At 45.4% G+C, this 461,373-nt stretch carries 385 protein-coding genes, 15 tRNA genes, 12 pseudogenes and 1 riboswitch (2 of these 413 cut by a window edge); of the genes and pseudogenes, 243 read left to right on the top strand and 169 right to left on the bottom strand.

Features of this window, described 5'->3' with window-relative positions:
* From AYJ58_RS14545 to AYJ58_RS14535, 3 genes are all read left to right on the top strand, one after another.
* A protein-coding gene (locus AYJ58_RS14545) for a hypothetical protein (RefSeq protein ID WP_106650675.1) crosses the window boundary here: on the top strand, nt 1–1,929 show its 3' portion. 315 nt of this gene lie to the left of the window's left edge; 1,929 of the gene's 2,244 nt are visible here — the last part of the coding sequence; the start codon falls outside the window, past its left edge; it ends in the stop codon at nt 1,927–1,929.
* 10 nt (nt 1,930–1,939) lie between these two features.
* On the top strand, nt 1,940–3,640 hold the full coding sequence (locus tag AYJ58_RS14540; protein WP_106650674.1) for a toxin-antitoxin system YwqK family antitoxin: 1,701 nt from the start codon (nt 1,940–1,942) through the stop codon (nt 3,638–3,640).
* 502 nt (nt 3,641–4,142) lie between these two features.
* Entirely contained in the window at nt 4,143–4,418 is a 276-nt protein-coding gene (locus AYJ58_RS14535; protein WP_106650673.1) for an acylphosphatase, read from the top strand.
* Between the two features lie 61 nt (nt 4,419–4,479).
* Here the strand turns inward: AYJ58_RS14535 and AYJ58_RS14530 are convergent, their stop codons facing one another.
* The 3 genes from AYJ58_RS14530 to AYJ58_RS14520 all read right to left on the bottom strand — a co-directional run bounded on the left by AYJ58_RS14530 (nt 4,480) and on the right by AYJ58_RS14520 (nt 9,735).
* Nucleotides 4,480–5,481 (bottom strand): peptidoglycan binding protein CsiV, encoded by a 1,002-nt coding sequence (locus tag AYJ58_RS14530; protein ID WP_106650672.1) that lies wholly within the window; start codon nt 5,479–5,481, stop codon nt 4,480–4,482.
* The gene (gene mfd, locus AYJ58_RS14525; protein WP_106650671.1) at nt 5,481–8,978 is read right to left on the bottom strand and encodes a transcription-repair coupling factor; all 3,498 of its coding nucleotides are present in this window, start codon (nt 8,976–8,978) and stop codon (nt 5,481–5,483) included. The genes AYJ58_RS14530 and mfd overlap by 1 nt, the downstream gene beginning before the upstream one ends.
* Before the next feature lie 85 nt (nt 8,979–9,063).
* Nucleotides 9,064–9,735, bottom strand: a complete 672-nt coding sequence (locus AYJ58_RS14520) for a hypothetical protein (RefSeq protein ID WP_106650670.1) — start codon at nt 9,733–9,735, stop codon at nt 9,064–9,066.
* A gap of 94 nt (nt 9,736–9,829) precedes the next feature.
* Between AYJ58_RS14520 and AYJ58_RS14515 the strand changes: the two genes are divergently transcribed.
* From AYJ58_RS14515 to lolE, 3 genes are all read left to right on the top strand, one after another.
* The gene (locus tag AYJ58_RS14515) at nt 9,830–11,062 is read left to right on the top strand and encodes a lipoprotein-releasing ABC transporter permease subunit (protein ID WP_106650669.1); all 1,233 of its coding nucleotides are present in this window, start codon (nt 9,830–9,832) and stop codon (nt 11,060–11,062) included.
* Between the two features lie 127 nt (nt 11,063–11,189).
* Nucleotides 11,190–11,885 (top strand): lipoprotein-releasing ABC transporter ATP-binding protein LolD, encoded by a 696-nt coding sequence (lolD, locus tag AYJ58_RS14510; RefSeq protein ID WP_106650668.1) that lies wholly within the window; start codon nt 11,190–11,192, stop codon nt 11,883–11,885.
* Nucleotides 11,882–13,132 carry a lipoprotein-releasing ABC transporter permease subunit LolE gene (gene lolE, locus AYJ58_RS14505; RefSeq protein WP_106650667.1) on the top strand — a complete coding sequence of 417 codons (1,251 nt, stop codon included), beginning with the start codon at nt 11,882–11,884 and terminating at the stop codon, nt 13,130–13,132. The genes lolD and lolE overlap by 4 nt, the downstream gene beginning before the upstream one ends.
* A 293-nt stretch (nt 13,133–13,425) precedes the next feature.
* Here the strand turns inward: lolE and suhB are convergent, their stop codons facing one another.
* Nucleotides 13,426–14,229, bottom strand: coding sequence for an inositol-1-monophosphatase (suhB, locus tag AYJ58_RS14500; RefSeq protein WP_106650666.1), 804 nt, complete (start codon nt 14,227–14,229; stop codon nt 13,426–13,428).
* Between the two features lie 153 nt (nt 14,230–14,382).
* Here suhB and trmJ point away from each other — a divergent pair, with 153 nt between their 5' ends.
* The 14 genes from trmJ to AYJ58_RS14430 all read left to right on the top strand — a co-directional run bounded on the left by trmJ (nt 14,383) and on the right by AYJ58_RS14430 (nt 24,891).
* Nucleotides 14,383–15,111 carry a tRNA (cytosine(32)/uridine(32)-2'-O)-methyltransferase TrmJ gene (gene trmJ / locus AYJ58_RS14495; protein WP_106650665.1) on the top strand — a complete coding sequence of 243 codons (729 nt, stop codon included), beginning with the start codon at nt 14,383–14,385 and terminating at the stop codon, nt 15,109–15,111.
* A gap of 54 nt (nt 15,112–15,165) precedes the next feature.
* Entirely contained in the window at nt 15,166–15,987 is an 822-nt protein-coding gene (gene cysE, locus AYJ58_RS14490; protein ID WP_028759817.1) for a serine O-acetyltransferase, read from the top strand.
* A 378-nt stretch (nt 15,988–16,365) separates the two neighbouring features.
* Nucleotides 16,366–16,827, top strand: a complete 462-nt coding sequence (gene iscR / locus AYJ58_RS14485) for a Fe-S cluster assembly transcriptional regulator IscR (protein WP_006081858.1) — start codon at nt 16,366–16,368, stop codon at nt 16,825–16,827.
* A 79-nt stretch (nt 16,828–16,906) separates the two neighbouring features.
* Nucleotides 16,907–18,121: an IscS subfamily cysteine desulfurase gene (locus tag AYJ58_RS14480; protein WP_106650664.1), complete on the top strand. Its 1,215-nt coding sequence runs from the start codon at nt 16,907–16,909 to the stop codon at nt 18,119–18,121.
* Between the two features lie 37 nt (nt 18,122–18,158).
* On the top strand, nt 18,159–18,542 hold the full coding sequence (gene iscU, locus AYJ58_RS14475; RefSeq protein ID WP_011072277.1) for a Fe-S cluster assembly scaffold IscU: 384 nt from the start codon (nt 18,159–18,161) through the stop codon (nt 18,540–18,542).
* A 14-nt stretch (nt 18,543–18,556) separates the two neighbouring features.
* On the top strand, nt 18,557–18,880 hold the full coding sequence (iscA, locus tag AYJ58_RS14470; RefSeq protein WP_006081855.1) for an iron-sulfur cluster assembly protein IscA: 324 nt from the start codon (nt 18,557–18,559) through the stop codon (nt 18,878–18,880).
* Between the two features lie 16 nt (nt 18,881–18,896).
* Nucleotides 18,897–19,421, top strand: a complete 525-nt coding sequence (hscB, locus tag AYJ58_RS14465; RefSeq protein WP_106650663.1) for a co-chaperone HscB — start codon at nt 18,897–18,899, stop codon at nt 19,419–19,421.
* A 66-nt stretch (nt 19,422–19,487) separates the two neighbouring features.
* Entirely contained in the window at nt 19,488–21,350 is a 1,863-nt protein-coding gene (hscA, locus tag AYJ58_RS14460) for a Fe-S protein assembly chaperone HscA (protein WP_106650662.1), read from the top strand.
* 8 nt (nt 21,351–21,358) lie between these two features.
* Entirely contained in the window at nt 21,359–21,697 is a 339-nt protein-coding gene (fdx, locus tag AYJ58_RS14455) for an ISC system 2Fe-2S type ferredoxin (RefSeq protein WP_006081852.1), read from the top strand.
* Between the two features lie 157 nt (nt 21,698–21,854).
* Entirely contained in the window at nt 21,855–22,760 is a 906-nt protein-coding gene (gene rimK, locus AYJ58_RS14450) for a 30S ribosomal protein S6--L-glutamate ligase (protein WP_006081851.1), read from the top strand.
* 113 nt (nt 22,761–22,873) lie between these two features.
* A complete protein-coding gene (gene iscX / locus AYJ58_RS14445; RefSeq protein WP_106650661.1) occupies nt 22,874–23,071 on the top strand; it encodes a Fe-S cluster assembly protein IscX in 198 nt (65 codons plus the stop codon).
* A 217-nt stretch (nt 23,072–23,288) separates the two neighbouring features.
* Complete coding sequence (locus AYJ58_RS14440; protein ID WP_106650660.1) at nt 23,289–23,456, top strand: hypothetical protein; 168 nt, start codon at nt 23,289–23,291, stop codon at nt 23,454–23,456.
* 197 nt (nt 23,457–23,653) lie between these two features.
* A complete protein-coding gene (ndk, locus tag AYJ58_RS14435; protein WP_006081848.1) occupies nt 23,654–24,085 on the top strand; it encodes a nucleoside-diphosphate kinase in 432 nt (143 codons plus the stop codon).
* Between the two features lie 362 nt (nt 24,086–24,447).
* Nucleotides 24,448–24,891, top strand: a complete 444-nt coding sequence (locus AYJ58_RS14430) for an Hsp20 family protein (RefSeq protein ID WP_106650659.1) — start codon at nt 24,448–24,450, stop codon at nt 24,889–24,891.
* Nucleotides 24,892–24,990: 99 nt separating this feature from the next.
* Here AYJ58_RS14430 and ilvN read toward each other — a convergent pair whose 3' ends face one another.
* The 3 genes from ilvN to AYJ58_RS14415 all read right to left on the bottom strand — a co-directional run bounded on the left by ilvN (nt 24,991) and on the right by AYJ58_RS14415 (nt 28,974).
* Nucleotides 24,991–25,485: an acetolactate synthase small subunit gene (gene ilvN, locus AYJ58_RS14425; protein ID WP_106650658.1), complete on the bottom strand. Its 495-nt coding sequence runs from the start codon at nt 25,483–25,485 to the stop codon at nt 24,991–24,993.
* Nucleotides 25,485–27,203 (bottom strand): acetolactate synthase 3 large subunit, encoded by a 1,719-nt coding sequence (locus AYJ58_RS14420; protein WP_106650657.1) that lies wholly within the window; start codon nt 27,201–27,203, stop codon nt 25,485–25,487. The genes ilvN and AYJ58_RS14420 overlap by 1 nt, the downstream gene beginning before the upstream one ends.
* A 547-nt stretch (nt 27,204–27,750) precedes the next feature.
* Nucleotides 27,751–28,974 (bottom strand): multidrug effflux MFS transporter, encoded by a 1,224-nt coding sequence (locus AYJ58_RS14415; protein ID WP_106650656.1) that lies wholly within the window; start codon nt 28,972–28,974, stop codon nt 27,751–27,753.
* A 451-nt stretch (nt 28,975–29,425) separates the two neighbouring features.
* Here AYJ58_RS14415 and AYJ58_RS14410 point away from each other — a divergent pair, with 451 nt between their 5' ends.
* Complete coding sequence (locus tag AYJ58_RS14410) at nt 29,426–31,300, top strand: choice-of-anchor I family protein (RefSeq protein WP_106650655.1); 1,875 nt, start codon at nt 29,426–29,428, stop codon at nt 31,298–31,300.
* Nucleotides 31,301–31,488: 188 nt separating this feature from the next.
* On the opposite strand, the gene AYJ58_RS14405 is transcribed toward AYJ58_RS14410, so the two are convergent.
* On the bottom strand, nt 31,489–32,847 hold the full coding sequence (locus AYJ58_RS14405; RefSeq protein WP_106650654.1) for an aminotransferase-like domain-containing protein: 1,359 nt from the start codon (nt 32,845–32,847) through the stop codon (nt 31,489–31,491).
* Between the two features lie 92 nt (nt 32,848–32,939).
* Between AYJ58_RS14405 and AYJ58_RS14400 the strand changes: the two genes are divergently transcribed.
* Both AYJ58_RS14400 and AYJ58_RS14395 read left to right on the top strand, forming a co-directional pair.
* Nucleotides 32,940–33,566, top strand: a complete 627-nt coding sequence (locus AYJ58_RS14400; RefSeq protein WP_106650653.1) for a LysE family translocator — start codon at nt 32,940–32,942, stop codon at nt 33,564–33,566.
* A 186-nt stretch (nt 33,567–33,752) separates the two neighbouring features.
* On the top strand, nt 33,753–35,510 hold the full coding sequence (locus tag AYJ58_RS14395) for a SulP family inorganic anion transporter (protein ID WP_106650652.1): 1,758 nt from the start codon (nt 33,753–33,755) through the stop codon (nt 35,508–35,510).
* A gap of 208 nt (nt 35,511–35,718) precedes the next feature.
* On the opposite strand, the gene AYJ58_RS14390 is transcribed toward AYJ58_RS14395, so the two are convergent.
* Complete coding sequence (locus tag AYJ58_RS14390) at nt 35,719–35,916, bottom strand: hypothetical protein (protein WP_106650651.1); 198 nt, start codon at nt 35,914–35,916, stop codon at nt 35,719–35,721.
* Nucleotides 35,917–36,111: 195 nt separating this feature from the next.
* Nucleotides 36,112–36,768 (bottom strand): glutathione S-transferase, encoded by a 657-nt coding sequence (locus tag AYJ58_RS14385; protein WP_106650650.1) that lies wholly within the window; start codon nt 36,766–36,768, stop codon nt 36,112–36,114.
* 391 nt (nt 36,769–37,159) lie between these two features.
* Here AYJ58_RS14385 and trhO point away from each other — a divergent pair, with 391 nt between their 5' ends.
* Both trhO and AYJ58_RS14375 read left to right on the top strand, forming a co-directional pair.
* Nucleotides 37,160–38,164, top strand: a complete 1,005-nt coding sequence (gene trhO, locus AYJ58_RS14380) for an oxygen-dependent tRNA uridine(34) hydroxylase TrhO (RefSeq protein WP_106650649.1) — start codon at nt 37,160–37,162, stop codon at nt 38,162–38,164.
* Nucleotides 38,165–38,503: 339 nt separating this feature from the next.
* A complete protein-coding gene (locus tag AYJ58_RS14375; RefSeq protein ID WP_106650648.1) occupies nt 38,504–38,971 on the top strand; it encodes a hypothetical protein in 468 nt (155 codons plus the stop codon).
* Nucleotides 38,972–39,141: 170 nt separating this feature from the next.
* On the opposite strand, the gene AYJ58_RS14370 is transcribed toward AYJ58_RS14375, so the two are convergent.
* From AYJ58_RS14370 to AYJ58_RS14320, 11 genes are all read right to left on the bottom strand, one after another.
* Complete coding sequence (locus AYJ58_RS14370; protein WP_106650647.1) at nt 39,142–39,372, bottom strand: DUF2897 family protein; 231 nt, start codon at nt 39,370–39,372, stop codon at nt 39,142–39,144.
* 45 nt (nt 39,373–39,417) lie between these two features.
* On the bottom strand, nt 39,418–40,155 hold the full coding sequence (gene kdsB / locus AYJ58_RS14365; protein WP_106650646.1) for an 8-amino-3,8-dideoxy-manno-octulosonate cytidylyltransferase KdsB: 738 nt from the start codon (nt 40,153–40,155) through the stop codon (nt 39,418–39,420).
* A 97-nt stretch (nt 40,156–40,252) separates the two neighbouring features.
* Nucleotides 40,253–41,323: a 3-deoxy-alpha-D-manno-octulosonate 8-oxidase KdnB gene (gene kdnB, locus AYJ58_RS14360; RefSeq protein ID WP_106650645.1), complete on the bottom strand. Its 1,071-nt coding sequence runs from the start codon at nt 41,321–41,323 to the stop codon at nt 40,253–40,255.
* A 20-nt stretch (nt 41,324–41,343) separates the two neighbouring features.
* Nucleotides 41,344–42,531, bottom strand: coding sequence for an 8-amino-3,8-dideoxy-alpha-D-manno-octulosonate transaminase KdnA (gene kdnA / locus AYJ58_RS14355; protein ID WP_106650644.1), 1,188 nt, complete (start codon nt 42,529–42,531; stop codon nt 41,344–41,346).
* 194 nt (nt 42,532–42,725) lie between these two features.
* Nucleotides 42,726–43,343 (bottom strand): carbonate dehydratase, encoded by a 618-nt coding sequence (gene can, locus AYJ58_RS14350; protein WP_028760064.1) that lies wholly within the window; start codon nt 43,341–43,343, stop codon nt 42,726–42,728.
* A 298-nt stretch (nt 43,344–43,641) separates the two neighbouring features.
* Complete coding sequence (locus AYJ58_RS14345) at nt 43,642–44,079, bottom strand: phosphate ABC transporter substrate-binding protein (RefSeq protein WP_106650643.1); 438 nt, start codon at nt 44,077–44,079, stop codon at nt 43,642–43,644.
* Nucleotides 44,080–44,089: 10 nt separating this feature from the next.
* Nucleotides 44,090–45,268, bottom strand: a complete 1,179-nt coding sequence (locus AYJ58_RS14340) for a porin (protein ID WP_106650642.1) — start codon at nt 45,266–45,268, stop codon at nt 44,090–44,092.
* 321 nt (nt 45,269–45,589) lie between these two features.
* Nucleotides 45,590–46,420: an alpha/beta fold hydrolase gene (locus tag AYJ58_RS14335; protein WP_106650641.1), complete on the bottom strand. Its 831-nt coding sequence runs from the start codon at nt 46,418–46,420 to the stop codon at nt 45,590–45,592.
* Nucleotides 46,421–46,530: 110 nt separating this feature from the next.
* Nucleotides 46,531–47,244: a M15 family metallopeptidase gene (locus AYJ58_RS14330; protein WP_106650640.1), complete on the bottom strand. Its 714-nt coding sequence runs from the start codon at nt 47,242–47,244 to the stop codon at nt 46,531–46,533.
* On the bottom strand, nt 47,238–48,377 hold the full coding sequence (gene dapE / locus AYJ58_RS14325) for a succinyl-diaminopimelate desuccinylase (protein WP_198555685.1): 1,140 nt from the start codon (nt 48,375–48,377) through the stop codon (nt 47,238–47,240). Before dapE ends, AYJ58_RS14330 begins: the two co-directional genes overlap by 7 nt.
* Complete coding sequence (locus AYJ58_RS14320; RefSeq protein ID WP_106651830.1) at nt 48,377–48,721, bottom strand: ArsC family reductase; 345 nt, start codon at nt 48,719–48,721, stop codon at nt 48,377–48,379. Before AYJ58_RS14320 ends, dapE begins: the two co-directional genes overlap by 1 nt.
* A gap of 302 nt (nt 48,722–49,023) precedes the next feature.
* Between AYJ58_RS14320 and AYJ58_RS21960 the strand changes: the two genes are divergently transcribed.
* Nucleotides 49,024–49,173, top strand: coding sequence for a hypothetical protein (locus tag AYJ58_RS21960; RefSeq protein WP_198555714.1), 150 nt, complete (start codon nt 49,024–49,026; stop codon nt 49,171–49,173).
* Nucleotides 49,174–49,327: 154 nt separating this feature from the next.
* On the opposite strand, the gene AYJ58_RS14315 is transcribed toward AYJ58_RS21960, so the two are convergent.
* Both AYJ58_RS14315 and AYJ58_RS14310 read right to left on the bottom strand, forming a co-directional pair.
* Entirely contained in the window at nt 49,328–50,413 is a 1,086-nt protein-coding gene (locus AYJ58_RS14315) for a porin (protein WP_106650638.1), read from the bottom strand.
* Between the two features lie 59 nt (nt 50,414–50,472).
* Nucleotides 50,473–52,341, bottom strand: coding sequence for a methyl-accepting chemotaxis protein (locus AYJ58_RS14310; protein ID WP_106650637.1), 1,869 nt, complete (start codon nt 52,339–52,341; stop codon nt 50,473–50,475).
* 304 nt (nt 52,342–52,645) lie between these two features.
* On the opposite strand from AYJ58_RS14310, the gene AYJ58_RS14305 reads away from it, so the two are divergent.
* Nucleotides 52,646–54,040: an MFS transporter gene (locus AYJ58_RS14305; RefSeq protein ID WP_106650636.1), complete on the top strand. Its 1,395-nt coding sequence runs from the start codon at nt 52,646–52,648 to the stop codon at nt 54,038–54,040.
* A 221-nt stretch (nt 54,041–54,261) separates the two neighbouring features.
* Here AYJ58_RS14305 and crr read toward each other — a convergent pair whose 3' ends face one another.
* From crr to AYJ58_RS14280, 5 genes are all read right to left on the bottom strand, one after another.
* The gene (crr, locus tag AYJ58_RS14300; protein ID WP_106650635.1) at nt 54,262–54,771 is read right to left on the bottom strand and encodes a PTS glucose transporter subunit IIA; all 510 of its coding nucleotides are present in this window, start codon (nt 54,769–54,771) and stop codon (nt 54,262–54,264) included.
* A 71-nt stretch (nt 54,772–54,842) separates the two neighbouring features.
* Nucleotides 54,843–56,546, bottom strand: coding sequence for a phosphoenolpyruvate--protein phosphotransferase (gene ptsP, locus AYJ58_RS14295; protein WP_106650634.1), 1,704 nt, complete (start codon nt 56,544–56,546; stop codon nt 54,843–54,845).
* A 173-nt stretch (nt 56,547–56,719) separates the two neighbouring features.
* Complete coding sequence (locus AYJ58_RS14290) at nt 56,720–56,977, bottom strand: HPr family phosphocarrier protein (protein WP_106650633.1); 258 nt, start codon at nt 56,975–56,977, stop codon at nt 56,720–56,722.
* Nucleotides 56,978–57,008: 31 nt separating this feature from the next.
* Entirely contained in the window at nt 57,009–57,404 is a 396-nt protein-coding gene (locus tag AYJ58_RS14285) for an ACT domain-containing protein (protein WP_106650632.1), read from the bottom strand.
* A gap of 203 nt (nt 57,405–57,607) precedes the next feature.
* The gene (locus AYJ58_RS14280) at nt 57,608–59,245 is read right to left on the bottom strand and encodes a methyl-accepting chemotaxis protein (protein ID WP_106650631.1); all 1,638 of its coding nucleotides are present in this window, start codon (nt 59,243–59,245) and stop codon (nt 57,608–57,610) included.
* Nucleotides 59,246–59,601: 356 nt separating this feature from the next.
* Between AYJ58_RS14280 and AYJ58_RS14275 the strand changes: the two genes are divergently transcribed.
* Nucleotides 59,602–60,330 carry a DUF3334 family protein gene (locus tag AYJ58_RS14275; RefSeq protein ID WP_106650630.1) on the top strand — a complete coding sequence of 243 codons (729 nt, stop codon included), beginning with the start codon at nt 59,602–59,604 and terminating at the stop codon, nt 60,328–60,330.
* A 105-nt stretch (nt 60,331–60,435) separates the two neighbouring features.
* Nucleotides 60,436–61,491: a LacI family DNA-binding transcriptional regulator gene (locus AYJ58_RS14270; protein ID WP_106650629.1), complete on the top strand. Its 1,056-nt coding sequence runs from the start codon at nt 60,436–60,438 to the stop codon at nt 61,489–61,491.
* Nucleotides 61,492–61,613: 122 nt separating this feature from the next.
* Here the strand turns inward: AYJ58_RS14270 and AYJ58_RS14265 are convergent, their stop codons facing one another.
* Complete coding sequence (locus tag AYJ58_RS14265; RefSeq protein ID WP_106650628.1) at nt 61,614–62,240, bottom strand: 3'-5' exonuclease; 627 nt, start codon at nt 62,238–62,240, stop codon at nt 61,614–61,616.
* A gap of 219 nt (nt 62,241–62,459) precedes the next feature.
* On the opposite strand from AYJ58_RS14265, the gene AYJ58_RS14260 reads away from it, so the two are divergent.
* Nucleotides 62,460–63,617 carry a ribosomal protein uL16 3-hydroxylase gene (locus AYJ58_RS14260; protein ID WP_106650627.1) on the top strand — a complete coding sequence of 386 codons (1,158 nt, stop codon included), beginning with the start codon at nt 62,460–62,462 and terminating at the stop codon, nt 63,615–63,617.
* Between the two features lie 174 nt (nt 63,618–63,791).
* On the opposite strand, the gene umuC is transcribed toward AYJ58_RS14260, so the two are convergent.
* From umuC to AYJ58_RS14245, 3 genes are all read right to left on the bottom strand, one after another.
* Complete coding sequence (gene umuC / locus AYJ58_RS14255; RefSeq protein WP_106650626.1) at nt 63,792–65,066, bottom strand: translesion error-prone DNA polymerase V subunit UmuC; 1,275 nt, start codon at nt 65,064–65,066, stop codon at nt 63,792–63,794.
* Nucleotides 65,063–65,482 (bottom strand): translesion error-prone DNA polymerase V autoproteolytic subunit, encoded by a 420-nt coding sequence (umuD, locus tag AYJ58_RS14250; protein WP_106650625.1) that lies wholly within the window; start codon nt 65,480–65,482, stop codon nt 65,063–65,065. Before umuD ends, umuC begins: the two co-directional genes overlap by 4 nt.
* Before the next feature lie 285 nt (nt 65,483–65,767).
* On the bottom strand, nt 65,768–67,159 hold the full coding sequence (locus tag AYJ58_RS14245) for an SLC13 family permease (RefSeq protein WP_106650624.1): 1,392 nt from the start codon (nt 67,157–67,159) through the stop codon (nt 65,768–65,770).
* An 80-nt stretch (nt 67,160–67,239) separates the two neighbouring features.
* On the opposite strand from AYJ58_RS14245, the pseudogene AYJ58_RS14240 reads away from it, so the two are divergent.
* Nucleotides 67,240–67,942 (top strand): annotated as a pseudogene (locus AYJ58_RS14240) (AraC family transcriptional regulator).
* Nucleotides 67,943–68,050: 108 nt separating this feature from the next.
* On the opposite strand, the gene AYJ58_RS14235 reads toward AYJ58_RS14240, so the two are convergent.
* Both AYJ58_RS14235 and AYJ58_RS14230 read right to left on the bottom strand, forming a co-directional pair.
* Nucleotides 68,051–70,639: a glycoside hydrolase family 15 protein gene (locus tag AYJ58_RS14235; protein WP_106650623.1), complete on the bottom strand. Its 2,589-nt coding sequence runs from the start codon at nt 70,637–70,639 to the stop codon at nt 68,051–68,053.
* A gap of 158 nt (nt 70,640–70,797) precedes the next feature.
* Nucleotides 70,798–72,468: an MFS transporter gene (locus tag AYJ58_RS14230; RefSeq protein WP_106650622.1), complete on the bottom strand. Its 1,671-nt coding sequence runs from the start codon at nt 72,466–72,468 to the stop codon at nt 70,798–70,800.
* Nucleotides 72,469–73,023: 555 nt separating this feature from the next.
* On the opposite strand from AYJ58_RS14230, the gene AYJ58_RS14225 reads away from it, so the two are divergent.
* The 3 genes from AYJ58_RS14225 to AYJ58_RS14215 all read left to right on the top strand — a co-directional run bounded on the left by AYJ58_RS14225 (nt 73,024) and on the right by AYJ58_RS14215 (nt 75,543).
* A complete protein-coding gene (locus AYJ58_RS14225) occupies nt 73,024–73,317 on the top strand; it encodes a YciI family protein (RefSeq protein ID WP_106650621.1) in 294 nt (97 codons plus the stop codon).
* Between the two features lie 135 nt (nt 73,318–73,452).
* Complete coding sequence (locus AYJ58_RS14220) at nt 73,453–74,322, top strand: alpha/beta fold hydrolase (protein ID WP_106650620.1); 870 nt, start codon at nt 73,453–73,455, stop codon at nt 74,320–74,322.
* A 213-nt stretch (nt 74,323–74,535) separates the two neighbouring features.
* Complete coding sequence (locus tag AYJ58_RS14215) at nt 74,536–75,543, top strand: class I SAM-dependent rRNA methyltransferase (protein WP_106650619.1); 1,008 nt, start codon at nt 74,536–74,538, stop codon at nt 75,541–75,543.
* Nucleotides 75,544–75,696: 153 nt separating this feature from the next.
* Here AYJ58_RS14215 and AYJ58_RS14210 read toward each other — a convergent pair whose 3' ends face one another.
* The 3 genes and pseudogenes from AYJ58_RS14210 to AYJ58_RS14200 all read right to left on the bottom strand — a co-directional run.
* A complete protein-coding gene (locus tag AYJ58_RS14210; RefSeq protein WP_106650618.1) occupies nt 75,697–76,146 on the bottom strand; it encodes a carboxymuconolactone decarboxylase family protein in 450 nt (149 codons plus the stop codon).
* A gap of 37 nt (nt 76,147–76,183) precedes the next feature.
* Nucleotides 76,184–77,128 (bottom strand): helix-turn-helix domain-containing protein, encoded by a 945-nt coding sequence (locus tag AYJ58_RS14205; RefSeq protein ID WP_106650617.1) that lies wholly within the window; start codon nt 77,126–77,128, stop codon nt 76,184–76,186.
* A gap of 375 nt (nt 77,129–77,503) precedes the next feature.
* A pseudogene (locus tag AYJ58_RS14200) lies at nt 77,504–79,402 on the bottom strand (glycoside hydrolase family 97 protein); the annotation flags it as partial.
* 497 nt (nt 79,403–79,899) lie between these two features.
* On the opposite strand from AYJ58_RS14200, the gene AYJ58_RS14195 reads away from it, so the two are divergent.
* From AYJ58_RS14195 to AYJ58_RS14175, 5 genes are all read left to right on the top strand, one after another.
* Nucleotides 79,900–81,390 (top strand): SulP family inorganic anion transporter, encoded by a 1,491-nt coding sequence (locus AYJ58_RS14195; protein ID WP_106650616.1) that lies wholly within the window; start codon nt 79,900–79,902, stop codon nt 81,388–81,390.
* 34 nt (nt 81,391–81,424) lie between these two features.
* Nucleotides 81,425–82,279, top strand: a complete 855-nt coding sequence (locus AYJ58_RS14190; protein WP_106650615.1) for a universal stress protein — start codon at nt 81,425–81,427, stop codon at nt 82,277–82,279.
* A 90-nt stretch (nt 82,280–82,369) separates the two neighbouring features.
* A complete protein-coding gene (locus AYJ58_RS14185) occupies nt 82,370–82,702 on the top strand; it encodes a TraR/DksA family transcriptional regulator (RefSeq protein WP_011787803.1) in 333 nt (110 codons plus the stop codon).
* A gap of 506 nt (nt 82,703–83,208) precedes the next feature.
* Nucleotides 83,209–83,865, top strand: a complete 657-nt coding sequence (locus AYJ58_RS14180; RefSeq protein WP_106650614.1) for a hypothetical protein — start codon at nt 83,209–83,211, stop codon at nt 83,863–83,865.
* 2 nt (nt 83,866–83,867) lie between these two features.
* The gene (locus tag AYJ58_RS14175) at nt 83,868–84,698 is read left to right on the top strand and encodes a patatin-like phospholipase family protein (protein ID WP_106650613.1); all 831 of its coding nucleotides are present in this window, start codon (nt 83,868–83,870) and stop codon (nt 84,696–84,698) included.
* Nucleotides 84,699–84,769: 71 nt separating this feature from the next.
* On the opposite strand, the gene AYJ58_RS14170 is transcribed toward AYJ58_RS14175, so the two are convergent.
* The gene (locus AYJ58_RS14170; RefSeq protein WP_106650612.1) at nt 84,770–85,390 is read right to left on the bottom strand and encodes a recombinase family protein; all 621 of its coding nucleotides are present in this window, start codon (nt 85,388–85,390) and stop codon (nt 84,770–84,772) included.
* A gap of 169 nt (nt 85,391–85,559) precedes the next feature.
* Here AYJ58_RS14170 and AYJ58_RS14165 point away from each other — a divergent pair, with 169 nt between their 5' ends.
* The 3 genes from AYJ58_RS14165 to AYJ58_RS14155 are packed head-to-tail and all read left to right on the top strand — an operon-like array spanning nt 85,560 to nt 89,235.
* The gene (locus AYJ58_RS14165; protein ID WP_011638898.1) at nt 85,560–85,820 is read left to right on the top strand and encodes a type II toxin-antitoxin system Phd/YefM family antitoxin; all 261 of its coding nucleotides are present in this window, start codon (nt 85,560–85,562) and stop codon (nt 85,818–85,820) included.
* The gene (locus AYJ58_RS14160; protein WP_106650611.1) at nt 85,820–86,131 is read left to right on the top strand and encodes a type II toxin-antitoxin system RelE/ParE family toxin; all 312 of its coding nucleotides are present in this window, start codon (nt 85,820–85,822) and stop codon (nt 86,129–86,131) included. The genes AYJ58_RS14165 and AYJ58_RS14160 overlap by 1 nt, the downstream gene beginning before the upstream one ends.
* Before the next feature lie 23 nt (nt 86,132–86,154).
* Nucleotides 86,155–89,235 carry a Tn3 family transposase gene (locus AYJ58_RS14155; protein ID WP_106650610.1) on the top strand — a complete coding sequence of 1,027 codons (3,081 nt, stop codon included), beginning with the start codon at nt 86,155–86,157 and terminating at the stop codon, nt 89,233–89,235.
* Between the two features lie 52 nt (nt 89,236–89,287).
* Here the strand turns inward: AYJ58_RS14155 and AYJ58_RS22235 are convergent.
* Nucleotides 89,288–89,503 (bottom strand): annotated as a pseudogene (locus tag AYJ58_RS22235) (glycoside hydrolase family 97 protein); the annotation flags it as partial.
* A gap of 255 nt (nt 89,504–89,758) precedes the next feature.
* Here AYJ58_RS22235 and AYJ58_RS14145 point away from each other — a divergent pair.
* The 3 genes from AYJ58_RS14145 (at nt 89,759) to AYJ58_RS14135 (ending at nt 92,137) form a co-directional block, all read left to right on the top strand.
* On the top strand, nt 89,759–90,577 hold the full coding sequence (locus AYJ58_RS14145; RefSeq protein ID WP_106650609.1) for a tRNA (adenine(22)-N(1))-methyltransferase: 819 nt from the start codon (nt 89,759–89,761) through the stop codon (nt 90,575–90,577).
* 277 nt (nt 90,578–90,854) lie between these two features.
* Nucleotides 90,855–91,385 (top strand): NUDIX hydrolase, encoded by a 531-nt coding sequence (locus AYJ58_RS14140; protein ID WP_106650608.1) that lies wholly within the window; start codon nt 90,855–90,857, stop codon nt 91,383–91,385.
* Between the two features lie 188 nt (nt 91,386–91,573).
* The gene (locus AYJ58_RS14135; protein ID WP_106650607.1) at nt 91,574–92,137 is read left to right on the top strand and encodes a tRNA-uridine aminocarboxypropyltransferase; all 564 of its coding nucleotides are present in this window, start codon (nt 91,574–91,576) and stop codon (nt 92,135–92,137) included.
* A gap of 55 nt (nt 92,138–92,192) precedes the next feature.
* On the opposite strand, the gene AYJ58_RS22230 is transcribed toward AYJ58_RS14135, so the two are convergent.
* Nucleotides 92,193–92,279: a pentapeptide repeat-containing protein gene (locus AYJ58_RS22230; protein ID WP_373316990.1), complete on the bottom strand. Its 87-nt coding sequence runs from the start codon at nt 92,277–92,279 to the stop codon at nt 92,193–92,195.
* Nucleotides 92,255–92,938 carry a PAQR family membrane homeostasis protein TrhA gene (trhA, locus tag AYJ58_RS14125; protein WP_106650605.1) on the bottom strand — a complete coding sequence of 228 codons (684 nt, stop codon included), beginning with the start codon at nt 92,936–92,938 and terminating at the stop codon, nt 92,255–92,257. The genes AYJ58_RS22230 and trhA overlap by 25 nt, the downstream gene beginning before the upstream one ends.
* Nucleotides 92,939–93,445: 507 nt before the next feature.
* Here trhA and AYJ58_RS14120 point away from each other — a divergent pair.
* The 9 genes from AYJ58_RS14120 to AYJ58_RS14080 all read left to right on the top strand — a co-directional run bounded on the left by AYJ58_RS14120 (nt 93,446) and on the right by AYJ58_RS14080 (nt 104,985).
* A complete protein-coding gene (locus AYJ58_RS14120; protein ID WP_106650604.1) occupies nt 93,446–94,666 on the top strand; it encodes a hypothetical protein in 1,221 nt (406 codons plus the stop codon).
* A gap of 167 nt (nt 94,667–94,833) precedes the next feature.
* Nucleotides 94,834–94,932, top strand: a riboswitch (TPP riboswitch).
* A 201-nt stretch (nt 94,933–95,133) separates the two neighbouring features.
* Nucleotides 95,134–97,257 carry a phosphomethylpyrimidine synthase ThiC gene (thiC, locus tag AYJ58_RS14115; protein ID WP_232790814.1) on the top strand — a complete coding sequence of 708 codons (2,124 nt, stop codon included), beginning with the start codon at nt 95,134–95,136 and terminating at the stop codon, nt 97,255–97,257.
* Nucleotides 97,258–97,259: 2 nt separating this feature from the next.
* Nucleotides 97,260–99,164 (top strand): thiamine phosphate synthase, encoded by a 1,905-nt coding sequence (gene thiE / locus AYJ58_RS14110; protein ID WP_106651828.1) that lies wholly within the window; start codon nt 97,260–97,262, stop codon nt 99,162–99,164.
* Nucleotides 99,157–100,071: a HesA/MoeB/ThiF family protein gene (locus AYJ58_RS14105; RefSeq protein WP_106650603.1), complete on the top strand. Its 915-nt coding sequence runs from the start codon at nt 99,157–99,159 to the stop codon at nt 100,069–100,071. The genes thiE and AYJ58_RS14105 overlap by 8 nt, the downstream gene beginning before the upstream one ends.
* A 16-nt stretch (nt 100,072–100,087) precedes the next feature.
* On the top strand, nt 100,088–100,291 hold the full coding sequence (thiS, locus tag AYJ58_RS14100) for a sulfur carrier protein ThiS (RefSeq protein WP_006081758.1): 204 nt from the start codon (nt 100,088–100,090) through the stop codon (nt 100,289–100,291).
* Between the two features lies 1 nt (nt 100,292).
* Nucleotides 100,293–101,057, top strand: coding sequence for a thiazole synthase (locus AYJ58_RS14095; protein ID WP_106650602.1), 765 nt, complete (start codon nt 100,293–100,295; stop codon nt 101,055–101,057).
* A complete protein-coding gene (thiH, locus tag AYJ58_RS14090) occupies nt 101,054–102,169 on the top strand; it encodes a 2-iminoacetate synthase ThiH (protein WP_106650601.1) in 1,116 nt (371 codons plus the stop codon). Before AYJ58_RS14095 ends, thiH begins: the two co-directional genes overlap by 4 nt.
* A 102-nt stretch (nt 102,170–102,271) precedes the next feature.
* Nucleotides 102,272–102,535, top strand: a complete 264-nt coding sequence (locus tag AYJ58_RS14085) for a hypothetical protein (protein WP_012089301.1) — start codon at nt 102,272–102,274, stop codon at nt 102,533–102,535.
* Nucleotides 102,536–102,540: 5 nt separating this feature from the next.
* Nucleotides 102,541–104,985: a putative metalloprotease CJM1_0395 family protein gene (locus AYJ58_RS14080; RefSeq protein ID WP_106650600.1), complete on the top strand. Its 2,445-nt coding sequence runs from the start codon at nt 102,541–102,543 to the stop codon at nt 104,983–104,985.
* Nucleotides 104,986–105,168: 183 nt separating this feature from the next.
* Here AYJ58_RS14080 and AYJ58_RS14075 read toward each other — a convergent pair whose 3' ends face one another.
* From AYJ58_RS14075 to cmoA, 4 genes are all read right to left on the bottom strand, one after another.
* A complete protein-coding gene (locus AYJ58_RS14075; protein ID WP_106650599.1) occupies nt 105,169–106,077 on the bottom strand; it encodes a LysR family transcriptional regulator in 909 nt (302 codons plus the stop codon).
* Between the two features lie 203 nt (nt 106,078–106,280).
* The gene (locus tag AYJ58_RS14070) at nt 106,281–108,140 is read right to left on the bottom strand and encodes a M3 family metallopeptidase (RefSeq protein WP_106650598.1); all 1,860 of its coding nucleotides are present in this window, start codon (nt 108,138–108,140) and stop codon (nt 106,281–106,283) included.
* Between the two features lie 294 nt (nt 108,141–108,434).
* Nucleotides 108,435–109,427: a tRNA 5-methoxyuridine(34)/uridine 5-oxyacetic acid(34) synthase CmoB gene (gene cmoB / locus AYJ58_RS14065; RefSeq protein WP_106650597.1), complete on the bottom strand. Its 993-nt coding sequence runs from the start codon at nt 109,425–109,427 to the stop codon at nt 108,435–108,437.
* A complete protein-coding gene (gene cmoA / locus AYJ58_RS14060; RefSeq protein WP_106650596.1) occupies nt 109,424–110,155 on the bottom strand; it encodes a carboxy-S-adenosyl-L-methionine synthase CmoA in 732 nt (243 codons plus the stop codon). Before cmoA ends, cmoB begins: the two co-directional genes overlap by 4 nt.
* 150 nt (nt 110,156–110,305) lie before the next feature.
* Between cmoA and AYJ58_RS14055 the strand changes: the two genes are divergently transcribed.
* The 11 genes from AYJ58_RS14055 (at nt 110,306) to AYJ58_RS14005 (ending at nt 124,803) form a co-directional block, all read left to right on the top strand.
* Nucleotides 110,306–113,116: a transporter substrate-binding domain-containing protein gene (locus tag AYJ58_RS14055; protein WP_106650595.1), complete on the top strand. Its 2,811-nt coding sequence runs from the start codon at nt 110,306–110,308 to the stop codon at nt 113,114–113,116.
* A gap of 184 nt (nt 113,117–113,300) precedes the next feature.
* Nucleotides 113,301–115,079: an aspartate--tRNA ligase gene (aspS, locus tag AYJ58_RS14050; RefSeq protein ID WP_106650594.1), complete on the top strand. Its 1,779-nt coding sequence runs from the start codon at nt 113,301–113,303 to the stop codon at nt 115,077–115,079.
* A 294-nt stretch (nt 115,080–115,373) separates the two neighbouring features.
* A complete protein-coding gene (locus AYJ58_RS14045) occupies nt 115,374–116,120 on the top strand; it encodes a YebC/PmpR family DNA-binding transcriptional regulator (protein WP_106650593.1) in 747 nt (248 codons plus the stop codon).
* Between the two features lie 119 nt (nt 116,121–116,239).
* Nucleotides 116,240–116,761, top strand: a complete 522-nt coding sequence (gene ruvC / locus AYJ58_RS14040) for a crossover junction endodeoxyribonuclease RuvC (protein WP_006081743.1) — start codon at nt 116,240–116,242, stop codon at nt 116,759–116,761.
* Nucleotides 116,758–117,375, top strand: coding sequence for a Holliday junction branch migration protein RuvA (ruvA, locus tag AYJ58_RS14035; protein WP_106650592.1), 618 nt, complete (start codon nt 116,758–116,760; stop codon nt 117,373–117,375). The genes ruvC and ruvA overlap by 4 nt, the downstream gene beginning before the upstream one ends.
* Nucleotides 117,376–117,419: 44 nt before the next feature.
* Entirely contained in the window at nt 117,420–118,424 is a 1,005-nt protein-coding gene (ruvB, locus tag AYJ58_RS14030; RefSeq protein WP_006081741.1) for a Holliday junction branch migration DNA helicase RuvB, read from the top strand.
* Between the two features lie 994 nt (nt 118,425–119,418).
* Entirely contained in the window at nt 119,419–121,938 is a 2,520-nt protein-coding gene (locus AYJ58_RS14025; RefSeq protein ID WP_106650591.1) for a TonB-dependent receptor plug domain-containing protein, read from the top strand.
* 223 nt (nt 121,939–122,161) lie between these two features.
* Nucleotides 122,162–122,842, top strand: a complete 681-nt coding sequence (locus tag AYJ58_RS14020) for a response regulator transcription factor (protein ID WP_106650590.1) — start codon at nt 122,162–122,164, stop codon at nt 122,840–122,842.
* Between the two features lie 225 nt (nt 122,843–123,067).
* Nucleotides 123,068–124,195 (top strand): M14 family metallopeptidase, encoded by a 1,128-nt coding sequence (locus tag AYJ58_RS14015; protein ID WP_106650589.1) that lies wholly within the window; start codon nt 123,068–123,070, stop codon nt 124,193–124,195.
* Between the two features lie 12 nt (nt 124,196–124,207).
* Nucleotides 124,208–124,525, top strand: a complete 318-nt coding sequence (locus tag AYJ58_RS14010; protein ID WP_106650588.1) for a zinc ribbon domain-containing protein — start codon at nt 124,208–124,210, stop codon at nt 124,523–124,525.
* Nucleotides 124,522–124,803: a YeaC family protein gene (locus AYJ58_RS14005; protein WP_106650587.1), complete on the top strand. Its 282-nt coding sequence runs from the start codon at nt 124,522–124,524 to the stop codon at nt 124,801–124,803. Before AYJ58_RS14010 ends, AYJ58_RS14005 begins: the two co-directional genes overlap by 4 nt.
* Nucleotides 124,804–124,936: 133 nt before the next feature.
* Here the strand turns inward: AYJ58_RS14005 and ansA are convergent, their stop codons facing one another.
* Both ansA and sppA read right to left on the bottom strand, forming a co-directional pair.
* Complete coding sequence (gene ansA, locus AYJ58_RS14000) at nt 124,937–125,950, bottom strand: asparaginase (protein WP_006086774.1); 1,014 nt, start codon at nt 125,948–125,950, stop codon at nt 124,937–124,939.
* A 137-nt stretch (nt 125,951–126,087) separates the two neighbouring features.
* Nucleotides 126,088–127,935 (bottom strand): signal peptide peptidase SppA, encoded by a 1,848-nt coding sequence (gene sppA / locus AYJ58_RS13995; RefSeq protein ID WP_106650586.1) that lies wholly within the window; start codon nt 127,933–127,935, stop codon nt 126,088–126,090.
* Between the two features lie 165 nt (nt 127,936–128,100).
* Here sppA and AYJ58_RS13990 point away from each other — a divergent pair, with 165 nt between their 5' ends.
* Together AYJ58_RS13990 and AYJ58_RS13985 are read left to right on the top strand one after the other, a co-directional pair.
* Nucleotides 128,101–130,119 carry an NADPH-dependent 2,4-dienoyl-CoA reductase gene (locus AYJ58_RS13990; protein ID WP_106650585.1) on the top strand — a complete coding sequence of 673 codons (2,019 nt, stop codon included), beginning with the start codon at nt 128,101–128,103 and terminating at the stop codon, nt 130,117–130,119.
* A gap of 151 nt (nt 130,120–130,270) precedes the next feature.
* The gene (locus tag AYJ58_RS13985) at nt 130,271–130,753 is read left to right on the top strand and encodes a YciI family protein (RefSeq protein WP_106650584.1); all 483 of its coding nucleotides are present in this window, start codon (nt 130,271–130,273) and stop codon (nt 130,751–130,753) included.
* A gap of 37 nt (nt 130,754–130,790) precedes the next feature.
* On the opposite strand, the gene yfaE is transcribed toward AYJ58_RS13985, so the two are convergent.
* The 5 genes from yfaE to ubiG form a co-directional block, all read right to left on the bottom strand.
* Nucleotides 130,791–131,225, bottom strand: coding sequence for a class I ribonucleotide reductase maintenance protein YfaE (gene yfaE / locus AYJ58_RS13980; RefSeq protein WP_106651827.1), 435 nt, complete (start codon nt 131,223–131,225; stop codon nt 130,791–130,793).
* Between the two features lie 37 nt (nt 131,226–131,262).
* Nucleotides 131,263–132,393 (bottom strand): class Ia ribonucleoside-diphosphate reductase subunit beta, encoded by a 1,131-nt coding sequence (gene nrdB, locus AYJ58_RS13975; RefSeq protein ID WP_106650583.1) that lies wholly within the window; start codon nt 132,391–132,393, stop codon nt 131,263–131,265.
* A gap of 83 nt (nt 132,394–132,476) precedes the next feature.
* The gene (gene nrdA, locus AYJ58_RS13970; RefSeq protein ID WP_106650582.1) at nt 132,477–134,765 is read right to left on the bottom strand and encodes a class 1a ribonucleoside-diphosphate reductase subunit alpha; all 2,289 of its coding nucleotides are present in this window, start codon (nt 134,763–134,765) and stop codon (nt 132,477–132,479) included.
* Nucleotides 134,766–135,289: 524 nt separating this feature from the next.
* A complete protein-coding gene (locus tag AYJ58_RS13965) occupies nt 135,290–135,961 on the bottom strand; it encodes an HAD family hydrolase (RefSeq protein ID WP_106650581.1) in 672 nt (223 codons plus the stop codon).
* Nucleotide 135,962: 1 nt separating this feature from the next.
* A complete protein-coding gene (gene ubiG, locus AYJ58_RS13960; protein ID WP_106650580.1) occupies nt 135,963–136,673 on the bottom strand; it encodes a bifunctional 2-polyprenyl-6-hydroxyphenol methylase/3-demethylubiquinol 3-O-methyltransferase UbiG in 711 nt (236 codons plus the stop codon).
* A 386-nt stretch (nt 136,674–137,059) separates the two neighbouring features.
* Here ubiG and gyrA point away from each other — a divergent pair, with 386 nt between their 5' ends.
* From gyrA to AYJ58_RS13945, 3 genes are all read left to right on the top strand, one after another.
* Nucleotides 137,060–139,810, top strand: coding sequence for a DNA gyrase subunit A (gene gyrA / locus AYJ58_RS13955; protein WP_106650579.1), 2,751 nt, complete (start codon nt 137,060–137,062; stop codon nt 139,808–139,810).
* Nucleotides 139,811–139,993: 183 nt separating this feature from the next.
* Nucleotides 139,994–141,085 (top strand): 3-phosphoserine/phosphohydroxythreonine transaminase, encoded by a 1,092-nt coding sequence (gene serC / locus AYJ58_RS13950; RefSeq protein ID WP_106650578.1) that lies wholly within the window; start codon nt 139,994–139,996, stop codon nt 141,083–141,085.
* A gap of 386 nt (nt 141,086–141,471) precedes the next feature.
* Nucleotides 141,472–142,392: a LysR family transcriptional regulator gene (locus tag AYJ58_RS13945; protein WP_106650577.1), complete on the top strand. Its 921-nt coding sequence runs from the start codon at nt 141,472–141,474 to the stop codon at nt 142,390–142,392.
* Here AYJ58_RS13945 and AYJ58_RS13940 read toward each other — a convergent pair.
* The 3 genes from AYJ58_RS13940 to AYJ58_RS13930 all read right to left on the bottom strand — a co-directional run bounded on the left by AYJ58_RS13940 (nt 142,389) and on the right by AYJ58_RS13930 (nt 146,387).
* Nucleotides 142,389–143,300, bottom strand: coding sequence for a YjjW family glycine radical enzyme activase (locus tag AYJ58_RS13940; RefSeq protein WP_198555466.1), 912 nt, complete (start codon nt 143,298–143,300; stop codon nt 142,389–142,391). The two genes, AYJ58_RS13945 and AYJ58_RS13940, sit on opposite strands and share 4 nt — an antisense overlap.
* A complete protein-coding gene (locus tag AYJ58_RS13935) occupies nt 143,272–144,822 on the bottom strand; it encodes a YjjI family glycine radical enzyme (RefSeq protein WP_106650576.1) in 1,551 nt (516 codons plus the stop codon). The genes AYJ58_RS13940 and AYJ58_RS13935 overlap by 29 nt, the downstream gene beginning before the upstream one ends.
* A 374-nt stretch (nt 144,823–145,196) precedes the next feature.
* Nucleotides 145,197–146,387 (bottom strand): amino acid aminotransferase, encoded by a 1,191-nt coding sequence (locus AYJ58_RS13930; RefSeq protein WP_106650575.1) that lies wholly within the window; start codon nt 146,385–146,387, stop codon nt 145,197–145,199.
* A 435-nt stretch (nt 146,388–146,822) separates the two neighbouring features.
* Between AYJ58_RS13930 and aroA the strand changes: the two genes are divergently transcribed.
* The 10 genes from aroA (at nt 146,823) to AYJ58_RS13880 (ending at nt 156,879) form a co-directional block, all read left to right on the top strand.
* On the top strand, nt 146,823–148,103 hold the full coding sequence (aroA, locus tag AYJ58_RS13925; protein WP_106650574.1) for a 3-phosphoshikimate 1-carboxyvinyltransferase: 1,281 nt from the start codon (nt 146,823–146,825) through the stop codon (nt 148,101–148,103).
* Between the two features lie 186 nt (nt 148,104–148,289).
* Nucleotides 148,290–148,982 carry a (d)CMP kinase gene (gene cmk / locus AYJ58_RS13920; protein WP_006081720.1) on the top strand — a complete coding sequence of 231 codons (693 nt, stop codon included), beginning with the start codon at nt 148,290–148,292 and terminating at the stop codon, nt 148,980–148,982.
* A 102-nt stretch (nt 148,983–149,084) separates the two neighbouring features.
* Nucleotides 149,085–150,752 (top strand): 30S ribosomal protein S1, encoded by a 1,668-nt coding sequence (gene rpsA, locus AYJ58_RS13915; RefSeq protein WP_006081719.1) that lies wholly within the window; start codon nt 149,085–149,087, stop codon nt 150,750–150,752.
* 73 nt (nt 150,753–150,825) lie between these two features.
* Nucleotides 150,826–151,113: an integration host factor subunit beta gene (ihfB, locus tag AYJ58_RS13910; protein WP_006081718.1), complete on the top strand. Its 288-nt coding sequence runs from the start codon at nt 150,826–150,828 to the stop codon at nt 151,111–151,113.
* A gap of 122 nt (nt 151,114–151,235) precedes the next feature.
* Nucleotides 151,236–151,511, top strand: coding sequence for a LapA family protein (locus tag AYJ58_RS13905; protein ID WP_106650573.1), 276 nt, complete (start codon nt 151,236–151,238; stop codon nt 151,509–151,511).
* Between the two features lies 1 nt (nt 151,512).
* Nucleotides 151,513–152,673, top strand: a complete 1,161-nt coding sequence (lapB, locus tag AYJ58_RS13900; RefSeq protein ID WP_106650572.1) for a lipopolysaccharide assembly protein LapB — start codon at nt 151,513–151,515, stop codon at nt 152,671–152,673.
* A gap of 45 nt (nt 152,674–152,718) precedes the next feature.
* Nucleotides 152,719–153,414, top strand: a complete 696-nt coding sequence (gene pyrF, locus AYJ58_RS13895) for an orotidine-5'-phosphate decarboxylase (RefSeq protein WP_106650571.1) — start codon at nt 152,719–152,721, stop codon at nt 153,412–153,414.
* A gap of 51 nt (nt 153,415–153,465) precedes the next feature.
* Nucleotides 153,466–154,287, top strand: a complete 822-nt coding sequence (locus tag AYJ58_RS13890) for an SDR family oxidoreductase (protein WP_106650570.1) — start codon at nt 153,466–153,468, stop codon at nt 154,285–154,287.
* 70 nt (nt 154,288–154,357) lie between these two features.
* The gene (locus tag AYJ58_RS13885; protein ID WP_106650569.1) at nt 154,358–154,900 is read left to right on the top strand and encodes a DUF2058 domain-containing protein; all 543 of its coding nucleotides are present in this window, start codon (nt 154,358–154,360) and stop codon (nt 154,898–154,900) included.
* A gap of 221 nt (nt 154,901–155,121) precedes the next feature.
* The gene (locus tag AYJ58_RS13880) at nt 155,122–156,879 is read left to right on the top strand and encodes an acyl-CoA dehydrogenase family protein (RefSeq protein WP_106650568.1); all 1,758 of its coding nucleotides are present in this window, start codon (nt 155,122–155,124) and stop codon (nt 156,877–156,879) included.
* Between the two features lie 107 nt (nt 156,880–156,986).
* Here the strand turns inward: AYJ58_RS13880 and dacB are convergent, their stop codons facing one another.
* Nucleotides 156,987–158,495 carry a D-alanyl-D-alanine carboxypeptidase/D-alanyl-D-alanine endopeptidase gene (dacB, locus tag AYJ58_RS13875; protein ID WP_106650567.1) on the bottom strand — a complete coding sequence of 503 codons (1,509 nt, stop codon included), beginning with the start codon at nt 158,493–158,495 and terminating at the stop codon, nt 156,987–156,989.
* 66 nt (nt 158,496–158,561) lie between these two features.
* Complete coding sequence (locus tag AYJ58_RS13870) at nt 158,562–158,738, bottom strand: hypothetical protein (protein WP_006086754.1); 177 nt, start codon at nt 158,736–158,738, stop codon at nt 158,562–158,564.
* Nucleotides 158,739–159,213: 475 nt separating this feature from the next.
* On the opposite strand from AYJ58_RS13870, the gene AYJ58_RS13865 reads away from it, so the two are divergent.
* On the top strand, nt 159,214–159,546 hold the full coding sequence (locus tag AYJ58_RS13865) for a DUF1904 domain-containing protein (protein WP_006081709.1): 333 nt from the start codon (nt 159,214–159,216) through the stop codon (nt 159,544–159,546).
* An 11-nt stretch (nt 159,547–159,557) separates the two neighbouring features.
* The gene (gene pssA, locus AYJ58_RS13860; protein WP_106650566.1) at nt 159,558–160,871 is read left to right on the top strand and encodes a CDP-diacylglycerol--serine O-phosphatidyltransferase; all 1,314 of its coding nucleotides are present in this window, start codon (nt 159,558–159,560) and stop codon (nt 160,869–160,871) included.
* 114 nt (nt 160,872–160,985) lie between these two features.
* Here the strand turns inward: pssA and emrD are convergent, their stop codons facing one another.
* Complete coding sequence (gene emrD, locus AYJ58_RS13855; RefSeq protein ID WP_106650565.1) at nt 160,986–162,218, bottom strand: multidrug efflux MFS transporter EmrD; 1,233 nt, start codon at nt 162,216–162,218, stop codon at nt 160,986–160,988.
* A gap of 415 nt (nt 162,219–162,633) precedes the next feature.
* The gene (gene ampC, locus AYJ58_RS13850) at nt 162,634–163,818 is read right to left on the bottom strand and encodes a class C beta-lactamase (RefSeq protein WP_106650564.1); all 1,185 of its coding nucleotides are present in this window, start codon (nt 163,816–163,818) and stop codon (nt 162,634–162,636) included.
* A gap of 287 nt (nt 163,819–164,105) precedes the next feature.
* Between ampC and AYJ58_RS13845 the strand changes: the two genes are divergently transcribed.
* Nucleotides 164,106–164,870: a tRNA-uridine aminocarboxypropyltransferase gene (locus AYJ58_RS13845; protein WP_106650563.1), complete on the top strand. Its 765-nt coding sequence runs from the start codon at nt 164,106–164,108 to the stop codon at nt 164,868–164,870.
* Nucleotides 164,871–165,033: 163 nt separating this feature from the next.
* Here the strand turns inward: AYJ58_RS13845 and AYJ58_RS13840 are convergent, their stop codons facing one another.
* Both AYJ58_RS13840 and AYJ58_RS13835 read right to left on the bottom strand, forming a co-directional pair.
* Complete coding sequence (locus AYJ58_RS13840; protein WP_106650562.1) at nt 165,034–167,091, bottom strand: PhoX family protein; 2,058 nt, start codon at nt 167,089–167,091, stop codon at nt 165,034–165,036.
* Nucleotides 167,092–167,485: 394 nt separating this feature from the next.
* Complete coding sequence (locus AYJ58_RS13835) at nt 167,486–168,601, bottom strand: tyrosine-type recombinase/integrase (RefSeq protein ID WP_106650561.1); 1,116 nt, start codon at nt 168,599–168,601, stop codon at nt 167,486–167,488.
* Between the two features lie 590 nt (nt 168,602–169,191).
* Here AYJ58_RS13835 and AYJ58_RS13830 point away from each other — a divergent pair.
* From AYJ58_RS13830 to AYJ58_RS13815, 4 genes are all read left to right on the top strand, one after another.
* The gene (locus tag AYJ58_RS13830) at nt 169,192–169,731 is read left to right on the top strand and encodes a hypothetical protein (RefSeq protein WP_106650560.1); all 540 of its coding nucleotides are present in this window, start codon (nt 169,192–169,194) and stop codon (nt 169,729–169,731) included.
* Between the two features lie 110 nt (nt 169,732–169,841).
* Nucleotides 169,842–170,180 (top strand): hypothetical protein, encoded by a 339-nt coding sequence (locus AYJ58_RS13825; RefSeq protein ID WP_106650559.1) that lies wholly within the window; start codon nt 169,842–169,844, stop codon nt 170,178–170,180.
* 337 nt (nt 170,181–170,517) lie between these two features.
* Complete coding sequence (locus AYJ58_RS13820; RefSeq protein WP_106650558.1) at nt 170,518–172,506, top strand: RecQ family ATP-dependent DNA helicase; 1,989 nt, start codon at nt 170,518–170,520, stop codon at nt 172,504–172,506.
* Complete coding sequence (locus tag AYJ58_RS13815; RefSeq protein WP_106650557.1) at nt 172,499–172,774, top strand: hypothetical protein; 276 nt, start codon at nt 172,499–172,501, stop codon at nt 172,772–172,774. Before AYJ58_RS13820 ends, AYJ58_RS13815 begins: the two co-directional genes overlap by 8 nt.
* Before the next feature lie 87 nt (nt 172,775–172,861).
* Here the strand turns inward: AYJ58_RS13815 and eco are convergent, their stop codons facing one another.
* Entirely contained in the window at nt 172,862–173,413 is a 552-nt protein-coding gene (eco, locus tag AYJ58_RS13810) for a serine protease inhibitor ecotin (protein ID WP_106650556.1), read from the bottom strand.
* Nucleotides 173,414–173,895: 482 nt separating this feature from the next.
* On the opposite strand from eco, the gene AYJ58_RS13805 reads away from it, so the two are divergent.
* From AYJ58_RS13805 to AYJ58_RS13785, 5 genes are all read left to right on the top strand, one after another.
* Nucleotides 173,896–175,095, top strand: coding sequence for a cation diffusion facilitator family transporter (locus tag AYJ58_RS13805; RefSeq protein ID WP_106650555.1), 1,200 nt, complete (start codon nt 173,896–173,898; stop codon nt 175,093–175,095).
* Nucleotides 175,096–175,605: a MarR family winged helix-turn-helix transcriptional regulator gene (locus AYJ58_RS13800; protein ID WP_198555464.1), complete on the top strand. Its 510-nt coding sequence runs from the start codon at nt 175,096–175,098 to the stop codon at nt 175,603–175,605. It begins immediately after the preceding gene.
* Nucleotides 175,606–175,816: 211 nt separating this feature from the next.
* Nucleotides 175,817–177,910 (top strand): prolyl oligopeptidase family serine peptidase, encoded by a 2,094-nt coding sequence (locus AYJ58_RS13795; RefSeq protein ID WP_106650554.1) that lies wholly within the window; start codon nt 175,817–175,819, stop codon nt 177,908–177,910.
* 269 nt (nt 177,911–178,179) lie between these two features.
* Entirely contained in the window at nt 178,180–179,805 is a 1,626-nt protein-coding gene (locus AYJ58_RS13790) for a phosphoethanolamine transferase (protein WP_106650553.1), read from the top strand.
* A gap of 307 nt (nt 179,806–180,112) precedes the next feature.
* Entirely contained in the window at nt 180,113–181,141 is a 1,029-nt protein-coding gene (locus AYJ58_RS13785) for a GGDEF domain-containing protein (RefSeq protein ID WP_063882908.1), read from the top strand.
* A gap of 259 nt (nt 181,142–181,400) precedes the next feature.
* Here the strand turns inward: AYJ58_RS13785 and AYJ58_RS13780 are convergent, their stop codons facing one another.
* Nucleotides 181,401–184,106, bottom strand: coding sequence for an acetate--CoA ligase family protein (locus AYJ58_RS13780; RefSeq protein ID WP_106650552.1), 2,706 nt, complete (start codon nt 184,104–184,106; stop codon nt 181,401–181,403).
* A gap of 277 nt (nt 184,107–184,383) precedes the next feature.
* On the opposite strand from AYJ58_RS13780, the gene AYJ58_RS13775 reads away from it, so the two are divergent.
* The 10 genes from AYJ58_RS13775 to AYJ58_RS13730 are packed head-to-tail and all read left to right on the top strand — an operon-like array spanning nt 184,384 to nt 195,100.
* Nucleotides 184,384–185,526, top strand: coding sequence for a methyl-accepting chemotaxis protein (locus tag AYJ58_RS13775; RefSeq protein ID WP_106650551.1), 1,143 nt, complete (start codon nt 184,384–184,386; stop codon nt 185,524–185,526).
* Nucleotides 185,527–185,540: 14 nt separating this feature from the next.
* The gene (locus AYJ58_RS13770; protein WP_028759900.1) at nt 185,541–185,825 is read left to right on the top strand and encodes an STAS domain-containing protein; all 285 of its coding nucleotides are present in this window, start codon (nt 185,541–185,543) and stop codon (nt 185,823–185,825) included.
* 8 nt (nt 185,826–185,833) lie between these two features.
* Nucleotides 185,834–187,525, top strand: a complete 1,692-nt coding sequence (locus tag AYJ58_RS13765) for a SpoIIE family protein phosphatase (protein WP_106650550.1) — start codon at nt 185,834–185,836, stop codon at nt 187,523–187,525.
* A 3-nt stretch (nt 187,526–187,528) separates the two neighbouring features.
* Nucleotides 187,529–187,894, top strand: a complete 366-nt coding sequence (locus AYJ58_RS13760) for a response regulator (RefSeq protein WP_106650549.1) — start codon at nt 187,529–187,531, stop codon at nt 187,892–187,894.
* A 17-nt stretch (nt 187,895–187,911) separates the two neighbouring features.
* Complete coding sequence (locus tag AYJ58_RS13755; protein WP_106650548.1) at nt 187,912–190,071, top strand: chemotaxis protein CheA; 2,160 nt, start codon at nt 187,912–187,914, stop codon at nt 190,069–190,071.
* Between the two features lie 10 nt (nt 190,072–190,081).
* Nucleotides 190,082–190,594, top strand: coding sequence for a chemotaxis protein CheW (locus AYJ58_RS13750; protein WP_106650547.1), 513 nt, complete (start codon nt 190,082–190,084; stop codon nt 190,592–190,594).
* Nucleotides 190,595–190,599: 5 nt separating this feature from the next.
* The gene (locus AYJ58_RS13745; RefSeq protein ID WP_106650546.1) at nt 190,600–192,594 is read left to right on the top strand and encodes a methyl-accepting chemotaxis protein; all 1,995 of its coding nucleotides are present in this window, start codon (nt 190,600–190,602) and stop codon (nt 192,592–192,594) included.
* Nucleotides 192,595–193,440: a CheR family methyltransferase gene (locus tag AYJ58_RS13740; protein ID WP_198555463.1), complete on the top strand. Its 846-nt coding sequence runs from the start codon at nt 192,595–192,597 to the stop codon at nt 193,438–193,440.
* Nucleotides 193,427–194,047, top strand: a complete 621-nt coding sequence (gene cheD / locus AYJ58_RS13735) for a chemoreceptor glutamine deamidase CheD (RefSeq protein ID WP_012089258.1) — start codon at nt 193,427–193,429, stop codon at nt 194,045–194,047. Before AYJ58_RS13740 ends, cheD begins: the two co-directional genes overlap by 14 nt.
* Nucleotides 194,048–194,050: 3 nt before the next feature.
* Nucleotides 194,051–195,100 carry a protein-glutamate methylesterase/protein-glutamine glutaminase gene (locus tag AYJ58_RS13730; RefSeq protein WP_106650545.1) on the top strand — a complete coding sequence of 350 codons (1,050 nt, stop codon included), beginning with the start codon at nt 194,051–194,053 and terminating at the stop codon, nt 195,098–195,100.
* Between the two features lie 100 nt (nt 195,101–195,200).
* Here AYJ58_RS13730 and AYJ58_RS13725 read toward each other — a convergent pair whose 3' ends face one another.
* Nucleotides 195,201–196,841, bottom strand: coding sequence for a diguanylate cyclase (locus tag AYJ58_RS13725; protein WP_106650544.1), 1,641 nt, complete (start codon nt 196,839–196,841; stop codon nt 195,201–195,203).
* Between the two features lie 391 nt (nt 196,842–197,232).
* Between AYJ58_RS13725 and AYJ58_RS13720 the strand changes: the two genes are divergently transcribed.
* From AYJ58_RS13720 to AYJ58_RS22225, 6 genes are all read left to right on the top strand, one after another.
* A complete protein-coding gene (locus AYJ58_RS13720) occupies nt 197,233–197,913 on the top strand; it encodes a class I SAM-dependent methyltransferase (RefSeq protein ID WP_106650543.1) in 681 nt (226 codons plus the stop codon).
* Nucleotides 197,903–198,964 (top strand): HNH endonuclease, encoded by a 1,062-nt coding sequence (locus tag AYJ58_RS13715; protein WP_106650542.1) that lies wholly within the window; start codon nt 197,903–197,905, stop codon nt 198,962–198,964. The genes AYJ58_RS13720 and AYJ58_RS13715 overlap by 11 nt, the downstream gene beginning before the upstream one ends.
* Before the next feature lie 61 nt (nt 198,965–199,025).
* Nucleotides 199,026–200,141, top strand: a complete 1,116-nt coding sequence (locus AYJ58_RS13710; protein ID WP_232790813.1) for a DUF1570 domain-containing protein — start codon at nt 199,026–199,028, stop codon at nt 200,139–200,141.
* A 109-nt stretch (nt 200,142–200,250) separates the two neighbouring features.
* The gene (locus AYJ58_RS13705; RefSeq protein ID WP_106650540.1) at nt 200,251–200,679 is read left to right on the top strand and encodes a hypothetical protein; all 429 of its coding nucleotides are present in this window, start codon (nt 200,251–200,253) and stop codon (nt 200,677–200,679) included.
* Between the two features lie 21 nt (nt 200,680–200,700).
* Entirely contained in the window at nt 200,701–201,285 is a 585-nt protein-coding gene (locus tag AYJ58_RS13700; protein WP_106650539.1) for a hypothetical protein, read from the top strand.
* Between the two features lie 307 nt (nt 201,286–201,592).
* Nucleotides 201,593–201,922: a Fic family protein gene (locus AYJ58_RS22225; protein ID WP_198555461.1), complete on the top strand. Its 330-nt coding sequence runs from the start codon at nt 201,593–201,595 to the stop codon at nt 201,920–201,922.
* Here the strand turns inward: AYJ58_RS22225 and AYJ58_RS13690 are convergent.
* Entirely contained in the window at nt 201,857–203,470 is a 1,614-nt protein-coding gene (locus tag AYJ58_RS13690; RefSeq protein WP_106649753.1) for an IS1634 family transposase, read from the bottom strand. The two genes, AYJ58_RS22225 and AYJ58_RS13690, sit on opposite strands and share 66 nt — an antisense overlap.
* Nucleotides 203,471–203,581: 111 nt before the next feature.
* Between AYJ58_RS13690 and AYJ58_RS13685 the strand changes: the two genes are divergently transcribed.
* The gene (locus AYJ58_RS13685; protein WP_198555459.1) at nt 203,582–203,758 is read left to right on the top strand and encodes a hypothetical protein; all 177 of its coding nucleotides are present in this window, start codon (nt 203,582–203,584) and stop codon (nt 203,756–203,758) included.
* 3 nt (nt 203,759–203,761) lie between these two features.
* Here AYJ58_RS13685 and AYJ58_RS21950 read toward each other — a convergent pair whose 3' ends face one another.
* Nucleotides 203,762–203,917 carry a hypothetical protein gene (locus AYJ58_RS21950; protein WP_173913200.1) on the bottom strand — a complete coding sequence of 52 codons (156 nt, stop codon included), beginning with the start codon at nt 203,915–203,917 and terminating at the stop codon, nt 203,762–203,764.
* A gap of 206 nt (nt 203,918–204,123) precedes the next feature.
* Nucleotides 204,124–205,734: an ABC-F family ATPase gene (locus AYJ58_RS13675; RefSeq protein ID WP_106650538.1), complete on the bottom strand. Its 1,611-nt coding sequence runs from the start codon at nt 205,732–205,734 to the stop codon at nt 204,124–204,126.
* Nucleotides 205,735–206,267: 533 nt separating this feature from the next.
* Between AYJ58_RS13675 and AYJ58_RS13670 the strand changes: the two genes are divergently transcribed.
* Nucleotides 206,268–206,864, top strand: a complete 597-nt coding sequence (locus AYJ58_RS13670; RefSeq protein ID WP_106650537.1) for a VF530 family DNA-binding protein — start codon at nt 206,268–206,270, stop codon at nt 206,862–206,864.
* 289 nt (nt 206,865–207,153) lie between these two features.
* Here the strand turns inward: AYJ58_RS13670 and AYJ58_RS13665 are convergent, their stop codons facing one another.
* Complete coding sequence (locus AYJ58_RS13665) at nt 207,154–209,247, bottom strand: phytase (RefSeq protein WP_106650536.1); 2,094 nt, start codon at nt 209,245–209,247, stop codon at nt 207,154–207,156.
* 150 nt (nt 209,248–209,397) lie between these two features.
* Entirely contained in the window at nt 209,398–212,151 is a 2,754-nt protein-coding gene (locus AYJ58_RS13660; RefSeq protein WP_106650535.1) for a TonB-dependent receptor, read from the bottom strand.
* Between the two features lie 578 nt (nt 212,152–212,729).
* Here AYJ58_RS13660 and AYJ58_RS13655 point away from each other — a divergent pair.
* From AYJ58_RS13655 to AYJ58_RS13640, 4 genes are all read left to right on the top strand, one after another.
* Nucleotides 212,730–213,692, top strand: a complete 963-nt coding sequence (locus tag AYJ58_RS13655; protein ID WP_106650534.1) for a diguanylate cyclase domain-containing protein — start codon at nt 212,730–212,732, stop codon at nt 213,690–213,692.
* Nucleotides 213,693–214,760 carry an AraC family transcriptional regulator gene (locus AYJ58_RS13650; protein WP_106650533.1) on the top strand — a complete coding sequence of 356 codons (1,068 nt, stop codon included), beginning with the start codon at nt 213,693–213,695 and terminating at the stop codon, nt 214,758–214,760.
* Nucleotides 214,761–215,105: 345 nt separating this feature from the next.
* Entirely contained in the window at nt 215,106–216,146 is a 1,041-nt protein-coding gene (locus AYJ58_RS13645; RefSeq protein ID WP_106650532.1) for a sensor domain-containing diguanylate cyclase, read from the top strand.
* 43 nt (nt 216,147–216,189) lie between these two features.
* On the top strand, nt 216,190–216,978 hold the full coding sequence (locus AYJ58_RS13640) for a CLCA_X family protein (RefSeq protein WP_106650531.1): 789 nt from the start codon (nt 216,190–216,192) through the stop codon (nt 216,976–216,978).
* A gap of 87 nt (nt 216,979–217,065) precedes the next feature.
* Here AYJ58_RS13640 and AYJ58_RS13635 read toward each other — a convergent pair whose 3' ends face one another.
* Entirely contained in the window at nt 217,066–218,007 is a 942-nt protein-coding gene (locus tag AYJ58_RS13635) for a hypothetical protein (RefSeq protein WP_106650530.1), read from the bottom strand.
* A 462-nt stretch (nt 218,008–218,469) separates the two neighbouring features.
* On the opposite strand from AYJ58_RS13635, the gene AYJ58_RS13630 reads away from it, so the two are divergent.
* The 4 genes and pseudogenes from AYJ58_RS13630 to AYJ58_RS13610 all read left to right on the top strand — a co-directional run.
* The gene (locus AYJ58_RS13630) at nt 218,470–219,636 is read left to right on the top strand and encodes a PepSY-associated TM helix domain-containing protein (RefSeq protein WP_106650529.1); all 1,167 of its coding nucleotides are present in this window, start codon (nt 218,470–218,472) and stop codon (nt 219,634–219,636) included.
* Nucleotides 219,636–220,106 (top strand): hypothetical protein, encoded by a 471-nt coding sequence (locus tag AYJ58_RS13625; RefSeq protein ID WP_106650528.1) that lies wholly within the window; start codon nt 219,636–219,638, stop codon nt 220,104–220,106. Before AYJ58_RS13630 ends, AYJ58_RS13625 begins: the two co-directional genes overlap by 1 nt.
* A gap of 75 nt (nt 220,107–220,181) precedes the next feature.
* Nucleotides 220,182–221,330: pseudogene (locus AYJ58_RS13620) on the top strand (TonB-dependent siderophore receptor); the annotation flags it as partial.
* 707 nt (nt 221,331–222,037) lie between these two features.
* Nucleotides 222,038–222,628: pseudogene (locus AYJ58_RS13610) on the top strand (formate dehydrogenase-N subunit alpha); the annotation flags it as partial.
* A 19-nt stretch (nt 222,629–222,647) separates the two neighbouring features.
* On the opposite strand, the pseudogene AYJ58_RS13605 reads toward AYJ58_RS13610, so the two are convergent.
* Nucleotides 222,648–223,768: pseudogene (locus tag AYJ58_RS13605) on the bottom strand (ISAs1 family transposase).
* Nucleotides 223,769–223,849: 81 nt separating this feature from the next.
* On the opposite strand from AYJ58_RS13605, the pseudogene fdnG reads away from it, so the two are divergent.
* The 6 genes and pseudogenes from fdnG to fdhD form a co-directional block, all read left to right on the top strand.
* Nucleotides 223,850–226,309, top strand: a pseudogene (gene fdnG / locus AYJ58_RS13600) (formate dehydrogenase-N subunit alpha); the annotation flags it as partial.
* Nucleotides 226,310–226,311: 2 nt separating this feature from the next.
* Nucleotides 226,312–226,932 (top strand): 4Fe-4S dicluster domain-containing protein, encoded by a 621-nt coding sequence (locus tag AYJ58_RS13595; protein WP_232790811.1) that lies wholly within the window; start codon nt 226,312–226,314, stop codon nt 226,930–226,932.
* The gene (locus AYJ58_RS22220; protein WP_443019243.1) at nt 226,911–227,054 is read left to right on the top strand and encodes a formate dehydrogenase N subunit beta transmembrane domain-containing protein; all 144 of its coding nucleotides are present in this window, start codon (nt 226,911–226,913) and stop codon (nt 227,052–227,054) included. Before AYJ58_RS13595 ends, AYJ58_RS22220 begins: the two co-directional genes overlap by 22 nt.
* Nucleotides 227,051–227,680 carry a formate dehydrogenase subunit gamma gene (locus AYJ58_RS13590; RefSeq protein ID WP_106650524.1) on the top strand — a complete coding sequence of 210 codons (630 nt, stop codon included), beginning with the start codon at nt 227,051–227,053 and terminating at the stop codon, nt 227,678–227,680. Before AYJ58_RS22220 ends, AYJ58_RS13590 begins: the two co-directional genes overlap by 4 nt.
* A complete protein-coding gene (gene fdhE, locus AYJ58_RS13585; RefSeq protein WP_106650523.1) occupies nt 227,673–228,578 on the top strand; it encodes a formate dehydrogenase accessory protein FdhE in 906 nt (301 codons plus the stop codon). The genes AYJ58_RS13590 and fdhE overlap by 8 nt, the downstream gene beginning before the upstream one ends.
* A 191-nt stretch (nt 228,579–228,769) precedes the next feature.
* Entirely contained in the window at nt 228,770–229,606 is an 837-nt protein-coding gene (gene fdhD / locus AYJ58_RS13580; protein ID WP_106650522.1) for a formate dehydrogenase accessory sulfurtransferase FdhD, read from the top strand.
* Between the two features lie 95 nt (nt 229,607–229,701).
* Here the strand turns inward: fdhD and AYJ58_RS13575 are convergent.
* The 3 genes from AYJ58_RS13575 to AYJ58_RS13565 all read right to left on the bottom strand — a co-directional run bounded on the left by AYJ58_RS13575 (nt 229,702) and on the right by AYJ58_RS13565 (nt 231,527).
* Nucleotides 229,702–229,778: transfer RNA gene (locus AYJ58_RS13575), tRNA-Val, on the bottom strand.
* A gap of 38 nt (nt 229,779–229,816) precedes the next feature.
* A tRNA-Val gene (locus AYJ58_RS13570) sits at nt 229,817–229,893 on the bottom strand.
* 254 nt (nt 229,894–230,147) lie between these two features.
* Nucleotides 230,148–231,527 (bottom strand): MATE family efflux transporter, encoded by a 1,380-nt coding sequence (locus AYJ58_RS13565; RefSeq protein ID WP_106650521.1) that lies wholly within the window; start codon nt 231,525–231,527, stop codon nt 230,148–230,150.
* A 33-nt stretch (nt 231,528–231,560) separates the two neighbouring features.
* Between AYJ58_RS13565 and AYJ58_RS13560 the strand changes: the two genes are divergently transcribed.
* The gene (locus AYJ58_RS13560) at nt 231,561–232,184 is read left to right on the top strand and encodes a riboflavin synthase subunit alpha (protein ID WP_106650520.1); all 624 of its coding nucleotides are present in this window, start codon (nt 231,561–231,563) and stop codon (nt 232,182–232,184) included.
* 34 nt (nt 232,185–232,218) lie between these two features.
* On the opposite strand, the gene AYJ58_RS13555 is transcribed toward AYJ58_RS13560, so the two are convergent.
* Together AYJ58_RS13555 and AYJ58_RS13550 are read right to left on the bottom strand one after the other, a co-directional pair.
* Nucleotides 232,219–232,419 carry a CPXCG motif-containing cysteine-rich protein gene (locus AYJ58_RS13555; protein WP_106650519.1) on the bottom strand — a complete coding sequence of 67 codons (201 nt, stop codon included), beginning with the start codon at nt 232,417–232,419 and terminating at the stop codon, nt 232,219–232,221.
* A 298-nt stretch (nt 232,420–232,717) separates the two neighbouring features.
* Nucleotides 232,718–232,948, bottom strand: coding sequence for a hypothetical protein (locus AYJ58_RS13550; protein WP_106650518.1), 231 nt, complete (start codon nt 232,946–232,948; stop codon nt 232,718–232,720).
* A 290-nt stretch (nt 232,949–233,238) separates the two neighbouring features.
* On the opposite strand from AYJ58_RS13550, the gene thrS reads away from it, so the two are divergent.
* From thrS to rplT, 4 genes are all read left to right on the top strand, one after another.
* Nucleotides 233,239–235,167 (top strand): threonine--tRNA ligase, encoded by a 1,929-nt coding sequence (thrS, locus tag AYJ58_RS13545; RefSeq protein ID WP_011846833.1) that lies wholly within the window; start codon nt 233,239–233,241, stop codon nt 235,165–235,167.
* A 3-nt stretch (nt 235,168–235,170) separates the two neighbouring features.
* Entirely contained in the window at nt 235,171–235,713 is a 543-nt protein-coding gene (gene infC, locus AYJ58_RS13540) for a translation initiation factor IF-3 (protein ID WP_012089240.1), read from the top strand.
* A gap of 84 nt (nt 235,714–235,797) precedes the next feature.
* The gene (gene rpmI, locus AYJ58_RS13535) at nt 235,798–235,992 is read left to right on the top strand and encodes a 50S ribosomal protein L35 (RefSeq protein ID WP_106650517.1); all 195 of its coding nucleotides are present in this window, start codon (nt 235,798–235,800) and stop codon (nt 235,990–235,992) included.
* 16 nt (nt 235,993–236,008) lie between these two features.
* A complete protein-coding gene (rplT, locus tag AYJ58_RS13530) occupies nt 236,009–236,365 on the top strand; it encodes a 50S ribosomal protein L20 (protein WP_006081652.1) in 357 nt (118 codons plus the stop codon).
* 117 nt (nt 236,366–236,482) lie between these two features.
* On the opposite strand, the gene trxB is transcribed toward rplT, so the two are convergent.
* Both trxB and ald read right to left on the bottom strand, forming a co-directional pair.
* On the bottom strand, nt 236,483–237,436 hold the full coding sequence (gene trxB, locus AYJ58_RS13525) for a thioredoxin-disulfide reductase (RefSeq protein WP_106650516.1): 954 nt from the start codon (nt 237,434–237,436) through the stop codon (nt 236,483–236,485).
* Between the two features lie 339 nt (nt 237,437–237,775).
* Nucleotides 237,776–238,891 (bottom strand): alanine dehydrogenase, encoded by a 1,116-nt coding sequence (gene ald / locus AYJ58_RS13520; protein ID WP_106650515.1) that lies wholly within the window; start codon nt 238,889–238,891, stop codon nt 237,776–237,778.
* Nucleotides 238,892–239,070: 179 nt separating this feature from the next.
* Here ald and lrp point away from each other — a divergent pair, with 179 nt between their 5' ends.
* The 7 genes from lrp to AYJ58_RS22135 all read left to right on the top strand — a co-directional run bounded on the left by lrp (nt 239,071) and on the right by AYJ58_RS22135 (nt 246,512).
* Nucleotides 239,071–239,577, top strand: a complete 507-nt coding sequence (lrp, locus tag AYJ58_RS13515; RefSeq protein ID WP_006081649.1) for a leucine-responsive transcriptional regulator Lrp — start codon at nt 239,071–239,073, stop codon at nt 239,575–239,577.
* Nucleotides 239,578–239,921: 344 nt separating this feature from the next.
* Nucleotides 239,922–242,675, top strand: coding sequence for a DNA translocase FtsK (locus tag AYJ58_RS13510; protein ID WP_106650514.1), 2,754 nt, complete (start codon nt 239,922–239,924; stop codon nt 242,673–242,675).
* A 56-nt stretch (nt 242,676–242,731) separates the two neighbouring features.
* Nucleotides 242,732–243,358 carry an outer membrane lipoprotein chaperone LolA gene (gene lolA / locus AYJ58_RS13505; protein ID WP_011846837.1) on the top strand — a complete coding sequence of 209 codons (627 nt, stop codon included), beginning with the start codon at nt 242,732–242,734 and terminating at the stop codon, nt 243,356–243,358.
* Nucleotides 243,359–243,366: 8 nt separating this feature from the next.
* Complete coding sequence (locus tag AYJ58_RS13500) at nt 243,367–244,698, top strand: replication-associated recombination protein A (RefSeq protein ID WP_106650513.1); 1,332 nt, start codon at nt 243,367–243,369, stop codon at nt 244,696–244,698.
* Complete coding sequence (gene crcB, locus AYJ58_RS13495) at nt 244,691–245,065, top strand: fluoride efflux transporter CrcB (RefSeq protein ID WP_106650512.1); 375 nt, start codon at nt 244,691–244,693, stop codon at nt 245,063–245,065. The genes AYJ58_RS13500 and crcB overlap by 8 nt, the downstream gene beginning before the upstream one ends.
* Before the next feature lie 18 nt (nt 245,066–245,083).
* Complete coding sequence (gene serS, locus AYJ58_RS13490) at nt 245,084–246,370, top strand: serine--tRNA ligase (protein ID WP_106650511.1); 1,287 nt, start codon at nt 245,084–245,086, stop codon at nt 246,368–246,370.
* Nucleotides 246,371–246,389: 19 nt separating this feature from the next.
* Entirely contained in the window at nt 246,390–246,512 is a 123-nt protein-coding gene (locus AYJ58_RS22135; protein ID WP_006081643.1) for a hypothetical protein, read from the top strand.
* Nucleotides 246,513–246,656: 144 nt separating this feature from the next.
* Here the strand turns inward: AYJ58_RS22135 and AYJ58_RS13480 are convergent, their stop codons facing one another.
* The 7 genes from AYJ58_RS13480 to punR all read right to left on the bottom strand — a co-directional run bounded on the left by AYJ58_RS13480 (nt 246,657) and on the right by punR (nt 251,327).
* Nucleotides 246,657–246,995, bottom strand: a complete 339-nt coding sequence (locus AYJ58_RS13480; protein WP_006081642.1) for a TusE/DsrC/DsvC family sulfur relay protein — start codon at nt 246,993–246,995, stop codon at nt 246,657–246,659.
* Nucleotides 246,989–247,270: a sulfurtransferase complex subunit TusB gene (tusB, locus tag AYJ58_RS13475; protein WP_106650510.1), complete on the bottom strand. Its 282-nt coding sequence runs from the start codon at nt 247,268–247,270 to the stop codon at nt 246,989–246,991. Before tusB ends, AYJ58_RS13480 begins: the two co-directional genes overlap by 7 nt.
* On the bottom strand, nt 247,270–247,626 hold the full coding sequence (gene tusC / locus AYJ58_RS13470) for a sulfurtransferase complex subunit TusC (protein ID WP_106650509.1): 357 nt from the start codon (nt 247,624–247,626) through the stop codon (nt 247,270–247,272). Before tusC ends, tusB begins: the two co-directional genes overlap by 1 nt.
* 14 nt (nt 247,627–247,640) lie before the next feature.
* Nucleotides 247,641–248,030, bottom strand: a complete 390-nt coding sequence (gene tusD / locus AYJ58_RS13465) for a sulfurtransferase complex subunit TusD (RefSeq protein ID WP_106650508.1) — start codon at nt 248,028–248,030, stop codon at nt 247,641–247,643.
* A 69-nt stretch (nt 248,031–248,099) separates the two neighbouring features.
* Complete coding sequence (locus AYJ58_RS13460) at nt 248,100–248,759, bottom strand: Bax inhibitor-1/YccA family protein (protein ID WP_106650507.1); 660 nt, start codon at nt 248,757–248,759, stop codon at nt 248,100–248,102.
* A 401-nt stretch (nt 248,760–249,160) separates the two neighbouring features.
* Nucleotides 249,161–250,282, bottom strand: a complete 1,122-nt coding sequence (locus tag AYJ58_RS13455; RefSeq protein ID WP_106651753.1) for an ISAs1-like element ISSod22 family transposase — start codon at nt 250,280–250,282, stop codon at nt 249,161–249,163.
* 142 nt (nt 250,283–250,424) lie between these two features.
* On the bottom strand, nt 250,425–251,327 hold the full coding sequence (punR, locus tag AYJ58_RS13450) for a DNA-binding transcriptional activator PunR (RefSeq protein WP_106650506.1): 903 nt from the start codon (nt 251,325–251,327) through the stop codon (nt 250,425–250,427).
* Nucleotides 251,328–251,442: 115 nt separating this feature from the next.
* On the opposite strand from punR, the gene punC reads away from it, so the two are divergent.
* Nucleotides 251,443–252,714, top strand: coding sequence for a purine nucleoside transporter PunC (gene punC / locus AYJ58_RS13445; protein ID WP_106650505.1), 1,272 nt, complete (start codon nt 251,443–251,445; stop codon nt 252,712–252,714).
* 80 nt (nt 252,715–252,794) lie between these two features.
* Nucleotides 252,795–252,885: transfer RNA gene (locus AYJ58_RS13440), tRNA-Ser, on the top strand.
* Between the two features lie 208 nt (nt 252,886–253,093).
* On the opposite strand, the gene AYJ58_RS13435 is transcribed toward AYJ58_RS13440, so the two are convergent.
* Together AYJ58_RS13435 and AYJ58_RS13430 are read right to left on the bottom strand one after the other, a co-directional pair.
* A complete protein-coding gene (locus AYJ58_RS13435) occupies nt 253,094–253,657 on the bottom strand; it encodes a hypothetical protein (RefSeq protein WP_106650504.1) in 564 nt (187 codons plus the stop codon).
* Nucleotides 253,654–255,267 (bottom strand): MATE family efflux transporter, encoded by a 1,614-nt coding sequence (locus tag AYJ58_RS13430; protein WP_106650503.1) that lies wholly within the window; start codon nt 255,265–255,267, stop codon nt 253,654–253,656. The genes AYJ58_RS13435 and AYJ58_RS13430 overlap by 4 nt, the downstream gene beginning before the upstream one ends.
* 478 nt (nt 255,268–255,745) lie before the next feature.
* Here AYJ58_RS13430 and AYJ58_RS13420 point away from each other — a divergent pair, with 478 nt between their 5' ends.
* Both AYJ58_RS13420 and AYJ58_RS13415 read left to right on the top strand, forming a co-directional pair.
* Nucleotides 255,746–255,931 carry a hypothetical protein gene (locus AYJ58_RS13420; protein ID WP_106650502.1) on the top strand — a complete coding sequence of 62 codons (186 nt, stop codon included), beginning with the start codon at nt 255,746–255,748 and terminating at the stop codon, nt 255,929–255,931.
* A 247-nt stretch (nt 255,932–256,178) separates the two neighbouring features.
* Entirely contained in the window at nt 256,179–256,622 is a 444-nt protein-coding gene (locus AYJ58_RS13415; protein ID WP_106650501.1) for a hypothetical protein, read from the top strand.
* Between the two features lie 258 nt (nt 256,623–256,880).
* Here the strand turns inward: AYJ58_RS13415 and AYJ58_RS13410 are convergent, their stop codons facing one another.
* On the bottom strand, nt 256,881–257,123 hold the full coding sequence (locus tag AYJ58_RS13410; protein ID WP_106650500.1) for a hypothetical protein: 243 nt from the start codon (nt 257,121–257,123) through the stop codon (nt 256,881–256,883).
* Between the two features lie 345 nt (nt 257,124–257,468).
* Nucleotides 257,469–257,663, bottom strand: coding sequence for a hypothetical protein (locus AYJ58_RS13405; RefSeq protein ID WP_106651823.1), 195 nt, complete (start codon nt 257,661–257,663; stop codon nt 257,469–257,471).
* 131 nt (nt 257,664–257,794) lie between these two features.
* Here AYJ58_RS13405 and AYJ58_RS13400 point away from each other — a divergent pair, with 131 nt between their 5' ends.
* The 8 genes from AYJ58_RS13400 (at nt 257,795) to AYJ58_RS13370 (ending at nt 263,762) form a co-directional block, all read left to right on the top strand.
* A complete protein-coding gene (locus AYJ58_RS13400; RefSeq protein WP_157825778.1) occupies nt 257,795–259,072 on the top strand; it encodes a phage/plasmid replication protein, II/X family in 1,278 nt (425 codons plus the stop codon).
* A 9-nt stretch (nt 259,073–259,081) separates the two neighbouring features.
* On the top strand, nt 259,082–259,387 hold the full coding sequence (locus tag AYJ58_RS13395) for a single-stranded DNA-binding protein (RefSeq protein WP_106650497.1): 306 nt from the start codon (nt 259,082–259,084) through the stop codon (nt 259,385–259,387).
* A gap of 300 nt (nt 259,388–259,687) precedes the next feature.
* Nucleotides 259,688–259,909 (top strand): hypothetical protein, encoded by a 222-nt coding sequence (locus AYJ58_RS13390; RefSeq protein WP_106650496.1) that lies wholly within the window; start codon nt 259,688–259,690, stop codon nt 259,907–259,909.
* Between the two features lie 8 nt (nt 259,910–259,917).
* Complete coding sequence (locus AYJ58_RS21945; protein WP_198555457.1) at nt 259,918–260,067, top strand: hypothetical protein; 150 nt, start codon at nt 259,918–259,920, stop codon at nt 260,065–260,067.
* Between the two features lie 152 nt (nt 260,068–260,219).
* On the top strand, nt 260,220–261,632 hold the full coding sequence (locus AYJ58_RS13385) for a hypothetical protein (protein WP_157825777.1): 1,413 nt from the start codon (nt 260,220–260,222) through the stop codon (nt 261,630–261,632).
* A 1-nt stretch (nt 261,633) separates the two neighbouring features.
* Entirely contained in the window at nt 261,634–261,921 is a 288-nt protein-coding gene (locus AYJ58_RS13380) for a hypothetical protein (RefSeq protein ID WP_106650494.1), read from the top strand.
* 6 nt (nt 261,922–261,927) lie between these two features.
* Nucleotides 261,928–263,040, top strand: coding sequence for a zonular occludens toxin domain-containing protein (locus tag AYJ58_RS13375; protein ID WP_106650493.1), 1,113 nt, complete (start codon nt 261,928–261,930; stop codon nt 263,038–263,040).
* Nucleotides 263,041–263,495: 455 nt separating this feature from the next.
* A complete protein-coding gene (locus tag AYJ58_RS13370; protein ID WP_106650492.1) occupies nt 263,496–263,762 on the top strand; it encodes an EexN family lipoprotein in 267 nt (88 codons plus the stop codon).
* 194 nt (nt 263,763–263,956) lie between these two features.
* Here AYJ58_RS13370 and AYJ58_RS13365 read toward each other — a convergent pair whose 3' ends face one another.
* A complete protein-coding gene (locus tag AYJ58_RS13365) occupies nt 263,957–264,208 on the bottom strand; it encodes a hypothetical protein (RefSeq protein ID WP_106650499.1) in 252 nt (83 codons plus the stop codon).
* A gap of 306 nt (nt 264,209–264,514) precedes the next feature.
* Nucleotides 264,515–264,709, bottom strand: a complete 195-nt coding sequence (locus AYJ58_RS13360; RefSeq protein WP_106651823.1) for a hypothetical protein — start codon at nt 264,707–264,709, stop codon at nt 264,515–264,517.
* A gap of 131 nt (nt 264,710–264,840) precedes the next feature.
* Between AYJ58_RS13360 and AYJ58_RS13355 the strand changes: the two genes are divergently transcribed.
* From AYJ58_RS13355 to AYJ58_RS13325, 8 genes are all read left to right on the top strand, one after another.
* Complete coding sequence (locus AYJ58_RS13355) at nt 264,841–266,118, top strand: phage/plasmid replication protein, II/X family (RefSeq protein ID WP_157825778.1); 1,278 nt, start codon at nt 264,841–264,843, stop codon at nt 266,116–266,118.
* A 9-nt stretch (nt 266,119–266,127) separates the two neighbouring features.
* Nucleotides 266,128–266,433, top strand: coding sequence for a single-stranded DNA-binding protein (locus AYJ58_RS13350; RefSeq protein WP_106650497.1), 306 nt, complete (start codon nt 266,128–266,130; stop codon nt 266,431–266,433).
* 300 nt (nt 266,434–266,733) lie between these two features.
* Nucleotides 266,734–266,955: a hypothetical protein gene (locus AYJ58_RS13345; RefSeq protein ID WP_106650496.1), complete on the top strand. Its 222-nt coding sequence runs from the start codon at nt 266,734–266,736 to the stop codon at nt 266,953–266,955.
* A gap of 8 nt (nt 266,956–266,963) precedes the next feature.
* Nucleotides 266,964–267,113, top strand: coding sequence for a hypothetical protein (locus AYJ58_RS21940; RefSeq protein WP_198555457.1), 150 nt, complete (start codon nt 266,964–266,966; stop codon nt 267,111–267,113).
* A gap of 152 nt (nt 267,114–267,265) precedes the next feature.
* Nucleotides 267,266–268,678 carry a hypothetical protein gene (locus tag AYJ58_RS13340; protein ID WP_157825777.1) on the top strand — a complete coding sequence of 471 codons (1,413 nt, stop codon included), beginning with the start codon at nt 267,266–267,268 and terminating at the stop codon, nt 268,676–268,678.
* A gap of 1 nt (nt 268,679) precedes the next feature.
* A complete protein-coding gene (locus tag AYJ58_RS13335; protein WP_106650494.1) occupies nt 268,680–268,967 on the top strand; it encodes a hypothetical protein in 288 nt (95 codons plus the stop codon).
* A 6-nt stretch (nt 268,968–268,973) separates the two neighbouring features.
* The gene (locus tag AYJ58_RS13330; protein WP_106650493.1) at nt 268,974–270,086 is read left to right on the top strand and encodes a zonular occludens toxin domain-containing protein; all 1,113 of its coding nucleotides are present in this window, start codon (nt 268,974–268,976) and stop codon (nt 270,084–270,086) included.
* 455 nt (nt 270,087–270,541) lie between these two features.
* Nucleotides 270,542–270,808, top strand: coding sequence for an EexN family lipoprotein (locus AYJ58_RS13325; RefSeq protein ID WP_106650492.1), 267 nt, complete (start codon nt 270,542–270,544; stop codon nt 270,806–270,808).
* A 1,123-nt stretch (nt 270,809–271,931) separates the two neighbouring features.
* Here AYJ58_RS13325 and AYJ58_RS13320 read toward each other — a convergent pair.
* The 9 genes from AYJ58_RS13320 to AYJ58_RS13275 all read right to left on the bottom strand — a co-directional run bounded on the left by AYJ58_RS13320 (nt 271,932) and on the right by AYJ58_RS13275 (nt 284,410).
* Nucleotides 271,932–272,114 (bottom strand): hypothetical protein, encoded by a 183-nt coding sequence (locus AYJ58_RS13320; protein ID WP_157825776.1) that lies wholly within the window; start codon nt 272,112–272,114, stop codon nt 271,932–271,934.
* 39 nt (nt 272,115–272,153) lie between these two features.
* A complete protein-coding gene (locus tag AYJ58_RS13315; RefSeq protein WP_106650490.1) occupies nt 272,154–275,423 on the bottom strand; it encodes a type I restriction endonuclease subunit R in 3,270 nt (1,089 codons plus the stop codon).
* A 105-nt stretch (nt 275,424–275,528) separates the two neighbouring features.
* A complete protein-coding gene (locus AYJ58_RS13310; RefSeq protein ID WP_106650489.1) occupies nt 275,529–276,551 on the bottom strand; it encodes a virulence RhuM family protein in 1,023 nt (340 codons plus the stop codon).
* Nucleotides 276,544–277,935: a restriction endonuclease subunit S gene (locus AYJ58_RS13305; protein WP_198555455.1), complete on the bottom strand. Its 1,392-nt coding sequence runs from the start codon at nt 277,933–277,935 to the stop codon at nt 276,544–276,546. Before AYJ58_RS13305 ends, AYJ58_RS13310 begins: the two co-directional genes overlap by 8 nt.
* Nucleotides 277,928–278,956, bottom strand: coding sequence for an Abi family protein (locus AYJ58_RS13300; RefSeq protein WP_106650488.1), 1,029 nt, complete (start codon nt 278,954–278,956; stop codon nt 277,928–277,930). The genes AYJ58_RS13305 and AYJ58_RS13300 overlap by 8 nt, the downstream gene beginning before the upstream one ends.
* A 163-nt stretch (nt 278,957–279,119) precedes the next feature.
* Nucleotides 279,120–281,531 (bottom strand): type I restriction-modification system subunit M, encoded by a 2,412-nt coding sequence (locus tag AYJ58_RS13295; protein ID WP_106651821.1) that lies wholly within the window; start codon nt 281,529–281,531, stop codon nt 279,120–279,122.
* A gap of 476 nt (nt 281,532–282,007) precedes the next feature.
* Nucleotides 282,008–282,817 carry a hypothetical protein gene (locus AYJ58_RS13285; RefSeq protein ID WP_106650487.1) on the bottom strand — a complete coding sequence of 270 codons (810 nt, stop codon included), beginning with the start codon at nt 282,815–282,817 and terminating at the stop codon, nt 282,008–282,010.
* Between the two features lie 295 nt (nt 282,818–283,112).
* A complete protein-coding gene (locus tag AYJ58_RS13280; protein WP_106650486.1) occupies nt 283,113–283,658 on the bottom strand; it encodes a PIN domain-containing protein in 546 nt (181 codons plus the stop codon).
* Nucleotides 283,659–283,819: 161 nt separating this feature from the next.
* Nucleotides 283,820–284,410, bottom strand: coding sequence for a hypothetical protein (locus AYJ58_RS13275; RefSeq protein WP_106650485.1), 591 nt, complete (start codon nt 284,408–284,410; stop codon nt 283,820–283,822).
* A gap of 444 nt (nt 284,411–284,854) precedes the next feature.
* On the opposite strand from AYJ58_RS13275, the gene AYJ58_RS13270 reads away from it, so the two are divergent.
* Nucleotides 284,855–285,283, top strand: coding sequence for a DUF6957 family protein (locus AYJ58_RS13270; protein ID WP_106650484.1), 429 nt, complete (start codon nt 284,855–284,857; stop codon nt 285,281–285,283).
* Between the two features lie 415 nt (nt 285,284–285,698).
* A pseudogene (locus AYJ58_RS13260) lies at nt 285,699–286,821 on the top strand (ISAs1-like element ISSod22 family transposase).
* Here the strand turns inward: AYJ58_RS13260 and AYJ58_RS13255 are convergent.
* The 5 genes from AYJ58_RS13255 to AYJ58_RS13235 form a co-directional block, all read right to left on the bottom strand.
* Nucleotides 286,792–287,388: a PhzF family phenazine biosynthesis protein gene (locus tag AYJ58_RS13255; protein WP_232790887.1), complete on the bottom strand. Its 597-nt coding sequence runs from the start codon at nt 287,386–287,388 to the stop codon at nt 286,792–286,794. The pseudogene AYJ58_RS13260 and the gene AYJ58_RS13255 overlap by 30 nt on opposite strands.
* 159 nt (nt 287,389–287,547) lie before the next feature.
* Nucleotides 287,548–287,814 carry a DUF7674 family protein gene (locus AYJ58_RS13250; protein ID WP_232790810.1) on the bottom strand — a complete coding sequence of 89 codons (267 nt, stop codon included), beginning with the start codon at nt 287,812–287,814 and terminating at the stop codon, nt 287,548–287,550.
* Between the two features lie 193 nt (nt 287,815–288,007).
* The gene (locus AYJ58_RS13245; RefSeq protein WP_232790809.1) at nt 288,008–288,874 is read right to left on the bottom strand and encodes an alpha/beta hydrolase; all 867 of its coding nucleotides are present in this window, start codon (nt 288,872–288,874) and stop codon (nt 288,008–288,010) included.
* A 313-nt stretch (nt 288,875–289,187) separates the two neighbouring features.
* Nucleotides 289,188–289,742: a Shedu immune nuclease family protein gene (locus AYJ58_RS13240; protein WP_232790886.1), complete on the bottom strand. Its 555-nt coding sequence runs from the start codon at nt 289,740–289,742 to the stop codon at nt 289,188–289,190.
* Between the two features lie 119 nt (nt 289,743–289,861).
* A complete protein-coding gene (locus tag AYJ58_RS13235; protein WP_106650480.1) occupies nt 289,862–290,479 on the bottom strand; it encodes a hypothetical protein in 618 nt (205 codons plus the stop codon).
* Nucleotides 290,480–290,702: 223 nt separating this feature from the next.
* On the opposite strand from AYJ58_RS13235, the gene AYJ58_RS13230 reads away from it, so the two are divergent.
* Together AYJ58_RS13230 and AYJ58_RS13225 are read left to right on the top strand one after the other, a co-directional pair.
* Nucleotides 290,703–291,593 carry a tyrosine-type recombinase/integrase gene (locus AYJ58_RS13230; RefSeq protein WP_106649402.1) on the top strand — a complete coding sequence of 297 codons (891 nt, stop codon included), beginning with the start codon at nt 290,703–290,705 and terminating at the stop codon, nt 291,591–291,593.
* Nucleotides 291,590–292,675 carry an IS91 family transposase gene (locus AYJ58_RS13225; protein WP_106649401.1) on the top strand — a complete coding sequence of 362 codons (1,086 nt, stop codon included), beginning with the start codon at nt 291,590–291,592 and terminating at the stop codon, nt 292,673–292,675. The genes AYJ58_RS13230 and AYJ58_RS13225 overlap by 4 nt, the downstream gene beginning before the upstream one ends.
* A 249-nt stretch (nt 292,676–292,924) precedes the next feature.
* On the opposite strand, the gene AYJ58_RS13220 is transcribed toward AYJ58_RS13225, so the two are convergent.
* The 3 genes from AYJ58_RS13220 to AYJ58_RS13210 form a co-directional block, all read right to left on the bottom strand.
* Nucleotides 292,925–293,161, bottom strand: coding sequence for a hypothetical protein (locus AYJ58_RS13220; protein WP_106650479.1), 237 nt, complete (start codon nt 293,159–293,161; stop codon nt 292,925–292,927).
* Nucleotides 293,162–293,252: 91 nt separating this feature from the next.
* On the bottom strand, nt 293,253–293,549 hold the full coding sequence (locus tag AYJ58_RS13215) for a hypothetical protein (protein WP_106650478.1): 297 nt from the start codon (nt 293,547–293,549) through the stop codon (nt 293,253–293,255).
* Between the two features lie 96 nt (nt 293,550–293,645).
* On the bottom strand, nt 293,646–294,197 hold the full coding sequence (locus tag AYJ58_RS13210; protein ID WP_106650477.1) for a hypothetical protein: 552 nt from the start codon (nt 294,195–294,197) through the stop codon (nt 293,646–293,648).
* A 722-nt stretch (nt 294,198–294,919) separates the two neighbouring features.
* Here AYJ58_RS13210 and ltrA point away from each other — a divergent pair.
* Nucleotides 294,920–296,283: pseudogene (gene ltrA / locus AYJ58_RS13205) on the top strand (group II intron reverse transcriptase/maturase).
* Nucleotides 296,284–296,383: 100 nt separating this feature from the next.
* Here the strand turns inward: ltrA and AYJ58_RS13200 are convergent.
* The 3 genes from AYJ58_RS13200 to AYJ58_RS13190 all read right to left on the bottom strand — a co-directional run bounded on the left by AYJ58_RS13200 (nt 296,384) and on the right by AYJ58_RS13190 (nt 298,217).
* Entirely contained in the window at nt 296,384–297,232 is an 849-nt protein-coding gene (locus AYJ58_RS13200) for a S1 family peptidase (RefSeq protein WP_106650476.1), read from the bottom strand.
* Nucleotides 297,233–297,337: 105 nt separating this feature from the next.
* On the bottom strand, nt 297,338–297,784 hold the full coding sequence (locus tag AYJ58_RS13195; protein ID WP_157825775.1) for a hypothetical protein: 447 nt from the start codon (nt 297,782–297,784) through the stop codon (nt 297,338–297,340).
* Between the two features lie 124 nt (nt 297,785–297,908).
* Nucleotides 297,909–298,217: a hypothetical protein gene (locus AYJ58_RS13190; protein ID WP_198555453.1), complete on the bottom strand. Its 309-nt coding sequence runs from the start codon at nt 298,215–298,217 to the stop codon at nt 297,909–297,911.
* A gap of 637 nt (nt 298,218–298,854) precedes the next feature.
* On the opposite strand from AYJ58_RS13190, the pseudogene AYJ58_RS22215 reads away from it, so the two are divergent.
* Nucleotides 298,855–299,636, top strand: a pseudogene (locus AYJ58_RS22215) (reverse transcriptase domain-containing protein); the annotation flags it as partial.
* Nucleotides 299,637–299,786: 150 nt separating this feature from the next.
* Nucleotides 299,787–300,143: a group II intron maturase-specific domain-containing protein gene (locus AYJ58_RS22210; protein WP_443019242.1), complete on the top strand. Its 357-nt coding sequence runs from the start codon at nt 299,787–299,789 to the stop codon at nt 300,141–300,143.
* A 280-nt stretch (nt 300,144–300,423) separates the two neighbouring features.
* On the opposite strand, the gene AYJ58_RS13180 is transcribed toward AYJ58_RS22210, so the two are convergent.
* The 3 genes and pseudogenes from AYJ58_RS13180 to AYJ58_RS13170 all read right to left on the bottom strand — a co-directional run bounded on the left by AYJ58_RS13180 (nt 300,424) and on the right by AYJ58_RS13170 (nt 302,754).
* Complete coding sequence (locus AYJ58_RS13180) at nt 300,424–301,275, bottom strand: hypothetical protein (protein WP_106650473.1); 852 nt, start codon at nt 301,273–301,275, stop codon at nt 300,424–300,426.
* Nucleotides 301,276–301,624: 349 nt separating this feature from the next.
* Nucleotides 301,625–302,266, bottom strand: a pseudogene (locus AYJ58_RS13175) (IS91 family transposase); the annotation flags it as partial.
* A gap of 35 nt (nt 302,267–302,301) precedes the next feature.
* Nucleotides 302,302–302,754 carry an Lrp/AsnC family transcriptional regulator gene (locus tag AYJ58_RS13170; protein WP_106650472.1) on the bottom strand — a complete coding sequence of 151 codons (453 nt, stop codon included), beginning with the start codon at nt 302,752–302,754 and terminating at the stop codon, nt 302,302–302,304.
* A 109-nt stretch (nt 302,755–302,863) separates the two neighbouring features.
* Here AYJ58_RS13170 and rarD point away from each other — a divergent pair, with 109 nt between their 5' ends.
* From rarD to AYJ58_RS13140, 5 genes are all read left to right on the top strand, one after another.
* Nucleotides 302,864–303,763 (top strand): EamA family transporter RarD, encoded by a 900-nt coding sequence (gene rarD / locus AYJ58_RS13165; RefSeq protein WP_106650471.1) that lies wholly within the window; start codon nt 302,864–302,866, stop codon nt 303,761–303,763.
* Between the two features lie 1,134 nt (nt 303,764–304,897).
* A complete protein-coding gene (locus AYJ58_RS13155; RefSeq protein WP_006081615.1) occupies nt 304,898–305,518 on the top strand; it encodes a TnsA endonuclease N-terminal domain-containing protein in 621 nt (206 codons plus the stop codon).
* Complete coding sequence (locus tag AYJ58_RS13150; RefSeq protein ID WP_106650470.1) at nt 305,518–307,533, top strand: DDE-type integrase/transposase/recombinase; 2,016 nt, start codon at nt 305,518–305,520, stop codon at nt 307,531–307,533. The genes AYJ58_RS13155 and AYJ58_RS13150 overlap by 1 nt, the downstream gene beginning before the upstream one ends.
* On the top strand, nt 307,527–308,477 hold the full coding sequence (locus AYJ58_RS13145; RefSeq protein WP_106650469.1) for a TniB family NTP-binding protein: 951 nt from the start codon (nt 307,527–307,529) through the stop codon (nt 308,475–308,477). Before AYJ58_RS13150 ends, AYJ58_RS13145 begins: the two co-directional genes overlap by 7 nt.
* Nucleotides 308,468–309,817 (top strand): hypothetical protein, encoded by a 1,350-nt coding sequence (locus AYJ58_RS13140; protein WP_106650468.1) that lies wholly within the window; start codon nt 308,468–308,470, stop codon nt 309,815–309,817. The genes AYJ58_RS13145 and AYJ58_RS13140 overlap by 10 nt, the downstream gene beginning before the upstream one ends.
* 24 nt (nt 309,818–309,841) lie before the next feature.
* Here the strand turns inward: AYJ58_RS13140 and AYJ58_RS13135 are convergent.
* The 3 genes and pseudogenes from AYJ58_RS13135 to AYJ58_RS22035 all read right to left on the bottom strand — a co-directional run bounded on the left by AYJ58_RS13135 (nt 309,842) and on the right by AYJ58_RS22035 (nt 313,335).
* Nucleotides 309,842–310,964 (bottom strand): annotated as a pseudogene (locus AYJ58_RS13135) (ISAs1-like element ISSod22 family transposase).
* Nucleotides 310,965–311,759: 795 nt separating this feature from the next.
* Nucleotides 311,760–313,055 carry a tyrosine-type recombinase/integrase gene (locus AYJ58_RS13130; RefSeq protein WP_106650467.1) on the bottom strand — a complete coding sequence of 432 codons (1,296 nt, stop codon included), beginning with the start codon at nt 313,053–313,055 and terminating at the stop codon, nt 311,760–311,762.
* A 61-nt stretch (nt 313,056–313,116) separates the two neighbouring features.
* Entirely contained in the window at nt 313,117–313,335 is a 219-nt protein-coding gene (locus tag AYJ58_RS22035) for a hypothetical protein (protein WP_106650466.1), read from the bottom strand.
* Between the two features lie 179 nt (nt 313,336–313,514).
* Between AYJ58_RS22035 and AYJ58_RS13120 the strand changes: the two genes are divergently transcribed.
* On the top strand, nt 313,515–315,086 hold the full coding sequence (locus tag AYJ58_RS13120; RefSeq protein ID WP_106650465.1) for a DUF3369 domain-containing protein: 1,572 nt from the start codon (nt 313,515–313,517) through the stop codon (nt 315,084–315,086).
* A 70-nt stretch (nt 315,087–315,156) separates the two neighbouring features.
* Here AYJ58_RS13120 and AYJ58_RS13115 read toward each other — a convergent pair whose 3' ends face one another.
* On the bottom strand, nt 315,157–315,609 hold the full coding sequence (locus AYJ58_RS13115; protein ID WP_106650464.1) for a hypothetical protein: 453 nt from the start codon (nt 315,607–315,609) through the stop codon (nt 315,157–315,159).
* 258 nt (nt 315,610–315,867) lie between these two features.
* Between AYJ58_RS13115 and ccoN the strand changes: the two genes are divergently transcribed.
* The 11 genes from ccoN (at nt 315,868) to ttcA (ending at nt 326,130) form a co-directional block, all read left to right on the top strand.
* On the top strand, nt 315,868–317,304 hold the full coding sequence (gene ccoN / locus AYJ58_RS13110; protein ID WP_006081607.1) for a cytochrome-c oxidase, cbb3-type subunit I: 1,437 nt from the start codon (nt 315,868–315,870) through the stop codon (nt 317,302–317,304).
* Between the two features lie 13 nt (nt 317,305–317,317).
* On the top strand, nt 317,318–317,944 hold the full coding sequence (gene ccoO, locus AYJ58_RS13105) for a cytochrome-c oxidase, cbb3-type subunit II (protein ID WP_006087156.1): 627 nt from the start codon (nt 317,318–317,320) through the stop codon (nt 317,942–317,944).
* A gap of 11 nt (nt 317,945–317,955) precedes the next feature.
* Nucleotides 317,956–318,132, top strand: a complete 177-nt coding sequence (locus tag AYJ58_RS13100) for a CcoQ/FixQ family Cbb3-type cytochrome c oxidase assembly chaperone (RefSeq protein WP_006081605.1) — start codon at nt 317,956–317,958, stop codon at nt 318,130–318,132.
* The gene (gene ccoP, locus AYJ58_RS13095) at nt 318,132–319,100 is read left to right on the top strand and encodes a cytochrome-c oxidase, cbb3-type subunit III (RefSeq protein ID WP_006087157.1); all 969 of its coding nucleotides are present in this window, start codon (nt 318,132–318,134) and stop codon (nt 319,098–319,100) included. The genes AYJ58_RS13100 and ccoP overlap by 1 nt, the downstream gene beginning before the upstream one ends.
* Nucleotides 319,101–319,210: 110 nt before the next feature.
* Nucleotides 319,211–319,690: a FixH family protein gene (locus AYJ58_RS13090; RefSeq protein ID WP_006087158.1), complete on the top strand. Its 480-nt coding sequence runs from the start codon at nt 319,211–319,213 to the stop codon at nt 319,688–319,690.
* 36 nt (nt 319,691–319,726) lie between these two features.
* A complete protein-coding gene (locus AYJ58_RS13085) occupies nt 319,727–322,126 on the top strand; it encodes a heavy metal translocating P-type ATPase (protein WP_106650463.1) in 2,400 nt (799 codons plus the stop codon).
* A 38-nt stretch (nt 322,127–322,164) separates the two neighbouring features.
* The gene (gene ccoS / locus AYJ58_RS13080; RefSeq protein WP_106650462.1) at nt 322,165–322,380 is read left to right on the top strand and encodes a cbb3-type cytochrome oxidase assembly protein CcoS; all 216 of its coding nucleotides are present in this window, start codon (nt 322,165–322,167) and stop codon (nt 322,378–322,380) included.
* 11 nt (nt 322,381–322,391) lie between these two features.
* Nucleotides 322,392–323,084: a sulfite exporter TauE/SafE family protein gene (locus tag AYJ58_RS13075; protein WP_198555681.1), complete on the top strand. Its 693-nt coding sequence runs from the start codon at nt 322,392–322,394 to the stop codon at nt 323,082–323,084.
* 55 nt (nt 323,085–323,139) lie between these two features.
* Nucleotides 323,140–323,892, top strand: a complete 753-nt coding sequence (gene etrA, locus AYJ58_RS13070; RefSeq protein ID WP_006081599.1) for an electron transport transcriptional regulator EtrA — start codon at nt 323,140–323,142, stop codon at nt 323,890–323,892.
* A gap of 258 nt (nt 323,893–324,150) precedes the next feature.
* A complete protein-coding gene (gene uspE, locus AYJ58_RS13065; protein WP_106650460.1) occupies nt 324,151–325,083 on the top strand; it encodes a universal stress protein UspE in 933 nt (310 codons plus the stop codon).
* A gap of 78 nt (nt 325,084–325,161) precedes the next feature.
* Nucleotides 325,162–326,130, top strand: coding sequence for a tRNA 2-thiocytidine(32) synthetase TtcA (gene ttcA, locus AYJ58_RS13060; protein ID WP_198555449.1), 969 nt, complete (start codon nt 325,162–325,164; stop codon nt 326,128–326,130).
* Nucleotides 326,131–326,291: 161 nt separating this feature from the next.
* Here the strand turns inward: ttcA and AYJ58_RS13055 are convergent, their stop codons facing one another.
* Nucleotides 326,292–326,915: a DUF2987 domain-containing protein gene (locus tag AYJ58_RS13055; protein ID WP_106650459.1), complete on the bottom strand. Its 624-nt coding sequence runs from the start codon at nt 326,913–326,915 to the stop codon at nt 326,292–326,294.
* On the bottom strand, nt 326,908–327,720 hold the full coding sequence (locus tag AYJ58_RS13050) for a glucosaminidase domain-containing protein (RefSeq protein WP_106650458.1): 813 nt from the start codon (nt 327,718–327,720) through the stop codon (nt 326,908–326,910). Before AYJ58_RS13050 ends, AYJ58_RS13055 begins: the two co-directional genes overlap by 8 nt.
* Before the next feature lie 339 nt (nt 327,721–328,059).
* On the opposite strand from AYJ58_RS13050, the gene AYJ58_RS13045 reads away from it, so the two are divergent.
* Nucleotides 328,060–328,998, top strand: a complete 939-nt coding sequence (locus AYJ58_RS13045) for a YvcK family protein (RefSeq protein WP_006087165.1) — start codon at nt 328,060–328,062, stop codon at nt 328,996–328,998.
* Nucleotides 328,999–329,108: 110 nt separating this feature from the next.
* Here the strand turns inward: AYJ58_RS13045 and AYJ58_RS13040 are convergent, their stop codons facing one another.
* The 5 genes from AYJ58_RS13040 to AYJ58_RS13015 all read right to left on the bottom strand — a co-directional run bounded on the left by AYJ58_RS13040 (nt 329,109) and on the right by AYJ58_RS13015 (nt 332,835).
* A complete protein-coding gene (locus AYJ58_RS13040; RefSeq protein WP_106650457.1) occupies nt 329,109–330,302 on the bottom strand; it encodes an amino acid aminotransferase in 1,194 nt (397 codons plus the stop codon).
* 407 nt (nt 330,303–330,709) lie between these two features.
* Nucleotides 330,710–330,796 (bottom strand) — tRNA-Leu (locus AYJ58_RS13035).
* Between the two features lie 49 nt (nt 330,797–330,845).
* A tRNA-Cys gene (locus AYJ58_RS13030) sits at nt 330,846–330,919 on the bottom strand.
* Between the two features lie 24 nt (nt 330,920–330,943).
* Nucleotides 330,944–331,019 (bottom strand) — tRNA-Gly (locus tag AYJ58_RS13025).
* A gap of 382 nt (nt 331,020–331,401) precedes the next feature.
* A complete protein-coding gene (locus tag AYJ58_RS13015) occupies nt 331,402–332,835 on the bottom strand; it encodes a glyceraldehyde-3-phosphate dehydrogenase (RefSeq protein ID WP_106650455.1) in 1,434 nt (477 codons plus the stop codon).
* Nucleotides 332,836–333,038: 203 nt separating this feature from the next.
* Here AYJ58_RS13015 and AYJ58_RS13010 point away from each other — a divergent pair, with 203 nt between their 5' ends.
* Nucleotides 333,039–333,938, top strand: coding sequence for a DUF2989 domain-containing protein (locus tag AYJ58_RS13010; RefSeq protein ID WP_106650454.1), 900 nt, complete (start codon nt 333,039–333,041; stop codon nt 333,936–333,938).
* Between the two features lie 201 nt (nt 333,939–334,139).
* On the top strand, nt 334,140–335,150 hold the full coding sequence (gene gap, locus AYJ58_RS13005; protein ID WP_006081590.1) for a type I glyceraldehyde-3-phosphate dehydrogenase: 1,011 nt from the start codon (nt 334,140–334,142) through the stop codon (nt 335,148–335,150).
* Nucleotides 335,151–335,312: 162 nt separating this feature from the next.
* On the opposite strand, the gene nadA is transcribed toward gap, so the two are convergent.
* The 5 genes from nadA to astE all read right to left on the bottom strand — a co-directional run bounded on the left by nadA (nt 335,313) and on the right by astE (nt 341,514).
* On the bottom strand, nt 335,313–336,395 hold the full coding sequence (gene nadA, locus AYJ58_RS13000; RefSeq protein ID WP_106650453.1) for a quinolinate synthase NadA: 1,083 nt from the start codon (nt 336,393–336,395) through the stop codon (nt 335,313–335,315).
* Between the two features lie 133 nt (nt 336,396–336,528).
* Nucleotides 336,529–338,148, bottom strand: coding sequence for a dihydrolipoyllysine-residue acetyltransferase (locus AYJ58_RS12995; protein WP_106650452.1), 1,620 nt, complete (start codon nt 338,146–338,148; stop codon nt 336,529–336,531).
* 9 nt (nt 338,149–338,157) lie between these two features.
* Nucleotides 338,158–339,135, bottom strand: a complete 978-nt coding sequence (locus AYJ58_RS12990) for an alpha-ketoacid dehydrogenase subunit beta (RefSeq protein ID WP_028759982.1) — start codon at nt 339,133–339,135, stop codon at nt 338,158–338,160.
* Between the two features lie 3 nt (nt 339,136–339,138).
* Entirely contained in the window at nt 339,139–340,317 is a 1,179-nt protein-coding gene (locus AYJ58_RS12985; RefSeq protein WP_106650451.1) for a thiamine pyrophosphate-dependent dehydrogenase E1 component subunit alpha, read from the bottom strand.
* Between the two features lie 162 nt (nt 340,318–340,479).
* Nucleotides 340,480–341,514 (bottom strand): succinylglutamate desuccinylase, encoded by a 1,035-nt coding sequence (gene astE / locus AYJ58_RS12980; RefSeq protein ID WP_106650450.1) that lies wholly within the window; start codon nt 341,512–341,514, stop codon nt 340,480–340,482.
* A gap of 342 nt (nt 341,515–341,856) precedes the next feature.
* Here astE and msrA point away from each other — a divergent pair, with 342 nt between their 5' ends.
* A complete protein-coding gene (gene msrA, locus AYJ58_RS12975; protein WP_106650449.1) occupies nt 341,857–342,336 on the top strand; it encodes a peptide-methionine (S)-S-oxide reductase MsrA in 480 nt (159 codons plus the stop codon).
* Between the two features lie 110 nt (nt 342,337–342,446).
* Here the strand turns inward: msrA and pgm are convergent, their stop codons facing one another.
* Both pgm and seqA read right to left on the bottom strand, forming a co-directional pair.
* Nucleotides 342,447–344,099 carry a phosphoglucomutase (alpha-D-glucose-1,6-bisphosphate-dependent) gene (pgm, locus tag AYJ58_RS12970; RefSeq protein ID WP_106650448.1) on the bottom strand — a complete coding sequence of 551 codons (1,653 nt, stop codon included), beginning with the start codon at nt 344,097–344,099 and terminating at the stop codon, nt 342,447–342,449.
* Nucleotides 344,100–344,172: 73 nt separating this feature from the next.
* The gene (gene seqA, locus AYJ58_RS12965; RefSeq protein WP_106650447.1) at nt 344,173–344,715 is read right to left on the bottom strand and encodes a replication initiation negative regulator SeqA; all 543 of its coding nucleotides are present in this window, start codon (nt 344,713–344,715) and stop codon (nt 344,173–344,175) included.
* 297 nt (nt 344,716–345,012) lie between these two features.
* Between seqA and AYJ58_RS12960 the strand changes: the two genes are divergently transcribed.
* From AYJ58_RS12960 to efp, 6 genes are all read left to right on the top strand, one after another.
* Nucleotides 345,013–345,789: an alpha/beta fold hydrolase gene (locus AYJ58_RS12960; RefSeq protein WP_106650446.1), complete on the top strand. Its 777-nt coding sequence runs from the start codon at nt 345,013–345,015 to the stop codon at nt 345,787–345,789.
* Between the two features lie 101 nt (nt 345,790–345,890).
* A complete protein-coding gene (locus tag AYJ58_RS12955) occupies nt 345,891–346,112 on the top strand; it encodes a DUF2788 domain-containing protein (protein ID WP_006081578.1) in 222 nt (73 codons plus the stop codon).
* A 10-nt stretch (nt 346,113–346,122) separates the two neighbouring features.
* Complete coding sequence (ybfE, locus tag AYJ58_RS12950) at nt 346,123–346,395, top strand: LexA regulated protein (protein ID WP_006081577.1); 273 nt, start codon at nt 346,123–346,125, stop codon at nt 346,393–346,395.
* 54 nt (nt 346,396–346,449) lie between these two features.
* Nucleotides 346,450–346,977, top strand: coding sequence for a flavodoxin FldA (gene fldA / locus AYJ58_RS12945; protein WP_006081576.1), 528 nt, complete (start codon nt 346,450–346,452; stop codon nt 346,975–346,977).
* 112 nt (nt 346,978–347,089) lie between these two features.
* Nucleotides 347,090–348,268, top strand: coding sequence for an elongation factor P maturation arginine rhamnosyltransferase EarP (earP, locus tag AYJ58_RS12940; RefSeq protein ID WP_106650445.1), 1,179 nt, complete (start codon nt 347,090–347,092; stop codon nt 348,266–348,268).
* A gap of 45 nt (nt 348,269–348,313) precedes the next feature.
* Nucleotides 348,314–348,874 carry an elongation factor P gene (gene efp, locus AYJ58_RS12935; protein ID WP_106650444.1) on the top strand — a complete coding sequence of 187 codons (561 nt, stop codon included), beginning with the start codon at nt 348,314–348,316 and terminating at the stop codon, nt 348,872–348,874.
* A 155-nt stretch (nt 348,875–349,029) separates the two neighbouring features.
* Here the strand turns inward: efp and AYJ58_RS12930 are convergent, their stop codons facing one another.
* On the bottom strand, nt 349,030–350,364 hold the full coding sequence (locus AYJ58_RS12930) for a glutamine synthetase family protein (RefSeq protein WP_106650443.1): 1,335 nt from the start codon (nt 350,362–350,364) through the stop codon (nt 349,030–349,032).
* Between the two features lie 310 nt (nt 350,365–350,674).
* Nucleotides 350,675–352,057, bottom strand: a complete 1,383-nt coding sequence (locus AYJ58_RS12925) for a Na+/H+ antiporter NhaC family protein (protein WP_106650442.1) — start codon at nt 352,055–352,057, stop codon at nt 350,675–350,677.
* A 775-nt stretch (nt 352,058–352,832) separates the two neighbouring features.
* Between AYJ58_RS12925 and AYJ58_RS12920 the strand changes: the two genes are divergently transcribed.
* From AYJ58_RS12920 to AYJ58_RS12910, 3 genes are all read left to right on the top strand, one after another.
* The gene (locus AYJ58_RS12920) at nt 352,833–354,047 is read left to right on the top strand and encodes a pyridoxal phosphate-dependent aminotransferase (protein ID WP_106650441.1); all 1,215 of its coding nucleotides are present in this window, start codon (nt 352,833–352,835) and stop codon (nt 354,045–354,047) included.
* Between the two features lie 246 nt (nt 354,048–354,293).
* Nucleotides 354,294–354,881, top strand: a complete 588-nt coding sequence (yfbR, locus tag AYJ58_RS12915) for a 5'-deoxynucleotidase (protein WP_011839912.1) — start codon at nt 354,294–354,296, stop codon at nt 354,879–354,881.
* 25 nt (nt 354,882–354,906) lie between these two features.
* Nucleotides 354,907–356,256, top strand: coding sequence for an anti-phage deoxyguanosine triphosphatase (locus tag AYJ58_RS12910; protein ID WP_106650440.1), 1,350 nt, complete (start codon nt 354,907–354,909; stop codon nt 356,254–356,256).
* Nucleotides 356,257–356,436: 180 nt separating this feature from the next.
* On the opposite strand, the gene AYJ58_RS12905 is transcribed toward AYJ58_RS12910, so the two are convergent.
* From AYJ58_RS12905 to zwf, 4 genes are read right to left on the bottom strand one after another with little or no spacing between them, the layout of a single operon-like run.
* Complete coding sequence (locus AYJ58_RS12905; protein WP_006081567.1) at nt 356,437–357,078, bottom strand: bifunctional 4-hydroxy-2-oxoglutarate aldolase/2-dehydro-3-deoxy-phosphogluconate aldolase; 642 nt, start codon at nt 357,076–357,078, stop codon at nt 356,437–356,439.
* Between the two features lie 20 nt (nt 357,079–357,098).
* Nucleotides 357,099–358,925: a phosphogluconate dehydratase gene (gene edd / locus AYJ58_RS12900; protein ID WP_106650439.1), complete on the bottom strand. Its 1,827-nt coding sequence runs from the start codon at nt 358,923–358,925 to the stop codon at nt 357,099–357,101.
* A gap of 9 nt (nt 358,926–358,934) precedes the next feature.
* Nucleotides 358,935–359,633: a 6-phosphogluconolactonase gene (pgl, locus tag AYJ58_RS12895; protein ID WP_106650438.1), complete on the bottom strand. Its 699-nt coding sequence runs from the start codon at nt 359,631–359,633 to the stop codon at nt 358,935–358,937.
* A gap of 9 nt (nt 359,634–359,642) precedes the next feature.
* Nucleotides 359,643–361,115, bottom strand: a complete 1,473-nt coding sequence (gene zwf, locus AYJ58_RS12890; RefSeq protein ID WP_106650437.1) for a glucose-6-phosphate dehydrogenase — start codon at nt 361,113–361,115, stop codon at nt 359,643–359,645.
* A gap of 312 nt (nt 361,116–361,427) precedes the next feature.
* Here zwf and AYJ58_RS12885 point away from each other — a divergent pair, with 312 nt between their 5' ends.
* Together AYJ58_RS12885 and pyk are read left to right on the top strand one after the other, a co-directional pair.
* Nucleotides 361,428–362,282 (top strand): MurR/RpiR family transcriptional regulator, encoded by an 855-nt coding sequence (locus tag AYJ58_RS12885; protein ID WP_106650436.1) that lies wholly within the window; start codon nt 361,428–361,430, stop codon nt 362,280–362,282.
* Nucleotides 362,283–362,468: 186 nt separating this feature from the next.
* Nucleotides 362,469–363,908 (top strand): pyruvate kinase, encoded by a 1,440-nt coding sequence (pyk, locus tag AYJ58_RS12880; RefSeq protein ID WP_106650435.1) that lies wholly within the window; start codon nt 362,469–362,471, stop codon nt 363,906–363,908.
* A 255-nt stretch (nt 363,909–364,163) separates the two neighbouring features.
* On the opposite strand, the gene AYJ58_RS12875 is transcribed toward pyk, so the two are convergent.
* Both AYJ58_RS12875 and AYJ58_RS12870 read right to left on the bottom strand, forming a co-directional pair.
* Entirely contained in the window at nt 364,164–366,443 is a 2,280-nt protein-coding gene (locus tag AYJ58_RS12875; RefSeq protein ID WP_106650434.1) for an acyl-CoA dehydrogenase, read from the bottom strand.
* A 16-nt stretch (nt 366,444–366,459) separates the two neighbouring features.
* A complete protein-coding gene (locus AYJ58_RS12870; protein WP_106650433.1) occupies nt 366,460–367,098 on the bottom strand; it encodes a TetR/AcrR family transcriptional regulator in 639 nt (212 codons plus the stop codon).
* A gap of 220 nt (nt 367,099–367,318) precedes the next feature.
* On the opposite strand from AYJ58_RS12870, the gene AYJ58_RS12865 reads away from it, so the two are divergent.
* The gene (locus tag AYJ58_RS12865) at nt 367,319–369,184 is read left to right on the top strand and encodes a M2 family metallopeptidase (RefSeq protein WP_106650432.1); all 1,866 of its coding nucleotides are present in this window, start codon (nt 367,319–367,321) and stop codon (nt 369,182–369,184) included.
* 104 nt (nt 369,185–369,288) lie between these two features.
* Here AYJ58_RS12865 and smrA read toward each other — a convergent pair whose 3' ends face one another.
* Nucleotides 369,289–369,879, bottom strand: a complete 591-nt coding sequence (gene smrA, locus AYJ58_RS12860; protein WP_106650431.1) for a DNA endonuclease SmrA — start codon at nt 369,877–369,879, stop codon at nt 369,289–369,291.
* Between the two features lie 118 nt (nt 369,880–369,997).
* Between smrA and AYJ58_RS12855 the strand changes: the two genes are divergently transcribed.
* Together AYJ58_RS12855 and AYJ58_RS12850 are read left to right on the top strand one after the other, a co-directional pair.
* Nucleotides 369,998–370,573: a DUF4440 domain-containing protein gene (locus AYJ58_RS12855; RefSeq protein WP_106650430.1), complete on the top strand. Its 576-nt coding sequence runs from the start codon at nt 369,998–370,000 to the stop codon at nt 370,571–370,573.
* Between the two features lie 117 nt (nt 370,574–370,690).
* Entirely contained in the window at nt 370,691–371,215 is a 525-nt protein-coding gene (locus AYJ58_RS12850) for a YchJ family protein (protein ID WP_106650429.1), read from the top strand.
* A 33-nt stretch (nt 371,216–371,248) separates the two neighbouring features.
* On the opposite strand, the gene AYJ58_RS12845 is transcribed toward AYJ58_RS12850, so the two are convergent.
* From AYJ58_RS12845 to AYJ58_RS12835, 3 genes are all read right to left on the bottom strand, one after another.
* Nucleotides 371,249–373,432: a putative bifunctional diguanylate cyclase/phosphodiesterase gene (locus AYJ58_RS12845; protein ID WP_106650428.1), complete on the bottom strand. Its 2,184-nt coding sequence runs from the start codon at nt 373,430–373,432 to the stop codon at nt 371,249–371,251.
* A 251-nt stretch (nt 373,433–373,683) separates the two neighbouring features.
* Nucleotides 373,684–373,971, bottom strand: a complete 288-nt coding sequence (locus AYJ58_RS12840) for a DUF406 family protein (RefSeq protein ID WP_106650427.1) — start codon at nt 373,969–373,971, stop codon at nt 373,684–373,686.
* 208 nt (nt 373,972–374,179) lie between these two features.
* The gene (locus tag AYJ58_RS12835) at nt 374,180–374,668 is read right to left on the bottom strand and encodes a VC2046/SO_2500 family protein (RefSeq protein WP_106650426.1); all 489 of its coding nucleotides are present in this window, start codon (nt 374,666–374,668) and stop codon (nt 374,180–374,182) included.
* A 125-nt stretch (nt 374,669–374,793) separates the two neighbouring features.
* Between AYJ58_RS12835 and AYJ58_RS12830 the strand changes: the two genes are divergently transcribed.
* From AYJ58_RS12830 to AYJ58_RS12815, 4 genes are all read left to right on the top strand, one after another.
* Nucleotides 374,794–374,878 (top strand) — tRNA-Tyr (locus AYJ58_RS12830).
* A 71-nt stretch (nt 374,879–374,949) separates the two neighbouring features.
* Nucleotides 374,950–375,034 (top strand) — tRNA-Tyr (locus tag AYJ58_RS12825).
* Nucleotides 375,035–375,118: 84 nt separating this feature from the next.
* Nucleotides 375,119–375,203 (top strand) — tRNA-Tyr (locus AYJ58_RS12820).
* A gap of 270 nt (nt 375,204–375,473) precedes the next feature.
* On the top strand, nt 375,474–376,619 hold the full coding sequence (locus AYJ58_RS12815) for a PLP-dependent cysteine synthase family protein (protein WP_106650425.1): 1,146 nt from the start codon (nt 375,474–375,476) through the stop codon (nt 376,617–376,619).
* A 124-nt stretch (nt 376,620–376,743) separates the two neighbouring features.
* Here the strand turns inward: AYJ58_RS12815 and queE are convergent, their stop codons facing one another.
* Entirely contained in the window at nt 376,744–377,412 is a 669-nt protein-coding gene (queE, locus tag AYJ58_RS12810; protein ID WP_106650424.1) for a 7-carboxy-7-deazaguanine synthase QueE, read from the bottom strand.
* Between the two features lie 171 nt (nt 377,413–377,583).
* Here queE and queC point away from each other — a divergent pair, with 171 nt between their 5' ends.
* Both queC and rrtA read left to right on the top strand, forming a co-directional pair.
* Nucleotides 377,584–378,306 (top strand): 7-cyano-7-deazaguanine synthase QueC, encoded by a 723-nt coding sequence (gene queC, locus AYJ58_RS12805; protein WP_106650423.1) that lies wholly within the window; start codon nt 377,584–377,586, stop codon nt 378,304–378,306.
* Nucleotides 378,303–378,899: a rhombosortase gene (rrtA, locus tag AYJ58_RS12800; RefSeq protein ID WP_106650422.1), complete on the top strand. Its 597-nt coding sequence runs from the start codon at nt 378,303–378,305 to the stop codon at nt 378,897–378,899. The genes queC and rrtA overlap by 4 nt, the downstream gene beginning before the upstream one ends.
* Nucleotides 378,900–378,976: 77 nt before the next feature.
* Here the strand turns inward: rrtA and uvrB are convergent, their stop codons facing one another.
* Nucleotides 378,977–380,983, bottom strand: a complete 2,007-nt coding sequence (gene uvrB, locus AYJ58_RS12795) for an excinuclease ABC subunit UvrB (RefSeq protein ID WP_106650421.1) — start codon at nt 380,981–380,983, stop codon at nt 378,977–378,979.
* 1,438 nt (nt 380,984–382,421) lie between these two features.
* On the opposite strand from uvrB, the gene AYJ58_RS12790 reads away from it, so the two are divergent.
* From AYJ58_RS12790 to nth, 13 genes are all read left to right on the top strand, one after another.
* Nucleotides 382,422–382,497 (top strand) — tRNA-Asn (locus AYJ58_RS12790).
* Nucleotides 382,498–382,550: 53 nt separating this feature from the next.
* Nucleotides 382,551–382,626 (top strand) — tRNA-Asn (locus tag AYJ58_RS12785).
* A gap of 32 nt (nt 382,627–382,658) precedes the next feature.
* A tRNA-Asn gene (locus tag AYJ58_RS12780) sits at nt 382,659–382,734 on the top strand.
* Between the two features lie 43 nt (nt 382,735–382,777).
* Nucleotides 382,778–382,853, top strand: a tRNA-Asn gene (locus AYJ58_RS12775).
* Between the two features lie 50 nt (nt 382,854–382,903).
* A tRNA-Asn gene (locus tag AYJ58_RS12770) sits at nt 382,904–382,979 on the top strand.
* A 204-nt stretch (nt 382,980–383,183) separates the two neighbouring features.
* Nucleotides 383,184–385,088: an EAL domain-containing protein gene (locus AYJ58_RS12765; RefSeq protein ID WP_106650420.1), complete on the top strand. Its 1,905-nt coding sequence runs from the start codon at nt 383,184–383,186 to the stop codon at nt 385,086–385,088.
* A 125-nt stretch (nt 385,089–385,213) separates the two neighbouring features.
* Complete coding sequence (gene rsxA / locus AYJ58_RS12760; protein WP_006081543.1) at nt 385,214–385,792, top strand: electron transport complex subunit RsxA; 579 nt, start codon at nt 385,214–385,216, stop codon at nt 385,790–385,792.
* A 1-nt stretch (nt 385,793) separates the two neighbouring features.
* Nucleotides 385,794–386,408, top strand: coding sequence for an electron transport complex subunit RsxB (rsxB, locus tag AYJ58_RS12755; RefSeq protein ID WP_106650419.1), 615 nt, complete (start codon nt 385,794–385,796; stop codon nt 386,406–386,408).
* Nucleotides 386,402–388,918 carry an electron transport complex subunit RsxC gene (gene rsxC, locus AYJ58_RS12750; protein ID WP_106650418.1) on the top strand — a complete coding sequence of 839 codons (2,517 nt, stop codon included), beginning with the start codon at nt 386,402–386,404 and terminating at the stop codon, nt 388,916–388,918. Before rsxB ends, rsxC begins: the two co-directional genes overlap by 7 nt.
* Before the next feature lie 26 nt (nt 388,919–388,944).
* Nucleotides 388,945–389,994, top strand: coding sequence for an electron transport complex subunit RsxD (rsxD, locus tag AYJ58_RS12745; RefSeq protein WP_106650417.1), 1,050 nt, complete (start codon nt 388,945–388,947; stop codon nt 389,992–389,994).
* Nucleotides 389,995–390,050: 56 nt separating this feature from the next.
* Entirely contained in the window at nt 390,051–390,689 is a 639-nt protein-coding gene (rsxG, locus tag AYJ58_RS12740) for an electron transport complex subunit RsxG (RefSeq protein ID WP_106650416.1), read from the top strand.
* On the top strand, nt 390,682–391,380 hold the full coding sequence (locus tag AYJ58_RS12735; RefSeq protein WP_106650415.1) for an electron transport complex subunit E: 699 nt from the start codon (nt 390,682–390,684) through the stop codon (nt 391,378–391,380). The genes rsxG and AYJ58_RS12735 overlap by 8 nt, the downstream gene beginning before the upstream one ends.
* Before the next feature lie 244 nt (nt 391,381–391,624).
* The gene (gene nth / locus AYJ58_RS12730) at nt 391,625–392,266 is read left to right on the top strand and encodes an endonuclease III (protein WP_106650414.1); all 642 of its coding nucleotides are present in this window, start codon (nt 391,625–391,627) and stop codon (nt 392,264–392,266) included.
* Nucleotides 392,267–392,277: 11 nt separating this feature from the next.
* On the opposite strand, the gene AYJ58_RS12725 is transcribed toward nth, so the two are convergent.
* Nucleotides 392,278–392,535 carry a hypothetical protein gene (locus AYJ58_RS12725; protein WP_106650413.1) on the bottom strand — a complete coding sequence of 86 codons (258 nt, stop codon included), beginning with the start codon at nt 392,533–392,535 and terminating at the stop codon, nt 392,278–392,280.
* A 463-nt stretch (nt 392,536–392,998) separates the two neighbouring features.
* On the opposite strand from AYJ58_RS12725, the gene gloA reads away from it, so the two are divergent.
* A complete protein-coding gene (gene gloA, locus AYJ58_RS12720; RefSeq protein ID WP_106650412.1) occupies nt 392,999–393,409 on the top strand; it encodes a lactoylglutathione lyase in 411 nt (136 codons plus the stop codon).
* Between the two features lie 172 nt (nt 393,410–393,581).
* Here gloA and msrQ read toward each other — a convergent pair whose 3' ends face one another.
* Nucleotides 393,582–394,250 carry a protein-methionine-sulfoxide reductase heme-binding subunit MsrQ gene (msrQ, locus tag AYJ58_RS12715; protein WP_106650411.1) on the bottom strand — a complete coding sequence of 223 codons (669 nt, stop codon included), beginning with the start codon at nt 394,248–394,250 and terminating at the stop codon, nt 393,582–393,584.
* Between the two features lie 43 nt (nt 394,251–394,293).
* Entirely contained in the window at nt 394,294–395,328 is a 1,035-nt protein-coding gene (msrP, locus tag AYJ58_RS12710; RefSeq protein ID WP_106650410.1) for a protein-methionine-sulfoxide reductase catalytic subunit MsrP, read from the bottom strand.
* A 264-nt stretch (nt 395,329–395,592) separates the two neighbouring features.
* On the opposite strand from msrP, the gene rmuC reads away from it, so the two are divergent.
* The 9 genes from rmuC to recD all read left to right on the top strand — a co-directional run bounded on the left by rmuC (nt 395,593) and on the right by recD (nt 414,650).
* On the top strand, nt 395,593–397,149 hold the full coding sequence (gene rmuC, locus AYJ58_RS12705) for a DNA recombination protein RmuC (RefSeq protein WP_106650409.1): 1,557 nt from the start codon (nt 395,593–395,595) through the stop codon (nt 397,147–397,149).
* A 146-nt stretch (nt 397,150–397,295) separates the two neighbouring features.
* A complete protein-coding gene (locus tag AYJ58_RS12700; RefSeq protein WP_106650408.1) occupies nt 397,296–399,221 on the top strand; it encodes a transglycosylase SLT domain-containing protein in 1,926 nt (641 codons plus the stop codon).
* Between the two features lie 239 nt (nt 399,222–399,460).
* Complete coding sequence (locus AYJ58_RS12695) at nt 399,461–400,165, top strand: EAL domain-containing protein (RefSeq protein WP_106650407.1); 705 nt, start codon at nt 399,461–399,463, stop codon at nt 400,163–400,165.
* Between the two features lie 185 nt (nt 400,166–400,350).
* Nucleotides 400,351–401,262 (top strand): AAA family ATPase, encoded by a 912-nt coding sequence (locus AYJ58_RS12690; RefSeq protein WP_106650406.1) that lies wholly within the window; start codon nt 400,351–400,353, stop codon nt 401,260–401,262.
* Between the two features lie 99 nt (nt 401,263–401,361).
* The gene (locus AYJ58_RS12685) at nt 401,362–402,459 is read left to right on the top strand and encodes a DUF58 domain-containing protein (protein ID WP_106650405.1); all 1,098 of its coding nucleotides are present in this window, start codon (nt 401,362–401,364) and stop codon (nt 402,457–402,459) included.
* Nucleotides 402,456–404,681 carry a transglutaminase TgpA family protein gene (locus tag AYJ58_RS12680; protein ID WP_106650404.1) on the top strand — a complete coding sequence of 742 codons (2,226 nt, stop codon included), beginning with the start codon at nt 402,456–402,458 and terminating at the stop codon, nt 404,679–404,681. Before AYJ58_RS12685 ends, AYJ58_RS12680 begins: the two co-directional genes overlap by 4 nt.
* 155 nt (nt 404,682–404,836) lie before the next feature.
* A complete protein-coding gene (gene recC / locus AYJ58_RS12675; RefSeq protein ID WP_106650403.1) occupies nt 404,837–408,601 on the top strand; it encodes an exodeoxyribonuclease V subunit gamma in 3,765 nt (1,254 codons plus the stop codon).
* Nucleotides 408,598–412,419 (top strand): exodeoxyribonuclease V subunit beta, encoded by a 3,822-nt coding sequence (gene recB, locus AYJ58_RS12670; RefSeq protein WP_106650402.1) that lies wholly within the window; start codon nt 408,598–408,600, stop codon nt 412,417–412,419. The genes recC and recB overlap by 4 nt, the downstream gene beginning before the upstream one ends.
* Nucleotides 412,416–414,650, top strand: coding sequence for an exodeoxyribonuclease V subunit alpha (gene recD / locus AYJ58_RS12665; protein ID WP_106650401.1), 2,235 nt, complete (start codon nt 412,416–412,418; stop codon nt 414,648–414,650). Before recB ends, recD begins: the two co-directional genes overlap by 4 nt.
* A gap of 21 nt (nt 414,651–414,671) precedes the next feature.
* Here the strand turns inward: recD and AYJ58_RS12660 are convergent, their stop codons facing one another.
* Complete coding sequence (locus tag AYJ58_RS12660; RefSeq protein ID WP_106650400.1) at nt 414,672–415,130, bottom strand: GNAT family N-acetyltransferase; 459 nt, start codon at nt 415,128–415,130, stop codon at nt 414,672–414,674.
* 377 nt (nt 415,131–415,507) lie between these two features.
* Here AYJ58_RS12660 and AYJ58_RS12655 point away from each other — a divergent pair, with 377 nt between their 5' ends.
* On the top strand, nt 415,508–416,521 hold the full coding sequence (locus AYJ58_RS12655; protein WP_106650399.1) for a D-alanine--D-alanine ligase: 1,014 nt from the start codon (nt 415,508–415,510) through the stop codon (nt 416,519–416,521).
* 222 nt (nt 416,522–416,743) lie between these two features.
* Here the strand turns inward: AYJ58_RS12655 and AYJ58_RS12650 are convergent, their stop codons facing one another.
* The 4 genes from AYJ58_RS12650 to AYJ58_RS12630 all read right to left on the bottom strand — a co-directional run bounded on the left by AYJ58_RS12650 (nt 416,744) and on the right by AYJ58_RS12630 (nt 423,793).
* Nucleotides 416,744–418,993: a sensor domain-containing phosphodiesterase gene (locus tag AYJ58_RS12650; protein WP_106650398.1), complete on the bottom strand. Its 2,250-nt coding sequence runs from the start codon at nt 418,991–418,993 to the stop codon at nt 416,744–416,746.
* Nucleotides 418,994–419,143: 150 nt separating this feature from the next.
* Nucleotides 419,144–420,358, bottom strand: coding sequence for an RsmB/NOP family class I SAM-dependent RNA methyltransferase (locus tag AYJ58_RS12645; protein ID WP_106650397.1), 1,215 nt, complete (start codon nt 420,356–420,358; stop codon nt 419,144–419,146).
* 144 nt (nt 420,359–420,502) lie between these two features.
* Nucleotides 420,503–421,774, bottom strand: coding sequence for a sugar MFS transporter (locus AYJ58_RS12640; RefSeq protein ID WP_106650396.1), 1,272 nt, complete (start codon nt 421,772–421,774; stop codon nt 420,503–420,505).
* Nucleotides 421,775–422,170: 396 nt separating this feature from the next.
* Entirely contained in the window at nt 422,171–423,793 is a 1,623-nt protein-coding gene (locus AYJ58_RS12630) for an alpha-glucosidase (protein WP_106650395.1), read from the bottom strand.
* A 496-nt stretch (nt 423,794–424,289) separates the two neighbouring features.
* Between AYJ58_RS12630 and AYJ58_RS12625 the strand changes: the two genes are divergently transcribed.
* The 6 genes from AYJ58_RS12625 (at nt 424,290) to AYJ58_RS21935 (ending at nt 434,236) form a co-directional block, all read left to right on the top strand.
* Nucleotides 424,290–427,016 carry a TonB-dependent receptor gene (locus AYJ58_RS12625; protein WP_106650394.1) on the top strand — a complete coding sequence of 909 codons (2,727 nt, stop codon included), beginning with the start codon at nt 424,290–424,292 and terminating at the stop codon, nt 427,014–427,016.
* Nucleotides 427,017–427,143: 127 nt separating this feature from the next.
* A complete protein-coding gene (locus tag AYJ58_RS12620; RefSeq protein ID WP_106650393.1) occupies nt 427,144–428,643 on the top strand; it encodes a tryptophan halogenase family protein in 1,500 nt (499 codons plus the stop codon).
* 100 nt (nt 428,644–428,743) lie between these two features.
* Nucleotides 428,744–431,101, top strand: a complete 2,358-nt coding sequence (locus AYJ58_RS12615; RefSeq protein ID WP_106650392.1) for a glycoside hydrolase family 13 protein — start codon at nt 428,744–428,746, stop codon at nt 431,099–431,101.
* On the top strand, nt 431,098–433,329 hold the full coding sequence (locus AYJ58_RS12610; protein WP_106650391.1) for an alpha-amylase family protein: 2,232 nt from the start codon (nt 431,098–431,100) through the stop codon (nt 433,327–433,329). The genes AYJ58_RS12615 and AYJ58_RS12610 overlap by 4 nt, the downstream gene beginning before the upstream one ends.
* Before the next feature lie 142 nt (nt 433,330–433,471).
* Nucleotides 433,472–433,855 carry an SMU1112c/YaeR family gloxylase I-like metalloprotein gene (gene gloA2 / locus AYJ58_RS12605; RefSeq protein WP_106650390.1) on the top strand — a complete coding sequence of 128 codons (384 nt, stop codon included), beginning with the start codon at nt 433,472–433,474 and terminating at the stop codon, nt 433,853–433,855.
* Nucleotides 433,856–434,017: 162 nt separating this feature from the next.
* A complete protein-coding gene (locus tag AYJ58_RS21935) occupies nt 434,018–434,236 on the top strand; it encodes a hypothetical protein (RefSeq protein ID WP_232790806.1) in 219 nt (72 codons plus the stop codon).
* A 276-nt stretch (nt 434,237–434,512) separates the two neighbouring features.
* Here AYJ58_RS21935 and AYJ58_RS12600 read toward each other — a convergent pair whose 3' ends face one another.
* The 4 genes from AYJ58_RS12600 to def form a co-directional block, all read right to left on the bottom strand.
* Nucleotides 434,513–435,490, bottom strand: a complete 978-nt coding sequence (locus AYJ58_RS12600) for a transposase (RefSeq protein ID WP_106650389.1) — start codon at nt 435,488–435,490, stop codon at nt 434,513–434,515.
* A 130-nt stretch (nt 435,491–435,620) separates the two neighbouring features.
* On the bottom strand, nt 435,621–436,247 hold the full coding sequence (locus tag AYJ58_RS12595) for a LysE family translocator (RefSeq protein ID WP_106650388.1): 627 nt from the start codon (nt 436,245–436,247) through the stop codon (nt 435,621–435,623).
* Nucleotides 436,248–436,476: 229 nt separating this feature from the next.
* Nucleotides 436,477–437,322 (bottom strand): rhombotarget lipoprotein, encoded by an 846-nt coding sequence (gene rhlP / locus AYJ58_RS12590; protein WP_106650387.1) that lies wholly within the window; start codon nt 437,320–437,322, stop codon nt 436,477–436,479.
* Between the two features lie 254 nt (nt 437,323–437,576).
* Nucleotides 437,577–438,068 (bottom strand): peptide deformylase, encoded by a 492-nt coding sequence (gene def / locus AYJ58_RS12585; protein ID WP_006081499.1) that lies wholly within the window; start codon nt 438,066–438,068, stop codon nt 437,577–437,579.
* Between the two features lie 295 nt (nt 438,069–438,363).
* Between def and AYJ58_RS12580 the strand changes: the two genes are divergently transcribed.
* Nucleotides 438,364–438,801 carry an MGMT family protein gene (locus AYJ58_RS12580; protein WP_106650386.1) on the top strand — a complete coding sequence of 146 codons (438 nt, stop codon included), beginning with the start codon at nt 438,364–438,366 and terminating at the stop codon, nt 438,799–438,801.
* 215 nt (nt 438,802–439,016) lie between these two features.
* Nucleotides 439,017–439,808 carry a DUF3108 domain-containing protein gene (locus AYJ58_RS12575; RefSeq protein WP_106650385.1) on the top strand — a complete coding sequence of 264 codons (792 nt, stop codon included), beginning with the start codon at nt 439,017–439,019 and terminating at the stop codon, nt 439,806–439,808.
* A gap of 267 nt (nt 439,809–440,075) precedes the next feature.
* Here AYJ58_RS12575 and AYJ58_RS12570 read toward each other — a convergent pair whose 3' ends face one another.
* Nucleotides 440,076–440,855: a class II glutamine amidotransferase gene (locus AYJ58_RS12570; RefSeq protein WP_106650384.1), complete on the bottom strand. Its 780-nt coding sequence runs from the start codon at nt 440,853–440,855 to the stop codon at nt 440,076–440,078.
* A 243-nt stretch (nt 440,856–441,098) separates the two neighbouring features.
* Between AYJ58_RS12570 and fadE the strand changes: the two genes are divergently transcribed.
* Nucleotides 441,099–443,546, top strand: a complete 2,448-nt coding sequence (gene fadE / locus AYJ58_RS12565; RefSeq protein ID WP_106650383.1) for an acyl-CoA dehydrogenase FadE — start codon at nt 441,099–441,101, stop codon at nt 443,544–443,546.
* Between the two features lie 126 nt (nt 443,547–443,672).
* Here the strand turns inward: fadE and AYJ58_RS12560 are convergent, their stop codons facing one another.
* From AYJ58_RS12560 to dnaQ, 4 genes are all read right to left on the bottom strand, one after another.
* Nucleotides 443,673–445,664: a cation:proton antiporter domain-containing protein gene (locus tag AYJ58_RS12560; RefSeq protein WP_198555447.1), complete on the bottom strand. Its 1,992-nt coding sequence runs from the start codon at nt 445,662–445,664 to the stop codon at nt 443,673–443,675.
* Nucleotides 445,665–445,939: 275 nt separating this feature from the next.
* Nucleotides 445,940–446,016: transfer RNA gene (locus tag AYJ58_RS12555), tRNA-Asp, on the bottom strand.
* 289 nt (nt 446,017–446,305) lie between these two features.
* On the bottom strand, nt 446,306–447,679 hold the full coding sequence (locus AYJ58_RS12550) for a TIGR03503 family protein (protein ID WP_106650382.1): 1,374 nt from the start codon (nt 447,677–447,679) through the stop codon (nt 446,306–446,308).
* Nucleotides 447,680–447,689: 10 nt separating this feature from the next.
* Nucleotides 447,690–448,418 (bottom strand): DNA polymerase III subunit epsilon, encoded by a 729-nt coding sequence (dnaQ, locus tag AYJ58_RS12545; protein WP_106650381.1) that lies wholly within the window; start codon nt 448,416–448,418, stop codon nt 447,690–447,692.
* 70 nt (nt 448,419–448,488) lie between these two features.
* Between dnaQ and rnhA the strand changes: the two genes are divergently transcribed.
* Complete coding sequence (gene rnhA / locus AYJ58_RS12540; protein WP_006081489.1) at nt 448,489–448,959, top strand: ribonuclease HI; 471 nt, start codon at nt 448,489–448,491, stop codon at nt 448,957–448,959.
* A gap of 269 nt (nt 448,960–449,228) precedes the next feature.
* On the opposite strand, the gene AYJ58_RS12535 is transcribed toward rnhA, so the two are convergent.
* Entirely contained in the window at nt 449,229–450,137 is a 909-nt protein-coding gene (locus AYJ58_RS12535; RefSeq protein ID WP_106650380.1) for a LysR substrate-binding domain-containing protein, read from the bottom strand.
* Between the two features lie 30 nt (nt 450,138–450,167).
* Nucleotides 450,168–450,908 carry a class I SAM-dependent methyltransferase gene (locus AYJ58_RS12530; RefSeq protein ID WP_106650379.1) on the bottom strand — a complete coding sequence of 247 codons (741 nt, stop codon included), beginning with the start codon at nt 450,906–450,908 and terminating at the stop codon, nt 450,168–450,170.
* Between the two features lie 154 nt (nt 450,909–451,062).
* Here AYJ58_RS12530 and gloB point away from each other — a divergent pair, with 154 nt between their 5' ends.
* A complete protein-coding gene (gloB, locus tag AYJ58_RS12525; RefSeq protein ID WP_106650378.1) occupies nt 451,063–451,854 on the top strand; it encodes a hydroxyacylglutathione hydrolase in 792 nt (263 codons plus the stop codon).
* A 232-nt stretch (nt 451,855–452,086) separates the two neighbouring features.
* Entirely contained in the window at nt 452,087–453,634 is a 1,548-nt protein-coding gene (locus AYJ58_RS12520; protein WP_106650377.1) for a LysM peptidoglycan-binding domain-containing protein, read from the top strand.
* 139 nt (nt 453,635–453,773) lie between these two features.
* Here the strand turns inward: AYJ58_RS12520 and AYJ58_RS12515 are convergent, their stop codons facing one another.
* From AYJ58_RS12515 to AYJ58_RS12505, 3 genes are all read right to left on the bottom strand, one after another.
* Nucleotides 453,774–454,394, bottom strand: coding sequence for a BsuPI-related putative proteinase inhibitor (locus AYJ58_RS12515; RefSeq protein WP_106650376.1), 621 nt, complete (start codon nt 454,392–454,394; stop codon nt 453,774–453,776).
* The gene (locus AYJ58_RS12510; protein ID WP_106650375.1) at nt 454,394–456,217 is read right to left on the bottom strand and encodes an AsmA family protein; all 1,824 of its coding nucleotides are present in this window, start codon (nt 456,215–456,217) and stop codon (nt 454,394–454,396) included. The genes AYJ58_RS12515 and AYJ58_RS12510 overlap by 1 nt, the downstream gene beginning before the upstream one ends.
* A gap of 71 nt (nt 456,218–456,288) precedes the next feature.
* Entirely contained in the window at nt 456,289–456,783 is a 495-nt protein-coding gene (locus AYJ58_RS12505; protein WP_106650374.1) for a putative 4-hydroxy-4-methyl-2-oxoglutarate aldolase, read from the bottom strand.
* 230 nt (nt 456,784–457,013) lie between these two features.
* On the opposite strand from AYJ58_RS12505, the gene AYJ58_RS12500 reads away from it, so the two are divergent.
* Nucleotides 457,014–457,334: a hypothetical protein gene (locus AYJ58_RS12500; protein WP_106650373.1), complete on the top strand. Its 321-nt coding sequence runs from the start codon at nt 457,014–457,016 to the stop codon at nt 457,332–457,334.
* Nucleotides 457,335–457,581: 247 nt separating this feature from the next.
* Here the strand turns inward: AYJ58_RS12500 and AYJ58_RS12495 are convergent, their stop codons facing one another.
* On the bottom strand, nt 457,582–459,354 hold the full coding sequence (locus AYJ58_RS12495; protein WP_106650372.1) for a DUF885 domain-containing protein: 1,773 nt from the start codon (nt 459,352–459,354) through the stop codon (nt 457,582–457,584).
* A 311-nt stretch (nt 459,355–459,665) separates the two neighbouring features.
* On the opposite strand from AYJ58_RS12495, the gene AYJ58_RS12490 reads away from it, so the two are divergent.
* A complete protein-coding gene (locus AYJ58_RS12490) occupies nt 459,666–461,069 on the top strand; it encodes a DEAD/DEAH box helicase (RefSeq protein WP_106650371.1) in 1,404 nt (467 codons plus the stop codon).
* Between the two features lie 97 nt (nt 461,070–461,166).
* On the top strand, nt 461,167–461,373 hold the start of the coding sequence (locus AYJ58_RS12485) for a peptidylprolyl isomerase (protein WP_106650370.1). The gene runs 294 nt beyond the window's last position; the window shows 207 of its 501 coding nt (coding positions 1–207); it begins with the start codon at nt 461,167–461,169; its stop codon lies off the right edge, out of view.

Here is a 461,373-nt window from a genome sequence, read left to right as displayed (position 1 = left end):
GCTATTTTCTCGCAGGGGTTTGAATTTACGTTAAATCTAGACGATGGCAGCGTTAAAGAATTCAGTGCATTAAACAAACCTGTATGGCAGGCGCTGCTGGCTGAACGCGGCGCAGAGCTTGAGCAGGAGTTGAAAAAGCTCTTTAGCTCATCAGCCTTTCTTAACACTATACCCGCCAAAGCGGGGGCGGTCGTCGCGCTTCCTGCTTATCAAGGCCACGCCAATGCCAAACTTACTGTATTGCAAGTCACTGATACGCATGTGTTAGCCAAAGTTGAAAGTGACGGCGAGCAAGCCAAAATCTACGGTCAGCTGATGTTGGAACGTGAGCGGGGTTGGTTAGCGCAGTTAGCTCTAGTGGCAGAAGCGCCGTTTGAGCGCTACGGCTATAAGGGCACAGTGCGCAGCAACGTTATTATGTTGCCGCAGCAGCGCCAGTTGGGCGATCTGACGCAGCGTTTAGGTTTTGATTATGATTTCCCAGCCTTTGAGTATCAAAAACAGCCTGACTTTGTGCTGGATGAGATCAATAAGACCTTAGCCATTGACGCCGTATTTGCCTACGATGCGGGTTACTTTTACCAGCAAGATGACCTATTAAATCTAACCTATCAGCATGACTTTTCGGGTTTTAAATCCGAAGGCGGGTTTAGCTTAACCGATATCACGGCACACAGCGCGGATGGCACAGTGCTGCCGCTGCAACTGAGCAAGGTGGGCAGTTACAGTTATCCACAACAGGATGGTTTCCATCAATCTGTGCAGCAAAATCTGCTTATTGGGTGGAATGCACCAAATGACCTCTTAGCTCAGGTCGCTGAGTTTCGCGCGACGGCCCATTACCACGGTGCGAAACTGGTCAAACTTAACCTGACACCCGATCCCAGTAAAACCGTGAGCGTGCAGTATGAAGATTTACAGCTCGAACTCTCGCCAATCACCGACAAGCCATTCAGTTATCTGCTGAAATCGCGAGGCGGCGCTGATAAAACGTGGTTATACCGGCGCTATGACGGTGCCGAAGGCGCTATGGTGCACTATCTTTCACCGCCAGCCACTGGACCGGATTGGCTAACGTCGGCAGAGCAAAATATGCTGGCGCTGGCCTCATCGGCGCAATATGAAACGATTACACAGTTTACCTTTGCCGCCGCGCCGTCGGCGCTGACACTCTATGTGAATACCGCGGCTGACAGCGGCGAACTGACGAAGAATATTCGTTTTATTCCAACCCAAGATTACGCGCAAAATGTCGCGTATCCGCCGGCGCAGCAGCAACTGCTTTACAGCGATGATATGTATGCGTCCTATGATAATCAGCCGCAACCTAGCACACCTGCTGATCCTGCCTTACTTGAGCCGCAAATCGTTGCTAAATATGGCGTCAGCATGCTGTTAACGTCCGATCAGGCAGCGGTGTGCACCCTCAGTGTGGTCGATGCCCCTAAGGTCAACGGACACACACTGCAATGGACAAACACCAGCGCAAGCAGCAACACGGGTTTTGGAGCTGGGCTGGATAAGTTTGTGCAGTACCAACTGAGCAGCGCCGATGGGATCCGCCGCAATTTTTACGACATCAAGGTCAGCAGCACCTTGGCCTGTACTGGTACGCCCAAATGGCAAGCGCTAGCGTATCAACCTGAGCAAAGCTGGTTGATTGATATCAGTCAGCTGCCAGATTTGGATACAACTCAAACCGTGGCCGAATTTATGCGGCGCTATCGTTTTCTAAATGCGCAGAATTTACCCCTTGCGCCTGCTATTCAAGATTATGGCAGTGACTTTTATCAGCGTCCGTTGCAGCAAGTATTACGTGAGCAACGCTGGTTTGTGCTGGCGGGGCGCGCTGCAAAGATAGAACAGCTGACGATAAGTGGTGAACCAGTCGATAAACAGTGGGTTAATATATTCCCTGCGTTACCTTAAGGAGCAGAAAATGCGAGTCTTATTACTATTATCTGCGCTGCTTATGTCGTTTAATTTGTTGGCTGAGCGAATTTTACTCGACCAAGAATGGCGGCTTAACGATGTACCTGGCGAAGCCATTTATTATCTGGAGCAAGCGCCGACAGAACAAAATGGCGAGTGGCCATTGCAGCTATTTTATTTAGAAACGGATAAACCGGTTTTTAAGGGTAGTGTCAACAATCCCAATTTAGTCGAGAGTTTTATCGTTGGCGATTTCGAGTTTTTCTACCCCGACGGTCAATTGTCTCGCAAGGGCAGTAGCGATGCGCAAGGACATTATCAGGGCACGCATCTGCATTATTGGGAAGACGGAGCGCTTTCGGGAGAGTACCACTACCAGAATGGCCAGTTGCATGGAGATCAGAAAAGTTACCATACCAATGGTCAATTGCGGGAACTTCAGCATCGCGTGAATGGGGCTGAATTAGGCTTATCGCAAAGTTATCATGCCAACGGCCAGCTGGCATCGCGCGCAAACTATGGTGCGAACGGTATCGAAGGGCGATATGAAAGCTTCTATGACAATGGTAAGCCAGAACAAAGCGTGAATATGGTGGCGGGAAAATACCAAGGTGAGCGACTGTATTGGGCCAAAGAGGGCTGGTTATACACCAAAGAGTTTTACCTGAATGGAAAAATGCACGGAGAAGTGTTGATTTATCAAGCCGCAGATATTCTGCAAGAGATCAAACATTATCAGCATGGCAAGCAGGTAGGAAACCAGCAGCGTTTTAAAGGGCCAGGGCTGTTAGTCATGCAGCAAGAGTACGATAATGATGGCCGCGAAATACAGAATATTACCTATGATGATGCTGGCAATGTCGCCACCCAAACCGATACTCAATACCTCGCTAAAGGCCTTATTAGCACTGAACAGCGCTTCGATGCCACTGGAAAGTTAACCCATCAATATCAGCGTGATACTGCGAAAAACTGGAGTTTACGTCAGCGCTTCGACTCAGCAGGTGAATTGATTGAACGCGATGAACAACTCAAGGGACAATATGAAGGCTTGTATATCGGTGCAGGCTGGAATGGTTATATCAGGCGGATAAACTACAGCAAAGGTCAAATGCACGGTGCCTATCGAGAAGATAACGCCGAGGACGGCAGTTTTGTGAAGGGCCAATACCACTTGGGCTTAAAGATTGGTCAGTGGATCACACAAAATACCGACACGACGCGCAATGAGCAGTTTAATCAACAAGGTCAGCTTAACGGTGAACAGAGTGAAATCTCAGCTGATGGCACGATAATGCACCGAGCATTTTATAAAAACGCTAAGTTACATGGCGCATATTTACAGCGTGGTTTTGATAAACAGCTGCAAGCCCAAGGTCAGTATGTTAACGGTCAGCGTGAAGGCCAATGGCTGCTGCAAGATGAAAGCAGCTACAGCATGGTTAAGCTCTGGCATGGCAACTATAAAGCAGGACACGAAGTCGGGAGCTGGCAGGCCTTTTCCGCTAACGGCCATTTATTAGGGCTGACGCAATATGATGATAAAGGTCAATTGCAGGGCAAAGGCTACAGTTTTAACGAAGATGGCAGCCTGCTGCAAAGTGATGAGTATCTCGATAATCAACTGCACGGCAGGTCGGTGTATTACTTTAATGGTGAACCCTCATCCGAGTATCGCTATCAAAATGGTCTGATAATTAGCGAGTAGCATGCCATCGCTTATATATGTTAGCGCAATAAAGTAAAAACCGGCTCTAGGCCGGTTTTTTGCTTTTTATCTTTTACATGCTCAACTGTAGCGCTAAACGTCAACACGCCCATGTTTTAGCGACATTCACAGTGCGTTTTTTTTAATGAACAATGCAAGTGACGATATGGACCGATTTTCAGCTAAAAGCATTATATTCGTTAGTGGTGGATAGTTTTATTTTTCAAACTCTTGAAAATAATTATTTATTGTGTAAAGTAGCCAGCCTTGCTATTTTGTAACAAAATGCTACAGAGTTGCTGTTTTATTTGTCCATTTATTGGATATCCCTTTGCGTATGTCGCCCGACACAGCTAACAGCAGTCTTGTTAGCTGTTTTTTTTGCCTAAAATTAAATATCGTTTGTTTTTTGCTCTATAGATCCATAGGTTAACACTTAGCCTTCGGATAATTGCGGCTATGCTTATTTCTATAACAAGGTTCCGTGAAACAGGAGCGTGAGATGAAGCGAGTATTAATTAATTTGACCGGAAAAGTGCAAGGTGTGGGTTGTCGGCATGCGACCCTGACAAAGGCCAGAGCCTTGGGGGTGACAGGCTATGTCACCAATTGCCGCGATGGCAGTGTCGAAATCTTAGCTCAAGGCAGTGATATTGCGGTGAACAATTTAATTGCTTGGTGCGAAGTGGGTGTGCCCTGTACCGAGGGCTTAACGGTCACTGTGGGAGAAGACGAAGCCGATGATATCTACCTCGACTTCTCCATAGTACAGTCTTAAGTTAAAAGTACAGTCTTAAACAGCTGCCCTGTCTTAAGTCTTTTGCGGTTTACGTATAGGTTCAGTATTGTCCAACCGTTTGTATGGATTCAGTATTCAAACTTATTTGCTGTGCACTAGGTTGTGCCATCTTACGAATTTGGATCACCATGCCCATTTCGGGGTGATCTAAATAATGGATTTCTTCACTCTTCACCCGGCGGTTTTGTTCCAAAGGCACTGACATTAAAAACGGTGTCATGACTTTGGGCGCTGTGAGCGTTGCGCTGCTGTCTGATGCATCGCTTGGCATTACTGGTAATAACTTCCGGCCTTCTTTACGCAAATTTAGTGCGGTTTCAATATACAAATAGTGGCTTAAATAGATATTCAGTGTGCCATCTAATTCCCACACCGGTGATACCACTGGCGCAAGCATAGGCGTGCCATCGGCATGAGTCATAGGCTCAGCTTGAGCTTGCTTAATGATTTTTCTGCCATCGAAGTGATATGTACCTGAGAAATCTTTACCCGCAAATAAACGAATAGGCACTGAACCACTTTTACCACGCATTGGTTGTTGCCACGCCATGTGCAGTAAACTGCGCGTGCCGCGTTCACGGGAGATACTATTGATAATACTCGCAAACTGGCTTTGGCTGCGTGCTAATAACACTGGACCGCCATTGGCGCTGGCATAACTGTTTGTTGCGCTGCTGATTTCTGATGGGATCACTGGCGGATAGCGATATTCAACACTGGTCGGTGCGGCAGCTACAGGCTCAGACGTTGGCTCACCGTTTAAGGTTTCGGCGCAATGGCTATTGGCATCGGCATCAAATACTAGCGTACAAGGCGCCGACTCACTCGCCATTGGGGTGACAGCTTGTGCAACCGCTGGAGAGATCAAGTCTATCGCGTTATCGGTTTTTGTCTTGATCGGTGCATCTGGCCATTGTTCAGTCGACTGACTTTGGCGTTCAAATACATAGACTTCAACTTCGAACCAAGCTTCCGCTTGGACGACCTGACTGTGCGATAGTGCAATGAGGGTAGCGATAGAGACCGCGAGTTTACGTAACACTATTTATCTCCAAGACGATGTTGCGATTGATGTTGAGATAGTTGTTCGAGTAAGAGTTTGACCAAAGCGAGCCTGTCTTTACTGGTTTCGGCCGCAAGGCTGAACTTTAACTTATTCGGTCCTTCCATTCGATAGATTTGTGGCTGGCTTTGGAGCAATCCAATAATAAACATAGGGTCTATAACGTGATCATCACTAAATTCGATGCTACCACCTTTGCTGTGCACTTCTATTTTAGTCGCCCCTAAGCGAGTCGCCTCATGTTTATATAGGGTCATTTCCATTAAGTTGCGCGTCGGTTCGGGCAATAAGCCAAAACGGTCGATCAATTCGACTTTTAGTTCATCCAGCGCCGCTTGTGTTTCGCAACCTGCAATGCGTTTATAGAGGGATAGACGAATATTGACGTCACTCACATAGTCCTCTGGCAGCAGGGCGGGGATACGCAGTTCAATCTCGCACTGCTGATTGAGCATTTGCGCCAGCGAGGGCTCTTTACCTTGTTTTAAGGCCTTGACTGCCGCTTCGAGCATTTCCATGTATAAGCTAAAACCAATTTTCGAAATATGGCCGCTCTGCTCATCGCCTAAGAGTTCACCTGCGCCGCGGATCTCTAAATCCTGCGTCGCCAGCATAAATCCCGCACCGAGATCTTCAAGAGCATCAATGGCTTCTAAACGCTTACGCGCATCTGGGGTCATACGTTTAGGATGCGGCGTCATCAAATAGGCATAGGCCTGATGGTGCGAGCGTCCGACGCGACCGCGTAATTGGTGTAACTGCGCCAGACCAAAGGTGTCGGCGCGTTCAATAATAATGGTGTTGGCACTGGGCACGTCGATACCGGTTTCGATAATAGTGGTACAGACTAACACGTTGAATCTTTGGTGATAAAAGTCTGACATTACCCGCTCAAGGTCACGCTCACGCATTTGCCCATGGGCGACGACGACTCGCGCTTCAGGCAGTAAATCGATAATGCCTTGGGCACATTTCTCAATGGTTTCAACATTATTGTGCAGATAATACACTTGGCCGCCACGGAGAATTTCCCGCAAAATAGCCTCGCGCACGGTTGCAGGATCGGATTCCCGCACAAAGGTTTTTACCGCTAAACGTTTGGCGGGTGGGGTGGCGATAATCGATAAATCGCGCATGCCCGACATGGCCATGTTTAAGGTCCGTGGAATAGGCGTCGCGGTCAGGGTTAAGATATCGACGTTGGCACGCAGCGCCTTGATTTTCTCTTTCTGACGCACACCGAATCTGTGTTCTTCGTCGATGATCAGCAGGCCTAAATTTTCAAACTTGGCCTCAGATTGCAGTAACTTGTGAGTCCCGATAACAATATCGACTTTGCCTTCTTCCAGTTGCTGCAGCACTTGATTCTGTTCTTTGGCGGTACGAAAACGTGACATCACTTCGGTGACTACGGGCCAGTCGGCAAATCTGTCTTTAAAGTTTTCATAGTGTTGCTGGGCAAGCAATGTGGTCGGAACCAGCACGACCACTTGTTTGCCGGCGTTGACGGCCACAAAGGCGGCGCGCATAGCGACTTCGGTTTTACCAAAGCCCACATCGCCACAGACTAATCTGTCCATTGCGGTCGGCGATTGCATATCGGCTAACACGGCGATAATGGCGCTTTCTTGATCGACGGTTTCTTCAAAGGGGAAACCGCGGGCGAATTGGGCGTATTCTTCTTCGTCAATGGTGCAGCTTTCGCCGGGACGCGCTTGGCGACGGGCATAGACATCGAGCAATTCGGCCGCAACATCGCGGATTTTTTCAATGGCTTTTTTCTTGGCTTTAGCCCAAGTCTCGTTGCCGAGTTTATTTAAGTGGGCGTCTTCATCGGCGCCAACACTATAGCGACTGATAAGGTGCAATGAAGACACTGGCACATACAGTTTATCGCCGCCGGCGTATTCCAATTGCAGGTATTCGGCGACCAGTCCACCCGTATCTAAGGTGACTAAGCCCCTATAAAGTGCAACGCCGTGTTCTAAATGCACTATGGGCTGGCCAACTTTGAGTTCGGCCAAGTTTTTAATCAGGGCATCGTTACTGATCTGACGCTGTTTTTCACGGCGGCGTTGCTGGGAAATCCGATGGCCGAAGAGCTCAGTTTCACAAATAATGCTGACACTGTTTTTGGCATTGATGTCTAGTACACAACCCCGTGACAGCGGCGACACGATAAGGCCTAACTTGGCATCACTTTGAATAAATTCATCAAAATGGTTAAACAGCGCAGGTTTAAGCTGAATTTTAGCGAGCAATTCAAGCAGTGCTTCGCGGCGACCCTCGGACTCGGCGCTAAACAACATGCGTTTGGCGCTGCTGGCATAATCTTGCAGTGCTAGCAGCGGTTGCTTTAATTTATGGTTGGCGCTGATGTCGGGCAGGGGGCTGGCGGCAATCACCACAGCTTTCGTTGTTTCAGTGCCATCTGTTGGCACTTGCATTTGATAACGTGGCAGCGGTTTAAAGGCGGCAAATAACTCTTCGATGAGTAGATACAGTTCTTTAGGCGCCAGTAATGGCCGCAGTGGATCGACGCGCCTGTCTTGATAGCGATGCTCGACTTCTTGCAGATGGGCGCGCGCCGACTTTTCGATATCGCCTAAAGTGACGAGTTGAGTATCCTTGGGCAAGTAATCGAATAGGGTCGCTGTGTCATCAAAAAACAGCGGCAGGTAGTTTTCAATCCCCGCCGGCATCAAGTTGCGGCTCACCAGCTGATAAACCGATTCTGGCTCTTTGACTATGACCTCAAAACGGCGGCGGTATCTTTGCCTAAACCCTTCGATGGCTGAGCTATCAGTTGGAAACTCCTTCGCGGGCAATAGGCGAATCGAATCGACAGGTTGCAATGAGCGTTGGGTTTCTGGATCAAAATGGCGGATGGTCTCCACTTCGTCATCGAATAGCTCGATGCGCAGCGGCATATTCATCCCCGTTGGGAAGATATCCAGAATCGAGCCGCGAATCGCAAACTCGCCGTGTTCATACACTTGCTCAACCGAGTGGTAGCCAGTGTCGGTTAAATGCTGGCGCACATCGTGTAATTTGTAGCTATCACCTTTTTTGAGCACAAACACGTTGGCGCTCAAATAGGCTTTAGGTGGCAGGCGCATCATCAAGGTCGTGACGGGCACGATAACGATGTTTTGCTCAATCTGCGATAACTGCGACAGGGTTTCGAGTCGCTGGGAGATCAAATCCTGATGGGGCGAAAAACTGTCGTAGGGCAAGGTTTCGCGGTCAGGGAATAATCTGACCTTAATGCCTGTTTTACCGAGCAAATAACTCAGTTCTAGCTCTAAGCTTAAGGCGCTTGGCGTATCACTGGTAACAACTAAGGTCGTCCCTTTATGTTGACGTGCTAAACTGGCGAGTGTAACGGCTTGGCAAACGCCGCCCACGGTGGACAGAGTCTGGATTTGAGTGCCATTTTTGACGGCTGGCGGCGTTAGGGCTGATATGTGAGTCATTGGCGTGCGATAAACTGATTCATTCACAAAGAGTTGCAGACATTGTAGAGACTTGATGGCGCAGGTGCCAGCGAAAAGTCAGCGGCTATTGACGCTCGTCTCTGGCGAGTTTACGTAACTTGAGTTGTTTCTGCTGTACATTAAGGCTGGCTTTGACTAATTGTTCCACGTCAGCCTCGAGAATTTGACTGAATTCAAAGTCGGTTTGCCATTGCGGGGCAGGAGACTGAAGTTCCGCCTGAGTATGTTGCTCGGCATTTTGTGTGTCACCACTATGAGTATTGCTATTGGCGCAGCTCTCGTCAGATAGCATGTTTTGCGCGGTAGAGGCGGTTACTTTGCCAAAACACAAAATGGCGACTAATTCGTCATGAATAAACAGGGTGATTTTATAGTGTGAGCCTATGGTTAAGGCTGTGGGCGTGAGCAGTCTTAGGCCGCTGCCACCAAACTGATTGCCAATGCATTTTTCGCCCTCTTGGGTTTCTTTCTCTAATACATGCTGCAGCACTAAATCCACTTTGCGAGATTGCAGCTTTAAAAAGTCCACGACAACTTTTGCCTCGTTATCTAAATGGCGCAGTTGTAGCAAGCAGTTGGCTTCAAGTGTTTTCACTTCGCTGAGTAGTTGAATACCCAATGATTGCATTGATCTCAGTGCCATTTCTGAGGGTAATGGCTCGGAACTCGGCCACAGACTTAAGTAGGCGGTGAAGTGGTGAGGCACACTAAAATACGGATTGGTGTCAGTGAACAAGGCTTGCCTCTTTATTTATAGGACCAATACCCCTATTATCGTGCCCATCTTCATGATTTAGCAAGTTCAGCACACAGGACGCAACCCTCTTTCAATGAATCCAGGATTCCCTTTCTATATTGGTTACCGTTATTGGCGGGCCAGAAAAGCGAACGCGTTCGCGTCGTTTATTACTCTATTTGCCGTATCGGGCATTTTTTTAGGTGTTGCCGCGCTTATTGTTGTGAGTTCTGTAATGAATGGTCTCGAAGGCCAACTCAAGCAACGTATCTTAGGCGCGGTGCCGCAATTAACCCTTTATAGTGAAACGCCTTTAGTCGATTGGACTGAGCAGGCGAGTGCGCTTAAAGCCTTACCGGGCGTATTAGGCGTAACGCCGAGCGTGTCGACGCAGGCCATGGTGCAATCGGCGGCGAACATTCGCGCTGTGCAAGTTTATGGCGTGTTTCCCGAGTTAGCGGAAAAGTTGTCTTCGGTTGCCCAGCACACTTACTCAGGAGCATTTGAGCAGCTGACGAGCGGTGACTACAAGGTGATTTTAGGATCTGAGCTGGCAAGACAACTTAAAGTCGCCCCCGGTGATACGGTGCGGTTATTAAGTGGCGATGGCGTAGTGTATTCGCCCTTAGGCCCTGTGCCGAGTCAACGTAAGTTTTTGGTCTCAGGCATTTTTGAAATGGGCTCTCAGGTCGATGCGGGCGTGGCGTATATCCATTATCAAGATGCGAAACGGCTGATGCGTCAACCCAGTGAGGCTATTGATCAGCTCAGACTCTATTTAGCCGATCCCTTTAGCGCACCGGCTTTAGCGCCTAAAGTGCAGGATATATTAGCTAAACATGGCATTAAGGCGACAACCAGCGATTGGCGTGATACCTATGGCCACTTGTTCGACGCGGTCAAAATGGAAAAGAACATGATGTCGCTGATGTTGAGTCTGATTGTAGCCGTGGCCGCTTTTAATATTGTCTCGGCGCTGGTGATGATGGTGGTCGATAAAACCACTGATGTGGCGGTGCTCAAAACCCAAGGGGTAACTACGCCCGCTGTGATGGGCATTTTTGTGGTGCAGGGTTCGCTCAATGCTGTACTTGGTTTAGTGCTTGGGCTCGCGGTAGGTATACTTATCACTTTGAATCTGAATGGCATTATGACGACCTTAGGCATTTCGATTTTAGGTGCGGGACAGAGTTTGCCGGTGAAACTGGAATTGATGCAGTTGTCTGTGATCGTGATTGGTACGCTATTAGTCACCCTGCTGGCGACCTTATATCCCGCACTGCGCGCTGCTAATGTGCAACCCGCGACTGCGCTCAGATATGAGTAACGGGATACGAATAAACCTGTCGTTGCGACTGAGCGACGATGGAGTAACGATTTCAATATACGAATAATTAAATGCATTGATTTGATGACATAAATCGATGCCAAAGCCTGTTTAAGAGAGAACTTCAATGCAAGACGTGTTACTGCAAGTGCAGAGTGTCAGTAAGAGTTATCATGATGGCGCCGTGACCACGCAAGTGTTGTCTAATGTTGATCTGCAAGTGTTTAAGGGCGAGCAGTTGGCGATTGTCGGCAGTTCAGGCTCAGGTAAAAGTACCTTGCTGCACATTATGGGCACGTTAGATGAACCAACCGCAGGTAAAGTCTTGCTGTTAGGCGAAGATTTATATCAAGTGTCCAGTGCGCGCCAAGCGCAGATCCGTAACCAAGATTTAGGTTTTATCTATCAATTCCATCATTTATTGCCTGAATTTACCGCGCTAGAAAACGTCGCTATGCCGGCATTTATTCAAGGTAAAGATCGTAAACGGGCGCTCGCCGATGCTAAAGCCTTATTGGAGCGTGTTGGGTTAGGGCATCGCATGACGCACATTCCCGCCGAGTTATCGGGCGGCGAACGTCAACGTGTTGCTATTGCAAGAGCCTTGATTAATAAGCCAAAGTTAGTGCTGGCCGACGAGCCTACGGGTAACTTAGATGCCAATAGCGGCGATGCGGTTTATGAGTTGATCCGCGAGTTGGCCGATCAGTTAGGCACGGCGTTTGTGGTGGTGACCCATGATCATAAATTGGCTGCCCGTATGGACCGCCAGCTGATGATGAAGAACGGCTTCCTGCAATTAGCGGCGGAAACCCAAGTATGAAAGGACCGTTAGCCTTATCCATTGGTTGGCGTTTTTATCGCGCCCGCCAATCCAACAGCTTTATAAGCTTTATTTCCTTCGCATCGACTGCCGGTATTGCCTTAGGCGTGGCGGTATTGATCATAGTCCTGTCGGCAATGAACGGATTTGAGCGCGAGTTAGAACATAGATTGCTTGGTGTCGTGCCGCAGGCGGACATAGTCGGTGTGAGCGAGCCAATCGCGAACTGGCAGAGTGTAGCCGAGGGGGCGCTGTTAATTGAAGGCATTCGCGGCGCAGCGCCTTTTATCCGCATGCAAGGTTTAGTGCAAAAGCCCGGTGGTTTTCAGGGGTTAGCCGTGGTGGGGATTGATCCAAAAGAAGAAATCAAGGTCTCGACACTGGCGCAATTTATGAGTGATGCCAGCTGGCAGAGTCTCGGCCAAGATGAAAATCACATCGTCCTTGGGCAAAGCTTGCTCACTAAGTTAGGGCTTGAGATTGGAGATACGCTGGCCTTATATGTACAGGATATGGATCCAGAAGCGACGGGCAGTTTACGTGCGGCGAAGAGCCATCGTTTTGTGGTATCTGGCGCTTATAATCTTGGTGGCGAGCTTGAGCTGACCACGGCTTATATTCCAATTCAGTACGCGGCGCAGATCTTGAACATGAAGAGCGGCGTGACAGGCGTGCGTATTAGCGTCGATAAAGTGTTTGATGCCCCCGTCAAAGTGCGCGAGCTTGGTTATGCGCAAAAGCAGTCGGTGTATATCAGTGACTGGACCCGTACCCAAGGGCATTTATATCAAGATATTCAGTTGGTTCGCACAGTCATGTACTTAGTGCTAGTGCTGGTGATTGGTGTGGCTTGCTTTAACATCGTTTCCACCTTAGTGATGGCGGTGCGGGATAAAGCCTCAGAAATTGCTATTTTGATGACCATGGGCCTGAGCCGTTTGGCTGTGATGGGGATTTTCATGGTGCAGGGCGCCTTGAATGGTCTGCTTGGCTGTGGTCTTGGCGGCATTATCGGCGTGAGCGTGGCACTGAATTTAAGTGCGATTGCGAGCTCAGTTGAGCAGGTGCTCGGTATTCAACTGCTGTCAGCCGATGTGTACTTTGTCGACTTTTTACCGTCTGAGTTACATGGCTCAGATGCGGCGCTGGTGATTGTGATGGCATTTGTCATGAGCTTAATCGCCACGCTTTATCCTGCTTGGAAAGCCAGCCAGATTGCGCCAGCACAAGCTTTGGCAGGTAGATAATCTATTGAGTGGTTGTACGTCCTGTGAGCTGATTATCGTTGAAAATCAGTGCATGCTTGCAGGACTATCTTCTTAAAGTTTTAGGAATGAAAGCCCCATAAACAAAAAGGCCAGTGAGCGCTCTTAGAAGAGTTTGCCACTGGCCTTTTTTATGTCTAACGTTTTGTATCTATGCGTTTTGTATCTAGCGTTTTGAAAGCGAAGCGGTAGTCGAGCTTAATACTTCGAGCACTTGACACTAACGCTTCGGAACTAAACTTCGAGGCTAACGCTTCGAAACTAATCGCTTAATATTAACGCTTTAAACCTTCGTTCAATAATGGACGCATGATTTTAACTAATTCTGTGGTCACTTTAGGTGAGCCTGCAACTATGTTACCAGAAATCAGATAGTTATGGTTGCCAGTGAAGTCGGTAACTGTACCGCCCGCTTCGCGGCAGATAAGATCGCCAGCAGCGATATCCCATGGCTTTAAGCCGATTTCGAAGAAACCGTCTAAACGACCCGCAGCAACATAGGCTAAATCTAATGCGGCAGAACCTGCGCGGCGTAGGTCAGCACATTGGCCGAACACTTCGCCGAAAATAGCCATATAAGTTTCAGTGTGTTGACGGGCCTTGAATGGGAAGCCTGTACCAATCATTGTTGGGGCTAATTCATTCACGTTAGTCACACGCAGACGGAAATCATTGAGTTTTGCGCCTTTACCGCGGACAGCGGTAAAGAGTTCTTCACGGACAGGATCGTAAACAACGGCAACTTCAGTTTTACCTTTATGTTGCAGAGCGATAGAAATCGCGAAGTGGGGAATGCCTCTAACAAAGTTGTTAGTGCCATCCAGAGGGTCAACTATCCAAACGTAGTCGCTATTCTCACCGCGGTTTTCGCCTTTCTCTTCACCCACGATAGTGTGATCAGGGTAAGATTTACGAATTTGGTAAGTAATAGTCGCTTCTGCTTCCTTGTCTACACTGGTAACAAAATCGTTGATACCTTTTGAACTGACTTCAATACGGTCAAGTTCGGTATAGGCGCGCATAATATTTTGGCCGGCCGCGCGGGCAGCGCGTACAGCAATCGTCAGCATCGGATGCATTGCAATCCCCTGGATGTTAAAGAACGTTAAAATAGCGGGCGGTATTATACTCGATTTGATAGTTATATCAAATACCGATTTTCATATAAGCATTCGGCAATGGCTGTGATAATATTCGTCCCCAACGTTTTATGAATTAAATTAAGTTGTTTCATGCTAAGTAATATTCGAGTGGTTTTAGTGGGGACTTCGCACCCCGGCAATATTGGTTCCACTGCCAGAGCGATGAAGACTATGGGTCTGTCAAATCTGTACCTTGCAGAACCGCGTGTTGAACCCGATGGGCATTCCATTGCATTAGCCGCGGGTGCATCGGATATTCTGAAACATCTTGTGAAAGTGGATTCACTCGCTGAAGCGATTGCTGATTGCAGTCTCGTGATTGCAACCAGCGCGCGCAGCCGAACCTTAGACTGGCCAATGTTAGAGCCAAGAGAAGCAGGGGTTAAATTAGCGACCGAGGCACTTAAAGGCCCCGTTGCCATAGTATTTGGCCGTGAGAACCACGGCTTAAGTAATGAAGAGTTGCAACAGTGTACTTATCATGTGGCGATTCCTGCGAATCCTGAATACAGCTCGCTCAACCTTGCGCAAGCCGTACAAATCATTTGTTATGAAACCCGTGTTGCCCACCTCGCACAAAAAGAAGTGGCCGAAGAAGCGCTAACCGAGTATCCCTTGGCCGCCGATCAGGAACGTTTCTTTGCACACCTTGAGACGACGCTGTTATCAACCGGATTTATCATTAAGAATCATCCCGGACAAGTGATGATGAAACTGCGCCGCTTGTTTAGTCGTGCGCGGATTGAGAGTCAGGAGATGAATATCCTCAGGGGAATCTTGACCTCTATTGATAAAGTCACTGGTTCTAAAGATAAATAGCCAAATCCTCATCATCAATAATCACCGTATAGAATGACTGCAAAGGGATAAACAATGGGCGTGATAGCTAGGCTAAAAGAAGATATTGAATCTATATATCACCGTGATCCTGCTGCGCGCAGCGCGTTTGAGATCTTGGTTAACTATCCGGGCATGCATGCCATTTGGTTGCATCGGATAAGCCATAAGTTATGGAAGCGTGATTGGCGTTTAACGGCTCGTTGTTTATCGACGTTTTCCCGTTGGTTGACGGGCGTTGAAATCCATCCTGGGGCAACCATAGGTCATCGATTTTTTATCGACCATGGTATGGGGGTGGTGATTGGTGAAACGGCTGAGATCGGTGATGATTGCACGCTTTATCATGGTGTCACGCTTGGTGGAACCACCTGGCAAGCGGGTAAACGTCACCCGACGTTAGCCAATAACGTGGTGGTAGGCGCGGGAGCTAAAATCCTCGGTCCAATTACTATGCACGACGGTGCGCGTGTGGGGTCAAATTCAGTCGTCGTGAAAGATGTGCCAAAAGATACCACAGTCGTGGGTATTCCTGGGCGCGTAGTAGCCACGCCGTCACCGCAATCGAAAGAGAAAACTGAACGCCGCAGCGCGATGGCAAAAAAATATGGCTTCGATGCGTACGCGGTATCACCGGATAATCCCGATCCTGTTGCCAATGCAATAGGGCAGATGCTCGATCACATGCATCTGATGGACTCGAAAGTTCAAGAGTTGTGTCAAGCCATTCAAGGGTTGGGTGGTAATGTCTGCACCGAAAAACTGCCAGAGCTGGATATGGGCGAGTTTAATGATGCAGAAAAAGCGGCAGCGGAAAAACGCCATAGTGCATTAGATGAATTTGATCCGAGTATCTAAGTTTCAAGAAATGGTTCAACGAAACCATTTAACTTAGTGGTCTAACTTGCGTAAGGGCTGACCCTCGCAAGGGTCTCCTTTAGCGTTTTACTTTAGCTCATCCTGTTGTAAAGGCGCATATTGCGATCAAACCTGAGTTTGATCGCGTCACAGTGCAGCGATGACTTTTATTGTGGGTTTATATCGTGCTAGATGTCGATTAATTGGCGCTCTAGCATTGAATCTTAAGCTAGAAAAAGGTTAAATACCCCACCAAGATGAAAGGGTATTGGTTATTTGCACACTCATATACTTGAGTGTTTTAGTAGGTTTTAATACTTGACTGAATTACTCGGGTATGTTGAAATAATGCATACCTGTTCGGGAGCTATGGTAGTTATGAAACTTACATCAAAAGGTCGTTATGCAGTAACCGCTATGCTAGATGTGGCAATCCACTCAGCATCGGGACCAGTTCCCTTAGCGGATATCTCTGAAAGACAAGGGATTTCGCTTTCCTATCTGGAACAACTCTTCGCTAAGCTAAGAAAACACGGCTTAGTTGCCAGTGTACGTGGACCGGGCGGTGGTTATCGGTTAGGCCTAGAAGCCAATGATATTTCAGTCGGCATGGTTGTCCATGCTGTAGACGAGTCTGTCGATGCGACTCGTTGCCAAGGACTTGGCAATTGTCAGAGTGGAACTCGCTGCTTAACCCATTCACTTTGGGGCGATTTAAGCAAACAAATTTCAGATTTTTTAGATGGTATCAGTCTTGCTGGCTTGATGCAGAAACGAGATGTGCAATTTATCTCGCTTAAGCAAGACACTATGCAAAAGGAACAAAGAGTCAGTTTATAACGGCCTTTGTTATATATAAAAATAATTTTTGTACGTTGTATGTAGCCTCTACCAGAGACTGCTCAGTACGGAGTGTGTTATGAAGCTTCCTATCTATTTAGATTACGCCGCCACCACGCCTGTTGATCCAAGAGTCGCGGAAAAGATGTTCCAATGTATGACAATGGACGGCATCTTTGGTAATCCGGCATCACGTTCACACCGCTACGGCTGGCAAGCTGAAGAAGCGGTAGATATTGCTCGCAATCAAATTGCTGAGTTAATTAACGCCGATCACCGTGAAATTGTGTTTACTTCTGGTGCAACTGAATCAAACAATCTTGCGATCAAAGGTGTTGCTCATTTCTATCATAAGAAAGGCAAGCACATCATCACCAGTAAGACTGAACATAAAGCGGTTCTCGATACTTGTCGCCAATTAGAGCGCGAAGGTTTCGAAGTGACTTATTTAGAGCCTGCGGCAAACGGCATCATTCCGATGGAACGTTTAGAAGCGGCAATGCGTGACGACACTATCCTTGTCAGCATCATGCACGTCAACAACGAAATCGGTGTGATCCATGATATCGATGCAATCGGTGAGCTATGTCGTTCAAAAGGCATTATTTTCCACATGGATGCAGCGCAAAGTGCGGGCAAAGTGCCTATCGATGTGCAAGCCACTAAAGTGGATTTGGTTTCGATTTCTGGCCATAAAATGTATGGACCTAAAGGTATCGGTGCCCTGTATGTTCGCCGTAAGCCACGCATTCGCTTAGAAGCGCAAATGCACGGTGGTGGTCATGAGCGCGGTATGCGCAGCGGTACGTTACCGACGCACCAAATCGTAGGTTTAGGTGAAGCGGCTGCAATCGCAAAAGCGGAAATGGCCTCTGATGACGCCCGTATCGGTGCATTACGTGACAAATTATGGAATGGCATCAAGCACATTGAAGAAACCTATATCAATGGTGATGCGATTGACCGTGTTAGCGGTAGCCTCAACGTCAGCTTCAACTATGTTGAAGGCGAATCGTTAATGATGGCACTGAAAGATTTAGCGGTTTCATCGGGTTCGGCTTGTACTTCAGCCAGCCTAGAGCCTAGCTACGTATTACGTGCACTTGGCTTAAATGATGAAATGGCACATAGCTCGATTCGTTTCTCTATCGGCCGTTTCACCACCGAAGAAGAAATCGATCACGCTATCGAAGTAATTACTCAATCTATTGATAAATTAAGAGAAATGTCTCCTTTGTGGGAAATGTTTAAAGATGGGATCGACCTGAACCAAGTTCAATGGGCACATCATTAATTCTGACCTTTACAATAGATAATTTTGGAGCAGTACCATGGCTTACAGTGAAAAAGTGATAGATCATTATGAGAACCCACGTAACGTTGGTTCTTTTGATAAAAACGATCCTTCGGTCGTGACCGGTATGGTAGGCGCGCCTGCTTGCGGTGACGTAATGAAACTTCAGTTGAAAATTGGTGCTGATGGCATCATTGAAGACGCTAAGTTTAAAACCTACGGTTGTGGTAGCGCGATTGCATCTAGCTCACTGGTAACTGAGTGGGTTAAAGGCAAAACTATCGAACAAGCTGCGGCGATTAAGAACACAGATATCGCTGAAGAATTGGCATTGCCACCGGTGAAGATCCACTGTTCAATTTTGGCTGAAGATGCCATTAAAGCTGCTATCGACGAGTACAAATCGAAACAAGCTAAGTAACATCTGGAGTTAAGATGGCGATTACAATGACCCCAGCGGCAGCCGATCGTGTCAGATCTTTCTTAGTCAACCGAGGCAAAGGTGTAGGCCTGCGTCTCGGCTTAAGAACATCAGGCTGTTCTGGTATGGCTTATGTACTTGAGTTCGTTGATTCTTTAAATGATGACGATGAAGTGTTTGATATCGAAGATGTTAAAATCATCATCGATGCCAAGAGCCTCATCTATCTTCAAGGGATCGAGCTGGATTTTGTTAAAGAAGGGCTGAACGAAGGCTTCCAATTTAACAATCCTAACGCAAAAGGTGAGTGTGGTTGCGGTGAGAGTTTCACTGTTTAACCGCTAAAGTTGACGCATGAATTATTTCGAGCTGTTTAAATTTTCCCCTGCCTTCGATATTGATACCGCCTTACTTGCAGAACGCTATCGCGAACTGCAACGGGCGGTTCATCCCGATAAATTTGCCAATGATACTGAGCAGCAAAAATTGCTGTCGGTGCAGCGCACGGCGCAAGTCAATGATGGTTTTCAAACCTTAAAAGATCCCATTCGCCGCGCCGAGCATATGTTGTCGATGCGTGGTATTGAATTAAGCCATGAAACCACCACAGTGAAAGATACTGGCTTCTTGATGCAGCAAATGGAATGGCGCGAGGCGTTGGAAGACATACGCGATAGTGACGATCCTCAAGCGAGTATTGACGAGCTATATCAATCGTTTGCAGAGTACCGCGCGCAACTCACTCAGCAATTGACTCAACTGTTAACCAGTGAGCAGGCTGAAGATGCATTGTTAGCGGCGGATCAAGTTCGCAAACTCAAATTTATGGCAAAATTACACGACGAGTTGACCAGAGTCGAAGACGCTCTGTTAGATTGATTTCCGTGTTTATGTTACTTTGCTGACTCAAGTACGCTTGAGTTGGCATTACTAAGTTGGATATATATGGCCCTTTTGCAGATAGCTGAGCCCGGTCAAAGTGCCGCGCCGCACCAACATAGACTTGCCGTTGGCATCGATTTAGGTACGACCAATTCTTTGGTGGCGGCTGTTCGAAGTGGAGAGACGGCGACCCTGCCGGACGAACTTGGACAGCATTCATTACCTTCTATCGTGCGTTATACCCAAGATTCAGTCGAAGTCGGTGCCCTTGCGGCGTTGAGTTCGGCGCAGGATCCGCAAAACACGATCGTTTCGGTTAAGCGTTTTATGGGCCGCAGCCTAGCTGATATTAAAGCCGGCGAGCAGTCATTCCCCTACGAGTTTGCCGAAAGCGAAAACGGTTTACCTTTATTTGTGACGCCCCAAGGCCAAGTAAATCCCGTGCAAGTGTCTGCGGAGATTTTACGTCCGCTGATTGCCCGTGCTGAAAAAACCTTAGGTGGCGAGCTGCAAGGTGTGGTGATAACCGTACCGGCCTATTTTGATGATGCTCAGCGCCAAGGCACGAAAGATGCAGCAGCTTTGCTGGGTGTTAAAGTGCTACGTCTGTTGAATGAACCGACTGCTGCTGCGATTGCCTACGGCTTAGACTCTAAGCAAGAGGGCGTGATTGCCATCTATGACTTAGGCGGCGGTACCTTCGATATTTCTATTTTGCGTTTGAATCGCGGTGTATTCGAAGTGTTAGCCACCGGCGGTGATTCTGCGCTTGGCGGCGATGATTTCGATCATTTACTCCAAGCACATATGCAGCAAGTGTGGCAGCTTAGCGACATCGACTCACAATTAAGCCGTCAGTTGCTGATTGAATCGCGTCGAGTCAAAGAAGCCTTAACGGATGCAGCAGAAACTGAAGCAAAAGTGATCCTTGCCGATGGGACTGAGCTCACGCAAATCGTTACTAAAGCTGAATTTGATGCCATGATTGCGGCGTTGGTTAAGAAGACCATTGCCAGCTGTCGCCGTACCCTGCGTGATGCGGGCGTAACGACAGATGAAGTGCTTGAAACTGTGATGGTTGGCGGTTCAACGCGCGTGCCATTAGTGCGTGAACAGGTTGAAGCTTTCTTCGGTAAACTACCACTGACGTCTATTGATCCCGATCGTGTTGTCGCCATTGGTGCGGCCATTCAAGCCGACATTTTAGTGGGTAATAAACCCGAATCTGATTTGCTGCTCCTCGATGTGATCCCTTTGTCATTAGGCATAGAGACCATGGGCGGTTTAGTGGAAAAAGTGGTGTCGCGTAATACCACGATTCCGGTTGCGCGAGCACAGGAATTTACCACTTTTAAAGATGGTCAAACGGCCATGGCATTCCATGTGGTGCAGGGCGAGCGTGAACTCGTTGCCGATTGCCGCTCACTGGCGCGTTTTACCTTAAAAGGTATTCCGCCGTTAGCCGCAGGCGCTGCGCATATTCGTGTGACATTCCAAGTGGATGCCGATGGTTTACTTAGCGTGACTGCGATGGAGAAATCCACCGGCGTGCAGTCTAGTATTCAAGTTAAGCCGTCTTTTGGTTTATCGGATACTGAAATTGCCACTATGCTGAAAGATTCGATGAAGTATGCCAAAGACGATATCACTCGTCGTATGCTGGCCGAGCAGCAAGTGGAGGCGGCGAGGGTACTCGAGTCTTTACATGCCGCGTTAGCGAAGGATGGCGATTTGCTGAATGCCGATGAGCGTGCTCAAATCGATGCTACTATGGCCAATGTGGCGCAAGTGGCTACGGGCGATGATGCCGATGCGATTAAGCTCGCGATTGAAAAACTGGATGAGCAAACCCAAGATTTTGCTGCCAGACGTATGGACAATTCTATTCGAGTGGCATTCAAAGGCCAGTCGATCGACAACATATAGGTGATGTAATGCCCCAATTAGTCTTTCTTCCCCATGCCGAGTTGTGCCCAGATGGCGCAGTGCTTGAGGCGAATGTTGGTGAGACCATTCTTGATGTTGCGCTGCGTAATGGCATCAATATCGAGCATGCATGTGAAAAGTCCTGTGCTTGCACGACGTGTCACTGTATCGTGCGTGAAGGCTTTAATGATCTTGAGCCAAGTGATGAGCTGGAAGATGATATGTTAGACAAAGCTTGGGGACTCGAGCCCGAAAGCCGTCTATCTTGTCAGGCGAAAGTGGTCGACACTGACATGGTGATTGAGATCCCTAAATACACGGTTAACATGGTCAGCGAAGGCAATTAATGCTGTCGCGATAATTGTTAAAACCAGTCCATGTGACTGGTTTTTTGCTTTTGGCGTTGAGCATTTGTGCAACTAATCTTGTCTATGCCTCTAGTTGTTTGATTTATCCCTGCGCAGGCGTATTATGCGCTCAAAATTAATGGTTGCCGGAGACCAAATGAGAATAGCGATCTTATCGCAAGGGCCTGAGCTATATTCAACGAAGCGACTCGTTGAAGCGGCTCAATTACGTGGTCATGAAGTACACGTAATTAATCCCCTTGAATGTTATATGAATATCAACATGCGGCAATCGAGTATCCACATTGGTGGGCGAGAGTTACCCGCATTTGATGCCGTGATCCCCCGTATTGGGGCGTCGATTACCTTTTATGGTTCGGCGGTGTTGCGTCAGTTTGAGATGATGGGCGTCTATGCTTTAAATGATTCTGTAGGGATCTCGCGCTCACGTGACAAATTGCGTTCTATGCAGTTGATGTCACGCCGCGGCATTGGCTTGCCCATTACTGGATTTGCCAATAAACCGAGTGATATTCCCGACTTAATTGATATGGTGGGTGGCGCGCCTCTGGTGATTAAATTACTCGAAGGCACCCAAGGTATTGGCGTGGTATTAGCCGAGACCCGTAAAGCGGCTGAGAGCGTGATTGAAGCCTTTATGGGCCTTAAAGCCAACATTATGGTGCAGGAATATATCAAAGAGGCTAATGGCGCAGATATTCGCTGCTTTGTGCTCGGCGATAAAGTGATCGCTGCCATGAAGCGCCAAGCTATGCCCGGAGAGTTCCGCTCTAACTTGCACCGTGGTGGCACGGCAAGTTTAGTCAAATTAACCCCAGAGGAACGCTCAGTCGCCATTCGTGCGGCTAAGACTATGGGGCTTAATGTGGCTGGTGTTGACTTGCTACGCTCAAACCACGGTCCTGTGATCATGGAAGTGAACTCCTCACCCGGTCTTGAAGGAATTGAAGGCGCCACCACGAAAGATGTGGCGGGTGCTATTATTGATTTTGTTGAAAAAAATGCGATAAAAGTAAAAAAGGTGACGCAAGCACAGGGTTAATGCTCTTGCTGTCGAGTATTGACTGCGGAATATCAACACTTGATTCACCTCCTTATGGGTAACGCCGTTTAGCAAGAACTTACCCATTAAAGCGAACTGAATAGGGGTAAACGATGACATTAACTTGGGTAGATTCGTTAGATATTGCGTTGGATTTACTCGAAGCACACCCAGAAGTGAATCCCACTCAGCTGCATTTCACCCAATTGTATGAGTGGGTGTTAGCCTTGGATGATTTTGCCGATGATCCTAAGCATTGTAATGAAAAAATACTGGAAGCGATTCAGCAGTGTTGGATTGAGGAAAAGTAGTGAGCACAGTGGCGATACGGTTTTTTATGTGAGGCATCTTGTCCTTTTGACGTTTAACTAAGGTGATTTACCTCACGTATTTGCAGTGGCGCAGAGAGTATTTGGCGAGAGTTTGATCACAGTCAAGTTCATTTCCAGTGGATATCGTAATTTGTTGTATATTGGTTAAGGCATTTATATGGCTTAACTTTATTATCGCAACTGCAAGGATGTTCACATGAAACTTTTGCTTGTATTGTTATGTATGCTTGTCCCTTCAATGGCTTGGGCTCATCCAGGACATGGCGGTGTCGGTTTATTCCATCACTTGTTAGATCTTGCTCCCGCAATCATTTTAGTCGCTTTGATTGCTTGGGCAGGTATTTGGGCTAAAAATAGAAAATAATCCCATTTTTTAATGAGTTAATGAACCCTGCTGAGGATTTATCTTCCTAGCGGGGTCTTTTGCGTGATCAAGCTGATTACGAATAAAGCGAATGTGCGCAATATCTCAGACTTATTTGCTATAAAGATAGGATTTAGCTTTTAAATTTCGTATAATCCGCGCGAATTTTTTAAACTTGCTGACAAAGGAAGCTAGTTATGGCGATCGAACGCACATTTTCTATTATCAAGCCTGATGCTGTTGCAAAAAACCACATCGGTGCTATCTACAATCGTTTTGAAACTGCTGGTCTTAAGATCGTTGCATCAAAAATGTTACACCTGACCAAAGAACAAGCTGAAGGTTTCTATGCTGAGCATAGCGAGCGCGGCTTCTTCGGTGCTCTGGTTGCATTCATGACTTCTGGTCCTATCATGGTCCAAGTATTAGAAGGCGAAAACGCTGTTTTAGCTCACCGCGAAATTTTAGGTGCAACTAACCCAGCTCAAGCGGCTCCTGGTACTATCCGTGCTGATTTCGCAGAAAGCATTGACGAAAACGCGGCTCACGGCTCTGATGCTGTTGAATCTGCAGCTCGTGAAATTGCTTACTTCTTCAGCGCTGAAGAACTGTGTCCACGCACTCGTTAATTCGATGCTAAGACTGAAAAAGGAGCCTAGGCTCCTTTTTTATTGGCTGCAATTTAGTGAATATAGATTGCCATTGCTTAATGACGATAGTGCCTCTATTTCAATCCCGTCTCGACTCACCCTTTTTAAGCTGATTTAGTGTTAGTTTTTATTGGTCTTTTAAAGTTCTGCACATTTTTTTAATTTTCTTGCTTGAAATTTTCTCTCTCGTCCTTATATCTATTTCAGGATCGCTCTATGAGGATCCTAGTGTGAATTCTGTGCCGTAAGGACAGAAGATTTAATCTGGCAGACTCTACAAGCGTTTTCATCGTGAAAACCGTCCGCCAATTCTCCATATTGCTTAAGACAAGGATATGAATATGCGTACTTATGATTTAACACCACTTTACCGCAGTGCCATTGGTTTTGACCGTTTAGCGCAATTGGCAGAACATGCCGCCGCCAATAATGGCAACTCAGGTTATCCTCCATACAACATCGAATTACTCGGCGAAAATCGTTATCGCATAACGATGGCCGTAGCCGGATTCTCTATGGATGAACTTGAGATCAGCAGTGAAGGTGAAAAATTACTGGTGAAAGGCAATAAAGCCGAAAGCCAAACCGAGCGTAAATACCTGTATCAAGGCATAGCTGAACGCGGTTTTGAGCGTACTTTCCAGCTGGCAGACTATGTCACTGTGCTCGGTGCAAGTTTAGAAAATGGTTTACTCAATATTGATTTAGTGCGTGAAATTCCTGAAGCATTGAAACCACGCAAAATTGAGATCACCTCATCGCGCTTATTAGACAGTCAGTCATAATTGACCCTGTGATAATCGCCTAAAAACAAGGGGAGCATAATGCTCCCCTTGATGTTTTTGTGCTTATGCGAAAATGTCCGCGAGATTTATGTGTGAGCGTTAGGCTTTCATGGCTTTTTCACCGCGAGCCAAACCGACTACGCCTGAGCGAGAGACTTCGACCAATTTGGTCACTTCACCTAGCGCATGGATAAATGCATCGAGTTTTTCTGATGTTCCCACCATTTGGATGGTGTATAAATTGGCGGTGACATCGACAATCTGACCGCGGAAAATATCCGCCATACGTTTCACTTCTTCCCTAAACTCGCCTTGGGCGCGGACCTTAACAAGGGCAAGTTCGCGTTCAATATAAGCAGACTCAGTAATATTCGATACTTTTAACACATCGATTAACTTGTGCAGCTGCTTCTCTATCTGCTCTAACACCATTTCATCGGCAACGACTGTGATGTTAAGCCGAGACAGGGTGATATCGTCCGTTGGTGCCACCGTTAAACTTTCAATGTTATAACCGCGCTGTGAAAACAAACCGACCACACGAGACAGGGCGCCGGATTGGTTTTCTAATAATACAGATATAATTCGACGCATTAGCATTTCTCCGTCTTAGTCAGCCACATTTCATTCATCGCACCACCGCGGATCAACATGGGGTAAACGTGCTCAGTTTCGTCCACCATGATGTCGATAAAGACCAATCTATCTTTCATCGCCAGCGCTTCAGCCATTTTTGACTCAAGCTCGGCAGGATCGCTTATCGTCATGCCAACATGCCCATAGGCCTCTGCAATTTTGGCAAAATTTGGCACTGAATCCATATAGGAATGTGAGTGACGGCCGGAGTAAATCATGTCCTGCCATTGTTTTACCATGCCAAGGAAACGATTGTTTAAGTTGATGATTTTTACTGGCGTATCATATTGCAGTGCGGTCGAAAGCTCTTGAATGTTCATCTGGATAGAACCATCACCCGTGACGCACACAACGGTGGCATCCGGCATTGCCATTTTAACCCCCATTGCGGCGGGAAGGCCAAACCCCATAGTCCCTAAGCCACCTGAGTTGATCCAGCGGCGCGGTTTATCGAACGGATAGTACAAGGCGGCAAACATTTGGTGCTGGCCCACATCAGAGGCAACATAGGCATCGCCATTAGTCAGTTTATACAAGGTTTCAATCACTTGCTGTGGCTTGATGCGGCCGCTGCTTTTGTCATAGGCCAGACAATCGCGGCTGCGCCATTGTTCAATATCATTCCACCAAGTGGCGATGGCATCACTGTCGTTGTGCTCGTTCGACTCATCCAACAGTGCCAACATACTGTCTAAAATACTGTCGGCGGAACCCACGATAGGGATATCGACTCGCACGGTTTTAGAGATGGAAGATGGGTCGATATCTATGTGCAAAATGGTCGCGTTCGGGCAGTATTTTTCCACATTATTGGTGGTTCTATCGTCGAAGCGCACACCAATACCGAAGATTAAATCGCAGTTATGCATCGTCATGTTAGCTTCGTAGCGACCGTGCATCCCTAGCATACCTAAACTGTTTTTGTGAGTGCTTGGAAAGGCACCAAGACCCATCAAGGTACTGACGACGGGAATGTTTAATCTTTCAGCCAATTGCAGAATTTGCTTATCACAACCTGAGATTATCGCGCCGCCACCCACATAAAGTACCGGTTTTTTTGCGGCTAACAGAGCTTGAATACCACGGCGGATCTGACCCTTATGGCCTGAAGTCGTTGGATTGTATGAGCGCATTTTGACGCTTTCTGGGTAACAATATTCGTGCAGCAAGGCGGGGTTTAAACAATCTTTGGGCAGATCGACAACCACAGGGCCAGGGCGGCCAGTAGAGGCAATGTAAAAAGCCTTTTTAATAATTTCAGGAATTTCAGTCGGATCTTTGACTAAAAAGCTGTGCTTCACCACAGGGCGTGAGATACCTATCATGTCGCATTCTTGGAAGGCATCGTTACCGATAAGATTACTCGGCACTTGGCCCGATAACACCACTAGCGGAATAGAGTCCATGTAAGCGGTGGCAATACCGGTAATGGCGTTGGTGGCACCGGGCCCTGAGGTGACTAATACCACGCCCACTTTACCCGTGGCACGGGCATAGCCATCAGCCATGTGTACGGCGGCTTGTTCGTGACGAACGAGTATGTGTTCAATACCAGGGATAAGGTGCAGTGCGTCGTAGATATCTAAAACTGAACCGCCAGGATAACCAAAAACGTGATTTACGCCTTCATCAATTAAAGAACGCACTATCATGCTGGCGCCGGATAACATCTCCATGTGAAACTCCTATTGCATAGTACCGTTACGGTAAACAGTATCTTGTTACAGCGACGGTAATCGCTCTAAAAATTAAGCCTGAAGGGTAATTCAGACTCCGAAATGCTGAACTGACTTCGTCGAAGACAAGTGACTCATCCTTTAGGATGCAGCAACTGTTGCAATGAACAGAATTTCATCATATTCAAAAAAAACAACATTTCAAGCCTTTTATGTAAAAAATAACCAACTTGAAACAATTTCACGTTTGAATGGCTGGATAACTTGCTGGAATTGCCAAGTAATCTAGGCTGATTTGTGGGCTTATCTTATATTTTTCAGATTGTTAGATGCTTAAAAAGCAAAAAACGGCACTAAAAGTGCCGTTTTGGTGTGGGACGTTAGATAAGCAGAGACTTAACTGTTGCGATTAAATATTACCTATTTGCTACATTCGAGTATGCCAATGCGCTGTTTTCACGCGATCAAACATGTGTTGCCGATGTGGTATTGGTAGCCATGGCTCTTAGAAATAGACCCTTAAAAATAGATCTCTAAAAAGAGCGCCTTAAACCGTCGGTTGGATTTGATGCTTAGGACGGTTGAATTGGCAAATACCGACTAACACAACAGAGCCTAACATGAGCGCAGAGAAGGGCACGGCTGTGCCATCGTAAAACACCGCCAATAATGGCCCCGCCAATGCGCCGCAGCCAAACCTTAAGGTGCCAATAACCGCAGTCGCGGTTCCTGTTTCTTGCTTGAACTTCATCAGTACTATCGCATCGGCATTGACTGACATCACCCCTAGGCTGCCCATCAAAGGAATAAGCATAAGAACGGTAAAGTGATAGCTCATCTCCAGCAGGTTGACGGTTAATAAACCGGCCCCAGCAATTGCCCCGAAAAAAGTCGACACATGCAACATACGCAGCGAACCATAACGGCCCACGATGCGCGTATTAATGATATTAGCCAACATCAAGGCGCCGACGTTCGTGCTAAACAAAATAGCAAAATAGGATTTATCTAAGGCAAAGACTTCCATATAAACGAAGGGCGATGCCGTGAGATAACAGAAAAATGAAAAAGACGTTAACACGCCACTGGCAATATTTAACTTAACACCAGGGCGAGAAAATACGGTCGCATAGGCACCAAGAAACGATTTTTGGCTGCGGGTATCCATATCTTTATCACTGGGCATTTTTAGCGCAAACAGCACCAGTAATAACAGGGTCGCGGCATAGGCGGATTGAATGAAGAAGATCAAATGCCAATCACCGAGTTCGAGGATGACGCTACCAATGCTAGGTGCCAGTAATGGCGCTAACATCATGATTAAACTCACGTATGACATACCCTTAGCGGTATTGTCGCCATAGACTTCTTTGATGTATCCCGGCACCACCACAGTCGCTGCTGCGCCGATAAAGGCCTGCAAAAAACGTAGCCCTAGAAAGACTTCGACTTGACTGGCAAACCCAATCAGTAAGCTGGTCAGCATGAAGCCACTCAATCCCATTACCACCATAGGGCGACGGCCAATCCGGTCTGCTAGGGGGCCAAAGCACAACATGCCCAGTGCGTAACCCGCTAAGTAGATACTCAGGGACTGTTGCACTGTCGTGACATCGGTATGAAAACTGAGGGCCAATGTCGACATCGCAGGTAAGTACATGTCGATGGCCAATGGCGTGATCGCGACAATCGCCGCAAGCATGGGAATAAGCAGCGCTAAATTGGGTATACGTCTGCCGTTATGGGCAGAAGGTTGTGATTGTGGGTCCACTGTTACCTCGGGTGGCGAAAGAATTGAAAGCGTATTTCACAGGTTATGCGGCGCGGTTTAAATTGTACTAGGACAATTCACTCTAATCCGTCCATTTTTAGCCAGCATTTTACGTTAATTGGCGGTGTTTGGGGAAAAGTGAATTGTGTTTCGATCAATTTTCACGGTAAGGCATTAAGCAATAGCATAGTAAAGCGCTAGGACAAATAAACCAATCTTTGCGCTGATTTCTTTACCGTATTTTACCGATTAAATTGTAACTAAGTAGCAAGTCTCGATAATCGAGGCATAACCTTGGCGTATTGAGCCGTTATCCTCCAATGTGCTTCATTCAAAAGTGTTAGTTGTCATCTGAGTGTCACTACTTTGTCATCTAGGTGTCTTTAATGCTGACTAATTTAGTGGGCTTTAGCTTCACCCTACTAAAAATAAAATATTCAGGAATGACACGATGAAAACACAACGACTTCCGCTAGCCGCTGCCATTATGGCGAGCTTATTACTCGGAGCCTGCAGCGGTGATGATGGCGCAGCAGGTGATAAAGGCGACAAGGGCTTAAATTCACTGGTTAACGTGACGGCATTGAATATCGGTGATGCCAATTGTCCCGCCGGTGGTCAGCGAATCGATACCGGATTAGATGCTAACAATAATGGACAATTAGATGACAGCGAAATTGCCGCAGCGCAAACCCAATATGTTTGCCAGCCACAAACTGCAGGCATAAAAGCTGAGTTAATTGGTCGTCATCAGACTGGCGTTTATGGCTTAAGTGCCGCTGAAATCGTTGAATATCACAGTGCATCTAACCGTATTTTTGTGGTCAATGCCATTAGCGGCAAAGTGGACATTATTGATGGCAGTTTATTAGCAACGGCATCCAATGCAGCTGATCCGTTAGCATTGAATAATCTCGAAAAATTTGGCGAACTTGATGTGGCTAAAGATGTTGGCCAAACCTTTATGGGTAGCGTTAACAGTGTGAGCATTTCAGGTAACTTGTTAGCCGCTGCGATTGAACGTGGCGATGTTGCCGGCAATAAAACCCAAGCCAATGGTTTTGTCGCTTTTTATCAGCTTAACGGCACAGATGCACCGCAGTTTATCAGCGCGGTAGAAGTCGGCGCTTTACCCGATAACCTGGCATTTACCCACGATGGTAAAAACTTATTAGTAGCCAATGAAGGCGAGCCAAATCCAGCCTATACCTTAGATCCTGAAGGCAGTGTGGCGCTGATTGCAATTACTGACGGTAAGCCTGCAGCCACTGCGACTATTATCGGTTTTAGTGAATTTAATCAGGGCGGTGCACGAGCCAGTGAGATCACCCCAGACATTAAAATCAATGGCCCAATGGCAAGTGTGGCGCAGGATTTAGAACCTGAATATATCGCCATTAGCCAAGATAACCACCGTGCGTTTGTCAGTTTGCAAGAGAACAATGCCATTGCCGTAATTGATATCGCCAATGCCAAAGTTGCCAAGATTTTACCACTAGGCCTTAAGGATTACGGACTTGAAGTGAATAAAATTGATACCAGTGACAAAGACAATCTTGTCAACCTGCAAAGCTACACAGGCGTCTATGGTATGTATCAACCCGATACTGTCGCGACCTACCGTTGGAACAATACCGACTTTATCGTGACGGCCAACGAAGGTGATTCCCGTGATTATGCAGGCTTTTCTGAAGAAGCCCGCGCAGGGGATTTAGTGTTCGACCCAAATCATCCACAATTTGCCGCTGCAAAAGATAAAACGCAGTTAGCCCGCCTTAAAGTAACTACTAGCATGGGGGATGACGATAAGGACGGCGACTACGACAAGATAGTCAGCTTCGGTGCTCGCTCATTCTCGATTTGGAGCGCAGACGGTCAGCAAGTCTTTGACAGTGGTAGTGATTTAGAACGTATTACCGCAGCACTCTTAGGCAGTAACTTCAACAATAATAACGAAGAAAATAAAGGTGATAGCCGCAGCGATGACAAAGGACCAGAGCCAGAAGCCTTAGCCCTGGGGCAAATTGGGCAACGACTATATGCCTTTGTTGGTTTGGAACGCACTTCAGGCTTTATGATCTATGACGTGACTAATCCTTTCGATGTGCATTTTATCGACTATGTTGTGAATCGTGATTTTGAGGCCGACTTTGTTATCGATACCGATACGGGTGAAGTTAAAGGGGATGCATCATTGGCGGGTGATTTAGGGCCTGAAGGGATGAAGTTTGTCAGTGCCGATAAAAGCCCTAACGGTAATCCTTTGTTAATCATAGGCAATGAAGTCAGCGGCACGACGAGTGTTTACCAACTAAAGATTAAATAATGGTGCGCTAGTGGTTTATAACTAATTACGTGTTCATCAAGCTCGTCAGTTACCTCAGCGCCAGTAGCATGCATGCTACTGGCGCTTTTTTAGGCTCTCTAATTTTATAAATTAGCCATTTAGTGTGAATTAACTTCATCTTAAATAGCAGGTAAAAAAGCGCTGAAGTTTAGGGATTTTAAGCGTGATTACACCACCGAATAAGCATTTTGTACGAGGGAGAGAATAGTCGCCTCGATACACTCAATCGCATGTTGAAATTGACTGTCGTTTTCGGCGCCACCAAGGCTTAAGCGAATAAAATTGTCATGGCAATTAAAGTCATCTCCGTTACGGATCAAAATGCCTTTAGCGGCCAGTGCAGTGACAAGATGATGGGCCTTGATATCTTCTGGCAGTTGCAGCCAACCGTTCAGTCCTCGCCAAGTTTGGTTTAATCCCAATCGTTCGCCCATAGCGATACAGAGACGTTGGCGTTGGCGCACTATGGCGTCGCGATCGGCAGTGATTTGGCCTTTCTTAATCAACTGACAGGCGATTTCAATATTCAGCGGCGATACCATCCAGCATTGGCTATGAATCGCGAGTCGTACTTGGGCGATAAGTGGTTCAGGCACCAGAATAAAACCTTGCCTTAGGCCGCCAGAAAACAATTTGGACAGGCTGGAAATATAAATCACCCGTGGGATAGCCAGCTGCTTGGCTAGTTGCCACAGGGGCGAATGCCACTCTTCAGGTAAACAATAATTCACATCATCTTCAATAATATAAAACTGATACTGCTCGGCCAATTCGAGGAGTTTTTGCCGCTGTGACTCACTGTACTGAATACAGGTAGGGTTTTGATTATTCAGGGTTAGATAGACTAACTTGGGATGATGGATTTGCACTAACGCCTCAAAACGGGCGAGATCCACGCCATCATGGGTAAGGGGGACTCCAATGCTGGTCACGCCAAGCTGCTTAGCGCAAATTCTCACGCCTGGATAACTGTATTGCTCGTGCAGCAGCACATCACCTGTCGATAAGAATGCACTCAAACAGGCAAAAATCGCTTGCTGACCGCCGTGGGTAAAGATCAGTTGCTCAGGCGTTTGTTGTATGCCGCGTTGGTTAAGCCATTGGTGAAACACTTGTTGGTGTTGATCTAATGGACTGGCGCGATAACCCAGTAACTGACTGAGCTTTGTCGGGTCTTTTGCTAATTGGCTGAGGCAATCACTGAGAGTGCTGATTTGATCTGTGAGTGGCTGCTGGCAGGTCGCCATATTCAATTGTACGTTAGCTATATCAGCTACTGGTGAGGCGTTGACATAGGTGCCATCACCCACGCGTGCTTCAACATAACCCCTTTGCTCTGCCAATGCATAGGCACGGGTTACTGTGCCAATAGTGATACCTAAGGCATCGGCTAGGCGGCGCTGCGGTGGCAGTTTACTGCCTTGGGTCAACACCTTCTGCAAAATGCCTTGTTCTATCGCACTGACTAAGCGCTGATATTTAGGGCCTGAAAAAGCGTTTAGGTCTGGCGTCCAGATTGTACCCATGACAATAAATCCATTGATCTCAAATATTCTCCGTATATTATTTATCGCATCTATTTATGTCAATAAATGTATGCATACAATTTAAGGTGAATATGAATACTGCACTACTCTATGATCCACAATTATGGACCTTGATGGCTTCTGCCGCGTTGTTTTGTGCAACCATGACCATGACGCCCGGACCGAACAATATCCTCTTAGCGAGCTCTGGTGCACATTTTGGTGTGCTGCGTACCGTGCCGCATATTGCAGGGATCCGCTTGGGTTCGACCTCTTTACACCTTGCGGTATTATTCGGGCTTGGCACCTTGTTCGAAGCACTGCCAGTATTGCACCAAGTCTTAAAATATTTCGCTTTAGCGTATTTGCTGTATCTGGCGTACAAATTAGTGACATCGCCAGTACAGAGCACGCATTTAGATGACGGCCGAAAACCTATGACCCTGATTGAGGCCGCCTTATTTCAATGGATTAATCCTAAGTCGTGGATGTCGACCATCACTCTGTGCAGCGCTTTCACTCTCGGCGGTGATGGCTTTTGGCTCAGTGCCTTTCTTGGGGTATTAACCTTTAACTTAGTAGGATTTCCGGCTTCATTTACTTGGGTGTTTGTTGGTGCGGCGATCAGTAAGAAACTCAATACGGATAGACGTAAGCGTCATTTTAATTGGTTTATGGGCAGTTTACTTTTAGTGTCACTGCCGATGATATTGCGCTAACTTAGTGTGCAATCAGCGCCTAACTCCATAAATATTCTGAGGAAAATAATCGCGTAATGATTGGCTTTATGCCATAACCAACATACTATTGCTGGCTGTTAGGTCATGACCTTTTCGCTGAATATTTTCAGTCTCGGTTATACTGGTTAGTGCTTATCTTGATAGTGTGTATATGGAGGTTGCCGAGTGAAGTTCCCTAGTTTGATTTCGTTTATGCCGGGATTGGCGCAATTATTACAATATGAAAAGCAATGGCTTAGGGATGATGTACGTGCTGGCTTGTCCGTTGCCGCCGTGGCATTACCCGTCGCCATTGCCTATGCCCAGCTGACAGGCGTCAATGCTGCTGTAGGTTTGTACTCCTGCGTATTGCCAATGCTGATATACGCGCTATTTGGTACTTCAAAGCAATTAATTGTTGGCCCTGATGCGGCGACCTGCGCCGTAATCGCCGCCGTTGTCACGCCACTCGCTGCGGGTGATAGCATGAAGCACTGGCAGTTAGTCATGACGATGACAGCCATGACAGGCTTTTGGTGCCTGATTGCGAGCCGCTTTAAGCTGGGTGTGCTCGCTGACTTTCTGTCAAAGCCGATTTTAATGGGATTGCTGAACGGGGTCGCGATCACCATTATCGTCGGACAATTTTCGAAGATTTTTGGTTTTACCTTCGACGAGCGCTATTTAATCGAACGTCTCAGTGGCGCCCCTTCTTATTTATCAAGAACCCATTGGCCGACCTTGGCGATGGGGATTGTGACGCTCGCGACCTATGCCTTAGTGAAGCGGTTTCGTCCCCAATGGCCCGCATCTATGTGCGCAATGGCAATGGCGGCGTTCCTCGTTTGGGTATTTAACCTGACGAGCTTTGACATTAGTGTTGTCGGAGAAGTGACCTCAGGCTTACCTTCATTTCAAGCACCGGCTTTTGATTTGGGGATTGCCCGTGAGTTGGTGGTGCCCGCGCTCAACTTAGCCATGGTGAGCTTTGTGAGCATGATGCTGACGGCCCGAAGTTTTGCGGCAAAAAATGGTTACGATATAGATGCAGATAAAGAATTCAGGGCATTAGGTTTAGCCAATATTGCATCCGCCATCTCCCAAGGGTTTGCGGTGAGCGGCGCCGATTCCCGCACTGCGGTTAACGATGCCAATGGCGGCAAGAGCCAGTTAGTGTCCATCATAGCGGCAGTGTTGATTGGCGTTGTCGCGCTGTTTTTTACTGCACCATTGAAGTACATCCCTAGTGCAGCTTTAGGCGTGGTATTGGTGATTGCCTCTATTTCGCTTATCGACCTTAAGTCGCTGTGGAATCTGCGTGTGCTCGATAAGTCAGCGTTCTTGCTTGCGTGTATCACTTTATTTTCCGTGCTATTTATTGGGGTGATTCCTGGGATCACTTTGGCCGTGTTATTGGGATTATTCCAGTTCCTCGCTACGGTAATGCGCCCAACGGATCAAGTGCTTGGCTTAGATCATAAGGGTGTTATCCGTAGCGTCGATGATTCGGGTAAAGCTAAATCTGTGCCTGGCGTATTTATGTATCGCTTTAATTCGCCGTTAACTTACTTTAATGCGACGTATTTTAAACGCCGTTTACTGGAAAAGTTTATTCGGGAATCTGAGCCAGTCGATTGCATCATTATTGATGCCGTGCCTTGTTTTACCCATTTAGATTTAAGCGTGATGGCTATGTTGGCTGATTTACATCAATTGCTTAAAAAGCGTGGAGTACGTTTAGTGCTTGCGGGGCGTAAACGACAGATGCTGAGTTGGTTCGAGCAAGCGGGTATGCAGACAGGGGAAGGTGGGATTTTGATCCGGCCAGATTTGTATCTCGCCCTTAAAATGAATCAAAGCTATAAACAAGCCTTGGCTGAAGGGCAGGCGCCCGTGATCCAAAAAGTCCCTGATGACTCGGTATTGTTGCATAGCCATTTATAGCGAATGGTTTGAATTTAAAGATTAAGTCAAAGTGGATTCATTCAAATAGCGCAGCCTAAGGTTGCGCTATTTTTTATGGATTTTAGTCATGTAAGTCTATGTTTAAAGGCTTATTTATGTGCTTTTATTGGTATGGAAAAGCCTTTAATTGTGCAGGTCAATGATGTCGTGGCAAGTGTTGTCGCCCAATCTGATTGCGTTTGACGGTTTAGTCTTTGAGAATTCTATCGAGGGGAATAAAACCGTGATAACCGTAATATCCCATAGGGCCGAGGATCAGACTAAGTAGACACCATACCCATTTTTTGTTGGTGCTGAGATCCACTTTACTCTTGAAGGCCCTAAGGGCGAAAAGACAATGCAGTAGCATCAGGCCCCCAAGCATAAAAATGATATTGATATCCATATGTTCCAACTGCCTTATCCTTGTGTTCTATCATTCACGCCTTTGAAAGACGTTAAGCGCGGTTACATTTATCTTTAGAAGCTTGCCTTGTGACGGTAGCTAAATTAGCGACCTCACTCACTGGCAAATACCTTACTCGAATATTTTACCGATGGCTATAACATAAAATAAAAATAATCTTTAAATCTTATTGGCTTACACGTCTCCTAACAAGCAAATTGGAGAATGGCTAGCGTCCCAGATCACATATTTTTCCATCGCACGAATAAATATGTCACTCGAAATAAGTCGATTTAGCCAAGCGTCGACTCGCGGAAAATCATCACTCAGCGGATGTTTAAGATCCACTGCGGCAAACTGGCGTACAAAAGGTACGATGGCGTAGTCGGCAAGGCGAGGTGTATCGGCGACTAAAAAGGGGGGTTGCCCTAAGCATGTTTCAAGTTGCAGGAGGAAATGACTCGCCTGCTGATAATAATAAGCTTGCGTTTGCTCAGGGTAACGGTCGGCATATTTATAGCGGTCAAGCCATGGTTTAAATTGCTGATCATTTTGCGCGATAAGTTGTGCCATTTTATCTTCAATAGCAGGACTTTGCTGACACAATAGCTCTAAGGGATCTGCTTGCGTGAGTGCCCAGCGCATGATCTCAAGACTTTCGGCAATCACCTCACCGTTCGCTAGCACTAATACTGGCACAGTCCCCTTAGGTGAGGCCACTAGCATTTGTGGTGGTTTGGCTCTAAGGGTTATTTCACGGACTTCAACATTGCATTGGGCTAATAAGAGTCCCAAACGTGCTCGCATTGCATAGGGGCAACGGCGGAAGGTGTATAAGACGGCTAGAGTCATTCGGATTTCCTCTACTGTGCGGCGCCATGCGTGGAAGTTGATGCGACAAGCCGATGTCAGCGTGTTTATGCATGCTTATTGACGACGCGAGTATGCCAGTATGAATGTTATGTACCAATAGGAGAATACTGCGTAGACCTAATGCAGCGTACATGCGTACAAAGGGCGCTGATGGTAACGCTTTCATCTTGATATTTCTGCTTAATTCGCCAGCTAAAAAAGATTTATCTGACTTCTGTGCGTAAAAAATTAAAGACCCTGTACTTTATCTGTGTTTATCTTGCTGTGACTCAGGTAGAATTCCGCGCTATTTTGGGATCTGTAGCCAGTCTACAGATGATTAATGTGTTTATGCACTGGAAATTAAGTTCCAGCCAGCAAAGAGGGTGTTATGGCTAAAGTTGTCGTGTGTGCGTTATATAAATTTGTGTCTTTACCGCATTTTGAATCTATCCGAGCGCCATTGCTCGCTATGATGGAACAGGCCGAGATCAAAGGCACTCTGCTCCTCGCAAGCGAAGGAATTAATGGCACAGTTGCCGGCACCCAAGAAGCAATTGAAGCATTATTGGTTTGGCTTAACGGCCAAAATGGCCTAGACAATATCGTGCACAAATTGTCATTCGACGATGAAATGCCGTTCTACCGCACTAAAGTCAAACTGAAAAACGAAATCGTGACTATGGGCGTTGAAGGTATTGATCCACTTAAAGTGGTTGGCACCTATGTGAAGCCTCAAGATTGGAATGCGCTGATTTCTGATCCGGATGTGATTTTAGTCGACACCCGTAACGATTATGAAGTGCAAATCGGCACTTTCAAAAATGCCATTAATCCTGTGACTGAAACCTTCAGAGAATTCCCGGAATATGTGAAGCAAAATCTTGATCCTGCTAAACATAAGAAGGTCGCCATGTTCTGTACCGGTGGTATTCGCTGTGAAAAATCAACCGCGTATTTGAAAGAGCAAGGCTTCGACGAGGTGTATCATCTTGAAGGCGGTATTCTTAAATACCTTGAAGAAGTCAAAGTGGAAGAAAGTTTGTGGGAAGGCGAGTGCTTTGTATTTGATAACCGCGTTGCGGTAAATCATGACTTGAAGAAAGGCCAATACGATCAATGTAATGCTTGCCGTATGCCAATCACTGAAGCTGAAAAACAGAGCCCTGCCTATGTGCAAGGTGTCAGTTGCCCACATTGTATCGATAAAATTTCTGACGAGCAGCGTAAACGTTTTGTTGAGCGTGAGCGTCAAGTCAATCTGGCAAAAGCCCGTAACGAAGCGCATATCGGTAGCGATGTGAATCAAGTGATTGAAGCGCGCCGTGAGAAAAAAGAAGCGCAGCGTCGACTCGCCGCCGAGAAAAATAATGCGAAAAAATCGCAAGTGCTTTAACTTTATATTTTATTGGATTAGCAGCAAGTTAGTCATGAGTTTGCACTGAGCTTGTTTGTCACTCAGCTAGCTCCTACATTGCTTTCACTGTAAATATGGTTTGCACTATGGCCCGACTCGTTCGGGCCATTTTTTTATATAGATTTTAGTTTTAGCGTGAATGTGCTTTTAGGCCATTATTTAACTTATTATTTATCATAGCGCTATGCCGAAAACCTTAAATTTATGATAACTTTCAGTCGCTAGTATTAAAAACGTTAGTATTAACAACGCTAGCATTTCAAAAAAGTCGAGTGCTATATACGAAGGGAGCGATTCAGTGCAAGGTAGGCAAAGCGCATGAGCATTTGGAAAGAGCTATACGATATTTTCGATAAGGAACGCAGTCGCTGGCAGCAATCGAGTGCCAGTAAGCAGGCGATTGCCTTCGAGTTAAAAGCCAATTTGGGTTTTCTGGCCGATGCCTTAAGCAGCGGTTTGTCGCAAAGTGCGATCGCCAGCGGTTTAGAATGCAGTATTTTTGAGGCAAAACTGAAACAGGGCGCAGCACTCACTGCATTAAATCACCGTAAAGTGACACTGAAATTTATTGGTGAATTTGCCGAGTTTAATAAATATGTGGGTAAAGAGAACGACGCTTTAGTCGAGAATGCTTACGCTAGAATCAAATCGCTGCAGAAGTTAGTCGCGGCTGAGCCCAATAAAAATCATGATCTTAAGATTAAATCCCTGTTTCGCTTTTTAGTCTTTTTAGTGGCGCACCTTGAGGAGCAGCCATTGAGTCGCACATCAGCGAAAAAAGCTTAAGGTTGATGCGTGGATGAGCCTGTGATTAATACGATTGGTATAAGAGGTAGAAAAGGCGCCTGTGGCGCCTTTTCTATGCTTGCGAGCATTGCTCAGCTTTTTAGCGCAGTCTTTAAGGGGCGTGTTTACGAGTCATATTTCAACACACTCTTTAAAGGCCGCTATTGAGTTTAACGCTTAGGTGGCTCATCAGCTTTATTGGCTTCTGAGTCCGTAGTACAGGGCTTATTTGAAGCCGTTTCTGCGTCATTCTCAGCTGTCGAAGGCTTTATCTGCTTATCTTTACTATGTTGGCCGAACTGCGGCAGTTTGAACTTAGCACTGTACTTCAGCGCAGCAAGATTGCTGGCGATAACACCGACGATCAAAATAATAATGATCCAGACTTCTAAGGTCGACATACTCAGCTCCTGTTTCGAATTGACTCGCGCACACCTAACGGGCGATTAATCAACCGCTAAACGTTGCTCACATTTACGAATGTCTTCTGGCGTATCAACTTCAATAGAATCAAAGGCGCTAATGGCGATTTTGATTTTATGGCCGTACTCTAATGCACGCAATTGCTCGAGTTTTTCCAGATCTTCTAGACGACCTAATGGCAGGGCGGCGAAGGCCTGAACGAATTTGCGGGTATAAGCATACACACCTAAGTGCTTGTAAACGGGGTAATCTTGAGTATCGCGGCCAAAAGGAATACGCGAACGAGAGAAATACAAGGCATAGTTGTTGTTATCGAACACCATCTTCACATGCATTGGATCGTCAAGCTCGGCTTTATTGACGATTTGAAAGCCTAAGGTGGCCATTTCAAACTCACCTGGGTGACGCTCGAAGAGGCTGATGACTTGCTCGATGGATGTTGGGTCAATAAGGGGTTGATCGCCCTGTAGGTTGATCACTAAGTCGTCATCTTTCAGTCCCAGTTGGTTTATCGCATCATTGATACGATCTGTACCCGATGCCGCTTCTGGGCTGGTCATGACCACTTTGCCGCCAAAACCTTCAACGGCCGCTTTAATGCGGTCATCATCGGTAGCGACATAAATATTGGTGAGGCCTTTGGCTAACGACGCGCGTTCATACACGTGTTGGATCATTGGCTTGCCGTTAATCGGGGCTAAGGGTTTGCCCGGGAAGCGGCTTGAACCGTAACGCGCCGGGATTAACAGAGTCACATTCATCAAATTATCCTACTTTTATCAAAGATATACAGTGTAGATATACAATGCATATAGACAAAAGGGCTCACAATTGAGCCCTTTTAACATGTGTTAGAGCTTAGATGCGACGGAACAGGGCAGTCAACATTTCGTCTGTGACTTTCTCTTCCCAACCTGCGCCGTAAACGTTAGCCCATAGTGGACCCATACTCTTAGTCACGGCAACCATTTTTGCTATGGTTTCGTCTGGCAGATCTTTACAGATGTTCTTCGGCAGTGTGATGTTGTGTTTCTTCATCATCAAACGGAACTCTGCAACACCTTCTGGATAGAATTCTTCTAACACGTCAAAGGCGATACAGTTGCCGATACCGTGGTGGTAACCCAAGATATAAGACAGACCGTAAGAAACCGCGTGACAGGCACCCACTTGGCTGTAAGCGATACTCATACCGCCCATGAAAGACGCCATCATCAGCTTGTCGTCTTTTTCTACGTGGTCGTCTAAGTACACTTGGCGACATAAATCCATGGCTTTTTCAGCGTAGGATTTAGAGAATTCGTTTAAGAAGGTACCTTGTAACGATTCAACACAGTGGATATAGCAATCCATACCTGTGTAGAACCATTGGTCCGTTTCCACGCCTTCGATTAACTCAGAATCCATGATGATTTGATCGAATACTGTGTAATCTGAGTTCAGACCTAGCTTACGCACTGGACCACATAACACGGCAGTGCGTGACGCTTCTGCACCCGTACCAGAAATCGTTGGGATACCAATGTGGTGTACCGCTGGGTTCTTGATCAAGTCCCAACCTTGGTACATGGCAGAGCCACCTGGGTTTGTCAGCATCAGCGATACCGCTTTAGCCACGTCCATAGTTGAACCGCCACCTAAACCGACGACGCTCACTGGCAGTTTGCTATTGAAAGCTTGAACTTGTTCAGTCAGGGCGTCGATTTGAATTGTGCTTGGCTCTTCATCAACGTTAACCCAAATCACCATGTCTTGTGCTTTAGCTGGAATGCGGCCCTCAAGGGCTTTGCCTTGATGCACGTCATCGACTAAAAACACCACAAAGTCGTCGGCGGTTTTACGTTCAGCAGCTAACACTTCATCTAATTGGACGAATGAGCCACGGCCGAAGATCATTTTTTCAACTACTTTAAAATTCTTAAAACTCATTGCAACAAACTCCCGTAGAATTATTGGGCAAATGCTTTCTTGATGTTTTCGATACGCTCGGCGATCTGAGCATCGGTCCAAGACAACTTGATGAGCATAGAAATGGTGCGGCTCATAATGGCATCGGATTTAGGCACAGAAACTTGAGTATAGTCAGGTCTATCGGCGATTAATGTGATTGGTAACGCAGCAGATGCCTTAAGCTCCTGAATGTGTTTCCAGTTTTTCAAATAATGCCAGTTGTTTACATACCAGTAGAAGCAGCCATCGACGCCGTTTTCAGCCAGTTTTTTGCTCACTTCTTGCGTGCGCGCTTCGGTTGGCAACATAAAGGTTAAGAAGCCAGCCGAGTCGCCTTCTGGATCTGGGATTTGGCGGAAGGTGACTTCTGGAATAGCGGCCATTGCATCTTTAATGGTCTTTTTGTTTTTACGTTGAATATCGATAATGGTATCGAGTTTACGTAACTGCGCTAACCCTAAGGCGGCATTCATTTCCGAAATACGGAAGTTCAAGCCAATGATAGGGTGTGACTCTGCGCCGCGGTCTTTACCAATGTGGTCATGGCCGTGATCGGAGAACATGTGCGCGTTGTTGTAGATTTCAGTGTTATTGGTAATCACAGCGCCACCTTCACCACAGGTGATGGTTTTGACTGAATCGAATGAGTAACAACCCACATCACCGATAGTACCTAGGGCTTGGCCCTTGTAGCTGCCACCAATGGCTTGGCAAGCATCTTCTAAAATCTTGATGTTATGTTTTGCACAGATGGCTTTAATTTCGTCCATCTTCGCCATAGAACCACACATATGCACTAAGTTGATCGCTTTAGTGCGTGGAGTAATTGCGGCTTCGATACCTTCTGGGGATAAACACAGTGTCTCGTCGATTTCGGCAAAAATCGGAATCGCGCCTGCCATAAAAATCGCTTCAACTGAGGCAACAAAGGTAAAAGGTGGCACGATAACTTCGTCGCCAGCACCAATGCCTGCAGCCATCATGGCCGTTTGCAGCGCAGCAGTACCGCTTGATAAAAGGTGAGCATGCTTCACGTTCATTTTCTCGCAGAGCAGTTGCTCCATATCGCGAGTCTTCCAGCGATCATTACGCATATGGTCGAAGTTGTAACGGAAGGTAAAACCGTTTTCCATAACGTCAGCGACTTCCTGCTTTTCTTCAGGACCAAATAATTCAAAACCGGGCATGGAAGGTATCTCCTTAGAATATGTCGCGCATAGGTCGCGCTGCAATTAACTGGCGGATTATAACTGGGGTAATTGACCCTTGCGATGTTTTATTGCTGAAAATTGTCATGGAAAAAGAAAAACCTGCACAGGGGCAGGTTTTATCTGAGCATAGATGGCACTCAGCGGGGGCTTAAAAGCACATATTCAGGCTGTTAGCGTGGATTAGCTAAGCCATGTTCACGGTCGACCGTGACATCTAAATCTGTCAGTAAACCGTTATCAATGCCGTAAATCCAGCCGTGTACTGCCACTTCTTGGCCGCGATCCCAGGCTTCTTGCACTATGGTTGAACTGGTCACATTAGCAACCTGTTCAATCACGTTGAGCTCGCACAGGCGATCAAAACGTTTAGCTTCATCCATCTGTTGTAATTCTTCCTGATAAATACGGTAGATATCACGTAAATGCCCGAGCCAGTTATCGATTAATCCCAAACGTTGCTGACCCATGGCCGCGCGCACACCACCACAGCCGTAGTGACCCACTACCATAATATGCTTCACCTTGAGTACATCAACGGCGTATTGCAGCACAGATAAGCAGTTAAGATCGGTATGGATAACCATGTTGGCGATATTACGGTGAACAAAGACTTCACCCGGCATAAGATCAATGATTTGGTTAGAAGGTACGCGACTATCCGAGCAGCCAATCCACAGGTATTCAGGATGTTGTTGTTTCGCTAATTGCTCGAAAAAATCAGGATTCTCTTGGCGTATACGTCCGGCCCAGCGGCGGTTGTTGTCGAATAAAGGTTTGAGTAGTTTCATTTTAACCTATTGTTTTATTGACATATAAAATGTCTTCTCATGCTCTAATTCATGCAAGCAGCACATTTTTAGCAAGAGTATACCAGCAAAATTGGCTCTGCTGGTCTATCCAATTAAGGTTTGAATCGGGATATTGAGGAATCGAGATTATTTTTTATTAATAGTTCTGTAAATGAATAGGTTCCCTCTGGGGATCTAAGCGCCATTTGTTAGCGTGTTTGGGGGTGATATTGCACTAAAACTGAGTGAACGCCTTGTCCGCTAAAAATTAAGGCGGACAAGGATGATGTGTTATGGGTTAGAACTTACTGATCACTTTTACACTATCGTTCACCTCGCTGACGTCAACAAACCCGATCATATTCGGATTGGCGGCAATCAATGAGAGCATTTCAGCGCTCGAGTCGACGACTTTGGGTGGTTGACCTTGGCCTGAAAAGACCAGTTTTGACCAATAGGCTTTGAGCTGACTCTCCGTTTTATTGAGGATTTGCTTCACGAAGGCATCACGAGCGGGTGAGCCTTCGGGCTGATCGAGCGCAACCACAGTCCCTCCACTCGGGAAAGACTTGAGTTTACCTAAATAGATACGTGAAATATCCGCAGCACTAATTTCGGATGTATTTGAAGGATGTACCACGACGGCAATTTCGGCTTGCACATAGGCACTGCCAAGTAAAAGTGCACTAGCAACTAAGGTTTTCATCATCAACCGAGATCTTATTAATAGTTTCATGTTTAACTCCTTAAAAAACTAAGTCTATTGCCATACTCAGCAACTGTTCATCGGAGGACGGTTTGTCATTGCTGTAGTTGGTGTACTCCAGTTTTAGTGCGGCTGAGGGATGGAAATCCCAGCGTGTACCTATGATGTAGTAGGCGCTGTCTTCTTGCTGTGCTTCAAGTGCTGCTTTTGTACCGAAAACCAGAGGCGCTAGCGCAGCTTGGTTTGCTGGTGGCAGACTATTGTATAGCGGTAACATGCCGTCATAGGCATCGTATTGTGGATCACCTTTGTCAATACCGTAGGTTAAATGAAAAGTGAAATCTTTATAGCGGATCCCGCCGGAAACAAAGGCTGAATCTTGAATATTAAAGCTACTGGGATCGACGTCAATTCGGGTGTATTCAGCCAAGATAAACCATTTACCCGCATCATATTTAACGTTAGCACCTATGAGTAACGCGCTGTCGTTAATGGGTAAAAGATCATCGACCACTTGCTGACTAAATAACCCTGTTTGGGCAATCGCATCACCTAGGCCCAATAGAGCAGGTAACTCGTAGGAGAAATCAGTCACTATGCCGATATTCAAGCCGTACTCAAACCCTGAGGTTACAAAGTTGAAGTTCATTATGTGGCCCTCGGCGGAGAAGGGCGCGGGAGGTGTTGATGAACCTATAGGCGCATAGTCAGAAACAGAAGTCGTAATATACTTATAGGTCAAACCGACTTCGGTATCGCCCCATAAATCGGAATATACTAAGCCGACACCTTCGCCTGAATTAAATGGCAGTGAATAAACGCCGCGGGGCGGGGTGATCCAGTGATAGGCATAACCTACGTCAATATAATCTGAGTATTTATAGAGGTTAAAGCGTTGGCGGCCCGCCATCAGCATAAGTTTGTCGCTGATGTCGTAGGAGATATAAGCCCATTCGAATTCGGCACTGTAATCGTTATTGCCTCTGGATAGCACTTGCGCAGTGGCTCTTAGGCCACTACCCAGATCGGCGGTAAATTGTAAGGCAACTTTAGAATCGTTATTAAAGTTGATTTCTTTGTCATAACCATAATAGCTTTTATCGTCACTGAGACTCGAGCCCGCGACAATAGAGGCAAATCCATTTATTTGAACATCGGCATAAAGAGACGGCATATAAAGTGTGCTGAGCACGCAGAGGGCAACTGTACTTTTTCTCATGGCAGAATACCTTGTTGAGGGAATACAGTAATAAAGGTAGTTGATAAATGGTAGATTTCACCTTTATGCAACATTTTTTGAGGCGCTGACGACAAAATGGTGATTTCTATTTGTTAATGCAGATTTTATGGGGAAGTCTTTGAAAGTTCAGTGGGCTAATCTGCGAAGCAAAATCAGCTAAAGCCCAATGTATGCATGGGACAAATAGGGATTGAACCTGGGTTCGGTATTGATGATGTGGATTAAGCTGAAATAGCTGTCTTCAAGATGCGAATGTCCACATCTTGAAGATTTTATTGAGTGACGGTATTTAGCAGCAGATTAGTGATGTTGTGCGAGAAAATCGGCTAAGTGTTGATTGATAAATTCCGCTTGTTCAAGGGTCGAGATATGTCCCGCCGCAGGAATATGCACCAGCTGACTGCCATCGATGGCATCGCTCATTAGGTAGCTTTCTAGTACACTGCGTGCTTTATCCTCAACGCCCGCCATGATAAGGCAAGGCAGCGTTAGCTGCTCGGCATCTTCCATAGTATCGCGACGACCAAAAATCATTCGTCCCAGTTTCACTATCGTGGGGATTTTTTCCGCTGAGATTGTGGCAAGTGAGTGTTCAAAGCCAGCGACCAGTTCAGGTGTGCTATGCGCGGCATTACTTGCGAAGAACAAAGGTGAAATCGCACTGATAAGCGCCGCAGGGATCGTTTTAGCGGCGGTAATCATATCCAGCATGCCATCATATTTCGCGCGGGTCACTTCGGGTTCAAAACCAATAAAGCTGTTGAGCATCACGAGGGTTTTAACTCTTGTTGGTGCTTTCAGTACCAATTCTGCGCCCCACATAGCACCAACAGATTGTCCGATAACACTAAAGTCAGTGATATTGAGGGCATCCATTAAGGCCAACATGTGATCGGCAATATCGAGCAGCGTTTTACCATTATCGGGCAGTAAATCTGACTGACCATGACCCCACAGTTCTGGCACGATACAGCGGTAATGGGCACTTAGCGCGGCAATTTGAGGCGCCCACATGGCGCTATCCCACAAATAACTGTGACCAAACAAGAGTACAGGGCCTGTACCGACATCAAGGTAACTTAATTTACGATCGGCAATCATGAGCTGCTGACGGTGTGAAGAAAAATCCATAAAGCCTACTTAATCAAATATATCGTTATGTTAAGCCGTATTCTGGCGCCAATTTGGGCGATAGATCGCTGGGCTTAACCTTTACAAAATCTGCGGCGAATATCCCACAGCTAAGGCTGAGCGATACGCAGCACGTATTCATCCACTAGATAGTCTAATCGGGCGAGTACCGCATCTTTGAGCAACATATCACTGTTTTCTAAAAGGATTGCCAGTTCGGCACGATCGAACTGTGGTAACAATAATTGCGCAACAGGGAAATAGCTGATGTGCCAAGGCTCAGGACTGACCGCGCTTTGCCCCTGTTGAAACGGGAAATAAAAGCCAAAATCATGGGCATTTTCCACCAGCCAAGCATGCAATTTTGCGCAGGGGCCAGTTTGGCCATATTCAGCTTCGATAAGGCGAAGGGCTTTGACATCAATTTGATCCGCATCGAACACATCGAGATCGGTACCCCAGTGGTGACGTGAAGCACCGGGCAGCGCCGACCAGAGCAAAATCAAGTCGACGATGGCATCGTCACTCAGTCCCTTAATGCTCACCGCCTGCTCATTGGCATCCAATACCGCGCGTTTACCGCTGGCCTTGGCATTCCAAATTGCCAGTTGTCGCTCAAAAGGGCGATGGGCAGAGCAGATGGCGAGTGCTATGCCCGCATCTTTGGCTTTTTGAGCCATCGCATTAAAGGCGATGGCGGTGTTCGCTTCGAGCCAAAAGCTATGATACCCATGGTGATACGGACTTAAATATTCCACCAATTCAGTGGCGTTTAAGCCGTAAAGCCTAGCGGTTTCGGGACGGATCTCGAGGTGTGTTAGCACAATAGTTGTTCCAAAATCACTTCATAACACAGGGCTAGCTGCTCAAGGTCGTCCACTTTAACGCATTCATTCACTTTATGAATGGTGGCGTTCACTGGGCCAAGCTCTAACACTTTAGCACCCGTTGGCGCGATAAAGCGTCCGTCCGATGTGCCGCCCGTGGTTTGTGGATCGGTTTCATAACCTGTGACTTGGCGAATTGCAATACGGGTCGCGTCAAGCAGTGGGCCATCGCCAGTTAAAAATGGCAGACCATTGAAAATCCAGCTGATATCGTAATCTAGGTCATGGGCTTTCAATAAGGCTTCAACCCGCTCAATCAAGATTTCGGCGGTCACCTCGGTGGAGTAACGGAAGTTAAACATCACGTCCAGTGCGCCGGGGATCACATTCGATGCGCCGGTACCGCCATTAATATTGGCGATTTGGAAGCTGGTGGGGGGAAAGAACTCATTGCCATTATCCCAGTGCATCTGACTCAGCTCGGCTAAGAAAGGCGCGGCTTTGTGGATTGGGTTATCGGCAAGGTGTGGATAGGCCACGTGGCCTTGAATGCCTTTCACGGTTAAGTTGCCGGTTAAGCTGCCGCGGCGACCATTTTTTACCACATCGCCCAGCTTTAGGGTCGATGAAGGTTCGCCGACTAATGCCCAGGTGATCTTCTCATTGCGCGCTTCTAAGGTATCAATGACTCGCGTCGTACCGTTAATAAATGGGCCTTCTTCATCGCTGGTGATCAAAAAGGCGATTGAACCATGATGATCTGGATGTTTAGCGACAAAGCGTTCGGTGGCAATGACCATAGCCGCCAATGAACCTTTCATGTCCGCAGCGCCGCGGCCATATAAGTAGCCATCAATGATGGTGGGCACAAACGGCGGCGTGTGCCAGCGGCTTACATCGCCCGTTGGCACAACATCTGTGTGGCCGGCAAAACAAAAGACCGGACCTTCATTGCCACGGCGAGCCCACATATTGGTGGTGTCTTCAAATACCATAGGTTCGATATTAAAGCCGATGGCGCTGAGTCTTTCCGCCATTAAGGTTTGACAGCCTTCATCAAGCGGCGTCACCGAAGGGCGGGCAATCAGCGCTTTTGTTAGTTTAGTTACAGGATAATCGTCGGCTGGCATCATAGTGAAAATACTCTTTTATAGGCGGCTTCATCAAAGCCAATCAGCACGTGTTCACCGACGACCAAGACGGGGCGTTTGATCAGTGTCGGTTGCGCCAGCATAAGTTGAATGGCTTTGGCTTGATCGATATCGGTTTTATCTGCGTCACTGAGGGCACGAAAACTTGTGCTGCGCTTATTGAATACGGTTTCCCAGCCTGAGGTTTTACACCAGAATTCGAGGTCTTCTTGACGTAGGCCGTCATCTCTAAAATCATGGAAATGAACTGGAAGTTGATGATTTTCAATCCATTTACGTGCTTTACGCACTGTATCGCAATTCTTAATACCGTAGAGGGTCAAAATGATGCTCCAGTGTGGATGGACGCTTGGCTGGCAAGCATTGATTTTGCTGGCATTGTGGCATTGTGCGCCGCATGTCACAAGTGGGATGTGTTGCTGAGATAGTGTGAGCATAAAAATGTCAGTGTATCCGCCTTTACATGCCTGCTGTTGTGGGCTAGCAAGCATTATCTGAGCATGTGGGAAGTCGCTTGGTTTGTATGAAAAACAGGCTAAAGGCTTAAGCGTCGTTTAAGTTTTCCGCTCTAATGTCTAATAGTGTAATTGTTATTAGTTGAGGGAAATCATCATGAATATTGCCAATGTGGGTCAATCATCTGCATGCATGCATGCAGTCATCATCGATACAAGCTCAACAGAAACAAACCACTATCTCGCCTCAGAAAGAAGAGGAAGTGAATGAGTCATCCCAAGAGCGTGCGAAAGAGGCGGGCGTCGACACTTTTGCCTAAAGTTGAAATAATGATATTTACTATTTAAACCTCTAATTGTTGCGCTTCATATTGCAGTCAAGATTGCACTTAAGGGCGATAATTAGAGCGGCAGTCAATTGTTAAATGTTTCTAACCCTATATATTTCGCTAGTTTAAATAAAACGAATCTTAATTAGAACTCCCAATTTAAATCAAAATCATAGCGAATGCCTAAGGCGATAATCGTGTCATCTTCGCGTTGATCATTATTTTGTTGTAAGTATTCTAAATGTGTACGGACATTTGCCGCAATTTGCCATTCTAAGGTGAGGTTATAGCCATCATAATCCTGACTGCTAGTATCTTCTATCCCATCTTTAAACCAAAAATACCCTAATTTTAGCTTATAGGCGTTAGCAAAAGGGATAGCCAGTGCACTGTCAAAAGTACTACCAGTGCGGTTGACTGCAGTTTCAAACTCGTAATCTTTAGCCTGATAGCCAACAGCAGCATATATACCAGAGCTAAATTCATATGAGATAACCGCGCCTGTCAGTTGTTCTTTTCCAGTTCTATTCGCGTTGGCATAGACATCTTGTTGTAAATATGCGGCGCCTAAGTGTAATCCATTCTTGTCAAAACCGGCTCCGACATTAATAGTATCAGCGCCGCTGCCACCAGAGTTGCCATCAAAAATTGCAGAGGCCATTACAGTAACGGGTTTGAGTTTCAGTTCGTATATCAAAGCATTATTAACAAAGAATGGACTCTCTTGGTTGTAACCAAACGGGCTGTTTGCATTATTAAAAATATCAATATACTCAGCGACTAAAGTGTATTGCACTGGCCGTTGACGTCCAAAGGTTATCTGACCAAAGGGAGAGCCTATTCCGGCGAATGCGAGACGCGCTTCACCGAATCGACCATTATCATCGAGGCGAACCTTCCATTCTCCTTGGGCAATAGCATGCCAATTTGGGGTAAACTCGGTGTCAGCTTTGACCCCTAAACGAGAGAGGGCATCACCTATATCCCATACATCATCTGCTTTGTCTTGGTATTCTAAGGTTGGACGCAGCGAACCGTAGAGAGAAAAGTGGCTATTGCGTAAGGAGGATTGCATTGATGGACTGGTTTGTGCAGCTTTCGCTTGTTGCTCCAATTCCTTCACTCTTTGCTCTAGCTGCTGAAGTCGGTCAGACTTTTCCGTTTCTTGGGCATTAGCCTGTTGTGGTATGTGAAGAATAGTGCCTAGTACGAACAATGCGATTCTGCTCATGATGAGTACCTGTATTAAGATTTCCATCGTAAGTCATGAATGACCATGACTTACTATACCTAAACAATGAATTTATTAAGGATGGTATCTTGCTCTTTGATGTGCTGAGTTTGCGTATGCATAGCCATATTGGCATGAATAACTGTGTCTGATACTTGGACGGATAAGTCTTTAATTCTAATTGTATTATTATTAATTTCTTCGGCAACTAAACTTTGTTCTTCGGCTGCAGAGGCGATCTGTAGATTCATATCGCTGATCTGCAATATTGCTTCACGAATTTTGTCTAATGCGGTATTAGCACCTTGGGCGAGTGTAACCGCATCTTTTGCATTGTCTTTACTTTGACTCATGACCTCTGCAACAGCCCTTGCTCCTGTTTGGAGTTGCTCTATCATGTTACGGATTTGAGTTGTAGATTGTTGAGTCCTTTGGGCGAGGGTTCTGACTTCATCTGCGACCACAGCAAAACCACGACCAGAATCACCAGCTCTTGCTGCCTCAATGGCTGCGTTTAAGGCTAATAAATTTGTTTGATCTGCAATGTCATTAATGACTTTCAATATAGTGGCAATGTTGTCTGTTGCTGACCCTAAGGTGTTTACTTCAGCAACAGCCATATCGATTTTTGATGACAGAGCGTTAATAGCATTTGTGGTATCACTGACGACTTTGGAACCCACATTTGTCGCTTCATCAGCCTCTTTTGCGGCGGATGACGCCCCTTGAGCATTACGGGCTACGTCTGAAGACGTGGTGGCCATTTCGTGCATCGCAGTTGCAAGTTGTTCTAGTTCATGGAGTTGCGAGTTCATGGCATTAGTAGATTGCTGTAATTCTAACGATGTCATTTCTGAGCTTTTATGGATGAGCTGGCCAATTGATTTAGATTGAATGATCAGTTGCTGTAGATTTGCAGTGAAAGTGTTGAATCCTATTGCCAATGCTGAAAACTCAGTGTCTGTTTTAGTATTTAAGCGTTGAGTCAAATCACCCTCGCCGGAGGCAACATCTTGAATAGCATCATTTAAGGTTTGTAATGGGCGCATTAAACGGATAATCAAAAATAGTAGTACTGTGATACTGATGATTAAGGCAATAACGGAATAGATAATAGAACTATTGCGTAGGTTTGTGACTGCAGCATAGGCTATATCTTCATCTAAGATAACGCCGACATACCAGTCCTCTCCTGAAACTCGAGAGAAATCTAAGGTATAATTTTTACCATCTATGCTGACTTTTTGTGGCTTCTCCGTCACTTCAACATGTGGTAAATAGTCGCTCATTGGCGTGCCATTTCGTTTTGACTCTGGGTGCGCGATTGTCGTGCCATCTCCTGAAATAATAAAGACATACCCTGCATTAAAGAGCTTAACCTCATTGACGAGTTTGGCTAGACCTACGAGGCTGACATCGTAGAAAATAGCCCCAATGAACTCGCCATTATCTTTTACCGGTGTTGCAATTGAGACGAGAATTTCACCAGATGCTGAGTCAGCATAGGGCGCAGTGATAATCAGCTTATCGGATTTTTTTGCATCTATGTACCAAGGACGAATTCGTGGGTTCCATCCGGCGCCAGGGTCCCAACTAGGATTGTTATTTATGTTGCTACCATCTTTTTCATAGCCGAATCCGACAAGTATGAAGGTGTTTTTAACAACTGGACGAGTAATAACAGAAGTAATATGTGTGGGGCTGAGATCTTGCTCCAATAGACTTGTCGTGTAAGCGGCCATTTGTTTACGGGATTCAATTTCCGACGAAACAGTATTTCTAACCCCATCGACAATTTCGGTAACACTGGCTTCAACCTGTGACTTCATTTCATTTTGAATTGAAGAGTATTGTTTGGATGTTAACAGCGTTACTGTGACTAAAAGTAATATAGAGGATGCAGCTACAATCTTATGACTAAATTTCATTGTTTTTCCTCTTGAATATCAAAAAGCTTTCTTAGAGGTATAGTCATCATTTCATTCTAAAACAAGTCGTCATATTTATTTTTAAGTTTTTGTGATCAACAAGTGTTTATGGTCCCATTTTAGGTTGTAAATTTTGTCGAATTATTACTCATGCCGTTGCTGTATTACTGGATGAGTTATCCCTTGGTTACTCCGTATCTTCCTTTACACTTGTTTAACTTAAGCTGTCTGTTATATATTATTTTCTTATTAAAATCAGTTTGATATCTGGTGTTGACTCTAGCGCGACTTTTAAAGGATTAAAATGCACAGCGATGTTTCTTTGCAGCGATTTAAGCAATTTCCGCGCTTGATGTGGATATTTTTGTTTGGGTCGTTTATCACCCGTGGCAGTTATTACATGGTATGGCCATTTTTAGCTGTTATTTTATATGAGAAATTTGCGCTAAGTGCCACAGAGGTCGGCATGGTCTTGTCCAGCGCCGCGATTATTTCGGTATTTACCAGCTTTGTTGGTAGCTCATTATCCGACAGAATAGGTCGTCATAAGCTGATGTACGTGACGGGCACTCTCTATATCATCTCGTTTTCGTTATTGGCAGAAGCCAATTCTGTCAAAGGGTATGTGGTTGTGATGACATTGTGCTCTATGGCCACTTCATTATGGCGACCGCTGACATCGGCGGCTATTGGCGACATTATTGCCGATCCTAAAACACGCGAATTGGCGATGCAGTCGCTGTATTTTATCGTCAACGTTGGCTGCGCCGTTGGCCCTATGCTGGGGGTATGGCTTGGTCTTACGGGCAAGCAGTCCAGTTTTTACCTTACCGCAGTGGCCTTTGCCGTGCTGTTAATTATGTTGTACTGGGGATTTAACTATCAAACCCGTCAGGATGCGGCTTTGGCGGCTGGCGCCTCATCGAATGACAATTTAAGTGGCGGTACGAGTGGCACTGAAAGTGATGGTGCAAGTGAGTGTGCATGTGACTGTGTAAATGGCATAACAAGTGACGGTGTTAATCGTGGCGTGAATGGCTTATTGAGTGATACTGAGACGAGCACGAAAAAAGCGGCAGTCGTGAGTCGTAAGCAAATTATCGCCATTCTATTGCAAGATAAACTGCTGCAATGTTTAATTTTCGCCAATATTCTGTGTATGTTCATTTATGCCCAAATGGACAGCTCGTTGATCCAATATCTCACTCGCGCTGGGGCACCTGATTTACTGACGTTAATTTCTGGCATGATTTTCACTAATGCTATGGTGATTATCTCCACTCAATTTTTGCTATTGAAACTCATGGCCCGTTTTTCGCTCGTCAAACGGATTCAAATCGGATTGCTGTTATTGATCTGCTCACAAGTCTGGCTGGCATTTAATCCACTGGATCTTTTTTGGGGCTGGATAGGCGCAATTGTGGTGATGAGTGTCGCCGAGACGATTTTGTTTCCTACTATGAATGTGCATATTGACCGCTTAGCTCCTGATCATCTTCGCGGCGCCTACTTTGGGGCTGCCTCATTCTATGATTTAGGCTTTGCGCTTGCGCCCCTTGGTGGCGGCATAATATTGGATCATTTTGGCGGTCAGTGGCTGTTTTTGACGGGCGCGGCACTCTCGGCATTAGTGATTTATCTGTACAGTATTTTAGATAAATTGCCGCGACCTGATTTTGCCATGTTTAAAGCGGATTAATGTACGAGAACTCTATCTCAGCTCGTTGCAGCTAACGTGATGCTTAGCGTGAGAACGGCCGAAATAGATTCTCCTAAGTCTGTGTATCGAGACTGCTACAGCTTGGCGAATGCAAATACCGTTTTAGGCTCGGTTTTCAAAAGCATAAAAGGCTGGCTCATGATGGTGAGTCAGCCTTTTATTATTCAACAAACAACCGATAGACGATGCAATATTTTAAATTAGATCTGCACTGTAAAAATCACATCTTTACCTGCGGTAACACTGCCTTGGGCCTTGTCTAGGTACTTGACGTCTTCCATGTTTGCCAAAACGACAGGGGTGAGTAGGCTGTCGACTTGATCTTTTAGATAATCAATATCGAAGGATAAAATCGGATCGCCAACTTTCACTTCTTGGCCTTCTTGGGCTAAACGTTTAAAACCTTTGCCCCTCAGTTCGACTGTGCCGACACCAAAGTGAACAAATAATTCTAATCCTTGGGGAGACTCAATGCTGAACGCATGATTTGTCTCAAAAATTTTACCTATGGTGCCGTCGATAGGCGCCAGAATTAATTCGCCTTTGGGGGCGATAGCGATGCCATCACCGACAATCTTTTCAGCAAAAACCACATCGGGGACTTTTTCAATGGCGACTATATCGCCGGAAACGGGGGCATATACCATGATACCGCCAGCTAACTGAGTCTGACCCGATACCAAGCGCCTAATTCGGCTTAAAAATCCCATAATCTAGAGCCTCTTTTGCTTGTTTTTGTCATTGTTTTTGTTCTGTAATGCAGCATAACGAATAAATGTCTCTATTTATAGCTTGTTATACACTGCTGTAGACCTGCAATTCTATCTTGTTGTAATGCAGTGTGCGCCAGCGCCGAAAATTGTTGGATGTTACCTTGGCAAATGGCGGCCTTGACTTCTAGCAGTGAACTTAAGTTAACACTGAGTTCGTCCAGCCCCATGCCGATTAACAGCGGCGCAATTTGTGGTGAACTGGCCAATTCGCCGCACAGCGACACTTTTACATTGGCCGCTTTGGCTTGGACTATTGTCATGTTAATTAACGCTAAAATGGCCGGCGAAAGGGACGGATAGTCGCGGGTAAGCTGTGGGTTTGTCCTATCGGCTGCCATTGCATATTGGGTTAAATCATTGGTGCCAATGCTAACAAAGTCGAGTCGTGGCAGCATAGCGTTGAGGTTGAATACCGCAGCAGGGGTTTCGACAACGATACCGTAGCTGAGTTCACCGTAGCCTTTCTCTTCTTCTTCCAGGGCATCTTGGCACTGGGCAATGAGTGCAAACACTTCATCCAATTCTTCGACTTGATTGACCATAGGGAACATCAAGCGGATTGGACCATGGTTTGCAGCGCGCAGAATGGCCCTTAATTGGGTTTTAAATAAGTCTGGGTGTGCCAAGGTATAGCGAATGCCGCGCAGCCCTAAGGCGGGATTGTCTTCTATTTCTTGGCACAGACAGGGCAGTTCTTTGTCGGCACCAATATCTAAGGTGCGGATGGTAAAGGTTTTACCGCCTAGTGCATGTAAGGCATCGCAATATAAGCTGTATTGGGCTTTTTCATCGGGCAGGGTACTGACGTCCATCAACATAAATTCGGTGCGAAACAAACCTATTCCATCGGCGCCGACATCGCTGACATGGGTGATGTCGTTGAGATTACCCACGTTTGCCATGAGTCCCACTGTATGACCGTCTTGGGTTTGCGCTGGGACATCCTTGTAAGTTTGAAGTGCTGCCCGCCTTGCTTGTTCATGGTGAAAGGTGACTGTGAGTCTTGCCTGTTGGTCTGGATTGGGATTAACGCAAAGCTCACCATTGAGCGCATCGAGCACTAAGGGCGTACCGTTGGGAATAGAGTCTGCGTCGAACTGACAACTTAAGATGGCAGGAATGCCGGCTGCTCTGGCTAAAATGGCCGTATGGCTCGTTAAACCGCCCGTTTTCAGTACAACACCGCAAAGGTTTTCCCGCGGCAGTAAGGCAAATTCGGCGGGGGTCAAATCCTGCGCTAATAAGATAGTGGGTCTATCGAGTTTTTCGAGCCCTTGAGCTAAATGGCCGTTGATCGCCGCGACGACTCTTTGGCCTAAACAGCGAACATCTTGGGCTCGATTGGCTAAATAGGGATCATCTAGGGATTGTAACTCGTTGGCTTGATGGGCAAATATACGTTCAACCGCCACACTTGCCGACAATTGTAAGGTACGAATCGCATCATTTACTTGCTCGATTAACTCATCGTCTTCCAATAATAATAAATCGGCTTCGATCAGCTGATAATTTTCGGAGTCGCTATCGAGCGCAGCTTGGCTGTGGGTCAGTTGTGCCTGCAGCTCTTGTAAGGCTTTGGCAAATTTACCCTGTTGTTGAGGGATTTTAGACAGGGGAATAGGGCGATAATCGAGGTGGTGTTCGGTGTGAATAAGGTGAAGTGCCTGACCAAAGGCAATTCCCGATGACACTATAATCCCCGTTATTGACATATCCCTTCCTAAATTAACCACTGAACTGAATGCTTGTTAGCGCTAGCGAGTCTAGTTGAGTGGCGTTGAGTTTGTAAAGCGTTGGCATGTAAACTATTGGCACGTACAGAACCTGTTAAGTCTTAGATATTGGTGCGCTAATCAATACACTCGTAAATAGGACAAAGGCCTAGCTAGCTTAGCGTGATCAGCAGTTCGGAGACTTTCTCAACTGCGTCTTGTTCCTGTTCACCTTCGGCAAACACTCTTACCGTAACGCCAGAATATAGCCCTAAAGTTTGTAGCTTAAACAGACTCTTAGCACTCGCTTGTTTGCCATTGCATTCAACCATGACATCGCAATCAAAGGTTTTGGCTTCTTTAACCAGCAAAGCAGCAGGACGAGTGTGGATGCCATGTTTAGCGGTAATGGTGACTGTTTTTTCGTACATAGTGGATGAGCTCATATTTAGAGGAGGGGTATTACACTTCGTCTTTCGATTCTATGATGTGGTAGCCCTGTTTTTTCAAGGCAGCGATGGCACTGTTGAGGCGATTCTTTTTCACTAAAATGTAGTCAGTATCAAAGGTTGAAATTGCAAAAATACTGATTTGTTCGTCCGCTAAGGTGCCAGACACTTTAGATAAAATGCCTGTCATCGAGAATCCCAGTGGGCCGAGCACTTCAAAACAACACCAGCCCGGTTCTTGTTCTAGGCTGTCGAGTTTCACTTCACTGGAAATAACTAAAGATAAACCTTCTTGGGTTTTTCCAATGAAATACATGTCCTGTACAAAAACCTCACTGGGCAATACGGCATTCGGGCTAAAGCTATGAATAGTGTACTGTTCAGGGTGAACGGCTAAGGTCATTCGCATGGCAGTGTCTCGGTTGGATTTTTTAAGGCTAAAGCATACCGCATATCACACGTTAGCGTGACAGGGAATTTGAGGTTAATGGGACTTTTTCATTAGTATTCATCGTTGCTGAGATAAGTTGTAACTCGGGTTACTGGAAATGTGAGCAAAGAAAAGGGCGCCCTATGCGCCCCCTGTTGGTAAGTTATACAGCCAGATTCTAGTTAGATTTTAAACTGGCCTAAGGTGCGGGACATGTCTTGGCTAATGTCTTGCAGTGACTGAGCTGCATGGCTATTACTTTCGTTAGCTTTGACTGAGACTTCGGTTAATTCTGAAATATTACAAATATTTCGATTAATTTCTTCGGTCACCAGTGATTGCTCTTCGGTGGCGCTCGCTAGTTGGGTATTCATATCACTGATATGGGCAATCAATTGCAGAATCGCCGCCATGGCTTTACCCGCTTCGTGGGCTTGGGCTTGCAACTCATCGGATTGCAGTTGAGTTTGATTGTTGCTCTTCATCACTGAGCCAACGCCGGATTGGATCTCGCTAATGATTTTTTGGATCTCATTGGTCGAGTCTTGGGTGCGAGTAGCAAGGGCGCGAACTTCATCGGCAACCACGGCAAAACCGCGGCCGTGGGTCCCAGCTCGCGCAGCTTCAATGGCGGCATTAAGGGCGAGCAAGTTGGTCTGCTCGGCAATGCTGCGGATCACATCGAGAATGCTACCGATCTGCTGTGAGGCGACGCCTAGTTTTTGGGTGATGACTTCAGAGGCTTTTAATTCAGCTACCAGCTTTTCAGTATTACTGACCGTGTTATCAATCACCACTTGGCTTTGCTGCGCTTGTTCTTTTACGCTATTTGCCGCATCGGCCGCTTGCTGGGTGTTGCTCGCCATTTCATGGGTAGTCGACAGCATTTGATTGACGGCTGTGGCGACGCTGCCTGTTTCTCTGTGGATATGTTCAGCACTCTGATTGGACTCTTCAACTGCAATCAAAAGCTGTTTTGCATCTTTATCTAATGCTTGGCCTAAAGGTTGTAAATGGCCGACCATGTCGCCAATTTTTTGTGCAAACATATTAAAGGCGCGGGCAAGGTGGGCAATTTCATCTTTACCTTGGGCATTAATCCGCTGACTTAAGTCGCCTTCGCCTTGGGCAATATCTTCAAGGGCATCAATAGCATCATTTAATGGTGAGGTGATGGAATGGTTAAGCACAAGGAAGAAGGCAAAAATCGGCACTGAAATCAAAAACATGATAATCAGGTAATCGATAATAACTGACTTTAAACTCGCTTTAACGTCACTGAGATAAGCACCTGTCATCACTGTCCAGCCCCATTGTGGGTAGTAACGGGCTTCGGCGAGCTTATCTTCGATAGCGCGAGTCATAGGATCGGCGATAGGGTATTCGAGGGTCGTTTTCGATTTAGCCCGCGCTAAAGGCAGCATAGTGGCTAAGGGATTTGTGCCATTAGGTAATTTAAACGTTAATGCTGAGGTGCCAACAAGACTTGCATTGTCACCGTGGGCGAGGATTTGATTATTATCATCAATAACAATGAAATAGCCTGAGCCAGAATAGCGAGTTTGATTGATTAACTCCGCAGCAGCTTTCTTGGCGTCTTCTTCGCTGTATTTACCTTTGAGTGCATCCTGACGATGTACATCTATCACGCTTAACATGCTGGCGAGTTGACCGTCTATTTGTAGCCATTTCTGCTCAATTAAATTGCTGTACTGTTCTTTAATCGAAAAACTGGCAAAACACACAGTCCCTATCGCGGCCATAAGAAGCATCATCATTAAGCGTTGCAATATGGTAAATCGGCGCAAAAACGTGATCATTTAGGTTTCTCAAAGGCTAATAATTGTTGCTTAATATACCTGCGAATCAATCTCAATTGAATCGTCTGTGACATAAATTAAGCAAAAGCCGTTATAAAATATGAGTTTCTTTGATCTAAAGCAGGGAATCATGATAGGGAATTTTAATCTGTTGCATTATGGGGCATGTTCTTATTAAGTTATTCCGTTTTTAAGTTCTTGCGCCTTGAAGGTTTTATCTGACCTATTAAATATCAATAAGTTAGCATTATGTTAACTTTACGGCCTTGCTATATTAGGCTAATCAATTGTTTTAATTTTGATTTTTTACGCTTTTACGCGCAAGATTAATGCATTATTCAGTTTGAGAATCGATTATGACCACAAATACTATCGTAACGTCGGATGATATTTTACTGAAATTATGCCACTCAGTCGCCCACGTCCTTTCTAGCACCAGTGCCAGCAATGTTACCCATGCGGGTATGGTACAAAGTATTGCGCGTACTCGTCTTAAACCTGATCTCGGTTGTTTCTCGATTTTTGATGGTGGTTTTTCAGGCCTAGTGGTGATCAACTTTTCTGCATCAGCGGCGATTGAAATCTACCGTCGCTACATGCTGAACATGGGCATGCCTGAATCTGAATTAGCGTTTTCGCACACGTCAGATGAAGTGGGTAACGTGATGGGTGAGTTGATGAACCAAATCTTAGGGGATTTTATTAATAAAATTTCAAAAGAATTACAAACGTCAATCAGCCAAAGTCAACCAAAAATGTTGACGATTAATAAAGAGTTAACTATTTCAATCGATGCTAACTTAGATGATGCTGTGGCCCGTAGAGTGTCGTTTAGAACTGAAAACAATCATATTTTTTACCTCGAATTTGCCATGGATAAAACCGAATTTATCCGTTTAGATGAATTTGTTTACGATGAAGAGTTCGACCCCGATAGCCTGTTAGAGCAGCACAGTACGATTGGGGGAAACAACGACTCAAATTCGAATGTTTCGCCTTGGGTGAAGATGGCCGATAAACCTGCTATTGCGACTCGCGCCATTGATAATGAAGCCGATGATTTGCTCGATCAGCTTGGCATTTAAGCAGAACACCCCAGTGTAAGACGGATGTTAACGCATTCGTCTATACAAGTTAGCGTAACTGTTTTAGTATCGACGCAAAATAATCACTAAGGTTACCTCCTCTCTATGGCATCGAAAGCGACCTCGATTGATATTGCTTATCGTGCTGGCGTATCCCAGTCTACGGTTTCCCGTGCCCTTAGAAACAGTCCGTTAGTCAATTTAGAGACCCGACAACGCATTCAAGCTATTGCTAAAGAGCTGAATTACAAGGTCGATAAAAACGCCAGTAATCTTCGCACCCAAAATAGCCATACCTTAGCGCTGCTATTGTGTGAAGACCCTACTAATGATGACTCGTTAATCAATCCTTTTTTCCTGTCTATGCTGGGCTCCATCACTCGAGCAACAGCGCAGCAGGGTTATGATTTACTCGTTTCTTTTCAGCAATTATCCAACGATTGGCACGCCGATTATGAAGACAGTAATAAAGCCGATGGCATTATTCTGCTCGGTTACGGCGACTATATGGATTACGAGCAAAAGCTAGAACGACTATTAGCGCAGAATACCCATTTTGTGATTTGGGGCGCCGAGCATAACAACAAGTCTGTGTTATCGATTGGCTGTGATAATCATCAAGGCGGCTTGATTGCAACAGAGCATTTAATTTCTCTGGGCCGCAAAGCGTTTGCCTTTTTAGGTGATGCTTCGAGCCACAGTCCTGAGTTTAGGGACAGATATTTAGGGCATGTAAAGGCGCTGCAAACGGCGAATATTCCCGTGGATCGCACTAAGCAAGTGTCGGCCATTAGCACAGAAAGTTCTGGCTATGATGCCGCTATGATGTTGATTGCCCAAGGTGCTAAGTTTGATGCGATATTTGCCGCCAGCGATTTGATCGCCATTGGCGCGATTCGGGCGCTGAAGGAAAAGGGTATTTCAGTTCCAGAGCAAGTGGCCGTTGTGGGATATGACGATATTCCGGTGGCGAGTTTTGCCAATCCGCCATTAACGACCATTAAACAGAATACCCAATTAGCCGGAGAAATCTTAGTCGACAGTGTACTCAAACTTATCCGCGGACAAGAGGTGAGTGCGCAGCTTATTCCGACAACCTTAGTGGTTCGCAGCTCCTGTGGCATTGATAGCGCGCCGCTTAAGCCGTTATCGCTAGCATAATGTTTTTGTCGGCAACCGATTGAATCGTTAATTTTACCTGTTGAAACTAAGCTGATGGAACAAAGCCGATAATCCTAGGATATATCGGCTTTTTACTGTCATTTAGCGGCGTTGTTTATAGATCACTTGCCTGCGTATTGACGCAAAAATTTTGGTACGTCTGCTTTGGTTTTCTTAGCGATTTTTTGCAGTAACTCGAAGGTGGGGGCATTGACGCCGAACTCTTGCTGAAGGTCTGCCAGCATTGCCAGCCACAAATGGCCGGTCATTTCGGCATCGGCTAAGGCGCGGTGAAAAGTGCCATCGGTTGGCAACTGTTTATAGCGCACTAAAGTCCCTAACTGATGGTTGGGTGCCGTTTGATACAAACGTCTCGCCACCAGCAAGGAACAGCCAAATTGCCCAAGATAACGATGGCGAATTTGGGCAAACTCCGCGTCTAAAAAGCGCTGATCAAATGCCGCATTGTGGGCGACTAAGTTGTGATCGGCAATAAAGTCAGCAAAACGTGCCATCACTTCATTGCAGGGCGCCGCGTCCCTGAGCATTTGATTGCTGATCCCTGTGTAGTCCTCAATAAAGCGACTTATTCTAAATCCAGGGTTCATTAACTCAGAAAATCTTTGAGTGATCACGCCGTCCTCAATCAGCACTGCCCCGATTTCAATCGCGCGGTCCCCTTGATTGGGCGATAGCCCCGTGGTTTCAAAGTCGAGCACGACTAAAGTGTTAGCAGCTGATGTAGGCATAGATCTTACATGGACTCTATAAATGATGTGTCAGCATTGCCTTCTTTGACAGCGCAACGCTTTTAGATAAGCCGATTGTAATTCAATACGTTAGTAAATTCACTATCCCATTGGCGCTGACGAAAGACTTAATGCTTTGTTGATCCGGTCGAGCTTTCTTGGTTTCGCTTCCTGTTAGCATTTGCTGCTATGAATAACAGTTTGCTTTGTGAGTAACCCATGCAACTCGATATAAACGGCTTAACGCCCGCGCAATTTTTAGCTGAATATTGGCAGAAAAAACCTTTGGTTATCCGCCAAGGATTCAAACATTTTCAAGATTTAGTCTCGCCCGAAGAATTAGCGGGCTTAGCCATGGATGAGCTGGTGGAATCTCGAAGGGTGTACCAACAAGCTGGCCAATGGCAGGCGGAATTTGGCCCCTTCGATTCCTACGATCATCTCGGTGAACGGGATTGGACTCTGATCGTGCAAGCCTTGAATAACTGGGTGCCCGATGCGGAAGCCTTGATCCAATGTTTTGATTTTATTCCGCGCTGGCGTTTAGATGATGTGATGGTGAGTTTTGCGACGCCAGGTGGTGGCGTGGGGCCGCATATCGATCTGTATGATGTGTTTATTTGCCAAGGTTCGGGACGTCGCCGCTGGCGCGTAGGCGATCTGGGGCCGCACAAAGAGTTTGCCGCCCATCCCGCTTTGCTGCACACCGAAGCCTTTGAACCGATTATCGATACTGAGTTGTTGCCCGGCGACATCCTTTATATTCCCCCTGGATTCCCCCATGACGGCATAACCTTAGAACAGTCTTTAAGTTTTTCAGTCGGTTATCGCACAGCTTCCGCCAAAGATATGATAAGTGCTTTGGCCGATCATTTGTCTGAACAGGATTTAGGCGCACAGCAGATTAAAGATCCAGACCGCGAGCTGACCACCCGCAGTGGTTGTGTCGATAATCGCGATTTAGGGCGGTTACGTACCCAACTGACCAATATGTTGACCGAGGAACTGGTGAGCGAGTTTTCGGGCCGCTATTTAACTCAATCTAAATGCGCCCTCGATTTACCCGATGAGCCGTTGGACATCACGCAAGACGAAGTGCTCGCATGGCTCGATGAGCAGCCGCTTATTCGCCTCGGCGGACTGCGCTGTTTGTATTTTGATATCAATGTGGGACAAGGCGTTGTCTATATTAATGGTGATAAGTATCAGCTTTCAGCCGAATTGGCTGCAGTGATCCCACTACTATGTGATAGCAATCAGTTAGATAAATCCTCCTTAGCGCCTTGGTTAGCCCATGCTGACTTACTCACGCAGCTTACCGAGTGGGTGAACCTAGGCTACTGGTACTTTGAAGATCTCAGCGATGAAGAGTGTTAAGGCGGAATGAGACAAAGCTTGATGGATTTAACTAGCACAGTGTTAGAGAGATGGGTTTAGGCCGCTAAGCCTATCTGATTAATTTCGTTCGAAGTGCATCGCTTCGCTGATTAAAGTTAATCAAGCGCATCAAATGCGATTCACAAACGGTCATTTAGCCACTGGATTTGTTGATTATTTCACTATGGGTAATTGTGCCCATTGGGTGGTGTAACGAGGGGAAAGCTGCTCACGCTTCATTCCCCAAGTCGGGTCAATACCTTGTCCTGCAAACCAAATTTTTCCATGACCGCTGTGGTTCACTTTATCGAGTAACTGCATCAACTCTTTGCTTTTAGGCCTAGGCGTGACGTCATCGAATAATCCGAGCTGAAACACGCCTGCACCAAAAAAATCCCCTAACATAACCCCTGCTTTTGCATAGGCATGACCTTCACGCCAAATGCGTTGTAGTAGGCTTTGGCCAAGGGTGACAAAATCACGCGTGTCATTGCTGGGGCGAACTAAACTGCCCGACAGTGATTTGCTGTACTGGGGAGTTGCATCGCTAAAAGGGCTAGTACGCACAAATACTGACATCGCTTTAGCGTACTGGCACTCGGAGCGCAGTTTTTCACAGGCCCTAAAAGTGTATTCATTGATTGCCTGTTGCATCGCTTCTAAATTATCAATACGACTGCCAAAGGACCGGGAGCTGATAATTTGTTGCTTAGTGGCGGCGACCTCTTGTATGTCATCACAGGCAATGCCGTTAAGTTCGCGTACCGTGCGCTCAACGGTGACCGAAAAGGTGTCGCGGATAAGCTTGGGATGCGCATCCGCCAATTGCAACGCGGTATTTATGCCCATGATGTTCAAGCGTTTTGTAAGCCTACGGCCTATTCCCCAGACTTCGTCGACAGGGATAAGCGCCATCAGCCGTCGTTGGCGTTCACGGTCGCGCAAGTCAACCACGCCCCGCGTCGCGGGATAACGTTTCGCGGCATGGTTTGCCAGTTTAGCGAGAGTTTTTGTCGGTCCAATGCCGACGCAAACACTGATCCCAATCCACTGTGGTATTCGTTGATAAATATCAAGTGCAAGCTGATGAATATCAATGCATTTATCGAGACGAGAAAGATCTAAAAACGCTTCATCAATACTATACACTTCTACTTTCGGTACCATTTGCTCTAAGGTGGTCATCACTCTGTTTGATATGTCGGCGTAGAGGGCATAGTTAGAGGAGAATACCGCAACCTGATGCTGGCGGAGTTGGTTTGCGATTTGATACACAGGCACCGCCATCTTGATGCCAAGGTGTTTTGCCTCTGCCGAGCGGGCGACGACGCAGCCATCGTTGTTGGATAACACCACAATCGGCCTACCAATCAAATCTGGCCTAAACATCCGCTCACAGGAGGCATAAAAATTATTGCAATCGACGAGGGCGAATAGTGAGGACGTCATTTGAGCTTTTTCACCACGTTGGTCACCACTCCAAAGATGTTTAACTCAGACTCATCATTGATGGCAATCGGGGAGAATAAGGCATTACGTGGCAGCAATTGCACCACAGGGCGCAGCTGTAATTGCTTTACGGTAAATTCACCGTTGACTGCTGCGACAACGATATCCCCGTGTGCCGGCTGTAATGAGCGATCCACCACCAAAATATCACCGGAGAAAATCCCCGCGTCGATCATCGAATCCCCTTGGACTTTGACAAAAAACGTGGCGGCAGGATGTTTGATGCATAACTCATTGAGATCTAATGTTTGTTCTACATAATCTTGGGCAGGTGACGGAAATCCTGCGGCAATCAAGGAGCTAAATAACGAGAGCTGATATTGGGTATGTTTGGCGAAGCGGCCTAGGATCATCATAATAAATCACAATATACTGTACGTATGAACAGTATAGTCTAACAATGAAACTTATCGAAAGAATTTATGTGGGGAGAGTTCTGTTATCGACCCAAGCGTAAAGATGCACTTGTTGTACGCTGTGTGCTGATCGTATGCGCTGTAGAGTGATGAGTGTCGAGTGCTGGATAATTGATGATGCCTGCTCTAAAGCCCCCTTGGCTACGTCAATATCACCAAGGGTGAGTGTTACGTCAATTTGATTTAGTTAACGTACTTTAGTTAATCCGTTTTAGTAAACGCAATTTAGTTAATCCAACCGAGCCATAGCCACCATAGATAATCCAGTGGGATCAGTGCAATGAGAGTGATTGCCGCTAACGGTAAGGTGAGGCGAAGTAGTTTAGTTAAGGGCTCTTGGGATAATTGCATCGCCAAAATCAATGGGGCAACCTGATAAGGAAAAATCACGGTTGAGAAACCGATCACCTGCGTCATTAATACCGCTGGGGTGGAGAAGTCAGTTGCATTGGCAAAATCTGCCGCCATGGGCGACAACACAGTCGGCACACCTGGAACCGTTGCCACTAATCCCGTTAGCGTCGCGATTAACGATAACGACATAAAATTCAGGAACGATGCCCCTTGCTGCAAGGGTAGCCATTCACTGAACAGTTGACCTAGCGCAGTGCCGAGCCCGGAATGATTGACCAATGCCCCCAGACCTAAGGCCGCCGCGACAAAAATGACGGTCGACAAATCCACCGAACTATTAAAACTCTTAGGCTCAAGCACTCCCCATTTGGGGAGCAATAACAAGATAGCTGTGGTCAGTCCAACCCACGCCGGATTGATCCCGTGCAGCGAGTCAGTCACCCAAAACACTAACGTTATCGCAAGTAATACTGTGACTTTCTTTTGCATACTAAGGTTATAAGCTTCTGTTTCAATAATGCGTTCAGGCTGGTTGTTATCAATTTTTGCAGGAAATAGAAAGATAACTAGCGCCACAATCAATATCGATTTGAGCAAACCAAGGATCGGAAAATGCAGTAAGAGATACTCGGTATAACCAAAATGGATATTGAATAGATTCTCACTGGAACCCGCCAATATCATGTTGGGAATATTCGCGGGCAACACGGCAAAACTGGGCATGTTGCACGCCAGTGCCAAGGCGGTCGCAATGCCTATCCGTCCATGGCTACCACGAGCAAAACCGACTTGCTCAGCTAACGCCATACCAATAGGCACCAGTACCACTGCACGGCCAACGGATGAGGGCATCACAAAGCCAAGCAGCACGGCACTAAAGACCAAACCCGCAATCAAGCGTGGATAACTTGAGGTCAGTATGGGGGCAATCAAACTGGCCATTCTGCGACTTAAGCCAGACTGAGTGATGGCACTGCCGATCACAAACCCCGAAATGATTAACCACGCCGCAGTTGAGCCGAATCCTGAAAAAAGCACACTCGGCTCAATGAGTTTGAAAATAGTGGCAAGGGCAAAAAAGATTAATCCCGCCATAAATGGCGGGAAGAAACCTGTGCTCCAAAACATCAAGGTCACTAATACTACGCCAGCGCTGTAGGAAAACACCGCGGAATGCTGACTCAGCGGAAAAAGCGCAAGTAAAGTAGCGATCAACAGTGCACTGAAAAACGCTAGCTGTTTAACGCCAATAAAACGTTTCATACTTACCGACCTATTGGGTTGAATACGTAAAAGATGCCTACTAAGATAGCTGACTTAGTTTGGCGTTTTAAGAGGGTAATATGTCAAAAAGTGTTTCTAAAACGACATTGTTAACGCCCAGTGATGTGGCGTTTATCATAGATGCCAATCGGCCCGTGCTGACCCATACTCGCAATATGGCCGGTCTGGATCCCCTGCAATTTGCCCCATCAAGTGAACAGCGAAACCCACGCCCATACTCGCAATATCTATATTGATCCTAGCTATGGCGTTAGGCCACAGGATACGCAAGTGGTGATGGTGACTATGACAGCGCTGATGCGCGAATTAGTGCTTAAACTTTGTGAAAGTTCACATCTTATGGACAGTGGACAACTGCATCGGCTGGGTTTGGTTGCCATTGATGAACTCCAAACGCTGGACAGTGTGGGTGCCCATTTACCCGCGGGTTCAGATCCAAGACTCAGTCGCTTAATCCAAATGCTAGTTCGGCAGCCGAAAGTGAATTACTCACTGACCGAGTTAGCCGAAATGGGCGGCGCGAGTGTGAGAACGATTGAGCGACTATTCAAAGCTGAAACTGGGCTCACTTATCGACAATGGCGGCAAAGGTTTCGTTTGTTAAATTCGCTTGAGAGCTTAAGCCAAGGGGAGAGCACGACTAGGGTGGCCCATAGTCTAGGTTATCTGAGCGTCAGTAGTTTCAGTGCCGCCTTTAAAATGCAATTTGGTTGCACGCCGCAAGATTACCCGCAGCATAAACCTATGAAAAGCGGGCGCTAAATCAGGCACAATAAAACCGTCTATAAAAAGGCTAGAACAACATCTAGGATGCTGTTCTAGCCTGTAATTTATCAAAGTATTGTTAAGCTAATTGGCTATTTCAACTTGTTATTTCAATGCCGCTGGGACGATAGGGTAGTTATCCCAGACTTGGCCGTCGGTCATCGATCGCACCAGTTTGATGTATTCGGCATGGGTCCAAGCGAGCGGCGTGGCCGAGTTGGTGCCTTGTCCGAGTTGGTAATGGTAGCGAGTGGTATCGCCGACACCGTCCCACGCTTGCTCGGGTAACATCATGCCCGCATTCGCAAAGGTTTCCATGCCCTGCACATAGGTGTTGATCAACTGCTGCTTGGTTTGCTGGGCGTTATTGCCTGTTAGCTCACCTTTTGCTTGGGCGAGTGCTAGCTCAAAATGACCGCGCTCGCCGGTGAAGAAGGGCCAGACTCGGCCGCGTTGATCGGCGCTGTTGCTGCCGGATTCTGCGTAGTTATTGCCAGAAACCGTATCCTCACCGTAGCCGTCGTTGCCATAACGTCTAAAGCCGGGGATAGTGCTGCCATCTTTGGCGGAGAACTCGTATTTTATGCGTAGGTTGTGCTCAAGCTCTGTATTATCAATTAATTGAAGGCTTTGATTGATGAGCTTATCAGTTGCACCGCGCACGCCATAACGCACCAGTTCTAAAAATCCGCCATCGAGGATCTGACGTTGATCTAAACCTTGCTTACCGTTATTTGCCGCCAGCGTATCGCTAGTATTTGGCTCGCCATTCGGGCTTAAACGTAAATAGTAAGGCGTGCTGACTCCGGTGCTGTTCTTCAATAGCCCTTGGGTGGTGACTAAGTGTTTTTCTAAGCTATCACTTAGGCCTTTGGCGGCGGCAAGATAACGACTACTGGAGTCGGGATCCTTGGCTTCTTTGGCGATGTCACTCGCGGCAACAAGGCCGGCAATCACGGCAGCCGTTGTTGAGGGGGAGTAACCCGCTTGTTCTTCCCAACGTTCTTGCTGGGTTTTAGGCGGGGTGATTTGGGTGTGATTCCAATCCAGATTGACCTCACCGCCGCTGATCAAAAAGTCCGCTGCACCTTTGAGCATCTCTTGATACCAGTGACTGATCTCATCATGGCTGAGCACGCCCGCTTGCCAGAGTTTCCAACCGAGCATAATCGGCATGGCGGTTTGATCGAGCTGCACGCCAACCCATTCAATTTGGCCATCCACATGGGTCTTTTGTAGGAACCAACCGGGCGTACCCGTAAAGCCGGGCGTCTTTTCGGTCACTTGCACTTTTTTCAGGTATTCGAAGGCCACCTTGGGCGTTTGCGTGTCACCCATGGCGAGGAAGGCCATGGCGCATTGGTAAAAGTCCCGTGGCCATACCGCTTTATAACCAGTGCTCGGCACGGCTGCCGAAACCGTATCGCCCCAAGGATTGGATAACGAAGCGATAAGTGCGCCCGCATAGGTTTTATCTTCCTGCGCTTTCAAGACCATAGCACTGGTATACAGCAGCTTACCGCTATCTGTGGTGTTGTTGGCCATGTTAGCGATGGCGGGCAGTGAGCTTAAGTAATCATGCCAGCCGATATGGGTGGCATCGCCTTTGTAGGCGCTGAGCACTGCATCATAACCTGCGGCCAAGCTGGCATCGGCATTGGCTAAACTCTGGGTTTCATCTTTACCAAAACCGATGGCGAGATTAAAGGTGACGGGTTTGGCTTTGATGAGCGTTGGGTAGCTCGCGGTAAAGGCGATATTACCGACGGTCGATTTATCCTGCGCACTGGTCGTTTGATAGGGCGTATCGAGTCTGCCGTTATCGGCCAAATCGGCTAGGCCATCGGAGACGCCGACAAAGCCAGTGGTTGCCTGCACAAAATTGAGATCGGATTTCACCGTCATCACGCTGCTGTCTTTGGCTGCGGTATAGGCCACCAGCGCCTGATTGCCAGTATGAGTGTTGGCATGATTGTCAGTATGATTATTAGCATGAGTATCGATGCGTCCGATATCATTAGCGCCCGCGTTGTCGATATGCGGATTGACATACAAATGCGGCGTAATGCCGTCTTCAAAGGCGGTAAAAGTGACGCGCATCATTAGGGTGTCGCGGTCGGGATCGGTAAAGATATGCTTTTCAATCTGATACTTACCTTCAACATCTTTATTGATAATTTTATAGGCAAGGGATTGTGGGCGACCGTTAGCATTGGTATCTAAATATTCTATGCTGCTGATGGTGTTATCTTTTTCGGTATCGACAAAGCCATTGCCCGTGATCACAAATTGCAGTTCTTTGAGCTGCGCATTGTGAATAAGGCCATACATGGTTTCGGTTAAAATACCTTGGGCGAGGGAGAACCAGACGCGGCTAATGGGATTGTGCTTGGCATCTTGGTATTGACCTTGGGTGTAAGTCTCGTAAGACGTCCCAATACCGGTTTTACCCGAAAATGCCCAAGTCGGCGCTTTACCCGGTGCGCCGGGAGCAACCTGCTGCACATGTGATGCGGCATTGACACTTGTGCTCGGTGTTGCTGAATCCGATGTGGGTGAACAGGCTGTGAATCCTATTGTCCCTAATAGACTTGCGGCGACGGCAAGCGCTAGGCGGCTGCGCCTTGTTAACGTTTGCGCGTGACGGGTTTGGCTGGTGTGCAGATCCTGCTGCGGCGTAGGACTCGATTCCATCTCGTTCTCCCCAAATAATGGTTATATTTTTATAGTGATTGGATTGATAAAAAGGCTTCATGCTGCGGTGAATCGCCAATGGGGCGAGTTCACCGCGCTTCACATATTGGATGTATATCAGCTAACTGTTGGCCACATTTTGTGCTTAGTGATGTTTATCAATTAACTTTGTTTACGGCTTTTGCGCTTAAGGGCGTGTTGCCATTCAGGCCAGCACTTTGCTCATTTTGAACCACAATTTCTTGCTCGACAAAAAGCACGGCAATACCGGCGCACATCATCAAGACGCCCCCCGTGATCAGTGCATAAATAGGTTGACCATCGAACAAACCATTGAGTATTAAACCCAGCACACTGGCGGCAAGAAGCTGCGGGATCACGATGAAGAAGTTAAAAATCCCCATGTAAACGCCCATTTTCTGCGGGGGTAACATGCCAGACAACATGGCGTAGGGCACAGATAAAATGGACGCCCACGCAATACCGACACCTATCATCGGCAGCCATAACAGGCTTGGGTCTTTAATAAAGAAGAAACTAATCAAACCTATACCGCCACAGAACATATTGACTGTGTGGGTCAGTTTGATGCCGATACGCTTAGCCAGCATAGGAATAAAAATCGCGGCAATGGCGGCAAAGCCATTGTAGGAGGCGAACAGCACGCCGACCCAATCTGCGCCGTCGTTGTAGGCCTTAGACAACACATCGCTGCTGCCAAAATGATAGGACGTCACGGCAGACGTGGTGTAAATCCACATGGCAAACAGTGCAAACCAAGAGAAAAACTGCACAATCGCCAGTTGATGCATGGCTTTGGGCATATGGAATAAGTCATCGACCACGCTAAATACCATGCCGAGCTTATGGCGTTCAGCGGGTTGCGAATTGCCTAAACGCAGCGCGCAATACAGTTGCAATGGACCAAAGGCGAAAATCCCTAAGCTTAAGATATACAGTTGCTTGTCTAAATCCTGCGCCCAAATAGCGAAGGTGAGCAGGGCGCCGAGCCCCATCCACACGAAGGACGCAAATTGATATTTTTTTGCGCTGCGGATACGGGCTAAGGTTTCATCCTCAGCATCGATTTGTTTAGCATTAAAGGTGGCCAACTCTTCGGGAGAATATTCCCTTGTCGATACGACAGTCCAAGTGACCGCGAGCAATAACACTGTGCCACCGAAATAGAAGGCATAACGCACTGAGTCGGCAATCTCACCCGCTGGTGCGGTATTCGCGACATTAAAAAAGTGAGTCAAAATATAGGGTAAAGCTGACGCAACCACAGCGCCAATGCCGATAAAAAAGCTTTGCATAGCATAGCCTTGGGTACGCTGGCTTTTCGGTAAATTATCACCGACGAAGGCGCGAAATGGCTCCATGGCGATATTGATCGAGGCATCCATGATCCATAACATGCCCGCGGCAATCCACAGGGTAGGCGAGTGCGGCATGATAAAAATGGCGAGAGTAGTAAAAATCGCACCAATCAAAAAATAAGGGCGGCGGCGGCCAAGGCGTCCCCAGGTTTTATCGCTTAAATAACCAATAATAGGTTGAACCAACAAACCCGTTAGCGGCGCGGCAATCCACAGTATGGGGATCTCATCGATAGAGGCGCCTAAGGTTTGGAAAATGCGGCTGACGTTGGCATTTTGCAGGGCAAAACCAAATTGAATGCCTAAAAAGCCGAAACACATATTAAAAATTTGCCAGAAATTCAGCTCAGGTTGTTGCTTGAATGAATGCGGCGCCTGAGGCACGACAGCTTGATGCTCTTGTTGATGAGGCTCTTGTTGACGGCTAGCTGGTTGATGATTCGAAGACATTGAACTTCCTTTCTGTTGCCGGCAGTATTTCTGCCTTGAGTGCTTATTGTTTTAATTGTTTTGCCGAGCAATGGATGGTTTCGCACATGCTATGAATGCGTCTGCTTTGTGAAAAAATGGCGAATATACCTCTCCCTCAGAAGCATATTCGCCGATAAATTCATTTCACATTTGGACTTAACAGCTTAATTAAAACGAGTCAGTCCAAAAGAATGGCTCAAAGCCAGTCAGTAGAAAGAACTTAAGCCTGATAGTAATCCTTGTATATAACCCTATCAGAAACGACCTCACACATCTCAAACCCCACAAGCAGAGGGCGAAACGAGCGGATTTATAGTAGCCTTGCCTTGGTTTTAGGTACACCGCTTACATACGTATTCATCATGGGTTGATAACCACACGTAAACAGAGGTGCAACCTGCTGTTGACTGTTTTTAACTTTGCTGGAGGCTAAGTTCATTTGACACTTTAGGACCGCACTATATATTAGGACCGCACTATATAGTCAGCAGGGGGCGAACCCTATGCCCCAAACTTGTGAATAAGAGGATACCTATGTTTGTTGTTTCGCTCACCTATAAAAAAACGATTGCCGAAGTGGAGTTACATTTAGCCGCGCACATTGCCTACCTTGATGAGAATTATGCTACAGGGACTTTTATTGCCTCGGGTCGCAAGGTGCCTCGAACCGGCGGCGTTATCCTCGCGAAGGCTGACAGTCGCGCGGCGCTAGAGGCCATTTTGCAGCAAGATCCGTTCTGCATTGCCGATGTTGCCGAGTTTGAGGTGATAGAGTTTGTGCCAACTAAAACCGCGCCCGGATTAGAGTCGTTAATTGAAGTGATTTAATGACTTTTTCAGATCGTTGTAGAGACTGATATCGACAGCTAGATTTCGTAGCTTGAGCGGAAGGTGCCTAGCGGCTGAGATTGGTGCGATTGAATCCGTTGAACTAGTACAGTGGGGCGCGATAAGTAGGATTTGATGGATCAAATTTGGACTGAATTACAACAGGCTAAGGTTTTTAAAACCTTTTCTTATACTGGTGAAAGCGTACATTTCTACCATGCCAATGGTTTTGCATTAGGTGTTTATGCGCCCTTATTGGCCAAGTTGCAGCAAGCGTTTAGCCTTAATGCACTCGAGTTAAGGCCGACATGGCCCGATGTTGGTTTGCCGCCAAAGCGCCGAGATTGGCAGCTCTATGCCGATGATTTGATCTTGCATATTGAGCGGCATTGCAGTGCGCCAATTGTCGGAATGGGTCATTCGATGGGAGCAACCAGTACCATTCTTGCCGCTAACAAAAGACCCGATTTGTTTAAAGCCCTGATACTTATTGAACCTGCAATGGTGTCGCGCCCTATCGCTTGGTTTGCCAAGTTAATGCCTAAATCATTAATGAATTTGACCGCGCCCGCCAAAAACACCTTAAAGAAGCGCGATGCGTGGGAAAGTCGTGAGCATTTCCTTGAATATTGCAAAATGAGTAAGTTATACAAACGCTTTGATGATGAGGCGTTTGCCGCCTTAGCCCAATTCGGGGTTTATCAACACAATGATGGCCAATTCACGTTGAAGTTTCCTAAACGGTGGGAAGCGCATAATTACACCCAGCCGCCGAATGTATTATCGATATTGCGGCAGATAAAGCTTCCCTGCGTCGCTATCCGAGGGAAACCGTCAGTGTTCTTTTCTGAAGCGACTTGGCAGCGTTGGCAACAACTCACGCCAAACACAGTGTTTTTAGAAGATCAGCGATATGGGCATCTGTTGCCGTTAGAAGATCCCTCTGCCTGCTTAAGCCTTATCCATCAAGGACTCAGTGAATTGAATCGCAAACGGGAGGCATAGGTGAGTTTGAGCATGCATTGAGCCGTAACGACTAAAGCTAAAAAGTGAATGAAGGCAATCAAGCTAGGTCGTTGTCCTACTATGCACTTTTTAAAGCCTGTTTTTCGCACTGGCAGGGTGAATTTATCCGATATTCTGAGTGCTAGTTTGTTATTATGCCGTTTTCCTTCTTGAAACCTTACGCAGGTTTCCGCTGCGCGAGTCCCGCTTTTTATGTCTATTCAAACGCTGTTATCGACGGCTCTGGCGAAACGCCATGATTTTTTACAACAAGCAGAACAGGATCAAACCGATTGTTTTCGGGTATTCCATGGCACAGTCGAAGGCGTGAGTGGCTTGAATGTCGACCGTTACGGCGATACTTGGCTAGTGCAGAGTTTTCATCAGACCCTAACCGACGAAGAGTTAGCCGATGTGAGTGCCGTTTTGCTGCAACAGGCCGATTTGCCGATTGTGTATAACGACCGCTCATTAGGTCATTCCCGGGTATTGAACGCGTTATCACCCGCACTGACAGAGATTGCAAGTGCTGAGCGAGTGATGCAGGAAAATGGCATCAAGTTCAGCACTAAACTGCGCCACGAAGGGCAAGATCCGCTGTTATTCCTCGATATGCGTATTGGCCGTGAATATGTGCGGGCACACAGCCAAGATAAAACCGTGCTGAATTTGTTTTCCTACACCTGCGGTATTGGCACTGCGGCAGCCATCGGTGGCGCGACTCGGGTGATGAACGTCGACTTTTCTTCCTTTGCTTTAGCCACGGGCAAGGCGAATGCGGCGTTAAATCAGGTGTCCAATGTGTGTGAGTTTGTGCAGAGTGATGCGTTTCCGGCCCTGCGCCAATTGGCTGGTTTGAGTGTGGGAGGGCGCCGCAATCAAAAATTACCGAGCTACCCAAAATTGCCGCAAACCCAGTTTGATCTGGTGTTTCTCGATCCACCGCGTTATGCCAAGAGCGCTTTTGGTATTGTCGATTTGATCAATGATTATCAAGGGTTATTTAAGCCCGCATTAATGGCGACCAAAGTCGGCGGCACTATCGTTTGCTGCAACAATGTGGCGAAAGTCGAGCGCCAAGCTTGGTTCGACAGTTTAGTGCGCTGCGTTGAAAAACAAGGCCGCAGTGTCACAGCGCACACTTGGCTCGATCCCCATGAGGATTTCCCGTCATTCGATGATAATCATCCACTTAAAATTGTCGCGCTGACCTTAAGCTAACGGCATAGCAATACGAATGGTATAGTGATACGAATGGTATAGTGATACGAATGGCATAGTGATACGAATGGCATAGAGATACGAACGACACAGTGATATCAATAAGCAGGGCACCCGATGCGGTGCCCTGTTTATTTGTCCATTGATTTGCCGCTAGATGGGTTGCAGGTGGAAGGCAATCGCGACGCGGTTCCAGCCATTAATGGCAATGATTAAGCTGGTGAGGTCGACAATTTCTTTCTCGGAATAATGCTCAGTAAGCGCCGCATACTGACTGTCATGCACGGGCGCAGTAGCAACTTGGGTTAAGATTTCTGTCCAGAGCAGCGCTGCACGTTCCCGTTCATTAAAGAGTCCATCGACCTCGTGCCAAGCGGCAAGTAAATCTAAACGCAGCTGTTCTTCACCGTCGCTTCTGGCTTCTTCTGCGTGCATTCGTTGACAAAACGCGCAGCCATTGAGTTGCGATGCTCTAAGCTTGACTAAATGCACCAGTAATGGCGAAAAGTGGGAGTCGCCGGCTGCTTTGTCTAAGCTTAACAGTGCGTTGGCGAGTGCGGGTTGTAGCTGATAAATTTGCTGGCGTGGTATACGTTCTGACATAAAAGCCTCCTATAAGCTGAGGCTTCAATCTAAGCGGTTAGCGCGACCTAGGATTGGAGATTTGCGACATTTTACGCTTTTTGTATTGTCCTGGTGTTTGCTGTGTCACCCTTACAAAGTGTTGATGTAGATGGGCTTGGTCGTAAAATCCGCAATCGAATGCGACTTGCACTAGGCTGAGGTTAGGTGATTGGCTGAGTAAGTTTCGGGCGATTTTGACTCGGTTTAATTGCAGTAACTGCGCCGGTGACAATCCGGTTTCTTGTTTAAATCTTCGTTCAAACTGACGGCGACTTAAGGGCAGTTGCTTATAGAAATCCTCTAAACTGGCTTGGGTTTGAATAAGCTTTGGTAAATTCGCTTGCACTAAGCCAACCATAGCGCTTTTATGTCGAGTTAACATCGCAGTAAATTGCCGCAGGGAGAGTTGCAACAACCAGTGCTCAAGTAGGGCGATGCGTTGGGCCGGCTGATTAGTTTCCGCCAGTTGCGATAACAGTTGCTCCAATCCAGTTAGCTGCAATTGCGTCGCATCAATAGTCGTCACTGATGAAGTAGACAGAATATCTTGCAGTTCAATGCCGAGTAAATGAAACGCGCCGCCGGGGTGAAAGCGAACTGTCATCAGCTCGATTCCTGGCAAAAAGGCGTGGGAATGTCGGCTCTGACCACAATGAAACAATACTTGAGGCTCTTCGCCGCTGAGCGTTTGAGTCAGTGTTTGAGTTGGCGTTTGAGTCAGTGTTTGTGTTGGCGTTGGGAAATAGAAATGCAGGCTAGTGCCGCCGTCAGGATAAAATGTCTGCTCAATGCTCTGCGGTAAATCAGTCGCTACGCGCAAATGAAAATAGCGCTGCACCCAAGGGCGAAGTGGCGCTAAGGGTTGAAAATGGCTGAAGCCTAAGTGCGCGAGTTCAGTCTCGAAACGCTTAAAGCTGCGCATTTCTAATAAATTTGCCCTATATCGCAAGCTGAGCACCATAAGCAAGTAAAGTAAGGTCAGATTAATCTAACTGAGGCATTTTTGCACCTGTGTTGGTTGTACGCATTCGCCTTGGACTTGGACTGGCATGGTCTGTCTACGATGTGGGTGAGTTTGCGAGGGCATTTACAGGCTGTTTATTCGGTTTATACCGATTTGTCGGCCAATGAGCACGAACTGAATTTAGGCCAACATCAACTAAGTCGTTTCGAAGAGGGTTAACTTTTACGTTTGTATTGGGATAAATAGGTGTTAGTTGGCGATAAAAAATCACCAAGGACAAGGTGCATCCTTGGTGACTTTCTATTTTTTACTCTGTATTTTCACACTCGCTTAAGCATTTAAGTTAATGCGCTGAACTGAACACGATGAAATCTAAAGTGCTTTAAAGCGTATTGCCGTACCGCCACTGCTGGCTAGTGTGAGGTTTAGGCTATCTTTAGCACCCACCTCTTTTGTTTCTATCACATAATCATAGGGGTTGGTTTTCCAATCGGCGTTTGCGCCATCGCGGTAAATCTGCGCTTGATAACGTTTCTTGGGATCGAGGAAATCCAGTTTGACCGTGACCTTGCGTGCGGTTTCATCTGTGAGTGCACCTAAATACCAATCACCTTGATCCTTCGCTTGGCGGGCAAAGACCACATAGTCGCCGACTTCACCGGCAAGTGCGACACTCTGATACCAATCGGTGGGCACATCGCGGATAAATTGGAAGGCATCTAAGTGCTTTTCATAATTGCGCGGTAAGTCTGCTGCCATTTGGATTGGGCTATAGAGCACAACGTACAGGGCGAGCTGTTTGGTCAAAGTGGTTTGCACACGGTTTTCTGCATCCAATCCCTTAGGGGCTAAGTCAAAAATCCCCGGAGTAAAGTCCATTGGACCCGCGAGCATACGGGTAAAAGGTAACATGGCCGTATGTTCAGGGCTGTTTGGTGGGCTACCCCAAGCATTGTACTCTTGGCCGCGGGCACCTTCGCGGGCGAGCCAGTTCGGATAGGTTCGGCGCAGGCCTGTGTCTTTGATTGGCTCGTGGCTATTGATGCTGATATGGTGTTTCGCGGCTTCAGTGACGCTTTGCAAATACTCGCCGACCATAAACTGTCCATCGTGCCATTCGTGACGGGTGATGCCGTTTTCATCGATACGTTTGATTTGTCCGCCGTCAGCCACATAACCGGTTTTGACTTGGGTCACGCCATGTTTTTCATACAGGGCGAAGGCATCAGCCATTTGATCGCGATAATGTGTGGCTGAACCTGCGGTTTCGTGGTGGCCGATTAAACGCACCCCTTTTTTCGCGCCGTAGGCGGTGATGGCGGGCAGATCGAAATCGGCATAGGCCTTGGTAAAGCTAAATTGATCGCCATTGTGGAACCAATCGCCGTCCCAACCTTCATTCCAACCTTCTACCAATACACCATCAAACTGATATTTAGCGGCAAAATCCATGTAGCGCTTTGTTTCACTGGTGGTAGCGCCGTGGGTTGGGCCAGAGCCCCAGGTATTTTCGTTTAAGTGCATTCCCCACCAAATACCGACGTATTTCCCCGGTTTTACCCAAGTGACATCGCCGAGTTTATTGGGCTCATTGAGGTTAAGGATAAGGTGCGAGTTGAGCAGTCCAGTCGCGTTGTCGGCAATTTGAATGGTGCGCCACGGCGTATAAAACCCCACTTGGGTTTTGACACGAATACCATCGGACCAAGGTGTGAGGTCCGCCTTAAGTTTGCCATCGCGCTGTTGATCTAAGGTCATGGCGGCAAAGTCCACCAAGGCGGCCTCGTGAATACTTAAGTGCGTTCCATCTGCGAGTTTAAAGGTGAAGGGCGTGTGGACTCTATCGACGTCTTTAAGCGCTGTGGTGCGATACAAATATTCGTAGCGATTCCAGCCGCGGGCAGGGATCCACCATGCTGTGGCTTTATCGCTCTGGCCGACATTGAACTCGGTTAACTCGTCTGTGATGGAGAGCGGCGAATTGGCGGGCAGGGCGGCTTGTTGGGCTAAGTGATAGCGAAAGCCAATCCCATCGTCAAAGGCTTTAAACTCGACTTCGAGTTGCACCTTGCCGTTACTTAATACCGCGCTCAGTTGATTGTGCTGATCGCGGATCCATTCCTGCTCGCCCCAGGGTTGTTGCCACTTTTCATCAGCACTTTTTTTCTCGCTGCTGTTAATCTGTAATCCTTGACCGAGTTCGCCAAGGGATTGAAAAACTAAGCCTAAGCGGCTCGGTTCTATGACTGTTTTGCCGTGAAAATCGATTTTGGCTAAATTTGCCCAACGCGCCAAAAATGTAAAGTTAGCTTTATAACTAAGCTCTTGAGCTAAATTAAGCCACTGTTTTTTTTGCTTTTAATGTGGAATTTATCTGGTTACGCTCATTAACACTGAATTTAAGTCGTTACAGCTTACCGGATCATAGTTAATCTGATTTTGGTCCTTTGACTTTCAACGACCTGAACGGTATCCTTACCTAACTCTATATTGTGTTTCTGTATATAGCCAAAAATCAAAATTTTACTCATTTTAACTGTTGTAAGGATAATTTCTGTAATGAGCTTTAAGCCACATTAGTTTAACCCCTTCATTTTGGATCGCTCAGATCCGTTCGTAGTATCTACCCTTCGGTAGCTTTTGTTGTACCTCCATAAATCTAATAGTGATTCGTCACGTTGACGATAAAAGCTCTTGTCTTTGCACATCTGTGTATATGGCTTGCGTTAGCTTTTGTTATTGATTTAATTTTAATCAGAGTGAGTAACATGATTCAAACCATGAAAAAAGAGTGGTTCTCCAACATACGTGGAGATCTGTTAGCCGGTATTGTAGTAGCGCTGGCGTTAATCCCTGAGGCGATTGCCTTTTCAATTATTGCAGGTGTCGATCCTAAGGTCGGCCTGTATGCTTCATTCTGTATCGCAGTCGTCATCGCGTTTACAGGTGGTCGTCCTGGCATGATCTCTGCGGCAACGGGCGCTATGGCACTGTTAATGGTGACCTTAGTGAAGGAACACGGCCTCGAGTATTTACTCGCGGCGACCCTATTAACCGGTGTACTGCAAATTGCTGCGGGTTACTTAAAACTCGGTAGCTTGATGCGTTTCGTCTCCCGCTCTGTGGTGACGGGCTTTGTGAATGCGCTGGCGATTCTGATTTTTATGGCTCAGTTGCCCGAATTGACCAATGTGACTTGGCATGTCTATGCGATGACGATTGCAGGCCTTGGCATTATCTACTTATTCCCACTCATCCCTGTGATTGGTAAATCTTTACCTTCACCGTTAGTCTGCATTATAGCGTTAACTGTGTTTACGGTTTATATGGGTGTCGATATCCGTACTGTCGGTGATATGGGGCAACTGCCTGATACGTTACCTATTTTCCTCTGGCCTGAAGTGCCATTGACCCTTGAAACTCTGATGATCATCTTTCCTTACTCGGCAGGACTTGCCGTGGTGGGTTTGCTGGAATCCATGATGACCGCCACCATAGTCGATGACTTAACCGATACCCAAAGCGATAAGAATCGCGAGTGTAAGGGCCAAGGTATTGCCAATATTGGCGCGGGGCTAATGGGCGGTATGGCAGGTTGTGCCATGATTGGTCAGTCAATCATCAACATTAAATCGGGTGGTCGCGGACGTTTATCATCCTTCGCCGCAGGTGTTTATCTATTGGTGATGGTGGTGTTTTTAGGTGAGTGGTTAAAGCTTATTCCTATGGCGGCACTGGTTGCCGTGATGATCATGGTGGCTATCGGCACATTCTCTTGGGATTCTATTCGTAACCTTAAGCATCACCCAATGTCGACCAACTTTGTGATGGTAGCGACGGTTGTGGTGGTGGTCGCTACCCATAACTTAGCGATTGGGGTATTTGTAGGGGTATTACTCGCGTCCCTGTTCTTTGCTAATAAAGTGGGCCGTTTTATGGTGGTCAAAAGTGCAACGACTACTGTTGACACAGGACGTTATTATCAGGTTATTGGGCAAGTCTTTTTTGCCTCGGCAGATAAGTTCAGTAATTCATTTGATTTCAGGGAAGTGATTGATAAGGTCACTATCGACTTATCTCAAGCGCATTTTTGGGATATTACGGCAGTATCGGCCCTCGACAAGGTGGTGATTAAATTCCGCCGTGAGGGGACTGAGGTCGAGTTGATTGGCCTAAATGAAGCCAGTGCCACCATAGTCGATAAATTTGGGGTGCATGATAAGCCTGAAGAAGTCGAAAAAATGATGTCTGGTCACTAAGCCATTAGCAACACAACAAAAAAGGAATAAAACGATGACAAATGTGATTGCCTGTATCGACGGTTCAAATGTGACACCCGCCGTATGTGACGCCAGTAGCTGGGCTGCAAATCAACTGGATGCGCCAGTGACGTTATTGCATGTATTGGATAAGTCAGCTTATCCGATAGAGTCGAATCTATCTGGAAATATCGGCCTAGGAACGCGGGAGCACTTACTTAGCGAGATGGTTGAGCTTGAAGAACGTCGTGGCAAACTCGCCCTCGAGCAGGGTAAGTATATGCTACAAGATGCAATGGCTCGTATTGTTGAGAGCCAACCTAATGTCGTTGTTGCGACTTTGCAGCGTCATGGCGACTTAGTTGAAACCCTGCTAGAACAAGAATCCCATGCCAGACTGGTGGTAATGGGGCGTCAAGGGGAGCAACATCAAGATCAAGCGCAGGCCATTGGCAGCCATCTAGAAAACGTCATTCGCACAGTTAAGCAGCCTATTTTGGTGGTGATGACTGAGTTTGAGGCACCGAAACGATTTATGATTGCCTACGATGGCAGTGTGACCGCAAAAAAAGCCCTTAATCAAGTGCTAACAAGTCCACTCTTAAAAGGGCTTGAATGTCATTTGGTGATGGTGTCTGATGCTCAATCACAGGCGACAGCAGAACTGGCGTTGGTCGCGGAGTCTCTGATGGCGGCGAATTTCAATGTGGTTACCGCTGTTTGTCAGGGAGAAGTTCAAACGGCTCTTGAGATCTATCAACTTGAGCATCAAATCGATCTTATGGTGATGGGGGCCTACGGCCATTCGCGGATAAGAGAGTTTTTTGTGGGAAGTAATACCACAAAGATGATCAGTAAAAGCCATATCCCATTATTATTATTGCGTTAACAGCTATTGATATTGCACTAATCAGTATCTAAGACGCTGATTAGTGCATAGTAATAGAGATAGGTTCTGACGCTTAAGTTTGGAGGTGAAATGAACGAGCAGCTAAAGCAACAACTGCATTTACAGTTACAGCAAATGCTGGAAAGTTTGTTAGCGCAGATTGCAGCACAAACGAGTGATGTGCAAGTTGTCGAACTTGACCAATCACGACTCGGACGCCTTTCACGTATAGATGCATTGCAAGGACAGCAAATGGAATTAGAAACTGCCAGACGCAAGCAGCATCAGTTACAAGTTATTGAAGGTGCATTATTGCGCATAAATAGCGATGAATATGGCAGCTGTTTTGTCTGTGGTGAAGATATCGATTTGAATCGGCTTATGTTTGATCCTACCGTGACTCGCTGCATTAACTGTTCGTAGAAATATTAATGTTAGGCTAAGGCACTTTAGTTTAGTGCAATGGAATTATGTAATGTGTTAATTTTTGTATTAATATGTTCAGATAACTGCATTTTATTTACTAAATATTGGGCATCATCCGTTATTCAGAAATATGTAGAATAGTGGTCGTTAAAGAGGAGACTAAAAATATTGACGATATCTTTATGTGTCAATAAAGGCAGAACGTTTTATGATATTTTTTGTTATGTAAATTTAGCTAAAGCACTATTTATTCCATACACTACTTGATGCGTAAGTCATGTTATTTACATATTATCAAATGGTGATATAATTAATTATTCTAAATCAAATTGAGTATATTTAAGCCAATGTAAATTATCGCCATATCAGCTCAGAACCTCTGAGTATTAACTTATTTCGATTGTTAGTGAAATAAGTGATGCTGGTATGCGTGTACTTGAATTTTACCATTTCACTTATCTTCATTAGATATTTAATAACTTTTATTTTATTAAAGGGTCTCGATGAACGAACAGGATATAGAGCTTTATCACTATATGTTAAATATAGAGCTTAAGCGATTTCTTAATAAACTTATTTTCTCAAATAGAGGTGCCAATAAGTTTAGTGATTTTATTGTCAAAGAATTCAAAAGGTTGAGGCGCGAAAGAAAAATATCTCTATCAGGGTTAAAGCATTTTTATAATGCATTTTCACCTGATAAAAATGGGTTTGAAGTTCGTTGGAATCAAAGGCTGAATCGTTATCGAGATATTTATCATCATAACTCAAAAGTGCACGGTCAAACATCATTTGAGCGTTTGAATGGTTTTCTTTTAGACTTAGCACGTTACCAATTTGTAATCAAAACTGAGCATGAAGATGAGATTGAATTTAGTGCGTCAGAATCTCCAAATGTTTTATCGTTAGGTTTTGTTGGTATTCATAAAGACCAAATGCAAAACTTACTATTTGAAAAGAAAGAAATCATATTAACTTATTATATTGGTGACAGTGGTACTAAAGGTGAGTCTATATTACTCTACCTTCTTCAAAATTATGGATTTAATATCGTTTTAGAACAACAACGGTCTCAAATAAGACTCGCACACGGTATATTTGCTTACGTATTCATTGAATCGTTCCATGAAAATCTCAGTTATTGTGTGGGAGAACATTGAAAATGGGATATAAAATAAAAGCATTAGTTGTCGAAGGTGGAGCCATGCGTGGCATTTTTGCGGCAGGAGTACTTGATACTTTAATCGCTTACAATTACTACGATTTTGATTTCAGTGTTGGTGTTTCAGCAGGTTCAACGAATTTAGTGGGATATTTAAATAAGCAATTAGGTCGGAGTGAGAAAATAATTAAACATTATGCAACCAGTGATAACTTCATCAACTTAACGCGTTTTTTTAAAGGTGGACACTTATGTGATGTGGAATGGTTATGGCGTGAGTCTTATCATAGTGAACCGCTGAATAACCATCTTTTCACGCCTCTTTGGGTGGTCACAACGAGTGTAATATCAGGTAAAGCTCACTACTATAAGATGGTTGACCAAAATCTCAACCATGCGGCTATTATTGCTTCTTGTGCCATTCCACTGGCCTATCGTGACTATCCTATTGTAGACAATATACCAATGACAGATGGTGGGATTGCTGATTCAATTCCGGTTGAATTTGCTTATAGGCAAGGAGCAAGAGACATAACCGTCGTGTTATCAAGGCCACATGGATATCGAAAAAAATCAGCACATACGTTACGCTGGCTAACATCTCTCGCTAAAAGATACCCAGCACTTTATCAAGCAATGCTGAATCGCCATATACATTATAATCGTACATTGGCTTTTATTGATTCCCCACCTATTGGTTGCAAAATTCGCGTAATATCCCCACCTAAGTCTTTCCCTGTAGGTCGATTTACCCGATCACAAGAAAAACTTGACCTCGGATATCGGCAAGGTTTAAAAGCAGGAATGCGCTTTTTAGATAAGGGAAATTAATCATACTTTGATGTTGCGTTAATACAGTAAGGCTAATTTGAAACGTCCATACATACAATAGTCAGTATCAATCACGCTTTGTCTTTTCCATCACCTCGTAGCGCTTCAACAACTATCGAGTAGGGGGAAACAATTGATTGATTAACTGAATTTATTGCCCGATAAATAGAGGCTTCTCCAAGGTGATACTCCTTGGCGAGTTGCCCAATAGTGGCCCCCTCAGCTCTTTTATCATAAATCGCTTGTTTTAAGGTGTCCGTAAGTTTTACGGGTCTGCCAAATTTAACTCCATTTTCATGTGCTTTTGCGATACCTTCAGCCTGCCTTTCTGAACGCAAGTCATTTTCAAACTCAGCAATAGCAGCCAACATATTGAACATAAGTCGCCCAGTCGAAGTGCTCGTATCAATGTTCTGATCGATAACGAGTAAATCTATCCCTTCACGTTGGAAACGCGAAGCAATCTGGGCTAAGTGGATGACTGAGCGAGCAAGACGATCAAGTCGGGTTACCACTAGAGTATCCCCTTCACGTAAATAACTCATGCAAGATTGAAATTCAGACCGTTCAGCCGTCCTCCCACTGCGTTTTTCTTGATATATCTTATTGCACTCAGCTCGATGCAGTTTGCTGAGCTGCACTTCTAAACTTTGACCCGTGGAACTCACTCGAGCATAACCAACTCTGGACATAAATTACCATATCTCTATAAAGGTTTTGATAATGTACTTATGATAGTAGTTTTGATAGACAATAACCAGAGCTATCAAATAGTATACTTTTTGATAAGGTGCATTTTTGACTTTTATCGCCCAACTGGTGTAAATTGAGCGAATCGAACGATTCGTTTAAAGGTGATAAATGAACACTCTTTCAGCCAATGAAGCAAAAATTCACTTTGGAGATTTGTTGCTCAAAGCTCAACAAGCTCCAATCCAAATTAATAAAAATGGCAAGCCTGTGGCCGTTGTGATTTCAGCTGATGCATACCAAAGTATCGAGACACTAAAATTACATTTGCTTCAATCCAAAGCGGTGAAAGCCATGACTGACATCAAAATGGGCAATTTGGTTGATGGTAATACCTTTTTTGATGAGCTGGCCGCAGGGCAGTATGACTAATGCCGGTAACTTATCATTTAACGCCCGATGCACAATCTGATCTGATAGGTATTCACCGCTTTACGTTAGCCCAATGGGGAACGACTCAGTCGAAGACATATTTATCAGGACTTAGACAAACGATTCAGCTGCTGGCTGAAACACCCAGCCTTGGGAAAAATAGACCCGAGGTACGCATGAATGTGTTTAGCTTCCCTTATTCAAGTCATGTCATCTATTACATCCAACATGAGCATCAATTCGTTGTATTTGGGATCTTACATAAAAGTATGGTTCCACTTGCACATCTCGCGGAGCGGGAAATTATTTGATGTAGTGAAATAGGGGGTTCACCATGAAAAATGACGTTCGGCGGCTATCTATTTTGTCAACTGATGAAATAGATGAACTGTTTGGATTACCTCATTTCTCAGATGATGATCGTCGATTATATTTTGACTTAAGTGCTAAAGAGCGCGAGCTATTCGACAATACCCGAACGTTTTCTGTGGCAGCCCATTTAGTATTGCAACTGGGCTATTTCAAAGCCAAACGGCAGTTTTTCAGTTATGAACAAGAATCGTCAGTACTAAATGACTTGGATTACATTGCCGCGCTGTACTTTCCCACCAAAACGCTTTCAAGGCTGAAAAGTCCCTCAAGACCGATTAGGGCTGAACAACAACGAGCAATTCTTGATTTATTCCAGTATAAACAATGTGATAATGAGGTAAAAGTTGATTTGGAAGATAAAGCACAGCGGGTTGCGATGTTATCGACACAACCTATCTTTATCTTTCGTGAATTAACCCAATACTTAGCATTACACCGTATTGTCATGCCCAGTTATCGGTATATGCAAGAGATGATTGGTAGAGTGGTGGCTTATGAACGCACCCGTATTGCTCGATTACTTAGCACTTGCATGACTTCACTTATCGATCAGCAATTAGCGGCTTTGCTTCGGGCTGAGTCAGGAGTATTTCGCGTCAGCGCATTAAAACATGAAGCTAAAGATTTCAGTTATAAAGAATTGCGACATGAAGTCGCACGGCGGCAGTTTTTCCAGCCTCTACATGAGTTTGCCAAGCAGTTCCTCATAACAGCGGGGATCTCCAATGAAAGCGGCAAGTATTATGCTTCTATGGTTAAGTTTTATACCACTTATAAACTTCAACGCATGAAAAAAGAGACTGCTCAGTTATATCTGCTGTTTTTTGCTTTTCATCGGTTTCAGCAAATTAATGACAACTTAATTGAAGCATTGCTCCATTGGGTCGATCAATACGAGAAACAGGCCAAGCGTGCCGCTGAAGAAGCAATGAATAATGCGGTTACCAATGCAGCGAAAAATTTACAGGCTGCGGGTCATGTATTGAGCCTGTTTACGGATGACACCATCACCGATGACACACCTTTTTCCATTATTAAAGAAAAAGCCTATGCATTGCTTGAACAAGAGAGATTCCCATTAGTTGCTGATTACTTACGCAATATTGCTTTCGACAAAACGGCATTTGAATGGTTACATTACACAAAATTATCCGCCACATTCAAACGTAACTTAAGGCAACTTTTTACTGATCTGGATTTTGCCGGACGTGTAGAAGACTCTCCTTTGCTTGAAGCTATCGGGTTTTTACAAAACTTATTGCGCACAGAAAAATCACCAAGGCAAACTGATCCTAATGCATTTCCGACTGAGATTATTCCTAAAGGTTTACGCCGATATTTGTTTAGTAAAGAGGGCAAAACATTTAAAACGCTTGATGTAGATCGCTATGAGTTTTTGGTCTATCGCCTACTACGCAACTCACTGGAAGCGGGTGATGTGTACGTTAAACATAGTAATGAATTTCGCCGCTTTGAAGATGACTTAATAAGCGATCTTAGATGGCAGGATAAAGAACGAGTATTGCAAGATATTGGTGCGCCCATTTTATTGGCCCCTATCCAAGATACTCTGGCTGTATTTCATACTATGCTAGCAGCACGTTATAGTGCGATTAACCAACACATTTCTGATGGGGTCAACAAACATATTAAAGTGATGGGTGCTGCCGAAAAGCGTCGTTGGAAGCTGCTTTATCCGAGCAGTGATGAATCTGTTAATAGCGATTTTTACAGCCAGTTACCAGGAATTGGTATTGCGGATCTACTGTGGTTTGTTGCGGGTAATACTGGATTTTTAAATGCATTTACCCATGTATTAGATCGTTATGTAAAGCATGAAGCTGATCCCCGTGAAATTTTCGCCTGTATTGTTGCGATGGGAACAAACATGGGGTTAGCAAAAATGGCTGAGGTTTCAGGCCTTAGCTCAGCATCAATGGCGGGGACATCAAGAAATTATCTACGCTTGGAGACATTACGAGCGGCTAATGATGCGATTAGTAATGCGACCAGCCAGCTACCCGCATTTCATCTCTATGATATTCAGGACACACTTCATTCAAGTAGCGATGGTCAGCGGATAGAAACGCAAATTAACACCCTTAACGCTCGATATTCTCCCAAGTATTTTGGTTTACAGAAAGGTGTCAGCGCCTACACGTTGGTTGCAAATCATGTTCCTATAAATGCAAAGATTATTGGGACTCACGAACATGAAAGCCATTACGTTTTCGATTTATTGCATAACAATACCTCTGATATAAAGCCAGAACGGCATTCCACTGACACCCATGGTACCAATCAGGTTAATTTTTGGATTTTGCATGCATTTGGATATCATTTTGCACCTCGTTATCGTGATTTGCATAAGAAAATGGATACATTAGTCGGCTCACAACATCCCAATGAGTGTGGTGACTGGCTAATAAAGCCTGCCCGAAAAACCAACGATGAATTGATTGAACGTGAATGGCCCAATATTCAACGTATCATGGCATCGCTAGCTCAAAAAGATGTTACTCAAGCCACGATTGTTCGCAAACTCTCGAGCTATTCGCGTCAGAATCAGACCAAGAAAGCATTATGGGAGTTGGAAAATATATGCCGAACGCTATACATTCTCGACTTTGTCGACGATGTTGGCTTACGTCAATGTGTACAAAAAGCATTAAATCGTGGCGAAGCCTACCATCGTCTTAGACGAGCAGTTGCATTTGTTAACGGTGGAAAATTCAGAGTAAAAACAGAAGAGGAGCAACAAATTTGGAATGAATGCTCTCGGCTCATCACCAACGCGGTCATTTACTACAACACAGTGCTGCTATCTCGTGTCTATGAACAGAAACAAACTCTAGGAGATCAAAACGCACTGGCTCAGCTTCACAGTATTTCGCCCGTTGCATGGCAGCACATAAATATGTATGGCAATTTTGAGTTTAGTCCATCAACCTCAAAAATAGATATCGATGCATTGGTTGCTCGATATGCTGAACCAGAATATTGGAAGCAAGCGCTGATTGAGAACGAAAATTCAAGTGAGTGATTTTAGAATTTAAAGCTAACTTTACATTTTTGGCGCGTTGGGCAAATTTAGCCATTTTATATTCGGGGCGGCCAGTATCGTCACTCAAGCTGATTTGAATGTGTTGGTTGGGTGAGCTGACGGTAACGGTTTTGGCAAATACGTTGGCACTAAAGAGACTCGTGACCGCAAGGGCGATAAGTGTGGGGCTCAATAGTGCTTGCGATAGCTTTTGGCGCGCTGAACGCGGGCGGGCAATTAACTGAGTAGGGTTCGTCTCGATGAACATTCCTTGATCCTTGTTTTTATAATGAATGTGACTCACAGCATACTAGTGGTGATGGCTTTTTAACCGCAACGGCTTGCATACGTATTCACCAGATTAAGGCGTGGGCTAACAGGAGTGACGAGAAGCACTGCGAGGGCACGAACAAAAGATGTGGTTTGCGTTTGACTCGGGTAAAATGCGCGCTTTATTTTTGCGTAAAAATGCAATTTACAGTGGGATTTACAGCATTTGGAGCCGCAGCAGTAAGGTCAAACCGTGAAAATTAGCCAACGTTTACAACAGATAAACAGCATGATCAGTGGTCATTACGATCATATTTGGGATTGCTGCTGCGATCATGGTTTGCTCGGTATGCTGTTGTTAGAAAGAAGCGCTGCCCGCCAAGTGCACTTTGTCGATTGTGTGCCTTCGCTGATGCAGGCGCTTGAACTGCGGTTGCAGCGTTTCTTCCCCGCAGAGATATCAGGCATTAATCCCAATTTAGCGCCACACTCAGATCCAGACTTAAACCCAGACATAGACCCAGACATAGACCTACAGTCAAACCCAGAATCAAACTCAAACTTATATTGTCATACTCAGTGGCAAGTGCATTGTCTCGATGTCGCGGCTTTACCGCTCGGGCAAACCCGTGTCCAAGATAAACAGTTGATTATTATCGCTGGTGTGGGTGGTGAATTGCTGGTGGACTTAGTGCGGGCAATCTTAGTTCAACACCCACAGCGCCACCTCGAGTTTATTTTGTGTCCCGTGCATCATAATTATTACGTTAGGCAATCACTCACAGCCTTAGGGCTAGGGCTGAAGTCGGAACACTTATTGGAAGAGAATCAACGTTTCTACGAAATCCTCCATGTCACTACAATCGTGGAGCCAAATGGTCTGCCTATCAGTGCTACAGGTTCGTTAATGTGGCAGACGTTAGATGAAACAAGTTTGCCGCGAGCGCAGCGCTATCTGTCGCAGCTGATTGGTCATTACCAGCGCATGCCGGCGCATAAGCAAACACCAGCGATGATTGATGCCTATCAGCAGCAATTGGCCCTGATCTTGAGTGAACATGGGGGAGCATAAGTGAGTTTGAGTCTTTTTGCTGCTTGGGAATTACGCTGAGAACCTAAGAAGAGCAGCTAAGATGAAAATCAGGCGAAAGAGATAATGCATCGCGATCTTAACATTATGGGTAAAACGATTTTAGCTTAAGCCGTTAATAATTAAGCTTGTAATCGCTAAAATCTATCAATCACTCGGATTGGACTGAATATGACTTTTGCCTCTGCAACAGTTTTTGATCTGCATTTGGCACATTTTCGTTTATGCTGCGACTCCTTTTCGGCAAATGGCTACGACTATGCGTTTATTGAGAACCACCCAAGATCCTGCGGTTAACCTACAGACGGCACGCGTTTTTTACCGCAGAGCTGCCCGCGCGATAGTGTTATCGGGTGAAGATATTTTGCTACTTTATACCCAAAAATACCGCGACTATAGCTTACCCGGCGGCGGAATTGACGACGGCGAAAGCCTCGAAGATGGACTGATCCGCGAGCTACAGGAAGAAACCGGCGCCTTAGACATTCAAGTGTTAGCCCCCTTTGGTCGTTACGAAGAGTTTCGGCCTTGGTACCGTGAAGGGGCGAACGTAGTGCACATGGAGTCATTCTGTTATGTGTGCCATATCGACACCGCACTGGGCGAACGTGGTTTAGGTGAGACTCGATTAGAAGCCCATGAGATTAAAAATGGCATGCGGCCTGAATGGCTTAATATTCATCAAGCTATCGCTCATAACGAAGATATTCAGCGTAATCATCCCCATAAAGGCCAATCAATAGAGCGTGAAACTTTTCTGCTAAAACAGATAGTATTGGAAATTCTATAAGTTTTATCTTTTAAATCAAAGCATTAATCTATGATTTTATTTCACGACTAAATTGATTTTCTTAATTTTTGGGCAATTGAACACGGTTATTTTAACCTGATCTTTTAAGCGGATGTGCTTCGAGCCTGTACCTGACTCAGTGGACGTTTAAGGCTATTTCTCACTCTTTTGCCGCAGCAAGGAAGGCAATGCAGATTATTTTATTGACCCACGAACGCGAGTTAACCCGCAAAACGAATACTGGCCAACTCGCGTTAGCCGCATTCCCTGAAGAGGTGAAAAGCATTGTCTGGTCGAGAACGGCACCTGATAACGATTTAGTGGCAATGCTCGCATCCCAGCAGGCTAAATTGTTGTTTCCAGCAAGTGATACTGAGCCTGCTGTGCCCATTGATCATAATGCCTTAGATACGGTGTTAGCTGAGCCAGCGCTATCGAACGCACAAGTCTTGTTAGCGCCTGCGCAATCCACAGTCATTGCAGCACATCAAATGCCGAGCCAAGTGGTTATTTTAGATGCGACCTGGCAGGAGGCGCGTAAGATGCTGCGCCAGAGCCCCTATCTTAAAACAGCTGCACGAGTCAGTTTGCCGCCATTTATGCCTGAATCCACCTTTATATTGCGGCGTAATCAGCAAGAAGGGGGCTTGTGCACCGCTGAATGTATTATTGCGCTTTGGCGCCAGTGTGGCAGAGCAGAACAAGCGACGCTATTAGCGTCGCTGTTTGCTGAATTGAACAGCCGTGCTTGATTGCGGTGTTTGAGAAAGCGTTCGAGGAAACACTTGAATAGATAATTAACGACTTTTAGTTTTGACTCACAGATAAATCACTGTCAGTTAAATTGGAGTCAGTTAAATTAGAGCCAGTCAAATAACAGTCAGATAAATACACAGAAAGTGACTCATGGCACCGCCAAGCACGAATAAATGCCAAATAGCATGGTTAAATGGAATACGTTTTCCAACATAAAATACAACGCCTAAGGTGTAAAATAACCCACCTAAGATCAATAGATTAAACCCCAGTTCCGACATTGCCGCCGTTAAATCGCCCATCACAGTCACACATAGCCAACCCATTGCGAGATACAAGACTAAGCTTAACTTTTTGAATTTGTGAATAAATAGCGTTTTAAATAAGATCCCACCAATCGCAAGCGACCAAATCGCCGTTAAAATCACTATCGATTGCGCTCCTTGTAGGCTTATCAGCATTAAAGGTGTGTAAGTTCCTGCAATCAAACAGTAAATTGCGCAGTGATCGGCGATCTTAAGTTTATGTTTCCAGCCCGAATGGCTAACGCTGTGGTATAAGGTCGAGCATAAAAAAAGCACTATGATGCTCGCACCATAAATGGCAACGCCTGTTAGTTGAATTGGCGTTAGGTGATCTTGCCCTTTGAGTAACATCAGTACCAATGCCACTACGCCTGCGATAACGCCTAAGCCATGGGATACACTGTTAGCGATCTCTTCTTTAATACTGTATGGCCCAGATTTAGCAGGTATATTGGCTGGGTTTTGCTGTTCTATAACACTTTGACTCGACATGGTAGATACACACTCGCAAACGATAATGACTGAGTCTATCAGTTAGAAAAATAAATCACCATATTTAAGCGTACACCCGTAAGCTTAAATTGGTAACTGGCTTCTATTGTATTCACCTTTTTATCTTTTTAACGCCGTCTTGTATTCCTGTCAGCGTATCGCATTGATGATGTTATCCGCTTAAAGACGTAAGAGTTAACAAGCATTTGCCCTTCAATTTAGCGCGATTGTGATCCCAATTCCCAGCCTTATTTGCCTAAACCGACAAGTGTCTAATTAAGCATTGGCGTTAGCACTGCGCTTGTAACGTGTTGCTTTCGCGTTGAACTTTACCCTGTTTGCCTCCTCTAATCTGCGTTGAGCACTCGCAAGTAAATGCAATCATTGGATAATTTGCTTTCAATATTCAGTAACCCGATATTGGATTGATATTGAATTAGAGTGCAATGGTTCCACGTTTAGCATCATCGAAATCAATTGAGACTACACAAAACCTAAGGATGGATTTTGCCTTTTCAACGTCAACCCAAAGCCGCGCCTTTATTGACAGTATCTCCTACAGCAATAGCGATTGGAGATGATGCTGATAGTGATTTGCCTATTTCGGTCACATCGTCATCGGTCACATCGCCAGAATGCGAGACTTTTATTGCATTTGATGATCACCTCAGTGATCAGGGTGATGCTTTGGCATCTGAGTCTAAATTAGAATCCCAATTTGAACTGTCTTGTACGTTACAAACCTATGCTCAGGCATTGGGGGCGGGATCCGTTTTGCGTGCTCGTCAGCCGTATTTCAAAGGATTAAGTCTGTTATTTTTTGTGCTGTTAGTACATGTGTGTTTATTTTTACTTATCTGTATTTTGTGGCGCCCACAGTTAAATCCCTTTGGATTAACAGAAACAGAAAGCCGTGGACCAAAAGTGGCGGCGCTCAAAGCTTACTTTATTTATGCTCCCGCGGTAGAGAAGGCTGAAAGCGCTGCACTAGAAAGAGAGAGCAAGGCCGAGGATAAGACTGAAGCGGCAAGTTCTGTTACGCCTACAACTGTTCCCACGCCTACAACTCCTATTAAGCCTCAACCAACGCCTAAAAAGGTCATGCCTGAAACAGCCGTCTCTGAAAAAGTAGAAGCGGAAAAAGTAGAGCAGGAAAAAGTGAAGCCAGATACGGTTAAACCGGACATCACTCAATCGAGCCAATCTCAATCAAGTGCCCAAAGTGAAGTACAGCCCGCGGAAGTGACGGCAAAAAAACCAACTAATACGCTTGATACCACAGAAATAAAGCCGCAGCTTGGCGCTCAGAGTTCGCCTGCAGCAGAAGGTGAGAGCACAATAGCGACAAGCTCGAGCATGAGTTTATTCACGCAGCAGTATTTTGAACGTCAGCGCGAGCAAGCGCTCGATGATCTCGTCAGTGAACAGGCCGATAAATTCACCCAGAAATCGAATATGAGTGAAATAAGCCCAGAGATGGAAGTGTTATTTGTCCCTAACGCCGATGATTTCGGTGGCACAACGAGTCTAGATTTACCCTTAGATCCAAATCGTATTGTACGTAAAGGCGATACTTGTTATCGCGTGGTACAAGTCGGCACTCAAGTTAATCCATACGCCGAAAATTTAGGCTTCCCATTTGACTGCAGTGGCAAAAAAATCAATCAAGCGATTGATGATGCCATTCAATCCCGATTAAAAAAAATGATGCTCAAACCTCATAAATAGTGACTTTATTTTATGATTTATTTTCACGTCAATTATAAGTTTTTTAGTTTTATTTAATTTTTTCAATCAAAAACAATAGATTGTGAGTCTTTATTTTGGATTAATAGTTAAGGTTTTTAATTGCTTTTTTCCTTGTTTGTTGCTGCCGCTTCTGTCTATACTGCGCATTCATCTTGTCGGAGTGCCTCTTGGCTGAGACCGTTTATTCGGGATCCGTTGAACCTGATCAGGTTAAAACCTGCGAAGGAAACAAGCGTAATAACATACATTAAATCGCGAAAATAACCGGATTAAACACCTGTTTACTCAGCAGTGTTTTAAGCCTTAATGTTTAGATTTAATTGTTATTGAGCAGGGTAACTCAATTTTTGACGCCAGTGTTGGTCACAAAAATTGATTGCCATGTCCAGCTATCAACAACGCAATTCTCCAGACAAGCAACTCCATTTTTTAACGTGAGATTGCTTATGTCCAGTTCAAACCAAAACCCAGCTGTAGCTGCCAATACGATAGAAATTACAGCGCCAGAATCCATAGTCCCTAATAAATCAACAATCACTAATAAATCGACCGAGTCTCGTCAATCAATCGTGCCTAAGGCGCCGAGTCGCCGCGAAACCCGCGCGCAGGCCCAAGCCTTTATCGATACGTTAGCGCCGCTGCAACATCCTAATTCACAAAAGATTTACCTCGAAGGTTCCAGAGCCGATATTCGCGTTGGCATGCGGCAGATTCTGCAGACTGACACCCTTGTCGGCGGTACAAATGATGCGCCTATCATGGAAAAAAATCCGCCAATCCGCGTGTACGATTGCGCCGGACCTTATTCCGATCCTGAGGCCGATATCAATGTGCGTCTAGGCCTTGGTAAATTAAGACAAAACTGGATCCTAGCCCGCAACGATACAGAGCAATTACTCTGCGCAACCTCAGACTTTACCCAACAAAGACTCGCCGATGACGGTTTAGACCATCTGCGTTTTGAGGCTGGCTCGAGTGCCATTGTCCGCCCACGCAGAGCACTGCAGGGCAAACGCGTCAGTCAATTACACTATGCCCGTCAAGGGATTATCACGCCCGAAATGGAATATGTGGCGATCCGCGAGAATATGGCACTTGCGCAGGTACAGGATGAAATCCTCAATCGTAAAGCTAAGGGCGAAGCCTTTGGTGCCTTAGTCGGCGAGCCGATTACCGCCGAATTTGTCCGCTCTGAAGTCGCCCGTGGCCGCGCGATTATCCCGCTGAATATTAACCATCCCGAAGCCGAACCTATGATCATCGGGCGTAACTTTCTGGTGAAAGTGAACGCCAATATCGGTAACTCTGCGGTCACTTCTTCCATCGAGGAAGAAGTGGAAAAGCTTGTCTGGTCAACCCGTTGGGGTGCAGATACTGTCATGGATTTATCCACGGGTCGTTATATTCACGAAACCCGCGAGTGGATCATCCGCAACTCACCAGTGCCCATCGGCACAGTGCCGATTTATCAAGCGCTGGAGAAAGTGAACGGCGTGGCAGAGGATTTAACCTGGGAAGTGTTCCGCGATACCTTGATTGAACAAGCTGAGCAAGGTGTTGATTACTTTACTATTCATGCTGGTGTGCTGCTGCGTTATGTGCCGATGACGGCTAAACGTGTTACTGGGATCGTTTCTCGCGGCGGTTCAATTATGGCCAAATGGTGCCTGAGTCATCACAAGGAAAACTTCCTCTACAGCCATTTTCGTGAGATCTGTGAGCTTTGCGTCGCCTACGATGTATCCCTGTCTTTAGGTGATGGTATGCGTCCCGGATCGATTGCCGACGCCAATGATGCTGCCCAGTTTGCAGAGCTTGAAACCTTAGGTGAGCTAGTCAAAATCGCGTGGGAATACGACGTACAAACCATTATCGAAGGGCCGGGACATATCCCGATGCAGCTCATTAAAGAGAACATGGACAAGCAGTTAGCTCACTGCGATGAAGCGCCGTTTTACACCCTTGGCCCACAAATCACCGATATCGCACCTGGGTATGATCATTTCACCTCCGGCATAGGCGCGGCCATGATAGCTTGGTACGGCTGCGCCATGTTGTGTTATGTAACACCAAAAGAACACTTAGGATTACCGAATAAACAAGATGTTAAGCAAGGTTTGATTGCTTATAAGATTGCTGCCCACGCCGCCGATGTGGCCAAAGGTCATCCGAGTGCGCAAATTCGTGACAATGCGCTGGCAAAGGCGCGTTTCGAATTCCGCTGGGAAGATCAATATAATTTAGGACTCGATCCTGACACCGCGCGTGCTTATCACGATGAATCTTTACCGCAGGAATCCGCTAAAGTCGCGCATTTTTGCTCTATGTGCGGCCCTAAATTTTGTTCGATGAAAATCACCCAAGATGTTCGCGCCTATGCCGCTGGCTTAGAGGCGGCACAAGCGAAGGCGGAGCAAGTTGAAGCGGCTGCCCAAGCTATGCAAGTCACAATCAAGACGCCGCAGGAGTTGGAAGCGGCAATGGCGCTAAAATCGGCACAATTTGCTGCCTCGGGCGCCGAGATTTATCACGTTAAAGACAAGCTCGTCGCCGAAGCTGAGGAAGCCTAATGATGCTGGGTATTCATGGGGGGAAATTGCCCATGAATACCGAGCGCCCCGCGTTTGTCTGGACTATAGCCGGTTCAGACAGCGGCGGCGGTGCCGGTATTCAGGCGGACTTGGCAACGATTCAGGATTTGGGCTGCCACGGTTGCAGCGTGATCACCACAGTGACGGCGCAAAGCTCAGTGGCGGTCACTTTAGTCGAGCCCGTATCAGCGGCGATGTTAATGGCTCAGTTGACGACTCTACTTTCCGACTTGCCACCCAAAGCGATCAAAATCGGCTTACTGGCAGATCAATCTCAAGTCGCATTGCTGGCAGATTGGATCGCGAGTTTTAAAATCCACTATCCATCAGTGCCTGTAATTGTCGATCCTGTGATGGTCGCCAGTTGTGGTGATGCATTAGCAGTAGATAACAGTCAGGATATAAAAAGTACGGCCAAATCAGTCTTAGATTTTAATCCTTTCAAAGGCTTAATCGAACTTATCACGCCCAATGTGCTTGAACTTGGGCGGTTAACTCACAGTGATGTTTCAACGAAAGCACAGTTCGTTGCTGCAGCACAGGCTTTATCCCAGAGTTTAGATTGCAGTGTGCTCGCTAAAGGGGGCGATGTGAGCTTTGGTTGCACTGACATTCTTGATGATACTCAAACTCACGATAGCACTTATGCTCAAATTCAGGCTAATGCCCACAAGAGCAACGGCTGGGATCATGGGCTTGCCGAGGATTATCTGGTTTGCCATCAAGTACGCGCTAGCTCTGAGCTGCATCAAAATGGGCGTTTTTGGTTGGCAAGCCCGCGGGTTAATACCCGTCATAACCATGGTAGCGGCTGCACTTTGTCATCGGCTATTGCCGCCGTGTTAGCGCAAGGTTTTGTATTACAAGATGCGGTGGTGGTTGCCAAAGCCTACGTGAGTCAAGGCTTAAGCGCGGCGATTGGTTTAGGGCAAGGTCCAGGGCCGTTGGCCCGTACGGGGTGGCCCAATGACTTGTCCCGCTATGCCAAGATAAGGCTGTGTGATGGTAATTTTATTAGTCATCACCTCAACCAACATCTTGATGTTGGTAATGACTTAGTTGCAACAGTTTTTTCCGCAACAGATCAGGCAACCGCTCAGGTAAGAATAACTTCGACGCCAGCTCAATACATCTCATCCCACGGTTTTAAAGTGCTCGATGCCGATCTTGGTGTTTATCCCGTGGTGAGTGATTTAACCATGCTGAAAAGTTTGTTAGTTGCGGGCGTTAAAACCGTGCAGTTACGGATAAAAACCGACATCAGCGAGTTATCTAGTGCAGTGCTAGCCGAATCTGATTTAGGCAAATGTGAGTCAGGTAAGTCTGAGTTGGTTGGCTCTGAATTAGAAGCACAAATTCAAACGGCCATTGCCTTAGGTAAGCATTTTAATGCGCAGCTTTTTATTAATGATCACTGGCAGTTAGCGATAAAGCATCATGCCTTTGGGGTACATTTAGGCCAAGAAGATCTCGCCGTTACCGACTTAGCGGCCATTCAAGCCGCGGGACTCGCGTTAGGTCTATCCAGCCACAGTTATTTCGAGTTGCTATTGGCGCATCAATACTCGCCATCCTACATAGCGCTTGGGCATATATTCCCAACCACGACGAAGCAAATGCCTTCGGCGCCCCAAGGGCTCGCAAAACTTAAGCACTATGTGGCGTTACTCCAAGACCATTATCCCTTGGTCGCCATTGGCGGCATCGACTTAGATAATCTGGCAAAGGTGAAAGCCACTGGGGTGGGCAATATTGCTGTGGTGCGCGCAATAACGAAAGCTAAGGAGCCAGTCGCAGCGTTTGCAGAGCTGAGCCAAGCTTGGGAGCAATGTAGCTTGTCTGAAGAACTGGCTGTAAAGCATGAGTTGGATGCAAAGCATGAGTAAAAACCCACCGCTTGGTCACGCAGAGGTTCTTTGCGGTCATATACACAGCGACAATGAATACTGCGGCCATACACTCAGTGATGCCGATTTTATGCGTTATTCTCGGCAAGTCTTATTGCCTGAAGTCGGTGAGGCTGGGCAATTACAACTGGCCGGCGCTGGTGTCGCTATTATCGGTCTTGGCGGTTTAGGGCAATTGGCGGCGCAGTATCTGGCTTGTGCAGGTATTGGTCGCTTGACCTTAATCGACATGGATAAAGTTGAAGTATCAAATCTGCCAAGACAATTGTTATTCAACGATGCCGATATTGGGCTTAATAAGGCGCTAGTTGCCAAGCAAAAGCTCAATGGCATAGCACCGCGTTGCACTGTTACTGCCTATGAAACGGCATTTAATGCTGCGACATCGGCTCATCATTTGGCGGATATTTTACTGGCAAAACAACAGGGCAAAAAAGTGCTAGTGCTTGACTGCACCGATAACTTTGCGACTCGCCAAGCCATTAATCGCAGCTGTATCGAAGCGGCTTTGCCTTTAGTTAGCGCGTCAATCGCGGCATTTAGCGGCCAATTGTTCGCGGTCGACCAAATGCGGTTCCCTTCTGGTGGTTGTTATCACTGTATTTTCCCCGAACAGACGAGAGTGTCGCAGAGCTGCAGTACCCAAGGCGTACTCGGCCCCAGCGTGGGCGTGATGGCGTCAATGCAATCCTTGGTGGCCATGCAACTCTTGCTGAGTGTGGATAGCGGTTGCGATGAATCGAAAAATGTCTTGTTGGGACGTTTTTGGCGCTTCGACGCTAAATCACTTTCATGGACAGCGGCGATATTAACGCGGGATCCCCATTGTGGCGTATGTGGTCCAAAAGAGGTTCATTCATTATCCGATAAGCCCAGCAAACTATAAAGTATGGAGGTTTGATATGATTTTAATTCACATAAATAATGTCCCGCAGCCATTAACGGAACCGACTTCACTCGCGGCTGTGATCCTCGCGCAAGATATAGCCCTCGATTCGGTCGCTATCGTGTTGAATGCAGAGGTGGTTCCGCGCAATCGCTGGCAATCGATTCTCTGCCAACATGAAGATAAATTAGAACTTTTTTCAGCTGTAGCGGGAGGCTAGTATGTTAACGATTGCCGATGTGGAGTTTGAATCACGGTTATTTACCGGAACGGGAAAATTCAGCAATAGCCAAGTGATGCTTGAGGCGATAACGGCTTCAAAATCGCAGTTAGTGACAGTTGCGATGAAAAGAATTGATTTTAAAATGGGGCTTGATGATTTACTCACGCCGTTACGCCAAGCGGGTGTACGGCTATTGCCTAACACTTCGGGGGCGAGAAACGCCAAGGAAGCGGTGTTTGCGGCTGAGCTTGCCCGTGAAATGCTGGGAACTCATTGGATTAAGCTCGAAATCCACCCGGATCCTAAGTACCTAATGCCCGATGCGATAGAAACCTTAGAGGCGGCCAGAATTCTCTGTGAGAAAGGCTTTATCGTATTGCCCTACGTGCATGCCGATCCTGTGCTCTGTCGCCGCTTGGAAGAGGTTGGCTGCGCTGCGGTTATGCCACTGGCGAGTCCGATTGGCAGTAATCAAGGTTTAGTCACTGAAAGCTTTTTAAAAATCATCATAGAGCAGGCGCGGGTGCCAGTGGTGATCGATGCCGGTATTGGCGCGCCTTCACAGGCTGCGCGGGCAATGGAGCTGGGCGCCGATGCGGTGCTCGTCAACACCGCCATCGCCAGCAGCGCGTCGCCGATAGTGATGGCCGAGTGCTTTAAAGAGGCGGTGCAATGCGGCAGACGTGCCTTTGCAGCTGGGCTTGGCCGAGTACAAACGGGCGCGGTACATACCAGTCCTCTAACGGGATTTTTAAATCAATGAGTTTTGTCGCGGAATTTGCCAAGATCCCACGGGATAAACTGTTACTCGATTTGTATTCTTGCACTGCCCAAGATGTTGAGCGGGCGTTAGTGAGTCCAGCTGGGGATTTACGTAGCTTACTGGCCTTGCTATCACCTGCGGCGGAACCTTATATCGAAACCATGGCGCAGCACTCTGCGGCGCTTACACGGCAGCGATTTGGCGCGAATCTGGGTATGTATTTACCGCTATACGTCTCGAATCTGTGCGCTAATGAGTGTGATTACTGTGGTTTTAGCATGAGTAACAAACTCAAACGCAAAACCTTGAATGAACAGGAGTTGATGGCTGAAATAGCCATTATCAAAGGCAGAGGTTTTGATTCTATTTTACTGGTGTCGGGTGAGCATGAAACTAAGGTTGGTATTGATTATTTCAAGCAAATGTTGCCGCTGGTAAAGCAGCAATTTAGCCATGTGGCGATGGAGGTTCAGCCCATGAGTGAGGACCATTATCGCCAGTTAGTCGCGCTAGGTTTAGATGCTGTGATGATTTATCAAGAGACCTATCAGCCCGAGACTTATGCTCGTCACCATTTGCGAGGTAAAAAAATGGATTTTGCCTATCGTTTAGCAACACCTGACAGAGTTGCGGCGGCGGGCGTTGATAAAATTGGTCTTGGGGTATTACTCGGGCTGGATGATTGGCGTTTAGATGCGTTAATGATGGGATATCATCTCGACTATTTAGAGCGACGCTATTGGCGCACCCGCTTTAGTATTTCGCTACCAAGGTTACGACCTTGTACTGGCGGGATCACCCCAAAAGTCATGCTATCGGATCTAGGTTTAGTGCAAATTATTTGTGCATTTAGACTTTTTAATCAACAGCTTGATATTAGCATGTCGACAAGGGAAAGCCCTGAGCTGAGGGATAATCTTTTGCCACTTGGGATCACTCAAATCAGTGCGGGCAGTTCGACGCAACCGGGCGGCTATCAAGCGCCTGACAGTCAACTCGATCAATTTGAGATAAGCGATGATCGCAGTGTCGAGCAAGTTATCGAACAGATGCAACGGCAGGGTTTTAATCCCGTATTTAAGGATTGGGAAGCTAATTGGATCACAGGATAAATCTGGCCGTAAATAAATGCTGAGAATGCGGATAAAATCTGTACTTTTGCACGTTGCTGGTCAATAATTGACCCATTAATCACAGCGTGCAGGAATACCGTTATGCAAATCCAATCTGCTTATTCATCCGGTCTGCAAGGCTTGCAAAGTGCTCAATCTGGGCTCACTCAAGCAACGATAGATGTGGCCAAACCTACACAGACGCAAAGTGCGACTCCGGCTGAGCCTACCAGAGATGTTGCCCAGCCCGATAAAACTTCGGCATTACTGGCAGCAAATGAGTCATTAAGACAAGGTGAAGCCTCAACAGAAGTGATTGAAACAGATTCAGAAACGATAGGTTCGATCATTAATATTAAGGTGTAAAAATCATGTCGGTTGTGGCGCTATCACCTAAGGTAGGAGCGCCATCCTCTTCATTTTCGACACATGATAAGACGCTAAGCTCGAATCTAAGCCAGACTCAAGCTAATAGCACTTATCAAGGAGCCAGCGCTCACACTGCAGGCTCCGCAAAATTTGAAGCGAGTGGTGCCTATGAACCACATTTTACTGGAACCTCAACCGCTCCGGTTCAAGCTGCGCCTATTGCTTCATTAGCAACTCACGTTTCCCAATCTCTCCACTCATCACCGAATGTATCTTTTAACGCGAGTTCTTTGGCTGCTAGTTCATTGCCCTCGAGCACTCAAACATTTTCTGCTACGCCTGCCGCTATATCATCAGCGCCTTTATTCAACGGGACAAATACCGCGACACCTGTCAGTTCAAATGTTGCTGGTACTGATGCTGCAAAAGCGTCGCTTGCAATCGCTGATGCTACGCCTGTACCACCAACGTTCAATGGCGCAAGCCAAGCACTAAAGGCCAATCCTTTCGCTGAATCAAGGCCGCAGGTTACTCTTCCTAAAACCAATGCTCCTCAAGTCAATGGGTTAAAAGATCGGGCGAGTTTGCATGCTGATGCCAGTTTTAGCTTATTAACTGGGCCAAGATCCATTTCTGGTGTGCGTGGGGGACAAATTGCCGCACCTATGTCGACTCCGGCATTTTCATCAATCACGAGTACTATAGGAACTAGCCTTGGCGCAAACGCCTTATCTACAACAAGTCCGAGTCTTAGTGTCACGAGCAGTATTCCAGCTAATATTTTTACGCCTCCGAGTTCTTCAATTGGCACGAGTAGCACAGATCTTCCCGCTTTTAATCCATCGAGTACGGGCAGTGTTTCTCCAATAACGCCTGATTTAGCCGCAGTGTTTGGGCCACAAACTGTCTTTACTGGCGCAGCGGTAGTTGACCCCTCTACCTCGGAAGGTAACAGCTCTGTAAATAACAGTTCTGGAAATTCTGGAAATTCTGGAAATATAAGTAGTAATAGTTCTGCTGCGAGTGTAGGGACTGTTGAGCAGTCAAACTTTGCACAAGCAGCAGATCAATCCGCTCGCAATGAAGTTGCTCAACCGACAGTGTTGGAACAATTTACCCAGGTTTTCGGTGACGCTAAGGCTCAAGTCAGTCAGGTAGAAGATCCTGCTATAGCGTCTAACCCAGATGATCGTCAGCAAGCCTTAGCCGATGTCTTTGCTAAAAACGATAATCAGCTTGAAAAGCAAGCACAGGAAGAAGCGTCGCAGAAACAGCAAGCTGTGGCAGCGGAACAAGCAAAGCAACAACAATCACAAGCGCAATCACAGGCACAGCAGGCTCAGGAGCAAGTAAAGCAAGCCCAAGAAAAAGCGCAGGCGCAACAGCAACAACAGGTTGATTCACTTAAGGCTAGAGATTCTGAGGTTAAAGCCCATGAACATGCCCATGCTACAGTCGGCGGGCAATATGCTCAGAGTCCGAGTTTTAAGTATGAGAAGGGCGCCGATGGCCAACGTTATGCTACCGATGGTGAAGTGCAGATCGATGTTTCTGCTGTCGGAGGCGATCCACTCGCAACGATAAACAAAATGAAGCAAGTGTACGCGGCGGCAATGGCTCCGGTTGATCCTTCATCTGCGGATATCCGCGTTGCCGCGGAAGCTTTGCAAAAAATGAATGAAGCAAAGGTGAAGCTTGCTGAAGAGCGGCAACAACAGATTGTAGACTTGCAAACAACCCAAACCTTAGTGGGCGCCGATGCGCAGATTAAAGCGCTACCGCCGTTGCAAGAACACACACCCGTAGTAACGGGGAACGTCGATGAGTCAGGGAATATTGCTCAGCCCCAAAATGCCGTCTCAACACCAGTATCAGATGCAGTCGATAAGCTCATTCAAAGGGTTGAAGCGCAGAGGGCCAAAACCGCAGTGACGACTGATACTAGCTCTAATACTAGTTCGGAAACTCCATCTAATACCTCGAGTACCAGCGGCTCAGTTAATACCCCAACGACAGTGGAAACCATTGAGCCACCGACTGCAACCTTAGCATTTGGAGAAGCATCAACTGCTGCTGATTTAGCGACCCGTTTTATCCCAAGACCCGATAGTACCGCAAGTCGTTATTATGCCGCTGTTGCACAAGCCAGTATTGGACCTTCAGTCCGTGCTGACGTAACGCAGCAAGTCAATATTCAGCCTTCTAATCTAGCCCCTGTAAACGAGCTGCCTAATAATGCGCAATCCGCTACTGTTCTGCTAACTCTGGCAGCAAAAGATACCAACGAGATAAACGAGTCGCCCTCAAGCATCAGTGCGAGTGAGAATCGCAGTGCGTCACTGCAGAGTGAGTCAAGTGTTGAAGATAATACATCGCAAGAAGCTGGATTGATTCAGCCGCAATACTTGGGTCAGCAACCAGCACGCTATGTTGATTTTAGTGTGTAAGATTAGGCTTTAACTATGTCCATTCAGCTGTTCATTCTCTTTTTTCAAGCAACCTCTCTGCATTTATTCTTCCGCACTAAGCACTAAGCACTAAGCACTAAGCACTAAGCACTAAGCCAGCGTCAGACTAGGCTCCTAGCGTCTTGCTCACTCGAATTGAGAACTCGTTTGGTTATCTTGCTATTAATTGTTATTCGTCGGTTCAATTCCATGTTGTTGTAAAATCAAAGAGGCAAGCAGTTTGGATGCTGGTCCTTGTTGATCCCTATTGGGGATCACTAGGCTCAACATGATGCGACGTTTTTGACTGCCATCAAGATGTAAACGCACTAACTTGCCCGAAGCCAATTCCTCTTGGACTAAAAAAGACGGGATCCAACAGAAACCAATACCTTGGTTAAGAATGACTTTTGCCTCGTGGAAGTTAGAGACTGTCCAGCGCTGCTCAGCTTTGAGCCAGCCGATATCAATATTGGATTGCACGCCGGTATCTTTGATCACTAACTGTAAATACTGTGCCAGTAGTTTATCGTCTTCAATTGTGCCTAAGTCTGCGAGTGGGTGACTTGGATGACAGACGAGGTAGAGTTCTTGTTCACATAAGGGTTCGGATAAATACCCTTTAGGCGGTACCCCTGCACAGATTGCAATATCGACTTTACCCTGCAGAATGAGCTCTTGGGTGCCAGTGATCACAGAATCCAGCATGATGATGCGTGTGCCACGGCTGTGGGGCAGAAATGCATTGAGGGCACACACTAAACTTTCCATCGGATAGATAATTTCGCGGGCAAGCGTGAGTGTTGGTTCCCACCCTTGTTCGAGATTACTCGCGAGTTGTTCTAACTCATTGACGGCTTGGGTGACATGCCGTGAGCGGCGCAGCAGTACTTCGCCTTGCTGGGTGAGATAGGCTTTACGGCCTTTGACTTCGAGTAGTTCTATACCTAACTGATGCTGTAATTTGGCAACGGCATGGTTAAGTGACGATTGACTCTTGTTGAGTCTTTCGGCCGCTTGGGCATAGCCACCAAAATCGACCACAGCTTGCAAAATACGCCATTGTTCTAAGGTAGATTTAGCTCGAGTCATTATAATCTCAAAAAAACGATAGATTGAGGCTTATAGTGGCCACTTCTTACGACTTTTTCAATTAAATATCATAGAGTCAGTCATTCTCACGACATACTGCTAGCTATGTCGCGCTAAGTGATTGAGGGGATAGAGAGGCAAATCATGACGATTTGCTGTGTTTGCGCCCGACCGAGTCACAAACACATCCTAAGTATTAACACTTAAAACGCACAAGAGCCTGTGGACTCGAAAGCTTGATTGCCAGAATTACTAGCATGTTCCGAATCGCTATCTGAGAGCCTTTGGATCAGCGAAGCACTATCAACGGGCGCACCAATGACTGCACTCAATTGTTCACTTAGGTTTAAAGCGTCTTCATTGACGACTAACAAATTGAATAATTGAAGTTTGTCTTGGCAGCCTAATGTGGCTTGATCAATCAGCTTCGCTAACGATGCTTGCCAGAGTGATTGGTAGTAAAGCGGTCCTTCGTTGGCGATAGCATTAAAGCTGTAGGGATAATCCTTGGTTTGCGGCCAATCTTGGCCAAAGCTGGCACTAAACTCTGCACCGATATCAGGATAGACTTGTGAATTTGCGTCTTGATAAAAGTTAACTGCAACCTTAGCTCGAAAAACTTTGAGCTGTTTCGAATAAGCTTTAGCTAATGTTTCACGCTCGTGTAAATAATCTTGTTCAAACTGCGGAAAGAGTTGATGGCGCAGCACTTCAGCTAACCAGAGACTCGCAACAAAATAGCTATCCTGACTCTGCCCCATGGCATTGTTGAGGTAGAAATGGCTCGCTTTAGCAAGGGACGCCACTGCTTCTGCGATGGATTCGGTTAACTGTTCAATGTCTTTGTAGTTACTCAGCTGCGGCTTAAGATCCAACGCCTGTTGTCCAAATTGCTGGCCGAGTACACTTTGGCGCAATGTCTGCTGTTGACTACTTTGCTGTGGATTTTGGTTGTACGCCACATAGATTTCACCCAGCAATCTTTGCTGGTGGTAGACCCTGACAATATGCGGCCGATTAGGATCGGTTGGTGTTTTCTCGGCGTTGGCGGTTGCTATGGTCTCAAACTGTAAACCAAACACTTGCAGATAAGTAAAGCTGCGACTCAAGACGTCTGAGGTCTGCCATGTGGGGCCCTTGGCTGATGCTTGTTGTGACAGGGTACGTCCAATATCCCAGGGAGCCACTTGCAAATCTTGGGTTTGGCTATCGAGAAAGGCTTTGACTAAGGCAGTGGACGATAACTGCTGCGAACTAAGCGCTAAGGCGCTGTAATCGGTAAAGCCTGCCGCAGTGGCGGCTTGTTGGCGCTGCTCTGCAATTCGCTGTAATGCCGTTTGATTGGTTTCACTCGCTCTAGCTTGGTAGGCTTGCCATACATTTTGGCGACATAGGGCGTTTTCCTGTGTCAGTAAGTAGCTGACGATAGTGCCCGAAAAATCGCTTTGCTTTGCACTGCTACGCTTCAGCTCGTCATTTTTATCATCTTCTTTATGCAGATAATGTTGCTGCTGAGTCGGTTCGGGTTGGCATTGGCTGTCATTGAAGGCAAGACTAAATTGTTGACTGCCTAACCCTTGGCCTATGCTGGCCTGCGCCGTATGCAATTTCGCTTTTTCCTCGGCACTCCAATGCTGTTGAAGTAACTGTTTAAACTGTTGGCTCAACAGTATTTGTTCTGCATTACCTTGGGCTAATGCGTAAGCCAGTTGGCTAAATTCTGCTTGGTTGAGAAGTTGCGACAGGGTATCGGCGAGGTGTAACTGGCATTGGAGTAAGCCTTCGCGTTCTTCACTCGGTAAGTTAAACCCACGGTAATAGTTGAGCCTATCGTTGATATTATTGAGTCCTATCGTCTGTTGCTCAAAAATAAGCGCCTGCTGAGCCAAGGTTAATTGTGCTGTTGTTAAGCGTGCGTTGGAGAAGGCTGATGCAAGCTCAATGTTTGGCAAACGCAGACATTGCTCCACTAAGAGGGGGACAGGACTTGGCGCCGCGTAGGCGGCATTTGTAGCATAAAGGCTCAAGCCAAGCAGGCTAACCAGTAAAGTGGGTTTTAACATGGGTTATGTGTTCTGCATTTGTGATGGAATGAGTTAACTTTGGCTTAGTATCTAATTGAGCTAGCTTCAAGTCATTGTTATGCATGAAACCCTGTTATGTTATGGATGTCAACGGTAAGGGTGAGAGTCGCAAATGTATTGCTATTCAGGAAGGAGTAACAATGAGCGGCTGAACACTTGTATATTCCAGATAAACGAGAGGAATAGTGATTTTTCGGCGATTGATATCAGCCATTACCTACTCGAACATTGAGGACGCTATGGCTGATATTTGCAGACTTCAGACTGAAAAGGTCAGGTTAAATCTTGATTAGGTTGATTTTTCACTGCGATAATCGTAGCACGTTTGGGCGCAGGATAACCTTCAACTGTTTTGGTGATGTCGTTAGGATTTAAGTATTCAACCAGTGACTCGTTAGGCATCCAGTTGGTACGGCGTTGCTCAGCAAGGGCAGTGACATCGGTATCGACACAACGTATGTCGGTAAAATCACACTTCTTTAACCAGAGCATGAGCGCGGCAACTGACGGAATGAACCATACATTATTCATTTTGCCATATCTATCCTGAGGCACGAGTACGGCGTTTTCGTCGCCATCTATCACTAACGTTTCTAACACTAGCTCACCACCGGTGCGCAACTGATCACGCAGTTGTAGCAAGTGATCGATAGGAGAGCGTCTGTGATACAAAACGCCCATGGAAAAAACGGTGTCGAATGCATCGAGCGGTGGCAACTCTTCAATGCCAAGGGGCAACAAGTGCACGGGATGATGTGTACCCGCTAACCGTTTTACCGCTTCAAACTGACATAAAAACAACGGTGAAGGATCGATACCGACGACACGTTTGGCACCTGAGCCCAACATGCGCCACATGTGATAACCACTGCCGCAACCGACATCGAGCACAGTACGGTTTTTCAGCGGTGAAATATGTTGCTTTACGCGATCCCATTTCCAGTCACTGCGCCATTCGGTATCGATATGGATACCGTGAATGTGGAAGGGGCCTTTACGCCATGGCATAAATAGGCGCAGTAGGTTTTCTAACTTCTCTTTTTCGCCTGGGCTCAGTTGCTCGCCACTACCGACGGTCACGCTATCGATAAAATCCACTTGGTCGGGAGCAGGATAGTGCAGCTTGTTGAGCACTTTTTCCCACTTTGGCAAGTTGCCGTGTTTATGTTCCCGTTGCCACTTACCTAAAATGCTCGGCAGGGTTTCGAGCCAATGCTGTAGATTTGAATCGGCGATTTGTTGGTAAAACGAGCTAAAGCTGATCACTTGATGGCCACCATAGAAGCAAAATTAAAGCATTGAAACCAGAGACTAAAGTGACTAAAGCCTTGGCTGGTTAGGCGTTGTTGATGTGTGGCTAAGGTGTCAGGTTTCATGACATTTTCCAGCGCACTGCGTTTTTGGCTGATCTCAAGTTCGCTGTAGCCATTAGCGCGTTTAAAGTCTAAATGCTGTTCTTCCAATAGGGTTTGGATCGGGGCATCTTCGAAGCGAATTTTTTCTGACAGCACTAATATCCCACCGGGGTTTAGGCCCTGATAAATCTTGGCTATCAGGGTTTCTCTGTCTTCTGGCGGTAAAAACTGCAAGGTGAAATTGAGTACCACCAGTGAGGCATTTTGAATATCGATATCGCGAATATCACCGCAAATCAGATCGACGTCAGTATCGCTAACATAGGCATTCAGGTTTTCTTGGCAGCGGGCAACCATAGATTCACTGTTATCCACGGCGATAATGCGACATTGGCGACCATGGATTTGGCGACGAATACTTAAGGTCGCGGCGCCGAGTGAGCAACCCAAATCGTAAATTTGAGTATTTGGCATGACGAAACGATCTGCAAAATCGCCTATGGTATTGATAATTTGCGTATATCCAGGTACAGAGCGGCGGATCATGTCACTGAAGACGCCTGCTACACGGTTATCAAACTGGAAATCGCTAATATGCTCGCTCGCTTGAGCGTAGATAGTGTCTTGAGAAACGTTCATCTGTGATTTTTCATGGGAATTCAACTCGGCATTTTAACGAATCCCATTGATTAGCAGCAAGTCTCATACTGGTAATTTGCGATAAATTTTTGTCTAATACGCCATAGATAACAAAATCGTTACATGTACATCAAGTACTAAGGGCTCAACTTGAAGTTTGTGATCCACTTAATTGTGATCTTGTGCAGCTGTTTTTTGAGCATAACAGGGCAGGCAAACCCATTGCCCGATGAGCCATTAATCCTCGTTATGGGGGAAGATAGTTTTCCCTATCAATATGTCGACAACGACGGCGAGCCGACCGGACTACTGGTCGATTTATGGAAAGAATGGGCGAAACAAAGCCATACCCAAGTGATTTTTGTGGCGCGCCACTGGCACGAGTCCCTTGACCAACTGCGGCAAGGTAAGGCGCAAGTGCATATCGGCATGGGGAAAACCCCTGAGCGTGAGCAAGAGTTCGACTTTGCTGTGCCCATCGCCGATGTGGGGACTTTTTTGTATTTGCATAAATCCCTGCAGGGTAAAAAGTCCATTAAAGAACTGATCCCCTTTCAAATTGGTGTGGTATCGGCTTCGTCTCACGAAGCGGAATTGCACCGTATCGAACCTCAGCTTGTGTTTAAACGTTACGAAAGTCGTGAGAAATTACTCGCTGGGGTCGCCGCTGGCGAGATTATGGTGTTTGCGGGCTTAGAAGGTTATTTGAAAGATCCCGCTTCATCCCAAGAGATTGCCGCAAATTATCCCAATACGGCGCGTATCCAAATTAAGGCGATGCAATTTGTTCCTGCGGTCAAAAAAGGCAATCTTGATTTGGTCGATAGGATCAATAGAGGTTTCACCGCGCTCGATGCACACTTTATCCAGCAAACGGAGCGACGATGGCTTGGTTATCAACGTCAACAAGCTGGGATTGTTATTTCCATGCAACTGGGCGTCGAGCCTTTTGTGGACTTAGGTGTTGATGGCTTACCCCATGGCTTGTATGTAGATATGTGGCAGCTTTGGTCTGAGAAAACCGGTATCGCCGTTGATTATATTTCTGGCGATATGAACTCCAGCGTGGATGATGTTCGCCGTGGTCTTGCCGATGCCCATATTGGTTATCCTGAGAGCGATGATGTCAAAACGGGGCTTAGTCGGGCTTGGCATTTATATACGGTTAAGAGTCGACTCTTTCTCTATCAGCAACAGTTAACCGATTTAGACAGCTTAAAAGGCAAACGTATCGGAGTGGTGCCGACGGCGCCTTATCTCGTTGAGTTACGTAAAGCCTTACCCCAAGTGGCATTGCGCTATTACGACAATATGGATGCTATGGTCGCGGGCGCGAGATCAGGTGAGATTGTCGGCTTTGTGGCTTCGGGTGCATGGACATCCCATTATTTGCTGCTCAATAAAGGCTGGTCTGACTTTAGTCAGTATCCCGAACTCGAATTTAGCACCAACATCTATGTGTTGACCCGCAGTGATGATCCGGGCCTGACGCAGCGGATTGCTAATGGCTTTAATAATATTAGCAATCAAGAATTTGCCGATATTGAAAATAAATGGATGCTCAATCCAAAAGATCATGTTTTTACCCAAGCTGAGCGCCATGTCAGTTTAAGTCCCGCTGAGCAGGCCTATGTGGAAAGTGTCGGCGAACTCAAAGTCGGTTATCTAAAGCAGTGGCCACCGATGGAGTTTATGGATGAACAGGGTGAGTTTGCGGGGATCAACAGCGATATCGTCAAATTACTCAAGGAACAGCTCAAACTTAAGCTCACGCCCGTTGCCTTTGATGATTGGCATTCGTTAATCGAGGCGTTGCAAAAGGGCGAGGTGAGTTTAGCTGGCAGTGTCGCCCAAACGGCGGAGCGCCAGCAGCGTTTAGCGTTTAGTGAGGCTTATTGGCCATCGCCGTGGGCCTTAGTGTCGCAGCTAGAACAAGTCTCGGTATTCAATATTGCCCAGCTCGCAGGGCAAAGAGTGGCTGTGGTCGAAGGCTATCATTTGGTGGCACAATTGATGAGTCTGGAGCCTTCGCTCAAATTAGTCATAGTGCCAAATACGCAGGCCGGATTAGCGGCCGTGACAAATGGCAATGCGGATATGTTTATCGATAAAGTGGTGACTTTAGCTTCTGAGCTTAAAACCAGCCACTATCCGACACTAAAAATGTCGCTGCTCAGCGATCTTGCCGATCAGCATAGCCATATTGGTGTTTATCCTCAGTTTGCGCCGCTGGTGTCGCTGATTAACAAAGCCTTGGCTTTGGTTGATGCTCAACATCAACAAAAAATATATACGCGCTGGGTATCATTTACAGTGGCGACAGAAAGCGCTAACTATCTGCAATGGCTGCGTTATATCGTATTTGGCGTAATAGTCTTATGCTCAGTGATGGTGGCGGTGTTGTTCGTGAATCGCCGCTTAAATCGTGAGATCACCCAGCGATTAGTTGCTGAAAAACGTTTGCAGCATGTGGCGAACCACGATGCTTTGACTCAGTTACCGAACCGCGCCTTACTCGATGACAGATTAGCGCAAGCTTTGCTGTCCCATCAGCGCGAGCAAGCACACTTTTCCTTGCTATTCATCGATTTGGATGGCTTTAAACAGATTAATGATCAACATGGTCATCCGATTGGCGATGAATTGCTGGTACAAGTTGCCCAAAAGTTAACCAAGGTTATCCGTGGCTCAGATACCGTGGCGCGATTTGGCGGCGATGAGTTTGTTATCCTGTTAAATCGTGTGCAAGATCTCGATGCAGCAACCCAAGTTGCTGATAATATTCTACAGGCACTGTCGAGCCCTTTGCTTATTCAAGGCGTCAGTGTCAGCATAGCGGTTAGTATTGGCGTGGTGATTTATCCCCGCGATGGTGATACCGCAATAGGTTTATTGAAAAAAGCCGATCAGCTGATGTACCAAGCAAAAAGTTGCGGCGGGCGTTGTTATCGCTCAGCTTGATGTTTTTTTGAACGCTCATGCTCAGATAGTGCGTTCGCCTCTAGTCAAGGGCGTAAAACTGTTTGATACTTCACCGCCTAAGTGTGAAGTACTTTGGTAATCGGCATTATTTTACTATAATGCCGCTTTTATCTCGTTTTGATTATTTCCAAAGCACCGGTTTCCGGATAAAGGATAGAGTTAGATGCGCAGTCATTATTGTGGAGACGTCAATAAGTCTCACGTTGGACAAGAAGTTACCTTGGTAGGTTGGGTTAATCGTAGCCGTGATTTGGGTGGCGTTGTCTTTTTAGATTTAAGAGACAGAGAAGGTCTGATCCAAGTGGTCTATGATCCAGACTTACCTGAGGTGTTCAATGTCGCCAGCACGCTGCGCGCCGAATTTTGCGTTCAGGTTAAAGGCCTCGTTCGCGCCCGTCCTGACAGCCAAGTCAATGGTCAAATGAAGACGGGTGAGATTGAAGTCTTAGGCCAAGCCTTGACGATCATCAACGCTGCCGATCCACTGCCATTGAGCATGGATAACTACCAGAACAACAGCGAAGAGCAACGTCTTAAGTATCGTTATTTAGATTTACGTCGCCCAGAAATGGCGCAGCGATTAATTTTCCGCGCTAAAGTGACCAGTTCTGTGCGTCGTTTCCTCGACTCAAACGGTTTCTTAGACATAGAAACACCGATCCTGACCAAGGCAACCCCAGAAGGTGCCCGCGATTATTTAGTGCCAAGCCGTACTTATAAAGGTCAGTTCTTTGCCTTGCCACAATCGCCACAGCTGTTTAAACAGCTGCTGATGATGTCAGGCTTTGATCGTTACTACCAAATCGTAAAATGCTTCCGTGATGAAGACTTACGTGCCGACCGTCAGCCAGAATTTACCCAAATCGATATCGAAACGTCTTTCATGAGCTCTGAGCAAGTGATGGCGAAAACCGAAGAGATGATGCGTGGTCTATTCCTTGAAATGCTGAACGTCGATCTGGGCGAGTTCCCACGCATGACCTACAACGAAGCGATGCGTCGTTTCGGTTCAGATAAGCCAGATTTACGTAACCCCTTAGAGCTGGTGGACATTGCCGATTTACTCAAAGAAGTCGAATTTGCGGTATTCTCAGGCCCTGCTAACGATGAAGAAGGTCGTGTTGCTGCACTGCGTATTCCAGGCGGCGCTGCACTGTCTCGTAAGCAAATCGATGATTACACGAAGTTTGTTGGCATTTATGGTGCTAAAGGCTTAGCGTGGATGAAGATTAATGACCTAAGCCTTGGCTTAGAAGGCATTCAATCACCTGTGCTGAAATTCTTAAACGAAAGCATAGTCAATGAAATCGTGAGCCGCACGGCAGCGCAAACTGGCGACATTATCCTGTTTGGTGCAGATCAAGCGACTGTGGTTGCCGAATCCATGGGCGCACTGCGTCTTAAAGCCGGTGAAGACTTTGATTTACTTGAAGGTCAATGGCGTCCACTGTGGGTGGTTGACTTCCCCATGTTTGAGAAGATCAACGGTAGCTTCCATGCCGTTCACCATCCGTTCACCGCACCGCGTGGCGTAACCGCAGCAGAACTTGAAGCTAACCCAGCCAATCGCGTTTCTGATGCTTACGATATGGTATTAAACGGCTGCGAATTAGGCGGTGGTTCGGTGCGTATCCACAACCAAGAAATGCAGTCTGCGGTATTCCGTATTCTGGGCATTACCGACGAAGAAGCTAAAGAGAAGTTCGGTTTCCTGTTAGAAGCGCTGCGTTACGGCACACCGCCACATGCAGGTTTAGCGTTTGGTTTAGACCGCATCATCATGCTGATGACAGGCGCAAGCTCAATCCGTGATGTGATGGCGTTCCCGAAAACCACCACAGCCGCTTGCCCGCTAACTAACGCACCAGGATTTGCCAATCCGCAGCAGTTAGCTGAACTTGGCATTGCCGTGGTTGAGAAAGCCGTTAAAGCGGAAGACTGATCTTTCGTGAAAGGATTTTTGTAAATCGACCTTATTCAAGTCGACGTTGTGTAACTCGTTTTGTGAAAGGCGATTGGCATTAGTCGATTGGCGTTAGTCTATTAGCATTAGTCCTTGTCAGTTACTGTTTAAATAGTACCGAAAACCGAGGCGCAAGCCTCGGTCTGTTTTAGTGAACCGTCATTTCTTTGCTTATCAATATCTATTTGTTCAATCCTAAATAGCCGTTAATCAATCCTTACACTTCGGCTCTTGATAAGCTATGCGATGACACCTCAGTTAAGGAGACTTCCCATGGCAGGTCACAGTAAATGGGCCAACATTAAGCACCGTAAAGCAGCTCAAGATGCTAAACGCGGTAAACTCTTTACTAAATTCATTCGCGAATTAACCGTCGCAGCCCGTGAAGGCGGCTCAGATCCCGATTCCAATCCACGATTACGTGTCGCCATTGATAAAGCCCTCGGCGGCAATATGACCCGCGATACGGTTGAGCGCGCGATTAAACGCGGCGCCGGTGAATTAGAAGGTCAGCAACTCGAAACCATTCTCTATGAAGGTTATGGCCCAGGCGGCACCGCTGTGATGGTCGAAACCATGACGGACAATCGTAATCGGACTGTAAGCGGTGTGCGCAATGCGTTTAGTAAATCGGGCGGCAACTTAGGCACGGATGGGTCGGTTTCTTATCTGTTCACTAAGCGTGGAGTGTTATCCTATGCGCCGGGAACCGATGAAGATGCACTGATGGAGGCGGCGCTTGAAGCGGGCGCGGAAGATATTGTCAGCTATGATGATGCTGCTATAGATGTATTCACCGATCCCGTTGATTTCTATACGGTAAAAGAGGCACTCGATAAGGCTAGTTTTGTGGCAGATAACGCTGAAATCGCTATGATAGCCTCAACGAAAGCTGAGCTTGATCTTGACACCGCCGAAAAATTTATGCGCCTTATCGATACCCTCGAAGATCACGATGATGTGCAAGAAGTGTATCATAATGCGGAAATCTCCGATGACGTGATGGCAAACCTAGGTTAGATTGGCCGTGAGCTGGATTTGGGTGTCAGTTTAGGCAATTTCAGCTCGAACACGCTAACTTTGAATACACGTTAACCTATGAACTGAGACGACAATTCAGATCCCTTATAAGGCATTTAATGGCAATTATTTTAGGTGTTGACCCAGGTTCGCGGATTACAGGCTACGGCGTGATCCAATGTCAGGGACGGCATCAGATTTACCTCGGCAGTGGTTGTATTCGCACTTCGTCTGAAGAGCTGCCTGGCAGGCTCAAGCAAATATTTGATGGGATCACTGAGATTATTCGTCAGTATCAACCGGACGAATTTGCGATTGAGCGCGTATTTATGGCAAAAAATGCCGATTCTGCGCTCAAGTTAGGCCAAGCACGCGGCGCGGCCATTGTTGCTGCCACAGTCGCCAATTTACCTGTGGCCGAATACAGTGCGACTCAAATTAAAAGCGCAGTTGTGGGTACGGGGCGAGCACAGAAAGCCCAAGTACAACACATGATCCAACAACTACTTAAATTACCAGCAGCCCCACAAGCTGACGCCGCAGATGCACTCGGTGTTGCTGTGTGTCATTATCACACCAGCCAGAGTTTAATTGCATTGAGTGGCCGGGCAACGGCAAGAACATACGGACGGTACAGATGATAGGTCGTTTACGGGGAGTGCTCGTTGAGAAACAAGCACCAGAAATTTTGATCGATGTTAATGGTGTGGGTTACGAGTTGCAGATGCCGCTGACTAGCTTTTATGAGCTGCCTGAAGTTAATCACGAAGCTATGGTCTACACCCATTTTGTGGTGCGTGAAGATGCACAGCTTCTCTATGGTTTTATCACTAAGCAGGAAAGGGCGTTATTTCGCTTACTGATCAAGACCAATGGTGTCGGTCCCAAGCTCGCGCTGACCATTTTATCAGGCATGACAGCCGCAGAATTTGTGGGTTGCGTTGAGCGCGATGACATAGTGACCTTAGTGAAATTACCCGGTGTGGGCAAGAAAACCGCTGAGCGGTTACTGGTTGAAATGCGCGATAAGCTCAAGAGCTTGATGGAAGCCTCTGCAGGCTCAGAGCGTGAGTTTGTGCTGCAATCTAATTACTCTCCTGCGCCGACAGTCAATAGCGCCGAAGAAGATGCTATTTCAGCTTTAATTTCGCTGGGTTATAAACCGCCGCAGGCGAGTAAATCGGTTTCTGCAGCCTACAAAGAGGGCATGGATTCAGAAACACTGATCAAAGCTGCCCTTAAGTCGATGCTTTAATTGAATGATGATAATTAAGATGAAAGCTGCGAGAAGGAATAATAATGATTGAGGCAGATAGACTCATCCAGCCGCAGATCCAAGCTCAAGATGAATCCATCGACAGGGCAATGCGCCCTAAAATGCTCGATGAATACACGGGCCAAGATGACACTCGGGCGCAACTTAAGGTGTTTATTCAAGCGGCAAAGAATCGTAATGAAGCCTTAGATCATATGTTGATCTACGGTCCGCCAGGACTGGGTAAAACCACCTTGGCTATGATTGTGGCGAACGAGATGGGAGTGAATATTAAGTCCACCTCGGGCCCTGTGCTTGAAAAAGCGGGCGATCTTGCAGCCCTCTTGACCAATCTTGAATCCGGTGATGTGTTATTCATCGATGAAATCCATCGATTAAGCCCTGTGGTAGAAGAGATTTTGTATCCGGCGATGGAAGATTATCAGCTCGATATCATGATAGGTGAAGGGCCTGCAGCGCGTTCTATTAAGCTTGATTTACCGCCGTTCACTCTAGTAGGCGCGACAACACGGGCAGGGGCGTTAACCTCACCACTGCGGGCGCGCTTTGGGATCCCGCTGCGGCTTGAGTTTTATAACATCAAAGATTTAAGCACCATAGTCACGCGTTCAGCGCAGGTAATGGAGCTGGATATTGATGCTGAAGGCGCCTTTGAAATCGCGCGCCGTTCACGCGGTACACCGAGAATAGCCAACCGATTGCTGCGCCGTGTACGGGATTACGCGCAGGTGAAGCATGACGGTGCCGTCACTAAGTTTGTGGCCGAACACGCTTTAGACTTGCTAGATGTGGATAGTGAAGGTTTCGATTATATGGATCGCAAATTGTTACTGGCTATTATTGATAAATTTATGGGTGGACCAGTAGGACTAGACAACTTAGCCGCAGCCATCGGCGAAGAGCGTGAAACCATTGAAGATGTGTTAGAACCTTTCTTGATCCAGCAAGGGTTTATCCAACGTACGCCCCGCGGCCGAATTGCAACCGCACGGGCATACCAGCATTTTGAGTTGATCAAACCTGAATAACCATCTGCTTGATAATACCGATAATGAAAGGCGACCTAAGTGGTCGCTTTTTTATGGGTGAGATTTAACTTTGGTTACAATAGGGGTGAGATTTTGGCAAATCGAATAGCGTTTGAAATGGCGTTAAATATAAGACTTTTTAAAACTTGATAGCTATGAGTTTCTCATCATTAAGTTGTATCAGCATTCCAGAATGCCCCGTCTTTTTAAGCTCAGTATTTAGACGATTATAATAGATTTTATACAGAAAACTGTATATTTATAGTTAATTGACGTGAACCTAAATTAATTAACAAATGTATCTATTTAGTTTGTTTATTGAGCCGAAATATGAACTATCCACTATCAAAATTGATTTTTACTCTGAGATTAACTTAATTTAATAATTTGCCTTAGGTTACTAAATCCTCAACACAAATACTCACTACAGCTATCTTTTGCTAGGGTTTGGTATACGGAATAATTTGTAGCAATATTGTTTAAATTTCGAAGGTGATTTTATTTGTGTGCATAAATAGCACAACTAATACTGTTTGTATCTTTTGTTATGCACTGATTTAGCTAGATTATCTCCATAATTATGGCTGCATATAAGTTACTAATGTCCATGGGTATGCAATTTAAGTGGTGGTTAATCAGTACCTCATTCCAGTTTTAGGCTCTCGCTTGAATAATTAAATGTGATCTAGATCACACTTTTTGATGCTGGATATGTTTCATAAAAGTAACTCGTTAACAGTGTTAATCACTTATTACTTGCCACCATTAAGACTTAACCTCTAATAAACTATGATGCTTAAGTTTTATTGAAAATATGCATCATAAATAAAAACAAAGTAATCTAATTTTTTTAACATTTCTTTTCCGTTGGTTAATATTTTGAGTGTTGACGGAGTTAAAGTGAATCCTCAGTATCGAGTGCAACACTAGTACATCAATAGTTGTACAAGCTGTAAGCATAAAAATAATAGTAAGATCTAGGGAGCATTCATACATGATCAAAAGAACCAAAGTCGCGTCAGCTATTAACTTAGCTATCGTTGCATCTATCACTTCAGGTGCATTTGTAACGTCAAGCGCATTTGCTGCGGAAGAAAAAGCAAAAGTTGAACGTATTGAAGTCACGGGTTCACGCATTCAGCGCCAAGATATGGAGACAGCTTCTCCTGTAACCGTTATCGATGCTGCTGCGATTAAAGCAGAAGGTTTCACTTCTGTAGACCAGATGCTACAAGTACAAACTTCAATGGCAGGTGCTGCCGTAGGTTCAACGACAAACAACGGTGCAGACGGTGTTGCACAGGTTGATTTACGTGGTATGGGTTCTCAACGCACCTTGGTACTACTGAACGGTCGCCGCATGGTGAACTCGGGTTCAGGCGCTGATAGTGCAGTGGATTTAAACTCGATTCCTGTCGCTATGATTGCCCGTGTTGAAATTCTGAAAGATGGCGCTTCTGCGGTTTACGGTTCAGATGCGATTGCCGGTGTAGTAAACATTATCACTAAGAAAGATTTCGAAGGTTTCCAATTAGATTTCAACGGCAGTGGCACTGATAAAGGCGATGGCGAAAGTGGTGATGTCAGTGCGCTATACGGTTTTAACACCGATGGTGGTAATTACACCTTTGGTGCCGCTTTTTCTGACCGACGTGGTGTGATCCAATCTGATCGTGATTGGACTAAACCTGGTGCGAGTGGAATTATACCAACGGGTTCACTAGATGGTATGGTTCAAGATGCTAATGGTAATTGGGTAGCACAAACAGAGACTTATGATTTCACCCAAGATAGCTACTATCAAACACCAAGTGAACGTCGCAGTTTATTTGCTAACATGACTCAAGAGCTGGGTAATGATGTTGTGTTAACTGCAGATGCTATTTATACCAACCGTCGTTCTCATCAGCAAATGGCAGCTCAACCTGCACAGCTATATCTTGATGTCTGTGGTCAACCAGATGCAGATCCATTAAAGTGTTTAACACTTGATAGTGATATGATTGCTGCAGGTATTAAGCCTGATGATCATGGGCAAGTTTTCTATGCTAGACGTATGAATGATGTAGGTCCTCGTATTTATACTCAGGATACTGATACTTGGCGTTTATCAGGTGGTCTAGCGGGTACTTTAGACGTTCATACAGGTATGAACTGGGATGTTACTTATACATTTGGTAAGAACAAAGCAGAAACCGCAGTAGAGAACTCTATCAATGCTAGCGATATGCGTAACGCTATTTATGCTAATCCTGATGCTTGGTTAAGTGGTGCACCACTTACACAAGCGATGAAAGATGCTGTTGGTTATACAGAGGCTGCAAATGGCGGTAATGAACAACAGACATTATCTGCCGGCTTGAATGGTGAGTTGTTTGATTTAAAAGCGGGTGCCGTTGGTTTTGCGATTGGTGCTGAATACCGCCGTGAGAGTGGTTTCTATAATCCCGATCCAATTGTTGTCGCAGGTGAAAGCACTGCAGCACAGCAAGATCCAACCGATGGTAACTACAACGTTATTTCGATTTTTCAAGAAGTAAGTGTGCCTTTCACCGAGAAATTAACGGGTGAATTCGCGCTGCGTTTAGACGATTACTCAACATTCGGTAAAGCGACCACTTGGAAAATTGGTTTAACATACACTGCAACAGATGACTTAATGGTTCGGGGTGTTGCGGCTACAGGCTTCCGTGCGCCAAGTGTTGCTGAATTATATGGTGGTAATTCGGGATCGTTTGATTACCTTACAAATCCTTGGTTGTCAGATGATGAACAGCCAGGACAAATTTTGGTAAACCGTACTTCTGATCCAGATTTGAAGCCTGAAGAGTCAGAGTCTTATACGGCTGGTTTAGTGTATTCGCCAAGCTATCTTGATGGTATGTCTCTGACATTAGACTACTGGCGCTTCAAAGTGGATAACGCTATCGCCCGTTTAGATACTCAGGCTGGCTTAGATGATTGTAAAGATGGCATTACGTCAGCTTGTGAAACGTTTAATATTACCCCAGAAGGTGACTTACGTAATCTAACGAATGCGTTAACCAACGTAGGTTATCAAGATACTAGCGGTATTGATTTTAACTTAGCCTATAACTTTGAAGGCTTAGGTTTGGATTGGAAAATCAGCAATGACACGACATATTTATTGAACTTTGAGCAGGATAATAAAGATTACACTGATACTATCGACGGTAACTTCGGTGCTTACGCTAAGGTTCGTAATAACTTCAGTCTCTCAGCTGGTCAAGATGATTGGAGTGTTATGTACTTCAACCGTTATATTGGTGAGATGACAGACTTGGCGAAAGGCTATGATGTTGACTCAGTGCTATATCACAATATTTCTGGAACATATCACATCACTGATATGACAACTGTTAGTTTAGGTGTGAAAAACTTCACTGATGAAAAACCATCACGTGTTTCTAACGGTAGTGATGGTGGCACAGTTCCACAAGTATATGACACAATCGGCCGCGTGATTTACGGTGGTGTAACGGTTAAATTCTAAGCTAAGTTCAGACTCTTAGTTTCTAAAAAGCGCCTTAGGGCGCTTTTTTATTGGGAGTTTACGAGATGATTTTAGAGTCGCTAATCATCCGTTGATTGGTTGTTAATATCGTATTTTGTTCACAGTTTTCAACATCACACTTCTTAACTAATGTAATAGCGCTAGAGTCGTCTCGATTCGCATGGTAATATAAATGATATAGATTCTCGTTTGGATTTTAAGGATGAGTAAAATACTCTTAGTCGATGATGATCCCTTGTTTAGTGCTTGGTTGGCCGATGCCTTGGGCACGCAAGGACATGAAGTTGAATGTGCGGTGAATGGTGTCGATGGCCTGGCATGCATTGAACGTTTTGCACCCGACATCATAGTGCTCGATTTGGTCATGCCGAAAATGAATGGTTTTGAGCTGCTAAAAGCGCGGGAATGCTCAACGCCAGTATTGATGGTCTCTGCACGGGATAATGAAGACGATCGTATCACTGGCTATGAATTAGGTGCCGATGATTTTTTGAGTAAACCATTTAGCATCAAAGAGCTTTTTGTGCGCTTACGCGCTTTAGAACGCCGTCTTTGTATTAGTCAATCTCATCAGCCGCAAATGGCGACTGTGGCGGCGAAAGTGATTAACTTTGATGATATGAGTTACAGGATCACTATTGGCAGCCGTTATGTCGATTTAACCCAAACTGAATTTAAATTATTTAAATATTTGTTTGAAAGAAAAGGCCAAGTCATCACTAAACAAGAGTTGCAGCGTTCAGTGTTACAAAAAGATCTGGGCCGATTTGACCGCAATCTTGATATGCACATTAGTAATACGCGCCGTAAATTAGCCAACATCAGCTTGCCGCGTAACTTAATCAATACAGTTCGAGGCCAAGGTTATAGCTTCATGGCTTAACGTCATACTTTGGTGTCTCGTTAGTGGCAAGATTTTGTAGAAGTTTGGCGAAAATCTTGGTTAATAAAAGGACGACTGTAACGGGCCTTGATGGAATTTTCTGGCTTTCGTTTTCCCCTTGGGATGTTTTGGTTTATCCTATCGGCCATATAATAAAATGTGCCGCGTGCTATACGCCGCGTGCCATTAAGAGCCCTTAGCTTTAACAACCTATTAGGAATCAATATGCGGATCAGTGCCAACTTTGATGGCGGAAATATCCAAGTCGTCAATCTTGATAATAAAGACGATATTCAACTGGCTATTCGTCCCGATGCGGGCGGCGAGTTTTATCAATGGTTCAATTTTCGATTCGAAGGCGAGGTGGGTAACCATTACACCTTAAATATTATTAACGCGGGCACTGCTTCTTATACCAAAGGTTGGGAAGATTATCAGGCAGTGGCCAGTTACGATCGCCAGCATTGGTTCCGTATTCCTACACAGTATAAAGACGGCAAACTGAGCATTAGCTTAGAGTTGGACTGCGATGCGATTCAAATCGCTTACTTTGCGCCATACAGCTATGAGCGCCACTTAGATTTACTCAGCGGCGCCCAGTTACACCCAGATGTCAATTTAGAGCATTTAGGGCTAACCTTAGATGGCCGCGATATTACCGTGATGAAAGTCGGTAATGGTGATGCTGCTAAGCGAAATATCTGGATCACCGCCAGACAACATCCGGGCGAAACTATGGCTGAATGGTTAGTCGAAGGCCTGGTGAATCGTTTACTTGATAATGATTGCCCAGCTGCCAAAGCGCTGCTCGACAAAGCCAATTTCTATATAGTGCCGAACATGAATCCCGATGGCAGTGTCAGAGGCCATTTGCGTACCAATGCGATTGGCATCAATCTTAACCGCGAGTGGCAAACGCCGAGTTTAGAAAAGAGTCCCGAGGTGTACCACGTCGTCAACAAGATGCAGCAAACCGGTGTCGACTTGTTTTATGATGTCCACGGCGATGAAGGCTTACCTTATGTATTTTTAGCGGGTTGCGAGGGCGTGCCTGCCTACAATGATAAGCTGGCGCAGCTGCAAGCGGACTTCAGTCAAGCATTGACCTTAGCCAGTGCCGATTTCCAAACTCAGTTTGGCTATGACAAAGACGAGCCAGGCCAAGCGAATCTAACGGTTGCCTCTAATTGGGTCGCTCAGACCTTCGAGTGTTTATCCAATACCCTCGAAATGCCTTTTAAAGACAATAACAATCTGGCCGATCCTTTTGTGGGTTGGTCGCCAGAGCGCAGTATTTATTTAGGTGAAGCATCGCTTATTGCCATGCTCGCCGTTGTTGATAAGTTACGTTAGCGCGAGGCTGATATGGCATTAATTGAATGTCCAGTGTGTCGCAAGCGGATGTCGAGTAAGGCGCCTTCATGTCCCCATTGTCAAGCGAGCACCAATGGGGACAATGAGTCCTTAACGCGCATTAGTCATATTCAAAAGTCCAACAGCTTAATGAACCAGAGTTTTGTTGCTATGACCTTGTTTATTGCAGGCGTGGTGATTTGGTTTTGGGGTGGTGAACCTGCCGAAGGTATGCGGGCGAACATTGCCGGAATATGCTTCGTGTTTGGTTTTGTGGGTTATCTCATCACACGAGTCAGAATCGTGTTACATAAGCGGAAAAGTGTATGACAGATATTAATCAAGTGATCGATCAAATGCCCATTGAAGTCTATGAAAGGCTTCGTAGTGCAGCAGAGCTGGGTAAGTGGGAAGATGGCACTGTGCTAAGTGAAGCGCAGCGTGATTCTACCCTGCAGGTCGTGATGTTGTATCAAGCTCGCAAGCTTGAGCAAACTGAGCATTTCACTATTGCCCCCGACGGTAAAATCAATGAACTGTCTAAAGCTGAGCTGAAAAAGCAATTCCGCGGTGAGTCAATTGCCGAGTTTAAAGTACAAGATTTGTAACTTACTCATAAGTTTGAAGCCGTTTAATCTGAGTTAAAATCAAAACGCCCATATTAAATGGGCTTTTTTTGTTACCTATCTTAGGACGGGACAAGTGATTGTGCAATAAGGGAAATATTTAAAGACTATGGCGTTAATCTATGCTCAGTTCACCGACTAGATTTTGCAACATGGCCGCTTTTATCTCGGCTGGCTGCAAATTTTTAGATAGTAAATAATGCAGTTTAGCTAAGGCTGCTTCTATAGTCATATCGGCGCCACTGATCACACCCGCTTTAGCGAGCGCATTACCCGTGGCATAGCCGCCCATATTCACCTTACCTTGGAAACACTGGGTAAGATTCACCAGCACTATGCCACGTTCATCCGCTTGCCTTAAGGTTTTGAGTAAGGCAGCATCCTGCGGCGCGTTACCCACACCAAATGTCAGTAGTATGAGGGCTTTAACCGGCTGCTGCAGAATGTTCTCAAAAATCTGGGTCGAGATCCCTGGATACAAGGTCACTACACCCACAGGCTGCGGACTGATATGCGCCACTTCCAATGGGGTATCGTTGGCAACGGTGATTTTGCCTGCGCGCAGATTGATTTTGATCCCAGCTTCTAGCAGTAGCGGGAAGTTAGGCGAAGCAAAAGCATCGAAACCGTCGGCATGGGCCTTCGTCGAGCGATTACCTCGAAAGAGTTTGTTGTTGAAGAATAAACACACTTCTGCGACCGGATAATTGGCCGCAATATAGAGTGAATTTAATAAATTAGTTTGTCCGTCTGAGCGCAGTTGGGCGAGGGGAATTTGTGAGCCCGTTACTATCACAGGTTTTGACAAGCCTTGCAGCATAAACGACAGCGCTGAAGCCGTATACGCCATGGTATCTGTGCCATGGAGGATCACAAAGCCATCGTATTTATCGTAATTAGCTTGTATGTCATCAGCGATCATCTGCCAATCAGTCGGCGCCATATTGGAAGAGTCGATAAGTGGGCAATATTCGTGGATCACGAATGTCGGCATTTCTTCATGGTAAAACTCGGGCATAGATTGCACGCACTGAGTCAGGAATCCCGCAACGGGGACGAAGCCGTTATCGGTTTTTTGCATACCTATGGTGCCGCCTGTATAGGCAACATAAATGGAGCGTTTAGTCATTCTTGTCGTTTTCTTAGCTTCAAGTGGCCGAATTATACGATTTAACTGACATAAACCCAATAAAAAAGCCCGGAGATCCGGGCTTTGTCTTTGTCATCATCTTGAAGTTGCGAGCTGCAACCTAGACGCTGGCATATTTAGTTCATCATGTTGCAAGTATCGCAGTAGATGTAGACGTTATTTGGATCATCAAAAGAGGTTAACGTTTTCAAGCTGCTGGTCCATTGCGCTAGCATTTGCTCTAACATCGATGACTGGCTGAGTGAGGCGGGCAGGTAGCTCGATACTGAGGCAAACATCTGTTGCATAAAGCGTTGCTCGGGTGTCAGTTCTTGTTCGATAACGCGGGTATCAAATAGCGTCATATCAGCGAGTTTAGCGGCTTTAGCAATCGCCTCATCTAAATCACCTAGTTCATCGACTAAGCCAAGCTCAAGGGCTTTTTTACCGCTCCACACTCGGCCTTGGGCAATCTTATCGACTTGTTCTATGGTCATTTTACGTTCTTTGGCGACCAGCGAGATAAAGTCTAAATAGCCACGTTCAATATGACGTTGGATAATCGCTTCAACTTGCGGTGACAGCGTGCGCGTCACAGATAATCCTGCCCATTCAGAGGTTGATACGCCATCGGTATGTACGCCTATACTGGCCAGAGAATCTTCAAAGGTAGTGATCATGCCGAAGATCCCAATCGAGCCCGTAAGCGTGGTTGGCGTTGCGAAGATGTAGTCGGCACTGGCCGAAATCCAGTAGCCTCCTGAAGCCGCTAAACTGCCCATGCTGACGACGACAGGTTTACCCGCTGCTTTAAGTGCCAGTAATTCTTGACGAATTTGCTCCGAGGCAAAGGCGCTACCGCCAGGGCTATCGACACGCAGTACTAAGGCTTTAACGTGTTTATCAAAACGCGCTTTACGTAACAGCTCGGCAGTGCTTTCGCCGCCAATTTGGCCCGCAGGTTGAGTACCATTCAGAATCGTGCCACTTGCGACAATAATGCCGACACTGTCTTGTTCAACAAAGCTTGGCAATGGCGTCACTAAGGTTAAATAATCGTAAAAACTCACTTGCTTGAAACTGTCACCACTGCTGGCTTTGCCAACGGTTTCTAGCATGGTTTGACGAAAATCTTCCGTCGTAGCTAAGTTATCAACCCATTTCATGTTGATGGCCATTGTGGCAGAGTCACCATTAGCTTTATCGAGCTCTGCCAAATAAGTGGTTGCATCGGGCACCAGCGAGTTAGGCTCAATATTGCGATTGCCTGCGACAGTCTGGGTGTAGCTTTGCCATACATCGGTTAAAAGTGCGCTACTGGCTTCGCGAGCAGCATCGGACATATCGTCACGCATATAGGGTTCAACCGCAGATTTAAAGGTCCCTACGCGGAAAATATGCGCTTTAATTTTGAGTTTATCTAAGGCCGATTTGAAGTACTGGTTGTACATACTCAGGCCATCAAGCGACACGCCGCCTTGGGGATTGAGGTAAATGGTGTCGGCAAAACTGGCGAGGAAATATTGATTTTGCTCGTAGTAGTTGCCTATGGCGACCACTTTTTTACCGCTTTCTTTAAAGCGATTGAGCGCATCACCGATAGATTGCAGCTTACTGATCCCAGCACGTTTGAGATCGGCAAGATCAAGTACTAGGGTACTTATCCTTTGATCTTGCGCGGCATTATCAATCACATATAGCACATCGGCGAGCAGGATTTCCCCATCGGCATTGCCATTATTGCCTTGCTTGAATGCGGCTTCTAAGGGATCGACCTGTTGCTTCTGATCGACAATCGAACCAGCCAGATTAAGCACCAGTGCTGAATTATCTTCAACTTGGATATCTTCGCTGCTGCCAATGGAGATGATAATGGCGGCTAAGATACCAAAAAAGATCAGATTGAGGATCAGTTTACGCGTCCCGTTGAGGGTGTGCCAAATAAACAAACATATTCTCTTGAAAAACGATGGGTTAGCGGACATTTGCCACTCCTTTATAAGTCCAATCTGCCCATGCTAACTGAAAATGGCGCTACAGGCTAAACACAATTGTAAAGGATTTTGACTAATGGCCTCGATCCAACGGTTGAGCTTAGATTTGACTCAAGGTATGCTGATTTAAATCACTTGTTTTAAAAGGATGTTTGAATGTCGTTTCCCCATTTATTAGAACCCTTAGATCTGGGATTTACCCAGCTCAAAAACCGCGTGCTTATGGGCTCAATGCACACAGGTTTGGAAGAAGAAAAGGGCGGATTTGAGAAACTGGCAGCGTTCTACAAAGAACGCGCTCTGGGCGGCGTGGGTTTGATTGTAACGGGCGGTATTTCCCCCAATCTTCGCGGTCGCCTTACGCCCCATGCCTGTCAGCTGAGTTTTCCTTGGCAAGTCGGTAAGCATCGCGTGGTCACGCAGGCTGTACATGAGGCGGGCGGTAAGATCTGCATGCAAATTTTGCATGCGGGCCGCTACGGTTATCATCCTTTTTCCCAAGCACCGAGTAAAATTAAATCACCCATTACACCTTTTACGCCGTCTGCTATGTCTAGTCGCCAAGTGCGCTCGACCATTAAGGATTACGCCAGCTCAGCCGCTCTTGCCAAGAAAGCCGGTTACGATGGCGTTGAGGTGATGGGATCTGAAGGCTATTTGATCAATCAGTTTGTCAGTGCGCGCACCAACACCCGCACCGATGAATGGGGTGGTGCGTTTGAAAAGCGGGCGCAATTCCCGATTGAGATTGTTAACGCGATACGGGCAAAAGTCGGTAAAGACTTCATCATTATCTTCCGTTTATCTATGCTCGATCTGGTGGATAACGGCTCAACTTGGGATGAAGTGGTGCAGCTCGCCCAGTGGTTAGAGCAAGCTGGCGTGTCCATTCTAAATACCGGTATTGGCTGGCATGAAGCGCGCGTACCGACCATTGCGACGAGTGTGCCTCGCGGTGCCTTTGCGTGGGTAACTGAAAAGCTCAAACAATCAGTCTCTGTGCCCTTAATTGCGACGAACCGCATTAACACCCCTGAAATCGGCGAGCAGATTATTGCTTCTGGTCAAGCTGACATGGTGTCGATGGCAAGGCCTTTTCTCGCCGATCCTGAGTTTGTCAATAAAGCTGCGGCGAACACGCCAGAGCTGATTAACACTTGTATTGGCTGTAACCAAGCATGTCTTGATCATACCTTTTCCCTCAAGCGCGCAACCTGTTTAGTGAATCCTCGTGCCTGTTATGAGACTGAAATCAACTTCTTACCCACAGCCAATAAAAAGCGTATCGCGGTGATGGGCGCAGGTCCTGCGGGCATGGCATTTTCTGTTTATGCCGCCATGCGTGGCCATGATGTTGTCTTGTTTGAAGCGAAATCCGAGGTGGGTGGGCAGTTTAATCTCGCCCGTAAAATCCCAGGAAAGGAAGAGTTTAACGAGACTATCCGTTATTTCATCAATCAAATTAAGCTGCATAAGGTGGAGCTGAGATTAAACACTCGCCTCGATGCCAGCGTATTGGCGACCGAAAAATTTGATGAAGTAGTGATAGCGTCAGGCGTTGTGCCGCGTGATTTAGTCTTACCCGGCTTTGATGACCCACGGGTGGTCGATTATCAAAAAGTGCTCTCGGGTGAAGTGACTGTCGGTAATACAGTAGCCTTGATTGGTGCTGGCGGTATCGGATTTGATATGGCGCATTACTTATGTGAGCGCCAATCTAGCACCTTGGACCCAGATAAATGGCTGCAACAGTGGGGCATAGATAAAACTTACCAGCATGCGGGCGGCCTAACAGAACCTCAATCCGACAATACCGATCATCGTAAGGTCTATTTACTGCAACGTAAAACGTCGAAGATGGGCAAGGGCTTAGGTAAAACCACCGGCTGGATCCACCGTCTTGTGCTTAAGCAACATGATGTGAAGATGAAAACAGGCGTGAGTTACGACAAGTTTGATGACGCGGGTTTACATATTCGCGTTGGCGAGCAAGCAGAAGTATTGCCAGTGGATAATGTTATCCTCTGCGCTGGCCAAGAATCGAATCGCACTTTGGTGGATGAGATGAAAGCGACAGGCATGCCAGTGCATTTAATTGGCGGTGTCGATGTCGCCGCAGAACTTGATGCTAAACGGGCGATTCGCCAAGGCGCCGAACTGGCGATGCGTTTATAGTCATTTTCAAAAGCCCATATAGCATCTAAAGCCTGAGTCTTAATCAGGCTTTTTTATTGCCTTTTCAACATAGTTGCCGCAAATACGCTAAGGTTTAAATGCTTAAATTAAGCAACATAACTCGCCCATAACCCACGCAGAGGGAACCGCTATGCAGCTTAACACTGTCTTTAACGCTAAGATCACCATCAGCCTTATCACTTGCCTATTATGTGGATTAATGGTGAGTTTTTCGGCTCACAGTACTCCACCGTTTGACGAGCAGCGTGCTAAAAATGCCGGTGCCGATGAATACGGTATGAAGCACTATGTAATGGCTTTTTTAAAGCGGGGCCCTAATCGGGATAGAACACAGGCACAGGCCGAACAATTGCAAAGGGCGCATTTGGACAATATCACCCGCCTTGCCAATGAGGGCAAATTAGTGCTGGCGGGGCCCTTTTTACACGATGGCGAATTACGCGGTATTTATGTCTTTGACGTTACTACGGTTGAAGAGGCAAAAGCCTTAACGGAAACCGATCCTGCAATTCAAGCGGGCAGTCTAGTGCTGGAATTATTACCTTGGTATGGCAGTGCGGCGCTGACTGAGGTCAATGAGCTGCATAGGGTGATGGCGAAAAAAGACATTTAAACCGCTAGGATCAATTAGCCCCTATCAGACTCAGAGGTTATTTTTCGCACACTTCGATGAATGTTGGCGAGATTTGCGGCTTTGAACCGTGGGATATAGCGCTCTGTGTTGGTGAATGGCCTTTGCGGCCCATGTGTTGTGACCCTTTGGCTGCATAGGTGACGACAGCTGCCCCTTCAGGTGATAGATCCAGCTCTAAATCTTCGGTTGGTACACAGCAGCAGGGCAAACATTCATCATGTTTGAGTTCGGCTAAGGGTTCGTTTAAGTAGCTGACTTTTCCGCTGATGACGCGCGTTTTGCAGGCACCGCAGAAACCGTTGCGACATTCTGAGAAGATTTTGACTTTTTTGGCTTCGAGCGCTTGCAGCAAGGTGCCTTGTTGCTCGGTAAAGAGCAACACAGGTTGACCTTGAAGGCGCACGATTGGCGCCTTCGCGAACAGATTTTGTGGCCGTTTTTTCGATGTCACTGTTGTAATGCCATTATTAACGTCACTTTTGAGCGTCTTAGAGATCGAAGTCGAGGAATTCATCGCCATCAACCGCTGAGTCGATTTGACCGACTAAGTATGAAGATACTTCCACTTCCTGAGGCGCGACTTGCACCGCATCGCTTTCTAACCAGTTTTTCATCCAAGGTAATGGATTGGTTATTTCAGGATAAGGTTGCGGCAGATTCACCGACTTCATGCGTTGGTTAGTAATAAATTCAACGTATTGGCAAAGGATCTGTTCATTCAAACCTATCATAGAGCCGTCTTTGAACAGGTATTTTGCCCATTCTTTTTCTTGCTCTGCTGCCTTGAAGAATAAATCGAAGGCTTCTTGTTGGCATTCTGCGGCAATTTCACCCATTTCTGGATCGTCTTTACCACCTTGCATAATGCTTAAAATATGCTGAGTGCTGTTTAAGTGCAGTGCTTCATCACGGGCGATAAGGCGAATGATTTTCGCGTTACCTTCCATCAGTTTACGTTCAGCAAAGGCAAAGGAGCAGGCAAAGCTAACATAAAAACGAATTGCCTCTAGTGCGTTGACTGACATCATGCACAGGTACAAGGCTTTTTTCAGGGTGCGGGTATTGACTATGACTTCTTTGCCATCAATAACATGGGTCCCCGCGCCGAGTAAGTGGAACACTTGAGTTAATTTAATTAAGTGATCGTAGTAAGCGGCGATATCGGTCGCACGGCTTAAGATTTCTTTGTTCACGACGATATCGTCGAAGATCACTGACGGATCGTTAACGATGTTACGAATGATATGGGTATATGAGCGCGAGTGAATGGTCTCAGAGAAAGACCAAGTCTCAATCCAAGTTTCTAACTCAGGTAGCGACACCAGTGGCAAAAAGGCCACATTGGGCGAGCGACCTTGAATCGAGTCGAGCAGGGTTTGGTATTTCAGGTTCGAAATAAAGATGTGTTTTTCATGATCGGGCAATGCACCGTAATCAATCTTATCGCGACTGACGTCTACTTCTTCCGGTCGCCAAAAGAAAGATAACTGCTTTTCTATCAGTTTTTCGAACACTTCATATTTTTGTTGATCGTAACGAGCCACGTTGACCGATTGACCTAAAAACATAGGTTCACGGGTGGCATCGTTGGGTGTTTGACAGAAGGTAGAGTAGGCCATGGTGCTATTTTCCAATGGATAGGGATCCACTCAATCGGGATCCCTATACTTTTTATTTGTAAGAGCCGCGTTAACGTTAAAGACTAGATTTTACACGCGCCGCCGGCGCAACCGTCATCTTCTTTCTCTAAATTGGTGATGTCATCGTGTGAATCCGATGCACCATCGCGAGTGTTATGGTAGTAAAGCGTTTTCACACCTAACTTGTAAGCATTGAGCAAATCTTTCAGCAGAGTTTGCATCGGTACTTTACGGCCTTCAAAACGTGAAGGGTCGTAGTTAGTGTTCGCCGAAATCGCTTGGTCAACGAACTTCTGCATGATGCCCACTAGCTGTAAGTAACCATCATTACTAGGCATTTTCCATAGCAATTCATAGCTATCTTTCAGCGTATCGAAATCAGGTACCACTTGTTTTAGCTGACCGTCTTTGCTCGATTTCACGCTGATAAGGCCACGCGGTGGTTCGATACCATTGGTCGCATTGGAGATTTGCGACGAGGTTTCTGATGGCATTAATGCCGACAGCGTCGAGTTACGCAGGCCATATTGCTTGATATCGCTACGCAGTGATTCCCAGTCTAAGTGCAATGGTTCGGCACAAATTTTATCTAGGTCACGTTTATAAGTATCGATTGGCAAAATACCTTGAGCGTACGTGGTCTCGTGGAATAACGGACACGCACCTTGCTCTTTGGCTAAGTTCATCGAGGCTTTCAGTAAATAAAACTGAATGGCTTCGAAGGTTCTGTGGGTCAGATCGTTCGCGCTGCCATCGGAATACTTCATGCCATTTTTCGCTAAGTAGTTAGCGAAGTTAATTACGCCTATACCTAAGGTTCGGCGATTCATCGAGGCAAGTTGTGCTGCCTTGATAGGATAATCTTGATAATCCAGCAGATTATCCAGTGCGCGTACGGCGAGGTCGGCTAATGGCTCAATATCAGATAATTCTTTGATAGAACCTAAGTTAAGTGCTGACAACGTACAAAGCGCGATTTCACCTTCTGGATCATCGATGTTGTTCAATGGTTTTGTCGGCAGGGCGATTTCAAGACACAGGTTAGATTGTCTGATCGGCGCGACTTTAGAATCGAACGGGCTATGGGTGTTGCAGTGATCCACGTTCTGAATGTAGATACGGCCGGTTGAGGCGCGCTCTTGCATCATCAGTGAAAACAGCTCAACTGCCTTTATGGTTTTCTTACGAATACTGCTGTCTTGCTCGTATTGCACATATAAACGTTCGAATTCATTTTGATCTTCAAAGAACGCATCGTACAAACCAGGTACATCTGATGGGCTAAACAGGCTGATATTTTCGCCCTTGATCAGACGTTGATACATGACTTTGTTCAACTGCACACCGTAGTCTAAGTGACGGATACGGTTATCTTCAACGCCGCGGTTATTTTTCAATACCAGCAGAGATTCGACTTCTAAGTGCCAAATCGGGTAGAAGAGGGTCGCAGCACCGCCACGCACGCCGCCTTGAGAGCAAGACTTAACTGCGGTTTGGAAATACTTATAGAAAGGTAAACAACCTGTGTGGAAGGCTTCACCACCACGGATTGGGCTACCTAAGGCGCGAATACGACCGGCGTTAATACCGATACCCGCACGTTGACTGACGTATTTCACAATCGATGAAGCTGTCGCGTTGATTGAATCTAAGCTGTCACCACATTCGATCAGTACACAAGAGCTGAACTGACGTGTTGGCGTGCGCACACCAGCCATGATTGGCGTTGGCAGCGAAATCTTAAAGGTCGATACCGCGTCATAGAAATCTTTAACGTATTTCAGGCGCGTTTCTTTTGGATAACGGGCAAACAAACAGGCCGCGACCAAAATGTAGAGGAACTGCGCGCTCTCGTAGATTTCGTGGGTCACACGGTTTTGAACTAAATATTTGCCTTCAAGCTGCTTTACCGCTGCGTATGAGAAGTCCATATCGCGCCAATGGTCGATATAGGTATCCATCACGTCGAGTTCTTCGCGGCTGTAATCCTGCAGAATGTGCATGTCATACTTGCCAAGCTCAACTAATTTCGTCACGTGGGTATACAGTGCTGGCGGCTCGAATTGACCGAAGGCCTTCTTACGCAAATGAAACACCGCTAAACGGGCGGCGAGGAACTGATAGTCCGGTGATTCTGGAGAAATTAAATCCGCCGCCGCTTTGATAATGGTTTCATGGATGGCTTCGGTTGGGATGCCATCGAAAAACTGTAGGTGCGAGCGCAGTTCAACTTCAGAAACAGAAACGTTTTTTAATCCCTTGGCTGCCCAAGTAATTACGCGGTGTATTTTTTCGAGATCGATATTCTCACGATCGCCACAGCGTTTTGTGACTGTCATAGTGCTATTCATTTGGAGATAGGCCTTGGTTCTTATATCTATTTAGGTGAGCAAGTTCACCGTACGTATCCTTGTAAAACAATCAATAACCGTCCCTTAAATACAGCTGACTGGTGGAAAACGAGTCAATTAAGCGGCGAACTTCTAGTGTGTCTGATTGCTACCTATACACAAGATATGGTGTTTTAAATTATCTGGGATACAAGATAGTGAGGTTTGCCCCTATTTGCAAGTCTGAATTCAGGGGACATCTTGTGGATAAGTTGAGGATAAGCCTTAGCGTTAGTAACGACTAACCTTGAAGCTCAATTTCAGGTTAGCGTGTCGCACTCATGGGGGATTTTTAGGCGATCTTTTCTTTAGATCGCGATCGCGCACAAGTGCCGATCTTTTATCCGCCGACCTTTCGCTGCCTGATTTTATTCGCATGTAAAAATCAGGCAAACACACATATGTGCGTCTGCATAGTCACTTTAGTAAAAGGTTTATCTTCGAGTGCAAAAGTGAAGTTTGTTAACCGTTTTATGGGCGAGTTTTCAGGCGAATGCGTCGGCTAATGCCTGATGTAACTCAGTAGGGCTGGCAAAGTGCGCGTGGGCAGGCCACTGCGATGGTTTGTCGTTGACCCCCAGATAACCCCATAGGGCAACGCCGCCTAACATGCCCGCTGCCTTCGCGGCTAACAAATCCCGCTCAGCATCCCCAAGATACAAAATGTGCTCTGGAGCGCAGCTCAGTTGCTGTGCGCCTAACAGCATAGGTGCTGTGTGGGGTTTTGGGTGTTTGGTCGAATCACCACTGATAATCACTGGCATACGCAAGTGTAAATTCAGTTTTCGCAATAAGGGACGGGTAAAGCGCGCTGGCTTGTTGGTGATCACCCCAAATGGCAGCTGCATTAACTCGAGCCAGTCGAGTAATGCCGCAATACCAGTGAATAGTGCACAGTGATCGCCATTAATGCGCTGATAGTGGGCGAGCAAACCTTGCTGAACTTGAGTGCGAAGATCATCCGCTGCATTGGGTATTGCCGCATCAACTAAGGCAAAACTGCCGTGGGATGCGGCGTAGCGCATGGCCGCTAATGGCTGCGCGGCGATGCCGACGTCTTGAAGACTTAAATTGAGGGCTTGCACCAGATCCGGCGCGGTATCGGCTAAAGTGCCGTCGAGATCGAACAGTACGCCTTGGATCTGTGCCAGACTCATATCAATCAACCTTACGCGTTGCGATCATGTAATTTACATCAACCTTAGGCGTGTATTTAAAAATGCCCGTCAACGGGTTGTAGCTGATGCCTAATGCATCGGTACAGATAAGATCAGTATTGTCCACAAGCTCAATCAGCTCAGAAGGCTTAATGAATTTTTTATGCTCGTGGGTACCAACTGGCAGCATCTTCAGTAAATATTCTGCGCCGAGAATCGTGTGAACGTAGGATTTAATGTTGCGGTTGATGGTGGAGAAAAACACAAAGCCACCGGGTTTGACCATGTCACAGCAAGCTTTGATCACAGATTGTGGATCGGGCACATGCTCCAGCATTTCCATGCAGGTCACCACATCGTAGTAAGCTTGATGATCTTGGCTGTGGGCCTCGGCGGTATTTTTTACATAATTTATGCTTACGCCGGTTTCGAGGGCGTGAAGGCGGGCGACTTCGAGGGGCTCATCACCCATGTCGAGACCATCAACCTCGGCGCCGATGCGGGCCATGCTTTCAGATAAAATCCCGCCGCCGCAACCAACATCGAGCACTTTCTTGCCGAAAATGCCGCCTGCGGTTTGGTCGATATAGTTTAAGCGCAGCGGGTTTAATAGATGCAGCGGCTTAAATTCGCCGTTGAGATCCCACCACGTTTCGGCCATACGTTCAAACTTTGCGATTTCCTGTGGGTCCACATTGGTATTCTGATGCATGCTATATACCTGAAGTAGCGTTATTGTGCGGCCATTATAACGACTATGTTTGATAAACAAAGTGTTCGACTAAGCTAAGCCCTTGTGGTTGAGTGAATTTTCAGCAGTTTTCTGGCTTTATGTTAATTGTTGTGCTCTGTATCTATCTTTTACTTCATCCCTTTGACGATTTTTTCTCATCCTAAGCCACGAATTTCAACGCTGGTTTATCGCTCAAACGACCAAATTGACAGTGTTTTCATCTATTAAGCCACCAGACTCTCAATTCGATAATGATAGGTCTGGCGACATTAAATAACTGTGTTAGAATGCCAAATCACGTTTTTGGGCTAGGCAATGATACGGATTATACGTTGTCGGCTATTTTTCAGGGGAACGAGCAGTTTATGACTGATCTGGCATCATCTATTTCGCCAATTAATATCGAAGACGAACTAAAGAATTCGTACCTTGATTACGCCATGAGCGTTATCGTGGGACGTGCATTACCAGACGTGCGCGACGGCTTAAAGCCGGTTCATCGCCGCGTTCTGTTTGCCATGAGTGAATTGAAGAACGATTGGAACAAGCCTTACAAAAAATCTGCCCGTGTGGTCGGTGACGTCATCGGTAAATATCACCCTCATGGTGACTCTGCTGTTTATGACACTATCGTCCGTATGGCCCAGCCATTCTCACTGCGTTACACCTTAGTCGACGGCCAAGGTAACTTCGGTTCGGTCGACGGTGACTCTGCGGCGGCAATGCGTTATACCGAAATCCGTATGGATAAGTTAGCGCATCAATTACTGGCCGATCTTGAAAAAGAGACAGTGGATTTCGTCCCTAACTACGACGGCACAGAACTCATTCCAGCTGTATTACCTACACGCGTACCTAACCTATTAATTAACGGTTCATCGGGTATTGCGGTCGGTATGGCGACCAACATCCCACCACACAACCTAACGGAAGTCGTGAAAGGCTGTTTGGCACTGATTGAAGAACCTTCACTGTCAATTGAACAGTTGATGGAATACATTCCAGGTCCGGATTTCCCAACTGCGGCAATTATCAATGGCCGTAAAGGCATTATTGATGCCTATAAAACCGGCCGTGGCCGCGCGATCATGCGTGCACTGGCGGATGTGGAAACCGAAGATAATGGCCGTGAGCGCATTATCGTGACTGAAATCCCGTATCAAGTGAACAAAGCCCGTTTAATCGAAAAGATTGCCGAGCTGGTTAAAGATAAAAAGCTTGAAGGGATCAGCGGTCTACGTGACGAGTCTGATAAAGACGGTATGCGTATCGTTATCGAAATTAAGCGCGGTGAAGTGGGCGAGGTGGTATTAAACAACCTGTATGCTCAAACGCAAATGCAGTGTTCTTTCGGGATTAACATGGTGGCCCTGACCAATGGTCAGCCTAAACTGTTTAATCTTAAAGAAATGCTCGAATGCTTTATTCTGCATCGCCGTGAAGTCGTAACGCGTCGTACTGTATTCGAATTGCGTAAAGCCCGTGAGCGTGCCCATATTCTGGAAGCGCTGGCGGTTGCACTGGCTAACATCGACCCGATTATTGCACTGATCAAAGCCTCGCCAACGCCTGCGGATGCCAAAGTTAAATTGGTTGAGCAAGGTTGGGAATTAGGCCACGTTCAAGGCATGCTAGAAAAAGCGGGCGATGACGCTGCGCGTCCTGAGTGGTTAGAGCCTCAATACGGTATTCGTGACGGTCAATATTTCCTGACTGAGCAACAAGCTCAGGCGATTCTGGAACTGCGTTTACACCGTTTAACCGGTCTTGAACACGATAAGATCATCGCCGAATACGAAGAACTGCTCGAATTTATTGCGGGGCTACTGTTTATTCTGCGTAGCCCTGAGCGTTTGATGGAAGTCATCAAGGAAGAGTTAGAACTCATTCTTGAAGAATACGGTGATGCACGCCGTACTGTGATCAATGCTAACGAAGTTGATATGAGTCTTGAAGATCTTATCAACGAAGAAGACGTTGTGGTCACACTGTCGCATTTAGGTTATGCCAAGTATCAACCGTTAACCGATTACCAAGCCCAGCGCCGTGGTGGTAAAGGAAAAGCGGCAACTAAAGTAAAAGACGAAGATTTCGTTGAAAAACTGTTAGTTGCCAATACTCATGACACCATTTTGTGCTTCTCTGACTTTGGTAAAATGTACTGGCTTAAAGTGTATCAATTGCCATTAGCGAGCCGTACGGCACGTGGTCGTCCAATTGTTAACTTGCTACCTTTGGCTGAAGGTGAACGCATTACGGCGATTCTGCCAGTACGTGAATACGCCGCTGATAAATACATCATCATGGCGACTTCACACGGTACTGTGAAGAAAACCGCTCTGACTGCTTATAGCAACCCACGTGCTAACGGCATTATCGCCGTTAACCTCAAAGACGGTGACCAACTGATCGGTGTCGATATAACAAACGGTGATGACGAAATCATGTTGTTCTCGAACGAAGGTAAAGTGGTTCGCTTTGGTGAGAAAGTCCGTGATTCTGAAACAGGCGAAGTGAAACTCGATCCAGAAACTGGTGAAGAAGTCTTGTCCTTACGTCCTATGGGCCGTACTGCAACGGGCGTTCGTGGTATCCGTTTAGAAGAAGGTCAAAAAGTCGTGTCGCTTATCGTACCTAAAGGTGATGGCGCGATTCTCACTGTAACTGAAAACGGTTACGGTAAACGGACGCAACTGTCTGAATACCCTGCGAAGAGCCGTGCGACTAAAGGTGTGGTTTCAATCAAGGTGAGCGAGCGTAACGGCGCAGTTGTTGGCGCAGTGCAAGTGGGTCTTAACGACGAACTGATGCTCATCAGTGATAAAGGCACCTTAGTGCGTACACCAGCGGGCGGCGTGTCTATCATTGGCCGTAACACCCAAGGTGTGACGATTATCCGCACCGCGGGCGACGAGAAAGTGGTTGGCCTGCAACGTATCGACGAAATCCAAACTGATGAAGATGAAGTCGAGCTGGATGAAAACGGTTTACCGATTGTTCCTGTCATTGTCGAAGGCGAATTAGCCGACGAGGCGCTTGATGAAGCGCTGGATGACGAAGAAGAGTTGGACGAAGATGAAGACGAGCTTGCTGATGATGAGCAAGACGAAGAGTAATTAAGTGTCATATTAGCGAGCGTCCAATTGGACGCTCGTTTTTTTAATGGCGTTGCTAGTTGGTTGCATTGTTCGTTTTAAACATTGTTCGTTTTAAACATTGTTCATTTGAAAATAGTGCCATTTTAAAATAGTGTCGTTTTATCAATACCTACATCATGGTTGGGATTAAGGAGAGTGTCAGTGAGCGCGATTTATAATTTCTGTGCTGGACCTGCAATGTTACCCGCAGCGGTAATGAAAAAAGCACAACAGGAATTACTTGATTGGAATGGCCAAGGCGTTTCCGTGATGGAAATCAGCCACCGAAGTAAAGAGTTCATCGCGCTGACCGAGCAAGCCGAGTCCGATTTACGTGAACTGATGCAGATCCCTGCAAATTACCATGTGCTATTTATGCACGGTGGTGGTCGTGGGCAGTTCTCTGCTGTCGTGAATAATTTTCTCGGTGATCAGGGAAAAGCCCTGTATTTAGTCAGTGGCCAATGGTCATCTGTCGCGTTAGCAGAAGCGCAGAAACTGGCGGGTGAAGCACAGATTGATAGTCTGAATATTGTTGAAAAACACAATGGACTCAATGCGGTTGTCTTACCTGACTTGCATAAAATCGATGCCGATTATCGCTATGTTCATTACTGTCCTAACGAGACAGTGGATGGTATTGAAATTTTTGATGAATTAGACTCACCATGGCCGATTGTTGCCGATTTATCATCAACAATCATGTCCCGTGAGATTGACGTTAGCCGCTACGGCTTGATTTACGCCGGTGCGCAAAAGAACATAGGTCCATCGGGTCTGTCGATAGTGATAGTACGCGATGACATGTTAACACTGCCGAGTTTACCGCAGTCGTCCATTATGGACTACCGCCTAGCCGTCGAACATGATTCAATGTTCAACACGCCACCAACCTTTGCTTGGTACCTCGCCGCTGAAGTCTTTGCTTGGCTGAAATCGACTGGCGGTATTGCGAGTATTGCGAAAATTAATCAACAAAAAGCGCAGATGTTGTATCAATGCATTGATGGTAATGCTTTCTACCGTAATGGTGTTGTTGCAGCGAACCGCTCACAAATGAACGTGACTTTCCAATTAGTCAACGAAGCGCTCGATAGTGAGTTCTTAAAGCAAGCACAAATTGCCGGACTCGTGGCACTTAAAGGTCATCGTATTGTCGGTGGCATGCGTGCGAGCCTTTACAATGCGATGCCACTCGATGGTGTGATAGCCTTAGTCAAGTTTATGAACGAATTTGCGGCTAAACACAGCTAACATTAGCAGTATTGCGTTACTCGCTTGCGGCGCTTAGGCTTCGCAGCTTACACATACAGGTTTTGCTGATTGAATGTTTATCAGCAGTTAGCTATCCCAAGTTAGCCATCCCAAAAGCGAATGCTCAAATGCATTCGCTTTTTTGTTGGCTGTAATTTATCGACAATGGCGTTAAGCAAGATGACCTTGGGAAGAGTCTTATATTAAAGTTAACTTGGATTAAAGATGCCTTGGATTAGAGAGGGCGGTGAGCAAGCCTGTGAGCTGACGCGCATTACTGGAGAATATTCTCAGCAATTTATAGGGACAGTTGCATGTGATTGTTTATCATACTTAAAAGTACGCATTTGGGTATGCATAGAAGATTAATCAATAGGATGACATAGATGGATTTGGCCAAGCTTTCGCGCATTAGTATGAAGCACTTGATCACTTTGCATGTGATGCTCGATACCCTGAGCGTGACCGCCAGCGCCGAACGTTTATGCCTTAGCCCCTCATCCGTCAGTAAAACCTTAAGCCAGCTTAGGGACAGTTTAAACGATGAACTGTTCTATCGTAACGGCAACTCACTGGTAGCAACGCCATTGGCAAGACGATTAGGCCCAAGCGTGCAGCAGATGATCAATGATATGAATCAGATCATGAGTCAGGATGCGTTTAATCCTGCCCATTTTGAGGGGCGTTTCTCGCTTGCGATGCGCGAAAGTACCTTTGAGCTACTGGCCGCTAAACTCAGCGCCCATATTTTGAGTTTGGCTCCTAATATTCATCTCGATATTTATAGCAAAGACAATATTGGTTTTGATGGACTCATCAAAGGCTCGTTAGATTTTGTGTTGTTACCCCATGATCTGAGTCAACCTAATCCTCTTCAAGACGATCTGGTGTGGGAAACCTTATTCAGCGATGAAATGGTCTGCCTGATGAATTCATCCCATCCCTTGGCAAAGCAGCGACACATCAGCTTTGATGATTACCTACGTTTTAGCCATATTGGCATTACGGACACAGATCTGAGCACGCCATATTTTGATATTTTGCTCGCCCAACAATCTAAAAAACGCGCCGTTCCTATTTCGGTCCCAGACTTTGGCAGTGCGGCGTTAATGTGTCATCACAGTGAGTTGCTCTTTACCTGCTCGCGCCGCTGGGCATCCATCGCTAGCCAAGCCAAAGGCTTAACGATTAAATCTTTACCCATAGAATATGGCAAAGTGGCTTACAGCCTCGTTTGGCATAAACAAAGCATGAAAGATCCCGCACTGCGCTGGCTTTATGAGCAAATTTTGCTTTGCAGTCGTTAAAGGTAGATGGACGGTAACACGAGATTGGTTACGCCTCGCTTTGCAAGCGTTGCGGCTAAGCGTTCAATATCGGCTTGTTTACAGCTTGGCCAATTGAGTGCTTCATCGACAACACCATGATGGTGAAAGGCATTTAACTTAACTCGCGTATCTGGGCCTAGCAGAAGTAAATAGGTCGCTAGTGCGTCTATTTCGTCCTCGTAATCCGTGATGCTCGGAATGTGCAGCAATCTCACCTCATACAGTTTTTGCTGCTGCGCCAATAGCTGAATGGATTTGAATACCGCATGGTTATCTCGCCCGGTAATATACCTATGGGTATCTTGCTGCCATGCTTTAAGATCCACCATAGCGCCATCTAAAAACGGCAGTAGTTTATGCCAACCGGTTAGACTCAAACTGCCATTGGTGTCGAGCATGCACGTTAAGTGTGATAACGGCTTTGAGGCCTTAATAGCTTGAAACAGCGCAATAATAAATGGCAGTTGCAGACTCGCTTCGCCGCCACTCACGGTAATACCATTAATAAAGTGACGCTGACTATGGAGAATCGTCAGTATCTCCTCAACGGTGTAACGACTGACCTTAGGGCTCGCTTGTTTCGGGCACACGGCAAGACAAGTATCACATTGGCTACAACGCTCATTATCCCAGCGAATGCGAGGCTTGTTATTGAGGTTTATCAAGGTCAGTGCCTTGTCAGGGCAGGTGGCGACACAATCGCCACAGGCATCGCATAAACCTATGGTATGTGGGTTATGGCAGTTTTTGCATTGATAGTTGCAGCCCTGCAGGAATAACACTAGCCTGCTGCCAGGCCCGTCGACGCAAGAAAAGGGCAACAGCTGAGTGACTATTGCCTGTTTATTTATGGCTGGCTTATTTAACGACACTGGGGGAATGCTCATGGGCAATAACGCGTGCTTGGCGTTGCAATATTCCCGTATTGACCGCAGCTTCTGCGGCTAAGCCTGTGGTATTGAGACGCGAGCCGCACTGTTTAAACGCTTCAATATCTGAGCGTTTTACCATATAGCCAGTCACGCGCATTAAATCGTTAGAGGCGACATTGGCGGTAAACTCCCTAAAACCTAACTCAAGCGCGGCTTTACACAGTTGCAACATGGCTTGAGGATTGGATTTTACGGTTTCATCGATAGTCAAAATATCGCTAATTCCCGCCGTATAATATTGATGATGTTGTGCTAGGGCTTGAATATGGGCGATGGGATTGGGTTCTGTGCCATAGGGGATGCGAACGCCAGGTGTCACATTTTTATCGAGACTAATACCGCCCTGTGAATGCAGCAGCGCTCGTCCATGGAAGCCATGCGCAACGGGTGTGGATTTCACTATGGCATCTTGCGCAGCAGAAATACGATAGCCCAGCTGATTTGCATCCATTTCGTGGCCATATCTCGCGTGTATTGCTGGCGTCACTTCTCCACTGGCTGTTAATGTTTGCAGAATATTTACCGCTTCTGCCATGCCGTAAATGCCAAACATGGGCGCAAAGCGCGATTCATCAATCAATTGTTCTTTAACTAAAAAGCTATCAAAGAAGTGCGATTCGTGATGTAAAAATGCCGAACGCGCGTCAATGAGTTCGAAGGTGAGTGAGCAGTAATTTGGCAAGACAGTATCAAAAAAATCGTTTATAGAATTTGCCTTTAACGCAACTTCTTTAAGATTGAGCCGAACCAAGGTATTGGCGCCGCCCGCTAACGGCAAGGCATTGTAGCAACTGACAATCCCAAAGCCGCGCTCATCAAACGCACTGGCATGCAGAGGATAATTGGCGATATGCGGCTTACTGCAGTGACAAATATTGGTGGTCGCAAGCAGCAACAAATCATCCGGCGTGACGGCGGAGTCGTACATAAAGGTCAAATTGGGGGCAACTTGTTTTAATTCGGCATCAATGCGCAGTAGGGTGCGACAAACAATGTTGTCAGTCGGGCCAATATTGACGTGCATAAAGGCATCAGGCAGGGTTCTGTCGAGCATGACCCAGAACAGTTTAAGTTTACGATAAAGGACTTCCGCATCCATTCCTTCGATGAAAGGCATTAATATTTCATCTAGCTGACCTAAATACACGGGGATATTGGTCACCGATGGCACATGATGATAAAGGATGGTCAAGGCATTGATGGCTTCATCTAAATCCTGCGCCGGTGAAAGCTCTAAATATTCTGAACCTTGCTTTAGATAGCGGGCATAATCTGGCAACACATAGCGTGGTTTAAATGGCGCATGGCCTTCAAACATGTCGCAAATAATACCATCATTCATCGCCGCTTTTACCTCAGTCGATATCGGCATGTAGGGCAAGCTCGCCTCAGCCTCTAACGCTAAGTAGTTGGATTTTTGCTTAGGTGAAAGCTGCGGGTTGGTGACGATTTGCACTAATTTATCTTGTAATAACATGGCGTAATATCCACAGGTTCTATGATGACCATTAATCTACTGGGCGACTCTGGCTTTAAAAAGTGAAAATAGCCGCAGCACTGATTGATGAAATGGAAATCCACCGACCGAGGTCACAATTTGTGGTTTCTTGCGATAACGCCACGATGTCAAAATCATTAGAATGTGGTTTTACGATTGAAAATAAATGCTTGAAACAGTGAGACGTGGCGCAGCTTGCCATATTTGGGGATAAAACGAAGAGAATAAAAGGTCAAAACTTATCGGGTGCGACGATTGAATAATTTAACACTTGAGGCGGTAAATGAACTCTGCTGTATTCCTTTATTGTGGGAGTACAGCAGAGTGAGCGGTGCAGATAAATTCAGCCGTGCTTAGAGCACTTTGGCGATCGATTGGGCTAAGTAATCGACGTTATCTTCACTGATCCCAGCAATACTGATGCGGCTCGAACCGACCATATAAATACTGAATTCTTTTTGTAGGCGCGCCACTTGCTCTGGATCCACCCCGAGGAAGGAGAACATGCCTTTTTGGCGGGCGATAAAGCTAAAGTCACGGTCTACGCCATTGGCTTTTAGTTTATCGACTAAAATGGCACGGTTACCATTGATGCGATCGCGCATTACTTTCAGCTCATCAAGCCATTCTTGTTTTAACTCCGCCGATCCTAAAATTGTCTCAACAATCGCGGCGCCGTGGGCAGGCGGCATAGAGTAGAGGCAGCGAACCACATAAAGCAACACAGATTGCGCGACATTGGCAGTATGGGCATCTTTGGCAATCACAGAGCAGGAACCGATACGCTCGCGGTACAGACCGAAATTTTTCGAGCATGAGCTGCAGAGGATCATATTATCGACCGCTGCCGCCATTTGACGCACGCCATAGGCATCGATATCAACGCCATCACCAAAACCTTGGTAGGCCATGTCAATCAGTGGCGTAAAGCCTTGCTCTTTTGTCAGGGCAACCACTTTATCCCATTGTTCTGTAGTTAAATCCATTCCGCTCGGGTTATGGCAACAGGCGTGGAACAACACCACATCATCTGGGCTGACTTGCGATAGTGCAGCAAGCATCTCATCAAATTTCAATGACTTGCTATCGTAGTCATAATACGGATAGGTTTTAACGGTAATGCCAGCCGCTTCGAATAAACCGACATGGTTTGCCCACGTTGGGTCGCTTACCCATAACACCGCATTCGGGTTGCAGCGTTTGATAAAGTCACCCGCCACGCGCAGCGCGCCTGTACCACCGGGTGTTGAAACAGTGCGGATACGGTTAGCGATAATGGCACTGTGGTCAGCACCAAAGGCTAATTCTGTCATTAAGGTGTTGAATTGTGGCGAGCCTGTTGGGCCGATATACACTTTGGTGGTTTCGGTATCGAGACGGAATTTCTCGGCTTTTTTCACGCAGCTGAGGATCGGGGTCACGCCGGTAGGGTCTTTATAAACGCCCACACCTAAATCCACTTTTTGTGGGTGGGTGTCTTCGCGGTACTGAGTCAACAAGCCAAGGATGGGATCTGCTGGCATTGCGATGAGTGAGTTAAACATAGCTCCATCTACCTTTCTGGTTATAGTGCAAACGTGATTGTTTGTATCAGATATGCGTTATTTATCGTTTGGAGCTTAGAATAGCGCGGAAAGGTAACGTATTTAAAGTGAAAACTGTGATAACACGCCAGTTAACTTGGCAAAAAAGCCTGCCAAAAATACGGCCAAATCATAAATTAACCGCTTAAATTTTGCGTTTTTGTTATTTTTACACTCTTCTCAGTAAATAATCCGACCAAAAAGCCATTTTTCTTGAAAAAACGGTTGAATCCTTAGCGACAATCGGTAATTTTATAACGACGAAGCACCAACAAGGCCCCAATCTCCTTTTATTTGTAATCTTAACTTGACGCTATGTAGCGTGAAGTTGCCATTTTGCGTATTCAGTCCGCGTGATCGTGATGATGACGCCCTATAGAGAAAGAAGATTTATTCATGAAGCAATTACGTCTTGAACCTGTTGTGCAAGTCCGCGGTGAGATCAATATTCCGGGCTCAAAAAGTATTTCAAATCGTGCCTTATTGTTGGCGACCTTAGCTCAAGGCACGACCACGCTCACCAATCTGCTCGACTCAGATGATATTCGTCACATGTTGGCTTCCCTCAAGCAGTTAGGGGTGAACTACCGTTTATCGCAAAATAATACTGTGTGTGAACTTGATGGCTTAGGCGGTGTGATTTCCTCAGTATCCGCGCAGGAATTGTTTTTAGGCAATGCAGGCACAGCAATGCGCCCCTTGTGCGCCGCCTTAACCTTAGGCCAAGGTGAATTTACCCTCACGGGCGAGCCACGCATGGAAGAGCGCCCGATTGGTGACTTAGTCGATGCCTTAAGGCAACTCGGTGCCAATGTCGTTTATCTTAAAAATGACGGTTTCCCTCCGCTGACGATTAATGCCACCGGTCTTAATGGCGGCGATGTTGAGATTGCGGGTGACTTATCAAGCCAATTTTTAACCGCCTTATTGATGGTGGCGCCGCTTGCCAAGGGTAGCGTGAATATCCATGTCAAAGGCGAGTTAGTCTCTAAACCCTATATCGACATCACCATCGCCTTGATGGCGCAGTTCGGCGTTAAAGTCATTAACCATGACTATGCCCGTTTTGAGATTGTTGCCGGCCAGCGTTATATGTCTCCGGGTAAAGTATTGGTCGAAGGTGATGCGTCATCGGCATCGTATTTCCTCGCCGCAGGGGCGATAAAGGGCGGCGAAGTCAAAGTCACCGGTGTGGGCCGTTTAAGTATTCAAGGCGATGTGAAATTTGCCGATGTGCTCGAAAAAATGGGCGCTGATATCGAGTGGGGCGATGACTATATTATTGCCCGTGGCTCTCAGTTAACGGCGGTTGATTTAGACATGAACCACATTCCCGATGCGGCCATGACCATTGCAACGGCCGCGTTATTTGCTAAAGGCACGACGGTTATTCGCAATATCTATAACTGGCGTATTAAAGAGACCGACCGCTTAGCGGCCATGGCGACGGAATTACGAAAAGTCGGCGCCGATGTTGAAGAGGGTAACGATTATATTAAAATCACCCCGCCTGCAGTGATTAACACCGCCGAAATTGATACCTACAATGATCATCGCATGGCTATGTGCTTTTCGATGCTGGCATTTGCCGATTGCGGTATTACCATCAATGATCCTGATTGCACTTCTAAAACATTCCCCGACTACTTTAAGCAGTTTGCGAGTCTGCAAGGCTAAGCCAATCTGATTCGTCATTGTGACAACAAGCGATGTCAAGAATAGTCAGCCGTATTTACGCGGCTGCTAATCTTCATAAAAAATCCACGGATTTTGTTTGTCTTTTGTTGTACAATGCTGCGCGCTCATTTTCGGGGGCTCACTTGATGAACTCACGGATGATGGTTATTTTTTGCGGAGGAATGTATGTCTGAACGGGCTCCTGTAGTCACAATCGACGGCCCAAGTGGTGCTGGCAAAGGTACAATTAGTCAATTATTGGCTCAGCATCTAGGTTGGCAACTACTTGATAGTGGTGCTATTTACCGAGTTCTCGCGCTCGCAGCAATTCATCATAACGTTGAACTGGAAAATGAAGAATCGATCACGCTGTTAGCGGCACATCTCGATGTGAAGTTTTTAACAGGCAATGATACCGATCCGGTTCAAGTGATATTGGAAGGTGAAGACGTCACCACCGACATTCGCACTCAAGAGTGCTCGAATGCCGCTTCAAAAGTCGCTGCATTTCCACGGGTGAGAGAAGCCTTATTACGTCGTCAACGGGCCTTTAAAACGGCGCCAGGATTAATTGCCGATGGTCGCGACATGGGAACTGTGGTTTTCCCAAGTGCGCCGGCAAAATTATATTTAACCGCCTCAGCTGAAGAGCGTGCCCAAAGACGCTATAATCAGTTGCAGGACAAGGGCTTCGATGTTAATATCGAGCGCCTTTTAAGTGAAATTATCGAACGTGATGACCGCGATATGAATCGTCCGGTGGCTCCTTTAGTCCCCGCCGAGGACGCGCTCATTATCGATACAAGCGGAAAGGGTATTGATGAAGTGTTAGCGCTTGCGCTTAACTTTATCAACCAAAAATTATCCGACACTAACTAAGTTAGCCCACCGGATAGGTATTCGTATTAAGGATGATACGGATAATTTGACTGACTCCACGTCTAGGACGGACAGTGGTTTAATAAAGAAAGTAACCTAAACATGACTGAATCTTTTGCTGATCTATTTGAACAATCCCTTCAAACTCTGGAATTCCGTCCAGGTTCTATCGTTCGTGGTACTGTTGTATCAATCAAAAACGGTATGGTACTGGTTGACGCGGGTCTGAAGTCTGAAAGCCCAATCCCAGCTGAACAATTCAAAAACGCTCAAGGTGTTTTAGAAATCGCTGTTGGTGATGAAGTTGACGTAGCTCTTGACTCTGTTGAAGACGGCTTCGGTGAGACTCAACTGTCTCGCGAAAAAGCGAAACGTCATGAAGCTTGGATCGTTCTGGAAAAAGCTTATGAAGATGCTGAAACTGTAATCGGTATCATCAATGGTAAAGTTAAAGGCGGTTTCACTGTTGAATTAAACGGTATCCGTGCCTTCTTACCAGGTTCTCTAGTTGACGTGCGCCCAGTTCGCGACACCGCTCACTTAGAGTACAAAGAATTAGAATTCAAAGTTATCAAGCTAGACCAGAAGCGTAACAACGTTGTTGTTTCTCGTCGTGCAGTTATCGAATCAGAAAGCAGCGCTGAGCGTGATGCACTGTTAGAAAACCTGCAAGAAGGTCAAGCAGTTAAGGGTATCGTTAAGAACCTGACTGACTACGGTGCATTCGTAGATTTAGGTGGTGTTGACGGTCTGCTACATATCACAGATATGGCGTGGAAACGTGTTAAACATCCATCAGAAATCGTCAATGTTGGCGATGAAATCAACGTTAAAGTACTGAAGTACGATCGTGAGCGCACTCGTGTATCTCTAGGTCTGAAACAACTTGGCGAAGATCCATGGTTAGAAATCAGCAAACGCTACCCAGAAAACACACGTTTAACTGGTCGCGTTACTAACCTAACTGACTACGGTTGCTTCGTAGAAATCGAAGAAGGCGTTGAAGGTCTGGTTCACGTTTCTGAAATGGATTGGACTAACAAGAACATTCACCCATCTAAAGTTGTTAACTTAGGTGATGAAGTTGAAGTTCTGGTTCTGGACATCGATGAAGAGCGTCGTCGTATTTCTCTAGGTCTGAAACAATGTAAGACCAATCCATGGGATGACTTCGCAACTCGTTACAACAAAGGCGACAAGGTTTCTGGTAAGATCAAGTCAATCACTGACTTCGGTATCTTTATCGGTCTTGACGGCGGTATCGATGGTCTAGTTCACCTGTCTGACATTTCTTGGAACGGTACTGGCGAAGACGCAGTTTCTGAATACAAGAAAGGCGATGAAATCCATGCAGTGGTTCTGTCTGTAGATCCAGAGCGTGAGCGCATCAGCTTAGGTGTTAAGCAAACTGAAGATGATCCATTCAACGCATACTTGGCTGACAAGAAGAAAGGTACTATCGTAAACGGTACTGTTTCTGCTGTTGATGCTAAAGGTGTGACTGTTGAACTGGCTGACACTGTTGAAGGTTACATCCGTGTAGCTGACATTTCACGTGAGCGTATCGAAGATGCATCTACTGTCTATAATGTAGGTGATGCAATCGAAGCTAAGTTCATGGGTGTTGACCGTAAGAACCGCTCTATCAGCCTGTCAATCAAAGCGAAAGACGAAGCTGAAGAGAAAGAAGTAATGGCGACTCTGAACAAACAAGATGACGCTGTTATTAGCAATGCAATGGCTGAAGCGTTTAAAGCAGCTCGTAAATAATCGCCTGTTGTTTGGGGAGACTTCTCTCCCCATTAGGCGACTGTGTTTGGCTTGATAATAGGGGATAGCTAGGATGACGAAATCTGAACTTATCGAAAAACTCGCCACCAGGCAGTCGCAGCTGTCGGCGAAAGAGGTTGAAGGCGCAATCAAAGAAATGTTGGAGCAAATGGCAACAACATTAGAAAGCGGTGATCGTATTGAGATCCGTGGCTTTGGTAGTTTCTCGCTTCACTATCGTGCACCGCGGACTGGCCGTAATCCAAAGACTGGTTCATCAGTCGATTTGGAAGGTAAATACGTCCCGCACTTTAAGCCAGGCAAAGAACTGCGCGAGCGTGTTGACGCCGTTAATGTGTGATTGACCGCATAGTCAAAAGCCTCCGTTAGGAGGCTTTTTTGTATCTATTGCAAGGCAATGCTGGTCAGCTCAGTAAATTTCTTGGATAATCATTAAATTGAAACGCGTTTAGGGAGTGCAGCGTGAAATCATTTGTAGCAACTGTGCTTGTGGCACTGTTATTTATTCTGGCGTTAATCTTTGGCGCGCGTAACGAACAAGTGGTGACCATCAGCTATTTTGTCGCACAGGGTGAATATCGTTTACCTGTTGTGCTAGCGGTCGTGTTTTTTGCTGGTTTCATCTTGAGCTGGTTAGTGGCAAGCTACTATATCGTGCGCTTGAAATTGAGCTTAGCGACAACGCAAAAGAAACTAAACCAAGTGATGGCTAAAGCCCCTCAGGATGTAGACGCCTAATATGCTTGAGATACTCTTTCTGTTGCTTCCCATTGCAGCCGCCTACGGTTGGTATATGGGGCGACGGAGCATAAGGCAGAATCAAAGCAATCAACGTAAACAATTGAGCCGAGACTACTTTACCGGCCTCAATTTCTTACTGTCGAACGAATCGGATAAAGCCGTTGATTTGTTTATCAGTATGCTAGATGTTGACGATGAAACCATAGATACCCATCTGTCACTCGGTTCGCTGTTCCGTAAGCGGGGCGAGGTCGACCGCTCTATTCGTATTCATCAAAATTTAATTGCGCGGCCAACATTGACCAATGAGCAGCGTGACATAGCTATGATGGAGCTGGGTAAAGATTATCTAGCAGCAGGTTTTTACGACAGAGCTGAAGAAATCTTTATTAACTTGGTAAGCCAAGACGATCACAGTGAAGAATCTGAAACACAGCTCATTGCTATCTATCAAGTGATTAAAGATTGGCAAAAAGCCATTGATATCACTAAGCGTTTGAGTCGTAAACGCCAGCAAGTATTAAAGCCGTTAACGGCGCATTTCTATTGCCAATTAGCCGATGAAGCCAGTGACGATGCGCAGAAGATTAAACTGCTGCAACAAGCATTGAAACAAGACCCGCAATGCGGTCGGGCTTTATTGACCCTGGCGAAAAAATTCCTCGATATTCAAGATTATACTCAGTGCAAGCAAATGCTGCTGCAACTGAAAAAAGCCGATATTGAGCTTTTTGCCGATGCAATCCCCACTGCTAAACAAGTGTATCGCGACACGCAAGATAAAGAAGGCTTCCAAGAGTTACTCGCAGGGGCCATGGCCGATGGCGCGGGTGCTTCTGTGGTGGTTGCCTTAGCGCAGCACATGATAAGTCTGGATGAGATTAAAGCGGCAGAGACCATGGTGCTCGACGCCCTATACCGCCATCCGACGATGAAAGGTTTTCAGCACTTGATGCAAATGCATTTGCGTCAAGCAGAAGAAGGGCAAGCCAAGCAGAGTTTAACTATGCTAGAGCAGCTCGTTGAGCAACAAATTAAATTCCGACCGAGCTACCGTTGTAAGGAGTGTGGTTTTCCTTCCCATGCGCTTTACTGGCATTGTCCTTCTTGCAAAAATTGGGGCAGTATCAAGCGGATCAGAGGCTTAGACGGCGAATAATTTATTAGAAGAAAACACTGTTTGTGTAACCCCGTTGGAGAGATGATGACGACTAAACCTATCCTCGTAGCGCTTGATTACGATAATAAAAACCACGCTTTACAACTGATAGACAAACTCGATCCCAACATATGCCGCCTTAAAGTCGGCAAAGAAATGTTTACCCTGTTTGGCCCGCAATTGGTGAAAGATATCCATGATCGTGGTTTTGATTTATTCCTCGATTTAAAATTTCACGATATTCCCAACACGGTCGCTAAAGCTGTGGCCGCAGCCGCAGAGCTTGGCGTTTGGATGACAAACGTGCATGCCAGTGGTGGTTTAGCCATGATGGAAGCGGCTAAAAAGGCCTTGCTGCCATACGGCGACAATGCGCCTATGCTGATCGCTGTGACGGTATTAACCTCGATGAGTGATGACGATCTTAAATTACTCGGCATCAATGTGCCTGCATTTGAACATGTTCAGCGTTTAGCTAAGCTGACCCAGCAAGCGGGACTTGATGGCGTGGTGTGTTCAGCCCAAGAAGCAACAGCGTTAAAATCGCTGTTAGGTCAGGATTTCAAGCTCGTGACGCCGGGGATCCGCCCAGTTGGTAGCGATGCTGGCGATCAACACCGGGTGATGACGCCACCTCAAGCGATAGCAGCGGGTTCAGATTACCTAGTGATTGGCCGTCCCATCACCAAAGCCGTCGATCCGTTAGCGGCATTGCAAGCGATTCACCAATCATTGGCATAAAATAATTAATCACACCCTGAGTGCATATCTCACAGTTCACGGAGAACGCCCATGTTTAATGCTACGATGTTTAACTATCAAGGTAAGAATGTTGTCGTTGTCGGTGGCACCAGTGGGATAAATCTCGCCATTGCCATTGCGTTCGCGCAGGCTGGCGCCAATGTCGCAGTCGCGAGCCGCAGTCAAAATAAAATCGATGCCGCGGTATTGCAGCTGCAACAGGTTAATTCTGACGGTATTCATTTAGGGGTGAGTTTTGATGTGCGCGATCTTAGCACCCTTGAAATCGGTTTTGATAAAATCGCTGCTGAGTTTGGTTTTATCGATGTACTAGTTAGCGGCGCGGCAGGTAATTTCCCCGCCAGCGCCGCAAAACTTTCGGCTAATGGTTTTAAGTCGGTGATGGACATTGATTTGCTCGGCAGTTTTCAAGTGCTAAAGCAGGCTTATCCTTTGCTGCGTCGACCTAATGGCAATATTATCCAGATTTCGGCGCCGCAGGCTTCGATCGCTATGCAAATGCAAGTGCATGTGTGTGCGGCAAAAGCGGGCGTGGATATGCTGACGCGGACCTTAGCCTTAGAGTGGGGTTGTGAAGGGCTGAGAGTTAATTCGATTATGCCAGGCCCTATAGCAAACACTGAAGGTTTTAATCGCCTTGCACCCAGCGCCGCATTACAGCAAAAGGTTGCCCAATCTGTTCCGTTAAAACGCAACGGCGCAGGTCAGGATATTGCTAATGCTGCGTTATTCTTAGGCTCTGAATTGGCGTCCTATATTACGGGAGTTGTGCTGCCGGTTGATGGCGGTTGGTCACTTGGCGGCGCCAGTATTGCGATGACAGAGCTTGGCGAACTGGCCGCGAAAATGTAGTTTGGTTTTAGATGTTTGATATTCAAAATCGAGAACTTTGATTTTATAGAAATTAAGTAGGTAATGATCCATGGCTAATGCATTACAAGAGCAGCTACTCAAAGCAGGGCTTGCCAGTAAACAAAAGGTTCGCGACGTTAAGACCCAAAAACGCCGTGACAAAAAATCACGAGTTGATGATGGCTCAAGTGCTTTTAAGCAAGAAGTGGCCGAGCAAAAACGGCTGCAGGCGGAAAAAGATAAAGCGCTAAATGAGCAACGTTTTGCAGAGGCATCAGAGCGTGGGCAGGTGCGTGGTTTAATCACTGAGTTCACTAAGTTTGCGATTAAGATCCCAACTTATGCCGAAGTGAAATTTAACTATACCCTTGATAATAAAATCTATTCTTTATACATAGATGAAAAACTGCAGGCAGAATTGCTCAAAGGGCAATTAGGCATAGTGCGTTACGAAGATAAGAGTTACTTGGTACCACATAAGTTAGCCGAGCGAGTGAAACTACTGGTGCCCCAGTGGTGTGGTTATCTGTGGCAACAGGATGAATCTAAAGCAGTGGTGGTTGAAGATGATCCCTATGCCGATTATGCGATCCCAGATGATTTAATGTGGTAATTGCCCTAAACCTGTGAGCTAACGCTGCGACAATCCTGTGGAAAAGCTTATAAAATAGAGACCCTTAAGTTCAAGCTTAAGGGTTTTTTTATGGGTTGGATTTATACTTGGCTCACTTACTTTCATATTATTCGCGGCTGTATTTGTAATGAGATTGTTTTCTACAGTGAACTGGTATAAATTAAAACAACTGTTTTAATCCTACGTTTAAGAGTCTACCAATGAACCCTTATCAAGCCCCGTTAACGGATATGCGTTTCCTACTGGAACAGGTATTTGATGCCTCTAACACTTGGGCACAATTGCCTGAGATTGCTGAAATGGTCGATATCGACACGGCCAATGCCATTCTTGAAGAAGCAGCCAAGATCAGCAGTGAGTTGATCCATCCGCTGAACCGGACGGGTGATGAGCAGGGCGTGTTACATCAAGATAATCAAGTGATTACCCCTGATGGCTACAAAGCCGTTTATGAACAGTATTCGCAGGGCGGTTGGATTGGTTTGTGTGGCGATCCGGAATTTGGTGGCATGGGCATGCCAAAGATGCTGGGGATCTTAGTCGACGAAATGGCTTACAGTGCCTGTAATGCGTTTACGCTTTATGGCTCGTTAACTGCGGGGGCGGCTTTATGTATCAATGCCCACGGCAGCGAAGCATTAAAACAAGCTTATTTGCCTAAGTTATATTCCGGCGAATGGGCGGGTGCTATGGATATGACAGAGCCGCAAGCGGGGTCTGATCTACGTAATATTCGCACCCGCGCCTTGCCGCAGGATGATGGTAGTTATGCCATCACGGGCAGCAAGATTTTTATCACGGGTGGCGATCACGATTTAACCGAAAACGTCATCCACTTAGTGCTTGCTAAGCTACCGGATAGCAAAGGGATTTCACTCTTCCTAGTGCCTAAAATATCGGTGAATGCCGATGGCAGCTTAGCTAATGCCAATGGTGTATCAGTCGGTTCTATCGAGCACAAGATGGGCCTTAAAGGTTCAGCAACGTGTGTGATGAACTTTGATAATGCCCAAGGTTTCTTGATTGGTGAGCCTAATCGCGGTCTCGTGTGCATGTTTACTATGATGAACTACGAGCGCTTAGCGATTGGTATTCAAGGACTTGGTAGTGCGCAGGCGGCATATCAGATGGCCGCCGATTATGCTAAAGAGCGTAATCAAGGCGTTGCCGCTGGCGGCTCGCCGACGGGCAGTGAATCTGATCCTATTATCGTCCACGGCGATGTGCGCCGTATGTTGTTGACCATTCGAGCGATGACAGAAGCGGGCCGTGCTTTGTCTGTGTTTACTGGGCAACAGCTGGATCTAGCAAAATATGCCCAAGATGAAGTTAAAGCCAAAGCCGCGCGTTATGTGGGTTTATTAACGCCAGTCGCTAAAGCCTTTTTAACCGATCGCGGTCTAGATGCGACGATCATGGCGCAGCAAGTCTTTGGTGGACATGGTTATATTCGTGAAACGGGTATTGAGCAATTAGTTCGTGATACCCGTATCGCACAGATTTATGAAGGCACCAATGGCATTCAAGCCATCGATTTCCTCGGCCGTAAAGTCACGGGCGATAATCTTGCCGCATTAAATGAATTTGTCGCTGACTTGAAAGCACAAATGCGCGCATTTACTCACGTGGATGCGGTGAAAGTGGCCGCAGTATGCGCACGTTTAGATGCATTAGTCATAGTCGCTGAGTCGATTAATGAGCACAAAGTCGCTCAACCTGCGCTTATCAATGCTTGCGCGGTCGACTTCTTAGATGCCTTTGGTTACACCCTGTATGGTTTCTACTGGTTGGCTATGGTCGATAAAGTCGCTGTTCATGAAGATAAAGCGTTCGCCGAGCAGAAAGCCTATTTAGCTAAGTTCTATTTTGATAAGTTACTGCCTAAAGCGGATTACCATATCGCTCAAGTCAGAGCCGGTGATGCGACCACTATGGCGATGCCTGCAGAGTTGTTTTAACAAGGCTGTGATAGATTCGTTTAAATAGAAACGAAATAAAAACGAGAAAAGCACTGATTATTCAGTGCTTTTTTGTTTTATATCATGCTATTTCAACTCGGCAGTATTTAATCTTGGACCGAGTGAGCAGCGGTACTAAGCGCTGCTGTGGTGGGGGATGGCACTTGCAGCACTGAAATCAATTGCTTGAGAAACTCGGCATTAAACGATGGTTTATGCTGATGTTTAAGCTCGGGACTCATGCCATTCTCAAGCACCACAAACAGGGTGTTACTGTGCTCAGGCAAACGGATAAACCCCGCTAAGTTAGACACGCCTTGCATCGAGCCTGTTTTAGCAAAAATTTGCTTTTTCAGCGGCGGCTTGTTGTAACCCATGCGATACCTTAAGGTGCCGCTTATTCCTGCTTGCGGCAGACTGGTTATTAACGGGCTAAAGCGGCTGTCCTTATGGATGAGTGCCAATACCGCCGCTAACTGCTGGGCATTGAGCAAGTTATAGCGTGACAGCCCTGAACCATCGACAATGTTAGCGTTACTCAGATCGACGCCTAACTCCGTTAAAATCCGCTGCATGGCTGCCGCGCCATTAGTAAAGCTACCTTGGGCATTGAAATAACTTTTGCCAAGCTGTTTAAACAGGCTATCAGCAATCAAATTATCCGACTTGAGCAGCATAGTATCGAGCAGCTCAGGTAAGGGCGCCGAGCTATGGCTGGCAATCAATTTCGCCTTTTTGGGCAAGCTAGTGCCGAGCTTAACTTTACCCGCCAGTGACATCTCACCTTTGAGCAGCGAGGTGAGGTTATCTTGGGCAAATTTGAACGGATCGCTGACCGCAATCGCCAGCCCAATGGCTTCACCGCCCGGATAACAACCACGTAGATGATAGTTGTTTTGGCCTAGTCGTACCAAATCGAGCTGGCAAAATTCACGAATCGCCTTGGGATCAAATACCGCATCGCTGCTGACTTTTACCCCATAACTCCCCGTGCGCAGGCTCACCTGTGAAGGTTTGTTGGCCGTGCTGGGATTGAACTGACCATAGACGCAGTTTTGATTGATAATGTAACTCGACACAGGCGCGGCAAAACAAATGCCTAAGTCATCCCAAACCCAACCAGGGGCTTGCATTTGCTCTTGTTTATCGCCGAGCAAATACAGATGTCCATCGATGCGATTAATGCCTTGTTTCACGAGACTGACAAAAATGGCCTTGAGATCGGCTTGGGTCAGCGTCGGATCGCCACTAAAACGCAGATAAGCGCTGCCGGCGATATGGCCCTTGCGTATTGGTGCGTCCGTCCATAATTCAGTGATATAACGAAAATCAGGCCCCAGCTGAGCCATGGCACTCACAGCTGTAAGTAGCTTTTGCGTGCTGGCAGGAATAAACAGCGTCTCAGCCTGTTGACTAAAGATCACTTGATTGCTCGACATGTCCATCGCCAGTAGCGCAATTTGCGAGTGCCGAGGGCTGATTTTGCTGACCGCTTGGCTGAGCGAAATGGTTTGGGACTGTATCGCTCCAGCGTCGATGTGTTCAGCGCGGGCGAGATTGTGGCTCGCCGCTAGGAGAAGGCTGGCATACAGAGTGGTTTTCAGTAACGTTTCCATGTTAGCGATTGGCCATTTTTATTAAGAACATCATGGGCCTTCAGGTTAAAGTGAAACAATGCAGGGCTAATCTTCACTGCTGCCGTCATCCTTTTCCATCAAGCGATATAAACGTAGGGTAACAAACAATACCAGTCCGATAAACAGTGGCAGGATCAGTAATCCCAATTGGGCTTTAAAATGGAAAATACCCCAAGCAAACAGCAGTGTCAGCGCTAACGTCAGCAGAATTTTTTTGTTCATGGTTTTGGTCTTTTATCGTGTTGATTCAATCGCAAATATGCGTTTTAGTTTACGCTAAATCATTGGGTTCGGGGTAAACGAAATAGGTTTGAAGATTATTTTGTGATTTGACCGACATTTTTGCAGATATTCAGTAAAGCCAGCGACGGTTTGTATAGGCTCGTCGCGTTAAACATCACTTAATTCAGGGACTGTCAGGTTAATATAGAAGCGATAATATTCACACTTTTGCATTGCCCTTAACATGATAGTTGTACCGAAAAATCAGCCCTTAAATGTGGTTGTAATCCTAGCCTAAAAGACATGATTTTTAGCTAAATAGTGGCGCTACAGCGGGATTACATCGCGTGAGGTCAAATTACCAGCAAAACCGCGAGCTTTAACAGAGCTTTTGGGAGAAAAGTCTTGCCGAGACGAGGTGAAGTCGGTAATTTCTACCCCTTACGATTTTAGGTTCTTAGGTAACAACTAAACCATGCCACATATTAGTATGCGCGGCTTACCACAAGCGGTCGTTGCAGCGTTCAGCCAAACATTACTGCAGTCATTGGCGGATATATGTAAAGGTAATGCAGAGAGTTTCACGTTAGATTGGATCCCAAGCATCAGTTTTCGAAATGGAAAAATTGATCAACGCTTCGTCCAAGTTGAGTTACTCTGGTTCCCTAAGGACCCTGATATCCATCTTAAAGTAGAACAAACGATCAGGCAGGCAGTGACAGAGGCCTATCCAGAGTTAACACATATTGCTGTGATGTTTTTATCACTGAACCCCAGTGCTTCCTATCGGGGTGGTCAGCATGATTAAAGGAGGATGCCTTGCTAGATAAGCTTGGTGGAATAGCCGTTCAACCCGAGGCTTTAACGTGGTTGCTCACGCCATGCCGTTTCAAGGCAGAATTACTCGCTCGTATCGCGAGCGCCAAGCACAGTATTTATATTGCGGCGCTGTATTTAGAAGATGACGAAGCTGGCCGTGAAGTATTACAAGCCCTGATGGATGCCAAAGCGGCAAATCCAGCGCTTGATGTTAAAGTATTAGTGGACTTTCACCGCGCAAGACGCGGCTTGATTGGCCATAAAGGCGATAGCGGTAACTATTTAATGTACCGCAAAGTGATGGCTGAAGCCGAACATCCTATCGATATCTTAGGTGTACCCGTCAAATCCCGTGAATTTATGGGTGTGTTGCACCTTAAGGGATTTATTATCGATGATGCGGTGATCTATAGCGGTGCTAGTCTCAATAATATCTATTTGCAACAACACGATAAGTACCGTTTCGATCGTTATCACTTGATTGAGTCAGCCGAATTAGCGCGCAGTATGCGCGCGATGATCCAGAAAAACATCATTGCTGATCCAGCAGTGTGTTCATTAACGCAAGATGCTGAGCAAGAAGTGCTACCACCAAAGACGGATATGCGTAGCTTTAAGCTGAGACTGTCTGACGCTGAGTATCAGTTTAAGGAGACCCGTGATGGCAATCGTATCACGCCGTTACTTGGGCTAGGACGCAAGAAAAACTTGCTCAATAAAGTGGTTGTCGCCTTGGTGGAAGAGTCAAAAGACTCGCTGTTTATCTGCACGCCCTATTTTAATCCGCCATACATTTTGGTGCGTGCTTTAGCTAAGCATTTACGCAATGGCAAACGCATTGATATCGTGGTGGGTGACAAGACGGCTAACGATTTTTATATTCCGCCTGAGCAGGATTTCTCCACCATTGGTGCTTTGCCCTATATGTATGAGCAATCATTGCGTAAGTTTGCTAAACGCCAACAGTGGGCGATTGATAATGGTCAGCTGAATATCCATCTGTGGAAACACGGCATCAACAGTTATCACCTTAAGGGCATCAGTGCTGACGGCAATAAGCATTTGATTACAGGTTCGAATTTGAATCCAAGAGCTTGGGCGCTGGATCTTGAGAATGGTTTGTTGATCCAAGATGAAATTGGTTGCTGGAAAGCTCAGTTTGAAGCCGAGCAGGCGCATATTCTTGAGCACACACAGCGGTTATATCACTATAGTCAAGTGGATACCTTGCAGAGTTATCCTGCGCCAGTGAAGAAGATCATGACCCGAATTCGTCGCCTTAAAGCCGATTTCTTACTGCGCCGTATTCTGTAACGCTGGTTTGTAACGCAACGAACTTGCCATTATTTCGATTTAAGTACAGTTTGTTAGCAATTACAAAGCCCACCTAGTCGTGGGCTTTTTTTTAATTACGACAATAGCATTCGATTAAATCTGTGGCATTAAATTCTGGTGAGTATCATTTTGATCTCTGGCGTAATACAAAGACAGAATCACTAAAACTACCATTACAGCACTCAATAAACCTATGCTCAACTGGCCGCCCATAGGCACTAAAGACATAGTCAATGCGGCAAGTCCGGCACCAAAATTTTGTAATCCCCCCAGTAATGCCCCCGCAATCCCCGCCTGACGTGGAAATGGCTCTAACGCAGCAGATGTTAGGGTAGGGAACAGCATGCCTGCGCCACTGAAGAATAAAATTGATCCAATAAGTAAGCTCCAGTCAACCACTAAATTAAAAAGACCGGGGATCAACATAAATAATGCGCCAGCACCGAGTAACGCAACACCTTGGTAAACAACTCTTTGCGGCTTATTTTGTCGACCAGCAATAAGTGCGCCAAATAAATAGCCAGGGATAGGTGCCACAAAATAGCAACTGACCATGAAGGGCGTTAGTGCAAGATATTGACCATAGAGTACGCCTGCAATCGCTTCAAATGCCGCAATACCCGCAAAGGTCGCTATCAAAGAAAACAAGTAAGCGCGAAATGCTCTATGGCGCAGGACATGCCGATAGGATGCGATAACGGCTTGATGTTCTCGCTTCGCCTTAGGTAATGACTCTTTAAAGAGGAATATTAACAATAGCCAGACCGCGACACCGAATCCCGCTAATACCCAGTATACGGCTTGCCAGCCGAAATAGTCTGCAGTGGCGCTGCCGATAAATGGTGCAAGCAAAGGTAAAAACACCACAGCCATAGAGACATAGCTATTAAATTTTACCAGTCGGTCGCCAAAGTAATGATCGCGGGGAATGCTCCGGCATAATGCGCCTGCGCTGGCGGTGCCTAATCCTTGGATAAGACTTGCCATTATCAGTTGGTTAAAACTTGTGGCGTTAGCCGCGAACACAGCGCCTAGAACGAAAATTGCGATACCCACGATGAGTGGCATTTTACGGCCAACGCGGTCTGACACTGGGCCATACACAAATTGAAACATCCCGTAGGAGAGTAAGTAACAGGCCATCACGGCTTGTAGTTGGCTGGCGTCCACATGGAGCCCGAGTGCGATTTGCGGAAGGGCAGGCACAAAAATCGTCTGCGCCATTTGGCCGCAGGCGACCATAAAGACAATCATTAACAGTAAACTAGACTGACTCGCCGCTGGAGCGATATCGTGATGAATAGGAGAGTGTGGCATGCCTGACATGATAGTTCCGAAAAAGGTCACTTAAGGTATTTGCGCGCATCTTACTCCCTAAAAGCGTAACTTCAAGTATCAATCATATTGATTTAACGAAATAAATTTTAATGCGATGCATAAGTTTTTCTCTTCATTTTTAGCTGTAAAGCTAAACTTACGTAGGGTTATTCATCTGTTAACTAGGTCGAGTAATTGCAAATGAATTAATACTCAGATTAACCCCGCACCGCCTATTTTCTTACATGGGAGTTTGCTTAAAAATAGTGGCTATTAAGAGATTGGAGGTAAGCAAGTGGATAAGGTGCCTAATGTAAGGAAGTCACGCTAAAAATATATCGGTAAGAAACAAATAAATAGGAGATAGCGAATCGGGCTATCCCCTTATTTCCCTTAATGCTAGATAGTCGCTACCAGCAAGATGCTATTTTTGTAATTTCTCTATGCCAGTTAAAATCTGATACCCCACAGTCACCCGAGGCGGTACAGGATAATTTTTATTGCTTAACAATACTATGCCAAGCTTTTGTGCGGGAATAAATGCTGCATAAGCGGCAAAACCACCGGTTGAGCCGGTTTTATTGATCCACACATTTTGCTGCGGCGCGAGGGGCGGCACTATGGGTTTAACGGGTGTGCTGCCAAACACGACTTCCTGAGTATGCCCCATAAGTATTTTATCAAGATCAATAGGATAAGAGTAATGCTCCCAAATCATATCCTGAGTCATCATGCCCACATCAAAGTATCCCGTGTGGGTCTCATCGAGTGCCGTTTGCAGTGGCTTAGCAAGCTCGTGCATTTGCATATTGGCCTCCACAAAATGCAGCAGATCCGTGGCTGTGGTTTTTACGCCATAGGCTTCATCGGCTAATACGCCGGGATTGACCCGCACTGGCATGTCTTGCTTATTGTAGCCTTGGGCATAATCAGCCATTTTGCTGCTCGGAACCTGGATATAGCTGCTGGTCATACCTAATTGTGGAAATAGCGTTTGCTCAAGAGCTTGTTGAAACGTTTGATCTAAACTCTGTGCGGCAATCATGCCGAGCAGGCCAATGCTAGGATTGGCGTAATTCCTGTGCGTCCCTGCGGCAAATGACGGTTGCCAATGCTTAAGATAATCCATTAATTCCGCGTTATTCGTGACCTTGTCGGGCACTTGCATCGGCAGATCTCCCGCAGTGTGAGTCGCTAAATTAATGAGACTAATCTCGTCAAAATGGCTGCCTTTTAATGCAGGAACATAATCACTGGTCATATCCGTGAGTGATAACTTGCCTTCGATTTGTGCGTAGTTCGCCAGTGTCGCGGTAAAGGTTTTACTGATAGAGCCAATCTCGAACAGAGTATGTTCAGTCACACTTTGCCCTGTGGTTTTAGAACTGACGCCATATTGGTAAAAATACTGTTTACCATCAAGGGTAATACCAATCACAGCGCCGGGAATGCCGTATTCGGCCATCAGAGGTTTGACTGCGGCATCTACAATTGACTGGATGTCTGTGGTATGAACTGTTTGTGCTGCTGCGATATTGGAAAATAGCGTTGCAGTGAGCAGTACGCCGCTTAATAACGGCATGGAAGCGAGCAGGGGATGTCGTTGCATAATAGGCCTTTCATCGAAATTGCATTTATAGAGTCGAGATTGAACTCGATATTACGGCAATTCCCCATAAAGTTAAGCCCTTACTGATATTTAGCAATATTTTCCCTCTGAAGGTAACTAAAGTGTTAACTTCGCTAACCCTGTGTTAAAAGCGATGTGATGACATTGAGTTTGGCATTACAGCTGTTGCGCCCTTTACGGCCAAGGGATAAACTGCGCCACCGCGAGAGGAAAGTGCTGAATAACTTAGCTGCAATCCCTAATAAGTTTGAAAGAGAATCGGTTTTATGGCTTTAGCCCCACATGCAGTGCACCATTTATATCAGTACCGTAAGTCTCTATCGACTAAGCCCTTTGGTGCCCGTGGTAAAAAACTGATCCGCTGTCCATTATGTCTTTTAGGTGAGCAGTTCTGTACCTGCGCGTTGCGCCGTCAGTTACAGACTCAAGCGAGTTTTCTGCTGATCATGTACAACGATGAAGTGCTAAAACCAACTAACAGTGGGCGCTTGATTGCGGATCTTATCCCAGATACACACGCCTATATTTGGTCGCGCACTGAACCTGAAGCGGCATTACTTACCTTACTCAATTCGCCGCAATATCAACCCTATTTAGTGTTTCCTGCCCAATATGCGGAGCAAGGACAAACGGTACTAAATCAGGTACCGATGTCGATGTTAGCCGAAGGCAAACGGCCGTTGTTAATCATGCTCGATGGCAGTTGGCGTGAAGCGATTAAAATGTTCCGTAAGAGTCCATACTTGCATTCTTTGCCACTGCTTTCCTTTGACCCCGACACGCTGGCAACCTATGCATTGCGTAAAGGCAGCCATGACTTTCAACTTGGCACCGCCGAGGTGGCATCATTAGCTTTAGGGGCGATTGGCGAAGCGGCTAATGGCAAAGCCTTAAGTACTTGGTTTGATTTGTTTGTTGAATCTTCCTTACTGGGTCGTAATCGCCGTTGCCGTGAAGACCTTCTGCCAATTACAGATTTTACCGATGCCTTTGAACTAGCTTTTGAACAGGCCAATAACGGCAAGCGTTAATTCATCTTCGAAATGAATGTGTATTTAAAGTATTTAAGTCAGCTATTATCTTAAATAAAAAAACTCCCCTCAGGTAAGGGGAGTTTATATAAGCGTATATATTTTTTGGCAATAACGTTTTATTTACGCTTCGACCAATGCCGATATATCCACAGAAAACGACTTATACAGCGACTTCTTTACCATCTAATTTGCGAATAACCACAGTGGCGGCGCGAGGGCGTAATGTGACTCCAGTTGGCGTTTGTTCTGCGGCATTGGACGAATAAGGCCAGTTACCGGGATGCTGAATGTTAGCAAATACCGAAGTGTAATCAGGGCTAATGGCAAAACCTGTCACTTCACAGTCGTTGGGGCCGACAAAGAAACGCTTTAATTCCATTTGATTATCGGCGGTTACGCCTACTTGTTTCTCTTGGCCATCTACCAGTGTTGAAGGCACTATTGCGAGCATTTGATCGTTAGTTTCTTCGGCAACTTCCTTGGCGCCGTTGTCGGTTTGAACCCACAAGATACCGCGTTTATCAAAGGCTAAACCATCTGGGCTGGCAAATTGATTGAGGTCGGTTAAGCCTGACAAGTTGGTCTCAGCATTGCCATCGCTGGGAGAGCCAAAAACAAAAATATCCCATGTAAATTCAGTCGCTTTGTCGCCTTCATCCCAACGGATAATATGGCCGAAATAGTTTTTCAATCTTGGGTTGGCAGGATTCGCTTCGGTACGTTTTGAGTTGTTGGTCAGGGTCAAATAAGCAGAGCCAGTGAACGGATCGACCGCGCACCACTCAGGTCGGTCCATAGGTGTTGCGCCGACTAAATCCGCTGCGCCCGCGGTGTTTAAAATAATCTCGGCCAAAGTTGCGAAGCTATCGCCTAGGGTTTTGCCGTCTGTGGTTTGGCTATCTAACGTCAAAGGTAACCAAATACCGCCACCATTTTCATTGAATTTAGCCGCGTATAAAGTACCTTCATTCATGTACTTATCGCCTGTTTGCAGGCGGTTGCTGCTGTCAGCATCCTTTGCATCCCAGGCCGCATTTGAAACAAATTTATAGAGGTATTCGAATTGCGAATCGTGGCCAGAATAGAACACGACTGGCTTGCCTTCGGTTAATTTACCAAAGGTACAACCCTCATGGCGGAAACGACCAAGGGCGGTACGTTTTACCGCGCGAGATGTGACATTGTACGGGTCAATTTCGACAATATAACCGTGGCCGTTTGCTTCATTACGGTAGTCATCCTGCGCACTTGCGCCCTTTGGCGTGACATCAAAACGGGCAAATTCATCGAGGCGTTCTTCATCATGACCCGCAAGATCGTCCCAACCATAACGAGTGCTGGTTTTACTGATCCCGATGCGACTCTGATCGGCGGTTAAGCTAGCACGGTTAGCAAAATAACCAGGCCAATTTTCTTCACAGGTCAGGTAAGTGCCCCAAGGCGTGTAGCCATTGCCGCAGTTATTTAAGGTGCCACGTGCTTGGCTGCCATCGGGAGAGTAGCGGGTTTCGAGTAGCGAAGAGTAGGCCAGAGGACCGCTGATATCCATCACAGTCGCGCCAGTGAATCGACGGTTATGACCATCATTACTGACGACTTCCCATTGATTATTCACCAGTTTTATACGTACAACCGATACGCCGTGGGCGTTAATTTCTTTGCGTACTTCATCAATAATAGTGCGAAGACCAGAAGTGGGGTCAAACGTCTGGCCCGTAGGATGCAAAGCATCTTCGTCAATGTATTCGTGGTTAATGCAGAGTAGGCCGTCATCACCCGCATCGTTTAATGGGAAGAAGTGCATACCATCGTGGTGCATACCCACTGAGTTGGCTTGGTCATCGGCCGTGTTACTGCCATCACTTTTCCAAGGCGCCGCTTTTGCATTTAATGGCGTGCCCCAAGGTGCTAACACCTGCGCTGTGTAACCTTCTGGTACGACAACTGCATCTAATCGAGAACCCTTAACCGATGTAAAGTTAAGCTTGGCGCTACTTTTAGTCGGTGGCACTGGTGTGACTGGAGCGACTGGTGTAGGAATAGCTTCATTGTCTGAACCACAAGCTGTTAAGCCAACACTGGCAAAAGCAGTCATAGCGCTGAGGCCTAGACCACTTTTTACGAAATTACGGCGAGATAAATGCTTATCCAACACTTGATTAAAGGGTTCATTATTACTTTTATTATAAAGTGTAGGATCAAAGGTGGCCTTACTCATATTTTACTCCGGCTAGTACGATGAATTAAATTTCGTGCCTAAGGCTAAAGTACCAATATGACAATAAAGCTGATTTTATATTACAGGAATAATTTAAAGAGTAATCCAATCGATATGTTTGAATGATGTTAAATCTGGCGTGATGTGTTTTTTAAGATAACAAGGCATAAAACTTAAAATAACTTTAATTAGACTTATTGCTCTAATTTGAATTTTGCAATAATTATAAAATATGAGTTGATAGTAAAATCATTATCAACTCATAGGATTTTCTCAGGTTAATATTCTTAAAATAAAAAAGTTGAAATTATTTATATGCTTATAAAACGATATTTATGCGGTTAGTTTTCCGATGAGTCGATGCTGTTGACACTTAATCTTTAACAGTTAAGTGTCAATCTTTAGGTTTTAAATAATGACGAAGTGAACGCGGATCGGTATGTCCGGTTCTGGCCATGATGTACAAATGATCTTTATTATTTTCATGGAGTTGTGTCACGCAACCACTACGCAAACTGTGGGCACCATAAAATCTGGCGGGCAATCCTGCTTTAGTACAATATTTTTTTATGATGCGATAAATATCATCGCCAGTAAGGAAACCACTATTTTTATTCAATAATGAACTCGCTCCGGAATGTCGATCCTTCATTTGATACGGCCGTAAATTTTTTCCATCACGGGAAAGCGATCTAAATAAATGTCCGTCTTCAATATTGGCTAGCGATAACCAATTTTTTACTGCATCGAGTGCTGCAAAAGGTTCATGATCTGGTAAGTCTTTCCATTCACGCAGGCCTTGCTGATTACTCTTCGAATAGGGCAAACGTACTTTTAATTTGTTACGCAGAAAACTGACATACTGAACTTTTATATCTGCAAGTTCAGAGCGGCGAAACCCACCTTGCAGTCCTAACTGAATAATTGCTTTGTCCCGCGCTCGGGTTAATGGCTGCTCTTGTTCATCGATAGCCTGGATCAACATTTCCACTTCATCATACATAATGGGTTGCTGATCATAATCACTCACATAGCGAGATTGATTTCTGCTCAAACCGCGCATCACTCTGATCACCAGAGGATGTTCGGTAGGCGAGTGGAATCCCGCTTGAATATGATGGTAGCGAATTGCTGCTAATCTTGTGGTTAATGTTTGCTTAGAAAGTTGAACGCCAGTGCTTTCTTGGATCAATTCTTTTTGATGACCAATAAATGAAATTACGCTTCGTGGATCTGCGGGCAGGACCTGCAGTTGGTGCTCAGCACAATAACGACTGAATACACTAAAGCTCGTATTATAAACACGGCGAGTGTTAACTGAAATTTCATATTCAGTTTCTTCGGCGGCGCTTAAATAATCACTTCGAACAGATTGGGGTAGGAAAGACTCTTCAAAAAAACGTGGCTGTTCAGCACGGTTATTCTGGTGATGTTCTGATTCTGTCGCTCTCTCATTCGACATATAGGTGTTATTTTGAGCATTAGTATTTGTCCGGATTATTTTAGACATGCCGTTGAAGTCACCTGATAACGAATTAAGAAGGCGTAATTATACGCAAATCATGGCTATATCTACCAGTGATAATCGTCATTATCACTGGTAGAGTACTTATTTGTTTAAATAATCCTCTTTTATCAGAGAAGGGGGAATTAAATAACATTAAGTTAAATTGTTTAGTTTAAAAAATAACCAAGATAAACCCGTTATTACAATGGTGATTAATTCAGCAGAGTTATAATAAGAGCCAAATTTAGTATGAAATTTGCACTGTCTGTATGAGATAGTTTTGAACTCGGTTAGCCACAGATGTGCAGATTAAAAGAATGGTGTAACCATTTTATTTGTCATTCTTGAATAGAAGGCCATTAAACTAGGCTTGTATGTTGGGTGAAATTTAAGCGAATAACGACAACCGCTTATCTGGTTATTGAGGTAATATGCATTGAGCTATTTAGCCTAGAGTAAAATAAAGCATAAGGAATCGATCATTAATCAATAAAATGGTTGAACCATATATTAATACTTGTCGATTTGTACTAGCATGAGTTCCCATTTATTTTATCCGCATTGAACGCATGCTTAACTGAAGAAACGTATTTATGGAACCGCAAGCTTGGATATATCAACAAGACAAACCAACCGCAGGCAGAAAATTATTATTGCTTGAGGAAGCAGAATTGATTTTTGCCTTCCCCTTAATTTATCGCCTTATCAATCCTGAAGCCATCGCATCTAAACCAGATTGGTTTTGTGGCGCTGAGTTACAAACGGTTTTATATACTGAGTTGGTGACGCAATTAAATGAATTAGTTCAATTACGCAAAAAGGCACGGCGACTCGACAACGAGCTCATGAAGGTAAATAAAATGCTCAATCAGTATTTTACTGATTTGGGTTGGCGTATGGTTCGTAAAGAGTTATCACAAATAAAAAAACGTCAGAAAAAGTCTCATATCGAGGTAAGTAGGGATATTATTCTGAGATTAAAGCGTTATATGGAGTCTCAAAAGTTGGACAGTTTTGATCAGGCAATAGATAACTTATTGTCGGAGCATGATGCTGATAACTCACAAAATCATTTACAGCACTCAGATGACATTGTTGACAATATTATTGGCGTCGAGATACGTGATCAATAATCGCTTAAATGAGCAAGTTAGCCGTGACTTATCTGTGCAGACACGTAAAATTGCTGTTAAGTTTAAAGGGATATTTTTAGTTTAGGATTAAGTAACATGGGGCATCAGAAATGAGTGTAAGCATTGAAAATGAAAGGAAAATTGCTGTCCTGTGCCGAATTGAACCTGGCTGTCTCGGACCAGATGGTGTGGATCACATTGAGGCTTTTTGTGCTTTGGCCCAAAAAGCGATGCAACATTTCGACGTCGATGTTGGTACTTGGTTGCTGATCCCACGATACGATAAAACCTTGGAAGAGATGCAATACAGTGTTGCCAATAAATTACTTTCTCGCGAACAAGCGACTAAGTATCTTGTCTCTATCGGACGTGATATCGATAGTTTTGAAGAAAGATTTCAGGATAAACTCACCTCGCTGATTAATTTATACCTTGCAAGAAAACCGTAAACTGAAGGCTTTGCTTTGCCGAGATTAACCTCAGCTTTAGCCTCGGCGCATACGTTATCCATAGCTCAAATTTCTAAAGCCATTTTTATTTTCGCATTCAATTTTTTATAAAAATGGCTATTTACTTCTCATAAAATCAATACATTAACCATCATTCTTCATCTGCGGCATCATTGATTCCAATTGATAAACTCAGCGTCAAAACTCAGTTGTCGGTAATTAACTCCGTAAAGTAGCTTAAAATTTGCTAGACTAGTCAACTCACTTAATGCTGAATCTTTTTCTTGCGGTATGCCCGAATTTTGTGGGTGGTAAGGATAAGTGTAAAGGACGGTTGATGTTCAATCCCATTCCAGAAACCAATCCATACATTAGTTTGTTGCAGCAGAATTTTGGTTTTTCTGAATTTCGTTCTGGCCAAGCGCAAACGATAACCCAACTGTTGGCGGGGAAGTCGAGCTTGGCTATTTTTCCCACGGGTTCTGGTAAATCCCTTTGTTACCAATTTACAGCATTGCAATTACCCCATTTGAGTTTAGTGATTTCACCTTTACTCGCCTTGATGAAAGACCAGCTGGAATTTTTACAATCTAAGGGAATTCATGCGGCCAGCATAGATTCAACCTTAAGTGCTGATCAAAGTCAGCAAGTGATGGCTGATGCGCGTTCTGGCAAATTGAAAATTTTAATGGTATCGGTTGAACGTTTCAAAAATGAACGTTTTCGGCAATTTATTCAATCGGTTCCGCTGTCAATGCTGGTCGTTGATGAGGCGCATTGTATTTCAGAATGGGGCCACAATTTTCGGCCCGATTATCTTAAATTGCCCGACTATCGGCGTGAGCTTGAGATCCCGCTGGTATTGTTACTAACGGCCACTGCGACACGTAAAGTGAAACTGGATATGGCCAAGCGCTTCGATATCGCGCCCGAACACATAGTACAAACAGGATTTTATCGACCCAATTTAGATTTGACTGTTCTGTCCGTGTCGACTCAAGAGAAAAATGCCTTACTGGTTAAGCAGATAGCATCATTCTCTGGTGCCGGTATTGTGTATGTGACGTTACAGCAAACCGCCGAAATAGTCGCACGACTCTTGAGCCAACAAGGCATAGTCGCCAGTGCCTATCATGCTGGATTTGAAGATGAAAAACGTCAACAAATTCAAAATGATTTTATGCAGGATAAGCTGCAAGTGGTTGTTGCTACCATCGCCTTTGGTATGGGAATAGATAAGAGCAATATCCGTTTTGTGATCCACTATGATTTGCCTAAATCCATTGAAAACTACAGTCAAGAAATCGGCAGAGCAGGGCGTGATGGGGCCTTATCCCATTGTGTGACTTTAGCCAATCTTGACGGACTCAATACCGTTGAAAATTTTGTGTATGGCGATACGCCTGAGCGAGAAGGTATAGCGCAAGTCATTGAAGCTATTCGACTTGAACAAGATTCTGATCAGTGGGAATGTCAGCTTAATGGCGTGTCGACGGCGAGTAATATTCGCCAGTTGCCGTTAAAAACGTTACTCGTTCAATTGGAGATTTTAGGTGTAGTAAAGCCATTATTTGCCTACTACGCTGACGTTAATTACAAGTTTTTGGTCGACAAACTCGCCATTCTGAGCCGATTTAATCCCGAGCGGCAGGCCTTTTTGACGCAAATTTTTAATCATACGCAGATGAAGAAAATATGGGGCGCGTTAGATTTTGATGCCTTGTACAGTGCAACGGGTCATGAGCGTAGCCGCGTGTTGGCCGCGCTGGAATATTTAGCTGAACATCAGTTGCTTGAATTAGAAACCAAACGAATTACCGATGTGTATCGGGTGGATGTTGCAGTATTAGCACGCCCCGAGCTCATCGATGAGTTATACGATTATTTTATCGATAAAGAACAGAAAGAAATTGCGCGAATAGCGCAATTAGTGCGTTTTTTTGAGCTTGATAAATGCTTAAGCCACAATTTATCTCGATATTTTGATGATAATGAAACACCGGTTGCATGCGGTCATTGCAGTGTCTGCCGCGGTCATTTTGCTAAGTTGAGTTATTCGACCGAACCGACTTGGCCGACAGATCTGCAGATATTGGCTGATTTACGAGAGTTGAAACATCATTTAACGGCTAAGGGCATTGAGACTTTGTCACTTGATACCTATTGTCGTTGCCTCGCTGGTATGTCGGTGCCCTTGGTGAGTCGGTTCCAAGTGCGTAAGTTAAGTGGTTTCGGCCGCTGTGAAAAATTGAGATATGCTGAAATTAAACAGAAAGTTGAGTCACTGTTGTCGCAACTAGATGATAAAAGAGTTGAACATGAATAAGGCCGTAAAAAAGATGTTAGCCACCCATGAACATTTAGTTCACTCTGAAGGTGTAACTGTGGTTTCCCATATGCAAAGGGAAAAGGCTGAATGGGTGCAACATACTGTTATGATTGAAAATTGTGATGTGCCGTTTAAGTTCAGACGCGTAAAAAAGTATAAGAATCTACAAGGCCAAAAGGTTAATGTCATTTACTATCCAGAGACAGAAACTGTGGCAGGCTTTGAGATAGAAATCATGCAAGTTGTTAGAATTAAACGATTCTAGCCAATGTGCTTCGCATCTTTGCTACTATCAATCAGCAAAGACGCGAAGTGAATTTGATGTATGATTCGAACGTTAAAGTCAGGCTACTTATTTGGAATATTGATAGGTTGAATCTACTTTCCACGTTCTGAAACGCAGTTCAGCGCCTTCTGGTAGATAAAACACCTTAGGCAAGCGACTGTCATAGCGCATTTTTAGTTCACCCGGAATACGTACAAAAGCTTCTTTCTTCGCCAATTCGAAACAGGCCATCATAGTGCTTGGGCCTTCAGCGATTTCATCCACTTGATAGTAGTTATAACCCCAACCTTGCACTGTCAGTTCCTTCAATTCCCCGTTTAATCCATGTTTATTGCAATCGACCATTTGAGTCTGGCCAATTTGAATTTCGATCATGTAGTCATCTTCGTTTTCTAACTTAGGCAAACTCAAAATGTGCTGCACCATGCCAGCTGCTGGAGCAGGGAACATCTTAGTGGCTTCCTGCGCGCGGTAATCATTTCGATCGAAACGTTGAATGTTAACCATATGTGCATTTAACCCTGTTGGGTGTGGTGGACTGACTGCCGTGGCATTAAATGACAATAGTGCAAATGCAAGGGGAACGGCGCTAACGCTAAATAAGTTCTTCAATTTCATCTTGTTTCTCCTAATCGAACTGAATGGATGTCGACAAATTTGTCGATGTTCTGCCCCTATAAACGCAGCAGAAGCAAGAAAGGGTTAAATTATTTAATAAAAATTGATTTTTAACCCGAAAAATTTTTATCAATTTGAATAATAAGGATTTATGACACTCTCCAAAGACTAATTTTATACGTTAACGGCGATTTCAATTCTTTGCTGAGTTAATTTTTTACAAGTAAATCAATTACTCATTAAACCTTGCCTGAACTATTTTGCCTAGTCTAGTTATCTTTCTTGCTTCACATACTGGCGTTTCGACTGATGGCAGGAGTACAGATGCATTATGGGGATCAACATGCACGTTTAAAAGTTTGAAAACGGTATATCTTGATAAATAGTTAATTTGAGCTTCATATATTTTGATGTTCAAACTATAATTCAGGCAACACGTTTTTTATCATTGATAGCGATGGACATGGAGTAGGAATAACACAATGAAATCAACTACAGCCGAGCAAGCGACAGAGCATCAAGCTACTGCCCACCGCCAAGGGCACTCACTCGCCCAGTGGCAACACTCGCATGAGTTTTCGAGCCAGAACCGCGATGGCGAAAAGAACACGCGTTATGTACTGTATTTAACTGTGATCACTATGGTGGCTGAAATTGCTGCCGGAACCATTTACGGTTCTATGGCACTGCTCGCCGACGGTTGGCATATGGGAACCCATGCCGCGGCCTTTATGATCACGTTATTCGCCTATTCTTATGCCCGTAAACACGCTAACGATCCTGCTTTTGCTTTCGGTACTGGCAAAGTGAGTGTGCTTGGCGGTTATACCAGCGCAATAGCGCTAGGACTTGTGGCACTGGTGATGTTGATTGAATCGGGAATGCGACTGATTAGTCCCGAGCAAATTCATTTCAACGAAGCTATTTTTGTGGCCGTTATTGGTTTAAGCGTCAATGTGCTGAGTGTATTTTTACTTAAAGATCATCATACCCACGACCATGGGCACGGTCACGGACACGGACATAGTCACGCTCATGACCATCAAGATGATCATAAAGACGAACATGCCCACGCGCATCATAACAGCCAAGCACACACCCATGACTCACATGCACACGATGAAAGTCATCATGATCACAGCCATTGCCAACATAAACAGGATCACCAACATGCTGCAGAGCATGAGCATGAGCATGAGCATGAGCACAAGAGCCAGAAGGCCCACGGTGGCCATGATCACAACCTACGTGCGGCCTATTTTCACGTACTGGCCGATGCGTTAACGTCAGTGCTCGCCATCGCTGCTTTGTTGTTTGGTAAATACATGGGACTGACTTGGCTCGACCCGATTATGGGTATAGTGGGTGCTGTGATTATCAGCCGTTGGTCTTGGGGACTCATTCAGCAAACCAGCCCTATTTTGCTGGACGGCGGCGTTAAAGCATCATTACAGCGTAAAGTCACGCAAACCATTGAAGCTGTAACAGATCATCAAGTGGCCGATTTACATCTTTGGCGAGTGAGCGCCGATCACCATGCTATTATGGTGTCCATCGTGTCCCATTCACCGAAAGATGTCAGTTATTTTAATCAGTTACTGTCACAATTTCCTGAATTGGCCCATATCACCATTGAACTCCATACTTGTCGTCAGCGCGAGTGTATAGCTAAGGAAGCCTAAATGACTGTTGAACATCATCCCTCATCAAACCTGCATACAAGTGAGGCACATTTGCCTGCTGCACAATCAACAGCTGGACATTCAACGGCCGCGCATTCAACAGATCATGCATTAAATCATGTAATTATTGAATTTTATGAAAAGCTGTCGTCATGGGAACACGCCATTGTGCGCGACAAAGGGTTTAGTCTATCGCAGGTGCACACCATTGAGTTACTCGGCGTGCACGGCGCCATGCGGATGAAGGAATTGGCGGATAAAATTGGCGTCACGACCGGCACATTAACAGTTCAAATCGATAAAATGGTAGAGGCACAGTGGGTTGTGCGTCGTCCCCATGAAACCGATCGCCGGTCGATTCTGGTGGAGTTAACCGATAAGGGGCAAGCCTTGTTCCTCGAACATGATGCATTGCATCTACAACTCACCACAGATCTCACCGCAAAAATGAGCAGTGAAGAGCGAATCGTGCTGCTTAATTTACTGTCACGCATGAATAACGAGTTTTAATTTACCCTATGTCATCGACTAAAAAGCGTCCTTCTCGGACGCTTTTTTATAGCACGTCATTTTTAAAAACGCGATTCATTCTAGATTAATCATCTGCTATTACAGTACCTTACCTTTTGTTACATTCTTGTTGGATTAATAGTTGAACTGGATATTAATTAAGGTAATGTAAGGGCAGATCTCAAGATGGACTTTGTTTAAAAGGAATAGAATGAATAATAAATTACTGCCTTGGTGCATTGCAGGAGTGCTCGGTATGAGCGGTCAACTTCACGCAGAAGAAGATAAATACATTTGGTTAGAAGATGTTGAAGGCGCAAAGCCGATGGAATGGGTGAAAACCCAAAATGCTGCATCTGCCGCCGAAATTAAAGCGTTTAAAGGTTTTGATACCTTAGTGGCGAACAGTCTCGCCATCCTGAACGATAAAGAACGCATTCCCTACGCGACCCACATTGGCGACAAGTTATACAACTTTTGGAAGGATGATACCCATGTGCGCGGTATTTACCGCCGCACTACCATGGAAGAATATGCTAAACCCGATCCCAAATGGGAAACCGTGCTTGATATCGATGCCCTAGGTAAAGCTGAATCCGTCAATTGGGTATTTAAGGATATTAGCTGTCAGTATCCCGAAAATGAGCGCTGTTTTGTCTCATTGTCTCGCGGCGGTGCCGATGCGGTGGAAGTGCGTGAATTTAATCTCAACACTAAATCCTTTGTTGCTGCCAAAGATAAACCATTCTTTTTAAAAGAAGCCAAATCGAGTCTGAGCTGGATAGATAAAGATCACGCCTTTGTCGGTACAGATTTTGGTGATGGTCAAAGCATGACGGACTCTGGGTATCCACGGGGCGTTAAACTGTGGCAACGCGGCACGCCACTTGACCAAGCTAAGCCTGTTTTTACTGGCGATAAGGCTTCAGTTGCAGTTTCTGGCTGGGTGTTATTTGATGATAAAACGCCGCTGAGTTTAGTCACCGAAGCGCATACTTTTTATACCGCCAGCCAATATGTGTACCAAGACGGTAAACTTATTGGATTACCTTTACCGCAAGATGCTGAGATTAAAGGTTATTTCAAAGGTAAGTTATTCATTGAGTTAAAGAGCGATTTAACCAATCAAGACGGTAACTTTAAGCAAGGTGCGGTCGTGTATGCCGATGTGGCGGATCTTATCGCCCAAAAAGCCAAGTTCAGTTTATTTGTAAGCCCGACTCAAACCGCATCGATAGCGCAGCTCAGTTTTAGTAAGAGTGCAATTTTCGTTAATTGGCTCGATAACGTGAAAAGCAAATTAGTGCGTTATGAGCAAGACGAAAAGGGCGCTTGGCAAAGTACTCAAGTCCCATTCGAAGCGAATGGCGCCTTGACTGTAATGGATGTTGAGCAAGACAGTGATGATTTCTTTGTGAATTACACCAGTTTTCTTGAACCTTCAACTCTCTACACTGTGAATGCTAAAACCTTAAATCCGCAGAAAATTAAAGGTATGCCGCAACAGTTTGCAGCGGACAAGTTTAAAACCGAGCAATACTTTGCGACGTCTAAAGATGGCACTAAAGTGCCTTATTTTGTGGTGATGGCTAAGGATCTTAAGTTAGATGGCACCAATCCTACGCTACTTTACGGCTACGGCGGGTTTGAAGTGTCGCTGCGTCCATCTTATTCGGCCACCATTGGTAAGAATTGGTTAGAGCAGGGCGGCGTCTATGTGTTATCCAACATTCGTGGCGGTGGCGAATACGGCCCAGCTTGGCATCAAGCGGCGTTAAAACAAAATCGTCATAAAGCCTATGAGGATTTTGAAGCCATTGCTGAAGATTTGATTGCCCGTAAAATCACCTCCAGCAAACATTTAGGTATCCAAGGTGGCAGCAATGGTGGCCTGTTAATGGGCGCGGCATTTACCCGCAGACCGGATCTTTATAATGCTGTCGTGTGCCAAGTACCTCTGCTTGATATGTTTAGATTCAATAAGTTATTAGCGGGTGCTAGCTGGATGGGCGAATACGGTAACCCAGATATTCCTGAGGAATGGGCGTACATTAAAACCTACTCTCCGTACCATAATCTGCATAAAGACGTGCATTATCCCAAGGTCTTTTTCACCACTTCTACCCGTGACGACAGGGTTCACCCAGGTCACGCCCGTAAGATGGTCGCTAAGATGAAAGACATGGGAATTGATGTCTTGTACTACGAAAATATCGAAGGGGGCCACGCCGGCGCTGCAGATAATAATCAAGCTGCGGAACTTAATTCAATGGCGTTTGCCTACTTACTACAGCAATTACGATAATCACCGCTGGATTAACATAAGTTGTTAACAAGTTGGTGACAAAGCCGAGCAATTCCCTAATAGGTTGGGGAGCAAAAAACGGTCGAACTGATTGAGGTTCGGCCGTTTTTTTAACTTTGTTTTTTAATTGTTAACATTAACCACAGATAATTTGAGCCATTGCCGAGAGCTTGCTACTATGGCGAAAAAATTTGACTGTTACAGCCTAAGATTACCTTAAGAATTGTAAGTTAGTCTCGGCATACAACTAATTTGAGTGAGAGCTATCAGTGCTAGCAAGATTTAAGACTCTATCGGTGAATCGTTTCACTTTTATCACGGCGTTGTTTTACGTTTGTATTTTCAATATTCCACTATTCGATATCATTAAAAAAGGCATCGAAAAGCAACCTGATGTCGATCCAATCTTCATCGCCACTATGCCGTTGTTTTTAACTTTTGCCCTTAGTTTTGTGTTTTCCTTATTTACGGTGAAGTACCTCGTTAAGCCATTTTTTATCATACTGACCTTATTGTCATCGAGTGTGTTTTTCGCTGCTTATCAATACAATGTCGTCTTCGATTACGGCATGATAGAAAACACCTTTCAGACCAATCATGCTGAAGCGCTGATGTATGTGAATTTCGCATCAATAATCAATATGTTAATCACAGGGATTTTACCCGCGTACCTTATTTATAAGGCCGATATTCAATACAAGCCATTCTTCAAAGAGTTACTGCATAAAGTACTGTTTATGCTGACGATGTTGGCGGGACTGGCTATTATTGCTTTCTTCTATTTCCAAGATTACGCCGCTTTTGGCCGTAACAACGATGAACTAAAACGCTATATAGTGCCGACGTATTTTATTGGTGCGGCGTCTAAGTACATTAATGTGCATTACTTACAAACACCGATGGAATATCAGCAGCTTGGCCTCGATGCTAAGAATGTCAGTACTAACCCTAATGGTAAACCTAACTTGCTAGTGCTTGTGGTTGGTGAAACCGCGCGTTCGATGAATTATCAGTATTATGGCTATGACAAGCCGACCAACACTCATACCCAAGATCAAGGTTTGATTGTCTTTAAAGATACCCATTCATGTGGCACGGCAACCGCTGTCTCCCTGCCTTGTATGTTTTCACGCATGGGACGGGAAGATTATGATTCTCGCCGCGCCTATGCCCAAGATACTGCGGTTGATGTGTTGAACCATGGCGGAATTAAAGTGCAGTGGTTTGACAATGACTCTGGTTGTAAAGGCGTGTGCGATCAAGTTGAAAACATTACGATTGATTTGAACAGCGATCCTGAGTTGTGTACTGGCCAATATTGTTTTGACCAAGTGTTACTTAACAAATTAGATGAAACCTTGGCCACTGCAGAACGTAAAGATACCGTGATTGTGTTGCATGTGATTGGTAGCCATGGACCAACGTATTTCTTACGTTATCCACCTGAGCACCGTAAGTTCACACCGGATTGTCAGCGTAGCGATATTCAAAACTGTAGCCAAGATGAACTGATTAACACATACGACAACACCATTTTATATACTGACTACATCATCAGCGAAGTAGTGAAAAAGTTACAAAATCAGCAGGATAAATTTGATCCAGCCATGTTGTATTTGAGCGATCACGGCGAGTCGTTAGGTGAGAAGGGCATGTATTTACATGGCGCACCTTACAGCATTGCCCCAATCGAACAGACGAGTATTCCTATGCTTGCTTGGGTATCTGAAGATTTTAGTAAAGATAACCACTTAGACATGGCCTGTTTAGCTGAGCACGCGGCGAAGGGCGGTTTCTCCCACGACAATTTATTCGACAGTCTTTTAGGCCTAATGAATGTCAAGACCGAGGTATATCAGCCTAAGTTAGATATCTTTGCCAGTTGCCGAGGTTAATCAACCCATTAACTCATCAATATTGAGTCTTGAGCATTATCGTGCGACTCAATCTTATCTGGTGACTCAATGCTATCTTGTGACTCAATGTTATCTTATGACTAAGTCTGATCTACTGACCGCAAGTTATTGAGTGATACCTCGTTAGTTTGGTGTCGTCAATTCAAGTTCTAACTTATAAGAGGATGGTGGCATCCTCTTTTCTTTTGTCGCCTATCATAATAATTGATTTCCCCCATATCCAAATTGAAGCACTTGAGTTAACTTAATGCATACAAAAACATAACAAATCTATGGTTCGCGATTTATGCCTTCTACTGCAGAAAATAAAGAGCTTGATTCTGCCGCGCAAATTTTGCGTTTGGCCGTACCGCAAATGTCTGCCCTCGATATACCAGTCACACCTGAAAACTACACTGTTTGGTATGAATATTTTGCAGGGACAAATCTCGATTTAAACCGTGCGATTGATGGCTTTCTGGCAAATTCAGTTTCTTTTACCAAGGAGGTTAACACCAGTCTGTATAAGAACTTTATTCAAGAGCAGTCACCTGAAGTGATTGAAAATGTGCAGATTGAGACACAAATCCTGATCAATAGTTTGTTAAGTAAAATCAGCCAGTTGAGTCAAGGCACCGCAGCGTTTTCAGGTTCATTAGCTGAGTTTGGTTTGCGCCTACAGACAAATCCCGACATTAATACTTTAAATGAGCTGGTTGATGGTGTGGTCGATGAAATGCAGATGCTGCTCATCAACAACCGTGAGATGGAGCAAAGCCTGTGCACCATGGGCCAAGAAGTGCAAAATCTTAAATCGGAAATGGAAAACCTGAGCCTGGCGGCGATGACGGACCAATTAACCTCGCTGCACAATCGCCGTGCCTATGAACTGAGTATTCAAGATCAAATCTACCTTTCCCAAGATCATCAAACCCGTTGCAGCCTTTTACTGATCGATATCGATAACTTTAAAGCCTTTAACGACACTTATGGCCATTTAACCGGCGATAAAGTGTTAGCCTATGTCGCATTAGCCTTAAAACAATGTGTGCGAGGGGATGACTTTGTGGCGCGCTATGGCGGCGAAGAATTTGTGGTGGTGTTGCCTAACACTCATTTTCACGATGCATTACAAGTGGCTGAAAATCTTCGGGAACGTATCTCTGAGCGCCGCTTAACTATAGGAAAAGACAAAAAACTTTCCCTTGGCGCCATTACTGTTTCGATTGGTCTGGCTTCATTGCAGCAAGGCGACGATGCCGAAACTCTATTTAGTCGCGCCGATAAGGCCCTGTATCAAGCCAAGTCCGAAGGCCGTAACTGCGTCAGGGGATAAATAGATAAGAGGTGACTTTCGTCTGAGTTTTGCTGGTTCAGTTACCATAAACAGCTTTATTTTGCTGCGTTTATTCAGCCAACGGTGCACGGCCTTGGCTCATTACCAATACTCTTCTTAAGCATCTGACATTTTAAGTGATTAATCGATAAGAGTCAGTTGCATAAAAATTGAACTTTGAGGTTGTACTGTGGATTCCTGCAGCTGTGATAATAAAACGCCGCAAATCATTGCGGCGTTTTTGTTAGTCAGGATAAGGCTATTTATCAGTGGGCGGCTTTAAATCCATATGCATTTTGATCAAATGCTCCTCCATATCGAAGGTCACCTTAAAACCAAGACTCTTGGCAAGGCTAGCCATATTGCGATTCTCGAACATGGTAAAGCCGGTGAGCACGGGCGTATCATTGGCTTGATAATACTTAATCAGTTTTTCGAGCAACAATTTACCTAAACCTATACCTTGATGATCGCCGCGCACAGCCATGGCAAATTCGGCCTCAGTATTGTCGGGGTCGATGGACGCCCGTACTGCACCTAAGGTGATGTCATCGCCATCTGGGCCTTTGGCGGTGGCGATAAAAGCCATCTCACGGGCGTAATCGATTTGGGTTAATACCGCCATTTCTTCATGGGTCATTTTAGAGCGCACCCCGAAATAGCGTTTGTATCTGTCTTCATCGGAGAGCGAATTATCAAAAGCCAAATGCTTGGGTTCATCTTCGGGCAGAATCGGCCTTAGCATTACCTTAAGGCCATTTTTAAGCTCGGCGAATTCTTCTAATTCCTTCGGATACGGCATGATGGCCATCCGTGATGAACTGTCGGCATTGGCGTCGTGCAAACGGATATTCACATCGAGCAGCGTAATGTTTTCACCCGCGGCTAATACTGGGTTTAAATCCAAAGAGGCGATTTCGGGGCAATCGATAATGATGTGGGATATTTGCGTTAGCATCACGCATAGGGCATTCATGTCTAAACCGAGCGGTAAATGCCTGTCCTTCAACTTATGGGTCTTTAACGCTTGGATCACCATATACCGCGCCAGTGCCATATTCAGTGGTGGCAGGGCAACGGCGGCGTCATTAGTTGGATCCCATTCTGAGCCACCTTCACCCAAACAAATCGCTGGACCAAAGACGGGATCGCTTATCACGGCCACGCGGATTTCCTGAGCGCCAGCGGTCAATGCCATTTTTTGCACTATCATACCTTCGATAATGGCTTCAGGATTGGCCTGATGCACCCTTTGGGTAATGGCACTCGCGGCGTGGCGGATATCTTCGGCTGAAGTTAAATTGAGCATCACCCCATGCACATCGGACTTATGCAAGATGTTCGGGGATTGCACTTTTAGCGCTAAGGGATAGCCCGCTTCATTCGCAATGGCCACCGCTTCATCGGCATCTTTCACAAACCAAGTGTCTATAGTGTTCAGCCCATAGGCGCGCAAAATAGGGCTGGCCTCATGGGTTTCGAGTACTGATTTTCCTTTCGCTTGAGCCGCTTGCAATAATTTACGCGCCGTGTGGCTATCGGTAGGAATATTGTCGGGGATCGATTGCGGTACTTCTTGCAGCAGTTTTTGGTTACGGCGGTATTCAACCATATGCATAAACGCACCCACGGCGCCTTCGGGCGTACGATAGGTGGATATACCGCCCTTAGTGAAGCGTTTTCGCGCCTGATAGGCAGAGTCTTCGCCGCTCCAGTTGGTCAAAATATTAAGGCGATTCTTTTTCGGATGCGCATGGATCACGCTAATCAAGGCATCGGCGATTTCAACGCTTTCACCCAGCGCCGAAGGGGAGTGCAATACCAAAATGGCATCCAGCTCATTGGAATCCATCAAGATAGTCAAGGCTTTAGCATATCGCGACGCGTTTGCATCACCAATGATATCGATAGGGTTTTGCCTTGACCAAGTATTAGGTAACACGGCTTCTAATTTGGCTATGGTGTCATCTGATAACTCAGCCAATTTACCGCCGCGCATAATGAGTTCATCTACCGCTAACACTGCGGGGCCGCCACCATTACTGATAATACCTAAGCGTTCACCTTGCAGGGGATTGGAATGCGCAAGGCTTTCAACCGCGGCAAACAGTTCAATTAAGTCGTTAACCCGCAGCATACCGGCGCGGCGAAATGCGGCTTCATATACAGCATCATTACCGCCAACACCGCCCGTATGTAATTTTGCGGCGCGGGCCCCTTCGGCGCTGCGGCCAGATTTGATCACTAAAATCGGTTTATTGCGTGAAGCGGCTCGAGCGGCTGAGAGAAAATGGCGTTTCTCATTCACAGAATCGATATAAAGCATGATGGCACTGGTGCGACTGTCGCGGCCAAGGTAATCAAGTAGTTCGTCAAAGTTAATGTCGGTGGCATCACCTAGCGAGATAAAGGATGAAAAACCAATGCCTTTGTTATTGGCCCAATCGAGTACCGTTGTACAAATGGCGGCCGATTGAGACACAAAGGCAATTTTACCGGGTAGGGCGCTGGCGTGGGCTAAACTGGCGTTTAATCCTAATGGCGGCAGCAACATCCCTAAGCTGTTTGGCCCCAGAATGCGCATCCCATAACGTTTGGCATTTTGCATGGTCAGGTCGAGCAGGCTCACGCCGTCTTCGTTAACTTCCTGCGCCATACCCGACGCCATAATAATCGCCACTTTACAGCCAAATTGCGCCAGAGTTTCAACAATCGCGGGTACACGGCAAGCGCGGGTACAAATAACGGCTAAATCGGGTTTGATGGGAAGAGCTTCGATATTGGGATAGGCAAGCACGCCCATTACTGCCCGATATTTTGGGGTGACGGGCATGATAGGACCCGAAAAACCACTGGAGAGCAGGTTTTTCATCAGCACATTACCCGCACGCTTTTCGGTATTCGAAGCGCCGATAATGGCTACGGAAGTCGGTTTAAATAAGGAGTGTAATGTACGTTGACTCATAAGCGATTCCATCCCAATCAATGACGCTTCCAGTGTAACCTAGGGTATGAGTACTGCCCAGTTTAAGTTTCGGGTTCGATTAAGGTAAGTTTATTAGCAAATCATGAATTTACAGTCATTTACTGAGAATCTGAGCCCAATTCTGTGGATTTATCCTGTGATAACTGCATTTTCCGCATTGCGACACGTAACAATGTGAAAAATTTCACTTTCATGTTTGAAAATTGCTCAGTACCAAACTACTTTTTAATCACTGTACAATTATTGTGAAATCCATATGACATACAAGGATGGGGTCGTTGCGTTACTTGCGGCAGGCGTTGGATATTTACTGGGTTTAATCACTTTATTGGCTATCGGGCCGATTATATCCGTGTTGATTATGTTGCTTTGGCAATTTTATCAGCACCAGCAAATGCAATCAGTCCAACTGCATGATGATAAGTCCTCAAACAGCCAACTTGCCGCCGACTGGCAAGCCCACATCAGTCTCTATCAAGAAACGATCACCACACTCAACAGTTGTGAATCTAACATTGACAGCGTACTTGCGGTGCAGGGCGATGCAGTCAATTTACTGGGCGAGTCGTTCGATGGCTTAGGGCGATTAATGACGGAGCAAACAGGCTTCATTTCAGCGCTTGTCCAAAGCACTGATGATGCAGAGCTATTCCATTCAGACCAAATGAAGCAATTCGCCAATAATACCTCTCTGACCTTAGAGCGCTTTATCCAATCCACCATTGAAATGTCGGCGTCTACTATGGAGTTGTTGGAAAAAGTCAATCTCATCTATGAGTCTATGCCCCAAGCAATGAAAGCCTTACAGGATATAGACCAGATTTCTTCCCAGACCAATTTACTCGCCTTAAATGCGGCCATTGAAGCGGCGCGGGCGGGTGATGCAGGCAGGGGATTTGCGGTGGTGGCCGATGAGGTGCGGGCTTTATCTACCCGCAGTGCTGGTTTTAGTGAAGGTATTCAAAAGCAGCTTAAATCGATTCAAGTTCAGATAGAGCAATTAACCGTACACGTGAGTAAAGTTGCCGCACAAGATATGACCTATATTATTGATGCAAAAAAGGATATTGATACTGCACTAAGGCAGATTATCGTCAAAGCAGAAAAGGATTCTCAAGTGATTGCACGCATAGATTCATCGGCACATGAACTCGAACAAGCTATCTCAGATACGATCCGTGGCTTGCAGTTCAGTGATATCACCTCCCAAAGCCTGATTTACACCAATCAATCCCTACATCACTTAAAAGAATCGCTCAATCACATCACCAACATGTCGCAACAGGAATTTGGCATACAAGGTGATGGCATCACGACACAAATGAGTCGTCGGCGTCAGGAGACGCACAATCCGGTATCGAGGGACCAAATTACCTGTGGTGAAATTGAACTCTTTTAATTAGGGATAGCATAATGTCAAATATTAAAGTGATTTCATTGCCAGAGCGCTTTGACTTTTATTACCACAAGAAATTCACCAGTGATTATCAAGATATTTTAACGCTTCCAGAGGTTAACCATATTATTTTAGATTTTAGTCGAGTGCTTTATTTGGATAGTTCCGCTTTAGGCATGATGGTACTGCTGCATCGTAAGGCGCAGGAGTTACATATTTCTACGTCTGTTAAAGGTGCACATGGTCAGGCGAATGAAATCCTTAGTATTGCCAATATGCAGAAAATCTACATCATAGAGTAACACTCATTATGGTATCGCTTACTCAGCCGGAACATTTTATTTTAGTTATCGATGATGACGCTATTGCGAGTCAAAGGATCAGTGACTTTATTCATAGCAAAGGTTACAACGTTATTGTTTGTAGTGATCTAGAAGAAGGTTTATTTGAAATAACGCAAAATACGGTTGATTTAATTCTGATTAACTATTGGTTAAAGGATGGTACCGCACTGGCGTTACTGGATAATTTGAATAAGGATAAAAAAGAAACACCTGTTATCGTCATGAGCGAGACAAAAGAAAATCAATCCGTGTTAGCCTGTTTTAGAATGGGGGTTTTGGATTTTGTTGTTAAACCGATAAATGTTGAAATATTTTGGTACAAGGTTGAATGTTTACTTACCCGAGTGCAACTTCAGCATAAAGTAGAGCATCAAAGAATTGAACTTGAAAAAATGCTTTATGAAAAGGCCAGAGAAGAACACATGGCCCGGCATTTGTTTGAGCACTTAGTCAATATTGATAACACGGACTTTGACTTTGTGAAGACCTACTGTCAAGCAAGTGCCAATTTTAGTGGTGATATTATCCTTAATGGTATGGCCCCCAATGGCAATTTCTTCCTAATTCTAGCCGACTCTACAGGTCATGGTCTGAGTGCGGCCATGCCCATTATGCGTGTCGCGAGCACATTTAGGGCTATGGTTTCAAAGGGTTTTTCTTTAATTACACTGATCTACGAGTTGAATGCCAAGGTTCACCGTGAAAATCCAGAAGACAGATTTGTTGCCTGTATTATTTTGGAAGCCGATTTTAATCGTAATAAATTACATATCTGGAATGGCGGTATGCCTCCTCTGTATATTCAGTCCAATGAGTGCGACAACTTACCCCATAACGCGATTGAACAATTTAAATCAACCAATATGGCGCTGGGTATATTGCCGCCACACACTTTTATTGCTGATGTGTTCACCGTTGATTTACCGCTTAATGGACATGCTTGTTTATTTAGTGATGGCTTAATTGAGCAATACACCCATGATGAGCGCCCATTTGGTATCGATAAATTAAAAGAGCTGTTTATTAATCTATCCGGTGGGCTTACCCATTATTTAAATGAAAGCATGCATGAATACTGCTCTACTGAAAATATTGCAGATGACATTACTATTTGCACCTTAGATTTTGAGAAATTAAGCAGTTGGCATCAAAGCAGAGACGTCAGTCGAGCACAATCTATTATGGATGGCGAGTTTCACTGGGATATCAGTATTGCCGGTCCTATGTTGCTGGGCGCTGACTATTTAAGCTCGTTAAATCAATTCTTAAGCATATTTGGTTTTGCCACTCATTTTTGTCAACGGGTTTTTACTGTTGTCGCAGAGTTATTTAGCAACGCTATTGATCATGGTGTACTAAAATTAGATTCTCGGCTAAAAAACGATCCAGAAGGCTTTGAATTGTACCATAGTATTAGGGACAGTTTTGCTGACAGACTTACATTAAATGATTGGGTGAAAGTGAGTATTATCTGGTGCTCATCGCAAAATGAGTTACATATAAGTGTGAGTGACAGTGGGAAGGGTTTTGCGGGTGATGAAAACATCATTGCAGACATTCCTCAATTGTCTGGTCGTGGTTTATCACTGGTGAAAACATTATCTAAGACCTACGAATTAGTACCGCCAGGAAATATAACTAAAGTCATAATGGAATAGCGCATGAGTAAAAAAATATTAGTGGTTGATGATTCGGCAGCGATTCGACAAATGGTCGAAGCGACTCTTAAATCGGTTAGCTACCAAGTGGTACTGGCAAAAGATGGTCGTGAAGCCCTCGATATCTGTAACGGGCAAAGATTTGATTTTATTCTGACTGACCAGAATATGCCGCGAATGGATGGGCTGACCTTAATTAAATCCTTACGTGCTATGTCGGCATTTATGCGTACGCCGATCATTATGCTCACGACGGAAGCGGGCGATGACATGAAGGCGCAAGGAAAAGCGGCAGGTGCAACTGGGTGGATGGTAAAACCCTTTGATCCTCAAAAGCTGTTGGCTATTACGGCTAAAGTGCTGGGTTAACTGCAACGGGGTGAGCTATGTCCATCAATATGGCCGAATTCCATCAGGTCTTTTTTGAAGAAAGTCATGAACATCTTGAAAATATGGAACAATTGCTATTGGCATTGGACCTGGCTTCTCCCGATCCTGAAGAACTGAACACTATTTTCCGTGCCGCCCACTCGATTAAAGGCGGCAGCGGTATTTTTGGTTTTACCGCACTCACCAGTGTCACTCATGTTATGGAAAACCTGCTGGATAAAACGCGCAAGGGTAACTTCCAGCTCACCTCATCCACCATCGATTTACTGCTGAGTACCGTTGATACTTTATCCCATATATTGAGTCTGTATCGCGAAGAAGATCCTATTGATTGGCAAGAAGTCGAGTACAGCAAGAGTCAATTAGTGGCGGCATTGAATGGCGAAGCTTTTAGCTCCTCGGTTGCAGTACGCAATGGCACTGATATCGCTAACACTCCTGTGACACCAACTCTCAATGCAGAGTCTTCTGCACTAGTGAAAACCGAGGATGAGCTGGGTTTTGGATTTTTTGAAGATGAAATGGAGCGCGATATTGTTATCGAAGGTGAAGACTTTGGCTTTTTTGAAGAGGCTTATCATGCTGAGGATATTAGCGTTGAGAGTTTAACCTCTGAGGTTAGTGTCAGTGTTAATAGTACCGCAGAGCAGTTAGCTACAGCCGCTGATGATGAATTGGGTTTTGGTTTTTTTGAGGCATTAACCCCTGAATCCTTCGCCAATGAAATCGAATTACTGAGCTCAAAACCTGTGGAACCTGCGGCAGCTAAAGCTGCCACTAATCGGGCGAATCAAGTTAAGGTGACCGCTAATACTCAAGCAAAACGTAGCATATTTAAAGAGAAGGAAACAGAGTACAAAGCACCGCAAGCTACCAGCGTGTCAGCAAGTACAAAGGTAACTCCAAGCTCAACTGCAGCACTCAATCCAGCCGTTACGCCAAAAAATACTCTAACTGAGGTGAAAGCTGCGACTAAGAAACCTGCCGCGTCGGCCCAGGATGCTACTTTAAGGGTCGAAACCTCCAAAATAGATACCCTGGTCAATTTAGCGGGCGAGCTGGTGATCACTCAGTCCATGCTAACGCTTATTGGCAATGAAATGACAGGCGATTTAGGCGAGCGGCTGAAGACGGCACTCAATGAGTTGGAACGTAATACCCGTGAGATGCAAGAAGCTGTGATGTCGGTACGTATGCTGCCAGTCTCATTTGTATTCAACCGATTCAATCGTTTAGTGAGGGATCTTTCTGAGCAACTGGGTAAACATGTCAATCTCGTTATTGAAGGTGGCAACACAGAAATTGATAAGGGCATGATTGAAAAGCTTGTCGATCCGTTGACCCATTTAGTACGCAACAGTTTAGATCACGGTATCGAAAAACCTGAAAAACGGCTCGCAGCGGGTAAATCAGAAGCTGGCGTATTATCCCTAAAAGCCAGCCAAAGGGGCGGCAATATTGTTATCGCTGTGCATGATAATGGCGCGGGGTTAAACCGAGAACGCATTATTCAAAAAGCGCGGGAAAATGGTTTGCAAGTGGCTGATAACAGTAGCGACAAGCAAGTTTGGCAATTGATTTTTGCGGCAGGATTTTCAACCGCGCTTGAAGTCACTGATGTATCTGGCCGCGGTGTCGGTATGGATGTGGTGCGTCGCAATATCGAAGCCTTAGGTGGACGCATTGATATTGAGTCGGTTGAGGGCCAAGGTTCAACCTTTGAAATTCAATTGCCACTCACGCTCGCCATTGTAGATGGTATGAGTGTGTCTGTTGGCAATCAGATCTATATTTTGCCTTTAGTGCACATCATTGAATCCATTCAGCCACAAACGGAACAACTTAAATTTCTCGCTAAAGAACGGCTCTTAAAAGTACGTGAAGAGTACTTACCTCTACTTAATCTTTATCAACTGATGGAAATTGAACCCAATGCCAAGAGCCCAGAAGAAGGCATAGTGGTATTGCTGGAAAGTAACCACAAGCGCTTTGGCCTGTGCGTTGATGCCTTAGTTGGCCAGCAGCAAGTGGTGATTAAAAGTCTTGAAAAACATTATCGTAGGATCCCCGGTGTTTCCGGTGCCACCATTATGGGCGATGGTAGCGTCGCGTTGATCCTCGATGTCGAATCGCTCGCATTGCACATTAAAAATTAAGGAAATAGCCATGGAGAGTCGATCAACTATGACCGCCAAAGTGGAATACAACGCCCATGACGAGGTGGAGTTTTTGAGTTTTATGCTCGGTGAAGAGCACTATGCCCTCGACATTATGTCTGTGAAAGAAATCCGCGGTTATGAGTCAGTCACCAAAATTGCCAACGCCCCCAGCTTTATAAAAGGCGTGATTAATCTACGCGGTGACATAGTGCCCATAGTGGATTTACGGATGAAATTTGCCGTTGGATCAGTCACATATAACGAATTCACTATCGTCATTATGCTCAACGTATTCGAGCGTATTGTCGGCATAGTGGTCGATGCCGTCTCCGATGTGATTAAGCTATCAGCGGAGGAAATCTTACCCGCCCCAGAATTTGGAGTGGCGTTCGATAGTCGCTATCTCAAAGGCTTAGCCACAGTCGAGGATAAGATGATCATTTTAGTAAATATTCAGGCTCTGATCAGCAGTGATGAGCTGGGTCTAATTGATGCAAATAGTCTGACTGATCAGGAGTAACAATAATGAGTATCTTCAAATTTTTTGGCAATGATGAAGCGCGTGAACAAAGGGATGAAGAGCGTCAGCGCTATTTTCAGCTACTCGATAATAGTGGCAATAGCTTCATGATTGCTGACAGTCAGCGCAATATCATCTATGCGAATAAAGCCGTTGTCCGTTTGCTGCAAGAGGCCGAGGACGATATTCGTAAAGAGTTACCCCAATTTTCGGTCGCTAAACTGCTCGGCAGTAATATTGATATTTTCCACAAAAATCCAGCGCATCAACGCAATCTATTAGAGCGCTTAACTCAGTCCCATACTGCACAAATCACCATTGGCAAGCGTACCTTTAGGTTGATTCTGACGCCAATTATCACGGCTGAAAATAAACACTTAGGCACAGGTGTTGAGTGGATAGATCGCACCGAAAGTATCAAAGCTGAGCGAGCAACTCAACGCATTCTTGAAGCGCTCAATAATACCAGTACCAACGTTATGATAGCCGATGCTAACCGTACGATCATTTATATGAATCGCTCGGTCGAAACTATGCTACGCCATTCTGAAAGTGAGATCCGTCAAGCCTTACCGCACTTTTCCGTGGATAAAATCATCGGTAGTTCGATGGATATCTTCCACCGCAATCCTGCCCACCAGGCGAGTTTACTCGATAAATTAGACCGCAAATATGAATCGCTGATTAAGGTCGCTAGCTGCCATTTCCGTTTAACCGCTAGCCCCATAGTGTCTAAAGAAGGCGAGCGTTTAGGGACTGTGGTTGAATGGCTCGACCGCACCATTGAAGTGCAAACTGAGCAAGAGATTTCCCGCATTGTGACCGCAGCAGCAGCGGGAGATTTCTCCCAAAGGGCGGACACAGACGGCAAACAGGGCTTCTTCCTGATGCTGGCGAACAACTTAAATTCGCTAATTGAAACCTCGGACCGTGGGCTACAAGATGTGGCGCGCGTCCTAATGGCACTTGCGGATGGCGATCTCACCACCCGCATTTATAACGACTATGAAGGCACCTTTAATGATTTGAAAAATTACTCAAATCAAACGGCTGAAAAGCTATCCTTCATGATCCAAGATATCCAGCGAGCGGCAGATACCATCAATACCGCCTCGGCAGAAATAGCCCAAGGCAACGCCGATTTATCCAGCCGCACCGAAGAGCAAGCTTCGAGCCTAGAGCAAACCTCGGCCAGCATGGAGGAGCTCACAGGTACAGTGAAACTCAATGCGGATAACGCCAGTCAAGCCAATGCCTTAGCCTCTAAAGCTTCGGAAGTCGCGGTGGACGGTGGTGAGCTTATCCAACAAATGGTACAGACCATGGCATCGATTAATGAATCGGCGCGTAAGATTGCCGACATCATTGGTGTTATCGATGGTATTGCATTCCAAACCAATATCTTAGCGCTTAATGCCGCGGTAGAAGCCGCGCGGGCAGGAGAACAAGGGCGCGGCTTTGCTGTGGTCGCATCAGAAGTGCGCAGCTTAGCCCAACGTTCGGCCAATGCCGCTAAAGATATCAAGGCACTGATCTCGGATTCGGTGTCTAAAATCGAGAGTGGCAACAGCCTTGTCGGTAAGTCCGGCGATACCATGAAGGAAATCGTCATCGCCATTAAACGGGTGAACGACATCATGGCGGAGATAGCTTCAGCCTCTAATGAGCAGGCCATAGGTATCGATGAGATCAGTAAAGCCGTAGTGCAAATGGATGAAATGACGCAGCAAAACGCCGCCTTGGTTGAAGAAGCGGCCGCTGCAGCTGAAAGTATGCAATCCCAAGCACAACAGCTGTCGGACAGTGTTGCCAGCTTTCGCGTAGACGATGAGGATGAAGCCCCAAGGCACAGTAACGCGCGATTAGCAGCGCCTAAAGCGAAAGCGGTGAAACCCCTTAAGCAGCTACAACCTGTAGCAAGAGCAAGGGCTACAGATAAACCTAAAACCAATGCGATGAAGCCCATAAAGCAAGATCAAGATGAATGGGAAGAATTTTAATTGAGCGAAAATAAACCATTGGATCGAGAGTTTGCCTATACCTCGGTGCATTTTAATACCGCAAGGACGACGCTATATCGCTTAGCGGGGATCAAGCTCGCCGATAGCAAGGATGCTATGGTGTATAGCCGTTTAGTACGGCGGATCAGGACATTGAAATTAGCCGGATTTTCGGCTTATTTTGAGCACCTATTAAGTCATGAAAACGAGCATCAAGAATTTATTAATGCGTTAACCACTAATCAAACGGCTTTTTTCAGGGAACCGCATCACTTTGAAGTGTTAAAGCAATATTTAATCGATAACCCAGATACCCGCAGGATCTGGTGTGCGGCCAGTAGCACAGGGGAAGAACCTTACTCGATTGCGATTGTCGTCGCTGAATATTTCAACAGTTTTAAAACGCCTATTGAGATCATTGCTTCCGATATCGACAGCGGCGTACTTAAAAAGGCTGAAATGGGTATTTATCCCTTAGACAGGATCGATACTGTTAGCGATATCCGCAAGAAACGGTTTTTTCACCGCGGACGCGGTTCACAGTTTGGTAATGTGCGCGTTGTGCCCGAATTAAAACAAATGATCAAGTTTACTCGCATCAATTTACTCGATTCTTTTTGGCCGTTAAAAACGCCAATCGATGTGATTTTTTGCCGTAATGTAATGATTTATTTCGATAAAGAAACGCAGGAAGTCATATTAAAACACATGATGAACTCCCTCAGCGAGGATGGGCTTTATATTGCGGGGCATTCTGAAAATTTCAACATGTTCCCACAAATTATCACTGCCGTAGGCCAAACAACCTATCGGCCAGTGAAGGGGCTCATGAGTGCTAAAACCTAATATCGAATATGCCATTTCAGAGCCTAATCGCTATCATGACCACCATTTTGGTTGCGATGCAGTGAAGATCTTGCCAGGCGAGTATTTTGCCACCCGTGAAGATACCATGATAGTGACAGTGTTAGGCTCCTGTGTGTCCGTGTGTTTGTATGATCCTAAGCTCAAAATTGGCGGAATGAATCATTTCTTATTGCCAAGCGATAACAGCAATTGCACAGGGGTGCTTGCCGACTCAGCCCGTTACGGTGTGTATGCGATGGAGTTATTAATCAACGACTTGCTCAAACTTGGCGCGCAGCGTAATTCACTCGAAGCTAAGGTGTTTGGGGGCGGCAACATGTTGCGTAGTTTTACTGTACACAATATTGGTGAGCGTAATGCGGAGTTTGTGATTGAATACCTCAATCTTGAAAATATCCCTATCATTGCGGCCGATTTACTCGATGTGTATCCACGTAAGGTGTATTTCTTTCCCCATACGGGCAAAGTGAAAGTGCGCAAAATTAAGACCATGCACAACAGCACCATTCTTGACCGAGAAAGTGAATACCGCTTACGGGTTCGTAATCTCCCCACGGGCGGCGACGTTGAACTATTTGGTGATTAAGTTATGACGATCAAAGTACTCGTTGTTGATGATTCAGCGCTGATGCGCAGCCTACTGGGTAAAATGATTGAGGCTGACCCTGAGTTGTCTCTGGTTGGGCTCGCTGCCGATGCCTATGAGGCCAAGGATCTGGTTAATCAATTTCGCCCCGATGTGATTACTTTAGATATCGAAATGCCCAAAGTAGACGGTTTAACATTTTTGGACCGCTTGATGAAAGCCAGACCTACAGCTGTAGTGATGATTTCATCGTTAACCGAGCAGGGCGCGGATGCGACCTTTAATGCCTTGGCCTTAGGCGCGGTGGATTTTATCCCTAAACCGAAATTAGACTCGCCTCAAGGTATCCATGATTATCAGGATTTGATTTTAGATAAGATCAAATCTGCCGCGAAAGCCAAAATCATCAAGCCGCAGAAATTTGTTGAGCCAGTACGGCCAGTGTCGAGTAAGCGGCCGGTATTAGCCAATACAACCCTGACTCAGCATTTAGTCGCGATAGGCGCATCTACTGGCGGCACCGAAGCCATTCTTTATGTATTACAACATTTACCCGCGGCTATGCCGCCGATAGTGATCACCCAACATATGCCAGCTGGGTTTACCCGCACTTTTGCTGAACGTTTAAATCGACAGTCACGGATCACTGTTAAAGAAGCCGAGCATGGGGAACGACTCTTACCTAGTTATGCCTATGTTGCACCAGGGGATCATCACCTTGAGATCATCAAAGTGGGTGGCAGTTATAAAGTCAAATTAACCCAAGATGAAAAGGTCAGTGGCCACAGACCTTCGGTCGATGTGATGTTTACGGCCTTGGCCCAATGCGCCGCGCCCAATATCAGCGCGATGATTTTAACCGGTATGGGCAAAGATGGCGCAGAAGGCATGGTGGCGCTACACCAAAAAGGCGTCACTACATTTGCCCAAGATGAACAAAGTTGTGTGGTATTTGGTATGCCACGAGAAGCGATAAAATGCCGTGCGGTAGATTATGTGGTGGAGTTATCGCTGATGCCGAACAAACTTATCAACCACTTAAGCTCACTGTGATGGCGGCATTGAATGGTCTTCAACATTAACCATCAATCTGGCAGTGAGCCAGATAATAAGACATGACGGCTTGACTGATACTGTGGCTGGGTTAAGTGAGTCAATCCTGCTCACTTGGTGAAACCACTAATTGATTTCGGCCTAATCGTTTCGCTTCGTACAAGTGTTTATCTGCCAGTAATAAGCAATCTTGAAACTCTTCACATTCGTCCGAGAACACTAAGCCGCCGCTGAGCGTCACTTTAAACTCGACGCCATCTTCGACAAATACAATATGGCTAAAGCTCTCGCGGATCGCATTTAACTTAGCAATGGCCAGTGGCTTTTGCATATCTGGCAGCACTAGCATAAATTCCTCGCCACCGTAGCGACCGGTAAAGTCCGTTTGCCGTAAGGATTGTTGTAACAGATGGGCAAAGGCCAGCAACACCTTGTCACCACCAGCATGGCCATAGGTGTCGTTAACCTTCTTAAAGTGATCTAAATCGAGCATAGCAATACACACTTGAGAGTTAATTCGTTTAGCCACGTTATAGCAACGTCTCGCGGCAACCAGAATTTGGGTATGGTTTAACAGCTCTGTTAGGCTGTCGCGGCTTGCCGAACTGCGAATATCATGGCCACGCTGGGCGCGAGAAATCACCTGGGCGACAAATAAGCTCGGCGCAGTTTGCTTCGAAATCAAGTCATCTGATCCCGCTTGTATGATGCTGACTTTATTCTGCATAGTATCGTCAGAACTCAACACTAGGATGGGGCTAGAGGTGTATTTATCCAGTTGGCGGATCATCTTTGCCAGCTCAAGTCCGTTGACCTCAGGCATGTATAAATCGAAGATGAACAGATCGGGTTCAAACTGTTCAAGGGCGGGTAACACTTGCTCGGCACTCGACAAGCCTTTCACCATTAAACCGTGACTGCGTAATAGGCTTGAAAAATAATCCACCATAGATTGTTGGTCATCCACCAGTAATACCTTCAAAGGCTGTTTCTCTGACATCTTGAGAGATTGATGAATTTTGCGCACCAATAAGGTGGTTTCAGCGGGTTTGACAAAATATTCGCTGACATTGGCGCGAATGGCCAATAGCCGCATGTCAAAATCCCCCCGCGACGATAAAACAAACACTCGAGTATTGTTCTTCTCAAACTCAGTAGCAGCTTCGAACAAGGCTTCTTCAGTCCAATCGGGTAGAATTAAATCTAATAAAATCAGATCGAAGGGCGATTCATTTTGCACTACCAGAAAACTCGTGAAATCCAAAAAGTGCTGCACACTAAAACCGAATTCCCGCAGCTGTTTAGTGATCATAACTCCCACGTTATTATCGTCTTCTATGATGGCAATATGGTGTTCATGGCGCGCCTTTGATGGTTTATAGGGGCTTTGCTGCATTTGCGCCTCCACTACTGGAGCCGACGGTTGACCGCGCCTATTGTTTTGTAATAATTGATGGAAGAGGGTATCTAAGCTTTTAATGGTAGGCAGTTCGGGGGCAGGGGCATTGAGCAAGCCCTTAAGCTGCAACTCGAGTTTATCGACTATGTGTTTGGTATCCGACAACCCAAAGGTTTCGCTCGATCCTTTTAAGTTATGCACCTCGCGATAAACGGCGGACAACATGTGTGCGTCCCAATTCTTCCGCAATGAAATCCACAAGGTAATGATTTGCTTCTTTTTATCCGGCAGCGCATGTAAAAACTGTCGTCTAAGCTGCTCTAACGAATCTTCAAAACTCATAGGCGATAGATATCCTAAATGATTGAGCCATAGGCCTTCATCCCGATGTCGTCACAGCCCGAGACGATGAAACCCTTTTACACTGATACTAAAATTGACTCTGTTCTCCACAGAAGGATGCAACAGATTCAATCAATTGCGCGTATTTTCTCTCTGACTAATAGAGTGTAAACCACTGCAAAAAAAACGACGGAGAAATGTAGAGATGTCGCTTCCCTAAATAGACTTCCTTTTTAAATCGCCAATATTCGCGTTGTGACATAAAACGGCAAAACGTAAAATATTTTATGTAAAACAGCAGGATAATGATGACGTGTATTTTGTATCAAAAGCGATTGTGATAAGTTAGCCTCATTAAAAACAATCACTTGTTGCAAAAGGATCCTTGTCAGTGAGCATAGCATTTTATAATGACCACGCCGAAATACTCGCGGCACAGTATTTGTCTAAAACCTTTGAAGAAGTGCATTCAAGTTGGTTACATCATCTTTTACCTCTACTCGCCAAAAATACACTGTCGATATTAGATGTTGGAGCCGGTTCTGGGCGGGATGTGCATTACTTAGCCCAAAGGGCACAGGGCAGAGAAACGCAAATTATAGCAATCGAACCTGCTATTACTTTAGCGAAAATGGGGCAGGTATTAACCCGAGATTTGCCCGTGAGCTGGATTGAGGATAGTTTACCTCAGTTGCAAAAAGTGGTTGGCCTAGCGCAACAGTTTGATCTGATTTTACTCAGCGCTGTGTGGATGCATTTATCACCCTCTGAGCGCCCACTTGCACTGGCAACACTCTCACGTTTACTCAATTTGACGGGACTTTTAGTCATCAGTTTGCGCCATGGCCCAAGCCCTGATGCGCGCGTTATGCACCCAGTCAGTGCCGATGAACTGCTCACATTGGCTGCAGATTGTCAGCTACAACTTTTAGATTCGAGCCAAGATGAGACTGACAAACTCGGTCGTACACAAGTGCATTGGCAGACGCTAGTTTTTACACCCAAACTGATGCCAAATGTAAATGCACCTGAAGCAAGCGTTATTATTCAGGAGCGACTGAATGCCGATTGATGCGAGAAAACAAGTTGAATTTATTAGCTATTTACAACGTCTGTTAGTGGAAGGTGATTTCGTTGCAACATACAAATTTGCCTTACTGCATGCGATCGCAGATGTCTGCATCGAACGGCCATTAATACTTAATGCCGATCCTGAACAGAGAACCGCCATCAGTATTGATGAGCTGGTAGAAAAGTTTATTGAACTCTATTGGCAACACTCTTTACCTTTTGGTGCCGTTAATGCGCATTTTGTTCTACTTCAAAATAATGGAAAGCAATCAGCCTTAATCAACAGTTTGATTGAGCTACGTAATCAAGGCGTTAACAGTTTATCCCAGTTAAAAGCGCATCTTAGTTATCCAGCTTTATTGCGTAAAACACGCGCTACCTTTAAAGAGGGTCCGTTATGGCGCTTACAAATTTTGTCCCGAAGCGCAGATTGTTTTCTTTATCCCCATGATAAAACGAAAAATTACATTGAGTTAAATCCGGGCATAGCATTTTGCTTCAGGCGATTTCACGATTTAGTGGTGTCATTGGCTCGTACTCAATGGGTACAAAAAATCACCGAGTTTCCAGCAAATCAGGTCATTATAGGCAGTAAAGGCAATTTAAGTGAGTTTCTATTTGGCAGTGACCGACAGACGATCACTCACGCCAGACCTGTACTGCTTGATATCCAGAAAGGCCAATGCTTCTATTGCCAAAAATCATTAAAAGAAACTGGCGAAGTGGATCACTTTATTCCTTGGACACGATATCCTAATGATTTAGGACATAATTTTGTCCTCGCTCATAGCAGTTGCAATAACAATAAACGCGATCATCTTGCCGCTCAGCACCATAAAGATAACTGGTATGAGCAAAATATTATCCAGCATGGCCAAGCGTTGCACTCTGAACTCAGCCGATATTTCGTCTGTGAGAGTGATCGCTCTGAAGCCATTACGACTTGGGCTTATCAGCTTGCAGGACAAAATCGCTCGCCTCTATGGCTCGATAAAAAGACCTTTGTGCCTTTTAACGCGACAGATAATGACTTATCGAGCACAGCAATTTAGATATTGAGGAAAACGGGCGATGGATAGCCGATTTAAGCGTAGTTTTTTGATGTTGTTCATCATGGCGATTTTAGCGCTACTGATTGATCATTATCATGGTCGTTGGTTTCGTGTTGAGTTTTCCCAAGTATTTGCAGAGCTAGCTCAGCCGTTACAGCAAGTTTGTATAAAACAGAATTGGCAATGGTGTTCAGCGAGCTCTATGCCATTAATGACTCGTGTTAATGATCTGCCTAATATTAAGCAGCAAGTAGATGAATATCATGGTGAAGATCAGTACCTAGGTTGTGATTTGTTGACTGTGCAAGAAGGACGCATTGCACAACAAAAAGTGGGGGGTGTTTATACTTGGGTTGATGAGAATGGCATAACTCATTTTTCTGATGTAAATAATGCATCAGCTGAGAGTAAGTTAACTCAATATACTGAACCTAAATACAATTTCGAATTGAACATTGATTCCTTAGTCAGTACTCCACCGCCATTTTTTAGGGACCGACTGACCAGCACTATCAATCAAATCGATCAAATTTATCGTCAATATCTACCCAAGCGCACCCTACAGCCCATTAAGGTTAACTTGATGCTTGCAGGCAATTTAACTGCCTATAATAAACTTAAAAGACAGTACGCATCCACGGTAGGTGCAAGCCAAGGATTCTATTCAAGTCAGCATAATTTGGCCGCAGTTTGGCACAGAGAAGATGCTCAAGCGTTTCGTACTGCAATTCACGAAAGCGTTCATGTCATTAATGCGGGTCAATTTGGTCATACTCCGCGCTGGTTTAATGAAGGCATGGCGGAATATTTTGAATCGCCCGCTTTTCTAGCAACGATTGATACAAATAATCGTTATGATGCCATCATTCAAAACAATTCCAGTCGAGGTCACTCATATCGTGTCGTTGACGAATCTATTTCTTTATCAATGGGATTGAGTGAACTATTAACGGCTTCAGACCATGATTGGCAGGGGCAAAAACAAGCTGCGTTATACCAGCATGCTCACAGTTTTATGGCTTTCCTCTTTAGCACTCGCCAAGGTCGAGTGACCTTAAAGCAGCTTTTGCTGCAATTGAGTGAGCAACGCTGCCAAGCTAAAGTAATCGATGAACTATTTACACGTTATCCTGATGGTATTAAACAACTGGATCATGATTGGAAAAAGTGGCGTTAATTCAGTTTAAAAATCTTAATTATCTATTTTTAAAGGAAAGGTATGACAGAGTTACTAAAAGAGATTATTTCACTTTTATTGATAATACATGTCTAGTTTTGGAGGTTCGATGATGAAATCGATTTTCTTACTGTCCATATCTGTGCTTGTGCTGATAGGTTGTACAACGCCTAAATCGCCGAGCAAAGTGTATGACGAGTACAATGCTAAGGTACAGCAGGGGATGAGTTATCAAGAGGACAAGGCTTACTATACCCAACGTAAGCAAGCGGATGTTGAGTCTAAGTTCCCACAGTATATGCAGCAGATGAAGCTATCCCGCGATGAAGTGATCGCATCTTATCTTTCATTTTCAAAAGCGGCTGCCAAGTGCAAAGCACTCACCTTAGTGTCGCAGGTGATAGATGGGGATACGGCCGTCCTTGAATATGCACAAAAAGATCTTTGTGGTAATGCATCGGAGGCGAATGAAAAACAAAGAATTAGCATGATAAATGAAGGTGGTTGGAAAATTGATGAGCTCCAAATTAGTCTCTAAATTATTTGGGATGTCGTATCAATGACAGGATTTTATGAGTTTTTTAACTTGCCAAACGGAGTTGAGGTTACTTGCCCCCATTGTGCTGGCTGCGCCACTTTTACCTTTGCCCATGTTTTTCGTTTAGAGAAGAAAGATGTGCATTTATTTGAGGGTCGGCAGTTTGAGATCAAGCAGTTTAATCAAAGATTTGCCCATAAATGGCCTGGTGTGCTGTTTTTCCCTCCGCTATTGGATGCTTCTTGGCGGGAAAAATTGCCAGAAAAATACCAAGTTACTTCGACTTGGGAACATAGGGCGAACAGTGTTTTTACAGATGGTACAGATCTTGGTCTTATTTGTTGTTATCAGTGTATGACAAAACAGAAACATCGACTTGAATGGCCCAATGATGCATTTTATTCCCTTGAGTTTAAAGGTCATTCACTTTGGGCATTTAATAAACAGATGATGCTTCAGATCCGTGATTATATTCAAGCCAAAGATCGCGATGCGGTATTCGAGTCTGAGCCGATAGTCATTCGACATTTGCCGACAATTTTTAAACTGGCTAAAAATCGTGAGATATTGGTTAAAAAAATTAATAAGCTAATTTATAGCCCATAGTTTCTACATACCTATTTCAAAGACTTGTGTTGTCAATCTCATCGAGTAGTTGTGTTAAGTTGTCTGTGACTCGGATATTTGCTTTTCTATTAGTTATTACAGTTAGCGGGTCTATTATCATGTCGAAATATCATATTGGCACTACCGAAGATGAATTCGAACCCGGTTCTGGCGGCCATATACTTCGTAACAAACTCGCGATAACCGATGAAGAGGATATGGCAGAGGTAGAGACACAGTTGTTACTAAAGCTTTATGAGTACGTGTTTCAATCGGTGTTATTGAAAGTGAGCATCTATCGGTTGGTATGCTCTTTGAGTGGCATCGAAAATGGCTCGGTAATGTTTATTACTGGGCTGGTGAGCGGCGTACAGTCAATATGGGAAAAGGTGGTTTCGAATTTACGGCAGCGGCTCAAATACTTAAGTCTCTCACTCAGTTTGAAAAGGAATATTTAAGCAAGTTCAATGGTTTAAATTCGTTTTCTAGAGACGAAGTTGTGAGTTACTTGGCTGAAAGTCATGTGGAATTTATCCTAATTCACCCATTTAGCCGACATTCCGCACCTAATTTAGGAATAAATTTGCCGATAGCGTTCACCCAATACCTCCAAAATGATCTGCTGGTCTCCTGTTAGCTCCGTTACTTGTGGCGGAGCGTCTCCCTGTCGATATTCATATATGCCACCAAAGCGCAAAAAGATCCAACGGGCCGTCGGCTGCTGGGTCGGTTTCTTTTTCATATCCGCCACGCTGCGGTTTTGCTCCATTAATCCCTGCCGGATACGGTGCTCCAACGCGGCATAAATCATCAGGCTACAGGTCATCACCATCAGCAGCGCTTCAATCCGCTCCGGTTTTTTCAGGTACAGTGAGGAGGTTAAAAACTCCGGGCTCTTGAGAAAACGAAAGCCTCGTTCGACATTCTGCTGCGCTTTATAGGTGGCGAGTAGTTCGGCCATGGTCAGCGTATCGCTGTGGTCATTGGTCGCCAGGATGAACACACCGGTCTGGTTGCGAGCCTCTTCAACGCAAGCCAGGCTAGTTGCCGCCAACCCACGGATTTGAAACTGATGGCCAATTGGCTCTTCGCCACGCTTGGGTCTGCCACGCCCTGCATAAACGGGTTCACTCACCACCTCGGCATCCAGTTGCAGCAGCATCAAGCTGGCGGTAAAACGACTCAACTCAGCTTGGGCATCCGCCTCACAAGCAAAGCGTCGGGCACACAATTTGGCGAAGGCTTTGAGCTCGCGAGTACTGTCTTTGAGCAGGTTTTTGGCCAATGTCTGCTGCTCGCGATGGCCGGCCTGTTCGCTGCGCACCAGCAACCAGCGCTGCGCGACGCCGGCATAATTGGCACCTTGCCAACGGCCATGATAGCCATTGCCCAAGGCAGTCAGAGGTTGCGCGCCGATTGTTGCTACGGCCTGCTTGGCCTCGTTCAACGTGACAGGTACCCGGGTGACAAACAGTTGCTGCTGTTGCGCCAGCAGTTGCAAAGTATCGGCGCAGTACAGTGCCGCATCGCCGACCAGGTAACGACTCTCCTGCGCGGCCTTGAGACTGCTCAAGTGGCGCCGTACGGTCTGGGCAAAGGCCTTGGTATCATTACTATTACCACTCAAGGCCTGCATGTAGATGGGCAGGCCGGCCTGATTTTCACAGATAAGTTCCAGGATAACCTGGTTCAGCTCGGGCCGATGGTCGCGGCTATAGCCACGTACCAATTGCAACTTACCGAGCTGTTCGCCATCGGCTTGGTCATAGGCGCCATCGACGTGGAAGCTGGTGATATCGAGGTGCACTGCGGTACTTTTGAGTCCCAACCGCTCGACGACTTGCTCCGCCATCACCTGATAAAGCATGCTCACATCTGCCTCAAAGAGGGCATCGAGACAGCGACCGAGCACATCATCATTGAGGTCATCCGCACAGATCCCAGGGCCAATCAGGCGCTCTACAGGCTTGTTGGCAAAGAATTGCGGAAACATGTGCAAGGTGGAGCTATGAAAGCCCAGACCGTTCAATATCATCGCCACCAAAGCTTCACCATGTGAGACTTTGTAGGGAGGTGTTTTGGGGAGCACCGCATCAATCATGCGAGCAATGCCAAGTTCTTGGCAGAGTGCAGCAACCAAGCCAAGGTGATCGAGGTTACGAATAGAGATAGCGGGAGTGGCCATAATGATCTACCTGCAAAAAGTAGTAATAGATCAGAATGACCGATCGCCGTCAAGTTTTTTTAAATCTCAAATGAGGTGCGGAATGACGGATTTAGAGAGGGAAATGGACGTTTGTCACGTTTGATACTCGATGTGATGGCAGTAAAGGCGGGTTATCTCCCACTTGATTATGGGATTTGGGAACAAAATAGAGATTTTTATTTTAAGTCAATTCAAGCAGGGTTGGGTGGGGATTATCAACATATGGCTCGTTTGGTAAACGATGTGCTCAGCGCTAAAAACGAATGAAGTTTAGGCTAAGGTCAAATGACTGAAACGGCTTTTTTTGGCCTTCAATTTTGCTTCAACTTCAGCCGTAGTTTTACCCGTCTCAATAGCGGTTGAACTGGCCACAGCGCGATAGAGTCGATTTTGAGTCACTTGTGTGTTTTTTGATTTAGTTTTCATCGGATCAACCTCAATTAAGTGCATGAATTATAGCACTCTAGATAACGAATAGACAGCTATGTGTCCAAGGCCCAAAGCAGCAATACTTCATGTTTTACCAATCATATCGCTCTTTAGATATCGATAAAAAGTCGTCAGTAGGTTCTCCAATGACGACTCTTTTAATCAAGCTGACATAGCCGATTAAGGTTTATCAAAGCACAACATTACGCGCTTTTTCTCGCTTCCATTTCAGCTTGGCTTGAAAGGTACTCATCGAAAGTACCTTGGAAGTTAATCACTTTTTTATCTTTAATATCAATGATACGTGTTGCGAGTGACGATACAAACTCACGGTCATGACTGACGAATATCAAAGTGCCTTCAAAGTCTTTCAATGCATTATTGAGTGCTTCGATGGCTTCCATGTCCATGTGGTTAGTCGGTTCGTCCATGATCAGCACGTTGATGTCTTGCATCATTAACTTACCGAATAACAAGCGGTTTTTCTCTCCGCCTGAACAGTTACGCGCTTTCTTGTTCGCATCATCTTCGGTGAACAGCAGACGGCCTAACATGGCGCGTACCATAAGATCGTTATGCTTGGGTTGGCGCCACTGTGACATCCAATCCATTAGCGTGTAGTCATTATCAAATTCGTCACTGCTGTCTTGCGGGCAGTAGCCGATTGATGCGTTTTCTGACCACTTGATCACGCCTTTATTGTGTTCTAGATCATTGACTAAGCAGCGTAGGAAAGTGGTTTTACCCACGCCGTTTTCGCCGATAATCGCTAATTTTGCACCGGCTTCGAGGATTAAGTCGCCGCCTTCGAATAGCAGTTCACCATCAAAACCGTGGGCCAAATCTTCGAGGATCAGTGCTTGGCGATGCATTTTCTTGCCGGCATCGAAACGAATAGAAGGGTGGATACGGCTAGAGGATTTGACTTCATCGAGCTTGATCTTGTCCATTTTTTTCGCGCGCGAGCTGGCTTGTTTTGCCTTAGATGCGTTGGCACCGAAGCGGTTAACGAAGTCTTGCAGCTCTTCGATTTCAGCACTTTTCTTGGCGTTACCCGACAATAATTGTTCGCGCAGCAATGCCGATTGTGCGAGGAAGTATTCGTAGTTACCTGGGTAAATGCGCAATTCGCCATAATCGATATCCGCCATGTGGGTACAGACGGCATTTAAGAAGTGCCTATCATGGGAAATAATGATCATGGTGCATTTACGTTTGTTCAACTCGGTTTCTAACCAGCTAATGGTATGGATATCCAAGTTGTTGGTTGGTTCGTCGAGCAGCAGAATATCTGGGTTGGCAAATAGCGCTTGGGCTAACAAGACCCGCAATTTCCAGCCCGGTGCCACTTGTTGCATTAGACCGTAATGGAAAGATTCTTCAATACCCGCTTCGAGCAGAATTTCACCGGCGCGACTTTCAGCGCTGTAACCATCCATTTCGGCAAATTCACTTTCAAGATCGCCAACGCGCATGCCATCTTCTTCAGTCATATTCGGATTGGCGTAAATGGCATCGCGTTCCTGCTTGACTTTCCACAGGGCAACATCCCCCATGATCACCGCATCGATCACACTGTATTGTTCAAAGGCGAACTGATCTTGGCTCAGAGTACCGACTTTTAAGCCGGGCGTGATAGACACATTACCAGAGGTTGGCGCTAACGCGCCGCTTAAGATCTTCATAAAGGTCGATTTGCCACAGCCATTCGCGCCGATCAAACCATAGCGGTGACCATTGCCAAATTTCGCTGAAATGTTTTCAAACAATGGCTCTGGGCCAAACTGCATCGTGATGTTCGCGGTAGAGATCAAAGGAGCTTTCCTAGGTATTTGCTAACGGGGATTGTGACAAACAAGCCTCAAAATGAAACATGCGCTTCACCCACTCTAAGCCAAAATAGTAAAGTGGGGATAATAAGGTCGCGGAGTATACAGACTAAGGGCTAAATATGCGAGCTAGTATGTGATGCGCAGCTATAAATCGAGCCGTTTCAGTTGCGTTTATTTGCGGATAGGTGAAGGCGTGAGTTTATAGCGTTTGCATGATATCGCAGATATGCCGATCTAAACTGCCAGCTTGCGGTATTATTTCTTTGCACTTAAGCCGACGCCAAACCTTGCTAGCGCAAATAAAAGAAGGCGTTTAGCGTATTTACCGTTATTATTCCCGCAGTTTTGTCGAGCAGCAGATTTTACGGCTAAAATTTAATGGCTCAGTTGAAGGCTTTAGGACTGTAAGATCTAAGTGTCGCGAGTTTTGTAGCGAATTAAGTCACTCGTTTAACCACTCAATACCGTAAACTAATACCTTAAAATCAGCCAATTGGGCTGAATTTGGAATTCCCATGATAGAAGAGCAACAGAACAACCCATTACACGGCCTTAAACTCGAGACAATGATCACTGAGTTAGTCGATTTTTATGGTTGGAAAATTTTATACGCGGCATTAAAGCTAGGCTGCTTTAACACTAACCCGACCATTGAGGCCTGTATCATTTTCCTCAAAAAGACCGAATGGGCGCGGGAGAAAGTGGAAAACTTCTACTTATACCGATTCAAGCGTATGCCTAAAGCCGTCGGTGAGCAGTTTGATCTTAAGCCACGTGAACGTGGTTTTGCCTCAGGTATCGTCCCGCGTAAACCGATGGAGCTAACATTAGCATCTATCGCTGAAATGCAAGCCAAAGCCAGCGCCGAGTACGAAGCGGGTAACCGCCGTCCAAATTCTGGCAGGCGCTTTGGTAATGACGTGGGTAAAAGCGCTGGCAAAAAAACTGCGGGTGGACGGGGAACGGGTTCTGGCTATGGTTCGTCCAATAGCAGCTCACAGCGTCGCAGCGAACCCAGACATGATTCAAAAAATGATTCCAGAATGACTGAGCGTTCAGGACCAAGCCCATCGACGGATGATAACGATCCTTGGGGTACTAAGCGCAGTTAATTCGATGTTAGTCGCCCTGAATGAAGTTATTGTTTTAACTGTGTGATAGACGATTTAGGCGGGTGTAAACGAAAGAGGGTAGCCATAGTTCTCGGCTAACCTCTTTTTTTGATTAATAATTCAATTTATTGAATGCTGGTTAGCAAATTATCGGGGGTTATTATTTTGAATTTGCATATTCCCTGCATAAATAGTTAACCCCTTCAATTTTCGTTCGCGTTGCGCTAAGTGCAAATCGTTACCTGCATAACGCATTATCCGCAGTGGCATTTCAAGCAATAAATTGGCCCTATTGCATGTCGAGTTGTTTGACTATGCTGCTCCAAGGTAACCATTTAAACGCTTGGTTGGCATCGGGTAAGTGGTTGTGACCATCCTGTACCACCAGCATTCCCTGTTGCCAAACACCATGGCCGACGGGCAAATGCGTGACAGCCAGCCCATCGGTTTCTGAAGCGCCGTCTATGCTGGTTTCGCGGCCGTTTTCCATGCCGTTTAAGTTCACCCCAATGCGGAAACGCCCCACTTGGGTATAAGGCGCGCTGGCTTGATAAAGCAAATAACTGTTATTACCTTGGCTTGAGACCACCAGCAAATCTTGTTTTTTGCCTTTAAGGGTCGCACCTTGATACAGAGAAATTCCTTCAATATCGGCGACTAAATCGCCTTCGGCCTTAATGATCAATTTGCCCTCTGTACTGGCATCTGCTTTGGCATTAAAGCGCCAAATGCCTTTGTCTTCTTCACCGATAAACAGCGCATGTTGCGCTTCATCGACCACACAACCTTCAACTTGGCTGGGGGTATGAATATCCCGCACGAGTTTGATACTGGGCGCATTTTGTTGCCAGTCGACACGGTACTGGGCGATGCGGCCAGATTTCTCGTTAGCGAACACGTATAAGGTTTGCTCATCTTGATACAAACACATGCCGTAAATATCCGTCATGTTAGTCGGCTGATTCGGGTATTCAGTAATCTTGCCTGCGGCGTCGATTTCATAAAAGGCCAATTTGTCACCATCGCGCAGCGTGGCAACGGCAATATCGCGTGACTTTCCACCAAGTTTGACCCGTTGGCGTAAATCGACATTGTTGATCCGGCCCGATGGCAGCGCTTGAACTTGCTCGCCGCGCATATTAAAACTCAATAATCCCCAACGTTTGTTGGTGCCAAGCACCAGGCTTTTTTCGGGTTCAGTGGGGTGTACCCAAATGGCGGGATCATCCATAGTATCGCCCGGTCTATCGGATGGCGCGCTCTCAACCCAAGCGGGGATTTCTACAATATTTTCCGCATTTGTTGTTGGCCTCGCTTGTGCATCGGCGGCTGTGTTTGCGCTCTGCAAGGATGTGGCGAGTAACTTTTTGGGTGGCACTTGTGTCAAGGCTTGTGGCAAAGCTTGCTCAGTAAAAAGATAGCGGTCGTTTTTATCATCATAGAGAGCAAACGTCGCAGTTTTTGCTTGGGCTGATGTGCCCGCGTTTATAGCAAGGCTTAAGCGCTGCGCCTTGGTTATCGCTTTTAGCTCGGTTTTATCGTTAGTTTTTGTCGATGGCGCGCTAAAACTCACTATTTGAGTGCCTTTGCCATCCATCACTTTGCCGTTTTTATCACTGAGTAACAATTGAGCGTTCAGCAGGTTTAAGCCGGTGATGTGATTATCGAGCGCGGGGAAGATGAGCTTAGCGCGAGTATCGGCAAACGGGCTGGCATCAAACTGCCATACACCCGCTTCGGGCTCACTGACATACAGCATGTCGCCGTCGATAGCGCAGTCCGTGCTGTTAACCGGAATCGATTGGCTGCGCATTAGCTTAGGTGAGAAATGCGCGGCATTACCCAATAACCACTGCTCGCTCTTACCACTTTCACCGCCAAACCACGCGTAGACATTGCCATCCTGAGTGCGGGGCTGAATACAGATCCAGTTAATCTCGAAATGACCCATAGGCAGCAAGGGCAAGATATTGGTCGTCGGTTTGCCATTGATTTCTTTGAGCATAATAGGACGCACGCGGTCGGCTTTGCGATCGAGCGTTAAGGCATAGGGATCGCTAAAGGCGAGTAATTCAAAGTCACCTTGCACCAGTAAACTCGCTGCAGGCAAGGGCGCTTGTGCAGTCGTTTGCCTGCCTTGTTGCGTTTGAGTCATCGAAACGGTTTGTAACATCAGTCCTTGCTGTTCGCTGGCAAAGAGCCAGTGAGACAGAGTGATATCGCTCTGTTTGTCCTGATTAAAGATGAGTGGCTGTACTTGGCTGCCCCTATGGCCCGCTATGGTTTGAACAGCGACGCTGATGGTATTTGCCATGGCAGTCAAGGGCGTATGACTGGCGATAAGGCCAAGCAATACGGCATAAGATAGTAGAGTTTTTTTCATATTCTGCTTCGCTAGTATTCTGTTTTATCAGATTTTTATTAAATTTATCATCGACACTTGTCAGCAAACTTCGCAGCACACTGTCAGCCCATTTTTAGCCCAAAAAGTCTACTCTCAAGCTTGTTCATAACCTAAGTGCCGATGAGCGCGTTAATAGTTAGTGTATTGCAGGCCTAATTGGAAAGTGCGGCCATAGGCTTCGTACTGGGCGTTATAGGCACTGTTACCGGCGTAGCTGTAATAGGGCTCATCGGTGAGATTCACGCCTTTGAAATACAAGGTCAGGCTGGTGGTAATATGCGCCTTTGCCACAAAATCCCATTGCAAGTGGCTGTCTTCATAGAGATCGAGACGCGAGTCATCGATTTCAGACACTTCTTGCAAGTATTCCGATTTATAGGCAGCCGATAACCACACGCTGGCGTAAGTGTTCTCATAACCTAAAGACAGGTTCGCGGTGATATCCGACTGACTTGGCATCGGAATATCGCGGCTGTGCTCTGCGCCGTCATCTAACCAGCTGATGCTGGCGGCGGAATCTGTGTAGGTTAGGTTAGAATTGAGCACGAGTCCGTTAAAGGGCTCAGGCAGAAAGTAGAATTCCTGCACATAACTGAGCTCAATCCCAGAAATGTGGGCACTGTCGCCGTTAGTGTAAGTCACTGCGCTATGGGCATCGACATAATCGCCCCGTCCGGCTAAGTCTGCTTTGTAGATAAAATTATCAATGTCCTTGTAGAACAATCCCGCCGACACCAGGCCAATATTGCCAAAGTAGTGTTCGAGGCTCAGATCGAAGTTCATGGATTCCAGCGACTTAAGATGGGGATTACCGAAAGTTAAATCGATATCGCCGTCATCTTCTTCGCGCAAATAACCTGGCGCGAGTTGACCAAAGGTCGGGCGCACTAAGGTGTTGGTCCACGCGCCGCGCAGCACAGTATTGTCAGAATAACGGTAGGTGAGATGCAAAGCGGGCAACCAATGATCTTCATCGCTGGTGTTGTTGATATCGATAAACTCGCCGCTAACACCATCGAAACCATGGCCTTTAGAATCCCATTGGTTTTGCTCGAACCTTAGCCCTGTGAGTATCCGCAGTTTACCGATATCTAAGTGACCCATAAGATAGGCGGCGTTAACATCTTCAGTGATATCAAAGTCATTGATGGTCGATTCGATATCATCGCGATTGGCATCCGCGTCTAAGCTGTCCACCAGATCCCACACGGGTGAAGCGTTAATGCCCGCGCCAAAGCGGCCGAGACTGTAATCGACTTCATCACCTGAGTATTGGCTCAGTAACAGGGCATCATCGCTCACGCCTTGGTCGGCAAAGTCACTGTAAATCCACACTTCTTCACGATTGGTTTTATCGCGGCGGCTGAGTTTTAGCCCCGTTTTCACTTCGGCAGGATAGCCACCTAGACTCAGTTGGCGGCTGAGGTCAAATTGGGCGCTGTTAATGGTGTCTTTGGCTTTCGACTCGGCTAACTCGATTTCGTCCAGCTCAAAATTATCGGTTTGATAATAGCTTTCGGGCGCGATTATGTGCGGTCGTTGGGTATCGCTAAAACCTGTGTCATCGATTTTTGCGACAAAGTCCGCGCCGGCAATATCCCGTGGCTTGTCGGCACTTGCCGTACTGTGGCTTGCTTGATAATCGAGGGTCCAGCGCTCAAAACGGGTTTCTCCGCCAAGGACATAGGAAGTGATGTTTTGGTTTTCGCTACGGGATTTAAGTGAGCGCGTGGTTTTGCCTTGGCTGAGTTCGCCTGCTTGTAGCGGCGATTTCCACTTAGTTTTGGCGCTATTGCGGGTTTCGGTGTCGTCAAACTCACTGTAAAGCGTGCGCAGGTATAAATCTGTGTCATCGCTCGGGCGATAATCAAAGTTCACCCCTATGCCTAAACGCTCACGATTGATTTCATAGTCACGATGATCGACAGACTCAAGCGCTGCTTTGCCGTAACTAGTGTCATCGGTGAAATCCCAGTTGCCGCCAGTTTCGACGTTATCCGAGCCAAAGTCGCGGTTATACCAACTAGCCCCTATGGCGATACCTAACTTTTCACCAATGACATCGCTGTAACTGGCAGCCAATTTGGGATTGGTGTTATCAGTTAGAGAATCTTGGCTGGCTTCTGCGCTTAAGTTAACGTAGGTATCGTCTCGATCGAACGCTGACAGGCTTTTGACTTCAATCGCGCCGCCCAGTGCGTCGGCATCCATATCTGGGGTTAAGGTTTTACTGACTTCAACCGATTGCAATAAATCTGATGGTACTACGTCGAGCGCCACGGCGCGGCGATCGCTCTCGGGCGATGGCAGACGCGTGCCGTTCATCGACACTGAGTTATAGTCCGGCGCCATGCCGCGTACTCGCACAAAACGACCTTCGCCTTGGTCACGTTCAATAGAAAGCCCCGGCACGCGTTGCAGTGATTCGCTGATGTTGCTGTCGGGGAAATTGCCCAGCACGTCGGCGCTGACCACATTGAGCACGTTATCTGCACCACGTTGACGGTTCATCGACTTACTCAAGGCGCCTTGCTGGCCGACCACCATAATGTGTTCAACATCTTTGCTGCTGAGGCTGACATCCTGCTGGCTGGTTTGCTTATCGGCAATCTGGACCTTGTGCTCCATAGGTGTAGCGCCGAGGTAGTTGACCACCAGAGTGTAATCGCCGTCATTAATGCCGACAAAGAAGTAGCGACCATCACGGCCAGCCTGTTGGCTCAGATTAAGCTCTTTGATAGTGACACTCGCGCCAGCTAAGGGCTGCTGGCTATTTTTGTCACGAACCTGACCTTCGAGTTTACCCACGGCAAAGGCATTGGCGCTGGAGCCAGCGGCCACAATGGCAAGGGCGATGGCCGATAGCGGCGTGCGAAATGACATATTAACTTCCTATTATTTTGTTGGTACGCGAGTGTTATCCGTGACGGCCAGTTACCCTCGGTCGCTGCATCGCGACATGAGTTGCAACATGAGTTGCGACATGGCATCACGGATTTGAATCTGTGTTTTTAGTCACGAGAAACATTCAATAGCGGCAACGTTAGGGTAGGTTAATGTCAGATTTGTGACGGGATTTTGTAAACGGGGCAAACTTGCCCTCAAACGCCGCTTAATAGCGACTTTTTGCGAGAGCGTGAGCTAAAAAGACGCTTATCAGAGTGAACTTTGCAGCAAAACCACTGGGGAAGGGCTTGTGTATCTAAATGATCTATTACTGATTTAAATGTTTTTAAACCAATTACTTGCATGAGTATTTAGTGTGAGAGTCCGTAAAGGTGAGCAAGCGTTGCCAGTATAATAGCCGACAAATAGCCGTAAAATCCCAAAGTGGTTGAGCTAATTTGCCGCAATCACGCTAAACCGTACGTCACCTTTTTGTCATAAAACTGGGTTAGCTTGCGGTGCCAATAGGGTGAATTCCCACTCCATTCTGCACAACAAAATCAAAAGGTGAGCCCTTGCATTATCCCGTGAAATCGCTGCGACTGGCCTGTGTGTATGGCTTAAGTCTGTTGATCATCTTTATCGTGCCGCTACTGCTGTGGCAGAACACGCCTGCGAAAGCCATTCCTCAAGTTGATTGGCTCGATATCGCCACCGAAGGAGCCTTGTTTGTGCTGGGCATGTGTTGGTTGATGGTGATTGTTTCGGCTCGTCCATCGGGGCGCGTAACCAACTTACTGGTGGTAGGTCTGGCAAGTTATTGTTTAGGTTGTTATTTAGATTTACTCGATGAAATTTTTATCGTTAAAACGCTGCCCGTGTATAACTGGTTTGAAAAGATGCCAACGCCGATTGGTCTACTCATTCTAACTTGCGGGCTTTGGCTGTGGCGCGACGAGCAAGCCGTTGTCAACCGTCAATTACAAACCCGCGAGCAATTTTATCGCCAACACCATCTGACCGATGGCCTAACCTTATTGAACGATGCGAAAGCCTTCGAGCACCACTTGCTAAAGCAACTGGCGCAGCAGCAACCCTTTGGGCTGATCATGCTTGATATCGATTATTTTCATCAATATAACCAACTTCAAGGTGCAAAAGAGGGCGATAAACTGTTATCCGATGTCGCCCAGTGGTTAAGTACCCAGCTAAGAAGTCAAGATTTGGTCTGCCGTTATGCTGGCGATCGTTTTATCATTTTGCTCAATGGTGCAATCGCACCTTGGGTCAGTACCATGGCGGAGCAGCTACAGTACGGCATTACAGCACTGGGCTGCGAGGTTTCAGTGGTGTGGGCTTTGCCATCTCCCAAGATGGTTGTGGATAAACTGAGCAGTGAACCAACAAAACGACCGCTTAAGGATGAAGCGCAGGCATTACTCAAATTACTCAATGAAAAAATGTCACAGCAAAAGTTAAACCGTCAGCCATTAAACCAGCAAACATCGACAATCAACGCCTTTAGTGAGCCGCGATAAATGAAAGCCCTGGCCACTTGGCAAGATAAGTGTATCGACAGCCAACTGCTGGTGGCGAGCCTTGTCGGCTTATTTAAGCAAAGGGGACTGGATTGCGACAAATTACTGCGTGGTACGGGGATTTTCAGTGCTGATATCCGCAAACCTGGCCATAGCATTAGCCCGAAACAATTACTCAGACTGGTGGATAATGGTTTATCACTGTGGCCAAGTGGTGACTTAAGCTTTTTACTTGGTCAATTATGGCTGCCATCCCAAAGTGGCGCGCTAACTGCGGGGATGTTATGCGCGCGGGATCTCAATGAACTTGGGTTATTTTGGTATCAATTTCATTGGCTCACTCAGCCTTGGTTACAGTGCTGGCGTTGGCAGGGTGACAAAGAATGGCATTTTTTACTGAGTCTCGATTTAGGCACTCAGCGGCATACAGAGTTCTTTATTGAGTTAAGCCTGTCGTCATTGGTCGCCAGTTGTAAACAATTGATGGGGCAGGGTTGGCGTGGCAGCATGAGCTTTCCCTACGAGACGCCACAGAATATCGCCCAATATTATAAGTACTTCGGCACAGACATTAGTTTCGATGCGCCGCTGTGTCGAGTCTCGATGGCAAAAGCCTTTATGCAGCAACCGCTGTTATATGCGCAGCAGATCGCCAGCAGCGTCGAATCACAAGCCACACGCCATGCTGTGACTCATGCTGTCATTTCGCGCCAAAGTCACTTTCAATCGCCGCGCTACACACTGTTTGCCAGTGAATATAGACTCGGACTGGCGGCGGGCATTCGTTTGTCACTGATGCGGGATAACTTAAGTTTGCCAGAAATGGCAGAAAAATTAATGATGAGCCCAGCGACCTTAAAGCGTCGCTTGGCCGAGATGGATTTAAGCTTTGGCCAACTCACCGATGAAACCCGTTTAATCAAAGCGCTTTATTATTTAGCCACACCTTCGCAAGACGCCCACACGATTGCAAACTCACTGTCATTCAGTGACGCCAGTAATTTCAGGCGTTCTTTTAAACGCTGGACAGGCCAATTGCCCACCTATTTTCGCAGCTGGCTGGCTTAAGCCACTACAAGAAATATCACTTCTCATTGTCTCTTCATTTTGACCACTAACTTAATACAGGTCCTTTGTTGTTAGTTAATATAAAAGTGAACTTCTATTCAAAAAAATGCATGACAGTTAGGAGAAAACCCGAGACTACATCGCTTATTTTGCATATTTAAAACATAGATATTCATGTAAGCACGGAACAAGGATGCATATGCTATGTTGCTATTTTCCAAGAATTTAACTTTAGGGGTAAAATAAGGCTGAAGCGGAATACTTAAAGACATAAACTCGCGAGTTTTAGAGTGATCCCTGCTAATCTGTGATTGAGCCTATTTAATGTTATCGCTAGGAATGCCGATGGATAAGAAACCCCTTGAATTGGTTTACCCATTTTTAACGGAAGCTTTGCGGCTGAGCGAGAATGGTCTAGCAGTGTTAGACAAACATAATCATTTTATCTTTTATAATAATACCTTTGCTAAAATGTTTGGTTTTGTTGAGCAAGACATGGTCGGCAAGCATTTTGATGACATGATGCGCTTTGCCTTTACCCATAAACAGGGACCGAACATTGAACATGAAACTATAGAGGAATGGCTCGAACTGATTCATGCCAATCAACGTAAATCAGCTTTTCGACGTTTTGAAGTGGATCTGGTGGATGGCTGCTGGTTACAACTCTCGGAACAGGTTTATCACAATGGCGATATGGTGATTGTTTGCACGGATATCACCCAGTTAAAACAGGTCGAATTTGCCCTTAGGAATGCGCAGACTGAATTAAATCGCCTCGCGCTCACCGATGAGTTAACGGGGATTGCCAATCGGCGGCACTTTTTTCAGCAGTTAGAACATGAAATCAAACGCTTGGGTCGCTTACAGTTGCCATTATGCTTAGTGATGATGGATATCGATAATTTTAAACTGGTTAATGATCGCTACGGCCATCAAGTCGGTGACAAGATATTGCAACATTTTACCCAATTCATCAGCACTCGAACGCGCCCCTACGATATTTTTGGCCGCCTCGGCGGTGAAGAGTTTGCACTACTACTGCCAGAAACCACGGTTGATACCGCTCAAAAAATCGTAATGCGTATGATGTCATCCCTTGCCAATGAGGACATTTCTGCAATCGTGGCTGATTTTCAATATCAATTTTCAGCAGGGGTCAGCGCCTTAACCCCTGTGATTATTCGCCATAGTATTGATAACAGTACTGATATTGCAGATGTGGAGCAGGTTGCATTGCCCATTGGAACCGGAAGTCAGTGCCGCTCGGATGCTGAAAAGCTGGTGGCCGAGGCCGATAAAGCACTCTATCATGCTAAAACCCTCGGGCGAAATCGTGCGGTAATATGGGACGAGGTGATGTTACCTCGCCACAAGCCCAGCTAAACCAAGCATTCGACATTCAGTGCATTAGTACTCAAGGGAAACTGTGTTAATCAATCAGCAATATACCCGCCATGGACCCGATTACCGATTTGGTGAGCAGGTGACATTTCTTGATGTTAAACAAACCTTTGGTTTTAGTCATGTACGTGTTGGCCGCTGGGTTACGCGGGATGAATCGCGCCTTGCTGCGGATCTGGTGTTTGATTCGCTCGCCGATCTGGCCTTTATCTTAAAGTTGCCACCTTTGACGTTAGGGCTGCGCGAAACCGTGAGTCTGGCTTTTGGTCATGGCGGTCAAAAAGGCGTTCAGGCCCATTATGCGCCCGCGACTCGGGAATTGGCCTTGGCAAAAAATGCCGGTGCTGGCGCTTTAGCCCATGAGTTTTGGCATGCGTTTGACCACTATATTGCCGCCAAGTCCTTCAAATCTTCGTCTAAGCGGTTTCAATGCGCGAGCGATCTTTGGTTGTCGGATCTGCCCATCATAGAACATCCACTGAATGCACGCTTATCAGAGATCTTCAAGGTAACATTTTTGAGTGGTGATGGCGATGAGCCCCATGATTATGTGCGCCGAGCGATTGCCTTAGACAAAAAACATGGCATGCAGTACTTCGCACGGCCAACTGAAATGATGGCGCGGGCATTTGAAGCCTGTATTGAATCCTATGATGCGATTTCGAATCCGTATTTAGTCTCTGGGACACGCTTTTCAGCAATGGCAAAGGAGGGCGCTTATCCCGATGAAGCCCACAGAAAAGTGATTTTTAACGCTTTGATCAATTACTTCGAGCCACTAGGAATGGCATTGAGTAAACATCCGCTTGGCTGATTATAAACTTTTGAAAGTACGTCAAAATACGGTAAATGGCAGTGTGATGCGAGTACAAGCTTAGTTGGCAAGTCTAACTGTTAATGATTAGAGGAGGTGTGAGTCAGTCCTTGTCTTAGCCGAATGTGTTTGCCAGCAATAGGCCAAACTGTGGCGGATAGCATCGAGATATTGGGACGCCTTAGTATCCATTAAATACCAATAGCTGGGTTTTGATTCTGGCATGTGATTAAAAAATAATGCTTCGGCATTGATAACTTGTTTTAAATCCGCATATTTTAGCCAAACGTCGATAGGCGTATGAGCCAGCGTAATCAACCAATCGAGTTGTATGTGTTTTGCGGAATGTGGCATATCTGCCGATGGGGTTGATTCTTGTAAACGCGCAAGTAAATCAAAAGGATTGCCCGTTTTCATCATCATTGAAGTTTGGGAACCACGCGCTTTATTGACTGCCGCTAAGTTTGCTAAACAAACTGCTGGCAAGGTGAACTCCGGCCAGTCAATTGTGGGCGCGAGCGTCTGCGCAATCCGCCGTTCACCTAACCAGTTATGCACCATACAAGGTAAGTGGTCTTCAGGCGGTAAATCATTGGGCCTTGCTAAACTCGGAAACAGCGACATCCGCTGCACTTGCACATGCTGAGACAATTGCTGCATCAGCATTATTGTGGTTAGGCCAGATGAAGGCCAACAGCCAAGTTTGGGCGTTAATTCAATCGCAACCTGTGTCAACGCTTGGGTAAGCAAATCACTTTGCGGGTGACCTTGTACCACAAAGGCATATTTTGACTCAGCAAAACCGCCGTTAGCGATATTCACTATCAGATTATTTTGAGTACTTTTCTCATGCCATTGCGTGCCGTTAAAGATAAATGTCGTACCTGCAGTCGCTGGCTGCCAATTGCCAGAAGCATTCCCAATAATGGTCACTTGCTTGAAGGTAAGTTGGTGCGCCAACGTGTGAAGATCGACCCGCGAATGTGGCATCTGTAAATGCTGGTGCATATGGGTATGAGACTTAGGCATAGGCTGAACATCTGTTTCACGGGTTTTAAATGGACTTCATTGTAATAGATATCTCCCTGAGCCCAAAGGCTTAATCCGCTATCGTTTACCGGATGATGTTTTAACACATGATAATGCTGACTTAGGGATACCGCACATAAAAGCGATGCGCGGTATCGCTAATGAGTAAAATGATCAGAAATTGTAGCTCAGACTAAGTTCTGACATTTCTCGGTTCGCCGAAGAAGCCTTGATCGTAGAAATCGATATTTGTAGGGGATTAAGCCTAATGAGCGTACAAACTCGGGGCTAACAACAGGCTCGAAATGAGCGTAGCTAATAACGTTTTATGCATCATGATTCCCCATCAAAGTATTTTGTGACCGGCATTCTAATTGAAAACAATTACCGGCACATCGTATTGATAACAATTTGCATTACCTTTACACTCTCGAAATTCGATAAGTGTTAGGAAAGTCACAAATGGCGAAGATCAGTAACCGATTCTGGTTTATGTTGCACGGTTGGGTGTCGCTCCCACTATGGTTGTTATTTTGTTTTATCTGTTTGACGGGCACGATTGCGGTATTGAGTCATGAGATCACTTGGCTCACTAATCCTGCATCCAGAGCATTGAATCCTAATGATTTGCCGGAAAAACCAGTCAGCGAGCTAATGACGATTGTTGAGAAAGCCTACCCAAGTGCGGCAGTTACTGGCGCTATGACTTTAGAGCCATATTTGGTGAATGTGGTGATGTTCAGTGACGTGGATAAACCCTATGCCATGGCCTATGTGAATCAATACACAGGTGAAATCCAACAGATCAATGAAGGCATGACATTTGTCGGTTTCATCAGATCGTTACATGCGTGGTTATTATTTCCTTGGCAAAGTAGTTACAGCTTGGGCTATTACCTCGTTTGTTCGATGGCGCTGTTCATGCTCGCATCTTTGATTACTGGCCTGATTGTTTACAAACGTTTTTGGCGAAGTTTTTTTGCTCCTAAGTTACGTCTCAATCAAGGAAAAAAGACGTTATTGGCAGATTTACATAAATTGTCTGGCGTCTGGTCTATTTGGTTTATCGCCATCATGGCCGTGACGGGGTTATGGTATTTAACCCAAGCCATTTTTTGGCATGCGGATATTGATATAGAAGCCCATGCGCCATTGGTCGGCGTAGAACAATTGCCCTACGTCCATGAAAATGAAGGGAAGCTGGCTCCGAGCGTGTCATTTGCACAAGCCTTAACGCTAGCGCAAACACGTTTTCCAGATTTTCAGCCAAGTTATGTGATGCAACCAGAACACAATCGAGACATGTATCACCTGAGTGGTAGCGGCGATCATATTTTCTACGATCAGTATTCATACAACCTCAGTATTAACCCTTGGACAGGTGAGGTTGCACGTGCCACCTCACCCGAGACGATGACGGGCATGCAAACCCTAATGCATATTGCCGATCCTCTGCATTACGGCACCTTAGGCGGTATTTGGACAAAAATCATTTGGTTTATTTTTGGATTAATTCTATCGGGTATGTCGATTACAGGATTTATGATGTGGGGATTGCGCAATCTGCGAGCATTTAAAAATGCAAGCGCTCAAAACACAGCAACTGAAGTCCTAGAGGAGGGATGTTAATGGCTGTTACTAACTCAAGCTTCTGGCTAAGAAATAAGTATAAACTCAGTGGGTTAATTCTACTCCTACCGATATTATTTCTATATCAGTCGTTAACACCCACATTTCCTCCTGCATGGAAGGCTCAGCAGTTGGGCGAGTTTACCATTGCGCCTTTACCCTTAGACCTTAACGCGCCTTACGTGCATCATGATGATTACGTAAAAGATTTTATGTTGGTTTTTGAAAAAGGAGATATAGCCAATATACGCCAAGGCTACGCCAATATTGGAACTCAAGCTTTGCCTATCGCAGACTTACAGCGCAGTGAAAATGGCATTATACACGGTAATAAGCATGGCCAGCATGTGCACGCGATTTCGTCAAAAACCTTAACGTCGAACGAAAGTCTGTGGATTTCGATTGAGAATTGGCAAGGTGAGTGGCAAGTCGGCAAATGGCCGCTGCCCGCCGATATACTGGGTCAATAACAAAAATCACCTCAAAACAGGTTTGAAAGCTAAAGCTCAGATAGCAAAGACGACCTCTTAGACTAACAAGCTAAGGGGGCAGGATTAAGTGGTCAGCGTTATCACAGCCACGGTGAGAGCAACTCAGATAATTTCGATTTACAGTTAAAAGGGGATTATCAACTGTTTAATCGTGAACATGAGTTTGTCGTCGGTGCTTTATACAGTAAACAAAAGTCCTATGCCGATACCTTTGAACCCATTCGGGATAATATGAGCGGTTACGACAACAAGCCCGTAGATAACTTTTACGAATGGCAAAGCAATGCATTTGCTGAGCCTGAATGGTCAACGGACGCCAATCGTCAGCTGCAGATGGACACTGAGCAAAAAGGTTTTTACGCTGCAACCCGTTTCACCATTACCGAAGCCTTAAAAATCATTGCTGGCGGACGGATTTCGAGCTGGAATCGTGAAGGAGTGAGCTACGGCACTGATACCAACTTTGGCGATGATGGGGTGTTTGTACCTTATGTCGGTGTCTTATATGACATTAGTGAGCAACATCGTGCCTACGCGAGTTATACCGAAATATTTAATCCGCAAAATGTGACTAATGCTTATGGGGTGTATCTAGACCCATTAAAAGGTAAAGCTTATGAAATCGGTCTGAAGAGTGCTTATCTTGACGATCGTCTGCACACAACTGTCGCGCTATTTAAAATTGATCAAGACAACCTAGCAACACCAAATGGAACTGTCATGATTGATGGGAAACCTGTTACTAATTACAGAGCTGCTCAGGGTACTGAAAGCACAGGTTTCGAGTTAGAGGCTGTAGGCGAGTTTATTGATGGTTGGAACATCACAGCGGGCTATTCTCAGTTTACAGCTGAAGATGTGGAAGGAAACAGGATGGCAACCACAAGTCCACGCAAACAGTTTAAGCTATTTACCACGTATCAGTTTGTCGATTATCTGCCTGAATTAACTGTGGGTGGGGGTGTTAATTGGCAGAGTGACAGCTACTCAGAAAATACAGTGTTAATAGAACAGGACGCTTACACTTTAGTGAACCTGATGGCTCGCTATAACTTGGCCGACAATATGGATCTGCAAATTAACATAGAAAATCTTCTAGATGAAAAATACTATGCTTATATGTCTGCATCATCTGCAGCCTATAGCGTGTATCACTATGGTACGCCGCGTAATGCCACGGTGAGTTTTAGTTATCGTTTCTAAACTTCTAGCCTAATCGTAAAGGGATAGCCGTAATATCGGCTATCCCTTTTTTATTAGGCCAATTCAAATATTAAACACACCTAATATTGCAGTTGCTAATTAAATTGGTACAGGTACGTGTTTCATTCTCGACATGGATTAATATCTGTAGATTATTAACACTGTTTATTACGCCTATTTAATTCACATGATTCAACTATGTCGCTCACTATAGCGTCAGTGATACTCCCTTAACAATCATTAGCAATGTTAAATAATTAACAATAATTCTTCAGCTAAATAACTTATTTGATTTTTTAGATAATTGCGATTTTCATACCAACTTTTATTCAGATGACTTTTATATTTAGTCGTTCTTAATTTAATGAACAGTAAATCACAAAATCGATATTCACACACCAGGCTATAGACATTATGACCACAATAAATGGACATAATGTCCAACTGGTTCGTTTTGGTTTAAATGACTTAAATTTGATTTTAAATACGTATATTACAGATTATAACTTCAAAAAAATCGCTAAATTTGAAATTAATTATCATATGAAGTTGTTGTGTGATGAGTGTCTCGAGTCATTATTTGTCATTATTTGTCATTATTTGTCATTATAAATAATATTAATATCTTAAGTATGGTCTTTCATGCTTAAGAGATAGCAGTTACTCATTGCTATCCCATCAAATAATCACTCGAATGTGAGGACGCTATGAATAGACGTCAGTTTTTTAAGCTGTGTGTTGCAGGTGCAACGACTTCAGCGATTTCTGCGCTGGGTTTGATGTCTGAAAAGGCTTTTGCTGCTGTTAGAGAATTCAAATTACTGAGAGCTAAAGAAACACGTAATAATTGCTGTTATTGCTCGGTTGGCTGCGGCTTATTAATGTATAGCCACAGCAGTAATGGCAAGAATGCAGAGCAAACTATTTTCCATATAGAGGGGGATTCTGATAACCCAATAAACCGTGGTTCATTATGCCCTAAAGGTGCTGGACTACTTGATTATGTTAATAGTCCGCATAGATTAAAATATCCTGAATATAGGGCGCCAGGTAGTAAAGAATGGCAGAGAATAAGTTGGGAAGATGCCTTTACGCGTATTGCCAACTTAATGAAAGTTGACCGTGATGCTAACTTTATTAAGAAAAATGAAAAAGGTGAGACGGTTAACCGTTGGTTGACCATGGGGATGATGACCTCATCGGCCCAAGCCAATGAAGGCTGCTTTGTAACACACAAATTTGGACGTTCATTAGGTATGATCCAACTTGATAATATTGCTCGGGTTTGTCATGCTCCCAGGGCAACCGCATGAGTGTTTAAAATTCGTCCAGCTGCAACCCTGCTAATAGAACCGATTCTAAATATTCAGGTTTCATCCAAGCTCTTTTCTGTTTCGCTGGAATGCTTCCTTTAGAAGGTTCAGCCCTAAGCATATTCAGTGATATTTGCCTAAGCATGGCCCAATTTTCTGCCCCATGATGTTGGTAAATCTGGCAACTATTTTCTTTCATTGAGACATCTAGCACCCAGTGTAAGCTGTTCTCAATCCCCCAATGGCCACGAACTGAATTGGCTAACTGCTGCTCATCGAGTGTGGCTGAACTGATATAGTAACGGTAGGTCAGTTCTGCCTCTTTCCCTTTCGTATACCGATAACTCAAACACATACCTAATGTGTTCAATTTCATCCACTTAGGAAAATAATCTTGGAGCTGGTTTGCAGGTATTACATAGTAGGCTCTTGCCTCGATACGGCCTCTATTTTTTTCAATAACGAGTCCATCAAGAGGATTACTGCGCGCTTCACTGAAAGCACTGACCACGGCCTCATGCAAGGAACTTTGATTTGCCTTTACAGCAAGTAAGTAGTCACCTCCTTGCTCGACTATCTGTCTTGCAATCTCTGTCTGGCAACCCATGGCGTCGATTGATACAAGTGCTCCTTCTATATCTAACAACTGCAGCAGCGCTGGGATTGCGGTTATCTCATTGGATTTATTTGCCGTTTTTACTTGCCCCAGCACCACTTTATTGGCACAGGCAAACGCATTGACCAATGAATGGTTGAGCGCCGATCTTCACGATTGTATGAGGCACGAAGCGTTTTACCATCGATAGCAATAAGATGACCATCACTCATCTCATGGACGGCTCGCATCCAATTGGCGAAGCACAGTCGGAACTGTTCCGGCTCGATACGAGAGATAATACGTGCAATGGTATCATCGACTGGGACACCTTCGGTCAGAATTCCCTTTTCTTTAAACCAGTTATGATGTCCGGCAGCATAGTCATGGATTTCTGACCAGCCTTCGGCACCAGCAATCACACCACACAGAGTAACGAACAATACATCATGCAATGGGTAAGTCACTTTGGCAGATTGTCGGCTGTCAGCAATCGAGTTGAAATGAGACGTGAAGGCTTCAAGGTACATGCTCTGATGTTCTCTATAAGAAAAAGAGAGCATAAGATCATAATCGATACCGTTCGTCAAATTGGGTTCAAAACGGTTAAAATACATTCACGATCTCACCCTGGTCATGCTCCTACTGCAGCAAGCCTTGCCCCGACATTTGGTCGTGGTGCAATGTCAAATCATTGGGCTGATATCAAAAATAGTGACCTTGTGATCATTATGGGGGGCAATGCCGCAGAAGCTCATCCCGTTGGTTTTGGCTGGGTCAGTGAAGCCATGCAGTACAACAAGGCTAAATTGATTGTTGTTGACCCCCGCTTTAATCGTAGTGCGGCGGTCGCGGATTACTATGCGCCATTACGCTCGGGGACAGATATTGCTTTCTTGCTCGGAATAAGTCGTTATCTTATTGAAACAAATCAAATTAACTATGAATACGTGAAGGCTTATACTAATGCGCCATTCATTGTTCGTGAAGATTTTGAATTTAACGATGGTTTATTCAGTGGTTACAACGAAGAAACCCGCGTCTATAACAAGGAATCTTGGTTCTATGAACTCGATGAACAGGGTTACGCCAAGGTTGACCCAACACTGTCACACCCTCGCTGCGTATTCAATCTGCTAAAAAAACATGTAGACCGCTATGATTTCGAAACGGTGAGTAGTATCACTGGCACGCCAATTGATGAATATAAACAGATCTGTGAAGTCATTGGGCCTATGCACGCCCACAATAAAGCGGCAACGTTCCTTTATGCATTAGGTTGGACTCAGCACAGTAAAGGTGCACAAAACATTCGCAGTATGGCCATGATCCAATTATTACTGGGAAATATGGGTATTTTAGGTGGTGGTGTTAATGCACTGCGTGGTCACTCAAATGTGCAAGGCGCGACAGATATTGGCCTGCTGTGCCAAGCCTTACCTGGCTATTTAAAATTACCTCAAGATCACGATATTAACCTGCAAACCTACCTCGATAATTATACGCCTAAGCCATTGCGTCCAGGCCAAACCAATTACTGGTCAAATTATCCGGCCTTCTTTATTTCACAAATGAAGACTTTTTGGGGTAAATACGCCACCAAAGAAAATGACTTTGGTTACGACTGGTTACCTAAATGGGATAAACAGTATGACGTCACCAAACACATAGACATGATGTATAACGGTGAGGTTAACGGTTACTTTATCCAAGGATTTAATGCGCTTAACTCGCAACCTAACAAGCAGAAAGTATCTAAAGCACTTTCAAACCTCAAGTTTCTTGTCATCCTAGATGCGCTGGCGAACGAAACCTCAAGTTTTTGGCGTAACGCGGGCGAATACAACGATGTTGATACTGAAAGTATCCAAACCGAGGTATTCCGCTTACCTACAACCTGCTTTGCCGAAGAAGAAGGCTCAATTGTTAACTCAAGTCGCTGGATGCAGTGGCATTGGAAGGGAGCCAATCCACCGGGTGAAGCCAAGTCCGATCCAGAAATCCTTTCTGGCATTATGCTGGAGTTAAAACGTTTATATGCCAATGAAGGCGGAGTATTGCCTGAGCCAGTACAAGCGATAACTTGGGATTATTTAGATCCAAAAGAGCCACACTCCGCTGAAATTACGAAAGAAATGAACGGATATGATCTCGTCAATAACCGTCTGCTAAGCAGTTTTTCTGAATTGAAAGATGATGGCAGTACGGCTTGTGGTTGCTGGATTTACTCAGGCAGTTGGACTGAAGCCGGCAACATGATGGCTCGCCGTGATAACCATGATGCTTCGGGTAAAGGTATGACCCATGGTTGGTCATTTGCATGGCCTGCTAACCGAAGAATTTTATATAACCGTGCCTCCGCCGATCTTAATGGTCAACCGTGGGATCCAGACAGAGTGATCATGTCATGGAAAGAGGGCAAATGGCACGGTATTGATGTGCCCGATTTTAATGCCAAATTGTCACCACAAGAAACCACTGGGCCATTTATTATGCAGGCTGAAGGCGCTGGTCGTTTATTCGCCTTGAAAATGTTAAATGAAGGACCTTTCCCTGAGCATTACGAGCCGTTTGAGTCACCAAGTAATGGAAACCTATTGCACCCGAAAGTCAGCTCAAACCCTGCCGCGCGTCTGTTACCCGGTTTAGTTGAAACCTTTGGTAATAACGAAGAGTTTCCTTATGTAGGCACAACTTATTCAATGACAGAACATTTCAACAACTGGACGACACACTGTCGTTTGGCGGCGATTTCTCAGCCACAACATTTTGTTGAAATCGATGAACAACTTGCAGCTGAAAAGGGCATTGTTAACGGCGATTGGGTAAAAGTGAGCTCAAAACGCTCTAGCATAGTGACGAAAGTGTACGTCACTAAGCGTCTAAGACCGTTAACCGTGCAAGGGAAAACCGTCCATACCATAGGTATACCTCGCCACGGTAGTTATGAAGCTTTGACTCAAAAAACTTACATTGTCAATGAGTTAACCTCTTGTGTCGGAGATGCTAATACCCAAACACCTGAATACAAGGCTTTCCTTGTTAACATCAGTAAAGCACAAGGAGTCTAATCATGGCGTCACAAGATATTATCCGCCGCTCGGCAACCTCCGACATCACTCCATCAGCCCAAGCCCGAAGCCATGTACAGCAAGTCGCTAAGCTATTTGATGCAACTAAGTGTACCGGCTGTAAAGCTTGCCAAGTGGCTTGCTCTGAATGGAATGACCTGCGAGATGAAGTGGGTACTTTCCAAGGTTCATATCAAAACCCAATGCAGTTATCGGCTGAAAGTTGGAACATAATGCAATTTAATGAAGTCATGGAAGGCAACAAACTGCGTTGGCAGTTTACCCATACTTCTTGTATGCATTGTGCTGATCCTGCTTGTCTTAAAGCCTGTTCAACAGCCGGAGCCATAGTTCAGCACGCCAACGGCGTGGTGGATTTTGATTCCGATAAGTGTATTGGCTGTGGCTACTGCACCACGGCATGTCCATTCGATGTACCTAAGATAAGTCCTAAAGATAACAAAGCCTATAAATGCACTTTGTGCTCAGACAGACTTGCCGTTGGGCTCGAACCCTCCTGCGTGAAAACCTGTACTACCGGAGCGCTACGCTTTGGCAGTCGTGAGGATATGTTGTTTTATTCAGATAAACGGATCACTGAATTAAAAGAGCGGGGTTATTAGCAACCGTCGCGTTTGCCTGTCTACACAAACTCACCGTTGGTCGCAATATTGTAGAAGAAGACCAACCGGGTTACCGCAGTGCAGATCAAGATAAAAATGACCAAGAGGAGGCCAGCAAATGAAAACACAAGCAATGATTGTACGTCATAAGCTGTTCGACCGTATTTGCCACTGGAGCATAGTCTTTCTTGGACTAGTGACATTTATGACCGGATTTTCATTTTTCTATCCATCGTTCCAATGGCTCAGTGCCATTTCCGGCACACCACAATTAGCGCGTTTTACTCATCCCATCTTCGGATTGGCTATGTGTCTGATGCTCGCCGTGATGCTGATACGTTACTACCACCATAATAAGTGGAATAAATATGATCTGCCATGGATGAAATCAATTGTGCATGTACTGTCGGACAACGAAGCAAAGATCCCACCAATTGGGCATTACAATCCCGGGCAGAAAATGTTGTTCCGTGCCTTTGTCATCTTCATCTTGGCCTTCATCGTCACGGGCATCATGATGTGGCAGGAGTTTTTCTCCGTTTACTTCAGTGCAGAGAGTATCAACTGGGCGACGTTAATCCATTCTGCGTGCGCGATTCTAATGCTGATTGCTTTAGCTGTGCATGTGTGGATGGCCACCTGGATTGAAGGTTCCATTACGGGAATGCTCTACGGAAAAGTATCGCGAGCTTGGGTACATAAGCATCATCCCGCGATGTTAGATGAAGAGGGCAAACAACATGACTAGTGCCTGCCAAATTCCACTGGCTACAAGTGAACAGTCGCCATTAACAATAGCCAATATCATTGCCGCAGATCCGTTAGCGACTTATTTGCATCGTGTAAAACGGCTACAAACTTTGCAGAAAGATCATGAGTTAAAAGAATACCTTAACTTATGTGAACGCTTGGTAAAAGCACAAGCAAACTTGATCGAGCAAGGCGATTTCGGACCGCCGCCCAAATTTGATATAGGCAAAGCAAAACCATTAGCCGCAGAATTTAGCGCTGATAATCATTACTGGCTTGGTTCACTCCAGTCTTTGCTCTGTGAACTTTTGCCTTTAGCCCCCAAATCGGTTGCAAAAGTTATCCGTGAAATGATGCAGTTAGATCAAGCTAAATTGGCAGACTACGGACGTTCCCTCAGGGAAGGTAAATTGAGTGACGTCCCCGCCAGTTATAGTCTGTTTATTTGGGCGGCTTTAGCTGTGTATTGGTCCCACTGGGCTCCATTAGTCATTAAGCGCATGGATCAAAGTCAACTAAAACAGCAGAGTCTATGTCCAGTATGCGGCAGTCATCCAGTGGCGAGCGTCATTCGTGATGAAACCCGCACAGGGCTTAGATATTTGCACTGCAGCCTATGTGAAACCCAGTGGCATTATGTGCGAGCTCAGTGCACCAACTGCGAGCAAGACGAAGATATGTCACTTTGGACCTTGGATGACTATCAAGCCAACATACGTATTGAAAGTTGTGATGCTTGCCATGGCTACACCAAGATGTTGTTTATTGAAAAATCACCACACATGGACGTGGTTGCAGATGATCTAGCAAGCTTGATGTTAGATAACGCACTTAATGTTGAAGGTTATAAATCTACCACAGTCAACCCACTGTTACTCGCCCATGAAACTGAGTAGCTAATGTAAACAAGTGGAACGCAAGTAAGTGAAGGACTTGTGTCGAAACAAGTCCTTCCTTTATACGGTAGAAGAAGCACTTTAGGTGCATTGCTGCAGAAACGAGAAGTTCAACGATATTTCTTTACTGATATGGGTAACACAATATTGCTGATCAGCTTCACTGTTCGTTTTTTACATGGGATAACTCTATGGACTTTCATTCACATCAAGTGGTTACCGAAAAAAGCGTGGTCCTGCTAGAGCATGGACATGCATCTGAGCTAATCGATTATTTAGCCAATGAAGTGCGGGTCGCACTGGTCTATAACGGTATCGCCCATACTGTTATGTTAGCGAGCCCCCAAGATTTAGAAGCCTTTGCTATAGGTTTTACGCTGTCTGAACGTATCGTTTCCCATATCAATGATATCAAAGGGGTTGAACTCGAATTTACCCGTGAAGGCGTGTTGATCCAAGTCGAAATCAACCAGCGATGCTTTATGGCACTCAAGCAACAAAGGCGCAATATGGCGGGACGCACGGGTTGTGGATTGTGCGGCGTCGCCCAGCTCGAAGAGGCGGTCAAGCCTGTGATGCGAGTGAACTCAGATGCCAGATTCGACATCAGCCACTTACAGGTCGCGCTTGGACAAATTCAAGATAATCAACAGCATTTTAAGCTCACGGGCGCGACGCATGCGGCCATGGGGCTTAACCATCAAGGACAGATCATCGCCGCCTATGAAGATATAGGTAGACATATCGCACTCGACAAGTTAATTGGCGCCTTTGCCGCTCGCAATGTGGCGCGTCCAGTGGCCGTATTGCTCACCAGTCGCGCGAGTTTTGAGATGGTGCAGAAGGCCGCTAGTGCCAATATCCAAATTCTGTTTGCTATGTCCGCCGTGACTTCACTGGCGTTGGAGTTAGCTGAGAAAAGCAATATCACGCTTATCGGGTTTTGCCGTAATGGCAGGGCAACGCTGTACACCCACGGCTATCGGCTGTTGGGACAGCAATATCAAAGCATAGCCAAGGTAATATGATGCCTTGCCATTTTCATCGTTAGCTATCGTTTATTTTGAGTATTAATTAACACTGATTGGATAAATGAATATTAAAGCGAATTAAAACTGAGAAATGGTACACCCGAGTGGACTCGAACCACCGACCCCTACCATGTCAAGGTAGTGCTCTAACCAACTGAGCTACGGGTGCACTGTTTGAATTTCACTTTTTATACTCTGTGAAGAGAGTGGTACACCCGAGTGGACTCGAACCACCGACCCCTACCATGTCAAGGTAGTGCTCTAACCAACTGAGCTACGGGTGCATCGTAAATATTAACTTGCTATTCAAAAGCATTGCGCCTTGGAACGAGCGCTATATTAGGGGCATAGTGCAGGGCTGGCAAGCAAAAAAATCAAAATTATCGTCAAATGGTGAATTGCTGTGCAACTTGTCCAGTGTTTCAACAAAGTTATTGATATAACGGCAAGTTAGACTTACTGAGCACGTCAAACCACTAAGACATAAACAAAACGGCGAGCTTAATGCTCGCCGTTGCTTTAAATCTTGCCTATCCGATTAGTGATGCACGCTGTCGCCTTCAATTAGGCTTAAATGCACACCATGTTTTTGGATGTAACGCAGTCGAATGAAAAATAGCAGCGCCGCCGAGGTGAGACCTGCAATCAATCCGGTCCAAAAACCGTGTGCGCCCATGGCAGGAACGATATGATCCGTATAAGCCAAGGTATAGCCGAGTGACATACCTATGCCCCAATAGGAAAACAGCGTGATATAAAAGGCACTGCGGGTATCTTTATAACCACGTAGGGCTCCGGCGGCAACCACTTGGACTGAATCCGATAATTGATACAGTGCCGCCATTAACATCAAGCTGCCAGCTAAAGCGACCACTTCAGGATCACCATTATAAAGCTCTGCAATTTGGAATCTAAATATGACGGTCAAGACTGCAGTTGATAATGCAAGGGATAGCGCTAACCATAAACCCACTTTGGCGACCACTGCAGAAATATCAGCACGATCGCGACCCAAGTAGTAGCCAATTCTAATCGATACTGCGATACCAATAGACAACGGCAGCATAAATACAATCGCAGAAAAGTTCAGTGCTATCTGGTGACTTGCCACCACAGTTGCACCTAATGGGGCGAGTAACAACGCAATAATGGCAAATAAACTCACTTCAAAAAACAGCGCCATTGCTATCGGCATACCGAGTTTGGTCATTTTTTTCATCGTTTCAAAGTCAGGACGATGAAATTTACTGAAAGGAGCTAAGGCCGCAAATTTCTTATGTACTTGCATATAAATAGTCATGGCAATCAGCATGGCCCAAAAAACCAAGGCAGTGGCAATACCGCAGCCTGCACCGCCCATCGGAGGTACGCCAAAGTGTCCGTAAATAAAGATGTAGTTGGCGGGTATGTTCACCGCTAAGCCGACAAAGCCAATGACCATAGTCGGTAAAGTGTAAGAAATCCCCTCACTACAGCCTCGTAGTACTTGGTAAAGCACAAATGCAGGTGCGCCCCATAAAATACCGTCGAGATATCCAATGGTTAAGCGGTATAATTCGGGTTCTAAATCCATATGGCCAAGTACAAAGGGCGCTGATGCGAGGAAAATCATCACGCAAATGCCGCCAATGATGGCAAGATAGGCCCCTTGAAAGGCTAAAGGTTGAATGGCTTTTTGATTATTCGCTCCATTGTAGTGGGCAAATAAAGGTGTAAAAGCCATCAGCAAACCTTGGACGAACAGAATAGCGGGTAACCAAAGACTAGTGCCGACCGCAACAGCGGCCATATCGACCGCACTAACACGGCCCGCCATGACGGTATCAATAAAGCCCATCATGGTTTGAGTGACCTGTGCTATTAGCACTGGCAGTGCCAATTGGATTAAACGTTTGGCTTGATAGCCTGAATGATTCATAAATACAGCCTTTAACGATTAAGCGAGCAAAAAATGTTTACAGGTATAGTTCAAGCCACCAGCGAGGTGGTTGCAATACATAAGAAAGATGGCCTAAATACCCTTGAGGTAGCGTTCGAACCTGATTTGCATGAGGGACTTGCGATTGGTGCAAGTGTGGCAAATAACGGGGTATGTCTAACTGTGACTAAGGTGGTTGATGATAGGGTATTTTTCGACGTAGTGGAAGAGACCTTGCGACTGACGAATCTGGCTAATTTGTCGATAGGTCAAAGCGTTAATGTTGAGCGTTCGTTAACTTTCGGTAGTGAAATTGGTGGTCACATTCTCTCCGGCCATATTCATACTAAGGCTAAAGTTGTCGATATCAGCCACACAGAACAGCATTATGATCTGACACTGGGCATTGAGCCTAAATGGATGGATTACATTTTTTATAAAGGTTTTGTTGGCGTTAATGGCTGTAGTTTAACGGTTGGCGAGGTGAGTGACTCCGGCTTTAAGTTACACTTAATTCCCGAAACCCTAAAGCTGACCAATTTAAGTCAGTGTAAAGTGGGTGATGAACTCAACATTGAGATCGATAGCCAAACACAAGTTATCGTCGACACAGTCGAGCGCGTGCTGGCTAGACGTTTTAACGAGCAAGCCTGTTAGGCTCGTTTCATCATCGCCTTTAGTACAATCTCATTTAATATATTTGCTCGTCATCCGAGTCGATATACAGCTCCACGGTACGTCTCGACTCATCGATATGTAAGCGTAAATGAATGGGATTACAACAAATTCGACAATCATCGTAATAATCTTGATCTCCGCAGCTGGCATCAATACTGATATGTTGGTGGTGCCCGCAGTGGGGACAAGCAATCACTTTGTTCATGACTCTCATAGTGTAACTCCTTATACCTAATAGAAGAAAGCCACAATAGAATAGAGCGAATCATTCAGTTCAATCAGCACAGCTAACACTTAGTCGGTATCGCGCCTATTGTTTAGCGCCTTGATTTTGTTCAATCTTAAGAATTCATTATGTGCGTCATCATTCGAGTGGTGTCTATTTAAGGGCTTCCTATTTGAGTATACAACAGAGTGCTGTGCGCATACTTAGATGAAGTCGGCCTCAAAACCCAGCATGATAGATCTTATGGTTAAATGCTTTTCTTAGTGGAGCAATAACGCTTTTAGCATTAATCCTTAACTGTGACTAAATCTTCTATTGCGCTGCTGTGTAACACACCATCGCGGGCATTTTGTGTAATATCTAGGGTTAAACGCTGCATTTGTTGCTCAAGTTCACTTTTAATATCAACGAGTAATACTTGAGTATCAATCTGAGGTTCATTTGTGGTTAACACCTGCGGCTCAGGTAAAGCGCTTGTGTTCGTGAGTGCCACAGCCAATAAAATGCCGTTCAACATATCAACTCCCTGTCATGTTTTCAGTGATGACTAATAAACTGGCGCCAGAATAGGGGATTTAGATGACCGCTAAGTTACCAAGACACTGCAAAATCATGAATTTGCTTTTTGTTTCTAATCCCAATTCTGGTCAATATGCTTGCGCCTTTTAGCTACAATCCCTTAGAATAAACGCCCTGCTACGCAAGGCGGCTAAGACTCCTGTACTGTCTTAACCTAGCGAGCATTTCTCTTACATTAACTAAAACCAAGTGGCCCTACGTGTGGGTCACCACTGGAAAGGACATTTCATGCCTGTAATTACACTTCCCGATGGTAGCAAACGCGAGTTTGCCCATGCTGTATCAACCCTCGATGTTGCCGCCGATATTGGCCCAGGTTTAGCGAAAGCTTGTATCGCTGGCCGCGTTAATGGCGAATTAAAAGATGCTTGCGATCTCATTGAAACCGATGCAGAACTATCAATCATTACCGCCAAAGACGAAGAAGGTGTTGAAATTCTTCGCCATTCTTGCGCGCATTTATTAGGTCACGCGATTAAGCAAATGTGGCCAGAAACCAAGATGGCGATTGGTCCTGTTATTGATAACGGCTTCTACTATGATATCGACCTTGAGCATAAGTTGACTCAAGATGACATCGACGCGTTAGAAAAGCGCATGCTTCAACTGGCCAAAACTAACTATGACGTAGTTAAACGTGTAGTTAGCTGGCAAGAAGCGCGCGATACCTTCGCAGCGCGTGGCGAAGATTATAAGATTGCCATTCTGGATGAAAACATCAGCAAAGATGCAACGCCTGCGCTGTATCATCACGAAGAATACACAGACATGTGTCGTGGACCGCACGTACCGAACATGCGTTTTTGCCAACACTTTAAATTAATGAGCATTGCCGGCGCTTATTGGCGTGGTAACTCAGAAAACAAGATGTTGCAACGTATCTATGGTACCGCTTGGGCAGATAAAAAAGCCTTGAGCACACACTTAACCCGTCTTGAAGAAGCGGCTAAGCGTGATCACCGTAAAATCGGTAAGCAGCTCGACTTGTATCACATGCAAGAAGAAGCACCGGGTATGGTGTTCTGGCATAACGACGGTTGGAGCATCTTCCTCGAATTAGAAAGATTCATTCGCCGTAAGTTAAACCAATACACTTACCAAGAAGTGAAAGGCCCATTAATGATGGACCGCGTGTTGTGGGAACGTTCTGGTCACTGGGATAAATACTCAGAAGCCATGTTCACGACCAGCAGCGAAAACCGCGAATATGCTATCAAGCCGATGAACTGCCCAGGCCACGTGCAGATCTTCAACCAAGGGTTGAAATCTTACCGCGACCTGCCATTACGTATGGCAGAGTTTGGTTGCTGTCACCGTAATGAACCTTCTGGTTCTTTGCACGGATTAATGCGCGTACGCGGCTTTACCCAAGATGACGCCCATATTTTCTGTACTGACAGCCAAGTCCAAGAAGAAGTGAGTGCCTGTATCCAGATGGTTTACGATACATACGCCACCTTCGGCTTTGAAAATATCGTGGTAAAACTGTCGACTCGTCCTGAAAAACGTATCGGTGACGATGCAATGTGGGACAGAGCGGAAGAAGCACTTAAGCAAGCGCTGCGTGACAATAATATTGAATTCACTATTTTGCCAGGTGAAGGCGCGTTCTACGGACCAAAAATCGAATTTACTTTACACGATTGTTTGGACCGAGCGTGGCAATGTGGTACTGTGCAGCTCGATTATGCGTTGCCAAGCCGTCTTGGTGCAACTTATGTTGCCGAAGATAACAGCCGTCAGACCCCTGTGATGATCCATCGCGCTATTTTAGGCTCTTTGGAACGATTCTTGGGTATCTTGATAGAAGAATATGCAGGACGTTTCCCAACTTGGTTAGCCCCAATGCAAGTTGTCGTGATGAATATCACCGATAAACAGGCTGATTATGTTGAAGAAGTCGTAAAATTCTTCAAAGAACAAGGTATTCGAGCGTCTTTTGACTTGAGGAATGAGAAAATAGGCTTTAAAATACGCGAGCACACCTTAAGGCGTGTCCCTTATTTGTTGGTCGTTGGCGATCAAGAAATGGAAAATAAGGAAGTAGCGGTGCGTACCCGTGATGGTATCGATTTAGGTAAGATGCGACTTGAAGATTTCGCCACTAAAATCCATCAACAGATTTCGCTCCGTAGTCTCAAATTGTTGGAGGAATAGGTCATAAAGATCAAAAAAACAGCAGGGCGTCAGCCGGCCCCTAATAGAATCAATGAAGAAATCACAGGCGTACCAGAAGTACGTTTAACAGGCATTGATGGTGAAGCTATTGGTGTGGTAAGCATCAGAGATGCTCAGAATTTGGCAGATGAAGCAGGTGTAGACCTAGTAGAAATCAGCCCGAATGCTGAACCTCCAGTATGTCGCATTATGGACTACGGTAAGTTCCTTTTTGATAAGGCTAAGTCAGCCAAGGAACAAAAGAAGAAGCAAAAGCAGGTTCAGGTTAAGGAAATTAAATTCCGTCCTGGAACTGACGAAAACGACTATCAGGTAAAACTACGCAACCTGATACGTTTTCTGGAAGACGGGGACAAAGCGAAGATTACGCTTCGTTTCCGAGGTCGCGAAATGGCACACCAAAACCTAGGTATGGATCTATTGAACCGTATCAAGGCTGATTTGGACGAGTATGCGGTTGTTGAATCTTTCCCGAAAATGGAAGGCCGACAAGCAATTATGGTGCTAGCGCCTAAAAAGAAATAAGTAGGGCAAAACTTAAAGTAGCGAAGGTCTATGGCCTTTGCTCGCCTTGCTTTTTATTAAACATCCCAATGCGGAGTTTTAGAAATGCCTAAAATGAAAACAGACAAGGGTGTAGCGAAGCGTTTTAAGAAAACCGCTAATGGTTTCAAGCGCAAGCAAGCACACTTACGTCACATTTTGACGAAAAAAAGCACTAAACGTAAACGTCATTTACGTGCTAAATGTTTAGTTGCAAAAGCTGACGTTCCAGCAATCGCGCGTCAATTACCTTACGCTTAATTTAGGAGATTAGAAAATGCCAAGAGTTAAGCGTGGTGTAACCGCTCGTGCTCGTCACAAGAAAGTTTTAAAACTAGCTAAAGGTTATTATGGCGCTCGTAGCCGTACTTACCGTGTTGCTGTTCAAGCAGTAACTAAAGCTGGTCAATATGCTTACCGTGACCGTCGTCAGAAAAAACGTCAATTCCGTCAACTTTGGATTGCACGTATTAATGCTGCTGCTCGTCAAAATGGTCTGTCTTACAGCCGTTTCATCAACGGTCTGAAAAAGGCGTCTATCGAAATCGATCGTAAGATTTTGGCTGACATCGCTGTATTCGATAAAGTTGTATTTGCAACTTTAGTTGAAAAAGCAAAAGAAGCGTTAAACTAAGAAATTAGTTTGTTGCTGTAGAGAAGGGACCATTTGGTCCCTTTTTTTATGTGTCATTTTTAGCTAAAAAAATAGCAGGCCAAGCCTGCTATTGGTTGAAAAAAGTTTTGAGTTTAATTACTTTTTAGCGTCTAAATAACGCTCTGCATCGAGTGCGGCCATACAGCCTGTGCCCGCAGAAGTAATCGCTTGACGATAATGTTGGTCCATCACATCACCACAAGCATAAACACCTTCGATACTGGTTTGTGTGGCGTTACCTTGCAAGCCGCTTTGTACTTTTAAATAACCGTGGTTCATTTCCAACTGGCCTTCAAAAATTCCAGTATTAGGGCTATGGCCAATAGCGACGAACACACCAGCAACGGCTAAGTCAGTAATAGAGCCATCTTTAGTGCTCTTCATCTTAAGACCTGTCACACCCATAGCATCACCAACGACTTCATCCATAGTTTGGTCTAAATGAAGGATGATGTTGCCATTAGCGACTTTGTCCATCAGACGGTCGATTAAGATTTTTTCTGAGCGGAAAGTGTCACGACGGTGGATCAGATGAACTTCAGCGGCGATATTACTTAAGTACAATGCTTCTTCAACAGCTGTGTTACCGCCACCGATCACAGCGACTTTTTGATTACGATAGAAGAAACCATCACAGGTCGCACAGGCTGATACACCGCGGCCCTTGAATGCTTCTTCTGACTCTAATCCTAAATAACGGGCTGAAGCGCCAGTTGCTATGATCAGCGCATCACAGGTGTACTCGCCGTTATCGCCTTTCAAACGGAAAGGGCGCTCGGTTAAGGTCACTTCGTTGATGTGATCGAACAAGATTTCAGTATCGAACTTTTCTGCATGCTTTTGCATACGTTCCATTAACGCTGGACCCGTTAAGTCATCCGCGTCACCTGGCCAGTTTTCAACTTCAGTCGTAGTGGTCAATTGACCACCTTGCTGCATACCTGTGATCATCACAGGTTTTAAATTCGCACGCGCAGCATAAACAGCTGCGGTATATCCTGCTGGGCCTGAACCCAAAATCAATAAGTTACAATGTCTGATCTGGCTCATGTTTATCTCCGTGCCTTTAGCAAATTGCAAGGATTGTAGGGAATTTACCTGTGGGGGTAAAGTGTTGAAGGGTGATTCTTTTAGATTGCGCTAATCGAGTCAGTGCGCTTTGGTATTCAGAGTGTCAGTTTAACTTTACTGCGGTGAATTAAATGGCTTAGGCGGGCATGACGAGTGAAAGCACCAGACATGTTGATAAACGGGATGTTATCAATTCGCATGCTTTAATTTCAGTTCTGCAAATAAAAAATCGGCTTCAACAGGGTTGAGGCCGATTTGGATCATTTGCTAGGTAAATCAAACGCAATATTACATCGAAAGCTTAAGCTAATTAAACGCTTATGCCAATAATGCAACTGGAGAAGTGAACGCTAGATTCAGGGCGTGAGCCACTTCCTTACAGACCACTTTACCGTGCATCACGTTTAAGCCATTCAGTAAGTGCTTGTCTTGTAACAGCGCTTCTTTATAGCCTAAGTTAGCTAACTTAAGAATATACGGTAGCGTTGCATTATTTAGTGCGAAAGTAGAAGTGCGAGCAACCGCACCAGGCATGTTTGCCACGCAATAATGCACAACATCATCAACAATATAAGTTGGATCTTGGTGAGTCGTTGCATGTGAAGTTTCAACACAACCGCCTTGATCAATTGCTACGTCAACAATGGCACTGCCTGGCTTCATACGTGAGATCATGCTACGGGTTACCAATTTAGGCGCTGCAGCACCAGGTATCAGTACACCACCGATCACAAGATCGGCTTCAATAACATGACGTTCAATTGCATCAGCAGTAGAGTAAATGGCTTTTACGGCAGAACCGAATTGCACATTTAAGCGACGCAGCGCATCAATGCTACGGTCAAGTACAACCACATCAGCACCCATGCCTACCGCCATTTGCGCAGCGTTAGTACCGACCATACCGCCGCCAATAATCACGACTTTAGCGGGTTCAACCCCTGGAACGCCGCCCAGTAACATACCGCGACCACCAGAAGATTTCTCTAATGCCATAGCGCCAGCTTGGATTGACATACGGCCAGCAACTTCAGACATAGGGGCAAGTAAGGGCAGGCCACCACGGTCGTCAGTCACAGTTTCGTAAGCGATACATACGGCACCACTTTTAATTAAATCTTCAGTTTGCGGTAAATCTGGCGCAAGATGCAGATAAGTAAATAAAATCTGATCGTGACGCAACATAGCGCGTTCAACTGCTTGAGGCTCTTTTACTTTTACAATCATCTGCGCTTTAGCGAAAACTTCAGTAGCAGTCGCTAAAATTGTGGCGCCAGCATCAATATAATCTTGATCTGAAAAACCGATACCTGTGCCTGCATTTGTTTCTACAAAAACTTCGTGACCTTTGATCGCTAACTCGCGAACACTAGAAGGAACCATACCGACACGATATTCGTGGTTTTTAATTTCCTTGGGAACACCAATAATCATCTTTGAGCCTCAATTGCCTGAAAACCCACTTTTAATGGGCATAATTGTTATTTTATCGTGACCTGAACGTGATTAATTCAGGGATATCTAGTATAGTATCGGCGACGCAGTTTATGCTGCTGAACTTTCGGCATACGTAGAATAAAATGTTGTTTTAGTGATAAAGCAAGGTTAAATAAATGGCATATAATAAAAAGAGTCCTGTAAAAGACTTGGATCGCATCGATCGCAACATTCTTAATGAATTACAACTTGATGGCCGCATTTCTAATGTGGAATTATCAAAAAGAGTCGGACTTAGTCCAACTCCGTGTTTAGAAAGAGTGAAACGACTCGAAAAGCAAGGTTATATCAATGGCTATACCGCATTGGTCAATCCTCATTTCCTGGGTGCATCCCTACTGGTATTCGTGGAAATCACCTTAAGCCGTGATACTCCCGAAGTGTTTGATAAGTTTAACCGTGCAGTGCAGTTACTCGACGACATTCAAGAATGTCATCTGGTTTCAGGCGATTTTGACTACTTACTGAAAACCCGTGTTTCAGATATGTCAGCTTATCGTCGCTTGTTAGGTGAAACCTTGTTGAAATTACCTTCTGTTTCCGACACGCGTACTTATGTCGTGATGGAAGAGGTTAAACACACCAGTCGCGTAGCGATAAATCATCTACTCTCAGATATTTAAATTACCCTGATTGTTTGGTTTTACAATAAGGGGCTTAGGCCCCTTATTTATTGGTCAAGTCAGCACAACTATCCCGTTTAACACCTATAGCGATTAACCTTGTCATTGCCCTTAAGTTCGCCAACTTAGGGGCATATTTTTGTGGCATTTTTAAGCAGAGTTGTTAACGGAAGTGATTGTGTAATAACTCATTCCTCTCCAAAAGCACACTTAAACATCCCAATAGGTTAATTTTTGCCAATCATGGCCATTTCTGCACAGAAAAACAGGCTAATGTGCTCCACATTTAGTGGGATTCTGGTATCGTTAGCCCACCTGTTTTCACTTTTTATGGATTACGTCGTTTGTCTCAAGGAAATAGTGTACGCACGCTCACTGGCCTGCAACGTCTGCTGGAAGGCGGACTCATCATTTGTTGTGTCCTCGCCACTTATATTTTACTCGCATTGACGAGTTTTAGTCCGTCTGATCCCGGTTGGAGTCAGTCGCATTTTCAAGGCGACATAAAAAACTGGACCGGAGCTGTAGGGGCTTGGATAGCCGATATTCTGTTATATTTCTTCGGCGTCACGGCTTACATTATGCCAATCATTGTCGCCTCGACCGGCTGGCTGCTGTTCAAACGCGCCCATCATTTGCTCGAAGTTGATTACTTTTCAGTGGCCCTGAGATTGATTGGATTTTTGCTGATCATCCTTGGGTTTTCTGCGTTGGCGAGTATGAACGCTAACAACATCTACGAGTTTTCGGCAGGCGGAGTGGCGGGTGATGTCATAGGCCAAGCCATGCTGCCGTATTTTAATAAACTCGGCACCACCTTATTGTTGCTGTGCTTCTTAGGTTCTGGCTTTACTTTATTAACTGGGATCAGTTGGCTGACCGTGGTCGAGAAAATCGGCTTAGTCTCTATTTGGATTTATAAGAAACTTAAATTATTACCGCAAGCGATGAAGCGTGAGCGTGAAACCGAAGATACCCGTGGTTTTATGTCTGTAGTCGATAAGTTTAAGCAGCGCCGCGAATCACAATATGTGCTTGAAAAGCCGCCAGTCGTTGAAACGCCAAAGGTGCGTGAGCGTCATATTGGTCGCAGAGCCGAAATAACCCCAACCTTGTCTACTGCCGCAGATGAAGGGTTTATTACCGAAAGCATTAATACTGAAGAAGCTGCGCCGCAAAAAAACAAGCTATCGGCACTCGCAAAAATTTTGAGTTTGAATGGCAGTAAAAGTAAAAATGCACAAAGGGTTGAACCTCAAATCGATCATGATGATTTGGCCGCCCATGGCAATTTTGAAGCGCCGCCTTGGTTAACCGAAGCCCAAGATGCAAGACATGATGGACAAGAAAGCGCCGATTTCAATTCGCAGGCATTCGATCACGACGACAATGAGCCAGTTTTTAACAGCCAAAACTTTGCGGAAGATGATGATGAAAGCTTAGGCTTTACCGATGAAGACGTCATTGATTTTGATACAAAAGCCTCAACGGGCGCTGTGAATCAAGCCCAGCGTAAGCAGCAAGATCAAAAAGCGAAAATTGTGGATGGCATAGTGGTGCTACCCGGGCAAGATGATAAACCCGCACCGAAAAAGCCCATGGACCCCTTACCAAGCATCAATTTGCTTGATGTGCCAGATCGTAAGAAAAACCCGATCAGCCCAGAAGAGTTAGATCAAGTCGCTCGTCTAGTTGAAGTGAAGTTAGCCGATTTCAACATCATCGCCAATGTGGTGGGGGTGTATCCAGGTCCTGTGATCACTCGCTTCGAATTAGAATTAGCGCCTGGCGTTAAAGCGTCAAAAATTTCTAATCTGTCGAAGGATTTAGCCCGTTCACTGCTGGCTGAAAGTGTGCGCGTGGTTGAAGTTATCCCAGGCAAGGCTTATGTCGGACTCGAATTGCCGAATAAATTCCGTGAAACCGTGTTTATGCGCGATGTGTTAGATTGCGCCGCCTTTACCGACAGTAAATCCAACTTAACTATGGTGTTAGGCCAAGATATTGCCGGCGACCCAGTCGTGGTTGACCTTGGAAAAATGCCGCATTTGTTAGTTGCGGGTACCACTGGTTCTGGTAAGTCTGTGGGCGTAAACGTGATGATCACCAGCTTACTGTATAAGTCTGGCCCAGAAGATGTGCGCTTTATCATGATCGATCCCAAAATGTTGGAATTGTCTGTCTATGAAGGCATTCCGCATTTGCTCTGTGAAGTGGTTACCGATATGAAAGAGGCCGCCAATGCACTGCGTTGGTGTGTGGGCGAGATGGAACGTCGCTACAAGCTAATGTCTATGATGGGCGTGCGTAACATCAAGGGTTATAACGCCAAAATTGCTGAGGCGAAAGCCAATGGCGAAGTGATTTTAGATCCTATGTGGAAGTCATCCGACAGTATGGAGCCTGAAGCGCCTGCGTTAGATAAGCTGCCATCGATTGTTGTCGTGGTCGATGAATTTGCCGACATGATGATGATTGTCGGTAAAAAAGTGGAAGAGTTGATTGCCCGTATCGCGCAAAAGGCCCGTGCCGCAGGCATACATTTGATCCTAGCAACCCAAAGACCGTCAGTGGATGTGATTACTGGCTTGATTAAAGCCAACATTCCGACACGTATGGCGTTCCAAGTGTCATCGCGTATCGATTCGCGCACCATTTTAGATCAACAGGGTGCAGAAACCTTACTCGGTATGGGGGATATGTTATTTCTACCACCGGGTACTGCGGTTCCGAACCGTGTCCATGGCGCCTTTGTTGACGATCATGAAGTTCACCGCGTCGTTGCCGATTGGTGCGCCCGTGGTAAACCGCAATATATCGATGAAATTCTCAATGGTGCCAGCGATGGTGAGCAAGTCTTACTACCGGGTGAAACCGCAGAGACCGATGAAGAATACGATCCACTCTACGATGAAGCCGTCGCCTTTGTGACTGAAACCCGTCGCGGCTCGATTTCAAGCGTACAGCGTAAATTTAAGATTGGTTATAACCGTGCCGCGCGCATTATCGAACAGATGGAAGCCCAAGGTATCGTTTCGGCTCAAGGCCACAACGGTAACCGTGAGGTCTTAGCGCCTCCGGCACCAAAACATTATTAAGCCGCGCTGAGGCGTGGCTTTGATACACCCAAGGTTTTTACAGGGTAAGGAATAAAATGAAAAAACGATTATGCGCTGTGTTGTTAGCTTCACCTTTGCTATTTAGTGCGGCTGTGTTTGCCGATGATGCACAGCAGCTCAGAGACAAGTTGATTGGTACTGCTTCACTAAAAGCCGATTTCAAACAAACCGTGACTGACGTGAATAAAAAGGTCATTCAGACGGGTTCTGGTATCTTTGCATTGGCCTATCCAAATCAGTTTTATTGGCATTTAACTCAGCCAGATGAATCGCAAATTGTCGCTGATGGTAAAGATTTATGGATCTACAATCCCTTCGCCGAAGAAGTGGTCATCATGGATTTTGCCGAGGCAATCAATGCTTCGCCTATCGCCTTGTTAGTCCACCGCGACGATGCCACTTGGTCACAGTATTCAGTCACTAAGCAACAAGACTGCTATGAGATCAAACCTAAGGCGATTGATTCGGGCATATTGTCCGTCAAGGTGTGTTTCAAAAATGCCCAGTTAGCCAACTTTAATGTTGCCGATGACAAAGGTAACTTGAGCCAATTTGATTTGAGCAATCAGCAAGCGATTACTGATAAAGACAAAGCGCTGTTCAGCTTTGTGCTGCCTGACAATGTCGATGTTGATGATCAACGTCGTAAAACAGCGCACTAGGCGATAGCGTGAGCAGTTTATCCTTTAATTTCGCCCCCGACTTTCGTCCCTTGGCCGCACGCATGCGGCCAAGAACGATCGCTGAGTACATAGGTCAAGCCCATTTACTGGGTGAAGGCCAGCCGCTACGCAAAGCATTGGAAGCGGGACGCGCCCATTCCATGATGTTGTGGGGGCCGCCGGGCACAGGTAAAACGACCTTAGCCGAATTAATCGCACATTATTCAAATGCGCACGTTGAACGCATCTCTGCTGTCACCTCTGGCGTCAAAGACATTCGCGCGGCGATTGAGCAAGCGAAAGCCATGGCTGAATCCCGTGGTCAACGCACGTTATTGTTTGTCGATGAAGTCCACCGATTCAATAAAAGCCAGCAGGATGCCTTTCTGCCATTTATTGAAGATGGCACTGTGATTTTTATCGGGGCGACCACTGAAAACCCGTCGTTTGAAATTAACAATGCGCTGCTCTCGCGGGCACGGGTTTATCTTATCAAGCGCTTAAGTCATGATGAGATAGCCCACATAGTGACTCAAGCCTTAAGCGATACCGAGCGCGGCTTAGGCCAACGGCAATTTGTGATGCCAACCGATGTGCTCACCACACTGGCGCAACTTTGTGATGGTGATGCCCGAAAAGCGTTGAATCTTATCGAGTTGATGAGCGATATGCTCGCCGATGGTGGTACTTTTACCACTGAGATGTTGATCCAAGTGGCGGGACACCAAGTTGCCGGATTCGATAAGAACGGCGATCAGTTTTACGATTTAATCTCAGCCGTCCACAAATCGATCCGCGGCTCAGCCCCCGATGCGGCGCTGTATTGGTTTTGTCGAATATTAGAAGGCGGCGGCGATCCGCTGTATGTCGCAAGGCGCTTACTGGCGATTGCCTCTGAAGATGTCGGCAATGCCGATCCTGCGGCGATGACCATAGCGCTTAATGCTTGGGATTGTTTTCACCGTGTTGGCCCAGCCGAAGGCGAGCGAGCAATAGCGCAAGCCATTGTTTATCTTGCAAGCGCGCCAAAGAGCAACGCTGTCTATACCGCATTTAAGGCCGCGCGTGAGTTAGCTCGCGATACAGGGCAAGTCGAAGTGCCGCACCATTTACGCAATGCACCGACTCAATTAATGAAAGACATTGGCATGGGAGCAGGGTATCGATATGCCCACGATGAAGCCAATGCCTATGCAAGTGGTGAAAATTATTTCCCCGAATCCCTGCAAACAGCGCAGTTTTATTTTCCGACTGAGCGAGGGTTCGAGAAGCGAATCAAAGATAAGTTGGCGCAATTAGCCCAGTTAGATCAAGCCAGCGAGCATAAAAGATATGAATAATCTCTTACTTGTGGCGTTAGGTGGTTCAATTGGGGCTGTTTTTCGCTATCTTATTTCAATATTCATGATCCAAGTATTTGGCAGCAGTTTTCCTTTTGGTACACTGTTGGTTAATGTTATAGGTTCATTTTTTATGGGCGTAATTTACGCTCTAGGGCAAATGAGTCATATCAGCCCTGAACTCAAAGCGCTAATTGCTGTTGGCCTATTGGGTGCTTTGACAACGTTTTCGACTTTCTCTAATGAAACCTTGTTGCTGCTGCAAGAGGGGGATTGGCTGAAGGCGACTTTGAATGTGGTGTTGAATCTAAGTCTATGTTTATTCATGGTGTACTTAGGTCAGCAACTGGTTTTTTCTCGCATTTAACTATTAAGAATATATCACATGTTAGATCCTAAATTTTTGCGCAACGAATTAGAAGTTACCGCTGAGCGACTGGCCACCCGTGGCTTTATTTTAGACATAGCTCACCTCGCTCAATTAGAAGAAAAGCGTAAGTCACTGCAAGTGGCTACCGAAGAATTACAAGCGTCGCGTAATGCCATCTCCAAATCCATTGGCCAAGCTAAAGCCCGTGGTGAAGATGTTGACGCTATCATGGCGCAAGTGGGCGATTTAGGTTCACAACTGGATGCCAAAAAGATTGAACTGGCGGCCGTGCTCGAAGAAGTGAATGCGATTGCCATGTCGATGCCCAACCTGCCAGATGAATCTGCGCCAATCGGTGCCGATGAAACGGAAAACGTTGAAGTTCGCCGCTGGGGCACTCCACGAACGTTTGATTTCCCGATTAAAGATCATATCGATTTAGGCGAAGGCTTAAACGGTTTAGATTTTAAAAATGCAGTAAAAATCACAGGCTCACGTTTCATCGTGATGAAAGGCCAAATTGCCCGTTTAAACCGCGCCATTGGTCAGTTCATGTTGGACTTGCACACCACAGAACACGGTTATACCGAAGCCTATGTGCCGTTATTGGTTAACGAGGCAAGTTTACTGGGCACAGGTCAATTGCCTAAGTTTGGTGAAGACTTGTTCCACACTAAACCGGCCACCGAAGAAGGCCAAGGCTTAAGCCTTATCCCAACCGCAGAAGTGCCATTGACCAACTTAGTGCGCGATAGCATTGTTGATGAAGACGAGCTGCCGATTAAATTAACTGCGCATACCGCATGTTTCCGCAGCGAAGCGGGCTCATACGGCAAAGATACCCGTGGTCTGATCCGTCAGCATCAGTTCGATAAAGTTGAAATGGTGCAAATCGTTAAGCCGGAAGATTCAATGGCGGCGCTCGAAGCGCTAACTGGTCACGCTGAAACTGTATTGCAACGTTTAGGTCTGCCATACCGTACTGTGATTTTATGTACTGGCGATATGGGCTTTGGCTCAAGCAAAACCTACGACATCGAAGTCTGGTTACCGGCGCAAAATACCTATCGTGAGATTTCTTCTTGTTCAAACATGAAGGATTTCCAAGCCCGTCGTATGCAAGCGCGTTACCGCGTAAAAGCAGACAATAAGCCAGCGTTACTGCATACCTTAAACGGTTCAGGTTTAGCTGTGGGTCGTACCTTAGTGGCTATTTTAGAAAATTATCAAAATGCCGATGGTAGCATCACAATCCCAGAAGTGCTGCGTCCATACATGGGCGGCTTGACTCAAATAGGCTAATGGAACGCAAAATAATACTATGGATAAAGGCCAGCGCTATCTCCGTTGGCTTTCCTATACCGCTGTCATTGCAGTATTTTTTGCGGTGATGTTGGCGACCATAGGCAAAGCCGTCTGGGTTGTGTTAGAAAACGTCAAATAACCTTATTAACTTTGTTCAAGTAAAAAGAAAGGCATGTTTCCTAAGGGAACATGCCTTTTTTGTTTGTGCCATGTTTATGTTTAATGCTCACATTTGACGCTTACGTTCGATATTGAGCTAAGTATGATGACTTAACTTATACGATTAAATGCATTTAGCTGGCTTTGGCAAGCCCGCAATTTTGGTGGCTTGTTTTGCTGGGCCAATCGGGAACAAGGTATACAAGTATTTTGAATTGCCTTTGTCTGGCCCTAAAGCTTGGCCAATCGCTTTAACTAATACGCGAATAGCAGGGCTCGTTTTGTATTCAAGATAAAAATCGCGAACAAAGTTAATCACTTCCCAATGGGCGGGCGTAAGCACGATTTGCTCTTCTGCCGCCAATAGTAAAGCCATATCCGGTTGCCAATCGTTGAGATCTTTTAAATAACCTTGATGGTCACGGGCGATTTCTGCGCCATTAAATTGCAACGGATTTACCACGTTATCACCTTGTCATGGAGTAATGATTGAGCCACAAACTCATTGTAATCGATAAGCGTCACGTTCTTTAAACGCTCGGATAGACCGCGAGCGATGACATCGTCTTTTAAGACCATCAACTTGAAGGGCGATAATGCCATTGCCCATTGACGCAGCAGTAACGCGTTCACGCCATCGCTCGATAGTAGAATCGCATCTTCCTTACAGGCGTAACGTAAGCAGAGTTTCAATGCACTATCTCGGCTGGGAGATGTTTGAATATGATGTAAAATCATCAGAATACTAAGACCTCATCAACCTGTTTTAAATGGGCAGCGATGGCTTCATCGTTGACCACAGTAACAGGAACTGACAGTAAGCCATGGCTTAAGCCGTAGTCGGCTAAGGATTGCTTACAGACAAATACCGAGTCGATATCGTACAGCGACAGTGCTTTAAAGGTGGAGATGTAATCTTTAGCGCCAATTAGATCAGGTTGTTGATCTTTAATCAAATGCAGCACACCTTCATCGACAAACACTAAACTCACTTCTTGCTCAAAGCTGGCGCTCAGCAGGGCGAGATCTAAACCTTCGCGGCCACGAACAGTACCGTGTGGCGAACAGCGAAATAGGATACACAATTTTTTCATAGTCACCCTGAGAGTTAAAAACTGATCAAACGATCGGCCGATTCAATGCCGGTGACAAGCTCGCCTAAACCGCCCATGATAAATGACTCGCCCACATTCCAGTGGCTCAGTCCATTCTCGCTGGCATCTTGCTTGCTCACAATCCCACGGCGCAGCGCTGCTGAAACGCAATTAACTAACGGGATCTGATAGGATTGCGCGAGCTGTTTCCAGTCACTGATCACATCATTTTCATCGGAGGCGGGTAAGCTTAAATCTGTGGAGTTATACACGCCGTCTTGATAAAAAAACACACAGATAATCTGATGCCCAGCCAAAAGTGCAGCTTGGGAAAAGCGTAAGGCGTTAACACTCGCCGACGTGCCATAAGCGGGCCCGTTCACTTGGATAATAAATTTGCTCATTTAAAATAAAAATGGCCCTAAAAGTAGGGCCATTCTAACGCAAGTTAAGCTAAAAATCGCTAACTAGGATTAGTCATCGTTGCCTATGCCCATAAGGTGCAATAGCGAGATGAAGAGGTTTAAGAAATCTAAGTATAATGAGATAGTTGCGCGAATGTAGTTCGTCTCGCCACCGTTCACAATACGGCTAGTATCAAACAGGATAAAACCTGTCATCAATAATGCAATACCGGCGTTAATCGCCATAAAGGCAATGCTGTTACCCATAAAGATGTTAATTACGGCAGCGGCAATCACCACAATCAAGCCAGCGAACAAGAACCCACGTAGGAAAGAGAAATCTTTCTTAGTGGTCACCGCATAGGCTGATAAGGCAACGAAAATCACTGACGTTAACCCCAGTGCTTGCATGATCAGCTGTGGACCGTTTGCCATGCCTGCATAGTGATTTAACATGTAGCCCAGTGACGCGCCTTCCATACCAGTAAAGGCAAATACCCAGAAGATACCCGCTGCAGATTCGGCTTTACGTAAGGTTACAAACAACAGCACTAGGCCACCAATGGATAAGCCAATGGAGACTAATGGACTGATATTTAATGCCATTGCCAAGCCAGCGCACAGGGCAGAGAAGGCCAATGTCATAGACAACAGCATATAAGTGTTTTTAAGAAGTTTGTTCACTTCCAGTGTTGACGCACTTGTCGAATATAAGGTTTCTTGGGTCATATTGATCTCCGTTGACACATTTCCGAACTGATCATTTTGATTTTTTACAGCACACTAAGTTCCAGTAAAATCCTAAAACGAACTTAACTGCATTCATGATACCGTACCTAAGATACGGGTGAAAGTCATAGAACCATGAATAACAAATTGTTAATCTTAAAAATTTTGTCTCATCTTACATATCACTCTTAAGTGCTAAGCGTTTAGGATTGAGATGGCTACATCCGTATCTTTATCCACTCAGCACATGAATGCTTGGTTAAAACTTAATTGGCTTGATAAATAGGCCTGCTGAACTTAGGTGCACTTACAGCAAATTTCAAGTTCAATGCCGATTTCAAAGACAAGTCCAATGCTAATTTCAATGCCAAGTATAAGGACCAGGGCAACCGCATGAGTGTTTAAAATTCGTCCAGCTGCAACCCTGCTAATAGAACCGATTCTAAATATTCAGGTTTCATCCAAGCTCTTTTCTGTTTCGCTGGAATGCTTCCTTTAGAAGGTTCAGCCCTAAGCATATTCAGTGATATTTGCCTAAGCATGGCCCAATTTTCTGCCCCATGATGTTGGTAAATCTGGCAACTATCTTCTTTCATTGAGACATCTAGCACCCAGTGTAAGCTGTTCTCAATCCCCCAATGGCCACGAACTGAATTGGCTAACTGCTGCTCATCGAGTGTGGCTGAACTGATATAGTAACGGTAGGTCAGTTCTGCCTCTTTCCCTTTCGTATACCGATAACTCAAACACATACCTAATGTGTTCAATTTCATCCACTTAGGAAAATAATCTTGGAGCTGGTTTGCAGGTATTACATAATAGGCTCTTGCCTCGATACGGCCTCTATTTTTTTCAATAACGAGTCCATCAAGAGGATTACTGCGCGCTTCACTGAAAGCACTGACCACGGCCTCATGCAAGGAACTTTGATTTGCCTTTACAGCAAGTAAGTAGTCACCTCCTTGCTCGACTATCTGTCTTGCAATCTCTGTCTGGCAACCCATGGCGTCGATTGATACAAGTGCTCCTTCTATATCTAACAACTGCAGCAGCGCTGGGATTGCGGTTATCTCATTGGATTTATTTGCCGTTTTTACTTGCCCCAGCACCACTTTATTGGCACAGGCAAACGCATTGACCATATGAATGGTTGAGCGCCGATCTTCACGATTGTATGAGGCACGAAGCGTTTTACCATCGATAGCAATAAGATGACCATCACTCATCTCATGGACGGCTCGCATCCAATTGGCGAAGCACAGTCGGAACTGTTCCGGCTCGATACGAGAGATAATACGTGCAATGGTATCATCGACTGGGACACCTTCGGTCAGAATTCCCTTTTCTTTAAACCAGTTATGATGTCCGGCAGCATAGTCATGGATTTCTGACCAGCCTTCGGCACCAGCAATCACACCACACAGAGTAACGAACAATACATCATGCAATGGGTAAGTCACTTTGGCAGATTGTCGGCTGTCAGCAATCGAGTTGAAATGAGACGTGAAGGCTTCAAGGTACATGCTCTGATGTTCTCTATAAGAAAAAGAGAGCATAAGATCATAATCGATACCGTTCGTCAAATTGGGTTCAAAACGGTTAAAATACATTCACGATCTCACCCTGGTATAAGGACTAGATCAGCATATTGAGTTTAAACCAAGCTTAAGCCAGCCACTCTTTATGCAATTTTTCAGTATCGCCCAGATATTCCAGCACCCAAGCGAGCGCAGGCGACATCTTGTCGGCATTCCACGCGAGACAACAAGGGCTGGTCTGCTTAGGATTTTCTAGCTGTTTCTCAACCAGCGCACCCGCTTTAATAAACACACTTGCTAAGTGCACTGGCATATAACCAACGCCTAAACCTTCGCGGAAACAGTTAATGGCGCGGATCCAATCGGGTACAACGAGGCGACGTTGATTTTCGAGCAACCAGGTCATACGTTTTGGAATTTCCCTTGAGGTGTCTTCTAGGCAAATCGAGGGGAAAGGGCGCAGCTCATCGTCGCTTAGCGGACGGTCAATATTGGCTAATGGATGATTTTTACTGACTAAAAATGCCCACTCAATATCGCCCATGTCTTTATATTGGTACACGCCACCGACTGGAATTGCGGTTGTGGCACCAATGGCGATATCACTGCGACCCGTGGCGAGCGCTTCCCAAACCCCGTTAAAGACCTCAATGCGAATAATTAATTCAATATCATGGAAATGACGGTAAAAGTCAGCAATCAATACGCTGATCCTATCGGCGCGGACGATATTATCCAATGCGATGGACAAGGTCGGTTGCCAACCGTTTGCTACGCGCTGCGTGCCACGTTTCATCTCATCCATCTGCGTAAGCAAGGTTCTGGCTTGCTTTACAAAATGCTTACCCGCAGGCGTTAAGGTTACGCTGCGATGATGACGTTCGAAAAGAATGACGCCGAGTTCTTCTTCTATTTGCTTGACCGCGTAGCTCACGGCAGAGGGCACTTTATGCAGCCGATTCGCCGCTGCGGTGAAACTTCCTACACGAGCCACAATATCAATGAGTTCTAGCGCTTGTTCTGAGAGCATAGCTGACGTCCATTCCAATGAAAATAATTGATAGCACAAGTCAAAAATAAACGTTTCCAATAGATTTAACAAGTCATTAGACTGCACGCTTTAGTCAATTCGACCCGAATATCTTATGAAAACTTCTAGTAACGCCTTTGTAAACATAAAGTTCTTTATGTTTCTATTCTATTTAGCCATGTTGAGCATGCTCGGTTTTATTGCCACTGACATGTACTTACCTGCTTTCAAAGCAATTGAAGGCTCATTTAGCAGTACCCCATCAGAGGTGGCGATGTCGCTGACCTGTTTCCTTGCGGGTCTTGCCCTAGGCCAACTACTTTACGGCCCCTTAGTCAATAAAATCGGCAAACGTTGGGCACTGATTTTTGGTTTAGTGGTGTTTGCCATTGCCAGCGTGTTTATTGCCAACAGCGATTCTATATTCATGCTCAATACCGCGCGCTTCTTCCAAGCGATTGGCGCCTGTAGTGCAGGGGTTATTTGGCAAGCGATTGTGGTTGAACAATATGATGCCGATAAAGCCCAAGGTATTTTCAGCAACATTATGCCACTGGTTGCATTATCGCCTGCATTAGCACCGATCCTTGGCGCTTACATTCTGAACGAATTAGGCTGGCGTGCAATCTTTATCTCTTTGTGTGTTATCGCTTTTCTACTGATATTGATGACCTTGTACTTTGTGCCAGGCAAGCGTCAGCATACGCACAGTGATCATGCTGCAGTATCTTATGGGCAAATTTTGAAAAACACCCGCTATTTAGGCAACGTCGTGATCTTCGGCGCCTGTTCCGGTGCTTTCTTTGCTTACCTAACTGTATGGCCGATTGTGATGGAGATGCACGGTTATCAAGCGACTGAAATCGGGCTAAGCTTTATCCCGCAAACCATTATGTTTATTGTCGGTGGTTATGCGAGTAAGTTACTGATAAAACGCATTGGCGGGCATCAAACACTCAATATCTTGTTGTCGATTTTCGCAGCCTGCGTTATTTCGATCATCATGTTCACGCTGATTTTCCCAGCGAGCACGATTTTCCCACTGCTTATTTCGTTCTCGATTTTAGCCGCAGCTAATGGTGCCATTTACCCGATAGTCGTAAATAGTGCACTACAACAGTTTAGTCAGAATGCCGCTAAGGCCGCAGGATTACAGAACTTCTTGCAGATAAGCATAGCCTTTGGTGCCTCTAGCTTAGTCGCTATGTGGGCAAGCCTAGGTGAAGTAGCGATCGGCTGGGGTATCCTATGTTGCGCTATCTTAGTTGTGGTCGGCTATGTACTTAAGAGCCAACAAGAGTGGGGCGATTTTGCCAAACATTTCACTAAGCCAGATCCCGCACGTGTCGGCATAGTGGCCGATGTGAAGCAAAATCCAGCGGATTGAGTGTAATAGCAACAATTGACGCATAATTAAGAGTTAGTGCTTTACAGTCAACACACTTACTTATATTATGCGCCTCGTTCGGAGGGGTGGCAGAGTGGTTTAATGCACCGGTCTTGAAAACCGGCGTGGGTTTATAGCCCACCCAGGGTTCAAATCCCTGCTCCTCCGCCATATTAAGTCAAAAAGCCGCTAAGCAATTAGCGGATTTTTGCATTTTAGCGATTCTAGCCTTGAGTTTCTGATTCGAAACGCAGCGCCTCCACCCTATGTCACCAACAAGGCCGTCAGTACTGATGACCTTGCTAGTCTTTACCATTTAACTCTAGATTCGCTCATTCAAGATGCCTCATTCAAGATGCACTGACAATCTCAGCCATCATTACACTTTGGGTAATTTGTGTTGGATCATGGCCAGCGCAAAGAAGTTCCAGTCTGCATTAGCATAGCTACTTACCAGATCCCGCAGGATTGTCGGTTCGCCGGCGTTATCCACCTGTTGCGAAATTATATGCAAATTCAGCGCATTACAGTAATCCTGCCGCTCCACCACAAAAAACTGCTTCTTGAAGGGGAGTAGTAGTGTGCCTTCAGCTTGTGCATTAAAATCACGCGCGGCTAAATAACCTGTAAACCAATGATTGAGTAGCGTATCGCATTGCTTAGTGTGGAATAAGTTTCCCCAATCATCCCCGAGTATGGCTTGACCCGACAGGACTCGCTGGCAATGATGAAAATCGATAAACCCTAGCTCACGTGCGATCACTTGTTGGCAATGCTTAAGCTGGAGATCTGAGTGTAAGATGCCCAACTTCGCCATTAAGGTCGCGACTCTTTGCTTGGCAGACGGCTCATCCTGCTGACAAGCTTTGAGCAGCTTTTTAGCGCGAATTTTGGTTTCATTTAATGCGATGGCGCTTGAGTCTTTCATCTTGGCTAACTTCATTTTGCATTACCTCCATGACTAACTCGATTTGCTCGCGGCACGTGAATAAAAGGCCAAATACTGATGATCAATAAACTCAAGAGACAAGCTAAAATGTCCGCGATTGGAAAGGCCATCCATAACTCAATCAAAGCGTTTGGCATGATATTAATGTTTAATGCACCTGTGATAAATGAAATATCTGCAAAAGATAGTTGAGGTAATAAGACCAGCAGTGGCAGTAATAAACCATAGATTTTTATCCCAGATAATAGCAATGCAAGCTTAGGGCGATTTGTGCCTTGATACACAGCAATTGCGATACCTGTGATGCCCGCCAAAGGTAAGGCGATAAACGTCACACTCGAAATCTTAATACAGGCGGCAATGAGTGCGAGGTCATCGGTGAACATACCAAATACTGAGGTCGGAAACCCCATAAATATGATTGTCACTACACTCAGATAACAGCAGGTCAAGACTATGCCCCATTTAGCACACGCTAACACCCGAGAAGATGTCATCGCCCCATAGTTATAGGCACTGATCGTCTGTCCTGCACTGGTGAGAGCCATGAGCGGTAGGGCGATAAAGATATTAAAGCGTCCGATCAAACCATAAGCGCTGATCATGTAAGCGACCTCATTCGCCGCTAGCGTATTGGGCACTACATTGGCTAAATGACTGACTAAAATATGATTTACCAATGAGATCACACAGGCAATCCCAAGATATGACAAAAGTATTGGACTACCCAAGCCAAGAATCGCTTTTATCTCAGTGAGATTGAGCCTTATCAGCTCCATTCTAAAATAAATAGGCTGGGTAGCTTGCTTATGAAACGCCTGCTTATTGGCAAAGCGGTTATTGGGGACAAAATAAACGACGGCGATAAATAGACTCATACATTGACCCGCCACCGTTGCCCACGCAGCTCCGCTCACGCCCATCTCCAATACGGCAATAAAGAGTGTATCGAAGAGGATGTTCATGACCGCCGACAACAAGATAACCAGCAGCATCACCACGACTTTGCCTTGTGCTCTGAGTAAATCGCCGCTAAGGGATAACAAAAAGGTGAACAGGCTAAAACAGAGAATGGGTTGTAGATAATCTATAGCAGCTAAGGCAAGTGTTGAGCTTACCCCAATAAATGCTAATAGATTATCGAGCTGGGCGAGTGACACGACAGTGGCGATCACGCCGCAACATAGGGCTAACGCGAAACCGGTATTCGCGATTTGACTCGCCTTATCAAACTCGTTTGCCCCTAAAAATCGGCTCACTAAGGTCGCCGTCCCATTTCCTATCATGCAGGCTAAAGCGAAAATCATCATTTGTAACGGGAAGGCAATCGTCACCCCAGCCAATGCATCGGCGCCGATGTATTTCAAAATAAAATATGAGTCGACTAAGTTGTAGCTGGCACTGAGCATCATTGCGAAGGCCATAGGTAATGCAAAACGCAAATACAAAGTAGGGATTGCTAATGTACCTAAGTACTCTGTTGACTGAGAGCTTGAGTGAGATTTCCCGTGGAAGAGTGTTTCGGTGACTGCCAAGGGCACAATGTCAGAAGGTTCAACATTGATACTGACGGACTTTAAAGTGTTAGCTGTTGCATGTTTCACAAACAATTCTCCTAAGTTTATTGGCATTCCGCTAAGCCAAACTTATTTGATTGCTGTGGGTTCGATATGAAATCGATTCGCAACGCTATTAATTTATCAGAGTGATATCATCTTTTGCGGATAGGCTTCTCTGCAACCTGCCGCGTATTATTCTCACTCAACCGTCTGATGTCAATTACCAGATTCGAGTCGGGAGGCAAGGGCACATTGCAGTTCTGTATAGTCAACAAGACCAATATTTAAAAGTGCGCGTAAAACCAGATACAACATCAAGGATTTGCAATACACCATCCAAAGACGGCAAACTTGTGCGAACCATTTACTGTCCAAATTAAGCTACAAGTCGAAGATCCAACGTAGTGAACAACTTTGGCGGCCTTGAACTAAAACGCTTTGGCTTAACAATCACGCCAATAACGTCGTTAATCGCATCAGCACCAAGAACGATGGCAAATCCACACAATAAGGACGCCTAATCATGGATGAGTCACTAATCAATAGCGCAATCCAGCTACGCAATGACATACAAAGCATCAACGAGTTTCTACTGAAAGGCTTAGCGCCTAAAGACGCTCAACTGCAATTAATGGCTAAATCTTGCGTGTTACTGGGCGAACTGGACGACACACTAGAACAACTTAAGGACACTGCATCATGCAAATAATCCCTTATGAGGGTTCAAGATCAGCCAGAACTGCGAAGAGTCACACTAGAAGAACCATTTAGACATCCTAATCCCTTCCACACAAAGCTGCGCACAATGTGATCTCACGTTATCTAAAATTGTTTTTTTGTAGCATCCGGACATAAAAAAACGGCCCTGAATAGGGCTGAGTTTTGCATAACTTGAATTGTGCGAAGTACCTTCTAGTTGCTATGTTATTAACATCACTAAGTAAACTGGATTTTTTATGCCAAAAATAACAGACAAATTTACATCTACCATTGATCTAAATAAAAATATAAAGGATTTGATAAGCCCCGTGCGTTCCCCGGTTAAACCGGAGCTATTTAAAGAGCGTATGAGAAATTTAGTTGAACAAACTTTAACTGAATTAAATGCAATTGCTACAGAGAGACAGAGAATAATCAAACTTTTAGAAAGTCCTCACAATAGTCTATCTAATCACTACAATCCGTTGCACGACGATTATTCTTTTGCTTTAACTAGATATGATCAAATTACTGATCTCATTCGTCAAAGTGACCTCGCAGAGACGAGGGCACATAGGCGAAATCTTTTCTATCGGACATTAACGACACTTGCGGTAGGTCTATCTATTATGGCTATTTACGCTTTGGCTCACTGGTTAGAAATACCTATGCCACTAATGCGATTACCAGTTCCTAGTTAGAGGGATTATTAAGGGACGTGTCCCTTAATGCCAAGCGCTCTTAATAGGGCGCTTTTAAGCCCATTGATTTTCTCCGCCAGACTCTTTTCTTTAACTGAAATGCCGATAACATCACTTATCGGCCCCTAATACCTTCCATACAAAACTGCGCACAATGTGATCACACGTTATGTAAAACTGCTTTTTTTTATAGAATCCAGACATAAAAAAACAGCCCTGAAAGGGCTGAGTTTTGCATAACTTGGATTGTGCGAAGTGTTAATCGTTATCAATTAAGAAATATTTATTTTCAGAAATAGTGAGAGAGCGCTTTCTGTCCATGATTAGTTTTTCGTCGCCAATTCTAATACCAGCTAAGCAGGTCCAGTTCTTTTTTGTTATGTTTAAAGTTCTAATAATTTTTTCAGCTGATGCTTCTAGTTTAGCTAAGTCACCTGATTCTATAAGCTTTTTATCTATTTCTTCATCGAATTCATTTGTAGTTATTTCATATAGTTTCATCAATATTTCCTTTGGTTGTGTCTGCTTATAATCATTGAGTGAAGCTTAACAGAACTAGCCAGCTATTTAGTAGTCACCTAATAATTGTTCGTTTATTGACCATTTGGCTGTATTGGGATTATTAAGGGACGTGTCCCTTAATGCTAAGCGCTCTTCATCGGGCGCTTTTAAGCCCGTTTATTTTCCCCGCCAGACTCTTTTCTTTAGCTGCTGACTTGCAGCGCGTTTATGGCTAAACGGTCGTAGACAAAATCAATTACCAGCGATTTTATGGGGTAGGGTTGATGGCAGAGTCCACATACTATAACAGTGGACTCTACTCCAATATTTGGAGTTTCTGCAAAATCAGGCTGATTTGATTTTTTCTTTGTCCTTTAAATCTTTCACTGCATCTTTTAGGTAAGTATCAATAAGATAGTGAACTATAACGGAAGGTTTTACAGGCTTTCTTGTAGCAATAGTGATCTCTACAGCCGCATCCTGCAAAGCAGTTTTTCTATCACCATTAATAGCAACAGTAGTGTCGTTTCTCTTTGTCATATCTCTTCGGTTTTCCAGAGTTAATCTCATGTCACTATACAACATCTAATATATTTCTTTCATTCGTGTTTACATGTAATAAATCATAGATTATGATTGGCACATTGTTATTTTATTCGTGTATACATGTAATGATTGATATGTTCCGTATAGAGATACCATTCCATGAGGATTTTGTCGCAGGTGACGTGGTTGCTGACCGCGCATCTGGGATTATTGACCTCAAAGAATGCTCTTTACGGGGTGTTCGTTTAGAAGCGGGTAACGTCATCTATAACGATGGTCAATTTGATTATGAAACGCTTAGGCATCCGTACGAATCAATCCCGTCTAGCTGGTCAACGCTTAGCTTTAAGATTCATGCAGGAGGGCCAACTTACTGGCCATTTGTCGAGATAAAAGCGAGTCCTGCAAAGCTACTGCAAGGTCATAACGTTTTTGGCTCTGACGATACCCGTCTTTGTATTGAATCACTTGTGACTACTTTTTCCGTTGGTATGCCACGGTTATCTGAAATGCTGGATTTTAATTGCTCTCAGATAAAACAGATTGACTGCACTTTTACTGCACATCTATCGAGTGAAAGTGAAGCAAGAAATGCAATTCATGCACTCAGAAATCTATCATCAGGCCAAACCCGTTCTAGTAAGTCATCACACGATACCACCGCTTATTGGGGTACTAAAAATTCAAATGGCGGCAAAGCTGCATCCCGTCATAAGCAGTTAAAAGCTTACTTAAAGCATTTTGAATTACAGCAAGCAATTAAAGACACGCAGGACAAGTTAAAGAGATCGCAGCTAGACGTTTACCAACGCCAGTTAAGCGCCATGCAATGCCCTGAGGTTCAGGAATTTGCAAACAACTCGCTACGCTTTGAAGCTTCCATCATGCCGCGGATGTTAAAGCGTCTTGGTTTTCCGCTTCGGGTCGGTGATTTTGTTCGGCACTGTGAAGACATGAGCAAACGTCACTGTCCGATTCAATACATGTGGAACCATGCGTGGGAAGACATATTTAATACGTTCGAGGGCAAGCAAGTGAATATATATAACGATGATGAAGTCAGGGATGCACTTAGAGCAAATTATCAAACTGTTTCTTCAAAGGGCAAGGTCAGTTATGCCAAAGCTGACAGGCTGTTTCGTTTTATTCGCAGCTTGAAAAGTGAAGGGTGGGATGAAGTAAAGATAACCATGCCGGAATCTACTTTTTATTATAACGTAAACCTTATTTCTTCTGTTATACCAAAAGCTTACCTTCAAAATCTTCAGGCTCAAGCAGCCCTGAATGTTGTGCCGCTAATTCGTATGATTAACGTCGATTTTAACCAGCAACACCCGCAAAACTGGCAAGAGCCAAAACCATTATATAAGCAACTTAGAGAAGGCTTACGCGCAGTAAGCTAAGGGAAAAATATGTTGAAAATTGAATTAGATGCTCAGGATTGCAAGTTAGAACAGCAAACATTTCCTAGCAAAGATGGTAAAGCGCCACGAACTATTTATTGGCAAGTTGGCTACATGTACACAGGTGGTCGCTACCCAGTGAAAGTTCAAATCCCACTAAAAGATGGGCAACCAGCTTACCCCGCTGGTCAGTATTTTATGCACCCAAGTAGTTTTCAGGCCAACAAGTTTAATAAGCCTGAAATTAATCCTTTCGAGGTCACATTAGCGCCATGGTCGGAGCTTGATGCTCTGATAGGCCGCAAAACAGTTTAACAGCCTCCTAATGATTAATTTTTTCTACGGTAAACCTCGTGAAGGTATGACTTTACCAAAGCTCAGATTTTACCCAAAGCAATTAGAGGAGGGGGCTTTCATGGATGACCAAAAACTTGATATCTGGACATGTTCCTGCTGCGGCAATCTTTTTGACGGTGCGACAGAGCAGCCAGTTAATTTTTTAAGTTCGGATTTATTCGAGTGTTCTCTGTGTGATGTTGTGAATACAGAGCGTCAATTATCGGACTGTCAATTTTAACTAATTGCCGAGTTAGATTGCTGGCAAGGAGCCTAATTATGGCTGTTGAATTGGTTTGCAATGGTGAAATTTTCGTTTCTTCGGATGGTTCTCCACAGTGTTCAGCGGGGTGGTCAACACAGCTTTCGGTTGCCCCGTTTAACGTCAGTCAAATAGACCCACAGGTCGCGACTGCAATGTTCGGTTCAGGATTTTTCCTGTTTATCATTCCTTGGGCAACGGCTTGGGGATTATCAAAACTTTTAGCACTTATAAGGTAGTAAATATTATGGATGAAGCTCAAATCTCTGCAATTACAGGCGCCGTAGACTTCGCAACAATCATCGTAGGTATTGGCGCTGTCGCTGCTGCTTCGGTAATTGTTTATGTGTCAATCAAAGGCGCAAGAATGCTACTAGGTATGGTTCGCGGCGCTTAATTTGTTCCAATAAAGCAGAAATTAGCCAGAAATCTCTGGCTATTTTTTTTCCTAAATAAGGTAATCCTATGCTTGATTTATACTACTGGACTTTCTTTTCGGCTGGTTTTGTCACGTCCGCATCATGCTTTAGAATGTTTTAAGGTGGTGTTGTGAGATATTCCGCCTTGTTGCTTTTTATGGTTTCTCTCAGCTCTTTTGGTAATGAGTGCCCCACAGATATAGATTCATCGCCAGTAGTAGAGGGGCATGCGCCTTCGGGTAATTACTATTATGATTATGTTGAACAAAATCAAAATGGTACGCGTGTATTTTATAGTAGTTTGAAATCTATTTATCAGACTTTTGAGGTAAGGCATTATCCCCTTGGCACCTCGATTGATGATGTCTCTCAGAGTGGTATTATTTACACTACGCCAATAACGCCTAAACCTATAGCACCAGAAGGTGAGGTTTATGGCGAATCTGATTTAAATCGGTACTCTAAACTAACGATAGAAACGGGCCCTAGAACCTGTCCACTCGGTTATACCATCAGTCATGCAACAGGCATGTGTAATTTAACGGACCCCGCAGCTTGCGAGACCGTAGTTGAACCAGAAATCTGTAATGATGGATTTCCGGCTAATACTGGCGAATATCAAAGTTGTGACCGACCAGATTTAAAGCAATGTGATACTGGTGAATTTGTAGAAAAAGAAGGGGGGATATGCCCATTAAAATGTAACGATTACCAAAGTTGTTACGACTATGCATTATCCAAATCAAGCTGCTCAATTTCTGAGGAGTTTTCTTTCTATTATCAAGATACTTCTAATTTTACATATAGCTGCTTAATGGTTGACCCTGATTCGCCAGATCACCCAGAGAACGGTGGTAATGGTGATGGAGATCCCACCAATGACCCCAATTCTCCTAATAATGGTGGTGATAATGGTTCTGGTGATGGCGAGCAATTACCATCATTCACGGCTGATGAATTATCTAAATCTATTGATGACGCTCTTAATGATGATTTTGTAAAGCTAGATGACTCTCTTAATGGAATTAATCAACAAAGTAAGTTGAATTCAGAGGGGATAGAGTTAGAAATAGGTGGTGCATCACTCGATAACATTAATTCAAACAATTTATTAGGTGATAGGCTTACTGATTCACTGTCAGAAATAAAAGACAGCATAGATGAATTAAGTGGTGGGAATGAAAGTGGTCAATGCAATCCAAATTCAAAAGACTATTTAGAGTGTCTTGGTTCGGCAAATACATCAATGCCGCCAAGTTTAATTCCAGAGTCTGGCGCTAAAAATCTGGGGGAGGCGGGTATCATGCTTTATAATAGAATAGCAAATGCTCCAATTGTTCAAAGCTTCTCTTCGTTTTCTCATTTAATAACGCTCAATAATGCACAGTGCCCAATAATATCATTTGACTTGCCACCTCCAATAAATGAAACCGTAGGCACAGATATTCATTGCGAGTTATTTTTAATTATAGAACCAATAATTAGTGCAGTAATGCTAGTCATTTATGCTTGGCTTGGTTTTAGAATATTTGCGAGTTCATAAAATGAATGAATTAGAATGTGGGATAACAGACTTTGGCTGCATTGCGACTTGGTTGCAAAATGAATATGTTGCTTATGTTCTTTGGCTTTACGATTGGTTATTTTCTGGAATTGCCTTTGTACTTGAATCAATACCCGTTCCAGATTTTATGCTTAACGTTGGTACATTTCAAATTCCATCAGGAGTGGCTTGGGCTGCTTCAATGTTTCAACTTGATTACGGATTGGTAATTATAGTCAGTTCTTATACTGCAAGATTTTTACTTAGACGAATTCCATTTGTAGGGTAGTTTTTAATGGCGATCACTTTCTATACAGGGCTTCCTGGGCATGGTAAATCTTACGGCGTTGTTGAGAATGTCATAGCTCCAGCGTTGAAAAAAAACAGAACAGTTTACACAAACATTCCAATGAAAGATGACGAGTGCCTGAGTCGTTTTGGTATTACGGTTGTGCTTTTTAAGACTCAAGACATACTCGACAACCCTAATTGGTGGACTGATGTTTTTGTGTCTGGTTCTGTTCTTGTCATTGATGAAGCTTGGCGTTTATGGGCTTCCGGACTGAAAAGCACTGCTGTGCGTGCTCAAGATAAAACTTTTCTCGCTGAACATCGGCATATGGTAGGTGAGAACGGCCTTTCAACTGAAGTCATTTTCGTTTGTCAGGACATTTCTCAAATGGCTAAATTTGTCATTGAGCTAACCGAGACAACCTTTAGGGTCACTAAATTATCTAACATCGGTCTTAACTCAAGATTCAGGGTTGATGTCTATCGTGGCGGTGTAGGAGGGCAACGACCACCTGAAAAGCTGAAGCTTAGGGAGATTCAGGGGAAGTTTAAAAAAGAGATATATGCTCTTTACCAGAGCCATACCAAAAGTGAAACAGGTGAGGCTGGTGACGAGACGAGGACTGACGATCGTTTTAATGCTTTAAAAGGCGTTTCGATAAAAATAGGTATTGTGGCCGTTATTGTTTGCATCATTTTTGTATTTTATGGGTTTAGTGATGTAAAAGAGAAATATGCACCGTCTAAGCCTCAGCAGTCAGTGCCCTCAACTGAAAATTTAGTCAAAGCACCAGTTATTACATCTCAAAATAAAATCGAACCACCTAAGAAGAAGGTTTTCTCTTTTCTTTCATCTGTAGACTCCATTTCGATTGTCATGAGTAATGGGCATTATCCCAATGTTGAATACAGGTACAAAGTTGTTGCAAGTGGGCATGAGTCAACATTCACCAGTAAAGAGTTGATGAAGTTGAAGTACAACTTAAGGCCGATAAATGATTGTATGGTTATCATTGAAGGTCAGGATTTCATTGGTTATGCAATGTGTGAAACTGAAATAAAACAGGATTGGGCGGATAGTTTTATCAATCAAAAAACGAGTGATTTACCAACTTAAATATTCACCAATGCTTTGAATTGCGAGCGGGGCGACCAAGTCAAAGCATTGGTGAAAAATGTTCATTTCAAATATTCTAAATATTCTAAATATTCTAAATATTCTAAATATTCTAAATATGTGAAATTGGCATTCACCACTAATTGTTTTTCGGTGCCGTTTGTTGACATTAATGTGTGTAATGTTTTATAACCTATTTAGGTTTTGAATTCAGAACTTAGAGTGTGATCATTGGTGATTCTTTGGTCTTAAGCATTCGACAAAAAAAGCCGACCCCTCGAAGTGTCGGCTTTTTTGTGCCTATGAGTATTTCAAATATTCCAAATATGTGAAATTAACCAATATGATGGATAGTATATGTAGGTAGCTATTTGTTAGCATTTAGATTGAATGACACATTAAAAGCTAAGGTTTTAGCTCGTAGGCACAGATAAATCACTTTACAGGATGTTTAAATGAAAAAAATTACTTTAGTTTTAGCTACACTAATTCTTGCTTCTGCATGTACGGATAACTCAGCTTCAAAGCCTGAGACAATCCAAACAGTTGATTTTTACCTCCACAATCAAGGCCTAATGACCGATAAAGTGAAATGGTGCAGAGATAGCGCAGATCGTGGAGTCACCGCAGATTGTTTAAATGCGATTTCAGCAGAAGCAAAAATTCACACAGCAAAATTATTAGGTATAGATCCTATCACGCGCAAACTTTTACCTAAGTAAACCATTTCATTGTTTCAGAGATTGACGCGCTAATGCCGATAACGACACATTATCTGCATCCCTAATCCCTTCCACTCAATACTGCGCACAATGTGATCTCACGTTATGTAAAACTGCTTTTTTTTGTAGCATCCGGACATAAAAAAACAGCCCTGAAAGGGCTGAGTTTTGCATAACTTGGATTGTGCGAAGTCTTACTGAATTTCAAATTTAATATTTTGTTGAGAGGCTTGAACATCTACAGTAACGTTCCAACCCCAACCTTCTATTTCATATTTCACTTCACCTGCAACAGCAATAACTACTCCAGAAGGGGTATCAAAATTAAAATCACCTTTATAATAACCATTTTTTTTCAGTCGTTCAGTAATTGCCTCGATAACCTCTTTCACTTCTTTATCAATGATTTCCTGATTAGATTCTATAAAATCATGCTTATAAAACATCGCGGTTCCTTTTGTCTGATGAAAGAATGAACATAATGAATCAATTGCCATTTAAGTCAATATGTTACTTATTTGGGGGATTATTAAGGGACGTGTCCCTTAATGCCAAGCGCACTTCATCGGGCGCTTTTAGCCCGTTTATTTTCCCCGCCAGACTCTTTTCTTTAGCTGCTGACTTGCAGCGCGTTTACCGTTAAACGGTCGTAGACAAAATCAATTATCAGCGATTTTATGGGGTAGGGTTGATGGCAGAGTCCACATACTATAACAGTGGACTCTACTCCAATATTTGGAGTTTCTGCAAAATCAGGCTGATTTGATTTTTTCTTTGTCCTTTAAATCTTTCACTGCATCTTTTAGGTAAGTATCAATAAGATAGTGAACTATAACGGAAGGTTTTACAGGCTTTCTTGTAGCAATAGTGATCTCTACAGCCGCATCCTGCAAAGCAGTTTTTCTATCACCATTAATAGCAACAGTAGTGTCGTTTCTCTTTGTCATATCTCTTCGGTTTTCCAGAGTTAATCTCATGTCACTATACAACATCTAATATATTTCTTTCATTCGTGTTTACATGTAATAAATCATAGATTATGATTGGCACATTGTTATTTTATTCGTGTATACATGTAATGATTGATATGTTCCGTATAGAGATACCATTCCATGAGGATTTTGTCGCAGGTGACGTGGTTGCTGACCGCGCATCTGGGATTATTGACCTCAAAGAATGCTCTTTACGGGGTGTTCGTTTAGAAGCGGGTAACGTCATCTATAACGATGGTCAATTTGATTATGAAACGCTTAGGCATCCGTACGAATCAATCCCGTCTAGCTGGTCAACGCTTAGCTTTAAGATTCATGCAGGAGGGCCAACTTACTGGCCATTTGTCGAGATAAAAGCGAGTCCTGCAAAGCTACTGCAAGGTCATAACGTTTTTGGCTCTGACGATACCCGTCTTTGTATTGAATCACTTGTGACTACTTTTTCCGTTGGTATGCCACGGTTATCTGAAATGCTGGATTTTAATTGCTCTCAGATAAAACAGATTGACTGCACTTTTACTGCACATCTATCGAGTGAAAGTGAAGCAAGAAATGCAATTCATGCACTCAGAAATCTATCATCAGGCCAAACCCGTTCTAGTAAGTCATCACACGATACCACCGCTTATTGGGGTACTAAAAATTCAAATGGCGGCAAAGCTGCATCCCGTCATAAGCAGTTAAAAGCTTACTTAAAGCATTTTGAATTACAGCAAGCAATTAAAGACACGCAGGACAAGTTAAAGAGATCGCAGCTAGACGTTTACCAACGCCAGTTAAGCGCCATGCAATGCCCTGAGGTTCAGGAATTTGCAAACAACTCGCTACGCTTTGAAGCTTCCATCATGCCGCGGATGTTAAAGCGTCTTGGTTTTCCGCTTCGGGTCGGTGATTTTGTTCGGCACTGTGAAGACATGAGCAAACGTCACTGTCCGATTCAATACATGTGGAACCATGCGTGGGAAGACATATTTAATACGTTCGAGGGCAAGCAAGTGAATATATATAACGATGATGAAGTCAGGGATGCACTTAGAGCAAATTATCAAACTGTTTCTTCAAAGGGCAAGGTCAGTTATGCCAAAGCTGACAGGCTGTTTCGTTTTATTCGCAGCTTGAAAAGTGAAGGGTGGGATGAAGTAAAGATAACCATGCCGGAATCTACTTTTTATTATAACGTAAACCTTATTTCTTCTGTTATACCAAAAGCTTACCTTCAAAATCTTCAGGCTCAAGCAGCCCTGAATGTTGTGCCGCTAATTCGTATGATTAACGTCGATTTTAACCAGCAACACCCGCAAAACTGGCAAGAGCCAAAACCATTATATAAGCAACTTAGAGAAGGCTTACGCGCAGTAAGCTAAGGGAAAAATATGTTGAAAATTGAATTAGATGCTCAGGATTGCAAGTTAGAACAGCAAACATTTCCTAGCAAAGATGGTAAAGCGCCACGAACTATTTATTGGCAAGTTGGCTACATGTACACAGGTGGTCGCTACCCAGTGAAAGTTCAAATCCCACTAAAAGATGGGCAACCAGCTTACCCCGCTGGTCAGTATTTTATGCACCCAAGTAGTTTTCAGGCCAACAAGTTTAATAAGCCTGAAATTAATCCTTTCGAGGTCACATTAGCGCCATGGTCGGAGCTTGATGCTCTGATAGGCCGCAAAACAGTTTAACAGCCTCCTAATGATTAATTTTTTCTACGGTAAACCTCGTGAAGGTATGACTTTACCAAAGCTCAGATTTTACCCAAAGCAATTAGAGGAGGGGGCTTTCATGGATGACCAAAAACTTGATATCTGGACATGTTCCTGCTGCGGCAATCTTTTTGACGGTGCGACAGAGCAGCCAGTTAATTTTTTAAGTTCGGATTTATTCGAGTGTTCTCTGTGTGATGTTGTGAATACAGAGCGTCAATTATCGGACTGTCAATTTTAACTAATTGCCGAGTTAGATTGCTGGCAAGGAGCCTAATTATGGCTGTTGAATTGGTTTGCAATGGTGAAATTTTCGTTTCTTCGGATGGTTCTCCACAGTGTTCAGCGGGGTGGTCAACACAGCTTTCGGTTGCCCCGTTTAACGTCAGTCAAATAGACCCACAGGTCGCGACTGCAATGTTCGGTTCAGGATTTTTCCTGTTTATCATTCCTTGGGCAACGGCTTGGGGATTATCAAAACTTTTAGCACTTATAAGGTAGTAAATATTATGGATGAAGCTCAAATCTCTGCAATTACAGGCGCCGTAGACTTCGCAACAATCATCGTAGGTATTGGCGCTGTCGCTGCTGCTTCGGTAATTGTTTATGTGTCAATCAAAGGCGCAAGAATGCTACTAGGTATGGTTCGCGGCGCTTAATTTGTTCCAATAAAGCAGAAATTAGCCAGAAATCTCTGGCTATTTTTTTTCCTAAATAAGGTAATCCTATGCTTGATTTATACTACTGGACTTTCTTTTCGGCTGGTTTTGTCACGTCCGCATCATGCTTTAGAATGTTTTAAGGTGGTGTTGTGAGATATTCCGCCTTGTTGCTTTTTATGGTTTCTCTCAGCTCTTTTGGTAATGAGTGCCCCACAGATATAGATTCATCGCCAGTAGTAGAGGGGCATGCGCCTTCGGGTAATTACTATTATGATTATGTTGAACAAAATCAAAATGGTACGCGTGTATTTTATAGTAGTTTGAAATCTATTTATCAGACTTTTGAGGTAAGGCATTATCCCCTTGGCACCTCGATTGATGATGTCTCTCAGAGTGGTATTATTTACACTACGCCAATAACGCCTAAACCTATAGCACCAGAAGGTGAGGTTTATGGCGAATCTGATTTAAATCGGTACTCTAAACTAACGATAGAAACGGGCCCTAGAACCTGTCCACTCGGTTATACCATCAGTCATGCAACAGGCATGTGTAATTTAACGGACCCCGCAGCTTGCGAGACCGTAGTTGAACCAGAAATCTGTAATGATGGATTTCCGGCTAATACTGGCGAATATCAAAGTTGTGACCGACCAGATTTAAAGCAATGTGATACTGGTGAATTTGTAGAAAAAGAAGGGGGGATATGCCCATTAAAATGTAACGATTACCAAAGTTGTTACGACTATGCATTATCCAAATCAAGCTGCTCAATTTCTGAGGAGTTTTCTTTCTATTATCAAGATACTTCTAATTTTACATATAGCTGCTTAATGGTTGACCCTGATTCGCCAGATCACCCAGAGAACGGTGGTAATGGTGATGGAGATCCCACCAATGACCCCAATTCTCCTAATAATGGTGGTGATAATGGTTCTGGTGATGGCGAGCAATTACCATCATTCACGGCTGATGAATTATCTAAATCTATTGATGACGCTCTTAATGATGATTTTGTAAAGCTAGATGACTCTCTTAATGGAATTAATCAACAAAGTAAGTTGAATTCAGAGGGGATAGAGTTAGAAATAGGTGGTGCATCACTCGATAACATTAATTCAAACAATTTATTAGGTGATAGGCTTACTGATTCACTGTCAGAAATAAAAGACAGCATAGATGAATTAAGTGGTGGGAATGAAAGTGGTCAATGCAATCCAAATTCAAAAGACTATTTAGAGTGTCTTGGTTCGGCAAATACATCAATGCCGCCAAGTTTAATTCCAGAGTCTGGCGCTAAAAATCTGGGGGAGGCGGGTATCATGCTTTATAATAGAATAGCAAATGCTCCAATTGTTCAAAGCTTCTCTTCGTTTTCTCATTTAATAACGCTCAATAATGCACAGTGCCCAATAATATCATTTGACTTGCCACCTCCAATAAATGAAACCGTAGGCACAGATATTCATTGCGAGTTATTTTTAATTATAGAACCAATAATTAGTGCAGTAATGCTAGTCATTTATGCTTGGCTTGGTTTTAGAATATTTGCGAGTTCATAAAATGAATGAATTAGAATGTGGGATAACAGACTTTGGCTGCATTGCGACTTGGTTGCAAAATGAATATGTTGCTTATGTTCTTTGGCTTTACGATTGGTTATTTTCTGGAATTGCCTTTGTACTTGAATCAATACCCGTTCCAGATTTTATGCTTAACGTTGGTACATTTCAAATTCCATCAGGAGTGGCTTGGGCTGCTTCAATGTTTCAACTTGATTACGGATTGGTAATTATAGTCAGTTCTTATACTGCAAGATTTTTACTTAGACGAATTCCATTTGTAGGGTAGTTTTTAATGGCGATCACTTTCTATACAGGGCTTCCTGGGCATGGTAAATCTTACGGCGTTGTTGAGAATGTCATAGCTCCAGCGTTGAAAAAAAACAGAACAGTTTACACAAACATTCCAATGAAAGATGACGAGTGCCTGAGTCGTTTTGGTATTACGGTTGTGCTTTTTAAGACTCAAGACATACTCGACAACCCTAATTGGTGGACTGATGTTTTTGTGTCTGGTTCTGTTCTTGTCATTGATGAAGCTTGGCGTTTATGGGCTTCCGGACTGAAAAGCACTGCTGTGCGTGCTCAAGATAAAACTTTTCTCGCTGAACATCGGCATATGGTAGGTGAGAACGGCCTTTCAACTGAAGTCATTTTCGTTTGTCAGGACATTTCTCAAATGGCTAAATTTGTCATTGAGCTAACCGAGACAACCTTTAGGGTCACTAAATTATCTAACATCGGTCTTAACTCAAGATTCAGGGTTGATGTCTATCGTGGCGGTGTAGGAGGGCAACGACCACCTGAAAAGCTGAAGCTTAGGGAGATTCAGGGGAAGTTTAAAAAAGAGATATATGCTCTTTACCAGAGCCATACCAAAAGTGAAACAGGTGAGGCTGGTGACGAGACGAGGACTGACGATCGTTTTAATGCTTTAAAAGGCGTTTCGATAAAAATAGGTATTGTGGCCGTTATTGTTTGCATCATTTTTGTATTTTATGGGTTTAGTGATGTAAAAGAGAAATATGCACCGTCTAAGCCTCAGCAGTCAGTGCCCTCAACTGAAAATTTAGTCAAAGCACCAGTTATTACATCTCAAAATAAAATCGAACCACCTAAGAAGAAGGTTTTCTCTTTTCTTTCATCTGTAGACTCCATTTCGATTGTCATGAGTAATGGGCATTATCCCAATGTTGAATACAGGTACAAAGTTGTTGCAAGTGGGCATGAGTCAACATTCACCAGTAAAGAGTTGATGAAGTTGAAGTACAACTTAAGGCCGATAAATGATTGTATGGTTATCATTGAAGGTCAGGATTTCATTGGTTATGCAATGTGTGAAACTGAAATAAAACAGGATTGGGCGGATAGTTTTATCAATCAAAAAACGAGTGATTTACCAACTTAAATATTCACCAATGCTTTGAATTGCGAGCGGGGCGACCAAGTCAAAGCATTGGTGAAAAATGTTCATTTCAAATATTCTAAATATTCTAAATATTCTAAATATTCTAAATATTCTAAATATGTGAAATTGGCATTCACCACTAATTGTTTTTCGGTGCCGTTTGTTGACATTAATGTGTGTAATGTTTTATAACCTATTTAGGTTTTGAATTCAGAACTTAGAGTGTGATCATTGGTGATTCTTTGGTCTTAAGCATTCGACAAAAAAAGCCGACCCCTCGAAGTGTCGGCTTTTTTGTGCCTATGAGTATTTCAAATATTCCAAATATGTGAAATTAACCAATATGATGGATAGTATATGTAGGTAGCTATTTGTTAGCATTTAGATTGAATGACACATTAAAAGCTAAGGTTTTAGCTCGTAGGCACAGATAAATCACTTTACAGGATGTTTAAATGAAAAAAATTACTTTAGTTTTAGCTACACTAATTCTTGCTTCTGCATGTACGGATAACTCAGCTTCAAAGCCTGAGACAATCCAAACAGTTGATTTTTACCTCCACAATCAAGGCCTAATGACCGATAAAGTGAAATGGTGCAGAGATAGCGCAGATCGTGGAGTCACCGCAGATTGTTTAAATGCGATTTCAGCAGAAGCAAAAATTCACACAGCAAAATTATTAGGTATAGATCCTATCACGCGCAAACTTTTACCTAAGTAAACCATTTCATTGTTTCAGAGATTGACGCGCTAATGCCGATAACGACACATTATCTGCATCCCTAATCCCTTCCACTCAATACTGCGCACAATGTATATTATGTTAAATGAAATTGATATTCTTTACATTCCCCCGTTTGTTCGTGTGTTCGTGGCCACTCAGAATGAGATTTCGCGGCAGACTGAGATTTACCTTTATGATGAACATGAATCTAGGTCGCAAGCTAACCTACTGAAATTTTGCTGTTTGACTAGCTAGGATTAGCCAATGGATATTCAGATAAAAATTAAGGGACGATTTCTTATTCGATTAGATTGAAGTTTTCATCTAAAGTCTGATATCGAAGATGTCACTGAGCCATTGTATTTTCGCGTCTCTACGTGAATGCTTTTAGATTTTGTGTAACCATATGCGAAAGAAATCATGTAAAACGCGCAGTAACAGCTTTAAAGCAGATTTACTTATGCAGAAAGCCTTCAAGTTCGAAGATATGATATGACTCTATCGAAGCGGATGTTAAAGCGACCAAAACTCTGGCTAAGTGATACATTTGTCTTACCGGCTATAAATGCACTGATTGATACATGGAATCTTTAGAAATGAACTGAGCAACTGAGTTCCTGTGTATAAATGTGTTATCTGAGTCTCCAACAATGCCGATAAATGACGTTATCGGCATTAGCGTAAAACTGTATTTTTCTTGAATAATTGCTTATGCACATATTAACAAACTGTATTCATCTGATTGAATCATGATGGACAACAACAACTGTGTATGTCGAGGATACACCCTAACTTGTTGAGAATTGCGAAGCTAATAAATCTCAGCGCATGGCCCACTTTATACTCGTTCAACTCCGCAAATCTTGTTGTATCGAACCATCAGCTCAATACAACTTTGATGAGCTAGCTCTTGATCTTGGCACGCCTTCCCTCATTACGTGTGAAAATTGGACTAAGTGTTTATGCATAGTCCATATAAAATCAAGTCATGAATACGTGAGTGCTACATACCTTATCCGCCCTCGCCCATCAATCTCTGTAAAGGTTTGTTCTAGGTCTAAAAACACATTTTTAAAAGTTACCACTACAACCTAACCAACTCAAATAATGTAACTAATCACTATTCTGTTTTGGCATAGCAATTTGACCAAGTAAAAGAGCTCATGGATAACGCCACCCCCTCTTTAACAAGCAACACATCATGACGAACCTTGAATTCATAATTGGGACAGAACACTTGAATTTCCGTGCGTGGCATAGTCATGATTTCACCGTCTGCTTTTATAAGTGCTCCACTGCTCACAGTGAACTCCGGCACTAAGTGCCGGCACATCCTTAACCGCTAAGCCCTTTGCCCATTTAACATATCAAACATCACTTCTAGTACGCTTTGTCGAGTAGACGGATCACTTAGATACTTCACCATCATTTCTTGTTCGGCGCTTGAACTGGCCATAACCGCTTCATCACTAGCAACAGGGAAGTCACCTAGCATGGCTTGAGCTCTTGTGTTGTTCTTGATTTGCGCCATCACAGTCTCGTTCTCGCGAACCTTCTCGCTCCACTTACGGACGGTATTAATCAAATCGCCATCAGATAAGTTCTCATTGGCAAAAGCTTCATTTAGCTTCTCAAGCACGTATGACAAAAGCTCTTCTTTTTTATCTTTCGCTTTGGCTGAGCCTATATCCGTAATTGGAACTAACCCGTAGTCAGGCGCATCCTCTTTTAGTTGAATGTCTTGCTGGCGAATTTTAGATAAACGATAGTGACTCATTACCACGTTTTCCAAATCCAATTCATCCTCTTCTATGACTTTTTCACGCAATAGCGGGCGAAGGTGCCTCCCATACAAGCTAAGTTTTTCCAGCTCTTTGTCGTCATAATCCACCAACTGCGACATAAACTCATAAAAACGGGTAAAGCTGCCTAAATCCTTCTTGAAGAGCTCAAGGCGGTCTTTTTCTTGCTTACAGTCTTTAAAGCTATTTTCAGCATTGGCGATTAGAACCGCATCATCGGTTTTCTTGGTGCGTTCAAAGATCTCTTTGGCTTTGATGTAAGCCTCTACCGCAGACGTGTAACGCTTTTGCCAACGTTCTTTTGCTGGGTGGCAAATATTACTAATGGCAGCATTGGACTTTTTCTTAGTAAAGAAAGCCTCACAGAATTTCTCTACCTCAGACCATAAGAAAATACCGCTTGTGCGTAGCTTCTCAAACAAATCAAACACCATGTTCGGATCTGTCACATCGGTGAGTTCAGCGGTCTGATAATAAGGTTGAAAAGACTCTAGAATATCGTCCGGTGAATTATAAAAATCCAAAACAAAAGTGCCGGTTTCGGCTTTACTCGGGTAGATCCGATTAAGACGAGAAAGGGTTTGCACACATTCAACCCCGCCAAGCTTCTTATCCACGTACATGGCACATAACTTAGGCTGATCAAAGCCCGTTTGAAACTTATTAGCCACCAGCATGACTTGATAATCATCACTATCAAAGGCTTTGCGCATATCCCGACCTTTAAGGCCTGGATTCATGTTTCTTTCGGTAAACTTCTGATCCATAAATGCCAAGCTATCAGGATCACTAGCGTTAAACTCAACTTCACCCGAAAAGGCCACCAAAGCTCTTATTGCGCCATAGCCAGTCTTCTTATCTGCAAGCGCTTCTGCAATGTACTTATCAAAGGCAAGCTTGTAACGCACGGCCTCTTTACGCGAACTGGTTACCACCATCGCCTTCGCCTGACCGCCCAATAAGCCCATTACGTTATCTTTAAAATGCTCAATAATCACCTTTACCTTTTGGGAAATATTGTGATCATGCAAGCGTACCCATTGATTAAGTTTTACCTTAGCTTTTTTACTGTCGACTTCAGTATCAGCTGCCTCGACCTTCTGCGCTAATTGATACATCACCTTGTAATTGGTGTAATTTTTTAACACGTCAAGAATGAAGCCTTCTTCTATTGCTTGGCGCATTGAATACACATGGTAAGCCTCGGGCTTATTCTGCTTCGAGGGTGGAAGTTCAGGCTTAGGTAAACGTCCAAAAGTTTCTATCGTTTTAGATTTTGGTGTCGCGGTAAAGGCATAATAATTCAGGTTACCATTGCCACGTCGGGCGGCCACAACCGAATCAAGAATGTCTTCTGATGACAACTCAACGTCATCACCAACCTCTTCAGTCATCAAGACTTCTTTTAGCTTGCGGGAGGTATCTCCTGTTTGTGATGAGTGAGCTTCGTCAGCAATAACAGCATAACTACGCTCTTTCAGCGAAGTCGAGTTCTCGATGGCACGTAATACAAACGGGAAAGTCTGAATAGTCACAATAATAATAGGTTGCGAGGTTTCTAACGCTAAGGCCAACTTTTCTGACTTAGAGCCATCACCTTCTTTGTTGTTAATTCGCCCCACTACACCATCGGCATGTTCGAACTGATAAATGGTGTCTTGCAACTGATCATCAAGTACAGTGCGATCGGTGACCACAATAATCGAATGGAATTGCTTCTCGCCTTGTTCATTATATAGCGTTGATAGCTGATGGGCTGTCCATGCAATGGAATTTGACTTACCCGAGCCTGCACTGTGCTGTACTAAATACTTATTACCAGTGCCTTCGTCTATTGCAGCATTAATCAGTTTAGTCACCACATCCCACTGATGGTAACGCGGGAAGATAAGGGTTTCTTTTTTGTATTTTCGCCCTTCCCAGTCTTCTTTTTCTTCAATTTGTAAGTGAACAAAGCGGCCAATGATATTTAATAAGTTGTGTGGCGCTAACACCTCATTCCATAAATAATCGGTGGCATAGCGATTGTCATCTTCGGGCACATCGTTACCAGCACCGCCTTCTTTGGTGCCTTTGTTAAACGGCAAAAAGAAGGTGTCATCACCAGCCAACTTAGTCGCCATATAGACTTCATACTGGCTCACAGCAAAATGCACCAATGCGCCGCGTTTAAAGCTCAGCAACGGCTCACGCTTCTTTGTCACAGGATCTTTAGGTAAGCGAGTACGCTTGTACTGTTTAATAGCGTTCTCAACGGCTTGCTTAAACTCAGACTTCAGCTCTAATGTCGTAACTGGCAACCCATTCACAAACAAGACTAAATCAATTCGCCATGCTTTGGCTTTTTTACCTGTAGCCGCTAGATGCTCCGCGGTAGCATAAGAGCTATAAACCAACTCAGGCACTATACGGCAAATATTTTGCTGATAACGCGCCAGCGTTTCAGGGTTAAGGCGATGCTCGGGCTTAAACTGACATAACGAGAAACGGGCATTGCGAATGTTTAACCCATGACGCAGCACGCCTAGTGTTCCCCAGAGTCGAGACTCTTTATCAGTCGCGTTTTCATCAGCCTTGGTTAACTGGGTGACTAATGCCTTTAAAAAATGGCTTTCTGGCTCATTGGGATACACCTTGCACAGCTTTTGCCACTCTTTAGGTTGCGTCGCTTTCACAAACGCCAATACATCTTGCTCATAGAGCGCCGACTCACGATTGTAGCCTTCAGGCGAGCCTTGAATCCAACCATTGGCCACCATTTGCGTAATGATGTCATCTTGAAAAATACGCTCTTGGGTTGTATCTATCACTGTTATTATTCCCTATGTGTGACTTTATTAACCTGTGGCCCAGCGGCCCTACTAAACCTGCGGCTTGATTAAACCTGTGAGCTGATAGTGCCAAAGCGATTAAGGTTAATTATTGGACTTATCCTGCGGTTGCTTATTTTGTAGCTGCTTTAATGCATTCGCTAAATCAGCATCAACTTTTGATGGCTGGGCATCAATCACTCTGCGGTATTTATCGTATTCTTGTTTGGCTTTTTGGGTGGCTTGCGCCTGTGAAATATGGCCCGCATGGTTAAGTACGTCATAGTCACTTAGGCGTAAAAAGTCATCAAGCTTACTGGCCCAGTCGGCCATTTTCATTAGCTTACCATTACGCGCTTGCAGCTCGGCAAATTCTAAATAGGAGTTAACCAGTCGGTTTAAGGTATCGAGCTCTTTCTCATCTAAATAGTTTTTGCCCGTGACCACTTCTTTGCGGGTGGGCTCTGTGCCTACAAAGCTGGTTAAGCCTAAATGAGGTTTGTCGGCATCGATGCGTTTAAACACCAGTTCTGCCGCGGTATTGCCATGGGCCGCCCAGTGCATTTTATTTTGCACTTTGGCAAAAAAATCGACACTGGTTTGGGCTTTGCCATCGTAATCTATGCTGGTGGCGTAGATATCACACACCTTGCGCCAAAATATCTTCTCGGACGAGCGTATGTCGCGGATGCGGTTTAATAGCTCGTCGAAATACCGCATGTTATCGGGATTTTTCAGGCGCTCATCATCCATGACAAAGCCTTTGGTTAAATAGGCTTGTAATGTTTGTGTCGCCCATTGGCGAAACTGGGTGCCTTGTTTAGATCGCACGCGGTAACCGACGGCAATAATTAACGGCAAACTATAGTGTTTGGTATTGTAGTTTTTGCCGTCTTCAGCAGTTGTTCGGAATAACCGAACAGCTGCATTTTCATCCAGCTCCTGCTCATTAAAGATATTAGTAATGTGTTCGCTGATGGTCGCTTTTGACTTGCCGTACAGCTGGCACAAATCAGCCTGAGTCAACCATAGCGTCTCGGCTTCAACAAGGCATTCAACCTTGGTTTGACCTGCATCCGTTTCAAATAAAATAAACTGGCCAAGCGGCGGCGTAATCTCGTTAGTCATTAGGTTGCTCCCAATGACGGACGTCGATTTTACCTGTGACGGCGGCTGAAATAAGGGCGGTACGGCGTTCTTGTAGCAAGTTTACCTGTGACTCAGCTCGATTCATTAACAACGCAAATTTTTCAAGCTTTGTATCAATGTATAAAGCAATTTCTCCTTGTTCACTTACAGGAGGATAAGCAATGTTTAACTCTCGAATATCTTCCAAACTAAGTTGTATTTTGGTACCACCGTACCCTGACCCAATGAACTGTTCCTTAGCTGCATCAGAAAGTACAAAATAAGCAAGCCACCTTGAAGAAATAACTAACGAGTTTGGTCGGCACAAAGAAACATGTTGGCTTACAAAACCACCAGCTATCGTGTCATCAGCTACACAAACTGAACCTAAATCAGCAGTAATTGATATTAACAAGTCGCCAGACTTAATTTTAGAGCGTTCACCCTCTGCACCCATGGGAGGTTTTACGTTCTGAATTGATTCTAATTTAGGCTCAATTGTGTCTCTAGTTAAATTAGCAATCCTAAAGAATAACTGCCCATCATCCGAATAATACTCAGCCCAACCACGGGAGCCACTCGTAACGAATTCCATTAAGTGTTTATTTCTTTTAACATCCCAATGCGCTGGCACTTCACCTAGCCACTCGACACCTGAATCTTTCATTGGGGCTTTTGCGTTGAGGCCTTTAGTCACTGCATGGCTGATCACCGCTTGGCGCTTTTCTTTTAACAGCTTTATCAGTTGCTGCTGCTTGTCGATAAGCGTGTCGATTTTAGCCGTTTCGTGATCGAGGAAGTTGGCAATTTGAATTTGCTCTGCCATGGGTAATGATGGAATTGATATGCTAACCAGATCCGAAGCATTGATTGCTGGATAACTTACTCCAACGGAGCGTGCTACAACTTCTTTGATAAACCCACTGGCACGGAGGCAATATGCGGCATAACCCTTATATAGTTTTATGTTTGGGCGAATAACCGCAAAGCCAGTTGATACGACCATATTTGAAGGTGGATTATTGATTGGAGCAATTGCTTCAAGGTATGTTCTGACTGTAGATACAATAACGTCTCCATCTTGAACTAACCGCCTAGCTCTAGAAGGTGCTTTGTCATATGTCATTGTCTCTGTACGAGTAAGCCCTTCAGTTGCTGAAACACTGCCAATATCGACGTAACAAAGCTCAAAGTCTTTGTTTGTATTATCAGATAAAACATCATCATTAAAACTGCATAGATATTTTAATGGCTTGGCTCCCCAATGCCTTGGAACATCTTCCAACCACTCTACCCCAGAATCCTTATACTCAGGATACGCCTGATATTTGCCAGCCTTTAACTCACTCATGGCTGCCTTCTTGTTTTGCTCAAGGTTACTCATCTTCACCGCCCCAAAAAGTATGTTCTCGCCAATTATTTGGGAATCCCATAGGGGCCAACGGCACCGCTGGGTGCAATAAAATCAAAGCCTTGACTTTGTTATGCCATTGGCTGTCTGGGCTGATCTGCCGCATTAAGTGCGCCAACATCAATAGCACCATATAAATACGATGTTTAGGGCGCACTTGGCTTGGCACCAACGTCTCAGGCAACACCCATTCTTTCCCATTGGGGACTTTCGGCGATATAGACAGCTCACGGTTCCATAGACGGCTATGGTGAGCACAGCAGTTGCGCACAAAGTGTAGAGTGTGTAGCCAACTTTGAAACACGTCTTGAGGAGTGCTAAAACGTTTGGCGATGGCTTTACGATCCGCATCTTTTGCTAATCCTTTGTAGATATGAGAAATCGTACCAAAGGTTAACTCTTCTACCATGGCCCAGCTGGGCATTAAAGGAGGGGATTGGTAGGTATGCTGATAAAATCTAGGGTAACTTTCGCGGGTACGGTTATTAATATGGCGCTCTTTGGCTGTATCTGTGACGTTTTTATTGTTAATTTTCTGAATGTCTTTCATCAGCTGCTCATGATCGCGCGACTGGCAATATCCAACATCACTAAGCATTCTGTTATGGTCGTAATCACGGTGAAATAGTGCTTTATTTAAATACCAATGTGAGCCCGAGTTTTGTTCCTCTGTCTGATATTTAATGCCCATGTGATTGTTGAGCATCGCTCGCACCGCCACTTCTACCCGCTCTATTGCATCCATCATTAACAAACGCAGTTCACGGTCAAAGGCATAGAGATCAACAATGGATTTGAACTCTACATTGTTCTTAAACTTGTGCTCGACGTCATTGGGTATTTGAAAAGGACGCATGTAGATACTGAGTCGAAAAAAGCTAATCACTTCCAAATAGCTTTTTGCTCGTTCAGGATAACGAATGGTAAGGCCTCTCGCTTGTAACAGCGCAATTTGACCGTCTAAATCAAGGGCAGGTTTAGTGAATGGGCTCATAGCGCCTCCAAATTGAAGGCATAAAAAAGCCCACACAATTTGAGCATACTAGGTAGAGGCTTGGTGGGCATGTTGCCGATATTATTGACCACCCAACGACGATTCGTCAAGTAAAAGAATACCGCTAAGGCACGAGAATAAGAGATAGTGAGCAAGGTCAACATTACGAATGCACCTCTTGCAGCAACTTCATAATTTCGCTACTCACGGCATCTAAATCGGCATCGATGGCTTCTAGCTCACGCGGTGGCTGGTAGACGTAGAAATGGCGGTTAAAGGGAATTTCGTAACCGACAATGCCAATCTCACCGTCTTTATCATCGCGCTTGTCGGCGTTGATCCATGCATCTGCCACATGGGGCGCAACTTCTTGGGTGAAGTAGGTTTCAATTAGCGCTGAAGTTCCAACACTTGGATCAAGTGGCACATTCTCGTTATCACGTAAGTCACCGTCTTGCTGGTATTCAACTACATGACCCACAAAACCTTTAACTGTGCCTTGATACTCAAACGCCCCGTAAAGTGGCTGAGCATCGTCCTTAACCACCATTTTGACAACGGGTGCAGCATCTTGGTTTTTCCACGTAATGGCATCAATAAACTGCTTTTTCTGTTTGGTGTCGAACTTAATGCCTGTAGTTTTAAGTGCACCTTTAAGGGTAAGCTCAAACTGATTGAAATCGTCAGACGGCTTAGCCTTACCTCCCAAAGTATCACCCACGGCTTGCTGAAGCTGCTTGGCGTCGTTCATCAATGATTGTTGCCACTGCCAAAGCTTGGGCTCTAACACATCTTTAATCTGTTTTTCTTTAAGCTCGGGAAAGTCAGCCTTGATCATGGCGCGGGCTTCAACTTCAACCTCAGCAAATTGGCCGTAGCTGTTTATATCAGAAGGGTTTAAACCAACGTCTTGTGTCCAAGCACCACCAAATTGTTCATAAAGTGCAACCATCGCGGCATTTAGCGGCTTTGGTGCGAAACGCAGTGACTCAATAGCGGCATCGGTAATTTGTGCTGACAAGCGCAGCGGACGCTCAATCGTCAAACGGCGATAACCAAATTCGTAAGTGTTAAAAATTTTACTGGCAAAGGTTTTAGTCGTTTCAGCTTTTGGATTGGCAGCCTGACGGCCACGGTTACTTTTTACCTCAGCAGGCTTATCAAGCCCCATGTCGGTAAGTGATGTCGCATCAATCACCTCAAAATTACCGAACGCACGGGTAATGATTTTAATATCGTCTTCACTCATTAGGTTACGTTTTGAGCCAAGCGATTTTCGCATTTTTCCGCATAGGTTTGAGCCATCGATTAGCTGTACCTTGTGTTTACGCTCAGTGTCTTTCTTATTCGACAATACCCAAATATAGGTTGCGATGCCTGTGTTATAAAACATATCTGTGGGTAGTGCTATGATGGCTTCAAGCAAGTCAGCCTCAAGAATATAACGTCGAATTTCACTTTCGCCGCTACCTGCACTGCCCGTAAACAAGGGAGAGCCGTTTAAGATGATGCCAATACGGCCACCAGCATTAACGCTGCCATCCGTACTATGTGTATCACGCATCTTGCTAATCAGGTGCATCAAGAACAGCAGAGAGCCATCGGACACCCGAGGTAAGCCCGCACCAAAACGACCATCAAAGCCTTTTACCTCATTCTCAGTTTTAATCTCGCTTTCAATTTTCTTCCAATCGACACCAAACGGCGGGTTAGATAGCATGTAATCGAACTTGTCGGCAGGCAATTGATCATTGGATAGGGTGTTACCCAACTTGATACGGCTGACATCTTGCCCTTTGATCAACATGTCAGCTTTACAGATGGCGTAGGATTCTGGATTGAGCTCTTGACCAAAGGCGCGCATAACGGCTTTAGGGTTTAACTCATGTACATATTCCATACCTGAAGATAAGAAGCCACCCGTGCCCGCTGTTGGATCGTAAATAGTGCGGATAATACCGTCTTTGGTTAGGGCGTTATCATCTTCCATAAACACTAAAGAAGTTGTTAAACGAACAATGTCACGGGGGGTAAAGTGCTCACCCGCTGTTTCATTAGAGCTTTCAGCAAAGCGACGGATCAATTCTTCAAACACTAAGCCCATTTCATGGTTTGAAACGGCTTTTGGGCTAAGATTCGTTGTGGCAAACATCTTTACCACTTTAAAAAGCAAGTTGGCATCGTTTAGCAGGCCTACAAATTCATCAAACTTGAAATGCTCGAAAATTTCACGGGCATCTGCTGAGAAGCATTGCACGTAACGCTCAAGATTCGCCTTGATATCTTTTTGCCCCATCTTGCCAAGATCCATCGGCGAGGTATTAAAGAATGCCAAGCCATTCGTGGCTCGCAGAATCATCTTTTCTTGAGCATCTTCAGGCAGGGGCATGGCTTTGACTTTTTCAGCCTCAACAATCACCGCCTCTTTGCTTTCTTCCAGCACACACTCAAGGCGACGAAGTAGAGTGAATGGCAAAATCACACGACCATACTGAGATTGCTTGAAGTCACCGCGAAGCAAGTCAGCAACAGACCAGATGAAGGCAGCGGTTTGGGAAAAGTTGGTACTAGTCATTTGATCACTCATAAAAAGCCGCTAACGCGTATCGACTTGTATTGATTGGTATTGGTTAGGATTCTACGGTGTTGCTGCTGGTGGAGCAATGATGGGATACAAGTTCTTTGATTTACCTTAATTTTATTTTTGATAGACCTTTAAAAATAGCTCCTTTATCTGACATCTTCCTAAGAAAGGAGATGTATTTAATTCTTTCCTGATGAAGTTTTTGATACTCATCTTTCTCACTGCCAAAAAGAAGAAATGGATCGATAAAAACAGGAGGGTCGTTTATGAGTGGCGAAGCTCGAAAACCCCAGGGATACAGCAAGCGCTGAGTAATGAGTATCTCAAAAAAACAGGTTTATGTTCACTGAGAGATGGATGGATTGCAGTTCATTATCCTAACCAGAACGTTTAGGTTAGGTGTTCTAAATGAACCGCCCAGTGCGGAGCTGCATGCAGCTGGAGGCTAGATACCTCCGGCTAACCGATTAAGCGGACAGTCCTAATTTTAGATCTGACTTTATATTTTTAAACCAGATTGCAAAACATATTTTCTCTAGTCGTTCTAAGTGATCGAAGTATTCATAATTAGGGCTATCAAATAGTGGCCATAGAACTAACCAATAACCAAAAACAACACCCACACCCAAGACGCAATCATTTTCACCTAATTCTGCCCATGCAAAAGGCATTTCATTGTTTTTATTAGATAGGTATATAGAAAAATTTGGCCCAAGGTAATACAAATATGGAGGCAAAACATCACTGAGCATTTCATTATTAAATATGTATTCCCTTACCCTTTTATCGATTAACTTTCCACGTTCAGAGTTAATAAATCTATTTGAAAGCATCATATTTTCTCTAGCCATGCTATGGAGAGCTCTCCATGCAATAGATAGCGACAATTTACTTAAAGTTTCAGTCTCTGCATTTGGGTACCTGTACTTCCTTACCGCGATGGACTCAGAATTAATGTGATCAATTGAAGTGTTTTTTATGGGCAAAATATCCCAAGACTTTGGATCATCTACGTCATGGCGCAAAAGCAGTGAAACAGCTTTTTCTTCAACCAAATGGCCTAACTTATGATCACAGCTTTGGCACATTAACCTTGGCTTTGGTAAATCTTGTAAAGGTAAATCTCTACGGTTTACCCACTTAAATCTATATTTTTTATTGCCATTACTAGTTAACTCACCTGTTAAACGCTTTCTAACAAAATTTGGAATTATATGGCTATGTGCCATTTCTAGCTCAGTAAACATTTTTTGGCATGAAATACATTCTATTTTCATACAATCTCACATAATTAGAGTCTATCATTGGCGCCTAACTTCTAATTGTGGGGCAGCGTAGCTGTCCTATACTAATTATTTTTTAGGTGCGTCGGTTAGTATCTTATTCAAGTATTAAAATACAGCGTTTATTCTGTTTTTTTAGCTCATCAACTTCATTCGCACAGTGCTGTAATTGGATCGAGTCACTCAAAGAACTTATAGTCATTTCTATGGGGTTGAAACGTTTTAAGACGCACCTAGCTCATAGTCAGATCTTTACTGCCAAAACCGAAAATAGCAAATAGAGTAACAGCTAGCATTTGTACTCCACTGTATCACCAGAAATCTTAACGAGTTCTTCTTTAACCAGTTGGTTGAAATAATTTTGTATCGCTACATCGTTGCCCTTAACCCCCATATGCGCCGCAATATGGTTACGAAGACTTGTTACCTTTTTAGGTCGCTTTTCTTTAGGCTTTGACGTTAATGAGCTAATCAATTTACTTTTTGTACTTGGTGCGGTGGCAACTTTGACCTGTTTGCAAATTCTGCCATTCGTTTTGATATGTGAAATTAGCGGTGAAAAACCTTGGTCATTACTGATGATTTCAAATGATACGTTTGAAGAAGCTTCGCTATCAAACTTACCGAGGTAGTATGATAGATGGAAGTCTAAGTTATTGGATTGGGTTGCCTTAAGTTGAACTAAAACAAGCTCGATAGGAGAATCGTATTTAGTGTCGCCAAGGTCTATTTTTGGCTGTTTCGCACCAAGGAATAGAACCACTTTGCTGTAAATAGCGAGGTCTACTTTACTAAGACATCCAATGTTCTCATAGTCTATAAATGCCCACTTCAATGTGCGTTCTCCTTAGTATTCGTAAAATTAACGCTGTGCTTGTTTAAGCCAATAGCGCTAATAAGCAAAATCGGATTGATATGTAAAACTAGCATCCGATTGTTGTTCAGTATCCGATGTTTTGTGCGGTTCTGCTAGATACCGACATTTCAACAGCTTCATTACTTCACTTTATTATTAATAAATTCTATGGAGTTGAAAAATTGACCTGACATAAGTGTAATACCATCAGGTACATTCTGTAGATCAGAACGATACGAAACCTCAAGCTGGATCACGACGCTTTTGTTGCCAGGATGCCTACAGATATAGCCCATAGTGCTGAAATATTGAAATGGTTGGCTGCTCTTACTGTTGCTTGCGTGATCTTCTGCAATGGTGTCGTACTTAATACAGGCGCTTCCGTTTAAGGTTGCTCGGTTGTTTTTCACACCTAGGTCGACGAATCTCGTTTTATCATCGTTTCTCTCACGCTCTGTAATCACATAATCAAAGAATGAGCCATCTTCTTCATGCCCGTCGACACCAAACACCCATGCATTTGCAATCAGACTATCTGTTTTAGACGTCATTTCTTTGCCAAAGAAAATGCCCATTTGGTCATGTTGCATTAAGTACCAGTTAGGCTCATTGGGTGAACTTATTGTTGCCCCAAGAATCTCATAGGTCTGCCCAATACCGGCTTGAGGAAAGTTTGGTTTGGATGCGCATGCACTCAAACCAATGGCGAACAGTATCACGAGATATTTCATTGCAGCTCCTTTGCCCCTAACCTAACCAACAGTGCTTGAATGCCAAGCTGCAGTCGCGCAAAGAAAAACGCATCAATGCAGCGACGCCAAACAGATTTAGCATGCCTATACCGAAACTGAGCATTAACGATCGAAGTAAAAATATATTTACGCATGACCTCTTTCATTAAGCTGATGTTATTAAATGTTAACGGCTAAAAAATGGCAAGCTAATTACCTTCAAAATGGGTCTCGAATAACACTGTGAAAAATTGATGATAGACTGTCTTGCACTGAAGAGAGAGTCATTTATGTAAGTTAATTTTAATGATGTCTACTGGCAGAATCGTATTGAACATCTAAACTGAAATTGGGTTGTTGCAATGTTCGTGATATGCAGTCCGGTTTATAGCGTAAATCAGCTGCTTAAACGCACTTGCGCCTTTAATATTTAAGGAGCAACCCATGACAGAAAAACTAGCTCAACAAGCTGAAATAACAGCAGAACTGTTCTCTCTTGAAGGCATCCCTACCGCATATGGTTGTCGAATAGATGATATTGAACAGATGAAATTGCATTGTAAGTCAATCCAACCATTCAAAGCTTGGTGCGTCGTTTCAGAGTGGATCATTTGGATTATTGATGTCCCACAAGGCACCCCTGGCACTCACCCTATTAAAGAGCTGGTACTGGCGAATCACATAATTGAAGATGGCCAAGGCCGTTTCCCCAGTGGTGGATGGGTCAGAACCACAATGGTTATCCATACTCACCATAACTGCATCTTTGAAACGAACAATACCTTCTACATTTTAGTGGGAAGCGGTAACAGTAAGCACCTGTCCCTCAACGAGTTTGGTCAGAAAATTAAATTATTCAGTCAAATCTACTGATACGCTCAAAATGGGCTCTTGAATAAGGGCCTACCTACCTTGCTAGTAAAGTCGATGTTGATATAGAGTAAACCACAGCAATCGCAACCACCGCGGCTCAATGGGGCAGGAAACGCCAAGCGTTGACAGTCCCTATTGAAGCGTTAGTTAAATTGCAATTGCTCGCAACTTTGCTTGAGCAAATACTGTTATTGAATTCTCAGTTGCTCGCTCTACTTCAAAATAACCACCGGACATTGAAAGTTGACGCACATTCAATGAGTCTGAACCAAATTTTTTAAACCAATACGGTGCAAGAGAGCATTGTGCTGACAGGGTGAGATCGTGAATGTATTTTAACCGTTTTGAACCCAATTTGACGAACGGTATCGATTATGATCTTATGCTCTCTTTTTCTTATAGAGAACATCAGAGCATGTACCTTGAAGCCTTCACGTCTCATTTCAACTCGATTGCTGACAGCCGACAATCTGCCAAAGTGACTTACCCATTGCATGATGTATTGTTCGTTACTCTGTGTGGTGTGATTGCTGGTGCCGAAGGCTGGTCAGAAATCCATGACTATGCTGCCGGACATCATAACTGGTTTAAAGAAAAGGGAATTCTGACCGAAGGTGTCCCAGTCGATGATACCATTGCACGTATTATCTCTCGTATCGAGCCGGAACAGTTCCGACTGTGCTTCGCCAATTGGATGCGAGCCGTCCATGAGATGAGTGATGGTCATCTTATTGCTATCGATGGTAAAACGCTTCGTGCCTCATACAATCGTGAAGATCGGCGCTCAACCATTCATATGGTCAATGCGTTTGCCTGTGCCAATAAAGTGGTGCTGGGGCAAGTAAAAACGGCAAATAAATCCAATGAGATAACCGCAATCCCAGCGCTGCTGCAGTTGTTAGATATAGAAGGAGCACTTGTATCAATCGACGCCATGGGTTGCCAGACAGAGATTGCAAGACAGATAGTCGAGCAAGGAGGTGACTACTTACTTGCTGTAAAGGCAAATCAAAGTTCCTTGCATGAGGCCGTGGTCAGTGCTTTCAGTGAAGCGCGCAGTAATCCTCTTGATGGACTCGTTATTGAAAAAAATAGAGGCCGTATCGAGGCAAGAGCCTACTATGTAATACCTGCAAACCAGCTCCAAGATTATTTTCCTAAGTGGATGAAATTGAACACATTAGGTATGTGTTTGAGTTATCGGTATACGAAAGGGAAAGAGGCAGAACTGACCTACCGTTACTATATCAGTTCAGCCACACTCGATGAGCAGCAGTTAGCCAATTCAGTTCGTGGCCATTGGGGGATTGAGAACAGCTTACACTGGGTGCTAGATGTCTCAATGAAAGAAGATAGTTGCCAGATTTACCAACATCATGGGGCAGAAAATTGGGCCATGCTTAGGCAAATATCACTGAATATGCTTAGGGCTGAACCTTCTAAAGGAAGCATTCCAGCGAAACAGAAAAGAGCTTGGATGAAACCTGAATATTTAGAATCGGTTCTATTTAGCAGGGTTGCAGCTGGACGAATTTTAAACACTCATGCGGTTGCCCTGATTGTGCTGAGCCTGTTGCCAAATCTTCAGATATGCCAATTTTTGGAGCAAAGTATCTTAGAACATAACCATTATTACTATTTGCAGCCGTTACAATTAAAGCATGATATTCATTGATTTCTCTCAAGCGCTTATAATCTGGCTGGAAATTCATTACCGTCTCTACCGAGGGTAAAACTAAGACTAAATCTCGAGTAGAAAAAACATCAATGGCATCAATCGCCAAATCAGATATTTCTGCTGGAACAGCACAAGGCTTACCTTCCCAGCTAGGCAATACGAGTGAATATAGGCCATTTCTTTTAGAAATCACTACCTCACCGTGTTTACTGTTGAAAACTACTTTTTCCAATTGGTACTTAGAAAGGATCGCTGCACCAGCTCCCAAACTACCGTGACCACAAAGGTTAATTTCACCATCCAATGCAAACCAGCGAATGTGAAATTGTCCGTCGACGTTTGTAATGAACGAAGTCACTGGCAGTCCAACATCATGAGTAATTTGATGCAACTCAGTATCAGACAGCCAGTTATTTAGCTCTAACACTCCACAAGGATTGCCAAAAGCCGATTCGCCGCTAAACACATCATAAATCTCTATGTTGATAATCCACCATCCTTGACTGCAATTTAACGCTTTGCACACGTGCAGTCGGCGCGAAGCGGCGCCAGTCAAAGCCCCAACGGGGCGATGTGCTACAACTTGTTATACGGCAGGTTTACCATGAAATGCAACATATAAACTTTGTAGCTTTGTTGGCACTAAAGGCCAGCCCATTTCTTTAGTTTTCTGGCTAGCCTGCCAAAACAAATGTTCTACATAATACACATCAATAAACTCAAACTCTTTTGGATGCGCATTGGGTAATTTTTCATTTATGTAATCTAGATAGCTTTGAGCTAACGCAATATTGCCAGAAGAAAATGCCTGAGTAGTAGCATTTGCAAACTCCTCCATTTTTGAAGTAGCCATAAAGACATCGTGCGAATCCATTTTGCGTTTCACTTCTGGGAATAAAAAGCATATCTCATTCAAGAAATTATCGATAATTTGCTCTTCTGCCTCGTTAATCTTTAAGTCCTATAACGCCCAAATTTAGCGCGGAAAACCGAGTAGCGAGTTAACGTCGCAGCCGGCGCTTTTTGCTGGCGATCAAATTTGCTTGTTAGCTGCTTTTGCTTTGTCTTGGAATGGCTTTTTGAAGGCCATCCGTTAATAACACTGCAAAAGCACTGTGATGAGTCAACCCTAGCAATACTTTGGATTGAATGTTTAACCCTTGATAATCTTGTGATTTTAACTGATTCTCAATTGCCAGCATTTGCTCCACCATACTACCTTCTTCACTGCCTATGTACATGAACACCCTTGCTTTCATGTCCTTATTGCTTTTTGCATAGTCACTTTCCAGTCGAAATATCACTTTGTTGTCGTACCAGAACGATGGACTACCTAAGATGTAATAATCAAATAACTCTGGTTTGGTAATCAGGATGTTAGCACCAAGCAATCCGCCATATGAATGACCAACAAATATTTTTTTATCCTGTCTGATTCGGTATGTTTGACTAATCAGGGGTAAAACCTCGTTTGAAATGAAACTAATGTACTGACTGGCTTTACCTGAATACTTCTGAACTTCGAGCGAATGCCCTCGTTTTTCATTTGGAGCAAATGTTGGCGTGTAGTCTCTGGTGCGACTAAGCAAAGGGTTATGTCCTTTGGAATATGAAATCCCTACAATAATGACATCCTCAATATCTCGGCCTGCCATCAGGTGTACAATGCCACTCGCCACTGCAACTGAATAACCAGTGTCATTTAACAATACCAACGGGTATTTTTTGTTGTTTTCTGAATAATCGTTAGGCAAGCGGATATATAGTTCATATTCCAATCCGCTTTCTTCAGATTTTATTTGTAGGGTATGCGTATTTTTAATTTTAAATTCAGTGCTTTCCTTGGCACTTAGCGGCACAGAGAAAAAAACAACAATAGCAAAAGCCAACTTAATAAACTTAAAAAACATCATTTTCCTTAAATATATGAAGGTTAAACGCAGCTAACGTCCAAATTCAGCGCGGAAAGCCGCGCAGCGGGTTGCCGGCAATAATATTTGATTATTATGTGATAACTACGCACACCACTCGCCTACTGCATCAGGCGAAACAAAACCATACATCATAATGTTGTCTGGTGTTTCTCCGAACCCTAACGCAAACTCATTTGTAGACTCTAGTGTAAGCAGCCAGCGGTTACCCATTTTTGCGATTGCTAGCACATTTGATTTCTATGTTTGTCATAATCGTACCCAATAAGCGAAGCGAATGTTGTTTATTGTTTTGTTAGCCGCGTTTCCCAATTATGCGCTTTGCCCTTTCTAAGACATGATCAAACGTCATAATTGTTAGGTTATGGTAACTACTATTGAGTACGCGAAATGCCTGTTGTTGCTCTTTATTCCAATCATTTGAGCGCCCGTAAATTAAAGTGCACCTTGGCTTGATGGTTTTAACGTAGCCTACCCTTTCCATGAACTTGACGCTGTTAGCTTCCAGTTCAACTTCATGAATGTAACTCTGGGATTGAGTGATAGCTTTAATTAGGTCAGAGTGCGGATAATAGTTATTGTGGTCAAGTCCCGTAGACCAAAATTTAAGGCTTCCCTCAGGGCGTTTTATTTCGACAATATCCAGAAAACCATCATAGCTTTCCATCAGAAAGTCTGAAATATTGTGGGTATCTATAGCCCTCTCATCTAGAACTTTGACAAAGTCACTACCAAGAACCCAACTATTTTTTTCAAACCAGTTTTGCCATACGTTTTCAGTAAAGTCCGACTCTAAAAGGTATTGGAATTCATCTAGCGTTCGGACTTTTCGAGCATGTGAGAGATGGATGGATCGCGGTTCACTATCCGAACCAGAAAACAGGTTAGGCGTTCTAAATGAACCGCCCTGTGCGGAGCCGCATGCAGGGTGGTGTGGGGGCTGGAGGCTAAATACCTCCGGCTACCCAATTAGTTTTGGATATTTGCATACCTTTGGGAAGCAGGTGCATTAACTAAACTGAGCCTATATTCCATATATTTTTTAACGGCTTTTGAATCACAATATTCAACAAGATCTTCCCAAAACAATACGCCAACATCATCTTTGAAGTCCTTAATAAAACAGGCGTAACTACTACTCTCGTGCTTTTTCATTTTTATGGCTGACTTCCATTTAGTGGAACTTACTAAAAGGCAAAAGTGTATTGTATATTTATAATACCTTTCTCTAATAGCGTTAATTCTTTTAAGATTACTCTTAATATCTTTCTCTATAGACCAATTAGTTAGGTATTTCGCTTCAATTGCGATCATTGTCTTTGATACTGGGTCATGAAGTAAAATATCCGCAAATTCCCCTCTGTCAGCGTCGATATCGAGTAAATATGTATGATTATCAAAACTGATTGAAGGAGACTGCAAGGATACTGTTTTATTTAATTTTTTTGATAGGTAGCTATTTATCCACACTACACGCTCGTCGTATCCATCAATAAATTCATTAAAAAAATAACCAGCAAAGAACTTTGTATAGAGGTTCCGCTCTTTTTCTGATTCTAAAACACATGGCCCTGAATTAAAAATCATACGCAATCCTAATTGTAAGAAACTAACGCTTTGCTAATTGGCTGCCGCAGCGTAACGTAGGCAGTCCAGTGGAGGCCACGCTGTTTGTGGCCGGAATGAAATTAAGCAACTTGTTGAACGAAGCCGCTTTGCGGCAGGAACAAGATAAAGCCATCCTTTTCCCTCTCATCCTAAATACTTGCTAGACGCGCCCTGCTTCGGTCGCACACCTAGGAGTATCATCATGGACATTCACGAACAACAACGCTTTGATTTACTTTATGAACAACATCTTACCAACTTAACCTTGCAAGGCAAGCGGCCTGCAACCATTGATGCTTACAGCCGAGCCATACGCCGTATTGCGGCATATTTTGACTGCTGCCCCGATACCCTGACGACCGATGATTTGAAGCACTATTTTGCCGATTTGATTGCCTCACACTCTTGGAGCACAGTCAAACTCGACCGCAACGGCTTGCAGTTTTTCTACTTTCATGTCCTCAACAAATCTTGGCAGTGGCTTAATATTGTTAAACCGCCACAGGTGCAACACTTGCCCGATATCCTGACGCCCTGCGAGGTCGCGATTGTTATCAGCCTCACACGCCAGCTGCGTTATCAAGTCTGTTTCTTAACCCTGTACAGCATGGGATTGCGCCTTGGTGAAGCGATTTCATTGCAGGTTGGGGATATTGATGCAGGACTCATGCAGGTGCATATCCGTGATGCTAAAGGTGGTAAGGATAGACTGGTACCTTTACCTCAACGCACCTTGTTAGCCTTACGCTATTATTGGCGCACCCACCGTCATCCTCGTTGGCTATTTCCGGGTAAAGATAATCAACCTGATTCACTCATGGACAGAGGCGGGCTCCAAAAAGCCATGAAGCAAGTCATTTTAGAGTGCAACATTCATAAAGCCATCAGTCCGCACAGTCTACGCCACAGTTATGCCACCCATTTACTGGAGCAAGGACTCGATTTGCGCTCGGTGCAAACACTGCTCGGCCATCACAGCCTGAATACCACCGCCCGTTACACGCGGCTCACTGATATCACCCGTAAAAATACCTGTGAGGCGATTAACCAACTAACCAACGGCTTAGCCTTGAGGTGGGAGTGTGGGTTATGAGCCAGTTTATCGATATTTTACGCCAACATCTGGCGGATTTTCGGCGGCGCTATGCCCATCAAATCACCCCAGAAATACATGCTGCTATCCATGCCATGCTCAGCTGTCGTTGCAACACGGCGAGGGTTAGCTGCTGGGGTTGTCAAACCTGCGAGCAACAGCTTGAGTTTCCGCTCTCTTGCGGTCATCGCAGTTGCCCACAGTGTCAACATGGCACAACATGTGACTGGCTGAGTAAACAACAAGCCAAGTTATTGCCGGTGAATTATTTTATGGTGACCTTTACCTTGCCGTTTGAATTAAGAGCCATAGCGAAGTCGCAACCCGAGCCGTTCTATCACGCCATGTTTACCGTGGCAGCGAGTGTACTCAAAGACTTTGCCGCACGCTCCCCTAAATTGGGTGGTGACATCGGCTTCACTGGCGTACTGCATACTCACAGTCGGCGCAGAGACTACCATCCACATCTGCACTTCATTATCCCCGCAGGGAGCTACCACTCAGGCAAGCGGCAATGGCGTAAGTGTAAAACCCATTACTTATTTAACGCCTTTAATCTTGCCAAGGTGTGGCGAGCACGTTTACTGGCTTATCTGAGTGACACGCTTCAGCTTAAACTGCCACATCAATCCCAGTCGAAATGGGTGGTCGATTGTCAGTTTGTCGGTAAAGGTGCTCCTGCACTGCAATATCTGTCGCGCTACCTTTATCGGGGCGTTTTACCCGACAGCAGTATTTGTCGTCATGTCGATAATCAGGTGAGTTTTACCTATCAAGACAGTCAGACTCGCTGCCAACAAGTACGCAGCTTGCCCGCGGTCGAATTTTTGTGGTTGATATTACAACATGTGTTACCTAAAGGATTACGGCGAGTACGAGACTATGGCTTACTGCAAGGCAATGCCAAAAAGCTACGGCAACAAATCCAACTGATATTGGCTGTCGCAGGTGCAGTGTTCCCCATGTTATCTGAGGTCAAACGTACCTTAGCCGTGCGCTATTGCCCTTGTTGCCATCAAGCTATGCATTTTATGGGCGTTCATGTGCGTCATCGACCGACAAGCGCTAATATCACCGCCTAAGGCGACATAAGGATAACGGGTTAACCAAACAGAATGAGGACTCGATAACGGCTTGATGAACAAGTGATAAAAATATTAGCTCGTTCGCTAAGGGCGGGTCATGTCTGCATAAAAGTCTCTTTGAAAATAAGACCTTCGCCAGTACAAATTCTCAATCTGCTATTTGCATAATAAAGTGTCAACAACCAGCATCGGGCTTGTTCAACACTTGGGATAAGGTCGCGGCTACGCGCGGCCTATCCTTATTTGTTAGGAGTTTTTCTGTCCTCCATGAATTAGCTCTTTATTGACCTCATTGATGAACGCCTCAACCACCTTTAGCGAAAGCCCACTTTTATGGAAGTGGATTTTTGCCTGTTTTTCCTTATAACTGACTAGCTCTGCTTCGATTATTAATTCGTTATCGAGTGTGCATTCCAAGCTAAGTGTATCGAAGTCGTTAGCGCTTGTAACAACAAGGGTATATTTTCTTCCTTCAATTTCCATGTTACTCAAGACTCCTAACGCAAAGCACTCGGGTGACGACCGCGCAGCGGTTGGCATCCCAGCCGCCGCAGGCTGCGAGTGATGCGCCTTGTTATGAGATTATTTTTTGAATCCATTGCAGTGCATCCTTGCGAGTTTTCTCAGAAACACGAGGTGAATCAGACGAAATGATAATGTTCAGGGCGGCTTCCGCACGACCTGCATTTATAATACTTCGAGCGTGGCCAGTACGAGAGATACAAGAGCCCTCAGTATAATCTGTCTCTGCTCGTAGCTTTTCGACTATATCCTCGCGCGATAATGTGTTCGACGAAAACTCACCAAAAAATCTCACGAAACAAGCCTGACCAACCGATTGAAGAGTTCTTGAAAGTTGTTCATCATTCATGGGTTAACTCCTAACCAAAAACTCATAACGCACGCCTAACAGCGAGCAACTTGTTGCGAGTCCAGCGGCCGCAGACCGCGATGTTTGAGGCGCTTGTTAGTTTTCAATTGCCGCGACCTCTATACCAAAAGGTGATATTTGCCCAAAAACTCGTATTTTCGAACCTAACTCAAGATTGCCGTAAACAGACTCTGATAAACAAATATGTTGTTTGATAAAAAAAGTGACTTCTTTTACAACAACTCTCGGAGCACATCGGCCTTGAAAGATTACACTTTCCATTTCTACGACAGTTAGCTCTGTGGTGCCGTCACTTGCATAAAAAGGATGCAAAAATTTCGGCAGGCCGCCGAATATAGCTGTCGCTAACCAGCCAGCAAATACGACCGGCAGAACTACCAAATATGTGCCTTTCCAGTTTCTTCGAACTTCAGAAAAATGACTTTTGTTCAAAAAATACATACAACCAAATGAAAACAACCCGAACACTAATAAAAACACATACAAACTGAAGATCCATGTACCTGATGAGTTATCAACGGTAACTCTGACATCTGAAAAAATAGATAAATAACCTCCAGCGAAAAGGAAAATAATGATCGCTAAAGCCACTATTCGGTTAGCAATGTTAATTGCACTAAGTATCATTTGGTTAACCTAAAAACTAACGTTAAGCACAACGGCAGTTTGTAAGCTGTGCGTTGTGGAATACTTTTGCGCAGCAAAACCACATAAGCGCGACTTACAAACTGTCCAGCCGCGCAGCGGCGTGTTGCTACGCCTTGTGTACGCCCAGCATGGGCATGAACTAATGAGGTGAAAGTCCTCTATAGGAAGATCACCGTTCAATAACATGCTGTTATTAAACGTTAACTACTAGCGAATGGCAAGGGCTTATCCGCGAGGATTGGTTTGAAGGAAGCCGCTAGCAAATTTGCGAGCTGATGAACAAGAACATCATATGAGGCGTAGGCTAGAGGTGAGTTGGCAGGGCCTCCCCCACGAAGTAAGGGGACAAGACGACGAAACCACGTGATCTAATGGCCACCGTAAATGATGCAGCAGTGCAAAGAAAGTTCATGCTCCCCCTTCTGTTAATAAAGAGTGGGGAGATCTGCTTAACACGCGATCGGTCATTAACCAGTCAGGCTCTGGTTTATAAGTGCCTTGGCTTTTCAGTGTCATCGACAGAAAAGAGCGAACCAGATGAAAACCGATAGCGCATGACGGGGCAACTCGGCATGTGATTAAGCAGAAGTCAGCAGACGGCATAGTAGCCCAACGCCCATCGTAATGGATGGGATAGCATACCCCGCGTCAGCGTAGTGGGTACATGGTGAAGGCCTGAACATTTAGAAGAAGGAGGAGTCTTGTCAAACTTGTTGATACCCACTACGTCGCCAGACGATTACTATCGGCAGCGTATTGATATGCAACCGGCCTTCAACAGCGATTTATTTCAACAACTGCTCCAGCCTGAGAATTTACATCGAGCATGGCGCCAAGTGAAAGCCAATAAAGGGGCGGCTGGTATCGATGGTATGACCATCGAAGCTTTCCCGCTTTGGGTGCAACAAGGCGGCTGGCAACAGTGCAAATCTCAACTGGAGCGAGGTGAATATTACCCCTCGGCAGTCAGGCGTGTGGAGATCGACAAACCCGATGGCGGTAAACGCAAATTGGGGATCCCCAACGTCATTGACCGTGTGATACAGCAAGCGATTGCTCAAATTCTCACGCCGTTGTTTGACCCCTTCTTCTCGACTAATAGCTTCGGCTTTAGGCCGAACAGAAATGCCAAACAAGCGGTACTGCAAGTCAGGGATATCATCAAACAGAAACGAAAATTTGCCGTCGATGTTGATCTGTCTAAGTTCTTTGATCGAGTAAACCATGATCTTTTGATGACTCAATTGAGGAGCAAGGTGCAGGATAAGCGCCTGCTGGCGCTTATTGGTAAATACCTGCGTGCTGGCGTGATGGTCAACGACCAATTTGAAGCAAGCTTTGAAGGTGTGCCTCAAGGCGGCCCACTCTCACCATTACTATCAAACATCATGTTGGATAGTCTGGATAAAGAGCTGGAAAGTCGAGGGCACAAATTCGCTCGCTACGCAGACGATTTTATCATCTTGGTAAAATCTCAACGAGCGGGTGAACGGGTACTCAAGAGTATTACTCAATACCTTGCCACTAAGCTAAAACTGGCCGTTAATGAGCAGAAAAGCCAAGTGGTTAAGGTCGATCAAAGCAAGTTCCTTGGTTTTACCTTTAACCGCGGAAAGATCCAATGGCATGCAAACACTCTGCACATTTTCAAGCAAAAGATAAGGCGACTGACGAACCGAAATTGGGGCGTGAGTATGAGTTATCAATTGTTTAAAGTGCGGCAATACATGCAAGGCTGGATCAACTACTTTGGCATAGCCAATGCCTACCAAGGATGTGTCGCTGATTATTTAGAAAGAGTGACCATTAGATCCGTCGTCGAGTACGTATGTGCTACTGGCGTCAGTGGCGAAAACCACGGACTAAGGTACAAAACTTACTCAAACGTGGCGTCAGGATCCAAGCTGCCGTTGCTTGTGGGATCACAAGTAAAGGCCCATGGCGGAGCTCGAAAACACCAGGAATACAGCAAGCGCTGAGTAATGAGTATCTTAAGAAAGCAGGATTGTATTCACTGAGAGATGGATGGATCGCGGTTCACTATCCGAACCAGAAAACAGGTTAGGCGTTCTAAATGAACCCCCCTGTGCGGAGCCGCATGCAGGGTGGTGTGGGGGCTGGAGGCTAGATACCTCCGGCTACCCGATTATATGCGCATACTCACGTCACTTAATTGTTGGCAAAATTAACGCATCTAGATCTTTAATCACGTCAGCATGAAGTGCTAATGCAAGGTTCAATGAAGCATTCATAACTGGCACATGCTTTAATGCAGAAGGTATTTCTATGACTTTTAAATCCCCCTCTACGCTTGACTCGATAACGCCCCAAACAACACCTATAAGGTTTACTTTGGTTCCTGGTGTATATGCGCCACTAGCTTGTCTGAACATTGGTGCTTCATACGAGAAAACAGGTGATCCGCTTGAGCCTTGAAAAGCTGCTACATCAATAAGAAAATCTTGTTTGTTTTGATAATTCGCGAAAGGATGAGTAGCTGTATTTCCAATGCGAGAGATAGGCATATTATTGTGATGATCCCAAATGCCTCGGGGATAACCAACTACCAAAACTTGCTCTATATCTCTAACATGCTTTTTATCTTCGTCTTTAACCATCCAGCTTGAATCAAGGATCATACTTCGAAGTTTTTTACCTGAGTTTAGCAATTGAGCCATAATGATGGTTACATCAATAGCACAAAGGTCTATATCGGGGTTTGGATGGTTATATACAAATGGTGCAATTGGAAGTTGTTCTGTTTTATCAACTCTTCCAACAGGTTGGTGATGTTCGTCTAAGTCTTCAAGAGAGTCCGCATAAGAATGAACAAATCTAATGTAGTCTGCACCATTCACAACGTGCTTATTTGTTAAAATAAGTATTTTCGCATTCGATGTTTTTGGGTCTTGCACTTTATAGTAAAACCCAGTTCCTACGGAAGAAGGTTCTTGACCATTTTTACCCGCCATTACTCTAACAGTTGAGCGAACAAGTGCATTTTCGATCGACATTTCATTCCTTAATATTATTAGTTGCCTGACTAACAAGCTGAATCTTCAGCGCATATAACGCTTCAAACACCGGCGCAGCCAGCTGCGTCCGAGTGCTTTGACTTGTTACGTGTTGATTGTGCCAACACCGATTGTTGAAAAATATAAACCTTCTTTATCGTTTGGTTCATTTGATTGCCGCCAAAACCACAAACCGAGGCTTGGAATCTCATAGGTATAACCTTCGTCTTCTGTTTCTGGCTTGAGACCAGTTGCATTCTCTATTATTAAAAGTGCTTCAGATACAGGCAGATCAAGAACGTTATACCCAGATATTGTTGCTTCGAAGCCACACCCGCGAGATAGCTCTATACTTTCTACCTTTGGGATTTCGCCTTCGTAGAAAATTTGAAAACCAGCCTTATAGAATGAATCAGTTGGGTGCTCACTCATTGGCGTTTTCATGAAGCTATCTGGCTTTAAACCCATACCTGTAATTGCTAAAGTACGATCCATCCCTAGTTTAATTGGGCCGATTCCTAATTTTGGTTGTACCTCAAACTTTGGATTCATCTTAGTCTCTCTCGGACTCTTTGACACGTAACGCTTTGCCAAGGGGCAAATGCGAACGTTGTTGGGCGAAGCCCAGTGAGTATTTGTCCCCGCCGCGCTTTTTGCGGCGAATTTAGGCAACTTGTTATATGCCACTTTTACCCCAGTCATCTAGCACTTCTTGAAAGCTTTCAGCTACATCATTGGCATTAATATCGAAACAAGAATATCCGTATCCCAAAGCTACAATATCTTCTCTTACGTCTTTAATAGTATTCGCATTTTTAACGATTAGCATGCCTTTACGTGCACCATAACCTTCAATTAAGGCATCAATGACATATTTTTCGCCATTAACGCTTAAATGAAACGGCGCAAGGATAGTAAGTTTGTAACGTTCAGTTAGAAGTTTAATCGACAAGCCTAATCTCCCTGTGGCATATAACGCCCCCATCAAGCGCCGCCGTAGGCGGTCGATTGGATGGGCTTGTGTACGCCCAGCATGGGCATGAACTAATGAGGTGAAAGTCCTCTGTAGGAAGATCACCGTTCAATAACATGCTGTTATTAAACGTTAACTACTAGCGAATGGCAAGGGCTTATCCGCGAGGATTGGTTTGAAGGAAGCCGCTAGCAAATTTGCGAGCTGATGAACAAGAACATCATATGAGGCGTAGGCTAGAGGTGAGTTGGCAGGGCCTCCCCCACGAAGTAAGGGGACAAGACGACGAAACCACGTGATCTAATGGCCACCGTAAATGATGCAGCAGTGCAAAGAAAGTTCATGCTCTTATCTGGGGAGATCTGTTTAACACGCGATCGGTCATTAACCAGTCAGGCTCTGGTTTATAAGTGCCTTGGCTTTTCAGTGTCATCGACAGAAAAGAGCGAACCAGATGAAAACCGATAGCGCATGACGGGGCAACTCGGCATGTGATTAAGCAGAAGTCAGCAGACGGCATAGTAGCCCAACGCCCATCGTAATGGATGGGACATGGTGAAGGCCTGAACATTTAGAAGAAGGAGGAGTCTTGTCAAACTTGTTGATACCCACTACGTCGCCAGACGATTACTATCAGCAGCGTATTGATATGCAACCGGCCTTCAACAGCGATTTATTCCAACAACTGCTTCAGCCTGAGAATCTACACCGAGCTTGGCGACAGGTTAAAGCCAATAATGGGGCGGCTGGTATCGATGGCATGACCATCGAAGCCTTCCCGCTTTGGGTGCAGCAAGGCGGTTGGCAACAGTGTAAATCTCAACTTGAGTTAGGTGAATATCAACCCTCAGCAGTCAGACGCGTAGAGATCGACAAACCCGATGGCGGTAAACGCAAACTGGGTATCCCTAACGTCATTGATCGTGTGATACAGCAATCAATTGCTCAAATTCTCACGCCGTTGTTTGACCCTTCCTTCTCGGCTAATAGCTTCGGCTTTAGACCGAATAGGAATGCCAAACAAGCAGTCTTGCAAGTCAGGGATATCATCAAACATAAACGCAAATTTGCCGTCGATGTTGATCTGTCCAAGTTCTTTGATCGAGTAAATCATGATCTCTTAATGACTCAGTTAAGGAGCAAGGTACAGGATAAGCGTCTGCTGGCGCTTATTGGTAAATACCTGCGTGCTGGCGTGATGATCAACGACCAATTTGAAGCAAGCTTCGAAGGTGTACCTCAGGGCGGCCCACTCTCACCATTACTACAAACATCATGTTGGATAGTCTGGATAAAGAGCTGGAAAGCAGAGGGCATCACTTCGCCCGCTACGCGGATGACTTTATCATCTTGGTCAAGTCTCAACGAGCGGGCGAACGTGTCCTCAAGAGTATTACTCGCTATCTTGCCACTAAGCTAAAACTGGTTGTTAACGAACAGAAAAGCCAAGTGGTTAAGGTAGGCCAAAGCAAGTTCCTAGGGTTTACCTTTAACCGCGGAAAGATCCAGTGGCATGTCAAAACACTGCACATCTTCAAACAAAAGATAAGACGACTGACAAACCGCAATTGGGGCGTGAGCATGAGCTATCAATTGTTTAAAGTGCGGCAATACATGCAAGGCTGGATCAACTACTTTGGCATAGCCAACGCTTACCAAGGATGTGTCGATTTAGACCACTGGATCCGTCGTCGAGTACGTATGTGCTACTGGCGTCAATGGCGAAAGCCACGGACTAAGGTACAAAACTTACTCAAACGTGGCGTCAGGATCCAAGCGGCCGTTGCTTGTGGCATTACAAGCAAAGGGCCGTGGCGAAGCTCGAAAACACCAGGGATACAGCAAGCGCTGAGTAATGAGTATCTCAAGAAAGCAGGTTTATGTTCACTGAGAGATGGATGGATTGCAGTTCATTATCCTAACCAGAAAGTGAGTTAGTCGTTCTAAATGAACCGCCCTGTGCGGAGCCGCATGCAGGGTGGTGTGGGGGCTGGAGGCTAAATACCTCCGGCTACCCGATTAAGCGCATACTTTAGCCTTATTTTTTAGTGATTCTTTGATGGTCTCTGGAAGAACAACATCACTTTCAATAATGTCTATTGCACTTTTTACCCAGGGCGACCGCACGTATGTGCAACTTTTAAGCAATTGGAGCAACGCGTTCTTCAACTATGAAATAACGAATCTCAATACGCCTAAATATTGAACCGTTGCTGCTTTAAATACAATCTTGTATTGAGCGAAAAACGTTCATGCGGTTACCCTGACTTTTTACCCACTTAACTTCATCATCTTTGTATTGTTCAAGTTCTCTGTATGTATCTGTAGTTAAAACTGTGCAAAGTTGTTCTTTTACTGTGCCCGAACTTTCATGGATCGCGTATGAACTGATAAAGTAATTAATGGCATTTATTCTTTCTGTTTGAAAATAGTTGTTTACTAATGCAATATCTTCGGCATGAACTTCTTGCTGCCTCTCCCGCACCCACTGATAGAAACCTAGAACTTTTAAATGATAATCCTGAATAGTATCTTTTAAATCAATGCTTTCACCTTGTTCCCTGATGAATTTTTTCGGCAATGATTTGATGCTGCTTGATTTTAATAATTCAGAAGAGTCAATGGTGACTTTGAAAATAAAACCTTCTTCAGATTGAGAGTCAAAGCTCATGGAGGTACCAATTGATGGAAGTTTCTCATGCTGGCAGTAAGTTCTTAAAAATTCAACAAACTTACTTAATGGGTTTTCATCAAAACGGTTTTTAACCTCTGCCTCATAATCATCAAATTTCGGGGCATTTTCTTTATATACCCTTCTATACAGGACTCTTGAATGATCGACTAACGATTTTGCCGCACAAACATAATTATGTAGCTTAAAGCCAAGATGAGCTAACACCTCATTTAGTTTCCAGCGGTTAACTACTGCAAACAATTCAAGACCAACTCTCTCATTACACATAAAGTCAATTACAGACGTAAGCTCTTGGTAATTACTTTCAAAAAGTTTTAATGAGTATTCAAAATGCTCTAATAGATCGATCCTGCTCTTTGCTACTTCGAGACTCATTGTTTCTCCTAGCGTTTAACGTCTTAGTATTTATGCGCTGCGCTGTTTGCAGGGCATAAATCGCTTGTTGGACTTGGCCGCTGCCACATCCGTGTAAATGGGTATGAATAATGCTATAGGAATTTGCTTTTTTGCGGTAGCGGTTTTTTATACAGCTTGATGGGTAATCACTTGATATCGTTTTAGCTTTCTCATTCTTTTACGCTCACTTTCGACTGATTGTTGACCCTGGTTGACAGCATTTTGGCCCCAGACTCAGGCTGACACTCACACCCTATCCCCTCATCGGCTTAATCCCATAAGGCTGGCTGCTTTTCGCTGTCGGTTACGCTACGTCTTGGGGGAGTGGTTATCCTGACAGACGTACTGGCTGACTTTGGTTGTTAAACATCACTAATCTCTGCAGTCTTATCAGCCCAATAAACTGCAAATGACCTAACTGGCATTGCGGACATGACCACCAACAGTCCTCCTTAATCAAAGGACTCGCCAATACCACCTGCGGCTTACGTAGTTGCCGCTGGATAAGCGCGAGCTTTTTGCGGCGGCAAGCATTGGCAAGAAAACCAAAATGCCTCACTCGCATCAGCCCTTTGGGCAACACATGCAATAAGTAACGGCGAATAAACTCATCACAGCTTAGCCGCATTTGCTTATGCTGCTGACCGTCACGATAGTCCTTGTAGTAAAAACTGACATGCTCTGCGGTGACGTCGGCAATTCTTGATTCATGCAGCATACCTTTACGGGTATAACGCCCGAGGTATTCCACCACGGTTTCGGCGCGGCTCAGACACGCTTTGCTGTAAACACACCACGGTTTTGCCATTAAGGTGTCAGCCGCAGGGATAGCCAGCTCATGTTGTCGAAGCGCCCGTAATAGCTTGGCCCGATACACGGTGGACAAGGCTCTAACCGGAAACAGATAATCCGTTTTCACGCCATGCCAATCCCCCTCTGACGTCACTACCCCGCCTGGAATTAAGCAATGTCATTGTTACTGCACCTAAAAGGTGCAGCGTTATGCTACAACACATCTAAAGTCGCCTTAACTCGGTCTAAAGCCACAATGGTTCTGAACCATTTAACATTCGCGTTATTATGGAACATTTGATCACAAAGTTCTTGGAAGCGTTGCATATGCGGCACAAGCAGAACCAGCATAAAATCGGCATCCCCAGTTACGTAGTAACATTGTTGTACTTCTGGGCCGGAAAAGTCCTGTTTTAATTGCCTAAGTGCATTGATATCGGTTTTTTCAACCTGAACTTCAACAAAAATTGTGATGACTTTTTTCAGTTTATCTGGGTCTAAGATTGCCACTGTCGATTGGATGTAACCGCTGTCCCTCAGCTTTTGAATACGTCGCTGAACAGAAGCCGTAGACAAGTGAACTGCTTCAGCCAACTCTCGCAGTGGAGTTTGACAGTTCAATTGCAACAAGGTGAGAAGAACATGATCGTATTTATCGAGCGACATAATGACATCCAGATGAGAAATTTTATCGAAAATAGCATCAATTTAGAGACCTTTTCCCAAAGGGAACACAATAAAATACAATTCAATTTCTCATTTGCGTCTGGACGTTATGAAATCAGTTCCCAATACCTTGCTCGGTGTCAGCCTAAATGTGGCCGCGTCCGCGCTCTTTGCAGTAATATTCGCTTACACTGCCCTATTAGAAGCTCTCAGCGGTGAAGAAATCTATGGTTGGCGCATTCTCTTCACGCTGCCACTGTTAACCCTCTTCATTATCGTTCGGGGGTATTGGTCGCAAGTCGCCGCAATTTATCAGCGAGTCATTCATGAAAAACACTTTTGGCTGACTCGAATCGCATCCAGCTTTTTAATCGGTATTCAGCTTTGGTTATTCATGTGGGCTCCAGGTAATGGGTATGGCTTAGCAGTATCACTGGGATATTTTATAATGCCCATCACTATGGTAGTGGTTGGCCGATTTGCTTTTAAGGACAAGATGTCAGTAATGCAATGGATTGCCTGTCTTTTTGCTTTACTTGGTGTAGTGAACCAAGTCGCCATTTCTCAAACCTTAACTTGGCCAACACTGGCTATATGCTTAGGATACCCAATCTACTTCTGGCTAAGGCATAAAACTGGCACCAATAACATTGGTGGTGTCTGGTTTGATATGTTGCTCAGTGTCCCGTTATGCATTTACTTCATCTTAAATGGCGGCTACGTGATTGAAAGTTTTAGTGATAGTAGCCTAACACTCTGGTTAGCCATTGGCTTAGGTGCAATCAGTGCCTTGGCTCTTGGGTTACAATCATTATCAGCTCCGCACTTGAACCTGAGTCTTTTCGGGCTACTTATCTATGTAGAGCCCTTACTGTTACTTATCGTTGCTATAATGCTTGGCGAGACAGTTACCCCAAGTGAATGGCCTACCTATATCGGTATTTGGTTAGCCGTTATTGTGTTGATGTTAGAGGGGGGGATTAATATGTTTAAATCAAGAAACGTCTAAGTGTGGATCATTAGTAAAAGTATGGCTAATTCTAGCCACTCATCAGCACTTATCTAATAACGCCAAATCGCAATGGGGCATAAGCTATTTAGAACAGACTGCCATATTGATAACTTAAGATTGGCATAGTTGTATCCACTGTTCGTCGTTGCATTCGTATATTTTATTGTGACCCAGGGATGAACGGATCGACCGCAGTTCATTACCCTAGCCAGAAGTAGGTTCGGTATCTAAGGTCTAATACCCGCATGCCTTGACAAGCAAAAACGTTATAGATGGTAATGTTATCAGTCATATCACCAACCTTCCCCTCTCTTGTGGACAACAAATAGAGTACGCTTCAGACATTTGCCCCTTTCTCAACTCTCGCGTTAATACGCCACATGAAGGCATGCTGCTACATTCCGGGGTGTTTAGCGCGTCTTACCCATCGAGGTTCAGCATGCGTTTATCTTGCCAAACAAACATGCATTTCCAAATCGCGACATCAGGGGCAACTTTTGAATGGGTTATGCGTAATTAAAAACAATAAACTTGCTTTTTTCACGGTTTGCTAAAAAAAATCTCCATTTCCTCAAAAATATTTTTTTGCTGACAAATTTAAGGTTAATTCGTCGTTTATATCATTGTTATGTAGTAACAAATTTTAATGTGGGTTAATCGGCTTACCCTTAAGTTAGCGATGTTCGCACCGTCATTTTGTAAAGATAGATTTACAGCAAAAATGCGCTTATGCAGAGCATATTTTAAAAATTAATGCTGTAAAAACAATGATTTTTAAAAATCATAGTGAATGCATTTTTTGAGTGTAATGCGTTTTTAAAATACGTTTTCAAGCTAAAAGAATTGAAATAAAACAGCGAGGTATCAATGGCGATTGGGGGCATCGAAGCGTGATGAACGCCTGCATGTTTTTTTAAAATGAATTGTGCCTTGCACGAAAATTCACAAGTTTTTGTGGATTTTCGAAAATTGAATATGCTGCTCGCGTGTTAACAAACACACGTGAGCGCTTTCCCCGTGTCGGGAAAGACGTTTGCCTTATCCATAGGGGTAACCTTTAATTTTAGCAGAGATTAATTTTTCCGCTGCAAATTAACGGTTAGCACTCTGAAATGTAGAAAGAGGTGTAACGTGAGTAACAAGTATAAAGCGAATAAATCACGCGGCAGGCATGTATATCAATATTTTTCGCAGAAGAATCAAGCCCCGCTGAAGGTCGAATCATTCCTTGAATTGTGTATTGCGGCGCAGATGGAGTGTGAACCGAATATCGTTGCCTATGCTGCGCAGCCTGAAAGCCTGCATCTCCATGATAGTATTACCCATAAGACCATTCGATATACACCTGATTTTCTTATTAAATATGCTAATGGTACTGCGGCATTTATTGAAGTCCATCATTCAAGTCATATCACGAAAGACTTCCAGTCGCGATTAGCGCTATTCAATGAATACTCACTTAAGACGGCTAATGTCCCTATCGTCCTCGTTGATGAGCGTCAGTTAACGCCCATGATTTATACCAACCTCCAGTTAATCGCTAATCGGCGTTCTGCACAGTTATCATGTTCACTCAACCATGCAGACCTACCTGAATTATTGACATTTGAGGCGTTAGTCGATTGGCTCAAGCCTAGAAGCCAAACGTCCGTGGGTGATGCATATCATTTAGTCGGAGCCGGTTTTTACCAATTCGACAAATCACAGTTGCTACTGGCAAGCACAACCCTGAATAAGGTGATGCTATCGTGATGTTTGCTCAGGCGCGTGACCATCAATTCCACAATAGCAACGGCGACATCATGACGGTCTTGTTTGCTGATGACGTGTCGATTTTGCTCGAAGTGGATAATGATGAAAAAACGCGAGAGTTCTTAGCGCTAGATGTATTTAGCACAAAACTGCATGAAAAAACCCTTTTTCCCAAACCGGTCGAAAAAACGCGTCTCATTTTGTCCCCAGTACAGCAAGTGACTCGGGATTCACGGATTGTTTATATTCATACGCTGCGCGACATGCTGCAGAACGACGAAACCCTAAAGCCGACGACGTCCACTACCTATCAGAAAATGATTGAAGTTGTTGAGGAGAATTACCCTGCACTCAGAGGGGCTGAACATCCCAAGAAAACAACGATTAACCGTTACTGGAAGACTTGGATAAGCTCACGTTTCAATGATGACAGTTTAATCTGTAAATCACGCTCACATTCCCCCCGTATCGGTGAGGAGTCTAACGCGTTAATCGACACGTATTTGAGCACGACTTACCAAGATAGTCGCCATAAAGTGGCAACGGGACATTATGCTTGTTACAAACAAGATGCGCTGAAAGCACGTGAAACAAATCCCAATATTATCGTTGCAAGCAAACGAACGTTTTCGCGCAGAATTGAAGCGAGACAGTCGATTTGTGACAAATTAGACGATCCCAAAACACCCCACGCTGAACGTCAGCAGCTCTCACTTAACCTGATTAAACGGATAAAACTGCATTACCCATTGCAACGTGTTGAACTCGATTGTTTGCACACAAATATCCGTGTTATTGACGATGTCACGGGGGAGTTAACTGAGCCTGTGGTCATCTATTATGCACTTGATTGTTATACGCGTGCACCGCTAAGTATGGTTTTTGATTATGGCAAAGGAGAAGCGACGGAGGTTGTTTTACAGTTGATCCAAAATACGTATTTGCGTGACGACAATCTCCCCTTTTGCGGTAAGACAGATACGTTCATCATGGATAATGGCCCTGCATTTAACAACAAGTTAATTAAGAGTCTATGTGAACAGCTGGGGAGTAATATCGTTTACACCCCTTCGAATACACCGTCAGCGAAACCCTTTGTTGAGTCGCACTTTAGAGTGTTTAGGCAAAAATTTGAATCAATGGTGGTGACGGATTCAGCCGGCAACCGCACTGTTGGTTTAAATACCTATCCGAAAAAAGGCACTAGAACAAAAATAAATCCACTTAAGAATACGCATATCACTGCCAGTACGTTCACAAAGATAATCAATACCATGCTGACAGAATACGCTCACAAGACCCATTCAGGGTTAAATTGTTCACCGATATTCTGTTGGCAGCAATCTAGGGTGGTGCAATCATATTATGATTACGATTCTATTAAGCACCACTTCCATGTCGCGACACAGGCGCATGAGCAGCAACTCGATTCAAGAGGTTTTGTCCGTGTATTGAAACACCGCTTCACCAGTGTTGAACTGAAAAAAGTGCATACGTTACTCATGACCTATGGTCACAAAAACGTCAACCCCACCGTTCAGGTGTTTTACAACCCCTATGATGCAAGCAGTGTCACTGTCAGCGTTGCGCTCCCGAACGAGACAGAGGCCAGGTCAATCGTTGCTTATAATTATGATGAAGAAATCAACTCGCGTTGGCCCGTTTCCTTTGCACAGTTAAATGGCAAAGTGCAGAAAGGACAACACATTTTCCAAACTGAAAAACATCAGGTTACCGGTCAATATGCCGTTACGATTGACCGTTTCATTCCCGCCAAAACTGTACGTATTAAACGAAGTGGCAAACCGACAAGTTCGTTTGAAGACAATAATGCAAAAGAGCTTTCAATCGAGCAGCGCATTCAGAATGCCAATGCGACGGACTCATTAAAAGATATTAAGTGGCAAAACTCATTAGACAAGACTGAATTAGCTGACAAGCTACGTGCAAGCCAACTGAATGAACCAGAACAAATTATTGATAACATGCAAAGGGACACTAAAGCCTTATGGTAGTCAGCATACCTACACCTGTAGACACCTTTATTGTTAAACATACATTGGTTAAACACGCGCATGAACAAATTGAGCGAGTTCATCAAATGTGTCACCTTCCCAATAATAAAAAAGGCGTGCTCATTTATGGCAAATCGGGCGAAGGCAAAACCTACATCGCTGAATGCTATGCCGCTCAGTATCCTCCGGTGAAAGAAGCCGACCACATTCGTCTGCCGATATTCACTTACCGTTTTCAAGAAGCGAAAAGCAAAGTTGATGATATTTTGCGACTGTTGATAACGGAATTAGGCGTGCAGCCCCCCGTAGGTAAAGTTGCCGCGGGTGAGTTAGATAAGCAATTTCGATTTCTGATTAAAGCACGTGGTGTCGAGCTCATTATTCTTGATGAAATTCAACAGGTTTTTCCTGCTAAACAAGGGAAAATTGCGTTAGATATGCTGAAATACTTCTGTGCCCTACTCGACACGCTCACATGTTCAATTGTCTTTATCGGTAGTGAGCGGGCCATGCGACTCCTGACCTTCGGCGAAGTGGATAAAACCGTCGACGACAACGAGCAACTCAGTCGCCGAATGCTGAGGTCAGTAAAACTGCATCGTATCTTACCGAGAACGCAAGAATGGGTTGATTGTATCAACAGCTTTCTACAGCAAATCAGCGCTCCTCAAATTGGTATCGAGGATAAAGAGCTATTAGATAGACTTTACGTTGCCTATATGGAGCGTAGCTTCAGTACCCTTGATGGCTTATTCATGCGTGAAGATATGAGTCATATCAAAGACCGCCACACACTGATGATGCGTTTAAAAGCGAACTTTTATATTTACAGCCAAAACGTCAATAATCCCTTTGATGAGTCTGAATATAGCTATAGGGCAATAGACGCTGCGGTCACACATGAATACCAGAAATTAAAGCGGGAGTTGAAAACGTGTCTTTAGCCTTTTCGCCACAGAGAAAACCTGATGAAGTTAGCATCGGTTACCTTCTTCGTTTAGCGCGCGTTAATGGTTACGCAAGGATTGGGAGTATGGTGTCGTCAGCTGAGCAAAATAACATTATTAAGCTTCAAATTACACCGGCTCTAAATGCTAAATTTGGCATACCAATAAGCCAAGGTGATGTGTTTTCTACAATTATCAATCCGATGTTTAACCGCAACATTCAACTCAACCCTAAAGTGTGTATTCAGTGCTTGAATGAAGATGGCTACCTGTTAACGGAAGTGCAAAATCCGTTTTGCCATGCCTGTTCCAAACACCAATCTGCACTGACGAGTCAATGCACCACGTGTTACGAAAGCCTTGCTTGGGATATTCCACTTATAAAAGGGCACTGTACTTCCCCTCGATGCGGGGTACAACTGAAACCCTCGTCAGAAAATGTGCGTTCATTGAGTGAAGCTCAAGTGTCAGATTGCCTCTATGCCGCACTGGTATTGGAAAAAGAGTACATCATGGCGCTCAAACCGAACGCCTATGCTTCACTGCCATTTTATGAAAACATGCTCGAAAAGGGATATCGGTTATTAACGGATAATGCATTTTTTCGAGAGTGGGTACAAAAGACACTTCAGGCAACCTCATCTTTACTACCTCACAATATCCGCAGTGTGGCTATTGTGCAGTTCCTTGAAACACTTTCCTGTACGTGGCCTGCCGCTACGTTAGATATTGTTATCCCAGCTACCCCCGCAGATGGCATTGCTCTTTCGGTGACAGAACAATGGCTTCCATTTGGAAAAGCATCTCGGCTACTTGAGCTGAGGCCAGAAGAACTGCAGCTGCTTCAACACGTTAATTTAGTGAAACATGCACGTAAAAGCAGACTTCACCATAATAGCCAAATTGATGTTGCACCTATTTTCCAGTTGTTAGTCGGTAACGACATCCAACCTGGCATGGTGTGCTTATCAACACTCACGGAGGTCATGGTGCATAATGATGTTGAAATGTATGACATTCTCATAGGATTCAAAGAAGGCCGCCTGCAGTTAGGATATGGCGAAGGTCACAATTTACGACGTGCTATCTGGTGCGAACCGGCGTCTTTTATACGGTTTGCAAAGGACGTCTTTAGCAAGCGGCAATATGACGCTATCTCCCTAGAGAAAGCGGTATCATTAACAGGCTTACCCATGGAGCTACTTAACGCACTTAGAAAAATGGGTAAACTTCGCCCTCCTCGCGTCGCGCGTGCCGGCAGTCTGGCACTTTGCCAATTTGAAGATGTACTACAAATACGCCAGCAACAAAAACCAATGCAGTTATCACTCATATAATGAACAGGGCAACCGCATGAGTGTTTAAAATTCGTCCAGCTGCAACCCTGCTAAATAGAACCGATTCTAAATATTCAGGTTTCATCCAAGCTCTTTTCTGTTTCGCTGGAATGCTTCCTTTAGAAGGTTCAGCCCTAAGCATATTCAGTGATATTTGCCTAAGCATGGCCCAATTTTCTGCCCCATGATGTTGGTAAATCTGGCAACTATCTTCTTTCATTGAGACATCTAGCACCCAGTGTAAGCTGTTCTCAATCCCCCAATGGCCACGAACTGAATTGGCTAACTGCTGCTCATCGAGTGTGGCTGAACTGATATAGTAACGGTAGGTCAGTTCTGCCTCTTTCCCTTTCGTATACCGATAACTCAAACACATACCTAATGTGTTCAATTTCATCCACTTAGGAAAATAATCTTGGAGCTGGTTTGCAGGTATTACATAGTAGGCTCTTGCCTCGATACGGCCTCTATTTTTTTCAATAACGAGTCCATCAAGAGGATTACTGCGCGCTTCACTGAAAGCACTGACCACGGCCTCATGCAAGGAACTTTGATTTGCCTTTACAGCAAGTAAGTAGTCACCTCCTTGCTCGACTATCTGTCTTGCAATCTCTGTCTGGCAACCCATGGCGTCGATTGATACAAGTGCTCCTTCTATATCTAACAACTGCAGCAGCGCTGGGATTGCGGTTATCTCATTGGATTTATTTGCCGTTTTTACTTGCCCCAGCACCACTTTATTGGCACAGGCAAACGCATTGACCATATGAATGGTTGAGCGCCGATCTTCACGATTGTATGAGGCACGAAGCGTTTTACCATCGATAGCAATAAGATGACCATCACTCATCTCATGGACGGCTCGCATCCAATTGGCGAAGCACAGTCGGAACTGTTCCGGCTCGATACGAGAGATAATACGTGCAATGGTATCATCGACTGGGACACCTTCGGTCAGAATTCCCTTTTCTTTAAACCAGTTATGATGTCCGGCAGCATAGTCATGGATTTCTGACCAGCCTTCGGCACCAGCAATCACACCACACAGAGTAACGAACAATACATCATGCAATGGGTAAGTCACTTTGGCAGATTGTCGGCTGTCAGCAATCGAGTTGAAATGAGACGTGAAGGCTTCAAGGTACATGCTCTGATGTTCTCTATAAGAAAAAGAGAGCATAAGATCATAATCGATACCGTTCGTCAAATTGGGTTCAAAACGGTTAAAATACATTCACGATCTCACCCTGATATAATGAAGCAATAACGCCTGTTAAAACCTATATATATAAAATACTTATGATTTAGTCTAAAGCATCGACACTAAGGTTAAAACCCACATTCGTCATTGGTAATGATGTGGGTTTTAAGCTGAAAGCCATTCATATAAATCCCACTTATTATCCCCATCGCTTAACTCATTAAAGCAATATCGTCCTGCACCCAATATCCGTTCCAAATATATGTAGCAGACCTCCGCACTCAGATACGATTTAAATCATGGCGTTTTATTCGCGCAAATTTCAATTCGTTTAGATTTTTAAATATACGCCTGCATTGTCGGCGGCTCACTTACCACACCTACAACATATGTAAGTAGAAACCTTGAAGCAATCCGATATGCGTTGACTTGATATTTGATTTGTGGAGAATGAATAGATTGGCGGTAAATAATGCACAAAATCACCACCAAATCATTGATTTTAATATGAAAAATAAATCTCAATTTAGGTGGCAAAAATGTTCAAAAATCTCAACTTGAATGGCAATGTTGTTATTTTGTTAAACCATCAAGTCATTGAATAAGTTCAATTACGGCTGCCTGAGATTCTCATTCTGTGTGACCACGAACATTCGTGTGCACTCAGAATAAGGATCTCGGGCATATAAGAACCTTCTCTTATGTGCTTATATTTAGGACTCAATATAACTTAGGGCTGAGTTACTCGATGCCTTTTAAATGGTCGATTGGTTTATTGAATGCACTTTCATGGCGTTCTATTTGGCTTGTGTGCAAATACTGTGACGTGGTGTCAATGCTCTCATGGCCAGCGTCGGCTTGTACATGGGATAACGGTCTACGGTTGATATTGATATCGTGTGTGATGCCTGTGTGACGAATATTATGGGCTGTAAGTTTGCGCATCTGCGCGGCGTCTTGTGCAAAACCATCGGCCTCAATACTATCTGCTGCCAGATTGATAATACTTTGAATTTCATCGCGGACTTGGCGAATACCGAGATTGGCATTGAGGATGCCGACATCTCGACCACGACCAGCAGCTTTGTGCCGCACAAACAGTGGATGGTTCTCGTTTGGCCTTGGATAATCCGTTAAGCCTAGAAACTGGCGGTATTTGACTAAGGCGTCGAGTAAAGCTTTTGAGATTGCCACGCTGCGCCTTTTACCGCCTTTGCTCAATGGAATATGAAAACTCCAAATACCCGTTTGTTGATTGTGCTTAAACTGATCCATCACCGGTGAATAACCTGCGCGTGCAGACACATCTGAGATACGTAAATAGCAACAATAAATCAATGAAATCAGAAACAAGCTTCTTTGATGTAAATCGGGCGATGTTTCTGCCAACGCTGTTACGGTCGCCATAATGTATGACCACTGTAATTCAGTGAATGCGAGACTGTTATCATCTTCATGATGTTGACGCTGATATTGCCGATTGGCCGCGAATCGACTGTGATTCAGCCAAATTTGTGCCGGATTACGCTCACAATATTCTTCACTTGTCAGGTACGAGTAAAACGAAGACAAAATGGCCATTTTCGTTTTTAACGCATTGTCACTTAACGCATAAGGCTGGATTTGCCCGAGTCGCTTTTTACCGACAAATGGCCGCCACTGTGGGTTTGGAACCCGTTCATCACGCATTTTATCGAGCTTGAATTGTGGCACATTAAAATAGCCAATTAGTGCTATGGGCGGCGCTTGGCAGTAATCCACGTAATGGCTCATGTCTTTGCGTGTGACTTCTATGGGCGACATTGAAACCACATCAAAACACCAATGAAGAAATGTCGTGAGCTCGCTGCGATAGGCTTTATAGTTGTTTTCGTTATGCTTTTGCTCAAACAGCCAATCACTGGCGTGCTCAATCACTAAACCTGCATCGGCCACCTTTTTCATGCTAATTTGGGTGATGTATTGGTTAACGACACTATTGCCAACTTGTATGAATTCAAATGAGTCAAATAACGGGATTACGGGAGGAAGTTGCATATTGCATCTGAATTATAAGGGTTTCTGATATGATAATACTTAAACGCAAATGCCGATAACGTTATTTATCGGCATCAACTAGGGTCAGATTTTGAGTACAACTGGACAATGTACATTTCTGGCATGTAATACGCTTTTGACAACAAATTAAGCATAACTGCCACACTTGCTGTTTAGACTGACTATCCAAGCACCTAAAATCTGCCGCACAGAGGTGCCCATCATGTATAAGCTGTGCCAATTTATGCGTTGAAATCGACAAATTAATTTGGTGGCTCATGCCCTTACCCGCTAATCAGTGTGTGATATGAACAGAATACACAAATGATAACTGTTATCAATAACTCAATTTAAGGTTTGCCACTCACCTCGCTATTTAATGTAAGAATTTGCACTGCTTTGAAATGTGTCTACTACACTGATTATGTGATCATTATTTTTATTTGAATGAGGTATCGAATGCTGATTGATCTTGCAAAGAAAAATCCGCTGTTTTCCGGTAAAAAGCTTACCGAGACAACTGCATCAGGTATTCCTTGGAAGGTATTAGTGGTCGATGATGAACCTGATGTTCATACCGTCACTAAGCTTGCCCTCTCCCGCTTTAAACTCGATGGCCGCCCGCTTACTTTTATCAATGCCTACAGTGCCGAACAAGCAAAAGAGTTGATGAATCAGGAATATGATATCGCCATCGCCTTTATTGATGTTGTGATGGAGAGTGATCATGCGGGCTTAGAATTAGTAAAATGGATCCGCGAAGAGCTGCAAAATAAAACCACTCGACTAATCCTGCGCACAGGCCAGCCAGGTCAAGCACCTGAAGAAGACGTTATCGTTAATTATGATATTAATGATTACAAAGCCAAAGCTGAACTCGATTCCCGTAAACTGATGACCAGCGTGTACTCTGCCCTACGTTCTTACCGCGATATTATGGAAATTGAACAAGCAAGGCGCACCCAAATAAATCACCGTAAAGGGCTTGAAAGGGTGCTAGAAGCTACATCTGGATTATTTGAGCTGCGCACCCTGCATAAATTTGCAGATGGTCTGCTAACTCAAGTCGCCACCCTACTCAATCTGGATTCTGAAACCTTATTGCTAACGTGTAATGCCATCGATGCCATAAGCGGTCATCTGGATCCTGTGAACATAGAAATCCTCGCAGGCACAGGCCAATTCTCAAATAAATCCCATATTACTCAATTACCAGAGCATATCGACCGCTTACTGCGCAGTGCGATCACGCAAAAACGCTGCCTGTATGAAGACAATTGCTTTATCGGTTACTTCCCCACAAAAAGCGGGTTAATCAATCTACTGTATATGGATGGTATCGATAAAATTGATGATCTTGATAAGAAACTTATTGATATTTTTGCTATCAACGTCGGCGTTGCATTTGAAAATTTACTGCTCAATCAAGAAGTCGAAGATACCCAGTCTGAACTCATTCTACGTTTAGGGGATGTGGTTGAAAGCCGCTCAAAAGAAGCCGCAAACCATGTGAAACGTATGGCAGAATATTGCTCTCAGTTGGCCTTACTCGCTGGTTTACCTGAATACGAAGCTGATTTACTACGCCGTGCCTCACCTATGCATGACATAGGTAAGATAGCGATCCCTGATGCGGTTCTGCTCAAACCTGGCAAGTTAGATGATGAAGAATGGAAAGTCATGCGTCAGCATCCTACGATTGGCCATCAGATTTTGGCAAATTCTGAGCGACCCATATTAAAGGCGGCATCAATTATTGCACTACAACACCATGAAAAATATGATGGTTCTGGCTATCCAGCCAATTTAAAACAAGACGAAATTCACATTTTCGCGCGCATTGTTGCCATTGCAGATGTATTTGATGCACTTTCCCATGCCCGCTGTTATAAAACGGCCTGGCCTTTAGAAGAAGTGTTAGCTGAAATGCGTAAAGGCGCTGCGAAACACTTTGATCCGCACTTATTACAGCTCTTTATTGATAATGTGGATATTTTTGTCAAAGTAAAAGACAGTTGGAAAGATAGTTAATCCTTAATCACCCGAGTTAACACTCTCTAATAATACGCTGAGGACGATTCGAATAAATATCTAGCCAGTCTTAACCATTGTTATCCGCAAGAAAATCAAACACTGTCGCTTTGGTTTCGCCATTTGCTTCAAAACTTACAAAACCGCGCCAAACCATATAACCACTGCTGCAGGAGCCATATACCATCTGACCAATATAGGTCATTTCATCGGTTTGCTTCACATTTACAGGAATAACCCCCATAAACATATCTCTTCCTTCTAAACGAATTTGCACATTTTTGATAGGCGTTGAAGCTAACAGCCTTAATGTTAATGGCTTTTCGCTCGGGGCATTCGCTGGCGATAGGCTAATAGCAAGTTTGATATCGTCCACTTGTTTAACACAATCCCCTGCCGAAAATTGACAGAGGGAAGGATCAGAGCTGCTTTTATGTGTGACTTGCTTAGCATCTTCAGTACAAGCTGTGAGATTGATGAGAATTAACGCGATGAATAAATAGAGATTAGGACGATTTAGCACAAAGATTAACCTTATGACGCAATATGTTAACATTCTATGGCGTAGGTTGATCTAGATCAACTTTCTACACCCCTTCTTTGGTATCTTTTTTGATATTGCTCAAGTATCATTGCGAAACCTCATATTTGAGCAAAAATATGCAGGGTAACGCATTGACATAGCTCAGCAACCTTAATAGGGAAGCTGAGTTTTATGTCATTTTATAACAGGTAAAGCTTGTCTTTACTAAAAGTAAAAGTAATAAGCAGTGGAAGCATTATGATGAACCATTCCCAGCCAACAGGCGCTGATTACAATTACGCCATTGTCCGCCAATTTGCCTTAACCACAGTTTTGTGGGGTATTGTTGGTATGTCAGTCGGCGTATTAATTGCGGCTCAGTTAATCTGGCCTCAGCTGAACTTTGACACTCCTTGGTTAACGTATAGTCGCTTGCGACCATTACACACCAATGCGGTGATCTTCGCGTTCGGTACATCAGCCCTTTTTGCAACATCCTATTATGTCGTACAACGCACCTGTCAAACCCGACTATTTGCACCTAAGTTAGCCGCATTTACGTTTTGGGGATGGCAAGCCATCATTCTGTCAGCAGCTATCACTTTACCAATGGGTTTCACTCAAGGTAAAGAATACGCTGAATTAGAATGGCCTATCGATATCGCAATTACTATCGTTTGGGTGTCCTACGCTATTGTGTTCTTCGGTACTATTATCAAACGAACGACTTCGCATATTTATGTGGCGAACTGGTTCTTTGGTGCCTTTATTATTACCGTTGCTGTACTACACATAGTTAACTCTATGGCAGTACCAGTTAGTCTGTTCAAGTCATACTCTCTGTATAGCGGCGCTGTCGATGCTATGGTGCAGTGGTGGTATGGTCACAATGCGGTAGGTTTCTTATTAACCGCAGGCTTCTTGGGGATGATGTATTACTTCGTACCTAAGCAAGCGGGTCGTCCTGTGTACTCTTACCGTCTATCTATCGTCCATTTTTGGGCTTTGATCGCACTGTATATTTGGGCTGGTCCTCACCACTTACATTACACAGCTTTACCTGACTGGACTCAGTCTTTAGGTATGGTGATGTCACTGATCCTATTCGCACCTTCTTGGGGCGGTATGATTAACGGTATCATGACCTTGTCTGGTGCTTGGCATAAACTGCGTACTGACCCTGTATTGCGTTTCTTAGTCGTTTCTCTGTCTTTCTACGGTATGTCTACCTTCGAAGGCCCGATGATGGCGATTAAGACAGTTAACGCATTATCACATTATACAGACTGGACTATCGGTCACGTTCATTCCGGCGCGCTAGGCTGGGTTGCAATGGTGTCTATTGGTTCTCTGTATCACTTGATCCCTGTATTGTTCGGCCACGGCCGCATGTACAGCATCAAATTAGTCAACGTCCATTTCTGGTTAGCGACTATTGGTACTGTGCTTTACATCGTATCTATGTGGATTTCAGGTGTAATGCAAGGTCTAATGTGGCGCGCAGTGAATGCTGACGGTACTTTGACTTATAGCTTTGTTGAAAGTCTTGAAGCTTCATATCCTTTCTACTTTGTACGTTTCCTTGGCGGTTGTTTCTTCCTGACCGGTATGCTGATCATGGCATACAACGTGATCCGTACTGTGAAAGCCTCTAAAGATTCATTGCCAGCATTGGCAGAACCAACAGCGGCTTAAAGGAGCAAACTCGATGAAATTTAATCATGAGATAGTTGAAAAAAACATCGGTTTGTTAGCGATCTTTACCGTTATCGCTATCAGTTTCGGTAGTCTCGTTGAAATCACACCGTTGATTTTTCAAAAAGATACGACTGAGCCTGTGGAAGGTTTAAAGCCATACACTGCTCTGCAAATTGAAGGCCGTGACATCTATGTTCGTGAAGGTTGTTATAACTGTCACAGCCAGATGATCCGTCCTTTGCGTGCAGAAACTGAACGTTATGGTCACTACTCTGTCGCGGGTGAATCGGTTTGGGATCATCCATTCCAATGGGGTTCTAAGCGTACAGGTCCTGATCTTGCCCGTGTTGGCGGTCGTTACAGCGATAAATGGCATGAAGTTCACTTAATCGATCCTCGTGCTGTAGTACCTCAATCGAATATGCCAGGGTTCCCATGGTTAGCCGAAAACAAGTTAGACGGCGAACTGACGGGCGATAAGATGACTATCCTACGTAACATGCATAAAGGCGGTTACAAAGGTAATGATCTTTATACCGATGAAGAAATCGCAGGCGCACAGCAAGCTGTTGCAGGTAAGACAGAGCTGGAAGCCTTGATTGCATATCTTCAGTCTTTGGGTCACGCACTCAAATAAGGAGGCAATATATGGATTACGGCACATTACAAGGCATTTTAACCATCATTGTGATGCTGACCTTCGTCGGTATATTTGCTTGGGCATATAGCTCGCGTCGTCAAAAATCTTTTGATGAAGCAGCTAACCTTGTGTTTTCCGATGAGGAAGTCAGCAAGGTATCGAAGGACTCAGGAGAGAATAAGTGATGAGTAGCTTCTGGAGTGTTTGGATTAGCGTACTCTCGTTAATTGTGATCGCGGGATGTTTTCTATTACTGCGTGTGTGTTCTAAGAACACCACGGACGTAAAAGAAGGCGAATCCATGGGTCACAGTTTCGACGGTATTGAAGAACTCAATAACCCACTGCCAAAATGGTGGAGTTATATGTTCTATATCACTATCGTGTTTGGCTTGATCTATTTGGCCTTATTTCCTGGTTTAGGTAACTACAAAGGCCTTTTAGGCTGGACCAGTTCTAACCAAAGCATTGGTACTGAACAAGGTATTAAAGCCGACTCTGCCGCAGCCATTGAGCTTGCCGCAAAAGAAGGCCGTTATGTTCAGTATGACCAAGAAGTAAAACACGCTGATGAAAAATATGGCCCAATCTTCGCGGCTTACTTGGCTACACCACTAGAAGAATTAGTGAAAAACCAAGAGGCATTAAAAGTGGGCGGCCGTTTGTTCCTACAAAACTGCGCACAGTGCCACGGCTCTGACGCACGTGGTAGCAAAGGCTTCCCTAATCTCACCGATGGTGACTGGTTATATGGTGGCGACTTAGCCACGATTAAAACCACTATCATGGGTGGTCGTCATGGCATGATGCCGCCAAAAGGTGGTTTGCCAATCGATGACAGCGAAATTGCGGGTTTAGCTGAATACGTTGTTAAATTGTCTGGTCGTGAACACGATGAAACACTCGCCGCTCAAGGTCAAGGCTCATTCATGAAAGGTTGTTTCGCGTGTCATGGTATGGACGCTAAAGGCAACAAGTTCATGGGTGCTCCGAATTTAACTGACGATGTTTGGTTATATGGCGGTAGCCGCGGCGTGATCGAAGAAACGATCAAACACGGCCGTGCTGGTGTCATGCCAGCCTGGAAAGACGTGCTCGGTGAAGAGAAAGTTCACGTGATCGCAGCTTATGTTTATAGCTTGTCAAACAAGTAATTAGATGTGAGTAATGCTAAGGCCTCGAAGACTTCGAGGCCTTTTTTTTAAAGTGCTAAAACCGTCTTTTAACGGTAAAATGGCGCAAATTTTTTGAATGGGTATCTGACATGAGCGAACAACAAGCCTGGTATAAGCAGTTCTGGCCTTGGTTTTTAATTATTCTTCCTTTATGTGCCGTCGTCGCAAGTTTTACCACACTAAAAATTGCCCTTACGAACTCGGACTCTTTAGTCGCCGAGGATTACTACAAAGATGGCAAAGCCATTAATATGGACTTAAGTAAAGTAAAGTATGCCAAACAAATAGGCATGAATTTTTTACTCGAACAAACTAATAATGAAATTCTGCTGACGCAACAAGGTGGTCCCGCTTCTCAAGCTGCGCTGAAAGTCGAGTTCTACCATCCAACCATTGCCGACAGAGACATCAAGCTCACCGCTACAGCCGATGCCAGTAATGTGTATCGCATTACCGTGCCTGCCACACTGATCGGCCCTTGGGAAGTGCGTCTGGAAAGTTACGATGGCAAATGGCGCATTCACCAACGCGTTGAATTAAAAGATCATGTCCAACTTTGGCTGAACTGATTGTGGTTGAATTGATTTAGTTAAATAAGAATAGCTATGACACATCCAAGTTGTTTTCACTGCCAAGAGCCCGTGCTGACGGGCCAGCAGTTTGTGACTCGCATTAATGATCGTGATGAACTCATGTGTTGCCCCGGTTGCCAGGCGGTTTCTCAGGCGATTGTGGATGCGGGATTGCTCAGTTACTACAAGTTTCGCACTGAGCCAGGCAGTAAACAGAACGCACTCGTCCCCGAAGCCTTAACGCAATTTAGCGCCTATGACTTGCCTGAAGTGCAGCAAGACTTTGTCCATTCTGAAGATAATGTCGAGTCAGTGTCACTCTCTATTGATGGTATCACCTGCGCGGCTTGTGCTTGGTTGATTGAGCACAAAGTGAAACAACTAACGGGTGTGAGCCAAGTACTGGTTAACTCGACCACCCAACGCGCCATGATCAGTTGGGATAAACGCACGGTAAGACTCAGCGATATTCTCGGGCAAATTAGCCGTATTGGTTATCAAGCCGCACCCTACCAAGTCGATGAGCAAGAGCTCAACAATAAACTCAATAGTCGAAAGTTTTTACTGCGTTTAGGCTTAGCCGGCTTTGCGACCATGCAAGTGATGATGTTCGCCCTCGCCCTCTATACCGGCTACTTCACCGATTTAGATGTGCAATATCGGGACTATTTCCGCTGGGTCAGCATGATTTTTGCTACCCCCGTAGTGCTTTACTCGGCGCAGCCCTTCTATTTCAGTGCTATTCGTACCCTGCTCAGCGGCAAACTCAATATGGATGTGTCTGTCTCCATTGCGATTGGTGGCGCATACGTGGCCAGTTGTTTCGCCACAGTCAATGGCACCGGCGAAGTGTATTTTGAATCTGTGTCCATGTTTACCTTCTTCTTGTTACTCGGGCGCTACTTCGAACAAAAAGCCAGGCAAAAGGCCTCGGTTAGCTCAAGTAATTTGCATAAGTTAGTGCCGCTCACGGCGCACTTAGTGAACGACAATAGTCAGGAAGAAGTTCCCGCCAAAAAGTTACGCCTCAATGATGTGATCCTCGTTAAACCGGGTGAAATGGTAGCTGCCGATGGCGTAGTGATTGAAGGTCACACTAGCATCAATGAAGCTATGCTCACCGGCGAGCAAATGCCGATTGAAAAAACTCTTGCTAGCCAAGTTTACGCAGGCACTATCAACGTCGACCAACCCATCAAAGTTAGCGTCACTGCACTAGGGCAAGACCAACTTGTGGCTGAGATTATTAGACTGCAAGAGCTTGCATCCAATACAAAACCTGCAATTGCGCTATTAGCCGATAAATTATCGCGTTATTTCTCGGGCACAATCCTGACCATAGCGACAATCACCTATTTGGTTTGGCATCAAATTTCCCCTGAGGATGCCTTTTGGGTAACGCTATCAGTTCTAGTTGCTACCTGTCCTTGCGCCTTAGCACTTGCCACACCAACTGCCGTCACCTGCGCGACGGCGATTTTTACTCGCCTTGGGATTATTACTCGCAAAGCCGGTGTGTTTGAAAAACTGCCGCTGGTCAAGCATGTTGTCTTTGATAAAACCGGCACCCTCACCTGTGGTACCCTCTCTATTGGAGCAACGCAGTGCATGGCTGATTTAACCAAGATGCAAACCTTAGCCATTGCCGCAGCGCTGGAAACAGGTTCTCGCCACCCAATTGCCGCCGCATTTGCCGAGTTTGCTGATAATGCACTGGTTGCCGAAGAGGTTCACCATCAAGTCGGTTTTGGCGTCTGCGGCCGTATTGATGACACTGACTACATAATTGGTAATGCGGCATTTACTGGCGCGAGCATTGATAGTAGTGACCCGACCCAAAAGATTTGGTTAGCACGTTCATGCAATAATCAGCTTGAAGTACTGGCAAGCTTTGAAATTCAAGACAATATTCGCCAAGACAGCAAAGCCACAGTTGCGACGTTAAAGCAGCTAGGTTGCCGCATCAGTATTGCCAGTGGCGATAGCTCAGGGCATGTTCATCAATTGGCAAAAGAGTTGGGGATTGACGATGTGCACAGCGGCTTGACGCCTGCAGATAAGCTTGCCCTAGTGACTCGATTACAACAGCATACTCGCGTGGCGATGTTTGGCGATGGCATCAACGATGCACCTGTGCTTGCGGGCGCCGATTTGTCGGTGGCTATGGGCAGCGGCAGTGCTATCGCAAAAAACAGTGCCGATTTAATTTTATTGGGGGATCATCTGTCCCGCTTTACCCAAGCGGTTGCCGTTGCGAAACTGACGACACAGATTATCAGACAAAATTTAGCGTGGGCGCTGGGTTACAACGCCCTAATCTTGCCCTTAGCCGTTACTGGCCATGTGGCACCTTATATCGCCGCCATTGGCATGTCGGCGAGTTCTTTGATTGTGGTCGGTAATAGCCTGAGATTATTACGGGTTAAAGTATAACCATAATAAGAGTTAAATCAGAATCATAAGAGGTCATTATGGAAATTATTTATGTGCTTATCCCCATTGCCATGATCTTTGTCGCGATTGCTGTAATGGTCTTTTTCTGGGCAGTCAAATCCGAGCAATTTGACGATTTAGATCGCCAAAGTGTGTCGATATTATTCGACGAAGATACTGTTAAACCAAACAGCCATACCGTGTCTGAGAAAGAGCAAGCCGAAGCTGCACAAGAAAAAGGCATGCCTCTGTGATTGAGTTCGCAGTGATGGAGTACAATGTCACCGGCGCTTTTCTTGTAGGTCTCATGGGTGCTGCACATTGCTTTGGTATGTGTGGCGGTTTAGTGGGCGCTTTTTCCGCCCAAATCCCTCATCCTAAAATAGGTAACCAGCTGGCCCATCAGCTTAAATATTTACTGAGTTACAATCTTGGGCGTATTTTGAGTTACACCTTAGCGGGCGGCTTAGTGGGCGCTTCGGCGGCAGGTCTTGGTCACTTATTTGAACTGGATACCTATCTGATTGTGCTGCGCATCATCGCTGGATTGATGATGATCGCAACTGGGCTGTATATCGCCAAAATTTGGGTCGGAATCGTGCAGATTGAACGCGTCGGTCAATGGTTATGGCAGTATTTAAAACCCATAGCGCAACGGCTTGTGCCTATCAAAAGTCCAAGCCAAGCAGTCATGGCGGGATTCATTTGGGGCTGGCTGCCCTGCGGACTCGTTTATAGCACCTTAACTTGGTCGGTTGCATCTGGCTCTGCTAGCCAAGGTGCCTTGATTATGTTGGCCTTTGGCTTAGGCACCTTACCCGCCCTATTAAGTGCAGGCGTGGCGGCAAAACGCCTTGCCGCTTGGGTGCAACAGAAAACCGTTAGACTATTAAGCGGCTTACTGTTAATTGCGTTTGGTGGTCAAACTTTATATATCGCACTCGCGCAGCTAAACTAGCCCAAGTGCGTGAATTGGTTTAACATGGCTGCAGTGGATAAACTTGAGAATCAACATGACAATTGAACAAAATAAGAATCGTCGTCCTGCCGCTAGCGGATGCACAATCCATTGTCACGATTGCAGTATGGGTACCCTTTGTATTCCTTTTACCCTCAATGCAAGTGAGCTAGATCAGCTCGATGATATTATTGAGCGTAAAAAGCCGATCCAAAAAGGCGAGCAAATTTTTAAATCGGGTGATGCGTTAAAATCCCTGTTTGCGATCCGCTCTGGCACCATCAAAAGTTATACGATTACCGAGCAAGGCGATGAGCAAATAACTGGCTTCCATTTAGCGGGTGATGTGATTGGTTTTGACGGTATCCACGCCCAGTTGCACCAGAGTTTTGCACAGGCCCTCGAAACCTCCATGGTCTGTGAGATCCCCTTTAATATCCTCGATGAACTTTCAGGCACTATGCCTAAATTGCGTCAGCAGATCATGCGCCTGATGAGCAATGAGATCATGAGCGATCAAGAAATGATCCTGCTACTCAGCAAGAAAAATGCCGAAGAACGCCTGGCTGCATTTATCAGCAATCTGGCTAATCGTTTTGGTAGCCGTGGCTTTTCGCCAAAGGAATTCCGCTTAACCATGACCCGCGGTGACATTGGTAATTATCTCGGTTTAACCGTAGAGACCATCAGTCGTTTACTTGGGCGTTTCCAAAAATCAGGCTTAATTGAGGTTAAGGGTAAGTATATTACTATCCTCGACTCACAAGAGCTGAATCTGTTAGCGGGTAATTCGCGCATAGCGAGATAGTTCACCGCAAGCGTGTTTTCTGCAAGAAAGTTGAGTGAAACATAATAGTTAAGTGCAAAAGTATTAGGCGCTAATTCCTTGCTATAGATTGCAAGAACAATTCAGTTGAAAAAACGCGGCTGGCTAGACATGTCATGCAGATTAAGGCATGATTTTTAAGCGAGTTTTAATCAATTTCAATTGAGTTTGATCTAGAACAATACAGCTAACTGCCAAAGGCTCATGATGATATTGAGCCTATGACTAAAGGAACCTCCCATGAAGGATTATCAAAAAATACTGGTTGTGGTTGACCCTACCACAGAGAATCAAGTTGCCCTCGCTCGAGCGGTAACCTTGGCCAGTAAATGCAATGCTCAAGTCACTGTGTTTCTTTCTATCTTCGACTTTTCTTATGAGATGACTTCGATTCTGTCGAATCAAGAGCGCGAAGCCATGCGCCAAGGCGTCATAGATCAACGTCTCGCTTGGATCCAAGACTTACTCGCCGCTTACGCTCATCTGCAACTCAATATCGATACCCAAGTCATTTGGCATAACCGCCCCTTCGAAAGCATTATTAATCATGCAATTTCAGGGCAATACGATTTGATTGTTAAAGGCACCCATGCCCACGACAAACTCAAAGCGGTGATCTTCACCCCAACCGATTGGCATTTAATGCGTAAAGCGCCTGTGCCAGTGTTGATGGTGAAAGCCCATGACTGGCCAGCGGCGGGTAAAATCCTTTGCGCTGTGAATGTGGCGACCGAAGATACCGATCATCAAATGCTTAACGGTAAAATCATTGAGCACGCAAAAGATTTGGCAGATAAATTCTCTGCCGAAGTGCATTTAGTTAATGGTTATCCCGGCACACCGGTAAACCTAGCCATTGAATTACCAGATTTTGATGCCCAATCCTATAACGAAACCATTCGCATGCAGCATGAGCAGCGCGTAAGTTATCTCGCTAATGCATACGGCATTAATCCAAACCATTGCCATGTAAAAGAAGGCCTGCCTGAGGATGTGATCCCTGAGCTTGCTGAAAAACTCGATGCCGAATTGGTGATCTTAGGCACAGTCGGCCGCACCGGATTTTCAGCGGCATTGATTGGTAATACCGCAGAGCATGTTATCGATAGCATTAATTGCGACTTACTGGCTATCAAACCTGACGGTTATAAATCGCCGTTAGAAGAAGCCTAAGCGATACGCGGCACTTTACCCCGCCAAAGATAGCTGGAATAATACGCGCCCTGAAACTGAGTTACTGGGCGCTTTTTTATGCTTGAAGCTATATCTGAAGTTACGGCAAATCCTATGTCTGAAGAATTATCAAAAAAACACACTACCCGTCTGAATAAATTACAGAAACGTCTGCGTCGTGAAGTGGGTAGCGCAATCGCCGATTACAATATGATTGAAGATGGCGATAAGATCATGTGCTGCCTCAGTGGCGGTAAAGACAGCTATGCGATGCTCGATATTTTGATGAATCTGCAGCAACGCGCGCCCATTCAGTTTGAAATCATTGCGGTTAATTTAGATCAGAAGCAACCAGGCTTCCCTGAGCATGTGCTGCCCGCCTATTTAGATAAGCTCAATGTGCCTTATCACATCCTCGAGAAAGACACTTACTCGATAGTGAAAGACAAGATCCCTGAAGGCAAAACCACCTGCTCCCTGTGTTCTCGCCTGCGACGCGGTACGCTCTATGGCTTTGCCCAGCGTATTGGCGCCACTAAAATCGCCCTAGGCCATCACAGGGATGACATTATCGAGACCTTGTTCTTGAATATGTTCTTTGGCGGTAAGATGAAAGCAATGCCGCCAAAGCTGCTGTCGGATGATGGCGCTAATGTGGTCATTCGGCCACTTGCCTATTGTCGCGAGAAAGATCTCGAAGAATATGCCAGCTTAAAAGAATTTCCAATCATCCCCTGTAACTTGTGTGGCTCGCAGGAAAACTTAAAGCGCGCCGCTGTCAAAGACATGCTGAATCAGTGGGATAGACAATACCCAGGTCGAATTGAAACAATTTTCACCGCTATGCAAAACACCGCACCATCACAGGGTGTTGACCGTGAGCAGTTCGACTTTGTGTCTCTAACGCGTGACCCTAACGCGCCTCTGCGTGGCGATGTTGCCGAAGCCAATCTGCCCGCATTCGATTTCCTAGATATCGCCAACAGCGGCCGTATTGATTTGGATGCAGCAAAACGCATTGATATTGTTAACACTTACGAAGTCTAATTAAGGCTGAAACTAGCGCCCTAATCAGTAAATAAGTTAAACCAGCAAAACAAAAATGCCCACATGATGTGGGCATTTTTATGGCTACAAAATAAGTTAATCTTTGAGTACGTGCTTCTCAATCGACTATTTCAAGATGCCAATTCAAGATACAAAGAGGATCACTTCACCCAAGGACTCAAGACTAATGGCTGGGCACTAAAGCTTAGCGTCGTGATGTTTTCAAGCTCATTCACGGCTAATTTATAACTGCCCTTAACGGCTTGTTCACGGCCATTAAGGTGTACATACACTTCTTGCTCGGGTTGGAATTCAAAGTTAAGACCAGCAATAGGATCCCTAAAATAACGCATCGGGAAGCCTTGCATAGCACCAAGCAGCGTGTCCATTTCGGTCACGATTTGCTGTAAACGCGCTTTATCGTACTCAGCCAATGTCTGTTTTGCTCTGACTTGCATCGCGATAGCACATCCATCAGCACTGCCCGCAAAATTGAGATTAACCAAGGCACGCTGATCTTTTAAATCATCATCTAAGGGAATAAATAACCGCTGAGCATAGGTATACGTCAATGGCGTTGATGTTTTTTCACTGGAAATAGAACCGCTTTGGATCAAACAGTTTTTTTGCATTGGAACACTAAAAGCCACTTCTACGAGTTGGTAACTGCCCTTATTGACTTGTTTTAACCTATCATAAAAACCTTTATATTCAAGGGATACAGTTTCTGCAGCGGCGCTAGTTGCCAGTAAACAGAGGCCACTAAACAACAATTTTTTATACATCGACATTCACCAAATATTTTTCATTATGACGTAACATATCAAGCAGCTCATCAATATAAGCTTCTTGTCTTTCAGAATAATTCACGAGTCCGTAAATCAATTGATCCGCTGTCGGCTCTAGCTCCTGTGAGCGTAAATCAGCGCGGATAGAACGAAACAGCGCATAAGCCGTATTAGAATTTAAATTGCGCATGTAGGATGAAACGGACTCGTCGACCGATGAAAATACTTTGACCTCATGGCTCTTACCAGATCCCCGTGAAGATGGCACTATGCCGCAACCAGCACTAAAACACCATTCACCAAAAAAATTAAAGCCTTCACGGGCAAAACGTGAGCTGCCCCAACCGGATTCATTCGCGGCTTGGATCAGCACCATAGATTCAGGCACAATATCGACGCGCTTTAGTAAGCTTGCTAAGGATTTAGCATCGACGTTTCGTGCCGCATATTGGTATTTGTCGAATAGCGTATTGAGTTGCCCGAGTTGGGTCTCAGATAAACTCTTGCCATTATCAACCAAAGCGAGCATTTCACTGACAAACTCGCGTTCCATCGAGATGATGGCATTCTGCTGCTGCACAATCGGCCGCAGAAAATCAAAAAAGGCTTTCTTCTTTTCGGTGATATCGTTGATCGCAGAAAAGTCAGGAACTTGCGTAACAGGATCGACAGCGTCAACGAGTTGGGTCGCAATGCTAGATGAATCATTCGTGTTGGGAATGATCCAAACGCGCAATGCAAAAATCGCCACTATGACCATGGCTAATGCCAATGTAAACGATCCGATTCTACCCGTTTTCAATAGTTCACCTTAAGTATGACGCCCGTATTGGGCAAATAAAGGGCGGATTATAAGCTATTTGTCAGATTTAACGAAATGTGCCCGCCGTCACTGTCATTAATCACGCATCTGGCGCATTAACTCAGGTACAATATTGCGCCTAAGTCGCGATTCTGAATCCGTGTATACGTTCTTGCCGTATGACAGTCGATAATAGATGCAAGCTTTCGACTGAGCTTTTATACTAAGGTTCCTTAACGCAGTTAAATTGCACAGTAGCGCTTACGTCATTGCGCTTTGTACGTAATCAGTGATGACAGTAACATTCATTTTTCGGGTATTCAGGAAGGAAGAACCCAGATGCAGCATTTGATGTTAAATCAATTTGAACGTGTCGTCGCCATTGGCGGAGGCCATGGTTTAGGCCGAGTATTATCGTCACTCGATTTTTTAGGCAGCCGTTTAACGGGAATTGTCGCGACCACAGATAACGGTGGCTCTACCGGTAGACTCAGAGCCGAGCAGGACTGTATTGCCTGGGGCGATTTACGCAACTGCTTATCCCATCTAGCCAATCGCCCTTCCGTCGGCTCACAACTATTCGAATACCGTTTCCAAGGTGAAACTGAACTCAGCGGCCATAATCTGGGTAATCTTATTTTACTGGCGCTTGATCAGCTGTGCGTTCGTCCATTAGAAGCAGTTAATCTCATCCGTAATTTACTCAAGATTGAAACCCAGCTAATCCCTATGTCTGAACAACCCACACACTTAGTGGCTCTGCAAGCCTGTGGTAGTAAAGTGTTTGGCGAGATCAATGTCGACAGTATGGATGAAGCACCTATCGCGCTCTGCCTTGAGCCACAGGTCGATGCAACTTTTGAAGCCTGTGAGGCCGTTCGACACGCAGATTTAATCATTTTAGGCCCTGGCAGCTTCTTAACCAGCATTATGCCGCCGCTGCTATTACCTAAGTTTGCAAAAAGCCTAGCCGCTACTAAAGCTCAAGTGATCTTTATCGATAACCTTGCAGAGGAAGCCTCACCCGCGGGTCGATTTAGTATTGAGCAACGTATCGCTTGGTGCCATCAAGTCATTGGCAAGCCCATCATTCACAAAGTGTTACGTCATGGCGAACAAACGCGTTTAGGACCACTCATTAACTATTTTCCGTTGAAGAATCGCCATAACCCGAATTTACATGATCAAGCGAACCTATTAGATGCATTAAGCGCCCTGCTACGAATTAAATCTGAGCTCACGCTACAATCGCAGGAGCCTCTCGCGCTTAGCTGCTAATCACTGAATAGCCCGCACATTCTGAAAAACATAAAGGACAGCAAATGCTGTCCTTTATGTTTAAGGCTAAAGAGAAATTCCTTTAGCCTCATTCTATAATCTAATAAGCCTTACAATACTTGCGCTATCGCTTTGCAGATCACTGGCATATTGGTCTTAGTCATGCCTGCAACGCTAATGCGTCCTGAACCAACGATATAAACCCCAAACTCGTCTTTCAAGCGCGCCACTTGGGTTTTGTTCAAACCAGAGAAACTGAACATACCATTTTGGCGAGAAATAAAGCTAAAGTCCTGAGTCACGCCTTCAGCCTTTAAGCTGTCAACGAACAGGGTACGCATTTCGGCGATACGCTCACGCATCTCTTTAACTTCCTGCACCCACATGGCTTTCAGGGCTGCGTCATTTAAGATAGTGCTGACGATCAGCGCGCCATGTGCTGGCGGATTAGAATAGTTTGCACGTATGGTACGTTTCACTTGGCTAAAGGCACGCACGGCAGCATCAGCATCTTCAGCCACCACAGTTACGGCGCCGATACGTTCGTTGTACAAACCAAAGTTTTTAGAGAAAGAGTTAGCAACCAGCAGCTCCGGCACTTTTGATGCCACTAAACGAAGACCTGCTGCATCTTCTTCAATTCCAGCACCAAAACCTTGGTATGCAAAGTCAAACAATGGCACAAGTTTCTTATCAGTACACAATTGGGCTACGAGTTCCCATTGCGCCAAGGTTAAATCGATACCGGTTGGGTTATGGCAGCAACCGTGTAGCAACACAACATCGCCTGCATTCGCGTGAGACAAGTCCGTCATCATGGTATCAAAATCGATATCATGGGCTTCTGCTTTGTAATAACCGTATTCTTTAACGGCTAAACCCGCAGTTTCAAAAATGTTTTGATGGTTGGCCCACGTTGGATTGCTGACCCAAATAGTGTGCGAATCGGTATTACGCAGTAAAAACTCAGCAGCAATACGCAGTGCACCTGTGCCGCCTGGGGCTTGCGCTGTGGCAGCACGGCCAGAAGTGATTAATGCACTGCCCTCACCGAATAACAATGTTTGTACAACATGGTTATACGCTTGCACGCCTTCAATGCCTAAATAGTTTTTGGTCTTCTCTTGCTCAAGTAAAATAGCCTCGGCTTTTTTCACTGAAGTCAGCACTGGAGTTTGTCCAGCCTCATCCTTATAAATACCGACACCCAGATTAACTTTATCCTGACGGGGATCTGCCTTAAAGGTATCAGTTAAACCAAGAATGGGATCTGCGGGTGCGAGTAATACTTGAGAGAAAATCATGACTACGTATCCTAATTATGCGCGTGTAGGGGAAATTTCGGCTTATTTATACCACTGTCTTTAAGGGGGGAATAGCGACTTAAGCACCTTCTCAGGGAAATTCTTACGCCATTGTAGATTTAACAGTAAAAGTTCAATTTTTTTATGTAATTATAAGCATAAACGGAAAATTGCTTTAATAAAGTTATTTATAACATCTAGATCACAAAATCCTGTAATTTTATCTTGTAGAAAAGAATCGCGCTGACGTCGCAATACTGAATGAATAAAATGTGAGCGGGATCTATAGCTAATTCTAACTTAGCCGAGTAATCATCTTAAATGGCACTAAGTGAGCCAGTGGCATTCGGCTTTGAGGATCTATAAAGCAAAAAAGCCCTGACATGAGTCAGGGCTTTTCTGTTTTTTGGTACCCGAGGCCAGACTTGAACTGGCACGCTGTTACCAGCGAGGGATTTTAAATCCCTTGTGTCTACCGATTCCACCACTCGGGCAAACTCTTTATATTAACGACGGGAATCGTGTCATTAATACTTTAAACTATGGAGGCGCGACCCGGAGTCGAACCGAGATCGACGGATTTGCAATCCGCAGCATAGCCATTCTGCCATCGCGCCCAAATTGCCAAATTAATTAAAATTTGGAGCGACATATCGGATTCGAACCGATGACCTATACCTTGGCAAGGTATCGCTCTACCAACTGAGCTAATGTCGCCTATCATTGCGCTTAATCATTAGAAGCCATGCTAGGCATGCTTTCCCCTGACTGCGGATTGGCATTCTACCGATTTAGACCTCAGAGTCAATCAACAATTTTTAAAAAATGATCTAAGCCGTATCGTTTGCCCAATAAACCGCCATAAGTCAGCAAAGTTGATGTTTCCTTCATCAATTTAGGCTTTTTGCTGTTACTGACGCCGATGCGGCAGATGATTAAGTGCGGCAGAAAGCTGTGGTTGATAGGAGCATTGCGGCGAACCCAATTAAATTGCATAAGTATAGAAAAACAAAAGCGCCCTACAGGGCGCTTTATGTGAAGATTATGCACAAGTCTTGAAGACTCAGCATTACTTACGCTAGTGATTTACGCAGCCAACTTATGCAGGCAAAGATAGCGTCGTTAAACCTAACATAGTTTGCATTACACCAACCACTTGGCAGCTGTAACCAAACTCGTTGTCATACCAAACATAAAGAATGGCACGCTTGCCTTCTGCGATAGTTGCCTGTGAGTCAACCACGCCCGCATAACGAGAACCCACTAAATCGCTCGATACAATTTCAGTAGAGTCGGTGTAATCGATTTGATTTTGTAGCGGTGATTGCAGCGCCGTATCTTTAAGGTACTCGTTCAGCTCATCTTTACTGGTTTCAGCATTCAAGTTCATGCTGATGATGGCCATAGAGACGTTTGGCGTTGGCACGCGAATCGCGTTACCGGTTAACTTGCCCGCTAACACAGGCAGTGCTTTAGCAACGGCTTTAGCGGCGCCTGTTTCAGTGATTACCATGTTTAATGGTGCACTGCGGCCACGGCGGTCAGCAGTGTGATAGTTATCAATCAAGTTTTGATCGTTGGTATAAGAGTGAATCGTCTCAACATGACCATTCTCAATACCATATTTATCATTCACAGCTTTCAGTACAGGCGTAATAGCGTTGGTCGTACAGCTTGCCGCAGAAACGATAATGTCTTCTGGGGTAATATCGCCTTCATTCACACCGTAAACGATGTTCTTGATTGCGCCTTTTGCAGGAGCTGTCAGCAACACTTTACTCGCGCCAGGGCTCTTAAGGTGTAAACCAAGACCCGCTTCATCTTTCCAAATACCAGTGTTATCAACAACGAGTGCATCGCTGATATCGTATTTAGTGTAATCCACTTCATCAGGCGAGTTTGCATAAATCACTTGGATATAGGTACCGTTGGCGATGATGGCATTGTTCTCTTCGTCAACTTCCACAGAACCATTAAAAGGACCATGGACTGAGTCACGGCGTAATAAACTGGCACGTTTCTCTAAATCACCTTTCTTACCGCCACGTAATACGATAGCGCGTAATCTTAACTTATTGCTGCGGCCTGTGCGTTCAATCAGCAGGCGTGCTAATAAGCGACCGATACGGCCAAAACCATAAAGCACAACATCACGCGGTGCGACATCATCAGCATGGTCGATGGCATCGGCCAACTCTTTTGCCATATAGCTTTCAATTTCACTGACATCGGTGTGATCACGCCAGTAATTGACTGCAAGCTTACCAATATCCACTTTACATTGTTTAACTGCGAGTTTGCTCAAAGCTTGAACGAAGGGGAAACTCTCGCGTAAACGTAATTTTTCACCGACATGACGACGAACTAAACGGTGCGCTTTAATGATTTCAATCGTAGAAGCATTGAGTAACGGCTTGCCGTAGACCACGACTTCAACGCCTTGGTTACGGTACAACTTGCCTAACAAAGGCTGCATCGCCTCTGCCATTTCAAAACGTTCTTGCCAACTTTGTAGGTGTTTATCAGCGCTCATTTACAGATCCTTTATCTCACTTTTCAATAAAATGTACTGAAAGGTTTGAGTAACATGACGAAAAGACCAATAATCTAATGCGGGTTTTAGGGAAAACCCTGTTTTGGTCGGCGCCATTGTAATGAAAGTCGCGCTGTGTTGCCAGTAAGATATTTTCTGTAAATCTGTAATTTTATTAGAAAAATTATCGTTTGGAGAGTGTTTTGAGACAAAATCTAGTAATAATTACATCATTTACCTTTGGGATGAGCCTTTTTGGTCTTTTCGGTTGTGATAATGGCCGAAATATCTCAGCAATTTGTAAAAATAATCCTGAAATTTGTGCCGATTTGCATAAGGATGGCTGGTGTTTGGCCGAAAAAACTAAACTAATCCAGAACCGCTACGAATTAAAAGACAACGAAAACCCCACAGGCAAACAACTCTACCTGCAATTGACTTACCTTGAGGATTACAGCCGCTGTATTGAACTCGCCTCTGGTGTTCAGCATATCATCCACACCAATCGCACCGCGGATAGAGCCAGAGCCTTTAGATTAAGCACCCAGAATTTAAGTTTGCTACAAGATCAAACCCGCGAGCGACAAGATCCTTTCATGTCCTATTACCAATGGACTCGCTTTGGCGATACCGCAGCGCTAAATAGATTATTAGAGCATGAAAACGCCGGCGAAGTGACTGACCCTTTCCTACTTGCCCAAGTCGCAACTTACTACAGCAATCGAAATGCCATCAAAGCGCAACAACTCTATCTTAAGGTCTTTGCGGAGATCCAATACGATGATTTCGACGTTAACTGGTTACTTGGGCTCGCATCAGCCTATCGCCAGCTACAGCTACTTGATAAAGCCTATATGCTGACGAAGGCAAATTTACTACTTACGCAGCAGAAGTATTCAGAGGAAAAAATGCTAGCCTTGCTCGGTGGCAATAAAACGCTGGCGACTGAACTCGATTTAAAAGCCCAAGCTCTTATTGATGCGCTAAAAAACGGGACTTATCCTCAGAGTCCAGTAAGACAATGGCTTGATCCTCAAGCGGTTGACAAAGCGCCTACGGCAACTGAGGCTGTACCACCTGCACTTGTCGAAAAAACAGACTAAGCAACTGATGGCAAAATGTTTGCCATCTTGTAATTTTTTACCCAATTAACGCGTAAAAAATGGCGATTTCGCGACCGATGTAAAAAAAATACCTAATTTGTTAATCAAGACAGCGGTAAAATGCCGATTTAACTTGACGATAGCTGTCAGTTTGGTAATTTTACTACCAGTTGAATTTTATAATCACCAGAGGGATATGAGATGACTATCCGTGTAGCAATAAATGGCTATGGCCGTATCGGTAGAAACGTATTACGCGCCTTGTACGAAAGCGAAAAAGCTTATCCAATCAAGATTGTCGCTATTAATGATTTAGGCGACGCTTCAATCAACGCTCACCTGACAAAATACGATTCTGTTCACGGTCGTTTCAATGCCAAAGTTGACCATGATGCCGAAGCTATTTATGTGAATGGCGACAAGATCCTCACTTTCCAAGAACGTGATCCTGCAAAACTACCATGGGCTGAGTTGCAAGTAGACGTGGTATTTGAATGTACCGGTATCTTCACTTCTAAAGAAACTGTTCAACCGCATTTAACCGCTGGCGCGAAGAAAGTGATTATTTCTGCTCCAGGTAAAAACGTCGATGCCACAGTTGTTTACGGTGTGAACAACAACGTACTGACGTCGGACATGACAGTGATTTCAAATGCTTCTTGTACCACTAACTGTTTAGCGCCTTTTGCTAAGCCGTTAAATGACGAGATTGGTATCGAATCAGGCCTGATGACCACGATTCACGCTTATACCAACGATCAACGTTTATCTGACGTGTACCACACAGATTTACGTCGTGCCCGTGCTGCAGCGCTGTCAATGATCCCAACTAAAACGGGCGCAGCTGCTGCTGTAGGTTTAGTTGTACCTGAATTACAAGGTAAATTCGACGGTCTAGCGGTTCGTGTACCTACAGTTAACGTATCACTAGTGGATTTATCTTTCATCGCTGCCCGTGACACGACAGTTGAAGAAGTGAATGCCATTATCGAACGTGCTGCCAGCGTTGCGCCATTGAGCGAAGTGTTAGCGGTAAACAAAGAGCCATTGGTGTCTATCGACTTTAACCACAATGCGTTTTCTTCAAACTTTGACGCCACTCAAACCCGTGTAAACGGCCGTTTAGTGAAAGTGATGTCTTGGTATGATAACGAGTGGGGATTCAGTAACCGTATGTTAGATAACGCGGTTGCACTGATGAACGCCAAGTAAGTAAGCGTAAAGTAATCTAATCAATAGATTCTGCGTTACTCAATCAAGCCTCGCATTTGCGGGGCTTTTTATTGCCTTAGTTTTAATAAAAACAACAGACATAAAAAATCCCCACGCTATGGTAGGGATTTTATTAGGCTAAAGAAAAGCTAAATAATGCGCTTAGGCATTACCCTTCACTTTCATATTCAGTGTCTTGGCAAAATCCAGCATACGCGTCAATGGGATTAGCGCTTTAACTCTTAAGTCTTCATCCACAAATATCTCATGGGTGGTTTTATCGCTGTCGGCGAGTGACGCTTCAATGGCTTTTAAGCCATTCATCGCCATCCAAGGACAGTGAGCACAGCTCTTACAGGTTGCGCCATTTCCGCCCGTTGGCGCTTCGATTAAGATTTTACCTGGCGCCGCCTGCTGCATTTTATAGAAGATGCCGCGATCGGTTGCCACGATAAAACGCTCATTTGGCATAGTCTGCGCCGCTTTGATCAATTGACTGGTCGAGCCAACGGCATCGGCCATCGCCACCACACTGGCTGGCGACTCAGGATGCACAAGGATAGCTGCATCGGGGTAAACGCTTTTCATATCGCGCAGCGCGTTCGATTTAAACTCGTCGTGAACGATACAATCGCCCTGCCACATCAACATGTCGGCGCCCGTCTGTTTGGCGATATAACTGCCTAAATGACGATCTGGTCCCCAAATGATCTTTTTACCTTCGCTGTCTAAGTGCTCAACGATTTCGAGGGCAATACTGGAGGTCACCACCCAATCGGCGCGCGCTTTAACCGCAGCCGAAGTATTGGCGTAAACCACCACAGTATGATCTGGATGCGCGTCGCAGAAAGCACTGAACTTATCGATTGGGCAACCTAAGTCCAATGAACAAGTGGCTTCTAAGGTCGGCATTAAAATGGTTTTTTCTGGGCTTAAAATCTTGGCGGTTTCACCCATAAACTTGACCCCAGCAACGATTAAGGTTTTTGCTGGGTGATCGCGGCCAAAGCGCGCCATTTCTAAGGAGTCTGAAACACAGCCGCCAGTTTCTTCGGCAAGGGCTTGGATTTCAGGATCGGTATAATAGTGGGCAACCAGAACGGCATCTTTTTCAATAAGCAGTTGCTTGATACGTGCCTTATAGTCGGCTTTTTGCGTATTGGACAAAGGCACTGGCTTAGGCGGAAACGGGTAATCAATGGTTTCTATTGTTGGAGCAAATGGGCTGGGGGCTAACTGACTCATAACACATCCATCAGGATAACGACGTTCGGGAATTATACGTAATCGGGATCAAAAGATTAACCCATTTGTGCAAAGCAAAGTAAAAAGGACGCCCTAAAGCGTCCTTTTACTGTCAAATCTGCGTGCCAGCGGCTTAGCGCATCGCTAATAACATCTCTTGCGGCTGCTCAAGATACTGTTTCCACAGATTACAGAAGCGAGCAATGGTGCCGCCATCGATCACTCTATGGTCACCTGACCAGCTCACTTGCATGATTTGGCGGGCTTCGACTTCCCCTTTCGCGTTAAAGCGCGGTAGGGTTTGCAACTTACCTAAGGCCACAATCGCCACCTCAGGTTTGTTGATAATAGGCGTCGCCACTGTGCCACCTAAGGCGCCAATGTTAGAGATGGAAATCGTGCCGTCTTTCAGATCCGCTGGCGCCACGCGGCCGCTGCGGGCTGCTTGGGTCAGACGGGTGATTTCTGCCGCCACTTCTAAAATACTCTTGTCCTGCACGTCTTTGATGTTGGGCACCAAGAGACCGACTTTAGAATCCACCGCCATGCCGATATTGTGACGCGCCTTGTAAGTGAGTTCAGTGCAATCAGCATTCACTTGGCTATTCATCACAGGGAACTGACTTAACGCGAGCGACATCGACTTCATGAAGAAAGGCATCATGGTCAGCTTCACTTCATCGGATGAATACTTCACTTTCATGCTTTCACGCAGTGCAACTAAGTCTGTTAAATCAAACTCTTCACAATAGGTAAAGTGCGGAATGCTCGACACAGATTCCACCATCATGCGTGCCATCACAGCTTTTACGCCGCGGATCGGCTCAACCGTGTCAGCGCGTTGCGTTACTGTCGATGTTGTGACTTGGGTTTGAGATGCTTGAGTCGCTTGAGCCTCTTTTACCTGAGTCGTACTTGGAGCAGAAACATTACTCGCGCCTTGTTGGAAGCGAGTGATGTCTTCCTTATACACACGGCCGTGCTTTCCTGTGCCAGGTACTTGACTCAAATCGATATCTAACGACCGCGCCATACGGCGAACTGCAGGGCTGGCCAAGGCTTTACCTTGGTGAGCAGGTTCTGCATTCACAATCTGGGCTGCTGGTGCCGCATTAGCCGCAGTATCAGTTTTTGTTGTTGCCGCAGGTGCAGAAGCCATATGCTTAACTTCAATGGCAAATAAAGGCGCATGTACTTTAGCTAGCTGACCTTTGCGATAATGCAGTTTGGCAATTTTACCCGCTTTAATGGCAGGAATTTGCACCAGCGCTTTATCTGTCATCACGTCGGCAATCGGTTGATCTTCCTCAACCCAATCACCTTCACTCACCAACCATTCGACGAGTTCACATTCAACTATGCCTTCGCCGATATCTGGTAGCAAGAATTCTTCAATGCTGACAGACGAACTGGATGACGTGGTCGCGTTCGTGACTGCCACTGGCTCAGCAGCCTTTGCGATTGTCTCAGCAGATTCAGCCGCAACAGACTCTTCAGCTGCGATTTCAACGGCATCTTCAATTTTTACGGCATAGAGCGGCGCATGCACTTTCGCAATATCGCCCTTGGCGTAATACAGCTTAGTGACTACGCCAGCAAAAGGCGCAGGGATTTGCACTAAGGCTTTGTCTGTCATGACATCGGCAATCGGCTGATCTTCAACGACTGTGTCGCCTTCTTTGACCAACCATTCAACCAACTCACACTCCACAACACCTTCGCCAATATCCGGCAAAATAAAATCTTTAATCATACCGGACTCCTAGAAGGTCACTGATGCTTTGATGGCTTCAAACGTTTTGAATGCATCTGGCATGTATTCTTTTTCATGAATGAGTGGGTACGGGGTATCTAAACCACAAACGCGGCTGATGGGTGACTCTAAATACAAGAAGCATTCTTGCTGAATCGTCGCCGCTATCTCACCAGCAAAACCACCGGTTAATGGCGCTTCATGGTTAACCAGTAAACGTCCGGTCTTTTTGACTGAATCGGCAACGGTATCGATATCCCAGGGTGACAAGGTGCGTAAATCGATAACTTCACAGGAGATCCCTTCTTTAGCGGCCATGTCGGCGGCTTTTTCAAGGATTTCCATTTGCGCGCCCCACGCCACTAAGGTGATGTCTTTACCTTCGCGAACCACTTCAGCCTTACCCAGTTCAATTTCATAATCGCCCGCTGGCACTTCGCCAACCGATGCACGATATAAACGCTTAGGCTCAAAGAAGATCACCGGATTTTTGTCACGGATTGACGCCAGCAGCAGGCCTTTAGCTTGCTCTGGGTTACGTGGCACAACCACTTTTAATCCAGGTGTCTGGGTAAAATAGGCTTCAGGTGATTGTGAGTGATAATGGCCGCCTGCGATGCCGCCGCCATAGGGCGTACGGAACACTAATCCACCGACATCGAATTCATTACCGCTACGGTAACGGAACTTAGCCGACTCGTTGACGATTTGATCAAACGCCGGAAAGATATAATCGGCGAATTGAATTTCAGCCACAGCAGTCATGCCATTTGAGGCTAAACCATTGGCAAAACCCGCAATACCTTGCTCTGTCAGCGGGGTATTAAAGCAGCGAGCGCGACCGAATTTTTCTTGAAGACCGGAAGTGGCGCGAAATACCCCGCCAAAGTGGCCCACATCTTCACCAAAAACCACCATGCGTTCATCGGCTTGCATGGCAATCGACAAGGCCTCATTGACGGCCTGTAACATATTCATTTCAGCCACGGCTTATAGTCTCCCTGTACTTTTTGGATAGGCTTGCGGATATTTCTTGATATGTTCTTTAAGCTCGGCAAGTTGCTTTTTCAGCACTGGCGTCGGCTTGTCGTATACATCTTCAATAATTTCATCCAGCATAGGCACAGGAATTTTTTCAGCCACTTTTACCGCAGCCAATACTTCTTCACGATATTTCTCATGCAGTTTCACATCATCCGCTTCAGCCAACCAACCTTTGTTGATAAGCCATAATTTGAAGCGTTTAACCGGATCGTGTTGCTGCCACTTGGCTTCTTCATCTTTCGAGCGATAACCAGAGGGATCGTCTGAAGATGAATGCGCGCCGAGACGGTAAGTCATGGCTTCAATCAGCACAGGCGCATTATGCTCAATCGCATAGGCACGGGCTTGCTGGGTTGCCGCTAACACGGCCAACATGTCATTGCCGTCAACACGAATAGTGTGCATGCCATAACCCACACCGCGACTCGCAATACCGTTACCGGCAAACTGCTCTTCGGTGGGAGTTGAAATGGCGTAGCCATTGTTACGGCAGAAGAAAATCACTGGGCATTTCAGTACCGCGGCCATGTTTAGACCGGCATGAAAATCCCCTTCTGATGCAGCGCCTTCGCCAAAATAACAAACCGCGACTTTGCGCTTACCTTGCATTTTTAAGCTATAGCCCACACCCGTCGCCTGCGGGATTTGTGTCGCAAGGGGTGAAGAAATCGTCTGATAATGCAATGCCGCACTGCCGTAATGGATTGGCATTTGGCGACCTTTACCGAGATCTTTCTCGTTACTGAACATCTGATTCATAAACTGTTCAGTAGTAAATCCGCGATAACGCAGCGCCGCATGCTCGCGATATTGTGCGAGGATCACATCTTCTTGATCGAGTGCGGCCACACTGCCGACAATCGCCGCTTCTTCACCCGTACAGGTCATGTAGAAGCTGATGCGCCCTTGACGCTGGGCGCCAAGCATACGTTCATCAAGTACCCGAGTGAATACACAGGTATCGTAAATTTTAGTGGCTAAGGTTTCATCTATCACAGGCAAAACCGCGGTTTCATAAGTGGTGCCGTCGGCTTGTAGAATTCGAAGGATAGGAATGTGTAGCGATGCCTTATCCAAGAAGCCGACACGGTGCACTGTATCAGTGTTGAGTGTTGCTTTGCTCATATTGTGCTCTTGTTATCTCATTACGCACCAAAGCGTTTTGATGCGTCTGTTTATACGAATATGCCCGACGAACATTACGTTAACGTAAACTACCTATCAACCATTGGCATAGCTCAAACCACAAGTTATCCCTGCCTCGCATGTATATATTGCTTTACAAGCCTAACGCACGTCCGCATTCACCGCAGGGATCAGGCAAATCACAGTGCGATTGCCAATAGGCACTTTGGCATTAGGGAACACGACAGACTCAAACTCATGTTCCACTTTAATTTCTTGCCCACCTTCCCGCGCTAATACAAAGCCCTTCGGGAAAGATCTGAAGTTTTCGACATCGGTGGCGAAGGTAAATTCAAAATCATCGAAATGTTTATTGATGACGCGGCACACTTGGTACAAGTTAACCTTATCGGCATCAAATGCATCTAGCTCCAACGGTTTAGCGGTGATCAAGCGCATAAACATTTCATGGGTGGCGATAAAACGCGTCATGTCGTTCTGCCCCATCGGAAACACTTTGCCAAGCTCAATGGTAAAGGCATCGGCGCCGTAACGTTCAGAGGAAAAATAGCTAAAGGTCGTGGTCGGTTCGTGGTGAAAAAGAACCGTATCGACGCCGCTAGCGGCTAAAAACATAATTTGCTCGCCGCTAAAGGCGCGCCCAGGACGATAGGGATAGATAGCGAACTTTTCATGCTTCGAGGCGCGCATCGCCGTGTGCAGATCATAATGAATGCGCTGACGACCATCGGCAACCGCGGTATAAAAACGATCGACATAGGCTTCGAGTTTTTTGGCGCGCACTCGCTCAGGATTGACTAATCCCGGAGGATTGGAATGCTCACCACTAAAGAGACGATTCATGTTCTCATCAATAATCCGCGTGCCGTTATTAATCGCTAATGGGTTACCAATCAGGAATAAAGTGCGCTGCTTTGCGATGATTTTTTGCTGTAAAAGCTGCTTAATTAAGCTATTGCAGAGTTCAATAGGCGCGGTCTCGTTACCATGAACACCGCAAGATAGGACAACATCTTTTCCTTCATTCTCGGCGGGCTCAAAAACGATAACGCCGGTATCCCAGACTTCAACTTGGGTATGGTCGCCTAAGCTAAATGTAAACTCGCCATCGAACTGTTCAGGATGGGCTAAGGTGAGCGCTAAAAAATCCTTTGAATCTAACAGAGCTTGTAACACAGAATTCTCCTTATAATGGTGTGTAACAGTAACGGCGCAATAGCATCAGTGCAGATAGCCATAACCACTCAAGCATTCATCTCAACGCGGTTAGTCTCACTCGCACCTTAAAAAGCGGCTTCAATACTAACACATGTTTTTAGTGCTGTTCTCAGACATTTATCGCCATAGGACCCAGTTTTGAACGGAATAAGATCAACGCGGCGCTTTGCTACGGCGAGTGTAAATTTTCCATCACCTTATCGAAAATTCATCCTGCATAAATATTCCTGCTAGAGGCTTGCTTTTGCGCGCGAGTTTTATCACAATCCTTAGCCATCTAGACTTCTATTGGATTTAATTATGGCGTTAGCAACCTTTGGTGCCGGCTGTTTCTGGGGCGTAGAGTATTTTTTTAGACAAGTGAACGGCGTATTGAATGCCACCTGCGGTTACATGGGCGGCAATAATAGCGCGACCACCTATGAAGAAGTCAAAAAAGGCAAAACTGGCCACGCCGAAGTGGTACAAGTGGAATTTGACCCTGCCCTGGTCAGTTATGAAGACTTGCTCGAGGTATTTTGGAAAAACCACAATCCAACCAGTCTGAACATGCAAGGTGGAGATATAGGCACTCAATACCGCAGTACCATTTTCTTCCACGACCGTGAGCAAAAAGCGGCCGCAGAAGCCTCAAAGTTAGCTTTTGCCCGCTCGGGCCGTTGGGGATTACGCCATATCGTGACTGAAATTGTGCCATTACAACAGTTCCATGTGGCAGAGGAATATCACCAAAATTACATCGATAAGAATAACTTACCGAGTTGTCATATCGAGTACTAAATACGGTCAAATCAGCATGAGAAAATACTCATAACTGACATTAGCCACAAACAAAAACGCACTCAAAACTGAGTGCGTTTTTTTTGATACTTTATAAACCTACTGCTGCATTAAGCGTTCAGCGCCTTATCAATTAATGCCTGCGCATCTTTGATAATCTCAGCTAGATGCTGCTCACTGATAAAACTCTCGCCATAAATCTTAAATAACGCTTCCGTGCCCGATGGACGCGCCGCAAACCAACCATTCGCCGTAGTCACTTTAATGCCACCAATGGCAGCATTATTGCCCGGTGCATGAGTTAACACGTTTTCGATTGCCTCACCCGCAAGCACTGTGGCATTTAAGGTTTCAGCATTTAATAACGCAAATTTGGCCTTGTTTTCAAGACTGATTGGGCTATCGATACGCTTGTAAAAGCTTTGGCCAAATTGTTTTACTAGCTCTTGATGGCGTTGACCTGGAGTTTTACCTGTCACCGCAAGAATTTCTGCGGCAAGTAACCCTAGAATAAAGCCGTCTTTATCCGTGCACCACGTTGTCCCATCACGGCGTAAAAATGCCGCGCCAGCGCTCTCTTCACCGCCAAAGGCGATGGTGGCTTCAGCTAAACCATCAACAAACCACTTAAAACCCACAGGCACTTCGAGTAACTTTTTGCCATGGAAAGCACAGATTTTATCGATAAGCGCACTCGATACTAAGGTTTTACCTATGGCTAAGGTATCGCTCCAATCCGGTCTGTGCGTCAGTAAATAATCGATAGCGACCGCAAGGTAGTGATTAGGGTCCATCAAGCCTGTACCAGGGCAGACAATGCCGTGGCGGTCATAGTCAGGATCGTTACCAAGGCATAAATCAAAGGATTCTTTATGGGCGAGTAACCCAGCCATCGCATAGGGAGACGAGCAATCCATGCGGATTTTGCCGTCTTTATCCAGCGGCATAAAGCTAAAGCTTGGGTCAACTTTATCATTGACTAAGGTGATATCGAGCCCATAACGCGCGGCAATCGGTGCCCAGTAGAAAATCCCTGAACCACCGAGCGGGTCAACACCGATACGCAGCTTAGCGTTGGCAATCGCCTGCATATCGATAACATTTTCTAAATCAGCCACATAGGGCGTTACCAAATCAATGGCGTTGACATAGCCTGAGGCCAGCGCTTCGGCATACGCTAATTTTTGCACGCCAGCTAACGCTTGGCGTAAGTAATCATTGGCAAGCGACTCAATCCAAGCCGTGATATTACCTTCGGCCGGTCCACCATGGGGTGGATTGTATTTGATCCCGCCATCTTGAGGCGGATTGTGGGAAGGCGTGATAATCAAACCATCGGAAAGAGGCGCACCTGTGATATTTGCTTCGCGATTGGCGCAAATCACTCCATGGGACACCACAGGCGTTGGCGTGAAACCATCATTCTGCTGGATATGCACAGTGACTTTATTTGCCGCCAGCACTTCTATGGCCGATAAATAAGCGGCGTAGGATAACGCATGGGTGTCAATCCCGAGGATCAACGGCCCATTGATATTCACCGATTGGCGATAATCCACCACAGCTTGGGTAATCGCCCAAATGTGTTGTTGGTTAAAACTGCCATTAAAAGCGCAGCCTCTGTGCCCAGAAGTGCCAAAGGTAACGCGTTGTTGTACGTCATCCATATTTGGCGTGATGCTGTAATAATGGCTCATCAGTTTTGGAATATTGACCAGATCCGTCTGATTAGCGATTTGTCCTGCCCTTTGATGTATTGCCACCTATGGCTCTCCTGCACTCAATTACAATTAGAAAATGTAGATAAATATGGTAATAACTTAGCTCACCCGCGGATTAAACGCGCTCGGCTATGCCAGCTGCAACCGTTGCATCACAGCCAAATTGCACTAAGACTTCGGATAAAATGGTGCGTTTCTTGGCGGTATTGTTATTGCTCGTCACCCAAAAACCACTGGTACCGATTTCTTTAGGATTCGCCGAGGCACTTGCTTCCAGTAATTGCTCTTTCGAACGGGCAAAATACAAACGATCGCGCCCTTGGATCTGCAAAATTTGTGAGAATTGCTCTGGGGCTAATTGATACAAACTTTCGAGCAAAAAGAGGAAACGCCCAACTGCGCCTTTTTGTTGCGATAACAGATGTTCATCGGCTAAACGACTAAAATCATTCACAGCAGGTGCAGTTTGCACTACGGCAGCTTGAATTGGTTCAACCTCTAAACTTGGTTGGCTTATCGCCAAAGGCTGAGGTGGTTCGACCGCATCGACGGACAGGCCGAGTAATCGACGAAGAATGTCAGAGGCGCTCTCACCAATACGTTCTGTTTTGCTGGCAATATGACGATAGAGCTCTTCATCAACTTCGATATATTTCATAACCTTAATTATCCTTTGTTATTCGACAGGCTTAACCGAAAAAAGTGTACCACAGCGATCGGGGCAGATCATTGCGATCGGTTAACAGTGTATCCATGTCTATCAATCTGATAAAGCGTCATTATTCTAAAAATGCGTGAAATAGCACAGCAAACTAGCAGATAACCGGCAATTGTCGAAAAAGCGCCCAAGTTAATTGCCGCATATACGCTAAAGTAGCAACTGACTTGTCAAGCCAACGGCATTAAGGGCACAATTCGCGCCACGTTAAGCTAAACATATCCAACAGGAATCACCATGAACTTTGTTTCTACAGGCCAAGGACCCGCTGTACTCTTGATCCACGGCTTGTTCGGCAACCTAGATAACCTCAAAGGCCTAGGACAAGTATTAGAAAGCCAGTATCAGGTTATTCGTGTCGATGTGCCCAATCATGGTTTAAGTGAGCATTGGGATGAGATGGATTACCCTCGCCTCGCCACTGCCATGGTTGCATTACTCGACGAACTGGCTATTGAACGCGCCCATATTGTGGGTCACTCCATGGGCGGTAAAATCGCCATGGCGACGGCGTTAGCTCATCCAGAGCGCATTATCAGCATGGTGGCAGCAGATATCGCCCCGGTCGCCTATGAGCCAAGACATGAGTTAGTTTTTGCCGCATTAGCAAGTCTGCCCTTAGAAGGTCATACCGACAGACGGTTTGCCCTAAACCACTTGATTGACAAAGGTATCGACGAAGCCACGGCGCAGTTTTTACTCAAAAACCTGCAACGTACCGACACAGGCTTTCGTTGGAAGCTGAACTTAAGTGGCCTAAAGGCTTGTTATCCTAATATTATTGGCTGGCAAAATCAGACGCCAAATCCAGTACAAAGCTATGCTGGACCAAGTCTATTTATTCGCGGCGGTGACTCGAATTATGTTACGAGTGAACACAGAAGCGCTATCATGACGCAATTCCCTGCGGCGCAAGCGAAAACCCTCGAAGGTTGCGGTCATTGGTTACATGCACAAAAACCCGCCATCTTTAATCGAATTGTGTCTGAATTTATTGACAAACAAGCAATGTAAATCAGCAGCAAACTCGACCTAAAGCATATGGCAGCCGCCATCTTGATGTGATATATTCGCGCCTCTTTTGGCCTTAGAACACTCTCGAGGACTAAGAAAGTATGTTATCTCAGTACATGGAACAAATTGAAACCATCGGCCTGAACCTGTTTTTTGCCTCGATATTTTTCTTTATCGGCATGGCCATCCACGATGTGCTTAAACAAGGTAACGTGCCGAAATTTGGTCGATTTATTGTTTGGTTAGTGTTATTTCTCGGCTGCGCCGGGTTTATTGTAAAAGGTATTATCCAGATCACTTGGGAAGGCTCAGGGATCGGTTAACAATAAGAACATGGCAAAAGAAGCGACAGACAGAACCACCATTGACCTTTTTGCCAATGAAAAGCGCCGGGGCCGCCCACGAAGTAATCCTTTGTCCCGTAGCCAGCAGCTTAAGGTCAACAAACGCAATCAAATCCAGCGCGATAAAGCCAACGGATTAAAGCGAATAGAGTTAAAGGTGTCACAAGATTTGTATGACGCCTTGAATGAGCAGGCATTGGCCAGTAACATCAGCCGTAGCCAGTTAATCGAATTAATTCTTCAGCAACAAGTTGAATGCTGAACGAGTACCAGCAAGATTAACCTAATAAGTGAACTAGACATTAAAGGATAGACAATGGCAACTGTAGGTCTTTTTTTCGGTAGCGACACAGGTAACACCGAAGCTGTAGCCAAAATGATCCAGAAAAAACTGGGTAAAAAAATGGTTGAGGTGAAAGATATCGCCAAAAGTACCAAAGAACAGATTGCAGAGTATGACTTGCTGCTGTTCGGCATCCCGACCTGGTATTACGGTGAAGCGCAATGTGACTGGGATGATTTCTTCCCTGAATTAGAGCAAATTGATTTTACTGACAAACTTGTCGCTATTTTTGGTTGTGGTGATCAAGAAGACTACGCTGAGTATTTCCTCGATGCCATGGGCATGGTTGGCGATATTGTTCAAGCCCGTGGTGGTATCATCATTGGTCACTGGCCAACTGCGAGCTACAACTTCGAAGCCTCTAAGGGTCAAGTCGATGACGACCACTTTATTGGCTTAGGTATCGATGAAGATCGTCAGCCAGAACTGACCGAAGAGCGTGTCGATGCTTGGGTTAAGCAAATTTACGAAGAAATGTGCTTAGCAGAATTAGAAGACTAATTGGGCTAACCATTTGATTAAAGCGGCCTTAACGCCGCTTTTTTTATGCTTATATTTTTACTTATTGCAACTATCTACTTGTTGTAACTAAGAATAACGACATATCACACTCATGACCAATACACCCCGCTCCACCCATTGGGATATCTTTTGCACTGTCGTCGATAACTATGGCGATATTGGTGTCACTTGGCGTTTAGCCAAACAAATGGTTAATGAGTACCAGATTCCCGTTAATTTGTGGGTCGACGACCTCGCAAGCTTCTCCCATATTTTACCGACACTCGATCCACTAAAAGCCACTCAAAGCTTCAATGATGTGAATATTATTCATTGGACTAAGCCTTTACCCATAGCGTTTGTCGCAGGAGCAGTGCTCATCGAAGCCTTTGCCTGTGAATTACCCGAACAGGTAAAAGAACAGTTGGTTTATTTACATCAACACGATCCCAAATCTGTACCTGTCTGGCTGAATTTAGAGTATTTAAGCGCTGAGGATTGGGTCGAAGGCTGCCATGGTTTACCTTCATTACAAGCCAATGGTTTGAAGAAGTATTTTTACTTCCCAGGCTTTGGCGCCAAAACGGGTGGACTCATTTGCGAGCAAAATTTGTTTGCAGAGCGTGATGCTTGGCAAGCTGATACTGCCAATAAATTACAGCTTTTTAGTCAGCTAGGTCTTAAAAGGATTGAGGCTCAAGATACTGTGATTAGCATCTTTAGCTATGAGACCGAGACACTGCCCGCATTATGCGAGTTATGGCAGCAATCGGCCGAGAAAATCCATGCGCTTATTCCCAAGGGGCGTAGCTTAAACAGTCTGACGCATTTACTGCCCTGTGACATTGCCGCGCTCGTTCCGGGTCAACAGATAAATCATGGCAATTTGACTCTGCACATTTTGCCTATGACAGATCAACAAGGCTTTGATCGCCTGCTCTGGAGCTGTGATTTTAATATTGTGCGCGGCGAAGATTCCTTTTTACGCGCTCAATGGGCCGCAAAACCCTTCATTTGGCACATTTATCCCCAAGAAGATGATTATCATCTCGTAAAATTAGAAGCTTTTCTCAAACTTTACTGCGATAATCTGCCACCTAAAATTGCTTGTTATTGGTCTGAATTGAATCTTGCGTTCAACCAAGCTCAGCAATCTGCCGTGAGCCTTCACTGGCAAAACCTTAATCCTGTTAATTTGCCCTTGTTGCACCATGCTAAACAATGGCCAATTAATGCATTAAATGCTGCAGATCTCGCTACTCGACTAGTTCAGTTCGTTAAAAACAGCTAAGATACTGCGCGAAAACAGAAAAATCTAAATATAGGAAATAGTGTAATGAAAACTGCTCATGAAATCCGTCCTGGTAACGTGATCATGTTAGATGGCAGCCCATGGGTTGTGCAGAAAACTGAAACAACTCGTTCTGGCCGTAACGCTGCTATCGTTAAGTTAAAGTTGAAAAACTTACTGCTTAACTCTGGTACTGAAACGACTTTCAAAGGTGAAGATAAGTTAGAAGACATCATCCTAGATCGTCTTGATTGTACTTATTCTTACTTTGCTGATCCTATGTTTGTATTCATGGATGCAGAATACAACCAATACGACGTAGAAGCTGAAAACTTAGGTGATGCAGCGGCTTATATCGTTGACGGTATGGAAGAAACTTGCCAAGTGACTTTCTACGATGGCAAAGCTATCTCTGTTGAAATGCCAACTACTATCGTACGTGAAGTAACCTACACTGAGCCTTCAGCGCGTGGCGATACTTCAGGTAAAGTAATGAAGCCTGCGACTATCACTGGCGGCGGCACAGTCAGTGTTGCTGACTTCGTGAAAGTTGGCGACAAGATCGAAATCGACACTCGTACTGGCGAATTCAAGAAGCGCGTTTAATCGCCCTTCTCGTTTCCAGACGAAGAAAAGCCAGTGCATGCACTGGCTTTTTTGTCGCAGTTTTTTAGTCGTGTGATTTGTGGGATGTATTTGTGGGATGTCAGTCACTCAAGGGATAAAGCGTTATCCAGCAACATCCCCTCAGAAAATAAGCACTAACATTGCGGCCCTAAAAAACGTCGCTCCCAAGCCCCTATCTCACTCAAATAACTTTGAAACTCGATTTCCTTCACCGACACAAACCCCGTGACAAAATCATCCCCGAGTAAGCGCCTTGCCGAATCACTTTGGCGCATTTGCGTTAATGCAGCGAGAAATGTCTGCGCTAAGTCATGGCTGCTCTCATAAGCACTACCGGTTTCTGGCGCGCTTGGGGATAGTTTTTCTTCCATTCCCGCAAGTCCCGCAGCCAAAGATGCCGCAATCATCAGATACGGATTAGCATCGGCGCCCGCAATACGATTCTCTACCCGTCTCGCCACTGGCGCACTCAATGGCACACGTAAGCCAGTGGTGCGGTTATCAACGCCCCAGCTTAAATTAATCGGCGCTTGGCTACCGGAAATGTAACGTCGGAATGAATTGATATTAGGTGCAAATAACAACATTAAATCAGGTAGATATTTCTGTAATCCGCCGATGTAATGGTGAAAACGTTCAGTGTCGCTACCATCTGCATGGCTGAAAATATTATTGCCTTTATCATCGACGACACTTTGATGTAAATGCATAGAACTGCCGGGTTGGCCAGCTATGGGTTTCGCCATAAAAATTGCGTTCAAGCCATGTTTAATGGCGATTTCTTTCGCCGCGTATTTAAACATAAAAGCTTGATCTGCTAAGGCCAGCGGATCGCCATGCACTAAGTTAATTTCATATTGCGATAGCCCCATCTCATGGATCCAAGTATCTCCTTTAATCCCAATCGCATCGATAGCGGCATTAAACTCATCCCAAAATGGCGCGAGTTCATTGAGCATATTCATACTAAACGCAGATTGACCGTTTTCAGCTCGGCCACTTTTTGAAATGGGCGCCTGATACGGCACACTCGGATCGGTATTCGCCTCCGTAAGATAAAACTCAATCTCAGGGGCCACCACGGGCGTTAACCCCAAGGCTTGGTAACGGGCCAACACATTCTTTAAAATGGAGCGCGGCGCAAATGGACATAAATGACCATCGAGCAGCACACAGTCATGGATGGCAAATGCACGCGGCACTGTGCTCCACGGGATCATTTTTAATGTACTGTAATCGGGGACTAATAGGAGATCAGGGTCGGCATCAGGGAAAATAGGATCGTAGGAATATTCCCCAGTAATCGCCTGCATCGAAATCGCTTGGGCAATACGTAACTCAGCCCCCTGAGCAAAGCTTCGGGCTGGCATAAGCTTCCCCCTTGGATAGCCTGAGATATCGGGGAATAAACATTCGACATCACGTATTGTGCCGTGCTTGAAAAACTCAGTAAGAAGGGTTGAGTCCATTTGATTCGTTTGCCACTAATGTTGAAAATAACACCATGAAGGATGCAAAGTATAATCAGGCTTTGATTTGAAAAGCTACATGGCAATGATGAAATATGTAAAATATAAATGACAATTCCGTAAAATATAATTTGACATCGTCTAAAGTTTTCCCTTCAAGAGTGAAATCGCCTTCAACCTAGTTCAAGCCTAATCACTTTGCCTCATTATTGATTCACTTTAGCCGCCTAACCCTATAACGGCAGACATAAAAAAACCAGCCGCAGCTGGTTTCTTATATTAATGGTGACTGGTTCGACAGTGGCCTAGGCTATGCAATCACAATAAAGCCTATAAATGCGATTACTGCTGCAATAAGCGCGTAAGGTAACTGAGTCACTGCATGGCTTACTAAGTTACAACCTGAGCCTTGGGCGGCCAATACGGTTGAATCTGAGTAGAAGCACGCTTGGCTACCAAATGATGATGCTGACAACAAGGCACCAATCACTAATGGGATATCCGCACCCACCGATTGCGCTAATGGCATCACGATAGGAATAGTTACCGCAAAAATGCCCCAGCTCGAACCTGTGGCAAACGCGAGGATCGCCATAGATAAAAACACCACTGCAGGCAGCAATTTAGGCGTCATAAACGGGCTTAAAGATTCAATCACGTACTGCGGCAGTAATAACTGATCGCACACATCCTTAAACACAAACGCCGCAATCACAGTGCTAATCGCCGGTAGCATGCTCTTAAAACCATCGATCATCTGATCCATCATCTCGGATAACGGCATTAAACGTTGCACCGCATAATAAGGAATCGTGATCACTAAGGTCGCCAGCAGGCCTTTCCACACATCGATATCAAAGTACACGGTAAAGGCCACTAACAAACAAATCGGCACTAAAAAGTTATGCAGCTTGCCATGATTATCGGCGTGCTTAAATTCCTCTTCGATGGCTTTAACCGCATATTCATCCGAGGTTTGCACTTGGTCGAAATCCACTTGGGCTTCTGCTGGTTCGCCTTGGGCAGCGCGCAGCTGCGCAGTCTTCATCGGACCAATGGCAGGCACTATGCCGAGTGCCACAAGCAGCACCATAGCCACGGCTAACCAAGCATAAAGCATGTAAGGAATCGCTTGCATATAAACAGCAATGCCCTGACCTTCTGCTGCCACACCGTTATCGACCAATAACCCACCAAAGAATACAGCCCAGGTCGATAATGGCACTAACACGCACACAGGCGCGGCAGTGGAATCTACAACATAGGCGAGCATCTCACGGGACACTTTAAACTTATCCGTTACACGCTTCATGGTTTCACCCACGGTCAGCGCATTGAGATAATCATCGATGAAAATCACGATCCCAAGAATAAAGGTCATCAATAGGGACGATTTGGGTCCCTTAGCAAATCTCAGTGCATTACGACCAAACGCTAATGCACCGCCGGTGCGGACCAAAAGCGCGATCAGCGCACCAAAACCACCACACACCAAAATCAACCAACCTATGGTTTCATCGGCCATGACCTTCAATGACACACTGGCAAAATTGTTTAAGACTTGACTGGGATCGAGTAACAGGAAACCGGTTACCGCACCTATGATCAGAGATAAAATGGGACGGCGTAACCAAATAGCTAACACCAATACCACCAAAGGTGGGATGAGACTTAACGCTGTCGGTTCAGACATGCACTTAGGTCCTCTAAATAAATCGCCTAAAAGGCAAATGGTTTTAGAATAACGTCTGAAATCAACATGATTTAGAACGTCAACACAGCTGCTTCATGATGACTAACCCTGAAGATAAAACCCGCGAATTGCTTGCTATCTGAGGTGCCTTGCCAAAAACATCGCGCAGAAAATAAAGCGCATCGAATATTGAGTCAACTATAAATTTAACTTGATAGAAAATAATTTTAACGGTCGCTGACAAAATCAACATAAAACTATAATTTTAAAGCATTTTAACTCACTCGCAACGAAACCGTGAATGATCCTACTAGCTTAATAAGCATTCAATAAATATGCCTATTTATCACAAGGTCATATACAGTTTGCATAAGTTGATCTTATCGAGGAACTGTGATTAAAAATCAATCATTAAGCTTTTGCTAAAATACAATTTTCCCCGACTAAGATTTATAGGACGAACAAAGGAAACGAAATAACCGTCAACCACTGAAAATGCATTTCTGTTAAGCGTGATTATTTTCTTCTTACATCTAAAAAACACGTAAAGCAGGTTTTATTTACCACCATCGACAGTCTAACGTTCTTTAAAGCATGCAAAAGTCAGAATATAAAACTTGTTCTTATTTCATTAATTGACTGTTAAAGCATATTTAACTAAGTAGTATTTATAAAAAAAGTCCTATTCTGTGCAGTTCCCCCCTTTCATCTACAGTGAAATTTCGTTATGGTGCGCTAACTTAAGCCAAAACTTTATGCATGTTCCGAGGTGTAAATGCGCCCTATCATCAAATCCAACAAGCTAGATAGCGTTTGCTATGACATCCGCGGCCCAGTGCACAAGGAAGCCAGACGTTTAGAAGACGAGGGTCATCGGATCCTCAAACTTAACATTGGTAATCCGGCCCCCTTCGGTTTCGAAGCGCCTGAAGAAATTGTGCGCGATGTGATCCTTAATTTACCCAGTGCCCAAGGCTACTGTGAGTCAAAAGGATTATTCTCTGCCCGCAAGGCCATAGTGCAGCATTATCAAGCCCAAGGGATTTTTGGTGTCGATATCGAAGATATCTATATAGGCAACGGCGTCTCAGAACTCATTATGATGGCGATGCAAGGTCTGCTCAACACGGATGATGAAATTTTAATCCCCTCGCCTGACTATCCACTGTGGACGGCGGCGGCCAACCTCGCTGGCGGCAAAGCCGTGCATTATCGTTGTGATGAAGAAGCGGACTGGTTCCCCGATCTCAACGACATTAAAAGCAAAATTTCATCGCGTACCCGCGGTATTGTACTGATCAACCCGAACAATCCTACGGGCGCGGTTTACAGCAAAGAATTACTGCTGCAAGTGGTTGAACTTTGCCGTGAACACAGCTTGATTTTATTTGCCGATGAAATTTACGACAAAATTTTGTATGACGAAGCCAAGCATGTTCCTGCGGCTAGTCTTTCTGATGATATTTTAACTGTTACCTTCAATGGGTTATCAAAGGCTTATCGCGCAGCGGGCTTTCGTGTCGGTTGGATGATGTTGTCTGGCAATCTTAAGGCCGCGAAGAGCTATATCGAAGGTTTAGAGATGCTCTCTTCGATGCGCCTGTGTGCAAACGTGCCCAATCAACATGCGATTCAAACTGCGCTCGGTGGCTATCAAAGTATTAACGAGCTGATTTTACCTAATGGCCGTTTGACCGTTCAACGGGATGCCTGCTACGAATTGCTTAACCAAATCCCGGGCGTGAGCGTTAAAAAACCTAAAGGCGCACTCTATGCTTTCCCTAAACTGGATATGAAAAAATTCAATCTACGGGATGATGAGCGCTTAGTGCTGGATTTACTCAGAGAAAAGAAAATCCTGTTAGTGCACGGCACAGCCTTTAATTGGCCAGAGCCTGACCATCTTCGAGTGGTTTTCTTACCCTATAAAGAAGATCTGAAAAAAGCATTTACCGAGTTTGGGGCATTCCTCGAAAACTATCGACAGTAGGTTTAGCCTCAGTTAACGGTTTGAGTCATAAAGCGATCCGAGTGGTCGCTTTATTTTTACTGATTTGTACAAAACCTCCCGCTCATGCTCACGTGTCATCCAAGGCTGTGATAATCTAACACTTCATTAGCGTCAATACTGCTTATTCAACTCGTGTCACGTCTTCCATTGCAGCTTGTCGCCTTTTATTCACTCATTAGCAGGTAAACCATAAGTTATATACTTGGTCACTTTTACAGGAAAACTATGAGTCACTTATTTGCCCATTTAGCTCGAATGAAACTTATCCAGCGCTGGCCTTTGATGTACAACGTTCGCACTGAAAATGTTCAAGAACACTCCCTGCAAGTTGCCATGGTGGCCCATGCACTGGTGATCATCAGTAATAAGAAATTCGGCACGACGCTCGATCCCCATCAAGCCACCAGTTTGGCGATTTTTCACGATGCCAGTGAAATTCTCACGGGTGACTTACCGACGCCGGTGAAATACTTCAACAAAGAAATCGAAGCCGAGTATAAAAAGATTGAGGCGATTGCCGAGCAGCGCATGTTAGATATGGTACCTGAGGAATTTAAAGAGGATTATCGCAGTCTGTTCATCAGCGATTACGCCGATCCCGTTTACAAGACCATAGTGAAATCGGCTGATACTCTGTGTGCCTATCTTAAATGCCTTGAGGAAAACCGCGCCGGCAACAGTGAGTTCAATACCGCCCGTAAGCGCCTCGAAGACATGTTGGCGACAAATCCTGACCCCGCCGTACAGTATTTTATGAACTGCTTTGTGCCCAGTTTCACCTTGAATTTAGACGAAATTAACAAGATGCTTTGATTTTCCACTCTCGCTAGGAATGCATATGACTTCAAGTGTTTGGCAAGAACGCCGTCATGGTGAAGATAAACAACGGCGTAACGATCACCGCAGCCCTTACCAAAGAGACAGGGCGCGTATTCTCCACTCGGCCGCCTTTCGCCGCCTCCAGGCCAAAACGCAAGTGCTCGGCGTTGGCATGAATGACTTCTATCGCACTCGATTAACCCACTCACTCGAAGTCTCGCAAATTGGCACTGGCATAGCCGCGCAGCTCAGACGCAAATATCCACAGCATAAGCAGCTGCTTTGCTCTATGAGCTTATTAGAGTCCCTGTGTTTAGCCCACGATATTGGTCATCCACCCTTCGGTCACGGCGGCGAAGTCGCATTGAATTACATGATGCGCGACCACGGCGGTTTTGAAGGTAATGGCCAAACTTTTCGTATTTTATCGAAACTTGAGCCTTACACCTTAGATTTTGGGATGAACTTGTGTCGGCGTACCATGCTGGGGATTTTGAAATACCCCGCGCCGCACTCGCAGCTGTTTGTCGCGGGCGAGCATAACGATATCAGCAACCATAGACAGCTCAAACCGTCACAATGGCCGCCGGTTAAGGGCATTTTCGACGATGATAACGACATCTTCGCTTGGGTGCTTGAGCCTTTGTCTGAGGCAGACCGCAGTCGTTTTACCTCGACGCAGCAAGGTTCACACCCCGCCCTGCACCACTATCCGCATTTGCGAACCCAGTTTAAATCCTTCGATTGCTCGATTATGGAACTGGCAGATGATATCGCCTATGCGGTGCACGATCTCGAAGATGCGATTGTGATGGGCATAGTCACAGCATCCCAGTGGCATCAGGATGTGGCGCCAACACTCACAAACAGCGGCGATGCATGGATACGACAAGAGCTTGCCGATATTGGCAATAAGCTGTTCTCCCATGAGCATCACCTGCGTAAAGATGCTATAGGCACACTCGTTAATGGCTTTGTCACCGCGATTATTATCTCAGAAGATGACGTGTTTGAAGAACCATTATTGCGCTTTAATGCGACCTTAGAGCCCGAATTTGCCATTGCGCTCAATGTACTCAAGCAACTGGTTTATAACTATGTGATCCGTAAACCTGAGATCCAAATGCTCGAATATAAAGGCCAGCAGATTGTGATGGGCTTATTCGAAGCCTTCGCTTCCGATCCTGAACGTTTACTGCCACTGAACACCCAAGAGCGCTGGCGCGAAAGCGAGCAACAAGGCTTAAACAGTCACAGAGTATTGGCGGACTATATTTCAGGGATGACAGATGAGTTCGCGGGGCGACTGTATCAACAGTTATTTAGCCCTAAAGCGGGTTCGAATGTGGAACTGAGCAAGGAAATGTAGGCAAGCGATCATTTCGCAGCCCGGCTTTCTATAAAGCCAGACTGTTTGTAAATGTGCGAATTTCTATAAAAGCTAGACTTTCTATAGCGTCACCTATCACAGACATTCTTTATCAAAGGCTAAAGATGAAAGACAAAAAACCACCTCGCGGTGGTTTTTTGTCACTATTTCAAACTCGATTTATAAAGCGCCAATGGCATCTTTACAAAGTTGAGTGATACGATCCCAATCGCCGTGTTCCATTGCATCCGTTGGCGCAATCCAGCTGCCGCCAATACAATCGACGTTCTTCAGCGCTAAATAATCTTTATAACTGCTTGGCGTAATGCCACCTGTTGGGCAGAAGCGAATATCCGCAAGCGGTCCCGAGAAGGCTTTCAGCGCATCCACACCACCCGAGGCTTCAGCTGGGAAGAATTTAAAGTGGGTGTAACCGAGCGCCATACCCGTCATCACTTCTGAAATACTCGCAACACCAGGGATCAATGGTACAGGACCATGCATACCCGCTTTGAGCAGTTCAACTGTCGCGCCTGGGGTGATAATAAATTGCGCACCAGCAGCAATCGCAAGATCTAGCTGAGCTTCGTTTAAGATAGTACCCGCGCCCACTAAGGCCTCTGGCACTTCTTTGGCGATTTTAGTGATAGCTTCAAGTGCGCAAGGCGTACGCAAAGTCACTTCTAACACGCTAATGCCGCCGGCAACCAGTGCTCGCGCTAATGGCACCGCATGTTCAATCTTGTTAATCACCATCACAGGAACAATAGGGCTGCGTTTAAAAATATCTTGTGGCTGTAGTGACCAGTTATTCTCAAGCATTGCGTTATTCTTCCTTTGTATTAATAAAGTTCATCGATGGCATTAGTACAACGCGCACCAGTTTCTGGACTGCTTAGATTGGAACGTAGCGCGCTAAACAACTCGCGGCCCATGCCATAACGTGAGCGATGTAAATCCACTATTCCCGCGGTTCTGGTGGCAAGTTCAGCTTCAGAGACCAGCAGGCTCAGTTCGCCAGTTAACGCATCGACACGGATCAAGTCGCCATCTTGGACTTTGGCAATTAAACCGCCATCTAAAGCTTCTGGCGTTAAGTGAATCGCCGCAGGGACTTTACCCGACGCGCCAGACATACGACCGTCGGTCAACAGCGCAACTTTAAAGCCTTTGTCCTGAAGCGTGCCCAATAATGGGGTTAACTTATGCAGTTCTGGCATACCGTTGGCTTTCGGGCCTTGTCCTTTAACTACAACCACGCAATCTCTATCCAGAGCACCGGCTTGGAACAAGGCATCGAGTTTGTTTTGATCGTCAATCACTACAGCGGGCGCTTCAACGACACGATGTTGTGCTTGTACCGCCGATACTTTGATCACAGCGCGGCCTAAGTTACCTTTCAGTAATTTCAAGCCACCGTTGTTTTGGAAAGGTGATGCGACAGAAGTTAACACTTCAGTATCTAAACTGGTTGTTGGACCATCCACCCAGCGCAGTTCACCGTCGAGCAGTTTTGGCTCTTGGGTATAACGGCGTAAACCAAAGCCCGCAACGGTATTCACATCTTCATGCAATAGACCCGCATCGAGTAATTCTTTAATCAAGTACGCCATGCCGCCCGCGGCGTGGAAATGGTTGATATCGGCGTGACCGTTTGGATACACGCGCGCCACTAATGGCACGGCATCGGATAATTCAGAAAAATCATCCCAGTTCACGATAATACCGGCAGCGCGAGCCGCGGCGACGATGTGCATGGTCAAGTTAGTAGAACCGCCAGTAGCCAAAAGTGCCACTATGCCGTTCACCACAGACTTTTCGCTGACCACTTCACCGATTGGGGTATATTGAGTACCCATTTCAGTTAAACGACACACTTGCTTAGCCGCCATCTTGTTTAAGGCTTCACGCAGTGGATCATCAGGATTCACAAATGACGAGCCTGGTAACTGCAGGCCCATCACTTCAAGCATCAGCTGATTCGAGTTTGCCGTGCCGTAGAAAGTGCAGGTTCCCGCACTGTGGTAAGACTGGGCTTCAGCTTCTAACAGCTGCGCGCGATCCACTTTACCTTGGGCAAATTGCTGACGAATGCGGGCTTTTTCTTTATTCGGGATACCGGATTTCATCGGACCAGCTGGCACAAACAGCATAGGTAAGTGACCAAAGCTTAAGGCGCCGATAAGCAAACCTGGAACGATTTTATCGCAAATGCCGAGCAGTAAAGCGCCATCAAACATGTTGTGAGACAAGCCCACAGCCGTTGCCATAGCAATCACTTCACGACTCAGTAAGCTCAATTCCATACCGGGTTGACCTTGAGTCACACCGTCACACATGGCCGGCACACCGCCCGCCACTTGTGCAACACTGCCGACTTCCTGACAGGCTTTTTTAAGCAATTCAGGATAGCTTTCATAGGGTTGGTGCGCAGATAACATATCGTTAAATGCCGTCACTATGCCGATGTTCGCCTTATTCAATTGGCGCAATGCATTTTTGTCGTCTGGATTACAGGCGGCAAAACCATGGGCTAAGTTGCCACAGCTCAAGGAGCTACGGTGTACACCATGGTTACGAGCATCATTCAATGCGGCGAGATAACCTTCACGTGACGCTTTGCTACGGGCAATAATTCTGTCGGTAACAGCTTGAACTACTGAGTGCATCTTGACTCCTTAAGCGCTCCAGAACACATCAACGGGCGTTTTACGCTGCGCTAATACGGCTCTGATAGGCATAGCATGGACATCATCACTTTCTAACGCTTGACGATATACGGATAATTTCTGTTCCCCGACCAAGTGCAGATAAATTTGTCTGCTGTTCAGAATCGCACTCTTAGAGAGCGTGATCCTGCCGTGGGGCGCTGTGGTGGGGTTAGTCGCCACGCACAGGGCTTGGGTTGTGAGCGCATTTTCAAGCTCAGCGCTACAGGGAAACCAAGAGCAAGTATGACCATCGTTACCCATGCCTAACACCACCACATCAAAAGGACGAGGGAAATTAGACAAGGACTCGGCGGCCATATCGGCGCCCGCTTCTGCGGTCGAAAACATGTTTTTTAAACCGCGGAATTTGGCATTTGCCGCACGGTTTTGTAATAAATGTTCACGTACTAGACGTTCATTAGACGCATCGGCGTCAGCTTCAACCCAGCGCTCATCGGCGAGAGTGATATAAACATCACTCCAATCGATGGACTTCATGCTCAATAGTTGAAATAACTTAAGCGGCGTCGAACCACCGGAAACCACTAGGCTCGCTTTTCCGCGGGCATCGACGGCTTCCTGTAACTGGCTCGCAATCTTGCTGGCCAGTTGCTGTTCTAAGGCACTTGGCGTATCGAAAGATTTGAATACGGTTTCTTTAATCATCAAAGTCTCCTACTCGTCCCACGAACGGCCATCTTTGGTAATCAAAGCAACCGACGCAACTGGACCCCAAGTGCCCGCAGGATAAGGTTTTGGTTTTTCGTTGCTTTGTTCCCACGATTGAATAATGCCATCTACCCAAGTCCATGCCTGCTCGACTTCGTCGCGGCGCACGAACAGCGCTTGATTACCGAGCATGGCTTCAAGCAATAGACGCTCGTAGGCATCGGCGATACGTTCATTTTTGAAGGTATCGGAGAAGCTCAAATCGAGTTTAGTGGTTTGTAAACGTTGTTTTTGCTCCAAACCTGGCACTTTGTTCATCATCTGGATTTCAACCCCTTCATGGGGTTGCAGACGAATCGTCAGCTTGTTCGGTGGCAGATTTCGGTAACTTGAGCGATACAAGTTATGTGGTGGGTTTTTGAAATACACCACAATTTCAGAGCTCTTAAACGGCATACGTTTACCGCTACGTAAATAGAAAGGTACGCCCGCCCAACGCCAGTTGTCGATATCCACACGAATAGCCACGAAGGTTTCTGTGTGTGATTGAAGGTTGGCGCCTTCTTCTTCTAAATAACCCGGGACTGGGCTGCCCTTTAAGAAACCGGCACTGTACTGACCGCGCACGGTGTTTTCATACACATTGTCTGAATTAATCGGACGCAGCGATTTAAGCACTTTAACTTTTTCATCACGTATGCTGTCAGCGTCTAAGTTGACCGGTGGATCCATAGCAACCAGCGTTAACACTTGCAGCAAATGATTTTGGATCATGTCGCGCATCTGACCCGCTTTGTCGAAGTAACCCCAACGGCCTTCGATACCCACTTCTTCTGCTACCGTAATTTGGACGTGGTCAATCGTACGGTTGTCCCACTTAGAGGCAAATAAAGAGTTGGCAAAACGCAGGGCAATCAAGTTCTGTACGGTTTCTTTACCTAAGTAATGGTCGATACGGTAAACCTGACGTTCTTTGAAGTAAGCGGAAACTTGATCGTTGATAACGCGAGAAGAGTCTAAATCTGAACCGATTGGCTTTTCGAGTACCACGCGTGAATCTGGGTGAATAAGATCTTGCTCGTGCAAACAACGGCAAATGTCACCGAATATCGCAGGTGGCGTAGCAAAGTAACTCACCATGACACGCTCTTCTGGTTTGAGCAGTTCATGGAAGGCACTGTAGCCCGCTGAATCGGTAAAGTTAGTGCCTATATAGTGGCAGCGGGACAGGAAACGTTGGAGAGTCTCTTCGCACAAAGGCTCTTTAACGAAGGTGTTTAAGGCAAGCGTGACTAATTCGATAAACTCTTCTTGAGTAAACTCATCTTTCGCGACACCGATCACTTTCGTATCTTTATCGAGAAGTTCAGCTTTATCTAGCTGGTATAAAGAAGGTAACAACTTGCGTCGTGCCAAATCGCCTTTAGTACCAAAGAGTACGAAGTCACAAGCTTTGGCGCCTGATGTTGTTTTGCCCATTGCGTTACGATCTCCTTTGTATGTCGTGTCCCTTCATGTCGATGAAGAAATCCACACTTTTGTTGTAATATAACAACAGAATTTGTTAAATGCATCTATTTTTATAAATATTAACATTCTTGCTAACTAGGCACTTGCAGCATAAATCTGATATGCTTTTTGTGCTTAAATTACTGAAGCTAGTAAAGTCTTATTTCAAAATTGTACTGAAAAGTTACTACAAAGAGTCTCTTTGTGGGCCGCCGGCCTTGATCTGTCACCCACAAAACTAAAAAAATAAAATTACATTCTCAATTTAGCGGACATACGCGTATGAATACCCTAGAAAAGGTTCAAAAAAGCCTCACCCATTTTAGTAAATCAGAACGCAAAGTTGCAGAGGTGATCTTAGCATCACCACAGACAGCTATACATTCTAGCATCGCCACACTGGCTAAGATGGCAGATGTCAGTGAACCTACTGTGAATCGTTTCTGTCGCCGCTTAGATACTAAAGGCTTCCCTGATTTTAAGTTACATCTAGCGCAAAGTCTCGCTAACGGTACTCCTTATGTGAGCCGCCATGTTGAAGAAGATGACTCACCAGAATCTTACACGACAAAAATCTTCGAATCTTCAATGGCTTCGCTTGATACCGCTCGTCAGAGTCTCGATATTTCAGCCATCAATAAAGCCGTTGATATACTGACTCAAGCTAAGACGATTTCCTTTTTTGGCCTAGGAGCCTCCGCTTCTGTTGCCCATGACGCACAAAATAAATTTTTCCGCTTTAATGTGCCTGTCATCTGTTTTGACGATGTTCTAATGCAACGCATGAGCTGCATAAACAGCAATGAAGGCGATGTTGTCGTGTTGATATCCCACACTGGCCGTACTAAGTCATTGATTGAGATAGCCCGTTTAGCAAGAGAAAACGGTGCAGCTGTAATTGGTATTACTGCCCGCAACTCGCCTTTGTCAATGGAATGTACACTGCCCGTGACAATGGAAGTGCCAGAAGATACCGACATGTATTTGCCTATGGCCTCGCGTTTAGCTCAATTAGTCACTATAGATGTATTGGCAACGGGCTTTACCTTACGTCGAGGTCCACGTTTCCGCGATAATTTGAAACGCGTAAAAGAAGTGTTAAAAGAGTCTCGCATCAATAAAGATCCGATACTGTAACTCACTTCCTTTTCTAAAAATGGCTAGCGTTGATCCTTTACCTAGCCATTTATCGTGCAAATATCAGCGATACCTCACAAATTTCATACATAACTTTAGATCATTTTGATTGTAACTTTACTACATAATCTGGAATTGCATGGTAATATAGGCTCAAGATTTTTTTAACTTTAACGGAGTATCCTTATGTTCCGCAGAACCAAAATCGTCACCACTCTAGGTCCCGCTACCGATCGTGATGATAATCTACGCCGCATCATCGCGGCAGGTGCAAACGTTGTACGTCTTAATTTCTCCCACGGTTCCCCTGAAGATCACTTAAAACGAGCGACTCAAGCGCGTGAAATCGCTAAAGAGTTGGGCGTTCATGTGGCCATTCTTGGTGACTTACAAGGCCCTAAAATCCGTGTTTCTACTTTCAAGGACAATAAGAAAGTACAACTGGTATTAGGTCAAGCCTATGTACTTGATGCCGAGTTAGCCAAAGGTGAAGGCGACGAGAACCAAGTGGGTATCGATTACAAGCAATTGCCTGATGATGTGACTGTTGGCGATATCCTGATGTTAGATGATGGCCGTGTTCAATTACGCGTTGAGCGTGTTGAAGGCCGTAAAGTGCATACCACAGTGACTGTGGCAGGCCCTTTATCTAACAACAAAGGTATTAACAAGCAAGGCGGCGGACTTTCTGCTGCTGCGCTAACCGAAAAAGACAAAGCTGACATTTTGACTGCGGCTATGATCCAAGTGGATTATTTAGCCGTGTCTTTCCCGCGCAGTGGTGCTGATTTAGATTACGCCCGTGATCTTGCCCGTCAAGCCGGTTGCAATGCCTTGATCGTGGCTAAAGTTGAACGCGCTGAAGCCGTTGCGACCGATGCGGCTATGGACGATGTGATCTTAGCGTCTGACGTGGTTATGGTTGCCCGTGGTGACTTAGGTGTTGAAATTGGTGATGCTGCGCTCGTTGCGGTGCAGAAGAAATTAATCGCCCGTTCACGCCAACTGAATAAAGTCGTCATCACGGCCACTCAGATGATGGAATCGATGATTTCAAGCCCAATGCCAACCCGCGCCGAAGTAATGGACGTGGCGAACGCTGTGCTTGATGGTACCGATGCTGTGATGTTATCTGCTGAAACTGCTGCCGGTGACTTCCCAGAAGAAACCGTTAAGGCAATGGCAAACGTGTGTGTTGGCGCTGAATCTCACCCAAGTGTGATTGTGTCTAAGCATAGATTAGATGTGCGTTTCACTTCAGTTGAAGAAACCATTGCACTCTCGACTATGTATGCAGCAAACCACCTTGAAGGCGTTAAGGCTATTATTGCTTTGACTGAATCAGGTGCGACACCACAGCTAATGTCTCGGATCAGTTCTTCACTGCCGATCTTAGGTTTATCACGTCACGCGACAACGCTGGCTAAAATGGCCTTATACCGCGGCGTGTTACCAATCTACTTCGATTCAACTATCCACCCAGCCGATGAGCTAGCGCAAAAAGCGTTAGAAGCATTAACAGCGGCAGGTTATTTGAATAGCGGTGATATGGTACTGATGACCAAAGGCGATGCAATGGAAACCATCGGCGGCACTAACACCTGTAAAGTGTTAATCGTTGCTTAAGTTGCTTTAGCTGCTTCTAACGACTCAAGCGTGTTAGAAAAAAGCCAATAAAAAACCACCTCATGAAGGTGGTTTTTTTATATTGACTGTTTTCTGTAAGTGCAGATTTCTGTTAATGCTGATTTATCGGCTCTCATTGCTGAGGGGAATCTAAGCGGTCCAAGCGGAGTAATCATCGAACTTAACACCGCTTAGACCAGACCGTACTGACATTAAACGCTGACATTAAACACTAACATCAAACACTAGCAATCACTATAACGCTTCGAAATCATTCACATTAATTGCCGCTAAGCGCAGCTTATCAGCATGCTGCAATTTTTGCTCTTCATCGGCAGTGATTACGCCAGTCTCGAGGGCTTTTGCAAACAAGACGAGATTAGGCACTTTGGCTGGCAATTCACCGGCACGCTGCGCTTTCTTCAGCTTTTTATAAATATCTTTACAGGCATACTGAGCAACAAATGCTTGCTCAACTTCAGCAATACCGCCCTTATCTCCTTCAAATTCAGGACATAAGAAGGTAATACGGTCACGAGCAGGGCCAGGCTTCAACATGCCGCCGACTAAATCGGTCGCCATTTTGTCGCTCGGTGCATTGAAGTGATTACCCAGCGGGAAGATTAAGCCGCGCAGTAACCATGCTACAGGACGGCTCGGGAAGTTACGAATCGTGTCTTCCAGTGCTTTCGCCGCTAAGTGCAAACGATTGGCCATAACGTAACGTACTGCTGGCAAATCGTCCTGTTGACGGCCATTGTCTTCAAACAACTTCAAGGTTGCAGAGCCTAAATACAGCTGGCTGAGCACATCGCCCATACGCGCCGACAACATTTCTTTGCGTTTTAAATCGCCGCCCATGATCAGCATAGATAAATCTGTCATTAAGGCTAACGCAGACGAAATACGCGACATATCTTTATAGTACTGCTTAGTTTCACCGCTCACTGGCGCACTGCCAAAACTGCTACCGCTTAACGCGCTAAACAGAGCACTGAACGCATTGCGTGTGGCATAACCCATGTGGCCCATTAATAGCGCATCAAAACGCTCTAAGGCTTCATGTTGGTTTTCCATCGCAGCAGCTTCCATTTCGGCAAGCACGTAAGGATGGCAGCGAGTCGCACCTTGACCAAAAATCATCAAGGAGCGGGTTAGAATATTCGCGCCTTCGACAGTGATCGAAATTGGATTCGACATATAAGGGTGGCCTAGATAGTTTTTAGGTCCTAATTGAATGCCCTTACCCGATTGAATATCCATGGCATCGTTCATCACTGAACGGCCTAACTCAGTCATGTGGAACTTAGCAATCGCAGTCACAACCGAAGGTTTCACTTTAAGATCGATACCCGTAGTCGTTAACCGACGCGCAGCTTCCAACTGATAAGTGTTGGCAATAATACGCGCAAGCGCTTCTTGCACCCCTTCAAACTGGCCAATCGCCATACCAAACTGATGACGCACGTAGCTGTAAGCCGTTGTCGTCTTTGTCGCCATGTGACCTGACGCCGTTGCCAATGCTGGCAATGAAATACCGCGGCCCGCCGACAAACACTCAACCAGCATACGCCAGCCTTTACCGGCAAATTCAGGGCCACCGATAATCCAATCCAGCGGGATAAACACTTCTTTGCCTTGAGTTGTACCGTTCATAAACGCCATGCCCAGCGGATTATGACGACGACCAATGACCACACCAGGATGATCCGTGGGGATCAACGCACAGGTAATGCCTAAGTTTTTCTTATCGCCAAGCAAGCCTTCAGGATCGCGCATTTGGAACGCTAAACCCAAAACCGTCGCCACTGGCGCCAGCGTGATATAACGTTTATCCCAAGTCAATTTTAGCCCGAGCATCTCTTCGCCATTGAAGGTATCACGGCACACAATACCCACATCGGGGATAGCGCCGGCATCACTGCCCGCTTCTGGACCGGTTAATGCAAAACAAGGGATTTCATCACCTTTAGCTAAAGCGGGTAACCAGCGTTCTTTCTGCTCGCTCGTACCATAGTGGGTCAGCAGCTCACCAGGGCCTAAAGAGTTCGGCACCATTACTGTAACAGCAGCGCTTACGCTGCGGCTGGCTAATTTGCTGACAATGGTAGAGTTAGCATAGGCAGAGAAAGCTTTACCACCGAATTTCTTCGGAATGATCAAGGCGAAGAAACCTTCTTTCTTGAAGTATTCCCACAACTCTGGAGGTAAATCTTTACGGTTATGCACTATGTCGAAATCATCGATCATCGTCAGTGCTGTCATCACTTGATTATCGATAAAGTCTTTTTCTTCAGCGGTCAGCGTCGGTTTGCCGTAGCTGTGCAAGGTATTCCAGTTAGGATTTCCGCGGAACAACTCCCCTTCCCACCAGACATCACCAGCTTCCATCGCTTCGCGCTCGGTATCTGAAAGTGGCGGTAAGACCTTCTTGAAAAAACTAAAAACTGGGCGGGTAATAAACTGCATCCGGATATTTTTCACCGCAAACAACACGACAATGGCTATCAGGGCAAGAATTATAATCGTCAACATTATCAAGACCTTTTAATTAAGAAGAAACGGGGACTGATACGCCAGCCGCCATGTATGGGATCACTTTACGGATAACGGCTTCGATGTCGTTATGCTCACCAAACTCAGCAGCAGCGATATCGTTTAGGGCATCGGCGGACGCCATAGTGAATACGATAGTGCCTAAGGTAAAGTGTAAACGCCAAAACATTTCAGCGGGTGGAATATGTGGCGCACTAGCCGATACAGCTTTAACAAATGCATCCAAATGTTGGCCATAATGGGTCGTGATAAACCAACGTAAATGCCCTTGGCTTTCGATATAACCGCGACCTAAAAGCTGCAGGAAGATCGTGGTGCCTTCAGTACGTAGCGCGTTTAAATCCAATAAAGGATCGACCAGCGAAGACAAAATTTCTTCGAGTGTTGCTTGTGCTGGCGCGGTATTTAAGCGATTAATTTGGTTTGAAGCCGCAGGCATAAACACGTCTAAATAACGCGCTAATACTGCACGGATCAGCTCTTTTTTAGAACCAAAGTGATAATTGACCGATGCTAAATTCACCTCAGCCTTACTGGTGATGAGTCGCAACGAGGTCTCAGAAAAGCCCCGTTCAGCGAACAGTTTTTCTGCGGCATCAAGTATTCTAGTTTTTGTATCGGATCGACTTGCCATTCCGTGACCTTGAATTAATTTAAAACACTCGTTTAAATTAAACATTGGCACCACGGATGTCAAACTAAAATTGGACAAATTCGCCGCTTTCTAGCCTGCATTCAAGCCGTATATGGAACATCTGCGAAATAAGTGTAACTAACAAGCCCATTAACCCTTGTGCAATAAGCCTTAGCTTTAGGTAAACTGTGTAACACAAAAACAACAAGGACAAGTAGACATGGTTATTTCATTGAATCGTCGCAGTAAAATCGCCCTCACAGTCGCCTTAGCGCTGGGATTAACAGCCTGTAATGATGCACAAAGTAAAACAGACAAGCCTGCTAGCACTGAAGCGGCGGTCATCAATACCACACCTAATAAAGCACAAGCGATTGCTTTTATTAACGATGCAGAAGCCAAAATGGCTGAATTATCGATTGAATCTAATCGCGCCGAGTGGATTTACAGCAACTTTATTACCGATGACACTGCTGCCCTCTCTGCCGCAGTCGGTGAAAAGGTCAGCGCAGCGTCAGTAAAATTTGCAACAGAGGCGGCTAAGTACGCCAATGTGGACCTCGATCCCGTTAATGCCCGCAAACTCAATATATTGCGCAGTGCGTTAGTGTTACCCGCCCCGCTAGACCCTGCGAAAAATGCCGAGCTTGCGCAAATTAGCTCAGAATTAAATGGCTTATACGGCAAAGGAAAATACTGTTTTGCCGACGGTAACTGTATGACCCAGCCTGAGCTATCGAGTTTAATGGCCGAATCACGTGATCCCGTTGCATTACTGGAAGCGTGGAAAGGCTGGCGTGAAATCGCCAAACCTATGCGTCCCTTATTTGAACGTGAAGTGGAACTGGCCAATGAAGGCGCGAAGGATCTCGGTTATGCAAACCTGTCTGAGCTATGGCGCAGTCAATATGATATGAAACCCGATGATTTTTCACAGGAACTTGACCGTCTTTGGGGCCAAGTCAAACCCCTTTATGAGTCCTTGCACTGCTACGTACGCGGTGAACTCAATAAAGAATACGGCGATAACATCGCACCAACCACAGGACCTATCCCTGCACATTTACTCGGTAATATGTGGGCCCAGCAATGGGGCAATGTGTATGACTTAGTCGCCCCTGACAATGCCGACCCAGGTTATGATGTCACTGAGTTACTGGCAAAAAATGGCTATGACGAACATAAAATGGTGAAACAAGCCGAAGGCTTCTTCACGTCGCTAGGATTTGCGCCATTGCCTGAGAGTTTTTGGGCTCGTTCACTGTTTGTTCAGCCAAAGGATCGTGATGTGGTTTGCCACGCCTCGGCATGGGATCTCGATAATCTCGACGATATTCGCATAAAAATGTGTATCCAAAAGACCGCCGAAGACTTTAGCGTGATCCACCACGAACTTGGGCATAACTTCTATCAACGCGCTTATAAGCAGCAACCATTCCTGTTTAAAAACAGCGCCAACGACGGTTTCCATGAAGCGATTGGTGACACAATTGCGCTGTCGATCACCCCAAGCTACTTAAAACAGATTGGTTTACTTGAAGAAGTGCCTGATGCCTCTAAGGATATTGGGCTTTTACTGAAGCAAGCTTTAGATAAAATCGCCTTCCTGCCCTTTGGTTTGATGATAGATCAGTGGCGCTGGAAAGTGTTTAGCGGCGAAATCACACCAGCTCAATATAACCAAGCTTGGTGGGATCTCAGGGAGAAATACCAAGGCATAAAAGCACCAGTTGAACGTAGTGAAGCAGATTTTGATCCGGGCGCTAAATACCATGTCCCAGGTAATGTGCCTTACACCCGTTACTTCCTCGCGCATATTCTGCAATTTCAGTTCCATCAAGCCCTGTGTGAAACTGCGGGCGATAAAGGACCGGTACACAGATGCAGTATTTATGGCAATCAAGCCGCGGGAGAGAAACTTAATAAGATGCTCGAGTTAGGCTTAAGCAAGCCATGGCCAGAGGCATTGAAAGAAGTCACCGGCAAAGAAGCTATGGATGCCAAAGCTGTGCTCGATTACTTCGCGCCACTTAAAACATGGTTAGATGAGCAAAATACCGCGGCTAATCGCCAATGCGGTTGGTAATCATGAGTTAAACCATCGCCAAGTTGTATAAAACAAAATGCCCAACGAGATTGGGCATTTTTATTCGAGACTTTTTATTTCATACACGGCCTGTTTTTTTTGGTCTAACGCCAGCCCATGCCTTTACGATTGGCTTCACGGTTCTCAAGCTTTAACTGTTCAGACTTAGTTAACATCACATACAGCGCCCCAGTGCCGCCCTGCTCCGTTTTCGCCGAATGATAGGCCAGCACCATATCCAGTTGTGATAACCAACAACACACAGCGGATTTGAGTAATCCCGCAAAGGGTTGGCTCTGATAACCTTTACCGTGGATCAATATCACGCACCGCTCACCGTGCGCCTGCGCTGCCAGTAGATAGTTGAGTACAGCCTCGCGAGCTTGATTAAGTCGATAGGCATGCACATCGAGCTCCATCTTGATACTGTATTGCCCCATGCGTAAGCGCTTAAAAACGCCGCCTTGTACCCCTTCACGTTTAAAGCTGACAATCTCATCCGGGGCTTGCTGCACAAACGCCTTCAAATCTAGCGGCATACACGCTAAATAAGCTTCCCTTTGTAAAGCATCGCGTCTATTGATCTGCTCCGTCGTTAACGCTTTGGGCGCAAAACTCACCACAGGCACCTCACCTTTCAGGGGTACAACTCCGGCCATTTCCTCAAAAAACAGTGCTGATTCATCATCCAGCATGGCAAGCTCCTTTACTCCACACTCTTGTACAGAAACACACTTTGTAAACATTCAAGGCTTTAGTTCAGCGGGCGGCTCCATTATAGTGACGCCATGATTGCCAGATTAGAATAAAGTAATGAAATTTTTGCCGCTAGTCCTGATGTGCCTATTGTCGCTGCCAAGCTTAGCCAATCCAGCTAAAACGCATACAAAATCCACAGATGATCAATTGATCAATGCTAATTATCCTTTATTTATTAGCGCTTTTAATCAATTATCCCCTGAAGTGACCCGTGAAATTTATGCCGATGATGCGAGCTACTTATCTGAGAGTCAAAGTAAAGAGATTTACTATGGACGAGATAATATCGTTGCGATTTACAAGAAATTTTTCGATAAAATCCGCGCTAAGAAAGCCACTATCGACGTGGATTTCCGCATTACTAAACGTAAAATTATCGGCAATGGTGCCATAGATACTGGCTATTATTTAGTTCGATTTTATCCCGCACAAGAAACGGGCGAACCTGTGAGTGAATTTGCAGGCAAATTTGCCATTGGTACAGAAAAAGTCTCAGCGACCCAATGGAAAGTGAGCTTAGATACCAATAATCGTGCAGAACCTAGCTATTATCTGAATGCGAAACCTGTGCCTAACTTGTATTATGGCCGCCAGTTCCCGCCTTTGCCTGTCGGTAAAAAATTACCCTAAGTTTTGTGCTGACGCTATTTAACGCATTCAGATACATGCTTAATGCATTAAAATAAAAGTATAATGCGTTAGAATAAAAGCCTAATTTATTAAATAAATCGATATCGCAAAAAATACATGACGACAACTGAACAACACTGCCCCTGTGGCAGTGGCAAACGCTATCAAGATTGCTGCTCTCCACTGCATATTCATCTGGATTCTGGGCAAGTCGTTGCGCGCACGCCCGAGCAACTTATGCGCTCACGCTACTGCGCATTTGTGTTGAAAAATTTTGATTATATTTTAAAGACACATCACCCCGAGTATCTAAACGGTCTCACCCTAGCGAGTCTCAATACTGGCCCTCACCCACACTGGTTAGGACTAGAAGTACTCAGCAGCAGTGAAACACCCGCCCACAGCATTCAAGCGAGTCAAGCCGAAGATGAACCAAGACATGGCACAGTGACATTTAAGGCTTGGTACACACTCGAAGGTAAAATTGATGCTATCTATGAACGTTCGGAATTCATCTATCAAACGGGCCGCTGGTATTACAGCCAAGGCCTGCAAATGACGGCAAAGTTACCCGGCAGAAATGATCCTTGCGTTTGCCATAGCGGTAAAAAATTCAAACAATGCTGCTTAAAATCCCTCTGATTTAACAAGAGCTGATTTAACAAGTACACCAGTCTAGTGGGTCAAGACCGAAGGGCTTTTGGCAGACAAAATAAATTGTGCAAACTCAGGCTCACGTAATGCGGGGCTATAGAGATAGCCCTGCGCCTGATGGCAAAAACTTTTCGCTAAAAAGGCTTCTTGCTCAAGGGTTTCAACCCCTTCTGCCGTCAAAGAGATATTCAAAGCACTCGCCATGGCGATAATGGCTGACACAATTTCGCGGCTTTCGCGGCTCACAGTCAGATCTGAAATAAACGACCGATCAATCTTAAGTTTACTGATCGGGAACTGCTTCAAATAACGCATTGAGCTATAACCCGTGCCAAAATCGTCAATCGCAAGCCCTACGCCTAATTCCGCTAATTCTTGGCATAACAAGGTCGCGTGGCGAATGTCGCCCATCAACTCAGTTTCAGTGATCTCTAAAATTAACGTCTTAGGTTTCAATCGATAACGAGTTAATAGCTGCCACACCTGCTCGAATAAATTGCCACTGAAAAACTGACGGGCCGACACATTCACGTGCATCGTCATGTCCGCATTATGGTGTTGCCATAGGTTCAACTGGCGACATGCAGCCTCTAACACCCAGCTACCAATGGAATTAATCATCCCCGACTGCTCAGCAATGTCGATAAAAGATGCGGGAAATAACACGCCTCTTTTAGGATGATGCCAACGGATTAAAGCTTCAGCGCCAATATAGGTATTCTGCTCTAAATCCCTCAGTGGCTGATAATAAAGCTCAAACTGACGGCCACGAATGGCACTGTGTAAATCGCGCTCTATCTGTGCATCTTCTTTAAATGCGCTCAACAAAGTACTGTTAAACACTTGGATTGCAGTGCCTTTTTTCTTTTTAGCATACTGAACAGCAATATCGGCACAGGTTAACGGCGCAAACAAACTCGCCACCGAGGCGATATCAACCACAGCTAAGGCAGGCTTAGGCTCGACTTGCTCGCGATCGATTAAGATAGGCATAGCCAGATGCTGATACAGACGCGTACTAAAATAGTCGAGATCGTATACCGCGTTATCATCGGTCAACAATACGGCAAATTCATCGCTGCCGACGCGGGCAATTTCGGTGGCTTTATTGATTTCGGAGAAATGTTTCAAACGGCGGGCAATTTCAATCAACAAGCTATCGCCATTCTCATGACCATAGGTATCGTTAAACCGCTTAAATCCTACTAAATCAACTAATAACAACAAACCTTTATTGGTACGTTCAAGCACTCGATTAAAGTGGGTGCGGTTATGTAGCCCCGTTAATCCACAGCGCCAAGCGAGGCGTTCAAGCTCTGACTTGTAGTTGTGCTCATCGGTATTTTCTTCACACGAGACCAAGGCATAATGATTGCCGCGATCAGTAATGAATTGACTCAAGACGTATGTCAGCCAATAGCGGCTGCCATCGGCACGACTAAACTGCACTTCGCCTTTGGCAATCTCGCCCCTAAATATCTGCGCTAGGGTTTGCTCGGCTAATTGGGCATGCTGCTTAAAAAAAGCCAATTCACGGATATTTGCGCCGATTATCTGCTCACGGGGCATGCCAGTGATTTCACTGTGTGCCTGATTCACATACTCGACTTTTTCAGTATGCAAATTAATGAGCATACTGATCTGTCGCGATTGCTCCGTCGCGCAGCGAAATAGGCTCAAACTTTCTTCTTTGTCGTAGCTGTGTTTTGTCGCTAAGGTCAGGGCTAATTGATCGGCCATCTGGCACGATAGGTGGATTTCGCTGTCGTGCCAATGGGGAGTGAATTGCGCCCGCTCGATGCAGAGCACACCTTCGAGACGACCATTAATGCGAATGGCGATGTCGAGAGTTGAATTGATGTGCCGCGGGATAAAGTAGCACTCTGCCAATTCACTTAAACGGGGATCGGTCAGGGCATTGCCGGCATCGATATGGCGCAGGGTTTTAAGCTCGTGCACATAACGGGGACAAGCTTGTAATAGTTTAGGCCTATGAATGTCTTGCAACATCATAGAACCAAATTGTGCAACGAGTGTTTGGGTTTGTTGATCAGCTGAAAACGTCCACACTGACACCAAAGAAACCGCTAAATTCTGGCACAACAACTCTGTGGCTAACTCTGCTGTCTTGGTGAAATCGCCCTGCTGTTTTGCAGTTGACTGAACCAAAGACTCCAATAAATGCTGATGCTGACGTCGCTTCACGCTGATTCCCTACAAAACTTCGTGTTGGGCTAAAGGTCTTTGCTACGCGCAAACGTACCTTGAAATGTGCAATTAAGCTGATTGAATTATTCTTATTTGGAGGCAGATTACACTATCTATTGTAAGTGCAGCAACATGTGGCACAATTTATTACAATTCAGTTAACAACTGCAGCATTTTTAGACAGTTAAAACGATTAAGCTCGAATTCTATCCGCTAAAATCTATCCGCTAAAAGTGCTGCACAAAAACTTATAAACCGTTTTCCAATTGGAAAATCATTTTCTCGGCGCTCACACCAAAGGTCAGCAGTAAATCGATACCCGCAGCCGTGGTCACAAACTCAGTTTGTACTTCAGCAAATCGAGCTTGGGCAAGGCTCGCCATACTTTCTGCATCTGTTTGCGCGCTATCGCCAACAAAATTTAACGCCAATAAGGTATCATGTTCATCAATGACGGCGCCGATATCGACAAAACTGCCACAATCGGTGCAAGTATCATTCACCGCCGGATTCTGTGCTTCTATTATGCCTTTCATCTGTATTCCTTATTTATAAAGCGACTGATTAACGGCATCACTAAACTATGCCGCTAATTTATTTGCGCGGTAAGTGGGTAACTCGATAGGTTAATCAGAATTATAGGTAATTAAGCCTCAAGATAACTGGCTTTAGCTCACGCTTATTTACTGAAATGGCGCAGATTGACGCTATTGGTATTGAAGAGGACTTGCTTGAAATGGATAACTAGGCAGAAGCAAGCAGAGGCACGAGATTACGTTGGATTGCCAATTGATCGGCAAAATGCATGATTTCAACCTTAGGCGCGCTGAGTTGGCCCCGCTGCCTGAGCTGGGTGACATGATCACAGTTACTCAGGGCCTCGGCCATTGCAACGCTCTCACCGCCTCGGATCACTAAGGCTTCCGGTCGCAGTGCCTGCTGTAATTGAAATGCCCGCGGACCTTGCGCCATAAAAATACTGCTGTTATCGACTACAGGTTCGGCTGAGGATAAATCCGCCATTAAGCTTTGCTGTGGTGGTAATTCGAACTGACGCTGTAATTTTTGCGCCATATCGAGATCTTTTTGCCATTGAAATTGCGCCATGTCCCGTGCGTCAACCGACAGTAACGACAGCAACAGGGCGAATTCGCCCCGTCTGTCGTTTTCTATCGCCGCATTTAAGCGGGTGCCAATTTGGGCTTCGTTGACTAAAGGAACATCAATTTGCATAAAAAAACATCGTCAAAACAATTCGTTGTTAGTTAATCGACCATTTGATGCATAACTTTAGGAAAATTTTTAAATTGGGTATTTACATGCAAAAGGTTTCTGACTACTATGGCGGCCGCAATTGAGGAGGGGTTCCCGAGTGGCCAAAGGGATCAGACTGTAAATCTGACGGCTCAGCCTTCGAAGGTTCGAATCCTTCTCCCTCCACCATTTGCACTGTAAGTTTGTGAGTGTTGTTCGAAAATGATGTAGAGTTTTACAATAGCGTTAAAGGTATTCGTGGAGGGGTTCCCGAGTGGCCAAAGGGATCAGACTGTAAATCTGACGGCTCAGCCTTCGAAGGTTCGAATCCTTCTCCCTCCACCATCTTTATCTCTAACGCAGATTATCATTTTCAAGTATCAAACATGGCCAATGTTTGGTTCAGTTTTAAAAGTAAAGAAAGTTTGTGGAGGGGTTCCCGAGTGGCCAAAGGGATCAGACTGTAAATCTGACGGCTCAGCCTTCGAAGGTTCGAATCCTTCTCCCTCCACCATTTCTTTCATTATCTCTATCGCTCTTGTTCAACTTCCGTTTTTTTATTCCCGTTTTATCTGTAATAACTTCATCTATTGCTTTTGTTCTGATTACATTCTTTGTATTAAATTGCACTTCTGTTTAAAGCCATCTTTGTTTGAAGACATCTTTTATTTCACAATATTTGTCTTTAACAGCAATCACGCCTCGCGCGACTTCAAGCTAACGATCCCAAGCTAGTAATGAACCAATAAAACCGCTTTACCCGTCCCTGTGATATGCTCTAAAAATGCTCCCTTTCGAAGTAACTACTATGATATCGAACACGATTCAACCGCCAGTGGACTCACACAGCGCTCACAGACTATGCCCAACGTGGGAAGCCCATGCGATAGGCAAGATTGAAGCGGATTTTCAGCGTAGCGCCGATACCCATTTGATTAAGCTTGAATTACCTATGCTCGATGGCATAGATATTTATCTTAAAGATGAAAGTACCCACCCGACAGGCAGTTTAAAGCATCGCCTCGCCCGCTCACTCTTTCTCTATGCCCTGTGTAACGGCTGGATTAAGCAAGGTACGCCCATTATCGAATCCTCATCGGGTAGCACGGCGATTTCTGAAGCCTATTTTGCCCGCTTACTCGGTTTACCTTTTATTGCCGTGATGCCCAAAAGCACGGCTAAAAAGAAGATTGAGCAGATCACTTTCTATGGCGGCCAATGTCATTTTGTCGACCATTCCAGTGAAATTTACGCCGAATCGGCACGCCTCGCCGCAGAACTTGGCGGCCATTATATGGATCAATTCACCTACGCCGAGCGCGCAACCGACTGGCGCGGTAACAATAATATCGCCAATTCGATTTTCAATCAGATGGAGCGCGAGCCACACACTATCCCGCGTTGGATAGTGATGAGTCCAGGCACAGGCGGCACCTCGGCGACCATAGGCCGTTACATCCGATATCAAAGGTTGGCGACCCAGCTTTGCGTAGTCGACCCACAAAACTCGGTGTTTTTTGATTTTTATCAGAGCGGCGATGCCAGCTTAACCTGTTGTAATGGCAGTAAGATTGAAGGCATAGGTCGACCGAGAGTCGAGCCATCGTTTATCCCTGGTGTTGTCGATACTATGCTGCAAATCCCCGACGCCGCATCGGTGGCGACAATTCATTGGTTAGAACAATTGATTGGCCGTAAAACCGGCGCATCCACAGGAACCAACCTGTACGGCGCATTACAACTTGCCGTACAAATGCAAGCGCGTGGAGAACAAGGTTCAATCGTCACCCTAATTTGTGATTCGGGCGAACGTTACCTCGATACCTATTACAATGCAGACTGGATTGCGGCTAACATCGGCGATATTTCGCCCTATCAGCGCCAACTTGCAGCATTTAATCATTTCGGCCAGTTAAGTGAGCTTGATTAACCGACTCGATTGAATCACTTACCTTCAGTCGACGGCTTTAAAGTCCACAGCTAAACGTCAGCCATAAAAAACGCCCCACAATTGTGAGGCGTTTTTTTATCGTTTATAGATTAACTGAAGGGCATTAATCAATATTCAAATACTTATGGGTTTGGATCGATAAACGCCAATTACGGGCAATACACACCTTCATCGCCAGTTCAGTCGCTCTAGGCTTTTGGCTAATCGGCTGCAGGCAAATCGTTTTCGCTGAAATATCGATGTCTTGCAGCAACTCATCCAATTCAGCAATATGATTTTCAGTGGCGATAGGATGCTTGATCTCATTAGCACGGTTCAGCGCCTGCGCTAATACCTGATAGCCCCCTTTCATGTTCACCTTGGGCGATACCGTCACCCAAGTGTCATCGGCACAGTTGATGTCGAAGGTGCCACTGGTTTCGATTTGGGTCGCAAAGCCTTGGCTGTGCAAGATTTCAGTTAATTCGCGTAAATCGTACATACAAGGCTCGCCGCCAGTAATCACGATATGGCGCGCAGTAAAACCTTTAGCATCAAAAGCAGCAATAAGACTTTGCGCGCTATGGTTTGCCCAGCGACCAATAGTGCCATCGACGGTAATCACTTGTTCAGGCGAGACCTTATTGGCTTCCAGCACATCCCATGTCTGTTTCGTGTCGCACCAAGCACATCCCACGGGACAACCTTGCAGGCGGACAAATATGGCGGGCACTCCGGTAAAGACGCCTTCACCTTGAATGGTTTCAAATACTTCGTTGACTGGGTAGTTCATGCTGGCGTTCCACTTTTCTGGGGCGGCATTTATAGTGGATTTTAGCTTGAGCTGCAAGTTTTTGCGCCGACAACGCCGATTTGATGTCGTTCGTCAGAGTTTGCAAGCCCTATGGCCTGAGTTACACTAACGGCCTATTTGAGAGTGTTCTACGGTGAAGTGAAATCTTTTATGTCAACGAGCTTAGTGTCAAAACCCTTAGCGTCAAAAGCAGTGGTAGTATTCAGTGGCGGACAAGATTCGACAACCTGTCTTATCCAAGCCCTAACCCAGTACGATGAAGTACACGGGATCACCTTTGACTACGGTCAACGTCACCGCGAAGAAATTGAAGTCGCCAAATCCTTAGCTAAACGCTTGAAAATCACCAGCCATAAAGTCATGGATGTCACCTTACTCAATGAGTTAGCGATATCGGCGCTTACCCGTGATGCGATTCCCGTTTCACACGAGTTAATGGAAAATGGCCTGCCGAATACTTTTGTCCCAGGGCGTAATATTCTGTTTTTAACGCTTGCGGGCATTTATGCCTATCAATTAGGCGCGCAGGCGATTATCACCGGCGTATGTGAAACCGATTTTTCGGGTTACCCAGATTGCCGTAACGATTTTGTTAAAGCGATGGAATCTGCCTTAGTTCAAGGTATGGATAAACAACTGAAGATCATCACGCCCTTAATGTGGCTCAATAAGGCACAAACCTGGGCGCTGGCGGATAAATACCAGCAACTCGAACTGGTTCGTCACCATACACTCACTTGCTATAACGGCGTGATTGGCGATGGTTGTGGCGATTGCCCAGCTTGTCATCTGCGTAAACGGGGGTTGGACGATTATCTACAGGATAAAACCGCTGTCATGGCTTCACTCGACGCTAACGAGCCTAAGGCATGACACGCAGTCCCTATTGGGTTGCGCTGATAGTGAGTTTGATATGTGCGGGTTTGTATGTCGCAGGCTTAGCCAGTCCCGCTGTCGACAACCTGCTCGCCTATCGCCGCAGTGCCATTGCTGATGACGAATGGTGGCGCTTAATCAGCGGTAATTTATTACACACCAATCAGTGGCACCTGTTGATGAACCTTGCAGGGCTGTGGGTTGTACTGTTTTTGCATCATTTCCACTACCATCTCAAAGGCTTAAGCGCACTGTTCCTGGTGTTATGTTTACTCGAAGGTGTAGGCTTATATTTAGGCTATCCGCAATTACTCGGTTATGTCGGCTTAAGCGGTATGTTGCATGGCTTATTCGCCTACGGCGCGGTGCAGGATATCGTCCGCAAGCTGCGCTCGGGCTATCTGCTACTCGTTGGCGTGTTCATCAAGATTGGCCACGAGCAGCTTTACGGCGCCAGCAATGATGTCACCGCCATGATAGGTGCGCGCGTGGCAACCGAGGCGCATTTGGTCGGTTTAATCTGTGGGCTGATTTGCGCTTTAGTGGTGTTCATCACGTTGAAGTTTCGCCCAGTAAAAGTTGCCGCTTAATTCACCTGCACAGATCAAAAAAGCCGTCACAGCATAATTGCTGGACGGCTTTTTTGATCTTGAGCGCCGAGGTCAATCTAGGCCTTGATTAACAGATCCCGCAGATGTTTTACTTCATCACGCATCGCCGCCGCTTGTTCAAACTCTAAGTTGCGCGCATGTTCGTGCATCTTCTTCTCAAGCTTATCGATTTGATGGCTCAACTCAGTTGCATCAACTTTGTGGTAATCGGACTTAGACTCTGCCACTTTGCCATACACAGCTTTAGTGTCACGACCATCATCCACATCCATCACATCTGTAATACGTTTAACCACCCCCTTCGGAATGATCCCATGTTTTAGATTATGAGCCCGCTGTTTTTCGCGGCGACGCTCAGTTTCACCCATGGCTTTGGCCATCGAATTAGTAATACGGTCAGCATAGAGGATCACTTTACCATTGACGTTTCGCGCGGCTCTGCCGATGGTTTGAATAAGCGAGCGTTCAGAACGCAGGAAGCCCTCTTTATCGGCATCTAAAATACACACCAAAGATACTTCCGGCATGTCTAAGCCTTCGCGTAAGAGGTTGATCCCAACCAACACATCAAACTTTCCTAATCGCAGATCGCGGATGATCTCCACTCGCTCCACCGTGTCGATGTCGGAATGCAAATAACGCACTTTCACCCCATGCTCGTCGAGGTATTCGGTCAAATCCTCCGACATACGCTTGGTCAGTGTTGTGACTAATACCCGCTCATTCACCGCCACCCTTTTGGCGATTTCGGACAATAAATCATCCACTTGAATACCGACTGGGCGCACTTCTAATTCAGGATCGAGTAAACCCGTAGGTCGTACGACCTGCTCTGCAATCTCGCCTTCGCTCTTTTCTAACTCGTAGGCACTTGGCGTCGCCGACACATAAATGGTCTGCGGCATCAATTGTTCAAACTCTTCAAACTTGAGCGGGCGGTTATCTAATGCCGACGGTAAGCGGAAACCGTATTCCACCAATGTGGTTTTACGGGAACGATCACCTTTGTACATAGCGCCGATTTGCGGCACAGTCACATGGGATTCGTCGATAATTAATAAGCCGTCAGCGGGCAAATAGTCGAGCAAGGTTGGCGGACCTTCTCCAGGAGCGCGGCCAGACAAATAGCGCGAGTAGTTTTCGATACCGGAGCAGTAACCTAACTCCACCATCATTTCCACATCGTATTGCACTCGCTCATGAATACGCTGTGCTTCGATTAACTTATTGTTATCGAGTAAATATTGTTTACGCTCACGCAGTTCTTCTTTAATGAACTCAGTGGCGGCGATAATTTTTTCCCGCGGCGTCACATAGTGAGTCTTAGGGTAAACCGTCGTACGTGCTATCCGTTTAATAATATGGCCCGTTAACGGGTCAAACTCACTTAAACGCTCAATCTCATCGTCGAACAATTCAACACGAATGGCATTACGCTCAGAATCGGCGGGGAAAACATCAATCACTTCTCCACGCACGCGATAGGTACCGCGCTGCAGTTCAATATCATTACGCGTATATTGCAACTCACTGAGACGGATTAAGATATCACGCTGCCCCATCACATCGCCTTGTCGTAGATGTAGCAACATTTTTAAATAGGAATCGGGATCACCCAAACCATAAATGGCCGACACAGAGGCGATGAGCACCACATCTTTGCGCTCTAACAGCGCCTTGGTCGCCGACAGGCGCATTTGCTCAATGTGGGCATTTACTGACGCATCTTTCTCAATAAAAGTGTTAGATGCAGGCACATAGGCTTCTGGTTGATAGTAATCGTAGTAAGAGACAAAATACTCGACCGCATTATGGGGAAAGAACTCTTTCATCTCGCCATAAAGCTGTGCCGCCAAGGTTTTATTCGGCGCCATGATAATAGTCGGGCGACCCAACTTTTGGATCACATTGGCAATCGTGAAGGTTTTACCTGAGCCCGTCACCCCAAGTAAGGTTTGGCAAGCTAAACCCGCTTCGAGTCCATCGACTAATTTGGCTATCGCTGTAGGTTGGTCGCCTGCGGGGGCGAATTGCGATTCAAGCTGAAAAACAGATTCTGACACGCGCACATATCCTTTTAATGAGTCGCCCCATTCTAATCAAGTCACCGACTAAGCTCCACAGTTATCCTTACTGTCGCCGTTCATTACGCCGCAACACCGCCAGATGACAATTTAGTGGAAGCAACATGAAACTTTTACACCAAGTCATTTTCAACGATTTTTGCTTACAAAACACCCGCAAACGAAGCAAAAATGCCAATTTAATACACAAGAAATCAATTTCGTTAGATTACAAAATTGCAACCTGATTTACCCCCTCAACAAAAACCACTTGCTTTTAGTATGCACTTGATAATGCTTATATTTATTTTTGAACCCCAAAATAGTGCATTTTAAGTCCGCCGCCCATACGCCAAGGCTTTGACGGCCGTTTATTAGGACAACTCACAGGGTTATCCACAGATTTTGTTGATAAGTCGAAATAACCTAGAAACCACGCGGGATTGGAGGCTGTCATGCCCCCGAATAACAGCCAGTCAACATTTGGTAATTTAATTACATTTGATAAATGTTGCTACTTGTATCAATTTCACTAATTGCAACTACCCTTGCTCTTCACTGCGTTGTAAGCCATTCGACTTGAGTAACAGATACGGCTAATTTGATGAAAGCTAAATTAAAATCAGTCACATATTGCGTGTTGAATTGGACACTTTAACGTTTAAAAAGCAATGAACGGCGATCAAATCTCGTTGAATAACTTGTTGGCGCTAAGCTAAAACCTAGCATAGACCAGTGATTAATACTCTAGCACTCCTTAATTATCCTACTTTCGAAGCTAAGATACGCTTCAACGCCATTAATAGTTCACTTTTACAGTAAATGTCTTCTATATACGACGTATAGGCAGCTTAACCTTTAACTTGCTTACGGTGCATACTGGCTAGCCAATCTTTAATCGGACATGGTGACGTATGCCATACCGAAGAAAGAAGCGTTCGTTAATCGCCGACCATACAGTAATGTGCCTCACGGTTTAAGCCTTGAGGTTTACCAAAGCTCCATATCCCTCTTTATGCTGCTGCGATAACTTAACACTGCATCACTATGTTGGCTTACCAAACTAACCCAATGCTTATCAGTCAGTAGAAAAGAGGAATTAAACCCGCAGCAATATCTGGTAGCGCTTTATATTTAAATTGTTTAAGTCTATTTATTGACTCTGAGCTCAACTGATTTCCAAAAGTGCTTATTTTTTAACGAGTGATTTCAATTTTATAGCAATTTCCCCCTGCGAACGGTAGCGGCGTTCAAAGCTATATTGCGAATTGTTAAGTGGTTTTTCACTAAAAATGTCGAATTCTGCACCACGATGCACATTAGATGAGCACTTAACAGCATAATTACACTTTTTTTAGTAACTCGAGTTGACTCATCCCACAGAGCGTTTTACTATGCGCTCCGTTCTCAACGAGTCGCTACGACTGTGTGAAACGATTCCCCTGTAGTTCAGTCGGTAGAACGGCGGACTGTTAATCCGTATGTCACTGGTTCAAGTCCAGTCAGGGGAGCCAATTTAACACAGAGTAAAAGCAAGTAAGAACAAGCAGTAACGATAGTAATCGATTCCCCTGTAGTTCAGTCGGTAGAACGGCGGACTGTTAATCCGTATGTCACTGGTTCAAGTCCAGTCAGGGGAGCCAATTACATTATTACACTGCTGTTTTAAAACGATTCCCCTGTAGTTCAGTCGGTAGAACGGCGGACTGTTAATCCGTATGTCACTGGTTCAAGTCCAGTCAGGGGAGCCAATTTAAAGCACAGAATAAAGTCGATAGTTATATCGCACCCGATTCCCCTGTAGTTCAGTCGGTAGAACGGCGGACTGTTAATCCGTATGTCACTGGTTCAAGTCCAGTCAGGGGAGCCATATTCAAAGTGTTATTTCTTAAAAGTCGATAGCAATATCGCACCCTCTACTCCCCTGTAGTTCAGTCGGTAGAACGGCGGACTGTTAATCCGTATGTCACTGGTTCAAGTCCAGTCAGGGGAGCCATATTTTCTAATTCAACACCCCATTCCTCAGTTTCACTCCTGCTAGGCAACTTATTCTTTTCGTTTTGTTTTTAAGCAAATGCAGTTACACTGTTATCAGCTTATTAAACAAATTTCTGAGTATCTTCACACAGATAGCGGTTTTTAAGCATTCTTGACTTAAACTTATCCTGTTCGTACTCACCAAAATCTAGAGCGGATTTTTATGGCCATGTCAAAATCATATCCAATTTTTTTACTGCTTATTTTTTTAGGTCTTTTTGCTTGGGTGTATCAAAGTGAAAACAGTCAATTGCAAGTCCAACAGCAGCAAGAACTCGATAGTTTTAAATCCAGCTTAATCCGCTACCAAGAATGGCAAGGTAATGGCACTGAACTCTTCAAAAAACTATCTCAAGACTACCAATTTCAGTTCTTCCAATATATTGATGATACCGACGGGCAACTGAGCCATACCGAAGGCAGCTTAGACAGCCAACATTCCCATCCTTTAGCCAGTTTATTTTCCATCGACCTCAGCCACACACAAAAATTGGCAGCGGGTCGTTTACAAGTCAAACTCAGCGCCAATCAAGCCATTGATACGGCAATTAGCAACACTGAAAAACTTGGCCTCATGTTGCTAGTGGCTTATCTGACATTACTGTTAGTGTTTGTTCTATTAATGTCAAAACATAGGGCTGCAATACGTTATGCTGCTGATTATATTTCCAAAATACCTGAGTTAGGGTTTTCTGCAGTCGCATCATCAAAGCTGACTGGCGAGCTCAACCCTATTGGTATTTCCCTTGAAGAATGTCGCCTGCAACTTAAAACTCAAATCGATAAGCTCAATCAAGAAAACGAAAAGCTCCATAAAGCCGCCTATCAAGACACAGTGACAGGTTTTAGCACCCGCCCAGGATTTACAAAAAAACTAGAAACCATTAGTAATCCAAATATTCCTCAATTGGGCTTGATGGCTATGGTTAAAGCGACCGAGTTGGCGCAAATAAACCAGAAACAAGGGCGAACAGCGGGAGATGATTATCTCGCAAGAGTCGCCAATTGCATCCGTAAAGCCTGTAGCAGCTATTCTGATGCCGAATATTTTCGAGTAGCGAGTGCTGATTTTGCAGTGTTTATTCCCGAAGTTATGCTCAAAGATGCACCGAAATTTTTAGACCAGCTAAAAATTTACCTCGATGAATATCAGCAGATGACAAAAGCGGAATCCGTTGCCCATATAGGCTTAGTCCCCTACAACCAAGGAGTGGAAGCGGCTAATTTACTGACCATTGCCGATACTGCGGTCAGCATAGCGCAAACCCTTGGGCCCAATAGTTATCATATCCAAGAAAAACTCAATGGTGATGAACAATTTGGAGACGATCGCTGGAAGATGGCGATCAATGATTTAGTCACTCGCCAAGCATTAAAATTTTACCAGCAACCTATTCAGCCGTGTCGTACTGATGTCGAAGTTTACCGCGAGTTATTAGCCCGTTTTTATAATAGCGAAGGCAAGTTTTTACCCACCACCACAGTGATTGCCATGGCTGAACGTCACGGTATGAGTACTGAGTTAGATAAACTGGTGGTGATCAGTGCATTAAGAATACTTAAGGAAAACCCGACCATTACCGGTAACTTTGGTATCAATATCAGCGCATTTTCGGCCCATCAAGACATGTTTGTCGCTTGGTTGAAGGACATATTAGGTAAGCAAAAATACATCGCCTCGCGCTTAGTATTTGAGATCAACGAGTCCGGCATGCAGTCTAACTTAGGGGCGAGTTATAAGTTTGTCCGCGAAGTGCACAGTGTCGGTTCGCGGGTGTCGATTGAGCGTTTTGGTATGAGCTTTACCTCCTTCAAATTCTTCAGCGAAGTGCGGCCCGACTTCATCAAGCTCGATGGTAGTTACACTTCTAATATCGATGAAGACAGCAACAATAAGTTCTTCGTGCGTATGATGGTGGATGTCGCAAGGCGGATTGGCATCCGGGTCATCGCTACCAGCGTCGAACGCCAAGAAGAAAAATTAACCCTCGAAAAACTCCTCATCGATGGATTACAGGGCTATTACATCGCACAGCCACAAGCTATGGCCATTACAGATCAGATTTAATACTTTAACGGGTTAATTCGTCGCCAAAATTTACAGTAAAGATGGTTAACCCTGCATTCTATATGTTGTTTATGCATACGGAAAAGTCGATAATACGGCCAAGATCCGTTTAGAAAAGTATTAGGATGACTGAATATCTCCTCCTGTTGATCAGTACAGTGCTGGTCAACAATTTCGTTTTAGTGAAATTCTTAGGCCTGTGCCCTTTTATGGGTGTCTCCAGCAAATTGGAGTCCGCTATTGGCATGTCTATGGCGACCACTTTTGTGCTGACGTTAGCCTCAATTCTCAGTTATCTCGTCAATCAGTATCTGTTATTACCCTTTGATCTGAGTTACCTGCGAACCATGAGCTTTATTTTAGTGATTGCCGTTGTAGTACAATTTACTGAAATGGTGGTGCAAAAAACCAGTGCCGCTCTGCACCGTGCCTTAGGGATTTACTTGCCGTTAATCACGACTAACTGCGCGGTATTGGGCGTTGCCTTATTAAACGTGAACGAGAAGCACGATTTTATCCAGTCGGCTATCTATGGCTTTGGTGCTGCGTTAGGCTTCTCATTAGTGTTAATTCTCTTCTCGGCGATGCGCGAGCGTTTAGCGGCCGCCGATGTCCCCTTACCTTTCAAAGGCGGCGCGATTGCGATGATCACCGCAGGTCTTATGTCCCTCGCCTTTATGGGATTCACAGGATTGGTTAAGTAAGATGTCCGGAATTTTAATTGCAGTCATATTGTTGACCCTATTGGCATTAGTCTTTGGGGTGTTACTCGGTTTTGCCGCCCTTAAATTCAAGGTTGAAGGCAACCCGATTGTCGATGAGCTCGAAGCTATTCTGCCACAAACCCAATGCGGTCAATGTGGTTACCCAGGTTGTCGCCCTTATGCAGAAGCCATTGCCAATGGCGATAAAGTCAATAAATGCCCCCCAGGTGGCACAGCCACCATGGAAAAGCTGGCGACTCTAATGGGCGTTGAGCCAGAGCCGTTGAATGCCGAGGCACAATCTCAGGTCAAGAAAGTCGCCTATATTCGCGAAGATGAATGTATTGGCTGCACTAAATGTATTCAAGCCTGCCCTGTGGATGCGATTATCGGTGCAGGCAAGCTGATGCATACCGTGCTCACAACCGACTGCACTGGTTGCGATCTTTGTGTTGAGCCTTGTCCCGTCGATTGTATCGATATGATCCCTGTTACCCAGAATCTTAAAAATTGGAACTGGCGCTTAAATGCCATCCCAGTGACGCTCATCCAAGAGACTCTCAGCAAAGAGATTCAGAGCCAAGATCCACAGTCAGAAGAGGAAAAGCGGTGTTAACTTTATTAGATCAATTAGATAAAGGAACCCTTTGGCGCTCACCCGGTGGTATACATCCCCCTGAAGTCAAATTTCTCTCAAATGCGACACCGATTGGCCAATTGCCATTAGCCTCGACGTACTTAGTACCAGTGCCACAAGTCGGTGAAAACTGTACGCTTGCGGTGAAGGTTGGCGATAAGGTGCTAAAAGGCACGCCGTTAACGCAAGGTACTTCCATTTGGCATTTACCTGTACATGCACCAACATCAGGCACAGTTGTTGCTATTGAGCCAAGGGCCAGTAACCACGCCTCTGCACTGCCGGTTAACACTTGCGTTATTGCTGCCGATGGCAAGGACACCTGGTGCGAGTTAGTACCCAATCAACTTGATGACTTAAGCCATCAGCAAATCGTCGATAAAATTCGCTCAGCGGGTATTGCGGGTATGGGCGGCGCAGCGTTTCCGACTCATATTAAGCTAAATCCGGTCAGTGAAATCGACTTAGTCATCATCAACGGCGTCGAGTGCGAGCCTTATATCAGCGCCGATGACAGATTAATGCGCGAATACAGCCAAGATATCCTCGCGGGTATTGGCATAATCCATCGATTATTAGCGCCAAAACGCATTGTTATCGCCATTGAAGATAATAAACCTGAAGCGGCCAAAGCCATGCAAGCTGCAGTCAACCAATGCGGACTTCCTGCAGGCAGCATTCGGGTGACGGTTATCCCGACAAAATACCCTTCGGGCGGTGAAAAGCAGTTAATTCAAATCATTACTGGCCGCGAAGTCCCGTCAGGGTCGATCCCCGCCAAACTCGGTATTGTGGTGCACAACGTCGGCACAGCCTTTGCCATTCATCAAGCCGTGACCCAAGGTAAGCCTTTGGTTGAACGCGTAGTGACTGTGACAGGCAAAAATGTCGGCAAACCGGGAAATTACTGGTTACCGATAGGCACGCCCGTTGATCACGTACTGACGGCAACTGAATTCACGCCAGAAGCTGAACAAAAGGTGATTATTGGCGGGCCTATGATGGGCCATGCGTTAGCCAATATCCAAGTGCCAATTTTAAAAGGCACTAACTGTATTCTGGTACCCAGCAGCCAAGAAATTGGTAGCGCGCCAGAAGAGAAAGCCTGTATCCGCTGCGGCGAATGTGCCACTGCCTGCCCTGCACTCTTGTTGCCACAGCAACTTTTTTGGCACGCCAAGGCCGAAGAATATGACAAAGCCGCCAGTTACAATCTAAAGGATTGTATTGAATGCGGTTGTTGTAGTTACGTTTGCCCGAGTGATATTCCTTTAGTCGAGTATTACCGCATTGCCAAATCAGCACTTAAACAAGCCGCCGATGAGAAACAACAAGCGGAACGCGCTAAACAACGCTTCGATGCTCGCTTAGCGCGTCTCGAAGAAGAAAAACTGGCCCGTGAAGCTAAAGCGAAAGAAGCTGCAGAGCGCCGACAAGCGACGATGACAGGCACAGATAAAAATGCCGTTGCTGAGGCCATGGCACGCATCGCCGCGAAAAAAGCCGCAGCGGCACAAGCAGCCACAGGTGGAGCAACAATAGAACAACCAGCAACTGCAGAATTAAACGCCACAGCGACTGACACCACAGCAGCACCAAAGGGTAAGGCCGCCGTTGCCGCTGCCATCGCCCGTGCGAAGGCAAAAAAAGCCGCCCAAGCAAATGCCGAGAGTACTAAATCACATAGTGTGGAAACAGATAGCGCTCAAATAGACAGTTCGGTGGATGTTAATGCGACTGAATCAGCCACTGATGTGATAGCGCAGGAAGCGCCGTTATCCCAGAAAGATAAAGTCGCCGCGGCGATTGCCCGCGCTAAAGCCAAAAAAGCGGCGCAGCAAACCGATTCCGCAGCGTTAGAGCATGTTGATACCGCTGACAGCACATCAGAGTTAAACGCTGCTGATGATAAAAAGGCCAAAGTGGCCGCCGCTGTAGCACGTGCTAAAGCGAAAAAAGCCGCGCAACAAGCTGAGACAAATGCTGAAAATGGTTTAAGCCAGACCGCGACTCAAGCAGTTGATTCCACAGCTAGCGTTCATGCAGATGTGAATGCTGATGCAGAAACCGCTGTTAATGCAGTCGCTACTGATATTGAAGTTAGCATCACTGACGTTAGCGTTAACGACGCTGAAGCGATTAAAAAAGCCAAAGTCGCCGCCGCGGTTGCTCGTGCTAAAGCTAAGAAAATAGCTGCATCTGCAGAGTCTAAAACTGATGCTGAAATAGAGTCCGTTGACGAGATCCAAACTGAAGCTAACGTGGCATCGCCCTCGATAGCAGCAACGCTTGATACTGCAACAACTGAAGCTGATGCCGTTTTGCCATCGCAGGGATCTGCTGCAGAGCCCATTGAAACGGCGCAGTTATCCAGTGAAGAGCTTAAAAAAGCGCGGATTGCTGCGACCATCGCCAAGGCAAAGGCTAAAAAAGCGGCACTCGCCCAAGAAGCCAACGCTTCGAGCGACTTAAGTGTGACTAATGATTAAGAACAGAATGATTAAAAGGGAACACAATGGCGTTTAAAATAGCCTCATCACCCCATGTAACGCGTAACTTGCATACCTCAACGGTCATGCAAAGGGTGATTTTATGTTTACTGCCGGGCCTTGTCGTGCAATGTGCCTTTTTTGGCTGGGGCACACTTGTGCAAGTCTTGCTGGCGATCCTCGTTGCCTTAAGCTGCGAAGCCGCGGTGATGAAACTTCGCAATCGTGATATCAAAACGAGCCTTAGCGATAACAGCGCCATGCTCACCGCCATCTTAATTGGCGTTGCCATTCCGCCCCTCGCCCCTTGGTGGATGATCGTCATGGGCACCGCCTTTGCGATCGTGATAGTCAAGCACCTCTACGGCGGTTTAGGCCATAACCTGTTCAATCCAGCGATGGCGGCATACGTGCTGCTGTTAGTTTCGTTCCCGGTGCAAATGACCACTTGGATAGCACCGAGTACCGTTGCACTGCATTCACCAAGCCTTGTTGAAAGCTTGCAGCTTATCTTCAATGTTGGCGCGCACGTGAATATGGAGCAGTTCCGTTTAGGCATTGATGGCATGACAATGGCGACGCCACTCGATACCCTCAAAACCGATTTATCCATGGGATTAACCACTACAGAAAGTCTCACCAAAACCATTTTTGATGGCAGTACAGGCGTAGGTTGGTTCTGGGTGAACTTGGCCTATCTTGCTGGCGGTTTAGTGTTACTTAAACTAAAAGCCATTCGCTGGCACATCAGCACTGGCGTGTTATTAGGCCTCTTTGTGGCATCGAGTATTGGTTTCTTACTCTCACCCGATAACCAAGCCAGTCCGTTGCTGCATTTGTTTTCTGGCGCAACCATGTTAGCGGCGTTTTTTATCGCCACCGATCCCGTTACTGCCGCAACCAGCCCCCGTGGCCGCATTATCTTCGGCGCGTTAATTGGTGTGTTGGTGTATATCATCCGCACGAAAGGCGGTTACCCTGACGCCTTCGCCTTTGCCGTATTATTGGCCAACCTCTGCGCGCCCTTTATTGACTATTATGTGCGTCCACGCACCTATGGCCATTCAACGAACTAAGGTCATGCTAAGCGATAGCATCATTCTGCGGGCAACGAGAGCTTAAGGAAAAAGAGTTGAAAAATCCGATGATTAAAAATGGTTTTTTATTGGCATTGTTTGCCTTGATTTGCACTGGGCTCGTCGCCGCAGTCAATCAACAAACCGTCGATAAAATTAAGCAGCAAGAACAGCAAGAGTTAATGCGAGTGTTACATCAATTAATTCCTGATGAAATGCACGATAACGAGCTAACGGCTCAGTGTACTCTGCTGCTAGATAAAGACGCATTAGGGACTGACAGCCCAATGCCCGCCTATATTGCCACTCGAGCAGGCAAACCTGTGGCCATCGCCATTGAAGCCATCGCGCCCGATGGCTATAACGGCAATATAAAATTAATTGTAGGTATCAAAACAACAGGTGAAGTCCTCGGTGTTCGCACCTTAGCCCACCAAGAAACACCTGGGCTTGGTGATAAAATCGATCTGCGTAAATCCAATTGGGTCACTCAATTTGTCGGTAAAGTTTTAAGCTCGGCAGATGATAAACAATGGTTGGTTAAAAAAGACGGTGGCGATTTTGATCAATTCACTGGCGCAACTATCACCCCGCGTGCTTATGTCAAAGCAGTCAAGAACGCAGTAGGATATTTCAATAATAACCAAGCGCAAATTTTCAGCCAACCACTAAATTGTGAGGCTAACCATGGCTAATTATCGCGAAATTGCTTGGCAAGGTTTGTGGAAGAATAATCCTGGCCTAGTGCAACTATTAGGCTTGTGCCCGCTGCTTGCGGTCACAGCGACGATCACGAATGCGCTTGGGCTTGGCCTAGCGACTATGTTGGTGCTGATTGGCTCTAATATTTTAGTGTCACTGGTGCGCGACTATGTGCCCAAAGAAATTCGTATTCCAGTATTTGTGATGATCATCGCCGCGTTAGTGACCACAGTGCAATTGCTCATCAATGCCTATGCCTACGGTCTGTATTTATCCCTTGGGATCTTCCTGCCATTGATTGTGACCAACTGCATCATTATCGGTCGCGCCGAAGCCTTTGCCTCGCGTAATAACGCCTTTAGTGCTGCCTTCGATGGTTTGATGATGGGGCTTGGTTTTACCTTAGTGCTGACCGTATTAGGCGCAACGCGGGAAATCTTAGGTCAAGGCACACTGTTTGATGGCGCCGATCAACTGCTCGGCCCATGGGCAAAATCCTTAACCATCCACTTATGGCAAGTCGACACTCCTTTTCTACTCGCTATGCTGCCACCTGGCGCATTTATCGTGATGGGACTATTAATTGCATTGAAAAATGTGATTGATAAAAAAGTCAAAGAACGCCAGCCTCAAGTCGCCGCAGAACCCAGTGTTACCCGCGCGCGCATTACTAAGGTCGGTTAGGCTTTCAACTTAACACCTCCTATTCAAGCATCAAAAAGAGTATTATGTTCACCGCTTAATGTGCGCTCAGCGCACATTAAGCGACTGGAATTGAGCCATATAATTTCAAACATACGCACTCAACATAAGCACTCAAAGCATAGGAAATCAGCGGGACTAGGTTTTAGCTCGTTCAATCATGATTAATGGCCAATTGACAATAAATGATTAACAGTTGAATCCAACAACCGCGCAGGAATCGTACATGAATCAAGAAAAACGCATCCAGATCCTCACCCGTCTTCGCGATAACAATCCGAAACCTGAAACCGAGCTCAATTTTTCCAGTCCCTTCGAACTTTTAGTCGCCGTGACCTTATCCGCCCAAGCGACGGATGTGAGTGTCAACAAGGCAACGGACAAACTCTTTCCTGTAGCCAATACCGCCCACAGCATTTATGCCTTAGGCGTGGATGGATTAAAGGAATATATCAAGACGATTGGCCTGTATAACAACAAAGCCATCAATGTGATCAAAGCCTGTGAGATCTTGATTGAGAAATACAATGGTGAAGTGCCTGAAAACCGCGAAGCACTTGAGTCCCTGCCCGGTGTAGGGCGAAAAACGGCTAACGTAGTGCTCAATACCGCCTTTGGCTGGCCAACCATCGCCGTCGACACCCATATTTTTCGCCTCGCCAATCGCACTAAATTTGCGCCCGGCAAGAACGTGGTTGAAGTGGAAGAAAAAATGCTAAAAGTGGTTCCCGCAGAATTTAAAGTCGATGTGCATCACTGGTTTATCCTGCATGGCCGCTACACTTGCCTTGCGCGCAAACCCCGCTGTGGTAGTTGTATCATTGAAGATTTATGCGAATTTAAAGAAAAAATTTATCCTGAAGAGTAAGCCCAAGCCAGTTAGCCTTGGCTTTTCTTCTCGAGCAAACTGACTAGCTCTTCATATTTTGGCCCTTGTCCAAATTGCGGCAAGGCCACTGCAAAAACCACGATTCCAAAGGCCATATAAATGGCGAATTCATTGACCCACAAGCCAGATATCGTCAGCCCAGTACCCAGCACGACTAATACAATCACAGCTAATCGCACTTTCTGCGCCATCTGTACTTTTCGCTTAGCCGATGCAATTAATGCTATTTCAGTTTCGCTAAACAACATTTTCCAATCCTTGTTAAGTTTTACGTGCATTAAATCACAGACAAACAAAAAGCCGCAATAGCGGCTTTTTTGCTTAACTTGGAGCTGGGTTAACTCAAACTAATATTAGTCGTTAAAACATTGAAACAAAGAACGCGCTGAAAAATAAAGCAATTACAACTGTAGTGCCTAAGGCCATTTTAACTTCGGTGTTCATCATTCACTCTCCTAGTTGGTATGGCTGTATTATCGTCAACCTCGCGGTAAAATCCCATGTTTGTCTCTGTGTTTTGTGAGCAACAGCCAATTTATCGGCAATTTTCTTATCACAATCCGCAAATTCGCCCGTCGACAGCCAGCGCTTTCCTATCCTAACCAATCGAATTGATCAAGTGTGATAAAAACACCATGGATGAGATTTGTGGTCATGCGCAGAGACATTTTTGATATACTCCCCACCGTAATCTATTTAGAGAGAGGACCTATGTCGCAACTATTACACACTATGATCCGCGTCGGTAACTTAGAACGCAGTATTGCTTTTTATACTGAAGTGCTCGGCATGAAACTACTTCGCACCTCTGAAAATCCAGAATACAAATATTCTTTAGCTTTCGTAGGTTACGGTGAAGAGTCCACAGGCCAAGCCGTGGTTGAACTGACCTATAACTGGGGCACTGACAAATACGATTTAGGCACTGGCTTTGGCCACTTAGCGATTGGTGATGAAGATATCTACGCCCGTTGCGATGCTATTGCCGCTGCAGGAGGCAAAGTAACACGTGCACCTGGTCCAGTCGCAGGTGGCACCACAGAGATTGCCTTTGTTGAAGATCCAGACGGTTATAAAATTGAGTTCATTCAAATGAAGTCAGCGACTCAAGGTTTAGGTTAAGTCTTGTCACCTGAGCAAGAAGATTAACTAAGCTAGATTAAGTGAGCAGAACTGTTCTGCTAAATGATAAATGCCGAATCTTGATTCGGCATTTTTGTTTTTATACTTTTATTTTGCGTTAAGCACAAAGAAACGTGACACAAGCCAGCAATTCACCACTCGCGCCATACGTTTAAGCTGATTTTATCGACGCTTTCTCTTGTCCACTAGTCGTCTTTTTCACGGTTTTACTCATCCCATTACGGCTGAGGATGCGCTTAAGCCAAGGCGTACGCCACAGCAGCAACACACTAAAACCAACGATATACAGACTTGGCTCGATGATTTCCGATTTTACCGACCAGTAAAAATGGATTGGCGCTAATATCGCGACTAAATACACCCCATTATGCAAGGTCTGCCAACGACGCCCCATCTTACGCATCAAGGCTTTAAACGAAGTGATCGCCAAAGCGGTGACGATAAGATAAGCCACAGCGCCGACTAAAATATACGGCCGTTTTACCACCTCGCTAAACAGTAATTCCCAAGCAAATAACAGATCTAAACTAAAAAACGCCAAGATATGCAAAGTGGCATAGGCAAACACATATAAGCCCACTAAACGGCGAGTCTGCATCAACAGCCCTTGCTTAGTCAGCTTGGCAATGGGTGAAATCAGCAAGGTCGCCGCTAAAGCATTTAACGCACCTATGCCTGTGTAGTGAATAATATGCTGCACAGGATCGCCGCCCGCACGGCCTAACACGACAGTGAGCACTAGGTAGACGATGGGCACTAAACCCAGCAAATGAAATAACGCTTTTAGCCAAAACAAGTGCTTAGCGGTTAATCTGAACATAGGTCATCCCCGCTAAATGGCATATTTTCAAACAAACCAAACATCAATAGTTTTTCCTCAGATCCATGCCGTCATACAGTGAAGCCACAAACTCGCCGTAACCGTTGAACGGCTGGGTATCGATGCGGGTTGCTGAGAATAATCCCCCTTCGCCGATACGACGTTCACTGGCCTGTGACCAGCGTGGATGATCCACCGCCGGATTCACGTTGGCATAGAATCCATATTCATGCGGAGCAAGTTGATTCCAACTTGTTGGCGGCTGTTTATCCATGACGCGAATTCGCACTATCGATTTAATGCTCTTAAAGCCATATTTCCACGGCACTACTAAGCGAATGGGTGCGCCGTTCTGCGGCGGCAGGGTTTTGCCATACAAGCCAACCGACATTAAGGTTAAATCGTTCATGGCTTCAGCTATCGTCAAGCCTTCAACATAGGGATAATGAATACCACCGCCCATTAATCGGCTCTTCTGCCCCGGCATTTGCTCGGGATCAAAAGCGGTTTCGAAGGCGACATACTTGCCCTTGCTGGTCACACCGACTTTTTTCAATAATGCCGCCAGCGGAAATCCCACCCAAGGGATCACCATGGACCAAGCTTCAACGCACCGCAGACGATAATTACGCTCCTCAAGCGGGAACATTTTAGTCAGATCATTAAAATCTAAGGTTATGGGCCGTTCGACTTCACCTTCAATACGCAGTTGCCAAGGATCAACTTTAAAGCCTTGGGCATTATTGAAGGGATCTTGCTTATCCGTACCAAACTCGTAAAAGTTATTGTGCTGCGTCACTTTATCAAGCGGGGTTAACACATCGGCATCACCGTATTGCTTATTGGTTTGAAACGTCAGTGGTGTCGTGATAAATGAGGACTTAGGTTGATCGCCAAATAGATCGAACAATCCGGCCTGCACGTAACCGGGCACACTGGCACCAATAGCACCAAGCCCCATGGCTTTCACAATCTGCCGGCGCGAGCGAAACACCGCTTCAGGTGTCACTTGGTTGTCTTGCATGTGCCACTGCGCTTTTTTAAGAATACCTGGGGTAAAACGGGAATGTTTAGCCAATTGACACCTCTACCATCCAATGATTAACGCCACCGAGTCGCGATAAAATCTTATCTGGCGCTCGTCTGTATCGCTCACTTCTATGCTCACCTTAATATAGACAGGTAAAAGCCAGAAAAACTTTCCACCCGCGAATAAATTCACCTTAAACGTATAAGACTTGCTCATTCAAGCATTAAGCGCAGATATAGTTGATTAAAGGGCTTGAAGCCTGTTAGGGGGCATGCGAACCTAAGCGCCAAAGCTAAAGGAGTGCTATTGATCATGCTATTTTCTCAATCTTTTTCCGTCGCCGAAATCATCGGCCTTCTCGCCATCGCCTTCTTAGGCCTGTTGATCGGTGCCCTGCTTAACCAAAGACTCACCCGCCAACGCTGGCAACAACATAAAGACCAACTTGAGCAAGAGATGCGTCAAGTGAATGAAGATGCTGAATTATCCTTAGCACAGCAGCAAATTTTGGTCGATGACAAAGAAGCGCAACTACGTCAATACCAACAGCGCCTTGAGCTCAAAATTGAACAATTAGGTAAAGCCGAGGCCCTAGCCGAACGCGTACCCACCTTAGAACAACAATTGAATGACAGCCAGCGCCGTCAGTTAGAAATTCAATTGGCGCTGTCGAAATCCAATGCCATGCAGCAAACCATTCAAGCCAAGGCCGATGCCCAGCAAGAATCACTGCAGGATAAAATTGCCAGCCTAGAATCGGCCGAAGTGCGCTTACAAACCCAATTTGAAAACCTCGCCAATCGAATCTTTGAAGAACGTAGCGAAAACTTTAAGCACCAAAATGCCAGTCAACTCGAAGGCGTGCTTGGGCCATTGAAACAACAGCTTGAAGGATTCAGACAGCAAATTCGTGAATCCTACACCCACGAACAGTCCGAGCGCAGCGCCCTTAAACATCAACTTGAGCACCTCAGAGATCTCAATCTGAAGATGAGCCAAGATGCAATCAACCTGACCAAAGCGCTTAAAGGTGATAACAAGCAGCAAGGTAACTGGGGTGAAGTGATCCTCGATCGCGTGCTGCAGGAAAGCGGCCTACGTGAAGGCCATGAGTACCATACCCAGCAAGATCTCAAGGACGACAACGGTAAGCGCTTTAAGCCGGATGTGATTGTGCATCTGCCAGAAAATAAAGACGTGGTCATCGATGCTAAAATGTCCTTAGTCAGTTATGAGCGTTACTTCAACAGTGAAGATCCTGCCCTACGCCAACAGGCGATTAATGAGCATGTGATCTCGATTCGCAGTCACATTAAGGGCTTGAGTCAAAAGGATTATCAACATCTGCACGGTCTTAAGAGCCTCGATTATGTGTTGATGTTTATTCCTATTGAACCCGCATTTTTACTGGCGTTAGAGCATGATCCTAGCCTAGTCAATTTTGCCCTTGAGCAGAATATCATGTTGGTGAGCCCGACGAATTTACTGGTGGCCCTGCGCACCATTAACAATATTTGGCGCTACGAATATCAAAACCAACACGCGCAAACCATTGCTAAGCAAGCGGGTCGAATTTACGACAAGTTATGTGGTTATATTGAAGACATGGAAAAACTCGGCCGCGCCTTAGATAACGCCGAAAAAACCTATCACAGCGCCATGAACAAGCTGTCATCGGGCAAAGGCAATCTAGTGCGTCAAGCCCACTTAATGCAGCAACTCGGGGTCGATACCAGTAAACAGCTGGATAAAATGCTGTTAGAAAAAGCGCTTAATGAAGCCCAAGACGACAACGATACACAGGATGACGCGGAGCAGACGCTGCCGCCAACGCGCGATCCTAAGGACACAGAACTCGAACCCGCATAAATCCAGAATGAGATAGAGAGTTGAGAGACTGAGTTGATTACAAATTTGAAAAACCTAATTGATTAATAGAGTTAAACACTCACCAATAACCTTGAATCGATACGGACATGTCGATTGATACCTTGATGCCCGGAGGCAAACGCTCCATGTGCAAAGCCGTGATGAATGTGGTTATATCCAGCGCAATATTGCTCGCAGGCGCCTTGAATGCCCCTTCTGCATTCGCGTTAACGCCAACGCAAAAAACTTTCCTTGAGGCCGAAAAAGCCTTAAAGAAACAAGACTATGAAGTCTATAAACCCCTTCGAGCAAAATTAGGTAATTATCCGCTCGCGATTTATTTAGACCATGATATCGACATAGGCGATCTCAATGGTTTGCATGGCGCTGCGGCAAAAAATCTGATTGATAAGTATCAAACCACGCCTATGTACAACAGGTTAAGGTCTAAATACTTAAACAATGCGGGAACCCAAAAACGTTGGAATGATTATCTTGCGATAAGTCCTGATGCCCCTACCGACATCCGCCTGCAATGTTATTACTACGAGGCAAAACTCGCCAAGGGCGATGTAAAGACGGCTTACGCTGCGGCGCAATCACTGTGGGTCTTTGGTAGTTCGCGGCCAAAGGAATGTGATCCCCTGTTCAATGCTTGGACCAAAGCAGGTAAACGCACTCAAGATGTGATCTGGGCGCGGATGATGCTGAGTTTTGAAACTGGCGAAACCAGTCTGCTGAGCTTTTTATCCCAGAAAATCACCACCCATAACAACGAAGCAAAGCGTTTAGTCGCTGTCTATAAAGATCCAAACAGCCTACGCCATACCGAAAAGTTTAAGGATAAAAATCCGATTGTCGGCGACATAGTCGCGGCGGGATTAAAACGCCTTGCCCGCAAAGATCTCGACCAAGCCATCAATTTGTATGAACGGTATCAAAAGGCCAATCGTTTTACGCCAGCACAAGCCCAACAGCTGGATAAATACTTGGTTCGCCGCATCTTAATCGAACAAGATGATAGCCATAAAAGCTATGTTGACAATGTGCTGGCCGAGCTGAAAAGTGACGACTTATTTGAACGCCGCTTAAGATGGGCCATTCGCGATCACGACATGCGAAGCATTGCCCGTTACTTGAACTTGCTGCAACCAGAAACCTTAGCTAAAGAACGCTGGCAATATTGGCTCTATCGCACAAATGCCAAAGATGCGCCTGAAAGTGCCACTAAGGCTCTTGCGACAATCAGCAATGAACGTAATTTTTACGGTTTTGCCGCCGCACAATTTTTAAATAAACCCGTCTCGCTGAATCAAAGCCCAGAGCCTATCGTCGACGCCAGCAGCCAAAAATTAACCGATGATCTGGGTTTTGTGCGGGTGCAAGAGCTGATGGCGCTGGACCGTTATTTCGATGCGCGCTATGAATGGATTTCGCTACTAAAACGCAGTGACAATACGATGCGAGCCCGTTACGGCCGTTATGCCCATGAGCAAGGCTGGTATGATTTCGGCGTCGAAGCCAGCATACAAGGTAAGTTGTGGGATGACATTCCCCTGCGCTTCCCGATGGCGCACCAAGAAGGTTTTGAGCATGCCAGTAAAAAGCACAAAGTCAACATAGATGAGATTCGCGCGATCAGCCGCCGCGAGAGCGCGTTTTATCTGTACGCGACCTCAGGCGTGGGTGCCCGCGGCTTAATGCAAATTATGCCAGCAACCGCTAAAGCAACCGCCAAAAAACATGGGGCCAGATATAGCGATCCTAAGGATCTTTATAGCGCCGAGCTTAACCTCAACCTTGGCAGTGCTTACTATGCCCAGTTGTTAAAAGAGTTTAACCAGAACCGTATCCTCGCCACAGCCGCCTACAATGCTGGCCCGTCACGAGTGCGTCGCTGGTTAGCAAATTCAGATGGCAAACTCGATGCTATGGGCTTTATCGAAGCCATTCCCTTCACTGAGACCCGTGAATATGTGCAAGCCGTTTTCAGCTATCGATTGATTTATGAAGCGCAGGAGCAAAAAGCGCAGCCATTATTCAGCGAAGCCGAACTGAAGTTTGCTTACTAAGTCGCAACCTAAAATGGAACTCGATATTCAGCAGTATCGAGTTCCTACTTTTCAGCATACCCTAAGATAATGCTCATGCTTTAACCGCCTAAAATTCTTAATGATATTCTCTAAATTCAAATCATTAGCAAAGCGAATAATTATTCAGCAATCACGCCGTTTTATCGCAAACTTGTTTGCACTGCGAGTGATTAAATGCGAATAATTAGTATTAATGCATTAAGACTCCCATTAGGCCCATGATTAACCTTAGCTCGTTAACACTTAGCTGCGAATACCAACCCTTTGTCGATCCCCATACGTTAGCCATCGACGGCTATGAAGCCTTAGCGCGTTTTTATCTACCTAATGGCGATGCGGTTGCACCCAATATCGTGTTCGAGCAATTGCATGAATACACAGATTTGCTCGCCGCCGTTGAATATCAAGCCAAGGCATTTCAACTCACTCACGCGCCCAGCCAGCAGCGTATTTTTATCAATGTCGATCCCCACGCAGTCGATGGGCCACATACTGCCAAGCTTATAAAGCTGCTATCGCAATACCAGCAAATTACGGTCGAGATCATTGAAAACACTTGCATTAGCGATGCTCAGCTGGCCAATCAGTTATTTGGCCAATTTAAACAAGCGAATATCCAAGTGGCGCTCGATGATATTGGCGCGCCCCACTCCATGCTTTGTGTTGATTTGATGATGAATGTGGATTATCTCAAGTTCGATCGCCATTGGTTAACGCACATCACGCATCCTGAAGGCGTCCAGTTACTCATAGCGCTGATTAACTTTGCCAAACAAACCAATAAACAGTGCATTCTAGAAGGCATAGAAACCGAAACCCAGCTAGCGTTTGCGCGAGACATAGGCGTCGACTTAGTCCAAGGATTTTTATTTAAATCTTGGTTTATTCGCCCCAGCCGCAGTCAAACGCTGTGTCTTGCCTAAATCCAAGCGCTAACCTTTGACTTGGTGCCACCAGCACACGCAAGCCTAAACGTCATTCAGTCGAGTAATTGATTTCGCACTAGAAATGCCACTGGATAAGCAGGCGATGATCCGCCATAGTGGTTAAGCTTATCTGCTTTCGCATGCACTTTCAGTTACGCTTTTAAATGTATTAGGAGTTGCCCGTGGCACAATCTGGGATCAGCGAATTACTACAACAACTCGAACAAGTGTTACTGGGCAAACCAAGGCAAATTCGGCTTGCTTTGGCCTGCATTCTCGCCCGCGGCCACCTGTTGATTGAAGATTTACCCGGCATGGGTAAAACCAGTATTTCCCATGGCATAGCCCAAAGCTTGGGCTTGAGTTACCAAAGAATTCAATTTACCAGCGACATGCTGCCCGCTGACATTCTCGGTGTGTCGATTTTTGATAAACATCAAGCGCAATTTATCTTCCATCCAGGGCCGATTTTTAAGCAGATGATCTTGGCCGATGAAATTAACCGCGCCAGCCCTAAGACCCAAAGCGCCTTGCTTGAAGCGATGGCCGAACAACAAATTTCCGTCGATGGCATCACCCACAGATTGCCCAATCCTTTCTTTGTGATCGCAACTCAAAACCCCACCGATCAATCCGGTACATTTTCGCTACCAGAATCGCAGCTCGACCGGTTTATGATGCGTCTGTCTATTGGTTATCCAAGCCACGATGCTGAGCTCGCTATGCTTAAGAGCAATCATAACCACTTAACCTTAGATCAATTGCCCCAATGCCTGACACCGATGGCCTTAATGCAACTGCAAGAGCAGTGCGACAAAGTCAGCGCTTCCGATGCCTTACTCAATTATATTTTGGCCTTAGTGAGTTTTTCCCGTAGCCAAAGTGACAGCGTGGGGTTATCGCCCCGCGCTACCAAAGCCCTATTGCAAGCCGCTAAGGCATGGGCTTTTTTAGCGGGCCGACATTATTTAGTTCCCGAAGATGTGCAAGCGGTATTTTGCTGCGTGGCGGAGCATAGACTCAGAACCAGTAGCCAATTACAGGGCGAAGCCCTATCCGAGCGAATTCTGGCGAGCGTTAATCCCATCATGTAGCGAGCCGCTGCCATGAACAATATTGTGAAGGCATTCATTAACTGAGCAATAAAATCGAGCTGTTAAAGCAAGCCATTCAATCAAGGAAGTGATGCAAAAGTGAAACGACTGATACGCCCAACTTTCGTGCCGACTTTAGAACCGATTTGGCAGCGTTGGTTAGCGAGGCGTTTGCCACCGAGTCCTGAAATCACCTTAAGCCATCGCAGTATTTTTATTCTGCCGAGTGGTTTCGGTTTAGTTTGGCTCGGGTTGGTTTTACTCTTATATCTATTTGGTACTAACTATCAAAATAATTTAGTCATTGGCCTTAGTATCTTACTCCTAAGCCTGTTTAATACCTGTATTCTCTACAGTTACAAAAATCTGGCGGGTCTACATTTACGCGCCATGACGCCGCCCGAAGTCTATGCGGGCGAAACCTTAACTTTTCCTGTCCTCATCAGCACCCATCATAGTGGTCATAACATCCAGCTAAACTATCCGGATAATCGCACTTATACGGTGCAGAACGTCGGCACAGATGAACAGCAAGCGCTCGTACCTTTTGAATACCATCGGCGGGGCCAAGTGTCACCGGGGCGGCTCAAAATTGAATCCTTTTATCCCTTAGGGCTGTGCCGCGCTTGGTCCCATGTGGATTTGGGCATCAGCCACTTAGTCTTTGCCCAGCCGATTGAAGCGCCGCTGCAGCTTGAGGCTGATCATTCACAGTCGGAGCACGATCCCCTGTTACTGGCGGGTAAACATGTGTCGGGTATCAATGAGTTTAAAGGCCTTAAACCCCATGTGCTCGGCGAATCCCTTAAGCAAGTGGCGTGGAAGCAGTGGGCACAAGGTCGCGGTATGTTGAGTAAAGAGTTCCAACAGCCCCAAGGCGATCCCGTTTGGTTAAGACTCAGACCGGATGCTAAACGGCTCGAAACCCAATTGAGTCAATTAAGCTGGCAAATCAATAAACTCACGCAACTCGAACAGTATTTTGGCCTGCATCTGCAAACACAAATGGGCGAGGATATATTGATCGCGCCCTCTATCGGTCATAGCCATAGAATCGCCTGTCATAAAGCCCTCGCCTTGTATCCCCAGCTAGCGCCGTCAGCCGTTAATTCGTCATCAGCGGTGAAACACTCGAATAAAACGGCTAAAACCACCAGCAAGAAACGTCATATCCCGACTACGAGGGAACAGGTATGACATTAACGGCCAGCAGCACGACACCGCAAATTGGCGATAATATCAGCCGTCAGACTTTATTTTGGTTATTGATCACCAATATCGCCGTACTCAGCCCGCTATTTGATAAAACCACGCCTTGGACCTTAGGCATTTGCGCAATTTGTTTGCTGTGGCGTGTGGGGATTTATGTCGGCAAAGTGGCAAAGCCGCCGCGTTTTCTGGTCACCAGTCTTGCGATCGGCGCCGCAACCACATTAGCACTCGTGTCCAAGGAAATTGGCTTACTCAACGCACTCGTGAATCTGCTGCTGTTAGGTTATGCCTTAAAATACATTGAAATGCGTAACCAAAGGGATGTGCGGGTTGTCGTCCTCGCGGGCTATTTTATTATCGCGCTGACCTTTATTGATCACCAATCCTTACTCAATACCGCGCATTTGCTTATGGTGACGTTGATCAACACCTGCGTGCTCGTGACCCTGTATCAAGATAAACACTCCCTAAAACACACGGCGTGGCTCGGTGGTAAATTTTTACTCCAGAGTGTGCCCCTCGCGCTGCTGTTGTTTTTGGTGTTACCGCGTTTTGCGCCGCTCTGGTTAGTGCCCAACATGAAAGAAGCGCAAACGGGCTTGTCCGATAGTCTGGCCATTGGTGATATCGGTAAGCTCACCCGTTCGACCGAGCTGGCCTTTAGGGCGAGTTTTACCAATGCGGCGCCCATTAATGCTGAATTATATTGGCGCGCTCTGGTGATGGAAAACTATGACGGTATGACTTGGCGTCAGGAGGAAGGCATTAAAAAGCTGCAAAAAGATGCGCTGCTGTTTCCGCCCTCACGGCCCAGCCCCGCTTTGATGCTTAATAGTCCAGCTTCGACAGTCACCAGTCCTGACGCTGTGACCAATAACCCTGATTTAATGGCCAATGATCCTGATTTAACAAAGAGCCCCGCTTCGATAAGTCGCGAAGGTCAAGATACTGCAAAACAAGGCAAGCTAAACAATAAGCTGAGTCTTCGTTACCAAGTGATTGCTGAGCCGAGCCATCAGCCGTGGTTATTTGGTCTCGATGTGGCCTACAGTCAAGATGATAGTGTGGTCAATATGCCCGACTATCGACTGTTAGCGCTGCGCAATGTCGATCAGCGAATGAGTTATCAAGTGGAGTCTTGGCCCAAAGCTAAGATGGATCTCAGGCTCTCGGCGCGGCAAAGACAGATTAACCTCGAACTGCCGAGTAACAGTAATCCACGAACTTGGGCGCTGGCCGAGCAATTCAAGACTCAATATCCCGAGCCTAAGCCACGACTCTGGGCCATGATGCGCCACTTTAATACCGAGCCTTTTTTCTACACTCTCACGCCGCCTCCCCTTGGGCCGCAGCAAGTGGATGATTTTCTATTTGAAAACAAAGCCGGATTTTGTGTGCACTATGCCGCCGCCTTCATTGTTATGGCGCGGGCCACAGGTTTACCCGCACGTATGGTTACAGGTTATCAGGGCGGCGAATTTAATCCGCAAGCGGGTTACTACAGCGTGTATCAATATATGGCCCACGCATGGGCAGAGGTTTGGCTCGAAGGTGAAGGTTGGGTGCGTTTCGACCCCACCGCTATGGTAGCTCCCGATCGTATCGAGCAAGGTTTCGACGCCCAGTTTGATCCCGCACTGAGTTACCTGCAGGAAAGCCCTTTTAGTAGCTTACGCTTTAAATCTATGCCTTGGCTCAATGAGTTAAGGCAACGTTTTGCCAGCATAGATTATTACTGGAGCGTGTGGGTATTGGGTTTCAATCAAGATAGGCAGAATCAAGTGCTCAGCGGCATCTTAGGTGATGTGACTAACACTAAAATCGCGGTATTTATGGGGCTGTGTATCAGCCTTATTGTGCTCTATATCGCCTACAGTGCGGGGCTGTTACATTTTAGCACTCAGGGCGATCCTATCAGCCCCCGCTATCAACAGATCTGCAATCGCCTCGCCCGCCATGGTATTAAGCGTAATGACAGTGATGGGCCAAACCAATTTGCGCAGCAGATTATCGAGCAATACCAACACAGTGCACCACAGCTTTGTTCGCTTATGCACACCTTGACTCAAAGTTATGTGGCGCTGAAGTATCAAGATTTACCGGCTGATGACTATCAAGCGCATTTAACAAAATTTAAAGCGGCGGCGAAGCAACTGAATTGGTTATTGCTCAGGGCAAAGGTGAAAAAGAAATTCACGCTAGCCTAGCATTGGTAAGCTGAGCATTAGCCGACCAAGTTTCACCAGTTTAAGGCTCAGTAAACGCCTAAAATTGCGGGTTAATTTCACAGAAGCAGCAATAGTGTTGAATCTTATAAATCAAACACATAGAATTGTTTTATTGTCACCATGCCGAGTTGCACATGCTAAAGTTAATCCAGTCCAATCAGATGGAAGTGCTCTGCGCCCATTTAGCCGCTTACCTGACCCAACCCCTTGCTTTTGCACGTCTACTGAGTAACGAGCATATTCTGGTGCAGAGTCCCGGCATGTCCACTTGGCTGCGCCTCGAAATCGCCAAACAAAATGGGATAGCCGCCGCATTGGAATTCCCGCTGCCATCGAGTTTTACTTGGCAGTTGTGCCATGACTTATTGCCCGATGTGCCCAAAGACAACGCCTTCACTAAGGCGGCGATGACCTGGAAGCTGATGCAACTCTTACCGCGCATGTTGCAAAATGACGCCTTTGGGCCGTTGAGACACTATCTAAGTCATCAGCAATCCCGCACAAATGCCGCCGATACAAGTGAACTGCACAACACCCGTGATATGACGGCTGACGACATTAAGCTGTACCAACTCTGTGGTCGGATTGCCGATATCTTCGACCAATACTTAGTGTATCGCCCCGATTGGATTTTAGCCTGGGAGCAAAACGAGCACCCCGACTCACTCACCAAACCGCTGAATGAAGACCAACGCTGGCAACCCATTTTATGGCGCGCGCTGATTGCCTTTAACCGTGATGAGCTTAATCAAAGCCATTACCACAGGGCCAATCTGCACAGCGACTTAATTGCCGCGCTGAATAATCCCGACACGTCACTCGCCAAATTACCGCAACGCCTATTTGTGTTTGGCATTTCCTCGATGGCGCCGCAAACCCTAGAGGTGCTTTACCATCTGGCAGGCCGTATCGATGTGATCGTGCTGGGCTTAAGCCCGTGTCAGCACTATTGGGGTGACATTGTTGATCCCCGTAATCGTGCCCGCATGGCGGTGCAATATGCAGGTAAACGCCAATTAGCCGAACTGTGGGAAGATAAACTCGAAGTGGGTAATCCGCTGCTTGCCAATAACGGCAAGATGGGCCGGGAATTACTCGATATGCTGCTTGAGCTCCCCGCCGAACACTGCGACTTTGGCGATGATGTGTATTGTGAGCCCTGTGACGATCCCAACTCGCCGCACAGTCACGCCAGCATGCTCCACGGGGTGCAATACGATATTTTAGAGATGCAAACCTTAGACAGAGTGCTAGGGCCTGATGCCGAGCTGTATCAGAATGCCGAGAACAGACGCCTGCTTAAGCGCGACGATGAATCCATTCGAGTCAAGAGTTGTCACAGTCCACTGCGGGAAGTCGAAACCCTGCACGATCACTTGCTTGAGTTACTCAGCAACCATGCAGACCTGACACCCAAAGACATAGTGGTGATGATGCCCGATGTCGCCGCCTACGCGCCCTATATCGATGCTGTCTTCTCGGCGAAGCAAGGCCTGCATTATATTCCCTACGCCATTGCCGACCGCGGCGCGGCGCAGGAATCACCGCTCATCAATAGCTTTTTGAATTTACTCGGGATTAATCAGAGCCGTTTTGGTCTGACCGACATTTTGAGCATACTCGAAGTGCCCGCCATTTTGCGCCGTTTCCAGCTCGATGACGATGAATTGCAACTCATCCGCCGCTGGTTAGATGAAGCGGGCGTGCGCTGGGGCCGCGATGAACAAAGCCGCCTTAAGCAAGGTGTGCCAGCATTTGAGCAAAACTCCTGGGCCTTTGGTATTAAAAGGCTGATTTTAGGTTACGCCTTGAGTGACGATGCGCCGCTGTACCAAGACCATTTGATCGTGACTGGTATCGAAGGCCAATCGGCGCAGGCGCTGGGTAAGCTACTCAATTTTATTGAAGTGCTCGATGAAACGGCGCAAATACTCGCCTTGCCGCAAGTGGGTGCCCTGCGCTTAGCGGAATTAACTGATTTGCTGGATGCTTTTTACGACACAGATGAAGACGAGCGCGAGCAGTTACAGGAAATCCGCGATGCCATTGCCGCCCTAGAGCAAGAGTTACTGTCGGCGGGCAAGCCCTTAGATTCAAACTCGTTAGATACAAGTATGTTCGAGACGCTAGCCCAACAGAGCATAAGCGGACTTAGCCTCAGTATCGAAGTGCTGCAACAATGGTTTAATCAACGCTTAACCGAATCTCGGGTCGGCCAGCGTTATCTTGCGGGGAGCGTGAATTTTTGTACCTTGATGCCGATGCGCTCTATCCCCTTTAAGGTCGTGTGTTTACTCGGCATGAATGATGGGGTGTATCCTAGGGTTCAGCATCCCGTCGGCTTTGATTTAATGGCGCATTTCGGTGCCCGTAAAGGCGATCGTTCCCGCCGTCTCGATGACAGATATTTGTTTTTAGAAGCCTTATTGTCGGCGCGCGAGCAACTGTACATCAGCTATATCGGTCGCAGCGAACGGGATAACTCGGAGCGTATCGCCTCTATGCTCGTCTCTGAACTGATTGAATATTGTCAGCTGTGCTATTTGCCTGAAACGCTAGTGGCTCAATCGCAAAACACTTCAAGCCCCATAGACCCAGAAGATGCTGAAAAAGCCCTCTATAACGCGATCGTCAGCCACCAGCCGCTGCAACCCTTCGATCCTAAGTTGTATCAGTCCACAGTAAAAAATAGCGACAAAGATGGCTCAAGCATAGGCCAAAGTTACAGCCAGCAATGGTGTCCACCCAATGCCGACGCAGCGGGCACACATGCGGGGCGCTTTATCGGCGCGCAAACGCGCATCATGCTCGAAGCAGATGAGCAAGGCTCAATACCAGATACAGAAGCACAGCCAGCTTCTGTGCACGCAACGCAAAGCAAGCAAGTGGATGTGTCCGCCCTGATCCGTTTCTTTCGAAATCCGGCGCAGTACTTCTTCAACCGTACGTTAAAAGTCGATCTCAGCCTTAATATTCAGGCCGATGATAATGACGAGCCCTTTAGCTTGAATGCGCTAGAGCGCTATATGTTACAGGCCAAGTTACTCGACGATGCCATAGGCCAAGGTCAGACTGAGCCCGATATCGAGCTGATTAAACGCCTCAAAGCCAGTGGCACTTTGCCCATGCAGCCCTTCGATGATTTGCTACTGCGCCAATATCAGCATGATATTAAGCCTTTGATTGGCAGAACCTTGTTCCTCAAGGGAGAACAAGCCAGCAGCCATGCGGATATTAAACTCGTGTTTGACTTGCCCATCACGGCGGGTAAATCCCAGCAAGTGTTACTGCAAGGCCGTATCGATGACTTAAGCCCTAAGGGATTAGTGAATTACCGCCCTGGTAGCGCCCACGGCCGCGATGTGCTTAGGTTGTACCTTCGCCACCTGTGTTTAATGGCAATGGGCCACACACATGCAAGCTATCTACTCGACATGGGGCATTTTCACGCCCTAGCGCCAATCACAGCTGGGCGCGCCCATGCGTTACTGGCCGATTTGCTGCTGCTGTTTTATCAAGGTCAGCAATACCCACTGTGTTTTATGCCGCGCACCTCACTGGCCTACGTCAGCTGCGAGGGTGAGCACGATGAGCGTTTGCAGCAAGCGTTACCTGAATGGCTGGATGAGCAGAGTCAATTAGGAGAAGGGAACGAGCCCCATTATCAGCGCTTATTCAGCTTCCCGCGGGATTTCGCTGAGGATAGCTTTGGCGCATTAGCCGAGCGCATCTATCGCCCTATGGTGAGTTTATATCTCAAAGACACACTGGCTCAGCTTGAGGAATTTGCGCTGAACGATGGCATGACCCAAGGCCAAACACCCGATGTACAAGCGACTGACACACGAGCGACTACAGCACATTTGAACCGCAATAGCGCACAGGGAGAGCAAGCATGAGTGAACAGATGCCGTTGAACACGCAAGCCTTACAGGCTGCACCACAAGCGCTTGATCCTCTCACTCTGCCCTTTGGCGGTAGTCGTCTTATTGAGGCCAGCGCTGGCACAGGTAAAACCTACACGATTTCAGGTCTTTACTTACGCTTATTGCTTGGTGATGGCATTCCTGCGCCGCTCACCTGCGAACAAATTCTCGTAGTCACCTTCACCAATGCGGCCACCGAAGAGTTAAGAGATCGTATTCGCCGGCGTATTCAAGTCGCCTTTAAGTGCTTCTTAGGGCTAACGATTGCCGATCCCTTTGTACAGGCGTTGTATGACAACACCCCAGAGAGTGAACGCGCCATTGCCTTGAGACGGTTCGATCTCGCCCTTAAATCCCTCGATGAAGCAGCAATTTTTACCATTCACGGTTTCTGTCAGCGAATTTTATCGGATCTCGCCTTTGAGTCCTCCCTGCTGTTCGAATCGGACTTTACCTTGGACGACAGCGAATTTTTGCACCATGCCGTGCGGGATTTTTGGCGTGAGGCCTGTTATCCGCTGCCCGATTACTTAGCGCAAATCATTGCCAAGGAATTTGGCGAGCCCGATGGTTTAGTCAAACAGTTGCGACCGCTCCTTGGCGCTAGTCAAGCAAAGCCTCTGAAACCCGCGCTTAAGTTTGATGCCTTAGCCCTGTCACTACGCCAAAGTTTAGAGCGCTTTAAATTAGCTTGGCCAAGGGAACGCGATGGCTTATTGGCATTGCTACACAGTTTGCCACTCAACGGCACCCGCTTTGGCAAAGCAACGGATAAGTACCCCAAGCTCGCCGCCATGTTCGATGCATTAGATAACTGGCTCGCCTTCGGTCATGGGTTGCCGCCGCTGAAAGAGTTAGAAGCCTTATCGCTGTCTGAGTTAAAACTCAACAAGGGCGGCGTCATCCCAAGTGTGAGCGAAGCACCGCTGATGGATCATATGGAGCAACTCGCCATATTGATTGCCGCCATTAAACCGGCATTTTTGTATAGTGCGAAACTTGGCATAAGCGAGCGATTTGCCCAGCAAAAACAACAAAAAAATGTGCTGACCCCAGATGACTTACTCACGACATTAGCGAACGCACTACATGCCAATAATGAAACCTTGCCCAAAGCCGTGGCAACACGTTTCCCCGTCGCGCTTATTGATGAATTCCAAGATACCGATCCGCTGCAATTTGCGATCTTCTCTGGCATCTACCAAGACCGCTACTCGTTTGAACAGCAAGGCAAAAACGATATAGAAAATAAGCTCAGCCTATTGATGATTGGCGATCCTAAGCAAGCCATTTATGCCTTTCGCGGCGCCGATATCCATACCTATATTGAGGCCCGTCATCATACGCAGGCCCACTATCATCTGGATACCAACTACCGCTCAAGCGCAAACATGGTTGCTGGGATCAACCATCTGTTTAGTCAGCATAATGATCCTTTTATCAGTCAATCGATCCCCTTTGATAGCGTGAAAACGCCCAGCAGTGCTAAAGGGAAAATCCTCACTGAAAAAACCGCCAATCCAGCCGCCTTAAGATTAAGACTCTTAAGCGAAAGCGCAGAAAACGGCCTCAACAAAACCACGGCAAGACACTTGCTCGCCGAAGACGCGGCGGCACAAATTACCCGTTTACTGACAGATGCGGCCAATGGCAAATGCCACAGCCCGAAAGGGCCTTTGATCGCTAAAGACATCGCTATCCTAGTGCGGGATCGCAACGAAGCGGCAGTGATGAAAACCGCATTAAGTAAATGCCACATAGGCGCGGTGTTTTTAAGTCGCGACAGTGTGTTCGATACCCTTGAAGCGCGGGAAATGGCGTTAATTTTGCGCTCTCTAGCGAACCCAAAAGATGAACGGGCACTGCGCAGCGCCCTAGCCACGGCATTATTGGGCTATAGCGCCGAGCAAATTCATGCCTTTAACCAAGATGAAGAACACAGACAGCTGTTATTAGAGCAATTTTTTAACTTGCACCAAGTGTGGCAAAAACGCGGCATCATGCCCGCGCTACTCAGCCTTGCCAATAGCACTAAACTGATTGACCGTTTACTGCACACCGCCAGTGTAGAGGTAGATGCTCAAGAGCAAGATGCCACAAACGGTGAGCGTCGCCTGACGGATTTTCGCCACCTTGCCGAGCTATTACAACAAAAGGCCACCGAACTTGATGGTATGAGTGCCCTGCTCAATTGGTATGAACAGCAACTGATTGATAACACAGGCACCGATGAACAGCAGCTGCGCCTTGAGAGCGAGCAGAATCTGGTGCAGATCGTCACTATCCATAAGAGTAAGGGTCTTGAGTATCCCGTATGTTTTGTGCCCTTTGTCAGCCTAGCCCGCGACAATCGCCGCCGCCCTACGCCTATGCTGTACCACAGAACCAACGATGCAGGTGAGCAAGAGCTAGTGTGGGATATCGAAGGCACGGATGACGGTTGGGAGCGCGCAAAACAAGAAACCTTAGCCGAAGACTTGCGCCTTTTGTATGTGGCGCTCACTCGCCCTGTGTATTTGTGTTACTTCTATATCGCCAACCACAGTCGTCAGCTTAAAAATGGCCTTAAAAGTCAGCTGCATGAAACCGCTATCGGCTATTTGCTCGGCATAGGCGACTCAGAATGTGACTTTGCCCGTATCTGCAATGCTGCGCAGCAGCTCGCTCAAGATGTGGAAGCCATAAGTATTGATAAGGTGCCCGATGACATAGACGAGCGCCCATTGCCCTCAAGCCAAGACATAGCGCAAATACTTAGCGCGAAAACCTTAACCCGCCAATACAGCACGCCGTGGCGAGTCGGCAGTTATTCAGGCCTAGTTAAAAATACCAGCCATGGCAAAGCCGCTCCGGGTGCCGATGATGAAACGTTAGGTACGCTTGAATATACGGCTGCGCAAACACTCTCTATTCCTAATGAGGCAAGCCATGAGCTGCAGGATGGCATGCTCAATCGCTTTAACTTTGAGCGCGGCGCCAATGCCGGTAGCTTTATGCATTTAGTGTTAGAAGAGATTGATTTTACGCAGGCAGAAATCGACTTACCGCTGCAATTGCCTAAAGCCATGTTGCAATACGGTATCGCACCCGAGTGGCAAACGGTATTGCACACTTGGTATCTGGATGTGCTGCATGCGCCGCTTGGGCTCATGCCGACAACAGTGTCATCAACAACAGTGCAAACGACAATGCCTTCAACATCGGCCTTAGAAAATCATTCCAAGACACCCAAACCTGAGCATCCTGATTTGTGCTTAGCCAAGTTATCGCCACAGGATACCTTAGTCGAAATGGAATTTTATTTACCCTTAAGCGAACTTAAGGATACTGAGCTCAATGCGCTACTGCAGCAGTTTGGCTATGAGTCGACACTTAAGTTTGATGATCTCAAGGGCATGCTCAAGGGCTTTATCGATTTAACCTTTGAATACCAAGGGAAATATTATATCGCCGACTATAAGTCGAATCATTTAGGCGACAACATCAATGCCTATCATCAGAGCGCGTTGCAAAGTGCCATAACCGATCATAGGTACGATTTGCAGTACATCCTCTACTCATTGGCGCTACACAGGTATTTGAGTTTACGCCTGCCAAGTTATGACTACGACAGCCATATCGGCGGTTGTTATTACTTGTTCTTACGGGGAATGTCGGCTCAGTATCCCGGCTACGGTGTTTATTACGACAAGCCGCCGAAGGCACTTATCCTCGCGCTGGATTCACTATTTAATGACAATTTATTTCACAGTAGATTAGCTGGTGCAATCGATACAGGAGTCACGGCATGATGCGCTCAACCCAAGGGCTAAAGGCACATTCACTCACAGCCGCGAAATGGATAGATCATGGCGCAATCCAGCTTAGCGCGCCGCTGCCAGAGCTTTTAAAGCTGTGGGAGCAAGAACGACTGCTTACACCGCTCGATCGGCATTTCGCACTCGAAATGAGCCGCTTGCATCCAAGTGACAGCCAACATCCCTTGTTTATTTTGCTGTGTGCGCTATTAAGCCAGCAATTATCTTCACAGCACAGTTGCCTAGTGCTCGCCCATATCGTGCCGCTTAATCCTATGGCCGAGCAAAATAGCCATTGTAAAATCAGCTTAAGCCTAGAAGCGCTCACCGAGACCTTGCAAACCTTTGATGCCGTCGGTCAAGCGGGCAGTAACAAACCACTTATTTTTGATAATGGCAGACTCTATTTGCAGCGTTATCATCAATTTGAAACCTCAGTGGCCGCTTCGTTAATCCGCCTATCGGGAAGCGTATCTAAACACTCTGAAGAGGTAAGCCACCAAGAGCAAACTCAAACCGCTAAGTTGCGGTCACTGCTAGATCAACTGTTCCCCGCCACTGTGAGCGCTCCCCATTCACTCACTACCAATGTACTCACTACCAGTGTAATCACTAAAAGTGATAGCACACAAAGCACAGCACCCATTGATTGGCAAAAGGTTGCCACGGCCACTGCGCTGGGTAAAAAACTGGCGGTGATCACTGGTGGCCCAGGTACGGGCAAAACCACCACTGTGACTAAGCTTTTGTTATTGCTACAAATGGAATCACAGCAGGAAATTCGTTTAGTCGCGCCAACGGGAAAAGCGGCGGCTCGCTTAAGCGAATCAATCAAAGCCTCAAAAGCGCGTCTGGCGAAGGAACTCAGCGCCCATACTGATGTTGTCGATGAAGCTCGCAATAGAAATAATCAAGACTTTTTAACGGCACTGGGGCGCATTCCAGAGGAAGCATCAACCCTACACAGACTGCTTGGGGTGATCCCCAATTCGCCGCACTTTCGCCACCATCAAGGTAATCCGCTTAGGCTCGACTTATTAATCGTCGACGAAGCCTCTATGGTCGATTTGCCCATGATGTATAAGCTGCTGAGCGCACTGCCTGAGCACGCCAGTTTGATTTTACTCGGCGATCAGGATCAACTCGCCTCGGTTGAAGCCGGCGCTGTGCTCGCCGATATTTGTGCGGGCCTGAAAATACCAGTAGAACCCAATAACCTTGCGCAAAATAACACAGCATCTAACAACTCTGCTCTGTGGCAAATGCGCTATTCCAAGGAGCAAGCTGAGCGTCTGAGTGCGTTAACGGGGTTTGAGTTAACACCCTATATCAGCGACGCGCCTAAACTTGGCGATAGCTTGTGTATGCTAATGCACAGCCACAGATTTAAAGGCGATGCAGGGATTGGACAACTTGCGAGCGCCGTTAATCGCGCAGATCTTCAAGGTATTTTGCAAGTATGGCAACAGGGACCCGCAGAATTAAGCTGGTTAGAACACAGCATGGCTGTAAGCCAAACCCAAGCCAAAGTGAGCGAGCCTGCTAATAATATGGGACTCAATTTACTGCTAGAGCAAGCCTGCCAGCAATATGGTATTTATCTCAGCGCCTTGAATAGCGATGTAAACATTAGCGATGAAAGTCATAGTGATTTAAGTAAGCGTCCAAGCACAGCTGAGATCATAGAAAGCTTTAACCAGTACCGCATTTTATGCGCCATGCGCTCGGGCGATTATGGGGTTGAAGGCATCAATCAGTATGTAACTCAAGCACTGGCCAATGCCAAGCTGATTAAACCGCTACAGGAGTTTTATCTGGGTCGGCCGATTATCATCCAAAGCAATGACTATAACTTAGGCCTGTTTAACGGTGATATCGGATTGATTTTGCAGGATGAAGATAAACCCGAACGTTTAATGGCGCACTTCATCAAGGCCGATGGCAGCCTGCTAAAAGTCTTGCCAGCCCGTTTGCCCAGCCATGAAACCTGTTACGCCATGACAGTACACAAAAGCCAAGGCAGCGAATTTAGCCGTGTGGCCTTAGTGCTGCCACCGAGCCCCAGCTTAGCCCAATGGCAACTGCTGACTAAAGAGTTGGTTTACACCGCCATCACCCGCGCTAAAGTGCACTTTACCTGCTTAGGTACCCAGCACGTATTCGAGCGGGCCAGTAGCCAAGCCACTCAACGCGCATCGGGTCTTGCTGACAGGCTTTGGGGTTAAGTTAGGTTAAGTTAGGTTCGTTTAACTCAAGACTAAGCTGTAACGGAAAGAGGTTTTGGTAAACCCTATACTTTCATAGTATTGCTGTGTGGCAATGCGCTGGGTCGATGTAGTGAGTTCGAGTAACTGACAGGCTTCTTGTCTTCCCCGCGCTTTAGCAAAATCAATCAGCTGAGTGCCGATGCCCTGACCTCGCATATCGGCATCCACTACTATCGCCGTAATGCGACAAATACGACTCAAAGCGGGGAAATAATCAAAGAACATCAAGGCCATCACAGCAACAAGTTGCGGCTCACCCAGCGCATTGAGTTGCTCGTATACCAGTAACTCATCAGTGCGAGAATGGGGATTATTTTGGCACTCGGTTAACGTCTTGGCTAACGCGGCCACAGGTAAAACATAACCTAGCTGCTCAAGTAGCAGTTGAATACTCTGTGCATCGTGTAACTGAGCTAACCGAATGTTTTTATTCATCATACAAATTTTACCCTCGTCATTTACCAAAACTCTTTACGATGACTTTCAACCAAGTATTCCCTACAACAATGCCATGTTGAAACGCATCCCGAATGCTAATTTTTTTCGCGGCTATTCATCGCAGCGAATAGTGACTCCACAATTGCAAGACATTGTCAGTTAACCCCACAAAAATCAAAATAAACTCGCCAAATGCATAAGCCCTTATTTGCAATGCGATCAAATGCGTTAAAATTCACCACTTAATAGCCGCCAGTCAGCAAAACCTTGCACTCATAGGGACAAGAAAACTAAGATGACAGCGGTTGTACTATAGGATGATGTTCGTATTGCCACAGGCCGATATCATCCGATTTTGCTCACTTTGAGGAATCACAATGTCTAAGATCAATCTGCTTTTGCTGTGCGGCGGCGGAAGTGCCGAACACGATATTTCATTAATGTCGGCCAACTATTTTGAAACCTCACTGGCAAAATCTGAGCAGTTTTCTGTGTTGCGCGTCGAGCTGGATAAATTCGGCCAGTACCGCACCGCCGCAGGTGACGACTGCGAACTGACCAATAGCCGCGAAATTCGCTTCCGTGATGAAAGCAAAACGCCATGGCCGGTCGATTATGTTATTCCTTGCATTCATGGCTATCCCGGCGAGACCGGCGACATTCAATCCTACTTTAATTTGATCCAACTGCCCTATTTTGGCTGTGAATCCGAAGCGAGCAGCAACTGCTTCAATAAGATCACCGCTAAAATGTGGTTCTCTGCCTTAGGTATTCCGAATACGCCGTATATTTTCCTGAATCAGTTCGATGATGCGGCAATTGAGCAAACCCAAGCAGCATTGGCACAATGGGGATCGATCTTCGTCAAAGCAGCCTCACAGGGTTCTTCTGTCGGTTGTTACAAAGTGGACGACAGCAATAAAGTTGCAGGCGTGCTCAAGGATGCGTTTGGCTATGCGCCCTATGTGATCGTTGAAAAAACCATAAAAGCCCGCGAGTTAGAAGTCGCAGTCTACGAGTACAATGGTGAAGTGGTGGCGACAGTGCCAGGTGAAATCATCTGTGATAGCAACACCTTTTACACCTTCGATGAGAAATACGCCAAAAACAGTAAAGCGCGCACCGATGTTGTCGCGCAGGATATTTCATTTGAGATCAGTGAACAGATCCGCGCCTATGCAATCAAGGCATTTAAAGGAATGAAGCTGCGTCACTTATCGCGCATCGACTTTTTCTTAACCGCGGACAATGAAATTCTATTGAATGAAATCAATACTTTCCCAGGTTCTACGCCGATTTCTATGTTCCCTAAAATGCTGCAAAATCACGGTCACGATTTTACGCAATACTTGAGCCTAGTGATTAACGGTCAGCTAACCGCTAAATCTTAACATTCATCAAGCTGACTCAGTGTGCACGCCTATACTCAGTGCAACACCCGTTTTCAGTCATAAAAGAGCGCCGAGGCGCTCTTTTTATTTGTTATTTTTCAACACTATATTCCTAAATATTGGATTATTAACTTACATCTAAACCCAATATATCAATCAGGCTGTCGCAGGTTAAGCCGCCCTCATATTTAGGTCAAACATCAAAGCTCCAATACCAAGAACCTAATGCAGCTCAGCTTGCTTTGCCAACAGCGCAAAGAAAGCGGCTTTTGGCATAGGTTTATAGAAAAGATAGCCTTGAATTTCTTGAATATGATTTGACATCACAAACTTGAGTTGGGACTCAGTTTCCACCCCTTCTGCCGTCACGGTTAACTCTAACGCATGGCTTAACCGCACTATGGCCTCCACCAACGCTTCGTGGCGCTTGCCTTCATCTAATCGGTCGATAAAACTCTTGTCGATCTTAATTTGATCGATAGGAAAATTAGCTAAATAAGATAGAGATGAGTAACCCGTACCAAAGTCGTCCAATGAAATGTTAATCCCCTTAAGCCGCAAACCATTCAGTACATCAATAAGATGTGTATGTTGCTTCATCAGCAAAGACTCAGTGATCTCAAGGGTTAACCTGTCGTAGGGGAAATCTGTTACTTCGAGTTGCTCGGTAATCTCAGCGAAGGAATCCACAAAGGCATCTTGCAGTTCATGGGACCAAAACTCAAAGGTCGACACATTTACCGATAAGTTAATCGGCCAATTATGAGCCTGCATCTCTAAGATGGTTTGCATAGCGCCAAGGCGCACATCTCGACCAATATCAACAATTAAGCCGCTATTCTCCGCGATAGGAATAAACTCATCGGGGGGAATGAATTGCCCTTCAAGCTGCCAACGAAGTAAAACCTCGGCGCGAACAATCAAACCTGTGGTCGCATTCACTATGGGCTGGTAATAAAGCTCGAAGGTCTGTTGATCGAGTGCCTGCTTAAGTTGATTATGAAGGCTGGCAATGCGCTCGGCATTGAGCTGCATTTGCTCAGTAAAAAAATGATATCGATTACGACCGTTAGCCTTTGAAATATACATGGCCTGATCGGCGCAATTTAACAGCTGCTCGAGATCGAGGGCATCTTCAGGAAAACGGGCAATCCCTATACTTACCGAACTATAAACACCTTTGCCATCGGCAAGTACATAACGTTTTGCCACATGCTTATTAATTGTTTCAGCAAGTTGCGCCAACTCTTTCTGATTAACTATCCCAGGTAATAGCAAGGCAAACTCATCACCGCCGAGGCGTGCAAACATCATAGTGTCATTGAGACATTCACAAATCTGCCGCACCACTTGCACTAATAATGCATCACCTTTGTCGTGGCCATGGGTGTCGTTAACTTGCTTAAAGTTATCTAAATCCATCAGCATAAAACTAAAGCCGGGCGTCAGACTGTCGGAGGTAATTAAGGATTGGATCTGTTTAAACAAGGCATTACGGTTAGCAAGCCCAGTTAGCGAGTCATTATTGGCCTGATACTTAATCAGCTGCGCCGCTTTTTTACGTTCGCTAATATCGGAAAATAACCACGCAAAACACGGCTGTAATCCATTAGGCTCTCGAAATGTGCTGACGATAAGGTCTAGATAAAACTCCTCACCATTGCCCCTTAAGCCAACCAATTCCCCCTGCCACATTTTATCCTGCGCTAAATGCTCAAATAGGCCGACTAACTCATTGGGTTGAGACGCAGACAAAAACATCTTAGGATTAAAGTTTGCTATATCAATATTTTGCGGAAGAACGATGTGTTTAAAAGCGGGGTTAGCATAGAGGACGGAATCATCAGAATTGGAGATAACCAACGCCAAAGGTAAGCGATCAAAAATTTTCACCGCTAAATGCTGAAACTCCATTGCCCGACTGCGCTCAATGGCCAAACTGGCTAATCGTGCCGCCTCTGAAATCAGCTCTAAATCAAGCTCTGTTGGGGACTTTATCGTATCGTAGTACATGGCAAATGTACCGAGCACTTTGCCTTGATTATCTTTGATAGGTTCAGACCAACAAGATTTAAGACCGGCGCGTAATGGCAGTTCTTTATAATTTTCCCAATAAGGATGTGTAGCTATGTCTTCAACGATAACACGCTTTGCGAAATACGCCGCTGTTCCGCAGGAGCCGACATTTGGGCCAATCTCGACCCCATTAATCGCTTGGTTGTAACTGTCGGGTAAATGGGGCGCAGCGCCTAACAACAAACGTTTGCCGTCACCGCTGAGCAGTAATATAGATCCACGAGTGCCTATCTTTTGCGCTTCGATTTTTAGCACTAAGGCGTGCAAGATTTCATGTAGCGGTGCGCCATTGAGCAGCATAGAGAGAATACTGCTATAGCAAGCTATGCTGACATTATGGGCGAGTTTAACATCAGTATGGTCGAGCAGACCTGGAAGATTAACGCCGTACGCCATAATTCCCTTACAAACAAAGTTGCAATATAAATACTGATTAACAATGTTAAGAATATTTATAACTTATTGGAAATTTTAGGCACTAATATTAACTAAGTAAACCCTGAATGAATGGCATAAAGGGCTTACTTTAGTCTTAACCGCAAGGCTTTACTCTTGAATACGTTCAAGTTTTGCAAGGTAAAAGCCATCAAATCCGCTATCGGCAGGGCTAATACTTTCATCCTCAATTAGGCGGAAATTAGGATTCTCAGCTAAAAACGCATCGACTTGACCGCGGTTTTCACAAGGGAAGATAGAACAGGTCGCATAAACCACTATGCCACCAACTTTGACCATGCGGCTATAACTGCTCAAAATGTGTTTTTGCAGTTCCATTAACACGGGTAAACGCTCGACGGTATCACGCCATTTTGCATCGGGATTACGCTTTAATACACCCAAACCTGAGCAAGGCACATCGAGTAATACCCGATCGGCGCTGAGCTTTAAGCGTTTAATGGTTTTACTGCTGGCAATCACGCGGGTTTCGACATTGTGCGCCCCATTACGACGGGCACGCTCTTTGAGCTTGTCGAGTTTCCATTGCTCCACATCCATGGCTAACAAGCGCCCTTTGCCCTGCATTTGCGCGGCTATGTGTAATGTTTTGCCACCCGCACCTGCGCAAGCATCGATGACTTTCATACCCGGTTTGGCATCAAGCGCTGCCGCCACGCGCTGAGAGCCCGCATCTTGCTGCTCGAATAAACCATCTTTAAAGCTTTGGGTACGGAACAAGGCAGAATCGGAGGTCACTTCAAGGGCAGAATCAACCCCATCAACGCTCTGCGTGCTCACAAACTCTGCGGCAAGCTTAGCGGCCAATTGATCACGTGTTATTTTAAGGGCATTTGCGCGTAAAAAACGTTTCGGCGCAGTGCTTAACGCGGCACGCTCCTTGTCCCAAGACTCACCTAATTGCTCACGGCCCATCGCATCGAGCCACTCAGGGCAACCGTCCCACAGTACAGGCTTAGTTTTAGCCTGCTCGGTGCGCTCGCTCAAACGCGCCTCATCGACTTGCAGCGAATATTGCATTTTAGGCAGTTCAAGCCCGTGGAATAAATGCCACGCATTAAGCAATTTAGAGCCAAAACGCTCCATCTCATCTGGACTGATTTCCGCCAGATAACAATATAAATTTAAGCGACGTAGGATATCACCCGTCGTTAATGCGATACGCGCCTGTTCGGCGGGTACCAATTGCAACCCAGAAAAATGCTGAGAATAGGCCCGATCTAAGGGTTTCCCTTGGCTCAGCACCATAGTTAAGATACTGATCACTAATTCGTTCGAGCTGGCAGAAAGCGGAGAATTCAACATTTAAAAGGTCACCATGAATGATAAAACCGGAGGATCATAGGAGGTCAGGCCCTAATACGCAAGCACGCTGGCGCTGAGTTAAGGTTAAAGCCATAAAAAAAGCGATCCAGAGGGATCGCTTTTTAGTTTAACTCTGTTAACCCGTTACATTTTTGAGCCTTTAGCCCCGTAAAACAGGATAAAGCCATAGCAAATCACAGGCAGAATAAACGCGTGCTGTACACCAAGGTTATCCGCTAACATGCCTTGGAATAAAGGTAGAATCGCCCCACCCACAATTGCCAGACACAAAATGCCACTGCCCTGTGAAGTGTGTGGACCTAAATCACGCAGCGCTAAGCTGAAGATCGTTGGGAACATAATCGAGTTAAATAACCCCACCCCAAGGATTGCCCACATAGCAATGCTGCCACTGCTTGTCATCGCCACCAGCACAAGTAGCGCTGCAATAAAGGCATTAAAAGCAAGTACTGAGCCAGCGGGCACTTTTTGCATCACCACAGAGCCAATAAAACGTCCCACCATAGCGCCGCCCCAGTAATAGGCGATGTAATGGGCGGCTTCGGCTTCTGGCATGCCCGCAATGTGGCTTTCGCCTAAAAAGTTAACTAAGAAACTACCGATAGACACTTCGGCGCCGACATACACGAAAATACCCACAGCGCCGAGCACTAAGTGCTTGCTTTGTAAGGCACTGGTTTTACCTAGATGGGTTTGGACCTCACCTTGAACACTGTGATCATGCTCACGGATCACAGGTAAATCTAATTTTGCAAAAATCAGCGCTAAGATTGCCAAGGCGCCAGAAAGCAACAGGTATGGCAGTTTAACCACTTCGGCTTCGGCGCTCGCGTTGGCTAAATCGCTGGATACTGAACTGGCAACAGAAAGAATGAGCATAGCACCAAAGAATGGTGCCACAGTTGTACCTAACGCATTGAAAGCTTGCGTTAAATTCAAACGACTCGAGGCAGTTTCGCTACTGCCTAAGGCGTTAACATAGGGGTTGGCTGCCACTTGTAGGATAGTGATGCCCGATGCAAGAACGAATAACGCGCCAAGGAACAGATTGTAGGTCGCTAGCGTGGCCGCTGGATAAAACAGCGCACAGCCAATACTCGCAATCACAAGACCGGTAACTATCCCCTTTTGATAACCCAGTTTTTTGACTAAGTTACCAGCTGGGATCGACACTAAAAAGTAAGCTCCAAAGAAACAAAATTGGATCAACATGGCTTGAGTGTAATTCAGCGAAAACACCGCTTTAAGATGCGGGATCAGAATATCGTTCAAGCAAGTGATAAAACCCCACATAAAAAACAGTGAAGTTAATGAGATCAAGGCAAAACGATAACTGCCCGAGCCATTTTCGCCAGCATTACTGCTGTAACTACCGATATTAATTGATGACGCCATAGTTATTCTCTCTGTATGTTTTTATTATCAGGAACTAATTAAGGTTACATTCCCCAGTATGCCCGTGGGCGGCTTTACGTCGAATAGTGGGCTTGGGTATATACCCAAGCTACCTGAAGATACGAGTTTCAGAGCGCCTAGGGTGCTTCAATTCAAGGCGCATCAATGACAGAATGTCGGCCACCTTTTGAATTGATGCAACACCGAAGTGGAGTGCCCTAGGCGCTCCGTCCCGGCGGGTTTTAACGCACTTTATGCCGTGTTGGTTATTTTTAACTTAGTCCACTAGGTCTGCAAATAACCGCCTTGCCTAAAGTGCGTTAAATTCCCGCTGAATCCTGCATCTTCAAGTTGTTTGGGTATATAACACCTCAGCCGAATAAAAATGAATCATTTTCACTTTAAAACTGCATAAAAGCTGGCAAATGCCGAAAACTTCAGCTGATTGTTTTCTATTTGTGCGGTTTTCAGGCCATGTCCCAGCAACATTTCACTAAATTCAAACTGTGATGAATCCAACTCAACATCGGTATTCCCTAAGTTGAATCCGACGAATATTTTGAGCTCTCCTAAGGTACGGATAAAGGCCAAGATGGGCTCGTTGGTATCCACAAACTGGATATCGCCTTCAATCAGCACTGGGTGTAATTTACGCCAAGCAAGAAAACGTCGATAACCATTAAGCATGGAATCTGCATCTGATTCTTGTACATCTACCGCTAACGCTTGATGCGCAGGTGCTATCGGCAGCCAAGGCGATACCTCACTAAAACCACTAAAATCGGCGCCTTGCTGCCATGGCATTGGCGTACGGCAACCATCGCGGCCTTTGAACATAGGCCAGAAGGTTTTGCCAAAGGGATCTTGCAACTCATGGTATTCAATCGGCGCTTCGGTTAAACCGAGTTCTTCACCTTGATAACTACACACACTGCCGCGCAGTGAACTTAGCATGGCATTGAGCATTTTAACCATGTCAGAATTCTGTTTGCCCAGCCCCCAACGGCTCGCCACGCGCTGCACATCATGATTACCGATAGCCCAACAAGGCCAACCATCACCTATGCTCGCTTCTAATGCCTCTACGGTTTGGCGAATATAAGCGGCGCTGTAATCGTCGGTTAATAGCTCAAAACTGTAGGCCATGTGCAGGCGATCTTCACCTTTAGTGTAAGCCGCCATCACAGCTAAAGAATCTTCGGCCGACACTTCACCTAAGGTCACAGCGCCGGGATAGCGATTAATGAGCTTTCGTAAATCTTCGATAAACGCGATGGTTTGCGGACGGTCATTATTGTAGTAATGATATTGATAGGCGTAAGGGTTATCTTCGCTAAAACCTCGGCCCTGACGTTTATCCTTAGGTTTCGCTGGATTGTCCCTGAGCTGTTCATCGTGATAACAGAAGGTAATTGCATCTAAGCGAAAGCCATCAACACCCTTTTTAAGCCAGAATTCAACATTATCCAGCACAGCTTGACGCACGTCAGGGTTATGGAAATTAATATCGGGCTGGCTACGCAGGAAGTTATGTAAATAATATTGTTGTCTGCGTGGTTCCCATTCCCAAGCACAACCGCCAAAAATCGCGAGCCAGTTGTTAGGCGCTGTGCCGTCTTCCTTAGGATCGGCCCACACATACCAATCCGCTTTAGGATTTGTACGGCTCTCGCGGCTTTCAACAAACCACGCATGCTGATCAGAGGTATGACTTAATACTTGATCGATAATGACCTTAATGCCTAAGCCGTGAGCTTTTTCAATCAATTCATCGAAATCATGCATAGTGCCAAAAAGAGGATCAACTTCGCGGTAGTCACTGATGTCGTAGCCAAAATCTGCCATGGGCGATTTAAAGAATGGTGAAATCCAGATGGCATCGACGTTGAGGCTCGCAATGTAGTTCAGCTTAGCGATAATGCCACGCAAATCACCAACGCCATCACCATTGGTATCTAAAAGGCTACGCGGATAAATTTGATAAATCACCGCGCCTCGCCACCAAGTTAACTCACTCATTGTTGCCCCTTTATCGTTATTCTACAGCGATCTTTCCCTAACACACTCACGCAAACAGTTATCGTTTTGTTACTGCAGAGTAAAGGTATCGCGGCTTATTTTGTGTCACCGAGCATACGTGAAGAGGGAAATAAGGTTCAATACACCTGCATACGTATGCAGAAGACCGCGCCAGAAACCACATTGAGACATAACTCGCTTTACTATTTATTAACAGTCACTTAATTGCAAAATAAAATCATTTTACGCCATGAGATTTCCCGCAATTAACGGCTATTCTTAACTCAACAAGGCATTGAATACGTATGCACTCTGTTGTTCCGCTAAGAAGCTCGGGAGTAGTATCTTCACCGTTGCATAACAACTTGGTCATAAACGCAGCACTTATGCAGTCAATTAAGCGCCCAGATACCAAAAAAAAGGCCGCAAACATAACGCGGTGATAACGATAAAACGCTCTACAAAGCGATAAAGCGACTCCAAGGGGAAGAGAGATATGATGCGATTTAAACCCAGTTTGCTAACCTTAGCGCTCATTGCCGCAGGTGCGAGTATGCACTCCTATGCGGCAGATGAAGTGGCGACAGATAAGACAGCTAAAGATGAAAATATTGAAGTGATTCAAGTCACTGGTATTCGCCGTAGCTTGCAAGAATCCCAATCACTTAAGATGTCATCCTCTTCTATCGTTGAAGCCATTTCAGCGGAAGACATAGGTAAATTACCGGATGTCAGTATTGCAGAATCTCTAGCACGATTGCCTGGCGTATCGGCTCAACGACTCGATGGTCGTGCCAACGTGATTTCTATCCGCGGTATGGGCCCTGACTTTACTACCGCCACATTAAATGGTCGCGAACAGGCCTCTGTGAACGATAACCGCAGTGTGGAATTCGACCAATATCCATCTGAGTTATTAAATCGCGTTGTAGTTTACAAGACACCCGATGCCTCAGTTATGGCGCAAGCCATCGGCGGTACGGTTGATATGCAAACAATCAGTCCTTTAGCCCACGGTGAACAAACGATTGCCGTTTCGCTACGCGGCGAAATGAACGATTTAGGTTCATTAAACAGCGGCTCAAGTGACACAGGCTACCGTGGCAGTATCTCTTATATTGACCAATTCGCCGATGACACTATTGGTGTCGCCATTGGTTATGCTCGCATGATGTCACCTAACCAAGAAGAACGTTGGCAAGCTTGGGGTTACCCAACCAATGACAATGGTGATAGCGTTTTAGGTGGTGCAAAACCTTTCGTTCGTTCAAGTGAATTAGAACGTGATGGTGTACTCGCCGTATTTGAATATGCGCCAAATACCACTTACCACTCGACCTTAGACATTTACTACTCAAAATTTACCGATGATCAACGCCTACGAGGCATTGAAATCCCTGGTGCTTGGGGCACAAACGGTGGCGTAATTCCGACGACAACTGATAATGGTTTAGTCACTGAAGGTGTCATCAAAGGCGCTGAAGTCGTTATCCGTAACGACGTCAACAAACGTGATGCGGATTCTCTGTCTATTGGCTGGAATAACAAATTCAACATCAATGATAACTGGAATGTTGAAGCCGATATCTCCATGTCTAGAGCTAACCGTACTGACATAGGTATGGAAAGTTACTCAGGAACTGGCCGCGGTACAGGTGTGGGTGCGGTTGACGATTTAGGCTTTGCTTATAACGGTAAAGGCGGTTATATATTTGACCATAACCTCGATTATTCTGATAAAAACCTGATCAAACTTGGCGACCCACTCGGTTGGGGTAGCCCACTAGGCGCTAACACTCAAGACGGCTTTATCAACAAACCTGAAATTGAGGATGAGCTAAAATCCTTCCGTTTAAGCGCTGAATATGTGCTCGATGGCGGTGCCGTCCGTAGCGTTGAGTTTGGTGTGAATCGTACTAATCGCGATAAAACCAAATTAGATAAAGGTTATTACCTGACACTCAAAGGTTATGACGGTTCTGCCAATTACACTATGGCAGTACCAGATCAATACCTACTTGCACCGACGTCACTCGATTTCTTTGGTATGGGCAATGTATTAAGTTACGACTCGTTGGCTTTCTACAATGACGGTAACTATACAGAAACTGATGTTGCTGATGTGGATCTTTCCCGCGCAACTAACTCTTGGGCTGTTCAAGAAAAAGTGACCACCGGCTATGTGATGGCCAACCTTGAATCCGAAGTATTTGGTATTCCTTTCACGGGTAACGCAGGCTTACAAGCGGTTCATACCGATCAATCTTCTGACGGTACAGTGGCAACGGTTGAAAATGAAGTAGTGGTGTTAACGCCGCGCACTGCGGGTGATTCCTATGTTGAATGGCTGCCAAGTGTTAACTTAAGTTTCGAAGTTGCCGATAGCCAAGTGGTCCGTTTAGCCGCAGCGCGCACGTTAACCCGTTCACGCATGGACAAAATGAATGCCAACCTAAACTACACTTATTCAGCTAACCCAAGTGGTGGCAACGTTAACTGGAGTGGTAGCGCCGGTAATCCTGAGTTACGCCCATGGTTAGCCCGTCAATATGACTTAAGCTATGAAAACTATTTCAGCGACCAAGGTTATTTCTCGGTAGCGATATTCTACAAAGATCTTGAGAACTACGTTTACGATCAACATACAGACTTTGATTTCAGCACTCTATTCCCACAAGGGCCGACTGATAACCCGATTGGCGATGTCACCCAACCACAAAACGGTGAAGGTGGTTATGTTCAAGGTGTTGAAGCCTCTGTATCTGTCGACTTTGGTATGTTTGCCGATGTGTTAAGTGGGTTTGGTACTGTTATCAGCGGCTCATACAACGACAGTGAAGTGAAAGAAACTCCAACCAGCAATCCAACAACCTTGCCAGGTCTGTCAGAAAAAACCTTAAACGCGACGATTTACTATGAAAACTCAGGCTTCGAAGCGCGCATTAGCTCACGCTACCGCAGTGACTTCCTTGGTGAAGTAACCAAGATCAGTCTGCAACGCGAAAACGTGAACATCAAAGCTGAAACTGTGGTCGATGCACAAATTGGTTATGACTTTAGCGAAAGCGGTATCGAGTCTCTGTATGGTTTATCTGTTCAGTTCCAAGTGAACAACTTAACCAACGAGCCTTTCACCTCTTACACTAGCGATGATCAACGTTTAGTCCGTGATTACCAAAACTATGGCCGTAACTTTATGTTAGGCGCAAACTATAAGTTCTAATCCTGCACGGCTTAAAGCCTCTGTAACCTGTTACAGAGGCTTTTTACTTTATCATTTCAAGCCACTGGGCTATTCATTTATCTGCGTTAATTGATCACCACGAATCATAATGTGAAAGGCTTATATCATGAATAAAATCAGAGATATCGTCATTGTAGGTGGAGGTTCATCAGGTTGGATGACGGCGGCCATGTTGGCAAGATTGTTTAAGTCAATACTGAATATCACCCTGATTGAATCTGAAGATATAGGCACAGTGGGCGTAGGTGAAGCCACCATTCCACCACTGCAAATATTCAATAACGTGCTAGGGATTTCCGAAGCCGATTTCATCAATGCCACCCAAGCAACGTTTAAATTAGGTATTCAATTCGAAAATTGGGGCAAACCAAATGAAACCTATATGCATGCTTTTGGTAATGTAGGTAAAGATATAGGTTTTACTCAATTTCATCATTATTGGCTCAGCACCTCCCCAAAAGAGGTCAATTCGTTTTGGGATTACTCGGTTAATTACCAAGCGGCGAAACACAATAAGTTTCAAGTACTCCAGCAGATCCCAAACTCTCCCCTTGCCGGCTTAACCCATGCTTATCATTTTGATGCAGCGCTCTATGCCCAATTTTTACGACGTTTCAGTGAGCAACTCGGAGTAAAGCGTATCGAAGGCCAGATTACGGCGGTCGAACTCACGCCAAACGGCGATATTGAAAGTGTAACCTTAGGATCAGGAAAAACCGTAACAGCCGATTTCTTTATAGATTGCTCGGGCTTTGCCGCGCTACTGATAGAAAAAGCGCTCAAGGTTGGCTTCGATAGCTACCAACACTGGCTCCCCTGCGACAGCGCCTATGCCGTGCCCTGCGAAAAAACGGCGGCAATAACGCCTTATACACGTTCTATAGCCCATGATGCGGGTTGGCAATGGCGGATCCCGCTGCAACACCGCACAGGCAATGGGTTAGTCTATTGCAGTCGCTATATCAGTGATGATGCAGCTAAACAGCTTTTACTCAATCATTTAGATGGTAAGCCTTTGGCTGAACCTAAGAAAATCAATTTTAAAACCGGACGACGAATCAAACAGTGGCATAAAAACTGTGTTGCCATCGGCCTTTCGAGTGGGTTCTTAGAGCCTTTAGAATCCACCAGCTTACATTTAGTCCAATCGGTGATTATTCGCTTGAGTAAACTCTTTCCACATCAAGGAATTGCACAAGCGAATGTCGATGAGTTTAATCGCCAGTCCCAACTTGAATTTGAACAAATCCGCGATTTTATTATCTTGCACTATCATTTAAACCAAAGGGAAGATGCGAAGGAAAATGGGTTTTGGTATCAATGCCGAACCATGTTACTGCCAGAGAGTTTGCAACAAAAAATCGCCCTATTTCGTGCCACAGGCACAGTGTTTAGACATCAAGATGAACTCTTTACCGAAGCCGCATGGATTCAAGTCATGTTGGGGCAAGGCATTAGGCCTCAGGATTTCAATCCATTAGCGGCAACCATTCAACCACAAGCACTGAGTGAATTTCTGCTCAATATGCGCACTATTATTGATAATACCGTCACTAAGCTACCAAGCCACGACCAGTATCTAGCACACATATCGACACATAAATAATCACTACGGCTTAAGAGTTACGACTGACGTTAGGAGTGTACTAACTCATCGATTTATAAATTGAATTTGCAGTTTAAATTTGAATCAACAAGGAAAGAATATGATATTAAACCTGCGGACTCTCACCACTTCCTTAATGATAATGCTAAGTCTATGTGCCTCAGATAGTACTGCCAGAGCAAGTTCGAGCAGTCTCTCTTTGCCACTTCAAGACACATCAAGCCAGCCTCATGGCCTGACACTTGAACCCGCATTTTGGTGGGCGGGGATGCACAATCCTGAGTTACAATTGATGCTGTATAGCCGCGATTTCCCTAGCTTACCGCAGCAGCTTAAGCTTGATATCCAAGGTGAAGGCATCACGCTAAAAAGCATTGAACACACTGATAACCCTCACTATCTGTTTATCAATTTAGATCTGAGCCAAGCTGCGCCGCAAACCTTTGAGCTGGTGATTTACAGCACTGACTTGGCTTCAAAAACCAGCGCTTCAAAAACCAACACGCCTCTTTATCGCCTGCCCTATACGTTGCAAGCGCGTGCTGAGGGCAGTCGTGAGCGCCAAGGGTTTAGCAATAAGGATGTGATTTACCTTATCACCCCGGACAGATTCGCCAATGGCGACACCAGTAATGACAATCAAGCCGATATGTTAGAGCAAGTCGCAACGAACTCTCCTAGCAATTCCAACCATCCCTATTATCCCGATGCTCGCCATGGCGGCGATATCGCAGGGATCAGCCAGCACTTAGCGTATCTGGCAAAACTCGGGGTGACTCAGTTATGGATCAATCCGCTGCTTGAGAATAATCAAGCCCAGTATTCATACCACGGTTACTCAATTACCAATTTATACCGCGTCGATCCCCGCTTTGGCAGCAATGAAGAGTATAAAGCCTTAGTCGCTAAGGCGAACAAGCTTGGCCTTGGAGTGATTAAAGATGTTGTCGTGAATCATATCGGCTCTAATCATTGGTGGCTCAACGATTTACCTAGCCAAGACTGGCTGAACGATGCCACAAAAATGCAGCTAAAGAATCAAAAATCCAAGCCTCACTTGACTCAGTCTGCCGATACTAAATCCAGTGCTATTAAATCCAGCTTTACCAGCCCCCGTTTTACCAGTCATAGGCGCACTACAGTGCAAGATCCCTACGCGGCAGCGCAAGATCATATCGATTTTGTCGACGGCTGGTTTACCGACACTATGCCGGATCTGAATCAAAGCAATCCAAAACTGGCAACCTATCTTATCCAAAACAGCATTTGGTGGGTCGAGTACGCCGGGCTTTCAGGAATACGCGAAGACACTTATTCCTACGCCGACAAAGCATTTCTCGCTAAATGGTCTAAGGCCGTAATGAGTGAGTACCCGAATTTTAATATTGTTGGCGAAGAATGGACCGCAAACCCCATCACAGTGTCCTATTGGCAAAAGGGCAAAATCAATGCCGATGGTTATACCTCAGATTTACCCAGTTTGATGGACTTCCCGCTATATGAAAAATTAATTACCAGCCTCAATGAGCCAGAAAGCTGGGACACTGGTTTTATCAAGCTTTACGAGATGTTAGCCAATGATGTTGTGTATGCTGATCCTAGTAAGCTCGTGCTATTTGAGGGTAATCACGACACTAACCGTATCTTCAGTTTAGTGAAAGAAAATATCGACTTATACAAGATGGCCCTCACCTATGTGCTGACCGCCAAACGCATTCCGCAGCTGTTCTACGGCACAGAAGTGTTAATGACCAGCCCGACAGAAGGCCGTCACGATGGCGTTGTGCGCAGTGATTTCCCTGGAGGGTTTGCCAACGGTGCCACTAACGCCTTTACTGGCCAAGGACTGAGTGAACCGCAGCGACAAGCACAGCAATTTGTCCGTACCCTACTCAATTACCGTAAACAATCCCCTGCGCTGCAATCGGGCGACTTGCTGCACTTTGTGCCGCAGGATGGCGTCTATGTGCAATTTCGCTGCGTATTAAATACGCCATTATCATCTGAACAGAATGCCGAGGCGCTTAAGTCACTAATACAAAACAATTCTCAAACCCGACACAATGCTTGCACTCAGCCCTCAGCCGATAAAGTCATGGTGATTTACAATAAAAATGACAAGGCAATCGCGCTAGATATAAACCGCTTTGCCAGTGTATTTGGCGATAACGGCACCGCGACAGACATCATCAGTGGCAACACTGTTTCACTCAATCAAGTGATAACCTTGTCCCACGCAGGGGTCACAATCCTCGAGCTTAAGCCTAATTCTAATACTGACTCTAATACTAAGTCGCCACTGAACGCTGTCTTGCCTAGCAGCCAAGATTCATTGCACTCGGGAAATCAAGCTAACGTTTTACCGCGCGTTCAAACTCACAGCAGTGCTAACAACAGTGCTAACAACAGTGCTAATAGCCTAGCTAAACACTCAACCCAAAAAGGAACTCAGTCTTGAGCTTTTTATCGCCTATCGATTCCAGAGTGACTCAGAGCCCCCAAGCGGCTAAATTTCCCATCGCAGCTTTACGGACCAAAACAGCGAAAAATACGCAGCGCCGACAGTCGCGGCATTCAGCACTCAATTTATGTCTACAGTCTTTGCCTAGTGCTAATTTATTTACTGCTTCTTTATTCAGCGCCTCTTTATTAACTGCCTTACTTTTTAGCTTCTCGGCCAATGCATCGGCGCTGGCGCTTGATAATGAGTTACAGCCAAAGTCAGAGAGTGAGGTTATAACGCTAAAACCTGTGGTGTATCAGATTTTTACTCGCCTTTATGGCAATAAAAACCCAACGAACAAACCTTGGGGCACAATTGCCGATAACGGTGTCGGAAAATTTGATGATATCGACGATGTTGCACTCAATAGCATCAAAGACCTAGGTGTTACCCATGTGTGGTACACAGGCGTTCCCCACCATGCATTGATTGGCGATTACAGTGCGATTGGCGTAAGTGCAGATGATCCTGATGTGGTCAAAGGCCGCGCTGGTTCACCCTACGCAGTTAAAGATTACTACAACGTCAACCCGGATCTGGCGGTCAACCCCGCCAACCGTTTAGCCGAATTCGAAGCGCTGATTGCTCGTACCCATCAACACGGCTTAAAGGTGATTATCGATATAGTGCCAAACCATGTGGCACGCCATTATCAATCGGTCAGTAAACCCCAAGGCGTGCGCGATTTTGGCGAAGATGATGATACCAGTCTGGAGTACGCCAAAAACAACAACTTCTATTACGTCGTTGATAACAGTGTGAAGGGAACGAAAGGACAAGCGCATGCCTTTGAGGTGCCAAGCTTACCCGCAGAGCTTAAACCGCTGGGCGGAGAAGCTCATCCCTTAAGTGACGGTAAATTCGACGAATTTCCCACAAAGTGGACCGGCAATGGCTCACGCTTAGCCAAGCCCGATGCTAATGATTGGTACGAGACCGTTAAAATCAATTACGGCGTGCGCCCCGATGGCACCTATGACTTCCCTCGCCTGCCAGCCAAATTCGCCACTTTTACTGAAGCGCAGCATTACGCTTTCTGGCAACAACATTTAGCCGAGCTCCCGAGCTCTTGGATTAAATTCAATCAGATTGCGCAATACTGGCTAGCGAAAGGGGTCGATGGCTTTCGATACGATATGGCTGAAATGGTGCCAGTTGAGTTTTGGAGTTATCTCAATAGTCAGATAAAACACACTAATCCCGATGCCTTTATCTTGGCCGAGGTCTATAACCCTAAACTGTACCGAAATTATATCCAGCTTGGAAAAATGGATTATCTGTACGATAAGGTCGATCTTTACGACACTCTAAAAGCCGTGATGGCGGGTAAAACTAGCACAGCTAATATTGCGGCGAATCAGGCAAAAGTGCAGGATATTGAATCCCACATGCTGCACTTTTTAGAAAACCACGATGAGCAACGTATTGGTAATGCGGCATTTTTAGCATCGCTACAAACAAATATCTCAGCAAATGACTCTGCAACTGCTCAGGCCGTAAATCCGAACTATGCCCTACCAGCCATGGTGGTATCGGCAACAATAGGCACTTCACCAACGTTGGTGTATTTTGGCCAAGAAGTGGGAGAAGCAGCCATCGATAACCCAGGTTTTGGTCATGCATCACGCACCAGTATTTTTGACTATGTTGGTGTCCCCGCCCATCAGCGCTGGATGAACAATGGCAAGTTTGATGGTGGACAATCGACACAGCAAGAAACATCACTGCGAGCTTACTATCAAAAGCTATTAACGTTAAGCACTGGCAGAACCACGCCCGCACTCTTAGGACAATACTATTCACTCGATGCTGCAAATCGCAGCAAGAATGATGCGACTGAAAGTAACAGCACTCAAAATATGAATACTCAAAAGAGTGCCGTGCACGAAACTGGCTATGACGACAGCACCTTCGCTTTTGCCCGCTTCGAGGCGATATCTGGGACCTCAAAGCAGACTCAAAAGCTGATTATTGTCAGTAACTTCAGTCAGACCAAATCAAAAGCCTTACAGCTCAAGCTACCCAAAGAGCTTATCCGTAAGTGGCAATTAAAGGACGGCGTATTTCCGCTTATGGATTTACTCGAAGATCATGCGGCGAAGTTAGTCATTAAGGAAGCTGAAGGTCTAGTTCAGATGCAACTTGCACCGTTGTCTTCAGCCATATTCGAGCTGGAAGATTAAACGAGCAACAAGCAAAGGTGAGCTAAAAAGTGAAATCGACCGATAGCGTCACGCTAAACTGTGACGCTATATTTTTTAACCGTTATACTCTCAAACCTTTCTATCTTATTTGATTACCCTTTAAAAATCACAAAGGAAAGCGATGTTACTCGGCATTCACCATGTAGCGATTATTTGCAGCGACTATCAAAAATCCAAACATTTTTATGTGACTATTCTTGGTCTTAGCGTACTCGCAGAGCATTACCGTGAGGCATGTAATTCCTATAAACTCGATTTACAGCTCGGGGATAAGAGTCAAATCGAGTTGTTTTCATTCGACACTCCCCCCAAGCGCCCCAGCTATCCCGAAGCCTGTGGACTGAGGCATCTTGCCTTTCGCGTCGCATCGATTGAAACCGCCATCGAACATCTTCATAGCCATCACATTACCGTTGAACCCGTCCGCATTGACGAATACACAGGCAGAAAATTCACCTTCTTTAGCGATCCCGACGGCCTACCCTTAGAATTATATGAGCTATAGCCTGAATCAAGCTGAGCCTCAGAGCAGAGAATGAGATGAACAAAGCTTAATTACCACGGGAATGATTTAGGATTAGACTGAACCAAGCGACACTGACGTTTAACCATTTTGACGCTACGATAAAGTCAAAGCCTACCTAGGCTAACCATTTAGGAACTCAAGGTGTTTGATAATCCAGCATTATTACTATGGAGTTTAGTCTTTAGCCTCATTGGTCTTGGCTTTTTCACCTACGGCAAACGCCAAGCCGCCCCCATCCCTTTAGTCGTAGGTCTCACCCCTGATGATTTACCCTTATTTTGTCACCAATCTCGCATTACTTATCGCCATAGGCATCGCCCTCATCGCACTCCCCTATTTTATGAGGATTTGATTTTTTAATCCTTGTTTAACCATTAAAGTCTTTTTTGCAAGAGGTCTTTTTTACTAGCCACCCATGATATAAAAATAACCAACAACATCGAAGCTACGTTTACCAAACGGTTTGTGGCTTAGATTGAAAAGTCAGGTTTTCGGTGGATTATCGCTGGTTATTTTTTGATTTTCCGATAATTAGCAGGAATTGGGTCGATTTAGTTCGAGTCAGGCTCTCCACTGCTATGGATGAGTGAAGTTTGGCGCTGAACTATCTCTGAATGTGGACTATCTCTAAATGGCTCAGCTTGCCATTAAATTCAGGCAGCTGTGGCGATAGTGCCTTCGTCGCTTTTCAAGGTGTTCGCAATAACAAGTGAGCTCTTGCACTGTACCTACAGGGCCTTTAAAAAGCTGCCCGAAATGCTGAGTGAGCTTAAGCCAATGCTCAGGCGGAATATTAAGGCGAATCAGTAAGCTTGCACTGCTCGAACTGATACTCCCGCGTTTATCATCGCGAATAATTCTGCCGGTATCATCGACCAGTTGCAGATAATCTTGTACATCAAAGGACAGCCCTTTAGGCATATTATCTCGCTCATTACCGATAAAAGGCAGTAAGGTTTCGGGTTGTTTGCCGGCTAGTGCCGCACGGATACGCCGTTGAATACTAGTGAAGTTCGAAGTTTCTGGTGATGTAGCTAGTTGAGCACGAATAGGGTTGAGGTCAACATAAGTCATACATGCGAGTACTGCCGCCTCATCGAGTAGGGCTTGGGATTTAAAACGGCCCTCCCAGAAGCGTCCAGTGCAGTTATCCTCTTGATTTGCCTTACGGGCGATAGGTTCATTTAACGCTCGCATAAACCAAGAAATATCACTTAAGCGACTGCGGTATAGAGCGATATGGTGTTTAAGGTTAACCACGTCATGGGCTTCAACAACTTGTCCTTGGACAAACTGTTGTGTTAATTCAGTGCCTTTAAATACCTGATGCCAATGCTCAAGCACTTCCCTATCACTCCATTGATTAGCTTGGTAAATGTCCACGCAGAGTACCAAATGCAGATGATTGCTCATCACCGCATAAGCAGCGACATCAATAGCAAAAACCTGAGCCAGCTTAAGTAATTGCTGCTCTACCCACTCGCGTCTATGGTCGTAGTTTTTACCAGAGAAATAGTCTTCACCACACAAATAGGCACGCCTAACGACTCGACTACAACAGTGATAAAAAGGCGTATCTTCCAAACTGATTTGAGTTCTCCTTGGCTGTGGCATCATCACACTCCTTGTGTGGGGAAACAGACACTAAGCCTAGTTGAGAAAAGGGTGACTCACCAAGGAGTCATCGCTAAATTAGAATGGGTGGCTTATGAAAAACTCTTACGAAAAACTGCTTAAGAAAAAACTATCTATCACTGGTCATGACTTTACTGGCCAAGCCAATAAGCAACACCCCTGATATTCCCTCTAAGGCTCTGGAATAACGCTGGGAATTGGGCCGACTAAATACCCAGCTTCCCGCAGACGCATAAAGGACGTTACACAGGGTAGCTAACAAACTGAAAATAAGACCAAGGGTTAACAGCTGAATTGACGTTGACCCCGCTAACGGGTCAATAAACTGCGGCAAAAAAGAGAGGAAAAATAAAGCAACTTTAGGATTAAGTACACTAACGACAATGCCTTGGAAAAATACGTTGCCGTTTGGTTTGCTATTGTCATCAACCACAATATGATTGTTGCCACGCCACATTGATATTAACGCTTGGATGCCTAAATACATTAGATACGCGGCCCCCAACCACTTCACAATACTAAAAGCCAAAGCTGAACTGAGAATGATGGCAGATAATCCCAAGCTAGCAGCAAGCGTGTGAACAAAATAGCCCACACCTAAACCCATCGCAGCTTTAAGCCCACTGATCATTTTCCCTTTCATTGTGTTAGATACAATGTAGATAACATCGGGTCCAGGGATAAGATTGATAGCAAGGCAAGCAACTGCAAACAGTATTAGTGAATTTAAATCCATTTCATTTTTCTCCTTGTTAAACGCGTAACCTATCGCGCCCGCGTAAGTGGTGTTCAACGCAACACCACAGCCTCTACAAACCACTTTAAAAATAAAATCAAAACGTTAACTACAAGTAAGTTGATAACCAGAGCCTGTGCTCAACTTTATATACTTTTTGCCCACGTCTTGATTTAATGCAAACTTCAATTTGCTCATTCTTAACGATCTTAATTGGCACTTAATTTTTTTATTCACGGCAAATCGTTAAACGGCGCAACGCAAAAATCCCCAGTAGTGAAAGTATCAATAGCGATAAGCTGCCACCGCCGCTGTAACCTTGTTTATGTTCTATGGTGGCAACGTGCTCTTCTTTAACCCGAGTTTTAAAGCGGGCGAGTTCATCGTCTAAATTGACTATCATATCGTTCACCGCCAGCTCAAAACCCTCATAGGATTTCTCCCTTAGGGTTGTCGTCACGCCAACAGCGGTTGAACTTTCAGTTAACTGATTTATGCCCGGCGCCCTAAATAACATCTTTTGGCTGCGCATATCGAACACCGCTGTATCTACAAAGGTTTGGATTGCATTTTCATTACCGGGGATTAAATACATGCCCACGATAGTCCAATAAAGGATGGCGGATTTGTTCTCGTGGCTTTGCATCAGTTGATCATAAGATACCAGCGCCATCACATCGACGTCATGCAGGCGGGCAACTTGCTGCAAGGTATTAAAACCTTTGCCATTTTTAAGATAGGTGCTCGGAATGATTTCAATACGATCGATATAATCGTATTTAATAAAGGATTGTTTCACCTTGTTGAGCAAAGCGACTTGGGCGCGACTGTCCATGGCATCGGCTTGCCAATGGGATGAAGGTAAAAAAGCAATGCCGACGGTAATAGGCAAACGCAGTACAGGTAAGGATGGCTGCTGGGCTTGGCGGCTCTTCTCATCTGGATATAAGTATTCGACTAAGCTACTCGATACCGCCTTTTTATCTGTGGTATTACCGTTAAAAAACGCGCTGCAGCCACTGAGTGAAAGCATTGCGAGTGAGATTATGCCGCTGGTTATGATCTTAAGTTTCATCTGTTTCCCTACCGTATCCATACACTGCCGCTAATGATGCTACTGAACTTATTGCTAGCGGATATTGCTGGCTACCTTATCCACTCATTACAGTTAAAACAAGTCGTTATGTTCACATATCAAATCAAAGACATTCAAACTCAGGTTTTACATACCAATTTTAGATACAAAAAAGCCGCATCATAAAATGCGGCTAGTCAGGTAGTGTCACACACGCTTATACACTTTTTTGTGCACGCTTTTATGCAATAGGCTTAAGCGTATTTACGCACTTTTTTAAGCGCAATTTGTTGTTTTAACATGGATAAATGTTCGATAAACACTTTGCCATGTAAATGGTCGATTTCATGCTGTAATACTATGGCTAAAAACTCATCGGTTTCGATTTCGATAGCTTTGCCAGTTCTGTCTAAGGCGGTCACTTTAACTTTTTCAAAACGTGACACTTTAGCGCGATAACCTGGGATCGACAGACAGCCTTCTTCACCCACAAACTCGCCAGACTTTTCGACGATTTCAGGGTTGATCAGCACTTGAGGTTGGTCGCGACCGTCAGATAAATCGATCACAATAATTGCATCCGTACTGCCGACTTGCGTTGCCGCTAAACCGATACCATCGTCCGTGTGATACATGGTTTCGATTAAATCATCGATAAATCCCTGAACAGCTTCAATATCTTTTACAGGTTGCGCTTTACGTTTAAGGCGCTCGTCGGGAATGGTTAAAATATCGAGTACAGCCATGCCAGTTATCTTCTCTCATCGAGTCAAAAAAATTGGCGCTATTATGGACTATTTGACCATTTACACAATATTAAAGCTAAAAACAGTTTAAATATTTTGTTAGCAATCGAGATAGTCGATAAAAAATACCGAGTAATGCATCATCCATTGAGTGCTTAATGCCCTCTCATCTTCCGCTAAACCAGACTTTGCCGTTACACTAGCGCAACCTCGTCGCCCACGATTTTTACTGTATGACCTTTTAAGCATGATCATCTGAGCATGAACACGCATCTAGCTGAGGACCAACTATTCAATGACATCGTTTCCAAAAGACAAATCGCCGCTGTATCACTATCTTGAAAAAGATAGCCAAGATGAGCAGGATTTAGCGAGTCACCAGCCCCAAGCGATGGACTTGTCTCCCATGGCGAAAATCTGGCATATCGTCGCTATGATCCCGCAGGGAAAAATCAGCAGTTATGGCAAAATTGCCGATTATGCGGGATTACCGGGGCGAGCACGTTATGTGTCCAAGGCACTCAAATCGGCACCCGAGCATTTGTCTCTGCCTTGGCACAGAGTCCTCAATAGTCAGGGTAAAATCTCCTTCGAGAAAAATTCAGTCTCCTTTCAGGAACAGATGGAATTATTAAGAATCGAAGGGATAACAGTGAACTGCGGCAAAGTTAATTTGTCTGAGTACCAGTGGCGTCCCGATCTAGTCACTTTAGTCATGGCAATGCCATTTTAGTTTAATATACTGATCCATAAACTGTTTACATGGCTATTTACAGAAGTGTCGGCCTCGGCTATAACCTGCTAACCGTCGACTCCGATTTTTAATTTACGCTGAACTGATTTACCCTGAACTGTGTAAGTAAGCATGCTACTCGACACTTTTTTATCAACCACTACTGAGCGTTTGTAGTGATACAAGGTGAAAACCTGCGACCCAAGGAGCATTCTTTGCGTACCATTCCCACATTATTAGTGAGCTTAACGGCCCTCACCCAAAGTATGTTTGCCATAGCCGCGCCGACGCCGCTCACGCCGCAGACAGCCGAATACCAAGTCAACTATGGAGATATCGAACTCGGTAAAGCCAAATACACCCTGCCCAATCCAGAAGATGGGGTGTATAAGTATCGTTTTGACAGCGATCTTAGCCTGTTATTGTTAACCGATGTGCGCCACATCTTGAGTGAATTTACTCAAGAAAATAGTCAACTCAGCCCTTTACGTTACTTACAGCAGCGTCAAGGTGTCGGCCCGAATTACACAGAACAAACCGCGTTCGCCAAAGCGCAGGGCTTTATTCATACCCGTTATAAAGACGAGAAAGGCAAATTCCCCTATGAAGGCGAGATTTTCGATCCACTAATGGTGCAATTGCAATTCAGGCTCGATATGGTCTCGGGCAAAGAAGCGCTCGACTACAAGATGGTCAAAGACAACGAACTGGATGAATATAAGTTCCATGTCATTGGCAGAGAACGGATGAACATCGATAGTGGCAGTTACGACACAGTCAAAATTGAAGTGGTGCGTGACAATAAAAAACGTCAAACCTTCTTCTGGATGGCACCGGATTTAGCCTACCTGCCCGTACGGTTAACACATTTTGAAAAAGGCAGTAAGCAGCTCGATATCAAGTTGCTGAAGTATCACTTCGATGAAGTTGTGAGCCAAGAAAGCACCCCGGCAGATATTGCTGAGCAACCGCAAGTACCAAAACTGCTCGGCACGACGGAAGGTTAACTGGCAAAGCATTGAGTTGAGTTGAGAAAATCAACTTAACTCAATGATACAAAGCCTTAGCTGAATTAGACCGATAAAACCAAAACGTACTAATACCGAATCGAATGAATAGCTAACCGAGCTAGTATTTAACTGAACCTAGGGCCAGAACTCTAAGTTCGGTTAATGCTCATAGCTAATGGTTCATAGCTGACAGTTCATTGCAACAAGTTCGTTACTAATGGCCTATCACTAATCCTTGTTTGCTAAAAGATGCGTTGGATAACATCAAAGATCGATTAACAGCTCGCCTAATCTAAATAGCTTCCAGTTACCCGGCTGCATAACATGCCACTGTTCATTCTCGGTCAATGGACGCGTCGCAATCACAGTCACCACATCATGGGCGGTAGTTTCCTTATCAAAATCAATCACCACATCGGTATCAATAAGTTTCGCTTTGCCAAACGGTGCGCGGCGAGTGATGTAACATAAATTATTGCTGCAATAGCTCATCAGGTGCTCACCATCGCTCAAGATCATGTTGAACACACCTAAGGCACGGATTTGTTCGGCCAACGTCGCGACATAATGAAACACAGCCAACATATCTTCAGGTTTAGCATCGCCAAACTTCTGGGCAACTTGTTCCAAAATCCAGCAGAAAGCGAGTTCGCTGTCAGTATCACCAACGCTCTGATAGCGCGAGACGTTAAACTTAGGCAGATAGTCCGTCAATTGGCCATTATGAGCATAGGTCCAATAACGTCCCCATAATTCGCGGGTAAAAGGATGAGTATTCTCTAAAGACACGCAGCCGCGATTCGCTTGGCGAATATGGCTTATTACCACTTCACTTTTAATCGGGTAGGATTTGATCAATTTTGCAATATGCGATTCGCTACTCGGGCAAGCATCTTTAAAAGTACGGCTACCTTTGCCCTCGTAAAACGTAATACCCCAGCCGTCCACGTGGGGACCGGTTACGCCTCCACGTTGTGCTAATCCCGTAAAACTAAACACAATATCGGTTGGCACATTGGCACTCATTGCCAGTAACTCGCACATATTTCTCGCCTATCATCAATCAAAAATCCACTTGTTGGCATTGTAACTAGTTGATGACATTTGTGGAATGATCAAAGTCGACAAATAATTTAAACAATTGTTTGAAAAATACTTGTATTAAAATTGTCTTAGGTTTAACTTTTATGCGACACAGGTCTGACCACAAACTATAATTGTGATCGCAATCAACAAAACACTCTATGACCTGTGGTTGGCACTCGGTCATATTTAAGGAGAATTACAGTGACTACCCTACTTTGGATCATCGCCATGATCTTAGTGCTAGGAGCCCTAGCTTACCTTCGGGTATCTTTGCTCACTGCCACTATTGCAGCCGCTGTTGTGATGACAGCAGGATGGACACTCGATGTTGTCGGCCCTATCTCTTGGATCGTTTTCCTTGTGGTAGCCTTGCCGTTAAATATCAGTGCATTTAGACAAAATGTGATCAGTCGCCCACTGATGAAGGTTTATCGCGGCATCATGCCGGAAATGTCTTCAACTGAGAAAGAAGCGATTGAAGCCGGCACCACTTGGTGGGAAGCCGATCTGTTTGCGGGTAACCCGAACTGGAAAAAACTGCATAACTACCCAGTTGCGCGTTTAAGCGCTGACGAACAGGCCTTCCTCGATGGCCCTGTTGAAGAAGTGTGCCGCATGGTGAATCAACACCAAGTATCACATCAACTGGCTGATTTACCCGCTGAAGTATGGCAATACCTGAAAGATCACGGCTTCTTCGCCATGATCATTAAGAAAAAATACGGCGGTTTAGAATATTCGGCTTATGCCCAATCTCGTGTGTTACAAAAACTGGCGGGATTAAGCAGCGAGTTGGCTTCAACTGTTGGCGTGCCTAATTCTTTAGGCCCTGGAGAGCTGCTGCAACATTACGGCACCCCAGAGCAACAAAACCATTATTTACCGCGTTTAGCCAAAGGGTTAGAAGTGCCTTGTTTCGCACTGACCAGCCCAGAAGCTGGTAGCGATGCAGGCTCGATTCCTGACTTTGGTATCGTGTGTAAAGGCCAATGGGAAGGTGAAGAAGTTCTGGGGATGAAGCTGACTTGGAACAAACGTTACATCACCTTAGCGCCTGTCGCGACAGTATTAGGCCTCGCCTTTAAACTGCGCGATCCAGAGCATCTACTTGGCGATAAAGAAGAACTCGGCATCACTTGTGCATTGATCCCTACCGATGTGGAAGGGGTTGAAACCGGTCGTCGTCACTTCCCGCTCAACTGCATGTTCCAAAACGGTCCGACTCGCGGCAACGAAGTATTTGTGCCATTAAGCTTCATCATTGGTGGCCCGAAAATGGCTGGTCAAGGCTGGCGTATGCTGGTGGAATGTTTATCAGTGGGTCGTGGTATCACGCTGCCATCAAACTCAGCAGGTGGTGTGAAAACTGCAGCGCTGGCAACAGGTGCTTATGCTCGCATTCGTCGTCAGTTCAAATTGCCTATCGGTAAGCTTGAAGGTATTGAAGAGCCAATGGCACGCATCGGCGGTAACGCTTATCTGATGGATGCGGTAACCACGTTGACCACTACAGGTATCGACTTAGGTGAAAAACCGTCGGTTATCTCTGCGATTGTAAAATATCACCTGACAGACAGAATGCAGAAATGCGTTATCGATGCCATGGATATTCACGGTGGTAAAGGCGTGTGTCTTGGCCCCAACAACTATTTAGGTCGTGGCTACCAAGCTGCGCCTATCGCGATTACCGTTGAAGGCGCAAACATCCTGACACGTTCTATGATCATCTACGGCCAAGGCGCAATTCGTTGCCATCCTTACGTACTGGCAGAAATGGAGTCAGCATTTGATACCGAATCGGGTCAAGGTTTAGCTAACTTCGATGCAGCCATCTTTGGCCACATTGGTTTTGCGACCAGTAACTTCATTCGTAGCTTCTGGTTAGGTCTGACATCAAGCCGTTTCTCTAACGCGCCTTATTCAGATAAAACCAAACGTTATTATCAACAGATGAACCGTTTCAGTGCCAACCTTGCCTTGCTCTCTGACTTAGCCATGGCAACCTTGGGCGGCAACCTTAAACGTAAAGAACGTATCTCTGCCCGTTTAGGTGACTTACTGAGCCAACTGTATCTGGCATCTGCCACGCTAAAGCGCTATGAAGATGAAGGCCGCCAAACCGACGACTTACCATTAGTGCAATGGGCGGTTGAAGATGCGCTGTACAAGTTACAAGCCTCGTTAGACGATTTGCTGGATAACTTCCCTATGGGTCTTGGCGGCGCATTACGCGTGGTGATGTTCCCATTCGGTCGTCCACTGAAACGCCCAAGCGATGTGTTAGACCATAAAGTTGCTAAGATCATGCAAACACCGTGTGAAAGCCGTGACCGTCTAGGTAAAGGCCAGTTCTGGACTAACTCTGAGCACAATGCTGTGGGGATCCAAGAACAAACGCTACTTGACATCATCGCGTCTGAACCGCTACATGACAAAGTCTGTAAAGCGAGCGGTAAACGTCTACCCTTCATGTGGTTAGATAAAGTTGCCGCTGAAGGTAAAGCACTGGGCGTGCTGAGCGACGATGAAGTTAGCTTGCTAGAAAGAGCGGAAATCGGTCGTATGAAGTCAATCAACGTTGATGACTTTGACCCAGCTGAACTGCGTCCTGAAGTGGTTTCTACCACTTCACAGGAACGCGCAGCGTAATCCATTTAGTAAGATTTAAACCCACAAAAAAGGAGGCTAATCAGCCTCCTTTTTTAATGCCTTGACCCAATGACAATTCAAACTACTCCATCACTGAGTGGAGTCTAACACCAATCACAGCCTAGGTTAACTCTTCGCTAAAGTCTCATCTGCAGCTTGAAGTGGATCAGCGGTATTATCCTCAATAGCCACTTTAGCTTCAGCCTGTACAAGCCTTAATTGTTCAGCCTCTTCATCCGCTTTTATCTTCGCTAAAGCAGCTTCTGCTACGGCTTTCTCTTGGGCTTCTTGTGCTTCTCGTTCTGCAATCGCTTGCTGTACTTTGGCTTCTTCTAAGGCTTCAATCGGTAGCAGGCTAATGAGCTCAATACCATTCGGGAATACAGTATCGTTGCCAGACACTACAACGACCTTACCTTCCTTGGTTAAATAAACCAGTGGCATAGCCGTTTCACCGTAACGCTTACGGAAATGCTCAAAGCTGAAGTTTTCGGTTAAATTGGTCACTTTAAGCTGAGCGCCTCTCGCCATTAGGCTTGCTATCTTGGCATAGGACACGGCATCACCAAACAGACATAAACGCTGCTTATAACTTTCTGAGAGCTGGTGGCGCGCACTGCCGACTTCGGTATTATTTAAGCCAAAGACCTTCTTAGTGCCAAAGAAATCTTGAAAATGGAAACTCACTAAAGGGTTCAATTGTCGATAAGGCGAAATGATCAACACGCGGCCAATCCCCGTTAAATCCATATAGGTTTCAGCATGTTCCGATGCGGGATTACCAAAATACACTGGGATATTATCCATGCGTGCGAGGCGTATGTTATCCCAGTTATTATCAGCCAATAGCACTTTGATATCCTTGGCTTTTAAGATTTTAGCTAACTCACGGGAAAATTTAGAAGCACCGAAAATCAATAAACCTTGGGCAGAATCGGCTTTGACACCGAGGAATCGCGCCCAACGTCCCGCGGTTAAACTTTGGATAACGACCGTGCCGATAATAATTAAAAACACTAAGGGCACAATCGCATCAGCGCCCTGCACATTGTTGGCTTCTAACTTAATCGCAAACAATGACGATACCGCGGCAGCGACTATGCCTCGCGGTGCAATCCAGCATAAAAACCACTTATCAGCCCTCGATAAAGAGGTGCCTATACCAGAAACCCAAATACTCAGTGGCCGTGCTAGCAACATAGTGACCGCTAAAACGCCCAGTCCACCCCAACCTAAGTCGAGCATGGCATTAGAATCTAATCGCGCCGCCAATAAAATAAACAGTGCCGAAATCAACAGTACGGTTAAGGTTTCTTTAAATTCGAGGATTTCAGCAATATCCACACCGCGCATATTGGCAAGCCAAATGCCCATAACGGTCACAGTCAGTAAACCCGACTCTTCCTGTAATAGGTTAGAGCCGACAAAGATACCCAGCATTAAGGTCAAGACGGCGGTATTGCGCAAATAATGTGGTAACAGGTTGCGTCTTAATATTTGCCCTGTGAGGTAACCTGCCGCAGCGCCGAGCCCTAATCCTAGCGAAAGCATAGAGCCTAATGCATAGAGCACATGTGTCGTGGGATCGCCTGAAACAGTTATGTATTCAAAAACTAATACCGCCAGCAATGCGCCTATGGGGTCGATAACTATGCCTTCCCAGCGCAAAATACTGGCAAGTTGGGATTTAGGGCGCACACTTCTAAGCATAGGCACGATAACCGTCGGTCCCGTCACCACCACTAATGCGCCAAAGAGGAGTGCTATTTCCCAACTAAAATCGAGTAAATAAAAGGTGGCCGTGCTGATACAAGCCCAAGTTATCACTGTTCCTATGGTCACAAGATGCGTCACCATACGACCATGATCTTTGATTTCTTTAAAGTTGAGGGTCAAAGCGCCCTCAAACAAAATTACGGCAACGCCGAGAGAAATGATCGGAAAGAGTAAATTGCCAAAAATCGCATCAGGATTGAGGAAACCAAGTCCGGGGCCGAGGGTGAGTCCACAGAGCAGTAAGGGCAAAATTGCCGGTAAGCGTAGTTTCCAACCAAGCCATTGACAAAAAAGCGATAACACTCCAATCAGCGCTAACATACCCGTAATTTGTTCAACCATAAAAAATCCTTTAGGTGAGGAAAACAATGAGCTCGCATTATCTTGAATGAAATAGATGACATGAGCATGATAAAGGCTCGGGAATTATCTATTTCGCTTAACAATAGCAGCAAATGCATAAACGCTATAAAGTTTATCGAAGACTGCATGACCTAAGTGAAACCAAGGCGCAACAGCGATGGACTGCAAGCTGCAGCGATTTTATGCTGCAATTATTTGATGGAAAAGATAGAAATAAAAAGGCCTTACATTGCTGTAAGGCCTTTTTATTAATTTGGCGGAGCGGACGGGACTCGAACCCGCGCCCCCCGGCGTGACAGGCCGGTATTCTAACCAACTGAACTACCGCTCCAAATTCTTCCATATCTAATATCTGACGAGTTTTAAACCCGCTAACCTCAGCGTGACAGGCCGCTGAAGCTAATACAGAAATACGATAATCAAACTGACTTATTAAGGCTTCTGCTTAAGATGCGAAGAATAATACGGTCGAGCCCTGCGGGCGTCAACCGTTTTTTTACTTATATTTTTCATTTGATTAAAAAAAAACCAAATCAATAGTTGAGCTTGATTTATGTCCCAAATATCGCTGAAACGCCGCAGTTCAAAGTGATTAATCAAACACATTAAGTGACTGCGAACTATCGGTCTTTATCCGCTTCATCTGGCATAGTGAGATCGATTTCATCTAACGAAGGCGCTGCAGCTGAATTCGCCGATGCTTCCTCCAATAAACGTGACTCAGCGGCAGCTAAGGCCTGCGCTAGACTTTGGCGTTTACGCCACACAATTAATCCCACCACGCCCAAGACTAATAAGATAGTGTTGATTGTGATGATCCAAAACATCGCATCTTTCTTTGCAAGTTCTTCTTCCTCTGCCGCTTTTTGTGCAGCAACAGCAGCTAACTCTTCGGCGCTCGGTGGTGGCTCTGGTGGCTGAATTAAGTTGAAAAATAGCTCAGGTAAATCCAGCACAATTTCTCGACCGGTAATCGTTGTCGTCGCTACAAAACCTTTAATACGATAACTACCAAACTCAGTCACAGTCGGTAAATCTAATTCAGAGTCCGGCTCAGTAAGGCCATTCACCGTTAAAGGCAGTTGTAAGCCAGCAGGACCCACCAACTCAAAGGAAAAATGCGTCTCAGCCAGTTGCAGCACAGCACTATCGACGTGCAACATGATCTTCCATTGCCCTGTTAACGGATCGTCTGGGGTAATGACTTCTAAATTAATTGGCCGCGGTGATAATCTAAACGGGAATGAAATCTGCCGCTCAAACACATTATTACGTGCCTGCACCACAAACTCATAATCACCCCAAGGCTGCTTTATATTGATATTGCTGGTAAATACACCATCGTCGGGTTTTTCATCGTAATCTTCACCATTGTCTTTATAGGAACCAACAATAATGTCACCCGCGGCAAAGTTTTCATCGCCCGACTTATGTTTACTCACAAAATGTGCAGTCCATTCGACTAAATAATCTAACCCAGGCATACGCACACGCTGCTCGTCACCCATTAGCTGCGCGACAATTTTAACTTGTTCACCTTGGAAGATTGGCTGTGGTAAAGGCTGGACTTCTATTTCGAGTTTAGAGAGCTTCTTAAGGGTTGAACCTGCGACAACCTTGCCCACCAACTGCCAAGGTCCGGGCTGTGGTGACTCAATGTAAATAATATCGCCCGTTATACCATCAACCCACTTAACGGTTGCTGGATGACGATTGGCGTACCATTTACTGCCATCGGGTAACACTATGACCACAGGCGCAGAGCCATATTCACGCTCCACTAATAAAGTCATGTTATCGACCATATGATCAATACGAAAACGGTTTTTAAGCTCTGAGGCCGTCTCCAATCCTACAATCGGGGCAGCCTTAGGCGACTTAACAACTTTTTGGGCAGGCTCTTGGTCGGCGGCCAATACAGACGTCACACTCACAAGCGGTGTAGTGACAGCAAGGCAAAGCGCTAAAATAAGTTTATGGCACGACATCGGCATAATGATTTTTCTATCCTCTCCAGAGGCATTTACCTGATTTTGCGACTAAATCAAGGCGTTGTTCATGCATAGTCAATTCATCGGCCGATGCGCCGATCACTTTAAGATTAAGTGATTGCGGATCAAAACGTTGGATCCCCCCCGCTTCCTGCCCCGCTTCTTCGTTAGACAAATTAAACTTTGTCTGGCCGCCTGTCATGATCAAATAAACATCGGCGAGGATCTCGGCATCGAGTAAAGCGCCGTGGTACTCGCGGCGAGACGTATCCACACCGTAACGCTTACAGAGAGCGTCGAGATTGTTTTTCTGGCCGGGATGCAGGAACTTAGCAATTTCTAAGGTATCGAGGATCTGACAAATATCAGCGGTTTTCGGTCCACGCGGCTGCAACAGTGAAAACTCATGATCCATGAAGCTCACGTCGAAGTTCGCGTTATGGGCGACGATTTCTGCACCGTCGATAAAGTTAATAAATTCTTGGGCAACTTGATGAAAACGCGGTTCTTTAGAAACACGCTCATCAGTAATACCGTGAACGGCGATGGCTTCAGGATCGATTGCTTGCCCAGGATTGATATATTGGTGGTAATAACGTCCCGTCAAACGACGGTTCACCACTTCCACGCAACCTATCTCGATGATCCTATGGCCTAAATAAATGGCGCCGCTGCCCTGGTTCATACCTGTGGTTTCGGTGTCCAAAATAACCTGACGGCTAGCATTAGAGATAATATTCATGTTTTTATGCGCTTCTTATGACAATTTTTGGTTATACTCGGCCGAAATTCCCGGCTATGGTAACAATTTGATGACTGAACTAAAACTGATCCACATCTTCACCGACGGTTCTTGCTTAGGCAATCCCGGTCCTGGCGGCTATGGCATTGTAATGAATTATAAAGGCCATACAAAGGAGATGTCCGACGGTTTTGCGCTCACGACCAATAATCGCATGGAATTATTAGCTCCCATCATAGCGTTAGAAAGCTTGAAAGAGCCTTGCCAAGTCGTGCTCACCAGCGACAGCCAATATATGCGCCAAGGCATAATGACGTGGATCCATGGCTGGAAGAAAAAAGGCTGGATGACCTCAAACCGTACCCCAGTCAAAAACGTTGATCTATGGAAACGATTAGATAAAGCCTCACAGATGCACACTATCGACTGGCAATGGGTTAAAGGCCACGCAGGACACGCCGAAAACGAACGTTGCGACGTGTTAGCTCGCACTGCGGCAGAATCTAAACCAACCCAACCCGACTTAGGCTACCAGCCTTAACTCTGTGGCCCTTACTTAAACGAGCTAAGTTTGAACAACCCCAGTTCATACGAGCTAAATTCGAAAGTAAGTTAGAAAACTGAATTAGAAAAGTGAATTAGAAAAGTGAATTAGAAAAGTGAGTTCGATGCCATCACGCCTAAGCTAAATACTGAGGCGTGATGATTTATTTCGCGATTAATCTCACCGTTTAAGCCCACCGTCAACTTTAACCTTTTAAACAAATCGCTTAGGCTTACTGTTTACAAGGGCCATTGCTATAAAAAAGTTTATTTAACTTCCACACCTGCGATATTGAAAAAATTCTCACAAAACTGCACAAAAGCTTGACCTAAGGATGTCGCCTGACGGCTCTTATGGGTGATACGATAAAACTGCCGCTCCAGCACTAATCCCTCAATCGTGACTAATGCTAACTCTTTGCGGCTGATTTCTTTCTCTAGCGCCAGCTCAGATAACACCCCAAGCCCAGCACCTTGTTTCACCGCCTGTTTAATTGCATCCGGCGTAGTAAAGCAGAACTTAGCTTCTGGCTGCATATCCAACTCATTGGCAGCATTGACAAAATACTCACGAGTGCCCGAGCCTTCTTCACGTAGCACCCAAGACTGGCCTCTCACTTTCGCCGGTTTAACGACTTTCCCTGCTAGAGGATGCGCCGGATGGCAAAACACCAGTAATCTATCCTTATGCCATGCCTCGACACTCAAACGATTGTCAGTGCAATGGCCTTCAATAAAACCCATTTCTGAGCGGAACTGCGCAACCGCTTGGATCACATCTTGAGTATTAGTAATCGCCACATCCACATGAGTTTGAGTATGTTGCTGACAAAATGCCACTGCGGCTTTCGCCATCAAATAGTTACCTATGGTTGAACTGGCACTGATACTTAACCGCCCAACCAAATCGCCGCCATGGTAGGTAAATGCCTGCTCAATTTGCTCGACACGGTGCAATAAATCCGTCGCCAGTGGCAACAATAAATTACCCTGCGAGTTCAGCTGTAATCGATTACCAATGCGCTCGAATAAGCGGGCATTGAGCTGTTTTTCTAACTCTGCCAAGGCCATAGAAGTGGCAGGTGGTGATAAATTAACTTGCTCCGCCGCCTTTGCGACTTGGCCGCTACGCGCCACAGCCTCAAATACCGCCAGTTGTCTTAGGGTGATCCGCATATAAAAACCTGTACTTAAAATAAAAAAGGCTTATCCGTTTTTCGAATGCTTTGATAAATGCCCTGAACGTCCCGCGGTCGGTGCCGTGGTCCAATTTGTCTGCCGCACCTTACGTTTATCGCGGATAGGCGTGAGTGGCGACTCAAGTTTGCGTGCCACAATCAAATACAAACTGCCCGCGCTAGGCAGCCATGACGCTAAACTCTGTTGAAAAAATTTGCCTTGGGTGAAATCGCCCATTAAAGGGTGATAGACCAAACGTTCATCGCCCACCACTTGATAACCCAATAAACCTAACCAATCTCGCACCCTTGATGGCATAAAGAAGCGGCCATTCCATGGGAGACAATCCTGATACTTAGGCCACAACTTACCCAAAAATACCGGACTCAAGGGATTAAAACCAATGATAAAAAGATAACCTCCGGCGATGAGTACCCTGTCGGTTTCGCGAAGAATACGGTAAGGATCGGATTCAAATTCGAGTAATAGACTCATGACCACCGCATCTATCGCCGCATTTTGCAGGGGTAAATGGCAAAAATCACCTTCAATTGAGGCGCCTTGAGATGACGAGAGTGAAAAATGATGGGCCACTGGCGATGCCATACTCGATAATTCGGCACTCAAAGGTCCTAACTTTAACAAATGATAACCAAAGACTCTTGGCCACCAATCCTCAAGCTGCTTAGCAACGGCTTGTTGAAGCGCTTCACCATTGGGCAAGTCGCTCCATTGTTCGGGTTTGAGCTCAGTACTAAAATGCGACACAGAGTTCCTCCGTTAGCTTGGTAGACAAGTATCCAATTGGGTCAAAAATTACTACCATTTTGCCACAGGGCAAAAGCGGCAAAGGTCGCCAAAGGCTGTTCACTTATGGATAATACCTTTATCTTCAAATTGAAATACAGACATAGGCAGTTCTATGCTCACTATAACAGCGATTAAAGCCTTTAATGACAATTATATCTGGGTGTTACAACAACAGCCGCAAACACAGGTTTATGTTGTCGATCCCGGTGATGCGAATGTAGTTATTGACTATCTAGAGGCCAATCAACTCACGCTAGCGGGCATTTTACTGACCCACCACCACAATGACCATACGGGTGGCGTCGCTGAACTTCAAGCCTACAGTCAAGACAGGCTCACGGTCTTTGGCCCAGACAATGAGAAGATTAAAGGCATCACCCATCCACTGCACGCAGCAGCGCAGCCCAGATTAACACTCGACTATATGAGTAGCGAGCTGCAAGTTTTAGCTGTTCCAGGGCACACAGCAGGACATATTGCCTACGTTATTGAAGATGCCTTGTTTTGTGGTGACACCCTCTTTAGCGGTGGCTGCGGACGCTTATTTGAAGGGACGCCAGCGCAAATGCTCGACTCATTGCAGCAACTTGCCAAGCTTCCCGCCGACACTCGGGTGTATTGTGCCCATGAGTACACACTTTCAAACCTCAAATTTGCCCTCGCGGTCAATCCCAACAATCGCGCGCTACAAGACTATAACGAACGCGCCATACAGCTGCGGCGCCAAGAGAAAGCGACTATCCCCTCCACCATCGCCTTAGAACGCGCCATTAATCCGTTTCTACGCGCCAACGATATTGAGATTATCGACAGCATAAAACAGCATTTTAGCGATCTAAATCATGCCAATTTAGACGAACTTAGCAGTTTTACCCTGCTCAGACAGTGGAAAGATAATTTTTGATCACAAAAGCAATATTGTAGATTGAAATTTAAACAGTTTTTCTCATTTTTGATGATGTAAATCAAAAATGGCCTTACATTATGTACGATAATTAAGGGACAAGATCGAAAAGATCCCATAGAATGGCTCGTTTTGCGTGAAAACTTTGCGCGCTGCGTCGTCTTTATCTTCATATAAAACATACTGTTAATATAAAGAAAAGCTATGCACTAACAGAGGACTACCGTTTTCAATGAGAGTATCACTTTATGTTGTTGTAGGGGGATTTGCCCTACTCACAGGTTGTCAAACATTAGACAACCATGGCGTTAATCAGACAGAAGTTGAAGCCGTCACAACCGAAAATACAGTCCCAGAATATTACCTCGCAACCGAGGCTCCGTCGGCGCAAATTACCGATGTGTGGGAGCGAATTCGTCAAGGTATGCAGTTACCGGTTCCCGATCAAAAATTGGTGAATCAATATCGCGATTGGTACATCAAAAATCCGCAGCATCTAGAGATCATCTCAGAGCGTGCTGCACCTTACATGTACTTGATCGTTGAAGAGCTTGAAAAGCGCCATCTTCCTATTGAGATAGCTTTATTACCTATTATTGAAAGCGCCTTTGATCCATCGGCGTCTTCGGCCAGTGCGGCATCGGGTTTGTGGCAATTCACCACGCCAATGGCCAGCCATTTCGGTTTAGAAATGAACTGGTGGTACGACGGTCGCCGTGATGTGCCCGCTTCAACAACAGCGGCGCTCGACATGTTGGAATATCTCTACGATAAAACCAATAACAATTGGCTTTATGCCATTGCAGCCTATAACTCGGGTGAATCTCGGGTGCTCAATGCGATTAAACGAAATGAGAAAAAAGGCTTAAAAACCGACTTTTGGTCATTGGATTTACCCAGTGAAACCGAACGCTACGTGCCACAATTGCTGGCGCTGGCTGAAGTCATTAAACACGCCGATGAATATGGCATCACTTTAGCGCCAATTGACAACAACCCTACAATTGAAGTGGTTGATATTGATAGCCAAATTGATTTAGCCATGGCGGCAGGTTTGGCCAATATGACTACGCTTGAGCTACAAAAACTCAATCCAGGTTATAACCGTTGGGCCACTTCGCCACTGGGGCCGCACACTTTAGTATTACCGATTGATAAATCGGAAGAATTTAAGAAAGCGCTCGCCGAAACAGAAACCGAGGATAGGATCAGTTGGCTACGTTACACGATCAAATCCGGTGACAGTATTGGCAAGATTGCGAAGCAGCACCACACGACAATTAATGCAATTCGCGCCGCTAACGGTATGAAAAACAATACCATAGTTGCTGGTAAGCATTTAATTATCCCTGTCGATGCACAAGACAAACAGCTCTATGCCCTGTCGACTCAGCAACAATTGCCAAAGAAATCGCACGCTGCGGCTGAAGCGACAAAAATTGCCTATCAGGTTAAGTCTGGTGACACACTTTCTGAAATCGCCCAAGCCCACAAAGTGACAGTGAAACAACTTAGCGTTTGGAACAAGTTAGGTAAGAGTGACAAGCTACAAAACGGTCAAAAACTGGTGATTTTAGCGCCAAAGAATCTTGAGCAAACAGCGCAAATTCGCACTGTGAGTTACAAGGTTAAATCAGGAGATTCCCTCGCCCGTATCGCCAGCAAATTTAACGTGACTGTTGCAGAGCTATTGGAGTGGAATAGCCTAGCGCAATCACAATATTTGCAACCAGGGCAAGTGATCAAATTAGTCGTCGATGAAAGTAAGTTGAGCGCGTAAAACTAAGCAGGCACAGAGTTCGAGCTGATTAATGCTCTAAAGCGTCAGCAAGTTTGAGCCACAGATAACAAAAAGGCAGCAACCCTATCGGATTGCTGCCTTTTTCTATTAAGGGCCTTTTCAATTATGAGAACCGGCGTTATTCCATTATCAGTAATAAGACAACGGGCGCCATAACAACGGCATCAGACTCTAATGCCTTAGCAGCAAAATGCGCTTCTAAACGAGCACCATCTGCAGGTATACCAGCAAACGCTTTGGGCGGAATGCTAAAGGAAGTAGTGATCACCTTTCCCGCTGCCAATTGGCTATCGCGTAGCGCTTGGGTAAACATCATATCATCAGACCATGCCCACAGACGTTTGCCCTCCTGCGTTACCAGCCATAAATCCGCTGTCATGCCTGAATTATATCGAAGGCCGACGGCATAGGTTTGTGGATTGGTCACAGTCAACGTTGCCTTAACTGGCTGCTTGAAATCCACAAACGGCTCTAAGGCTAACTCACCGCGAAGCAGTCCTGACGTAGCATCAGTCGTCATAGGTTCAACCTTTAATGTCGGCGTACTTTTAAGGCCTGAAACATCGAGCGCCAGATCGGCAGCGCGAACGATCTCAGGCTGAACCGCCGCGGCTGTTGTCGTCTCGCCCTTAGTAGACGAACTCGTATCAGCGGCTTCAGGCGCAGAGCAAGCAACCAGTTGCCCTCCGACAAAAGCACTCGCGCCAACAAGCAATGCGTAGCGCATTGGAGCAACCATTAGAAACCTCCTAGTTTTTTCAGTAAGGAGTCTTTTAATTTTTCCTTAGCTTTGTCGGTTTCTTCTTTTAACTGATTATTCAGTAACGCTTGAGTATCCAAGGCATATTCAGGTTTTTGGAAAGTCCCGGTAATCGCCAACGGAATGTCAATTCCCGCCAGCGCATCTTTGTCGCTACCGCCCTGACCTTTTAATGAATTCACTAGGCTAGTCGTTAATCGGTAGTCTAAGGCTTCAGTCAATATATTCGCCGTGCCTTTGCCCGCCAAACGCAATAAAGGTGAAGACATGGCAAGATCTGGATTAGTGGCAACGCCGTTATCCAGCAAGAAACTGCCACTCAGACTCGAGAAATCGGTTTTGCGTTCTTCCTTGGTTTCTGGCGATAAGTCGCCCTTTAACTTAGCTTGGGCACTGCGGATCATCTGCGGAATGTTAACCCCGTACAAAGCCCCGTCGTTAATATCGAAATGACCATTAGCTAATAGATTTTTCTTTAACTGCTCAGGGATCAAACTCTTACCTTTACCCTTCACATCAAAGTTGGCCGTGCCTGCCAGTAAATCCACATCCGCCGCATCTTTCAGCAAAGGACGAATTTGTACACCCGTCACTTTCTTATCAAATTGATAACTGGCCACCGCTTGACGCGCATCAACCTGAGCGCTCACCAGTAATTGACCTTGGTATAAATCCGCATTCAATTTGGTTAAATCTAACACGCCATTTTTAATCCCCACGTCCATCAACCAATTTTGAGTCGACAGATTCGCGACCTTGATAGACTTAACGGTCAACTTGAGTTTTACATCAAGCTGCTTAAGAGCCGATAAATCAGGCTCAACCGCTTGAGTGCTAGCAGCGGGTGCTTGTTCTGTTACGGCAGCGGTCTCCGTTTTAGGTAACAGCGTATCTAAATCGATATCGCCGACTTGAAAATCAGCATTGATTCGCGGAATTTTTGTGGCGTAATTCACACCAACTTTACCCGCAGCGGTAATGCTCGCCGCGGTAAGCTGCGCAATATCGACAGATAATTGCTGTTTATCCAATGCGATTTGAGTCGCTAAGCTAATCGATGTTTCGAGTTTCTTATTGGGAATACTCTCACCTTCCACCACAGTGTCAATTTTGAGTCCATTGACGACGAGTTGCGTCAAGTCTCGGCTTAGTTTTAGTTCACCTTTGCCTTCGCTACTTATCGTCATATCCGGCATGGTTGCACTAAATTCAAAGGCGATGGGCGCAAATGTATCTAAAGTAAACTCACCGAAGGTGAAGCTTTTTAAGCTAAAGACTTGAGTTTGCTTTTTCGCTTCATCAATCATATTAATTTGAGTATTGGTGATTGAAACACCGCCAATATTAATATCGTTCAGTTTGGCATTTGAGGACGTTTCGGTCGCTGGAGTTGCGGCTTGTTTGCTATTATCACCACTTAATCCATCAAAACTGCTAGTGCCATTCTTGCGAGTCACGAAATTAATGGTTGCGCCATCGAGACTCAATTCGGCAATTTCAATTTTCTGACTAAACAATGGCATCAACGCCACTTCGGCAACGGCTTTGTTGACTTCTAACATAGCCTTAGGGGTAAATCCCTCTGGATTAGATAAAGACACGCCGCCTAAATTAATGCCGATAACAGGAAAAAAGGTCCAAGATAAATCGTCTGTTATGACTAATTCACGACCCGTTTGTTTTTTCACGACATCAACTATTTCAGGTTTAAAATCATTAGGGTCGAAAAATACGGTGAGATAAACGGTGACTAAAAGAATGAGCGTCACCACTAAGGCCAAGAGCCACTTAATGAATTTCATACAAATATCCTTATCAAAAACAACTTGAATTTAAAGCGACTAATTCATTTAAAAATGTTAATTTAAAAATGTTAATTTAAAAATGCAAAGTTCAACATCTCATCACTTACTGCAATACCATTTTCATCGGCATACAGCATCATACCGGGCTTAACCATTACGCCGCCCATATCGACAGCAACATTAATTTGGCCTTGATCTAACTTCTCGGTTTTTATCGGCATGGCACCTAAGGCATAAACACCTAAACTAAAAGTATTTAATCGGGCCACATCACGAACACACCCATTGATCACTATCCCTTGCCAACCATTATCTAGCGCGCTTTGCGCGATAAGATCGCCTAACAAGGCGCGGCGCAGAGAGCCTCCCCCATCGACAACCAAAACTTTACCATGCCCATCCTGTGCAAGTATTTCTTTTACCTTAGAATTATCTTCAAAACACTTGACTGTGACTATCTCGCCCCAAAACAGCCGCTTAGCGCCATAGGGTTTAAATGCGAGGGGAAGTAACTGTAATTTAGACGGATAGTGGTCAAATAAATCTGGTAGTAGATCAAGCATTTGAATCTCCATAATAGCCTATCACTTTAGACTAACCATAATTGTAGACCCCGACAAGGGCAAAGCCAAAATCAGCATTTTTTATTTAATTTTAACCAGCAAACGCTTGGTGTATATTGGCATAGGCACTATAATCTGCGATAGTTAACGTCCTATGACACCTGTTAATGTTTCATAAGAATGTTTCATCAATCTGTTCTCACACCTCTTTGTTATAAAGCGAAAACCAAATGACTACTGATATTGATTTACAGAGCGCAATCGCGGCTCTTGATGAATATGGATATGATAAAAAAGTCTCAACGGATCTTGAGCAAGCACGTAACAAGCAACAAATGGGTAAATATATTAAATCCCTCGACTATAGTTTACGTCGATTATTGATATTACAAGAAACCGTTAACGAGCTCGTTGAAGAAAAGAAACATCAATTAGCCCAGCAAGAAAACATTCAAACCTACAAAACAAAAATCATAAACTTGTCGAGAGAATTTAACATTTCTTACGATGAAGTCCTAGCGCTAATGGCCGCATCTCAATCTAAAAATTAAACATAACGCTATCCGGTTATATTATTAAGCCGCCAAATTACTTGGCTAAAACTGCATATGCCATATAACTAAATATATAATTTTTAAGTTATATGGCAAAAGATTTTGCGGTTCACTATTTGCAATAGCGTTAATGATATTAGTCATCAGCAGTGTCAACTTAGCTTCAGATCCAACTCTCGTTTATGCCACAATTCAACCTAAAAAAGCAGAGCCTGAACTCTGCTAATTAATATTATGCATAAACTTATTTGTTTTGCATTAATTGACGAATGTACTTCACTGGCGCACTACCGTAACTTAAAAACTCCTCATGGAAAGTTTTAAGGTCAAAATCATTGCCTTGCGCTTTCTTATATTCTTCGCGGAAATCATAAATTTCTCGATAACCAGAATAGTAGCTCGTCAATTGCACTTGGCTAAGCGTCGCGCGGCGCCACTTGCCTTCTGCTTCTGCCTGCTGTTGGAAGGCTTCGTTCATCATCAGGGCGATAGCTTGCTCTTCAGTCATGCCTTTCACATGAATGCTGTAATCCAAAATAGTGTTACAGATAACGCGTAAATTCCACTTGTAGTACATCAACCACATTTCAGGCTCAAAGTTGCCATAGCCTTCTTCTAACATCATACGCTCGGTATAAACCGCCCAGCCTTCAACCATAGCGCCATTACCAAATAAACTCTTCACTAAACTTGGAGATTGATTAGAGTAAACGAGTTGAGTGTAGTGCCCTGGGATGGCTTCATGGATATTGAGGATTTGTAGGATCCAGTGATTATATTCACGCAAGTAACTCTCGGCGGACTCATCACTCATGCCATCAAGCGGCGTCACGTTATAATAAGTATTTCCTGATTTTTCATAAGGTCCCGGTGCACTAATTGAAGCGCCGGCATAACCGCGCATATATTCCGGCGTTTCACGGACGACCAGTGGTTTGTTAGGATCTAATGTCACTAAGTTTTTATTATTTACAAATTCAATTAACTCAGGAATTTGCTTACGCACTTCATTCACGAATTCATCGCGCTGAACATGTTTAGTTGATAATTGATCGATTAATTGACGAATAGCGAGCTTACTATCCGCAGGTTTTGGCGTAGTAAAATATTTAGGCCATAACTTATCGGTAATTTTTGCCATTTCCCCTTGAACACGGTCTTTATCGGCTACGGCTTTTTGATACAGCTGTTTCGCCGTCATGCCCGCTTGAATATCAAAGGCAAATTTTTGCTCGTATAGCTCCTCGCCAATTCTAAAACTACGGGCACCGTCTTTCTTGAGTTGAACCACTAATTTGTCTAACCAAGCGATATGGCCGTTAATTGCGGCAGTAGCGGCATCAAAACGTGTTTTAAATAACGCTTTTTCTGTAGCCGTCAGACCAGAATCGGCGACCTGTTTTAATAAGTCTTCGGAAAACACCGAAAATGCACCTTGGTTTTGCATCACGGCTAATTCAGTATGCTCCAATGTTGGCTGACTAATGTTTGCCTGCGCGGCAGCATAATAAGCCGGAACATTTTCTAACCGCGCCAATACCGAACGTAATCTGTCATTTAAAGGGGCAAAATTTTCATTGATGATTTGGGCAAAACCGCCCGATACATTATAACTTGAAGGATCCCACTGCCAAGATTTAAAACTGTCAATTTCCCATGCCATGCTGCCGAGTAAATTGTCGATCAGATGGTAATCAATCAGTTCATTCGGCGTGAGCGACTTTTGCTCGAACTGGGTCAATTTGGCTTGCTGCGCTTTCACAAACGCTAAGGTTTTCGCACGACCAGCCGCATCGGGGATTTCAAGATAGCCATCGTTAACATGCTTGCCACTGTATAAGGCCCAGGTCGGTGATAATTCCCACAGCGAATCAATAAAGGAGGCTGAAAATTGCTCAAATGATGGGGCTTTAACTTCAGGTGCAACCACAGGCTCGGTTTGACTGGTATGGGATTGACAACCAGCAAGGCCGGCTAGCGATAACACTATCGCAAGGGAAATAGCGGATTTTTTCATTATTATGAGTCCTTTGTTGATATTTATCAGGCATACAAAAATTACCTAAGTTAATCATATTGTCCCAATAATTGCAGCAGTGTTAGCCGTGAATACATCTACGGTTACAAAATTGTGAGTTATCGATATTTATGCCGCTTATCATTCGCTAATTCGAGGTAAACTTGCCACTTTGCCAAACGAACTCAGATAACGATAATCGCCAATTCTGTTTCACCTCCTGCTATAATATCGCCCTGCTCCGCTGTTAACGCGTTGGTGTAACAGCTTGCTTATACATTATTGACCTGACCCTTTACCTGAGACATTCAATGCCATTTTCCAAACTTGGATTAAGCGATCCGATTTTAAGAGCCATCACCGAGCTCGGCTATTCACAACCTACTCCGATCCAAGAAAAAGCCATTCCGGTGATCTTGAAAGGTAAAAACCTGCTGGCTGGCGCGCAAACGGGTACAGGTAAAACCGCCAGTTTTATGTTGCCAATACTGCAAATGTTCGCAGATATGCCGAAAATTCGGGCTAAACGCGTTCGCGCCTTGATCTTAACTCCAACCCGCGAATTGGCCGTTCAGGTTGAAGACAATATTGCCAAATACGCAAAATACCTGCCGCTGACCTCTATGGCCATGTATGGTGGCGTCGATGCCGCACCACAGAAACAACGTCTTATTGAAGGCGTCGATATTCTGGTAGCGACACCCGGTAGATTGCTCGATATGTACACCCAAAGAGCGATTCATTTCGATGAAATCTCGGTATTAGTCCTAGACGAAGCCGATAGAATGCTCGATATGGGATTTATCGAAGACATCAATAAGATCATCGAACGTCTGCCAACAGAACGCCAAAATCTGTTGTTTTCGGCAACCTTATCTAAGCAAGTGCGCTTTTTAGCGAAAACAGCGGTTGAAAACCCTGTCGAAATTGAAATTGCCCGCGACAGCGCAAACGCACCGCAAATCGACCAATGGTTGATCACTGTCGATAAAGACAAAAAGTCTGCCCTGTTAAGCAAGCTCATCACTGAGCAAACATGGGAACAGGCGCTGATTTTTATCCAGACTAAACAAGGCGCCGCCAAACTGGTCAGCCAACTCGAAAAACGCGGCATTGCCGCCGAAGCCATCCACAGTGGCCGCAGCCAAGCGGTACGCGAGCAGTTATTAGTCGATTTCAAATCCGGAAAACTGCGCTTTTTAGTCGCGACCGGCGTGGCTTCTCGCGGTATCGATATCGACGCCCTCACCCGCGTGGTCAACTATGATCTGCCCGACGAAGCCGATGATTACATTCATCGTATTGGCCGAACCGGTCGTGCAGGTGCCTGCGGCGAAGCTATCTCCTTTGTTTCTAAAGATGATTTTAGAAATCTGTGCGCTATCGAGCGCCGTTTAGGCCACCTCATTGTGCGTAAAGAAATTGAAGGCTTTGTGCCGAACAAAGAAGTGCCAGTTTCTATCCTCGACTTTGTGCCGAAAAATACCACGCCAAAAACCTTTAAAGCGCGCGCACCTGAGGCTAAAACCTCACGCCCCGCGAAAGAAGGCTCCTTTGAAACCGCCCATGCGAAAAAGCATCGCAGCGCGAAATCAAAGCCTGAGGCAAAAGCCACTGTAGCGCGGCCACAATCCACACAGGCTGAAAACAGTAGCGAGACTACGAGTCGCAGTGCACCCTTTAATCCGTGGAACAGCGGTTCTAAAACGAACTGATGGCCTAATACAAAGTCATGATCCCGTATAAAGTCATGATCTAGTACCTGTCGTGACTTGTTAGAAGTAGAAACTCATTAAGATAGAAGATATTAGCATGATTACATTCAGCACCAATTTAGGCGATATCACCATAGCACTCGACTTTGAACATGCGCCTGTCACGTCAAAAAACTTTGTCCGCTATTGTGAAGAAGGCTTCTTTGAGCACACGATTTTTCACCGAGTGATCAAAGGCTTTATGATCCAAGGCGGCGGATTTACCGCAAAAATGAAAGAAAAGCCGACCCATGAGCCTATCGTT

It is taken from the genome of Shewanella sp. Pdp11 (assembly GCF_002838165.1).
Lineage (GTDB): Bacteria > Pseudomonadota > Gammaproteobacteria > Enterobacterales > Shewanellaceae > Shewanella > Shewanella hafniensis.
This window is presented reverse-complemented; position numbering and strand designations above follow the sequence as displayed.

Excerpts from the sequence above, each read along its gene's own strand:
- AYJ58_RS12870 (WP_106650433.1), bottom strand. The coding sequence starts at position 367,098 with ATGGCAAGTCGATCCGATACAAAAACTAGAATACTTGATGCCGCAGAA.
- etrA (WP_006081599.1), top strand. The coding sequence starts at position 323,140 with ATGACAATTGAACAAAATAAGAATCGTCGTCCTGCCGCTAGCGGATGC.
- ruvB (WP_006081741.1), top strand. The coding sequence starts at position 117,420 with ATGATTGAGGCAGATAGACTCATCCAGCCGCAGATCCAAGCTCAAGAT.
- ruvC (WP_006081743.1), top strand. The coding sequence starts at position 116,240 with ATGGCAATTATTTTAGGTGTTGACCCAGGTTCGCGGATTACAGGCTAC.
- AYJ58_RS12600 (WP_106650389.1), bottom strand. The coding sequence starts at position 435,490 with ATGCCACAGCCAAGGAGAACTCAAATCAGTTTGGAAGATACGCCTTTT.
- AYJ58_RS13715 (WP_106650542.1), top strand. The coding sequence starts at position 197,903 with ATGCCGATTGATGCGAGAAAACAAGTTGAATTTATTAGCTATTTACAA.
- ansA (WP_006086774.1), bottom strand. The coding sequence starts at position 125,950 with ATGACTAAACGCTCCATTTATGTTGCCTATACAGGCGGCACCATAGGT.
- AYJ58_RS13190 (WP_198555453.1), bottom strand. The coding sequence starts at position 298,217 with ATGGGGGCGTTATATGCCACAGGGAGATTAGGCTTGTCGATTAAACTT.
- tusB (WP_106650510.1), bottom strand. The coding sequence starts at position 247,270 with ATGATTTTACATCATATTCAAACATCTCCCAGCCGAGATAGTGCATTG.
- AYJ58_RS14205 (WP_106650617.1), bottom strand. The coding sequence starts at position 77,128 with ATGGTGCTCAGCTTGCGATATAGGGCAAATTTATTAGAAATGCGCAGC.
- AYJ58_RS12510 (WP_106650375.1), bottom strand. The coding sequence starts at position 456,217 with ATGAAATTCATTAAGTGGCTCTTGGCCTTAGTGGTGACGCTCATTCTT.
- AYJ58_RS14190 (WP_106650615.1), top strand. The coding sequence starts at position 81,425 with ATGACAAATGTGATTGCCTGTATCGACGGTTCAAATGTGACACCCGCC.
- suhB (WP_106650666.1), bottom strand. The coding sequence starts at position 14,229 with ATGCATCCGATGCTGACGATTGCTGTACGCGCTGCCCGCGCGGCCGGC.
- AYJ58_RS14045 (WP_106650593.1), top strand. The coding sequence starts at position 115,374 with ATGGCAGGTCACAGTAAATGGGCCAACATTAAGCACCGTAAAGCAGCT.
- AYJ58_RS13130 (WP_106650467.1), bottom strand. The coding sequence starts at position 313,055 with ATGCAACTTCCTCCCGTAATCCCGTTATTTGACTCATTTGAATTCATA.
- AYJ58_RS14005 (WP_106650587.1), top strand. The coding sequence starts at position 124,522 with ATGACAGATATTAATCAAGTGATCGATCAAATGCCCATTGAAGTCTAT.
- AYJ58_RS14095 (WP_106650602.1), top strand. The coding sequence starts at position 100,293 with ATGTTAACGATTGCCGATGTGGAGTTTGAATCACGGTTATTTACCGGA.
- ruvA (WP_106650592.1), top strand. The coding sequence starts at position 116,758 with ATGATAGGTCGTTTACGGGGAGTGCTCGTTGAGAAACAAGCACCAGAA.
- thiE (WP_106651828.1), top strand. The coding sequence starts at position 97,260 with ATGCTGGGTATTCATGGGGGGAAATTGCCCATGAATACCGAGCGCCCC.
- AYJ58_RS13815 (WP_106650557.1), top strand. The coding sequence starts at position 172,499 with ATGAATAAGGCCGTAAAAAAGATGTTAGCCACCCATGAACATTTAGTT.
- AYJ58_RS13300 (WP_106650488.1), bottom strand. The coding sequence starts at position 278,956 with ATGAGCCCATTCACTAAACCTGCCCTTGATTTAGACGGTCAAATTGCG.
- AYJ58_RS13840 (WP_106650562.1), bottom strand. The coding sequence starts at position 167,091 with ATGAGTAAGGCCACCTTTGATCCTACACTTTATAATAAAAGTAATAAT.
- AYJ58_RS13335 (WP_106650494.1), top strand. The coding sequence starts at position 268,680 with ATGAATGAATTAGAATGTGGGATAACAGACTTTGGCTGCATTGCGACT.
- rmuC (WP_106650409.1), top strand. The coding sequence starts at position 395,593 with ATGCTATTTTCTCAATCTTTTTCCGTCGCCGAAATCATCGGCCTTCTC.
- AYJ58_RS12695 (WP_106650407.1), top strand. The coding sequence starts at position 399,461 with ATGATTAACCTTAGCTCGTTAACACTTAGCTGCGAATACCAACCCTTT.
- AYJ58_RS13820 (WP_106650558.1), top strand. The coding sequence starts at position 170,518 with ATGTTCAATCCCATTCCAGAAACCAATCCATACATTAGTTTGTTGCAG.
- ccoS (WP_106650462.1), top strand. The coding sequence starts at position 322,165 with ATGGAAATTATTTATGTGCTTATCCCCATTGCCATGATCTTTGTCGCG.
- AYJ58_RS13170 (WP_106650472.1), bottom strand. The coding sequence starts at position 302,754 with ATGTCGCTCGATAAATACGATCATGTTCTTCTCACCTTGTTGCAATTG.
- AYJ58_RS13270 (WP_106650484.1), top strand. The coding sequence starts at position 284,855 with ATGACAGAAAAACTAGCTCAACAAGCTGAAATAACAGCAGAACTGTTC.
- ndk (WP_006081848.1), top strand. The coding sequence starts at position 23,654 with ATGGCGATCGAACGCACATTTTCTATTATCAAGCCTGATGCTGTTGCA.
- AYJ58_RS14515 (WP_106650669.1), top strand. The coding sequence starts at position 9,830 with ATGAATCCAGGATTCCCTTTCTATATTGGTTACCGTTATTGGCGGGCC.
- eco (WP_106650556.1), bottom strand. The coding sequence starts at position 173,413 with ATGAAATTGAAGAACTTATTTAGCGTTAGCGCCGTTCCCCTTGCATTT.
- AYJ58_RS21960 (WP_198555714.1), top strand. The coding sequence starts at position 49,024 with ATGTGGGTCAATCATCTGCATGCATGCATGCAGTCATCATCGATACAA.
- AYJ58_RS13785 (WP_063882908.1), top strand. The coding sequence starts at position 180,113 with ATGCCTTCTACTGCAGAAAATAAAGAGCTTGATTCTGCCGCGCAAATT.
- AYJ58_RS14390 (WP_106650651.1), bottom strand. The coding sequence starts at position 35,916 with ATGGATATCAATATCATTTTTATGCTTGGGGGCCTGATGCTACTGCAT.
- AYJ58_RS12560 (WP_198555447.1), bottom strand. The coding sequence starts at position 445,664 with ATGGTTGAACAAATTACGGGTATGTTAGCGCTGATTGGAGTGTTATCG.
- trhO (WP_106650649.1), top strand. The coding sequence starts at position 37,160 with ATGGCTAAAGTTGTCGTGTGTGCGTTATATAAATTTGTGTCTTTACCG.
- nrdB (WP_106650583.1), bottom strand. The coding sequence starts at position 132,393 with ATGGCCTACTCTACCTTCTGTCAAACACCCAACGATGCCACCCGTGAA.
- AYJ58_RS12930 (WP_106650443.1), bottom strand. The coding sequence starts at position 350,364 with ATGGACTCAACCCTTCTTACTGAGTTTTTCAAGCACGGCACAATACGT.
- thiS (WP_006081758.1), top strand. The coding sequence starts at position 100,088 with ATGATTTTAATTCACATAAATAATGTCCCGCAGCCATTAACGGAACCG.
- AYJ58_RS13630 (WP_106650529.1), top strand. The coding sequence starts at position 218,470 with ATGGCGAAGATCAGTAACCGATTCTGGTTTATGTTGCACGGTTGGGTG.
- AYJ58_RS12660 (WP_106650400.1), bottom strand. The coding sequence starts at position 415,130 with ATGATGAATAAAAACATTCGGTTAGCTCAGTTACACGATGCACAGAGT.
- rhlP (WP_106650387.1), bottom strand. The coding sequence starts at position 437,322 with ATGAAACTTAAGATCATAACCAGCGGCATAATCTCACTCGCAATGCTT.
- queC (WP_106650423.1), top strand. The coding sequence starts at position 377,584 with ATGTCAACGAGCTTAGTGTCAAAACCCTTAGCGTCAAAAGCAGTGGTA.
- AYJ58_RS14480 (WP_106650664.1), top strand. The coding sequence starts at position 16,907 with ATGAAGCTTCCTATCTATTTAGATTACGCCGCCACCACGCCTGTTGAT.
- AYJ58_RS13355 (WP_157825778.1), top strand. The coding sequence starts at position 264,841 with ATGATTGATATGTTCCGTATAGAGATACCATTCCATGAGGATTTTGTC.
- lolD (WP_106650668.1), top strand. The coding sequence starts at position 11,190 with ATGCAAGACGTGTTACTGCAAGTGCAGAGTGTCAGTAAGAGTTATCAT.
- emrD (WP_106650565.1), bottom strand. The coding sequence starts at position 162,218 with ATGTCAGGCATGCCACACTCTCCTATTCATCACGATATCGCTCCAGCG.
- AYJ58_RS13665 (WP_106650536.1), bottom strand. The coding sequence starts at position 209,247 with ATGAAAAAAACTCTACTATCTTATGCCGTATTGCTTGGCCTTATCGCC.
- AYJ58_RS13990 (WP_106650585.1), top strand. The coding sequence starts at position 128,101 with ATGTCGTTTCCCCATTTATTAGAACCCTTAGATCTGGGATTTACCCAG.
- aroA (WP_106650574.1), top strand. The coding sequence starts at position 146,823 with ATGAAGCAATTACGTCTTGAACCTGTTGTGCAAGTCCGCGGTGAGATC.
- AYJ58_RS13225 (WP_106649401.1), top strand. The coding sequence starts at position 291,590 with ATGAGCCAGTTTATCGATATTTTACGCCAACATCTGGCGGATTTTCGG.
- ybfE (WP_006081577.1), top strand. The coding sequence starts at position 346,123 with ATGGCAAAAGAAGCGACAGACAGAACCACCATTGACCTTTTTGCCAAT.
- AYJ58_RS12925 (WP_106650442.1), bottom strand. The coding sequence starts at position 352,057 with ATGTCTGAACCGACAGCGTTAAGTCTCATCCCACCTTTGGTGGTATTG.
- AYJ58_RS12735 (WP_106650415.1), top strand. The coding sequence starts at position 390,682 with ATGGCTAATTATCGCGAAATTGCTTGGCAAGGTTTGTGGAAGAATAAT.
- AYJ58_RS12865 (WP_106650432.1), top strand. The coding sequence starts at position 367,319 with ATGGTTATTTCATTGAATCGTCGCAGTAAAATCGCCCTCACAGTCGCC.
- AYJ58_RS12520 (WP_106650377.1), top strand. The coding sequence starts at position 452,087 with ATGAGAGTATCACTTTATGTTGTTGTAGGGGGATTTGCCCTACTCACA.
- gyrA (WP_106650579.1), top strand. The coding sequence starts at position 137,060 with ATGACTGATCTGGCATCATCTATTTCGCCAATTAATATCGAAGACGAA.
- umuC (WP_106650626.1), bottom strand. The coding sequence starts at position 65,066 with ATGACGTCCTCACTATTCGCCCTCGTCGATTGCAATAATTTTTATGCC.
- lolE (WP_106650667.1), top strand. The coding sequence starts at position 11,882 with ATGAAAGGACCGTTAGCCTTATCCATTGGTTGGCGTTTTTATCGCGCC.
- efp (WP_106650444.1), top strand. The coding sequence starts at position 348,314 with ATGAAAACTGCTCATGAAATCCGTCCTGGTAACGTGATCATGTTAGAT.
- AYJ58_RS13455 (WP_106651753.1), bottom strand. The coding sequence starts at position 250,282 with ATGTACCTTGAAGCCTTCACGTCTCATTTCAACTCGATTGCTGACAGC.
- AYJ58_RS13120 (WP_106650465.1), top strand. The coding sequence starts at position 313,515 with ATGCTGATTGATCTTGCAAAGAAAAATCCGCTGTTTTCCGGTAAAAAG.
- iscR (WP_006081858.1), top strand. The coding sequence starts at position 16,366 with ATGAAACTTACATCAAAAGGTCGTTATGCAGTAACCGCTATGCTAGAT.
- AYJ58_RS13200 (WP_106650476.1), bottom strand. The coding sequence starts at position 297,232 with ATGTCGATCGAAAATGCACTTGTTCGCTCAACTGTTAGAGTAATGGCG.
- AYJ58_RS13390 (WP_106650496.1), top strand. The coding sequence starts at position 259,688 with ATGGCTGTTGAATTGGTTTGCAATGGTGAAATTTTCGTTTCTTCGGAT.
- AYJ58_RS14245 (WP_106650624.1), bottom strand. The coding sequence starts at position 67,159 with ATGAAACGTTTTATTGGCGTTAAACAGCTAGCGTTTTTCAGTGCACTG.
- serS (WP_106650511.1), top strand. The coding sequence starts at position 245,084 with ATGTTAGATCCTAAATTTTTGCGCAACGAATTAGAAGTTACCGCTGAG.
- ttcA (WP_198555449.1), top strand. The coding sequence starts at position 325,162 with ATGCTTGAAGCTATATCTGAAGTTACGGCAAATCCTATGTCTGAAGAA.
- iscU (WP_011072277.1), top strand. The coding sequence starts at position 18,159 with ATGGCTTACAGTGAAAAAGTGATAGATCATTATGAGAACCCACGTAAC.
- trmJ (WP_106650665.1), top strand. The coding sequence starts at position 14,383 with ATGCTAAGTAATATTCGAGTGGTTTTAGTGGGGACTTCGCACCCCGGC.
- AYJ58_RS13635 (WP_106650530.1), bottom strand. The coding sequence starts at position 218,007 with ATGCCTAAGTCTCATACCCATATGCACCAGCATTTACAGATGCCACAT.
- AYJ58_RS13085 (WP_106650463.1), top strand. The coding sequence starts at position 319,727 with ATGACACATCCAAGTTGTTTTCACTGCCAAGAGCCCGTGCTGACGGGC.
- AYJ58_RS14430 (WP_106650659.1), top strand. The coding sequence starts at position 24,448 with ATGCGTACTTATGATTTAACACCACTTTACCGCAGTGCCATTGGTTTT.
- AYJ58_RS14260 (WP_106650627.1), top strand. The coding sequence starts at position 62,460 with ATGCAACTCGATATAAACGGCTTAACGCCCGCGCAATTTTTAGCTGAA.
- cmoA (WP_106650596.1), bottom strand. The coding sequence starts at position 110,155 with ATGAACGTTTCTCAAGACACTATCTACGCTCAAGCGAGCGAGCATATT.
- AYJ58_RS13780 (WP_106650552.1), bottom strand. The coding sequence starts at position 184,106 with ATGAGTCAACGTACATTACACTCCTTATTTAAACCGACTTCCGTAGCC.
- AYJ58_RS13180 (WP_106650473.1), bottom strand. The coding sequence starts at position 301,275 with ATGAGTCTCGAAGTAGCAAAGAGCAGGATCGATCTATTAGAGCATTTT.
- AYJ58_RS12815 (WP_106650425.1), top strand. The coding sequence starts at position 375,474 with ATGCTCCCTTTCGAAGTAACTACTATGATATCGAACACGATTCAACCG.
- AYJ58_RS12985 (WP_106650451.1), bottom strand. The coding sequence starts at position 340,317 with ATGAGCAAAGCAACACTCAACACTGATACAGTGCACCGTGTCGGCTTC.
- ald (WP_106650515.1), bottom strand. The coding sequence starts at position 238,891 with ATGATTATTGGTGTTCCCAAGGAAATTAAAAACCACGAATATCGTGTC.
- AYJ58_RS12535 (WP_106650380.1), bottom strand. The coding sequence starts at position 450,137 with ATGCGGATCACCCTAAGACAACTGGCGGTATTTGAGGCTGTGGCGCGT.
- AYJ58_RS13285 (WP_106650487.1), bottom strand. The coding sequence starts at position 282,817 with ATGAAAATAGAATGTATTTCATGCCAAAAAATGTTTACTGAGCTAGAA.
- AYJ58_RS13560 (WP_106650520.1), top strand. The coding sequence starts at position 231,561 with ATGTTTACAGGTATAGTTCAAGCCACCAGCGAGGTGGTTGCAATACAT.
- AYJ58_RS13245 (WP_232790809.1), bottom strand. The coding sequence starts at position 288,874 with ATGATGTTTTTTAAGTTTATTAAGTTGGCTTTTGCTATTGTTGTTTTT.
- AYJ58_RS12640 (WP_106650396.1), bottom strand. The coding sequence starts at position 421,774 with ATGGCGTCATCAATTAATATCGGTAGTTACAGCAGTAATGCTGGCGAA.
- AYJ58_RS13940 (WP_198555466.1), bottom strand. The coding sequence starts at position 143,300 with ATGAGCATTCCCCCAGTGTCGTTAAATAAGCCAGCCATAAATAAACAG.
- zwf (WP_106650437.1), bottom strand. The coding sequence starts at position 361,115 with ATGGGCAAAACAACATCAGGCGCCAAAGCTTGTGACTTCGTACTCTTT.
- AYJ58_RS14370 (WP_106650647.1), bottom strand. The coding sequence starts at position 39,372 with ATGTCGACCTTAGAAGTCTGGATCATTATTATTTTGATCGTCGGTGTT.
- AYJ58_RS22035 (WP_106650466.1), bottom strand. The coding sequence starts at position 313,335 with ATGAGCCACCAAATTAATTTGTCGATTTCAACGCATAAATTGGCACAG.
- AYJ58_RS13705 (WP_106650540.1), top strand. The coding sequence starts at position 200,251 with ATGATGAAATCGATTTTCTTACTGTCCATATCTGTGCTTGTGCTGATA.
- AYJ58_RS13045 (WP_006087165.1), top strand. The coding sequence starts at position 328,060 with ATGCAGCATTTGATGTTAAATCAATTTGAACGTGTCGTCGCCATTGGC.
- AYJ58_RS12650 (WP_106650398.1), bottom strand. The coding sequence starts at position 418,993 with ATGGCGTACGGCGTTAATCTTCCAGGTCTGCTCGACCATACTGATGTT.
- AYJ58_RS13055 (WP_106650459.1), bottom strand. The coding sequence starts at position 326,915 with ATGTATAAAAAATTGTTGTTTAGTGGCCTCTGTTTACTGGCAACTAGC.
- AYJ58_RS14280 (WP_106650631.1), bottom strand. The coding sequence starts at position 59,245 with ATGATCACGTTTTTGCGCCGATTTACCATATTGCAACGCTTAATGATG.
- rsxB (WP_106650419.1), top strand. The coding sequence starts at position 385,794 with ATGTCCGGAATTTTAATTGCAGTCATATTGTTGACCCTATTGGCATTA.
- rsxD (WP_106650417.1), top strand. The coding sequence starts at position 388,945 with ATGGCGTTTAAAATAGCCTCATCACCCCATGTAACGCGTAACTTGCAT.
- AYJ58_RS13330 (WP_106650493.1), top strand. The coding sequence starts at position 268,974 with ATGGCGATCACTTTCTATACAGGGCTTCCTGGGCATGGTAAATCTTAC.
- AYJ58_RS21950 (WP_173913200.1), bottom strand. The coding sequence starts at position 203,917 with ATGAAAACTAAATCAAAAAACACACAAGTGACTCAAAATCGACTCTAT.
- AYJ58_RS14305 (WP_106650636.1), top strand. The coding sequence starts at position 52,646 with ATGCACAGCGATGTTTCTTTGCAGCGATTTAAGCAATTTCCGCGCTTG.
- AYJ58_RS13670 (WP_106650537.1), top strand. The coding sequence starts at position 206,268 with ATGATAGAAGAGCAACAGAACAACCCATTACACGGCCTTAAACTCGAG.
- AYJ58_RS12905 (WP_006081567.1), bottom strand. The coding sequence starts at position 357,078 with ATGCTTGAGAATAACTGGTCACTACAGCCACAAGATATTTTTAAACGC.
- AYJ58_RS12505 (WP_106650374.1), bottom strand. The coding sequence starts at position 456,783 with ATGCTTGATCTACTACCAGATTTATTTGACCACTATCCGTCTAAATTA.
- ilvN (WP_106650658.1), bottom strand. The coding sequence starts at position 25,485 with ATGCGTCGAATTATATCTGTATTATTAGAAAACCAATCCGGCGCCCTG.
- AYJ58_RS13250 (WP_232790810.1), bottom strand. The coding sequence starts at position 287,814 with ATGGCTACTTCAAAAATGGAGGAGTTTGCAAATGCTACTACTCAGGCA.
- earP (WP_106650445.1), top strand. The coding sequence starts at position 347,090 with ATGACCAATACACCCCGCTCCACCCATTGGGATATCTTTTGCACTGTC.
- gap (WP_006081590.1), top strand. The coding sequence starts at position 334,140 with ATGACTATCCGTGTAGCAATAAATGGCTATGGCCGTATCGGTAGAAAC.
- AYJ58_RS13410 (WP_106650500.1), bottom strand. The coding sequence starts at position 257,123 with ATGAAACTATATGAAATAACTACAAATGAATTCGATGAAGAAATAGAT.
- AYJ58_RS13760 (WP_106650549.1), top strand. The coding sequence starts at position 187,529 with ATGAGTAAAAAAATATTAGTGGTTGATGATTCGGCAGCGATTCGACAA.
- AYJ58_RS14405 (WP_106650654.1), bottom strand. The coding sequence starts at position 32,847 with ATGGGTACAATCTGGACGCCAGACCTAAACGCTTTTTCAGGCCCTAAA.
- AYJ58_RS13645 (WP_106650532.1), top strand. The coding sequence starts at position 215,106 with ATGGATAAGAAACCCCTTGAATTGGTTTACCCATTTTTAACGGAAGCT.
- rrtA (WP_106650422.1), top strand. The coding sequence starts at position 378,303 with ATGACACGCAGTCCCTATTGGGTTGCGCTGATAGTGAGTTTGATATGT.
- AYJ58_RS12680 (WP_106650404.1), top strand. The coding sequence starts at position 402,456 with ATGACATTAACGGCCAGCAGCACGACACCGCAAATTGGCGATAATATC.
- AYJ58_RS12725 (WP_106650413.1), bottom strand. The coding sequence starts at position 392,535 with ATGTTGTTTAGCGAAACTGAAATAGCATTAATTGCATCGGCTAAGCGA.
- AYJ58_RS13015 (WP_106650455.1), bottom strand. The coding sequence starts at position 332,835 with ATGAGCGCTGATAAACACCTACAAAGTTGGCAAGAACGTTTTGAAATG.
- AYJ58_RS12765 (WP_106650420.1), top strand. The coding sequence starts at position 383,184 with ATGGCCATGTCAAAATCATATCCAATTTTTTTACTGCTTATTTTTTTA.
- AYJ58_RS14340 (WP_106650642.1), bottom strand. The coding sequence starts at position 45,268 with ATGAGAAAAAGTACAGTTGCCCTCTGCGTGCTCAGCACACTTTATATG.
- AYJ58_RS13590 (WP_106650524.1), top strand. The coding sequence starts at position 227,051 with ATGAAAACACAAGCAATGATTGTACGTCATAAGCTGTTCGACCGTATT.
- AYJ58_RS12490 (WP_106650371.1), top strand. The coding sequence starts at position 459,666 with ATGCCATTTTCCAAACTTGGATTAAGCGATCCGATTTTAAGAGCCATC.
- AYJ58_RS13775 (WP_106650551.1), top strand. The coding sequence starts at position 184,384 with ATGACATACAAGGATGGGGTCGTTGCGTTACTTGCGGCAGGCGTTGGA.
- AYJ58_RS13235 (WP_106650480.1), bottom strand. The coding sequence starts at position 290,479 with ATGATTTTTAATTCAGGGCCATGTGTTTTAGAATCAGAAAAAGAGCGG.
- AYJ58_RS14225 (WP_106650621.1), top strand. The coding sequence starts at position 73,024 with ATGTTTGTTGTTTCGCTCACCTATAAAAAAACGATTGCCGAAGTGGAG.
- AYJ58_RS13985 (WP_106650584.1), top strand. The coding sequence starts at position 130,271 with ATGCAGCTTAACACTGTCTTTAACGCTAAGATCACCATCAGCCTTATC.
- AYJ58_RS13880 (WP_106650568.1), top strand. The coding sequence starts at position 155,122 with ATGAACCCTTATCAAGCCCCGTTAACGGATATGCGTTTCCTACTGGAA.
- AYJ58_RS14385 (WP_106650650.1), bottom strand. The coding sequence starts at position 36,768 with ATGACTCTAGCCGTCTTATACACCTTCCGCCGTTGCCCCTATGCAATG.
- AYJ58_RS12495 (WP_106650372.1), bottom strand. The coding sequence starts at position 459,354 with ATGAAAAAATCCGCTATTTCCCTTGCGATAGTGTTATCGCTAGCCGGC.
- ccoP (WP_006087157.1), top strand. The coding sequence starts at position 318,132 with ATGAGTAGCTTCTGGAGTGTTTGGATTAGCGTACTCTCGTTAATTGTG.
- AYJ58_RS12855 (WP_106650430.1), top strand. The coding sequence starts at position 369,998 with ATGAAATTTTTGCCGCTAGTCCTGATGTGCCTATTGTCGCTGCCAAGC.
- AYJ58_RS13800 (WP_198555464.1), top strand. The coding sequence starts at position 175,096 with ATGACTGTTGAACATCATCCCTCATCAAACCTGCATACAAGTGAGGCA.
- AYJ58_RS12580 (WP_106650386.1), top strand. The coding sequence starts at position 438,364 with ATGACATCGTTTCCAAAAGACAAATCGCCGCTGTATCACTATCTTGAA.
- AYJ58_RS13295 (WP_106651821.1), bottom strand. The coding sequence starts at position 281,531 with ATGACTAGTACCAACTTTTCCCAAACCGCTGCCTTCATCTGGTCTGTT.
- AYJ58_RS13625 (WP_106650528.1), top strand. The coding sequence starts at position 219,636 with ATGGCTGTTACTAACTCAAGCTTCTGGCTAAGAAATAAGTATAAACTC.
- AYJ58_RS13460 (WP_106650507.1), bottom strand. The coding sequence starts at position 248,759 with ATGACCCAAGAAACCTTATATTCGACAAGTGCGTCAACACTGGAAGTG.
- AYJ58_RS13755 (WP_106650548.1), top strand. The coding sequence starts at position 187,912 with ATGTCCATCAATATGGCCGAATTCCATCAGGTCTTTTTTGAAGAAAGT.
- AYJ58_RS14165 (WP_011638898.1), top strand. The coding sequence starts at position 85,560 with ATGAACACTCTTTCAGCCAATGAAGCAAAAATTCACTTTGGAGATTTG.
- lapB (WP_106650572.1), top strand. The coding sequence starts at position 151,513 with ATGCTTGAGATACTCTTTCTGTTGCTTCCCATTGCAGCCGCCTACGGT.
- AYJ58_RS13555 (WP_106650519.1), bottom strand. The coding sequence starts at position 232,419 with ATGAGAGTCATGAACAAAGTGATTGCTTGTCCCCACTGCGGGCACCAC.
- AYJ58_RS14140 (WP_106650608.1), top strand. The coding sequence starts at position 90,855 with ATGCGTTTATTGAGAACCACCCAAGATCCTGCGGTTAACCTACAGACG.
- rsxA (WP_006081543.1), top strand. The coding sequence starts at position 385,214 with ATGACTGAATATCTCCTCCTGTTGATCAGTACAGTGCTGGTCAACAAT.
- AYJ58_RS13100 (WP_006081605.1), top strand. The coding sequence starts at position 317,956 with ATGGATTACGGCACATTACAAGGCATTTTAACCATCATTGTGATGCTG.
- yfbR (WP_011839912.1), top strand. The coding sequence starts at position 354,294 with ATGAGTCACTTATTTGCCCATTTAGCTCGAATGAAACTTATCCAGCGC.
- can (WP_028760064.1), bottom strand. The coding sequence starts at position 43,343 with ATGAAACTACTCAAACCTTTATTCGACAACAACCGCCGCTGGGCCGGA.
- tusC (WP_106650509.1), bottom strand. The coding sequence starts at position 247,626 with ATGAAAAAATTGTGTATCCTATTTCGCTGTTCGCCACACGGTACTGTT.
- trhA (WP_106650605.1), bottom strand. The coding sequence starts at position 92,938 with ATGTCGAGTCAAAGTGTTATAGAACAGCAAAACCCAGCCAATATACCT.
- tusD (WP_106650508.1), bottom strand. The coding sequence starts at position 248,030 with ATGAGCAAATTTATTATCCAAGTGAACGGGCCCGCTTATGGCACGTCG.
- AYJ58_RS13210 (WP_106650477.1), bottom strand. The coding sequence starts at position 294,197 with ATGATACTTAGTGCAATTAACATTGCTAACCGAATAGTGGCTTTAGCG.
- smrA (WP_106650431.1), bottom strand. The coding sequence starts at position 369,879 with ATGCTGGATGATGAATCAGCACTGTTTTTTGAGGAAATGGCCGGAGTT.
- crr (WP_106650635.1), bottom strand. The coding sequence starts at position 54,771 with ATGGGATTTTTAAGCCGAATTAGGCGCTTGGTATCGGGTCAGACTCAG.
- punR (WP_106650506.1), bottom strand. The coding sequence starts at position 251,327 with ATGCTCTCAGAACAAGCGCTAGAACTCATTGATATTGTGGCTCGTGTA.
- AYJ58_RS14170 (WP_106650612.1), bottom strand. The coding sequence starts at position 85,390 with ATGTCCAGAGTTGGTTATGCTCGAGTGAGTTCCACGGGTCAAAGTTTA.
- AYJ58_RS13890 (WP_106650570.1), top strand. The coding sequence starts at position 153,466 with ATGTTTAATGCTACGATGTTTAACTATCAAGGTAAGAATGTTGTCGTT.
- AYJ58_RS14015 (WP_106650589.1), top strand. The coding sequence starts at position 123,068 with ATGCGGATCAGTGCCAACTTTGATGGCGGAAATATCCAAGTCGTCAAT.
- def (WP_006081499.1), bottom strand. The coding sequence starts at position 438,068 with ATGGCTGTACTCGATATTTTAACCATTCCCGACGAGCGCCTTAAACGT.
- AYJ58_RS13365 (WP_106650499.1), bottom strand. The coding sequence starts at position 264,208 with ATGTTTTATAAGCATGATTTTATAGAATCTAATCAGGAAATCATTGAT.
- iscA (WP_006081855.1), top strand. The coding sequence starts at position 18,557 with ATGGCGATTACAATGACCCCAGCGGCAGCCGATCGTGTCAGATCTTTC.
- AYJ58_RS14535 (WP_106650673.1), top strand. The coding sequence starts at position 4,143 with ATGAAGCGAGTATTAATTAATTTGACCGGAAAAGTGCAAGGTGTGGGT.
- ccoN (WP_006081607.1), top strand. The coding sequence starts at position 315,868 with ATGATGAACCATTCCCAGCCAACAGGCGCTGATTACAATTACGCCATT.
- seqA (WP_106650447.1), bottom strand. The coding sequence starts at position 344,715 with ATGAAATATATCGAAGTTGATGAAGAGCTCTATCGTCATATTGCCAGC.
- thiH (WP_106650601.1), top strand. The coding sequence starts at position 101,054 with ATGAGTTTTGTCGCGGAATTTGCCAAGATCCCACGGGATAAACTGTTA.
- AYJ58_RS14315 (WP_106650638.1), bottom strand. The coding sequence starts at position 50,413 with ATGAGCAGAATCGCATTGTTCGTACTAGGCACTATTCTTCACATACCA.
- pyk (WP_106650435.1), top strand. The coding sequence starts at position 362,469 with ATGTTCCGCAGAACCAAAATCGTCACCACTCTAGGTCCCGCTACCGAT.
- AYJ58_RS13550 (WP_106650518.1), bottom strand. The coding sequence starts at position 232,948 with ATGTTGAACGGCATTTTATTGGCTGTGGCACTCACGAACACAAGCGCT.
- AYJ58_RS14285 (WP_106650632.1), bottom strand. The coding sequence starts at position 57,404 with ATGCGAATGACCTTAGCCGTTCACCCTGAACAGTACACTATTCATAGC.
- AYJ58_RS13650 (WP_106650533.1), top strand. The coding sequence starts at position 213,693 with ATGAAAGCCCTGGCCACTTGGCAAGATAAGTGTATCGACAGCCAACTG.
- AYJ58_RS14275 (WP_106650630.1), top strand. The coding sequence starts at position 59,602 with ATGACCACAAATACTATCGTAACGTCGGATGATATTTTACTGAAATTA.
- fdhD (WP_106650522.1), top strand. The coding sequence starts at position 228,770 with ATGGACTTTCATTCACATCAAGTGGTTACCGAAAAAAGCGTGGTCCTG.
- AYJ58_RS12550 (WP_106650382.1), bottom strand. The coding sequence starts at position 447,679 with ATGCCGATGTCGTGCCATAAACTTATTTTAGCGCTTTGCCTTGCTGTC.
- thrS (WP_011846833.1), top strand. The coding sequence starts at position 233,239 with ATGCCTGTAATTACACTTCCCGATGGTAGCAAACGCGAGTTTGCCCAT.
- AYJ58_RS13725 (WP_106650544.1), bottom strand. The coding sequence starts at position 196,841 with ATGAGTTTTGAAGATTCGTTAGAGCAGCTTAGACGACAGTTTTTACAT.
- fldA (WP_006081576.1), top strand. The coding sequence starts at position 346,450 with ATGGCAACTGTAGGTCTTTTTTTCGGTAGCGACACAGGTAACACCGAA.
- dnaQ (WP_106650381.1), bottom strand. The coding sequence starts at position 448,418 with ATGAATATTATCTCTAATGCTAGCCGTCAGGTTATTTTGGACACCGAA.
- ubiG (WP_106650580.1), bottom strand. The coding sequence starts at position 136,673 with ATGCATCAGAATACCAATGTGGACCCACAGGAAATCGCAAAGTTTGAA.
- AYJ58_RS13215 (WP_106650478.1), bottom strand. The coding sequence starts at position 293,549 with ATGAATGATGAACAACTTTCAAGAACTCTTCAATCGGTTGGTCAGGCT.
- nth (WP_106650414.1), top strand. The coding sequence starts at position 391,625 with ATGAATCAAGAAAAACGCATCCAGATCCTCACCCGTCTTCGCGATAAC.
- AYJ58_RS13275 (WP_106650485.1), bottom strand. The coding sequence starts at position 284,410 with ATGAAATATCTCGTGATACTGTTCGCCATTGGTTTGAGTGCATGCGCA.
- AYJ58_RS12500 (WP_106650373.1), top strand. The coding sequence starts at position 457,014 with ATGACTACTGATATTGATTTACAGAGCGCAATCGCGGCTCTTGATGAA.
- crcB (WP_106650512.1), top strand. The coding sequence starts at position 244,691 with ATGAATAATCTCTTACTTGTGGCGTTAGGTGGTTCAATTGGGGCTGTT.
- AYJ58_RS13660 (WP_106650535.1), bottom strand. The coding sequence starts at position 212,151 with ATGTCATTTCGCACGCCGCTATCGGCCATCGCCCTTGCCATTGTGGCC.
- AYJ58_RS13405 (WP_106651823.1), bottom strand. The coding sequence starts at position 257,663 with ATGACAAAGAGAAACGACACTACTGTTGCTATTAATGGTGATAGAAAA.
- AYJ58_RS14400 (WP_106650653.1), top strand. The coding sequence starts at position 32,940 with ATGAATACTGCACTACTCTATGATCCACAATTATGGACCTTGATGGCT.
- AYJ58_RS13770 (WP_028759900.1), top strand. The coding sequence starts at position 185,541 with ATGTCAAATATTAAAGTGATTTCATTGCCAGAGCGCTTTGACTTTTAT.
- AYJ58_RS12885 (WP_106650436.1), top strand. The coding sequence starts at position 361,428 with ATGAATACCCTAGAAAAGGTTCAAAAAAGCCTCACCCATTTTAGTAAA.
- AYJ58_RS13845 (WP_106650563.1), top strand. The coding sequence starts at position 164,106 with ATGGCTTTAGCCCCACATGCAGTGCACCATTTATATCAGTACCGTAAG.
- nadA (WP_106650453.1), bottom strand. The coding sequence starts at position 336,395 with ATGAGTCAGTTAGCCCCCAGCCCATTTGCTCCAACAATAGAAACCATT.
- AYJ58_RS14230 (WP_106650622.1), bottom strand. The coding sequence starts at position 72,468 with ATGTCTTCGAATCATCAACCAGCTAGCCGTCAACAAGAGCCTCATCAA.
- AYJ58_RS13310 (WP_106650489.1), bottom strand. The coding sequence starts at position 276,551 with ATGACTAACGAGATTACGCCGCCGCTTGGCCAGTTTATTTTATTTGAA.
- AYJ58_RS14080 (WP_106650600.1), top strand. The coding sequence starts at position 102,541 with ATGTCGGTTGTGGCGCTATCACCTAAGGTAGGAGCGCCATCCTCTTCA.
- AYJ58_RS13375 (WP_106650493.1), top strand. The coding sequence starts at position 261,928 with ATGGCGATCACTTTCTATACAGGGCTTCCTGGGCATGGTAAATCTTAC.
- recD (WP_106650401.1), top strand. The coding sequence starts at position 412,416 with ATGATGCGCTCAACCCAAGGGCTAAAGGCACATTCACTCACAGCCGCG.
- ccoO (WP_006087156.1), top strand. The coding sequence starts at position 317,318 with ATGAAATTTAATCATGAGATAGTTGAAAAAAACATCGGTTTGTTAGCG.
- AYJ58_RS14540 (WP_106650674.1), top strand. The coding sequence starts at position 1,940 with ATGCGAGTCTTATTACTATTATCTGCGCTGCTTATGTCGTTTAATTTG.
- AYJ58_RS22225 (WP_198555461.1), top strand. The coding sequence starts at position 201,593 with ATGCTCTTTGAGTGGCATCGAAAATGGCTCGGTAATGTTTATTACTGG.
- AYJ58_RS13595 (WP_232790811.1), top strand. The coding sequence starts at position 226,312 with ATGGCGTCACAAGATATTATCCGCCGCTCGGCAACCTCCGACATCACT.
- AYJ58_RS22135 (WP_006081643.1), top strand. The coding sequence starts at position 246,390 with ATGGATAAAGGCCAGCGCTATCTCCGTTGGCTTTCCTATACCGCTGTC.
- nrdA (WP_106650582.1), bottom strand. The coding sequence starts at position 134,765 with ATGAATAGCACTATGACAGTCACAAAACGCTGTGGCGATCGTGAGAAT.
- AYJ58_RS14375 (WP_106650648.1), top strand. The coding sequence starts at position 38,504 with ATGAGCATTTGGAAAGAGCTATACGATATTTTCGATAAGGAACGCAGT.
- AYJ58_RS13750 (WP_106650547.1), top strand. The coding sequence starts at position 190,082 with ATGGAGAGTCGATCAACTATGACCGCCAAAGTGGAATACAACGCCCAT.
- AYJ58_RS14075 (WP_106650599.1), bottom strand. The coding sequence starts at position 106,077 with ATGACTCGAGCTAAATCTACCTTAGAACAATGGCGTATTTTGCAAGCT.
- AYJ58_RS14220 (WP_106650620.1), top strand. The coding sequence starts at position 73,453 with ATGGATCAAATTTGGACTGAATTACAACAGGCTAAGGTTTTTAAAACC.
- AYJ58_RS14270 (WP_106650629.1), top strand. The coding sequence starts at position 60,436 with ATGGCATCGAAAGCGACCTCGATTGATATTGCTTATCGTGCTGGCGTA.
- punC (WP_106650505.1), top strand. The coding sequence starts at position 251,443 with ATGAAAACTTCTAGTAACGCCTTTGTAAACATAAAGTTCTTTATGTTT.
- gloB (WP_106650378.1), top strand. The coding sequence starts at position 451,063 with ATGCTCACTATAACAGCGATTAAAGCCTTTAATGACAATTATATCTGG.
- AYJ58_RS13945 (WP_106650577.1), top strand. The coding sequence starts at position 141,472 with ATGGATTTGGCCAAGCTTTCGCGCATTAGTATGAAGCACTTGATCACT.
- AYJ58_RS14010 (WP_106650588.1), top strand. The coding sequence starts at position 124,208 with ATGGCATTAATTGAATGTCCAGTGTGTCGCAAGCGGATGTCGAGTAAG.
- rarD (WP_106650471.1), top strand. The coding sequence starts at position 302,864 with ATGAAATCAGTTCCCAATACCTTGCTCGGTGTCAGCCTAAATGTGGCC.
- AYJ58_RS14290 (WP_106650633.1), bottom strand. The coding sequence starts at position 56,977 with ATGTACGAAAAAACAGTCACCATTACCGCTAAACATGGCATCCACACT.
- AYJ58_RS14410 (WP_106650655.1), top strand. The coding sequence starts at position 29,426 with ATGAAAACACAACGACTTCCGCTAGCCGCTGCCATTATGGCGAGCTTA.
- hscA (WP_106650662.1), top strand. The coding sequence starts at position 19,488 with ATGGCCCTTTTGCAGATAGCTGAGCCCGGTCAAAGTGCCGCGCCGCAC.
- dacB (WP_106650567.1), bottom strand. The coding sequence starts at position 158,495 with ATGGAAACGTTACTGAAAACCACTCTGTATGCCAGCCTTCTCCTAGCG.
- AYJ58_RS13885 (WP_106650569.1), top strand. The coding sequence starts at position 154,358 with ATGGCTAATGCATTACAAGAGCAGCTACTCAAAGCAGGGCTTGCCAGT.
- AYJ58_RS12700 (WP_106650408.1), top strand. The coding sequence starts at position 397,296 with ATGTGCAAAGCCGTGATGAATGTGGTTATATCCAGCGCAATATTGCTC.
- AYJ58_RS12910 (WP_106650440.1), top strand. The coding sequence starts at position 354,907 with ATGACTTCAAGTGTTTGGCAAGAACGCCGTCATGGTGAAGATAAACAA.
- AYJ58_RS13400 (WP_157825778.1), top strand. The coding sequence starts at position 257,795 with ATGATTGATATGTTCCGTATAGAGATACCATTCCATGAGGATTTTGTC.
- ampC (WP_106650564.1), bottom strand. The coding sequence starts at position 163,818 with ATGCAACGACATCCCCTGCTCGCTTCCATGCCGTTATTAAGCGGCGTA.
- rplT (WP_006081652.1), top strand. The coding sequence starts at position 236,009 with ATGCCAAGAGTTAAGCGTGGTGTAACCGCTCGTGCTCGTCACAAGAAA.
- rnhA (WP_006081489.1), top strand. The coding sequence starts at position 448,489 with ATGACTGAACTAAAACTGATCCACATCTTCACCGACGGTTCTTGCTTA.
- thiC (WP_232790814.1), top strand. The coding sequence starts at position 95,134 with ATGTCCAGTTCAAACCAAAACCCAGCTGTAGCTGCCAATACGATAGAA.
- AYJ58_RS13090 (WP_006087158.1), top strand. The coding sequence starts at position 319,211 with ATGAGCGAACAACAAGCCTGGTATAAGCAGTTCTGGCCTTGGTTTTTA.
- AYJ58_RS12620 (WP_106650393.1), top strand. The coding sequence starts at position 427,144 with ATGAATAAAATCAGAGATATCGTCATTGTAGGTGGAGGTTCATCAGGT.
- AYJ58_RS14210 (WP_106650618.1), bottom strand. The coding sequence starts at position 76,146 with ATGTCAGAACGTATACCACGCCAGCAAATTTATCAGCTACAACCCGCA.
- recC (WP_106650403.1), top strand. The coding sequence starts at position 404,837 with ATGCTAAAGTTAATCCAGTCCAATCAGATGGAAGTGCTCTGCGCCCAT.
- AYJ58_RS13370 (WP_106650492.1), top strand. The coding sequence starts at position 263,496 with ATGAAAAAAATTACTTTAGTTTTAGCTACACTAATTCTTGCTTCTGCA.
- AYJ58_RS12875 (WP_106650434.1), bottom strand. The coding sequence starts at position 366,443 with ATGTTGACGATTATAATTCTTGCCCTGATAGCCATTGTCGTGTTGTTT.
- AYJ58_RS13700 (WP_106650539.1), top strand. The coding sequence starts at position 200,701 with ATGACAGGATTTTATGAGTTTTTTAACTTGCCAAACGGAGTTGAGGTT.
- AYJ58_RS14335 (WP_106650641.1), bottom strand. The coding sequence starts at position 46,420 with ATGGATTTTTCTTCACACCGTCAGCAGCTCATGATTGCCGATCGTAAA.
- AYJ58_RS13415 (WP_106650501.1), top strand. The coding sequence starts at position 256,179 with ATGCCAAAAATAACAGACAAATTTACATCTACCATTGATCTAAATAAA.
- AYJ58_RS13730 (WP_106650545.1), top strand. The coding sequence starts at position 194,051 with ATGACGATCAAAGTACTCGTTGTTGATGATTCAGCGCTGATGCGCAGC.
- rimK (WP_006081851.1), top strand. The coding sequence starts at position 21,855 with ATGAGAATAGCGATCTTATCGCAAGGGCCTGAGCTATATTCAACGAAG.
- AYJ58_RS12840 (WP_106650427.1), bottom strand. The coding sequence starts at position 373,971 with ATGAAAGGCATAATAGAAGCACAGAATCCGGCGGTGAATGATACTTGC.
- ihfB (WP_006081718.1), top strand. The coding sequence starts at position 150,826 with ATGACGAAATCTGAACTTATCGAAAAACTCGCCACCAGGCAGTCGCAG.
- AYJ58_RS12615 (WP_106650392.1), top strand. The coding sequence starts at position 428,744 with ATGATATTAAACCTGCGGACTCTCACCACTTCCTTAATGATAATGCTA.
- msrA (WP_106650449.1), top strand. The coding sequence starts at position 341,857 with ATGGCGTTAGCAACCTTTGGTGCCGGCTGTTTCTGGGGCGTAGAGTAT.
- fdx (WP_006081852.1), top strand. The coding sequence starts at position 21,359 with ATGCCCCAATTAGTCTTTCTTCCCCATGCCGAGTTGTGCCCAGATGGC.
- AYJ58_RS13220 (WP_106650479.1), bottom strand. The coding sequence starts at position 293,161 with ATGGAAATTGAAGGAAGAAAATATACCCTTGTTGTTACAAGCGCTAAC.
- AYJ58_RS21940 (WP_198555457.1), top strand. The coding sequence starts at position 266,964 with ATGGATGAAGCTCAAATCTCTGCAATTACAGGCGCCGTAGACTTCGCA.
- AYJ58_RS13040 (WP_106650457.1), bottom strand. The coding sequence starts at position 330,302 with ATGATTTTCTCTCAAGTATTACTCGCACCCGCAGATCCCATTCTTGGT.
- AYJ58_RS14070 (WP_106650598.1), bottom strand. The coding sequence starts at position 108,140 with ATGTTAAAACCCACTTTACTGGTTAGCCTGCTTGGCTTGAGCCTTTAT.
- lrp (WP_006081649.1), top strand. The coding sequence starts at position 239,071 with ATGGCATATAATAAAAAGAGTCCTGTAAAAGACTTGGATCGCATCGAT.
- AYJ58_RS14175 (WP_106650613.1), top strand. The coding sequence starts at position 83,868 with ATGGGATATAAAATAAAAGCATTAGTTGTCGAAGGTGGAGCCATGCGT.
- AYJ58_RS13830 (WP_106650560.1), top strand. The coding sequence starts at position 169,192 with ATGGAACCGCAAGCTTGGATATATCAACAAGACAAACCAACCGCAGGC.
- rpmI (WP_106650517.1), top strand. The coding sequence starts at position 235,798 with ATGCCTAAAATGAAAACAGACAAGGGTGTAGCGAAGCGTTTTAAGAAA.
- AYJ58_RS13305 (WP_198555455.1), bottom strand. The coding sequence starts at position 277,935 with ATGAGTAACCTTGAGCAAAACAAGAAGGCAGCCATGAGTGAGTTAAAG.
- AYJ58_RS14160 (WP_106650611.1), top strand. The coding sequence starts at position 85,820 with ATGCCGGTAACTTATCATTTAACGCCCGATGCACAATCTGATCTGATA.
- pgl (WP_106650438.1), bottom strand. The coding sequence starts at position 359,633 with ATGATTAAAGAAACCGTATTCAAATCTTTCGATACGCCAAGTGCCTTA.
- kdnA (WP_106650644.1), bottom strand. The coding sequence starts at position 42,531 with ATGCCCGGTTTTGAATTATTTGGTCCTGAAGAAAAGCAGGAAGTCGCT.
- AYJ58_RS13145 (WP_106650469.1), top strand. The coding sequence starts at position 307,527 with ATGGTAGTCAGCATACCTACACCTGTAGACACCTTTATTGTTAAACAT.
- AYJ58_RS14025 (WP_106650591.1), top strand. The coding sequence starts at position 119,419 with ATGATCAAAAGAACCAAAGTCGCGTCAGCTATTAACTTAGCTATCGTT.
- AYJ58_RS13350 (WP_106650497.1), top strand. The coding sequence starts at position 266,128 with ATGTTGAAAATTGAATTAGATGCTCAGGATTGCAAGTTAGAACAGCAA.
- cysE (WP_028759817.1), top strand. The coding sequence starts at position 15,166 with ATGGGCGTGATAGCTAGGCTAAAAGAAGATATTGAATCTATATATCAC.
- AYJ58_RS13690 (WP_106649753.1), bottom strand. The coding sequence starts at position 203,470 with ATGGCCACTCCCGCTATCTCTATTCGTAACCTCGATCACCTTGGCTTG.
- AYJ58_RS13745 (WP_106650546.1), top strand. The coding sequence starts at position 190,600 with ATGAGTATCTTCAAATTTTTTGGCAATGATGAAGCGCGTGAACAAAGG.
- AYJ58_RS13870 (WP_006086754.1), bottom strand. The coding sequence starts at position 158,738 with ATGAACAAAAAAATTCTGCTGACGTTAGCGCTGACACTGCTGTTTGCT.
- AYJ58_RS13565 (WP_106650521.1), bottom strand. The coding sequence starts at position 231,527 with ATGAATCATTCAGGCTATCAAGCCAAACGTTTAATCCAATTGGCACTG.
- queE (WP_106650424.1), bottom strand. The coding sequence starts at position 377,412 with ATGAACTACCCAGTCAACGAAGTATTTGAAACCATTCAAGGTGAAGGC.
- msrQ (WP_106650411.1), bottom strand. The coding sequence starts at position 394,250 with ATGTTCAGATTAACCGCTAAGCACTTGTTTTGGCTAAAAGCGTTATTT.
- AYJ58_RS12630 (WP_106650395.1), bottom strand. The coding sequence starts at position 423,793 with ATGAGTGAGTTAACTTGGTGGCGAGGCGCGGTGATTTATCAAATTTAT.
- umuD (WP_106650625.1), bottom strand. The coding sequence starts at position 65,482 with ATGATGATCCTAGGCCGCTTCGCCAAACATACCCAATATCAGCTCTCG.
- trxB (WP_106650516.1), bottom strand. The coding sequence starts at position 237,436 with ATGAGCCAGATCAGACATTGTAACTTATTGATTTTGGGTTCAGGCCCA.
- AYJ58_RS13420 (WP_106650502.1), top strand. The coding sequence starts at position 255,746 with ATGGATGAGTCACTAATCAATAGCGCAATCCAGCTACGCAATGACATA.
- AYJ58_RS14135 (WP_106650607.1), top strand. The coding sequence starts at position 91,574 with ATGCAGATTATTTTATTGACCCACGAACGCGAGTTAACCCGCAAAACG.
- AYJ58_RS13835 (WP_106650561.1), bottom strand. The coding sequence starts at position 168,601 with ATGTCTAAAATAATCCGGACAAATACTAATGCTCAAAATAACACCTAT.
- AYJ58_RS13965 (WP_106650581.1), bottom strand. The coding sequence starts at position 135,961 with ATGAGTCTGGCACAGATCCAAGGCGTACTGTTCGATCTCGACGGCACT.
- pyrF (WP_106650571.1), top strand. The coding sequence starts at position 152,719 with ATGACGACTAAACCTATCCTCGTAGCGCTTGATTACGATAATAAAAAC.
- AYJ58_RS12835 (WP_106650426.1), bottom strand. The coding sequence starts at position 374,668 with ATGCAAATTGATGTTCCTTTAGTCAACGAAGCCCAAATTGGCACCCGC.
- AYJ58_RS13195 (WP_157825775.1), bottom strand. The coding sequence starts at position 297,784 with ATGAATCCAAAGTTTGAGGTACAACCAAAATTAGGAATCGGCCCAATT.
- AYJ58_RS13825 (WP_106650559.1), top strand. The coding sequence starts at position 169,842 with ATGAGTGTAAGCATTGAAAATGAAAGGAAAATTGCTGTCCTGTGCCGA.
- AYJ58_RS12655 (WP_106650399.1), top strand. The coding sequence starts at position 415,508 with ATGTCTAAGATCAATCTGCTTTTGCTGTGCGGCGGCGGAAGTGCCGAA.
- AYJ58_RS12570 (WP_106650384.1), bottom strand. The coding sequence starts at position 440,855 with ATGTGCGAGTTACTGGCAATGAGTGCCAATGTGCCAACCGATATTGTG.
- kdnB (WP_106650645.1), bottom strand. The coding sequence starts at position 41,323 with ATGAGTTTTAAGAATTTTAAAGTAGTTGAAAAAATGATCTTCGGCCGT.
- AYJ58_RS13395 (WP_106650497.1), top strand. The coding sequence starts at position 259,082 with ATGTTGAAAATTGAATTAGATGCTCAGGATTGCAAGTTAGAACAGCAA.
- lolA (WP_011846837.1), top strand. The coding sequence starts at position 242,732 with ATGAAAAAACGATTATGCGCTGTGTTGTTAGCTTCACCTTTGCTATTT.
- AYJ58_RS13345 (WP_106650496.1), top strand. The coding sequence starts at position 266,734 with ATGGCTGTTGAATTGGTTTGCAATGGTGAAATTTTCGTTTCTTCGGAT.
- AYJ58_RS14215 (WP_106650619.1), top strand. The coding sequence starts at position 74,536 with ATGTCTATTCAAACGCTGTTATCGACGGCTCTGGCGAAACGCCATGAT.
- AYJ58_RS14180 (WP_106650614.1), top strand. The coding sequence starts at position 83,209 with ATGAACGAACAGGATATAGAGCTTTATCACTATATGTTAAATATAGAG.
- AYJ58_RS12960 (WP_106650446.1), top strand. The coding sequence starts at position 345,013 with ATGAACTTTGTTTCTACAGGCCAAGGACCCGCTGTACTCTTGATCCAC.
- AYJ58_RS14195 (WP_106650616.1), top strand. The coding sequence starts at position 79,900 with ATGATTCAAACCATGAAAAAAGAGTGGTTCTCCAACATACGTGGAGAT.
- AYJ58_RS14235 (WP_106650623.1), bottom strand. The coding sequence starts at position 70,639 with ATGGAATCGAGTCCTACGCCGCAGCAGGATCTGCACACCAGCCAAACC.
- AYJ58_RS12920 (WP_106650441.1), top strand. The coding sequence starts at position 352,833 with ATGCGCCCTATCATCAAATCCAACAAGCTAGATAGCGTTTGCTATGAC.
- AYJ58_RS12995 (WP_106650452.1), bottom strand. The coding sequence starts at position 338,148 with ATGATTAAAGATTTTATTTTGCCGGATATTGGCGAAGGTGTTGTGGAG.
- AYJ58_RS13765 (WP_106650550.1), top strand. The coding sequence starts at position 185,834 with ATGGTATCGCTTACTCAGCCGGAACATTTTATTTTAGTTATCGATGAT.
- AYJ58_RS12595 (WP_106650388.1), bottom strand. The coding sequence starts at position 436,247 with ATGGATTTAAATTCACTAATACTGTTTGCAGTTGCTTGCCTTGCTATC.
- AYJ58_RS12625 (WP_106650394.1), top strand. The coding sequence starts at position 424,290 with ATGATGCGATTTAAACCCAGTTTGCTAACCTTAGCGCTCATTGCCGCA.
- cmk (WP_006081720.1), top strand. The coding sequence starts at position 148,290 with ATGTCTGAACGGGCTCCTGTAGTCACAATCGACGGCCCAAGTGGTGCT.
- edd (WP_106650439.1), bottom strand. The coding sequence starts at position 358,925 with ATGCACTCAGTAGTTCAAGCTGTTACCGACAGAATTATTGCCCGTAGC.
- AYJ58_RS12645 (WP_106650397.1), bottom strand. The coding sequence starts at position 420,358 with ATGTTGAATTCTCCGCTTTCTGCCAGCTCGAACGAATTAGTGATCAGT.
- AYJ58_RS14345 (WP_106650643.1), bottom strand. The coding sequence starts at position 44,079 with ATGAAACTATTAATAAGATCTCGGTTGATGATGAAAACCTTAGTTGCT.
- AYJ58_RS12850 (WP_106650429.1), top strand. The coding sequence starts at position 370,691 with ATGACGACAACTGAACAACACTGCCCCTGTGGCAGTGGCAAACGCTAT.
- kdsB (WP_106650646.1), bottom strand. The coding sequence starts at position 40,155 with ATGAATGTGACTCTGTTAATCCCGGCGCGTTACGGTTCAAGCCGCTTC.
- AYJ58_RS12955 (WP_006081578.1), top strand. The coding sequence starts at position 345,891 with ATGTTATCTCAGTACATGGAACAAATTGAAACCATCGGCCTGAACCTG.
- AYJ58_RS14185 (WP_011787803.1), top strand. The coding sequence starts at position 82,370 with ATGAACGAGCAGCTAAAGCAACAACTGCATTTACAGTTACAGCAAATG.
- AYJ58_RS13930 (WP_106650575.1), bottom strand. The coding sequence starts at position 146,387 with ATGTTTAACTCACTCATCGCAATGCCAGCAGATCCCATCCTTGGCTTG.
- AYJ58_RS12515 (WP_106650376.1), bottom strand. The coding sequence starts at position 454,394 with ATGGTTGCTCCAATGCGCTACGCATTGCTTGTTGGCGCGAGTGCTTTT.
- AYJ58_RS13230 (WP_106649402.1), top strand. The coding sequence starts at position 290,703 with ATGGACATTCACGAACAACAACGCTTTGATTTACTTTATGAACAACAT.
- AYJ58_RS22210 (WP_443019242.1), top strand. The coding sequence starts at position 299,787 with ATGAGCTATCAATTGTTTAAAGTGCGGCAATACATGCAAGGCTGGATC.
- AYJ58_RS13710 (WP_232790813.1), top strand. The coding sequence starts at position 199,026 with ATGGCGATTTTAGCGCTACTGATTGATCATTATCATGGTCGTTGGTTT.
- AYJ58_RS13795 (WP_106650554.1), top strand. The coding sequence starts at position 175,817 with ATGAATAATAAATTACTGCCTTGGTGCATTGCAGGAGTGCTCGGTATG.
- AYJ58_RS13805 (WP_106650555.1), top strand. The coding sequence starts at position 173,896 with ATGAAATCAACTACAGCCGAGCAAGCGACAGAGCATCAAGCTACTGCC.
- AYJ58_RS14265 (WP_106650628.1), bottom strand. The coding sequence starts at position 62,240 with ATGCCTACATCAGCTGCTAACACTTTAGTCGTGCTCGACTTTGAAACC.
- AYJ58_RS14020 (WP_106650590.1), top strand. The coding sequence starts at position 122,162 with ATGAGTAAAATACTCTTAGTCGATGATGATCCCTTGTTTAGTGCTTGG.
- AYJ58_RS13435 (WP_106650504.1), bottom strand. The coding sequence starts at position 253,657 with ATGAAGTTAGCCAAGATGAAAGACTCAAGCGCCATCGCATTAAATGAA.
- hscB (WP_106650663.1), top strand. The coding sequence starts at position 18,897 with ATGAATTATTTCGAGCTGTTTAAATTTTCCCCTGCCTTCGATATTGAT.
- AYJ58_RS14420 (WP_106650657.1), bottom strand. The coding sequence starts at position 27,203 with ATGGAGATGTTATCCGGCGCCAGCATGATAGTGCGTTCTTTAATTGAT.
- rpsA (WP_006081719.1), top strand. The coding sequence starts at position 149,085 with ATGACTGAATCTTTTGCTGATCTATTTGAACAATCCCTTCAAACTCTG.
- AYJ58_RS14085 (WP_012089301.1), top strand. The coding sequence starts at position 102,272 with ATGCAAATCCAATCTGCTTATTCATCCGGTCTGCAAGGCTTGCAAAGT.
- AYJ58_RS14440 (WP_106650660.1), top strand. The coding sequence starts at position 23,289 with ATGAAACTTTTGCTTGTATTGTTATGTATGCTTGTCCCTTCAATGGCT.
- dapE (WP_198555685.1), bottom strand. The coding sequence starts at position 48,377 with ATGCCAGCCGACGATTATCCTGTAACTAAACTAACAAAAGCGCTGATT.
- aspS (WP_106650594.1), top strand. The coding sequence starts at position 113,301 with ATGCGCAGTCATTATTGTGGAGACGTCAATAAGTCTCACGTTGGACAA.
- mfd (WP_106650671.1), bottom strand. The coding sequence starts at position 8,978 with ATGACTCACATATCAGCCCTAACGCCGCCAGCCGTCAAAAATGGCACT.
- AYJ58_RS13325 (WP_106650492.1), top strand. The coding sequence starts at position 270,542 with ATGAAAAAAATTACTTTAGTTTTAGCTACACTAATTCTTGCTTCTGCA.
- AYJ58_RS13150 (WP_106650470.1), top strand. The coding sequence starts at position 305,518 with ATGTTTGCTCAGGCGCGTGACCATCAATTCCACAATAGCAACGGCGAC.
- sppA (WP_106650586.1), bottom strand. The coding sequence starts at position 127,935 with ATGTCCGCTAACCCATCGTTTTTCAAGAGAATATGTTTGTTTATTTGG.
- AYJ58_RS13935 (WP_106650576.1), bottom strand. The coding sequence starts at position 144,822 with ATGTTATTACAAGATAAATTAGTGCAAATCGTCACCAACCCGCAGCTT.
- iscX (WP_106650661.1), top strand. The coding sequence starts at position 22,874 with ATGACATTAACTTGGGTAGATTCGTTAGATATTGCGTTGGATTTACTC.
- AYJ58_RS14310 (WP_106650637.1), bottom strand. The coding sequence starts at position 52,341 with ATGAAATTTAGTCATAAGATTGTAGCTGCATCCTCTATATTACTTTTA.
- recB (WP_106650402.1), top strand. The coding sequence starts at position 408,598 with ATGAGTGAACAGATGCCGTTGAACACGCAAGCCTTACAGGCTGCACCA.
- gloA (WP_106650412.1), top strand. The coding sequence starts at position 392,999 with ATGTCGCAACTATTACACACTATGATCCGCGTCGGTAACTTAGAACGC.
- AYJ58_RS13360 (WP_106651823.1), bottom strand. The coding sequence starts at position 264,709 with ATGACAAAGAGAAACGACACTACTGTTGCTATTAATGGTGATAGAAAA.
- fdhE (WP_106650523.1), top strand. The coding sequence starts at position 227,673 with ATGACTAGTGCCTGCCAAATTCCACTGGCTACAAGTGAACAGTCGCCA.
- gloA2 (WP_106650390.1), top strand. The coding sequence starts at position 433,472 with ATGTTACTCGGCATTCACCATGTAGCGATTATTTGCAGCGACTATCAA.
- AYJ58_RS14105 (WP_106650603.1), top strand. The coding sequence starts at position 99,157 with ATGAGTAAAAACCCACCGCTTGGTCACGCAGAGGTTCTTTGCGGTCAT.
- ptsP (WP_106650634.1), bottom strand. The coding sequence starts at position 56,546 with ATGTCAATAACGGGGATTATAGTGTCATCGGGAATTGCCTTTGGTCAG.
- AYJ58_RS14155 (WP_106650610.1), top strand. The coding sequence starts at position 86,155 with ATGAAAAATGACGTTCGGCGGCTATCTATTTTGTCAACTGATGAAATA.
- AYJ58_RS13865 (WP_006081709.1), top strand. The coding sequence starts at position 159,214 with ATGCCACATATTAGTATGCGCGGCTTACCACAAGCGGTCGTTGCAGCG.
- AYJ58_RS21945 (WP_198555457.1), top strand. The coding sequence starts at position 259,918 with ATGGATGAAGCTCAAATCTCTGCAATTACAGGCGCCGTAGACTTCGCA.
- AYJ58_RS13380 (WP_106650494.1), top strand. The coding sequence starts at position 261,634 with ATGAATGAATTAGAATGTGGGATAACAGACTTTGGCTGCATTGCGACT.
- uspE (WP_106650460.1), top strand. The coding sequence starts at position 324,151 with ATGAAGGATTATCAAAAAATACTGGTTGTGGTTGACCCTACCACAGAG.